We start from the raw sequence: 461,373 nt of genomic DNA, 5'->3' as shown, positions 1-461,373 counted from the left end.
GGTTGCCATTCTTGGTGATACAAGTTACTGCCAAGCTGCTGTTGAACTGGCACGAGATACGGATATACTTGTTCATGAGGCAACGTTCGACATAGATACGGGAAATCTTGCGAAAGAATACGGTCATTCAACAATTGGTGATGCAGCGCGCGTAGCGCAAGAAGCAGGAGCGAAAACATTGATCGCTAATCATATCAGCGCCCGTTTCATGCCAAGCGACGTTGCAAAATTGCAGAAACAAGGGGAGGCAATCTTCCCGGCACTCCATATTGCGGAAGACTTTTCACGATTCGAATGGAAAAATGGTAAAATTATTCGGGACTAAATATAGACTCTTGTTGATAAAGAAACCTTAAGTCTGTTGACTCGCTACTATTTTTCTACTTATAAGAAAAAGCGAATAGAAGTAAGCAAAAACCCGATACTCCCTATTGCAGGAAGTATCGGGTTTAGTTCATTATTGAACATTATTTCACAGATACTACTTGTCCTTTTGTCATTTTCCCTAACTCATCTGGCGTTAATTGAAATACGGCTTTCGGATGCCCGGCAGCAGCCCAGATTGTTTCATATTGAAAAAGGTCTTCATCAATTAAGGTTAGTACAGGTTTTTTATGCCCTAACGGGGGAACCCCTCCTATGACAAACCCTGTGGATTCACGGACAAAATCAGCATCGGCTTTTCCTAATTTGTCATTTAGTGTTTGTGCAATTAATTTCTCATCAATCCGATTGATCCCGCTCGCAACAACTAATAACGGATGATTTGTACTTTTTAGTTTGAAAATAATTGATTTTGCAATTTGCGCTACCTCACACCCTAAGGCATCTGCCGCTTCTTGGGCAGTTCGAGCGCTGTCTGTCAATGTGACAACCTCGTTTGGATGTCCCAAGTTCAGTAGCTTCTCCTGTACTTGCAGTACACTCGCTGTTAAATTCTGCATTTTTCCCATTCCTTTCAAACGTTTTCGATTTTCTTCAATTATAATTGGCTACCTCTATATAGAGCACCTGCACTAGGTATGTATCGAGTTGTGATAATTCAACCTACTTAGTTTTTTGACTAATAGACAATATTCTACAAAGTTATGACCTTTTCCTTCTTTTATGGAGAGTCGTTCTTAACTTTGAAGAGTCGGATAGATTTCATGCGCTATTGGTGGGAATCAAATAGGAAGTTCTATTAAACATCCCATGAAAAAGCAGTAGCGCGAACCAATAGGGTGGTTTGCGCTACTGCTTTTTATAAGTTCAAATTACTGCCAACGATTCAGGTGTCAGACGTTTAAAACATCCAGCCTCGTTCATACTGTTTCGGGGACTGAATTTCAACACGCAGTTCTTTCGCCGCAGTGTATGCCCAGTACGGATCCCTCAATAATTCACGGGCAAGCAAAATCATATCTGCGCGGCCATTTTTCAATATTTCTTCCGCTTGGATGCCAGTTGTGATCATCCCAACTGCGCCCGTTAAAATGTCGGCACCATCTTTGATCGTTTCCGAAAATTTCACTTGATAACCAGGGAATGCATCGATTGCCGCCGGAACGACTGCTCCTGAACTGACATCGATCAAATCAATGCCCTGCTCTTTCATCCACTTTGCCATTTCGACGTATGCTTCAGGCGTCATTCCGCCGTCCGTATAATCATTTGCAGATATCCGAACGAAAAGAGGTCCTTCCCAAACAGTGCGCACTTCATCAATGGTTTCACGTAATAATCGATAGCGATTCTCCGCAGAGCCCCCATATTCATCCGTTCGTTTATTTGATAGGGGAGATAGGAATTCATTGATTAGATAGCCGTGTGCGCCATGGAGTTCGATCACGTCAAACCCAGCTTTCTTCGCACGGATAGCACCATCCTTGAATGCTTGCACGGTCGTTTTTATATCTTCCTTAGTCATTTCAACAGGCGATTTATATTTGTCATTGAAAGCCAGTGCTGACGGGGCAAAAATATCACCGTCCACTGTAGCTTTGCGTCCGGCGTGTGCGAGCTGGATACCTGCTTTCGCACCGTGCTGTTGCATAAGGCGAACAACTTCTGTTAATCCTTCAACATGATCATCGCTCCAAATGCCAAGATCTTGGGGGGAAATACGCCCTGCAGGTTGGACGGCCGTCGCTTCAACAATAATCAGTCCGACTTGGCCAACTGCACGTGTGGCATAATGGGTTTTATGCCAATCCTCAATCATTCCGTCTTCGTTATGACTCGAATACATACACATCGGCGACATAACGATGCGGTTTTTAAATTCAACATTGCGTATTGTAAATGGTTCAAATAACTTTGCCATGTTCTCGACCTCCCTAAATACTTTTCACAATTAGTATAGCAAAGCAAGACTATTTAAACAGTCTTGCCGGCTCACATATCTCCAAACATATGTGAGCTGAGCATGGTTATCTGGAAAAGAATCTTCAAATCTTTTTCAATTTAACCTAATTTTGAAGGAGTAATTGTCATCCTTCTAGAAAAGTTATCTTTCAAGAGAAAAGTAGGTGAGAATATGCAGGCTTTATTAGTCATAGATGTACAAAATGGAATTGTGAATTTGGGTTATGTTCAAGAAGAACTATCAATAATCGAGAGCCTTATTATGGATTTCAAGGAGAATGGAAAACCTGTTATTTTTATTAGGCATTTGGATGATCAGGAAGAAAGCCCGCTCTATCAAGGATCGGTTGGTTCTGAACTACATAGTCGGTTAAAGAATATGCTGACTGTGTCATTGAGAAACAAACACCAAGTTCATTTTTCAACACAAATCTAGCTGAGACATTAGAACAGTTAGATGTGAATCACCTTTTTATTACGGGTTTTAATACTGAATTCTGTTGTATGTTCACGGCTATCACAGCGTTTGATAGAGGGTTCAAAGTTACATTTGTCGAAAATGCAACTGGAACAGTAAATATAGATGAAACATATGAAATGAAGGGATTGGATATTCGGGATTATGTGGGTACTGTTTTGCATTGGTCAAATGTAATTGAAGTATTGGATTACGGGGAATATGTCGAAGAGTATAAGCTGAATAAAACTGTTTAAGAAAGGTGCCTAGCACTAACACAATTCGGAATTGTATTAGTACCAAGCATCTTAAATTCAACATCCATGATGATAATTTATTTAAGAGCAAATTGGCAGAGGTTGGATCAACAAGAAATGATTGAAACATGTCAATCTTTAGCGAAGTGAGGGAAAAACCTTGATGGACATAGAAAATAGAATAAATAAATGGATTGAATCATACGATCGAAATAGTTATTTGATTGGTTCCATATTAATTGCTTCTAATGAAAATATTCTTTTAAATAAAGGCTTTGGCATGGCGAATCGGGAACATAACGTGCCAAATATGCCTACAACTAAATTTCGTATCGGCTCACTCACTAAGGCTTTTACAGCCATGGGCATACTTCAATTACATGAAAAGAAAAAATTGAACATAAACGATTATGTTGGCAAGTATCTTCATGATTATCCAAATGGAGAGCGAATAACGATTCTTCATTGCCTAACGAATAGCTCGGGCATTCCCAATTATACAAGTTTTGCTGATTTTTGGTTCAGTTCAATGAGACTTCCTTTGACTTTAAATGAGCTTATTGACACATTTAAAGAACGGGAATTGGATTTCGAACCTGGAAGCCGTTTTGGTTACTCAAACTCAGGCTATGCGTTGCTAACTTCTATTATCGAAACGGTTTCAGGCATGTCTTATGGAGAGTATATTCAGGAAGAAATATGCAATCCTTTGGGTATGTATAATACTGGCTGTGATGATGGCATAAAGGTCGTTCCGAGGTTGGCCTCTGGTTATTCCTTCTGGGAAGAGCCGATTCATCCAGCATATGCGGACTTGTCATTTCCATTAGGCTCCTATGGTGTATATTCTACAACAGAGGATCTATTTATTTGGGATAAGGCATTGAAATTGTTCAAAATACTCAACAAGGAACTTACAGAAAAAATGTTTACTCCAAATTTCAGTTCATATGCATGTGGTTGGATGATATCTGAAATAGGTGGTAAAAAATGTGTACATCATTCTGGAGATATTAGCGGTTTTTGTAGCGATTTTCTCAGATTTGTTGATGATCAAGTTACCATTATCTTTTTAAGCAATATGAATGTTACGCCTGTAGAACATTTAAGTCGGGAAATTGCGAAAACCATTTTTGAGGAACAGTCATCTTTACCATGTCCTGCTGTGCCAATCCCATTCAAAAAGGTAGTTCCTATAGTAGGTAAGTATCCATTTGAAAATGAGAAAGACAAATGTCTAGATATATCTGTTGAAAAAGAAGAGCTTTATTTAACTGTCTCTAAAATGTACGGAGCGGTTTATAAATTCAAACTTCTGCCAGTTAGCCACGACTCCACCAAAGCAACTTTTATAACCGAGATGATTAATGAGCAACTTGTATTTTATTATTCATTAACAGGTGAAATTGAAAGTGTGCAATACATAGACTGTACTGGGAATAATCAAATGATGAATAAGGCTAAGTAGGTTTTCAAAAGACTTTAAACGGAATCGTGTCTATAATCTGCGGTTTAAAAATACATAATATTATGATAATATCTATATATCTATGAAAGGTGGAGTTTATGATGAAAAAAACTACTATTATCTATTATCGCACTGTTTTAAGGGAAATGATCGGCAGCTAATCGAGTAAATCAATTTGTTTAAAAGGATTAATTTTTAAATGAATAAGGAATGCTCGTCAGCTTGTCCGAATTATAGGGGGAGCATTCAATGCTTAATGAACAAGGATTTAATTTATGGGCTAATGACTACGATCAAACAGTACAAATAAGTGAAGATAATAATTGCTATCCGTTTGCTGGATACAAAAAAGTATTAAATACCATTTTTAATGAAGCCATGCAGAAGAAACAATCAAGAGTTTTAGATATAGGGTTTGGTACAGCTGTTTTAACGAGTAAACTCTATGAAAATGGCCATTATATAGATGGTTTAGATTTTTCTACACGTATGATTGCAATAGCCCAATCTAAAATGCCATTTGCAAATTTAATAGAGTGGGATATTTCTAATGGCTTACCTGATTCTTATACATTTAATAAATATGACTCTATTGTAAGCACATATGCGTTGCATCATTTGGCGGATAAAGAGAAAGTAACATTTATAAAGAGTTTGCTTCCTCTACTTTCTGTAGATGGAAAAATATTTATTGGAGATATTGCATTCAAAACGCGTGGGGAGCTTGAAGTTTGTAAAAATAAAAGCATTGGGTATTGGGATGAAGATGAATTTTATTTTGTCTATGAAGAAATAAACGCTTTGCTAAAAAACTTTTGTAAATGTGAATTTCATCCGGTATCGCATTGCGGCGGTATATTCGTAGTTACGAGTTAAATGCAAAATAGAAATAGTTACTCACATTCAAACGTTCAATAGTGAAAGGAGAAAAATGAGTTGTTTTGGCAACTCATTTTTCTTTGTGACTTAGGTAGTCGATTATTATCCTTTAGAAGGCATAAGGAAATCTGGGGAGGATATTAGATGAAAGTATATAGGTTCGACAAAGAGGAAGGTAAAAAAGTAGCTCATTTTAACTCGAATTTCATTATGTCCCGAATTTTAAAAACAGAAAAAACTACGCAAATTGGTTGTATGCATTTGGAAGCTAACGGAATTATTGGCTTTCATCAAGCCGTTGTTTCACAATTAATTCTTATAGTAAATGGAGGAGGTTGGGTTCGAGGGGATGATAATTTAAAAGTAAATATAACAGTAGGCGATGCAATCTATTGGGAAAAAGGTGAAGGACATGAAACTACGACAGACACTGGTCTAATCGCAATTGTAATTGAGTCTGAAGAATTAGCTCCGTCTGATTTTATGACAATTAAAGCAAAATAAAAAATTGGTAGCTGGCTCCGGTTAAAATCACCCCTCAATGCAGATTGGATGGCGTGCTACCCTCGATTATAAAAGTCCGTTTAGATAAAGATTATAGTTCTTATAATCTTTGCACAGGTAACTGTTGCCTTTCCGGAGTTAGGGACATCTACCTTGCTAAGTAAAATAGTAGATTAACTTAAAATATATTTGCATTTGTTTTCGTAATTCTCTATAATCAATTCTAACCTTATATTAAACGGCGATGAAGAGGAAAAGTAATGAGACGATGTTATATAGAGAGCTTCTGTTGGTGGAAATGAAGCAAACTAGTCTGATGAACATGATCTCTGAGCTTTGCACTGAAAATCTGCGGATGAGTAGGCTGCAACAAGATTTGGCACTTGTTACAAATGTCAAAGTATACTAGCATGATTTGTAGCTACGTACTTACTAAGACAAGTGGCGTGAGCTATTTGTGAATTAAGGTGGTACCACGAGTGAACTATCAACCTCGTCCTTATCGATATGATAAGTGGCGGGGTTTTTGTATGCCCCCAAAAGGAGGAATTCTGTTGAACATCTTTATTGGAGGGGCATGGCCATACGCGAATGGATCATTGCATTTGGGGCACATTGCAGCATTGTTACCAGGAGATATTTTAGCGAGGTATTATCGATTAAAAGGTGAATCCGTTTTATATGTGTCAGGCAGTGATTGTAATGGTACACCGATATCTATCAGGGCAAATCAAGAAGGGGTAGCAATCCAAGCAATCGCGGATCGTTATCATCAAGAATTTATAGAAAGCTTTGCGAAACTTGGGTTTAGTTACGATTTTTATTCCAGAACAGATAGTCAACAACATCATGAAGTGGTGCAACAAATTTTCTTGCAGCTGCTTGACAATGGGTATATTTATAAAAAAGAGATTGAGCAGACTTATTGTGAGTTCGATCAACAATTTTTGCCCGACCGGTATGTGGAAGGGATTTGTCCAAACTGTGGGCATCCATCTCGTGGGGATCAATGTGATAATTGTTCAACCATTCTCGATCCTCTTGATTTAATTGACCGTAAGTGTAAAATCTGTGGGAATGCACCAACTACAAGAGCAACCGAACACTTCTATTTCTCATTAAGTTCATTTCAACAAGAGCTGGAAGAGAAAGTTAGGAAAGTTCGTGCTAACAAAACGTGGAGAGAAAATGCCATTCATTTAACAGAGAGATATTTAACAGAAGGTTTACATGACCGTGCAGTTTCCAGAGACTTAGCAAATGGAGTTAGTGTACCCGTGCAAGGGTATGAGGATAAAAAGGTTTATGTTTGGATTGAAGCAGTTTCAGGTTATTATTCGGCCAGTCAACAATGGGCGAATGAGACTCATCAAAGTGATGAAGCTTATTGGAATGAAGAAACAGTATCTTACTATGTACATGGAAAAGACAATATTCCATTCCACTCCATTATTTGGCCATCTATTTTATCGGGAATTGGAAAGGATACACTTCCAACACATATCATTTCAAATGAGTACTTAACTTTGGAAAAGAAGAAAATTTCGACGAGTAAAAACTGGGCTGTGTGGATTCCCTCCATTTTGGAAAGCTATCATCCTGATTCTATTCGATACTTTTTAACCGCAAATGCACCTGAAGCCAGAGACGCTGACTTTTCGTGGCGTGAGTTCATTTTCAGTCATAATACGGAACTTCTTGGTGCTTATGGCAACCTTGTTAATCGGACATTGAAGTTTATTGATAAGTCATTTGATGGTACTGTTTCTGGGGAAATAGATGCGGATATCGCAGAACTAATCCAATCTAAATATGGCGAGATTGGTCATTTGGTCGAACAAGGCCATTTTAAACAAGCGATTGAAACAATTTTTGAAACCATACGTTTTGGAAATAAATACTTTGATGCAAAACAACCTTGGAAGATAATTCATGAGAACATAGACGAGTGTAAGAAAATTTTATTTACATGTGTGCATATAATTGCAAATTGTGCCCAGTTATTATCGCCGTTTCTTCCTTTTTCAAGCGAGAAAGTAAAAGAGATGTTGAACTTAGCTCCGTATACTTGGCAACCTATAGAACAAAAAGCCTATCAAACCTTTCAAGTTAGTCCTCTTTTTGAAAGAATTGATTTATCAAAAATTGAAGTTGAATTAGAGAAGCTAAAATTGAACGCGATATAACTAATTATTGATCAAATGATTTTTATTTCGATAAGTTCATTTCTCATACTAAGCTAATCACTAATATTGACTACGAAGCTAGGAGCCATTATAATAAGTTTACATTATGAATACTTAACTTCCGTTAAGGGGAGTAGCTATACAGTAAAATCGTCAATACAGGATTCTGATCCTCGGTTTTATTGGCAACATTTGTTGTTTGCGAGACCTTACCAATTATTTGGTAAGGTCTTTTTTATTTAGAGACGTTATGACCAAGAATTGGTCATAACGTCTCTTTATGTTTCTAAAAAAGTATTGGAGGTCAACTTTTGACTATTTATCAAGAACTTGCGGATACAATTATTATTAATAAGAAAAATCAACTTATTGAATACGATGATGCATTAGAGCTTGCTGGTACAGGACGAAGTGCATTTGTTTTTAGAATAAAATCGTCTGAAAAAGCAATTAAAGTATTTTTCCCCAAATTTGAATACATTGCAAAAGAAGAGGCTACTATTTATATGACGCTTCAAGATATTTCTTACTTTCCAACTATTTATGCATCAGGTCTAAATTATTTTGTGATGGATTATATTGATGGTCATACACTTTTCGAGTGTCTGACACAGGGAAGAGAAATTACATTAGCTCATATAAAAGAGGTAGATTATGCACTGTCATTGGCTTCAAAATTGGGATTAAATCCTTCAGATATTCACTTACGAAACATAATTATTACGTCTAAAGACGAGATAATTATCATTGATGTTGCTCGTTTTAGACAAACTAAAAATTGTAAGCAATGGAGTCATTTGAAAAAGGCCTATCATCAACTATATCGTAAACGTTTCTTTTTAAAGAAAATTCCTGCTACACTCTTAAATATTGTTGCCTTCTTATATAAAAAGGGAATAATACCATCTTATCAGTCCTGAATTATTCTATAATTTGTTCGTTGGTCTAGAGGCTTCGAGTAATTAATAGCTTTCTTTTTCCATTTTTAATTGGAGACTCTAGTTTAGGCATTTCAATTAAATTATTAAAAACGCCCAGTAATCGTTGAGTTTCGGGTATACTAGAGAGAAGCAACTTTCTATTACTATTCGATATAAAGGAGGGATTTATATGACTGAAAATCATGAAACGAACGAACAAGACGCGCCAAAGAAGATTAGCTTAAAAGAAGCGATACAAAAACAGTTGGAAGCGAAGAAAAATCAAACTGCCGATAACAATGCAAAAGGTAATCCAGTACAATCCGCTAAAAAGATGCAGAGTCAGCAGGCTAAAAAGGTCAGCAGTGCACGCAGAAAAATGGGTTCTTAATAAGAAAAGCGCAAGCGCCTTGGTAGACCCGACAGGCATAAGACGATCCAGCGACGTGGCGCTCTTTGCCACATAGCTAGATTGCTTATGATCCGAGGGACTGGGCGCTGGAAGCTAGACAATAAGAAAAGTGCAAGCGCCTTGGTAGAGGCGACAGGCATAAGGCGGACCGGCGAAGCGGCGTCCTTCGCCGAGTAGCTATGCCGACTTATGACCCGAGCCTCTAGGCGCTGGAGCTAGACACTGCTCCAAGTTCAAAAACTTATATTTTCTTATCTTTAAAAAAACGCAAACCAATACAGTCTTGGTTTGCGTTTTTCATTATACTACCAGGCCGTCTTTCATCGTAATGATGTGATCGGCATAAGGAAGCATTTCTTCATCATGGGTAACCATCAACGTTGTAATGTTCAACGTCTTCGTCAACTCCCGGATTAATGTCATGACATCTTTTGATCTTTTCGAATCTAGGCTTGCTGTTGGTTCATCCGCAAACAACATTTTTGGTTTGTGGATGATCGCGCGGGCTATTGCCACACGCTGTTTTTCTCCTCCTGATAAAGAAGCAGGGTAGGCATTTTTTCGATGATCCATATCCACCAATTTGAGAACCTTTTCAACTTCCATTTTTTGTTCTCGTTTTTTTAATTTGGTTTCAGAAACGTCGAGCATCAGCAATAATTGTTCTTCTACTGTCAGAAAAGGGACTAGGTGCGAGGATTGAAAGACAAACCCGAACTCACTCGCTCTGATTTTTCTGATCTGATCCTGATTCATGTCAGTCATGTTTTGTCCTTCAAATAGCACTTTTCCACCCGTAGCACGTTGCAGTCCTGCCGCTATTGTAAGAATTGTACTTTTACCAGAACCTGAAGCGCCTACTAACGCTGTTATTTCGCCTTCACGAAGTGAAATATTAATTCCTTTTAATACTTGTTCATCTACTTCACCATTCGTAAATGTTTTTGTAACTTCATCAATTGTGAAAATCGTCATATTACACCTCTCCTTGTTGGATAGCTTGCAATGGTTCTACTTTTTTAATTTGCAGACCCGACAGTGTTGCTCCTATAAATCCAATGATTAGGAATATAACCGATAATTGTACGGTGGTTTCAATCGTTAAACTGAATGGCATTCCTTTAGGTGCAATCATAGTAAAGCCCTGACTTAAAGCAACTGATAGTGCTAGTGCGATGACAGTTATGAAAATCATCTGGTACCACATCATACCGAATAATCTGCTCGTTTTAACACCGAGCGCTTTTAAGATGCCATATAGTCCGATTTTTTGAACGTTCATCATATAGAAGAATATCGCGAACAACATTCCGCTAATGGCGACTAAGAACCAAATAATCATATTGAGTGACATCTGTTCCGCGCTGTAACTTGGAATCGTATTGAGGAAGTCTTTATTCGAAAATGATTGTAAATCCGTAACCTCTTGGGCTTTCTCTGTACCCGGTACAAAGATCAATTGCATTTCATTTACACGGTAAATTTCTTTATAGTTTTCCATATTAATAAAAGCGACAGGTGCATGGCTATATTTCTTTTGATCGACAAAGGCCTTCACCTTAAATTCACCGCTGAACTGATTATTAGTTACTATATCTCCGACTTTAATTCCTTCATCTTCCAATGAACGATCTAGAATGATTTCACCTTTACCGACAGACTCAAACAATTTTGAATCTGTTGACGTGACAAAAGCTATACTATGTTGCTTGTCGTCCATATCGTTTACAAAACCCATTTGAATAGAAAGTGCAGCTGCACCTTTCTGTTCATTTAATACAGTTGCTTGTACGTTTTCATCTATTCTTGAAAGATTATAGGTTTCATTTGCATCAGCATTCATGTAAAATTGACCGTCCGGCAAATCTTTAATTAACGCCGCATTATCTTGTGATAACCCGTTAGATAGCCCAGAAATGATAAATGTTAAAAAGCTGACGAGAAAAATGATTGATCCCAAAATGATAAACTTCGTTTTATTCTTCTTAATTTCTTTCCATGCAATATTCATCTTTACGCCTCCATTATTTCTTAATAACCTAACTATAATCTGTCTAGGTGAACGGAATATGAACAGATGATTACATTGTATAAGCGGAATTTAAAGACTTGAACGTATGAAAAAACGTATGTAGTTCAACAGATAATGGTACAATACTTATTGAAGGGATTAATATTTTCCCTTAACTAAACAGGATATTGAAATAGAAGGAGATTGGATTACTTGACTAATGAAATTAAAAATGAAATGCCTCCAAATTATGATGAGTTAAGGAAGGCTGTGAACCGAACGTCGAATTGGAGAGTACGTTTAGATGCTATCGAAGAATTGGGACAGTGGAAACACAAACGGACAATCGATGTACTCTTGCATAGAATGAATAACGATGCGGTCTATAAAGTAGTAGAAGCCGCTCATCGTAATCTTATTAAGTTTGGCGAAGATGTTCAATTACCGCCAAGAAATAAATTTGAATTAATTAAAGACGCCAATAAAGTATTCTTCAGAATTAAGAAAAGCTTGCCGGCAGGTCACACGTATGAAGAGTACAAAGAGAAGTTGAAGAACATGAGGCTCGATTTGTATGATACGTATGAGGGAGACAAAGGCGATGAATTTGACGCATGGCTTGAAAACGTTTGGGCCACGGCATCAAAAAAATAAAAAGCTTTAACTTTTCTTCTATTATATAAACATCTAAAAAAACGATTGCAGTTATTTTGCAATCGTTTTTTTGCGAATAACCCCACGGTAGTGTATTATACCTATGAGTATATAGAAATGAGTGAATTCCATGAAATATAATGGCAGGATAGCTGCAATTGGCATAGTAGGATTATTTAACTTGCTACGGTATTTTTACTATCATCAGTATTTGGAACTACCGTTTAAGGCAAACTTTTTTATTTTAACAACCATCTTTTTAGCGATTGCTTGGTGGTGTGGAAAACAATTTGATAACGTAAAATATTACTCTGAAAAAGATCCTTTGACAGATACATACAATCGTCGGAAAGTAGAACAGTCATTTCAAAAAATTGCACAAATGTATAGAAGAGAAAATCACAAGTTAGGCGTCATCATGATGGACCTCAACAAATTCAAAGAAATCAATGATACATATGGACATCATAAAGGTGATGAATTGCTAATCAATCTTGCGGCGATCTTAAAAAATTACGTTAAGAAAAACGATATCGTAGCAAGATGGGGTGGTGATGAATTCTTGATTCTCGTGCCTAATTGTAAAAGTGATTTTGAACTAGGTTATATACAGGGTCTTCAACAGGCGTTAGCGAATGAAAAATTTGATGAATTACCTTCCGTAGAAGCTTCCGTTGGTTTTGCAATTTTCCCGGATGATGGGCAAGATTTTCAGGAATTGATAAAAATAGCTGATGCGGCGATGTATAGGGATAAAGAATGAAAATCAAAAACATCAGTATCTTAAATATGTAGCAATTTTAAAACGTAAGAACGAGTTCAATTAGACGTTCTTACGGTTTTTTAATTTTATAATTGAGGAGTATCTTGACATTATTATGATATTTGCTTATTATTAATCAAATCCCGATGAAACCTATCGGACTTCTTAGCATAAGATGATTTATTAATGAAAAGTAGCCTTAAGTTCTAGTAAGAGAATAGTTGGAGGGGAATTTATGATTAGCCTATTTGTAAAAACAGATCGTCAAAAGAAATGGCTTGAGAAGGTATACGAGTTAGAAACAAAATTTAAAAATACATCAACTCAAACTGATGAAGAGGCAATTTTTCCATTAGAAAATATTCACGACTTAATTCAGATGGGTTATACAAGCAGTACCCTCCCGCTTGAGTACGGCGGTGAAGGATTAAAAGTCTACGATATGGTTCTTCTACAAGAAACGTTGGCTAGTTATGATGGGAACACTGCATTGTCAATAGGGTGGAATCTCGGGGTTGTAGGTGAACTTTTTGATAAAAAATTATGGAATGATAAAAATCTTGATTTCTTTGCCAAGGAAGTTCTGAACGGAGCCTTAGTGAATCGTTCTGTGAGTGAAGCTCAAACTGGGAGCCCGACCAGAGGAGGCCGTCCTGGAACAAATGCGGTAAAACAAGATGGATCATGGCAATTATCGGGCCAAAAGACTTTTACAACTGCTTCTCCAGTATTAACATATTTTTTAACATCTGCATGGATTGAAGAACAACAACAAGTGGGATTCTTTTTATTGCACAAAGATCTAAAGGGACTGAGGATTGATCAGACATGGGACGTTATTTCAATGAGGGGCACTGGTAGTCATGACCTTGTTCTCGATAATGTCAAAGTCGAAGAGTCAAAACTTGTTGAACTACCTGAAAAGCCAAGTGGCGCGCCGTTTAGTGGCTGGCTTCTTCACATTCCAGCATGTTATCTCGGAATTGCACAAGCAGCACGTGACTACGCCGTACAATTTGCCAATAATTATTCGCCTAACAGTCTAAACGGACCAATCAGTCAATTACCGAATGTTCAACAATTACTAGGAGAAATAGATTTGGAATTAATCCAGGCAAGGCATTTGATTTATAGCGTGGCGGAGGCCTATGACGACGAATCTCGTAGGGGCTATCTGACAAATGAGGTTGCGGTTGTCAAACATACTATTACGAATTCAGCCATTACCATTGTCGATAAAGCGATGAGAATCGTAGGCGCAAAAAGTTTGCAACGCACGAATCCTTTGCAGCGGTATTATCGGGATGTCAGGGCTGGTTTACACAATCCCCCAATGGACGATATGACGATTAAGAAGTTAGCATTATCAGCAATTGAACTCGAGAAAAGTGGAAATTCAATTCGTGCTTAACTAGCATGAAGTGAAAAGGAAAAGGGGTTTGTATAATGAGGAAAAAAAGTTTTTTACAACTGATGACTGTCGGATTAGCATTGACAGTTATATTAGCGGGATGTAATTCAAGTAAAGCGTCTGAAGAAAATGAGTCGGACATCCGAAAAGTGAAAGTTGCTTACGACCAAGCTTCAAAACCGATGTCGTGGTTAGATGAAAAAGGGAATGCTACAGGCTATGACGTTGAAGTGATGAAATTGGTTGAAGAATTACTGCCACAGTATAAATTCGAGTACATCGGAACAACAAGCGATGATTTATTGGTGGGAGTAGAGCAAGGGAAATATCAGGTAGGGGTTAAAAATGCATTTTGGACGGAGGAAAGAACAGAGAAGTTTATCTTTCCGAAGGAATTTATAGGCTTAAGCAGTGCTGGTCTTGTGCTGAAGAAGGAAAATGAACATATTAAATCCCTATCAGATTTCGCTTCTGCTGGCTTTTCGTTAGCGCCGATTGCAGCCAATAACGCTCAATACACTGTAATTGATGAATACAACAATGAAAATCCGGACAATAAAGTGCAACTTAAAGCCGGTGATGCTTTCACAGTTGACGTCATTCAATGGGTGAACGAAGGGCGCATAGACGGGGGGGTTATCATTGAGGGGCCTTTTGAAAAGCAGGTGACTGCTGAAGATGGTCCGTATCATAATCTGGTAGAAGACGTAGTTTATAATGAGTTCGCGGTTATCAAAACATGGCCTTTATTTAATAAAAAAGAGCAAGAGTTTGCAAATGCATATGATCAAGCAGTCAAACAATTGAAAGAGGAGAAGAAGACAAATGAATTGAGCACAACGTTTTATGGCAGAGATTTATTTCAAGTTTTGGATGCTGTAGAGAGATAAGAAGAAAGATCTAAAGGCTGTTGAGTGTGTAATATCCTCAACAGCCTTTAACAATAAGATTAGATAGTAATGTTTTCCGCTCTCGAACAGTGTCTAATGGGCGCCTTGCGCTTTCCTTGATAAAAACATTGCAAGCCGGAAAATGAAAAATGAGGTGGGCACATGGATAAATATTTTGAGGCATCATATATATGGGGATCTATCCCATTATTAATTCCTTTTTTAAAAATGACATTTATGGTTGCAGGTCTTTCCGTACTTTTTGGAACGCTTCTAGGTTTTGTCTTGACGGCAGCAAAAATCGGGAAAAGTAAATTTGCGAGGAAACTAGCTAATGGGTATACAACTATATTAAGGTGTACACCTTCAATCGTTCTTCTCTTTTTAGTCTATTACGGGCTTCCGGCAATTGGAGATAATTTTGGTCTAAACTTAAACGATGTGCATACAGCTGTATTTGTCGTCATAACCTTTACACTTCAATTTGCCGCGGCTATGTCCGAGGTTATGCGCTCAGCTTATGAATCGATTGATAAAGGACAATTTGAGGCAGCAGTAAGTGTCGGGTTAAGTCCATCCCAAGCTTATAGAAGAATAGTATTCCCACAAGCACTTGTAGTCGCATTGCCAAACTTCGGTAACAGTTTACTTGCAGTTCTTCAAGAGGGATCTTTAGCCTATACAATCGGCTTAATAGATGTTGTAGGAAAGGCGAACCTAATCATAGCTGGTAATTATAATGCTCATGCCTTGGAAATCTTTCTCGCACTAGCGATTATTTACTGGGTACTTTCAATTGCAATTGAACAGTTTTTCTTGAAATTAGAAAAAGTATTTAGCAAAGGGAAACAAGGATTAAAAACTGTGTAAGGGGGTGAGAAAGTGTCGGATGGTTTAAATTACAAATTTTTAGTGGATACATTTTTCATCGCATTATCAGGAGTACCTATCACGCTATTCATCACACTTGTGGCTTTACTCTTTGCGTTGCCGTTAGGTTTCTTACTTGCATTAACAAGAATCAATCGAATTCCTGTATTACATCGTTTTGCACAAGTATACGTTTCCTTTGTCAGAGGAACACCAATTATCATTCAGATTTTTATCGTTTACAGCAGTGTCCCTTTATTACTAAGTTCACTATTTACAAAGTTTAATATAGGAATGAATGTGTATGATGTTAATCCCATTTGGTACGCATTCATAGTCTTTTCTTTTAACACGACAGCAGTTCTTATAGAAGTGTTTCGTTCTGCACTAAGTACAGTGAACAAAGGGCAATTGGAAGCTGCCCAGTCAGTTGGACTAACTGATGTGCAAGCATATAGAAGAATACTAATCCCTCAAGCTTTGGTCGTTGCAATGCCGAATATTTGTACAGCAACAGTCAACTTAATTAAAGCAACATCTCTTGGGTATGCAATGTCGTTGCAAGAAATAACATTAAAATCCAAAGTCGCTGCGAATGTCGGTTACAACTATGTCGAGGCTTATATCGATATCTTTCTTGTCTATTTACTGTTATGCAGTGCTGTCGAATATGCATTTAAACTGTATGAGAGACGTTTAAGTAAATATAAACCTTCAGTTGTTAACTAGTGAAAAGGGGATTGGGATATGTTGGAAATTAAAAACGTGCATAAATCATTTGGTGAAATAGAGATCTTAAAAGGGGTCGATGTCACGATTGAAAAAGGGGATGTTGTCGTTATACTTGGACCCAGCGGATCCGGAAAGACAACGCTGCTAAGATGCATCAATTTTTTAGAAAAAGCAGATCAAGGCCATGCCATATTTGGGGATATTGATGTTAATCTAAAAACGGCAACCAAAAAACAAATTCATAAAGTTAGACAGAAAATTGCTTTTGTATTTCAGAGTAATAATTTGTTCAATAATAAGACAGCAATAGAGAATGTAACGGAAGGCCTGATAATCGGAAGAAAAGTTCCCAAGGCTGAAGCGATTGAGATAGGAAAAATAGCGCTGGATAAGGTTGGTCTGTCAGACAAATACAATGCCTATCCGAGTGAATTATCGGGCGGACAACAACAAAGGGTGGGCATTGCAAGAGCCGTTGCTTTGAATCCAGACATCATTTTGTTTGACGAACCAACTTCTGCACTGGATCCAGAATTAGTCGGGGAAGTATTGAACGTCATGAAGAATATCGCAAAAGAGGGAACAACTATGTTAGTTGTCACGCATGAAATGTCATTTGCGAAGGATGTAGCAAACAAAGTACTATTCATGGATGGCGGGGTTGTAGTGGAGGCAGGCACTCCCCACGAGATTTTTGTCAATCCTAAGGAGGAACGGACACAAAAGTTCTTAAGGCGAGTTTTACCAGAGGATTTTACGTATCAAATATGAAAACTAAAGATGTTGAACAAATGAATGTCTATATTAACTAAGCGAAGGCGCCTTAAAAGAGGTGGCCGAAGCCATAACACTGGTTCCAAAACTACCTGGATATTAAGGGTGGGAGGTCTCCGCTATTGCCGAAGTGGATTTACTGGGATTCTTTATTTTAACATATATAGTTGAGTTGATTTCATAATTCCTATCCCTTTAGTATCAAGGGTTTCAATTCAATAAAAATGAGGCACCTCCCCAAATCCGGTATAATGGTAGCGACTAAACAACCTAACCGAGTGGAGTGAATGCCTCATGACTATTATAAAACAAATTAGCCTGTTTGACATCCAACAATTATTCGAAATGGAAAGTTCGTACCGTTTTGAAGCGATTTTTTCCACTTTCGATGTGCAACCAATCTTTCATCTGTTTTCTAAAAAGACGCTGCGTGGTGCTCCGCGTGAATGTAATTATGGTGCGATGATTCAATCATTGATAATTCGTATTGTAGAACGTATCCCAACCGTAAAGGATTTAATAAAACGGTTAGTCAACGATCCTTTATTCCGTCTAGATTGCGGGTTTCTTGTCTCAGATTCTGTACCTTCAGAGGCATCTTATTCACGTATGATCGGTGTAATTAGTCAGTCTGATGTGCTTGATAACATGCAGGATGAACTGATTCAAATGGTCTTTTTAGAAGGCTTTCTTTGCGATGAACACCTTGCCTTTGATGCCACGCATTTCGAAGCACGTGACGCTTCAAAACCTTCTGAGAAAAAAGAGGCTAAGCCGCCGAAGAAACGTGGACGTAAAGCAAAAGAAGAACAGGCAGCTTGGCTCGCTGAACAAGCAGAAATCGAAGCGAATTTAACAACCTACGAAAAGAAATTGGAAGCCCAGTTGTCGATTTCAGCTGAAACACTTTGGCAGGACATACCGATTGAGCCGAAGTGGGGCATCAAGAAAAATAGTGACGGGAAAAATATGTTCTGGTACGGCTTTAAGGGACATCTGGCTGTTTCATCGAAAAGCCAGTATATTGTAGGGCGCCTTATGTCGTCGGGTAATTTATCTGACAGTAAAGCGGCCATTCCACTGCTAAAAAAGGTAGCTACCCTTTTGCCAAAACATTTTACGACAGCGCTATTCGATGCGGGTTATGATTATGAATCGATCTATAAACAAGCACTAGCGCAAACGATGCGTGTCGTGATTCCATACAATGTTCGAAATGAAGGCGAATATATAGGATTCGATGAACACTTTCGCCCAACTTGTGTACGTGAGCATAGCTACTGTTACGACAGCTTCGATGAAAAATACCATACATTAAAATTTACCCGCCCGAAAGAATGCATAACATGTCCATTGAGAGAGGATTCACTCTGTCAAAAGGTGTTCAAAATCAAATGTGAAGCGGATATTCGAAAATACACGTATCCAGCACGTGGCTCAGAATTATGGAAGAAACTTTATAAAGAACGTACCGCAGTAGAACGCGTCAACGCCTATTTAAAAGAATACTTTCAATTGAACAACGTCCGTCACCGAACAGGTAAAAAAGCAAAACTGCACTTCAACCTTGTGACGTTTATTTATAATGCCTGCAAATTGGCTGTCGATCGAATGGATGCCTTATTACAAACAAAAAGTAAAGCGGCTTAATTTTTAAAAGCATAAATTTTGATACGGGAGAAGTCTAAGCTCTTGAAAAAGATGATTTATGAAATTGATTCAGTTAAGCGCAGAATAATAATGAAAGATAATTGAAATTTTCTTCAAACTGATTCATTATTATAAGTAGATCGTCTTTTAGTGATCACTGGTTAGTGATTGCTTAGAAGAAATAAGTTCTATAAAGGAAGTTTGTCAATGCAAGAGGATAACATTACGAGAATAGAGTTAGACGGTCGAGAACTGATACTGATTGGAACTGCCCATGTTTCGAAGCAAAGTGCAGAACAAGTAAAAGAAGTGATCGACAAGGAAAAACCTGATTCGGTATGCATTGAGTTGGATGAACAACGGTTTCAATCTATAATGGATAGTAATAAATGGAAGGAAACGGATATTTTCAAAGTGATAAAAGAGAAGAAAGCTACTTTGCTCTTAATGAACTTGGCAATATCCTCCTTTCAAAATCGTTTAGCAAAGCAATTTGATATTAAACCTGGGCAGGAAATGATTCAGGGGATTGAATCGGCTAAAGAAATCGGAGCAGATTTGGTGCTGGCTGACCGTAATATCCAAATTACTTTCTCCCGAATTTGGGGTAATATCGGATTTAAAGGGAAAAGTCAGCTCCTTATGTCGGTTTTCTATAGTATCTTCAGCAAAGAGACGATCTCTGAAGAAGAACTGGAGAAAATGAAATCAAAGGACACACTAAATGCCGTTCTAACTGACTTTACGGAATCATTTCCGAGGTTAAAGACGCCCTTAATCGATGAGAGGGACCAGTATTTAGCTCAGAAAATCAAAGATGCACCAGGTAAAAAGGTCGTTGCAGTCCTAGGTGCAGCACATGTTCCAGGGATTACAAAAGAAATTTATAATGACCATGATTTAGTCGCATTAGCGCAAACTCCACCGAAATCAAAAATACCGAAAATTATCGGATGGGCAATTCCGGTTCTTCTCCTGTCCATTATCGCCTACACCTTTATTGCAAATCCATCTGCAGGTTTCGATCAGGCGCTAAGCTGGATCTTATGGACAGGCAGCTTGTCAGCCATTGGCGCTGCGGTAGCGCTCGGACATCCGTTGGCTATTTTGGCGGCCTTTGTTTCAGCACCCATCACTACCTTGCACCCACTGATAGCAGCTGGCTGGGTCTCGGGAATTGTTCAAGCATATTTCCGTCGACCGAGTGTTGGCGACTTTGAAACGCTTTCTGAAGATGTTTTTACGATTAAAGGTTTTTGGGCTAATAAAGTGACACGAGTCTTGCTGGTTATCGTTCTGACTAACTTGGGGGGGACACTGGGGACATTCCTAGGGGGAGCCGACGTCATCCGTGTATTCTTTGAAAACTTAAAGTGAAATCAATTGTTAAGCATTTTCATATAAATGATTTATAGTCATAATGGGGTGGGGGCTGGATGAATCGAATCATTTTTAGTTTGTTAGTGATTTTGACGACTGGATTAATGGGTTCTTCTTTTACAATAGGGAAGTTAGGGTTAGCCTATTCATCTCCTCTCCTATTAGTCGCTATGCGTTTTACGCTTGCAGGGCTTATTATGGCTACGATCGTTAAAATCTTAAACAAGCGACATCCGGTAAAGGTAATCGATTGGGTGTGGCTTGTTCTAATTGGACTTTTTCAAACGGCTTTTGTGATGGGCTGTATATTCATGGCACTACGTACGATCACTTCTGGAGAGACGTCTATCCTAACATTTATGAATCCTTTACTCGTCGTAGTTTTTGGAACGCTTTTTTTAAAATCCCGTTACCGTATTCAGCAATGGATAGGTGTACTGCTAGGTTTTATCGGGGTTTTTCTCACGTTGGGTTCACATCTTGACTTTAGAATCGGTACCATATTAGGGGTTTTGTCGGCAGTTTCATGGGCGATTGCTACGCTTTTGATAAAAATACATGGTTTTAAATTTGATACATATGTAATGACAGCCTATCAAATGCTTTTTGGCGGATTAATTCTCTTTCTGGGAAGTTTACTATTGGAAGAGTCTTTTTTCAGAATGACTACTCAATCCATCCTGATTTTGTTATGGCTTACCATTGCGGCCTCAATTATTCAGTTTTCTGTTTGGTTTTATCTTCTTCAGAGAGGAAATCAAGAACGAACGAGTGCATTCCTTTTTTTAGCGCCATTCTTCGGTGTACTAACAGGATGGTGTTTGCTCCATGAAAGACTAACCTGGTCTACTCTTTTTGGTGGATTACTAATCTTTAAAGGAATATTTCTTGTTAATTGGAAAAATGATTGTGAAAAGGAAATGGAGAAAACTAATGAGAGCAATGGAAGGAGAAGTTAGAGTTGAACTATAAGTTTTCAAGAACGCCGAAAAGTAGTTTAACGTGCCTTTTTGTTTATGTGCGAGACATTAGTGTTTAAACCCTACTAAACTGATGTGAATAAAATTAAAAACTGATAAATCATTGACTTTGGAATTTCGATGATGTAATATTGATCTCAACTTCATAGTGTATTTCTTATCAAGAGAGGTTGAGGGACTGGCCCGAAGAAGCCTCGGCAACAGACTGTTTTGTACTGTGCCAATTCCAGTAAGCGAAAGTTTAGCAGATAAGAAGAGATAGTTATTCGATATCATCAACCTCTTCTTGCCCTAATTGAAGAGGCTTTTTTATTGTTTAGCGTATGGTGAAATCTCATTTTTCTTTTTCTGGTCTCCAGCGCTATTCTTGTTTTTACCAATTAAATATATGCTAATTAGTCAACTAAAGGCATCTTTCTAATCGATTTTTCGAATCGACTAAAAAGATGTTTTTTGTATTTGAAAATTGATTCAGAGCAAATGAATTTAGGAGGAGAAAAAATGACAAAAGCTAAAAATATCGTATGGCATGAATCAGAGGTTACGAAAAGGGATCGCCAAGAAGCAAAAGGTCATAAAAGTGCAATTCTTTGGTTTACAGGATTATCGGGTTCCGGAAAATCGACGATTTCAGCGGCGTTAGAAACAGCTTTACATTCAAAGGGTGTTCACACTTATCGACTAGATGGAGATAACGTCAGACACGGTTTAAATAAGAATCTTGGGTTTAGTCCAGATGATCGATCCGAAAATATTCGCAGAATTGGTGAAGTTGCAAAACTAATGGTTGATGCTGGCCTGTTCACATTGACCGCATTCATTTCCCCTTACCAAGAAGATCGTGATCAAGTGCGGGAAATTGTCGATGCTGATGAATTCATTGAAGTATATGTAAAGGCCAGTTTAGAAACCTGCGAAGAACGCGATCCAAAGGGATTGTACAAAAAAGCAAGATTGGGTGAAATTAAAGACTTTACAGGAATTGATGCTCCTTATGAAGAACCTGTTAATGCGGAAATATCCATCGATACCAATCAGTTAAGTATTGAAGAATCGGTCGAAGTCATCATTTCTTATTTAAAAGAAAATAACTATATCAAAAAAAGTCAATAATCACGTAACATTCTAGTTCACTTGGAATAGAATGACTTAAAACCTACTTGACACATAGGAATAATAAAGTTAGTATAAACGCTAATCACTAGCCGACTGGAAACCCAGAAGCTGATGGACAATTGGGTATATGGGAACAATGCGCTGACTAAAAAATTAGAGGCGACTTTAATCAGTAGGAGATTAAAGTCGTCTTTTTATAAAAGATAGGAAGGAGAGTTAATTTGGTGAAGAAAACGTACGATTCCTGGATTGAGTCTGAAGATGTTTTTTTACTTGACGACGAAGCGAAGGGTGCGCTAAACGTCTTGCGATGGGCTTATAAAGAATATGACGATGAACTTGTTTATGCGTGCAGCTTCGGGGTTGAAGGGATTGTAATGATTGACTTAATCTCGCAAATAAAATCAACCGCTAAAGTGGTATTTCTAGATACAGGACTTCATTTTAAAGAAACCTATGCCCTAATTGATAAAGTCAAACAACTCTATCCTCAGTTGAAAATTGAATTGAAAAAGCCGATTTTAACGGTTGAAGAACAAGCTGATGAGTATGGCGCTGAACTTTGGGCGAGACAGCCGGATCAGTGTTGTCATATGAGGAAAGTAATTCCGCTTCGGGAAACACTAAGTAATGCGACTGCTTGGCTGTCCGGATTAAGACGTGAACAATCACCATCTAGAAGTCTGACAAACTTCGTGAATAAGGATGAAACATTTCAATCAGTTAAAATTTGCCCGCTAATTCATTGGTCGTGGACGGATATTTGGGATTATGTTGATAAACATGAACTGCCCTATAATCCACTTCATGATCAAGGCTATCCGAGTATCGGCTGTGCACCCTGTACAATACAAGGCGATACTACGACAGGGTCAAGGTCAGGCCGCTGGGCAAATCAAACGAAAACAGAGTGTGGATTGCATAAAAAGTTAACTTAAATGGAGGAATTTACATGAGCTTGAGTCAACCGCATGGCGGCATATTAATTAATCGCTGGAATCCAGATTTTCAATTCGAAGGGTTTACCAAAACAGTTGAATTAGATGAAATTGCGAGCAGTGATTTGGATTTGATTGGTACAGGTGCCTATAGTCCGTTAAGTGGGTTTCTCACGGAAGTAGATTACAATTCCGTCGTTGCGACAATGAGATTATCTACAGGAGAGCCTTGGACAATTCCGATTACATTACCAACGACGGAGACGAATGCAAAAGATATCGCTATTGGAAGCTTTGTGAAATTGGTGAAAGACGGAGTTGTTTATGGTGTGCTCGAAGTATCAGATATTTTTACGCCAGATAAGGAAAAAGAGGCTGAATTGGTCTTTCAAACGACAGACCGCGACCATCCAGGCGTGAAGAAGTTATTTGAACGTCCGAATGTATATCTCGGCGGAACGATCACACTGATTCAGCGAAGGCCGCTGAATGAGTTTTCGGATTATCTGTATGACCCGGTTGAAACAAGACGAAAGTTTCAAGAACTTGGCTGGAAAACAGTCGTTGGTTTCCAAACAAGAAATCCGGTACACAGAGCACACGAATATATTCAAAAAACAGCATTGGAAATTGTAGATGGATTATTTTTAAATCCACTTGTTGGTGAAACGAAATCAGATGATATCCCGGCAGATGTTCGCCTTGAAAGCTATGAAGTATTACTAGATAACTATTATGCGAAAGAACATGTATTTTTAGGTGTATTTACGGCTGCAATGCGCTATGCCGGACCAAGAGAAGCGGTTTTTCATGCGATGGTAAGAAAGAATTTTGGTTGTACACACTTTATCGTCGGTCGTGATCATGCGGGTGTTGGTAATTATTACGGTACGTATGATGCTCAGAAAATTTTTAGCAACTTTACGCTTGGAGAACTTGGGATTACGTTATTATTTTTCGAGCATAGTTTTTACTGCAATAAATGCACCAGCATGGCAACGCACAAAACATGTCCCCATGATGCAAGTCACCATGTGATTTTGTCGGGTACAAAGGTGCGAGAAATGCTTCGTAATGGGGAACAACTGCCAACGACATTTAGTCGTCCGGAAGTGATCGACGTGTTAATTACTGGTATGCAAAAAGAAGCACTTCATTCATAAAGAGATTTTAGAGCAGTACCAAACGGTGAGAGGAGCGATGAAGGTGGGAAAAGTATTTATAGTTGGCGCTGGACCTGGCGACGTTGATTTAATCACCGTTAAAGGGATGAAATGTATTCAACAAGCGGATGTCATCTTGTATGACCGTTTGATTAATAAAGAACTGCTAACTTATGCAAAACCTGGAGCAGACTTAATTTATTGCGGGAAACTCCCAAACTATCATGCAATGATTCAAGAGACGATTAACCACTTTTTAGTGAAATATGCGAAGCAGGGGAAAACTGTCACACGCTTAAAAGGTGGAGATCCATTTGTTTTCGGAAGAGGCGCTGAAGAGGCAGAAGTTCTTGCGGAAAATGACATCCCCTTTGAGGTGGTTCCAGGAATTACTGCCGGGATTGCGGCGCCTGCTTATGCGGGTATCCCAGTCACACATCGTGATCTCAGTTCTAGTTTTGCGATTGTAACTGGCCATATGCGTGCTGGAAAAAGCGATTCCATTCATTGGGAAAGTCTTGCAGTCGGTATTGATACATTAGCGATTTATATGGGTGTCGGAAACTTACCTTATATTTGTGAGCAACTTATCAGGCATGGCCGACCTGAAAACACCCCTGTAGCACTAGTGCATTGGGGAACAACGGAGGCGCAGTATACGATTACAGGTACACTTTCTACGATTGTAGAGATTGCTAGAGAATCCGAAATTAAAAACCCAAGTATGATCATTGTCGGCGAAGTTGTGAAGTTGCGAGAGAAGATTCAATGGTTCGAACAAACGGCGTTGAACCAAAATATTAGTAAAGAAGTATCTGCATACTAAAAACTCAATAGGAGGGATCAGCATGCAGGCAGTCTTATATGTTGGCCATGGCAGCCGAATCAAAGCAGGTGTCGAAGAAGCTATTCAATTTATTGAGAGCAGTCAAGCGATGATTGATGTTCCAATCCAAGAAATTTGTTTTCTAGAACTGGCTGCCCCAAGCGTGGAGGAAGGGATTACGAAATGCGTGGAACGCGGTGCTACTAAGATTGCCGTTGTTCCTATACTTTTATTAACTGCGGCCCATGCAAATGAAGATATTCCATTTGAAATTGAAGTGGGAAAAATCATGTATCCCGATATCGAATTTACATACGGAAAAGCATTTGGCATTCATCCGAAAATTATTGATAGCCTATATGACCGAGTAGTCGAACAAAAAGTAACGATTGCGGAAGATGCGCAGGTATTGCTTATAGGTCGTGGCAGCAGTGATCCCGCAGTCAAGCAAGATTTAAACGAAATTGCACAACTTTTTGCTGACAAGTATTTCTTTAAGAAAGTAACTGTTAGTTTTCTTTACGGAGCAGAGCCTCATTTCGATGAAGCATTACTGCATTTACAGGAAACACATGATAAGCAAGTCTTAATTATTCCGTACTTATTATTTACAGGTATTTTGATGAAGAGCATTGAAAAAAAGATTGCCCAGCAATCTACTAATGGTCAGCAGCTCATTCTTTGTAAAAATCTTGGTTATCATAAATATGTCCAGGATGTACTTGTAGAACGGGTGAATGAGTTACTTGAAAAAGAGCAAATCGGTCAGCCTATTTAATGAAGAATTTTTGTCTGAAAGGATGAATAGGGACTATGGAGAAACGGGAAAAAAACCTTGAACTTACCATTGAAAACGTTAAAAAGATGCTGAACACGATGAATTATGGTTCTATCACATTGGTTGTTCAAGACAATGTTGTTGTTCAAATAGAGAAAAACGAGAAAATTAGATTGAAATAATGGTCTTTTAATAGCTATATAAATACTAATTTTGCGGGGTGGGAAATTTTGGCGCTTCAAGTGATAAACAGTCCTTTTAATCAGGAGCAGGTAGAACTCCTTAACCAACTTCTGCCGATACTGACAGAGACACAACAAATCTGGCTGGGCGGATATTTGAGTGCCAACCAGTTAACTACACAATCGACTGTGTCTGGCGGCGTGGCCGTTCTGAAAGCTCCAGCAACGCAAATAGAGGTAATCTCAAAAGAAGTGACAATTCTTTACGGCTCTCAGACTGGCAACGGGCAGGCTTTGGCTGAAAAACTAACGAAGAATTTAAAAGCAGAAGAGTATCAAGTAACTCTTGCTCCTATGAATGAATTCAAACCAAATTCGCTTAAGAAAACCGAGAATTTACTACTTATTGTAAGTACACATGGCGAAGGCGATCCACCAGATAATGCATTGCCATTTCATGAATTTCTTCATGGTAAAAGAGCGCCACAATTGGATAATCTGCAATACTCGGTCCTGTCTTTGGGGGATAGTTCTTATGAATTTTTCTGCCAGACAGGTAAACAATTTGATGAACGTTTACTGGAGTTGGGTGCAAAACAGCTTAGTCCACGTGTCGATTGCGACTTGGATTATGATGAACCTGCCTCGGAATGGTTTATGACTGTTTTAGCTACATTAAATGAGCAACAAGGAGCCAGTTATACCAATGTCCAACAACCAGTCAACAAGGTAGTTGCGGAACAACTGGAGTACTCTCGAACAAACCCATTTAAAGCTGAGATTCTAGAAAATTTGAATTTAAATGGCCGTGGGTCAAACAAAGAAACGCGTCATCTTGAGTTATCACTTGAAGGATCGAACCTCGAGTTTGAACCGGGAGACAGTTTAGGCATTTATCCAGAAAATGATACTGAATTAGTCGATACCTTGATTGGAGAGATGGAGTGGAATGCTAGCGAAGCAGTTAAGGTCAATAAACAGGGTGAACTTAAGCCCTTGCGCGAGGCGCTGATTTCTAATTTTGAAATTACTGTATTAACGAAACCATTGCTACAAAAAGCAACGCAATTTACTACTAACAATGAATTAAAGGAGCTCTTGGAACCTGAAAGAGAGCAAGTGTGCAGGGATTATCTCTATGGTCGTGATCTATTGGATCTGGTACGGGATTTTGGACCGTGGGAAGTCTCTGTAAGTGATTTTGTCGCAATATTACGTAAAATACCGGCGCGCCTGTATTCGATCGCCAGCAGTTCTAAAGCAAATCCGGATGAAGTACATCTCACGATTGGAACTGTTCGTTATGAGGCACACGGTCGAGATCGGGTAGGTGTTTGTTCGGATGAATGTGCTGTGCGTGCGCAACCTGGGGATCATTTACCTGTTTATGTCCAGCGTAACTCGAACTTTAAATTACCAGCAGATCCCAACACGCCTTTGATTATGATTGGACCTGGTACTGGAATAGCTCCGTTCAGATCGTTCTTGGAAGAACGCGAGGAGATTGGCGCAGAAGGGAAAACATGGTTGTTCTTTGGTGATCAACACTTTGTTACAGACTTCCTTTATCAGGTTGAATGGCAACAATGGCTCAAAGAGGGTGTTTTGACGCGAATGGATGTTGCATTTTCCCGTGATACGAAAGATAAAGTCTATGTCCAACACCGAATGATTGAGAACAGCCAAGCTATTTTTAAGTGGCTGGAAGAGGGTGCTGTACTCTACGTTTGCGGTGATGAAAAGCATATGGCTGCTGATGTCCATACTACTTTGGAAAAAATCCTTGAAGAAGAGGGTGCTATGAGTTCTAAGGAAGCATCAGACTATTTAGCTGATATGCAACGGCAGAAACGTTATCAACGCGATGTCTACTGAAAGAACTGTGAAAGGAGCTAGTTACATGACAAAGAAAATAATTTTACCGCCACAACCTGGTACACCAAGTGATGTTGAGCGGATTAAGAGTGAAAGTAACTATTTACGCGGATCACTTGTGGAGACGCTTGAGTATCCAATCAGTTCAGGGATACCTGATGATGATAACAGATTGATGAAATTCCATGGGAGCTATTTGCAAGATGATCGGGATTTACGCAACGAACGCCAGCGGCAAAAATTAGAGCCGGCCTACCAGTTCATGGTTCGAGTTCGTGCTCCCGGCGGTGTAGCAACCCCGGAGCAATGGCTGATGATGGATCGTGTTGCCAATAAATATGGCAACGGAACATTGAAATTAACTACTCGCCAGTCATTCCAAATGCACGGGATTTTAAAGTGGAATATGAAGGAGAATATTCAGGAAATTAATGCAGCGTTAATGGATACGCTAGCAGCTTGCGGTGATGTGAACCGGAATGTCATGTGTAATCCTAATCCTTATCAATCGGATATTCATGCTGAAGTTTATGGGTGGGCGCAGAAACTCAGTGATTATCTTTCGCCACGGACCAATGCTTACCATGAGATCTGGCTCGATGGTGAAAAAGTAATCGACAGCCAAGAAACAGAGGAAGAAATCGAGCCATTGTATGGCGCACTATATTTACCAAGAAAATTTAAAATTGGTGTGGCAGTTCCTCCTAATAATGATGTTGACGTTTTTTCCCAGGATCTTGGCCTAATTGCCATCTTAGAAGAAGGGGAATTAGCAGGATTCAATATTGCTGTAGGCGGTGGCATGGGGATGACACATGGTGATACAGACACTTATCCCCAGTTGGCAAGGGTGATCGGTTTCTGTACAACGGATCAGGTTGTCGAAGTAGCTGAGAAAATTATATCGATTCAACGTGATTATGGGAATCGTTCTGTTCGAAAGTATGCACGTTTTAAATACACAATTGATGCTCGTGGACTTGATTGGATCACCAAAGAACTCAATGAGCGATTAGGTTGGGTACTTGAAACCGCGCGTGATTATCACTTTGAACATAATGGTGATCGTTATGGCTGGGTAGAAGGAAGCGATGGCAATTGGCATTTCACGCTGTTTATCCAAAACGGACGAATCCAAGACGTGGATGAGTATCCACTGATGACGGGGTTGCGAGAAATTGCCAAGATTCATACAGGAGATTTCCGCCTTAGCCCAAATCAAAATCTAATCATCAGCAATGTGTCGAGTCAAAAAAAGAAGGAAATTGAAGAGTTAATGGAGCAATATGGATTGACTGACGGACAGCATCATTCCGCATTGCGCCGAAATTCAATGGCTTGCGTTGCATTTCCGACTTGCGGGCTGGCAATGGCTGAAGCCGAACGGTACCTGCCTTCTTTACTGGATAAGATGGAACTGATTCTGGATGAAGCGGGATTACGTGAAAAAGAAATCGTTATACGTATTTCGGGCTGTCCGAATGGTTGTTCTCGTCCTGCTTTGGGTGAAATAGCCTTTATCGGTAAAGCACCTGGAAAATACAATATGTATCTGGGTGCTAGCTTTGTCGGGGATCGGTTGAATAAGATATACCGGGAAAATATCGGTGAAGAAGAAATTTTAGCACTGCTTAAACCGCTATTTATTCAATACGCGAAGGAACGAACAGAAGGCGAACATTTTGGAGATTTTGTCATTCGCGCAGGACATGTGAAAGCTGTTCAATCTGGATTGGACTTTCACGATTAATAAGAAAAGCGTAAGGCGCCCTTTATGACCCGAGCGGCTGGCGCCTAGAGCTAGACATCTAGAATAGCGCTGGAGTCTAGACACCGCTCGATGTGAATGCTTATACCCTCTTATCTTTTAAAAAAGCTAAGAAGGACCGCTAATTTTATGGTCTTTTTTCAGAGTAACTAAATGGCGGCGGGAGAATAAAATGATGAAATCCTATCCGATTATGCTGAACATCGAAGATAAAAATGCAGTAGTAGTTGGCGGCGGACTGATTGCCTACAGAAAAGTTATCGGATTGCTACAAGCAGGTGCTGGTATAACTGTCATTAGTCCGGTGATTCATTCGAAAATAGAACAACTCTTTATCGAGAATAAAATTGCCTGGAAAAATAAAATGTTCGAACCGGATGATCTTGATGATGCAATGATTATTATTGCTGCAACAAATAATGAGATGGTGAATACGTTTGTTGCATCGTCTGCCGGCAAACATCAACTGGTCAATATCGTCGATAATTCCGAGTTAAGTACCTTTCATGTCCCTGCAAAGCTGACGAGAGGTGACCTAACGATAACTGTTGCAACGGATGGGGCGAGTCCGACACTATCTACAAGCATTCGTGACGAAATTGCCCTGATTTACGACGATTCTTATAGTGATTATCTTGAATTTCTAACACTATCGAGAAAAAAAGTGAAGCATTCTACGTTAAATCAAACGACAAAAACACAATTACTTAAAACAATCACGAATGAAACGTACAGGCAATCTATCAACGTGCGAAATGCATTTCTAGAAATGATAGGTGGGTATGAAGACAAATCCTGAACGTAATTGGGAGGATAACAAATATGCGAGTCGTAAACAATATAGCTGAATTGATTGGAAATACGCCCCTTGTAAGATTAAATAGACTGCCAGATTCACAAGGTGCAGCTGTCTATGTAAAACTTGAGTATTTTAATCCAAGCGGCAGCGTAAAAGATCGAGCAGCTTACAATATGATTGTTGAGGCGGAGAAAAGCGGTAAATTGATGGCGGGGGCAACGATTATTGAACCTACGTCAGGAAATACAGGGATCGGTTTGGCAATGAATGCCGCAGCAAGAGGGTATAACGCAATTTTTGTCATGCCGGATAACGCAACGATTGAACGTATTAATTTAATGAAGGCATACGGTGCAAAAGTCGTTCTTACACCTAGCGATGAAAGGATGCCAGGGGCAATCGACAAAGCAAATGAATTATCCGCGGAAATCGAAAACAGCTTTATTCCCATGCAATTTGAGAACACGGCAAATCCAGATATCCATCGGACAACGACGGCTGTTGAAATTAGTAATGCCATGGAATCCATTGGAAGAAAGCTAAGTGCTTTTGTTTGTACATCAGGAACGGGAGGGACGGTGACGGGTACCGGAGAAGCACTTAAAGAACGGGATAATAATATCTCAGTTCATGTTGTTGAGCCTGCCGGATCACCCGTCCTGTCTGGAGGAAAGCCAGGGAAGCATAAGCTGGTTGGAACAAGTCCAGGTTTTATTCCTCCAGTTTTGAATACCGCCGTCTACGATGAAATCATTCAGATTAAAGACGAAGAAGCGTATGATACAGTACGCAACATGGCGGCGAATGAAGGGATTCTCATCGGCCCTTCAGGAGGTGCGGCCATATATGCGGCATTAGTTGTCGCAAGCCGATTGACTCCGAATGATACGGTCGTCTGCATTGCACCTGACTCGGGTGAACGCTATTTATCAAGCGATTTATTCGAATTTTAAAATCTATATAAAGTAAGCGAAGGCGCTATTCGGTGCCAGTTGCTGTCACAATTCGAAGGAAGTGAATTGCGTTAGTGCCTGGCTTAGGGCGGGAGGCATCCCCAAGCGCCGCAACGAATTCAATGGATCTTTTATTTCAACATATACAGATTTACTTGTAGGAAATTTTAGGGAAGGGGTATTTGAATGTATTTAACAATAGATGGCATTGCGAAAAGTTTTCCACATAAAGAAAAAGGTCATGTGAAAGTACTGGATAATATCTCGTTAGACGTGGAAAAAGGACAGTTTGTTTCGATTGTCGGACCTTCCGGTTGCGGGAAGTCGACATTGCTCTATCTGATTGCTGGTCTCGAGAAGGCTGATCAAGGAGAAATTAGGATTGCTGGAAAAGTAGTGACGGATCCTGGACCAGATCGTGTCGTCGTCTTCCAACAGGATGGATTGTTTCCATGGTTAACGGTTCTTGATAATGTCACATATGGCTTACGTTTAAAGGGTTTGCCAAAAAAGCCGGCAGAGGACAAAGCAAGGGAAATGTTGAGAATGGTTCATTTAAGCAACTTTATCGATGCTTATCCGCATCAGCTGTCAGGGGGGATGAAACAACGTGTTGCTATCGCACGTGCACTTGTTATGGAGCCCGCCATTTTACTGATGGATGAGCCGTTTGCGGCACTGGATGAGCAAACCAGAATGGTGTTACATAATGAGCTACTGGAAATATGGCAAAAAACGAAGGTGACTATCTTTTTCGTTACGCATAACATTCGAGAAGCGGTCCTTTTATCCGAAAAAATTGTTGTTTTTGAAACACGTCCTGGAAGAATTAAAGAGATTCATTCTTCAACGACAATGAAAGACGGCGTTATGCCAAATGACGTCACATTTCATTTGGAAAAGCAGATATTGGCATCACTGCAAGGTGAAATTGAGAAAGTGTTAAAGGAGGAAATGGGGGATGACTACATTTTTAAGACGGATCCTCTTCATCGGGATTCTAGCGGTGATATGGGAAGTCACATCTAGAGTTTCAAGTTTGCCCGATTTCATGTTCCCGAGTCTCAGCCAAGTGCTGCATACACTTTACACAGGCATTCTAAGTGGGCAAATAATGACTGCAATCTTTACAAGTATGAGCCGTCTATTAATAGGATTTACAATTGCGACAGTCCTCGGTCTTTTTCTAGGCTATCTCATATGGCGTTCTAAACTAGTTGAAGACACACTTGGATTTCTTGTCACAGCATTGCAATCGATTCCGAGTATTGTCTGGTTCCCACTTGCTATCATTTGGTTCGGTTTGAATGATTTTTCCATTCTTTTTATTGTAACAATCGGTGCGACATGGACAATGACAATCAATGCGACAAGTGGTTTCAAAAATGTGCCAAGGCTTTATCAACAAGTTGCTAAAACATTAGGGTCTGGCGGTTTTCATTTTTTGCGAACAGTTATCATGCCAGCATCTGTCCCCCAACTCATCTCCGGATTACGAATTGCTTGGGCATTTTCCTGGCGTGCTTTAATGGCAGGAGAACTTCTTGGTGGTGGGGGAGGACTTGGATATCTCTTGGAAATGGGAAGGTCACTTGGACAAATGGATTTAGTTATATCGGTAATGATCATCATTGGCGTCATCGGCACAATCATGGATAATCTGGTCTTTTTACGACTGGAGCGCAGTGTACAAAATAAATGGGGAATCAGTTAAGGGAAAAATGGAAGCGACCTGCTAAGACGTGGTGGGCATAAGGTGAAACCAAGGACGTCAGTCTAAGTGCGCGACATCCATGTCGCAAAAAGGAGGGATGAAGTTCAATCCCTCCTACTGCATGACCTGCATCGTGGCTTAACGCCTGGCTACTGGAGACTAGACAAAAAAAGGGAGAGAACAGAATGAAACGTAATTTGTTCATACTTGGGGTTATTTCTATTGCTGCATTGGCAATTGTATCTGGCTGTGGAAAGACAGAAAAAGGCGCACAAGACAGTAAAGAAGTGAACATAGGTTATTTCCCGAATTTAACGCATATCGCTACAATCGTAGCGCTAGAGAAAGGTTATTTCACTGAAGCATTTGGGGAAGATATTAAAATCAACACAAAAACCGTTAGTAACGGCGGCCTGTTTATGGAGGCAATGGTGACTAAATCTATTGATGTGGGAACAGTAGGGCCCGGTCCATTACTGAACTTCTACGTAAAAGATCCCAACTACCATATTATTTCAGGCGCTGTAAACGGCGGAGCAGTCCTTGTTGCGAGTGAGCATAGTACTATTAAAGAACTTGCTGAATTAGACGGAAAGAAAGTTGCGATTCCTGTAATAGGGAGTACCCAAGACGTTATGTTGCGTAAGGCACTGAAAGATGTGGGCCTAAAGCCGACGTCAAATGGCGGAACAGTCGAAATGTTTGCCGCAGCACCAGCTGACACAGCAACGCTCTTTGTTCAAAAATCTGTTGATGCTGCAGCAACACAAGAACCATGGGGCTATATTTTGGAAACACAAGCGAACGGTCAATTGTTGTTAGACTGGGAATCATTCGCATGGGGGAAAGAATCGACGAATACAGTTGTTGCAGCAAGTAAGAAGTTTTTGGAAGATGAAGAACTTGTGAATGCTTATTTAACAGCACATGTAAAAGCAGTTGCGTTTATTGAACAGAATCCTGAGGAAAGCCAAAATCTTGTTATTAAGCACATCAAAGAATTAACAGGAAAAGAGATTGACAAAACTGAACTCGAAGCCGCATTTAAGCGCCTGAAAGTGACAACATCTGTTAATGAGGAAGTGATTCAGGAAATGGCTGATATTAGTAAGGAAGCGGGTTATGTCCCGAGTAGCGATATTGAAGGCTTAATTCAATTGGATCAGTTGAAGTCAATAGAAGGTAAATAATATACCGCTGCTTCTTTTAGGAGGATTGGAAACATCATATTGATGTTTCCAATTTCATGATGTACGTTAATAGTCGGATATCTCCTAGTATAGTGAAGATCACACGGGAAAATGTATTTAGTGATATAAGTAATGACGTCTGTTGATTAACTATCTTCTTACATAAAGCTCCGGTAAGAAAAACAGGTAAGTCTACATTTGCACTTGTACATTTACAGCACGCTTTGTACGAAATGATCACAATATCTTTATATTTGGAGAGCGACGGACAAACGTTTATCAACCCAACGTAACAAGAAATCCTGTTAAGGGTGCAGTAGTCGTTTAGTCCAAAGCGATCAGAAAGTACCTGTACATTGGGCATCTAGTGTTTTATCACAAAAATAAGCAGTTATTTACTGATTAACTTTGGTTAATCAACACAGGTAATAAGCAATGATCATCATTGGCGTCATTGATACAATCATGGATATCTAGTCTTTTTGCGACTGGAGCGCAGTGTACAGAATAAATAGGGAATAAGTTAAGGGCTTATTTATAGAAACAGATGGGGAGAGAAAAGGATGAAACGTAATTTTTTCGTACTTGCGCTTATTTCCTTAGTTGTATTGAGTATTTGTTCTGCATGCGCTAAAGCAGAACAAGGAGTAAAAGGCAGTAAAGTTGTGAACATTGGTTATTTCCCGAACTTAACACATATCGCTACAATCGTTGCGTTGGAGAATGGTTATTTTACTGAAGCGTTTGGCAAAGATATTAAAATCAACACAAAGACCGTCAGTAACGGAGGCTTGTTCATGGAAGCAATGGCTACTAAATCCATTGATGTGGGAACAGTTGGCCCAGGTCCTATACTGAATTTTTACGTAAAAGAACCTAACTACTATATTATTTCAGGTGCTGTGAATGGCGGAGCAGTCCTTGTTGCTAGTAAACATAGTACTATTAAAGGGCTTTCTGATCTGGACGGAAAGAAAGTTGCGATACCTGGAATTGGGGGTACTCAAGACATTATGTTGCGTAAAGCGCTAAAAGATGTTGGTCTTAAACCTACGGCAAATGGAGGGACAGTAGAGATGTTTGCCACAGCACCAGCTGATACAGCAACGCTATTTTTTCAAAAGTCTCTAGATGCTGCTGCAATACCGGAACCTTGGGGCTATATTCTGGAAACACAGGCAAATGGTAAGCTTTTGTTGGACTGGGAATCATTCGCATGGGGGAAAGAATCGACAAATACCGTGGTCGCAGCAACTAAGAAGTTTTTGGAAGATGAAAAATTGTTGATTGCTTACTTAACAGCTCATGTAAAAGCAGTTGAGTTTATTGAGCAAAATCCTGAAGAAAGTCAAATACTTGTTAGTAAGCACATCAAAGAATTAACGGGAAAAGAGATTGACAAAGCTGAACTCGAATTCGCATTTAATCGCCTGATAGTAACTACTTCTGTCAATGAAGAAGTGATTCAGGAGATGGCTGATATTAGTAAGGAAGCGGGTTATGTCCCGAGTAGCGATATTGAAGGCTTAATTCAATTGGATCAGTTGAAGTCAATAGAAGGAAAATAATATACCGTTGCTTATTTTAGCAGGATTGGAAACATCATATTGATGATTCCAATCCTTTTTTCTTGTAGTTTTCAAAATGTCACAAAGCTTTCCTTTGTCTTACTTGAAGACTAAGAGTAAAATGGAGTTAACAATGCCAGTCACTGAACAAATTGCGAATCCACTACATTGGAAAAGCACCTGGCTTTTTTGAGGAGAGACGAATTGATGACTAAAGTAATGGATCCTTCATGGGAGAAGGTAGATGGAAAAACTGTATCGAAAAAACAAAATCTGTCCACGCTATTTGCAGATCTTAAATCCCTATTTAAGGCAATAGTCTTAATCTCAAATGTACTGCCGGTCCTTACAGGATTTTGGTTAGCACTCTTTTTTACGAATACAACTTTTTTAGCAAATTGGGATGTTTTTTTGTTAACAATTTCCGGAAGTACACTTGTTATGGCCGGCGCACTTATTCTGAATAACTGGTACGATGTTGACATTGATACAGTAATGGAGCGGACTAAAAATCGTCCGACGGTCACTGGACACTTTTCACTGAAATTTGTCTTAAGATTAGGAATCACATTATCTGTAGTAGGTTTAGTACTACTCGCATTTACAACAATGGAAGCTGCCATCTATGCATTCATTGGTTGGTTTACGTATGTTATCTTGTACACGATGTGGTCAAAACGTAGATATACGTTGAATACAGTCATTGGCAGTGTATCAGGTGCGGTGACGCCCTTAATCGGATGGGCTGCAATTGCGCCCGGTTATCATATCGTTCCAATCGTACTTACGCTTATCCTGTTCATTTGGCAAATGCCACATACGTTCGCTATCGCCATAAAGAAAGTGGAAGAATACAGTCTTGCAAAAGTTGCGATGCTTCCAGTTGTTCACGGATTTAATTTCACTAAACGTCAAATGGTTATCTACGTAGCATGTTTACTTCCATTACCATTCTTTTTAGGATCACTTGGTATAGTGTTTGTTGTCATTGCCACGCTGATGAACGTCGGATGGCTGGTTGCAAGTATAGGCGGCTTTTTCACGAAAAATGATCAGAAGTGGGCTCACCTGATGTTTATGTGTTCCGTTAATTATGTAGCTATCTTGTTTACACTGATGATTCTAGTTACATTGCCCGTATTTAATTAAGCTTGTGAAAGTATAAGGTGTAACCAATATTTAGGAAGTACTGTATGCTAAATGAATTTAAATCAAAAAAGTCAATTTCTTGTTCATTAAGAAATTGGCTTTTTTTATACGCTTCTTTTGCTTTTACAGAAATACTAACGGTGTATTGCGTGAACTGATGTGTACGTTTATAGTAATAGGATGTGGAAATAATTCTCTAGTCTGGAAAGTTGTTCGCTTACATAAAATCAGGTTTGTCTTATGTAAGAATTATTTTTGAACGATGTTTAGCTGTAATCATTTTTCATCTAATTTTTCTGAAGGGGATTTTTATGGATTACAAAATTGTGTTTTTTGATGTTGACGGAACTCTTACGCACCATGAAAGTGGTAGTATTTCACCTAGTACGAAGGAAGCAATAAAAGTATTAATAAACAAAGGAATAAGGGTAGTAGCGGCAACAGGAAGACCGTTATCTATGTGCCAGGAAATAAGGGAATTGGGAATCGATACTTTTATCACGGCGAATGGAGCGTATGTGAAGCACGGTCAAAAGGTCGTTCATAAAGTGTTAATGGATAAGAATGTTATTAAAGAAGTCTTTGAATTTGCGTCAGCAGAGAATCAAGGTTTGTCGTTCTTCACCGAAGATTTCAGCATGAATGGTGTGAAAGATACTGAAATTTTAAAAGCATTGAAGGAAACCTTGTCCTTGAATGATTATCCTGCAATAAATCAACTGATTTATGACCAAGAGGTATACTTAATGTGTTTGTATGCAGCTAACAAAACGGTTGAGAAGTATATTAAAAAATTTCCGCATTTAACATTTAAAAGATGGCATCCTTTTGTGTTGAATATATTACAAGAAGAAGTATCTAAATCTTTAGCTATCATAAAAGTTTTACAGTACTTCGATATTGATAAATCGGAGGCTATTGCGTTTGGCGATGGAGAGAATGACATAGACATGTTGGAGTTAGTTGGACTTGGTGTAGCTATGGGGAATGGCAATGAAAACTTGAAAAAGGTTGCGGATTTCGTAACTAAAAAGTCAAGTGAAGACGGAATCGAATTTGCATTAAAAATGTACGGGGTTATTTAACTGTATATTAAAAAATATAGCTATAAATTGAGCGAAAACATCCCTAAGCGCTGAAGCGGTATTGAATGACATTCTATCATTCCCTCCAATTAATAGAGGAGTTCGAAGGGTTTTTAGCGTTTGAGTGTGAATCATAATATAGAATAGCGAAGATTAGGTAAAGTAAAATAGCTACTATATATGTTGAACAAATGAATATGGCACAGGCGTTTTACAATGGATAGAATCAGAAATTCTGCTATTACCGCTATCGACGCTTTGTGGGTGCCCCCCGAGATAAGCCAGAAAGGAGACCACTTGGGAGGGATTGAGCTGCATCCCTCCTTGCTCTTTTATCGCTCCGGCTACCACGAAGTCGCGCCTTCGCTGGATGGTCCATTTGAGAAAGCGCATTTCATTTTCGGGGATGAGACCTATAACCTGGAGTGCCATAAATCGAGCGAAGGTGATTAACGAATGTCCCAACACATGAGGAATGAATTAGAGTTCCTGCTAATACCGCTTCGACGCTTTGTGGATGCCTCCCGCGATAAGCCAGAAAGGAGATCACTTTCAGTCTTATCGCTCCGGCTACCACGAAGTCGCACCTTCGCGGGATGGTCCATGTGAGAAAGAGCATTTCATTAGTTGCGATGAAATCTGCAACCGGGAGTGCATCTTTCTTGAATATAATTAGTGTCAACTAGTAATCACCTTATAGTCTTGGCATATACATCTTAAAATCACATTATTCCTGATAATCTACACCCTAGCCCAGGCGCGGCAAAGGGGTCGCCGAAGCCGTAAGACTGGATGCGAAGCGCTAATCCAGGCTTGTGGCGGGAGGCATCCCCAAAGCGCCAAGCGGTCTACAATCCACACCCCCAATTACAACTCTTTCATTATTGAGCACCACAGCAGATTCAATGGGATTCTTTAATTCAACATATCTAGTGAATTCGAATCGTTCAATATAAATGTAATTGCTAGTATTTCCTAGAGTACAATATTTCCAATAGAATGAAGAAGAGTCCCATCAGTCGATTGCAAACTGATAGGACTCTTCTTTCGTTTCATTACGGCCCTATTTTATTTTTTAAGATACCCAACTACTTCTTTTGTAGTCTGTTCTGGCACTTTCATACACAGCGGTTCACCGTGTAAGAAGTTGAAAACGTTCATATCACTTGTTTGGAGCACACCAATTGTTAGGCGGGGAACAATTCTAACATGAACCCGATCAGCTTTATTTTTAGTTATAGGGATAAATAAGCCTAGGTTAAAGCTTGCGATACCGATTGATTTAAAATAGAGGAAAAACCGTGTAAGACTGTTTGCGAGGTCCTGCCAATTGGTATCATCCAATTCATCCAAAGAGGATGCATCTAGAATCCCTATAAAATCTGTATGACTTTTTGGTGCAAAAGCATGAATCCAGTCGATGGAACCTACTGTCGCGATAAAGCGTTCATCGATTTCACGTTCACTTTCTATTAATGAATCATAATAGTTACTTCCCGTTTCCATGTGGAACTGCTCGCTGAATGCCAATGTTGTTAATTGATAGTTAGTCGGCATTTCAGAGGCTAATACGTGAATATGTGGGTGCAAAATACTGCCTCCAGAAGGGGGGAGATAATTCCAGTTGATGGATGCGTACGCTGTTTCGGGATCCTGAGCGATAACTTTATTCAAATAGTTATGCGCAGCGGAAAAAGAATTGGCAATCACTGGTGCTGTGAATTCATCCAGTTTTACGTAATGTTGATCACACATTCGGACCACCGCGTTATGCTTACTGTAAGGAAAGAGGTTTGGAAAAAGGACAGCTTCCCCTTGAATGAGCCTGCCATCTTCAATTAAATCATTCGGAAATTTAGGAGTGAAAGAGTGTACGTTTTCAGGACAGAATGGACATTTACCACCGTCAGTTTCTTTTGCGAGTTCTGAATAATCTGTTGACGTAAAGGGGGCACCCGGGTCGAAAATAATCCGAGATGTTTCGCCTGTGAGTGGGTCCATTCGAATTTCAGTTTTGCGGTCAATTAGTTTACCGTCTTGCATGGGATCATGAAACGTAAGAAACTCTTCTTTTGCTGTAAAAGTAATAGACATCTATATTTCCTCCTATTATATATTCTAAATACACTTTCTATTCTACCTGTGGTTTGTAGAAAAGTCAGTAGTATCATATCAAAGTTGTGATTAAAACCTTTATGATCAACTGAAAAAAGTGAGTTCTTTTAGAAGATACCTAGAAAGACACACTACCTAGAATTAATTTTTAAATATGGCATATGAACTGAGCGTAGGCGTCTTAAAGGGGACAGCCTCCCGTTACAAGCGGTATTGAATAGAATCATCAACTCAGCTTTGGGGTTGAATCGCTTTTTTGTTAGCCGGGGAATTATATTATCTTTAATGCAAATACACTATAACAAGGGAATTCACGCCTAGACTCCCGTGCAATTTTCTTAATTCAATACTTTTTCTTCTGATCCAATTACAGCTTCAACTTCGCTCCAAGGAATACCAAGCGCGCCGGCTACACCTTGTCCATAAGCAGGATCCGCTTTGTAACAATGTACAATATGACGAAGCTGGATATGTTTTTCTACACCGTTCATATTACGTCCCGTATTTTCAAATAAAACTTGTTGTTGTTCCGGGTTCATTAAATTGAAGAGTTTACCAGGTTGCTCGAAGTAATTATCGTCATCTTCTCTGAAATTCCATTGGTCTGCTGCACCGAAAATATCAAGTGCCGGGTCTTTAAATTTTGGTTGTTCTTGCCACTCACCATAGCTGTTCGGCTCATAATGAATCGTGCTGCCCATGTTGCCATCGGTTCTCATTGCACCGTCACGGTGGAAACTGTGGACAGGGCATTTCGGTTGATTGACCGGAATTTGATGATGGTTCACGCCTAAACGGTACCGTTGTGCATCGCCATATGAGAAGAGACGGCCTTGTAGCATTTTGTCTGGCGAGAAACTGATGCCAGGAACAACGTTTGCAGGTGTAAATGCAGCCTGTTCTACTTCGGCGAAATAGTTTTCAGGATTACGGTTCAGTTCGTACTCTCCAACTTCAATTAGAGGGAAGTCTTTTTTATACCATACTTTTGTCAGGTCAAATGGGTTGTATGGCATATTATTAGCTTGTTCTTCTGTCATGACTTGAATATACATTTTCCATTTAGGGAAGTTGCCGTTTTCAATATTTTCATATAGATCCCTTTGGTGGCTTTCTCTGTCAACTCCAACAAGTGCTGCTGCTTCCAAATCAGTCAAGTTTTCAATGCCTTGTTGTGAACGAAGGTGGAATTTCACCCATACACGCTCGTTTTGAGCATTAATCATGCTGAACGTATGGCTTCCGAAGCCATGCATGTTTCTGTATGAATTTGGAAGACCGCGGTCACTCATAACGATTGTCACTTGGTGAAGCGCCTCAGGAAGAGAAGTCCAGAAATCCCAGTTGTTATTTGCGCTGCGCATATTTGTACGGGGATCGCGTTTAACGGCATGGTTTAAGTCAGGGAATTGCATTGGGTCTCTGAAAAAGAATACAGGTGTGTTATTCCCGACAAGATCCCAGTTTCCTTCCTCTGTATAGAAACGCATTGAATATCCACGAATGTCACGTTCTGCGTCAGCTCCGCCACGTTCACCGGCAACTGTTGAGAAACGAACGAACATATCTGTCTTTTTGCCAATTTCGGAGAAGACTTTTGCTTTTGTATATTGAGTAATGTCATGTGTTACTGTAAATGTGCCATAAGCACCGGATCCTTTTGCGTGCATGCGTCGCTCAGGAATTACTTCACGATTAAAATGCGATAACTTTTCCAAAAGCCAAGCATCTTGTAATAAAATCGGACCTCTAGGACCAGCTGTCATTGAATTCTGATTATCCACAACTGGTGCACCAGCGGCGGTTGTTAACTTTCTTTTGTTGTCTTTTTCTGTCAATTAAAGTCACTCCTTAGATTGTTTTAATTACTACATAATAATAATACTAAAAAAGAAGCTGTTTGACTACTAATATAGTTTCATAAAAAATAAATATGTGATAAAGGCTGTTTCCTCTTCGCGAAAATTTAATAGTCTTATATGAATATGATTTTTAAAAATCGGATAGTAAATATTTTTATGCAAGTATTCTCAATTAAAAATAGATTGGGCCTCTTTATTATAGTGTTTAAGATGCATAAATCTTAACGTACATCATTATCAAACGAAGTCGAGAAAAAATTCGGACAATACCTTTCTCTACTATAGTAACTTTGAATAACAAAAAAGTCAGTATAATTTAAAATATTTAAAAGATTATGTTAAAATGTTGTGTAATTCTTTAATTTTAAGTAATGTGCAATAAAAAATGCCCGAGTAGCCGATAATAACGTCGGTTGTTCGGGCAGTCAGTTTTTATGATAAAGAGAGAGGTTTGATACGCTCGATTGTTTGAAGAACTTTTTGATAGGCGTCATCCAAATTGTTCGCCTCAATATCCACTTTTTGCGAATCATTATTTTGAGTACTGGAATGTTCATACCTCGGGTCGTAATAATGTACAAGCAACAACTCAGTTGCTGCTCCATATTCACCGTTTTCTAAGTGGGTTTCAATCTGCTTTGCGACTGGGGTATGTAGCCGTTTTTGAATTAATTGAAATGCCTCTTTGAAACTTTCGGGTTTATTCCACGGTTCATAATCCGCTAGAACAATTTTGACCCGTTCTTCAACAGGTAAGTGAAGAATAATTTGCAGGCCAATTTCCTTTTTGTCATAAAGAAATTGTGGCAAACTTACTTTTCCAATTCGTCTACTTTCACCTTCAATAAACACATAAGGCTCATTTTTTAAACGTATTAGTTCATGGATAAGTAAAGAATCGAATTTCTTTTGATTGCTGGGATCACGCCCAATTTGACCGAAAATAGAGCCACGATGTCCGGCGATATTTTCAAAATCGATGACGGGATAGCCTTGGGATGCTAACCGCTTCAAAATCTCTGTCTTTCCTGTACCTGTAAAACCATTCAAAACGATGAAATTTGGCGGAAATTCTTCTTTTTCCAATTCGTGAACGACCCATTGCCGGAATGTACGAATTCCGCCACTCAATCGAGTAGTATGAATACCCATTAAGTCAAGAACGGTAGCTGCGGTTTTACTGCGCATACCACCACGCCAGCAAAACACTGTCATTGGCGTTTCAATCTGTTTGAATTCATGAATGAAGTCGGGCAACTTCTTCGAAAAGATTTCAAGTCCTCTTTCCTTAGCAATTTCTTGTCCGACTTGTTTATAAAGGGTGCCGATTTCGGCGCGCTCCTGATCATTAAAAACAGGTATATTGATGCTACCTGGAATTGTCGATTCATTGAATTCTTTAGGGGAGCGGACATCAATGAACGTATGTGGACCTGTTTGTTGTAATGCAAATATATCGTCTAATGGTAAATCTCGAAACATGCTTTTCACCTTCCGCCAAAGTTCACGCTATCTTACTCTACAATGATGCGTCCTTTGTTTTCTTTAGTAACTTCGCCGATTACCCGTGCGTCTACACCTTTTTGTTGAAGTTCATCCAAAAGTGCTTCCGCTTGTTTTTCTGCCACCGCAATAAGAAGGCCGCCTGATGTCACTGCATCACATAATATCCAACGAGCCGTTTGGTCCATTGTATCCGGATATGTGACGACGTCTGCTACATGTGCAAAATTGTTTTTTGTACCGCCTGGCACTTTGCCGGCGTCTGCCAGTTCTTTTGTACGAGGTAAAACCGGTACTTGGTCTGCAATGATACGAATGCCCACGTCACTTGCTTTTGCTATTTCAGATGCATGTCCGAGCAGTCCGAAGCCAGTTACATCTGTCGCCGCATGAATATCGTAAGTGGCCATTGTTTCTGCTGCTGTTTTATTGAGTGTGGTCATAATTTTTGTAACATAGACAATCTCATCTTCAGATAATAAACCATTTTTCAACGAAGTTGTGTAAATGCCGACACCGATCGGTTTTGTTAAAAGCAGTTTATCACCGGGTTTTGCGCCGGCATTTGTGCGTACTTTTTCAGGATGGACAATGCCCGTAACTGCGAGACCGAATTTTGGTTCTTGGTCATCAATCGAATGTCCACCGACAAGCGTAACACCCGCTTCTTTTAATTTATCACCAGAACCACGGAGAATTTCCCCTAGAATTTTTTTATCCAATGATGCGATTGGGAAGGCGACGATGTTTAGCGCTGTAATCGGCGTTCCTCCCATTGCATAGATGTCACTGATTGCATTTGTTGCAGCAATTTGACCGAAATCGTAAGGATCGTCAACAATCGGTGTAAAAAAGTCAAGCGTCTGTACCATTGCTATTTCATCAGTCAGTTTATAAACTCCTGCATCATCACTCGTGTCAAGACCGACGAGTAAGTTTGGGCTGGGAGTGGCAGGTGGTAGGCTACGTAATACCTCTGCCAAATCTGCGGGTCCGATTTTACAGCCGCAACCGCCTTTTGTTGTGAGGGAAGTCAATTTTACTGCTTCAGTTTTCTCCATTATAATTCCACCTTTCGATTGCACGTCTATTTATAATCTTAACACATGGGCGAATTAAACTTGTTCTAGTAGGTACTTGCAATCTATTTCTTATGGTAGAATATTCATAGTTCGTGTAAATTTTGAGGGGGTACAAGGTTTGATTCAAAAAAGAATAGCAGTATCATTACTCTCTGTATTATTGTTCGTCGGAATGCTTATTACACCGGTTCAGGGACATTCCACCGTGTCTGCAGCTGCTTCGTACGAAGGTTTGGAGAACACTATCAATGTGATTATGGCAGATAGCAGAATGCAAGCCGCCTCCAGTAGTATAACTGTGCGGAAGGCTTCAACTGGAGAAGTTGTTTATCAAAAAGAAGGGGATAAAGGAATTACACCCGCATCTACGTTGAAAATACTTACAGCCGCGGCAGCACTTGAGACACTTGGAGAAAATTATCGATTCACGACAGATGTATTAACAAACGGGAAAGTAACGAATGGGACATTAAACGGAAATCTATACCTGCGTGGGACAGGCGATCCTACGCTTTTGAAAAGAGACTTTGAAGATTTTGCTTCGAAATTATCTGCTCTCGGAATCAAACGGATCTCAGGAAATTTAGTTGGTGATGACACTTGGTTCGATACAATCCGTTTGTCACCAGGGATTGATAGAAATGATGAATCGTATTACTACGCAGCGCAGATTTCAGCATTGACTGTATCTCCGAATACGGATTACGATGCGGGAACAGTTATTGTAGATGCAAAGCCAGCTGCGCGCGGTAGGGCAGCAAAAGTGACACTGACGCCAGAAACGAATGTCGTTCAAGTTGTCAATCGATCCACAACAGTTCCCAAAGGATCTAAAAACACCTTGAAAATTGAACGTCAATACGGAACAAATAAGATTATCGTCACTGGAAATGCCCCCATTGGATCTGCGGGGAAGAAGGAGTGGATCACTGTTTCCAACCCAACTGCCTATGCCTTAGATATTTTCAAAAAGTCATTAATAGCTAAAGGGATAAAAATTATTCCTACATCTAAAGTGTTACGCGGGAAAACGCTAGCAGATTCCAAAGTTCTTGTTTCCAAGAATTCTATGCCATTAAAAAGTTTGATGAGACCTTTTTTGAAATTAAGTAATAACTCACATGCAGAAGTGTTGGCGAAAGCTATGGGGAAAAAGAAGTATGGAGAAGGCAGCTGGACTGCCGGTTTACAGGTGATGCGTGACTATGCAGGATCAGTCGGATTGCAAGTGGACGAATGGTTATTTGAAGATGCATCTGGTATGTCACATGCGAATAAAGTGACATCTTCACAACTCACGGAGTTATTATACCAAGTGAGGACAGCACCTTGGTATGGATCGTTTGTCCAAGGATTGCCGGTTGCCGGTGCGACAGACCGTCTTATCGGAGGGACATTGAGAAGCCGCATGAAAACAGGAACTGCTAAAGGCAATGTCATAGCGAAAACGGGAAGCTTGACAAATGTCAGTGCATTGGCAGGATATGCGCAAACAAAAGATGGGGAAACGCTCATTTTCAGTGTCTTGACGCAGGATCATAAGTCTAGTACGCTCCCTGTCCTTGATCGTATTGCTACTGCTATAACTAATTCAACAATAAAATAATAGTAAAAAAACAAGCAGAGATGAATTTGATGCTTGTTTTTTACTGGGAAATTATATACCGAAGCCGATAAAAACATGTACCTAAATAAAAAGGCAAGAAAGGTATATAACTTTACAGGACATTTACAAGAACTTATATAAAGAACACCTGTTCAGAAGTGCTGAAGTCTGGACCTGGTTCATCACCTTTTGATGGTTATCGTAGGTTGAGAATTTCATGATTTCCTATGTAAGGAGTAATTCATTAAGCATCAGTGCTTAGGGCTTTTTTTATGTAAAAAAGAAGGATGTAAAAATCATAAAGTATGATAAACTGAAAGAAAAAATCTAGTAAGTGAAGAAAAGGACCTTGATTATTATGAATATTTTATCGGATTCAATAAAGCATTTTATAGCTATTGATTTTTCGGATGTTCGAACGTATTTTGTTTCATTAACGTTAACAATTATTTTCACCTATTTACTTATAGTGGTATTCAGAAAAATCATGCAACAACTATTCAAGCGAACAACTCTATTAGAAGAGAAGAAGAAAGAAACAATTGAAAGTGTTGTAAAAAACACTTCCAGGTACATATTTGCCATCATTATTCTAATCGCAGCGATTAAGCCGTTTGTGGTTGATTTGAAAGAAGTCATTGTAGCGGGGGGGATCATCGCGGCTGTTATTGGGTTCGGTGCCCAAAAACTGATTAATGATCTAATAAGCGGTGTTTTCATTATTTTTGAAGGAACCATTAAACGAGGAGACTTTATAAACGTCAACGGGGAACTTGAAGGCGGAACGGTTGAGGAATTAGGGTTTAGGATTGTCAAAATTCGGTTGATAAACGGTAAGTTATTGACCATTTCCAATGGAGAAATTAGAAAAATGGTTAATGGATCTGTTGAAAAAAGAAGAATTTTTGAAAGTCTTATTGTTTCATTCAATCAAGATCCTGGAATTGTTCGAGTATTGTTGCAAGAAGTTTGCGATGAGCTAAACACAAAACAATTAGCCTATTTGAAGATGGATAATTCAACGGGTGAATACGTGGAGATGTATAAGGTATATGGCTTACATTCCCTTGACACAAGTCCATTCGGTTATAAATTTTCAATCGTCGCCACTGTCAATGATACAGATTATTTAGTCGCCTCTTTGGAAGCCAAAGAAGTATTGGCTCAAAAACTCTATGCTCATAAAGTTAAAATGGCGGAGCAATTGATTAATAAAGGGTATTAAAGTTGAGAAGGCTATGTACTTTTGCACCTTTTTTAAGTAATGAAGACCGTACGTGTTGAAATCTTACTGAGGTAATAGTAGCTCTTAAATTGACATCGCATACGCGGTGTTTTTTTTATTAATTTAAATAGAATCATAATAGTTCCTGATCAAAATAATTACTTTCCAGTCATTCGGGGTATAGCAGGAAACACACAGGTACAATCTGAGTATCCAATGCACAATTCAGTTGTTAGGAGGAAATTGAATGGAGTATAAAGGCAGAAAAGGAAGTTCTAATGTTGAAGATCGAAGAGGTAAGGGAAAAGGGGGTATAGCATTAGCTGGAGGTGGAATTGGCGGCTTAATTCTTATACTTATTATGACCTTTCTTGGAGGCGATCCGGGCGAAATTTTGGGTGGCTTACAAGGTACAGAACTGGACACTTCGGTTCCTTATGAAGAAACGGCCGAGGAAAAAGAACTCGCTGAATTTGTGTCAGTAGTTCTTGCAGATACCGAAGTTGTTTGGACAAAATTGTTTCGTGAACAGGGCTTGGAATACGAGGAACCAATTCTCGTGCTATATACAGATAGCGTTCAATCCGCGTGTGGAGCAGCAGGGTCATCTGTTGGCCCGTTTTATTGTCCAGGCGATCACAAACTTTATATTGATTTAAGTTTTTATCAGGAACTTCAAGACAAGTTCCAAGCTCCTGGTGATTTTGCGATGGCCTATGTTGTGGCGCATGAGGTAGGACATCATGTACAAACCCTTTTAGGCATCAATGAGCAAGTGAATGCTCTTCGCACAAAACTGAGCACAGAAGAGTTTAATAAATATTCGGTGCGCCTTGAATTACAGGCGGATTATTTTGCTGGCGTGTGGGCAAGGCATCAGAAGGACATGAATTACCTTGAAGAAGGTGATCTTGATGAAGCCATTACAGCAGCGAGTGCTGTAGGTGATGACCGCATTCAGGAACAAGCCCAAGGGTATATTGTCCCCGACAGCTTTACTCATGGGACTTCTGAACAAAGGAAGCGCTGGTTTACTAAAGGATTTGAAAACGGAACCATTGAGGGGGGAGATACATTTAAAGCAAGTGGATTGTAAAAGAAACAGGGAGTTGACAAGGACTTCCTCCGTAAAACAAAAAAAATCTTGCTTAGGGCATAATCGCCATGGGCAAGATTTTTTGTGAGAAAGGAAGTTAGATAAGTAACTCAAATAACGTACTATCATTGTTAACTTCTTTAAACGAGAAACCGCAATGATGCATTCGCTGAATAAGTCCTTCGTAGTCTGACTTTCTCTTTATTTCAATGCCAACAAGTCCGGGGCCGCTTTCCTTGTTGTTTTTCTTAGTATATTCAAACGTAGTGATATCATCATCAGGTCCAAGAACTTCATCCAAGAATTGACGTAAAGCACCAGCGCGCTGCGGAAAGTTGACAATGAAGTAATAAAGAAGCCCTTCATAAATTAATGATTTCTCTTTAATTTCTTGCATGCGGCCGATATCGTTATTTCCGCCGCTTATCACACAGACGACCGACTTTCCTTTAATTTCATCCTTATAAAAGTCCAAGGCAGCAATAGATAATGCGCCCGCAGGTTCTACAACAATCGCATGTTCGTTGTACAAATCTAAAATGGACGTACATACTTTACCCTCTGGAACTAGAACAATATCTTCAAGGTATTTGCGGCAAATTTCAAAGGTGTGTTGGCCCGCACTTTGAACGGCTGCACCATCTACAAATTTATCGATTGTATGCAAGGTTGTCACTTCATTATTCGTTAACGCCGCTTGCATACTTGCTGCACCTTCGGGTTCTACTCCAATCATACGCGTATGGGGTGACAAACTTTTAATGTAAGTGCTTAAACCAGACATAAGGCCACCGCCCCCAATACTGGCAAATACAAAATCAACAGGTTCTTCAATGTCATTCATGATTTCCACTGCGACCGTCCCTTGTCCGGCAATGATATCATGATCGTCAAAAGGGTGGATGAAGATTCTATCTTCATCCAATGCACATTCGTTTGCTGAAGCAGATGAATCGTCAAATGTATCGCCTACTAAAATAATTTTTACATTGTCCCGACCAAACATTTTCACCTGATTAACTTTTTGTTTAGGAGTTGTCTGCGGCATGAATATCTTCGCATCAATTCCTAGATGAGCGCATGCATAAGCAACTCCTTGCGCATGATTCCCCGCACTGGCACAAACAACGCCCTTTTTAAGGGCAGCAGTTTCGATTGTTTTAATTTTATAATAGGCACCCCGTAATTTAAAGGAACGAACATGTTGCAAGTCTTCCCGTTTTACATAGACTCGACAACCATATTTTTCTGATAACCGTTCATTTTTTTGCAGAGGGGTATGCGCGACCACATCTTTTAATAATTGATTTGCAATCAATATGTCCCCGACTTGGATTCCAGTTGCTTCCGTCTTTGTTACATTCACAGTAATCTCAACACCCTCCGTTTTATTTGATCATTTTCCTATACTAACATGAATGGGCTGATTAAACATGTGAATGTTTGTAATTATGTGTGAATAGAAGAAAAGCTATGGCAAATTGCATTATCGAGAGGGATAGGACTGTCATCTCACATTACCTACTCTCGTTTCTTAAGCTTTCATAGTAGTACGTCTGTATTTAAAATCTTACGTAGTTAAAACTTCCCCTCAATATGTTTTAATGTTAAAGTATATGGAGAATTGAAATCAAAGTTGTGGGGGTTAATTTCATGGGAAGAGTACAGGATAAAGTTGCTTTAGTAACTGGCGGAGCATCAGGTATCGGGTTGTCTGCCGCTACGCTTCTTGCAAAAGAAGGAGCAAAAGTAGTCATTGCAGATTTTAATGTAGAAGGTGCGAAACAAGTTGCACAAAACATCCAAAATGAAGGTGGGCAAGCAGTCGCCGTGTTTTTGGATGCCGGGAATGAAACATCCATTAAAGAAGCAATTGACTTCACGGTTGAAAAATTTGGTGCGATTACAGTCCTTTATAATAACGTTGGATTGACAAATCTACAAAAGGATTTAGATGTGGTTAATATTGATTTGGATGAGTGGGACCGCTTAATGAACGTAAATGCTAAAAGCGTTTTACTGGGGAGCCGATATGCAATTCCATATATGCAAAAAGCGGGCGGTGGCTCAATTATAAATACTGCATCCATGTCTGCCTTTGCTGGTGATTCTGTGCGTTCGGCTTATGGTGCATCGAAGGCTGCAGTCGTTAATTTGACGAAATATATTGCAGCGCAATACGGGAAAGATAAGATACGTTGCAATGCAGTTGCTCCAGGATTGATTTTAACACCTGCGGCCAAGCAAAATATGTCACAAGAGGTACTTGATATTTTCGAGAAATATAATGCATTACCATACCACGGAGAAGCGGATGATATCGGTAATACCGTCTTATTTTTAGCTTCTGATGAATCGAAATTCATCACGGGTCAAACGATTCAAGTTGAGGGTGGCCACTACTCAAGTAACCCGAGCATCGCTGACTTTCAACAGCTCATGTCACAAGCGAAATCGTAAGAATTCAGTAAGTAATCCACATAAATTAGTTAGCAAAGATAATTCAAGAAAGGAAATGATCAATTATGAAACTTCAAGATAAAGTTGCACTTATTACTGGCGGAGCAGGGGGCATTGGTAAAGGGATGGCGACTGCATTCGTAAAAGAGGGCGCTAAAGTGGTAATCGTCGATTTGAACGGGGAATTAGGGGTCCAGGCAATCAAGGAATTGCAAGTCTATCAACCGGAATCGATTTTCATCCAGGCAAATTTAGCCGAGCATGATAAATTGCCGGAAATAGTAAAACAAATCGTCGAGAAATTCGGTAAGCTGGATATTTTAGTGAACAATGCCCACGCATCGAAAAATAAGCCATTTGAAGAGACGACGCAAGCGGATCTTGACTTATCATTCAATACAGGATTTTATCCGACGTTCTATCTAATGCAGGCTGCTCTGCCATATTTAAAGGAGACAAAAGGAAAAATCATTAATTTTGCTTCCGGAGCAGGTATAAATGGGGACGCAAATCAAGCATCTTACGCCGCGGCAAAAGAAGCAATCCGGGCGATTACACGTGTTGCGGCGAATGAATTTGGTCAGTTCGGCATTAATGTAAACTTGATTGCGCCCATCGCTAATTCTCCAGGTATTCAGCAATGGGCGACTGAACAACCTGAGTCTTATGAAGCGATGCTATCAAGAATTCCATTGCGACGACTTGGTGAACTGGAAAATGATATCGGCCGTGCGGCTGTCTTTTTGGCAAGTGAGGATTCCGATTACATTACCGGTCAGACACTAATGGTAGATGGAGGAGCCACTAAGCTTAGATAAGCCCGTTAAATGAACATACTCAAAAAAGCCCCTTAAAGAGGCAAAGAGTACTAGTGATGGATAGGAAATAATAATATTCTTGGACTCTAAATAGGCGCTGCAGCTGTTGGTTATGGAGATAAAAACAACAACAGAATAGAGAAAAATAGGGACCTATTCGCACTAGCGGATAGGTCCCTATTTTTATTATTTTAGTGACTGATTCAACTTTGTGTAAATGGAAAGCAATGATTGCTGTTCCGCTTCTGTCAAATGCGAAAATACATTTAGACGAAGATGCTGGCCATCTTTTTGGGCTACAGTAAGTAAAGCTTCCCCTTTATTCGTGATAGTCCAATAGGTGATACGGCGGTCAGTATCATCCTGGCGACGCGTGATTAGTTCTTTGTTTAAAAGTTTAGTTGAAAGATGCGTTAGAGATGCCGGTGTAAAGTTCAAAATACGGGCAAGATCTGAAGGCCGGCTTTCACCGTGCACCTGTAATTCATGCAAGGCAAGAATATGAGAGATGCCAAGATCGTAATCCGCTTGTTGCCGCCACTTTACATGCATTTTATGTGTCACTTGTTCAATCGTATGCAGAAGTTCAAAAATTGTCTGATTAGACATGATAATATACCCCATCCTATTCCTACAATGCGTTCCCAGAGGATCTTTTCATCCTTCAGTTCTTTTTAGTGTACCATTATCCAAGAAAAATGTTTGGATGGTAGTATCGTTCAATTATGTATACCATAATAATGAGGTGAAGTTCAACATGACAGGCAAGACGACCAAGCGATATGAAGTCGATTTATATAAACCGGTAAAAGAATACTTTGCACAACAAGGGTACGATGTCCATGGTGAAGTGAATGAGTGTGATGTGGCTGCAGTTAAAGATCAGGAACTAGTCCTCATCGAGCTGAAACTGACACTGAACATCGATCTTTTAGTCCAAGCTACAAAAAGACAGCGGCTAACGAATCATGTTTATGTCGCTATTCCTAAACCAAAAATCAACTTCCGTTCGAAAAAGTGGAAAGGTATTTGTCATTTGGTAAGAAGATTGGAGTTAGGTCTAATCATCGTTTCATTCCTAGAAGATGACGCGCGGGCGGAAGTAGTATTTCACCCCGCGTCCTTTGACCGAAAGAAAAGTATGCAGCGCAGCAAGAAAAAAAGAAATGATATACTTACTGAAATGGAAGGCAGACTCGGAGATTACAACGTTGGCGGAAGCCATCAGACTAAAATAATGACTGCCTATAAAGAAAATTGTATTTTTATAGCTTGCTGCCTTCTGCAAGCCGGACCTTTATCGCCTAAATCCTTACGGGAGATGGGGACAGGAGAAAAAACCTTAACGATCCTGAATAAAAATTATTATGGATGGTTTGATCGGATCCAGAGGGGGATGTATATGATTAATGACACAGGGGAAAGTGAGTTGCACAAATTTCAGGCCCTTTCTGATCACTATCATAAACTTGTAAGAGAAACTAGAGGTGTTTACTTGGAAAACCATGAGACCAGGGAAAATAATTAAAGAATTGATACAATCTATAGCGGAAATGGTAGAGTAGACATCTAAAGATTAAAAGTATCTAACGTCAGGATCAGCCGTATGGGTTTGTTTAGGGAAAAATAATTTTTCCAGATAGGGTGACGACTGTCCTTGTAGGCGCAGTCTTTTTTCAATGTCGATAGCATAAGTTCTTGCCTGCTCGACAGTAAATCGGCGCGTAACGATATCGTTCATTAGATTTATCGCCATGAAATTTGCGCCTTCTTGGTCACATTTCGCTGTTATTTCACCTGCTGTACGATCAGGATATAAACTTCCATCGAATTTTGCAAGGTCATCGAAAAATTCAATAGGAACTTTATAATCTATTGTCTGGGCAAGGTAATCGAGATGTGTAGTTGGAAAGTTGTGCAATACAGTATCGCGATGGACGACTGTCCGTTTCCATGGTCCGTTATTAATCCAGATCATTCTTTCGGTGCTTGCTTCATTCGGCAGACCATATTTACTTATTAATGAATAGACAGTGCCTTTGGGCTGTTCAGACCAGTTAGCCAGTAATCGATCGATCTTTGGGTATGTTTGATAATGTGGAGCGGGGTATCCATTATGTCCTGTGTGCATGATTCTCCTCCAGTTTCTTGGATAGTTGAGTTCGCCTTATCCTATTCCATATGGGTAACTTTAGTTACATGCATAAGAATGCAACAAGTTTTTAATTAAATTGGGGGAAAAGGTATGTTGAAAGAGAATAAATTAATGGCAATTAAACAGCTTCAAAAAGAATGCGAAAACGCTGATGGTATTCAACTAAAATTAAATTGGGAGATGCTACGCGAAAGAGAAGGACGACAAATGGATTTTTCTTATGAAAAGAACGGTCAACTTATCGCTTGTTTATCCCTATATGGTTTCGGATCTACCGTTGAAGTATGTGGGATGGTTATACCCGAAGAACGAAGAAAAGGTCATTTCACTAGGCTTTGGCAACAAGCCTTAGTAACAATCGAACAGTACGGCTTTCAAACAATTCTATTGAATGCACCATCAACTTCTATCACCGCTAAGGAATGGCTATCTAAACAGCCATATACATATGCGTTTTCTGAGTATCAGATGCGCTGGTCGGAACGGCCAATTGAAGCGAGTGATGAGATTCTTCTGCGGGTTGCAAAACCAAGTGATGCAAATCTTGAGGTGAAGCTTGACGTTCTTGCTTTTGGAATGGATGAAGAAGATGCGCGTTCTCATCTGGAACGCATAAAAGAAAGACAGGATGAGCAGTTTCTAATGATTGAGGCAGATAACAGAACGGTCGGTAAAGTGCGGATCAATCGAACCGAAGGCGAAGCGTGGATTTACGGATTTGCTATCTTACCTGAATTTCAAGGGAGAGGGTATGGAAGAAAAGTACTTCGTAATATAGTGAAAAGCGAGCACGATGCGGGTAATCAAATATGTCTTGAAGTGGAAGCTAAAAATAATCGTGCACTTACCCTCTATGAATCAGTCGGTTTCATAAAAATACAAGGACAAGATTATTATAAAAAAAATAGAGTGTAAAACGGAATTATAAAGAGCTGACCCCGAATGTACAGAGACGTCCATTCAAGGTCAACTTTTTTATTTTTTGCAAATTTCAAAGACGATTAACAATCGTGCATGCCATTGTCTGCCGGTAAAAGGGAGATGAGATGCACGTTATCTTTTGGCGTTGCGAAGATAGGCACAAGAAGTAGAAATTTGTCTAATTAGACATAAATTCGACGAATGGCCTACATCTTTTGGTCTTTTTTTCTACTAAATTATAGAGTATTATAGACTAGTAGAATGGTAGGAGGAAAAACGATGAGAAATACACTAACAGTACAATTGGGAACCATCATTGTCGGTATTATGGTTGCAATGCTGACTATTACATCTGTCGCAACATATAAAACAGCTTACGATAAATTGTATGATGCTGCGGGTGTTGAAGCATATGGCTGCGCTAGTATCACAACAGGTTTAATTCGACCGGAAGACGTGGGAAAAATGCTCGAAGGCGATCGTGAAACTATGGATGAGGTCGGCCAACAGCTTAACTGGACAATCAATCACAAAGCTATTTTCGAAACGCAATACATCATCGATTTAGATGGGAAAATTCTAGCACTTGATGACCATTTAAGTGCTAAAGGATTGAAACCGGGGGATACTGTTCCTGTCGATAAAGAAGCACTTGCTATGCTCTTGGATATGAAGCATTCGACTTACACAGACCTTTATGAATTCGAAGGCATTGAGCGCTTATCCGGCTATGCTCCAATTTTTGAAAATCATGATTCAACTGGAAAAATCATAGCAATCAGTGTTATTGACTTTGACGGTTCGATTGTAGCCGAGAGAACATGGGGCGTTGTTCGTAATGGTATTTTAATCAGCCTGATTCCCATGATCATTGCATCGATTATCACAATCTTGCTAATTAGACGCAAAACAAAGTCGATTTCCGCTTTAATCGCTCATGCGAAAGAAATTGCAGATGGAAACCTTAGCATTAAAGACACAGTTGTAACTAGTAAAGATGAAGTCGGTGACCTAGGGCGCACGTTGAACATAATGACGGCTAATTTGCGTAATATGATCGGCACAGTAAAATCCACTTCTATTCAATTGACACGAAACTCGCTTGATACCACTGCTTCATTAAATGAAATGCAGATGGCTGTTCAGCAAGTGGCACATAATATGAGTGAAACGGCAGCCTCTATTTCCGACGGGACAATCAATGCGGAACATGCCTCGAAAATCTTGTCTACTCTGGCGAATGATCTTCAAGATTCAAAAGAAAAAGCGGACTTAAGTGTTGAGAATTCCCAATTGACTATGCAGACTGCTGAGGAAGGTCAGCATAGCGTAAATGATATCAATAATGATATGGAAAAAATAAGGGTATCTTCAAATGAAGCGGGCGGTACGATTCAAAATTTAATTGAATCTACAACAAAAATCCAAAACATTACTAACTCAATTGCGAGTATAGCTGCACAGACGAACTTACTGGCGCTAAATGCATCTATTGAAGCTGCACGGGCTGGCGAACACGGAAAAGGATTTGCAGTAGTTGCAGAAGAAGTACGGAAACTCGCCGAACAATCCAATATAGAAGTGCTTGAAGTTGAAAAACTTGTGCATGATATTACAGAAAGTATCAGTCAAGTTGTTTCCTCTACTTCAGAAAGCACAAAACTTATTGAATCTGGGACGGAAACAGTTCGTATGACCGCTACATCTTTGAGTAATATCTCACGTGCTGTCTCGGAAACCGTTAAAGAAATAAATCTGATTTCGGAATTAACGACAGCAGAAGCGGAGAGTTCAAGCAGGGTAGTCGAGCTTATCAATCAACTTACCCAATCAATTCATTCGATTGAAGATATGACAAATAATATTTCTGCAGCAACAGAGCAGACATCAGCTTCAATTGATGAAGTCGCAATTCGTTCCGCTGAAATGAGTCATATGGCACAAGACCTTGAGAAGGTTGTCGGACAGTTTAGATTAGAATAATGAAAAGACAAAACCCGCAAGAGCTTATCGCTTTTTGCGGGTTTTATCGCTGCTAAATTTAAAGCAAGCATAGTGATGATCCAACGATTATTCTACTTCGTTCATATTATTCTTATTTGGAAATTTGCGTCTCGCTTTTCTATCTATGGCTTAAAAATAAAACATAGTAGACTATTAATTCTAAGGAATCTGTGTTTGTGCTTATAAAGCAATAAAGTTACAACTAAGGGGGAAATACTTTATAATTTTAAAGGGCAAATATTTGTTCAATACTATTTTAGAAGGAGAATCTGAATGGCGAAAGAAATGCGACATCGTAAGATAATCATGTCATTATTACTTCTATCAATGATGATTATGCTGCTGGCTGCATGCGGCAAGGAGGGCGGCGCAGAAAAAGATGGTGGAAATAAAAGTTCGCCTTGGGAAAACATCCAAGAGAAGGGCGAAATTGTTGTAGCGACATCAGGAACTCTGTATCCCGCTTCTTTCCATGACAGCGAAAGCAAGGAATTGACAGGTTACGAAGTTGAAATTATGAAAGAGATAGGTAAGCGCCTGGATTTGAAAATCGAGTTTGCAGAAATGGGTTTAGATGGAATGCTTACATCCCTTAATAGCAATCAAGTCGATTTAGCAGTAAATGATATTGAAATAACACCGGAACGGGAAGAGAAATTTACATTTTCGGAGCCGTATAAATATTCATTTGGCACTGCAATTGTTCGTAAATCGGATCATTCGGGTATTGAATCACTTGAAGATCTGAAAGGGAAAAAAGCGGCAGGTGCTGCGACTTCCGTTTATATGCAAGTTGGCCGTGACTACGGTGCTGAAGAGGCGATTTATGATAATGTCACAAATGATGTATATCTGCGTGACGTGGAAATTGGGCGTACAGATGTTATCTTAAATGATTATTACTTACAAAAGCTTGCTCTAGAAGCTTTTCCGGAGTTTGAAATCATGATTCATCCAGACATCAAGTACCATCCCAATGTACAAGCAATCATTATGAAAAAGGATAATGATGAACTGTTGAAACATGTGAATGACGTTCTTGCCGACATGCATACTGACGGAACAATTTCCGAATTAGCGAAAAAATTCTTTAACGGGGAAGACGTGTCGATTGAACAAGCTTATGATTTTGAATAAATGGAAAGGTGGATTGTAAGGTGAGTGGAATTGAATGGAATCATATTTTCGACTTACCGCTTGCCATCGAATCCTTCCCATATATTTTACAAGGTATCGGATATACGATACTCATCTCGTTTGGTGGTATGGCGATCGGACTTGTTTTAGGCTTAGCATTGGCACTTAGCAGAACTTCCAAGTTGTTTCTTTTCAGATGGCCGGCACGAATTTTTATATCCTATATGCGAGGAACTCCGATGCTTGTCTTCCTTTTTTTGCTCTATTTCGGATTACCGAACATCGGAATTCAATTTTCAGCGGTCACAGCCGCTTTAATAGGCTTCAGTCTTCATTCCTCCGCTTATATGGCTGAAATTATACGGTCGTCACTTAACTCGGTTGACAAAGGGCAATGGGAAGCGGCAACTGCTCTGGGTTTGTCATATGGGCAATCGTTACTCTCTGTGATATTGCCGCAAGCAACACGGATTGCAATACCGCCATTGTCGAACGTTCTGTTGGATCTTATCAAAGCATCATCACTGGCAGCAATGATCACCGTACCTGACCTGTTTCAACGCGCAAAAATTGTCGGCGGCAGAGAATTCGATTATATGACGGTTTATATTTTGGTCGGTCTTATCTATTGGGGGATCTGTCTACTGGTTGAAATATGGCAGAATCATCTAGAGAAGCGTTCCACGTATGTATAATAGTAAAATAGTTTTTGGAGTCTGATTTTATACTAATAAAAGCAGAGACTTGTGATATAATTATACTTATAAATAAAACAGCATAGAGGAGCATGAAGCATGTTAAAAGATCTCTTTATCGGTTTATCTGAAAATCAAATTTTGAACAGCGCAGCTAAAAAATATGGATTGAAACTTGGGGCACAAAATGTCGTGGCCGGAACAAACGTTGAAGAAACAATTCAAAGTATCAAAGAACTCAATGCACATGGAATTTCTTGTACAGTAGATAACTTGGGCGAGTTTGTCTTTCAAAAAGAAGAAGCGTTAGAAGCGAAGGAACAAATTCTAGCGGTAATCGAAGCCATTCATGAACATGGGGTCGATGCCCATATTTCTTTAAAACCTTCACAACTAGGTTTGGATATTGATATTGATTTCTGTTTGGAAAACTTAAAAGAAATTGTTGCCAAAGCTGCCAGTTATAATATTTTCATTAATTTCGATATGGAAAATCATGCCCGTCTACAACCTTCATTTGATTTGCTTGATGAATTGTCAAGGGACTATGACAATATTGGGACAGTAATTCAAGCTTATTTCTTCCGCGCGGTAGAAGATATTCAGAAATATAAAAACTTCCGTTTGCGAATTGTAAAAGGTGCTTATAAAGAAACTGAAGAATATGCTTATCAGGATAAAACAGAAATTGATGAAAACTATATTAAGTTGATTGAATGGCATTTGTTAAATGGCAAGTTTACATCGATTGCAACACATGATCACCATGTCATTAACCATGTAAAACAATTTGTGAAGGACAACAACATTCCAAATGATAAATTTGAGTTCCAAATGCTATACGGTTTCAGGAAGGACATGCAATTACAATTGGCTAGCGAAGGGTATAATTTCTGCACATACGTTCCTTTCGGTAATGACTGGTATGGTTATTTCATGCGCCGCCTTGCTGAGAGGCCGCAAAACTTGAATCTTGTTGTTAAACAAGTATTCAATAAAAAAACTAATACAATGCTTGGTTTAGCAGCTGGGGCCTTCGCTCTAGGAAGAATCACCAAGAAAAAATAAGATAACTAAAAAGGATGTAAAATGAGAGATCTCTCATTTTACATCCTTTTTTAAAAGACGGTGTTAGTTTTTTAACTTCGATTGGTGTCTAGACTGCGGTCGACCTGTATTTTCCTTAGTTTTAGCCGACTGTCACAATGACAATGAAGTAAATGACCATTGCAATCAAACCAATCGGAACACCAAAACGTGCCCATTCACTACTTTTAATATTAAGTTTTCCGGCAGCGATGATATTCGGAATATTTCCGGGTATTAACATTCCACCACTAATTAATAGTCCTAGTAAAAGAGCTTTAATGGTCGAATCATTCATGACAGGGCTGATTTCAGCTGCAGCCAAGGTAGCGTTATCGAGTACTGCTGAAATCATATTAATCCAGTATAAGACCAGCGGATTAAGCCCGAGGAGGTATCTTTCGATAAAGGGCTCGAAACCTGCTCCAAGCAGTGTCAGTGCCATCACGAATAGATATACTTTAATCCCTCGGATAATTATATCCATATATGATTCCGTTCCCAAATTAGCTTTCAAACTATTTAACTTATTCGAAGGCTTGATCATAATTACTGCAAGTATACCGAATGCAATGACGCCCGGAATGATATCAGGACCGATCAAACGAAGCAAATAGAAAAAATCAGCATCCAATTTGCTTGTTGCCACTGTCGAGAGGGGTTCGCCAATTGGCGTAAGAACAGCACCAAGCCCAATTGAATAACAAGCGATGATAACTAGGCGAATTTCCGATTTACGGTCAAGTCGCAAAACACCAACGATTGCGACTAGCACAATAGCAGCAATAATTGCTGTAATAATGCTGGAAAGGATACCAAGCACGATCACGATAAGGGCTAAAAATAAGCGGAAAGGGATTGCTTTACTCAACCCGCGTATTCCTTTTTCAAAAGGTTTTTGTAACCATCTGAACAATAGCCCTGCAATAATGACAGCCAACGTGATATGTAATGGATCTTCCAAAGCTTTAAAAATAAGAGCAGAGTCAAGCACTTGACTTACAAGTACAGCTGAAATCCCCATAATAAACAAAAATACTTCTAAGTTCCGTTCAACTATTTTTACTGTGAACGGCAAAAACAATACTAGTATTAATATAATAGATAAGCCGAGTATTATAGTTATCATTCCTTTCCGTTTAATTAGAAAACATTGATAAGTACATTTTATCATGGAAACGGAAATAGGAAACAATTCATTTTCAAAATAAAACAAGCAGCCCCCATAAACTTAGGGGGCTGCTTGTTTCTTTAGAAACTTATTAATGAACGCCTTTCATAAACCGCAGAATAATCGGTGATATTGCAAATAATAGGATACTTAGGACGATCGCTGTTCCACCAATGATCCCGAAATACATCATCTCAGTTTCAGGTGTATATAATTTGACCAACTGTGCATTAAGCGCTTGAGCAGCCGCGTTCGATAGGAACCAAAGGCTCATCGTCTGCGCAGAGAAAGCTGCAGGCGCCAATTTCGTCGTTGCTGACAATCCTACTGGAGATAAACATAATTCCCCTAAGACGACAACAAAGATGCTTAGAATAAGCCATAGAGGGTTTACAAGAGCATCAGTGCCACCGAAATAGCCTGGTAGTAAAATAATGATGAATGACAAACCGGCAAACAGAAGACCTAGTGAGAACTTCTGCGGAATATTTGGCTGCCGATCACCAAGTTTCATCCAGAGCCAAGCAAAGATTGGCGCTAACGTGATAATGAATAATGGATTAAATGATTGGAAAAAGGCTGGCGAAATTTGATAGCCAAAGATATTAAGGTTTGTTCGTGTATCTGCATATAGCGCAAGAATTGTGGATCCCTGCTCTTGAATTGCCCAAAACATGACGGACGCCAGGAAGAGCGGAATAAAGGCAAGGATACGTGACTGTTCAACTGCCGTTGTTTTCGGGCTTCTGTACATAACAACAAAATAAATTGTTGGGATAAGGAAACCAAGGATCCCTACAATTGCAATAAACGAATCAAATGTCAGCCAACCTCGAGGAATGGCGATTGCGACAAGAATTGCAATTATTACAGTGGCAATTGCGAAAATTGAGAATACTTTTTTCTTCTCAGATGGTTGTAATGGGTTTTGAACATGCATTCCTGCAAGACCCAGATATTTCTTTTTCGTTAGGACGAAGATTAATAGTCCGAAAAACATTCCGACTGCGGCAACGCCGAACCCAAGATGGAAACTTGTTTTCATTAATTCTCCGACGATAAGCGGAGAAATGAATGCACCCATGTTAATCCCCATGTAGAAAATGCTGAATCCTGCATCGCGTCGGTTGTCATTTTCTGGATAAATATCACCGACGACGCTAGAGACATTCGGTTTTAGTAAACCTGTCCCAATTACGATAAGGACCATCGAAACAAAGAACATTGCAATATTACCTGGAATTGCAAGTGCTATATGGCCAAGCATGATGAATATTCCACCATAAAAAATTGCTTTCGATGTACCGAATATCCGGTCAGCCAGCCATCCGCCGATAATCCCTGACATGTAAACCAGGGAACCGTAGATAGACATGATAGACATTGCAACAGTTTTATCTAATCCAAGTCCGCCATTCGTTACTTCGTAGTACATATAGAAAACGAGGATTGCTCTCATACCGTAATACGAGAAACGTTCCCAGAATTCCGTGAAGAATAATGTGAACAAACCTTTCGGGTGCCCGAAGAATCCTTTTTGCGGGACACTCTCCACGATCTGTTGCTTTGTTATCTGTGACATCATGATGCCTCCTTCATATTTCACTATAATACAATTAAACGTTTTCAATTGTCAAAAATAATTATTGGGAACGCTATTATTTGTAATAACGCTGTTATTTCAATGTTTCAATATAATATTAATTTTCTCAATATATTAAAAAGATATTTTAGTGATAACAATTAATTATATTATAAAAGTTTAAAAGGTTATCGCACATGTATACATGTTATTTTTCATAGAGTGAAGAAAAGATAGAGAACTAAAGCTGAAGGGGAGTGGGGGAATAGGTGGATAATTTAGCGTCACTTTGTGATCAATTCGCAGGAATTCTGCGAGGGAAAAGTAAAATAGGGAAAGGGGTTTGTACAGTATCCTTTCATAGAAATCTAAAAGTGACTGTTCAAGGACGTCCAAGTACATCAGTCATTCCGGCAAGCGTCTTGTTTGAATCTTTGGATAAAAAAGGTATTGCGTTAAATATGTCGGAAATTGCCGTTTTGGAAAGCGAAATTCCCGTCTTCATGCACTCCATTATCCAGCAAGGGCTGATTGTCAGTGCATTACATAACCACTGGCTCTATATGCAACCAACAATTATGTACATTCATATCCAATCCATTGAACCTCCACTGGATTTCGCAAGGAAATTAGCATATTCATTTACCTTATTGAGCACTTATCCGGTTGCAGACTAACTATCCTAGGAGGAGAAACGTTGGAAATCTATGATGTCGTTTTAATTCCGCTTATCATCGGAATCGTGGAGTTGTTAAAGATGTATGGGATGCCAAGGCGCTTATTACCAATCATGGCTCTCATCTTTGGGATTGTAGGAGGCATCATTTATATCTATCCTGAAGATGTAAAAGCGGGTATTCTCGTTGGGTTAATGATGGGTTTATCAGCAAGCGGGCTCTACGCTGGGGGGAGAACGGTGATTGAGAAAAATTGAATTGATATAACGTGAAAATCCTCTTAGGTAATGGATAACTTAAGGGGATTTTGATATGGTAATTTATTAATCATTTAGTTAAAGGGCGATTTTCAATAAAACTGTATCGTGAAAGTTAGAAGGATGGCAGCCACTTCTAGTATGATATATTAACGGAATATTACTACTATAATCTTTATAAGCGCTTTACTTAAAGGAGATGTATTTTTGAAAGTTGTTGTGGCACCAGATTCATTTAAAGGTAGTTTGACTGCTTTACAAGCCACCCAAGCGATGGTAGCGGGTATTCATGATGCAAATCCCTTTATCGAGACAGTTATGCTTCCTGCGGCTGATGGTGGGGAAGGGACAATGACTAGTTTGGTTGATGCTACCGGTGGAAAGATTGTATCTGTCATTGTGCAAGATCCACTCGGTCGAGAAATCGAGGCGGGGTATGGCGTTCTTGGTGATCAAAAAACGTCCGTCATTGAAATTGCAGAAGCGTCCGGATTGTTGCTTCTACATGATGACGAAAGAAACCCGCTCGTTACGTCGACATATGGCACCGGTGAGTTAATTGTTCATGCACTTAATGCAGGCTTGCGTAATTTTATTATCGGGCTCGGCGGAAGTGCGACGAACGACGGTGGGGTTGGAATGTTGCAGGCGCTCGGAATGAGTTTTACTAATAAGGACGGTGTTGAATTGCCAAGAGGCGGAGGCTCATTAGGTGATCTTCATGCAATCAACATGCTTCATTTTGATGAACGGATTTTAAAAAGTAACTTCCTAATTGCATGTGATGTAAGTAATCCTTTCATTGGTTCTAATGGTGCTTCCGCTGTTTTTGGTCCACAAAAAGGGGCTTCACCTGTTGTAGTAGAAGTACTCGAAGGAAATTTGACAAGATTGGCCAATGTAGTAGATCAACTAACAGGGATTTCACTTCATGGAAAAAAAGGGGCGGGTGCGGCAGGTGGAACAGGTGGGGCATTTCAAGCTTTCTTTCCCGGTGAAATGAAACAGGGTATCAGCGTTGTGTTGGATGCAATTTCATTCGATGAACAAATAACTGATGCAGATTTAATTATTACAGGTGAAGGTAAAACGGATAGTCAGACCTTATCAGGGAAAACACCATTCGGTATTGCAAAAGCAGCTCACAGGCGTGGGAAGCCCGTCATTCTTATTTCAGGCGCGCTTGACGAAGAGAGTTGGGATCTATTGGCACCTATGTTCAACGAATTGCATGCAGTTGCAGATGGTACGATCTCTTCCCAAGATTCAATTGCACATGCAAGTCATTATTTAAGAGTAAAAACGAAAAAGGTAATGGGAAATTACTTATCTTCATTCAACAGAAGTCTTCCGCTTTTATAAGCGGCGATTTGAAGGGAGCGGAAAGGCAACCTTCACCACATCTTGCAGGCACAAGCTCAATTCAAAATCTGAACGCAATCACACCGAGACTTAATTGTTTTTACTAAAAAAGGGGTGCAGAGATGTTATTTGCGGTTATTGCTATTAGTGTCGTGCTCGTTGTAGTGTTGACTGCTGTTTTCAAAGTTCATCCATTTTTATCTTTATTACTCGGGGCATTTTTTGTTGGAATAGCTTCGGGTATGCCGCTACTCACAGTGGTGGATAACGTAAATGACGGATTCGGCGGATTGATGAAGTCGATTGGAATTGTCATTGTCGCGGGTACTATTATTGGCGTCATTCTAGAAAAATCGGGTGCGGCATATAGAATGGCGGAAGTAGTTTTACGAGTAATTGGTGAAAAGCGTCCTCAGCTGGCGATGTCAATCATCGGTTATATCGTGTCAATTCCAGTTTTTTGTGATTCTGGGTTCATTATATTATCAAGCTTGAAAAAAGCTCTTGCAAAACGGGCGAAGGTGGGAATTGCATCGATGTCAGTTGCCCTCGCAACTGGATTGTATGCGACACACACATTAGTTCCGCCGACACCTGGACCAATTGCTGCTGCCGGTAATATCGGGGCAGAAAATTATTTAGGGACCATTATTTTAATTGGACTTTTCGTCGCGATCCCAGCGGTCATTGTCGGTTATTTTTGGGCAGTTAAAGTAGCGTCAAAAATTGAAGTGCCAGAAGATGCAGAAGAAGGTGGGTTAAATTACGAAGAGATAGTGAAATCATTTGGAAAAATGCCTTCGACTTTCAAAGCATTCTTGCCGATAGTCTTACCGATAGTGTTGATTGGTATTGGATCGGTAGCGACTCTTACCGGCGAAGACACTGCTTTTATTAACTTCCTGCGCTTTTTAGGAGCACCAACTGTTGCACTTTTATTCGGTGTATTGGCAGCATTTTTATTACTTCCTAAATTGAATGAGGAAACACTATCAGGTTGGATAGGCGATGCATTGAAGGAAGCTGCTCCGATTCTTCTTATCACTGGGGCAGGAGGAGCGTTCGGAAAAGTTATCTCAAATTCAGGTGTTGCAGATCTTATCGCAAACATGAATATGGACGCGTTAGCAGGCGGTGCATTGTTCCTGCTCATTCCTTTTATCATCGCAGCGGCATTGAAAACCGCCCAAGGTTCTTCAACCGCTTCACTTGTTATCACATCGACATTAGTAGCGCCGCTATTACCTGCGATGGGTATTGAAGGAGCCATCCCACTTGCGCTTGTTGTCATGGCGATCGGTGCCGGTGCAATGACAGTGAGCCACGTAAACGACAGTTTCTTTTGGGTCGTTACACAATTCAGCGGCATGACAGTGACGGATGCTTATAAAGCACAAACGATGGCGACGCTATTACAAGGTGTAATAACGATTGTAGTTACAATGCTGCTTTGGATGGTTCTTGTGTAGAGCAAGAGATGGAAGACAAATTCCACGACGCTTACTGAGAACCAAAAGGAATAACGAGCCTCCTTGTGAATTAAGAAAAAAATAAAAGCTTGCAAGTGCTAAGGAGGTAGTCTTCTCCAACTAGCATTTGCAAGCTTATTTACTTTTTCTTTTCATAACGAGCAGTGAAAGTCCAAAAAAAAGTAGCGTTGTAACACAAAGATAGAGGATGCTAAATAACTTGGAAGTTTGTGTACCATTGATTTCGTAGAGCATACCCATATCAATTTTAAATCCTTGCTTCATTTCCGCTGGAGAATTTGAAAAGGCATCTAGAAGGGGTCCTTCCATCAACAATTGCCGGAACAGGGCAGCCGAATGGGAAACAGGAAAAAGCTTGACGACTGCTTGTATGTACTCTGGCAAACCGCCAATCGGAATGTAGATGCCTGCTAAAAAGCCAAGCAGTGTTCCGATGACTGTACTTGCCGCAGCAAATGCATTTGACGTTTTGAAAAAGGAAACCAATAGAAGCACCATCGATCCGCTCGCCAAAACGGATAAAATAACTACACCACCCGCCTCTATCATTTTACCAAATGACAGCACAGCTTCTCCGGAAACGTAGAGAAACACATTTGAAGCAATGAGCGTGATCATGCACATAATGAAACCTACAACTAACGCGCTGATAATATAACCGCCAACCAATTTCGCACGTGCAATAGGGGAAGAATAAAAATCCATGTATGTTTTATTTGCACGATCTTCAACTAAGATGCCAAATGATCCGAGGGTTGTTGTCATAGAAGTTACCGCTAGGATTCCCGCGATGAACCATGAAGTAAGCAATGCTTCTTTTGCAGGAAAGTCGGGCAGCCCTTTGGAAGTCATGTCACCTAAAAATAAAAAGTAAAGAGTGATTAATATAATAACTGCAAGAAGAGAGAAAAAAACTGTCGTTTTATCCCTAAAATACAATAAAATATTTCGTTTAGCGAATGCCATCATCTTGATTCACGCCCTTTCCATTGATGGCGATGAATACATCGTCCAAGCTTGACTTTCTTACTTCAAACGAGCTGATAAAAGGAGCAAATCTTTCTAGAAGTGGGATAGCATCCTTCGTATGCACAAGTGGGAGTGAAAATAGGGATTTTTCAATTTTGAAAACCACTCCATCCTCAGCGAGCACACGGCTTAATTCAATTTCCTTATCTGTTAAAATCGTCAGTAAATCAGTGGAATATTCATTTTTTAATTGTTCAGGAGTTCCTTTCGCAATAACGTTTCCTTCTTTCATCACAACCACATAATCGGAATTGGCTGCTTCCTCAATATAATGTGTTGTTAAAAATACAGTCATGCCTGTTTCTTTTTGAAGTTGCAAAACCGTTTCCCAAATGTTTTTTCGGCTTTGTGGATCAAGGCCCGTTGTCGGTTCGTCCAGTATTAAGATGTTCGGTTTATGAATGAGCGCACGTGCAATATCCGCTCGCCGACGTTGTCCACCTGATAATTTCCCGTAAAGACGATTTGAAATAGACTGTATATCCACGATCTCCATAACCCGAGTAATCCTAGCGTTACGTTCTTTCCGAGTCATCCCATAAAATGATCCCCGGATAGCTAAATTCTCTTTTACGGTTAACAGAGGGTCTAGTAGACTTTCTTGAAATACAACGCCAATTTCTTTTCGAATGGCTTGGTCATGTTTGCCGACAATGTAGCCATTTACATTTACAAGACCTGAGTCCTGCTTTAAGAGTGTCAATAAAATTGAAATGGTTGTAGATTTCCCCGCACCATTTGTTCCTAAAAAAGAGAACAGTGCACCTTCCTCTACGTAGAAACTGATATCGTTAACAGCCTTTACTTTCCCGTATGACTTTGACAATCTTTGCACTTCAATTATCTTGTTTATTTAAATCACTCCTTTTTCCACGCGCAATAACGGAATTTATTTGCACTGCACTGGATTGATTGCCCATAAAAATCATAAAAATTACCACGATATACGTCAGGAAACCAATTATGACAACAAATGCTAGAGTAGACCAACTGAATGGAAACATGTCGAAAACGAAGCCGGCTACTAGTAGAACAATTATAACGTCAACAAATTCAAGTAATCGGAACAGCAAAAAGTTTCGGATGGGCAACAAATGTGTAACGAAAATTAAACACATGATGCCAATTGAGATAACCAACATATTGACGACCATTCGTTCATCCATAGGTGGAAATAAATTCAAGAAACTAAATGAAAAATAGAAGATACAACTGAATGTAAACGAAATACAACCTGTTGAAATATAATGTTTGAATCCATCCATATTAATTTCCACCCCGCAATATAAACTTTTCTTTGAAGGACTTAACGTAATGTCTATTTACAATTACTAGTTCTCCATTCGTCAAAGTGGCTTCAAACTTTCCATTGAACAAAGCTCGGACGCTTTCAATGTGCAACGTATTCACAATTAAGTTTTTACTAATGCGGATAAAATGAGTTCCTGTCAACATCTTCTCAATCTCATACAGTTTTAAATCAGTTTCGTAGACGTCTTTTTCATTGTAAAGAAAAGAACGATTATCGATGGATTCGATATAATATGCGCCATCGATAGGAAGGGAATATGTTCGCCCATCTTTTGTCCCGGTTATTGAGGTTGTCATTTGTTTTATTTGTTCGATTAACCGTCTAAGCCGGTCATCGATTTGTCGACAGTTTATAATGACTTCAACTTCGTTGTATTCTTCTGATTCATGAACCTTCAAATGAATAATGACCACATCCTTTAGCGGAAAGACGATTGATGGAATCGTACCATTTTGTGGGTTTTGAAACAATACTTCTCATGTAACATGCATTTTTCTTATGTTAAGTTGCATGGATAGTACAATACCCTTTTAAAAAGCATGCTAAATCGGCTATGATAGTACGAGGTAGACATTAGAAATGGAAGTGTTGTCATGAGTCAATTGATTATAGAAAACCTTACGAAGACCGTTGGGGAGAAAACATTGTTCAAAAATATAGCGTTTACGGTCGTGAGCGGTGAGAAAGTCGGCTTGCTCGGCATCAATGGAACAGGTAAGTCGACGTTGTTATCGATCATCGCAGGAATCGAAGAAGCAGATTCGATTTCGACCGATCATCCGAATAGATACCGGATTGTTTATTTGCCTCAAGAACCTGAAGTCGACCCAGAACTTACAGTGATGGAAACGGTGTTCATGAGTGATGCCCCGATTATCAAGGTCAACTTGGAGTATGAAAACGCACTTCAAGCACTTTCAGCAAATCCGGAGTCTACACTAAATCAGGACCAATACTCGAAATTTCAAAACCAGATGGACGATCTATCCGGTTGGGATATAAACTCAAAAGCAAGGACGATTTTATCGAAACTTGGCATTGAAACGTTTGATAAGAAGATGGGCGAGCTTTCAGGCGGACAGAAAAAACGGGTTACACTTGCAAAAGTACTGATTGAGCCTGCTGATCTCTTGTTGCTGGATGAACCGACAAACCATCTCGATGTAGATTCAATTATGTGGCTGTCGGACTACTTGAAAAATGAACAAGGAGCGGTTATCTTTGTTACCCATGACCGTTACTTTTTAGATGAATTATCTACCAATATCTATGAACTTGCAGATAAAACATTATATTCACATACAGGTAATTACGGAAATTATCTTGAATCGAAAGCCATTCGCGCAGAAATGGCTGCGGCGTCGGATGATAAGCTACGCAATCGATACCGGTCTGAATTGAAATGGATCAGACGAGGTGCGAAAGCGAGATCGACAAAGCAAAAAGCACGGATTGGCCGCTTTGATGAACTAGCGGAGAAAGTTAAAAAAGAAGACACGGGTGGAGAAATGGACGTCGCGCTTAAGTCGACACGACTGGGTAAGAAAGTAATTGAGGCGGTTGGCATTTCGAAGTCGTTCGGCGGCAGAAAAGTTATTGATGATTTCTCATGCATTCTACAATCAGGTGATCGCATAGCAGTTGTTGGACCTAACGGAGCAGGCAAAACAACGTTATTGAATATGTTTTCTGGAGAGAGCGAACCGGATAGCGGATATATCGACAAAGGAACTACAGTTAAGATAGCCCATTTCCAACAGCACACACCAATAATGGATGAGAAAAAACGAATTATCGAATATATTCGAGATACGTCGAATGATATTGAAGATGCTGATGGTGTTCGCATTTCAGCTTCTCAAATGTTGGAGCGTTTTTTATTTCCTACACAAGCACACGGGACACCTATTGGTAAATTATCAGGCGGTGAGCGCAAAAGACTTTATTTATTGAAACTGCTAATGGAGCAACCAAACGTCATGCTGTTAGATGAACCGACTAACGATCTCGACCTTGAGACCCTTTCTGTTCTTGAAACGTTCATTGATACATTCCCAGGCGTTGTCATCACAATCTCCCATGATCGGTTCTTTTTAGATCGCACGTCGACAAAACTATGGGTGATGGATGGCTCAGGCGATATAGACACCTGGTTTGGTATTTATTCTGATTTCCTTGAAACCTATGTGCCTAAAGAAAAATTGGTTCACGAGCCAATCGTTGCAATAGAAAAGCCAGTTCAACAGGAACAAAAAAAGAAAATGTCCTATGCTGAAAAGAAAGAATACGAAACAATTGAGTCGGACATCGAAAAAGTAGAAAAACTGATTGAATCGACGGAAGCAGAAATGGCATCTACCGGCTCCGATTACGATAAACTGAGGGAACTTACGGCAACACTTGACGAGGTAAATAGTAAATACGAAACACTTATTGAACGCTGGTCTTTTTTACAAGAATTGAATAAGTCCCAATGAAAGGGGAAAATACACTTGAAAATAGTAACAATTGAACCGACACCAAGTCCCAACTCCATGAAAATTGTACTCGACACGGAGTTACCTAAAGGTACTAGTCATAATTATAAAAAAAACGACGCGGAAACAGCATCCTATCCAGCCTCAGCATTATTGAGTATTAATGGCGTAAAAGGAATTTATCATGTCATGAACTTCATGGCAGTCGAGCGAATTGGCAATGTCGCGTGGGAATCCATTCTTGCAGACGTCCAAGCCGTTTTTAATGAAGAGCAAAGTACACAGACAGAAACTACAAATGAGTTTGACGATAGCTACGGGGAAGTTTACGTACACGTTCAAACCTACAAAGATATCCCTCTTCAAGTGAAGGTATTTGATAGTATTTCTGAAGAACGATTTGGCCTAAGTGAACGCTTTACGCAGGCGATGGAAAATGTCCATGGACGTGAAGTGGAAAATTATATCTTGCTTCGTAAATGGGCAGATTATGGCATTCGTTACGGAGAAAAAGTTGAAATCGGTGAGACCGTGATACAGGAAATTGAAGCGGCGTATCCAGAAGAACGCTTGCAAGGCATTATCCGTCAGGCAAATGAAGGACAAAGTGAAGGTATCCAGCGCGGAAGAAAGATTTCTTTGGAAGAGTTTTCGGTGGATCAATGGGAAACTAGATTCCAACTGCTAGATCAAATCCCTGATCCGGACATGTCAGATGTGCCGCTCCTTGAGCGTGCACTTGACGATGAAAAGATGTCAATCCGACGCCTTGCAACGGTTTATCTTGGTATGATCGAAGACGCCGCTGTCATTCCATATGTAGAAAAAGCATTGAAAGATAAAAGCTGGGCAGTTCGCCGTACAGCCGGAGACTGCATGAGTGACCTGGGTTTTGAGGGGTTCGAACAGGCAGCAATCGAAATTTTGATGGATAAGAACAAACTGGTACGCTGGCGTGCAGCTATGTTCTTATACGAAACTGGAACTGAAAAGGCGCTTCCTGCTTTAAAGGCAGCGGAAGATGATCCGGAGTTTGAAGTCAAACTTCAAGTCCGTATGGCAATAGCAAGAATTTCTGAAGGCGAAGAAGCCCAAGGTTCTGTTTGGAAACAAATGACGAAAGCACGTACAGGTTCACAAGAATAATGTAACAAGTCTGATTATCAAAAATAAAAACGTTAGTGGATGTGAAAGACTTACACTCCACTAACGTTTTTTAAAAAGGGAAAACATATTATTTTGAGTTGGAGCTCTGTCCAGACTTCAGGCGCCAGCCGCTTGGGTCATAAGCAATCCAGCTTGGAAGGATTGGACTGCTTCCTTTCCAAGCAAAGAGCGCCACAGCTAATTGAAATTATCAAATGATAGGTATAATTTTTAACATTGCTTAGCGTTCCGAATCATCCCTCTTTTATCTTTAGCTATTTGGTGATATAGTAGGATACTTGTGATTCTTTTTTTTTGCGAGTTTATCACATACATACGCACTATTTTCATTCATAGAAAGGTCGTTAGTGAACATGGGACCACTTAAAGGTAATAAACGAATACGATTTGCATTACTTCTTGGAGCACTAGCAGCGATGGGCCCCTTAACAATTGATATGTATTTGCCTTCATTCCCCACAATCGTAGAAGCTTTCGGCACCACAGCTACCTTTGTGCAGGTTAGTTTAACTGCCTGTCTGTTAGGGATCGGATTAGGTCAACTTATTCTTGGCCCCATGAGTGATGTCCATGGACGGAAAAAGCCCTTGCTTATTGCACTTATTGCCTATTTCGTCGCATCACTCTTATGTGTATTTTCCCCGAATATCGGGTTCTTCATTGCCGCTCGTTTCTTGCAGGGATTTGCTGCGGCCGCAGGTATCGTTATTTCAAGGGCTGTTGTCCGAGATTTATATAGTGGACGGGAATTGACGAAGTTTTTCGCTTTACTCATGCTGATTAATAACTTAGCACCAATTCTCGCACCTGTTCTTGGGGGAGGTATCCTCGCGTTTACTGAGTGGACTGGGGTATTTGCAGTCTTAAGCGCAATCGGCTTTTTGCTATTTGTCATTGTCCTTTGGAGAATGGATGAAACATTGCCGGAACAAATGCGCGTGCCGAGTAAACTCTCTCATACATTAAAAAACTTTCTCTCGCTGCTTAAAAGTAGGGAATTCATGGGGTATGCGCTTGCCCAAGGTTTCATCATGGCCGGTATTTTTGCTTATGTCGCAGGAACACCTTTCGTTTATCAAAATATATACGGCGTTTCACCACAGACATTCAGCATATTATTCGGTATGAATGGAGTTGGACTTATTATTGGGACTCAGGTAGTGGGACGCTTAACAGGTGTTGTCTCAGAAAAACGATTTTTAGAATCGGGTTTGTTCATCTCTATCACTTCAGGCGCATTGCTGCTGATTGCTGTGTTACTGAATGGGCCGCTTATTACCATCGTTGTTCCTATCTTCTTCTTCGTTGCTTCGATTGGCGTCATTTCGACATCATCTTTTTCACTCGCGATGGAAAAGCAAGGCCATATTGCTGGAAGTGCATCGGCATTACTTGGACTATTGCCTTTCATTTTAGGAGCAATAACAGCACCTCTTGTAGGTATTGCTGGGGAAGAGACCGCAATTCCAATGGGTGCCATTATCTTCGCTTCAGCTTTCATTGCAGTCTTGGCATACTTCGGACTCTCAAGGGGCAAAGTCGAAAAAAACTAATATACGGCCGCTTATCCAAATGGGTAAGCGGCTTTTTTTGAAAAAACTCCAGCAGATTACACACACCTTCTTATGCCATCTGAATATAATGATATATCCGTTGAATAGAGGTGTGGGAGAGAGAACAATGAGAGAAGTCATCATCGCATTGATCAGTTCTTCAATTACAATCGTCATCACAAGCTTTTTTAATTATCATTTTCAAATAATGAAAGAGTTACGAAACGAAGCTGTTAAATATAAAACAGAAATTTTAAGAAAAGTGTACACACCATTATTAAAAATACTAGTAGCGGCCGTAGTGCCAGGAGATGGGTATGATGGCATTACAAAAGAAGCTTTTTTTGAAATTGAAGAAGTGATCAAGGGAAACTATGAGTTAGTAGATCCTGATTTAGATTCAATTATTTGGGCCATAAAAAAAGACATCAGATGGGAACACTACGAAGAAAGTTTAAAGTTATTTGATAAAAATAAGCTGTTATTGCACCATGTTGAACTTAATTTCAACTTTTACAGAAAACAATTAGGATTGCCATTTAACAGTGCGAAGCTAAAAAAAGAAATGAAATGAATTGGACACTTTAAAATGTTCGAATTTAGCGTGACCTTTACTTATTTGTCTGAAAGTGGACAAGTGCCGCCATCCAAAAACGCAGGGTGAATAGTATAGATAGAAAGGTACTTTAGATTTCCGCGGCAATTTAAAAATAACCAGTACTTTTTAATAGGACACGATAAGGAGGTGTCACAAATGGTGAAAATCGTAATCGATGCGGGACATGGATTGAATACGCCAGGTAAACGTTCTCCTGATGATGAAAGAGAGTGGTCATTTAATAATAAAGTAGCTAAATACGCCATAGCTAAATTAAAAACATACAAAGATGTGGAAATTCTTCGTGTGGATGATCCGACCGGGAAAACAGATGTACCACTTAAAACACGCACGAGCCTTGCTAATAAATGGAAAGCGGATGTATATGCATCTATCCACCATAATGCCTTAGCAAATAAATGGGGGAACCATAGCGGTATTGAAACCTATACAATGGACAACCCAAAAGCAAATCCGAAATCAATTGAAATTGCAGGTGCTATACATCCACGGATTGTTATGGCGATGGGGATAAGTGATCGGGGTATGAAGCGGGCGAACTTCCACGTTCTGCGTGAATCTGCTATGCCGGCAATCTTAACAGAGGGGGGATTTATGGATTCTACAGGTGACATAATAAAGTTACGAGACAATCAATACTTGAAAGCCCAAGGAGAAGCTATTGCGGAAGGATTGGCTACATTCTTTAAATTGCAGCCGATAACTAGTCCAACATTAGCCCTCAAGGAAGGAGCACATAAATTGTATAAACCATCATCGCAGTCACTTATCAATTCGACAAGTGCCGTTTTAAAGAAGCTTGAAAAGATGGCAGATGACCCATTATCCCCGATATGGCATGAAAAGTTAGTAAAGGGAACATTGACAGATTCTGATGCAATCGGGCTCTTGTATGTAGCAATTGACCGTGGACTTTTGGTGGACGAAAAGTAAGTATGTGCCATCGAGACTATGATGATTGTGAAAAAATCATAACTAGTAAAATTTGAAGATAATAGTTGCTACTGTTAGGGAAGAATCACAATTTCATGGTAAGTACTAAAACAAGCCATCTGCTCCCAATCAGGGAAGACGGCTTGTTTCTACTAATAACAGATTACTGTGATGGGAAAAAGGTGTACAGGCCTATATCATGTATCCATATTTTTGCATCCTCACCATTGGGATCAGCCACCCATAAATCGCCTTTGGCTGAAGCAAAATCGCTTTTTCGTATCCAAGTAATTTTATTGATTGAAGGGAAAAAAACGGGTTTATAATCGCCTTTGTCTTTGGGCGGCATCGTTATTTTTAGTTGTTTTTGACCCGTTAGTGCTAAAAAGTATAATGAAGCTTTTGGACGTTTCCCAGCATCGTTTGACCATTCACTTTCCTTTACTCTTGAAACGATAAGCGAACTGTCGTTCACCCATGAAAAATCCATTTCCGAATATTTTTTTGGGGTTAGATTTACTGCGTGGTAAGCTGGAATTTCCTTTACTTTTAGATTTTTATTTTTAAAACCTAAAACAATTCTTCCGCCGCCGGCAATATAACCGAGTAAGTTTTCATTATAAGCCCATTTCGGTGTGAATTCCCAGATGACTTCATCTAAAACTTCAAATTTTTTTCCGTCTATAGAAATCACACAAAGCATATCACTGTCCATCGCTAGAGATGCCGTTGGAGTCACGATAAAGGAAATCCACTGTTTATCTGGAGAATAGGAAAATGATTCTGCATTTATCGAAGGAACTTTCACGTCACCTTTCACTACCTCGTTTGGAATCACAAAGAACTTTGTCACATTGTTCGTTAAATCTCTGATGTTTTGATAGCCATTTGCTATTGATATCGTGTAAAGGACAGGGTTAGTCCATCCATCCGGTCGAAGCGAAGCACTTGAAGAGACGATGAAGCCCTTTCCGTCCGGCTGCCACTCATAATCATTTACCCCCAAAGCGATATTATAGAATGTTTTTAAATCAGATATATTCAATACACCGTTATCGCTAAAAGAGACAATATTTTCAGTTGGAGACCATTTAGGGTTTAATCCGTCATGAAAAATTTTTAAATGCTTTTTTGTTTCCAAGTCATAAACCCACAATTGATTTGAGATCCGCTTATGTTCATTTACTAATTCCACGACTTTTTTTTGATAAAGAATCATATTTCCATCGAAAGACCAAAGTGGCGGGTAAGGGTATATTGCTTTTTCATCCGTGAGTACTTGCTCTTTTTCGTCGATTTTAATCCATAAATAGCCATCTCTAATAAACGCTACTTTTATACTTGACGCATTTGCTTCCGAAGTAATAAAGGATGGAAAAATCAAGCATAAGCTAATAAGAATATGGAAAAACCTTGCCATAAAATCACCTCTTATGACGTATGTTCCCCCAAAAACGAATAATTAGGTATGAATGAGAATGTTTACGGATTCAAGGCAAAACACTAATTGAATTTGCAAATGTACAGAGGACCGAAATAGTAGTTTTCTTATAAAAATCAACATACGCACCTAACAATACTTTAATAAAAATAAGGATCTCCTTCAAAATTGCATCGTGAATGGAATAAATAAATCTTGAAGCTTATTTCTTTATGGTGTACTATTACACCAATTGGATGGATAAGTAACTTTTGGAAAGGGAGTTAGTAATAGATGAATAAAGAGCAATTGATTGAACTTATTTCTAGTAAAATGAGACTTATTCGGTTGGAAAAAAGTTATTCACAGGAAAAAATGGCAGAGATTATGGGGATGTCAAAAAAAACACTTATCCAAATTGAAAAAGGAAGAATGTTATCGGGGTGGACAAATGTAATTGCGGTATGTGCCTTATTCAGAGATAGCGAAATTTTGAAGTCTGTTTTGGGAGATGAGCCCCTAGAAATCATTGAAACTATCGCACACAATGGAATAGATAGACCGAGGGATAAGTCAATGGGAGGAAGAGTTTGGTGGCAAGAAATCGATAATAAAGGGAGTTTTCGATTGCAACAAAACGTAATTAGTCAACATTATCGAATCTTAGATGACAAAAATTATCGATGGTATAGCTCATTTGAAGAGCAAGAAGCCTTAATGCGTTTAAGTGAGTTATCCAAAGGGGAGTCGTCTGATGAAACCTGGGAATAACTTTATCGGGAAGGACTTTATGGAAATATTATGGTTAATTGTAACTTTAATTCCAGTGCCATTTCTTTTTCATTACTATGAATATGGACAGCATATTAAACATGAAGAAGCTACTTTTCTACTTCCGAGCGCTATTTTGTTTGTAATTGTAGCTGGTTTATTATCAAGAAACGTTAAATTGCGTTATATTTTTTTTGTGAATATCATAACAGGGCTGTTATCAATATTTTTGGCTTCTAATTTTATTTTTGATGAAGGTGCCTGGTTTAAACCTGTAGGAAGGGAAGGCGCAGTTATATTTATTGCATTAGTTTTATTTACAGGACAACTATTAGTTAGATTGCTTTCGAGGACATTTGTCGTGAGAAATAAAGCGTGAAATACTCCTACTTAGTTTCAGAGCATGGAAGACAATCCGAAAGCGCTATCAATTAATTGTTTTGTGGGCTATCTTGATTCGGTGTTTAGGTGCCAGCAGCTAGCAAGATGAGTTTTATTGAGCAAGAGGAGTCCCCTACGCGTCAAAGCGGATTAGAATAGATTCCTCATTTCATCCTATTTAGTCGCTATTAAGTGAAAAAATACAGAGAACAAGGTAATATGAAAGATGGAAAAACCTTTTACAACAAGCACTATTTAAATAGATTGAAAGGGGATTATTATATGAATGCATACGATGATTACATGAAGGGCATCGTGAAACCGATGCGTGAAGAACTTTCACAAAATGGATTTACGGAACTAACGACTGCTGAGGATGTTGAAGAAACGATGAAGTCAATTGAGGGAACAGCGCTAGTTGTTATCAATTCGGTTTGTGGGTGTGCCGCAGGTCTTGCGCGTCCAGCAGTGAGAGAAGCAATACAGGAAGCCGAACATAAACCAGATCACTTGTTGACAGTATTTGCAGGACAAGATAAAGAAGCGACAGCTATGATGCGGGATCATTTCCCAGAAGTACCGCCGAGTTCACCTTCAATTGCACTATGGAAAGATGGGGCGCTTGCGTACTTTATCCCGCGGGAACAAATCGAGAATTTTGAGATGGAGCAAATTAAAGATCATCTGTCAGAAGTACTTGGCCAAGTTTGTAAGTAATGAGTACTGTCATCACGACCGCAGGCAGACCTGATGATTACTCTTTGAAACTTGCGGTAAAAGCATCTGAAATTCTTGGTTTTCCGATTGTCGAACGTAAAAAACAATCGGTATCCCGGATACAAAGTACGCATGGATCAGACGTTATTGTAGCGGGAAAAAACCGGTATGATTTCTATCGTATCGGAATGGATGAACCGTTTTTCTTTCATCCTAATTCTGCAGCGTTCAGATTGAAAAGGTTAGTGAACGGCGAAACAGACCCGTTAATCGACATAACTCAATTACAAAAAAATGATTCATTTCTCGATTGTACACTCGGGCTCGGCTCTGACAGTATTATTGCTTCATTTATCACTGGTGAAAACGGCAAAGTATTTGGCATTGAAGCAGATCCAGCTATCGCATTCATAACCGACCAAGGTCTTCGTTCGTTCCCATCAGAATCAGAGCAACTTGTTCAGGCTATGAATCGAATCGAAGTCATTCAGTCGGAAGCAGTTGAGTTTTTGAGGCAACAAGTCGATTCGTCATGGGATATTGTCTACATGGACCCGATGTTTCAGACGCCAATTGTAGAATCGTCAAATTTTACACGACTGCGTCAAGCTGGCTTGCATAGTTCACTTACAGATGAATGGATAGAACAAGCACTTCGTGTATGTAAGCGGCGTATTGTCGTAAAAGACCAGTTTGATTCACCTATATTCAAACGATTTCATATGGAACAAAAAATTAGGCCAAACACAAAGTTCCATTTCGCTTTTATCGAAAAATGAAAAACGCCGTCGTCCTCTAAGTTGAGGACGACGGCGTTAATTGAAATTAATGAGTGAAATTCAACGAGCTTAGGTATAGGACCAACGCAAGCATCCCTAGGCCGATAAACAATTGTACATCCATCAGTGAGTACCTCCTTCAAAAAAACGAACATTTATCTTCATTTTTATTGTACAATGAAAGTTAGAAAGAAGAAACCTTTATCAACACCTTTTCGTCAAATAGACAAATGCGTCTTAAAAAATACACATAATTGCGGGTGAGATGTTATGAAAAAATGGTTACAGAAAACGCTCATTGTTGCCGTAGCACTCTTGACATTCGGTGCCATTTCACCGAATCATGAAATTTGGACAAACTTGCAAGATAAAGACGTTTCGAAACATTCGGTAGGTCCTTCGCGAAGTGAAGACTATTCTATTGGATTAGCAGATTCGGTAACGAATGATAGTTTAGAAGATAATCCGGAGTCTATAGAAGAATTATTTATCACGTCTGCGAAAAAGTTATCTTATATGAAATTTGGAACTAAGGTTGGACCTGTAATCGCTGATGAATTTGACAATGTCATTTTTCCGAAAATTGAAGAAGCAATTCAAATGACGCTTTCAAGTTCCGGGGATTTACATAAACGACGTCTTGCTATCAGTGAAAAACCCGCAGGAGACTACTCCGAAAAAATATTCAATGTATATGATATCGAAGATAGAAAAGACCTTATTCGTTTTCATGTACGTACTGAAAAGAGGCCGCAAGACGGCTATTTCTACAACTTCCACTATCACATTGCTGATGATAATTTTATAGCTCATCATTCAATCGGAGACATCTATTGGGCAAAAAACACGCCACCTAAGTGGCTATCTTAAAAAATACTTATGATTACTATTGGAAAAGCCGAGCTGGAAAATGCTCGGCTTTTTTGCGTTTATCATTATACTTTATGAGTTGATTTGAAAAATTCTGTCGGGTCTGCCCCGTCTACCCTCTGTAAAGCGACTAAGCTCAATTTAAACAATCATACAAAAATACTCAATTCATAATGATAGTTGCAAAAATCCCTAATCCGATCCCAATAACGATAGCGGCTGCATAGTAAAGTGCTCGTTTCAATTTTTCATCCTTTCATTTACTTTGTACATTTAGTTTATTGATAGAGATTACAATATATACGGCAGCGGAATTTACCATATTACTTTTGCAATGAATACGAATAAAAATGATTTGACAATCCCTACCACAATCATTCTTCGTAGTACTCGAGTCACGAGCTTAAATCCTAGTACTTGCCAATAGAAATCTTAGAAATTTGACATTTCAAAGACGAAAAACACACCTCTGGCATGGTTATCCTAAATAACTATGCCAGAGGTGTGTTTTTATTATGATAGCTACATTATATTTGATATACTGAACACTAATGCAAGGAGGCTTTCTAGTGAAACAGTATTTAGAATTATGTAAACATGTTCTTGAAACAGGTGAAAAAAAAGAAGACCGCACAGGTACAGGGACAATCAGCGTCTTTGGTTATCAGATGCGCTTCGATTTAAATGAAGGTTTTCCCCTTATGACAACGAAAAGAACGGCTTTCCGGCTTATTTCATCTGAATTGTTATGGTTTTTAAAAGGCGATACAAATGTCAAAACGCTCATTGAAGACCGCAATCCAATCTGGGATGAATGGGCTTTTGAACAATGGGCGACGAGTTTGGAATACAGTGGTCCAGATATGACCGACTTCGGACGCCGCGCTTCAAGAGATCCAGAGTTTGCGGCTGTCTATAAAATTGAAATGGATGCATTCAAAAAGCGTGTTGTGGAAGATGATGAATTTGCTGCGAAATATGCCGATCTGGGGCCGGTTTATGGCAAGCAGTGGCGTTCGTGGTCAAATGGAGAACAAACGATTGATCAAATTGCCAATTTGATTGAAGGTATTAAAAATAATCCTGATTCCCGCAGACATATTGTGACTGCATGGAACCCTTCTGAAGTTGAAGAAATGGCTTTGCCGCCGTGTCATGCATTATTTCAGTTTTATGTCGCGGATGGTAAATTGTCATGCCAGCTTTACCAGCGAAGTGCGGACATATTCCTGGGTGTGCCATTCAATATTGCATCCTATGCGCTATTAATCCATTTGATCGCACATGAATGTGGTCTTGGTGTCGGTGAATTCGTCCATACACTTGGAGATGCGCATATTTACACGAATCATATCAATCAAGTGAATGAGCAATTGACACGGGAACCCCGACAACTGCCGACGTTGAAGCTGAATATCGAAGGCAAAACAATTTTTGAATTGGAAACGCAAGATATCGAACTGGAAAATTATGAACCACATCCAAAAATTAAAGCACCAATTGCCGTTTAAAGATAGGAGGATTTCCATGATTTCACTGCTTGTAGCCCATGACCTGAATAGGGTCATTGGTGTCAATAATGACTTACCGTGGCATATTCCAGAAGACCTTGCTTACTTCAAAAAGATGTCGATGGGAAAAGCAATGGTAATGGGACGTAAAACGTACGAATCGATCGGCAGGCCTTTGCCTGGACGGCTGAGTATCATCGTTACAAGAAATGAGTCTTATACAGTTGAAGGTGCTGTCGTCGTACACAATCTAAAAGATGCGATTGCTAGGGCGGAGGAATACGCAGAAGAAGTGATGATTATCGGTGGAGCGGAAATTTTCCGAACAGCTCTGGAAGTGGCAGATCGCCTCTACATTACGCATATTCAAAAACAGTACGACGGGGATACTTTTTTCCCTTCATACGGCCCTGAATGGAAGCTCATATCGACTTCGGAAAATCACATCACAGAAGACGGCATTCCTTATTCATTTCTCGTGTACGAAAAGAATAACTGATATAAACTGAGCGAAGGCGCCTTCCAAGGGGAAGCCGAAGCCCTAAGAATGGCGGCGAAGCTGCTTGGCTTAGGGAGGGAGGCATCCCCTAGCGCCGTAGCGGATTCAATGGTACAACATATATAAGATCAAAAAAGCGTCCTCATGTATACAAGAGGACGCAGAAATACATTGCGGCGCTGCCAGCAATAACAAATAGATGCCAAATTGCATGGTTGTATGGGATCCTTCTCCATGCGTAGAAAATCGAACCGAACGTATACAACAAACCACCCGTCACGAGTAGCGCGAACCCTGTGAAAGTCAAATGGGTATACAGCGGTTTGATAGCGATTATAATAAGCCAGCCCATTAGAATATAGAAGATGAGCGACACAAATTCAAAACGATGAATGAAAAACACTTTGAACAAAATACCTGCAATGGCCAGACCCCAAACAATACCAAACAGTGTCCAACCTAGTACTCCTTTTACAGTGATAAGAAGGAGCGGCGTATAGGTTCCAGCAATCAGGATATAAATGGCCGAGTGATCCAATATGGAAAACAAATGTTTGAACTTTATTGGCATACTATGCAGCAGTGTACTCATAAGGAATAAGAGGAGCATAGAAAAACCGAAAATGGTATAGCTGACAACATGGAGAACAGTACCATCGCGAACAGCATCAAGTACTAAAAACACAAGTGCAGGTATACTAAGAAGAAGGGCAATACCGTGTGTAATTGCATTCCACAACTCTTCTCGTCCATTTTTAAAATCAAATGCGACTGTCATGTAGTTAACCTCCTTACCTTTTACTATACTAAATTATATTGAGAACTGCTACTATTTGAGGGGAGTGCACGTAATGAAAAAAGTCTATATTGTCACGGATTCAACAGCTGATTTAAATGAAGAGGATATCCTTAAATATGGTGTCCATATTGTTCCGCTAACCATCCAGATTGACGGAGAAACATACATCGATGGTGTAGATATACAAGCCGAGGAATTTATTGGCATGATGAAAAAGTCCGTAGAACTACCGAAAAGTTCACAACCAGCGGCAGGTGTTTTCAAAGAGTTGTATGACAAACTCGGTGAGGATGGCAGTGAAATCATCTCTATACATATGACTGGAGGCATGAGCGGCACCGTGAAATCCGCCCAAGCAGCTGCCGAAATGACAGATTCAAAAGTGACTGTCATCGATTCGATGTTTATCTCACATGCGTTGACATTTCAAGTTACGGAGGCTGCGGAATTAGCCCAGCAAGGGAAATCTGTTGCAGAAATTATTGAACGTTTGAATGCGATTCGCAAAAATACAACACTTTTCGTTGTTGTCGACTCACTCGATAATCTTGTGAAAGGCGGCCGTATCGGCAAAGGAAAAGCGATGATCGGTTCCCTGTTAAATATTAAACCGATCGCAACCTTACAGGACGGTGTTTATACACCTGTCGCGAAAGCACGGAGTCATAAACAAGTCGTAGCTCATCTGTTCAAAGTTTTCAAAGATGAGACAGCCGGAAAGCTTATTCGCGGAGTCGGGATTTCGCACGCAAATGGGTTGGCAATGGGAGAACCATTGAAAAAATTGATCCAAGACTTTGGTATCAAAGATGTGAAACTTACATTTACGGCGCCGATTATCAGTACACACACCGGTGAAGGTGCGATAGGCTTCATGTATTACGCAGAATAACAAATGATTCTTTACTGAAGAAAAGGGGAACTCTACGTATGAGAAGAGTATTTTTGTTTGTGATCGCCTTCTCATTATTATTGTCCGGTTGCCAGCAAATTGTAATTAAAAAAACAGGTGTTTTTTCTGAGCGACCCGAAATCGCATTTACCGAATGGAAAATTCCCGGTTACTTCATTCCGAAAAAAGTCCATGTAATTGGTCTAGGGGATTCGTTGACACAGGGCGTCGGAGATGAATTGAAAAAAGAAGGTTATTTTGGGCGTGTTACCGGCAGGATGATTGAATGGAAGGGAGTTAAGGATGTCGATGCGGATAATTTGGCCAAGCGAGGTCGAAGAAGTGATCAGCTTATCGAAAAGCTTGGCGATTTCGAAATTCAAACGTCTGTAAAAAATGCGGATCTGATCTTTCTGACAATCGGTGGAAACGATATTATGAAAGTCGTTAAAGCAAACTTGTTTAATTTGAAGACAGAACCTTTTTATCTTGAACTTGGTAAGTTTGAAAGCAGGCTCGATGAATTATTTACGATAATTCGAGATTTGAATGGCGATGCGATCATTATTGTTGCCGGTTTATACAATCCATTTTCAATTGTGACAGATGAATCCAATGAGTTTGAAGAAATTATTACTGACTGGAATGAAGCGATTGAAGTCCGTGCAACCATGGATGGGAAGTCGTGTTTTATTCCTGTCATAGACCTGTTCGATTCAAATACGGACATGGTGTACCACACCGATTTCTTTCATCCGAATGCAAAGGGCTATGACGCGATGTCGGGACGTTACCTTGAAAAGCTGAAAGAATGCGGCTTGCAAGAATTATCGGGCGGGGAATTGGATATGTAGGAGCTGATCGCATGAATCGATGGAAAATTGGTTTTTTTGTACTTGCAGGAATTATCGCAGCAGCCATTGCGGCAGTGATAGTACTTATCGGATCTTCCGCGGAATCGGAACCGCTTCCGAAAATGAAAGCGGCGGACCCGTCAGACCATGTTCTGACAGTGACGGCGACTAAGGAAGATTTTGAAGGAATTGCAAATACGTATATTCAAAAAGCGGTAAAAGGTGAACCGCTTCCAGTAACGATGGAAGTCGGAGAAGATGTAGTCCTATTTTCGGAAATGACAGTGTTCTCCTATACATTGCCGGTCATTATGCATTTTGACCCGATTGTACGTGAAGACGGTAACTTAATATTGAAACAATCCTCGATGGAGATAGGTCAATTAAACATCCCTCCCTCGACTGTTTTAAAAATACTGCGGGATTCTGTGAAACTTCCTCCGTGGATGATTGTTCGTCCTAAGGAAGAGGAATTATTTATAGACCTTTCGGAAATCCCAGTCTCAGGCGATTTACAAGTAAAAGCAAAAACATTCAACTTGGCGGATGATGAGATTATCTTAGAAATAATAGTTCCTAAAGAATAGGGGAGGTTTTACAATGGCGAAATCATTGGCCACGTTTGCAGGAGGTTGTTTTTGGTGCATGGTGAAACCGTTTGACAGATATGCTGGTGTCCTTTCAGTCATTTCGGGCTATACGGGCGGCGAAATCGAAAATCCGTCATATGAACTTGTCTGTACGAATACTACGGGCCACCGTGAAGCAATTCAAATTACGTTTGATGATGAAATCATTTCCTATAGTGAACTGCTCAACATCTTTTGGAAACAGATTGATCCAACCGATTCCGGCGGTCAGTTTTTTGATCGCGGGGAATCCTATCAGACAGCAATTTTTTATCATACACCCGAGCAACTGCAACTTGCTGAGCAAACAAAGGCTGAATTGGATGCAACAGGTAAGTTCGATAAACCTGTTGCAACAGATATTCTACCTGCGAAGCCGTTTTACGCAGCTGAAGAGGGACATCAAAATTATTACATGAAAAATCCAACACATTACAATCGGTACGCAACTGGGTCAGGCCGGGAACGGTTTAAATCTGAAAACTGGGGTGAAGAAGGATGAAAGATGACTTGAAAAATAAACTAACGGATTTACAATATCACGTCACACAGGAAAACGGGACAGAAGCACCGTTCCGTAACGAATATGACAGTCATTATGAAGAAGGAATCTATGTCGATATTGTTTCAGGAAAACCTCTATTCAGTTCAAAAGATAAATATGATGCTGGTTGCGGTTGGCCAAGCTTCACAAAACCGATTGAAACAGTAGAAGTTGTAGAGAAAACCGACACAACTCATGGGATGAAACGAATAGAAGTACGCAGTAAAACAGCAGACTCACATCTTGGTCATGTATTTCCAGATGGTCCTGGGGAAGACGGACTGCGTTATTGCATCAATTCTGCCGCACTCCGCTTTGTACCCGTTGACCGTCTAGAAGAAGAAGGCTTTGGAGAATATTCAAAACTGTTTTAAATAATGTCAGCCGGAAAGGAGATGAATGGATGAATCGATCCTTTTACAGATTCGCCCTATCCTTCCGCGGTGGGGCGATCGATGATTTAAAAGCGGTTTTTGCAGAACACATGTTTAATGATTCCAGTTTTCCGAAAGAAGAAAAGGCTTTTGATCCTTTATCACGTTATATTGAAGAAAAGGCGGATGCAAAAATGCCATCCGTTATTTTCGACGAGCTTTATCTGTTATACGAAGAGCGTTTCTTGTAAGCAACACCTTCATCTTCATTGCATAATGGTATAGATGAATGTATGATTGAAAAAGAAAATTTGAAAGTGAGGCTTTTCATTATGAGTATACATATCAATGCAAAAAAGGGTGACATTGCAGATACGATTTTGCTTCCAGGAGATCCGCTTCGTGCAAAATACATCGCAGAAACATTCTTAGAGGATGTTACACTTTACAACGAAGTCCGTAATATGTTTGGCTATACTGGAACTTACAAAGGAAAACGTATTTCAGTACAAGGGACAGGCATGGGTGTTCCATCAATTTCTATTTATGTAACAGAATTAATGCAAGAATATGACGTTCAGAAACTAATTCGTGTCGGTACTTGTGGTGCGATTCAGAAGGACGTTCATGTCCGTGACGTCATTCTTGCACAAAGTGCTTCCACAGATTCTAAAATGAACGAAATCATATTTAATGGTGTTAGTTACGCACCGACTGCAAACTTCGATCTTCTTTTGAAGTCATATAATGCAGGACTTAAAAAAGGGCTTGAATTGAAAGTTGGTAACGTTTTTACAGAAGACGTGTTTTACAATGAATATGCGCAACATGAAAAATGGGCTCAATATGGTGTACTTGCAGTTGAAATGGAAGCGGCAGCATTGTATACGCTTGCTGCGAAATTTGGACGCCAAGCACTAGCAATCCTAACTGTGAGCGATCACTTGCTAACAGGTGAGGCAACATCTGCAGAAGAGCGTCAAACCACATTCAACGATATGATTGAAGTAGCTCTTGAAGCAGCAATCCAAGAATAATCATAAAAAGGACCGCCCCGCAATACTGCGGTCCTTTTTTTAAGGAAAGAATATGTTTTTCATCCTGGGCTAGTGTCTAGGCTCCAGGCGCCAGACGTTCGGATTATAAGTCGGGCCAGCTAGGAAGGATTGACCTGCATCCTTCTGACAAAAAACGCCGCTTCGCCGTTCCGTTTTATACCTGTTACGTCTTAGAGGGCGCCTTACGTTTTCTTAATAAGAGTAGAGAGTGGGGAATGGGATGGAAGAGAATAATGGCCATGAACAAGAAAATGAGCCAAATCGTCAACTACCAGCAAAACGATTCATTAAACTAAAACCGTTCTCCTTTGTCATGCTTGTGTTCGGACTCGTAGTGGCCACTGCCGCTATCACGTTTTTCGTGCTAACAACAGGTGATGGTAAAGTTGTTGAAGTTGTGAGTCCGCAAAAGCAAACGATAAAAGACCGGAAAGAATTTGAAAAGTTGTATAATGCCTATGATGAAATGAAAGTGAATTACTTCGAAGATATTGACGAAACAGCAATCATTGATGGCGCCATCAATGGGATGATCGATGCACTTGGTGATCCTTATTCCGATTATTTGAATCAGAAGGAAGCCAAACAATTAAATGAAAGTATTTCATCAAGCTTCGAAGGAATTGGCGCTGAAATTCAAGAGGCAAATGGGTACATTAGCGTCGTTTCGCCTATAAAGAATTCACCCGCGGAGCGGGCAGGATTATTACCGAACGATATAATCATTGCGGTCAATGATGAAAGTATCCGAGGAATGTCTTCATCCGAAGCGGTTCTTCTAATCCGGGGCGAAAAAGGGACAACCGTCACTTTAAGCATCAAGCGCGGAGAAGCAGTCGAACCGGTCGATGTAAAAATCAAGCGGGACGTTATTCCAATTGAAACAGTCTACGCAGAAATGCTTGACGACGGGATTGCACATATTCATATCACCAGCTTCTCTGAAGGGACTTATGATGAACTGCTTGTCGCTCTTGACGAGATGGAAGCGGAAGGCATGAAAGGATTAGTTGTGGATGTACGGCAAAATCCAGGTGGTAGACTTGACACTGCTATCGATATTTCAGACCTTTTCGTGGAAAACGGAAAGAATATATTCCAATTTGAAGGAAAAGGTGAAAAGGCAGAAGTAATTACGGCAGCCGGAGGAAGAAAAGTTGAAGTTCCAGTCGCGCTTGTCATTGATGACGGCAGTGCTTCGGCTTCAGAAATCCTTGCGGGCGCATTGAAAGAATCGGCAGGAGTACCGCTTATCGGGGTAAAAACATTTGGTAAAGGGACTGTTCAAACGCCGAAAGATCTTGTGGATGGCTCGAATTTAAAACTTACAACGGCTAAGTGGCTAACTCCTAACGGTAATTGGATTCACAAAAAAGGAATTGAGCCAGATATTAAAGTTCCCTATCCTTCCTATGCAATGCTTCCATTCCTCGATCCAGCAGTAGAAATGAAAAATGGCATGTTATCACCATCCATTAAAGCTGCGGAAGAAATGCTAGAAGCAGTCGGTTATGAACCGGGTGAAGTTGATGGGTTATACGACGAGAAAACAACACAGGCCGTCAAAAAGCTTCAAAAAGATTTAACTCTTGAAGCAACCGGTATTCTTTTGGGGGATACGACTTATGGTCTGATGGAAAAACTTCGGAAGAAAATCCAAGATGACGATCCACAGCTGAAGAAAGCAAAAGAAGTTTTGCTTAAAAAGTAGGGAAATAACTAAAAGCGTCCAATCCTAATAGGAAGGGGCGCTTTTAGTATGTCTAGTCCATACGGTCTAAAACAACACGTCGCTTAGACTGTTCCAAATTAATGAAAAGAGGTATAACTAATGATTGATGTTTACTTATTTAGCGGCTTTCTTGGCAGTGGTAAAACGTCGCTGTTACTTCATACGATTGAACAATTAAAAGAACAAGGGAAAAAACCTGCCGTATTGATGAATGAATTTGGGGCTTTGCCTTTTGATTCTAATACGGTTGAAGGGGAAGGGGGGGTTCCTCTTAAAGAACTTCTTGATGGGTGCATTTGTTGTACAGGTTCTGAAAAAACGGAGGCGCAACTCCAAGGGCTCCTTGAAGAAAACGATGATATCGATGTCATCCTGATTGAAACGACAGGTGCCGCCCATCCAGTGGAGGCGCTGGATGCGATCTACTCTCCGTTATTCGCTGATCGGCTCAATATAAAAGGAATTGTCACGGTTGCTGATTCAAAGCGTTGGCTGGAGCGAGATAAGCTATCTCCGCAAATCCGTGCTTTATTCATGGAACAAATCCGCCACGCCCATTTACTGCTAGCTAACAAGGTCGATCTTCTAACCGAAGAGGAAATGGCAACTGTGACGTTTGAGCTGTCAAATTTTAATGATTCTGCAGCGATAGTACAGACGACAGGTGCTAAAGTAGCTTTCTCTTTCATTGAAAAGGCCCTAGATTCTCCGAAGAAAATGAGTGATCAACAGATAATATCTGGAAAAGGTTTGCCGCTTTCCTCAAAGCTTCTTACATTTTCCGAAAGTGTTAATAAGGAAGAATTCGAGAATTGGGTCAGATCGCTCCCAGAAACAGTGTATAGAATGAAAGGGTATGTGCCGCTCAGCGGTTCTAAAAACCCTTTTTTATTTCAATATGCATATGGAATGGTGAACTGGTTGCCTGAATATGTCAGGATGGAGCCCCGTCTTGTTATTATCGGGGAAGGAATAGAGACGATTAATTATAAGGGCGTCAACCCCTTTTTAGAAGAAAAGTAAGGGGAGTTGACCAAACTTATCCATTCTCGCAGTAGATGATGTCCTTTGTTAGGGTATTTATTTAAGAACTGGTTGGACTGGAAATAAAATCCGATATTCTGAATCTCCCACGCGTTATTATAGTTTGCGAAGGGAGGAGTAATGAGATGAAAAAATCAATTGCAGTACTCATGCTCGGTTCGGCACTCTTACTGCCGAACAACAATAGTGTAGAAGCTTCATATTCGGATAATAATGTACAGGTGCAAAAAACACAACAGTACATTCAATGCTATATAGGAGGGGACGAACTGTCTGACTTCTATGATACTTTGCTCGAAAAAGGCTTTACTTTTGAGCAGCTTTCCAATTTGAAGGAATCTATCACAAAAAATACAGGGGTCGCTCCATCAGCTCCAGACAAGCAAACAGAAAAACCAGTACAGGTCAAGCCGGTGGAGAAACCAGTTACAGCTAAGCCGGTCGAAAAACCAGCCACGTCTAAACCAGTTCCAGCACCGAAGCCGGAAGCAACTCCGGCACCGGCACCAGCACCTGAAAAACCTGCTGAGGTCACACCTGTTAAACCTGCAGAAACAGCTCAAGATGCATCTATTTCTGCGATTGAGAAAGCAGTGCTTGATTTAACAAATGCTGAGAGACAAAAAGCTGGTCTCAAACCATTGCAAACGGATAGTAAGTTGATGAACTCTGCACGCCAAAAATCGGCAGACATGGCATCAAAAAATTACTTTTCTCATACAAGCCCTACATACGGGTCTCCGTTCGATCAAATGAAGGCAAATGGTGTAACATATAAATCGGCAGCGGAAAATATTGCGATGGGCCAACGTTCAGCTGAAGAAGTCGTAAAAGGATGGATGGAATCACCTGGGCATAGACAAAATATTTTAACGCCCGGTTTCACTCATATCGGTATCGGTTATGACAAAAACGGCAACTACTGGACACAACAGTTTATTCAGAAATAAGCAAAACAAGAATATTTAAACGGATCACGATTGGAAATCAACTTTCCAATCGTGATCCGTTTTTGAATAAAAGGTTTTTAATGAACCGATACTGCACTTATGGGGTGAAGGCAGTGGGAAATATGGTTCCTAAAAATGAACTCGTATCTTACATAAAAAAAGTATTTCACGATACTGAAGACTTATTTGTTCAAGAAATAGAGTGGCCTGTCGGGATGGGGGTCATCTGCTATTTCACTTCTTTGTCTGAAGGCGAGCAAATCAACAGACAGATGGAAATTATCAAGAATAGAGCAGAAGAGGGAATGAAAGATTGGGGTAAGACAGCCGTATCGGAGATCAGAGCATTCTCCGTAACGGATCTAATTGAAATAGTTTGCAATGGTAAGACGGCCGTCTTTTTTCCGGAATCCAATTTACTTTTGGAGATTTCTGTTGGAAGCTACGCTGTCCGTTCACCTGACGAACCAATCAATGAACATGTCATCCGAGGGTCGCATGAAGGTTTTGTGGAGAGTTTCCAAAAGAATATATCACTCATTCGAAAGAGATTGGCTATTCCAGATCTCGTTGTAAGAACGATCCGCCTTGGCAATGATTCGAATTCCCAAGTCAACTACATTTACATCGAGTCGATTGCGGACGCGGACCTTGTTGTAGAGTTGAAAATGAGACTGGAAGATGTCAAGTCGAAGATGATAATCAGTGCAGGACAGCTTGCAGACTATATAGAAGATAGTGTCTGGTCACCGTTTCCCCAGTTTTTGAATACAGAACGGCCTGATCGGGTTGTTGCGAATCTTCTTGAAGGAAAAATTGCAATCTTTACTGATCACACACCGACTTGTCTTGTCACACCGGTGACATTCTTTTCATTTTATCAGTCGCCGGATGATTTTAATGGTCGGTTCCTTGTCGGGTCCTTTTACCGGATGGTCAGGCTTCTGAGCTTTATCACTGCAATCTTTCTTCCGGCTTTTTATATTGCAGTCGTCGGTTTTCATTCTGAAATACTGCCCCTTGAGTTAAGTCAAAAGCTGAAACTGGCAATCAATGAGATACCTTACCGGCCGATTTTCGAAGCTATTCTGCTTGAATTGTTCATTGAACTGATACGTGAAGCCAGTATACGCTTGCCGACACCGATTGGGCAGACAATAGGCATCGTGGGCGGGCTTGTCATTGGAGATGCGATTGTCAGTGCGGGACTAGTATCCAATCTAATGGTTATCGTTGTCGCCATGACTGCAATTTCAAGTTTTGTTGTTCCTTCAGTTGAGATGAACACAACCATTCGTATTTTGCGTTTTCCATTCATGCTAGCCGCGTCGCTGTTCGGTTTTTTTGGAATGGTCATCGGTTCACTTGTACTATTCATCCATCTGATGAATTTGTCGTCTCTGAAACAGCCTTATTTCTCACCCGTTATTCCTTTTGATGCATCTCGCTTTAAAGATATATTTTTACGCTTACCTTATGTCCAACCAGAAAAGCAACAGAAAACGTTCACACACGGAGAAGATTCGGATGACGGGAATGGTGGGCAATCGTGAACATCAATATTTCGCGGACTCAATTTTTTCTTTTCCTATTCGTCGCACAAACCGGAACTGTGTTCATCTCATTCCAAGGACCGATGATCAAGGCGGCAGGCAGAGATGCATGGATAATATTCCTTGTAGCGGGCTTGTTCCATTATGCCTTACTTCTCTTTTATGAACGTTTCTATCCGAGTTTTATATTAGGACCGATTATGTCGTGGCTGTATAAGGGGTACTGGCTTTTCTTGACTGTAACGTTCATTTCCTATGTCGACTATACGCTGGCAGCATGGGCCTTTCCAAATACTCCGCAATTTATAGTAATCGCCCTTATGGTCATTATTTCTCTTTACGCAAACTTGTCGAGGGCGGAAACGACGATGAATCTAAGCGTCCTTCTCATTCCACTCATCCCATTATTCCTCTTTTTCCTCGCATTGTCTTGGAGAGATCTGGAGTGGACATACCTATTTCCATCGGTTAAAGCGTCAGTAGCACAATGGGGACATGGGATGCTAAAAGCCCAGTATGCGTTTATCGGAATCGAATTATTTCTGATTTACCGCCGTTTTGTCGATCCTGATCGTAAAATAAAAGGATTACCTTTGTTTATTTACCAAATGATCTGGCTGCTTTTTTTCTTGTTTACAATTTTGATTACGACTCTTTTTTTCGCACGGGAAGACATGCTTATGATTCCTGAACCGCTTATGTATATTTTGAAATCGCAACAGGTGTCGTTCATTGAAAGGTTGGACCTGTTCTTTATCTATATCTGGATGTCGTGGAGCATCATCACGATTACTCTTTTTTCATTCTCAGCTCTTTTCGTCCATCGGATGCATAATAAAAAGCATAGTAAACGAGACATCATTATCTTTCATGCCCTTCTTATGCTTCTTCCGCTATTTGGTTTAACAAAGGAAGCAACAGAAAAATTGCAGGACTCACTTGTTTTCGCCCATTTATTGTTTGCCATCGTTTTGCCGGTAATTATCATACTCGTGAACAGGAGGAAGAGCATTTGACAAAACTGATTATTATCTTGTCATCTTGTCTGCTTCTTGCCGGTTGCTGGGATGAAGTGTTATACAGGGATGTAGCGATTGTGCCCTTAATGGGAATCGATGGCGGACCAGGGGCTATTGATGGATTTTACTCATTTGCTTCGATTGAAGAAGAATCCATTACTTATGCAACTGCTGAAGGAAAAGGCATTTCGTTACGTGCTTCACGGAACAATGCTTTCACCCACACGAATGAAATGCTCGATGTCTCTCAACTCGAAGTTGCTCTCATATCAGAAAAGGCTGCAAAGCATGATATATATAACTATCTCGATGTTCTATTTAGAGCTCCCCGTAATCGGTTAAGTGGAAGGCTTATAGTTGCGAAAGGGGATATGAAAGAGTACTTCGACAAGTCAGACATGCTTCCAATGAGCCCGCCGGAATTTTATAGAGGTTTGCTCGATACTTCCATCAAATTTTCGCTTATTCCTGATCTGGATTTGCAGAAGATGGGAACCTATTTGTTCGATGCAGGAATTGACGTAGCGCTACCTGCTGTACGTATTGCAAAGGAAACCGGTTTTCCGGAAGTTTTCGGAACTGCTTTGTTCAAAGATAAGGTCTTTTCCGGTCATTATCTTGATCGTAAAGAATCGGCTATTCTTCAAGGGTTGCAAAAAAAGAAGAATAAGTACTTGCAATTCATTTATATATGGGAAAAGGATGGGGTCAAGTATCCGATCACAGTTGAATATGTTAAATCCAAAAAGAAATGGGATATAAAAGATGGGCGTATTGATCTTTCCTATAAATTTAAATTTTCGGTGGAAGAATTTCCGCACAATCATTTGGAGTATGAAAAAACACAAATTGAAGTAAATGAATTCCTGTCAAAAGAATTAACAAAAGACTTTCAAAAAGTAATAGATAAGCTGCAGGAGGCGGAAAGCGATCCCATCGGATTCGGTCAGACCGTTCGGGCATTCCATCCGGAAATTTGGGGAAAAGGAAAGTGGCATGACACTTATGTAAACATGGATATTAAAATTAAAGTAAAGGCAGAAATCGTCCGAACGGGTATCCTTAATTGAAACGAAAAATTCCGCTACTTATTATCCAGTAGCGGAATTTTTTCATTAGATGATACTATGCAGTTCTTATACAAACTTCTTCTTCTGAATGTAGACAAGCCGAACAGTAAGTGTAATTGCACCCACAGTTAGTCCGGCGATTAGTCCTACCCAATATCCATATGGACCAAGGTCCGTAAACGTCGCCATCAGATAGCCAATTGGCAAACCGAGTACCCAATAGGATATAATCGCCATAATGAACGTCATATTGACATCCTTATAGCCTCTTAGCGCACCCTGGACAGGAGCCTGGATTGCATCTGACAATTGGAACAGCGCAGCATAGACGAAGAACTGTGTTGCCAGTCCGATAATCTGCCCGTCTGTCGTATAAAGGGAAGCAATTGGCGCCCTGAAAACGAGAAGTATTGCAATCGATATAAAACTGAACACAATAGCGAGCCCGACACCGAGAAAACTATATTGTTTAGCATCGCGCATCTGACCTGCACCGACAGCTTGTCCGACGAGTATTGTCGCACCCATCGAAATGCTTAGCGGCAACATATACAAAAGTGAGGTGAAATTAAGTGCAATCTGATGTGCAGAAATAACTGCCGTTGAATAGTTGCTCATCATCAGCGTGACGGCGGAAAAGATGCTTGTCTCTACAAATATTGAAATCCCGATTGGCACACCAATGAATAAAATCACTTTCCATTTTCTAAATGAAACCTTTTCCCATCCTTTGAATAGTGCGTACTCCTTAAACGGTTTACGCTTCCAAGCGACGGAACAAGCAATGAAAAACACGAGCCAATACGTTATGCCGGATGCATAACCAGCCCCTGCACCGCCAAGTTCGGGAAAACCCCAATTCCCATAAATAAGCAGATAGTTTATGAAGATATTAATAGGGGCAGATAATAAAATGATGAACATCGAAACACGTGTTGCCCCAAGCGCATCGAAAAATGAACGCAGCACAGTATAGGCAAAGAGGGGGAGGAGACCAAAGCTCATCCCTTTCAAATAGTCTGCTGCCACAATGCGAACTTCAGCTTCGAGCGGCATTGCTTCTAGTATAGGTGCAACTGCGAATAGAATGATGGCAAAGACGATTGCAGCCAGTGCGACCGAGACGTAAAGGCCCTGTTGAACGGATGGCCGAACCTCCTCATGGAGGCGTGCCCCAATGTATTGAGCAATGATTGGTGTAAGCCCCATTAAAATTCCAGCAAGCCCTGTATAGACGGGTACCCAGAAAGAAGACCCAATAGTAACGCCGGCAAGATGGTATGTATCGTATCGTCCTGTCATAAGAATATCGAAGAACGTCATCATATACAGAGCGACTTGTGTAACGAGTATCGGCAAGACGATTGTCGCCAATCTGAACGGTTTTTTCTTTAGTGGAACTGTGTTTTCCAAATTAATCACCCTTTATTCAACAATTAAACACCATTGTACCATGCTTCGTTTGCTATAATGGCATTGGGGTAAAGTAAAGTTACACTATATTTCTTAATGTAGAAGAGGTGAATGGCCCATGAAACGGCCGGTAATATTATTAACAGGGGGCGGCACGGCAGGGCACGTGTCTGTAAATGAGGCTCTAATCCCTGTATTCAGTGAAAAAGGCTACGAAATACATTACATTGGATCGCATAACGGAATTGAAAATGAATTGATCCGTGACGGTCATCCCGAAGTAATTTATCATGCCATTCAAAGTGGGAAACTGCGACGCTATTTCTCTATGAAAAACTTTTCAGATCCATTTCGTGTCGGTGCGGCTGTTCTTCAAGCGTTAGCGATCATCAGGAAAGTCAAACCTGAAATTATTTTCTCTAAAGGCGGCTTCGTATCAGTACCTGTCGTATTGGCAGCGAAAATGGCGAAAGTGCCAGTTGTTATCCATGAATCTGACGTAACACCAGGACTTGCGAACAAAATGGCATTGCCTTTTTCCAATCATATCTTTACAGTGTTCGAACAAACACTAAATTATGTGCCTGCGGAAAAAGCTACTTGCTCCGGTGCAATCATCCGACCCGAGTTGTTCGATGGGGACCGGAAAGAGGGGCTGCGCATTTCGGGATTGTCAGGAGAAAAGCCTGTGCTTATTATCATGGGTGGAAGTCAGGGTTCAGCTGTTCTGAATGAAGCAGTCTGGAAAGATTTAACCGCCATTTTGCTTACATTCGATGTGATTCATCTGTGCGGGAAAGGGAATTTGGATGAAATGCTCGAAGATATACCCGGCTATACACAATTTGAATATGTAACAGATGGACTTCCGCATTTATTAGCAGCATCCGATTTTGCAGTTTCAAGAGCTGGATCAAATGCAATCTTTGAATTGCTGGCATTACGTAAACCAATGCTCCTTATTCCGCTCTCTGCCGCCAAAAGCAGAGGAGATCAAATTTTGAATGCTTCTCATTTCAAATCACTCAACCTTGCTCACGTCTTGAAAGAAGAGGACATAGGGCTACGTCCATTATCTGAGGAATTCTTTTCATTTATAGAAGAGAAAGACAACTTACTAGTAAATATGGAAAAAGTCGCAACGCCTAAAACACCGGAAGAAATGGTTGAAATGATCCTGTCATACCGAAAATAGCTGGAATAGACAGTCGGCTATTATCTAATGACATAACGACTGGTTGCAAGTAATGCAAATCCGGTGTATTGTAGTTCACGGTAATAAAGTTTATAAGATAACGCTAAACCCTTTCAGTTAGAGTGTTTGCGTGGTAAAATTAACAAGGATAAAAAATATAAGCACAATATGCCTATTGGCAAATGTGGAGGTCATTTTACATGTCGAACAATGCCGACGCTCATCGTTCCCCGTACGCTGCTTTTTCGGGTCCGAACCTTGGGTATGTAATGGAAATGTATGAATTGTTTAAAACGTCACCTGACTCTGTTGACGCTGAACTTGCCGAGATGTTCAGCCGTTTTGGTGCGCCTGAAATGAGTAACACTGAACAGGACCGAGCGGTTGGGGCAGTTGCTCCCGGTGATTTTGGAAAAGTAATGTCCGCCTATCAATTACAGACTGCCATCCGTACATACGGACATCTTGCGGCAGATATTTATCCGCTTAGCGATCGTCCAAAAGATTCAACACGTCTTGAACTTTCTACCTATGGACTTACTGAAAGTGATTTACAAGCAATGCCAGCATCTCTTTTCTTTAAAAATGTTCCTGCAAGGGTAGAAAATGGACTTGAAGCAGTAAATTATTTGAAGTCATTGTATACAGGGAAAATCGCCTATGAGTTTGATCATGTGATCGATGAAGAAGAAAGAAACTGGATTCAATCCAAAATCGAGAACGGAAACGTTTCCACTGCATTATCCGCAGAAGAGAAAAAAGAACTTCTAGAGCGATTGACGAAAATTGAAGGGTTTGAGAAATTCATCCACCGCACTTTCGTTGGAGCGAAACGATTCTCTATTGAAGGTCTGGATACACTAGTTGTCTTCCTTGACGAACTTGTTCGACTTTCTGAAGAACATAAAACGAAAAAAGTATTGATTGGGATGGCTCACCGCGGTCGCTTGAATGTACTTACTCATATTTTAAATAAGCCTTATGAAATGATGTTTGCGCAATTTGCAGGCGTTCCAGAAGATGCTTTCCTTCCAACGGATGGTTCGCTTGAAACAACACGCGGTTGGTTCGGCGATGTGAAATATCATATGGGTGCCTTATATAAAGGCCAATCGGGCATGCAGCGTTTCCTTGCTTACAACCCATCCCATTTGGAAGTCGTCAATCCCGTTGTCACAGGTCAAACAAGAGCTGCACAGGAAAACACGGATAATCCGGGAATTCCTGTACTCGAAACAGATGCTGCTTATGCGGTGCTTATCCATGGGGATGCAGCATTCCCAGGACAAGGAATTGTTCCTGAATCATTCAACTATAGCCGTGTTCGCGGATTCAAGACGGGTGGTTCTATCCATGTCATCGCAAACAATATGATTGGCTTCACAACTGAATATTACGATTCCAGATCGACTCATTATTCGTCTGATCCTGCAAAAGGCTATGAAGTTCCAGTATTGCACGTCAATGCGGACAGCCCAGAGTCAGTAATCGCAGCAGCTTCATTCGCTTTCGAATACCGTCAAAAATTCAGCAAGGATATTCTGATTGATCTATTGGGCTATCGTCGTTATGGACATAACGAAATGGATGAGCCACTCGTGACGAATCCGGTTATGTACCATTCAATCCATGAGCATCCGACAGTACGTGAACTATATGGTTCTGAACTTGCATCTACGAACATTTTGACGGAAGAAGATGTAACGAAACTGGACGCGGCTGTTTTTGCAACAATGCAGGCAGCATACGACAAGGTAAAAGAGCATACTTCTGAAAAAGCAGTGATTTCAAACGCTACACCTGAAGAAGTACTTGCAGGGTATCCGAGAGATCTTGAAACTGGTACGGACGAAGCTAATCTTCGCCGCATCAATGAAGAGTTGCTGACGTATCCGGAAAACTTCCATGTGTTTGGAAAGCTTGGGAAAATCCTGAAACGTCGTGAAGATCCGTTCAATGGAAAAGGGAAAATTGATTGGGCACATGCTGAAACTTTGGCATTCGGTGCAATCCTTCAGGACGGTAATCCAATCCGTATGACAGGTCAAGACGTTCAACGCGGAACGTTTGCACATCGTCATGTAGTACTTCACGATGAAAAAACGGGTGACGAACTCGTTCCACTTCATCATATCAGCGGTTCAAAAGCGTCATTCGTTGCATACAACAGTCCTTTGACTGAAGCTGCAATTGTCGGCTATGAATTCGGCTATAATTTGGAAGACCAAAAAGTGTTATCTATATGGGAAGCACAATATGGAGATTTCTCGAATATGGCACAAGTGATGTTCGATCAGTTCGTTTCTGCAAGTTACTCTAAGTGGGGCCAACAATCTGGGCTTGTATTGCTATTACCGCATGCGTATGAAGGGCAAGGACCTGAACACTCAAGCGCAAGATTAGAGCGTTATCTGCAGCTCTGTGCGGAAAATAACTGGACGGTTGCAAACCTATCTAGCGCGGCGAACTATTTCCATATTCTTCGCAGACAAGCAAAAATGCTCGGTGATAAATCGATGCGTCCACTTGTTATTGTGTCACCGAAATCGCTCCTTCGTCATCCGCTGGTCGGTGCTGATGTCAATGATTTGACAGAAGGCCATTTCCAAACGGTGCTTGAGCAACCGGGAACAGGCAAGAACGCGGAAAAAGTCGAGAAAATCTTATTCGCTAGCGGAAAAGTGGCGATTGACCTTGCTGAACGCGTAAAAGATGGCAAAGGTTTCGATCACTTGCATATCGTTCGTGTGGAACAGCTATATCCGTTCCCAGCAGACAAAATTAGTGCAATCATTTCTCGTTATCCAAACGCCAAAGACCTTGTTTGGGTGCAAGAAGAACCGAAAAATATGGGATCATGGCATTTTGCAAATAACTACATCCGTGAAATAGCGGATGGCAAGAAAGTATCTTATGTTGGACGAATCCATCGTTCAAGCCCATCAGAAGGCGACGGAGAATCTCACAAGACTGAGCAAAACCGTATTCTCGATGAAGCATTAAAGAAGTAAGGTAAAGAAAGTTACAGGATGATTAGAGATAGCTTTGCACCGTTGTAACGGTAGACTAGAGGAGGAATTTATTGTGGCAGAGATTATAGTACCAGAACTTGCAGAATCGATTACAGAAGGAACAGTTGCACAATGGTTGAAACAACCTGGTGATAGCGTTGAGAAAGGCGAATTCATCGTTGAACTTGAAACAGACAAAGTAAACGTTGAAATCATTTCAGAAGAAGCAGGAATTGTCCAAGAACATCTTGCAGCTGAAGGCGATACAGTCCAAGTCGGTCAAGTTATCGCAATCGTTGGTTCTGGTTCAGGCGCGCCGGCTGCAGCTCCATCTGCACCAGTTACAGAACCTGTTCAAAAAGTGGAAGCAGCGCCAGTTGCTCCAGCTGCTACTGAAGAGGCAAGCGGATCAGATCGAACAATTGCAAGCCCAGCAGCGCGTAAACTTGCTCGTGAAAAAGGCATTGACCTTGCGGCAGTTTCACCAGTTGATCCAATGGGACGCGTTCGTGTTCAAGACGTTGAAGCGCATGGTACTGCTCCAAAAGCGCAACCGGCTGTGGCGCCGAAAGCAGCTGCTCCAGTAGCTGAAGATGGCCGTGTAACTCGCGAGAAAATGACACGTCGTCGTCAAACAATTGCAAAACGTCTTCTTGAAGTTAAACAATCAACAGCAATGCTTACAACTTTCAACGAAATCGACATGACAAACGTTATGGCACTTCGTTCACGTAAGAAAGACCAATTCTTCGAGCAAAATGATGTTCGTCTAGGATTTATGTCATTCTTCACGAAAGCAGTTGTTGCTGCACTTAAGAAATATCCTTACGTTAATGCAGAAATCGATGGTGACGAAATCATTCTGAAGAACTTCTATGATATCGGTGTTGCGATTTCGACAGATGGTGGATTAGTTGTACCAAATGTGATTGACGCTGACCGTAAAAACTTCGCTGAAATCGAAGGTTCTATCGTGGAACTAGCGAAAAAAGCACGCGATAACAAATTGACGATTGCAGATATGACAGGCGGTTCATTCACAATTACAAACGGTGGAGTATTTGGTTCTCTAATGTCAACACCAATCATGAATGGTACACAAGTCGGAATCCTAGGCATGCATACAATCCAGAAACGCCCGATTGCGGTTGGAGATAATGTTGAAATCCGTCCGATGATGTATGTGGCTCTTTCTTATGACCACCGAGTTATCGATGGTAAAGATTCAGTTGGCTTCTTGAAAATGGTAAAAGAATTGATTGAAAACCCGGAAGACCTTCTTCTAGGATCTTAATACGAAAAGCGAAGGGCGCTGGTTGCCCCGACAAGTAGGAGGGATGAAGTTCAATCCCTCCCTGCTGAAAGTCCTGAGGGTAAAGGCGCATTTTGCCTTTTATCAACAGGGCTAAAGCGACTCGCGGAGCTGGTGCCCGGAGTCTGGACAAAAATAGTTAGGTAATCGGCCCGTTATTGTTTACGGGTCGATTTTTCCTTATCCACTCCATAGAAAAGGCGTGATTAACAATGACATTCAAAGATTGGGTGAATGCACCCGCAATCCGTACTGTGGTCTGTAAGCATGCAGACGCTGAAAAATATGTTGTGACCAATGTTCTGACACCAGGTAAAGAGTATGAAGTGAAAAATGAAACAGATGAATTCATTTTCATTCTTGATAATACCGGTAAAGTCGGAGGCTATTATAAAACGTATTTTGAATAAACAAATGCAAAAGTACCTTACTCAGTAGCGACGGACATAAGTTGATCCGGCGAGGAGATGTTCTTTGCCACATAGTCGATACTTAGCCTAAGTGTAGTACGTCCTTTGGTAATCTAGTGAGGTGTCTATGTGATTTACAACCTATCAACCTTGAGTCTGTAGGTGCTGTATTCTAGATAAGAACTAAAAGCCTGCCCCAGTTCGTTGGTGTGCGGGCTTTTTAATAGGAGGTAAGAATATGAACCCGATAGTAGAAAAAGAACAGCAGCTTCGTTCAAGCAAGATCCATGACGCAGAAGCGGTGCGATTAATACAAGAAGGGGGATATGTCTCTCCCAGTCCTTTTTTATGGGATGATGTGCTTATCAGTATCGTATTGAAAAAGCCTGTGTTACTGAAAGGTCCATCCGGTTCAGGGAAAACGAAGCTAGCTCAGACCATTTCACATTATTTCAATCAGCCCATGCAAAGTATAAACTGTTCGGTCGATCTTGATGCAGAATCACTTCTTGGGTTTAAAACAATTATTAGCAAGGATGGAGAAACGGTAATTGAATTTGTCGAAGGTCCAGTCGTTCAAGCGATGAAAAAAGGGCATATTTTATATATTGATGAAATCAATATGGCAAGACCAGAAACATTACCGATTCTCCATAGTGTTTTGGACCATCGACGTATGTTGACAAACCCGTTTACAGGCGAGGTCATTTATGCCCATGAAGATTTCACAGTTATCTCGGCAATCAATGAAGGATACGTTGGAACCTCTCCGATGAATGAAGCATTGAAAAATCGTTTCGTATCATTCACGGTACCCTATCTTACTGGAGAACAACTTGAATTGGTCATGACAGATACCTATCCGAATGCGTCAAAGCAACTAATTGAGACATTCTTTCATATCAGTAATGATTTAAAAAAACAGGTAATGAACGGGCTGCTATCCGACGAAGCGGCATCTGTAAGAAGTCTACTCGACGCATTGGGCTTGGCTGAACATATCCCGGTTAAACGTGCCATACAGTATGCTATTGCCGAGAAGCTGGATGATACGATCGAACGCAGACTAGTTATGGAATTAGTGGATACTTGGGTGAAATGAGGCGATCACAATGGTGAAGATGAATCGATTCATTCAATTCAATGATGAAACGGTCGATGCCAAAACGCTTTTATTATATGAGCGACTAGGACGAGCATTAGCAGATGCACCCTTCATTGAATTAACAGAGCGTAAGCTACTCGAATTCCGTCCAAAAGAAGGGATTATTTCGATGAGCGTCTTTTGGCGTCACCGGTCCGATGAAGTAGTCCATGCTGGCCGTCTATCTGATATTTATTTGTTGACTGCGGGTTATTGGAAGCGTTTCAGCGTCAATGCATGGATTAACTTCACCCATACAAACAGCTTACATCCGCTCCGTAAATTTGCTTCAGAACTATTACTGATGTTAGAAGAATTCCGACTGATTGATACAATTACGAGGGAAAGACCTGGAACGGCAAGTGCATTTGACATAAGAAGGGATGCCTATGTCTACTTCCATCGAAATGCATTATCTTCGAATATGCAGAAAAGTTTTCTTGCCGATGCAATGATAAATCAGTTATTCATCTCCCTCCATGAAGGACTGTTAACAGAGACGTCCATCGACTGGGCTCCCATCGATTATGGACTTATACAATCCGTCCTGCAGCATGCATATGATTCAAAGAACACAGCAGATAATACATTTATCGCAAATAGAATCGTCAGCATCCTCGAGCACTCAATCGATAGAGACCTCGTGCATCAGTATTATTCAGCAGGAGATGCCATGACGGAAGAAAATACCGTCTTTCATTATCATGATGGGATGTCTGACGCTGAGAAAGGTGAGGAAGGCCCAAAGGAAACAATCGAAGAGGTTTTTCGTTCTTGGCATCGTGAAAGCGAGAGTGAAGCGGGCGTTCATCTAGAATTTGAACTTGAACACGGCAGATCAGGAAAAAGTGACGCAAACGACGCAACAGCAGGCAATGAGGAAGCCGAAATCGAGGAAACAGGTTCAGGTGGCTCGGAAGGGAACGACAATGATCGCTGGACAGATGACGACAGTGACAAAAGCGACAAGCGTGATCAAAAGATGAAGGCGGGTAAGATCTTTGGTAAAGAGCATGTCAACGTCGTGTATGAAGAACAACGCATAGAGGCCATAGACAAAGTTGAAAATCGTCAAAAATTAACCATTTGGCGAGAAGAGCAGAAGCCGTATGTCCGTTCCTTTGTTGAGGAAATGAAGAAACGGATCGATTTGAAACAGGATTCGAAACGTGAGCATCTTATGAAAGGGCGTCTCTCGTCAAAATTGACGACGATGGTCATTGATGAACGGCCAAAACCGTTTTACCGGAAGAATGCGCCTTCGGTTAATCTCGATGCGGTATTCGGGCTGTTAGTTGATGGTTCTGCTTCAATGATTGACAAATTAGTTGAAACGAAACAGGCAGTTCTTTTGTTTCACGATGTCCTCCGTCAATTAGGTGTCTGTCATGAAATATCATCTTATTATGAGGATGCAAATCACGCAACAAAAGATGTACAACCAAATATTTTCGGCCTTATGCATACGTTTATAGATCGGAATAAGGATAACGGCTTGTCCATTTTATCGTTCGAGGCAAATGAAGACAATCGTGATGGATTCGCAATCAGATGGATGGCGAGTCAACTTGAGGCAAGACCGGAGAAGCATAAGTTTCTGCTCGTCTTCTCAGACGGGGAGCCGTCGGCGTTCGGCTATGATCGGAATGGTATCATTGATACAGCGGAAGCGGTGATGGAAACCGAAAAGAAAGGTATTTCTATTATCCATCTATTCCTTTCGACGGAAGAACCAACTGCTGATCAAAAAGCACTTTTTTCAATGATTTTTGGCAATAAAACTGCATCATCCAACTCAGTGGATAGTTTCACAGACCAGACGTTGCGAATATTAAGGAAGCTACTTGCGATCGTAATTCGAAATACATGAATGCTGGAAATACTTATACTTTCTTTAAGTAAAACACAAAACCGCCCTTAAACAGGACGGTTTTGTGTTTTATCATGGACAGCAAGAAGGCGCTGTTTTAATTCTTCTTCCATTCGTCCAATTTCCACTTCAGCAGCTTTTCGTTTTGCACGGCCATCTGCCTGGATAACCAGTGTCTCTTCAATCGTCTGAATTAAGTTTTCTTGCGTCTTTTTAAGTGTATCAATTTCGATGATACCGCGTTCATTCTCTTTCGCCGTTTCAATCGAATTAATTTTTAGCATTTCTGAGTTTTTCAAGAGCAAATCATTTGTTGTTTTTGTAACCAGTTTCTGAGACTCGACCGCTTTCATTTGTCGATTTAACGTCAACGCAATTGCAATCTGATTTTTCCATAGGGGAATGGACGTCATAATAGACGACTGGATTTTTTCAGCAAGTGTTTGGTTTGTTTGCTGAATCATCCGGATTTGGGGTGCACTCTGAATTGTAATTTGGCGTGATAACTGCAAATCGTACAATCGTTTTTCTAGCCTGTCGAGGAATTGAGCCATATCATTCACTTCTTGAAATGCCATTTGGTCATTCGATAATTCGGCTTGCCTGCGCATTTCAGGGATAATTTCATTGGCGAGTTCATCCTGTTTCAATTCAGCTGCAGCTATATAGATATTCAATGCTTGAAAATAAGTCTTATTTTGATCATACAAATTATCGAGCATTTGCACATCATCTAAAAGACCGCGCTTCGAATGTTCAAGCTGGACACCGATCCGGTCAATTTGAGTGCTAAGTTTTTGATATTTCGTCATCATTTCTTGAACAGATCGAGTGGCTTTATTAAATAATCTGCTAAGACCAGACTTTTTCTTGTCTGATAAATCGTCAGGATCTATTTCAGACAGTTTTCCCATCAAATCTTTCAATACATCGCCGACGGGTCCAATATCTTTACCCTGAACATGATCAAGCATTTGAGTGGAGAACTTTGAAAGTTCGCCTTGTGCATTAGCACCATAAGTGATAATTGCCTCATAGTTGCCGACAGGGATTTGCTGTGCAAGCACTTTGGCTTTTTCTCTTTCCTCAGGGGATAGACGATCTATAAGTTTAAGACTTGTTCCAGCCTCTTTTTGTTCTGTTTGCATTTCCTTTGGAAGAAGGGGTTCTTGAACATCGAAAGGATTATCAAGTAACTCATCAATTGATTTCATAGGGTTATTTTCGGTCATCATGTGTATCTCCTTTCATTTCAAGAAGCGGTTTTTTAGTCTTCATCGATATATCAACAAAGTCAATTTCCATTTGGAGCTGGTCGATATCAGATGATAAAACGCTTCGTAAGTCTTGCTCCAATTGCTTGTTAACATCACCAAGCGTTTCACGTGTATTTTGTAATGCGATGCGAAGTTCTTTGTCTTTCAGTGGCTGATTGACAAGCAACGCATATTTCGAAGTCAGTTCGACTGCGGAATCAAGATGGGCATAGAAAAATTTTTCTACGGAGTAAAACTTTTGCGGGTTCGATCGAACGATACCTAGAATCCTTCTAGATAAGCTGTTCATTTCATGAAGCTGCCTAAATGCTTGGACTGACCTAACCTGTCCATAAAGGCCATTAAGTCGTTTGATTTTCATTTTAGCACCAGTAATTTGGCCTTTTATATGACTGTATTCAGAACGGGACATCCCGAGTTTTTTTAAGTTAGATGAAAGTTGAACCTGCTTTAAGGAAAACGTTCCTCCCAAATAAATTGCTATCAACAGGCCTGTCGCCGGCAATACATTCATACCCGCACCTAAAACGAAGTATAGCCATGATCCAAAGCTAATTGGTGCTGTGATGAAATGTCTTGTGATAAATTGTTGGATTTCTTTCATGATGTTCAGACCTCCTTTGACCTTATACTTTTATACGTTTCAAAACGAATAAAGTTTCATGTCAGTAGTTCAATTATACCCGATAAATGCAATGTACGCCTACCATTTGAATTTAGCGGGAAGGCAATTAATTGGACATCAGTGGAGAGTTTGTTAAAATGAAGAACATTCAACTGAGAGTTACATAGGGAGGTCTGAAAATGTTTGAAGTGATTTATATGAAAGCAGATTATGAACCGTGGTGGATGTTTGAGGATTGGGAAGAAACAATCCGTTCCCGCCATGCATTTGAAGACATCGAGTTAGCAACGGCATATTCAAAAAAAATGATTGCTGAATTAAGGAAAAAACATAGACGTGAAGCCATGAAAAAAGATTGTTTTTATGCATTTTGGTCTGAGGACGAGATAAATTTCTGTGATGGTTGTGATGAGGATCTTCAATTATATCACGGCATTATCTTAATGAAAGATGGAAAGCCTGATGCTTTTTATAAAGCAAATGAGTAGGATGAAACGCGTATTTGCATCTTACAAAAAACAATTGACTTTATTTTTACTTTTTGTAAGTTGCAAATACTTTTATGGTTTTATTTGTTTAACATTAGTTTTTTCAATGTATTGGCATTTTCCTTGTCCAATGTACCGTAAGCATTTTCAACCCTGTCAATAATTGTTGCCGTTTCATTCCCCTGATTAAACCAAATGAAGTATTCAACTAAATTCTCGGGCATATTTTCGTCAATATTGAAAAATAAAGTTACTTTTACATCCACTCTTCTATTCATCTCTGCTTTTACATTTTGTTCCCAGTTAATTTGTTCAAACGCCTCTTTTGATAAATCCACTGTTTCTTTATCGGTAATTATTATAGCTTCGTTATAGCTTTCATCATTGTTCACTGCTTGAACATCAATCCGGGTTAATTGCTTCACCTTCATTTCCCCTAGTTTTTCCTCATTATTACTGCAGCCCATCAAAAGCAAGGTAGAAATAAAAAGGAGAGAAAGGGACATAAAAATTTTCTTCACAACCAACACCTCTTATGTAGGTCTTTTAAGTTTTAATTATTATTAGTTATTCGACAAATCCCCACAAACACCTGCAATTATCCCAAATACAAAATGATCTCTCTTTCTAAGTAATAACCAACTTTGCAGTATAAACAACTTCTACAACGACGGTTATACATTGTCGAAGCTGAAGCTTTTTAATGATGAAGACATAGGAATGGCTACACACCAACAAAAAAGGGACCTATTCGCTATTGCGAATAGGTCTGTGGTAAACGTACTTCCTTTGAGGTTGAGAACCCGTTATCGTCTAGAGTGCAACTTTTTTCATTTACTCGTCGATTGTCTTCAATGTAGAAGTGACTAAAAACTCACCGTCTTCTAACTGCATGATGTCTTCTCGTTTAACTTCACCAAAACCCTCAACAAAATATTTACGGTTGACAATATCTTTATCCTTCATCTCGATAACAAATGCATGATCAAATTTCTTATAGGGTGTATCGACAGTTACATCTGTATCGACGATTGTCCATTTACCGAAAGACGTCCCTTTTTTGATAGGTTTTTCGAGATAAATGCCAATAGGGTCCATGGCATCCAGTTCAGCTTGGGAAGGGAAGTCATTTATTAATTCAACGACCTTTTTATCCAAGATACTGATTTTGTCCGGCTCAATTTTATAGATGTAACGAACAAGGGAACCGCCATTATTTTCGTGGACGACAACATAATCTTCAAACGGACGTGCCACTTCAATATCTAGTTCTGCGAATTCATTCCCTTCACCTTCATAATGTGCATTTGAACCATCCTTCAGGAAAAGATCACGCAGTGCAATTTCTCCGTCGCTTTCACTTTTACTCTCATTTACATTATCTTGGCCTATAGTACCATTGGTTGAACCAGAATTGTCTAAGGCAGTCGGTTGCTTTTTTGTACATCCTGAAAAGACAAGAACAGCTAACAACAAAAAGATGAAAAGATTCATTTTCCTCATGAAAAACACTCCTTTCATATGGTTATACCCATTTAGACGGATTATATACGAAAGTAGCACAAGTTCAAGGGAAATAAAACTCATTTTAACATAAAAAAACCGTTTCCCTATTAAGGAAAACGGCATGTATTTACTTAGACTTTTTTTGTTTTTCTTGTAGTTCTTTCCACACCATATACTCATCGTAATTCATTAATTTGTCGAAGATTGTACCGTCATCATGGATTTCAATAATTCGGTTTGCAACCGTCTGGATGAATTGTTGGTCATGTGATGTGAAGATCATTGCGCCTTTGAATGCAATCAGCCCATTGTTAAGTGCTTGAATGGATTCAAGGTCCAAGTGGTTCATCGGTTCATCAAGAAGTAGAACGTTTGAACTTGTCAACATCATTTTCGATAGCATACAGCGTACTTTTTCGCCACCCGATAAAACAGATGGTTTCTTGTTCACTTCTTCACCCGAGAATAGCATACGGCCAAGGAAACCGCGTAGGAATGTTTCAGTTTGGTCGTCGGGTGAATATTGGCGCAACCATTCAACAAGTGATTGTTCCGATCCTTGGAAGTACTCACTGTTATCGATAGGGAGGTATGCATGTGTTGTCGTAACACCCCATTTGATAGCTCCGGAATCAGGCTCAGTCTCTCCAGCAAGAAGTTGAAGCAATGCTGTTTTTGCAAGAGGATCTCCAAGAAGAATAACCTTATCTTCTTTGTCAATCGTAAATGAAGCATCTTTAAGCATTACTCTGCCATCCTGTGTTTTGTTGACATCTTGAATGCTTAGTACATCATTTCCAATTTCACGACCCATTTGGAAATTAACGAACGGATAGCGGCGAGAAGAAGGTTTGATATCGTCCAACTCAATTTTTTCAAGTGTTTTCTTACGAGAAGTAGCTTGTTTGGATTTCGAAGCATTGGCACTGAAACGTGCAACGAATGCCTGAAGTTCTTTAATTTTCTCTTCTTTTTTCTTATTTTGGTCTTGTGACATTTTCAATGCAAGTTGGCTTGACTCATACCAGAAATCATAGTTACCAGGGTAGACTTGGATTTTCGAAAAGTCAACATCCGCAATTTGCGTACAAACTTTGTTTAAGAAGTGACGGTCATGGGATACAACAATAAGTGTGTTATCGAAGTTAATGAGAAATTCTTCAAGCCATTGAATTGCTTTCAAATCAAGTGAGTTTGTAGGCTCATCGAGAAGAAGAACGTCAGGCTTGCCAAATAATGCTTGTGCAAGAAGCACTTTCACTTTATCGGAACCGTTTAGTTCAGACATCTTCAATTGGTGATATTCATCAGCAAGACCAAGTCCTTGTAAAAGAATTGCCGCTTCTGATTCGGCTTCCCAACCGTTTAGGTCTCCAAATTCGCCTTCAAGTTCAGCTGCGCGCATGCCGTCCTCATCTGAAAAATCCTCTTTTGCGTAGATAGCGTTTTTCTCCATCATAATGTCATACAAGCGTTTGTGACCCATAATGACCGTATCGAGTACGACGCTTTCTTCATATTCAAAATGGTTCTGTTTCAGAATAGCAAGGCGTTCATCTTTGTTCATAATGACATTACCAGATTGCGGCTCAAGTTCACCGGACAAGATTTTAAGGAATGTTGATTTACCCGCACCGTTTGCACCAATTAGACCATAACAATGGCCTGGATTAAACTGTATATTCACATCTTCAAACAGCTTGCGGTCGCCGAATTGAAGACTTACATTACTGACTGCTATCATTCAAAATCCTCCTAAATTCACAATGCTCCTATTATAGCACGTAATAAAACCCATTAGCAAGAAGGCGTATACTATAGGCTTTCAGGGGGTCTGAAATTGAATGTTCCCCCAATTCGTCCCCCAAACTCAATAATTAACAGCATCACTGAATGCTATAACAGACTCTATTTCGAGTTCTTTAAACGAGTGGCCATACACTCTTAGAACCATCTCGGGAGTATTTCCCAACCGGTCTGCGATTGTATTGAGGGGAACACCTTTACTCATCATAATGGTTGCATGAGTATGCCGTAGACCGTGTGGCGTGATCCGTTTAATCCCAGTTTCCTTGATAATGCGTTTAATGGGTTCAGATACAGATTTTTCACTGATAGGAGTTCCAAATCTCTCCGATGTCAATACGTAATCGGTCTCCGTCCATATATTACCGTAAGTGAGCATTGTTTTTTTACACCAAACTCTATAAGTCTTCAATTGGTTTAATATTGTGTCGTCGACAAAGAATGTTCGTATGCTGTTTTTCGTTTTCGGTTTACGGGTCCCATGATGATCACGAGTCCTCTCAATCGAAATTGTTTTATTTTCAAAATCAATATTGTTCCATTGCAAGCCTAGCATTTCGCCTCTTCTCATTCCAGTGAAGGCCAGAATCAATAAAAGTGTGTAATTCGTGATACACTCATGATTTTTGGCGAAAGTAAGAAATGCCTTTAGTTCATCAGGATTAAGGAAATTTTCGTTCTTCTTATCATTTATAATCACTATTTTATTGAATCGATTTCGAGGAAGGATTTCCTCCTCAACAGCTGCATTAACAATGATTTTAAAAATGTTATGATACAACTGGACACTACCTGGGTCGTACTTTTTCAGCAGAGCATTAACATACTTCCGCTTATAAGTTGATCGTTCTAACCTTGTTAATTTTTCCTTCCCTAACAATGGCTTGATGACGAGTCGAATTGCTTGCTCTCGTTGAGCGCGTGTACTGATTTCCCAATCATTCTCATTCGCATCAAACCAAGTATCTACCCATTCGGCAACAGTGATATTTTCATAATCAACACGTTTAACATTGCCGTTAATCAAATCGGTTTTGACTTTGAGCAACTCTCTAATTGCGATGTTCTCCGATGCCAAACCTTGCTTTGGTTTTTCCCGGCGGTTCTTTAATGCATCATAGTAGCGGTGACGGTAACCCCATAGTTTTTCACCTTTAGCATTCAGGTACCAAAATACCTCGGGCTCCTTGCTTGTAAAATGCTTCTTAGATTTCTTGCGCTTCTTCGATTCTTCTTTCATTATCGCTACCATTACATTTATCTCCCTTTAGCGTTGACAGGCGCACGGTGGGGGATAGGTATTTGCATCACCTCCTTTCAGAGGAATGTGTTAATTGAAATCCATGTGATCGTAGTCCTTCCATTTCCGAGGGGTAGGATCACCTTGGATTTCGTAATATAATTCACCGTCAATCTCATACATCCTATCAAGGATAGGAATACGTACTGTTTTGGTCGAATCGACTTTTATTGCGTTTGATGGTAACTTATTGTCCTTTTGTTTATCGAAAAGGTGAATAATATTATTCAATTCGACACTTCCTTTCAATTCTTTTTTCTCGCCATTATCAATTCGGCCATTTGAAGTGAATGAATAAGCTGGTAGGCTATGATTTTGGAGTCATCTCTAGACAATTCAACTCCGTCAACGGTATAGTTTTCTCCATTAAAATAAATAGCTATAAGACTTTCTAATTCTCTTACTACATCCATTTAGAATGAACTCCTTTCAATGAATTAAGAAAGCGCTACATATGCATGTTTTTGCGCAAACTTCTCCAATCGAATTTCTGCGAACTCGTAAGATACATTGAACGCCTTTTGAATCTCCCAAATTGCTTTTTTACGATCACTTGGCAAATCTAATTCATGCAACATAAACGTCGGAACACAAAAGTGATACATAAAGCTATCTGCCTGCCACTCTTGCAGCCTCATGAATAGGAAGTGCATGTTCAGTTGGTTGCCACTATGTCTTAAATAGTGACAAACTTCATGCCCAAACTCCATCCATTCCTCGCTTTTTGTTCCTCTAACCAGAATGATTTCATTATCAAACCTGAATGAATTTTCTTTGTATACAATTTCAACACCAATTTCCTTGGCAATCAACGACATATCTAAATCTGCCGGATTCGTTATATCGATAGACATGTACAAACTATAAATGTAATCCTCTAGGTGAGTGCCCAAGTGATGACCTCCTTAACGGGAATGTACGTTTGGTTTAATGGTTAAAAGAGTAGGTGTACATAAAATGCACACCTAATAAATTTATTGATACACAAGTCCGCGATCGTCCCAGAATGTGTTAGAGTCTCGTTTATTCATATCGCCTATTAGTTTTTGCGTTTCAGCATCAAGTTCTTCCCATATACCCAGTCTAATGTGGTAAGCCTTCGTCATGTCGTAAAACTTATGCGCATCAACGCTATCTAACTTATCCCACTTACCAAAGTCGACTTTTCCTAAAGCGTTTTTATCGAAATAAGCAGAAGCGGCAATAACTCCGTTATTTGTAGTTACTATAACATTGTCGTCAAAGTCATAATCGTTCAATATTTTTAATATATCCATAGCTTGAGAAGGGAATCCAGTCTTACTAGCGACAAATGATTTGTTACTCAATACGCTTTCAATGTCATAAGTGACGGCAATAGAATTCTCTTCGATTTCAACTTTAAGATCAGTTAACGATTTTATTTCAGATACGGCTTTTTTCATTACATCCATTTCAACTAACCGGCCAGATTTCGCGAGTATTTCTTCAAAAACTTTTTTATTCTCGTTCGATATGTCGAGTGTATAGTCGTTATTTAAGTCATAAAGAGTTTTTGCTCTTTTTTCCATATGTTCTTTCCATTCTTCTTGAAAAGCTAGAGAATCAGCCCTCTTTCCAAGCATTAAGGTTTTGATAAGTTTCAGGTCTCTTCTGTAATTATCGTAAAGTACATATAGATGCACATCTTTAAAATCATCAACTTCATAATCTTCTAGTTCATCTAATTCTAGTTGAACAGCTTTCTCTAATTCTTCCGTCGTGACCTCGTTCGGTAATTTATCGGCGTACTCCCATCGATTTTCAAGACCTGTCGCAATTCTCTGAAGAGCTTCGTCATCGACTTTCTTCCCACAACCCAAAAGAATCACTAAACAAAGTGCAAGCAAAGCGCCAAGTTTAAATTTCATGAAATCCCCCTCACTTTTCGCCCTTTTGACTCTTCTTAAATTTAATATAATCGTACACTTCTTGCATTTCTTCTGCAGACATCGATTCCAAATCCCGGAACATTAAGTCAATATCCGGAAATTCCGATGCGATTTTAGACATGAAGAATGCCTTGTCGTTGTTGACGCCGTTTGTTGTAGGATTATCCGACTTCCCTAATAGATAGTCAGTAGTTATTTCAAGAACATCAGACAGTAGAACCAACATTTCATTCGAAGGTGTGCTATGACCGTTTTCGTAATTACTAATAGTTCCTTTTGACGTATTCACTTTTTCCGCAAGTGCTTCCTGAGTTAGCTTTAATCTATTTCTAGCACTTTTTAACCTTTGGGACACCATTACAATTCCCCCTAATATCAGTATGTACAAGGATATTGTACATCATATGTATATGAAATAATTAATAGTACAAGTTAATTGTATTTTATTGTTGACATACAAGATTCTTGTACGTATACTAAGGGTACAAGTTGTTCATACATCGGGGGTGACAATGTGAAGAATGTTAATCTAGTAAAATCGCGCGAGAAGAAAAATTTAACTCAAGAACAACTGGCGAAAGCGCTTGGATACAAGGGAAAGCAATCAGTTTCGAACTGGGAAAATGGGCATATTTCTCCACCATTAGAAACAGCGCTTAAGATATCGCAAATTCTAGAAGATGATATCTTCTTTTTATTTAGCAATTTAGTACAAGAAAATCATACTTGCGAAAAGAGAGTTATCTAAAAATAACACCTCACACCCAGCAATGAAAGTTCGAACGAGCGGAGTCGGCCATGATCTTCTTCTATAGAAGGGAGCCACGCCAATTGGTTACGCCAAGACTTCGAACTTTGATTGGTGGGTGTGAAGGATAAGAAGGGAGGAAGCCAAATGTCTGTCGTCCAAATCAACACTGTGATTGACCAAGAATTTATCAAAAAAGAAATACAAGAAAACTTAGACAAGGCTTTTCGAGAAGTCATGTTCGTTTGGGACATCAATGAAATGTCAAAACGCTTATGCATGGGTAAGACGTTTCTTGAAGCGGAAATCTTAAGCGATAAGCGGATGCGGGTGCTTCAACGGCAAAAGCCGAATAGCAAGCGATTCTGGTTCTACGAGCCGTCACTGAAAGTCATCAAAGAAATCATGGATGAATGGGAATAAAAAATAAACGCGTTGACAGGCGCACAGTACAGGGATTCACAAATCTTCTATATAGGAGGTGAGAGGGATGGAAATTAAAAATACTATAGAAAACGCAAGGGAAATCATTTATTTAGCAGAGGAAAAAGAATGGAGCGAAGAAGAGCTGTCCAAAGCTATTAATCTTCTTCACTCCGAGTTAAGTATTTATTTCTCCACTTTAGGTGATTCGAGTTTGCTAATCGCGTCAAAGTAGTTTTCGACGCCACTGATTATCGATTCGACTTTTAACGGGGCAACGACGCTGCCGCCATTTGAATTCTGCAGGGATGAATAATGATTTAAAGACGCAATCATTAATTCTACAGCTAGTTCTTTATCAGTTTTACTTGTCATTTCATTCACCTCCCTCTATCGTCACTATTCGACAGCGAGGGACAGAATACCTACTAAAAGGAGGAAGTTCAATGGAACAATTAATAAACAGTGAAGTAAAAATGACGAGTTTGGATATTGCGGAAATCGTAGGCAAGAAACATTTCCACATCATGCGAGATATTCGAAATGAAATTGATGAATTAGGTGATGTAGTAGGTGCATCCATTTTCGGATTGACCTCATACGCCGATTCACAAAACAAAGAACAACCATGCTACACATTCGGTAAAGATGGCGCTATGCAACTAGCTTTAAAATATGACGCTATGACTAGATTCAAAGTTATCAAACGTGTGGAAGAGTTAGAAAAAGCGACAAACGCTCCAAGGGTTCTTACTGAACAAGAACAACTGGAAGCGTCCATGAAACTCACTTTAATGAACTCAAACGAAGTGAAGGAGTTAAAAGTAGAAGTCACTGAAATTCGTGGAATGGTCGAAAACCAAATCACTTTGGATCATGGAGAACAAAGGGGTTTGCAAAAGGCGATAAGCCGAAAGGTGTTTGAGTGCGCCGAATCAGACGATCACAAACGGTTGTTGTATCCGGAATTACATCGGGAAATTAAGGACAGGTTTGGCGTTACATCATACAAAGACGTGAAGCGACAGGATCTAACTGCCGCAATTGGATATGTGAATGCGTGGTTACCAAGAAAAGTTTCGTAAAGCGAAGAGGGGCGGGCAAGCCCCTTGTTACACGGAGTTTTCGAAGCGAGGTCTTAAGAGGTTGCTAGGAGGGGTCATCCCGGCAAGTTAACTCGTTCCTTCATTAACTATATTACTAGGTTTGAAATAAAAAACTGTTCAACATTTGAACTTGTTCTGATTTAGAACATTAAACGGGAGGAAAGTTTGTCATGGATTTTGGACAAGTACTTAGAAAAGCACGCGTAGGAGCAGGGTTAAGCCAGGAGGAAATGGCTCCGCAAATGTTTATGCCACGGAGCACAATTTCGAAGCTGGAGAACGACAAGATGGAGTTAAAAGCGGCAGATTTAATCAGGTGGTTTCAAGTAACTCAGGTACCGGAAGCAGCAGTGGCGTTGATATGCGGCGTAGACGTCGTAGCAGTGTCTCAATTGATTACAACATTACTAGGAGGATTCATTCAATTCATTTTATAGGAGGACACGATGAACTTGTTAAAAGGAGAATTACACGAACGATACGCAGCAGAATTATGTTTGATGATCGCATACAAGAAGTTGAAAGCAGATGACATCGACCTTGCGCTACACAGAGCAGAAGATGCGGTGCGGTCATTGAAAGCATTACAAGACATAAAAAAACCGACAGACACGGGAATGTCAATCGGCGAAATTTGAAACTATCTCTTAACAACATTATACCACAGAAACGCAAAGGGGTGGAGAACATGACGACAGAAGAAAAAATAGAACAGTACCGTGCTGAAACTAGTGAGACAGGAACCATAAATGTAAGTGATTTGGAATTTCACTTCCTGATGAAAGCCCTAGAAAACTGATGTTGTTGCAACGACTGGAGCCTTGGCTCCTATCAAAGTGTCCAGGAGCCATTGAATAGTTTCCTCCAAACGAGCTGGTTACTCGTACCCTGGACACCTTGATGGGATTCAACCTATCAGAAAGGATTGATGAAATGAAAAAGTTGAATGTGTACTTCTTCGGCGAAGAACAGATCCATCCGTCAGATGCACGGTGGTTCTATGGCGTCCTGTCGGGCGCATCAGTACTGACACTGTTCGTATGGGTGGTGACGCTATGAAAGCGAAAGTAAAACAGGCGATGTTCAGCTTGATTGACGAATTAGACATGTTTCCGGAGACAATCATGATCACGGTACTACGCAAGGATTTGCAAACGGTTGTAAATCATCTACACCATTCGGCAGATGAATGGAATAATCAAAGCGCACTTGGCTATGCGATTGCTGCAGCTGAACAAGTTGGGATAGAAGATATAGATATCAACTTGATTGTCAGTGCTATGAAACGGGCTTTCGACGAACGAACACTTGAGCAAGCGGCGGATATTTATCGGAAATCTGACTACTGAAAGGAGTGAAGAAGAATGAAGAAAAAATCGTGGGAGTGGGAAGTCAGACTTGTAACAGAGTCGGATCCGTACATCATCCATACGAACAAAGACAGCGCTTTAGTTGCGATGAAGCAGTTCGAAGAAACATGGGGAAGTGGCCTGAGTGTTTATACACTTCGCAAGACTGCCGAAATCATCCGGTTTGAAGAAGCAATATAAAAAAATCCACTGCGACAACAGCGGATTCAATGGTTCTGAAATATAAACTTACATTCACTTTATTACAAAATCGCAAAAAACACAAGGGAGGCAACACTCATGCAAAACGAAGTACAGACAAACCAAAAGGAATACACATTAGCGCTACAAAAAATTCAGGCATTGGAAAAACAAAATATCGCAGTTCTTGGTGACGGTGAGGTATTTGTCAAGAAAACGAATAACGGCCAGATTCGCAGTGTTAAGGGCGTTATTACTCTAAACGAAAAGAACGGTGAAATTGCAACCATTCAAAATAAAACAATGACTACTGCTAAAGGATTTAACACACTTAACCAAATTGCAGGATTGTCGATTGTAACGCCAGATAAATTAACATTACCAGATGGTCAAATCGTCGTTAATCCATATCCGATGATTGACCACGAATCCGGAACGATTAGTAAAGTCTGGGTTAAGAAAATAGCTATAGGTTACAGCCCTATTGGGAACCTTGTTATAACGAGTGCCACACTTCTGTATGACATCAAGATGTATTTCATACAAGATCTTGCGAAAAAGGTTCAGTACAGTAAGGAAGCCGGCAGAGTGTGCATGGAGCAAATGCTGACGGAAGACGAAAAAACAAACAGCATCTTCTTGAAAATTGACGGTTTCCTCGGAATAGCCGCAAACATTCAACATAAAGACGTGTTAAAAGCGATAGATACCTTCATTAATAAGAAGCAATTCGCAGAACGTAACGCACAGTCCATCTGTGAGCGACTTGTAATGAGTAAACATCCAGCACTTGCTAGCGCGGCATACGTGACGAAGCAAGGTGAGATTGCAAGAGTTCCAGTCGTCGGTTACGTACATGACTTTAATCGCGAAGAGCTCCTTGATATTGCCGACAAAGCTGAACGCGGCGAAGAAATCGAAGTCGGAAATCAGAAAGTTGAAGTCATTGAAACAGTGATTGAAGCAACCGAAGAAGATTTTGTTGCAGATGCAGATGACGAGGAAATCATACAGACTTCTGAACCTGAAAAGGATTTAGTTTCTGATTTCATTCAGCGAACAGACCGACCGACTAATCTATTCAGCCAGGAAGGGGATCGGTTCTGATGATTACTGAAATCCGAATGGAAAACATTAAGGGGCAAAGTGCGACTCAAATCCTTACTGGTAAAGACATTTTCATTGGTCGTAACGGATCCGGAAAAACAACGCGTATTCAAGCGCTCGGGCTTGCAATGCAAGGCTATGTTCCAGGTAGAGGGAAAACAACAGCAGAGACAATCAAGTTTGCGACAGATACCGAAATGACTGTAGGACTAAAAACTAGTGACTTTGAATTTACTCGCAATTTTACAAAAGAGGAAAAGAGAAACGGAAAGACCGGAATCACAAAAGTAAGCATTAAAGAAGACTTGAGCGTCTCTCCTGGAAAAGGAGAAAAAACAGCGACAGAAAAGAAAGCACGAGTACTAAATGAGGTAGGCAATTTCCCTGTAGCGCTTGATTTCAATGAATTCCTTTCATTATCTGATTCAAAAAGAAGGGATTTCATCTATTCTTTATCCCCGATTGACAGTGATTCATGGGATAAGGAAAAGCTTTCAGAGTATCTTCACAAACGAATGCTTACGAATGATTTAAAAGAAAACAACATCGAACAATTTGGGATCACGAAACAACTCATTCTAGATGCATTGAATGAATACCACGACAGGCAAGATATACACGATGGATTGATTTCCATGATTGATTGGGTAGCGAAAGAATCAACGTTCTGGAAACGCAAGCAAGCGGACTCACAGGGCACAGTACGACAAATGGCTGACATGAAAAATGAAATGGCAGAAACGGATCGCAACATTGCTGAAACAAAAAAAGAGTTAGACGAACTCCAACATAGCCTGATTGAAATCGAAAAGAAAGTTGCTGCAGATACTGAAAAGAAAAGGACAATCGACAACCGATTGAAACGAATTGAGGAATTAAAAGCAGAAATAAAACTTGTAAATGAAACGGAAATCGACACGGATACAGAAGCGCTAGACAAAGAAGTTGCTGGATTGGTTGCTTCGATGCCCTTACTAATTGATTTGGAAAGTAAATTAAAACCATTTAACGATGAAATAACTCTATTAAATAATCAAACGAATGAACAAAGAAGAACAGTGAATGGGTTTAAAGAGCAAATTATGAATGTTGAAGCGAATGTTCAAACGCTCGACGGAACATTACGTCAGGTAAGTGAAATGACTGGCGCTTGTGTAATCAGTCAAATGATCAGTTGTAATAAGGACTTTACTGGATTCGATAAGTATGTTGATGAGAAAAAAGAGCAAGCCAAGCTAGTTCTAATTGATTTACAAGGTCAACTTGACGGAGCTGAAACCATCTTAAGTCAACTAATGCAACAAGCAATCGGCAAAGAACAAGAAAAAACAAGCGTCTTTTCCGAAGCACAAGCAGTTCAAGCAAAACGTGAAGAGTTGTCCCGACAAATAAAGGTGAAAGAAACGGAAATACAAAAAAAGGAATCCCTAAAAGAGAGAAAAGAAGGTAAGTTGTCGCTACTAGAAACTGAATTGCAAAAACTGGTAAACGAAAAAACGGAACCAATTGGCGATCTTAGCATCATGGAAAAACAAGCAATTGGTACAAGGGCAAGAATTTCCGAATTAAAAGTACAGGTTGATGAAAAGGACAAATCCAAACAGACGCTTGTCCTGATGAATGAAAACGTGCTACAGAACAATGAAGCGGAATATAAAGCTAACGCATTGAAAGTACTTAATGAATCGCTTGGCGCTAAAGGCGTACAGGGTGAATTGGTAAAGGAAATCTTAGAACCGATTCGTTCACAGATTGAAGAGAATTTAAAGTTAATGAAATTTGAACAAGTGCCGTACTTCCAAACCGAAAGCGATACAGGGAAAGAATTGTTTGAATTTGGTTGGGTGAATGAACGCGGCCATGAAGTGAACTTCGATGCTTTATCGACTGGACAACAGACAGTATTCTTGGCGGCCATGATGATGACGATTATCGATAGAGCACAACCGAAATTACGGATCCTTGTCATGGACAATTTAAATCACTTGGATAAGCAAAACTTCCAGCTACTCATAAACGGTTTGGACGAACTATCAGGCAAAGTCGACAACATCATCTTAGCGGGGGCATTGGAGTACGACTTTACGGCTGATGGTTGGCAAGTAGATGACTTATCAGCAGGGGGTGGTAGAGATGCAAACAAAATTGCTTGAAGGATTGAATGTCAATCAGCACCAAGCGGTTATCTCGACTAACGAAACGATCCTTTGTCTTGCAGGAGCGGGTAGCGGAAAGACAACCGTATTAACCACAAGAATTGCACATCTCTTTGACAATCGTGTAGGGACTAGCGACATGCTAGCCCTCACGTTTACTCGACTGGCGGGCAAGGAAATGAAAGAACGCGTTATACGGCTCATTGGTGAGCGTGAAGGTAAGAAATTGTTTTGTAACACCTTCCATGCATTCGCGGTTCATGTCTTGAAAGATTGGGGCCATTTAATCGGCATCGATAAAAATTTCACGATTTACGACCAAGAAGACCGAAAATCGATACTGGAAGCGATTATGCAAGAGTTTGGTAGCAAAGCAACAATTACTAAGACCACTAAAGCGTATGAAGAAAATGACAGAAGTGATTATGAAATCACCAAAATACTTAACGAATATAAATATCGATTGCGGCAAAACAATGCACTTGATCTGGATAAATTAGTTTCAGTGGTGAATGAACTTTGGAGCAAACATCCCGAAGCGCTTAATTACTACAAGCAAATGTACTCTCATGTGTTTGTAGACGAGTTCCAGGACAGCAGTGATGACCAAATGGACATGTTCCGACTGTTGGCACCTAAAAACTTATTCGTCGTAGGAGACGACTTCCAAGCAATTTATGGATGGCGTGGTGCGAAAGTTGAATACATTCTCGATTTCCCGAACGAATATCCAAATTGCGAAGTTGTGAAACTCGAAGATAATTACCGGTCTACAAAAGAAATCGTGGCAGCGGCAAATAATCTGATTTCACACAATGAAAATCAGTCACAAAAAACATTGATTGCTCATAAAGAAGGTCCGCAAGTCACCGTTCTAACGACAGGCGACGAACGAATGGAATACGAAGAAGTGCTAGACAAAATCAAAATCTTGTACGAGTCAGGTACACCATATAAAGGCATTGCAGTACTTTCCCGAACAAACATGCAGCTAAAGAGGATGCAGGAACAATTAGAGCGTAACGGCATTCCGAACATCGCTCTTGGGCGCAACGACATCATGAGAAACAGAGATATGCTTTTCATCGTTTCTTGGCTACAAGTCATTGTGAATAACAAAGACGGACGAGCTTTTTATCGCGCACTAACGTATCCAGAACCTTTCTTAAGTGAAAGGGAACAACAAGTTCTGCGTCTGGAAGCTCTAAAGCAAGACAAATCGGAGTTGGCCATGTTCCAACAGATGAATTTCAGACAGTCGAAACGATTCTTTGAGTTAGGTTCGAAGATCTCCCAAAAACATTTAAACGGTGCCAGTGTAGCGGAATTAATTCTCTATACAGCAGAGGTATTGGGAGTCCTTCGGGATTATAAAGAAAAAGGTCTGGAAAACAGAATCGAAGCGCTTGAAAATGGCACAAAATACATTGAAGCGTGGCAAAAAACAAAGGAAACATTAGGCGAAGATAACAGTCTTTCCGCTTTCTTGAAATGGCTTAAATACCGTGACATTCAAGAGAAATTGATTGATGAAAAAGATGCAGTTAAATTGATGACGATGCACGGGAGCAAGGGGCTTGAATTTGACGTTGTTTTCCTCGTTGGACTAGTAGAGGATACATTCCCATCCAAACGCGGAGACATTGAAGAGGAAAGGCGCTTAGCATATGTCGGAGTTACAAGAGCGAAAAAACAACTGTTTTTATCTCACTCTCTAATGAAACAACAATGGAACGGGTCGATGGTAAAAGCTGAAAAGAGCAGGTTTCTGGATGAAATAAAAGGCTGATTCATCAGAAAATCAACGAAAGGAGACGACGATTGTGAGCGTATACAGACAGGTACAGGTAAGTTTTTGGCAAGACGCGTTTGTTTTGGATTTAACACCAGAAGAAAAATATTTTTATGTCTACCTGATGACTAACAGCAAAACATCTCAAATCGGCATCTACGAATTACCTAAGCGAGTGATTGAAATGGAGACAGGATACAACAGAGAAACAGTCGAAAAACTACTCCAACGATTCAAGGATTATAAAAAAATTGATTATCACGAAGAAACAAGAGAGATTATTTTATTAAACTGGCCGAAACACAACTGGAACAACTCACCAAAAATTGTAACACGGGTGGAGAAGGAATTGCGGGATGTCAAACATTTACCATTCGTAACCGTATACCTCACAAACGTTGAATCTATCAAGTCTGATGAAGTATCTATACAGCATCTATACCCTATGGATACAAAGAGAACTAATAAAGAGAAAGAGAAAGAGAAGAAGAAAGAGAAAGAGATAGTGTCCGATTCTGCGAATCAGGACGATCTCCCTCTTCCGTATTCTGAAATCATTTCTTACTTGAACACAAAATGCATTACGAGATTCCGAGATACGACTGATAAAACCAGAACATTGATTAAAGCCAGAATGAAAGAGAAGTTTACACTCGATGATTTCAAGAAAGTCATTGACAACAAATCAGCAGAATGGCTAACAGACGAAAAGATGAATAAATTTCTTAGGCCAGAAACATTGTTCGGAACAAAGTTTGAATCTTACTTGAATGAAAAGGGAGGGACAAGCCATGCAGGCGATAGGGGAAGTAATCAGCCGGTTAAACAATACGCGGATGGGATCAACTTCTGAAATCTGTTACGAACACACGGTACAAGCGAATGGAAAAGAATACACGAAAGAAATTAAGAAAATTACGTTCGATGGTGAAATTTTCTGCCCAATTTGTGAGAGGGATCGCACCACACAGGAATTGAGCGACGAAGAAGACATGAAAGTTAAGCGTGCAATGGGCCGACGCAAGTACGACATATTCCATAACCAAAGCGTACTGACGGACGAAGATTTGCTTGATGCATCTTTCACGACATATGCAGCTACTAAAAAAGAAGAGATTCACAACAAGGAACTAGCATCTAAGGCATTCGCTAGCTACAAAGACGGTGGAACTTTCACTACCTGGTTTGCTGGCGATCCGGGAGTTGGCAAAAGCCATTTGGGTATGTCGATTCTCCGCAACTTAAATGAATCAGGAAAAAAGAACAAGAGTTGCTTGTTTATCAGCGTCGATGAAATGTTTTTGAGGATACGTGACAGTTTCGACAACAAAGATAGCCGCTACACAGAACACTATTTCGCGAATCTTTTAACCGACGTTGATTACCTTGTGCTTGATGACCTCGGAACCGAAACAGGCGGGTCAGGCACAAAGAAGACAGCATCCGACTTTGTAATGCGCGTTCTCTATGCGATTACAAACGGGCGTCAAAACAAATCGACAATCGTAACAACGAATTTGACGAGACAAGAATTAGAGAAAATGTATGACCGCAAATTGGTTTCTCGGCTAATGAAAAATATATACGTAATCAATTTTGAGGAAACGACGGATAAGCGGATTAAAAAACATAAAATTTAGGGGGAATCGGAATGACTGAAAAAGTGAAGTTGATGAATAAAATGCAAACTGTTGATATGCGCCATGCAATCAAAAACGGCAATCGGTTCTATACCGATTCAAACAACAAAAACTGGAATGACTTGGTAGAGAAAGGTTACGCAACAAAACGACCTGGTTGGGACGTTGAATCAGCTTATTATATCCCGACTACGGAAGGTAAACAGGCGCTTGAGGATGGTGACTCCAATGACTAAGCACATCATCAACAAACTAATCCTAACAGCTGGCGCGTGGAACAACACAGGATGCAAGGACAGGCATCTGGAACGACAATTCAACTCATTGCTCAATGAATTGCGGATAGCGACAGGGACGACACCGGAGGGGGCTGTGCAGATGCTCCTTTCGGAACTTGGCGAAGTGGAGGCGATGACAGCATGAGGAAGTGTTTTAACTGCGGAGAAGAATTACCACCTGAAACAGAGCATTTCGTTTACGAAGATGAAGCGTACTGCACTGATTGCGTCCAAGCGAAACCGTATACAGCCTATATCTATGAGTTAGATGGCGAATTCATCGGACTATCCGAAAACGATGATGTACAACATATCGAGGAATATGAAGATGAATATGAGGTTGCAGAATGAATTCAGTAAATCTAATCGGCCGATGGGTACGCGATAACGAAATGACGACAGTCGGGCAGCAAGGAACACCGTTAGTTAAAAACACAATTGCAGTGGATCACCCGTTTAAAAAAGACAGTCCGAGCTTTCTGCGGGTTGTCATGTGGGGCAAAACGGGTGAGCTCGCTAATCAATACACAGGAAAAGGCTCGCAAATAGCGGTTGAAGGTCACTTGGAGACAGGTAGTTACGACGACAAGGACGGTAAAAAAGTATTCACTGTTGATGTTGTAGCAAGTCGTATCAAATTCCTTGATTCGAAAAATGAGTCTAGCAATCAATCTAACGGTTCTAGTCAATCAGGGCAGACAAATACTCAGAATCAACAACAGGACGCTCAGAATCGACGGGAAACGACATCAGAAGACCCGTTTTCGACGGATGGCGGACCGGTAGAGGTAGCGGATGATGATTTGCCGTTCTAATCAAGACGTAGTCAGGAGGGGAAAAAATGCAGCTAGACTTTTTTAGAGAAATCATCGTCGATAACTTCGCAGGTGGTGGTGGCGCATCGACAGGAATTGAAATGGCGACGGGCTTATCTGTAGATATTGCCATCAATCATGATCCGGCTGCTATCGCCATGCACAAATTAAACCATCCAGACACCGAGCATTATTGTGAGTCGGTTTGGGATGTGGATCCAGTCGCAGCTGTGCGAGGTCGTAAAGTTGGGCTTGCGTGGTTTTCACCGGATTGCACCCACCATTCGAAAGCCAAAGGCGGGAAGCCGGTTAAACAGGAAATCAGAGGGCTTGCATGGATTGCGGTTAAGTGGGCTTTGGCAGTTAAACCAAGAGTAATCATGCTTGAGAATGTTGAGGAATTTCAAGACTGGGGACCAATTCATGAAGGAAAACCAGTAAAAGAATTAAAGGGAAAGACGTTTCAAAGCTTTGTGAAAACTCTTGAAGTGTTGGGTTACCTGGTTGATTTCAGAAAGCTACAAGCTTGCGATTATGGAGCGCCTACTACCCGCGAACGACTATTCATGATTGCTAGGTGTGATGGTAAACCGATTACTTGGCCCGAGCCAACTCACAGGGATCCGCAAAGTTTAGCGGTGCAATCTAAAAGAGCAAAGCCATGGCGCACATCGTCGGAAATTATTGATTGGAGCATCGGAGCACCTTCTATATTTGAGAGAAAAAAGCCGCTGGTACCTAATACGTTAAAGCGAATTGAACGAGGGTTAAAGAAATTCGTAATGGAAGCAGATAACCCGTTCATGGCGAGTGACGATGTAGCAGCTTACTTAATCAGCTATTATACAGAACGGACTGAATCAGAAGTGAGAGGGTTGTCACTAGATACACCACTTCACACTATTACAGCCGGTGGCAACCGTTTCGCAATCGTCTATGCATTCTTAACAAAATATTACGGACAAAGTACAGCGCAGGGGTTGAACGAACCGTTGCACACGATTACCACAAAAGATCGCTTTGCTTTGACGACGTGCATTACAAACGGCAAACAAATCGTTGACATCGGGCTACGTATGCTTCAACCACATGAGTTATTTGCTGGTCAAGGTTTCCCTAAGAGTTATCAGCACCCAGGGACAAAAGCGGAACAAATAAAGCGTGTAGGAAATAGTGTTCCACCACCATTTGCGGATGCTTTAGTAAGAGCGAATTTACCCGAAATGAGTGTGGAGAATTCAAGATATAAAGTGGCTGTAGGTGATTAAAACTATGAAAATTTGAAAGTGAGGGGTAGTAATGCGAAACAGAATCAATCTTTCTAAATTCTTTTTGAAGCAACGAGCGTTGGATGGTGCAATCGTCAGAGAAAAACATCTGACTGGGCGTGATTTGTTCAGTCGGAAACGGCTGGCATTAATCGTTGAATTGTCAGAGTTAGCGAATGAAATGCCGGAGTCATTCAAGTTTTGGTCAAACAAACAAAACAACTATGAAAAAGCATTAAACTGGTAGATTGCTTTCATTTTTTGTTATCAATCGGATTGCATTTCCAGAAAATCGGTGGAAAACGTGTAGAAGAAATTCGATACAGAGTGGTAAATGCGCATATGCATTTAAAAATTGAAGACGTATTCACCGAATTTATTGCAAGTGCTGCGAAACTGGAGCCGAATAATTACGAAGCGTATGTTAGTGACTTTCTAGCGTTGATCGATACTCTTGGTTTCACTTGGGAAGAGTTCGAAGAAGCCTATTACGCGAAAAACGAAATCAACCACGTCAGGCAAGCGGAGGGATACTAATGAACGCATGTAATCGTTGCGGAAGAGAGCTTAAAACGCAGAAGTCAATCGATGATGGTTATGGTCCTGTCTGCAAGAAAAAACAGGCTGCTGAAGATGCGGAGTTTGAGAAAATCCAAATCACGCTTGATGAGGTTGTTGAGTCGGGGGTGGCAGTTTATAGTCGTTCCCACGCTAACCGTGGAGCAGGACTTGAAAGATTGATAGACATGACAAATCAGCAGTATCGCAATAAGGGGGTTGCGGACATTCGTAAGATCCCGACACCTGTGCAGATACAAAGTAACGTTCGGGGGAAAGTCACTGGTTACACACAAAAGCCGGAGTGGGTTGATTACTCAGGAGTTCATGATGGCAGGGCAATCGTATTCGATGCTAAAGAAACATCTAGCAAGACGAGTTTTCCGCTAGAAAACATTTCAGAGCATCAGTATGAGTTGTTGAAATCATGGCATCAGAAAGGCGCTTGGTCGTTCTTGCTTGTCTCTTTCACTAAGTTAGATGAAATATACCTTTTACCTTTCAAGACGCTAGAAGCGCATTGGGAAGATGCTGGGAAGGGTGGCAGGAAGTCCATTCCATACACGGAGATGATTTTGCATTGTGATTTAGTGAAAAGTGAAAATGGGTACGTGCTGCATTATCTAAAATCATGCTAAGGGGATGAGGAGATGGGCGAGTATTTCACAACGAAAGTCACTGGTATTGATGAGACCGAAGTTAAACGGCGGGTAGCTGAACTGATTGTGAAGGGATTCGAAGTTGTTTCAGAAAGATCAGAATCCCATACAGCAGCAATTTACAAACAGACAACTAGTATCGGTAAGTCGAAAAGGGCATTTGTTGAACGGGAAGAGCGCGGGAAATACATTGTAGTTATGCGTCGGCGGAATGCGGTATGAACCAACGTCCTTGGAGGCTTTTGTATCGGTGGGAAAGTGGTCATAAGGTTTGGTCCTATGAGCCCCTTTGGGGCAAGGAGCTGAAACGGCTGCAGCGAGAAGGTTGGGAACTGTGGCGCGGTTGACACAAAAGGCGAAGCAGGAAGGGGATTTTTATGAGTAGTGTAATTAAAGAAGTCGTGCAAACAGCAAGGCGAGATTATATTTGTGACGATTGCCTAAAGCCTATTGTTAAAAGGTCTAAATACCATTATTTGTTTGGCTCAGCTTTCAAAGGAGATAAACCATATAGCATTAGAATCTGTCAAACATGTAAGCCAATTACTTCGTAGTACGACCATTACGCGCAGCAAATCAAACGATTGCTTTCTCATATTCGCAAATCCAAGTACCAAATTTAGTCGGATAAGAATTTTTTAAAATAAAGCCACTAGCTATATTTTCACGATGAAGAATTGCATCGTTTTCACTGTGATACTCGTATCGGTAACTTAAAGTTACATTAAATTTATTCAAATTAAACACCTCATTTGTAATTTAAATTGATACTAATTTCGAAAGCACAACGTTGTCAATATCTCACGTAATTTCTTGGCAATGAACATTAGAAGACACAAAGGAGCACCGTCATGAACAACCAAAAAACAATACAAAGGGCTGCGGCTAGACTTGCTTATCTTGGGAGTTTGCCGATGGATAGTGAAGTTGTGAAGAGGGTTCGGGTTGGTAAGAGTGATCCGTTGGTTAAGAGGATGATTCGTATATTTTTGAGGGGGAGAATGGGATGAACAGTGATCATCAACGTGAAGAGTTTAAAAAATTGATGGAAGGCTTTTCGTTCGCTGTGTATGCGAATGCTTTAGCGGAAATAGGGAAAATCAACTCTCGAAAACTTATGGCTGAAATGTCTGAAGAATCCAAGATGTCTCGTCAATATTTAGAACATCATCCGAGCATCGAAACGAATGTCACGGACAAGGACATGCTGCTGTTGCAGATTGATATGGCGCTTGATGCAAAGGATATGAAGTTGTTTATGCGGCTTACGGATGAACTGAAAGGAATGGAGGTATTGGTGTGAGTGAGACGAATGAGGAACGACTTGAAAATATGAGTCCTATCGGGGCGGATGGAAACGGAAATGTATTAATTAAAGGTGAAGATTGGCATTGGTTGGGCGAGCAAGCTGGTCGGTTTCCGGAGTCGGAAAAGGAAGTTAATGGTCTGTACTGGCGAAACGAATGGTTAAAATCACAAGAAGAAAATGAACGGTTGCGTGGAGCATTAGAAGGGTTTTCGAAAGCTGTTGAAATTTATAGCGGAAAGCCAGTTGAAATAGCGATGAAAGAGCTAATCGAAATTGCGGAGGAATCCAAATGATCCACGCTAAAGAACAAAAGCGTGTGCTACTTGATGACGTTGATATTGATTGGGTGTTTACAGAACGGGAAACAGATGTATTCAGGTCGATGTGGGAAGCGGATATGAGTGTTGACAGCATTGCAGAAGAGTTAGGACGTAAGCACTTGGAAATCGGATTGCTCATTATTGAACAGGCTGAACTTGGGGAAATACAGGTACGGCCGCAGGGGATATTTGGGCAATAAAAAAGACATCGACCAGGATGCCTTTGTATCATTTGAAAAGTTCGTAGAATCCCACATTCATTGGAACAAACCACAAATAAAGACCAATTAGACACACTGGACCGATGAGGAAGTTATATAAACCATTAGGCAACCACTTAAAAAATATTCTATAAATAAATGCGATAGCAAACATCGTAACTATTAAAATAACTAACGGGCCGATGATTGGCATCCAGTCAAATTCAACACCTTCAAACGGGTTCAATAGAATTACCACCTTTTAGACAAATAAAAAGACAGGATTCCTCCCGTCTAGGCAGACTGATTATAACACAAGGAGGGGTCCTGGTGAATAAAGATATTACTTTTAATACAGATGCATTATTGTTGGGAATTGGTATAATGGAACTACCAATGAACTGTGTGGTGGTTATTTCGGAGGGTATTGCTAAAGTGAGAGAACTTCCGGAGCATGGTGAATATAGGATTGTTACGCATCAGGGGAAAGTTAGAAGGATGCGGAGGGAAGAGGGCGAGGAATTTTGAGTGACAATGTTTCGAGTATATTTAACAAAGTTTTTATTGGTGCGCTGCTACTGATTAATCTATCGCTCATTCTTTATATATTGTTGTCTAGTTTAACAATAAACATAACCTTTGAAGGTGGAAAGTTATTCGGATTTTCTGATAGTTTTTATGGAGCTTTGCTTGGTGCCGTCATTACAGGTAGTACTGCTTTAATTATATTTGGATTTGACGTTTTTACGAGAAAGCGTTCAGAAGTCAATAAAATTAAAAAATCGGATTTGAATAACTTAATCAAATTGCAATTCATTAACAGTCAATTAATAAATTTACTGAACTTTTTTTCCGATGAATTTTCTAAAACGTACGATGATGAAAGGGAATACAAGTTTAGATTATATGTTATAGACGCCGAATGGTTATGTGAAGAAGCAAGAAAAATCGAGACCAGCCAATTAACAGAAGGCCTTCTTAAAGACTATTTAAAATATAACAGAATGTTATCGACCCTATATAATGAATTGTCCCTTTTCCCGGAATTACCTTACGATCAAAGAGTTGCAAACATATCAAATTTTGTAGGACAGACAGAGAGACTCAAAATAGACTTCGAAAGCTTCAGTGAACATGTCGAAATATTATTAAACGAACACAAATAAGTCCCCCTGGCCAACCAGAGGACAACGATTGATTACAGCGAAAAGCTGTGTCATTTGTTGTCCTCTTTTTTTATTTCAAAAAAGGAGTGAGGGAAATGAGATCGTCGCAGAAGGAACCGGTTGAAAGAGGGCTCTCTGATGCTCGTACGGGTGTAGTAGAGCGAAGGAATACTAGGACAAGGGGAATTTCGTCGGAGCAGCTGTCTGATAGAGAATGGGCTGAATTGATGGGGAGTAATCGACAGACCTATAAACGGGTGAACGGGGCAATTCGTAAACGATAAATAGGGGGTGGGCATATGACGGAGAAACAGATTGAGCAGTTGTTAAAGGATTATCACTGGATGATCAATAGTGTGAAGATAATGCGCGAGGGATTGAATGATGTTGGTGGTAACTTTACGGCTCAGTATGGATTAGAAGCAGCTATGCCGAAAGCAGCTGGCGGTCATAGTGATCCTATTTATCAGGAGTTTTCAAGAAGGGAAAAGCGGTGGAGGAAGATTAGTGATTACGAGAAGAAAATAAAGATGGTGCAGGATAAAATTTATTTGATTACGGTTGACCGGGAGATTGAGGTGTTGCATTGGTTGCTAGAAGGGAAAAGTATGCGGTGGATCGGGATGCATATGGGATTTTCGGACCGTCATATTGGAAGAATAAAAGATACCGTTATTCGGAAAATGTCGCATATGTCGGATACGTCGGAGAAATGACGCATCTGCAATCGCATTGATATACTTAAAGGCAGGTCGGGGAGTTGGGTGGTTTGTGGTTTTAACTACGCCGACGTCCCCATTACATGCAATTGATATTTAATGACGATTCAAGTATTTTTCAAGAGCGTCATTAATGATTTGTAAATATTTCGGTCCGATTCCACGAGCTTTAGATAAATCAGCTTTTGCGATATCTCCAACAGTCTCGAAATTCATGCTCCATTGCTTTCTTAGCCTGTTATACACCGCGTATGGCAAATCTAGCATTTCAATGTTGGCATCTAACGGATCTTCTACAGTTTCAGTGGCGGGTTCAATTACCGGCTCGACAATGGTGTCATCTTCATATTTTAATAGCATGCCGACATCAGTGATTTCTAGTACAGTCATTATTTTCTGAAGGTGGATAAGTGATAAGCGTTCAGTTTTATTTTTATTAAGATTAGAGATAGATTCGTAACGGATGCCTGTTAAATTCGAAAGTTTTAGTTGAGTCATATTTCGTTCTTTAAGGATTTCGTTTAACACAATTTTAACTTCAGCCAATGTAATCAACTCCAAGTAAATAATGATTTAAGTTTACCTGATATCCGGTTATCCGTATAGGCGGAGAATAAAAGAGGGGGTGCGTGCGAGCGAAATGACCCCTCTTACCAGCCCCGATACATACGTGTGGTAAATAGAGGATTTTCACCTTTTGTGACGAATGGTGTCAGTGGGAGGTGATGAGGTGGTTTTCCTTAATGTGAATTGGAATGCAATTTCTTCTGTATCTAATATATCGTTGTCAATTCTAACGCTCATAGCAGTCGTTGTTACTTATAGAACGCTTGTGGTTAGCACCAAAGCTAAAGCGAAGATGGGATATAAATTAAAAGTAAAATTGATATCAAAGATCCACACTATAAGACTGGTAAACGTAAGAGATGTGCCAATGACGATTATATACAAAGGTTTTTACATATTAGATGAAAAAAATAAAGAGTTAGTTATACATGGTGAAAAAGTGAATCATAAACTAAGTAATTCAGATGTACTTTATCATTCGGTGAACTTTAAAACGTTAAACCCTACGCTTAGAAGAAAAGGATATAAAAACGAAGATACTATTAATGTGTACGGTTTCTTTATAACGACTAACAACAAAAAGAAATATCGGTACAAAATCAAACATAAAATAACGGACGATGAAGTGGGCATCCAGTTAAAATAGGGTGTCCTTTTTCTATGCTAAAAATAAAGGAGGCGGACGGTGATGTGATGTGCCTAATTGGGAAGAGATACAGAAGGAATGGGAAACAACAAAAATAACGCTTGCTGCATTAGCTGAAAAATATGATGTAGCACTCGGAACATTAAAGAGTCGTAAGAGTAGGGATACGAAAAATGGTAATGAATGGTCAAGGGGTTCGCCGAAGAAGGATGCAACCAAGCAACCGAAAAAAGATGCATCCCCTAAAAAGGTTGCAACCATAAAAGAGCCTGTTGTTGAGTCGGATGATTTAACCGATAAGCAGAGGCTTTTTTGTATTTACTACATTAAGAGCTTCAATGCGACGATGGCTGCAATCAAGGCGGGATATGCGACGAACAGTGCTCATGTAAGAGGCAGTGAGTTAGTAAGAAATAGTAAGGTTGCTGACGAAATCAGAAGACTCAAAGGTGAAATGCAACAAGGTATCTTCATAGATGCAATGGACGTGCTCAATAAATACATTCAGATTGCCTTTGCAGATATAACTGATTTCGTGGAGTTCGGGAGTGTTGAGATGGAACAGCGGCATCCGGAAACAGGTAAGGTAATGCTGGATGCTAACTTCAAGCCGATCACATACAAGATGAGCCAAGTTGATTTTAAGAATGATGACATAGTGGATGGTTCTCTTATTTCAGAAGTCAAACAAGGCAAAGATGGTGTGTCTGTCAAACTACTCGACAAGATGAAGGCTCTCGACATGCTATCCAAATACTTTGATGTGCTATCTGATAATGACAAGAAACGATTGCAGGAAGAGAAGTTGAAAGCGGATATTGCTAGAACCAAAGCCGAAACAGAGAAGCTAAGCGGCGATAACGATGAAGGACCAATCGAAATCATGATCAGCCGAAAGGGTGGTCGTTAATGGTTTCTATACAGAAAGAAGTGAATCCTCATTTCGAGGATTTTTTGTTTGACTGGAACCAAAAGTTTCAGTTCTTGGTTGGTGGTTATGGTTCTTCGAAGAGTTACCACGTTGCTCTGAAGCTAATCCTTAAACTATTAAGCGAGAAGCGCACAGCCTTAGTCGTTCGTGAAGTCTACGACACTCACAGGGATTCGACATTCTCTTTGCTTGAAGAAATCATAAATGATTTAGGCCTAGGCCATAAAATCAGATGTGGATCTTCGCCGATGCAAATTAAGTTCCCGAATGGCAGTAAAATCATATTCAAAGGGATGGATAAACCCGCAAAGTTAAAGTCCATCAACAACGTGTCGCTTATTTGGCTAGAAGAGTGTTCGGAAATTAAGTATGCAGGCTTTAAAGAGTTACTAGGGCGTTTACGGCACCCTTCACTTAAGCTGTATATGATTCTTTCCACCAATCCAATTGGTGAAGATAACTGGACGTTCTTGCATTTCTTCAAGGATGAGCGAAACAAACGAATTGTCCTGGATGATATGGAACTGTACGCTGAGCGCACGGTAGTGGTGGGTGATACCTACTACCACCATTCAACGGCAGACGATAATTTATTCTTACCTGAAAGCTATATCGAACAGCTAGACGAAATGAAAGAGTATGATCCAGACCTTCACCGTATCGCTCGGGAAGGTCGTTTCGGCGTTAACGGGAAACGAGTTTTGCCACAGTTTGTAGAGTGGTCACATGATGATGTAATGGCAGCTATTAAATCTACACGTAAGCCTATCGAGCGTGTTGGTATGGACTTTGGGTTCGAGACTTCATATAACGCAGTCATCCGGATGGCTATAGACCACGAAAAGAAGTACCTGTACATCTATTGGCAGTATTACAAGAACCAGATGACGGACGATAAGACAGCTGACGAATTAGACGAATTCAGGCAATCACGCGAACTGATTCTTGCCGATAGCGCGGAACCAAAAACAATTCAGTACTACAAACAGGAAGGGTTCCGAATGAAGGGTGCCAAAAAGTTTGGTGGTTCTCGTTTGGCCAACACAAAGAAGGTCAAGCGCTTCAAGAAAATCATCTGCTCATCTGACTGCTCGGACGTTGTTAGAGAACTAAAATACTTAACTTACAAAGAAGATAAGAACGGAAACATCATACCTGATGATTTTAAGATTGATCCCCATACGTTCAGCGCCATTTGGTACGGGTTGGATGGTTATGAGGTGTCTGACTTAAAAGGTGGTGCAGTGTCCGTGCTGAAATGAGGTGAGTAAATGCTGATTGAAGACTTATACCGTGCACCTTGGCATGAAAGGATGGAGAGTGTCATAACCGACATGGTGAACAGTGTCATTACTGACAACGAAGTATTAGTGCAAGAAATACAAGAGTGGGAGAAAAGTGAAACCCGTGCGAATATGATAGTCGGCGAACTCTATTATCGAAACAAAACGGATATCCTGTTGAAAAAACAAAAGATTGCGTGGAAATCAAACACTCAGCTGACACACGGCTTCGCTAAAAAGCTTGTTGACCAGAAGATTGGATACTTGTTGTCGAAGGAACCTACATTTGGAACTAAGAACGTTACGTATCGGAAAGTTATGCGAGAAACGTTTGACCGAGGGCTACTGAAAAAGATCAAGAATGTGGGTAAAGAGGCAATCAATAAAGGTATTGCGTATCTTCATCCATTTTTCAATGAAGAAGGAGATCTTTCATTCAAGAAATTTCCGTCTGAGCAGATTATCCCTAATTGGGCTGATAACGAACATATGGAGATTCTGTCATTCACTCGTGTTTTTGAGGTGACAGCTTATGAGGATAAGAAAAAGGTAACGAAAAAGAAAGTGGAATACTACCATTCACAAGGCGTTAACTACTTTGTTTTTGAAGGCGGAAAACTCATTCCGGATGTTCCGGCGGGTATCGAGAAAAACTACCACTTCCTAATCAACGACGAACCGTATGTGTGGGAGAAGATACCGCTTATCCATTTCAAATACAACGAAGAAGAACAACCTTTGATTGATAGCATTAAGTCGCTCGTAGACAACTACAATATGCAGGCGTCAACTAATGCGGATTTGTTGGCTGATATTCCGAAATTCATTTATAAGCTAATTAATTATGGCGGTGCAGATCTAGCGGAGTTCCTTTCTGAACTGAACGAGTATATGGTCGTGAAATTGGATGAAAACGGTGATGTCGATAAGCTACAGGCGGATATTCAAACCGATGCAGTAGAGAAGGAGATTGACCGTAACAGAAATTCCATCTATGAGTTCGGGCGAGGTGTTGATACTAGAGAGGTAGGCCTTGGAGATGCTTCTGGTGTGGCGTTACGTTTCCGTTATTCGGATTTGGATATGGATTGCAACATTCTAGAAGCAGAGTTCCAGTCAAGCTTCGAGCACATGATGTGGTTCATTAACCATCATCTATTTGTAACAGGTCAAGGGGATTTCACGGAAGAGAAAATCAATGTCATCTTTAATAGAAATATCATCATTGCGGAAACAGAGGCTATTGAGAACGCTTCGAAATCAGTTGGTATTCTTGATAATCAAACGATTCGTGAAAATCATCCATGGTATAACGAAGAGGTCGAGAAACGTTTAAAAGCCCAAGAAGAAAAGTTGCAGAAAGAAAATGATGATTACCGAAAAGCCTTTCCGAATCGTGGTGAAATAGATGGTAAAGAAGCGTAACTATTGGCAAGGCCGTTTTGAATTACTGTTGGATTCACAATTTCATAAGGGCGAAACTTATCTGCTTGATTTAGAAGCGCAGTACAAGATTGCGGTTGATGCAATTGAAAAGGATATTGCTGTTTGGTATGTGCGATTCGCTAAGAACAATGAAGTATCACTTGCAGAAGCTAAACAGATGTTAAGAGGCGCTGAGCTGGCTGAATTTCATTGGGATGTTAAAAAGTACATCGAATACGGTGAAAAGAATGCTCTCGATGGCAAATGGATGAGGCAACTAGAGAACGCATCTGCACGCGTCCATATATCGCGTCTGGAATCAATTAAGCTACAAACACAGCAAACGATTGAAGAATTGTACGGGAAGCAATTTGAGGGCATAGAGAGGCTGATGAAAGAAGTTTATCAAGATACCTACTTTCACACAGCGTTCGAAATCCAAAAGGGCTTTAATGTCGGCTACTCATTGCAATCCATTAACACCAAACAGCTACAGCAAGTCATTTCGAAGCCTTGGGCGGCAGATGGAGCTAACTTCAGCAGTCGCATTTGGAAAGCTAAGGATGACCTTGTCAACACACTCCACACCGAATTAACACAATCAATCATCCGTGGTCATGCACCGGATAAAATAATTGCCGCAATCGCTAAAAAGTTTAATACATCCAAGAATCAAGCAGGACGGTTAGTGATGACCGAGTCGGCTTTTTTTGCGTCTGCAGCACAAAAAGATTCATTCAAAGAACTTGATGTAGAGAGCTATGAAATTGTCGCTACGTTAGACAGTAAAACCAGTCCAATATGCCAAGAACTCGACGGCAAAGTATTTAAGATGTCGGATTATGAGCCAGGTATCACAGCACCACCGTTTCACGTTTGGTGCAGAACAGTCACGGTGCCTTATTTCGACGATAACTATGGTTCTCGTATTGCGAGAGGTAAGGATGGCAAGACGTACCACGTGCCTTCGAACATGACGTATAAGGTATGGGAAGAGAAATTTGTCGCTTAAAGGTGGTGGTGAACTTGCGTTTCAAGAAGTCAAATTCGAGAAAGCTACGGTGATCTCACAAATCTCGGTTTCGTTGCTCCGTTATGCAACCATTCGTCTGTTTGGTATTTAAGACGTTAAATCAAAAGACAAATCCGAGGTCGATACCCTCGTTAAAAAACGTAATTTGAAAGGATGATTGAATTGAACAAAGAGCAATTGATCGCATTGGGATTAACAGAAGAACAAGCAGATAAAGTTTTGGTAGGCATTGGAACAATGATTCCCAAAACACGCTTTGACGAAGTGAACGATGCTAAAAAACAACTCGATGCCGACTTAGTAGCTCGTGATACCCAGCTAGAAGAATTGAAGAAAACAGCTGGTGCCAGTGAAGAGTTACAGGGACAAATTGCGACGCTTCAAGCGGCCAATGATTCAACAAAATCTGAGTATGAAGAGAAAATCCAAAAGCAGTCATACAACTACGCTCTTGAACGCGCACTAACGGACGCCAAGGTAAAGAACCCTAAAGCGGTAAAAGCACTACTTGATACAGAAGCCATCAAACTTGATGGGGAGAAATTGCTCGGTCTCGATGAGCAGTTGAAAACCCTGTCGGAGTCGGATGGCTATTTGTTTGCGCAAGATTCGGATGGCAAGCCAGCATTCAAAGGATTCACCCCGGTGGACGGCAAACCCCCTACTGACGCAGAACCTAAAGCAGGAGACTACGGTAAACAAATGGCTGAAGGTCTAGCGAAAAGTAATGTAGGACTCGAAGATGCACGTAAATCTTATTTTGAATAAGGAGGAAATCATAAATGAGTAAATTTGCTCAAACAACTTACGGCAACAAAAAGGAAATTTTAAAGTTCCCAGATCATTACGTAAACCTAGCGGTGACAGTTAGTGATGCTGGGATTACTGCTAATGCAGACGGCAAGAAAATTGTGCCTGCAGGAACTATCCTCGGTGGTGGTGTTTTGACGGATGATACTAAAGATGCTGTTAAAGCAACGACCGCTGATGAAGTTTCAAATGCGGAAGGTGTATTGTTCAATGACACTGACGTGACACATGGTCCTGCACCTGGCGCATTGTTAATTCACGGCTTTGTCGCACTAGACAAGATTCCGAAAGCACCAACCGCGGAAGAAGTTGCGGCACTTAAACAAGTTACATTTTTGAAATAAGAGAGGATGAAGATTAATGCCAACTATTTTTGATCTAGTAAATGCGCAAGAGATTGGAACATATTTTGAAAACAACCCATCAAACAAAGTTCCTTATTTTGGAGCTACATTGTTTCCAGCGAAAAAACAACTTGGTTTGGACCTAAGCTGGATTAAAGGAGCGAACGGGTTACCTGTCGCACTTACTCCTTCCGAATTTGACGCAAAGGCTACACTTCGTGACCGTATTGGATTCAGCAAAGTGCAAACCGAGATGCCGTTCTTCCGTGAAGCAATGCGCATCGGTGAGAAAGATCGTCAAGAACTGAATCGATTACTTGCAACTAATCTGTCGGAAGCTTACAAGTCGATTGTCAATAATATTTATGACGATGTAACGACATTGATTAAAGGGGCAGAAGTTCAACCTGAACGAATGATTATGCAGTTGTTGTCCAGTGGGAAAATCGGTATTACTGCAAATCGAGTTAATCTGGATTACGACTATGGCATGAAAGATGATCACAAGGAAACTCTTCTTGCGGGAGCAAAATGGAGTGATCCAGCTTCTACGCCAATCCCAGACATTATGAGATGGCAGGATGAAGTTGAAGAGAACACTGGAAGCCGTCCTACTAACGCCGTAATGACTCGTAAGACGTTTGGTTACCTCCTTGCACACAAGAGTATTCGATTGGATATGAATCCGCTAGGTGGGCAAAATATTATCATGACTGACGCGATGCTAAAACAATATCTACAGACTCAGCTAGGTTTATCAATCGCTGTTTACAATAAAAAATATCGTGCGGAGGACAACACTTTGCATAATTTCTACCCAGACGATCACTTCACTCTATTCCCAGATGGTGCTCTTGGAAATACGTATTACGGCACGACTCCGGAGGAATCTGATTTGATGACTGGTAGCACGTCGGCCGATGTTCGCATTGTTAATACTGGCGTAGCAATTACGACAATCAAAGAACCGCATCCAGTGAATGTCGAGACGATTGTATCTGAAATTGTTCTGCCGAGCTTTGAAACGATCGATAACATTTTCATTGCAAAAGTTAACTAAGAGGGGACTTGTTCCTCTCTATTTTTTTATTGAAGGAGGTAAATACCTTGTCAGAAGTTAAAGTGACCTTTAACCGGAACGTAAAACTTGGAAATGCCTTACATCGTAAAGGTGATGCAGCAATTGTCGCCGAAAATGTTTGCGGCGAATTAGTAGAACTCGATGTGATTGAAAAAGGATTTGAATTGATCACGATAGAACCTAAACGAGTTGAAGAAATGACTGTTCCAGAACTGAAAGAATACGCAACGGAAAATGACATCGAACTTGGTGAAGCGAAAAAAAGAGACGATATTTTAGCGGTTATCCAATCATTTGAAGAAGAGATTGCTCCCGAGGAGTAAGGAGAGATAGCGATGGATGTTTTTGAAATTGTAAAAGCTAAGCTACCTGCTGATAAACTTCCGGGGGATACCCTTTTAAAGCTATTTGTTGCGGAAGTCGGGCAAACAATCCTCACATATCTGAATAGAACAGACATGCCTAAAGAACTCACTTTCACCCATGCAAACATGGTAGTCGATATGATTACAGGCGAAAATCGCAAGATTGATCCAGAGGCACAGTCGTCTGTCGCCTCCATTAGGGAAGGTGACACAACTGTTCAATTCGGTTCTGCGAAGGTTGAATCTCGTGAAAGAGCGACCGAAAAGTTACTCTACGACTATTCAAGTCAATTGAATCGCTTCCGAAAGTTGAGGTGGTAACGTGAATGCGCAGTATCGAAAGGCGATTGAATCCCTCTACGTCGGCGTATGTACCGTAATAGAGCGCCAAGCAGTCAAGAACCCAGTTACGCATGTTACAACTCATGAAGAGGTAACAGTGCTCGATAATCAACCTTGTAAACTTTCTTTCGAGCGTACCGCGTCCGCAAATCAAACAAGTACAGTTGGTGTAGTTTTGCAATCTACAAAGCTATTCATTGCGCCTGAGATTGATATCAAACCAGGTTCGAAAATTGTCGTAACTCAACGAGGCAGAATCGAAACCTACACGCGTAGTGGGCAGCCTGCATTTTTTAGTTCACACCAAGAAATACAACTCGAACTATTCAAGGAGTGGGCGTAATGGCCAGGTGGGGTAGCGTTGATTTTCGACAACTACAGCGATTGCAAAAGCGGATGGAAAAGCTTGAACGTGCTGGCTTCGAAAAGTTTTGTGAGGATTGCGCGAAGGAACTAGCCTCAAGATTGCTTGCGAAGGTAATCAAACGAACTCCAGTTGGTGTATATATCGAAGAAGGTAAAAATGGTGGTACCTTACGCCGTGGTTGGACAGCTAAGAGCGAACGTGAAGCCGAATTAACTGCCGTGTTTGGTGGTGGCGCGGGTGTTAAGTCATACGCCGAATCGCTAACTATCAAGAAGGCCGGCAATGTTTTTGAAGTTGAAATTATCAACCCTGTAAAGTACGCGAGTTATGTGGAATTCGGACACCGTACCCGTAATCACAAAGGGTGGGTGAAGGGGCAGTTTATGCTAACTATTTCTGAACAGGAACTAGATAAGCAGAAAATACAAATACTCGAAAAGAAACTGACGAAGTTCTTAGGTGGTGTGTTCGATGCAGATTAATGACGTAGTAGACGCTATCGCTATCAAGCTGCACAAAACGTTCGGTGATGAATATACCATTTATACGGAATCGATTGAGCAGGGCTTCCAGAAGCCTTGTTTTTTTATTGCTCTACTCGAGCCTGATCAAGAACAAGTTGTTGGCAATCGATACCATAAAACGAATCCGTTTGATATCCATTACTTCGGTCGCGGCAATATAGATGCACATAACACCGCTGACAAACTAATGAATGAAATGGAATACGTCAAGTGTATCAATGGTGATTTGCTTTGTGGCACAAAGATGAAAGCATCTGTCATTGATGGTGTTCTTCACTTTTTTGTGAATTACAACATGCATATTTACAAAATACAAAATCCTATCCCAATTATGGAAGATTTGGAACAACGAATATTAACGAAAGGGTGATTAAAGTGACTAAAACAACGAACTTGGATATCAAGGCGGAAGCAAAGATTACTAAGGTCAAGAACAAATCAAAAGAGTCTCCCGCTCCATCTCTTACCAATTTCACTAAACAACAAGTTGTAGGCAGTAAGAAATACGGTCGCTATCGTGACGTCTTAAACGCAATTCTAAAAGACGACAAAACCTATACGCGCGTAGAGGTTGAAAAGAAATTAGAAACGTTCCTGAAAGGTAAGGTGAGTAAATAATGGCATTAGGTGGAGGAACTTTTTTAGCGCAAAACAAGACGTTACCAGGTACTTATCACAACTTTATTAGTGCGGCGCGTGCTTGGGTCAATCTAAGTGAACGTGGTTATGCTGCACTACCCATCCCTCTCGATTGGGGCGAAGACGGTAACGTATTCACCGTGACGATGGAAGACTTACAGAAGAAATCACGTAAGATTTTCGGTTACGATTATACGCATGAAAAATTGCGCGGTATTCGTGACTTATTCAAGAACATTCACACGGCTTACTTTTACAAGTTAGCGACGAATGCGGTTGCTGCCAGTAACGAAATGGCTACAGCAAAATGCAAGGGTATCCGAGGTAATGCACTTACTGTGGTTGTCTCAGCCAACGTGGACGAGGATAGTAAATTCGATGTCCTTACTTATCTAGGCACTAGCTTGGTAGATGAGCAAACAGTTGGTGCTAATACAGGCGAATTAAAAGATAGTGATTATATAGTCTGGAAACCAAGTGTGGAAATCACAGAAACTGCGGGTATGCCATTGGTTGGTGGTGCTAACGGAGACGCTACGAATGGACAAGCTCATCAAGAAGCCTTAGAAGCGCTAGAACCATACTCTTTTAATGCTATTGGTTGCCTGTCGACTGAGGACGCCGTGAAGAGTCTTTATTCCGAGTTCACAAAGCGATTGCGTGACCAGGTAGGCGTGAAATTCCAGTTGGTCCTACACAAAAAGAATGACGCGGACCATGAAGGTATTATTTCTGTGAAAAATGATGTGACTGATTCCGATGTAGCTTCTGCAGTTTATTGGACGTTGGGGGCGGCAGCTGGTTGTCCTGTAAATAAATCGAACACTAACAAACAGTACGATGGAGAATTTGCGATTGATACGAAATTCAGTCAACCAGAATTGGAAGAAGCCATCAGAAGTGGGGAGTATGCCTTCCATAAGGTCGGTGAAGACGTTCACGTATTAGAGGACCTCAATACATTCACTTCATTTACTGTCGATAAAAACGAAGATTTCAGCAGTAATCAAACAATGCGCGTACTTGATCAAATTGGTAATGATACAGCCATTTTATTCAATAAACGTTATTTAGGTAAAGTGCAAAATGACAAGTCTGGTCGAGTCTCGTTTTGGGGAGATCTTGTTGCGCACCGGAAAGAATTACAAAAGATTCGGGCGCTTGAGGATTTCGAAGCTGATGATGTGGTTGTTGAAAAGGGTGAAAGTAAAAAGTCGGTCGCTGTTGCTGAAGCGGTACAGCCGACAAACTGCATGACGCAACTTTATATCACTACAACGGTAGTTTAAGAATGGAGGAAATAACGTGGATAAAATGTTGAAACTTGATTTACAGTTCTTTGCGGAAACTATGGCTGCGAAAGATTCTGTCAGTGCGAGACTAGCCGAATGCTACGTAACAATCGAAGGCAATCGGTATAACTTCATGCAGATTATTGATTTTGAATCTACTATCGATAAAACAAAAACTAAAGTTCCGATTCTAGGGAAAACCGGTAAAGGTAATAAATCAACTGGTTGGGAAGGTGCTTTTAGCGGTACAGCTCATTATAACCAATCGATTTTCCGCGATTTACTTTATCGATTTAAAGAAACTGGAGAAGACGTGTACTTCGATATCCAAGTAACGAATGAAGATCCGACATCATCAGTTGGCCGTCAAACAGTCATTCATAAAGACTGTAACTTAGATGGTGGCGTTCTCGCTAAATTCGATGCGGATGGTGAGTACTTAGACGAACCAATCGATGGCACATTTGAAGACTTTGAAATGCCGGAGAAATTCGGTTTACTACCTGGTATGCAATAAGATGAGGGTCGCTTTCATAGCGGCCTTTTTATAATTCAAATTCAAAATAGAAAAGGATAAGGTGATAGATAATGAGTAATCTAAACGCATTTTTAGCGCAGAACGCAGTACAGGAAGAGAATGAAAAATACGTTGCATCAAAAAGATTCATCGAACCAGTCATCGATAAGGAAACAGGTAAACAAAAGATTGGTGAAGATAAGAAACCAATCTTTGAACCGGTTAAATGGGAAATTTGTTCAATCTTACCGCAAGAAGATGAGTTGATACGTAAGGGTTGTACAAAGAGGTTGCCTGTGCCTGGAAAGCGTAATATGTTTTCTCCTGAAACAGACTACAATTCGTACCTAGCGCAGCTCGCGGTTAAATGTACTGTATTTCCGAATTTGCATAGTAAAGAGTTGCAGGATTCCTATGGCGTTATGGGGGCTGAGGCTTTGTTACAAGTGATGTTGAAGCCGGGAGAGTATCAAGACTACCTTGTTAAAGTCCAAGAAGTGAATGGCTTTGATGTGGGTATTACGGAATTGGTCGAAGAAGCAAAAAACTCATAAATGACAATGATGCCGATTTCAACTATGCCTATTATTGTCTGCACAAATTTCACTGGAAACCTTCAACTTTTGACGATTTGCCGATGAAAGAGAAAGCGGTGGTTATCGCTTCTATAGAGGTGAAAATGGAGAAAGAAAAGAAACTAGAAAAGAATCGTAAATTAAAGAAACCGTAGAATTCATGATAATAGACCCTTCTTGTTGTATTATATTGATAGGACATAAGGAGGGGGTATGAAATTGAAGAAAATAATGTATCTATTTATGCTTTGCGCGTTATTAGTAGGGTGTGGGAGCGGTGAAGCGGAAGTGAAGTCTTCGGTTGAAGTGAAAAATGACGACCCAGCCAAAGAGGAACCTAAAGTATCCGCGAAGCCGAAAGTGGAAAAGGTATATATCGAAAATGGAGAAATGGTTGTTATTGAAGATTTTTCTGAATTCACAATAACTGACACCAAATTCGCGAAGAAGATTGAACCGCCTAATCCAGCCAGTTTCCACACATACTATGAAGCGAAAGAAGAGGGAACTACGTATCTCGATACTGTAATCAAATTTAAAAGCCTTCTGACTTCCGGTAAATCTGCCGATGAATTTGCATCCGTAGAGGTCACTTTTAACGATAAATATGAATATCGCACATTTTCAACTATCGAAGAAAGTGGTGGTAGTAACTTCACGTTTACGAATATCACGTCAATCGAACCTTTGAAAAACGGCACAATTCATTACTTGGCGGAAGTTCCGGACGAAGTTGAAAACGGAACAGAACCACTTACGATTACCGTTACTATTAACGGAAAGGAATATCTTCATAAAATTAGATGACTACAGAAAAGCATCCTTTACAGGGTGCTTTTTATTATGCTTAAAAGGCGGTGAGAAAGTGGCTACAATTCGTACATCTATACAGATACAAGACAATATGTCCCGAGCATTCCAGTCGATGAATACTGCGATGAATGTGGTTTTGAACAGCTTCGAATCATTACAAGCCGCATCGGGTCGCGCTGTTGATACGGCGAGCATTCAACTTGCGCGTCAAGAGTTAGCGAGAGCGGGAGCGGCATTTGATCAAGTGGAACAAGAGATTCAACAAGCGAATGGCGCTCAACAGCAGTTTAATAACGAAATACGCGCAGGGACATCGGCGGCGGATAGCTTGTTGAACAAGTTGATGGGAATTGCTGCGGCATATTTAAGCTTCCAGTCTGTTAAGAACTTTGTTGGCGGGATGCTCTCACAAGGTATTGATTTTATCGCCTTTAGGCAAGCGTCCGAAGTGGCGTTCACAACATTTCTTGGAGATGCAGAAACGGCAAAGAAATACATGGATGATATGTACGCTTTCGCATTAAAAACCCCGTTTGCCTATCCAGACCTCCTTGAATCCAGTCGGAATCTGATTGCATTCGGTGTAGCTGCTGAAAATACTTTTCCGATTATGCAGTCTATCGGTGATGCAGTAGCCGCTATTGGTGGAGGTAACGCCGAAATGTCTAGCTTGTCAAATATATTCGGGCAAATACAAGCGCAAGGCAGAATTACGGCGATGGAAGTGAATAGGCTAAGTCAATTCGGGATAAACGCTTATGAAATGCTGGGGCAGGCTGCCGGTGAATCTGCCGAAGCTATGAAGAAACAAATTTCGTCTGGTGCTATTGGTGTCGGACAAGCTATTTCTGGTTTGGTTGAAGGTATGGATGCCAAATTTGGCGGCTTAATGGAGGGTGTAAAAGGTACCTGGGCAGGAGCAGTTGACTCAATGAAATCCGCTTCACGTAACGCAGGAACCGCTATGATGGAAGAGTTTATGGTAGCTGAAGGTCCTTTGGTTACGTTAGTCCAAAATATCACCGAACAAATTAAGAAGATTCCGGAGTATATCGGTCCGGCGGTTGCTGCCTTCATACCGTTAATCAATGTTTACAATGAAATAGTTGGAGATGGTCGGCTTGATAATCTCTTCTCTGGTTTATCTTCAACGATTATCTTTACAGCGAATCTTTTATCGTGGACGGGGCAAATAGCAATACAGACAGCGGCAGCTATCTCTGATAATTGGTCAATGATTGAACCTGTCATGTGGGGAGTAGTAGCCTCCTTGATCGTTTATAACGCCACAATGGGTTTTGCTTGGCTAACAACCTTAAGAACTATTGGTGCGAAATTATGGAGTATAGCTGTTTCTTGGGCAGAAACGGCTGCTATTATTGCCTTGACTTTTGCTCAGCAGGGATTGAATGCTGCGTTACTCGCTTGTCCAATTACATGGATAATCATAGGCATCATAGCTATAATCGCAATTTTTTATGCGGCAGTTGCGGCAGTAAATCATTTTGCAGGTACAACTATTTCAGCCACGGGAATAATTGTTGGTGTACTGATGACGGCGCTCGCCTTCATAGGTAACATATTTATCGCAGCAGGGAACTTGATCATTGATGTTATTGCACTAATTTGGAATGGTTGGGCGAGTTTTGCAGAATTCTTTGCCAACGTTTTCAATGATCCCATCGGCTCAATCGTTCGTTTGTTTGCTGATTTAGGAGATCACGTGCTCGGCATTTTGGGAAGCATTGCCTCTGCTATAGATACTTTATTTGGTTCGAATCTCGCGAGTGCGGTAAGCGGATGGCGGAATGCTTTAAGTGGGATGGTTACTGAAGTTTATGGAGAAGCGGAAATAAAAGTTCCACGAATGGATGCTAGCGACCTCCATTTTGACCGTTTTGAGTACGGAAAAGCTTACGATTTCGGTTATAATTTAGGGGCTAAAATAGAGGATAAACTAAGCTTCGGCGGGGCATCCGATAATATCCCGAGACCAGAAATGGGACAAGGTCTAAGCGCATTAGATATCGCGAAGGCAGATCCAGCGGATAAGAAGAATAAAGCAAATACCGCTAAGAACACTGCTAAAATGGCAAAGTCGATGGAAGCTTCAGAAGAAGACTTGAAATACTTACGTGATCTGGCTGAACGAGATGTAATCAATCGTTTTACAACGGCATCGGTAAAAGTGGATTTCAGTTCCACGAATACAATCAACTCTGACCTAGATTTGGACGGTATCATTGATCAGTTCGCAGAAAAACTTGAAGAAGCGCTTGACGTAGCGGCAGAGGGGGCGTAACGGATGTACGGTTTTTTCTTGGATGGCGTGCAGTTACCTGTTGCGCCACCAAAGCTTGACACGAAAATATCGAATAAGAATAAAACAATCACACTCATTAACGAAGGTGAGGTCAATATACTAAAGACGGCCGGACTTACCGAGCTGTCATTTGATGTTTTATTGCCAAATGCGAAATATCCATTCGCGGTATATCCAGAAGGTTACCAACCAGCTACGCATTATCTTGATAAACTCGAAAAGCTAAAGGTTAATAAAGAGCCTTTCCAATTCATAGTTACTCGTTCAAAACCAAATGGTGACTTACTTTTCGATACGAATATGAAGGTGACTCTAGAAGAGTACGAAATCAAGGAAGATGCTGAGAATGGTTTCGACATAGAAGTGGCGATTCATCTGAAACAATACCGTGATTATGGTACAAAAAAACTAGTGATTAAAACAGCGGTAAAAGGCGCTCAGACAACGAAGAAGGTAACGACAACCAAAGCTAGACCGAGTAGTAAAACGCCTCCTAAATCGTACACAGTGAAGGCGGGCGATACATTGTGGGCTATCTGCCAGAAACAATTAGGTAACGGTGAAAAGTATAAAGAAGTCGCAAAGTTAAACGGCATAAAGAACCCTAATATCATTAAGGTCGGGCAGGTGATTAAGTTTGAGTAAAGCTCAATTAATCATTCAGAACGGTGCTAAAATCATGGAGGTTGCAGCCGAAGAAGGTATCGTGTGGGAAACTACCCGTAAAGGCGTGCCAGGCAAGCTCACATTCACCGTTATAAAGGATGAGGCGCTTGGCTTCTTTGAAGGAAATGCCGTTAGATTCATCTATGATGGCGCTAAGATATTTTATGGGTTCGTGTTCACGAAAAAGCGTTCTAGCAACGATATGATTGCAGTCACTTGCTACGATCAATTGCGATACTTTAAAAACAAAGACACAAAAACATACAAAAACAAGACAGCCAGTGAATTCTTACAGATGTTAATCGGCGATTTCAATTTAAAAGCGGGTAAAATCGGAAATACAGGCATGAAAATACCCTCTCGCATCGAAGATAACAAGACACTTTTTGATATGGTGCAAATCGGTCTTGACCTAACATTACAGAGCACGCGTAAAATGTATGTATTGTATGATGATTTTGGCGCGATTGCGTTGCAAAACATTGAATCTATGAGATTGGATTTATTAATCGATGCAGAGTCGGGCGAAAGCTTTGATTATACTTCATCGATTGATTCGAATACGTACAACAAAATCAAACTTTCCTACGAAAACAAGAAGTCAGGCAAACGTGAAATCTACATTTCACAAGACAGTAGAACGATGAATGAATGGGGAGTTCTGCAGTTTTTTGAGACAATACAAGAAGGTGCCAATGGTAAAGCGAAAGCCGATGCATTGCTTTCTTTGCACAATCAAAAGTCACGCGAATTGAGCGTTAAGCGCGCATTTGGCGACCCCCGAGTGCGTGGTGGTAGTAGTTTAGGAGTCGGGCTTTATTTAGGTGATATTACAGTAGCAAATTACATGGTGGTTGAAACTGCGAAGCACACATTTAATGAGAGTGATCATTATATGGATTTACGGTTGATTGGTGGTGAATTTGTTGCGTAATATGAATGATATAGTGAAGTCGATAAAAAAATCGAGTGAAGAAACAACGGCAGCAATGGATCCAGTAACGATATGTTTTGGTATCGTGACAAAGGATGAGCCTTTAGAGATTTTGGTTGAGCAGCGTCTGCCATTAAAAGAAGATGATTTAATCTTGACTAGGGCAGTGCTGGACCACGAACTTGATTTAACACCAGGTCGTTTGATTGGCGACGAAAAGTATGAATTCCCCGAAGAGAGTAGGCGGCGCTACAAGGTCCACAACAAACTTGAAATCGACGACCAGGTGACTTTATTGCGTATGCAAGGTGGTCAGAAATATGTCGTGATTGATAAGGAGTGGATCAAAGATGATACCATCAAGCAGCAACGACGGGCTTATTCTTGATTTCGAAGAAGTTATTGAGCCAACTAGAAATTATAAATTAATAGTGGATAAGAATCGCTGTGTAGGCTATACAGATGAACTGGAAGCCATGAAACAAGCGATTTTTTTAATGCTTTCAATCGAGCGATATGAACATATTATTTACAGTTGGAATTATGGTGTGGAGTTAAAAGACTTATTTGGTATGCCTACCTCGTATGTCGCGAGCGAAGTAAAACGCCGGATCCGTGATTGTTTGCTGCAAGATGAACGTATTCTTGAAGTCGATACTTTTGAGGTTTCGACAAAGAAACATAGAGTTCACGTAAAGTATACAGCTCATACGATATTCGGAGATGCTGAGGGAGAAAAGGAGGTGGACTACTAATGGTTAACTCACTGAACTTAGATATAAGCTACGAAGAATTAATGGAACAGAAGCTTGCTGGTATAGATGATTCATTAGATAAGCGAGAAGGAAGCTCGATGGTTTTTAATGCAACTGCAGGTAACAGTGTCGAGACTGTCCAAATGCTTTTCACTTTAAAGAACTTCATCGATGCGGTTTTTGCCGATACAGCACCACGAGAGTATTTAATTCGCCGTGCTGCTGAACGAGGTTTAAAACCACATGAGGCAACATTCGCCAGACGAAAAGGTGTATTTAACATTGATGTACCCATTGGGAGTCGATACAGCTTGGATGACTTAAATTATGAAGTTATTGAACATATTTCATACGGTGAATTCATTCTCCAGTGTGAAACAATGGGGAATATTGGGAATTTATTTTCTGGTCAATTGATACCGATAGACTATATCGACGGATTACAAACAGCTGTATTAACAGATATTTTAGTGCCTGGAGATGATGAAGAGTCTACAGAAGTTTTTAGGGAACGTTACTTTAATAGTTTTGAATCAACTGCTTTTGGAGGCAATCGTGCTGATTACAAAGAGAAAGTAAGAAAGCTCGATGGCATCGGTGGCGTGCGTGTTTATCGTGCTTGGAACGGTGGGGGGACAGTAAAGCTTGCCATTATTAATTCGCAGTTCCAAGTGCCGTCTCAGACGCTCGTTGCGGCTACTCAACAAGCGGTAGATCCGGGTGGTCAACAAGGAGAAGGGGTCGGAATCGCTCCAATCGACCACATAGTAACTGTGGTTGGTGTGAACGAAACCCCGATTGATGTTGCTCTCAACATTACCTATCAATCAGGGTGGACGTGGGTCGATATAAAGGACCGAGCACAAAAGGTCGTTGACGACTATTTTAAAGAGTTGGCAGAGCAATGGGCAAAGGCGGTTACCTACGAAGATGATCATCAGTCTATCGTTGTCCGTGTCTCTCAAATTGAATATCGCTTTTTAGACGTTCCTGGTGTGTTGGATATCGGTAATACGCAGCTTAACGGTAATACATCAAACATCGAATTGGATAAGGAGTCCATACCGAAACGAGGCGTTGTAAGTGGCTAGAGAAGTCGATCTTATAAGCTATTTACCGTCAGTTTTAGAAGAAATTAAAGAGCTCGTTGAAATTGCGAACGTTGAAAATCCTATTATTAATGCACTTTGGAAAGAAATTGAAAACGCTTTGAACAATCAATTTGTCTTAACGGTGAATGAAGATAAAAATGGGGCTACTCGCTATGAGAAGATGTTGGAACTCAAAATTCCTGCTACAGATACAATCGAAACTCGTCGATTTCGTATTTTAACCCGTTATCAAGAACAAGTACCGTATAGTTACAAAGTTTTAAAACAGTTGCTCAATAGTTTGCTGGGTGAAAATCACTATGATCTCGAGCGGAATGTAGCTGAAAAATGGTTGGATGTGAAAATCGAATTAACGGTAAAAGGTCAATTTGATACGGTTCAACTTTTGTTGGAACGAATTACCCCTCAAAATATGTTACTTACAGTGGGGCTACGCTATAACCAACATATCTTTTTCACGAAATATACACATGGTCAAATGCGTTCCTTGACGCATGATCTATTAAGAAGTGAGGTGTTGAATTAATGGCTACAGAAACAATCAATTATAAACTTAAAAAGCCGGCGCAAGAAGATTTTTATAATGTAGATGATTTTAACAACAATGCCGACACAATAGATAATGTGATTTCGGAGCACACCAAAGATTATATTAACCATGTTCCTTATGGTAGTGCTACAGGAGCGAACACTAAAGCAGTTGCATTGAATCCAGTGCCGTCCGATTTAATAGAAGGCCTGGCATTGTCGTTCAAAAATATCATAGCTAACACAGGCGCAGTTACGCTAAATGTAAACGGACTGGGTGCCAAACCTGTCATTAAATCTAACGGGAACGCAATGTCATCCGGAAATTTAAAAGCAGGCAGCATCTACACTGTCCGCTACAGTGGCACGTCTTTTATCTTACAGGGTGAGGGGGGGGAGTACGGAACGGCTATTGCCGCAAATGTGTTGAGTCCTTATACGATTGGAACGGAGAACGGAATTGTAAACGGTACTATCCCAAGTAAATCAGCGCAAACATTTACACCAGGTATCGCCAATCAAACGATAGCATCAGGGCAATATTTGAGTGGCGTACAGACTTTATTGGGGGACGCTGATTTAATTGCTTCTAACATTAAAAGTGGAATAAATGTATTTGGCGTGAATGGTACAGTCATCCCTAAACCAACAAAGGTGCGGTCTTTTGAAGTAAAGTCACCAAAATGGGAAGTGCTTTTAAATAATACGATTACGGGGCTAACAGGAAATATTCTAGAGTACGACATAGATAAAGCCGGGGTATACTGTTTTGTTCTGACAACAACTATACTTGCAAAAGTAACTATTTCGAATGGGTCAATCGTTTGGTCTTATCCAATCGTTCATAGTGGCTCCGGGCAATTTGTAGTTGCGGATGCGGATGGAAGTGTACACACTTACGATAACGGACACCATTTAAAACTAAATTCATCCGGCAGTCTTGTATTTAAGGTATTAACAATGAATGTAAGCATTGGGTTAGCATGGGGAGTAGACCATGACGACACACATATTTATATATCTAACCAAACCGGAATGCGTAAAATCTCGAAACTAGACGGGAGCATAATATGGACTTACACATATACATCCACACCAACAAGTTTTGGTTCTCGTTTAAGCGCTATAAAAATACATGGTGGTTACGTTTTCGGGTTTCAAGCATATGGTTATATTTACCGATTGACTCTAAATGGTACTCTGTCAAAAAAATCATCGTATGGCGGATTCAGAATAGAAACAACGGTCGCAGTAGATAATGAAGGTATTTTCTACTCTTCCGGAGAAGGTGGAGCAATTTACGACATAGATGCGACAGGAATTCAGAGTTTGTCCGGAGATGACTACTCACTTAGCCGAAAGAAAAGCGTTGTGAATGATAAAAACTATAATGTGTATTATGGGGTAGCATCTTATGATTTAATTGGAGAAATCGACACGCATGGTCGTGCAAGATCATCCTCTGTCAATATGCTTAATATAGAACCGACGTACAATGGACAATTGTCCATAAAAGTTGATGATTTAGGGTACATCTATTCATTGAGCGGATTAATGGCTGTGAATGGAATAAAATTATTAAAGTTAGATTGTATTTATACACTACTATAAGGAGGGGAAAACATGATATATGTGAAGTACAACAAGGTTACAGGGAAAGAAGAATTACAACACTATATGCCATTTGATGAACAAAACGGTTTACAAAAAACGAAAGAGGAATTAGAGCAAGAAGGGTTGTTAGTGGAGTCTATCCCAGAACCACTACTACAAGTAGGTAAACAAGCCGTCTTATACGTAAACTTATCGAATAGATCACTATACTATCAATATATTGATTTACCAATAGAGCCCCAGCATTTAGTAGAAAAACTAGAACAATTGGAACAAGAAAAAAATATATTACAACTAGCACTGGCAGAATCGATTGAAAAACAGGAAATAGACAAGTTGAACAATCAAATTGCGCTAGCAGAATTAGTAGAAACATTAACTATAAAAGGAGTGTTGTAAAATGGTAGCATTATATGCAGATTTAGTAGAAATAGGTTTAAGAGTATTGGAGAACCCAGCACAAGGAGAAATCGCAGTACCTGCATTTTTGAGAGAAAATGTTAGACAAGAAATGAAGAGACGTGGAGTTGTTGACGCAGCATAAGCTAGCGTTATTTTTTATGTCCTTTTTCATCTTAAATAATCCACAAATTAATATATGGTATAAAAAATAAGTATTATGAATATATTAATTGTGTAAGTATTTGAGGAAAAGGGTGAGATTATGTCGGAGTTTAGAATTATAGAAATAGCAAATGAAGAAGCTGTAAAAGTCTTTCCGGAATTTGAGGGAATTAACCCTTCTTATATTTGTGTTTTAGCTAAAAAAGCAACTAACGAAGTAATATATCGCTATTCGTTAGACTCAGTTGAATCCGAAACAGAGATTAGAGAACTATTATTTAAGTATCTAAGAGATTTTAGGAAATTAACAAATTTAAGATAATGAACTATAGGACCATTATGTGTCGTAACTGAAAAGAAGGATTCCTTCCTCTTTTGTCGAATGATGGATGATGGAGGGCGTGGTTTGGTGAAAAACAGTCTTGGGTTATTTGAGCGTATATTAGGGATTGCCGGTAGCTTAGCTTCAATACTTGGAGTTTCTGCTTTTTCCGTATTTGCCGTTATCAATGCTTTTAAAGAAAACTCACAAAGTATAGGGATTAAAATACTACTGTCCGGCTTCTCTGTTGTAGCCGTCATTATATTTGGTGTTTTTGTCGCTATGTTTTTAAAGTTTTTATTACAGGCTATCTTTAATTCGGTCACGGTTGATGAAGAAGATGATGACTACGAAAAGTTCGCGGAAGTATTATTTAAAATCTATATTATTGTATGTATAGGTACAATGCTATTAGCCCTAATTGGCCTTCTGATAATAGTATGGAGCTCAAATATAAAATTGTAGGAACGTCCACACCGGGCGTTCTTTTTATTTACTCAAAATTAAGGAGTGAAAAATAATGGGAGGTTTTTATTTGGGTCAGTTGGAAATCGTACACATGTATTTGTTTGGGGGAGTTAAGTTTCTCCACTTTTTATTAATCTTAATGGCGCTTGATATTATCACAGGTATTTTCAAAGCATACAAGAACGAAAATTTGTGGAGTCGAAAAAGTCTGTTCGGCTACGCAAGAAAAATGTTAGTTCTCGTTATGGTTATCATGGCCAACATCATTGATCAAATACTAGGTATGAACGGAGCAGTTACATATGCGACCGTTCTTTTTTATATCGTCAATGAAGCATTATCCATCATGGAAAACATGGCCGAACTAGGGGTACTTGTTCCGGCGGGATTAGCTTCTAAATTAAAAGTCATCGAATCCGGCAATCAATCTTTTTCTGAAGAGCTAAGAGAAGAACTGATTGGTTCGAAAGTAGACCATCAATTAAATGTAGCTAAGATTGATAATCGTATTAGTGCAAAAGTGGATGAATTGATTGATATTCAAAATGAGAAATCGAGCGAAGGCTACACAAAGGATGAGGGTTGAAATGACATTCATCGACCAACTAGCTCCATATGCAATAAAACACGGGAGGGCTCAAGGAGTCCTTCCTTCTTTGATTATTGCGCAGGGGATTTTGGAATCCGCATCCGGGACAAGTGAATTAGCATTGAAAGCTAACAACCTTTTCGGTATTAAATCAAGTAGTGAATGGCCAGGCGATATATACACAAAACGGACTGCTGAGAATAAAAACGATGGCACTGTCTATTATATAGATGCCGATTTCAGGAAGTATCCCACATTCGAAGGGTGCGTCATCGACCTGGTCCAGAAATACACTCATGGAACTGGAAGGGAGACATCTAACCGATATGAGGCAGTATTAAATCAAACTGATTATAAAAAGGCTACTGCTGCAGTCAAAGCGTCCGGCTATGCCACTGATGTTAATTACCCAGAAAAACTTAATAAATTGATTGAGCAATACGATCTTATGAAATATGACAAAGGGGATGGTAACGTGGTTAAAATTTTCATAGACCCCGGGCATGGTGGTAAGGATCCGGGGGCAGTTGGATTGGGGTTGCAAGAAAAGGTTTTAACGCTTAAGATATCGCAGAAAATCCGAGATATCTTGCAAAATGAATACAGTGAGGTAACAGTTAAGATGTCGCGAACATCCGACATCTATTTGACCCTTTCTGAACGCGCAAAGCTTGCAAATGCATGGGGTGCTGAATTGTTGCTATCCATCCATATCAACGCTACACCGTCCGGCTACGGCTACGAGGATTGGATTTATAACGGTTCCGTGAGCGCAATGACTACTAAAGTTCAAAGTGCAATCAATGCTGCAGTTATAAAATCGACTAACTGGCGCAATCGTGGGAAAAAGCGTGGAGATTTAGCGGTTCTACGTGAGTCTAAAATGCCGGCCTTGCTCACGGAGTCAGGATTCATCGATAATCCGGATGATGCCAAGCTGTTAACAGATAATGCATTTCTTGATAAAGTTGCACGTGGCCATGTTAATGGGATTGCCGAGGCATTTGGTTTGAAACGTAAAACAGTCGCCACGGACATACCAGGACCTTCACAAAAGGAGGATGAAGAATTGAAGTTTTCAAGTCCATCTTTAAAAGCGGAAACGGAAGTATCTCTTTCAAGCAAAGCAAGACGGGAAATCATTGTAGCTGCAGCCATTAAGGCGGGGGCTCATGTGTCTTGGAAAGACAAGTTGAAAAATAACACGCTGACAGATGCGGATGTATTAGGGTTAGCGGTTAAGTATACTATCGCGGTTAATAAGTAAGGGTATGATATAATAAAGACGTAAAGGGCATCTAATACACCTAGCAAAAAGCGACTTATCCAGTAATCGGGGACGGGTCGCTTTTTTATTTGTAAAATTAAAGGGTATTTAGTATACATGTCGAACTACTCAGATAAGGGGGGCGAGATGATGAAGAACTTAAAAACCGTAGAACAAGCAAAAAAAGAAATTGAGAAATTACAAGGGTTTGTAGTTTTAGTTGAATCCTTCCATCCTGAGACGCTGGAAGAGCAAATCATCAAGGAGTATGCATACATAGGTAGTGTTGAAAAGGTTGCGAATAAAGTAAATGAATTGGGGTATTCGAATGATGGTCGACCTTTTGAGAAAGAAGATATAACAAATATTATTAAAGGTAAACCTACAAACGATTTGCATAAATTGATTAAGTCAGGATTTTTAAAAAAGACCCGACATACCCGACGTAAAGTTGAAAAATATGGTTGGTAGAAGGCAGGGGTTCATGCATCTGATAAACTAGGAAATAGCACGCTCACAGATGCGGAAGTATAGGGGATAGCGGTTAAGTATACTGTTGCAGTAAATAAGTAAGGCCTAAGTAAAAGGCGACCGCTCACTCCTTCAATCGCTAATAAATAAGTAAACCTATTTATTAAACGAAACAAATAGACAATTATTGTGCTAAAGAATATAATTGAAAGATATACTGAAGTAGGGGATAATGAAATATTGAAGGGAAGGATGAAAAATGGAAATGCATCTGAATCAATTCGGGAAGAAAATTCTCCATGTCGTTTCTATTTGCGGAATGTTTTTGATCATTTTCGGATTTCTAACTTCACTTCAAATGTTTACTATAGGATTGTTTTTCAAGCTAAACTATATTTTGTATGAAGGTATACCAATTTTTCCGGTAATATTCTCTTTAATTTCAATTTTTATTATTTTTAGGTTTTTCAAGATATCCTCATATTATAAATAAAAACAAGAGCTAATTAGCTCTTGTTTTTATTTATTTCGTAATATCCTCATTAACAACTACTTCTTCCATCGGGGTTTCTATCAATCTGTCTAATTCTTTAGGTGTAACCATTTCAAGTTTATCCATTGCTAGTAAAAGCTTTTCTTCAATCTCTTTTATGGTTTTTTCATGTAGTTGTTTTTCAGCCTTATTGCTTGAAGACAATTGCTTGAATTTTAATATTTTCTCTAAAAGTCCTTCTGTTGAAAGTTCCCCTTCTATCTTTTCTTTATTCACATCTACTCTGAATTTTCCACCTACCAACCCCACAATTGCAACTCCTAATAAAATAACTAACAAAAACGCGTCTCCAGAAGAAACAAGTTCAATTAAACCTCGAGATTGTACCCTTAATTTTGCATCAAGATCATTTTTTTTGAAATCAGCAGAATTTGCAGGATTATTTATCAATTCCACCAATTCTAACGGAGCCGTTAACCCATTCAAAAGATCCATAAGTGGTATATCGTTATCTTGATTTACTTTAAGTACAAGGTGAGCTTTATCTCCTTTGTAATAAAAGGTGTGCAGGGTTCTGTCAATGGAATCCGCATAGTCATTAGCGTTACTGATTGTTAAATGTGAACTCATCATTTTATATAGATAAGGATCTAATTCTTTCCGTTCCACTGTTTTCAACCATTTAACACTTCTTCTTTTTTCGTACGTGCATTCTCCTTCGTCAATTTCAGTTTGACTATTCTTTGAAATAAAGACGTCAGAGCTAACTTCCCCAAAACCAATATGTTTTGAATTTTTACTAGGAATCATAATTATGTCGCCAATTTTTATTTCATGGAAAAACCTTTTTATTTGAGAATACGTGTGACCGGGTTGTTTATTTTCTTTATATGTATCAGCAATATTAATGGTTGTATCTTCTTTGTGAACATCAGTAAAGTCGAGCGGATCACTAAATTCATTCCAATTTATCCCGATAAAATCTCCTAGATAAAATTCTTCGAAATACTCTCCTGCATTGGTTCTTACTAGCCAATAATTACGTTTTGGATCGATTTTTACTACAGGTATATTATATTTTTTAATAAAATCTAGTTCATTATTCATTATTTCTCTCCTTAAATTTGAAATTAAATATATCATAACACACTACTAACATTAGATGATTGAATGGTATGAATATATATAAATATTCATTTAATATTTTAATAATTTGATATGTAGGATGCGGATTCGGAAGATGCTGTTTACTTTTATTTACTTGTAATACGAACGCGTATTCTCTATACTGGGGAAAAGGAGGGAACGAGTGTGCGTAATCAATTAATTAAGTCTGCAGAGTATAACGAGTCCTTAGATATGATGTATCTCGCAAAGGACGGAACAATAAGCAAGCGAAGAATCAATGTACTACAAGTAGGCGAGGTATCGTTCCGCGCATACTGTTTTCTACGAAAGTCCAAACGCACCTTCACAATCGATAACGTGCTCGCACTTGTTCCCATCGTACATAAAGAAAGAATGGTGATCTAATGCCGTTAATACCGCAGGATGCACTGCCATATTTCGAGAACATGATTTACTTTCCAATGATAATTCAGATTTTGGAAAAAGACAGAAAGTCCATCGAGAACGGACCATTCAAGCTGAAAGGACCTTATCTGAAACTAATTGACGGAGCACTCGAATTCATACGTATCGAACAAAAGGAAACGAATATCTATTTAAGGCGCCACAGCATGAAGGTTATCAAAGGGAAAAACGAAGGCTCACTTACTCAATACACTTTCATGCATGGGGGATATGAGGACCACAGGCGCTATCTGAATGTGAGGTTGCGCAATCGAACAGAAGAGTTGATATCCGTGTATTTTGCCAAAGCAGAACTTAAAACTAAATGAAATAGGGAAAGGCGATCGCTCAAATTATGAGTGATCGCCTTTTTAATCCGACATCCTGCGACAGTGCCGGATTGCATTAATTCAAAGTTAATATACCGAAGATTTATATTAATGTCAACTTAATAGTTAGAATTTTTTGTTTTATCATCGGGTGAATTGAAATTGGACATAATAAATATTCCAGAACACTAATTATTCATGTAGACTTTCTCAAATCTATCAACTACCATCAAATGTGTAGGCAAATAGAATTATAGGAGGAGTATAATGTAATGAAAAAGTACTTATCGATTATCATGGCGTTTATATTAGCCATCAGTTTATTACCTGCTTCAATTGCAAACGCAGCACCAAAAGAATTAAAGGTGCATTTTCTAGACGTTGGCCAAGGGGATTCAATTTTAATCCAAGCGCCAAACGGTAAAAACATGCTAGTGGATGGTGGGACTAAAGCATACGGTTCAAAAGTAGTTTCATTCCTTAAATCAAAAGGCGTGAAGAAACTAGACTACGTAGTGGCTACACATCCAGATGCGGACCATATCGGTGGATTGATTGCGGTATTAAATGCATTCCCAGTAACGAATTTTGTTGATTCTGGTAACGCACATACGACGCAGACATATGCTGAGATGCTTACTTTAATCGATAAAAAGAATATTAAGTTCATCATCCCAAAAGAGTTGGACAAGCTTGCACTAGATCCAAACATGATTATCCGTGTGCTGCATGCAGATGAAAATGCATCGGATACTAATGACGCTTCAATCGTTCTAAAAGCAACTTATAACAAAGTGTCCTTTTTGCTAATGGGCGATGCAGATACGGCAATCGAAGATAAGATCAAATCAAAGTACGATGTAAAAGCAACCGTGCTTAAAAACGGGCACCACGGATCCGACACCGCTAGTTCAGCTGGATTCATCAGTAATGTTAAACCAGCAGTAGCTATCTTGTCGTACGGCAAAAATAACTCATATGGCCATCCGAACCTTTCAGTAGAAAGTCGATTGAAAAATGTGGGGGCTAAAGTTTATAAAACGCCACTTGATTGCGATATTACAGTCACAACAAACGGCGTTAAACACTCAGTAGCGAGCGCTTGTAAGAATGGCAAAAAGGTGACTGCACCAGTCGCAAAGCCAACGCCGAAACCGACACCGACACCTAAACCAGTTACTAAGCCAGTAGCGAAGCCGAAACCGAAACCAGCTCCATCGGGACGTACAAACTTTAAAAACTGTACAGATTTGCGAACAGTCTATCCAGGCGGAGTTGAAATAGGTCATCCGGCATACCAATCGAAAATGGACCGTGATAAAGATGGGTGGGCATGTGAATGACAAAAGTAAAATACACACTCGATAAAATAGAAGATGGTCAGTATGTTTTCTTGGAGCATCAAAATGAAGAAAACCAATTACTCATTCCTGCAACTGAAATTAATGTTGAGATTGCTGAAGGTAGTATCGTTTTAATCAGTAGTTTAGAATCAGGATATGAATTTGAAGTATTAATGGAAGAAACTCAAGACATGAAAGAAAAAGTAAGCAGCTTGCTTGAAAAGTTGAAAAATAAAAAATGAATACAGAACAGCCACCTACTCTAGTAAGAAGGTGGCTGTTTTTTCGTTATGAGTCGTGCGCCTGTCCGCTTTTTGTGTGTCCCCCAAAATGTCCCCCAACCACCCGAATTCTAAAGATATCTTACGGCTTGCATTTAGTGGCGTAATATAGCCAGTTAGTTCATTGAATGCTGATATTATTATGTTTTCATGAGTTGAGAACATACGTGCGAAACGGTTGGTTAGTATAGCACGATTTAATTCATAGTAGCAACAATGCTTATGCCTCAAGGCTTTTGAGGAGTTTGATTAGAAATGTCCTCCAAGTATTCCAGCAATTCAAAAAGGTGACCGCATCGCTAGGCATATGCTCATTAGATTTCAAATGAGTGCCCATTCACACTTGAAATCATCACAGAAATATTTCATGAATAGCCTGCGATAGTATTTAGCGGAACTTTGGTAAGCGTCCTAGCGATAAAACGGGCATGGAATTGATTATGGTTCGGCTGAAAAATAAGGAATGGGTGACGGATATAAACAGTGTGTGGTGTTATTGTATCGATGGGAGGACGGTTACAAAGTTGTATGAGAAGAGGAAGTTATGTCGACAGTGATTTCATCTCTTACGGGTAGGCATTCATTATTTCAGATTTGATATTCGCATTAGTATTTTATTATATTGGTCGGATGCATGGATGGACGAAGTGGCGGAGTAGACACAAACTACGAACAAAAAGTTATTAAAAGGAGTTTTAAACATAAAAGAGAATCCATTGTAGGATTCCCATAAAAAAAATGTTTACCGTTTTAGGATAATCGCCAAGCCGGAATTAAAGAGTGAAATTGAAAAAAGTAGCTCACTACAACGTGAATTACCGAATACAAGACTAATATTGTTAGATAGGTGAGAAACCAAGTATCAACGGGTTTATTTAAAAACAGGTAAAGCAAAAACATCCCAACTGGAAATGGTATTAATACAATTAGCCATATGGGGGCACCAAGAGCTTCGGTAATCGCGCCTAACGAAACAACGGCAACCCCAATTATGAGAGCTTGCCAAACAGCTATACCATTTCTGATTAGAAGACTACCTAAAAAATAGGAAAAAGCGGTGAGTAAAGTTGCTAAAAGAAAACTAATAAAATAATTCATATTAACCTCCTTAATTGAATTATCTATTTTCTATTGTATCAAAGGATAGTTGGTAAAAAAAGTTCAAATGAACAGTACGTCCATAAGGCGAAGGAGGACAAAAAATGATTATATGTAAAAATTCTGATGATGCAAGACGTTATTTCACTGGAAAAAGTATGACTTATAAGGATGTTTCAGATGGCGATATTGGTGTTTTGTTTATCTTACTTAACAAGCACGTTAAACAAGCCATCAAGGCAGGCGTAATATCTACAAACACTATCAGAATGAGCCGAAAAATAAAAAAGTAAGTACAAAACAAACGGAATTATGAAGGAATGTTATTTCTTTTTGAATAGTTATCGCTTCACTCAACGAGAAGCGATCAGCGTTAATCAAGCCGGCTTTATTGGCTTTGCAGGTTGGGCAGATGCCGGTAACAAATCCCCTTTAATGAGTGCGTTTGTGGAATGTGTAGATACAATTGCCCGCTAGTTCACATTACGTCACAGAATGCGTATAAAAAGCCAATTAGATTTAATCAGCTTTCAGCTTCTTGATTTTTAAGATTTTGTATAAATCAAATAAACCCCTTACTGAGTACGCAGATATTACTAACACTTTAATCAGTGTATTTACTTTGAGAAGGAACAAGTTTATCGACATCAATACAAGGAAGAGAATAATTGTTAGAATTCTGTTAGTTACTTCTGATTTAAATATGGTAGTACACTAACTTTCTAAAATTAATTATATCTAGATTACATATTTAAAATCAATAAGTTTCAAATATTTTGTTAATAATGGAGTTAAGGAACGACCATTAGGCGACAGACAAGAAAAGACCGCTGATTTGAACTCAATCAGCAGTCTTTTCACAGTCACCTTTTGGTATAGCAACAGTTTTTACTAATTTGGCAAGCGACAAACATAGAAGTATTTGGCAGTAAACTAATTAAGCGTATCTGATAAAAGTTTATCTAATAAGTCAACATGTTTTTGGTCGTGCTTCAAAATGCCCTTAACAAGTTCTAAGCTTTCGGGATCTATGTCACCAGTAAGAAGCTCTTTAGATTTTTCAATGCCTCTTTGTTCACCCAGAAGAGCATCTTTCAATATGGGAGCAAGATTTTTAGCTGAACCTTTTATCTTATTAATTAATTCTGCAACACTTCCCATCATGCCTACATCATCAACGGGGATACCACCAAGATTTTGTATTCTCTCGGCGATCACCATTGCATGTTGTTTATGATCTTGTTGAATGTTTTGAAGGGTCTGTTTTATTTCTGAATCATCGATGTGGTGAATGTACTTTTCATAGGCGTGAATGGCCATGAAGTTTCCCTCAAGGAATGTATTCAATTCTTTGATTACACTAGTGTCCATATTAAAACTCCTTAATGATTTTAATTATATGGTTCACTAGTTCAAAAAAATTATACAGGGTAAAAATCAACATGAGTGATTGTGGAGCGGTGCCAATAAGGATAATCCGTATATTCAACAGCAGTTGCGGTATGAATGAATATTTGTTTCGAAGTGATTATTACAAATGGAGGAAGGGCATGTATTATCTTTTCGACGACGAACGGATCAGTTTGAATCCGATATTTAAAGAACGGGAATTGGGCAAGTTTTATGGAATGTGGGAGGACTGGGCAAGTCTTTCCAAGATTGCTAGGGCAATGGGACGTAGGAATTTGAAGATTACCCTGTTGATTGTTGATCGGGCAGAGGCGTGCGCGATTAAGGATAGAGGGACTGGGATATTTGGGTAATAAAAAAGGACAGGTTTCCTCTGCCACTGACGAGGAAAGTATAATACAAGGAGAGGTCCTGGTGAATAAAGGTATTACTTTTAATCGGATGCATTATTGTTAGGAACTTGTATAATGGAACTACCAATGAACTGTGTGGTGGTTATTTCGGAGTTTGTCGCGAAAGTGAAAGAGCTTCCGGAATATGAGGAATATAGGATTGTCACGCATCAGGGGAAAGTTAGACGAATGCGGGGGGAAATTAGAAAATAAAGTTTTATGGATTATTAATGGTTCCCTTCTGTTAACGATCCTTTGTTTAATACTTATTCTATATACAAAAGAATTTCTTAGTTTTCCGTCCATATTTTATGAACCTAGCTTTATTGGGTCTATTACCGGAACTATAATTTCTGGAGCCATAGCGGTAACAATCATGAATAGTCAATTTAAACAAAATATCAAAAACGAAGAAACTGTGAACTTAGATAAAGAGCTAAAAGCAATTCGGGTATTCACTCAAACGATTTTTAACCTGAATAATCACCTTTCTTTTATTTATGTCGTCGGGAAAGCGGAAGAACCTCGCGATGCCCTTTCTATTAAAAGAGAGCGGCTTCTTGCAAAACAAACGAATGAAATGTTGAAGCAAGTAAAGCAGGGTGATTTTAGCCATATTAGCCATGAGTTATATTTGAAAGTGATATACAATTTGATGGCTTATCAAACGCAAATAGAGTTATTTGAAGAGAATCCTCAAAGTTACAAGTATCTTAATTGGCAAGAACAGTTATCAGAACACAGAGATGTTGTTAGGTATGGCACTGAGGAAATGGAGGAATTGGCAATTGAAATTGAGAAGAAATTAAATAAGAGATAGTCCCCCTGGCCAACCAGAGGACAATGATCGATTACAGTATTGCGCTGTGTCATTTGTTGTCCTCTTTTTTTATTTTAAAAAAGGAATGAGGGAAATGAAATCGTTGAAAACAGAACTGGTTGAAATTGGTCTTTCTGATGCTCGTACAGTGGTAGTGGGCAAGGAGAGTACTTACGGCTAAGGGCGAGCCGAAAGAGCGGTTATCTGATAGGGAATGGACTGAATTGATGGGTACTAATCGGCATACGTACAAGCGGAAAAATGGGGCAATTCATAGATAATAAACAGGGGCGGGCTTATGACGGAGAAGCAGATTGAGTAGTTGTTAAAGGATTATCAATGGAAGATTAATAGCGTGAAGATCATGCTCGAGGGATTGAATGATATTGGTGGTAACTTTACGGCTTAGTACGGATTAGAGGCAGCTGTACCGAAAGGAGCTGGGGGTCATAGTGATCCTATTTATCAAGAGCGCTCAAGAAGGGAAAAGCGGTGGAAAAAGATTTGTGATTATGAGAAAAAGATTAGTATGAATATAGACGAATAAAGTACAGAACATTGTTCTTATTTAACTAACGGGGCAGGTTAGTTGAAGAGTGTTGTTTAACTGAAGTTCAACAATCGGGCCATTGAATTGAATACGATTACACAGAAAGTCGATTTCCCAACGTAAAGGAGATCGACTTTTTTAGATTAAATTTTTGCCTAATTATAAAAGTCTTACTTTAAGTTCCTTATGGATTTAAAAAATGCTGTTGACTATTCAGTTGAACTGTATTACATTGTTATAAAGTTCAACTATATAGTTGGACAGAATAGAGGGTGAGAGTATGAAACATAAATTATTGCCGTTGTCTGAAACCATGCATTATATTTTATTAGCCCTACGTGAACCGCTCCATGGCTATGCCGTAATGCAGAAGATAGAAAAAATAAGTAATGGCACTGTTATTTTAGCTGCTGGTACATTATACGGTGCAATTGAAAACTTGAATAAACATGGTTGGATTGAACCTGTTGGGAATTCGGGTCGGAGAAAAATTTATATGATAACTACAGAAGGAAGCGCCATTTTGAAAATGGAACAAGAAAGGCTATCGCATATTTTATCATTGTACGAAGGGAGTGAATCAAATGAAGAAGTTTAACGTATTTTTTAATATTGAAAAAGAAGAGAAATGGCTGAACGAGCAATTACAAAAAGGCTATCGATGTACAAATATTAGTGGATTAGGAATATACACTTTCAAAAAAACTGACAAAAGATATATTATGCGACTTGATTATCAAGATTATTTACCAAAGAAAAACTTCAAGGAATATAAAGGGATTTATGAAGATTTTGGTTGGGTTTATATAAAAGGGTACTGGCTGGGTGGAATACGGTATTGGCAAAAAGAAAAGGATGATCAAAATGAAATCTTTTCGGATCGCCAATCAAAGGGTAATTATTATAAAAGATTAATGGGTTATTCATTTGCGTTGGGTATGCTGTGTTTGGCTTATTCTTATATGCTCTACAAGGATCATTCGGGATTATATTTTGAAGGTCTTTGGAGTATGAAAGGTGCATTATTTTGGAAAGCATTCTTATTTGAAACTCCATTTGTCCTTTTGAAGTTGCTTCCCGCCTTATTGGTTGTTATCTTTGGTAGCAGTTTCTATAAAGCTTATCGAAAGTATTCAATGTTAAAAGAAAAATAATATGTTAGGTAGTTTAGAATGTAGGGTTAGCTGTGGATGAGTAAGAATGAACTATATAAAAATCCATCTTGTGTTACAGGCACATGCAAGGCTAACAGGCTTATATGAAGCACCTAAGTTTGTGCCATAATAGATGTAATTCAACGTTGTAAGCTGATAACGTGGAGGGATAGCCACTAGACTAATGAAAGATTCATTCAACCATGCAAGAAGGTTCTTCAACGATTAATAAGGTTCTTGTAAGACTAATAGAGGTTCACCTTCCACGGAAGGCACCGACTTATTGAAACGAAAGAATTGGGACACTGAGGATATTACAATTTCAGAAGTGTTGATGATTGAATCAGGTTGGATTAGTTGGAACGCCGTATGCGGTGAAAGTCGCACGTACGGTGTGAAGTAGGGGAAAAGCTGACGATAACATCAAAGGCTTACCAATCACCTGTGTGAATGGTAAATTAATCGGGAAAGCGAATCATCCACAGTTGTATGGAGGTCGCTTTTCACTTTGCAGGATTTTTAGAATACATGTCGAAGTATACAACATAATGCAAAAAAAGAGGGGATGAGGGTTGAAAATGGTAAATATTTTAACTCCCGTATTCGGAGCACTCCTTCTAGTCGCAATTTGTTATCTTATCTACAAGGGTAATAAAAAATAAAGTGAATAATATTCAGATTCTAATTTTATTTTGAAATCAAAAAGGCGGCCACATTCCATTACTGAACTGAGCCCCGAATAGTGGACACTTTAAAAAAAGTGACCCATTCGGGGTTTTTTCTGTTTGAAAACCCGTTATACTAGACAAAAATGACTTGGAACGGGAGGTTTTTTTAATGAGTAGAGTACTTTTCAATGAACATCAAATGAGACAACTAGATTCAAACTAGGAAGTTATATAAACCTTTAGGTAACCATTTAAAAAACACTCTATAAATAAGTGCAACAGCAAACATCTTAACTATAAAAACAATTAACGGAGCTTGGAATAATAAAAGATATTGTCATACGCAGGATGTCGTAAATATCACATATGTCGGATAGGTAGGAGAAATGACGAGCATTCAATCACATTGATATACTTAAAGGCAGGTCGGGGAGTTGAGTGGTTTGCGGTTTTAACTTTGCCGATGTACCCGTTGCATGTAAGTGGTCACTTTGAGTTTACCTCCAATTCTGATAACATTGGTTGCGGGAGGTGAGAAAATGTCTGAATTTCAAATAACGCTACATTTTAATGATAATGAAAGTTTCATAATGAACTTACCTGCAAGTAGTCTAGAAGATGCGTCGGTTAAAGTTACTCAAATGATACAAGATAAGCATATTCATCAAGACATAAAGAAAGATTCCTATATAAAAGGGTATAATCTTGGTATGGTGCAATGTTTTCATGTATCGAACAGATAAAAGTTATGAGTTTATTTAGCATCCTGCGGGGTGCCTTTTCAATTATTAAAGGATAATCACCTTATTTGGCGAGTGATGTCAGTGAGGTAAATAAATGAAGGTTATGAATAAAATTGTTTACGAATCGGTACCTTATATTATATTAATTTCCCTAGTAAGGATGAAGTCTCTCAAGATTTAATCCAAGGGATCACTCTTGCTGGTATGTTCTTTGCCGACATATGGGGCGTTTAGCGTGGGAAAGTGCAGTAAGCCCACCTTCTAATCTCGATGATACTGCGATGCTAAATAAAGCCGGAGCAATCGCTTGAAAGCTCGGAATTACATAGAGTGGAGATTGGCCGAATAATATTGACCGTTCGAATTTCGAGATTAAGGCAACTTGGAAAGCGCCTGCAGGTAATATTGCGCATGACGCACCACCAGAGAAATTGTGATCAATTCAGGTATCGAAGCAGGTGCAATTAATGCGTCATGTCGCATCAAGTGGAAAAACAGAGAAATGGCAACAGGCGACATCGTAAGTCTAGCTGTTTTGCTTGCTACAAAAAAATAATGAAATAGCAGATGCAACCCATCCACAGATTTGTGAATAGGCCGTTTTTTGTTTGTCAACATCAGAGGTATTTCTATGAATAAGGACGAAACAAGAACAATGCTCTGTTCTAATTCAACTAATACAACAGGTTTGTTCAATAAAAAACTGAGTAGGTTTTAATCCAATTTCATATTTCTTAAAAGCATATACTATAAGGAATGATGAGGTGAAATTGTGTCAGAAAAATGCAGAATTACTAGGATAAAACCTAACGGATGTTGTCCGTTAGTTAAGTACACAGCCCTTAATAGTTGTTGTCTTCCAGCCACCCCTTCCTCGGGCCTTTGTGACTGTTGTGTTTCTCCACTCCAGTCCGTCTTACGACAACTTGTTGGTCAAACTGTAATTCTTAGTACTGTTGCAGATGCGCCAAATGTACCGCCTCTCTTTTTTCTATTCACAATTATTGAAGTGAACGATTTTTTAGTTACAGTTACAGATGGAACGACAACCTTTATGGTAAATATTTCTGATGTAACGGGTGTAGGATTTTTACTGCCAGGACCTACTATCAACTTGTCGACGCCTGTCAATTATGGATGCGAATGCGATTGTCGTGAACGACCAATTAGACAATTGTTAGATACACTTATCGGTTCTACAGTAAATCTTTTAGCAATTAACGGTTCTATAGCAGCAGATTTTAACGTGGAACAAACAGGTCTTGGCATAGTTTTAGGAACTTTATTAATAGATCCTGGTAATCCTGATTCAATCGTTAGATTTGCAATTTCAACTTGCAAAATTACGGCTGTAGGACAGTCCAATTGAATTAGGGATGATGTTAAAAAAATATTTAGTGAGAAAGTCGTTTTAATTCCCTTATTAAACTAACGGGTGTTTTATTCTAACAACAGAAGGTCGTCTATTGACGACCTTTTTATTTGGTCAAAATTAACAGCTTATTTCCAGTTGCAATACGAACATTCATTCTCTATACTAAAAGGGAGGAGGGAACGAATGTGCGTAATCAATTATTAAAGTCAGTTGAATACAATGAGTCACTGGATATGATGTACCTAGCTGCAGATGGTCAAATCAGCAAGCGAAGAATCAATATACTACAAGTCGGTGAGGTATCATTCCGTGCCTATTGTTTTCTACGTAAATCCAAACGTACTTTTAGAATCGATAACGTGCTCGCACTTGTTCCCGTTGTACATAAAGAAAGCATGGTGATCTAATGGCGTTAATACCATCCGAGGCATTACCGTATTTCGAGAACATGATTTACTTACCGATGATAATTCAGATTCTAGAGAGAGACCGGGAAGTCATTGAAACAAGTTCGTTCAAGCTGAAAAGGCCTTATATCAATATTGTTGAGAGTGCGTTAAAGACTGCCCGAACTGAATTAAAAGAAACAAATACTTATGCACGAAGCAATAATTTGAAGCTAAATAAAAGGACAAAAGATGACACTTTCACAGAGTTCGCATTTATCCATGGTGGTTATGAGGACCACAGACGCTACCTGAACGTTCGACTGCGTAATCGGACGGAAGAGTTAATTAGCGTTTACTTCGCAATGGTAGAAATCAAAGAGTGAAAGGATGATGAAAATGACAGCAATTCCAAAACCACCAAAATCAAAGGTGGTAGCAGGACCGAAACTGACGGAAACTGATTTTCTAGAAATAGGCGAGAGAATTGGCGAATCAAAAGAATTTGGCGTCGAAGTAGAAATCACGATATATGCTCATAAGCGCTACGAGTCAGTTACAGGCGTCGTTAAAGAAGTTGAAGGTCAACAAGGTAAATTGACGATGCAAATAGGTTACGACAACGTAAAGGTCAATATGAATAATATTGTAAGTGTGAAATGAAAATGTTAGAAAACAATCATGATCGAGGGAATAAAAAGTGGACTGCATTGATGCTCTCGGAGCATATCAGAGAGCTACGGCTATGGATGGATGAAGATAATTACGAAGAACGTCCCGAGCTTGATGACTTTACCCTACAATCTATCCAGGAAGAAATCGAAACGGCATATAAACGTAAATACCAAATTCTTATCCAGACATGGAAGGACGGCAAATTCGTGACGCGTGGCGGTGCAATAGAATTAATCGATCCCCAATCCAAATCTATTGTGCTTAATAACCCATTCGGCCCTGAAAGGATTATGGTTTCGGAAATCATCAAGGCGCAATTTTGTGAATGAAAACAGGGAAAGGCGACCATTCCATTATTACGGAGTAGTCGCCTTTTTAATCCGATATTCTGTGACTGTACCGGACTATATTTATTCATAGTTAAAAGAACCTTTAATTCATCATTAAATCAAATCCATTTGGTTCTTTTGACGAAGCTGAATACTCCTTGAATACAGAAACAAAGAACAAATTTTTAGATGCGCTAAGAGGGAAATTATTAGATTTGAAAGTACAACTAAGCTAATTTAATTACGCAGTTCAAACACAAAAGACCACTGATTAAAATAACCAGCAGTCTTTATCACAGTCATCTTTTGATATAGCAACAGAATTGGCGAATGATCCGATCAATAAAAATTCGAGGATATCGCAATTTAGTTAGGAGAGGTGACAAAAACTCGTAACTAATAATACTTGGAAAATAGATAGATGTAGCTAACTACCTGTTAATCGACTAATTGTAACTTTTCAGAAATAGTCCAATGCATGGAAGGAATTATGTTTTGATTCAGTTGTTGCAAAAATAAATCTGCTGCGTAGAAATCAGCAAAGGTTTTGTCTGTCTCACAATTGGAGTCTTTTAAGGTCTCAATCGTTCCATTATTGTTACGTATGATTATGAACATGGGTCAACTCCAATTTATGACATCAACAATTAAATTGTTGTAATGGAATTGTCTCATCAAAAAAGAATTAAGTATATATTATCAGGAAAATGTTACCAACTTGTAAACGGGTTGTAATATAACATCCTTTTATTTACCAGCGGATGAAACCGAAGAATTAGCCGCCTTTACTATAGAAACAAAGAACAAAGTTTTTAAAATTGTTAATAAGGAAATTTTAGGCTTGAAGATGCAACTAAGGGAAATTTAAATACGCAGTTTGATCAAAAAGACCACTGATTACAATAAATCATCAGTCTTTATCAGAGACGATTTAATAGTGGGAGGAAGGTAAGTTGTGGTGAGTGTAGGGATATAGTTGGTCAGTGCATTGATCTATATAATTTGGTTCTTGATATGGAGTGTTTAAATTTTCGCTGTTGCAGTCCTCAGGAGGCCCAATAAATGTTGAAGGTTTAACGGGAGCAATTGCTTTTTTCCACTGAGTCTCATCCATACAATAGGTGTGTGCCATGATATTTGAAGGAGTTAATTTTAAGAGGTCTGATCCTAAAATTACTTCTGGAGTTGGTGCATCAAAAATCCCTAAAAAGTGAGTGTTATCAACTGTAGCCACAATATAATGCCACCACCCTTGCGGCACATTCGCAACCCGTCCAGGTGTTATTGGATAATTTTGAATTTCTTTTGTGAAAGGGTTCAGTAATGAAACAGTGCAAGCTCCGGAAATACAATAAACTAGCTCTGCAGCATGTTGATGGTAATGCGGTTCGACGACATTGCCTTCGCTTAGAAAAATATCAAGTAAAGAGACATTTTCTAATGTGTTTAATTGGTCGATACTTAGCACATTTATAAAGTTGTGATTATCTTTTTTGAACGCCTTACTGTCATTTACATTAAAAGTGAACTGCGTTGTTGGTAAAGTGTAATCGATATTCGGAATCAAAAGCACATCCTTTCTTAAATGATGTCAAATGCGCATTGGCAGCACATGTTTACAGGATATGCATTGATTTGATTCGACGTGAAGATTCGTATCTTTTTCAACAAAAGAATTTTGCGAGGGAGTTATAACCTTGGTGCAGCAACTTACTATATTTGATGCGATGCATAAATGATAGAAAGGATGTTCACTGTTATGTGTTCGTCCTTTCCATATGTATATATTCATTTTCATAGAAACAATTCATTATTCTATATCGATTTTCTCTCTATTCATTTTTTCTATATGATCATCAATCGGATCAATCGTATGTTTATATCGATAACTTTTATGTACGACGATATAAATGAAAATGAGTTCTAAAATCAAGATAACAATACAAATCCATATCCATGTTGTAGTTGTCATTGAATAGTCTCCTTTCTGACATTATCTACTGTAAGTTTACTACAAAATCTGCTTAATTAGAGGGTAGTCAGTTACGGAGCGGTGACAGGTTGGAAACAACCCTATAAAGCATACTACAATGTTAGGGTAAATGATGTTGCAACACTATATTCCTTTGGAATAAGAAGTGTTTTTCGTGAAGAAAGAGCAGGTTGGGATTTTGGGGATTTAGTCATCTTTTAAAAAAATAAAAAGCTCATTGGTGAAAAATAATAAAATTACCCCATTCTTGAAACTCCCAACGCACGAAAGGTTCGTAATAGGTGACGCCAAAGTACATTTTGAAAATAAAGATATGGAGTCTGTTGATAGAGAAATAAATGAATTAGCAAACTTTTTGATAAGCGCAAACGAAAGGGAAATTAAGTTTGAAAAGCAAAGCAAGATACCTGTTTTTCTTGCTGTTGTCTCGATTATACTTAATGTTGCTTGCGCATTCTGGAAGTTTTAAGGTATGACACAAGACTTGGTATTATAAATTCAATCAACAATTACATTGTGAAAGGAACGTTCAGTGCGGGCGTTCTTTTTCTTTACTATAAAATAAGTAGTGATTGAATAACTGACGGAGACATGACATTCTTTTGAAGAAAATGCTATGATTATTAAATCAGTGTGTAGAGATATTGGCTTTCTCATTAACCAAAAATATATGTCTCATGATACGTCTGCCATCTGAAATATTATTCGCGGAGATGACAAACATGCACGGAGAAAAAAGACTGCCTAGAAACAGAAGAGAAGGTATATTATTTTTATTAATCATTTCAACCATTTCAGTAAACACAATTGCCCCTATTATTACGGGATTGGAACGTGGTTTCAGTAAAGAAGTTTATCTAGATACACTGAAGATTATTCCGTTTATGTGGATAATCGTAATTTTATCAGTACGATTGATTGCAGGACCAATTGTTGGTAAGCTGTTACCAAAATTCGTGGGACAAACAGATGGGTTTAATGCCAGGATTCTATTGAATACTTTATTGAATGTTACGGTGTTATCTCTTTTGTTATCGATTATCGGAACTTGGATGGGGACGAAACAAATCAGCCTAGAACCCTTTAAAAACTTTTTGCATATCTGGCCTAGGAACTTCGGAATTGCATTTTGGATCGAACTGTTGGTTGCACAGCCAATAGCAAGATTTGCAATGAAAAGATTACATGCAAGGCAGGGTCGCAAAGCCGAAAGTGTAAATGCGTAATGTGCAGCTGAAAAAAACCGCATAGTAGCGAAATTAAATAATTATTAATGTGAGAACGTCCATCCGGGCGTTCTTTTTCTCTACCCATAAACAAAATAAAAGAGTTGCGAACCGACGAATGATGGCGTTTCCATCCATGCTACCTGTATACGGGTTACTTATTAAAACAGGTGCGCGGGAGATTGGTAGTTTTCCAAAGCAGTACCAGATTCCGATTGCGGAGTATTTGGCAAAGCCGGTTGAAGGTAAGTGACAAGGTGATTCTTGGGGATTTACACTTCAGAAGTGTATCGTGAGATGTTGGTTGATGTTGAATAGCACCTTGAAATATCTCTTGAGTTTAAATTGTACAATAGGTATCATGATTTATAGCCCATCAAATTAATGAATTGGAGAACTGTAACAAGGGTTCCGATTATAAAAGTCTGAAGCCGAGAATCATATCTTTTATAATTTACAAAAGGCACATATTGACATAATAGGTTCGAGAGGGGAAAGTTCAGCGTATATGATGCGTTGAAAAATTTCTCGATCAGCCTTATTTTATTAATTAAGGGGATAATAGAAATGAAGGAAATTAACGATCTTAAAGCAGGAGTCGCTATTATTATTTTAGATGAAGACAATCGTGTTTTATTGCAGAAGAGAGCTGATGTAGGGCTATGGGGGATTCCATCAGGACATGTAGAGATTGGGGAGACAGTATCCGAAGCAGCTATTAGAGAAATGAAAGAAGAAACGAATTTAGATATACGTATTACTAAGCTAATCGGTGTTTACTCTGATCCAGATTCACAGGTGTTTTCATATCCTAAAGGAAAAGTAGTTCATTTTATAACAACTTGTTTTTTAGCTGAAATTATAAGCGGAGAACTTCGATGCAATTCTTCAGAATCACTCGATATTCAATATTTTGACCAACAAGCTTTGCCACCTGATTTGTTGAAAATGCATCCTTGCTGGCTGAAAGATGCTCTTGCGGAGAGCGATTTGGCGTTTATACGTTAAGGTTAAGTAATTTGGCTGACTGCACTGATATTGATATCAGTGAAGCATTGGAAAAATTCTTAACCAAAACCGAAGAGAAATTAGGGGATTAAGCCGCGTGTTGAACTAACATGCGCATTAGTTTAACAACAGAAGATCGTCTATTGACGGTCTTATCATTAGCGGTAATACGAACACATAAAAAGTGACGACCCTTAATTTAGAGTGTTGGTAGGTCATTTTTTTGTTTGTCGAATCAAAGGGGCATTTGTATTAATAAGGACGAATAAAGAACAAAGCCCTGTTCTTCAACTAACCGGTAGGTGACTTCAATAGTAAATTAAACGGAACTTTTAGCAGTACGCTACGTATATAACTAAAAGGGGAGGGGAATGTATTGCATTGGATGATGTGGGTTTTTTGGGGTTCCATCGTAACATTGCTTGTAGGAAGCTATGTTGTAGATTTTTTGACTGGGCGGAAATATGATTTTAAAGAACAGGAAAAGTCATTGAATCAGAATTCAGCAAGTGCCGATTCGCTACGAGAAATAGCGCGGCATGATCAACAAAATGGACCTTTTTAAATTAAGGAAACCTCTTTTGCACTTCAACTAACGATGCTTTACTGGAACAGTAGTAATACATTTCTTATTGAGCCACCTCAGTAGGTTAGTTGAACAAAGGCATTAATGAAAATGGAGTATTATAGAAATCAAAACACGTTATTATATTTTGGGGGATCGGTAATAAGTGCGATTTTAGGATTAGTTGCTTATGTGAAAGACTGGTTATAATTTTGGGTGTTATTCACAAGATTGTCTAATGATGGTCTTATATTTGGCTAATCCGAGAACGCTGTTGCATCAACGTTGTCCAGTTATCCCTTAGAAGGATAAATAAGTCCAAGGCAAAAGCGCCTCGTCCACAGATTGATTGTCGATAGGTTGCTTTTTTTATTATGGAATAGGAATATTAAATGATAATTATTGTAGGATAATAGATAAGTAGAAGAAAGGAGGAGAACATGAAGGAATTATCATTTTTTGATTGGAAAGTACGTTTACAAGATAATTTAATAGCGGTCACTGACACTTTAACGAAACAAATGGTTATTATGGAAGGTGCCCTAGAACTAAATGCGATGATTTGGATTGATGACTGCAACGAAATGCAAATTAAACCCACTTGGGATTGTGTTATTTCAATCAATGCAAAAGATATGATTTTAACCATTCGGCACTCAGATAATGTTTTTAGTAATAAAGACAAATAATTCCAAGGTGATATACCCTTAAACGGAGGGCACTGAAAAGTACGATTTCCTCCAATCCCGTTGATTTCCGTTCCGAACGGACGCTTTCCGCGGGCACGGCTTCAGCCATTCCTTCATGCTCCCACGCTAACGCTTTTCCAGCGGGCTCTTCCTGTCTTTGCCTTCTGTACCCACTGGAGTAGCCGCTCTCCACTACAATCAACTAGTTCTTACTATAAGTAGTACAGTTATTAGTGTGATTGCGTAGAGGAATTGGGTGAAAGGAAAACTACATTATCAAAAAGTGTAAAATCATTAAGAATAGCTGGTTCTTCTACGATAAATAGAGCATATGAAAAATATGATAGACTCGATTTATAAAAAAATGAAATGAGGTTCCTATTTATGGACACATTAACAATTAAAGAACTTCAATCACGCGATGAAATTATCGAAGCATTTCCCGTTATGAAGCAGCTACGAACTCATCTGGATGAAAGTACTTATCTTGAATTAGTATTTGCTGCGCAAGAGAATGATAGATATAAAATGTTAGCTTTACTAGACGGTAATAAAATTGTTGCAGTTACTGGTTTTAAGCCGATGATAACACTTTCTAGTGGCAGATTTGTTTGGATTTGTGATTTGGTTACAGATACTAATATACGTTCAAAAGGATACGGTGAAAAACTACTTACATATGTTCATGAATGGGCAAAAGAAAATAATTATGAAAGTGTTTCCTTATCTTCAGCATTACAGCGTACAGATGCACACCGTTTCTATGAAGATAAAATGAAGTATACCAAAGCTAGTTATGTGTTTAAAACAACTTTATAATTAATATGATAGTCCACTAACGGAAGTGTTAGTGGAGCAAGGGAAGATCGTCTATTGACGGTCTTTGCGAATAAGTAAAAGTGACTTGTACACAGATTAAATCGTGAAGTGACCCTGAAAAGTTAGACACGTTATTTCGTTAGGCAACTTGTAAGGTCTGCACTCGGTATTGCACCGGGCTCAGGCCTTTTAGTTTTGCCTTGATTCGTTTGAGATTATAGTAATCAATTCTCAGTAACAAATGTGCTAGGTTGTGTTGCACATCTTTAGTTCCGGAATTCTAAAGCTCCATTAATATTTTTTTCCTGGTTCCGGGGGTCTTCAGTAAAATAAATTAGTGACAGGAAGAATGCCGTACACAATGTGAAATACAGTAAATCAAATAAGGAGCGAGCGTTTTTTGTTTTAAAATAAATTGGATATTAAAAATGAGTATAAATATTTGCATTAGACAAATATTAAGTTAGGTATGTTTACAAAAAATAAGACTTGAGGAGGAAAGAATTGAAGCGAACAGGGTTAATTGCTCTTATAGTCATTGTCTTGAGTATTTCAATTTTATATGTTAATTTCCAGGCTTCAGCTACTGATAAAGGAAGACAATATTACGAAGAGAGAAATCTTATTATTTGGGATGTTCAAACTGAAGAAAAAGTTATTGCTCTGACATTTGACGACGGGCCACACCCAATTTATACAGCGCAGATTTTAGATATATTGGCCAGATTTGATGCTAAAGCTACCTTTTTTGTTTTAGGAGAACATGCGGAAAAATATCCAACTATTGTGCTAAGAGAAAATGACGAAGGTCATGAAATTGCGAATCATACATTTACTCATTCGTACAAATACACAGCCAAAGAATTGGAACGAGAACTACTAAAGACTAATGACGTCATTTACGGAATTACCGGTACTTATCCGGTTCTTTTTCGTCCGGTAGGTGGAAGTTATGATGAGAGCGTGGTAAATATCGCGGTTGAAAATGATTACAAAGTGGTATTATGGTCTTGGCACCAGGATACTGAAGATTGGAAAAGACCTGGGGTCAAAAGAATTGTGAACAGAGTACTGACCGGTACAAAACCTGGTGATGTAATCTTATTTCATGACGCAGGTGGAAATCGAGCTCAAACCGTAAAAGCTCTTGAAGAAATTCTACCCGAACTTCAAAAACAGGGATACCAATTTGTAACCGTTTCAGAACTCATTAAGAGAAAAAATGCAGAAACCACCATGCCAAAAGTAAAAGCGAACCGTCCACATTGATTGTGTTGTGCACCCCAAAAGTTAGAATCAAAATCTAACTTTTGGGGTGTTTATTATGGATAAAAATAGTAAGGAATTTAAGTTGATGGTTGTGAGAGAGTATCTATTTGGAACTGTCCGTTTAGTTTTCTTGAGGATCCGATTGGTAAAAGTAGTTAGGGGTTAAAATGTCATTGTTATATGGTTTATGGTAAATGTCAGTGGTAGCAGGTGATATTGGAGGAATAAGCCATGCCCAATTTCCTGTGATAGGTCGACCATTTTTCATTTCATTTTCTTCGAAATTTTTGAATTGTTTAGCTGCTGTATGATGGTCAACAAGCGTTATATGAGCTTGTTGAAAAGAATGTAATACCGCGATATTTAATTCAATTAAAGCCTTGTCAATCCACAGTGAGCGGTTAGATTTAGTATCTAATTCCATTATTTCCGCAACTTTTGGTAATAAATTATAGCGGTCTTGGTCGGCTAAGTTTCTTGCTCCAATTTCAGTGCCCATATACCAACCATTAAACGGAGCCATAGGGTAATCAATTCCGCCTATCGCTAAACGCATGTTTGAAATAATTGGAACAGCATACCATTTTACTCCTAACTTGCTGAAACCATCAATTTGCGGGTGAGTTATCGGCACTTCTTTAATTATTTCATTGGGAACTTCAAATAATTTAGGTTTTTTTCCTATTTCCTGAATGACTAATGGGAGAATGTCGAAGGAGGTATTCTCCCCTCTCCATCCCATTCTTTCGCACATTTTTGTCAATTTGATAGATGTTGAATCACCAATTACTTTATCGCCCTCTTTGTATCCGGCATAACGTAGTAATTGATGGTTCCAAATTCTAATAGGATCTTTTCCATTTTTTCGAGGTGCAAAGATTGTAATTGTAGATCGGATTTTCCCATCATTTGTAGCAAAATCAATATGCTTAACTAATTTTTCGTATGCATCTTCTGCTGTAAGTACATCTCGTGCATCAAAAATATTTAACGTATTCCAAAGTAATCGCCCTATACAACGATTACTATTACGCCAAGCCATTTTTGCTCCATGTGTTAATTCAAAAGTCTTATGAGAATATGTTCCAGTAGTATTTATTTCATTTTTTATTTCTTCAATTCGTTTCAATTGTATTTCTTTAGACATTCCCAGTTCGTCGTAACAATTTTTTATAAATTGCGTTGCTTCCATTAGCAATTTAGTAGTTTTAATAGATTGAACCATTAGTATCAACTCCATATATTAAGCTTATCATCGATACATGACTGAATCAATTTCATTATAGCTATTTATATAAGAAAATCATTAAACGTAGATGTATTTGGCAGAAGACGCATTATGATGAATCGACAGATGTATGCAAGGAATAAGGGGGGACACAGCGATCGAGTGAAAAGAACGATTTGAGACAAATGAACAGCCTGATTTAGAGAATAACTTTTTCGGTGGGTGGTTGGAAACAGGACGGCAATCAGAGCCCTTCAGATGAGATGAGAAGAGGGCTATTAATCAACGTCCGTATTTTGTGAGTATGGACACCCTCTATCAATCGCGATACATAGGAATACCAAATCTGTTAATTTAACCAAAAAATAGAGGTGTTTAACGAAAAATGACGAATATAACAAATACAAGGAGGAAGGAGGTGTGAATATATGAAAATGAAAAAAACGATGCTAACTTTCTTCACGGGTACACTTCTACTCCTAAGCTTATCGTTTGCTGGTAATGCAGGCGCTGTAAGAGTTGATTTTGATGGTGGGTATGCTCCTCAGCCGAAATGTGACAGTAAAGGAAATTGTACTGCGCGTCCTTGATACGTCATCTTTATACAAGTAATCAAGCACCTGGTTAAAGGGGTGCTTTTTCTATGCCTTAAAATAATGGAGGCGTACGGGGGTGTGAGGTGACTAACTGGGAAGAGATTCAGTGAGAGTGGGTGCACCAAAAATAGCGCTTGCTACATTGGCGGGAAAATATAACGTTAAACTTGGTACGTTAAAGAGCAGAAAAAATCGTGAAGCTCAAGTAAGAGGGCCATCCAAGAAAGATGAAACTAGGATGCAACCGAAAGAAGTCTTTGTAAAGTGAGATGATTTAACCGATAAGCCGGCTCTTTTTTTGTATTTACTACATCAAGAGCATTAATTGGGCGACGCCAGCAATCAAGACTGGGTACAGCATGAACAGCGCTCACGTAGGAGGCAGTAGGCTGATAAGAATTCCTAGCAGTCAAGCGGACTTCGTAGAGTTTGGGCGTATTGAGATGGAACATGCTTCCGGATCACTTCAAGTTTTAACTCGAATCGGAAAACTTAAACTTGCACTTGCGAAAGTATTTAGCAACGAAAATCCAGAGAAATACAAAGACGAAGAATTCAATGAAGCATCAGACACAACACCGTTGGAGGTGTGGAGCGATGTCAAAAAACAACCGAAAGCGACGACTAACTATTATATGAACATAAAAAGTAAGTAAAATAACATTTAATTAACATTATTAAACGACGATTCTCCCTGACGAGGTACTTTTTTATTTGTCGAAGTAAAGAGGGATTCGTATGAATAAGCACGAATAAAGAGCAATGCTCTGTTTTTCTTCAACTAACGAGTAGGTTAGCGAAGTATCAAAACTTAAATTCGCTTTAGTAATGGAGGAATACTTTAATGAACCATTTAAAAGGGGAAATCGCTATTATTACGGGTGTAAGCCGTTTGAAAGGGATTGGAGCGGCTATTTGTAAGGAGTTAGCTGAAGCGGGTTATCATATATTTTTTACCTATTGGAAAGAATATGATTTGAAAATGTCTTGGAGCATTGATTTAGATGAGCCAATAAAATTAAAAGAAGAATTAATTAGACAAGGTGTTAAGGTAGCATGTATGGAGTTGGATTTAACTCAATATGATGCACCTGAACAACTTTTAAGTAGAGTTTCTGAACAACTTGGTTACCCTGATATCTTGATAAATAACGCAGCATACTCAACTAACAACAATTTTTCTAATTTAACTGCCGAAGAATTGGATAAACATTACATGGTAAATGTTCGTGCAACGACACTATTAAGTAGTAAATTTGCTCGAAATTTTGATAAAAAATCTGATGGAAGGATAGTCAATATTACTTCAGGTCAATTTCAAGGACCGATGTCTGGTGAGTTAGCATATGCAACAACAAAGGGAGCAGTCGATGCTTTAACAATCACATTGTCCGCTGAACTTGCCCCTTTAGGAATTACGGTCAATGCAATAAATCCAGGTCCAACTGATACAGGATGGATGACTGAAGAAATCAAAAATGAACTAACACCGATGTTTCCTTTCGGCAGAATAGGTGAACCGAAAGATGTAGCAAAAACGATTAAATTTCTAGTGAGTGATGAAGCAGATTGGATTACAGGCCAGATTATTCATTCAGAAGGTGGATTTAAAAGGTAAATTTAACTAAGAAGATTCTGTTTCTAGAAGCTAATTGTTGTATTTAATTTTAATGTACATAAGATACACTACAGAATTCCACGTATAACTTGGCTGTGATCGTTAGAGGGCGTCTAGTATGCATTCCATTTGAGCAACTGCCCTTTTGGGAGTGATATAAAATTTAGTTTATTCTCTATATTCGTTTTAAGTTAACTTTCTTCTGTTTTTTAGTAGGTATTATTTCTTTTTTTACAAAACTTAGTATTTAGGAGTAAGACTAAAAGATGAAATGAAAAAACATATAGTATTATTACGCTGTGGAATTGGAGATAGGAAGACTATCTTTGAAAAGGGGATGAAAGTTCTTGAAGCTTTTAAAAGATACAATGATGTATACAATTACTTTTTACGCAATAGCATTAGGAATTAAACTTATCTTTGATTTCAAAAGTGTTGCAAGTGTTTTTGAAAAAGGGATTTGGACTGGAGTAGGAATATCTTTGAGCGCTTTGGTTTTATTGTTCCTAGTTGTCTTAATAATGAAGCTTATCAGCAAATCCATTTTCAAATTTAAGACCTCAAAAAATAATTAAGGGGATATGTTGGAGGAGAGAAAATTGACTATTGACGTTTGTTTTATTTGGCCAATCTGAGAACCTTGTCATATGCAATGCTCTGCAATCATTGATGAGGAAATTTACAATACTAAAACACAAAGCGACCCATCCACAAATTGTGGTAGGTCATTTTTTTGTTGAATTAAAGAGGTACCTAGACCAATAGAAATAGGAAGTGAACTCTCTTTAATCGCACCGTGGAATTAATGATATTGTAATTATCTTCTTAAAAAAGGATAAAGTAGTTATTTAGAATTAAGAGCAGACTATTCTTGCTTAACTAACGAGGCGGTAATGTGCAACTTTTTTCTATTTTTAGAAGTCTTAACAGTAAAGATGAAAAAAGGAGGACTGAATGGGGTATTCAGAGATTGTAGTACTGTTTTTAGTTTATAGTGGATTCATCGCATTTTTTTTAGTTCCATTTCAAAGTGATTGGTGCTTAATAAACCAGCAACAAGGTCAAATCAATTTCATAACAGCTTTTAAAGATAGTTTGATTAAAATGGTTTTTCATAAGAAAGCAATACTTGCTTTTATTTTACTAAGTTGTACGTTATTCAGTATTTGGACAGGATACGAAGGAGCAGAATATCATATTAATGCTCACAGTGGTTATCCTCCAATAAGTACAGATTTAAAAGCTATCTACTCTATGGGTGGCGTGCTTCTATATACTGTTGTTCTTTTTTTACTTATAGCATTTATGAGAGCCCAGAAAATAGTGAAGAACGCAAGTTAATGACATAAGAAATTAAAGCTATTGTTTAATGAATGCTTTAGTAGTTGAACAATAGGCGATCGACTATTAAGTAATAGGGGCCATTGGATGAAGTTATTCGGGGTAATCATTGAGCTAAGAATCAACATGCTGTAAGTCTGTCGGGTATTTCCCTCTGTGAGATAAGTCGTCACTTGATGATGTACAAATGTCAACCAATCTATGTACAAAAACGCTCACTTAATGATGTACAAAATCACTCACCTTCTGGAGCTAGATGATCTTTCAAACGATAAGAATTTCCAACGATGGTAACCACCGTTGCGTGATGTAAAATACGATCTAATATCGCATTTGCTAACTTGGTTTCCTGAAATACCTCGTCCCAGGATTTGAAGTTAACATTAGTAGTAAAGATTGTGCTACGTTTTTCATAACGCATATCTATCAGCTGGAAGAATAGTTTTGCATCCTCCGCATCAATCGGTAAATAGCCTATCTCATCGATTATGAGTAACTTATACTTTGTGTAGTGTTTCAAGCGGCTTTCTAAACGGTTTTCTAAGCGGGCCCGCTTCAGGTTCTGAATCAAGTCATGACATTTAATAAAGTAAGTGCTAGTACGTTTTTTAGCGGCTGCGATGCCAATCGCTGAAGCCAAAAATGTTTTTCCGACTCCACTAGGTCCCAGAAATACGATGTTTTCGTTCCCTTCAATAAAACGTAGCGTAAGAAAATCTTGAATTTGCTGTGGATTTAGCGAGGGTTGGAATTCAAAATCAAAATCCTTTACCTCTTTTAAATTTGGAAATGCACCCACTTTTACCATCGCGTGAACCATGTTTTTTTCACGTAAATCGATTTCATAGTTTGTCAGTTTAATTAATGTATCGATAAATGACAGCTGATTGTGGATACCGAAGTCGATGACTTCGTCTAAATACGTTACCATTTGTTTCAGTTTCAAATACTCCAAGTTCTTCAGAAGCTGTTGATAATTTGTTTGCTGCATCATGCGTCATACACCTCTCCAATGGCTTTTAGATTGTTTTTAGCTAAAGCCTCAATGTCTGGATAATGGGGAGCTGATATTTGCAGCGTTTCTTTATAATCTGAAGGACGAATATTTAATTTCCGATTCGATATAGGGTGGCGCGCAATGCACTCCATGTTATAATAAATCCATAATTGATCATCTAGTACTTGTATCCCTACCTTTTGGCCGATGTACTTAGTGGGCACTGAATACTGGTTGGCTTTGTAGGAGATCATACTTGATGTATTCACCTGTACAAGCTGATGCTTGATACGGTAAGAGTTCCTTATTTTTTCTGCTGGTAGCGGAAGAAGGGAACTCTTTTCTTTTTCTAACGCAAATGCTGGGATTTTCCCTGAACCTTGATGAAAGGATTGATTGACTCGATTCATCAACTTTTCAATGAATTGATAGAGTTCGTTCAAGGTCAGCTGACCTTGATAGGCATGAATTTCATCTATAAATTTCATTTGAGTTTCTACTTTCCCTTTCGTACGGGGACGACCTGCAATACACGGCCTAACCTTGAAATCAAAGTCCTTCGCAAAAGCAGCGAACCGGCTATTTACTTTCCCTGGATTATCTTCTCTTCGTGGCACATCCATAATCGTTTTTGGATTATCAGTTACGATTTCCTTCGGAACACCTCCTATTTTTTCAAATGCCTCCGTCAAAAAGGAGAATAAAACATCTTGTGTTTTTCGTAATGTAAGAGTGAATACGCGGAAACGTGAATACCCTAACACAAGCGCTCCTACATTTACCTCTATTTTTTCTCCATCACTTGTTTCGAATGGAATACTTTCTTTCCAATCGAATTGTGCTTGTTGGCCAGGCGGTGTTTCAAATCTTGTCGTCCCTTTAGGTGAAGGCACGCGCACCTGCTCTGTGAAATAGGCAGCGAACTCTGGCTTTTTTGAAATATAACGACGAAAAGTAGATTGAGCACATTTTAACCCATGATTGTCCGTTAGGTATTGCCAAAGTACGCGTCGGTAATAAAAGACTTGCTTCGAGTCCTCAGATAAAAGTGCTGCAATTATTTCGTAGTATTCATCTAAAATCGCTATTTTCTCTTTTGTTTCTTTTGGTGTAAATCCACTTAGGTATTTATCAACCGTCCGCCGATCTATACCCATTTCCCTTGCCAATTGGCTTTTGTTAATTTTCATTTTTAGATTCTCCATTAACTGTTTGAATTTTGTTAAGTCTGAAAGACTATTGATTTCAAAATCCGTTTGAACATCTAGCGTTATGTACATACCAATCACCTCATGATTAGTATGCTAGAAAATGAGGCAAAAGTGTACATTTTTAAGTTAGCGCATTTGTACATAAATATCGTAGCATTTATAATGATGCACTTGCACTTAAATTTATGGTTGATCAGCGTCAGTAATAAAATCATAGCAAAAGCGGCTATCCACAAATTGTGGTAGGCCGCTTTTTAACCTTAGCAAGATACAGTTATCTTTATCGGTGCCATAAAAAACTTTTTTATACCAGACGGTTTGTCCAATCAATACGAGGACTAGTCCATATACTATATTTATAGCCGGCCAGCTTAGAAAACAGGAAGGAGTGTGGGATATATGTGTTCAGAAAATCAAAGTCAAAATAAACAAGTGAAGTTTATTTGTGAATGTCGGGAAGTTAGATATGATGATCATCAACATAATCATCATGACTGTAATCGCGAAAAAGAGTCAAAATGTCGCTGTAAAAAATGTTGTTACAGACAATCTAATAGTTGTCGATAAATATAATTAAATGTAAGAGATTAAAGTAATGGGAGTATCGACGTCGGCAAATCTTTTACTATTTAAATGCGATTTGCCTACAGAATTGTAGGCAGGTCGCATTTTTTGTTTCATCAACGAATAGTCATCTCTGGTGGACATACATAGTTCACTTATATTTACCAAAGTTAACAGGGGACAGGACCAAATGTTTACGAAACTAGTTTTAAACCTATTGCTGCACCTAAAATTATTGTAATAAAAATAATTCTTCTCCAGTCTCTTGATTCACCATAATAAATCATTCCCAATACAGCACCACCAGCTGCACCAATGCCAGTCCAAACTGCATAGGCTGTTCCCATTGGTAAGGTTGTCATTGCATAAGCAAGTAACAGAAAGCTTGATCCAAATGCAAAAATTAATAAAACTAAGGATTTCCAATTAGAATCCTGATGCAATTTATTTATCATCGCAACACCAACCATTTCAAAAATTCCTGCCAAGATTAAAGAAATCCACACCATTAAGATTCATTCCCTTCTTGAATTTTATCATTGGTAACTAATTTCAAACCAATTACGCCTGTTAATAAAAGCACTAGTAAAATCATTTTGCTTAGTTTGAATGATTCTCCAAAGAAGATGATTTCGGAAAAGACAGTTCCCGCCGTACCAATTCCAACAAAGACCGCGTATACAGTCCCAACAGGAAGTTTTCGACCTGCCATTATCAATAAATAGAAGCTGATTATAATAGAAATAACAGTTCCTGCCCAAGTCCAACTATCGTTTGCATGTTTTAAACCAATAACCCAAAAAATTTCAAAAAAAGCGGCAATAAATACTTTAATCCAATCTCTGTTCATTTGAATAACCTCCTATTTTTTCTTTATCTAAAAACAAAAAAAGCCTAAGAGTAAACTGTTAAAGAGTTTCTCCCAGGCTTTTATCCTTCCGTGACACAGCAAAGCTGTGAGCTTTCTCTCGGTCACGGACCAACACGTTCGTTGCGGAACCCTAGAAAACTTTATACTTATACAATTACCTTGAATTATACATCCCTCTGAAAATAATTCAAGTGTTAAGGGGTTGCAAAATAAATGGGTGGCATAATTAGAAAGGATATCTTCAAAATAAAGAGGAATTCGAATTAATGAAACCGAATATGTAGAGTAAGAAACAAGGTTCTAATCAATAGCACTGTAGAGATGGCGATGATACACTAGTTTATCAAAAAAGGACTAACTGCAAATTATAAAAGGAGGGATTTTGATGACTATTAAGTTAAAAAGCAAAAGAATTTTACTTAGAGAAATGGAAGAAAAAGATTGGATAGATGTACATACATATGCTTCTCAACCTACGGTTTGCCAATATCAACCGTGGGGGCCAAATACCGATAAAGAGTCACAGGATTTTGTAAAACAAGTTATTTTAGACGCAAGACAGAATCCGAGAAGTCGATTTGTCTTTTCAATAATTCAACAAGAAAGATTGATCGGTGCGGGTGAAATAAGTATTCGAGACTTTACCCATAGAGAAGGAGAAATAGGCTATATTATTAATCCTGCATACTGGGGAATGGGATACGCAACTGAAGCATCGAAACTTTTGATTGAATTTGGATTTGAAGTATTACATTTACATCGTATTTTCGCAACTTGTGACCCAAGAAATGTAGCGTCGTCAAACGTATTAGAGAAAAATGGAATGACTAAGGAAGGTAGAATAAGAGAAGACTTATTACTAAAGGATGGTTGGCGAGATTCTTTTTTATACAGCATTTTAGAACATGAATGGATTACGCCTAAGTAAGAATCTAGTTTTATAACCCAGTCAATCGATGGACAACAAGAGCCATATTGGATGTAGATTTACCATTCATTCATTATTAGGAAAAACGAGAAAAGAAACTTACTGAAAAACTTTTAATTTACGCACTTAATTTCAATTACCATAAAATTCAGTAGCTACAAATAAATTGTGTATTTTAAAATATAAAAGGACTTTTATTATGCGGTCTAATTCATTAATACATTAGGTTTTTAAATAATTAAGTCCGATTTGTTGATTATTACTAGAAGTAGGGAGTGTCAATATTTATGTGTAAATGACAATCCAACCTCTTCTTAAAGATCATCACACTTTTATTCTTTCACTTCAAACAACTCAGCCAGCTTTGCACGTGCTTGATCGAAACCGATATGGCATCGTACGGCGAAGCGTTGGTTGTACTCTTCAAACTGCGAGACTAGGAAGCGTTCGAGTGCTTCTTCATTCGGAAACTGTTCTTTGCGCTTTGTATATTTCTTGATTTGCTTGTTAAAGGACTCGATTAAATTCGTTGAGTAGATGCTGCGCCAAATTGCCTTTGGAAAGTTATAGAAGGTAAGTAGATGATCATTTGTAGCGAGTGATTTTGTTACCTTTGGATATGATTTGTTCCACTTGGAACAGAAATTATCTAACGCGACTTGCCCAGCTTCCTGATCATCTGCTCGGTAAACTGTTTTGAAGTCATCGCAAATCTCAGCACGATCTTCGACACGTACTTTATGTGAAATATTGCGTGCCACATGCACTAAACATGTTTGGAATTGCGCTTTAGGAAATACGCTTGTAATCGTGTCAATCATGCCTGCTAAGCCGTCTGAAAGGAAGAGAAGGACTTCTTCTACGCCACGCTCTTTTGTTTCCAGTAAGAGCTCTTTCCAATTGAATGCTGATTCTGTTGGAGCGATTGTGTAAGCAATTACTTCTTTTGATCCATCTTCGCGAATGCCCACAGCTATATAAACAGCTTCTTTAGAGACCGTTTCACGTCGAACAGAAATATAGGTTGCGTCTAAATAAACACAGACATAGCGCGCACTGAGTTTCCTTCTATTAAAGGCTTCTACTTGTTCGCCCACTACCTGTGTCATGTTAGAAATGGTTTGACGTGTGTAATGATGACCGTACATTTTCTCGATTAAATCTGCGATTTCCGACATGGTAACGCCTTTTTGAAACATGTGAATGACAAATGATTCGAGTGTATCGTTTGACCGCTTATAAGGCGCAACTGTCTGTTGTTTAAAATCACCGTTGCGATCACGGGGAATCGTAACTCGGAGGTCACCATATTCCGTGTGTAGCGTTCGGTCATACGAACCATTACGTGAATTCCCTGAATTAAAGCCTATTCGGTCGTATTTTTCATAATCTAAAAAAGCTGTCAGTTCAGTAGTCAGTAAACTATTAACCGCTGTTTCTAAATGCGAACGAAAAACCTCGGTAATATCTTGTTTTTGTACTAGTGCTTGAACAATATCTGTTGTAAACTGAGTCATAGGGAAGGCCTCTTTTCTAGGATTGGTTGTGGTGACTTAATTCTACCAAGAAAAGGTCTTCCTTTTTGTAATTATTCATTTACACAAGATATTTTACACTCTCTAGAAGTAACCCGCTTAAACTACCTATTAATGAGCCCATTGTGTTGCCACCAAGTAAGCGGGTAATATTAAATCCAATTATTACATATATGAGAATCCTCACATAACCCCCTATCCTTATTGAACCCCTAAAAGATTAATGAAAGGAGAAAAACATCTAATACACATACTGCTTGAAGATACACCCATCAATTTCGAACAAAGGAAAATACGAATGTCATGCCTAAATTGATTGAAACAATAAAAATGAGGAAATAATAAAGATACATTATTATTGTTGCAAGAAATGAGGGCTTGAAATGAGTGGGAAATTGACAAGAGAGGAAGAAAAGATAAAAGAAAGTATCCATATAACTTATTATTTCACAATAGTATTTACGGCAATTGGAACTATTTTAGTCTTCTGTTTGCTGTATCCTAAAATTGAAAAACTAAATCTTTTTATCATTTTACTTTCAACATCTGCAGGAGGTATACCTATTGGATTCATTGGTGTATTTATTGATTATAAAGTTTCAGAATATAAGGTGGAAAAGAGAAGTTTTGAACAATGAAATAGGGTTTCTTCCGTAGACTTTAATAACTCAGTCATTCTCCTGAGTGGCAAGGGATATATATTGGCACTGACTTTGATTTCTTGTCATTTTTTAGAAAATTTTATAATCGATCACTCGCGAAATTCTCAGGAATCACCACTTTTCTAGTCAAAGTGTATTTCATGCCCTCCATACTGTCTTCCACCGGCAAATAAAGATTAAGTGGGATATTAAGAGGAATTTCACCTTTTTTGGCGTATGATGTCAAGGAAGGGGTGCATATAAATGTGGGTGTTAACTTTTCAGGCTCTAGCTTTAATCTTTCAATTTTCCCTACTTGGGGCAATTGCCTATATTATAATTAAAAAAGGAAAGCTTCGGGTTGTAACGCAAATAAAATACATATATAAGAGAATTGGAAATAGATTAAACATATCATACAAAATATTTAATGGATTTGAATATTATTATTTTCGTTTTAAAAAACATGAATTGTTATCGATAAGTTATGATGTTACTGTGGAAGAAGGTTCATTTACCTTAGAGTGGCGCGATCGTAAAGAATTACTATTTAAAAAGAAGTTTACCGAAAATGAGATAGGGACGTTTACTTTTACCACTAAACATCGCATACATTCGTTAAAAGTGATTGGGGAACAGACTAAAGGTGGATGCGGTTTTAAAGTCAGTAAGGTACAGGAGTAAAAGGCTACTGTGACCATATTACTAACAACAGAATAGGTAAGAAAATTGATGTGAAAAACACTTACAAGTCTTGATACATATCGCTAAAAAAAAGAATGATAGTTTTGGAAAGGGTAATCTAAACAAAAACATACAACTCGTGAATATGATATGATAATATACTTAAGAAATCCTGTTCTCAATTTGACATCAGTATAGCTTGAAATGATTTTGAAGTGTTATGCTTGATACAAGATCCATTTACTATTCGAGACCCCACCAACCGCATAATAAATACTCCTTTAAGTTTGTTTTTAATAAAAAAAACCCAGACACAGCGAAAACCAATTTGAGTTGGATTGTTTTACAGAAAGAAAGGAACGAGTAAATGCCCAGAAAAACAAGTAAACGGAATTCATTTTTTATTATTTTTTCCATTTTTGCAATATCCGTTAATATGAGGCCGGCAATCACTTCAATTGGGCCCATGCTTGAAACGATTCGTGAACAGTTAACGTTATCGAACGCACAGGTAAGTCTATTGACAGCCGTTCCAGTCATTTGTATGGGGATTTTTGCCACAATGGCGCCGGTGTTGAACCGGAAATTCGGATTGAAGCATACTATCTATGCGATGCTTATACTAATTGGAATAATGACCGTTTTACGAGGTTTCATTTCCAATTTTTTAGTTTTAATCGGAACAGCATTCCTTATCGGTATAGCTATTGCGGTTATCGGACCGCTTCTTTCCGCGATGATCAAACAGTATTTCCCTGATCGTGCCGCTTCCGTCATTGGCATTTATTCATTCGGAATGGGGGTCGGTTCTGCAGCTAGTGCAGGATTAACCGCCGTATTTTTCGAAACGACTGGGTCATACTTGTTTGCACTAAGTATTTGGTCTGTTCTAGCACTCCTCGGTCTAGTTTCTTGGTTTTTAGCGATGAAAGGCCATCTGGAGATACGTCAACTCGATTCCGTGACGGTGAAAGGTAAACGGAAAAAGATAAAATCCCCGTGGAAAACACGGAAAGCTTGGCTATTCTTACTATTTTTTGGCTTGCAGTCTTCTGCTTTCTTTTCAATTATTACATGGCTTGCACCGATCGCAATTTCTGCTGGTATGACCTTGTTGCAAGCGGGAACGTTACTCAGCATCATGACGACCGTCCAAATCTTTTTAAATATTCTCTTACCGTTGCTGATGGAACGCTTTCCAGCAAGGAAGTTTTGGCTTTTACTTATGCTTATTTCCGGGATGCTTGCAGTCGTGCTGTTCTGGACGGGGATTCATCCACTTATGTGGGTAGGTGCGTTCATCATGGGCATTCCGCTTGGTGGTTTATTCCCAGTTGCGCTCCTATTACCGCTTGACGAGACGAAAAATGCTGAAGAAGCAAGTTCTTGGACAGCAATGATGCAGACGGGTGGTTTCATCATCGGAGGATTCCTACCGCTGCTAATTGCAGTTGTATATGATGGTACAGCAAACCATAATTATACATTTGGCATTATCCTGTCATTGTATGTGATGATGGTCATCCTGACGTTTATGATCGGAAATAAAAAAATGTACGAAGAAAACTAAAGAACATACTATAAAAAACACACAGAGACTTTTTCTCTGTGTGTTTTTTCAATTTAGCTATAAATCACTTGTTCTGCCGGATAGTGACTTCAAAAAAAGGTTTCCATTCTTTTCAAGAATGCTTGTGCAGATCGAGTTAAATATTTGTCATTGCGATAAAACATTTCTAAGTTCCTAGTAGGTGAATGCTTGATTGGAATTGCACGCATACCGAGTGACTGGAAATTTTCAATCAGTTGACTAGGTTGAATAGTAGCTCCAATCCCGGATTTTACAAGCTGAAACAAGGACGTGGCTGATCCTGTTTCCATCAAAGTATCAATAGAAATTTCTTGAATATCACACCAATTCTCAATCAGATCACGTCCAGAGAATCCTTTAGGATACATAACTAAAGGCATATTTACTAAATCAGAGGGGAGGATAATATCTTTGTCTGCTAATTCATGTTCGTCAGTAATAAAAAGACTATATGTTTCAGTGTAAAAAGGGATGCGATTTAAACGGTTGTCTGGTTGAATTGCTAGCCCAACGCCAATATCAACTTCGTTTTCTAGTACTTTATTTAAAATATCAATCGATGGGATCACTTGCACTTTAGTGTTTGGAAATTCCTTATGAAAATCGATTAGTAATGCTGTTAATCGATAATCAAGATCGGACGGTAGTACCGCTACACGTAAGTGACCGGTATGCAGATTTGTGAGATCTTCTATAGCACTTTTTGCGTTTTCTAGTTGCTGAACAATTTGTAAAGCGTATTGCTCAAGAAGATTACCTGCTTCGGTCTTAACTGTCTTTTTACCAAGACGGTCGAACAGAGGCACTCCTAGCTCATCTTCCAATACCCGTATTTGTTGACTCAGTGTTGGTTGCGAAATCCCAAGTTTGTATGCAGCTTCAGTAAAATGCAGTTCATTGCACAGCATAAGAAAATAGTGTAATTGCCTGATTTCCATTTAACAATCTCCCTTTGTGATAGTTTGAAGCTATGGTTTAAATAGAATAAATAGTATTGAACTATTATAAGCGCAACTATAGAATGAATGCAATGGTGAAGGAAGGAGGTGTTTCACATGCGTTTTGTTTATCTCACGGTTATTATATTTTTTGTTTCACTGAATCTAAGGCCATCCATTACTTCTGTTGGTCCTTTACTTGATATCATCCAAACGGATTTAGGGATTAGTGGGGTAACGGCTAGTTTAATAACTGCACTGCCGGTTTTTTGTATGGGACTATTTGCCATCTTGGCCATTAAGCTAAATAATTGTTTGGGAATGGAGAAGTCCTTGCTTATAGCAATGTCTTTGATTTTCGTTGCTACTTTCTTTCGCATGTTTGTTCATAATAGCTTTTTGTTGTTTGCGACAGCTTTATTCTCCGGAATTGGAATTGGTATAGCAGGACCACTGATTACAGGGTTTATAAAAAAGTACTTTCCCAATAATCATGGTCTAATGGGGGTTTACTCTGTATCAATGGTGATTGGAGCGGCTGTTGCATCCAGTTTTTCTGTGCCGATATACGAAAGAATGAATGAATCTTGGCAATACTCTTTAAGTTTCTGGAGTATATTAGCGGTTCCTGCATCTTTACTACTTCTTCCACTCCTAAATAAAGCTGAAAAGAGTAAAGATACCCAGCCTATTTCAGCTTTGTTTGTAAAAAATAAAAGGGTGACATTATTCATGGCGTTTTTTGGGTGCATGGCGGCCATCTTTTATTCGCTAACAGCTTGGTTAGCCCCCATCGTACAATCAATGGGATTCAGCCACTCGCAATCGGGTTTGATTTTGACCCTATTTACAGTAATTCAAATTCCCGTAAGCTTTTTAATACCCATTCTCGTTACCAAAACAGGGAATAGAAAAATTTGGTTACTAGTTTGTATTCTATTAGAAGTAATCGGAATTGTAATTTTGCTGTTTCATTTCTCACCATGGGCAGCGACAATTTTCCTTGGTATCGGGGCAGGTGGTTTGTTTCCTTTGGCATTACTTCTGCCTATTCAAGAAGCTAAAAGTATTGAACAAACAATCTCCTGGTCAGCCATGATGCAATTTGGTGGATATCTACTTGGGGCTCTGGGGCCAACATTTATCGGACTGACAGTAGATATTTTTGACAATTTTGCACCAGCAATGGTAGGACTATTGATAATTATATGTGCAATGCTTGTCACTGTCTTGAAAATAGGGAACAAAACAGGACACGGTGAACATGTTAATGAGGGAATCCACTAAAGTATTTTGAAAGAGGGAAATTAAATATGGGCAATCTATTTATTGATTTAATGAAAAAACGTCGTTCTATTTATTCGCTGAATAAAAACATTGAACAATCTGAGGAAGGTATTCAAAAGCTTATTATAGAGGCTATTAAACTAAGTCCTTCAGCATTTAACTCACAATCATCGCGAGCTGTTATTCTTTTCAATGATTCCCATAATAAATTATGGGGAATTGTAGCAGATACATTAAGTGGGATTGTTGCAAAGCAAAAATTCTCGAAAACTGAAGAGAAAATTGCTACATTTCGTGCGGGTTTTGGTACAATTTTATTCTTTGAGGATACAGCGGTAATAAAGAATTTACAAAAAGATTTCCCTCTATATGCAGAGCAATTTCCGAGTTGGTCTGATCAATCAACAGCGATTGCCCAACATTCCGTCTGGACAGCATTAGCTCTTGAGGACATAGGTGCTTCACTCCAACACTATAATCCTCTCATTGACAAAGCTGTTAAAAACGAATGGCAAATACCTTCTACTTGGAATTTAAGAGCGCAAATGCCGTTTGGTGGTATAGCCGCTGAACCTGAAGAAAAAGAATTTATATCTGATGAAAATCGATTTATAGTATTTAATTAAGTGCCAGTTGGAGTAGGATAGCTTGGATTGTCAGCACTATGATAAAGAAAAGCTTGATAATTTATTTTGTTTGTTGTAGGATATTAACTAATTCGATTTTGGTGAATTCTAACTATATTTTATAATAGCGATGATAGAGACATGAATTGTTTTTATGGTTTACAGAGAGGGAAGTATAGCTGAAATCTTCCCAACGCAGAAAAGCAATTTACCACTTTTGAGCTGCATTAGAGAAAATAAGTATCTAATGGCCGTTAATGCTACGTTACAGCACCATGAGCTAACTCCATTGTTGGATGGTGTTAGAAATTTGGGTGGAATCACGAGAAAACACACTCGTCCCTTTACTAGGGATGGGTGTGTTTATTTGTATAGATATTAACTGAATAACGATAACAGCTATGACAAAGACATGAATTATTTTGATGGTTTCCAGAGAGGGAAGTAAAGCTGAGAACTTCCTAACGCAGAAAATAATTTACCACTTTTGAGCTGTATTAGTGAAATGAAGTAACTAATACCGTTAATGCTACGTTACAGCGCCATGAGTTAACACCATTGTTGGATGGTGTTAGAAATTTGGGTGGAATCACGGGTAATCATACTCGTCCCTTTATTTGGGACGGGTATTTTTTTATACAAAAAATTGGATGGGGTGTTTTAGATGAATGACAAACAGATTGAGATTCAATTTCCGGATGGTAGCAAAAAGGAGTTTACAGTAGGGGTTACATTGGCGGAGATTGCAGAATCGATAAGTTCAAGCCTGAGAAAAACGGTTGTAGCGGGCAAAGTCAATGACCAATTGTGTGATTTATCACAATGCATTATGGAGGATGCTTCGGTTACACTTTTCACGAAGGAATCGAAAGAAGGACTCCAAGTGCTAAGGCACACAGCTGCACATGTGTTGGGGCAAGCCGTAAAAAGACTGTATGACAATTCGAAGTTAGGGATTGGACCCGTTATTGAAAACGGTTTTTTCTACGATTTTCAAACGTCTACAAGTATTACTTCAAATGATTTAGCAATGATCGAAAAGGAAATGGAAGCGATTATAGGAGAAGATTTGGAGATCGAGCGCTTGGAAGTCACATACGAAGAGGCTAAAAAAATATTTGAGCAGCATGACGAATTGTTTAAATTAGAGATTTTAAAAGAGATACCAACTGACGAGAAAATATCACTTTATAAACAAGGAGAATTTATTGACCTTTGTCGTGGACCACATCTACCATCTACTGGATGGGTAAAAGCATTCAAATTAACACATTTATCGGGTGCCTATTGGCAAGGGGATAGTGATAATCAAGTTATGCAACGTGTCTATGGAATTGCCTTTTTGAAAAAGAAAGACTTAGACCAGCATTTGTATTTCTTAGAGGAAGCAGAAAAAAGGGATCATCGAAAACTAGGCAAGCAACTTAAATTATTCATGTTCTCTGAGGAAGCACCTGGCATGCCATTCTATTTACCGAATGGGCAGATAATACGAACGGAGCTAGAGAACTTTTCACGTGCACTTCAAACGAAGGCGGGGTATGCCGAAGTCAGCACACCTTTCATGATGAATCAACGTCTGTGGGAGCAATCGGGTCACTGGGATCATTACCATGAAAATATGTATTTTTCAGAGGTAGAGAACGCGAAATTCGCAATGAAGCCGATGAATTGTCCGGGTCATATGTTGATTTTTAAAAATAGTCTTCATTCGTACCGTGATTTACCGATACGGATGGCTGAATTCGGTCAAGTCCATCGACATGAATTTAGTGGGGCCCTTAATGGACTATTAAGGGTTCGAACATTCTGCCAAGATGATGCGCATATTTTTGTGAGGCATAATCAAATTCAAAGCGAAATAAAGCAAGTTATTCGTCTGATTGATGAAGTTTATCAAGCTTTTGGTTTTGAATATTCGATTGAACTTTCAACAAGGCCAGAACAATCACTAGGGAGTGACGAGATTTGGAATGATTCAGAAGAGGCTCTAAAGAATGTTTTGGATGATTTAGCGGTTCCTTATCAATTAAATGAGGGGGATGGCGCATTTTACGGACCCAAAATTGACTTCCATATTAAAGATGCACTTGGACGCAGCCACCAATGCGGCACAATTCAACTCGATTTCCAAATGCCTGAAAAGTTTGATCTAACTTATATTGATGAAAACAATGAAAAAGTCCGTCCAGTGGTCATTCACCGTGCAATCTTTGGCTCAATCGATCGTTTCTTTGGCATCCTGATTGAACATTTTGCAGGAGCTTTTCCAACATGGCTTGCTCCAGTGCAAGTACAAATCGTTCCTGTTTCACATGTCCATTTAGATTACGCGTTAAACGTACAGTCCGTTTTAAGAAATGAAGGAATACGAGTTGAGATTGATAGGCGGGATGAAAAGTTGGGTTACAAGGTAAGGGAAGCCCAACTACAGAAGGTCCCTTATGCACTTATTTTAGGTGACAAAGAGGCGAGTGAAGGAACGGTGAACGTTCGGAAATTTGGCAGTCAAAAAACGGATAGCTTATCTATCGAAGATTTTGCGTCGTACATTTACCAGCAAATAGAACAGCGTATCCTTTAAAGATTTTAAATAATTCAGTATTGAGGATAGTTTGAATTAACGATATAATTGTTTGAAATGTTAGTTATCCAATTAGAATAAGAGGGGATTTAGCTGTCTGTATTAGACGTTATTCGTTCAAGACGTGAAATCACGGGTTTTCAGGAAAAAGAAATTCCGAAAGACTTACTAGATCAAATCGTAGATTCAGCTTAATATGCGCCTTCAGGGAATAACTTACCTTCCAGAGAATTTATAATCATTGAAAAACATGGAAAAATTGACCATTTAGAAAAAAAGACACCCTTCATGAAATGGATGTCTACGGCGCAAGCGGCGGTTGTTGTGACCGGGCGACCGGATATCAGTAAGTATTGGCTGCAAGATGCATCCATTGCGACAGCATTTATATGGTTAGCTGCGACAGATTTACAGCTTGGCGTTGGGTTTGGTGCTGTCTACCATACAGAGGATGCTGAAGAGTCAAGGAAGCGTGAAACGTATGTAAGAGAAGCTTTAAAAATCCCGCCGGACAGACGAATTGTCGCAATCCAGGGTCTAGGGTTTCCAGCAGAAAAACCAAAAGCAAAAAAATGCTAAATCGAAATAACATTGTGCATTACGAATTATTTCATACAGATGAGTTAATTTCATAATCCTAAGCCCTTACGTATCAAGGCTTTCAAGACATAAAAAATAGAGCACCTCCCCAAATCCTGTATAATGTAAGTTACGACACATACATAACAGACTGGAGAGATGCCCCTATGTCCATTATACGACAACAAAGCCTGTTTGACATGCATGAATTATATAAGATGGAACCCACCCATCATTTTGAAGCAGTTTTTTCAACAGTTAACTTAAATCCTATCTTGAATCTATTCGATAAACCGAAAAAAGTAGGTGCACCTAGAGAATTGAATTACGGTGCCATGATCTATTCACTTATCGCTCGCGTCGTCGAGCGTATTGTGACAATCAAGGATCTTGTCAGACGGTTGGATCGTGACCCCATTTTTCGTTATGACTGTGGTTTTCTTCATTCCGACCAAATCCCATCCGAAGCTTCTTATTCCAGGATGATTACCGTCATCAGTGAATCAGATACGATGACCCAAATTCATGACAATCTTATTTTGCTGGCCATCGATGAAGGGCATATTGGCGAAGAAAACATCGCCATTGACGCCACCCATTTCGAGGCGAGGGATCGTGCCCAGGCTTCCGAAAAGAAAGAAAAGCCGGCTTCGAAAAAGCGCGGTCGCAAGCCAAAAGCCGAACGTGAACAATGGTTGAAAGAAAAACAGGCGGCGGAGAAAGCGCGTCCGATTTATGAAAAAGAGATTGTACATCAGCTATCCGAATCAGTAGAAACGTTGTTTAAAGAGGCCCCTATCGATCCGAAATGGGGAATCAAGAAAAACAGTGATGGAAAAAACACCTTCTGGTTTGGTTATAAAGGTCATTTGGCCGTCAGCACAAAAAGCCAATATATTCTTACGGGTATGATGACGTCCGGTAGTCTCAATGACGGGAAAGCAGCCATTCCATTATTGAAGAAAATTGATCGGGACCTTCCAGCTTTATTTAACACAGGTCTTTTCGATGCCGGTTACGACTACGAACCGATTTATCAACAATTGACTGACCAAAATCTACAAGCCGTCATTCCGTATAATCGACGCAACGAAGGAGAGATGGTCGGTTACGACGAGCATTTCGCACCGACGTGTGTCGTAGAGCATTCCTATCTTTACGATAGCTTCGATCCGAAATACAAGACACTGAAATATACACGCCCGAAAGAATGTGCGACCTGTCCATTACAACACGACACCCTTTGTCAAAAGACCTATAAAATTAGACAATCCACGGATTTCAGGAAGTACACCAATCCAGCCAGGGGATCGAAAAAGTGGGATGAACTGTACAAGGAACGTACCGCTGTCGAACGGGTCAATGCGTATTTAAAAGAATTCTTCGGGCTCAATAATGTCCGTCATCGAACTGGAAAGAAAGCGAAGCTGCACTTCCAATTGGTGACGCTTGTTTATAATGCTTCAAAATTAGCCACGGATCGGATCAGAGTAGTAATGAAGCAACAGTCGTTACAAGTAGCTTAACTACATCGAAATTTTATTTTTAAAAAACTTGAAAATCATCAAGGGGCTACTCTACACATTTTTAAAAATGGCTATTATGAAATTGATTCAGATAATGAATAATAAAACCTGCCCACCCGGAGCTAGTGATCTTAGTTCTGGGGAGGCATGTTTTTTAGTGGACATTAGTTGACGTTTACGTAACACTTTCATATCTATCTACTAGTATTGCCATTATTCTACGTGAAGTGAAAAAGATCGACTTGAGAGGAATGAAGTTCATGGATGTCGTATTTAAAACTGAAAAAGCTGTTTTTAATTATCGAGTAGCTGGAATTTGGATTGAAAATGGGCATGTTTTATTGCATCGGGCTGTTAATGAGTCGAATTGGTCGCTTCCTGGAGGGAGAGTGGGAATTGCGGAGGATTCGAAAAGCAGTCTTAAAAGGAAGTTTCGTGAAGAATTGGGAAATGATGTTCGTGTAGATCGAATGGTTTTGGTCATTGAGAATTTCTTTGAACATGGGGGAAAAGATTTTCATGAAATCGGCTTTTATTATTTGATAACAGCTGAGGAAAATCCATCTTCCTTTCGCAAAGACACTTTCCATGGTATTGAAGGAGAGCGATTAATCTTTAAATGGACATCAATAAAAAACTTGAATGAAGTGGAGTTGTATCCTGAATGTTTGCGCACCGCTTTAAAAAATCTACCGCAGCATATACAACATTTTGTGGTGAAATAATAGTCGCTTCAAAATCTTTAGCTATCTATACAAAAAGACCTGAATAACAAGCAATTTGATAAGTGCCGTTTATTCAGGTTTTCTTATGTCTTCAATCCAATCGCGCGTACTTTATTCATTACTATTGTAGAGGGGGGGCTTGTATTAAGTATTTATCTAATTCTTCTTATTTTCGTTGTTTAGATTTAGCACGATATCCTACTCTAACGCCAACGAATAGTAAAATGATAAATAACATCATCGAAATTGCTAATACGATAACTTAATTCAATGTCGGTCAGTCCAATACATCATATTACGACCAGTGACCCGTGATAAATTCATCCCGACCGGAAAGTGCGCGGTCTTCATTGTAATGCTCTTGCTCTTTTACATAATAATCCTGGTGATACTCTTCAGCACGGTAAAATGTTTGAGCAGGACGAATAGGCGTAACGATTGGTTTAGAGAATGTACCACTTGCATCAAGTTTTTCTTTAGACCTTTCCGCAATTTGGCGCTGTGCATCTGTATAATAGAAGATCGCTGTTGAGTACGAATGGCCTCGGTCTTGAAATTGTCCGTATGCATCCGTCGGGTCAATCTGTTGCCAAAACACATCTAACAATTTTTCATAAGAAAAAATGGCTGGATTATATGTGATCTCGACGACTTCCAAATGACCGGAGTCGCCTTTTTTGACATCTTCATATGTAGGGTTTTCAACATGTCCACCCATATAACCTGATATAACGTCTTGGATACCGTCCCATTCTTTGAAAGGTTTTACCATACACCAAAAACAACCGCCAGCAAATGTTGCTTTTTCAACTGTTTTTTCAGTCAACTTCATCAACGTCCTTCCAAATTTACATAAGTGAATTGTATCATAAGTAGTTTCAGAGAAAATAGTTGTTTGCCTACAATCTAATTGAATTGCGAAAAAGGGCGCCGGTTAAGCGCCCTTTCTAATAGAGAGGTATCCATGAGCGTTTGTAATTTGATTAGCTTTTCTCTATTAATAGATATAGCTTGCGCCAATGATTATCAATAGGATAAAAAGCACAACTAGCAAAGCGAAAGAATTACCTTCTCCTCCTCCGTATTCACGTCCCATATTTTCCACCACCTTTCTGAACGAACATCTATGTAACATATGCAACACCATATAGAGGGAAGTGGGGGAAATGCCGCAAATTCTTGCTTATAGATAAATTTTCACTGGATATAACTATATGAACGGAAGAAAAGCTATCTCGAAACAGTTAATGTTATCCATAGCGGGTCGTCATGGTATAATCGAGATAGTCGCACGCAACCAAGAGACTTCCTGTTCGTCCTAATGGGGATATCATTTTTTGGAGGAATCAATAATGGAAGATAATTATGAAGGGCCATTACCGAAAAGACGTAGAAAGAAAAAACTTCGTATCGGCAGGGTCATCTTTTTAATAGCTACACTCTGTTTTATCGGAGCCGGACTTTATTCGTATTTTGAATACAAGGCCGGGAAATCACTGGCAGCAGACAACGGAATTGAGCCGGGTCCATTTAAAGGGGATGCAGCAGATCCGAAATATACGTCAGTTGAAAATTACTTACTTCTCGGTGTAGATGATGATGGCAGCGGGCGGTCACGTACGGATACGATGATGGTGCTATCGTGGGATAAGAGTGCAGGCCAGATGCGGGTCATCTCATTTATGCGTGATATTTATGCAGATATTCCGGGATACAAGTCGTATAAGTTAAACACCGCCTATTATCTGGGTAAGTTGCAGGCTACGAAAGATACGATAACAGGCATGTTTGGTGTACCTATACATCATTATGCAATCGTCGATTTCGCTAACTTTGAATCGATTGTCGATATTGCATTTCCAGGCGGTGTTGAAATTGATGTCCAAAAAGAGATGTCCGAAAAAATAGGCGTTACACTTACGCCTGGGAAAAAACAATTGAACGGCAAAGAGTTGCTGGGCTATGCTCGTTTCCGGGCAGATGCAGAAGGCGATTTCGGACGAGTCGCCCGTCAACAGGAAGTGATTGCTGCTCTTAAAAAAGAAGCGATGCGACCGGGGATGATTGCTAATGTACCAAAACTTGCAGGTGCGCTGTCAGGCTTCGTAGACACAGATCTGACGGCAAAAGATGAAATTTCACGTGCGATTTCTCTTCTGTTGAAAAAAGGGGTAGATATTGAAACAATGACTGTGCCCGTGGAAGGTTCGTATTCATTTAAGTCGTATTCACACGCTGGCTCAGTCATCGAAGTAGATATTGCAAAAAATAAAGAAGCGATTTCAAAATTTCTAAGTATGCAGTTAGATTAATGAAACAATCTTGACGTTAGAAGGGGATGCCGATGGAATTGGATGAAAAGAAGCTGTCGACGACGGCTACAGAAGTAGAAAAGAAAAATGGAACAACATCAAATGTGATTCGGTTTCTCGGGGGACGAAGTACGTTATTCGTCCTTGTTTCAATCTTATTGATTGGTTTAATCATTCTCATTTTCAATCGAATATCTTTTATCTTTTATCCAATTACCGTCTTCTTCTCAACCGTTGTATTGCCAGTCATACTCGCCACGATTGCTTATTATTTACTAAGACCCATCTTACGTTTATTAGAAAAGATCAAAATACCACGTATTTGGGGAATATTAATCATATTTATTGGGGCTATCGGTCTTATTACTTTGCTAGTCTTTCTCGTATTACCTTTTTTGAAAATACAGTTTCAAAATCTTGTTGAAGAGTTTCCTTCATATTTCGGACAATTATTGATTAATAGTGATGCATTTCTGCGTACATCCATTTTCGCATCCTATTATGAAGGATTGGATATCAATGTGAATACGCTTTTAGATTCTGTGCAAGGTAATATCGGAAAAATCTTTACGGACACGGTTGGTGGCATTGCGACTGGGATCACTTCATTTATCTCAGCACTGACAGGGTTTATCTTAGCCATTGTAACAGTTCCGTTCATCCTTTTTTATTTGCTGAAAGATGGGGAGCGGCTTCCACAGCTCATTATTAAGATGATGCCGCCCCGCATGCGCGATGATGCTGAAGTCATTTTTCACGATGCAGATCGTCAAATTAGTTCGTACATTCAAGGACAGATACTTGTTGCAATTTGTATCGGTATTATGGTATCTATCGGGTTTCTGATCATCGGCATGAAGTATGCATTATTACTTGGCGTTTTGGCAATGTTTACAAGTGTAGTCCCTTATTTGGGTCCACTTATCGCGATTACACCTGCAGTTATCATTGCGATTGTGACATCTCCATTAATGCTCATTAAGTTAGCTGCGGTATGGACAATCGTTCAATTAGTCGACGGTAAGTTTATATCACCTCAAATTATGGGTAAATCATTACGTATTCATCCAATAACGATTATTTTCGTCCTCTTGACGGCAGGATCGTTATTCGGAGTCCCAGGTGTCGTTCTTGGTATTCCGGGGTATGCATTATTGAAAGTTTTTGTAAACCATTTATTCAAATTGTTTAAATTAAGGTATAATAAACATGAAGCGAATGACAATCTACATTACGAAAATGTGGACAATTAAGAATCGGGGGAATAGACAATGGTTAGGCAATTTACGTCAACGATTGAATACGGGTCAATGACCGTCAATACAAACGTCGATGGACCGAATATTGCATTTGGAGAAACGCTTTCCGGTACGGTTTATATTGATGGAGATGAAAGTGACGAGCTCGTCGATTATATTGAAATCGAATTGTTAAAACGGTCGGAAACTGATGAAGTGATCATTGCAAAACAATCAATTGAAATAATGAGCGATATCAAATCAAAAGAAACTTGGATGATCTCATTTGAAATGGTGCCTGACGAGCGATGGGAGAACGAAACTGAAGTGCAAACCCTTATTTTAAAGACGACGGTTCATCTCAAAAGTGGTATTGACATTCAAGATGAAGACGAAATTACATATGCTTAATGTCAAACGCGCCCTTTTTATATTGGGCGCGTTTCTTTTAACTTAAGCACTCACTTGTATATTGTTATATAATTATGAAAATGGAAGGCGGGGGGAGTTATAATGGATAAAATCATTCCTATTTTTCACTCATTATCGAAAAGCATGCGGACGATTCATAAATCAAGCTGTGCTACGGTTTCTGTAGTACAAAGCTCTATTCTTTATGAGATTTCATTAGTAACAAAACCATCCATGCAAGCTGTGGCTGAAGCTATCGGAATGGACATCACGACATTTTCTAGACAAATTAATACGTTAGAAAAGAAAGAGCTTGTCGTCAGAACCCCCTATGAAGGGGATCGAAGAATCTATCTCTTATCGCTAACCGAAAAGGGGAGTAAGATGATGAATTCCATCAATGAAATCATTGCTGCAAAAATGGAGATGGCATTGGCTTCTATGAATGATTTTGAACGAGAAACCGTGCTTCGTTCTATGTATGTATTAGGGGAAAAGCTAGGAGGAGCCTAAGAGTTTAGCTATATTTAAAATTTGCAATTTACAAATAATTATTCTAACAATAATTTGCGGTTTGCAAGTAGATTAAGTCTATAACTTGTAGAGTGCAACTAATAATTATAACGACATTTCTAGTAGATAGGCCAAATGTATTCATTTATATAAGTGGCTCTATCTAATTTTGACAATTTATATTTCCCGAGTAGCGGTTTTATTCAATCGCTGATTATACCGCTTCTAAGCGAACGGGTGGATACTGCCCATTGTCGTTCTGTCTGTTCATACCAAATGTCCATCCATTCGGAAACTGTTAAATTAGTTTTAACTTCAACCACTGCCCTAATTACTACGGTTTCCGATACCAACCCTTGGGCAGACTTTTTGCGACGCTTATCCAGTGCGTCATAATAACGATGTCGATAACCCCATAACTTAACACCTTTAGCATTATGGTAATAATAAATCTCACGGATAAAGCGATGCAACAGGAGCGAACGCTTAAGCAGAGAGGGTTGAAATAATGACAGATCCAATCGAAAGACGAATCGTTTTGGCCATTCCTAAAACGAAATTAAAGTCCAATGCTGTAAATAAGTAAGAACAAAGTAAAAAGCGGCTCCCTCACAGATTAGATTATGGAGGAGACGCTTTTTTATTGCCAAGACAGTGCATTCTTGGTATTGACTCTAGAAAAGAAAAATATATCATAAAATTATTCAAACTCCAAAAGGTTTAAATGGACTTTTGGCACAATATACAGTAGTGACAATGAAAACTGCGGTACAATATGTTGTGGCTTTTCAAGATGTTTTCGCTGGGGATGACCTTTTTGGGGGACAATCAAAATTTAACCTATTCCTTATTTGGACTTTCTATTTATCAAATAACTTAATCCCGCTTAGTTCAAATGCATCCGCACTTGGGGTGTACCCAACTAATTTTTTCGTTTCTTCAATATCAAGTCGTTTAAACCTATTGTCCGAAATACCATGTAAAATCGAAAAGGGGGGTAAGTCCTTTGCAGTCATTGACTTCAAAAGAAGGTCAATAAAATCTTCAGGGCTTAGGTATGCACTCATATCTCGGGCTGAGAGAGGTTTTCCATTTGGGTTATAATCATCATACGCTCCTATGCGGATAGCGATGCTTTGCAAATCTTCTGCATAAGCAAAATATGAAGCAACCGCCTCTACAAAACATTTACTGACTCCGTACATATTTTTAGGTCTAATAGGTGAATTAGTATTCACTTGGTAATCTAATGGATAGCTTTCGATTGTTTGAGCACTAGAAGCAACTATTACTTTGGATACGTTATTATCTTTAGAGGCCCTAAAAATATTATATGTCCCCTTTATATTACTTTCTAATAATGAGCCATAAAAATCAGCTTCTGGTGAAGGATCACCAGCTAAGTGTATAACTAAATCTATCCCTTTGATTGCTTCTTGACAAGCTGCTAAATCAGATACATCTAAATAAATTATTTCATGATTCGTATCTTTGAAAACCTCTAAAGTAGGTAAGTTAATATCTGCTAATTTTAACTGGTAGTTTCTCTGTCTACCTAAAATGTTTACGACATCTTGACCAATCTTACCTGCCGCACCTGTTATTAATACTTTTTGCATCATATCTCATCCTCTCACCACTAAATTATCTATCAAAACAATTTGTAAAATAAAGCATGAGCTTAGTATAAGCAGAGGGTTGTAATTAATAAAGCGAAAAATTATAATGAACCTCATGAATAAAATTCATGAGGAGGTAGCGTTAATGAGCTTAGTTAAGTATGAAATTTTTAACAAGGTAGCAGAGCTAAATAGTTTTACTAAAACTGCAGAAGCATTGGGAGTTACTCAATCTGCTGTTAGTCATGCTATAACCAGTTTGGAAAAAGAGTTTTCTTTCCCTTTATTTATTCGTAACCACTCTACAATTACCTTGACAAAAAATGCGGAAAATCTATTAATTACTACTCGAAAAATTCTATATTACAACAACATGTTGAGACAAGAAGTGGACGCCATCAATGGTCTAAACAAAGGAACAGTAAGGGTGGGAGTTTTTACTAGTATATCAACAAATTGGATTCCGAGTATTGTTAAAGAAATGGAAGATGATTATCCTAATATAGAAATAGAACTATTGGAAGGCAACTATACAGAGATTGAGCAATGGTTACAAAGTGGAAAATTAGATTGTGGGTTTATAAATAATGAAACATATTTAGAGTCGTTTGAAATCGCGCAATTGAAGAGAGACCGCCTCTTATGTGTTGTATCAGACCAATCTCCATTAAGTAAGGAAAGAAAAATATCTATTCAACAAATCGAAAGTGTTCCTTTTATTATGCCAAATTATCAATGCTATCATGATATACAAAAAATCTTTGAGAAGAACAAAGTAACTCCTAATATTAGATTCGAAAATATGAATGAGAATTCGGTATTTTCAATGGTAGAGAATAATCTGGGGATTAGTATTATGCCAGAAATGATTATCCCGAAATCCATCGATTCTATAAAGGCTATTCCACTTGAAATAGATAGCTATCGAACGATTGGATTAGCAGTAAGAAAACCGTCCTCACCAGCAACTAAAAAATTTTTTGAAGTTACTAGAAGATGGTTACTATCTAAATATACTTAAAATACAAATTACAATAACAACTATAATTATTTCTTGTTCAATAATACTAGTAATTTGAGTGAAATATTTTTCTAGAATGTGGTTTGAGTATGAATTAAGTGGAAAGTTAATCAGTGAGGCAATTTATATCTATTTCTCTAACCTGTTGTTTTTAAACAAACGAAAACAATATTTGAATAAGAACTGCGAAAAACCAGGGATATTGATGTCGGTACCCATATAGAAATCTTTGTTGAAAATGACATTGAATTCCGTCGTGGTCCTCGACTTACTGTTGACAATCAATCACTAAATGGTATAATTGGGAAATATTAACTAGTGAATAGATCCATCGAAGGAGAGGAAAAGATATTGAAATTAATGAAAAAAGTTATCACTCTAGCACTAGTTTTTAGTATGTTCTTTTTTGGTGTTTTTCAAATTAACAATATTGCGTCAGCACAGACTAATCTTGAAAGTGTAAAAGTAACTTCAGAATTACAAAGTTATTTACAAACTGAGCAAATTGATTTTGCAGAAACACCTACTCAATGAATTTTTTCGACTATCTATGATGATATCGAATATGTATTAACCTATTTTATAACCGATGACACTTATGAAGCGAAAGCATACGACGTCAATACTAGAGAAGAATTAGACATTCAAGAATTAAAAGAAGCGCAAATTAGAGAAGGGAAAGTGCTCCCTGCTCCGGATGGACTTGAGAATGGTATTGTAACCCCAAGGATTGCTCTTCCATTAATTCCTATCGCGGGATGAGTTTTAGAACATTTAATTGCAATGGCACTTGCGGCAAGCTTAGTTACTGTTATAGCTGTTTCAAAAGACAAAATAAAAGCTGAGCTAGAAGAGCGATTAAAACGTAAGAATCCTACTATAATTTATAGGGGAGGTTCTCGACAACAACTAATCATACGCCAAGAACTACAGATAAGACTGGATTATCTTATTACACAACAATGCCTAAAGGTAAATTTACAGTTACAAGAAAGGAAGCAGTTGACAGTACAAAGGTACCTAAGGCTGTTATTGTAACGGAACTCATGTTTCCTTCAAGCCCGTAAAAGCTTCTGATATGCAGGGATGGATAGATTCTAGGGTGAATGCAGATAAGAAATCACATAAATTTACTCGACTATTGCAAGCGATTTCAATATCATCAAAAAACTAGGGATGGTAATTATGAGAGACTATATTAATATAGAAGATGAAGAAATCAATTATTATGTATATAACTTGAATTGGCAACTTCCAAAGGAAATTCAAGAAGAGGCTATTTAGATACTATCTAAGATTCCTCCTGAGAAAGTTGATATGATAATCCCGAAATATGGCAAGTCGTGTTGGGAAAACGGAGTGTGCGTTTTGAAGGAAATGGGTTATCCGAGAAATAGAAAAGCTTTGCCGAAACTAGCAAGCCTATTACAAGATAGAAATTGGCCTGGAGCATTAGATACCATCGAGCTCTTTGGGATCTTAGGGAAGACAATAAGTGTTCCATATATAGAAAAGGAATGTGACGAAGCCATCAAATGTAACGAAGCTGATTGGCTTGAACATCTTTATTTTGCTTGTGAAAGCCTTTACATTGTCAAAGAAGATTTTCATAATCCTGTAACATATCTGCAAATGAAGAAGACGGCTGAGGATTTGTATTGATCAGGAAACGTGAATAGTTTAATTGCAATAAGATAACTCCGGTATTGTTCGAGATCACAGAAAAACTCAAAAAAATGACTTTCTAAAAAAGTCGACTTTAAATTTGAATTGAACTGAGCACCCATTCAGTATTCAAATAATGTATTTAGAAATAAAGACTAAGAAGTCTAAGGCGGCCTATCCTTTAACGGAGCGGTCGCCTTTTTGTTTGTAGAATAAAAGAGGTATTCGTATTAATGGAGCCGAATCAAGTACCATGCTCTGTTCTTCTTCAACTAACGGGGGCAGTTTCGTAGAACAAGGAAGGTTGTTAAAATTGCGATATATGTATGGGGGGATTAAATGTCCGTGTCGATACATCTGGTTTACAAGGAAAGGGGAAACAAATACATGTTGATTTACCATAAAGTAATTGGAGAAGGATATCCCATCGTTATGTTGCATGGTTGGACACTTGACCATCAAGTGATGTTACATGCAATGGAACCGTTATTCGAGAAACGAAGCGGTTGGAAGAGAATATACATAGACTTACCGGGTATGGGGCATTCCGAGTCACAATTATCTATTCAGAACTCTGAGGATATTTTAGAAGCGATATTACGTCTTTTGGACAAGATTATCCCTGGTCAACCGTTTATTATTTGTGGTAATTCATATGGCGGGTACATTGCCAGAGGTATAGTCCATTCACGGCAGGACACAGTTCGTGGATTACTGTTGATGGCGCCATTGACTATACCTGAATTCGATGAAAGGGTAGTGCCACAGCAGGCCATTCTCAAAAGAGACAACAACTTGATATCGCATTTGTCTCCAGAGGATGCTGATAAATTTTGCTCCATGGGGGTAGTGCAAGGTCAAACTGAATGGGAGAGGTTTAGAAACGAAATTTTACTTCCTTCTAAACAATCAAATTATGAATTCTTAGATCAAATTCGTCAAAATGGATATGGCTTCACCTTCGATATTTCATATAAACTTGAATATCCCACGCTAGTTATTACAGGGCGTCAGGACAATGTAGTCGGATACCACGATGCGTGGCGACTAATTGAAGATTACCCAAGAGCAACTTTTGCAGTGCTTGATATGGCTGGTCACAACTTACAAATCGAACAAACTGATGTATTTAACGTATTAGTTCATAACTGGTTAAACAGACTTGAATCGGAAAATTTTAGATTGGTGTAACTTTTCATGAATTTGGGTTTCCTGTTGCATCAACGGTTGCTTTAGTTGAAGAATCGGCTACTTTTACAAGGTAGCTTTTTTTGAACTAACGGAGTAGGTTAGTTGAAGAGTGTTGTTTAACTTGGGTTCAACAATCGGGCCATTTAATTGATTACCCGATCTTCGTCTTCCGTTTTGGGATCATTTTTTGACATTTCATCAGGAAATATTAATAAAATATTTATCATAAGGTGTTTCGTATTTCATTAAAAAAGTGAGGGTAAGCCATGAATATTTCGTATAAATTGATGTCTTCATTAAGCTTTGAAGAAGCGCATGTCCTATTTAATCGTGGATTTAAAGGCTATTTAGTGCCGATGAATTTATCTTTTGATACATTCGTAAGTCGTTTTGGTAACGATGGATTATCTCCGGCATTATCCATCGTTGCATTTGATGGAACAGTTCCAATCGGCTTTGTGCTCCAAGGAATTAGAGAAGTGGATGGTCAAAAGATTTCTTGGAATGGTGGAACTGGTATTATTCCAGAATACAGGGGGAGGAAATTGGGTTATTCCTTGATGGAGGAAGCGGAAAAAATTATAAAGGAACTTAATGTTTCTATAGCAACCTTAGAGGCGCTTTCTGAAAATAAGGCTGCTATATCTTTATATGAAAAGTGTGGTTACAAAGTAGAGGACGATTTACTCTTTTTACGTGCAAATGAAATTTTAGATAGTAAGTTACCGGATCTAGACAGTTATGAAATAATAAGAATTCCGGCTACCCAATCTATTGGATCAGATTTATTTTCAACTATCGTCCCTTGGCAAACGGATGCTAGTAACACGCCAAAACTAGGTGGAGAAGCTGTGATGATTTCAAAGAATGGAGAGGTGCAGGCAGCTTGTCTTATTCGGAAAAAATGTGTGTTTGGCAATAAGACGGAAAGCATAACTTTATTTCAGGTGAAGGAATATGGGAATGAAGAAGATGCTCTAACCAAACTCCTTGCTTACGCATTAGAATATGACCAATGTATCAATCGTACAACTTATAACTTTTTAAAAGGAGATGGTCGTGTAGTTTCATCTTTACTGGCAAGTGGTTTTGAAAATACGCCAATATCACAAGTTTTTATGATAAAAACTTTCTGAAATATCCGGTCGATCAACCGAAAGAGTGTATGGACTGGTTGTTTTTTAGTTTTGCGGTTACATATAAAAAACGAGTAACTGTATGCATTAAGCAATTAACAAGAACGTCCATATGGGGCGTTCTTGTTAATTTCTCATAAACAGAACGAAAGGGGAGTGAGGTGACAAATGGAGGGGAAGAACATATGGGAAATGGTGCAGGACCAAGAAAAGAGGATCATCAGTCTCGAGCAGAACTATTCAGAGGTTCAACGTGAATTGACGACCGTGCAAAACTCCCAATTACGCACCGAGAATATAGTGTTAAGCGAATCGTGGGCACGGGGGATTTTAGGCATTGATTCAACTATTCATCCGCTATTTTAAATGATGGAGATGATTTAATATGAATGACAAGCTAAATTACGCTGTCTGTAAAGAATTGTTGAACGAAAATTATAGCCATCAAGCAGTACGGCAAATTTCCGTATCAGTCACAAAACTGGAAGATGAACAATCGATGCAGCTAAACTTATTCGATGACGGGAAATGGGAAATGTGTAAGTTGGTGTGCGTTGTGGACGAAATTAGAACTCGCTATGGTCCATTGCATTATTAAGTGCTGTCTCACTTACTGAGTCTGGAACAGCTATCAAACGATCTAAGCTAGTCGGCGGACATAAAGGGTAAGAGGATTCGCATGATTTGGGACCGCGGAAATATCAAGTGGGCAGGCATAATGTTACCAGAATATAACGTCGAAATTAAACACTGGTTGGATGCGGAAAATTAAGTTGAGAGTCCAGGACTTAGTGAGTGGGAGCTGCAGGGTATACAGGAAGCAATTGATACCGTGTATAAAAGCAAACAACAAATCCTAATCAAGACATGGAAGGATGCCGAAATCATGACGCGTGGCGGCGCAATAAAAATAATCGATTTGCAATCCAATTTTATTGTGCTTGATAATCCGTTCGGCTCTGAGAGGATTCCGGTTACGGAAATAATCGGCGTAGAATATTGTTAGTGAAATTGGGAAAGGCGACCGTTCAATTTGAGTGGTCGCTGTTTTGCTATGAGTCCTGCGCCTGCCCGCGTTTTTGAAGGTCCCCCCAAACGTCCCCCAAATCAACTGTTTTAAATACCTTCCTTTACAAAGCTGTATAATGTAATAAACGTTAAGAGCGTTGATATTAACGGTTTGGTGATTAATAAATATTTTCATTTGCTAAGCGTTGTTTATATTGAGTTTATATGCGCCTTGTAAAATGAACGCATTGTTAGGCGAAGAAAGAAGGTCTTCAATCATGGCAAAGGTATTAATTGTAGATGATGATCCGCATATGCGGGAATTGGTCAGACTTTTCTTACGTCCAGAAGGCTTTGAAATTATGGAAGCAGATGATGGTATTGAAGCATTGGCAGCCTTGGAGTCGTTTAAGGCAGACCTGGTAGTGCTGGATATAATGATGCCAAACATGGACGGATGGGAATTGTGCCGAGAAATTAGAAAACAGTATGATATTCCCTTGCTGATGCTGACAGCCAAAGGCGATACGACCCAGAAGGTAAAAGGGTTTGAATTAGGTACCGACGATTATCTTGTTAAACCATTTGAGCCGGCTGAGCTTGTTGCACGGGTAAAAGCGTTACTTAAACGTTATCGAATTGCAATTTCACAGACAGTCCAGATGGGCGAACTGCTGATGAACCGCAAAACCTATGAATTGTTCTTGGGAAATCGAAATGTGGAGCTGCCGTTGAAAGAATTTGAATTACTATTTAAATTGGCAAGCTATCCTGGTAAAACTTTTTCGCGGGAACAGTTGATTGAGGATATATGGGGTTATGGTTACGAAGGAACAGATCGAACAGTTGATGTACATATTAATCGATTGCGCGAGCGTTTTTCTGATAACAGCAGTTCTTTTAAAATCTGCACTATTCGTGGATTGGGTTATCGGCTGGAGGTAGAAGAATGAAAAAAGTACTGCGTGTCGGGATGGCGGTATTTGTGTGGGTAATCGTCACCGTCACCTACTGGTCGCTTGCCTACTTAGGAACTTCGCTAATTCATATGAAATGGAATTTGCATACGAGTGACTTCTCTAAAGGGTTGATTACGTTGTTCGCCATGATTTCCCTGTTCATTCTCACTAGCTGGATTTTTTCGAGGTTTGCTTCTCCGCGTCGAATGGATTTTTTCACAATGATGATTGATGCCTTGAGGAGGATTTCGAAGGGTGATTTTAATGTCAAGTTAACGAATCAATTTAAACATAAAAAAGATCATCCTTTTGGGAAAATTGTAGAAAGCATTAATCAGATGGCTGTGGAGCTTAATCAGATAGAGCAAATGCGTCAAGAGTTCATTTCCAATGTATCGCATGAAATTCAATCACCGCTCGCTTCCATTAACGGTTTTGCTACTGTATTAAAGCAAAGCGATTTAACGCTCAAGGAGCGGGAACATTATCTTGAGATTATTGAGACTGAAAGCAGGCGTTTAGCTAATCTAAGCGATAATTTATTGAAGCTCACATCCATAGAATCTCAACATCACCCTTTTGAGCCAGTTGCGTATCGGTTAGATAAACAAATACGTGAAATCATTCTATCCTGTGAACCTCAATGGGTCGACAAATCGTTGGAGTTGGATATTTCATTGGATGAAGTAGAGATCACTGCTGACGAGGAGCTGATGAGCCAAGTATGGATTAACCTTATTATCAATAGTATTAAATTCACACCCAGCGGTGACAGTCTGAACATCGCTCTTTATAGGCACGGTTCAGAAGCAGTTGTGACCATTGCTGATACAGGAATGGGCATAGCTGAGGAAGATCAAGAGCATATATTTGAGCGCTTCTATAAAGTGGATAAATCACGTAATCGTACACTGGGCGGAAGTGGTTTAGGCTTGTCCATCACCAAAAAAATTATCGACATGCATGAAGGTTCCATTGAAGTACAAAGTAAATTGAATGAAGGTACCATGTTTACGGTCACTTTGCCTGTTTAAAAAGTGGATGTCAGGAAGACTATAGAACAAGGAGAATCTGTGGAATGTTAAAATTGCTAAAAAATTTATCCGTCTATAAGTGGATCGTGATAGCGATATTGGGACTCGTTTTCATTCAATCGATGTCGGATCTATTTTTGCCGACACTAATGGCGGATATTATCGACAAAGGGGTAGTCGTCGGTGATATTCCATACATTTGGAAAATTGGGGGAATCATGCTGTTGGTGGCTGCATTTGGAGCTGTTGCATCTGTCGTTGCAAGTTACTACTCTTCAAAAGCAGCAATGGGATTTGGCCGGGATATTCGTCGGAAAGTATTTAAACATGTGGAGAGTTTTTCACTTGAAGATTTTGATGAAATTGGAACGGCATCACTGATTACAAGAACGACGAATGATATTACACAAGTGCAACAAGTGGTCATTATGATGCTTCGTATGGTCGTAAGCGCTCCAATTATGTTGGTCGGCGGTATAATTATGGCCGTTTCAAAGGATGCGAAATTATCATTAATTATCGTTGCGGCGATGCCTATATTAATCGGTTCAGTGTTGCTTATTCTTTATAAAGGGGTACCACTGTTCCAAACTGTGCAAAAACGCTTGGACCGCTTAAACCTTGTATTACGCGAGAACTTAACAGGGATCCGTGTAATCCGTGCGTTTAATCGAGAAAAACAAGAGCAAGTTCGTCTTAAAAAGGCAAATAAAGATTTGACTGATGTGTCAATCAAAGTTAATAAGATGATGGCATTTTTAATGCCTGTTATGATGCTCGTTATGAACTTAACTGTTGTGGGCATCATTTGGTTTGGCGGCATTCGAATTGACAACGGTGCGATGCAGATCGGTGATTTAATGGCGTTTATTCAATACGTCATGCAAATCATGTTCGCTCTTGTTATGGCTTCCATGATGTTTGTCATGATACCGAGGGCTGCAGTTTCAGCAAAACGTATTAACGAAGTGCTTGCGATGAAACCGACATTTTTGGATGAAGGTACTAAAAAAGCGGACAAAGAACCCGGAACTCTTGAATTTGATCAGGTATCATTCAGTTATCCAGGTGCCGAGGAGCCGGCATTGTCGGACATTAGCTTTACCGCGAAATCGGGCGAAGTGACTGCCATTATTGGGGGAACAGGTGCGGGAAAAACTACGCTTATTAATTTGATTCCCCGATTTTATGAAGTTACTTCCGGTACAATTCGTGTCAATGGTGTCGATATTCGGGAATCATCACAAGAGGAAGTGCGGTCCAAAATAGGTTTCGTACCACAAAAAGCGCTACTATTTTCCGGTACGATTGCTGAGAATATTCGTTTCGGCAAAGAAGATGCGACAGAGACCGAAATTGAGCATGCCGCGCGTATTGCACAAGCGGAAGATTTCATTTTGAAGATGAATGATGGCTACGATTCGGTTATTTCACAAGGTGGATCGAATGTTTCGGGAGGTCAAAAACAACGGCTGTCCATTGCACGCGCATTAATTCGCAAACCGGATATTTACATTTTTGATGATAGTTTCTCCGCACTTGATTACAAAACGGATGCAAATTTGCGTGCAGCGTTGAAAGATGAAACAGAGCACGCGACTGTCGTCATTGTTGCACAACGTGTCAGCACTGTCATCGATGCCGATCAAATCATTGTCATAGACGATGGTGGTATTGCCGGAATTGGTACCCACGAAGAACTTCTTGAACAGAATCAGGTATATCGTGAAATCGTCGAATCCCAGATCTCAGAGGAGGAAATCGCATGAGTGAACACAAACGGTCACGACCTCAAGGCGGCGCCCCAATGGGACCTGGAGGAGGAAATGTGATGATGGCAGGGAAAAAAGCCAAGGATTTTAAAGGTACATTACGCCGCCTTATTGGTTATCTATTGCCCCGCCGCAATGCATTAATCGCTGTATTTTTTGCAGCAATTTTAAGTACGGTCTTTATGATTGTAGGACCTAAAATAATGGGAAATGCAATTACCGAATTATTTGAAGGTGCTTATGGGAAGGCCACAGGTGTGCCGGGAGCAGGAATCGATTTTGAGGCAATCGGTAAATTACTCCTTCTACTCGCAGGTTTATATGTCATCAGTAGCCTATTTAGCTATATTCAACAATACATCATGTCAAGTGTGGCACAAAAAACGGTGTATGATTTACGGGAAGATGTCAACGGCAAGCTTAAGAAACTACCGCTTAAATATTATGACGGCCGTCCTGTTGGAGAAACATTAAGCCGGGTAACGAATGATATTGATACAATTGGAAGCACATTGCAACAGAGTTTGACGCAATTTATCACATCGGTTGTTACAATTGTCGGGATTCTTATCATGATGTTAACGATCAGCCCTGTATTGACGCTTATTGCGCTCGTCAGTTTACCTTTATCGCTGTTTGGCATTCGGCCAATTTTGAAAAGGTCACAAAGGCATTTCGCTGCCCAACAACGTACGCTTGGTCAATTGAATAGCCATGTTGAAGAGATGTACACAGGTCACCAAGTCGTCAAAGCATTCGGCCATGAGCGAAAGTCCGTTGCTGAATTTGATGAGGTGAATGAACAATTATATGATGCTGGCCGAAAAGCCCAATTCATTTCAGGAATTATTATGCCAGTGATGTCTTTGATTGGGAACCTCAGTTATGTCGTTATCTGTGTAGTTGGTGGTATCTTAGTGACACAGCGTGCCATTTCAATCGGGGATATTCAAGCGTTCATTACGTATACACGTCAATTCACGCAGCCAATTATGCAAACGGCGAATATCGCAAATATCATTCAGTCAACTGTCGCGGCAGCGGAGCGTGTCTTTGAACTGCTTGATGAGGAAGAAGAAATAAAAGAAGTGACGACAGTGAGTTTAGCACGGGCAGAAGGTACAGTCACCTTTGAACACGTCGACTTTGGTTACGGGGACGATTTGTTAATTGAAGATATGAACATTGACGTGAGCCCAGGTCAAACAGTCGCCATTGTAGGGCCTACGGGTGCTGGGAAAACGACATTGATCAATTTATTGATGCGTTTTTACGAACTGAACGGTGGGAAGATTACAATTGACGGACTCAACACACGGGATATGTCACGTAAAGATCTTCGAACTACTTTTGGGATGGTTCTCCAAGATACATGGCTCTTTAATGGATCGATTAAAGACAATATCGCTTACGGAAAAGAAGGTGCAACGGATGATGAGATTTTCGAAGCATCGAAAACCGCATATGCCGACCACTTTATTCGTACATTGCCGGAGGGTTATGACACACTCTTAAATGAAGAAGCATCAAATATTTCACAAGGACAAAAGCAACTTATCACAATTGCTCGTGCTGTTCTGGCAAATCCTCCTGTTATGATCTTGGATGAAGCGACGTCGAGTGTAGATACACGGACGGAACTGTTAATTCAACAGGCGATGAACCGTTTAATGGAAGGCCGAACGAGCTTCGTTATTGCTCACCGTCTTTCAACGATTCGGGATGCTGATTTAATTATCGTAATGGATCAAGGGAAGGTAATTGAACAAGGAACACACAATGAGCTACTGGAGGAGAACGGCTTTTACGCAGAATTGTACAACAGCCAATTTTCTAATAAACCTGCAGTGTAAAAGCAAAAGCGGAAGCGCCTGTCGCCTCTAAGCGAGACATATAAGCACCCCATCCACAAGTTGATTTCTTGGATGGGGTGTTTTTAAGCTCTTGCGAAAGATTCGTTTGGGGTGCATACTATTTTAGTAGCTTATTATACGTATAGGAGTTAATTAAAAATGAAAAATGATGTAGCAACACTCGAAAAAATGACACCTGCTTACGATCCATGGGAAGCGTACTTGGATGTACAGGAGCATGGCAAACTGACATTGTCGAGCATTGAATTCACGACGACCTATTTATGCAATATGCGCTGTGAACATTGCGCTGTTGGGTATATGTTACAGCATAAAGATCCGGATGCTCTGCCGTTGGACTTACTGCTGTCTCGGCTGGAGGAAATTCCTCATTTACGAACTATAAGTCTTACAGGCGGAGAGCCAATGTTCTCCAAAAAGTCGATAGAGAAGTATGTTCTACCATTATTGAAGTATGCGCATGAACGTGGAGTTCGTACACAAATGAATTCGAACTTAACGATGCCACTCGCCCGCTATATGGCGATTGCACCGTATTTAGATGTCTTACATATTTCACATAACTGGGGCACGGTCGAGGATTTCGTGGATGGCGGCTTCGCCAATATGGAGCGGAAACCTCCCCGAGAACGCCGCGCTGAGCAATTTCAGCGGATGATCGATAACAGCCGGGCATTGGCTGAAGCAGGCGTCATGGTTTCAGCGGAAACGATGTTGAATAAACGGACGCTGCCTCATCTAGAGCATATCCATCGACAAGTAGTAGAGGAAATGAAATGTGCTAGGCACGAAGTTCACCCTATGTACCCAAGTGACTTCGCTTCACAGCTTGAAGTGCTTTCTTTGGATGAAACTCGTAAAGCAATTCACGAGCTGCTAGATCATCGTGACGAAGATGTCTGGATGCTGTTTGGTACACTTCCATTTTATGCATGCAGTGATAACGAAGAGGATTTGGCGCTGTTAAAACGAATTTACAACAGTAAAAACGTATCGGTGCGTAATGACCCGGATGGCAGGTCCCGTCTGAACGTCAATATTTTCACTGGCGATGTGATTGTCACGGATTTTGGTGATACACCGCCAATGGGCAATATTCAAACGGAATCGCTTCCTGTAATGCTCGACCGCTGGCTTGAACGCCCACTTGCAAAAACGATTGGTTGCCATTGTACCGCGGTTAACTGCTTAGGGCCAAATCTATTGGTAAAAGACGCGTATTATCCTAAAATGGATTTCACGAAAAAGAAAGCGAACATATCGCTATAAAACAGATTAAAAACGACACCGCTATGAGCAATTGAGTTCTCATGGAAGTGTCGTTTTTATGTTTTAAGCTTTGTTAACAAAGGAGCCGATTAACAATCTTCCCCAGTAAATACTTCTTACTTTTGTGATGAAACACTAGATATCCTATGCAGTTTATTCGTTAAGCGTTTGGTTGTTGTTCGTCCGTCGCTCTCCAAAGATACAGGTACATGAAGTGCTAAAGCTTTTGGGAGCGAGTGGATACTCGCTTTCCTAACCATACAGGGACAGCCAAAGATGCACATGTACAAATGTGACTTTTAAGCTATTCTTACAGGTGCTTTATGTAAGTAAGTGGTTAATAAACAGAAACCATTTGTTAAATTATTAATGATGTTGAATTGGATAGAAACGAAGCATTTTGGCATGAAGTTTTTCTTTATCCATTATAGTAATAGGCTTCTGCTTAGAGCGATTTCTATTTTATTTTTTAATATATGAGTTAATTTCATAATCCTAAGCCCTTACGTATCAAGGCTTTCAAGACATAAAAAATAGAGCACCTCCCCAAATCCTGTATAATGTAAGTTACGACACATACATAACAGACTGGAGAGATGCCCCTATGTCCATTATACGACAACAAAGCCTGTTTGACATGCATGAATTATATAAGATGGAACCCACCCATCATTTTGAAGCAGTTTTTTCAACAGTTAACTTAAATCCTATCTTGAATCTATTCGATAAACCGAAAAAAGTAGGTGCACCTAGAGAATTGAATTACGGTGCCATGATCTATTCACTTATCGCTCGCGTCGTCGAGCGTATTGTGACAATCAAGGATCTTGTCAGACGGTTGGATCGTGACCCCATTTTTCGTTATGACTGTGGTTTTCTTCATTCCGACCAAATCCCATCCGAAGCTTCTTATTCCAGGATGATTACCGTCATCAGTGAATCAGATACGATGACCCAAATTCATGACAATCTTATTTTGCTGGCCATCGATGAAGGGCATATTGGCGAAGAAAACATCGCCATTGACGCCACCCATTTCGAGGCGAGGGATCGTGCCCAGGCTTCCGAAAAGAAAGAAAAGCCGGCTTCGAAAAAGCGCGGTCGCAAGCCAAAAGCCGAACGTGAACAATGGTTGAAAGAAAAACAGGCGGCGGAGAAAGCGCGTCCGATTTATGAAAAAGAGATTGTACATCAGCTATCCGAATCAGTAGAAACGTTGTTTAAAGAGGCCCCTATCGATCCGAAATGGGGAATCAAGAAAAACAGTGATGGAAAAAACACCTTCTGGTTTGGTTATAAAGGTCATTTGGCCGTCAGCACAAAAAGCCAATATATTCTTACGGGTATGATGACGTCCGGTAGTCTCAATGACGGGAAAGCAGCCATTCCATTATTGAAGAAAATTGATCGGGACCTTCCAGCTTTATTTAACACAGGTCTTTTCGATGCCGGTTACGACTACGAACCGATTTATCAACAATTGACTGACCAAAATCTACAAGCCGTCATTCCGTATAATCGACGCAACGAAGGAGAGATGGTCGGTTACGACGAGCATTTCGCACCGACGTGTGTCGTAGAGCATTCCTATCTTTACGATAGCTTCGATCCGAAATACAAGACACTGAAATATACACGCCCGAAAGAATGTGCGACCTGTCCATTACAACACGACACCCTTTGTCAAAAGACCTATAAAATTAGACAATCCACGGATTTCAGGAAGTACACCAATCCAGCCAGGGGATCGAAAAAGTGGGATGAACTGTACAAGGAACGTACCGCTGTCGAACGGGTCAATGCGTATTTAAAAGAATTCTTCGGGCTCAATAATGTCCGTCATCGAACTGGAAAGAAAGCGAAGCTGCACTTCCAATTGGTGACGCTTGTTTATAATGCTTCAAAATTAGCCACGGATCGGATCAGAGTAGTAATGAAGCAACAGTCGTTACAAGTAGCTTAACTACATCGAAATTTTATTTTTAAAAAACTTGAAAATCATCAAGGGGCTACTCTACACATTTTTAAAAATGGCTATTATGAAATTGATTCATATATGTTGAATTAAAGAACCCCATTGAATCTGCTGTGGCGCTCAATAATGGGGGATTTGTAATTCGGGGTGTGGATTGTAGAACGCTTGGCGCTTTGGGGGTGCCTTTACCGCGCCTGCGCTAGGGTGTTGATTATCGAGAAATATGTGATTTTGAGATGTATATTACGAGATTATAAGGTGATTACTAGTTGATACTAATTATATTCAAGAAAGACGCACTCCAGATTTCAGATTTCATCACAGCTAACGAAATGATCTTTCTCAAATAGACCATCCAGCGAAGACGCGACTTCGTGGTAGCCGGAGCGATAAGACTGAAAGTGGTCTCCTTTCCGGCTTATCGCGGGAGGCATCCACAAAGCGTCGAAGCGATATTAGTAGGAATTCTAATTCATTCCTCATGTATTGGACCATTCGTTGATCACATTCAATCGATTAATGGTACTCCAGGTTGTAGGTCCCATCCCCGAAAACGAAATGCGCTTTCTCAAAGACTATCCAACGCAGGCGCGACTTCGTGATAGCCGGAGCGAAAAGACTGAAAGTGCTCTCCTTTCCGGCTTATCGCGGGAGGCATCCACAAAGCGCCGAAGCGGTATTGGAAGGAGTCCTAATTCATTCCAAGTATTAGGACTTTTTCAGTGACCTACCAAAAGGTCTTGTAAAGCGCTACGCCGTATTTATTTGTTTATCTTCCGATAGATTTACTCTTTTTCATGTATCAGAGTGGTTACTTCCTAATCTCTATCTTAAGTTTTGCTGGCTTTTTTAATGAATTGTGTGAATTGGTGAAAAACAAATTTAATAAGCGTATACTAGTATTTATTCATACATATTTTATCACTAGTGTTGCATTAAAATATATTCAATATAAAAAGTTCCCGAAATGTTCACTAACTTTATTTTCTGCATAAAAAAATTCCTTTATAATGGATAAAGTCAGGTGGTAACCCGTCCAAATCCACTAAAAAAGGAACTACTCATGGACAAGATTACACGAAAAACTTCATTTGGACAATGGTTTTCACCTATTAATATTCAATTAGTTGAAGAAAACGTGAAAACAATGAGATTAGATGCTTATACGAAGAAACTTACGACAGATTCATTCTTAAAATTACTGCTTTTTGCACAGCTTCATGAAACGGAAAGTCTGCACGCGCTGAGTGATTGTCTTTTTAATAAACATCTTCAAGTCAGCACAAACCTTGATTCTATAAGCGTTTCTCAATTATCCCGCAGGCTCAATGGAATGAATCCCGTGCTATTTCAACAACTTTTTCTTGATTTAGTCGCGCAAATTCATCAAAAAACAAATTATGCCAAAATCACTATGCCTTTAAAAATCATTGATTCGAGCACATTGCCACTCAATTTAACCAATCACCGATGGGCTAAATTCCGCAAAACGAAAGCTGGGGTAAAGCTTCATTTACGTCTTGTGTTTATGGAAAAAGGAACGTCCTATCCTGAAAAAGCTGTGCTTACAACAGCGAATGAACATGATCGTAATCAGCTTGAAGTCATGGTTGATGACAAGGAATGCATGTATGTTTTCGACCGTGGATATTTAGATTACGAACGTTTCGATCGCATGACAGATGACGGCTACTTTTTCTTATCCAGACTACGTAAAAATGCAGTAATCCATGAATGTGAAGACTTCCAATTGCCAGAAGGCACAACGGTATTATCGGATCAAGCGGTGTTGATTGGTACAACTCAAAATCGTGCTGAAAACATCTTTCGCTTACTCAAAGTAATAGACTCGAAAGGGAATGAACTACAACTCATCACCAATCGGTTTGACCTGAGTGCAGACGAAATCTCCGAGATGTACAAATCACGCTGGGCAATTGAACTGTTTTTTAAATGGATCAAACAACATTTGAACATCAAAAAGTTCTATGGTCAAAGCGAATGGGCCATTCATAATCAGGTATATATCGCACTCATCGTATATTGCTTGAATGTGTTGGTGCAAATAAAGACACGGAGTAAACATAAAATCTTGAAAATTAGTCGCTATTTAAAGGCTTCTCTTTGGAAACCTGCACATATTTGGATTCGTAAAATCAAAGGGACAGCAGTCCCGTAACAACTAAACTGTCGTTGCCGCAAATGTCTAATTGTAAATAAAAACCAAATGGACGGACCACCTTTATTGGAGTGTATATCTTTTTGGCTCAACGCCGTAAAAATAAATAGTAAGAATTTTAAATCATTTTTTTATGCAACACTAGTGATATTTTATAAGTAAGGGAAAGTAATAGCGAGGATGCAGGCCGTATGCAGGACTGCTAGAATGGAGGACGAGTTGAAAGTGCGGGGAATTAAATGGAATTCGAAGGTTTCAACAATAATAAGATTCAGCACGTATGGGCTATCATTATTATCATTGATTATTGCTTACAATACAAATTATTATCTTACTGGAGTTCAAGAAATCGATTTGGTATACGCTGATCTCCAAAAAGCTGCATTTCATGGAATTCTGATAGCTGTCTTGGTAATTATATTGGACATTTTGTATAGTTTTACAAAGTATAAAGTGTTAGCCATTCTAATTTCTATTGTTGTAGCTATTTATTCAGCTTTTCTCGCATTTGAATCCTTTCATTTTCATTATAGAGATATATGGTTGACTGTAATTCTTGTTTTATTTTCACTTCTATTTGCGGTAATTGCGATAATCAGCACTTTACGGCTTGAAAAAGCAGGTTTTACTAAAGAAAAAAAGTGATTTTCTAATAAGAATTGAGGAGTCTTTTTTACTCAAATTGGTCGGACATCATTTAGGGCCTTCACAGTGACATTAATGAATAATTTGCGGTTAATGGATCGTGTCATAAGCTAGATGTTGGGAAGAAGAAAGCAAATCATGTAGACGACACCTCTTAAGGTACATGAAATCTCACAGGGATGTCGTTTTTGTTTTCCTGGAAAAATTAAACCAGGGTTTACATAATTATGTCTCGAGTAATTATGTATTGCCACTATAGCTTTCTATAGATTGAATGCAAAATATAAACGATGCAAAGGTTAACAATGTATTACTCATACCGAATACCTTTAAAAAGTTAGATATGTATTTGTTGTGTTAGGAGTAAGATGTAAAATAAAACATTTTACAAGGATGATGATGTGAAAAAAAGATTATTGTTAATTGGAATCATTTTAGTAGTAACGGGTTGCAGTTCTTCATTTACATTTTCAGAAATAAACGCAGAAAGTGTAAATAATAATGTACAAGAATTTATTAGTAATATAGAAGTGGAAAATGGTATCTATCTTTACCTTGATGGTAAAAAAGCAGCATATATATTTTTAAATGGAATTTACGTTGCACAAGGTAGTGATGCTATTTATTTTAGTGGTTTTAATGTAAATAGTCAGCGAGATACATTGAATATATTTTTTAATCAAGAGTACGATTCTGACTACTCAAACGCTAACTTAAACTATCAAGTTTTATATGAAATCAAAACAGGGAAAGTATATGATTCTATAAACATTTTCTGCAACGGTAAACCTACTTCGTTTGATATAATAGCAGGGAATTAATAACTTTCAGTAAAATACAGTGAAAATAAATTGAGGAATAAGATTAGAGAACTCACGTTTAATTCATGAAATTTAATAACTTCATCGAATGATATACAAGATTCAAGGTGCATAAGAAAAGGGTGAAAAAGATGGCAGGTTATACGGAACCTTCCTTTGTAATGTTTTCAACAGCGCATATGATGGCAGTAGGTGTATTACTATTTTTGATTTCCCTACTTTTTATTTTAAAAAAGAGAGTAACTATTCAACCGATGTCAAACCGACGAATTGAACGTCTTTTTGCCCTGACCCTACTGGCGATGGAAGTTCTTTATCATAGTTGGATGATCAGGACTGGAAGATGGGATTTGAGCGATTCGTTGCCGCTTGAATTATGTAGCGTCAGTTTGATTGCCGCAATTATTCTCTTATGGACTGGAAATAGGCATTTGTGCGATTTCGTCTTTTTTGCAGGCATCGGGGGAGCGATTCAAGCAATGGTCACGCCCGTCCTAGATGTCGGATTTCCACATTTCAGGTATTTCCACTTTTTTTACACGCATATCGGAATTATAGTAACAGCTTTATACTTCACGTGGATGAAAGGTTACCGGCCTACATTTAAAGGAATTCTCAAAACGATGGCTGCATTAAACATACTATTACCGGTTATAGTTTTCGCGAATATCTCGTTCCAAGGCAATTACATGTTTTTGAGGAAAAAGCCTTCCAATGGAAGTTTGCTTGATTACCTAGGACCCTATCCGTGGTATATTTTATCACTAGAAGGAGTCGCATTTATCCTATTCGTCTGCTTATGGCTGCTATTCAGGAAGCGGAATATACATGTTGAATCATGTTAGCTACGTCCTAAGACTGAGATACAAACACTTCTCAGGACCATTTGAAAGAAATTCCTATCCATTATACTAGTGTGTAATCAGTAAATGATTGCCACGGAAAGAAGGGTGCAAAGCTATGGTTGATTATACGATGAAAGTGCAAGAGGAATTGCATTTTTGGAAGCACAAAATGACAAAACGAACGGGTCTTATTAGCCGCACGTCGAAAAAAGCGCAAACGAAAGTGAATGGACTTATTCCAGATAAAGTTCATAATGTCATGACTGAGAGCATCAAAAATATGGTGAAAGCCACTTTGGTCGGTTCAAACATCACGTCGAAAAAAAGGCCAACAACCGTGTTAAGTCTATATGAGCGTGATGAGTTATTTAAAGAAAAGCTCTCTTTATTTCGCAAAACGGCTGTCGTTGAAGGCGCGGGGACTGGAGCAGGGGGGATTATGCTGGGGCTAGCCGATTTCCCGTTGTTGTTATCGATTAAAATGAAATTCCTGTTTGAAGCTGCAACCGTTTATGGATTTGATCCGAATGAATATGAAGAGCGTTTATTCCTTTTACACGTATTCCAGCTCGCTTTTTCAAGCGAAGAAACAAGGAAAGAAACATTGGCTATCATTGAAGATTGGGAAGTTCAGAAACATTTAATTGCGGATATGGACTGGAGAGATTTTCAACAAGGGTATCGGGATCATATCGATTTAGTAAAGATGTTCCAATTAATCCCTGGCTTCGGAGCAATTGTCGGTGCGTTTGCCAACTATAATCTGCTTGACCAACTTGGAGAAACGGCGATGAATTCATATCGGCTACGCTTGCTACACCCTTATGAAAGGTGGTCTGAGGAAAGTTGATTTTCAAAAACAAATTAGTCATCATTGTAGTGCTGTTTTTAATCGTTATAGGTGGAATTACATTGATATTTGCACCGAAAGATTTACTTGTAAAGAATGCAAAAAAAATAGTAGTAGATGATTCTTCATTCACTACTATTGAGATTTTGGCGGACAATGCAACGGTGGAAATTGTTCCGACCAATGATTCGGTTACGACAGTGGAGTATTCAGGTAAAACAAAGAAAAAATCGAAATTCACATTCAAGGCTGATGTAAAAGGAGATACACTAGCCATTCAATTTAAAGAAAAGCGGAGAAGTTTCATTAATTTCGGTTTTTCTTCTTTCAACTTAAAATTACTTGTGAAAGTGCCGGAAAAACAATATGACAAACTACAAGCTGAAACCGATAACGGACAAATCAAAGTGGAAAGTATCCAGGTGAAGGATATAGCGTTGGAAACAGATAATGGCACGATTGATATGAAAAATGTAGAGGCTATTACTGTCAATCTTCAAACAGATAACGGAAAAATACATCTTGAATCTGTCGCAGGTCAGATAACTGGGAAAACAGATAATGGTGGAATATCTTTGGTGACAAACAACTTAGATCGACCGATTGAATTGACGACAGATAATGGGGAAATCGAAGTTCAAACGGAAAAAGAACCGACGAATGCTACGATTGATGTTAAAACGGACAACGGAAAAATCAATGTTTTTGGCTCTGAAAACAAACATACAACGTTCGGCAATGGTAAGCATTTGATTAAATTAAGAACGGATAATGGGAGAATAACAATTACGAAATGAGAGGAGGCACTCTATCATTTCGTTTTTTTTATTGATTGTAGTGTTAGGTAATCTTCATTCGTATCGACATCGAATACGAGCCGCTTATCGGCACAGGGCAATAGTTTTCCCTTTTGAAGAAAATCCCCCTGTAAAATAGCCCTCGCTCCTTTGTCTCCATGTAACTTTAAAAGTTCGCCATACATGGAAGCCGAAAATAGAACAGGCGGAGTGATTGTCTGTTCGTATATGGTAGCTACGAATCTGCATGTCGGGTTATTCTTCATGCATGCGATCATCTCTTCGAGCATTTGAACGGTAATGAAGGGTTGATCCGCTAGTATGACGAGGACAGCATCCATTTGATCTGCTTGTGCCTGTTCGATGCCACGGCGCAATGATTCGGACTGGCCTTTATGGGCAGTAGGACACTTTATGAATGTACATCGCGCATCTAACTTCATTTCATCGGGAAGCCAAGCCGCATCGTCCTCATCCTTTGTAATGATATAGACTTTATCAAGTGACGATTTTAAAACTATCTCAAGTGCTAGGCTCCCTACAGTCATTGTCCCAATAGGCAGTGCCAACTTATTGGTCCCCATACGGCTGCTGTTTCCGGCAGCAAGATAAATACCTGCGATTTTCATATTCTTTTCCTCCGTTTCACTGCAATCAGTTCGGCTATAATGCTGACAGCGATTTCCTCAGGTCCATCCGCACCAATGGAAAGTCCCACGGGCGAACGAACCCAATCGGGAATTTCTCCGCCAAGTAAGCGAAGGGTTCTTTTTTTTGACCCTAAAATACCGAAATACAATAATCGACTAGGACGCAATTTTTTCATGATCATTAAGTCTTTCTGAAAGTCATGCGTCATAACGACGACTGAATCCAATGAACTAAACTTTATGTTGCCAATCAATTTCTCCACATTACCTGTTTGAAAAGACTTCGCTTTAGGGAAATGAACCTCATTACAAAGCGATTCGCGCCAGTCGAGCATGTGGACAGCGTATCCCACGCGCGCGGCAAGCTGGGCAAGCGGTCTGGCATCTACTCCTGCCCCAAATATGTAAAGATTCGGCATAGGCCACAACAATTGATGATAAACCGTATCGTCACCAACGGCTTTCTGCCCTGCAATGTGTTGAAATGGAGTGGTGATGGTAAATTCATCTTGGCTTACATAGTCCAAATCACCATATTGTTCACCATTTCTGCTTCTAAATGAATACGTGTCAAAATTATTCATCGATTGGATGAAAGTAACAGGATCTTTTGCTAGCAGCTGTTTATTTAGAAATGTGATGGCTCGTCGGAACTTAGAATTAATGTCCCGAATCATGACGGTAACAACTCCATTGCATCCCGCACCGCGTCCCCACCCAAGATCGTCTTCCGCACTCAAATCATAACGATGAATTTCAGCTTTTCCTGTATTGAAGAGTTTCCGCGCACGACTCCGTAAATCACTTTCAAGACAGCCTCCGCTAATCACACCGATTTGTGAATCATTTTCCCGTATCAACATCCAGGCTCCTTCTTTTCTATAAGCTGATCCTTCTACATTAACAATCATTGCAAGTACAGCAGGCCGGCCATCACTCAATATTTTTTCAATCAGTTGCTGAATTGTCTCCATATCTCCACCCCTTACTACTGACTGTAGCCATTGTGCCGAACTTCTATGCGATTCATGGATTGTTCATACTAATCAAACACCACTTTGGTTAAACTACTTTTCATAAGGGGAGGATAAGTCATGGATCAGTATTTACTTCCAGTTATTGCAGGAATCATTTTTGGCTTTTTAGCACGGACAGTTCTATTGCGTACCGATTTCCGGCAGTATCCTACATATCCACAAGGACGGATTATTCATCTATCTTTCGGATTTATAGCGGCCTTCATCGGAGCGGTTGCGATTCCTGCGGTACTTGAATCCGATTGGACCGCTGTGACGTTTCTTGGACTTGCTGCAACACAGTTTCGAGAAGTTCGGAAAATGGAGAGGGAGTCACTTGAAAAAATCGATACGAGTGAACTTGTAAAACGTGGCACGCCATTCATTGAAGGAATGGCGCAGGCGTTTGAAAGCCGTAATTATTTAGTGATGTTTACTGGTCTTGTGACGACGCTATGCTCGGTATTTTCTATTTGGTTCGGAATTATTGGTGGGGTTGTCATGCTTATTATTGTGAAATACAATATGACGGGAAAATCACTATCGGCAATTGCTGACGTTACGGAAGCGGAGATTCGCTTTGAAGGTCCAACGCTCTTTGTTGGCGATATTCTAATTAAAAATGTCGGGCTTGAGGATACGAGACATGTCATCACAGAACGGGCAGTTGGTGCAATTGTCACCCCTAAGAATGAAAACAGTGTTATCACATTGTCCTTCCTTGGTCAGCGGCAAGCGATGTTACATCATATAGCGACTGTATTAGGCGCATATCTGGATTCAGGTGAACCTGCACTACTGCCACTTACCAAAAGAGATATGGCAGATGGCCGGATTGCACTTTTCTTTTTGCCGCGAGAAAAAGATTTTCAACAAATTAAGGCAGTAATAGAGAAAGTACCAGTACTAGATAGTGCGATTCGATTGCCAAAAGAAGCAGATAAAGGTAAATGAGTCATCTCCATAGAGTTTTTGCTGAAATTAAAAAACTTCAAAATCGTAAGCGTAACATTTTTTGCATCCTATATAAAGGGAGTTGAAAGGTTTGGAAAATCAGCATTCAGAGATTGTTGCCGTCATTACGATGAAACCGGAAACCATCCAGGCTGGAGGTGCAACTGTTTTCATAGCGGATAATAAAAAGCATTTGCAAAAAATTAGCATGACTTTAGAGAAAATCATGGATGCTTCTGCACATGAAATAGACGAAGACACAATGATTATTGTCGCACGCTAAGAAGTCAGGAGGATTAATCATGGATAGCACAATACGAACTACTGTTGGTAAGTCTGAACATAGAATTGATGCAGTTGAAAAAGTGACAGGGAAAGTTCGATATATTGGGGATTACGCGGTGCCAGGCATGTTGCATGCGAAACTCGTGACAAGCACCAATGCCCACGCCACTATCACTGCAATGGATACAAAGGAGGCATGGAAAGTTCCGGGGGTACGGGCAATTGTAACAGGAGACATGTTTCCTTTCCATATCGGACCAATACTTGCTGATCGACCGCCATTAGCATTTGAAAAAGTTCGGTATTATGGTGAACCGGTAGCCATTATTGTCGCAGATCATGAACATCAAGCAAAACTAGCTGCCAGTAAGGTGAAGATTAAGTATGAGCCTTTACCTATTGTGAATTCCGCAAAACAGGCATTTGAAACAGATGCTCCCTTAATCCATCCTGATTTAGGGCAGTATATGAAAATTATCAGTGATGTCTATCCAGTTCCAGGGACAAATATCGGCAGTCATATTAAAATCCGTAAAGGGGATTTAGGTTCAGCATGGAAAAACTGCGCCGAAACGGTATCGGCTACATACAATTTTAATCTTTCAGATCATGCCGCACTGGAAACGCGCAGTACACGGGTTGAAATTAATCCAGAAGGTAAAGTCATTGTCCATTCATGTTCCCAATCGCCATACACGATTAAAAAGGTCTTGAATCAGTTTTTCAATATTGAAGTCGGCAATGTAATTGTTCATATTCCTCTAGTCGGCGGTGCCTTCGGAGGGAAGGGGACTGTACAGTTGGAACCCCTTGCTTATTTGGCATCGAAAGCCGTTGGTGGAAAAATGGTGAAGCTACAATTGGAGCGCGAGGAGGATATGAGAACGGCTCCCTGTCATATCGGATTTGACGCCACCATTAAACTAGGTGTCGACAAGGACGGTAAATTACTTGCGGGACAGTATACATTTCTGATTGATTCTGGAGCTTACACGGACCAGGCGGCGGGCATAACGAGGGCGGCAGCAATTGATTGTACAGGTCCGTATCATATCCCTAATGTCTGGTGTGACTCCTACTGCATGTATACGAATCATACTTTTGCAACCTCGTTCAGAGGCTACGCCCATCCGGAATTGACATTTGCAGTAGAAAGAACGATGGATCAATTGGCTCGAAAGTTAAATATGGATCCCATCCAATTGCGAATACTAAACGGGATCAAACCTGGTAACACGACACCGACTCAAACTGTACTTACTGCGAATAATATCGGTGATGTGGAGAAATGCATGATTCGGGCAAAAGAATTGATCAAGTGGGATGAAGGCGAGCGGATTGAGGTAAGCAAAAAAGCCATCCGATCAAAGGGGATCAGCATGTTTTGGAAAACATCAACCACCGCAACGAACGCCCAAGCTGGAGCCGTTTTGACTTTTGAGGCGGATGGGAGTGTGAATTTAAATTGCGCAGCGATTGAACTGGGACAAGGTACTAAAACGATTCTCGCACAAATTGTCGCCGAGAAACTGAAGCTTGGAATGGACAAAATCCATGTGACGATGGAAGTAAATACACAGTATGACCCTCATCAGTGGCGGACGGTGGCGAGTAGCACTACTTTTTTGGCGGGACGGGCGGTATTGGCTGCCGCCGAAAATGCAGTTACCCAATTGAAGAAAACTGCAGCCGCTGTTTTGCAATGTGCAGAAGAAGATTTGGATGTGGGCGACGGACGTGTCTATTTAAAGCCCGATCCAACGTACGGTGTCGGATTCAAAGACCTGGCTTTAGGATACACATACCCGAGCGGACATTCCATTGGTGGGCAAATTGTCGGCGTCGGAAAACATATCCAACGGCATTTGACGCCGATGGATAAAGAAACGGGATTCGGGAAACCAGGTCCTTGGTGGTCAGTTGGGGTCCAAGCGGTTGAAGTTGAATGGAATCAGCGTGATTGTACGTACAAAGTACTAAAGGCGGTGACAGTCCTTGATGGCGGCACGATTATTAACCCAACTACAGCACTGCAGCAAATGAGAGGCGGCATGTACATGGGACTTAGTTTTGCAAGCACTGAAACGTTTGTTTTCGATGAACAAGGTGTTATGCAAAACCCAGATTTACGCAATTATCAACTCTTGCGTTTCGGAGAACAGCCCGCACAATACCTCGTTGATTTCATTGAGACCCCATCTGCTGATGGACCGTATGGTGCGCGAGGAATTGGGGAGTATGGGGTGATTGGAATGGCGGCGGCACTTGCAAACAGTCTTTCCGTGGCAGCGCAAGTTGAGTTAAACGAGTTGCCACTCATTCCAGAATTCATATGGAAAATGAGGAAGGAGAGTGGACAATGATTTCCTTCGACTTTGACTATTATAAACCCTCGTCTCTAGACGAAGCGGTTGAGACGTTTAACCGGGCTCATAAACTCGGGAAAAAGGTCATGTACTACTCTGGGGGAACAGAAATTATTACATTCGCTCGGGTGAATACAATAAGTGCCGATGCGGTTATTGACATTAAAGGGATACCTGAATGCAATGTTTTAGAATTGCAGGGGGATAAATTGATCATCGGGGCAGCAGTGTCGTTGAATAAAATCACCGAGTCCAATTTGTTCCCTTTATTAGGCCAGACAGTTAAACAAATTGCGGATCACACATCTCGAAACAAAATTACAATCGGCGGCAACATGAACAGCCAATTCATATACCGAGAAGGCATGCTTCCTTTTTTGGTAACAGATGCAAAAGTGATGCTTGCTGTAAAGAATGAGGTAGAAATGCACCCTTTGGAAGATCTTTTTAATAAAAAGATGGATAAAATGACCTTTCTAGTGCAAATACATGTTGACACGTCCTATCTCGATTTACCTTTTATCAATCTAAAAAGAACGAGAATGTCAAAGGTAGGTTATCCGGTCGTATCTGTCGCGGCATTAGTGAAAGATAATCACATTCGCGTCGCATTTAGCGGAGTTTGCGAACATCCTTTTCGTTCAACTGTAGTTGAAGGCGTGTTAAACGATACGTCATTGACTGAATTGGATCGAGTCGATAAGGCGGTTGCCAAGCTTCCGGCAACAATCGTCCAAGATATTTATGCATCCGCGAAATACCGAGAATATGTCTTGAAAAATGTATTAACAGATACATTGGAAGTATTGGAGGCAAAAAAATGATCATTTCAACTGAAAAGTCAAAAACAATCATTCAACTTCATGTAAATGGGCAAACCCACGACGCAGTCATCCGATCCGCCGATACACTCTTGCATACATTACGCGAGCAACTTGGATTGACGGGTGCAAAACAAGCATGTGAAAACGGCGATTGCGGGGCTTGTACAGTGCTTGTAAATGGGAATCCGATGCATTCCTGTCTATCCTTATCGATTGAAACGGTGAACGAATCGATTACAACGATCGAAGGATTGTTGAATTCTCCTGTTCAAAAAGCATTCGTTGAAAAGTGGGCTATTCAATGCGGATACTGCACGCCAGGATTCATTGTCAATGCTCATGCTTTGGTGGAAAATCATCCTGATGCCGATGATGAGATGATTGATGAATGGCTGCGGTCAAATCTATGTAGGTGCACGGGGTATCAGGAAATTAAAGAAGCGGTAAAAGCGGCATTACTAGAAAAGAAAAACCTGCCTTCGACTAGTTGAAATAAGTCGAAGGCAGGTTTTATCCTTTTTTGAAACTATTATTTCCGCTGTTCAGCGATTGGATCAGTTGCAATGTTTGCGCAGCCTGTTCAATTTGTTGCCTAACTTGCTCCAATTGTTGCTGGACGGCGGTCGTCGATTGTGTAACCGCAGTCCCTTGCATTTGATTCATTAGTTGGGACGCCTGTTGAAGCTGCTGTTGCGCCTGCTGCACCGATTGCTGATCAGTCATCGAATTGATTTGTTGTATCGTTTGTACGGCCTGTTGCATCGCTTGAAGTGCCTGTTTCTTATGCTTCTGAAATTGCTGATCTGTTTGCGCTTGATCTTGCTGTGACTGTTGTTCACTTTGTTGTTTCAAGACGAGGACTCCTTTCGTTTGAAGTGGACTAATCCCCTATAGTGTCGGTGAAACGGATGTTTTTTAATCACAGATTTCGAAAAGCGACCTATTGAATGGTCTACACTTTGTAATTATCTGTTATAATAATTCAGATAATTATTGTGATAGGAGAGATAGTATGCGTGCGAAAGTCATGGTGGTTGGTGTTTACCACTTAGGGGAAACGAATGATATGGTTTCTGTAGAGAAAAAGGTGGTCGGTGATTTTGCTGAACAAGTAGATGAATTAGTAGAAGCGCTAGGAGCATTTCACCCAACAAAATTGGCTGTCGAAGTATTAACGGAATTGCAGGGGAAAGTAAATGAGAAATTCCGAGATTATCGAAATGGGAATACTATTTCGCCAAAAGATGAAGTGGAGATTATCGGTTTCCCATTGGCAAAAAGATCAGGCATAGAAGAAATTTCGTGTATCGATTGGATGGGGAGTGAAACAAACTATCCATCATTCGATGAAGCATTACAATATGCAAGTGAACAACAACCAGAATGGTATGAAAGTATAACGGAAAATTATATTAAACCTATGCAGAACGATGCACGTATTCTTTCTGAATTGAAGTTACTAGAAGCTTTTCAACGTATCAACCACCCTCAATCAGTAAAATGGAACCATCAATTTTATATGGACTATGCAATGATTGGAAAAATGGATGAGTTTGTTGCAGCGGATTGGCTAAGCTGGTGGTATAAACGGAATCTAATCATCTATTCGAATGTACGGAAACTCATATCTACATCAGAGGAACGAATCCTTCTCTTAATCGGAGGAGGCCATGTTCATCTCGTCAAGCAATTTCTATCTGAATCAAATCAGTGCGAGGTCGTAGAAGCGATTGATTACCTAAAGTAGGAATTTATCGACTTTCTTTGATGCTTGATAATTAACCATTTTCTTATATAAAGCGCCTGTAAGAAAAGCATAAAAGTCTATATTTGAACGTGTACATTTCCAGCTCGCTTTGGATGAAATAATCATAATACCTTCCCGCTGTTTAACTGTGGTTAATCAACACATGTGACTTTCTACACCTATAAAAGTATAGTAGGGTTCAAATTCAGCACTTCTATATCCGAGCAAAAAGGCTATGTGACATAAATGAAAGGTCATTGTCATGTTATTCTATATCGTTTTTGCAGGTGGATTTGTATGATTGGGTCAATTGTACTTTGAGAGGAGAGAAAGTCTTGCGGCCAATTGAACTGAACAAACGAATCGATATACTAGATGATAGTTGGTCTTGTGTTGTTAATCTTGACGAGTTATCTATCCTTAAAGGCGTTAATGCCTTTACCGCTTATATTAATAGGATACGCGGCCGGGCAATATCAATTTTTTGAGGAATTACACAAAAAAATCCGTATGATCTCCATTTTCACGGCAATCATGTTTGTTTTGAGCGCTATAGGCTTACTTATTCAATATAAGCATGTGCCATTGGAAACTTTTTACCCATTTATTTTAGAAGGGGTTAATGAACCGACGATTGAGCAGGCCAATCAATTTATGAAAATCGGCCTGATGATTGGACCACTTCTGTCTGCATTCTTCATTGGTTCGTTGATTTTATTGCTACAACTTCCGTTGATGCAAAAAGTCTTGTCTCCTTTAAAGTTTTATGGTCGAATGGCTTTAACAAATTATTTGCTGCAGACAGCATTCATCTTAATTGTTGGTCATATGTTTGATTTGTTCGAGCGTATTTCTTATACTCAATCATTTTTCCTTTGTGCAGGTATTTGCCTAATCCAATTCAGCTTCAGTAGAATTTGGTTGCATTTTTTCCTATACGGACCAATGGAATGGATTTGGCGTATGTGGACTTACTTTGAAGTGCCTCCCATCGTTAAAAGTAAAGAAAAACCTGCTCTCGACTAATTAATATCAGTCGAGGACAGGTTTTTCAGTCAGGTATTTTAAAAACGTAATGTCGAACTAGCGCCTTTTCCGGATTGTAAAGTTGTCTTCCAGCAACAACCAATTTTGCGGGAAAGGATATCCAAGAACCCAGTAACTGATGCCACGTAAATTATAGTCTTTCACCACATCGAACTTCGCCTGTGCACTACGGGCATCTTCAAACCAGACTTCGTGGTTGCGGCCCTGTGCATCAGTATATCGATAAAATGGAGACTGAGCTACTGGGTCATATTGAATAGTTGCACCATACTGGATAGCTCGGCGAATCGCTTCCTGCTGGCTGAATGTTTCCGCTTCTTGTCCTTGCTCGTGGGGAAGCAGCCAGTCGCGCGCATAGATTTGAAAACCAAATAATATTTTATTTCTTGGTATCACGGAAACGGCGTAATCCAGCACCTTTTTTATTTCGTTCAAAGGAGAAATTGCTTGCGGCGGCCCCAAACGGTAACCCCATTCATAGGTCATCAGTACGGTAAAGTCAACAATTCTTCCATGTACCGCGTAATCATGTGCCTCGTATAATAACCCTCTTTGTTCACCGCTAATTTTCGGGGCAAGGGCTGTTGAGACGGTATAGCCTTCAGGATGCAAGCGGTCAACCGCCCGCTGCAAAAATTGGTTATATAATTCACGATCGGCCGGGAACACATTTTCAAAATCAATATTTAAACCTTGATACCCTTTTTCCTTTATAACGTTTAAGATATTCGCTAATAAAGATTCTTGGATTTCGGTGCTTGCAAGAACAGTGTGTGCAAGACTAGATCCGGCAGCTGTGGAACTGAAATTTGTAATCACTAGCACGGGAACGACTCTCTCGGCAGCGGCAGATCGAAGCATTTCAGTATCGTCAATAGCATTTAGTCCGCCATCTTCGCGAATCGTATAGACGAAAGGCATCCAGTAAGTTAAATATCGGCCTACTTCTTGAATTTCCCTGGCTCCAGTTTCTTCTGTATTGATGGTATAAGCGTTTACGTCGATAACTGGTTTATGGTGAGAAATGCTTAAAGTAGTGCCTGATAAAATCATATCGGGATTTTGTATTTGATTCGTTTTACTGATTTCCTCGATAGTGGAATTATAGCGTTGTGCAATTTCCGATAGATTTTCACCGGGACGTATAGTATGTGTCCGAGCAGGCGTTGGAATAACTAGAGCCAACCCGCTTACAAGTTTACTTGGACTTTCCAACTGGTTAGCTGTTGCAATTTGGGTCACCGTAATACCGTAGCGTTGTGCGATCAACCACAAAGTCTCCCCTGGATGTACTACATGTATTTGCATATAGTTCTCTCCTCGTATATTCATCTCTTTTATGATATTCAAAAAGGGGCAAAGATATTATTGATTGTGTGATTACTTGAAAGGCAATTGTATTTGTGCCTGGTCTGTTCGGATTTGCTGTTGCGAGCAGAGGCCTCTTTTTTAGAGACACTTCTGATTTGATTAATAAATAATCCACCTTCACATCCTAAAGATTGACTCTTCAAATTTTATATAATTGAATCAATTTCATAAATCATCTTTTTCAAGAGCTTAGACTTCTCCCGTATCAAAATTTATGCTTTTAAAAATTAAGCCGCTTTACTTTTTGTTTGTAATAAGGCATCCATTCGATCGACAGCCAATTTGCAGGCATTATAAATAAACGTCACAAGGTTGAAGTGCAGTTTTGCTTTTTTACCTGTTCGGTGACGGACGTTGTTCAATTGAAAGTATTCTTTTAAATAGGCGTTGACGCGTTCTACTGCGGTACGTTCTTTATAAAGTTTCTTCCATAATTCTGAGCCACGTGCTGGATACGTGTATTTTCGAATATCCGCTTCACATTTGATTTTGAACACCTTTTGACAGAGTGAATCCTCTCTCAATGGACATGTTATGCATTCTTTCGGGCGGGTAAATTTTAATGTATGGTATTTTTCATCGAAGCTGTCGTAACAGTAGCTATGCTCACGTACACAAGTTGGGCGAAAGTGTTCATCGAATCCTATATATTCGCCTTCATTTCGAACATTGTATGGAATCACGACACGCATCGTTTGCGCTAGTGCTTGTTTATAGATCGATTCATAATCATAACCCGCATCGAATAGCGCTGTCGTAAAATGTTTTGGCAAAAGGGTAGCTACCTTTTTTAGCAGTGGAATGGCCGCTTTACTGTCAGATAAATTACCCGACGACATAAGGCGCCCTACAATATACTGGCTTTTCGATGAAACAGCCAGATGTCCCTTAAAGCCGTACCAGAACATATTTTTCCCGTCACTATTTTTCTTGATGCCCCACTTCGGCTCAATCGGTATGTCCTGCCAAAGTGTTTCAGCTGAAATCGACAACTGGGCTTCCAATTTCTTTTCGTAGGTTGTTAAATTCGCTTCGATTTCTGCTTGTTCAGCGAGCCAAGCTGCCTGTTCTTCTTTTGCTTTACGTCCACGTTTCTTCGGCGGCTTAGCCTCTTTTTTCTCAGAAGGTTTTGAAGCGTCACGTGCTTCGAAATGCGTGGCATCAAAGGCAAGGTGTTCATCGCAAAGAAAGCCTTCTAAAAAGACCATTTGAATCAGTTCATCCTGCATGTTATCAAGCACATCAGACTGACTAATTACACCGATCATACGTGAATAAGATGCCTCTGAAGGTACAGAATCTGAGACAAGAAACCCGCAATCTAGACGGAATAAAGGATCGTTGACTAACCGTTTTATTAAATCCTTTACGGTTGGGATACGTTCTACAATACGAATTATCAATGATTGAATCATCGCACCATAATTACATTCACGCGGAGCACCACGCAGCGTCTTTTTAGAAAACAGATGAAAGATTGGTTGCACATCGAAAGTGGAAAAAATCGCTTCAAAACGGTACGAACTTTCCATTTCGAATAATTGTTGGATGTCAAACAGGCTAATTTGTTTTATAATAGTCATGAGGCATTCACTCCACTCGGTTAGGTTGTTTAGTCGCTACCATTATACCGGATTTGGGGAGGTGCCTCATTTTTATTGAATTGAAACCCTTGATACTAAAGGGATAGGAATTATGAAATCAACTCAATTAGATTAATGAATGCATTTGAAATTTAAGTGACGTCCTATAATTTTAAAGAGTATTCCATTTCCTAACCTGCATAAAATGTTAACAACGCTCACAAACCAATCGATTGTCTTAGGGATTATAAGTAATGGGAGAGGGCAGTTCCAAATGGATACTATCATGGTGCTCGGTATTGAAAACTATTTTGAAACGATTTTAATATCTGAAAAAGAAGGCATGAAAAAACCCGACCCACGAATATTCAAGAAAGCGTTACAGCAACTTAATATTACAGCGAATGAATGTATTTTTGTCGGAGATCATCCCGGAAATGATGTGAAAGCATCTCAAGATGCGGGGATGTTAGCAGTCTGGAAAAAGGATTTACAATGGGAAGACGTGCAAGCGGATTTCATCATACATGATTTAATGGAAATACCTCTAATTGTAGAAAATCTCGCCAATAGGACGAACTATGGCAATTAACGGACTACCTAATTGTGATAACAAACTGAGAAAAATAGCTTTCCATAAATAATTTATTAAAATACCCATATGATTTTCCCAGACCATCATTAGATAAAGAGAAAGAGGAATTTTCACTCTGGAGGTGGATGGTCATGGCGAAAAGAAACCGGGGAAAAGCATTAAAAAAACTCCTTTCAAGAGGAAGAGGAGACTGTCCGTTGTGTTATCGAAATAGAATTAAGTTATTGTATGTCCATAAAACGGAAGCGAAAGAAATCATTAAAGTATGTAAATTCTGCAGAGATAGATGAGTTCACCAGATTACTTAAGCGACTTTTCTATTTAACGTAAGGCATCCTATGAGGCGCTTGTAAACATGATTAGTCTTTCTCCGCTAATTGTTGCAGTGATTGCATCGTCGTCTAAAATGCCACAAATGAAATAATCCAGCCTTCAGTTTAGACGGCTGGATTATTTCATCGAGTGACACATGGGGAACCTGCTATTACAAAGACCGCTTGGTTTTAGTGCACCAAGCGGTCTTGCTTATTATACTCGTACCCTAGAACGCATGTATGGTATAACGGAAGAGTAATAGAATAGGTGACTCAAGGGTGGTTGGCTCATTAAAGGAAGTCAGACTAAGTTCGCCGCTTCCTACGGCAACGTCTGCATGGCCCACGTTGTGTGGGCCCGGGGTGGTGCCAATGACAGTATTCGAAGGGTTAATGCTAACATTTACATTTGGAGCATTAATTATAGTGATACTTTCATTTAACCAAAAACAAAAATAACCCACCCTTGAGTTAACGGCTCAATTTAGGATGGTTTATTTCATTCCAGATGCCAATCCCCTTGTTGGGAACCTGCTTATTACATTGACCGTTTGGTGTTTGCGCACCCAGCGTTATCTTTTAGTATATTCTAAAATTTTTATCATTATACGTTTGAATGGTTTATCTTTCAAGTGTTTGATTCGAATATTTTTTGTAAATTGGTACTCTTGAATAAGACCGGCAAATAATTATATCATTTTGTGATAAATCATATGGTATATTTATAAAAAAGGGGTTGCGGTGATGAGTGAATTAACGATTAAAGAGCTTCAAACACCTGATGAAATCGTTGAAGCATTTCCGATTATGAAGCAGTTACGAACACATTTGGATGAAGTTACATACTTGGAATTAGTCTGCGAAGCACAAGAGAAAGATCGCTACCAACTATTCGCTTTACAAAGTGATGGAGAGATCGTTGCAGTGGTTGGTTTTAAACCCATGATTACACTCTATTACGGCAGATTCGTATGGGTTTGTGATTTGGTGACTGATACAACAAAACGTTCTAGCGGCTACGGCGAAAATTTACTGACCTATGTCCATAAATGGGCAAAGGAAAATAGCTATGAAAGTGTTGCATTATCATCGGGTTTGCAACGTTCGGAGGCACATCGCTTCTATGAAGAAAAGATGGATTACGATAAAGTGAGCTATGTATTCAAAAAGGCTTTAATTTAATAAATTAGCAAACAGGCAACAATGAAATGATGTAGACGGTAATAAAGTAGGTAATTCAAGGGTGATACTTACGTATAACCATAAAAAATAGCCCATCCCTTCGTTTACAGGCATGTAGGGATGGGTTATTTCCACTCTCTATTGAGTAGAGAGTTTTTCGTATTATCCGCGGGGCATTAGCAATAGCACGCCAAGTACAATGATAATAATGAATAAGTAATTCTCAAATTTCTTAGCTGGAATTCGCTTATTGAAAAATATACCTAATGCTGTAGCTAAGAGGATAGCTGGAATAGAATAACCATAAAGAATCAGTGAGTCAACCGTCCACAGCCCTCCGAGAGCATATCCAGTTACAACTAGAACGCCAGATATAAGAAAATGAGCTTGCAATGTGCCACGAAAGCGATCTGGATTCCATTTTCGCAATGTACCATAGACAACAACTGGCACCCCATTAAAGTTATACGCACTGCCAAGCACTCCTGAAGCAAAACCGAATGGCAATACCCATCCTTTGGCGTTTAGCAACGGGCGATCGATTGCCTTAAAAAGTTTTTTCTTAATTATTGAGTACACACCAAAGACAATTAAAAAAATACCAAGCCCAGTTGTAATTACAATTGCAGGAGTTAGATGAAGCATAACGAGTCCAAATGGGATTCCGATTACTGTTGAAATAGCTAATCGGATTAGAACGGGACGTTCAATATGACGCCAACCACCGACGACAGTGAGTGCGGCGACGGTAAGGCCGGCTAATCCAATCAGAGAGACGGATGTGTTTAGCGGGATTGGGAGCAGTGCAAGTAGGGGCATGCTCACAATTGCTTCCCCAAAACCAAACATTGACCGCATCAATGCTCCAACAAATACAGCAACTACTACAAGTGTAATAATCGTTATGGTCATTACTTAATCCCCCTTAAACCATTGGATTTTCTTTTTTCATATCCTTACTTTCTGCGAAATTAAAAACCTCAAATAGACAGCCTTTTTGTAGGCATATGAGGTAGTTTGGATATTACTAAAAATTAATAATTTAATTAAGAACAATTATATAATAAATCATGCTTTTTCATTCCTAAGAAGAGTAATTGTCTCTTTTATGTATCTGCTATAATTATACCATAAATTTAATCTTTAAATTCGGTATTTTGGTATATTTAAAACGCTAAATAAGACCTCTACCATCCTTTTTAAGTTGCTTGTTATATCGTTTTAAAGGTGATATAAGCGAAGTTGCTTAGAGGGGTTTAAAGCGAATTATAGAAGCAGGTAGGAATAGGTGTTATGTCCATTTTAATCCCCCGAGGCGCATACGATAATGAAGGCACATTAACTTCAAAAGACTTTTTGTGTGTACATATGAATAACGCTCCAAGCAAATAATTAAACAATAAAGGAATGATTTCATTGAAGGTTGCATTTTTTGATAGAGATGGAACAATTATTGAAGACTATCCGGACCATAAGTGGACGGATATAAAGAATCCTGTTTTTATAACCGATTCAATACAGACGTTAAAGGAGGTTTATCAAAAAGGATATGAAATAATAATCATAACGAATCAATACCTAATAAACGAAGGATTAATAGCAATAGAACAGTACAATGACATCACGGCAAAAATGCTTTTTGAGTTATCCTGTAAGAAAATCAAGGTACTAGATGTATTTCACTGCCCTCATGGCAGAAATGAAGGTTGTACCTGTATCAAACCTCAAACCGGAATGATTAAGAATGCATTAATGAAATACCCCGCTATAAATATTGATCAATCCTTTATGATCGGTGATTCAATTGTTGATGTAGAACTGGCTATCAATATGGAGATGAAAGGGTTTGGCATAGGGGTAGCTTCAACTTCCAATATGAAAAATATCTACGAACTAAACAGCATAAAAGAGGTACTCACGTATATATAAATCCACTCCCCTTTACTACTATTGAGCAGAGGTTGTAATAAAGGAAGTACAGTAAACTTAGAGGGTCGGACATGATAATGGCACTTCACCGGTTCGCTAGGTGAGGTGCTTTTATTGATCCACATACGTGCTGAAAGATTTCAGCATACATACGATTTATATAAAAAGAATAAACCAATGCAACTAAACGAGCGTATTCCCTATCTAATCTTTTGAAAAGCAAATACAGAACGAGTAAAGGGGGTGCCTACATGGGATTAGTAAATACCTTGGTCAAGAAGGCGAAAAAGGGAGATGGAGAGGCATTTGTCGCTCTCGTACAGCAATATGAAGATGTATTGTACAGAATAGCCAGCAGGATGTTAAAAAATGAAGAGGATGTAGCGGATGCGATGCAGGAGGCAATTATGTCAGCTTATGAAAAATTACATACGTTAAAAAATGATGCGTACTTCAATACTTGGATTTGTAAAATACTCATCAATCAATGTAACAGTATATTGAACAAGTACAAGCATTTTTCAACGGTTGATGTCGATGTGTTGCCAGAACAGCGTCAAGATGATGTTCAAAACCTAGAGTTACAAGATGCACTGGATAGTTTAAATAAAGACTATAAAATAGCTTTTATCTTATATTACATTGTCGGTTTAAACACAAAAGAAATCGCTACATTTTTAAAAGAGCCGGAAGGGACAATCAAATCAAGACTTTCCAGAGGGAAGATGTTGTTGAGAAATAATTATTATAAAAGTGAGGGAGTGTTTGTGAATGAAAACGGACTTCGAAAAGGAATTTAACCAAACGATGACTGAAGAGAAGGAGATGCCGGCGAATGTACGACTAACATTGGATAGCACCTATGCAAGCATTCGAGCACAATCCAAAAAGAAGAAAGATCGATTCATTTGGAAGCGGGTCACTACGGTTGCTTGTGCACTGCTAATAACAGGAGTAGTGCTAACGAATGAGCGTGTCATCGCTAGCATCAATGATTTCTTTAATTTTGGAGACCAAGGAATCGAACGAGCTGTAACGGAAGGCTTTGCACAAGACAGTAATAGCGCGGTCACCGATCAAAATGTCACCCTAACACTACAGCAACATTTTTCAGATGCCAATAAAATTGGTCTGAGTTTTCAATTAGAATTTGAAGATTCTACAATCCTGGATACTACTGTGACAGATGTTACAATGGACTTCCGATTAAAAAATGGAGATGGCGAGTATATTGATGAATTTATTCCAGACACAAAGCCTTTGAAAGGTCACAATAAGTACGGCGCCTCAGGTATTAATATGCATAATCCCATTCTAGATGCAAAGGCAGGGAAAGTTCAATTCGATGTGATCATTGACTCCAATAAGGGGATGTTACCTAGTCTACAAAATGCTGTCGTCGAAATAGAAAGTATCAATATTTTTCGCGGTTTTGCGTTTGAGACTCTCAAGAAAATTGATGGAAAATGGGATTTGGCTGTTGCGAATCAGGACAAAAGCAAGCCGATGACAATTATCGAATATGTCACGGATGATCCATCGTCAATCATTCAAGTTTCTTCAGCCAAGGCAAGTCCAACATCTTTAAATCTCATCTTTTCCGTAGATGGATTATTTGAGAATGAGAGCCCATTTTCTCACTCGATGAAGATTATAGATAGGGAAGGTAATGAGTATCTAACAGATGGATTTAATATTGATGAAAATTTAAATGAAACTATTATTTCAGCAAATTTCCCAATAACGTCTTATAGTAATGCTGATAAATTAACCTTTGTTGTAAAAGGAATAGGGGAAGTTGGGCTGCTGAAAAAATAGTTGGAAAAACCGGAAGCCTTATACAATATTGGTCTCCGGTTTTGCTTAGTTTTAATAGTATAATAGATGTATAGAAATGCGGTAAATTAATGGTGGAAAGAGGATGGTTAGATATTAAAAGTTGAAGCTTTGCAATTGCTTTATTATACTTCGTGGTGGCTAACAAAAAATCCTGAAAATGTATTATTAGAAGGGTGTGCAATTGATGCAGATTACACTAGCTGAACCAGGTGAATTGATTGATATTTCAGAAATTGACAACGGGGTAATTGGATCTTACAGTAGAAAAAACTATTTGAAAGTTGCAATAGAGGAAAAGAGGTGCTTGGTAGCCAAAACAGACTCTTCAATAGTTGGTTTCTTAATTTATAACACTGATTTTTTTAATTGTAGCTTCATTGCCCTTGTCATTGTTCATCCTTTAGAAAGAAAAAAAGGATATGCTAAATCACTAATGAGGTATTTTGAAACAATTTCTCCTACTCAAAAAGTGTTTTCTTCTACCAATCAATCAAACGAAAATATGCAAAAATTATTTATTTCTATTGGATTCGTCAAGAGTGGCTATGTTGAAAATTTAGATGAAGGCGACCCGGAAATTATCTACTTCAAGATGCTCCTTAGTTAGCTTTTATCATTGTATCGGATGGATTCGAGAAAGGACTTTTTCGCATTCTGCTAAAGGGGGAAAGAAGATGGATATTCCTAAAATAGCTTTTTTCGAAAACTGTTTATCATATGTGTTAATCAACGAAGGATTTTCAACTGATGTGAAGTGGCGTGTTGATAATAGGTATTTATTGCGCATTTCACCAACTAGTGCTGTTAGCCAGTTAGAAAAGCAGGCACTTTTAACGAATGCGGTGCATGCAATCGACCCTCGTATTCCGTATGTACATGAGGTAGGAATAAATGAGGGATATGGATACGTGATTTTGGATTATATTATGGGGGAAAATGGAGACGTAGTGTTACCAACACGAAGTACTTCGGTGCAATATCGAATCGGTCAACAAGTCGGACAAACACTTCGGAACATGCACAGCATTCCAGCGCTCACTGATTCTACAACTTGGGAAGAACGATGGACGGAGCGTGTAGAACGACTTGCTCCGCGGTATGAGAAAATCGCCGCGCAAAATAAGAGATATTTACGGGTGTTGAGCTTTGTACACGAGCATTTGCAGCTGTTAAAGGAGCGTCCTAGTCACATACAACATTATGATTTTCATCCAGGAAACATCTTGATTCAAGAGGATCAGTTTACGGGTTTGATCGATATGCAAAAGATTACGCATGGAGATCCGGTAAATGAGTTTTACAAAATGGAATATTTTAATGTCCCTGTCAGTATAGCCTATTCGCGTGGAGTATTAGATGGTTATCATAAGAACCGCCCCATTTCAGAGTCTTTCTGGGCATTACATCGGCTGTATGCTGCTATTCATATCCTTTCTGCAGAAGTATGGTCGAACGAAATTGGGCTAGAACAACAACAGAAGTTCAAAAAATACACAGTGTTCACGATGGATCAATTTGATGATTTTAAGCTACTAATTCCGAAATGGTATACGGAAGCGGCGGAGAACTTATATGGATAATTATGGTGTGATAGGATGTGTCATTCCATTAAGGAACAATTTGAGGTCATGAGCAGATAGGTATCACATAAATGTATTTGGCGGAAAATAAAAATTCACTTCTCAAGATTCTAAAATAGATTCCTATAAATATGTTGTCGTGAACTTTAAATTACATATAAGATAATCAGTAAGAGGATTAGAAATGTGATTATTTTTCCAAGCAATCCTTTGATGATGATTTTCAGTACGCTTATTTTATGATGGCAAAAAGTAGGCTCAAGATTATAGCTCATCTCCTGATGATGACTACGGCCGTACGAATGTTGCGGAAATGCAAATCGGAGCTTTGGACCTTTCTTCAGGGCAGAAATTACTATATGTGTACGATTATGGTGATGAATGGACATTTATAGTAGAAGTAGATGACATCAAAGGGAATACCCAGCAACTAATTCGTCCTTTTGTGAAGGAGACTAAGGGGAACACACCACAGCAATACGATAACTTCTAATAAAACGATTAATGAGTTATCATTAACATCAACAGGAAAGGTGAGTGTTTTCAAATGGCGGGGCCAATCAACCAAAGAAAATCAGAGCATATTCAAATCACATTGAATGAGAACGTAACGGGTGATACAATTACAACCGGTTTTGAAAAAGTAAGATTTATACATAATGCGTTACCCGAAATCGATTTCCGTGAACTAGCAATTGATACGACATTTTTAGGGCACAAGTGCAAAACACCATTTCTTATCAGTTCTATGACCGGCGGGGCGGCTTTCGCCGAAACAATCAATCGAAACCTTGCTGAAGCTGCGGAAGAAAGAGGCTGGGGATTAGCTTTAGGCTCGACACGTGCACTGATTGAAAGTGCGGAACATCGAGCCTCTTTTCAAGTAAGAAAATATGCACCGAGCATCCCGATAATCGCTAATTTAGGCGCGGTTCAGCTCAATTATGGCTTCGGCGTAGATGAATGTCTTCGCATCATTGATATAACAGAAGCAGATGCACTTGTCCTACATTTGAACAGTATTCAGGAAGTGATTCAACCTGAAGGTGATACGAATTTCAAAAGTTTATTGGGGAAAATAGAATGGCTTTGCAACGAGTTGGAAGTACCGGTTGGTGTGAAGGAAGTTGGTTGGGGAATCGATGGGGCCACTGCTAAGAAATTATGCGATGCGGGAGTTTCCTTTATAGATGTTGCGGGAGCGGGCGGTACATCATGGAGTCAAGTGGAAAAATTCCGTTCAACATCTCCTGTGAAAAGAATTGCAGCCGAGGCATTCAGTGATTGGGGACTACCAACAGTCGAATGTATCACTTCGGTGCGAGCTCAAATCGATAAGCAACCGATAATCGCAAGCGGTGGAATGCATACCGGTCTGGATGCAGCAAAAGCCATTGCACTAGGAGCAGATATGGTCGGTTTTGGCAGGTCAATTCTGAAGGAAGCAACGCAGTCTGCCAACGATGTCCTAGAAGTGATGGAAACAAGAGAATTGGAACTTCGATTGGCGATGTTCGGTATTGGAGCAGCATCACTGGAAGAGTTAAAAAAGACGGATCGGGTCAGTTATCAGATTCGTTAATGTTAAAACTTATAATCACGGACCCCCTATGTACTAAAGTAAGGGGTCCATTTTAAATATTAAAGCTATTTAAACGTGTTGGCATTACTTGGTCTTCAATTACAGTGAACAATTTACGTCCAGATACAATCCCGTAATGTGTCCCAGTTTGGTTTGGCAAATTCCTTGCACGATTGTATAACCAAAGCTGAAATCTGCAGGAACAGCAGCTTTCATTTCAACAAGAATAGTATCAGAAAATGATTTTTGGGGTGATTATTAAACTACCATTTTTCGAAAATTTAAAACCATGCATATATTCCTGTTATACGAAACCTCGCTAGTGCATATACAAATACATTGCTCGCAACTAGTTTATTATACATCCATACTATATCCCCCGAACACTTATTCAAGTGAAGGCAAAAACTACAGTTAAAAGAAAGGGAATATCTTTAGGGAGAAGAGGACACATCGCAACGGATATTTGTCTTGATATATGGACTAGCGAGGTGTATGATTATTTAAAATATTAGGAGTGTTTAGAATGGAAATACCTTCCTTTCAACAAGCTGTTGGTTTTAGTGTCGGCGATACTCTATCTCTTTTTTTATTAAGTACTCTTTTAGAACGAACAAGTTATTCAAGAGCACTCTATGAACAATTCAACTTAGATTTCCCAGGACGTTCTGTTTCTTATGAATATGTCGCACGTACTGCTAACACATTAGAAAACAGTGGCTATCTTCGCTCTCAAACAGTAGGTCGTAAAAAGTTCTTTCATATTACTGAAAAAGGAAAAGCTCGTCTTCATGAATATAAAACTATTTATGCGCATCGGTTTAGTGAAGTATCTACTGTCATAGATCGATTCTACTATTTTCTAACCAAGAATGGCCTGCCGCCGCATGTTGAAGTTGAAATTGAGCCATTACACAATGATTTTAGACCGTTTATATCAAAGCTGTTATCTGTCAAAGATGTGGTTCGATTTATGACACTACGTTTTAGCTTACATCGTAACTCTTTTTATATGGCTGAGGTTCAGGGGCAATTGAATAGCTTGTTTGGCTGGTCCCCATCCAATGGCTATTTATACAATATAGCGCGCGAAATGGAAGAAACAAATTTGTTGGTTGGATTATGGCCGGATGAAAGAAGGACTGTGCGCAAATTATATAAAACGGATGAGAGTGAACAATTCTACGTCATCGTCGCAGCTTCATTAACTGAAAGGATCACTCAAGTTCGTAAATATCTACACTATATTATAAAACTGGTTTGAATATCACATACATTTACACGTTACGTATTTATCATTTAATCATAAAAATAATCCATCTTTGATTTTGCCCAATTAAAGGATATTGTGCTGTAAGAAGTACTAGCGTAAGAACTTAAATATTTTTTTCTAAAGTATCATTTAACGGAGTCTATATGGAGGTTGGCGTCGATGAAAGCAGATGTAAGTCGGGCAATTGAATTACGTGCAGAAGGGAAATGCGAGGAATCGAATGAATTACTGCTAAAACTAGTAAATGTGTTTCCAGAGGATGCATTTATCAACTATCAATGTGCATGGAGTTTTGATGTGTTAGGAGAAGAATTACAAGCAGTGCCCTTTTATGAAAAGGCGATTGAATTGGGGCTAGCTGCAAAAGAATTTGAGGGAGCCTTACTGGGACTTGGAAGTACCTATAGAACATTGGGTGACTATGAAAAGTCTAAACAAGTATTTCTAAAAGGGATGGATTTATATCCAAACAATCGGGTCATTCAGGTATTCTATTCGATGACGCTCTACAATTTAAAGGATCATCAGGGTGCCATGGAATTACTACTTAAGTGCTTGGTAGACACGACGACAGATCAGGAGATTTTGAGCTATAAAAAAGCAATCAACTTTTATTCAGATAAATTAGACGATAGTTGGAGTTAGCGGCCTTTTACTTGATAAAAAGGAGGAGAAGTTATTGGAAAAAGCCAATCAACTCAAACGAGCTATTACAAAATTAAACGATACGGAGACAAAGTCATTACTTTTCCAACTATTTTTACAAGCTGAAATGAATGAACCGACACAATTTGTTAAGGATTTAAACAAAATGAAACATTCGCTTATGGCCCTATCACCAGTCCCACATACACAAACGGTACATATTGTTTTTGGTGATTCGACAGCTGGTAGCTTACGTGTTGCATTTCACGACACTGCTTATAAGGAAACCGAAGAGGTCCTTGTTTTACCAGATAATTTTTCGGTTGGTCCTGTGAAGAATTTGCATACAAAAGAGGGAATTCAAGCACGCTTTCAGTGGTTGAAAGATCGGTTCCAAGATGCAATCAATGAACGTGACGCGTATATGCATGGAATGATGGAAGCCATTGAAAATATCAAAACAATTCCACCCTACCAAGACATCGTCGTGTGGACAGGCAATAACGCACATGAACAAACCGGATTACGTCTTGTCCTCGCATTGCTGAAAGACAAGTGGAACACCATTTTTATCCTCAATACCTTTTCAGCCTTTCATGAACTCTATACATATCCTGTACTGGCAGAAGAGGACTATCCTCAAATATCAAGTCAACTTTGTTCTGATGAATTATTGCTCATTTATGAGCAATACGACATGCGACCTGTGCAGATAGCGAAGCGAGAGACGTTATGTCAGGAAGGATGGAATATGTTGCTCGAAGAAAGCTCTAGTATGCTGTCTGATGAACCATACCTCATTCGTACGTGGGAGGATAATGAGCTCTGGCATAATACGAATATAGATGGTGATGATGATTTCATTATTGCTTGTGCAAAAAGGATGCATGCGGAAGAAGAAACACTTGATTTTATCAAAGCTGCTCGTGTTATTGGTGAAGTATGTGGTCATATGGAGCAATATAGAGGGATTGAATGGATGGAATACCGCCTTCGGTGTTTAATCGAGCAGGGGACCTTTGAGTATGAAGGGGACTTGAAGGCAATGCGATTGTATCAGGTGAAGCTAAGCGTATGAGTGGCATTGTTTAGAAAATAAAAGAAAGTATTGAAGGTTTAAAGCAAGAGAGTATCTAGTGGAATCTTAAGGAGGTGATTATTTGCTAGCCAAGTGCATTACATTTCATGAAATCGGAAACCCTCAAGATGTATTAACAGTTGAGGATAAAATCATTCAACCTATTGTGAGCGGCGAGGTCCTTGTAAGAATGAAGTTGTGCCCTATCAATCCGTCCGATTTAATTCCTATCAAAGGGGCGTATTCTCATCGTATATCTTTGCCGGGCATCCCTGGCTACGAAGGTGTCGGTATTATAGAGGATGTAGGACGTGGAATTTCCAGAGAACTCATCGGGCGACGTGTTCTACCTTTGCGGGGGGAAGGTACTTGGCAAGAACTTGTTAAAACATCAGTAGATTTGGCCGTACCCTTACCAAATGCGATAGATGATTTTACAGGAGCACAACTCTATATCAACCCGTTAACTGCATGGATTATATGCACTGAAGAACTAAAGTTAAAACCGGGCGATACATTACTTGTCAATGCTTGCGGATCTGCAATTGGACGGATATTTGCTCAGTTAGCTAAGATTCTCGGTTTCCGATTGATTGCTGTTACAAGAACTAATATTTATACGGAAGAATTGCTTCAATTGGGCGCTGCACATGTTGTAAATACATCAGAAACTTCATTACTTCTCACAGTTTGGGAGTTAACAAACGGCTATGGGGCAACAGCTGCCATTGATTCGATTGGTGGAGCAGCAGGTACGGCTTTGGCATTTTGTGTTCGAACGAATGGCATTTTAATAACCATTGGTCTTATATCGGGCGAGCCTATCAATTGGGCGGACATTTCAAATAAAGCAAAGGTTCATGTGAAGTTATTTCATCTACGCCACTGGAACCAGCGTGTTTCAGTGGAAACATGGCAAAAAACTTTCTATGATGTCATCCAATTAATTCAAAATAAAAAATTGCGATTGATGGAGCCGGGATTTCAATTTAATTTAATGGATATGAAGCAAGCTATACGGATGGCTGACTCTTCAAAAGGTATTGGTGGGAAAGTTTTTTTGACTAGTGGGTAATGAAGGGGATTTATTACATAGGTAAAGCCAGCGTTTATAATTGAAAGTGTGATGCAGAAATTAAATTTTCAACTTATGAAATTTTGAGGATTTTGTTGAGTGCGTTAGCTATTTTAATTGTCTTTTCTAATCTGACATTTGCTTAAAAAAATCGACTGTTAATAAAAATGGAAGTGTAAACCATGCCACTAACTTTTGCTCACCCAGCAGCCATACTGCCATTCTCAAGAAAAAGCAAATATATTCATTTTTCTGCACTGGTATTGGGAAGTATGGCTCCTGATTTCGAATATTTTTTGAGCGGTCAACCAATGGGGAATATTGGACATACATTCGCTGGTTTCATTTGGTTTAATTTACCGCTGGTGATACTCACTTATTTTATTTATCATACTTTTGTGCATGAAATTCTATTCAACCATTTACCGATTTGTCTGCAAGATCCTTATACAAAAAGAATAGATTCTAACGGAATAGTGAAGGTGTTGGTATTTTGTTATTCTGCATTGTTCGGAATGGTAACCCATGTTGTATGGGATTCTTTTACACATATCAACGGGTATATGGTATTAAAGTTTCCTGCTTTCTTCACTTATAGTACTAACATCTATGGCTTTTCGATACCTTTGTATAAATTTTTACAACATGGAAGTACATTATTAGGCCTAACAATCATTTTAGTTTACATATATGTTAGAGCTTTGTCTCAAAGAAACCATAACCATACTCGTGTTTCCCCTAAGCGTAAACTTATTTTTTGGTCATCTCTTTCTCTTTTAGCGGGATTACTGGTATTTCTCTGGTATCTGACGGACAATGTTTCGATTATGAGTTACGGGATATGGGTCATTAGAATGATAGATTCTTTTTTACTAAGCTTGTTAGTGAGTTCTTTGATTATTAAATATAAGGTGCTGACGATTTAAAAGGACCATCCCCAAACTCAAGGGTGGATTATTCCTTTTGTGAAATATTCTATGCCAATGCAATCACAGCAACCTGACCAAGAAATAAGGGACAAATAAAAACTTGAAGGAAGTTTCTAAATACTTGCATGTATGCTTCTTAGGGGAAATTAGCTATTCGTAAATGCAGATATATCGGAGTATCTAATCTGTAAATTTAGTCTATATAGCGATTAGGTGGATGGTAGGTCGAGAAGTTGATTTGATACTCACTGTAGTATGTCTCTCAGAGGAAGGAAATGTGATAAGTACGCTATTTGCAGTATTTACGTTCTGACTCTTATAGCTGCTCAATAGCAAAGACACTTTCTTTATGAGAAAGTGTCTTCATAAAAAATATGTATTATCATTTCATAGTTGTTCCTCGTTCATATTAGCAGATCAATGAGATCCTAGTGTTGTTTGTTTCTAATACTTCTTGATTGTCACCTAAGGCATCTTTTTACATTCATAAACTGTATCTTATTCAATTTTTTCATAACTCCCTTGACGCTCCCAAAAATAACCTTCGTAAGATGCACAGACTTCCTTTTCTTTCAAAACAACAGTCCCTTCATTTTCTCACCTAAAACTTCAACCCATCCTATTGCTTTACTCTAGTCCCAGGACTAGGCGTTGAACTTTTTTCGGAGTGCTTCCATCAGTCCGCTTTTATTTAATAAGTTACTAATAAAAGATCTTCAACAAACGCGCCCTTTTGTTTAATAAAGGTACAAAAGAGTCTTCAGCCTTCCGAATCATATAACTTAAATGTTCGGGGGTATTCAGCTACTCCAAAAGCAGATATAGGTACCAATTAAGCATTTCATTTTGAAATTGCTTTTCATTAAATAAGTTTTTAATTATTTTAGAGTTTACTGGAAGTTACTTCATTTTCTTATGGATTTTTATTTTCTTCTTTTTTCTCAATGTTTACTACAGCTCGGCCAATGATAATCAATAACATAAACATTACGCCAACGCCGACAACGAGGTAAATAATGGTAAACCATTTACTTAAATCTGCTTGGGGTATTAACCCTGTATTAACACTCGTTGGGATAAGGCTTACGAATGCAAAATAGAATGAATCGAGTAATGACCATCCTTCAGCACCCTTATAAAACAGCGTACCTGACAATAAGATAATTGATAGTGTTGCAATAAGTGATTTGAAAATAGGTTCTTTAATAATTTTAACGATCGCTGACATTAATCTCTTTAAGGTTAAAATAAATGAAATCATATTACTACTCCTTTGTAATCTATTGCGTAGTTTTATTCTTTTTTTGCGTAAGCAAGGGACATGTTTATCAATCTGATAAATTCATGTTACATAGGGGCTGCTGAACAACCCAATTACGCAATTCTTTCTGGTAGTCTGCTGAAAAAAAGAAGTTTTCCATGGTTCACGCGTTCCACGGAATCCGATGAATTTGAAGGCATTGATTCTTCTTCTGAAGTTTCTCCCTCGCGGGGCGGCCCATTATCATCATTCTTCCCATAATCATTGCGTTTATGCCTGTCCAGAGCGATGGATTCGTTGAGTTCAATGATCATTTCTGCGCTGAAGTGTTTATACGGGATATCGTGAAAATGAAGCGAAATAGGATTATGGTCAATATCTACATATCAAAAAAGGAATACATTTCGAACAATCAGAAGGCACAGATATTCTTCTTGCCAAGTGTATTTCACTAATGGAATTATTGTATTTAAACAAGGACGAGATGGAAAATTATTTTTGTGAATTTGCGTTAAGCCAATTTTTCTACCTAAATTAAAAAACAACATTAATAGTATTACTTTCCTTTACATTACAATTTTCTATACAGCACAAATAGAAAAAGTGAATTGAAATGTCTTGGATACTTAGAGACGTTAGGTATAAATAGCATTTTTACAAACCAGCTTGTTCAACTAACGGGAGGGCAATTGTTGAAGATTATAAGTCTAATTCCTTATTTAAGATATGGAAAGTTAGGTTTTTTTATCTTTCAAAATCCTTAATGTTGTAAATTCGAACTTTTTTGACGTTACCCCATTGGTAAATTCATTGGCAACGAGTGGTAAGTCTTGGGGCAATTGCTGGTGAAAACATGGTAGATGTTGAACATACCTATGGCCGTAATCACAAATCAACAATACCCCGACGCAATAGCTCCAATGCTATGGTTTTGGACAAATTACGTGAGGATATTTTTAATGCAATCAGATATATTCTCCGAATTGATCCGATTTCCACGCATGAATCGCATGTCGTTCTTTCTCGAAAATCTTCTCTAAATATATCATGGTCGTTTCAATCTTCTCGTGTCCGAGCGAACGCATAATATCATAAATATCGACACCATTCAGCTTGGAGATAATTGCAAAGGCATGGCGGAATACGTGCGGTGTGATTTTAAGAGATTGGTCTGATAGCTTCAGTTGAATAGTACCCATTATTTGTTTGCTTACATACTGCGACAAGTACGAAGGCGAGAAAGCACGCCCTGAATTTGTTGTGAAAAGTGGCGTATCTAATTGAGCATGTTCAATAATTGGTAATCCTCGTGCTATCCGAAACTGACGGATACTGGTGACAACCTTATCTTTTAGCGGTATGTGTCGCCTTTTGTTACCTTTCCCGAGTACATCAAGATAATAACCACCTTGTATGACATCTATTTTTAAATCTTTCACCTGTAGCCGGCAAAATTCTTCATTCCGCATGCCTGTTGTTGTGAGTACGTGAACAATACCGAACATAATGGGATGGTTAATGTCCTTAAACGTATCGAGAATTGTAATAACGTCGATAGGACCTAAATCTCGATTCGGCCGATCGTCTTTTCGGACAGAAGCAATCCGTAAACCTTCGTGAATGGGTTGTTGGATATAGCCCACCTTATGCAAAAACACAAAGAATGCCTTGATTATAGTAGTTTTGCGTTCAAGTGTTGCTGGTGAGTAAGGGCCTTTGCTGACTACATATGGACTTTCGGTAGATAACCACTCCTGATATCTCCGTAAATGACGTGATTGGAGAGATTTAAACAGAGAACCTTCTATTATATAGTCTACATCTACATCAATTTCGATAGCGTGTTCCAGAATCTGTCGAATAAAGAGTAGCAACTCCCGTTCATACTCCCGCACCGTTTTTTCAGAACGTTCATTACGTTCAATTAAATATTTCCGTCTATGCAAAAACCATTTCATTATCTCAGTGTCTGTAAAATCATGAAAAGCGAGTTGACCGTTTTTCTCCGCCTCATCTAAACTGTTTTGAAGAGCTGGAAGTGTAGAGATGTTTCTTAATTCTTTTTTTATATCTACTATTTGAAATTGCTTGTTTTTCGAAACTAAAAATGTCAAAACAAACCCACCTTTTTCAAAATCCTACTACTTATAGGCTATATTATTTCTAAATACAATCCATAATTATATAGACTTATTTAATTTCAATTTACTCATCCAGTTTACCATAACTTCAATGAAACATAAAAAAACTATCCCTTTGTTTATATTAAGTTCTTTTCTATTTTATAACAATTCTATTCTAATATGTAGTGTTATTGCTATTTAATTTTATACATTATATAATAATTATAAATAGATTCTAAATATAACTAGTTTATCTAATCTATTTTTTTATTTTATAAATATCATATAATTCATATATAATTTAGCTATTCAAATTAAATAGCTGTATCTAGCTGAATGAGATAGCTATTTTCAAAGAGAGTAATCAAATTGCGTTATTATTCGTAAAATGAATAGGTAAAAGACAGGAGCGATTTAATTGAACGAGTGGTACACCAGACAAGAGGTAGCAGATCTACTTGGCATTTCGAAGGCTACTGTCTATCATTATGCAAAACAAAAGAAAATCATTAAAATAGAAGATCCATATCGTTTAATACGTGAAGCTAGGTATGAAAAAAAGGAAGTGGATGCACTTGCAGAGGAAAGAAAACGACATCAACCAACAGGGTTGAGGCCTTCCGAACTTGCGAAGCAATTGGGTGTGACAACGCAACGTATCTATGCCTTAATTCGTGAGACCGAGCTGCCTGTGGACGAATTGCCCGTTGGAGATGAACGTACAATCTATTCCATTCCAGATGAAACCGCGGCATGGATCCAACATGAAATTGAACGGACTGCCTCTTCGCGGGGTACTCGGGTTGAATTTTATGACGCGAAACTCGACGTTGCACTTTATCAGTGTTTTCGTACGCAGCAGGGACAAGATCTACGAGTGCTGCGTAACGAGCATCAGGAATGGGGGTTCTATTTGCAATCACGGACCTGGATTCCATTCATCGATGGCATGCACGTCTATCAATATAAGGCTGCGTATTCAATTCATCAACCAAATAGAAGAGTACGCGGGTATACGGACTTCTTACTACCGAAAGATTTACATGAGTCATTTGAGTTCCTGGATTTCGTCTACCAAGTGTGGGGGATTGAAAACATCCGCTTACGTGAGCAGGAGACACACATGGCTCTGTCGATAAAAAGTGGTGATGTTGGATTGTCTATATCAGTTCCGGAAACACTTACAGAGAACATTATCAAGACGTTTTTAGAACTAGGAGATATTGTGATGGAAGAAGGTAAGTGGACGCTGATAAGTGGTTACAGACGCACAACATTTGATTTGCCAAATAACCTACTGGATACATTACAGGGTCTCTCTAATGAAAAGGACATATCAATGAGTGAATATGTAGAAAAGGCAATACAGGAGAAATTTAGAAGAGATGAGCAAGCGGAATGACTATTAACTTAATTACACCGATATTATTATTATGTAAACTAGTACTTTAATTAAAGGAGTGATTTATATGTTTACTTATGAAATTGATGAAAAGACAAAGTTAAAAATGCTAAATCTACATGATGCAGAACAATTATTTAGGCTGACCGATCAGTCAAGAGAAAGTTTAAGAGAGTGGCTGCCATTCATTGATCAAACTAAATCCTCGGCGGATACAGCGGCATTTATAACAGCAACAATGAAACAATTTGGTGATCATAATGGATTTCAGGCAGGCATTTGGTATGAAGGAAAGATTGCAGGTGTCATCGGGTTTCACAAAATTGATTGGAACAATAAATCGACAAGTTTAGGGTACTGGTTAGGTAAAGGCTTTGAAGGCTCGGGATTAATGACTCAATCGGTTAAGGCTTTTGTGAACCATGCGATTGTTGAGCTAGGTTTAAACCGTGTGGAAATACGTGCGGCTGTAGAAAACAAGAAGAGTAGGGCGATTCCGGAGAGATTGGATTTCACAGAAGAAGGGCGTATTCGCCAAGCTGAATGGCTTTATGATCATTACGTGGATCATATTGTATATGCCATGCTTGCTGAGGATTGGAAAAAGAAGTGATGGATAACTATCTGCCAGGGAATGAATATTAAGGTAATCCTATTTTCTACATATTGTAGAGAGATACTAACGGCAGGACATTATTGGCTAGACGAAAAAGTGATTGATTCAAGGGGAATTCCTTTGAAAACAATCACTTTTTGTTTATTTGAAGAGCAAATGAACCATATTGAATATACTACGATACGCACATATTGCTTAGAAAGTGAGGTAACACGTATGAAGATTGTTGAGATCTATGAAAGGTATTTAAATGGGGGGGAATTTAAAAGCATAAGTGAAATAAATCTCGGACATCTACCGGTTAAACAACCAGCTGATTTAGTAGGAGCTTCGCCGATTATGCAAGAACTAGCCAAAAGACATTCAACAAGCTTACGGTTAAATACAAAAAAAACCCGCTTTATGCAATAGCGGGAGTAACTAATTGGTTAGCTATTTAATATTTTTCTTACTAATGGGTCAGTTTTACTAATGTGAATGGGTTTTACCATATTACCAGTTACAACTAGATCACTAGTCTTTGTAGTACCTGGGTTGGCATTCAATTTACTTAATTTTTTTGCGGCACGATCTTTAACATTTTTAGTATTGATTGGAGTTTTGACTTTGACCATTTAAATCACTCCTTTCTATTATAATACATGAAATACACTCGATTCGTCAAGATAGACTCACATTTGATTCCCATTTGTGTTTGTTAAGACTACCATATACTCGATATTCTCAACATTTTTGCTGACTATTTTATGCAATAGTTCAAAAAGATATTTATCGAATATATCAAACGGATACGTATAGCTGTTTATAACAGTGACATATTCATCATTATTGTAACAAAAATAGAAAACAAGGTAGTTTTTCTTGAATAAATTCCCCTCATTGATTTTATTGCTAACGACTGATTCCCCAGTTTCCTTAGATTCTTCGATTAGATCTTTTAGGTCCTCAGGTCCAGATTGACTGTAAACTTCATATGAAAATGTGGCATTCAGGGGATTTTTTTTATATCCTACTTGAATTTCTGAAAGGAAATATTCTAGTACTTCTTTATAATCGATAGCTGAATCATTTAGAAATCCTAAAGTCCTTCCTGAAGCATCATCGCCAGTTAGATATGCCATTAGTTGTGCTTTAGTTCCGCTGATTTCAATCGTTTCGATTGCAGCCTGTTCTATGTCATCGACCTCAAATTCCAAGTTTAAGAACTTGAATCGTTTAAGGCGTTTGAATGCAACAGGTATGATTAAAAATAAAAACATCCAAATAAACAGTAAAAAGAGTCCACGAAAGATAATTTTATTGAAATCGGATTCTACAAAAGGTTTAACTATAATTGTAAATGCAGTTTCCTCTTTAGGACTTTCGTTAACAGAAGGGTCTATACCTACTGTACCAGCAACGGAATCTGTGGGAGACTCAATGTTCTTTTCTTGTAGAATGAAAGCCTTTGGATCCTCTTTAATAGTCGCTATTCCAATCAGTAAGGATGCGGCTACCATCCAAGTTACTATGAGCGCTATTCCAGCAGTGTATGCATACGGAATAAAGAAATTAATCCATTGAAAAAACGATCTACTTTCTCTGTTTTTAGTCGTTTTTCTCACCTCCACTTTTTCTCATAGGTTAATTTTATCGGAGACTTACTCATCTAACAATAGAAAGCTATATATAATGATCACATGCAATAGTAACCTTTATTGAAAGTCTCCGTCAAATCAGATAAAGGGGGAATAAATTCTTATGAAGAACTATCTACTCTTACTATTGATCTGCTTTTTGGCACTAGTCGGTTGTAATGCAAAGGAAAAGGCAGTTGCAGAACGGCTTGAGATAAAAGGAATAATTATCGGGATTGATATTGAAGGAAATCGTATTTTGGTGGATGATCCAGATACAGGCTTCATTTGGCTGGCATTGCCTGCTCATGATGATATCAAAAAGTATGAAGAAGGTCTGGAGGTTAAGGTTTGGATAGATGGAGGAATTGACACTTCATCGCCTGCATATGCCAAAGCATTCATGATTAAACTTTTAGAAGAGCAATTTATATTACATAAATTTGATTTTAAAAATAATGAATTTCCACCTTATCCCTATGGATTTGTTGAGATTGATGAAACCAGTTATGAAATGGCAACGGGGGGCTTCAAATGGACAACAGGAAACCAAACTGTTCAAACAGATACTGCTTCTCCAGCGCAAATCGCTGAAAACTTCAATGCAATTGTTGTGGATGCGAATAGTAAATTAAATATGGACATAGAACAAAGCCCTAATGTAAGCGTCTATTTATGGGATTATGAAAGAAAAAAGATGATGTTAGAAGGGAATGAACTTACAGTTCCAGCAACGAGCGGCCACTATATATATGAAGTAGTCGCAAAATGGTCCAACGGTGAAGTCTCGTACATATTTGTTGTAGATGTTAACGAATGACTGAATTAACCTACAAGCAAGTATGACTAAGCTATATAACTCAATGTTGGCATTTGGAGAGACGCAGAATGAAGCATTTATTACTAGATATAGAACTAAGCTGAAATGAACTATAATCTAAAATGTAAGAACCGGGATATTTCTTGTCCTTTTAATTTTGCTATAAAAAAGTTTATCTACTAATTTAGTTATATCATAGATCACCACAAGATCAGAGGGGACGCCATGTAGATGAACGGATTCATATTAGTTTGACAACTCATTATGATGTATGTTACTATCATTCATAATAAAAGCATATAATTTCGTTGACGAGAAAAAGTAGTTTTTGTAACTGTCCTCCAGAGAGCCGGTAAATGCTGAAAGCCGGTGTTCAGTTCATTAGTGAAAATCCTCTCTGAGAAATCAAGCTGAAACCAGTAAGCTTGAACGGGTGTCTACCGTTAAAAGGAACGCGTATGATTGTACGTGACTAAGTGCTATTGATAAACGGAAGTTTTCAATAGAATTAGGGTGGTATCGCGGTTAAACCCGTCCCTTTTCATAGGGACGGGTTTTTTGTATACTTTTTTAACTAATGAGCGAAGAATGGAGCGATACCAGATGAAAAAGGAAAAAGAAACGGTACAGCAACGTGAGCAACGCATTCAACAACAATGGAGACAACGTCGGATTTTTGAGCAGTCCATCGAAATGAGGGAAGGCAATCCATCGTTTGTATTTTACGAAGGACCGCCTACGGCAAATGGCTTACCGCATGTCGGTCATGCGTTAGGACGTGCCATTAAAGATGTTGTTGCACGGTATAAAACCATGACCGGCCATCAGGTCATTCGAAAAGCTGGGTGGGATACGCACGGATTACCTGTTGAATTAGGAGTCGAAAAACAACTAGGTATTTCAGGTAAGAGTGACATTGAGAATTATGGTGTTGAAGCTTTTATTGAAAAATGTAAAGAAAGTGTTTTTATATATGAAAAACAATGGCGTGAGTTTACTGAACAACTTGGCTATTGGGTAGACATGGAGGATCCTTATGTTACGTTAAACAATTCCTATATTGAAAGCGTATGGAATATCCTTGGAACCATTCATGATAAAGGTTTACTGAATAAAGGGCATAGGGTGTCTCCATACTGCCCGAGCTGCCAAACTTCACTCAGTTCACATGAAGTGGCACAAGGATACAAAATTGTAAAGGATTTAACGGTAACAGCTAAGTTTAAGATTCGAGATCGTGCAAATGAATACTTTCTTGGATGGACGACAACGCCTTGGACATTACCTGCCAATGTTGCCTTAGCTGTACACCCAACTATGAACTACGTTCGTGCAAAACAAGGTGATGAGGTCTTCATAGTAGCAGAATCATTAGTTGCAACAGTTTTAAAGCAGGATTATGAAATTCTAACTGTACACCAAGGGGCGGAATTTAAAGATATTTCTTATAATCCCCCTTTTGATTTTGTTAATGTAGCAATCGGACATAAAGTTGTTACAGCAGATTATGTAACGGGGGACAGTGGTACTGGAATCGTTCACATTGCACCAGCGTATGGGGAAGATGATTATAAGTTGATACAAGAAAATGGCTTCTCATTTGTAAACGTTGTTAATGAAAAAGGACTTTATACTGCTGATGTTCCAGCTTTTCAGGGACGCTTTGTAAGAGACTGCGATGTAGATATCATTCGTTATCTTGCTGAGAAGGACTTATTGTTCAGTAAAGAAAAATTTGAACATAATTATCCTCATTGTTGGCGTTGTGATTCACCTCTCCTGTATTACGCAAACGAAAATTGGTTTATTAAAACAACTGCTTTAAAAGAACAGTTCATACAAAATAACGAGAGTGTGACTTGGCATCCAGAACATATCAAACAAGGTAGATTTGGAAACTTCTTAGAACAAATGGTGGATTGGAATATCAGCCGTAAACGCTATTGGGGCACACCGCTGAATGTTTGGCAATGTAACGAATGTGATCATGAATGCGCACCTAAAAGTATAGAAGAATTAAAAAGGCTTTCTATACATCCACTAAAAGAAGAGCTGGATTTGCACAAACCATATGTAGACAAAATCAAGCTTTGTTGTTCAAATTGTGATGGAGAAATGTCAAGAACACCTGAAGTAATTGATGTTTGGTTCGATAGTGGTTCCATGCCGTTTGCACAATATCATTATCCGTTCGAAAATAAGGACCTATTCGAAAAGCAATTTCCTGCTGATGTGGTCATTGAAGGGATTGATCAAACACGAGGCTGGTTTTATAGCCTACTAGCTGTATCTACCTTATTTACTGGGAAATCACCTTACAAACGTGTATTATCACTTGGACATATATTAGATGAAAATGGGCAAAAGATGTCTAAAAGTAAAGGGAACGCACTTGATCCGGTAGAATTAATTCAAAAATACGGTGCAGATTCGTTAAGATGGGCATTACTAGTAGATAGTGCACCTTGGAACTCAAAACGTTTTTCAGAACGTATTGTACAAGAAGCAAAGTCGAAACTAGTCGATACGTTGGACAATATCCATAGTTTTTACGCCCTTTATGCGAAGTTAGATGATTATGATTCTAAAATTGAACATACGGTAAAGAAAAGCAAATTAGATGATTGGATTCTATCTCGTTTGCACAGCACGATTAAGGTAGTCAGTGCTAATCTAGAGGAGTATCATTTTACAAATGCGGCCAGGGAAATCGCAAAACTAGTCGAAGAGGTCAGTAACTGGTATGTGAGACGATCCAGAGAGCGTTTTTGGGCTAGTGACATGAGTCCTGACAAGGCGGCGGCTTATCAGACGCTTTATGAGGTATTGACAACAACAAGTCGATTGCTGGCCCCTTTAACTCCATTCATTGCTGAAGATGTATATTTCAATCTAACTGACGAAAGCGTCCACCTTTCTGACTATCCGATTTATGATGAAAGCATGATCAATACACAATTAGAAATAGAAATGGATGCAGTCCTCCAAGTAGTCGAATTAGGCAGAAGCATTCGGAATACGACTGCAATGAAAGTAAAACAGCCGTTAGCGAGTATTTCCGTGCTAAGCGCTACAACAACTATTAATTTGAAAGCATACGAAGACATTATCATGGATGAATTAAATGTAAAACAATTCCACGAGATTAGTGATGAAGGCCAGTTCGCCTCTATAAAACTAAAATTGGACTTTAAAAAAGCAGGTGCTAAGTTCGGTAAACAATCAAATATCGTGAATACATGGCTTCAGCAATTAACGAATGAAGAATCTATGGCGTTAACGAAGTTAGGATACGGAGAAATGGTTACATCTTCTGGTGAATTAGAAAGAGTAACTCTGGAAGATGTGTTAATCGAAAAAGTTGCTAAAGAAGGATACTCATCAACAACAAATGGGGAGTACACGGTTACATTAGATGTTGTGCTAACAAAAGAACTTATACAAGAAGGAATGGCCCGTGAACTTATCCGCGCAATACAAGAATATAGAAAAAAATTAGATTTACCAATCAACATGCATGTTGATATTACGGTATATACAGGTGCTGAGCTACAAGCCGTTATTGAAAAGTTTGAGTTTTTACTACAGGAAAATGTATTGATGCGCAATTTATTTATGAAAGAACGTGTTATAGAAGGAGCAGAAATTAAAATAGGGGAGCATGTAGCATTAATTCAGCTAATGCCAATAATGGAAGTCTAATCGAAGTAGACGAATGGCAGCAGAGATATGCGTAATAAAAAAATCTTTATAGAAAGAGGTATGGGAATCTCACTGAACCTTCTTGTGCATTAGACGAATTCAATGTAGTATCCTCTATAATAGATGCCACATAGGAAGGAAGTGCTTATTTGAAATTCTTGAAGGTGCTAATTAGCATTGTCATCGTTATTGGTGTAATAGGATTTTCAGTTTACTATTTTGGAACTAAAATCATCGCCGATCAAGTAATGGACCAGGTGGCGGTGGAACTTACTGATAGCGGTCAACTTGAAAGTATTAAACAAGAAATAGAGAACGACCCACAATTGCAGGCATTTATTGAAGAAGGTAAAAATGTAGACAGCAGTACGTTACCGTTTCAAACAAAAGAACAAGCAGTGAGAGTATTGGTTAAAAAGTTCAATGTAAGTGAATTAAAAGAACTTCAAACAAAAGCTCAAAGTGGCCTAACGGCGGAGGAGAAACAGCAATTGTTCAATGACATTGAAAGCAAATTAACAGATGAGGAATTGTTAGCCTTGAAGGTTCTCGCTTATAAGGAACTAGAACAACGTTAAATCTCCCCCTTGAATGACGTATAAGCATCTTATAAACGAAGCAGTGTTGCCAAACAGGCAATGCTGCTTTTTCTTTATTGATTCATTTATACCGAAAGGACAGGCCTTAATTCTAATAGAGCTAGCAGAGGTCTGATCTTCAGTATCGTACGGCAGGTTATGAGACTAAAGTTAAATGAACTTGCAGTCTTATTGAACCAATTTACTGTCAACTTGTGAAATGTTATGATTACTACAGGGGTGAGGGAATGATCGAAGTTCGGCGACTGCAATTAGATAAAACAAAAAGATCGATTATCATTTCAGATATACATGCAAATCTAATGCTATTTAAAAAGCTATTAAGGAAAGTGAATTATACAGTAGAAGATTATCTATTTATCAATGGGGATCTATGTGAAAAAGGACCAAAAAGTATAGAAGTGGTCAATTACATACGGAATCTATCCATGAAATCAAGTACTGTCTATGTAACAAAAGGGAATTGTGATGTGCTGTATCGTCCAATTTTTAATGGGGTTGAGGGAATCATTTCATACATGAACCGACAAAAGAACTCGATTTTAAATGAAATGCTATCGATGCACGGTAAATCACCTGATGATTTCTCCTTACAAGAATTAGCTCAGTTTTACCGGCAGTATTTTCATAGTGAAATAGAATGGCTTGAATCATTGCCTATCGCTTATGAAACAGATGAGTTTATAATCATTCATGCGGGAATTGAAAACATCGAAAATTGGCAGCGGACAGAAGAAACATTTGCATTATCTGCACCCGCGTTTTATGAAAATGAACACCAAGCAAATAAAACGGTTATTGTAGGTCACTGGCCAGTCGTTAATTATCGGTCAAACCAGGTCAGTTCAAATAACCCGCTAATTGACTTAAATAAAAAAGTCATTGCGTTGGATGGCGGAAATCAAATTAAAAAAGACGGACAACTGAATGCCTTACTCGTCGAAAATGATACGTATTCATTTACCTATGTTGATGATTTAGTAGAAGAAATAGTGGTTCAAAAAGACTATATAGATCTAGCCAACAGAATCGGCACCGTGACATATCCAAATTATGAAATGAAAATAATAAAACAGGAGGAATACTTTACACTTTGCGAAAATAGAAAACTCGGTTTACAGCAATGGATTAAGAATGAATATCTAATAATTGAGGAAAGACAAGCACGATCAAAAAGTGATCTTAGTACGACCTTCCTGTCTGTAACACAAGCCGAAAAGGTTAGGGTTGTTGATAATAAATGTGCGGGATATAGTCTTGTGAAAAAAGCGAATGGGGAAGTAGGATGGATACCCAAAGATTGTCTGGATACTAAAAAAGGGGGTTAGAATAGATGAAAAGAGTGGATGTTGCCTATGTACTTCTATTTGATGAACATGAAAAGAATATTTTAATGGTCAAAAACAAGGCAAAAGGACCTTCTTACTAAACACTCCCGGGAGGGGCGGTAGAGAAGGGTGAAACACTTGAAGAAGCTGCTATTCGTGAAGTTAAAGAAGAAACCGGATTAGAAGTAGAAATAGACGGTATATTTACGGTGAGTGAAGCCTTTTTCGAGGAAAGAGGACATCACGCCATCTTCTTTACTTTTAGCGGTAAAATAATTGGTGGAGAAATATCGCTCTCATTATCAGAAGAAATTGAAGAAGTTACTTGGATGAAACCCAAAACCGCTGAAAAATACATACATCTGACAGAAGGCTTTAAAGGATTGGTAATGCATAAAACCACAGTTCCGTATATTCTTAGGGAATCAGACAGACCTAAATCCAACTCTATATTTTGAAATATAGAACTTCAATGAATCCGCTATAGCGCTAAGGAATGCCTCTCGCCAATGAGCCAGGTAAAGGATGGGGTCCTACAAGGAGTTATCATTGATTAAATAAGCAGTAGCGAAGACTAACTAATTCGTCTTCGCTACTGCTTATTTATGAAGAAACCAAAAAAACCATTACTTTGATAGTAGATACACTTGATTTTAACCCTGAAATGCCAAATTCTCCAATCACAAACGTTTGTTCGCAGACGAGAAATAGAAATGATGATATAAAAACGTATATTTTGTTGTTGAGGAACCGAAATATAGACTTTTCACTTGGTAAATTGTAAATAATGGTATATATTTAAGGTATCAGAACATATGTTTCCATGTCTGTATTTGAGCATTTTTATACAACAAAAATTTAGCATGAAAACAAAAAAGAACTTTGGTTCACGTAATGAGCGTGCAGATCTAATACGAAGAAGGGAGTAAAGGATATGCCTAGAAACCCAGGTATGACAGACGAAGCCATTATTAACATGTACAAGAGTGGCATGTCATTTAAGGAAATGCAACCAATCATTGGCCTGTCTGATCGTGCAATTAGGAATGTGCTATATAAACATGAGATACCAATGAACAGGGAACAATACTCAGGTCAGCCTAGGAAAAACAAAGTGAATGAAGACTTTTTCAAAGTGTGGACACACGAAATGGCCTGGGTACTTGGGTTATTCGTGACAGATGGACATGTTAATAAACAGTATCATAGCATTTACTTTTCACAAAAAGATGAACGTATTCTTAAATTGATTGCAAAATACATGGAAGCTGACTATGTACTGGCACCTATAGGCTCGACAAGATCGACCCCGACTTTAATCGTTAATTCTAAAAAAATTAAAATGGATCTTGAAGCTTTGGGGATTGTTGCTAATAAATCGTTGACAGTTCCTTTTCCCAATATCCCTGGAGAATTCCTATCTTCTTTTGTTAGGGGCGTTATTGATGGCGATGGTTGGGTGGGAAAAGAAGGTTACCAGATGCACATTACATCTGGCAGCTTGGATTTTACGGAAGGACTTTTAGCTGTTTTTCACTCATGGGGATTGAAAACTAAGATTACATTCATAAAAGGACAAACGGGTAATATTATTTACCGTTTATGGGTTAATGGTAAAAATGAACTTCCGAAGCTAGCCAAAATTATTTATAATATGCAACTTTCGATGACTTTCATGTCTATAAAAGAGTGTATATGACACAGCATTCTGACGCTCCTTATTGTATTGAAGATAAAAGTTCATTACCAAGATGGAAACTAATAGATGGAAAACTAGTTCATACACAAGGTTCAAGAACACCATTCAGAACAAACATCAGTAAATCTGTTTTAGATTTTTTGAAGGGCGTGGCTAAAGAAAAGAAAATCCATATTAATTATTTGAAAGAAAGTGGACTAGAAAAGGTTTTGAAACAAGAAGTTATTTCGTACGATAGAGATTCAAGGCCTAAAGATCGTATTCAATATAAGACAACTTATGATGCTGAGCTATTAGCTAACGTAAGAGAATTTGCTAAACGGAACAAGTTATTTATCAATGATATCATTGAATACAGTGTACAGTGGATTGATATAGAATAAAGGAAATTAATATATAGATGAAATATAAGGAGAGTATGTTATCAGAGCAGTCAAAAGGAGGTTGTTATTAAATGACCCCCTTTTCTCTTTAAATTTATTTAGGTTTACATAATATAAATTATCGGTAGTTAGATTTCATTGGATAAGTATACTTGAAACAGTGAGATAAAATGAGTTTTTGTACTGTACAACGACAAAAAAGTATGTACAAATAAGACATAAAACTATGTACATTATTTTTTATCTAATGATTGAATTAAAATTTACTTCGATTCCTTGTGTCCATTCCTCTTTTTATTAAGTCGATTGTACAAAGATCGAAATGTCTAATTTATTTGTACACGCTTTTTTGTCCTTCACATGTAACGCTATATCTTTAATGGCGCTCTTTTTGAATGTTTTATTTGATGTTGTGAGCTGCATTTCACAACATCTTATCTACTCCAACTAAGTGCATCCGTTAGTCAGGTAATCCCTTTTGAAATTTCATTAAATACTTTTGTAGTTTAATCACCTTTCGTTAGTGTTCTCAACATCTCCTTGTCACCAAGGTAAGTTATTTTCTCTATCCCCTCATCACGTATAATAGCTATACCCGTGATTTCTGCATTAATTTTCTCATTTCCTTTTTTTTCATAAACAATATAAGCCTTAAAGTTATAATTCGTTGGAGTGTCTTTATTTTGCTCTACTTCAATTTTAGTTACGGTTGTTTGATAGTCGTATTTGTAGGCTGGTCTGTGAAATAGTAATCCTTGACTCGTCATAACGAATCTATCGTAACCGCTATTTGTGAAATAAGGTCCATAAGTATCCTTTAAATAAATGTTATACTCGCTATCTAATGGTAATTGTCCACCCTCCTTCTGTTCATCCACCCACTTATCCAGAGCGTTAATTTTACGTATTGCTTCTTCATTAGGGGCATTCAGCTCATACTCCAGGAAGCCTTGAATGAGCTCTTTATTTTTATCCTGTGGTTCGGCTTGAGAGCATCCTGTAACTAAAAGACAAATAAGAACAATAAATAGGGAGACTCCAGTTTTCAATTTAATGTTCTTCTTTCTAATGATTGAAATATAATTCCTTAGTGATTTATGATGCATAACATTTCCCCCCATTTTAAATTTCTTGAATCTACTTTATATACGTAGTAGACATAAGAAAAGTTGCATTTTCCAACTATTTTATCTTGTTAGTTAATAAAATGAACTATTTTCCTATATTATCTATAATAAGAGGAATGCATTGAGTACGCTGATTCACGCACAAAAAATGTATATATCAAAGATGAAAGACAAAAAACACTATTTATCACGGCTGGATTAACGAAGACAACTCCATTAGATACAACAATGGTAGGGGGCAGTTAGAAATTTGAAATCATAGTGTCGGACCTGTTAGAACTGCCCATCCAGAACGCACCAAAAGCTTATGTGGATTTACAATACACGGATACCTTTGTAATCGCGGAGTAATCGCGGAGAAAAAAGAGTCAGTTCGGTTAGAAGCCTGTTTACCGCATTATTTACTCATATGCCGAGGGAACAGTTTTAAATAAAAAGTACCGCACTATTCAATTTCATACCGGTCATCCAACCCGTTATGAAATAACTCTGTGCCAACCTGTCTCGACAAAACCGATAGTACGAAGTCCCAATCCTCTTGTTGATCAAAAGCCCACACATATGTATAGCTTTCCTCCTTTGCTTAAAATTACAATTTTTATCAGAAAACAAATTCGAACGACATCAATCGATGCGAATGATCAAAACCCGATTTTTCAGCCACTCTCTTGGATGGCTCATTAGATTGATCAGTGCTCCAATAAGCACCATACCCTCTCTCCAAGCATTCCTTTATGTATTGTTGTCCCAGTATCGTTGCCAAACCGCGATTTCGCACATTTTGATCAAATGTTGCTATATAAATTTCATGGCAATCTCCGCTAACACAACATGAGTAACATGTACTTATAACCTTATCATTTTTTAATAAAGCATATCCTAATCCGAACCGGGTAAAAGATTCCGCTGAAGACCAATATTCTGTTAACTCTTCTCTTAAATTCACGTCAGCATTAATCAATTCCTTAGTGATTTTTACCATGGCAAGATCTTCATCAAGTACATGACGGGATTGCCCCAAACCTATATTAAAACGAACAGTATCCAATTCGTAATAGACACTATAATCCACATAATATCTACGCCCATCAACCACTTTTTCTAGTGTTTTCTTCCAGTTTGCATCAAAGATTGTGGTACAAAACCAGGTTCCTCCACATAAATCCAGACTTTCTTGATTTAATTGTTTGGAAATTAAATCACCCAGGTGGCTGTTAAACGATTCATCCTCTGGATCACCCAGCAGATAGTATACCGAGCCTACCGCGTATACTATCGCAGTCCTGGGCTCCACTATCTGATCAACATATACTACTCCAAGAAGATAAACACAAATAACTCAGCAAATTCTTTAGCAATAAGATTCTCATGTCTTATTTATTTGTTCAAAGTCCTATTTTATATCTTATTCTACATAAGTTCTCGTTGAATATTCAATGCCTTCTTTACTTACAAATTTCCTAGGGGCTACTTTTTTAAGGTATACGTAAATCCTTGCTTGCCAGTCACTTTGATTTTACTCGTTTGTTCCAATACGATACCATCCCAGGAAGCTGTGACAACCATTATAAGCCCCCTTTTCCCAAAGACTCTCCGATATCAACAGAATACTCCTTGGCGGTTAGAACGAAAGCGCCGATGCTTACGGAGAGTAAAACGACAAGTGAAATGAGGTTGCTAGCCAAGTTTGAATTCGAAATGGTTTTTTATTCGAGTTCGGTTGAAAAATTTGGCGATACAGTTTTTCTTTTTGTGTAGAAGAAGGCTGGAATGATTGGCCAAACGTTTCCAATTCTTTCGTTATATCATCAAAGGACCTATTTTAACGGTCCCCCTTGTGGCATTCTTCTTCGCCTATCGTACCTTATCAGGTTAACAAGACGAAATAGTCAAAGCATAATAGACAAAATTTAACTTTTTCCCATTCATTTCGAATTGTTCACTACTAGTAGCTATTCTCTTAAATCCGTTTTTCTCTAAGACTCTTTGTGAAGCTATGTTATTAATTGTTGTTTTAGCTTTAATCTGTTTTATACCTTTGTCAGTTACTGTTTCTACCAATATTTTCAATGCTTTATTAGCAATTCCTTTTCTTGTATGTGCTTGCCCAACTCTATAACCGAGATGACCGATTTTTTTAGATTCATCAATATCCACTAGATTTATTCTTCCAATAATTGAACTATCTTTATCTTTGATTAAATAGAAATATGAGCCTCCTTTAACTTGTTCTTCAAGTAAACTTTCATGTCTTTTTTTAAAAATCTCTGGATTATAGTATTCATCTCCACGACTGGGTACCATTTCTTCAAAAAAAGTTCTGTTTTCAAGTTCGAAATTCAACAAGTTTTCTGCATCTGTAACAAGTAATTTTTCAATAAATACATCCATTTGTAATAACCACCATTCCATTTTCAATACTTACGTTGTTATAGATAATAAATTTCTTGTTCACTAGACTGCCCCATAAATTGAGTAATCTCCTTCATTATCCAACAAATAAGCATAATCAAGAACTGGACACTGCGTTACTTTTAGTGTTGATTAGAATTGCACGCTAAATCCTTTGAATTTATGAATTCCAGTACCGAATCTTACTTGGTCTTTCTCCTTAAGCTCTTCAACTGCATTTTTCACTTCTTGTAAAAGACTTACATCAAGACCTATTGTATTATGTCCGCCATATATCTTCGTTACATCGGGAATAATGGATATTCTCAATAATGATTGTACTAAATCCACAGGATCGGTTGTCGGGAAAAAAGCATATACCGGGGTCTCGTCGTAAAGCAAATCACCTGTAAATAAATAACCTGTACTAGTATCTAGAATCGAAATATGACCCGGTGAATGTCCTGGGGTATGGTAGATAATCAATCTTCTATTGCCTATCTCTATTTCATCTCCCCCATTTAACAAACCTGTAGGATTACCTTGAAAGGGTTTATAAGTGTCTGGATTAAATGTCCCTGGCGTGGGTATTGTAATATCGCGACTTACATCTTTCCTGATTTGTTCGATAGGAAGCTTCTTAATACCATTGACTAGCCAGTCTTCTTCATCCGTATGTACATAAATATTCTTAAACTCACCGTGACTTCCAATATGGTCCCAATGGACGTGTGTGGTTAAAACAATGATCGCCAAGTTTGTCAGCTGGTCTGTAATCCTCTTTATGTTATCAATTCCAAGACCCGTATCTATTAATGCAGCTTTCTCCTCGCCAATTAATAAATAAGAATGAACTCTTTCCCAATGTCCATACTCACTAATCGCGAAAGTCATATCATCTATTTGAGTTACCGTGAACCATGAGTCTTTAATTTCAAGCATTTAATAAATTCCCCTTTCTAAACCCTTGTATTAAAAGTATTTCTCCATTAATTCACTTAAATCCCTTTATTGTGCAGCTACTATAAATATAAACAACTAATTTTTTAAAAAGCATGAGCTCGGGATATTGTCTGGGTCCACTCCTTGGTTTCCAGCTAACTACGTTGAGTATCGAGTTTTTGCAAGGCAGCAATCCATTTTCTTTTACCCAAGCCGCCATCGTCTGTTTCTCTTGTATTTGAAGATCGGAAGACTTTTCAAGTTGTTTCACTAGCATATCGTGAGCAATATCGATTAAATTCCCTGATTCATTTGACTGCATACTTTCTTGTGCTTTTGTTTGTTTCGTCTCCATTATAAGTATTTTATCTCCATTGGCTTTTACAATATATTTACGTATGTATCCCCCTTCATTTCTAACTTCAAATCTGGGTCTATTAGTCTTTTTGTCATCTTCGTCCAACATTAATTGTGAGATATTTTGTTCATTTGCTTCTTTATATTTTAGTGTTTTGAAATAGCCCATTGCAGTAGCAGTAGATTGGATTTTCAATTGATTATCCTCCTTGTATAGTAATCGAATTTTATTAGTTGATATTTTATCGGTTATTAAACAACATTTCGAAGCAGTTTATTGTTATTAAGATTGTTGAATCTTCCAATCTTTTATGATGTATAATATAGATAAATATGGATTTATTCTTCAAGTAAAAGGAGTAATTGGTTTATTTAACTTGAAGAATTACAGGAAATTACTAATTAGAGTGAGGGCTAAGACAATGAATATTAAACAGGCTGTATTAATTTTTATTACTTCAACTTTTTTACTGACTTTTTGTTTAGCAACATTATTTTATTTTTTAGAGATGGATATGTTATCTCCATTCCTTATGTTGATTCCGCTATTAACGAGTGTTTTTATTCAAAAAGCATTGCTAAAACAGCCTGTTTTTGGTTCAAAGGGGTTAGGTTTTCGGTTAGGTGAAAAAAAGTTTTTATTAGCAGCCCCTTTGTTTAGCTTTCTATTTATAGTCATTGTGTATGCTATTTCATATCTACTTAATCCCGATCTGTTTTCCATTGAACAAGCCTATAAAGTAATACGGGATACGATTACATATAATGAGAACTCTTCACTAATGATGAATATTCTTGTAGCTGCGCTTTTACAGTTATTAGTAGCTCCTTTACTCAATATTCTTATTTTTATAGGGGAAGAAGTGGGTTGGCGGGGATTTTTGTACCCAAATTTAATTTTATAAATGTCAATCTAAACATGTACAGTTTTGCTTGTTTAAGAATGTACAAAATCACTCATCTTCTTTTTTGAGGTGATCCTTTATTCTGTAGGATTGTCCAACGATACTTACAACTGTTGCGTGATGCAGAACACGATCCAATATGGCGTTCGCTAATTTGGTATCCTGGAAAACTTCATCCCATGCTTTGAAGTTAATATTCGTCGTTAAAATCGTACTTTTTTTTTCATAACGCATATCAATGAGCTGGAAGAACATCTTCGCATCCTCTGCTTCAATTGGTAAGTAACCAATCTCATCAATAATCAATAGTCTATACTTCGTATAATGCTTTAAACGGACTTCTAAGCGATTCTCTATCTTTGCACGCTTCAAGTTCTGGATTAAGTCGTGGCACTTTATAAAGTAAGTGCTGGTACGTTTCTTTGCGGCCGCTATACCTATCGATGTCGCCAAATGAGTTTTGCCGACCCCGCTGGGGCCTAAAAATACAATGTTCTCTTGCGCCTCAAGGAAGCGTAATGAAATAAAATCTGAAATTTGCTGCTTATTTATACTTGGCTGAAATTCAAAATCAAATTCAGTGATTTCTTTTCGGTGTGGGAAGGCACCCACTTTAACCATTGAGTGAATCATATTTTGTTCTTTCACATCAATCTCATAATTTGTAAGTTTGACTAAAGTATCTATAAATGACAATTCGTTTTTAATGCTGAAGTCCACGACTTCTCCTAAATGTTGCGTCATTTGTTTCAGTTTTAAGTACTCTAAGTTTTGGATTAATTGCTGATAACTATTCTTCATCGCTATACACCTCACCGATTGCTGCTAGATTTTGTTTGGCTAAAGCATCGATATCTGGATAATAGGGAATTGCTTTGGCTAGCGTATCTTTATAATGCGTCTCTTTATAATTTAATTTCGATGTAGTTATCTGATGCTGCACAATTAATTCCGTGGTATAGTAGACAAATAACTGATCATCATATACTTGTAACCCGACCGTCTTCCCTTGATATTTGGCTGGAACCGAATATTGGTTAGACTTGTAGGTAATCATGTTTGAAGCATTGACTTTTACAAGTGTGTGCTTGATTCTGTAAGAATCTTTTACTTTGTCCTGTGGTAGGGGGAGTAAGAGGTTCTTTTCTTGTTTGTGCGCAAATAGTGGTATCTTATTCGTCCCTTGATTGATACTTTGATTAATACGTGTACAGAGCTTCTGTATGAATTGATGTAACTCTTCATAGTTGAATTTCCCCTGATAAGCATGAATCTCATCCAACAGCTTCATAGGTGCTTCTACTTTGCCTTTTGTTCTAGGTCTTCCTGCAACACAAGGTTGGACTTTGAAGCCGAAATCCTTCGCGAATTGAGTAAACTTGTTATTCACAACTCCCTTGAAATAATCTGTTCTTGCCTCATCCATTACGGTTTTCATATTGTCTGTCACAATCACTTTTGGTACGCCTCCAAATACTTCAAACGCTTCTGTCATAAATGACAATAAGACACTTTGAGATTTTGAAATACTTAGATGAAAGGCTCTAAATCTTGAATAAGAAAGTAGGAGCACTGCCACATTCACATAGATAATTTCACCATCTTTCATTTCATAGCGAATACTCTCTTTCCAATCCAGCTGTGCTTGTTCACCAGGTTTCGTTTCATAACGAATCCCAGATGAAGCACTTGATGTTGTACGCTTTCCATCATCAAAGTAGGCCTTGAATTCTGGTTTTCGATTTATATATGCACGGAAAGCAGATTGCGAACACTGTAGATCATGATTATCCGTAAGATATTGCCATAAAACTCGCTTGTAATAAAAGATTTGTTTGGAATCGGTGGATAAAAGTAACGCGATGACTTCATAGTATTGGTCAATTTTAGAAGCTTTATTTCTAGTTTCCTTTGGTGTGAAACCGTTTAAATATTTTTCAATCGTTCGACGATCTACATTTAATTCTCTAGCCAACCGGCTTTTATTTATTTTCATTTTTAAATTCCCCATTAGTTGCTGTAGTTTTGGTAGATCGAAAAGATTCTTCACTTCAATTTCCGTCTGAATATCTAGCTGCAAATACACACCAATCACCTCTTGATTAGTATGAAGAAGTGACTCGGATATGTACATATCTATTCAAGCACTTATGTACATATTTAGACTATCATTTATAAATTTCAATATACGGAAAAAAGGGGCTTGTCTTTGGCGGCTTAATTTGGGGTGTATGGCATACTCCAATGATTTATTTTTACGACTTAAATTTCGGTAAGAACCATCATTTAGGTTTGATTTTCATGATAGTTTTTTGTGTTTTAGCTGGCATTATACTTCAGTACATTTATGAAAAAAGCAATTCAATATACTCAGTTGCCTTAATGCACGGTATGCTAAATGTATCAGGGACTTTTATTTTCTTTTTTTCAGTAACAGAAGAACATAGATACTTTACTGATGGTGGAACGGGAATAGTTGGTTTATTTATTTTACTAATAATCGCTTATTTATGCTATCGTAAATTCCCAGTTAAGCAAAAAACAGCTGTTTGACTTTTATCAAGCAAAAATATAAGTTAAACCACTTGCTAGACAGAGGCTTTAAGTCTAACGTACGTAAATTAAGCAGAATGAAACAACAGATGATTGACTTGAAATCGATTTTTAAAAGGCTTGAACACGGTACCATACCGAGTTCAGGTCTTAGTGGCTTTCTAACTTTATTTAGTATCAAGTTTTGCAAGATAACAAGAATCCTTGAATTAGTTTGATACCCCAAATTTCCCATATAAAAACCGTCCTAAAAGTCATTTTCAGCACTTTTTAGGACGGTGTATTTTGTTTATTTTTCTTGTCGTACATTGCGTAATAATAGCGATAAGGCAAAACCGACGACAGCGATGATTAATCCGAATGTAATTGAATTTTGTACGCCTTGAATCGAGCCTTCTAGCTGTGCTGCTACTGTATTGCCATTCATATTCACATAATTAGCCGTACTAATCGACATAATAGTGACTGCGACTGCAGTACCTACCGCACCAGCTACTTGTTGCAGTGTATTCATGATAGCTGTTCCGTCCGGATACATTTGTGTAGGTAGCTGGTTTAAACCATTAGTTTGTGCTGGCATCATCGTTAATGATATCCCGATAAACATAATAATATGGAACGCAATTATAAAGTATACAGATGTCGTGCCATCAATCGTCCGCAGTGCGAACAGCGCAACCAAGCTCATAAATAGCCCTGCAGGCACCATCACACGAGGTCCGAAGCGATCAAACATATTACCCGCCACAACAGACATAAAGGCATTAATAACCCCACCTGGCAATAACACTAATCCCGCAATTACAGGCGTTAACAATAAGATGTTTTGCAAATAAATCGGTAGCAGTACCATCGTCGATAAGATCATCATCATACAAATCATGACAAGTGTGACACCTAAGCTGTACATGCGGAATGTAAATACACGTAAATTCAGCATTGGCTGTTCCATCTTTAGTTGCCGGAAGCCGAATAATACTAAAGCAAGTAAGCCGACACAAACTGCCACAAGTACTTCTGCCGTCATAAATGTACCGAGCTTCCCTGAGATACTAAAGCCATACACAATGCCCCCAAAACCTAATGTCGACAGAACAATCGACATTATATCGAATTTCATCGGTTTTACTTCGCTGACATTTTGGATGAATTTTAAACCAATCAAAAATGCTAGCACTAAAAAGGGCAAACTTAACCAGAAGATAAAGTGCCAGGATAACTGATCAATGACTAAACCTGCAATGGTTGGTCCAATCGCTGGCGCAAAAACGATGACAAGACCAATTTTCCCCATTGCCGCCCCACGTTTATTAATCGGATAGACGAGTAAAATCACCTGCATCATTAGCGGTAAAATAATTGCTGTACCAGCTGCTTGTATAATACGTCCCATCAACAAAATTGTAAACGTCGGTGAAATCGCTGCAATTACAGTCCCTGTCATAGAGAATAATAGCGAAGCTGTAAACAATTGCCTTGTCGTAAAGCGTTGCATCAAAATCGCAGATATTGGCACTAACACACCTAGTGTCAATAAGTAGCCCGTCGTTAGCCATTGTATAGTCGGGGCATCTGAATTGAAGTCAACTATTAATTGTGCAATAGCCATATTTAAAGCCGTTTCATTAAATAGTCCGATAAACGCTGCAATTAAAAACGCGCTGATTATCTTAATTCGCTGTTCATATAAATCATTTTTCATTTTGTTCCTCCCTAAAAACTACTTTCTCACCTTACCACAAAATACTAAATGAAAATAGTAGGATTGATTCAACATTCGCTCTCGCTGCTCCATCTCGCCGCTATTAAAACTAGTAAAAGTATAGAACTCTGTTGAGATACTGACCGTACCTAATTTGCTTATTCATAGTATTGCTTATGCTGTATTCTAAATACTTGAATACAAAGTAAATACTAACCAATTAAACGATCCTCTTCAGATTAGCATAAAAACTCATTTGCAATTTATTATTGCAAATGAGTTTCCTTCGCTGGCTGCCAATTAGCACTTCACTTAAATATCAGTAGTTTTAATAAATCTAATTTAATTATTTTGCTCAAGGCATTGATAAACCGCCATCATATCTCGTTTATTTAACTCACGAATACGATTGAAGATTGGAATATCAGCAACTGCCTCAGTATATAGGTTTTTATCAACTACATCACTTACTTTACCAGTGAGCCATGTTTCAACAGCTATGCCTTCGACAACTTCCTGAAGTCCTTCATCAGTGATACCACTTTCATTACAACTCACACACGGGATCGTTAATTTATATACGCCATCATGGAGATTATCTTCTGTAATGACTTTCTTTCCTTTACAGAATGGACATGAATGACTTTTTTTGATCTTATTAATTTGGGTAACAATTTTTTTATATCCAAACGCTTCATAGACATAGGTAAGCTTTTTGTATTTTCCATTGGTGAAATACTTATCAATGATCGTTTCTCTTGTCTCAGTGATCTTATCAAAATCACAGATCGTAACCTGGTTGTTCGTGCTGATGGATTCGATATTGCTACTAATTCTATCCCAGAATGGTAAGGCATTTTGTAATACCACTTCATAACCAGCAAAGCTTGCCATTTCCAATTCAAATACTTTCAGTTCGACTTGTGTTTCCCTAGGCAATAAAGAGACATCTTCCGTCAAAGTCATATCTCCGCCGACAATAGATTTCAATTTTACCAGTTCCGGTAACGCTCCTACTGTTTTCAATGCTTGATCAAGTGGTTGGTTTATAATCTCACGAATATCCGTATCGCCAAACTTGAGCTGTTTATGATGGTTTAACACAGAGCCTTCGCAAATTGGACATGTAATCATCTCTTTAGATGCTTTCATATGCTCTTTAATAATAGATTTCGAAATAAACATATACATCCCAATTATGCTATTAAAGCCTTGCCATGTTCTCTGCGCCTTGGCTGCTTTATCATAAAATGATTTTTCCAAATACCCGTATAAAAAGGTATGCTTTTCTTCTTCTGTCATGTCATTATAACTTTTACTCATATCGTGGCCGAGTTCATTCTTAATTTCAGCGAAAATGAATTCCAATCTTGAATATTGATAATGTTTTAATACCTCCATCACATCTGGATGCAATAGGCCTTCCCAGAATGGAGCGTTTTTATCTTGAATCACAACATCTATATCAAACTTTTCAATCTGACGACGGCCCGAGCAGCTTGGACAATGATTATCCTGATTATAGAAATCAAAGCTTTTCGTATTTTTATTGGTCGGATGAGCTGCCACGATATGGTTGATCAAGCCGCCCATTTCATAAAGAAAACTATATTGACTATACAAGTGCCGTTCCAGATCAATGGCGATGACGGGTGCAATTGTTTCGGATTCGTATTCACCATAAATTAACCGGGCCATTGATGATAAGCTTTTTAAGATGCCGCCCTTATAGACATTTTCTGCATTTTTAAAATAGGCAATCTGATTTTCTTTTAAATAGTTAATCCCATTTTGTTGATGGATAGTTGAAGGAATTTGCACCGGAGCAACTCTATTTGTACTATTTTGTTGACTATAATAATCATCATGACTGACAACGTCAAGATGTTGAACAGGTGCAAGCTGTCTTTTACCAAAATCAACGATAAAATCAGAACTTCCCATCATATAATCATTATGTTCAATCATGATTATTGAGACAGATTCATCCTGCAGAATAACCCTAATACTATCAATGAATTGATTTAAAATATTTTGTGATAACCCTTTTGAAGGCTCGTCAAAAATAAAAAGTGTATGTGGGTTTCTTGAGTTGGCAAACAGCTCAGAAACTAAATGGACACATTGAAATTCACCATTCGATAAGGACTGTGTTTTTCTTTCCAACGTCAAATAACCAAGTCCAAGTTTAATTAATAGGCTCAAGCGTTTATAAGCGATGTCATCATTCGGCAGTTCATCAATAATATCTTCAATCGAGCGCTGAAAAATATCCTCAATTTCTTCGCTATACTTTGTGAGTTTCCTTTTAATATCAAGAAAAGTTGCAACTGTTGACCGACTGGTAATCGATTGGTTTCGATTTTGTCCCACCATTACCAGTTTATCTTTTGGATATCGCTTCAGAAAATCCTTGGCAATACACTCATTGACAAGTGTAGATTTACCACATCCAGACTCACCCGTAAAGGTTACAAGTCTATTTTGAGGAATCTGAATTTCTGCCATTTGAATATTACGACAGTAAAGATTATGAAACTGATAGTATTCTGTTGGCATTGCCTTGTTTCGTTCCGAAGTGATTGGTTTTGGACGTGGGGATTCTTCAACAATCTTCCCACCGTATTTACCACTACCAGGCCCAAAGAACAATTGCTCATCCGTTGTGTCGAGCACCGTGTCAGAATGATCAATGAGCCAGATTTGATTCTTATACCCCAATTGTTTAATCTCTGTTAAAATTTTCAATAATGTTTGGTGATCGAGACCTACGGAGATTTCATCAATTATAATAACCGTATTTTCACTGGTGGCCATGAACTCTGCCAAGTAAAGTCGTGTTAATTCTCCACCTGACAATGTGCCCATAATGCGATTTAAAGTTAAGTAACCAATATTCATATTGAGTATATTTTTAAGAATATGTTGTTTCGCTTCACTTATATGTAATTCGTCTCCAAGGGAAAGTATCGATTCAATGCTTAAGTTGTTGATATCGGAAATACTGTGCGGTTGACCCGATAAATCTATTCTTCTTTGCTCAACTTCTGGATTGTAGCGCCTGCCCTCACACTTTTTACATTCGACATTTTTGGTAGTACCGCGCCCTTTACAACCCGGACACCAGCCTAGCTCATTATTGAATGAAAAAACTTCTGGAGATAGTTCAAACTTTTCAGCAAGAGTAACACGAATGTCTTTAAATACACCTGTATGGGTGCCAATTGTAGAACGTGGATTGGAAGAAATCGCTGACTTTCCGAGAAAAAGTACTAGAGGCATTTCTTCCATTTTGATGGCACTGAAATTCGTTTCCATAATATTGGGGAACAAATACTGATATTCAGCCTTTGGCAATAAGGAAACAAGACGCTTTTTGGATTCTTCACCAATTGTTTGACAAAAAGTTGTTTTACCAGATCCAGACAATCCAGCAATGCCTAAAGATTTATCTTCTGGTAGTACTGCATCTAATTTGTTAATATTGTTCGCAATTAATTGATTTATTTTCATAGTGAACTCCTCTCCAGTCTCTAAATTTAGTATTGCCACGTTTGTTAAATTATAATTAGGATAAAAATTGTTAGTTAACTTAATCCTTTCTTCCATTAAAAATGACGCTTTCCATGTTCCGGAAAAGCGCCCTATTGTTGAAGAATGTTTTATTTGTATAAAACGATTACTTGTAATCATTATCAAATTCTATTTGATTGATATATTCAAGTACCTACTCAAAAGGTTGATGCAGAAAAACAGGCATCATTGAGGATTAAGAAAGCAGTTTACAGTTCTGCTAACACGTTTTCGAGCTTATCACCCATTTGCGTCCAAGCATATTTAGCTCCCTCAATAGCACCCTCACGAGCTTTAGTTGCTTCACTAAATCCAGTTTGATCGAAATGTAGGTGGACAGTTCCATCTGAACCTTTTTTCAAAGTCCATGTAATAGTAGTGCTTTCTCCAGCACTTACCCAAGTGTAAGATAATTTATGAGGCTCGTCCACTTCTAGCACCTCGCTATCTACAATGCCATCCCACCATTCGTTAGGCTCTGCACGGAACTGAAATTTATGTCCAACGACTGGTTTAAAATCATTATCCCATATCCATTTCGCAAGTGTATCCGAATCTGTTAAAGCGTTCCACACCTGCTCGATTGAACTTGTAAATTGATAATCTAATGATACATCTGATTTCATTTTTTTTCCTCCAATAAAAGATTTAATTTAGCAATTCTTTCTTTCCAGAAGCCTTCATAAAAAGATACCCAGTCTTGAATTTCTTTCAATGGGGTGGGATTTAGCCGATATCTTGTTTCCCTACCGACCTTTCGAGCGAATACGAGATCAGCATCTTTAAGGATAGCCAAATGCTTAGAAACTGCTGTACGACCCATTTGAAAATGAACCGTTATCTCATATAGGGGTAATTCTTCAACCTCTGCCAACATTCGAAGTATCTTTCGCCTTGTCGGATCGGCAACAGCGTCATAAACATCCCTCACTTGACTTTTATCGTCCAAAATCCCCCCCACCTTTTCATTATCATTTCCTGCAATGTCACGGGATAAACTTCAGAACAACTTAATAAGACACCAAAAGGTGACATGTCAAGTTTGCTTATTATTCTCAGGTTCTCCACTCATGGAAAGTGATTTTCACACGAAAAATCCGAAAAAAACGTCCTAAAAGTCATTATCAACACTTTTAGGACGTTATATTTAGCTTATCTTACTTGTCTTATATTGCGTATTAATAGCGATAACGCAAAACCAACGACTGCGATGATTAACCCGAATATAATTGAATTTTGCACACCACTAATTATTTGATCGCTCTTATGATTCTTTTTTCTAATCCTTTTTCGACTTTGCTGTTAATGGCGCATTTCGCATGATTGGATATGTGATGAACAATGCAATCAGACTAATAGTATTCACAAAAGAAAATATCACCATGTCATGAAAGTGCTGAGTCACTAACCATTCCCATATTGAAAAATCGATCAAACCACTGTAATTTAATAGCGTACCGATGATCACTAACACCATTAACCAGATCACACTTTTCTTGAAACCAAGTCTATAATATATCGTAAAAAACAGAAAAGCGAAGGAGAAGGCAAAAATACCTAACATAAAATCTATTAAATAATAGGATAGGAAGGTATACTCTCGATTTAAAAAGGTTGCTGGATGCAATATATGAGCTGCTACGTTCCATCGCTCATAAAGTGTTAAGAGAATCCATTGAAAGACGTTTAAAATAAAGGTGATAAGCAGTACACTTGCTAAACCTACCACATAAAAGGTTTTCAACAAATTGATCCTTGTACTTCCCATTCCTATTGCGACAGGGAATATAGTTTTGAATCCATTAATTGCAAACAGAAGAATAAAAAAATATGTTGGTCCTGAGATGGCGGCGATAACATCTTCACCCAAGTTAAAGAAATATCCAATGAATAACCATAACAAAAATAAAGGGATTGTTATATATAGTAATAGCAGCTTCCCGAAGGCAAATAGTGTCTCTTCATAAACCATCCTAAATGTCCCACTTTTCAAGTTCATCTGTTCACCTCATTTCGTTCTTCCGTTCTATTTAATAAATAATCATGTAGGGAAGCTGGTTCAATTGATAAGCTATGGGACTGAGCAAAATGCTTCCATTCGTTCGTATAAGGTTCATCGAGCATGACTTTCATTTTCGTACCCATTTCTTGTTGCTCCAACACAGTGTGCGACTGGATGATGTTTAAAAAAGAAGTCTTCTCTCCACTTAACCAAATGCCTTTTTCCCGCATCGTTTCCATTGTTTCATGGAGAAATACTCTACCATCATGAATCACTACCAACGCTTCACATAAAGTTTGAATTTCTTCGATATGATGGGAGGATAAAAGAATGAGCCTCGGGTTTTCTTCATAACTTTCCAATAATACTTTGTGAAGTTTCTTTCGCATACCTATATCTAAACCATTGGTCGGTTCGTCAAGTATTGTTATATCAGCATTACTGGCAATACCGATAATAAATTGCAGTGCTGATTTCATACCTTTAGAGAGCCTGGTCACATTTTTGTTTTCATCCAAATTAAAAACTGTTAAAAGCTCTTTAGCAAAATTCATATCAAAATTCGGATTGTAATAATCACCAAAGCGTAACGCATCTTTCACCTTCCAAATCTTACTGAATGGATGATCTTCTTGCATATAACATAAATGATTATTTGTTTGATTATGGTTATAAGGATTAAACCCCTGTATCTTTATCTCACCCTGATCAGGTTTTAAATGACCAGCTAACAACTTCATAAAGGTTGTTTTCCCAGTTCCATTTCGCCCCCAAAGTCCAACGATGATTTTCTCACTCTCTATCAAGTTAAAGTCATGCAATATTTTGGTTGAATCATAACTAAAGTGAACCTGATTTACATCTATCATGATTGAGCCTCCTTCTCAATTATTCGGATAATCTTTTGGACATCCATCCCTAAACGGGCACCTTCTTCTAATAAAGGGGTTATATAATTCTGACGAAATTGTTTCTGTCGTTCATCTATTATTTTTTGATAAGCTCCTTCACTCAAGTACATTCCGATACCTCTTTGTTTATAAATATAAGCATCATCAACTAAAGTTTGAAGCCCTTTTCTTACGGTTGCACGATTAATATTGTAAAAGCGAGACAATTCATTCTCAGAGGGCAATTGTTCTCCTTCTTTTAGACGACCTTCCACGATTTCATCTAATATGATTTGTGCAATTTGTAGAAAAAGTGGTTGATTTTCATCTAATGATGGCTTCAATGCTTCACCTCCGAATGTATATATTTCTACTTGTATGCTCGAGTATACAACTGTACAACGCTTTAGTTTTGTTGTAAAGTCTTTTCACAAAATTTCTATCAGTCTAGTTTTCATCTTTTGTCTTCCAAACTTATAGCCGGATCAATTCGCTCCCACAGTAGGGGCAAGTAATGACATCCTGTTCGTTCAGATAAGATAATCTCTTTCATCGGTTCAATTAGCTGTCAAATGTAATATCTTTACTGGTACATTTGTTGTCATTCAGGGATAAAAATTATGTCAACGTTGGTACATTTCCTTGGCAGTAATCATCCCCTAAGCGCCAAAGCGGTATTGAATGGAACCACTAACCCAGACTCTATAGATTAAATACTTGAATTCGTTGTTATTATTCTATATTGTGCCGGAACATCCTGTTAAACCTTTTGGTATTTGAATCTCACAATAAAACAGAAAAAACCGCAAAAAGTCAAATGCTTTCTGCGGCAGTTTTTTTTGGCTGTTCCAATATGATATTTCTTCTTTTCATCTGTACAAAGAATATTGCCGTCAAACTTAAGCTGATCAGTCCGAAAATAATGATCATCGACTGCAAGCCGATAATATCAAGAAATGCTCCCGCTGTCAGTAACACAACCTGAAACATGACCCGTTCCAACATATTGCGGAACGAGAAAAATCGACCATGATACTCCTTCGGCATTTGTTTCTGAAAAATGACCATAGCTGTTGGAAAAAAACAGCCTAATGAAAAACCAAGAACTGCAAAAGCGCCTAATGTAATAGCTGTACTTTCTGCAAAGTAAAGCATAAATTCTGCGACTGCCACCATCGTTGCGAAGGTAAACAATATCGTCGTCGTTCGCCATTTCCTAGAAATATACTTCACTACAAACGTTCCAATCATGAACGCTACCCCTTCGAATGTATAAATAAGACCTTTAATCGATGCAGAATCTTGAATTTCACTAATATTAATGACGATTAAGTTGAATGATCCCAGGAATAGTAGTGGAATTAGCGTCATAATGAGTGTCATGCCGACAGCGGGATAGGCTTTCAACACAGGAAACACTTCCATGAACCCACCCTTGTTACCTACAGATTTTACTTTGGCCTCTCTTCCCTCTCCCTCATCGATGCGCAGCATCATGGTGAATAATAGAAGGCCTCCGTAAGCGATCATCGAGATCCAGTAGAGCGACATCAGCGACCAATAGACAAGCATAATCCCCGCTAAAGCTGTACCAAGCACTCGTGAAATTGTGGCTACATTCATATGCCAACCGTTCATTGTCAGCAGATCATCATCTTTGACGACAAGTGGAATCGTGGCCTGTAGCGCTGGAAAGTAAAATGTAGCAGATAGTTGAATACTAATCATGAAGGCAACCATCCACCAAACAGATCCAGTTGAAATGGCGATTAACATGAAGATAACACTGAGCAAACGGCCTGCTCCGGATATAAGAAGTACGTTTTTTTTCCTTGATTGGTCAATTACCTTCCCGGCAAGTGGCCCTGCTAGAATCCCTGCTAGAAGGCCAACTGACATAATTAATGCTTTCATGAAATCGGATGGTATTTTTTCTTGCATAAACTCAAGATTTCCGATAATTCCTGTCCATAATCCTAAACCGGCAATCAATTCTCCAGTTAAGATGATCCAAATATTACGATTTTTCCACATACCCTATCCCCGTTCTCTTATTGTTATTCAAATAGACTTTTTAACCCGTATGAACGAGAAGGCTGACTAGAAACACTATGTTCTAGAGCAGCGAAATATCTCATCTGATTGAAGTTTCATTTTATTTCGTATCTCGAATTATTATACGTTAGGGAAAATAAAAAGTCATGGGTATTTACACCCATGACTTTTTATTTTATTTATTCGATTTCAGCTTTCGGATCTTTATATATGGTTGTTATGCTACCGTCCTTTTTCTCATCGACCAGACTACTGCCGTTTGAATAGCGATCAACAGGCCGTAATGAACCCGCTACTAGAGGAATTTTAGTTCCTTTTTCTGTTGCTAGAACAACAATTTCATCATTTTTCACCAGTAACGCTCCCACAACACGGTGTGGATTCGACTTCAGTTCTTTCAGAACGACAACACCACGTTGCGCCCTCGAAGCACTTTCAAGTTCTTTCAAGCCCATTCTTTTCACACTGCCACGTTGAGTCGCGATTAAGACGGAAGCCCCGTCATCTGAATTAATCTCCATTCTAACGAGCTGGTCATCCTCTTTAAGGTTAATGCCACGTACACCTGCAGTCCTTATGCCTGTTGCTGACAACTCGGTAAGAGGGAAACGGAGGGCGTATGCCTGCTGTGTAAAGAGAATGATGTCCTCATCTCCTTTGACAAGCCTTGCGTCAATCATAGAATCGCCCTTCTTAATTCCCATCGCTTTAAACGTTCGTGAATAACGCTGGACTTTAAAATCGGCAAGTTTCGATTGTTTGACTAACCCATTTTTCGATGCTGTTACGATTAGCGCTTCTTCATCGAAGTTTTCAAGCCCGATTGCCGCCACAATCGTTTCATTCTGCCCGAGTGGGATAATACTCGATATATGTTGGCCAAGATCACGCCATCTAATATCCGGTAGTTCATGAACAGGCTGATAGAGATAGTTCCCCGCAGATGTGAACAGCAAGAGATGATGCTGTGTGTTCATCGGTGCTTCTAGTAGCGTATAATCAGATTCTTTCATTTCATGGCCCGTGCCATTCGATGCAGTATGTGAACGGACGCTTGTACGTTTAACATACCCATCTTTCGTCACTGACACAATCACTTCTTCGCTTGGTACTAGAATGTCGAGGTCGACTTTAATTTCTTGGATTACTTCCTCGATAACTGAGCGTCTTGGTTCCGCAAATTGTTTACGAATGTCAAGAAGCTCTTTTTTAATGACAGCAGAAAGCTTTTTGTCGCTTTTTAAAATTGCAGCAAGTTTTTCAATCAATTTCCGGAGTTCAGCATCTTCTTGCTGCAGTTCCGTAATATCCGTATTCGTCAATCTGTAAAGTTGTAGCGATACAATTGCTTCTGCTTGTATTTCGGAGAATTCGAATTTTGAGATAAGATTATTCTTAGCGTCACGTTTATCTTTTGATGCTCGAATCGTTTTAATCACTTCATCTAAAATCGATAAAGCTTTCATCAGGCCTTCGACGATATGTAGCCTATCTTGTGCTTTTTGGATATCAAATTGGGATCTGCGTGTGACGATTTCTTTTTGATGGCCAATATAGGCGTCAAGCAACATGGGCAATGACATTAATGTCGGTCTGCGTCCAGAGATTGCAATCATGTTGAAGTTATACGTAACTTGCAAGTCTGTATTTTTCAAAAGATATTGTAAGATAGCATTGCCATCGACGTCTTTCTTCAGTTCTATGACAACACGGAGACCCGTACGGTCCGATTCGTCTCTGACATCTGCGATACCATCTAGTTTCCGATCATGACGAAGCTCATCCATTTTCCTTACCATATTCGCTTTGTTAACGTCATATGGGATTTCTGTCACCACGATTTGCGATTTACCGCCTTTTAACGGTTCAATGAATGACTTCGATCTGATGATAAAGCGCCCTTTTCCAGTCTCATAAGCGGTTTTAATTCCATTTGTCCCTTGGATAGTACCGCCCGTTGGAAAATCAGGTCCTTTTATAACTGTCATTAACTCATCGACTGTGACATCAGGGTTGTCAATCCGCATAAGGACTGCATCAAGCACTTCGTGAAGCGCATGTGGTGGGATATCTGTCGCATATCCAGCAGAAATACCGGTTGAACCGTTGACGAGCAAGTTGGGGTATCTTGACGGTAAAACAGTTGGCTCAGGCTCAGTATCATCGAAGTTTGGAATGAAATCGACTGTATTTTTACCTAAATCACGCAGCATTTGCCCTGCTATTGCAGAAAGGCGCGCTTCTGTATACCGCATGGCAGCAGCCGAATCACCATCGACTGAACCGTTATTTCCTTGCATTTCAATCAACATATGCCGAAGTTTCCAATCTTGGCTCATCCGCACCATTGCTTCGTAAACGGATGTATCCCCGTGGGGATGGTAATTCCCGATAACATTACCAACCGTTTTTGCGGATTTACGGAATGCTTTTTCATGTGTATTGCCTTCATGGAACATTGCATACAAAATACGCCGCTGAACGGGTTTTAAGCCATCGCGTGCGTCAGGCAATGCCCGGTCCTGGATGATGTATTTACTATACCGTCCAAACCGGTCACCGATCACTTCTTCCAAGGGAAGGTCTTGGTAGCTTTCCGATACTGTCATTCAAAATCCCCCTCAACGTGCAAAAATTCATTATCCAAAATATTATGCTCTTCCTGGGTTCCAAAATCGACGTTATCTTCAATCCAACGCCGTCTTGGCTCTACCTTATCACCCATAAGAGTCGTAACTCGACGCTCAACTGTAGCGCTGTCTTCAATCGTTACACGGATCAATGTACGTGTTTCAGGATCCATAGTCGTTTCCCATAACTGATCGGCATTCATTTCCCCGAGTCCTTTGTATCGTTGCAACATATACCCTTTGCCGACTTTTTCGATCGCTTCATCAAGATCCGTGCCTTCAGTCCAGGCGTATGCAAATTTTTCGCTCTTCCCTGTCCCTTTAAACACTTTGTAAAGAGGCGGCAATGCGATATATACTTTCCCAGCTTCAATAAGCGGTTTCATGTATCGATAGAAAAACGTCAGCAGTAGCACCTGAATATGTGCTCCATCCGTATCCGCATCTGTCATGATAACGATTTTATCGTAAGCGATGTCTGCGACTTGAAAGTCTGATCCGACGCCGCCCCCGATTGCATGGATAATCATATTGATTTCTTCATTTTTCATGATATCCTCGAGTTTTGCTTTTTCAGTGTTGAGCACTTTTCCTCGCAGTGGAAGAATTGCCTGGAATACACGGTCTCGCCCTTGTTTTGCGGATCCGCCGGCAGAATCACCTTCGACGAGATAAAGTTCATTTTTTGCAGCATTTCTAGATTGAGCAGGTGTTAATTTACCTGAAAGAAGTGTATCAGATCTTTTTCTCTTTTTTCCAGTACGTGCATCTTCCCGTGCTTTGCGCGCCGCCTCACGTGCTTGGTGCGCCCTGATTGCTTTTCGAACGAGCGCCGCACTTAAATCCGCATTTTCTTCAAGAAAATAAAGCAGTTTCTGAGACACGATTGAATCCGTGACTCCCCGTGCTTCACTTGTCCCGAGTTTGCCTTTCGTCTGTCCTTCAAATTGCAGAATTTCTTCTGGTATACGAACCGAAACGATTGCTGCAATTCCTTCACGGATATCTGCGCCTTCGAGGTTTTTATCTTTTTCTTTTAATAAACCAGTTTTTCGCGCATATTCGTTAAATACGCGGGTCATGCCCGTTTTTGCACCAGTTTCATGTGTTCCGCCATCTTTTGTGCGGACATTATTAACGAATGATAAAATTGTTTCTGAATAACCATCACTGAACTGGAATGCAAATTCGACTTCTATGCCCTCTGATTCGCCTTCCAAATATGCGACCTCATGCAAGACGTCCTTCTCTTCATTCAAATAAGAAATGAAGGCTTCAATACCCGTTTCGTATTGAAAGATATCATGCTTGTCCGTTCCTTCTTCCTTTAGCTCGATTTTCAAGCCTTTTAACAGGAATGCAGACTCCCGCAAACGTTCACTTAAGGTTTCATAATGATATTTTAACGTGGAGAAAATTGTCGGATCCGGTTTGAAGTGAATAAGCGTTCCCTTTTCCCGTGTTGTTCCGATTTGTTCAAGCGTCGTGTCCGGCTTACCGCCATTTTCAAAACGCTGAAGGAACTTTTTACCATCGCGAAAAATCGTTACTTCAAGCTTTTCAGACAGCGCGTTTACGACAGATGCACCAACTCCATGAAGTCCGCCGCTTGTTTTGTATCCGCCTTGGCCGAATTTCCCGCCTGCGTGGAGGACGGTAAGAATAACTTCCGTCGTCGGCTTGCCGGATTGGTGTATTCCTGTTGGCATTCCGCGCCCGTAGTCTCGGACACTGACACTGCCGTCTGTATGAAGTGTAACGTCTACCTCATTACCAAATCCCGCTAGCGCTTCATCTACCGCATTATCAACAATTTCATAGACAAGGTGGTGAAGTCCGCGTGAATCAGTAGAACCGATATACATACCAGGCCGTTTTCGTACTGCATCTAAGCCTTCAAGTATATGAATCGAGTCATCATCATACGTATAATTATCTTGTTTTTTCGTCAAAGTACAACCTCCATCAAACGAATGTTCTCTTTTATATAATCGTACTGCTTCCTTTAAAGCTTGTCAAATCAACGTTTTCGGAAGCTTGCTCAATTAATTGTATAGAAGAAAGCGTTTTATTGCAATGAAGATAGAAAATTGTTGGTCCTTTAAATCAGCAGTTAGAGCTTAAAAAGTTCAAAATCAGAGCGTAACTGTTAACCTAAGTTCATACTGTTCTCTATGTGAAGCCCATTGTCGCAACTTCATGGTTCTGCTAAACTAAGTCTATACATAGACAAATAAAAAAAGGGGTACGTCCATGGAACTTATCATACTGTTATTGATTGCTTATGTAATCGGCTCAATTCCTTCCGCTCTCTGGGTTGGGAAACTTTTTTACAAAACGGATATCCGTGAACACGGCAGTGGAAACCTTGGCGGAACGAATACTTTCCGTGTACTCGGCAAAACAGCGGGGCTTACTGTTACAATACTCGACATTTTAAAAGGAACGGCGGCTGCACTGTTGCCACTCCTTCCTATTTTCGACAGTGTTTCAGTCCATCCCTTGATTCCAGGAGTTCTAGCGGTTGTGGGGCATATGTATCCCGTCTTCGCTCATTTCAAAGGGGGGAAGGCCGTTGCGACTTCCGGCGGTGTGTTGCTCGCCTATGAATGGCCTGTTTTCATTCTCGTGCTCATAACATTTTTCGTCGCTTTGAAAGTAACAAAAATGGTGTCCTTATCGTCAATGATCGTATCTGTGGTGGGCTTTTTATACAGCATCTACTACTATTTCCGAACAGGCGATATTTATTTGATGGTAATGATCGGCTTGTTTGGCGCTTTCATCTTCTACCGTCACCGAGCCAATATCGGTCGCATCAAAGCAGGAACCGAGCCAAAAGTAAAGTGGTTATAATACAATGGAGTCAGAGTTCGAAAGGCTGGTGTTTCCAATGAAGATTATTTTGTCGAACGAAGCGCTTTTATGGTTTAAAGAGGAGATGGAAGCTGAATCTGGTGACGCCATCCGCTTTTTTGCAAGATACGGTGGGTCAAGTTCACTTCACGCGGGCTTTTCATTAGGTGTGACAAAAGAACAGCCCGATGAAGTGGCTGTTGAAATAGTGCATGATAATGTCCGTTATTATATTGAAAGCCGGGACAAATGGTATTTCATTGATCATGATTTACATGTCAATGTAGATCCGAAACTGGGTGAACTTATCTATTCATACGAAAAAGCGTGAGGGCAAAATGCCTCACGCTTTTCTTAATTTATTTGCGAATAGAATAATTATGCATTTTTATATTGCATATTCATGTTCAAAGTCCGAACCGTTCCAATTGGTCGATTAGCCCTTCCTTTTCTAAAATGTCACGTTCATGCTTACCGAACAGATCGAAATGAGGATAATCGTCACGCATATCAATCCAGTCCCGCTTCAATCCATATTGTTTTCCCCAGTCGACAAGTTTGTCGATATCTACGCAACCTGCCTTTGTGACAGTTTTGCATCCTGGAAAGCGTTCGTCGAGCCAGTAATGAGTTAAAAATGCCATTTCCCCTCCGCTGACTGCTGCTTTCCATGCCTGCAGTTCAGCGCGTTTAATACCAAATGCCATTAGTCTTTACACCGTTGGATTTCTATATATTTAGCATCCCAATCTGGAGCAATTTTTTTTAGGGAAACTGGACGGAACGACCCTTTCTTTACGACAACATGTTCCGATTTAGCCGTTGCAGAAATTACGCCGTTTTCATGAACGATTTCATACCCATATACTGTTCTTACCTTTCCATGCGACTCCACCCAAGTCCGTACAGTTGCTTTCTGTCCGTATTTCATCGATGCCTTGTATTGGATTGATAAGTCTGTTACAGGCGCTAAATAGCCGTCTTCCTCAAGCTGTGCATATGCATAGCCCAAGTCCTCAATCAGCTTTGTTCTCCCGATTTCCATCCACACTAAATAGTTCGCGTGATAGACGACGCCCATCTGGTCCGTTTCGGCATACCTGATTTCAATTTCTTTTTCACTTATATACACTGTCTTCACCTCACTGTCCATTATACAAAAGCATCACTGAAAAAGCTGTCTTCAAGCTGAAACTGCATATAAATAGCAAAAAGATGCCCGATTACATCGGGCATCTCTTTGCTTGTTGAAATTAGTTCGTTTTCATTTTATCACGAAGAACCATTTGCAGGATTCCACCATGACGATAGTAGTCGACTTCAACTTCAGAATCGAAACGTGCTAACACGTCAAACTCTTTGACAGATCCGTCTTTACAAGTCGCAGTCACTTTCAAGATATCACGTGGTTTTACGCCTTCCGCGATATTTACGCTGATTTCCTCTTCACCCGTTAGGCCAAGTGTTTGTGCACTTTCGCCTTTCATGAATTGAAGTGGAAGAACGCCCATCATAACTAGGTTTGAACGGTGAATACGCTCATAGCTTTCAGCGATAACTGTACGGATACCAAGAAGTGAAGTACCTTTCGCAGCCCAGTCACGTGAAGAACCCATTCCGTAGTCTTTACCTGTAATGATTGCAAGACCTGTGCCTTCTTCTTGATACTTCATCGCAGCATCATAGATTGGCATGATCTCTTTTGTTGGCCAGTAAGTCGTGAATCCGCCTTCTGTACCTTTAGCAATCTGGTTACGAATACGGATGTTAGCGAATGTACCGCGCATCATTACTTCATGGTTACCGCGGCGTGAACCGTATGAGTTGAAGAAACGAGGGCTAACGCCATTGTCGATTAAGTATTTACCAGCCGGCGTATCTTTACCGATTGCACCTGCAGGTGAAATATGGTCCGTTGTGATTGAATCGCCAAATTTACCAATGACACGAAGCCCTGAAAGTGCTTGGATGTCAGCCGGTTCTTTTGCAAGACCTTCAAAGAACGGCGGGTTTTGAATATACGTTGAGTTTTCATCGAAATCATATAATGAATCGTCTGTTGTTTCGATTGCATTCCATGCTTCGTTCTCAGTGAATACGCGTGCATATTCTTTACGGAATAACTCAGGTGTAACTGTTGCTTTAACAACTGCCTGCACTTCTTCCGTAGTTGGCCAAATGTCTTTGAAGAAGACATCAAAGCCTTCTTTATCTTTACCAATTGGATCTTTTTCGAAATCGATATCAACTGTTCCAGCAAGTGCATAAGCAACAACAAGCGGCGGTGATGCCAAATAGTTTGCTTTCACAAGCGGGTGAATACGTCCTTCGAAGTTACGGTTACCGGAAAGAACGGAAGACATCAGCATATCGTTGCCCATAATCGCTTTTTCAATTTCAGGAAGAAGCGGTCCAGAGTTACCGATACATGTCGTACAGCCGTATCCTACTGTGTTGAATCCGATTTGATCCAAGAACACATTAAGACCTGAATCTTCCAGGTAGCCTGTAACTACTTTCGAACCTGGTGCAAGTGACGTTTTCACGTATGCTGGTGGTGTAAGCCCTTTTTCAACCGCTTTTTTCGCAACAAGTCCAGCACCTAACATAACGTATGGGTTAGATGTGTTTGTACATGAAGTGATTGCAGCGATTGCAAGATCACCAGTTTTGATTTCAACAGAACGTCCGTCTTCGAATTCGATTGTAGCTTTTTTCCCTAGCTCTTTCGGAGAGAATCCGAAACCTTGGTTCCCTTCAGGTGCAACAACTGCTTCGTTAAATGATTTTTGCATTTCTGTAAGAGGAATCATATCTTGTGGACGTTTCGGTCCAGCAAGGTTCGCTACGATATCAGATAGGTCAATTTCGACAACTTCCGTGTATGTTGGTTCTTCGTTTTCTACAGTGAAGAACATATCGTTCTCAACTAAGTATTGTTTAACTACTGCGATATCACTATCTTCGCGGCCTGTTAAGCGCATGTAATCAAGTGCTTCTTCATCTACTGGGAAGAATCCGCAAGTTGCGCCGTATTCAGGTGCCATGTTCGCAATTGTTGCTCGGTCTGCAAGTGGCAGCTGTGCTACGCCTGGTCCGAAGAACTCGACGAATTTACCAACAACACCATGTGCACGAAGTGTTTGTGTCACTTTAAGCGCAAGGTCAGTAGCTGTTGTTCCGTTTGGAAGAGCTCCTACAAGTTTTACTCCGATAACTTCTGGAATCGGGAAGTATGAAGGTTGTCCGAGCATGCCCGCTTCTGCTTCAATACCACCGACGCCCCATCCAAGAACACCGATACCGTTGATCATCGTCGTGTGAGAGTCAGTTCCAACAAGTGTATCCGGGTATGTTTCGAATGTGCCGTCTTCATTTTCGACTGCATGGACAACATTAGCCAAGTATTCAAGGTTAACTTGGTGAACGATACCTGTCGCAGGCGGTACTGCACGGTAGTTATCGTAAGCTTTTTGTGCCCAGCTTAGGAATTGATAACGTTCTGCATTGCGCTCGAATTCAAGTTCCATGTTTAGGTTAAGCGCTTCTGCTGTTCCGTAACGGTCAACTTGTACAGAGTGGTCAATAACAAGGTCAACTGGAATTTCTGGATTGATTTTGTTAGGGTCTCCACCCATTGCTGCCATTGCTGAACGAAGTGATGCAAGGTCAACGACAACAGGCACTCCTGTGAAGTCTTGAAGGATAACACGTGATGGTTTGAATGGTACTTCCCCATCCGCGTCCGCATCTTTCCCCCATTTCGCCAAATTTTCAACATGATTGTCTTTGATGACATAACCGTCGTGTTGGCGCAGGACGGATTCAAGTAACACTTTAATCGAGTAAGGCAGATTGGAAACTTTCGCGATGCCGGCTTCTTCAAGAGCAGCTAGACGATAATAGTTATACGTCTTGCCGTTCAAATCGAATGACGTACGGCTGTTGTGCAAATTGCTTTTTGCCATTGTAGAATTCCTCCTTCTATTTCTTATAAAAACTACTGAAAAGGCTATAAATGAGCATCTTTTCTCTACTCCATCATATAATACCTACCTACATAAGTAAAATACATTAACTTTATAGTCTATCATAAGCTAAAGTTATGACTCACCCTCTCTTGCAAAGGCTCTTCACGTACTGAAAATAGATTTCAGGTATTTTGTCATAAAAACACCATTTGGATCGTATTGTTCTCGAATCTCCATGAAACGTTGGACATTTGGATAGAGTTTTTGCAGTTTGTCATTCGTCAAATCATTGACTTTTCCGAAATGTGGCCGTCCGCTGTATTTTCCCATCAGGTTATGCACCCATTTGAAATAGGGTTCAGCGTCCATTCCTTTGTACATATGAAAAGCGATAAACGCAGTTTCCTCTCCTTGCGTCGGGCTTAGAAATGCATCTTCTCCCGCAGTGACCCTGCATTCAATTGGGAAATGGACGTAAAAAGGATGTGCACGCAAGAAGGCATGAATTTCTTGGATACAAGCTTTAAATGTATGTAAGGGAATTGCATATTCCGTCTCAGTGAATTTGACTAATCGCGGGGATGGGAACACTTCATAGTATATACCCTTTTTTGAACCGTTTGGAACACTTTTCGCGGATACAGCGGTCAACTTTCTCGACATACTTGGTTTAACACGACAAATTTCAGAAATCACTTTGAAACCAGCATTTTCAATAAGCCCATTTTTCATAAGATCGACTGTTTTCGATTGTAAAGTTTGTTTGTGAAGCGGGATGATATTCGTCTTTTTTACTTGGACTGTATCCGTCCCCGGGAAATAAAACCACTCCATGTGACGATTGTTGTGATGACCAGCTGACCATTCGGCTAGCGCTGCTTCGACCGTACTTTGATAGCTCTTCATCTGCAGGCTATAAAGAGGGACTGTCTTAATGGTCACGTCAAGCAGGATGCCGAGCATACCAAGTGAAAGACTTAGTGCTTTCGACAAATCGCTTTGATCACGGCGATGATGCTGTACTTCCCCTTTCCCGTCGATCCACGACCAGGCGACAACCTGACTGGATAAGGAACCGAGAGCGATTCCTGTGCCGTGCGTACCTGTACTCACCGCTCCGGCAATTGTCTGTTCCTGAATATCGCCCATATTTTCGAAAGCCATGCCAATGGAAGCAAGCATCGGGGCCGCCTCATGCAAATGGGTACCACCCCACAGTCTTGCTTCCATCGCTTCATAATCATAGGAAATAAGCCCGCGCAAATTAGCGAGTGACAGCGCGTCACTTTCTGGCTTAGCGACAGGACTGAAGGAATGAGCCGCTCCCGTTACACGGAGGGATACACCACGGATTCTGCAGCTATTAACAATATCTTGTATATCACTGACACTTTTCGGGAAGTGATAATAATCGGGTGCAGCTTTTACGTTTCCTGACCAGTTCGTCCACTTCATCCCTTTTTTCGGAGCATTCATAGAAAACATCCTTCCTCTCCTCTATACGTTTTATAAGCACCGACATACTCGGAGCCGCGCCTTGCATGCAGTTCAGAAAAGCGTTCGCAAAGTTCCCCGGCTTTGGCATGCCTAAAATAGACGGTATCCCCGATTTGAAGAGTTTTCCCTTTATCTCTCAAAGGCGTTTGGACTTCACCGGCTCCTTCGTTTTTTAGGTAAGTAAGATTGCTAGGCCATATTGGCACCGGGTTTTTATCAGTTCCCGTTGCCCCTGAAGCAATATAACCCCCACCATGACAGACGATAATTCCGGGCTCGGGCATTCTTGTGACCCGTAGAGCAAATGTCGCTGCCGGTTCGAGCGGCAAATTTCGATACCGCGAGAATAAGGCAGGAAAATAAAAGGCAGAGCCGATTGTCAGTTCCGTTACTTCCTCTTCCACCGATGTGAAATCAATGCTGCCAGAGCCGCCTCCGTTTACAAATCGAAGACTTGCTGATTTTTCCTGAACAAGATTTACGGCATTTTGACGAAAATTGCGGACTTCTTTACGGGACCGCCTCTTCAATTGTTGAATGACTGCAGACTGCCAACGCACTTCCGGAATGTCAGCCACTCCCGCAATTTGCGCTTCATAGCCCATTACACCAGTAATGATTGTATGTGTGAACGAACTGCCGGCCTCCAATAAAATTTCCACATCTTCAATCGATTTTAATGATGAACGTTTTGTTCCGAAATAAAGTACTTTAAAATTTGTTGAGACGTTTAGATCGATGCAGATTTCAAAAACAATGTCATTTCGCTTACCTATTGACTCAAGCCACTCCCACTGTTCAATCCGGTCAACCATAAAGACGACAGTCCGGCCTTCACGAATATAAGGAAAGAGGCACTTGAGCGCTTGTTCTTCAAATTGCGGATAACCGAGTAATAGGTCATTGAATCCTTTTTCAAGCAGGAAAAGTGTTTCCCTAAGATCGAATGTCATCCAGCCGGCGGGAACATCCAATCTTTTCGCAATGTATTGCAGAAGTTCTGCTGATCGTATAGATTTTGTGGCGACTCGGACTCCTTTTTTTCCCGAGGCCTTGTTGACGAATGCGATATTCCGGTCAAGTGCATCGAGGTCAATACAAGCGAATGGACATGTTAGGCTGGCATAGGCTGTTACGGCTTCATTCAAGAGATTATCTCCCTTCTTCTAGAAACTGCTAGTATTCTTTCTAGTATATTCTGATATTCATTTCCGCGCAAAAATATTTTTCTATTCTATTATTTAAGAGTAATGAAATAATCACTCAGTTATGGCATGATGGAATGGATGAAATGAAAAGGGGTGTTGCATGGTGAAGAAAGCGTTGTTGGTCATTGATTACACTATTGATTTCGTGGCTGAAGATGGTGCACTTACATGTGGGAAACCGGGAATTAAATTGGAGAAGTATATTACTAATTTAACGAATACTTTTTTAGATGAAAATCACTTTGTTGTAATGCCAGTTGATGTACATGATTTAGATGATTTGTACCATCCTGAAACTAAACAATTTCCGCCGCATAATATTCGTGGGACCGCTGGAAGGAATTTGTATGGTTCTCTCCAACGATTGTATGATGAACGCAAGGAAGAAATCCATTGGATGGACAAAACACGGTTTAGCGCATTTGCAGGAACGGATTTGGAACTACTTCTTCGAGCACGAGGGATTACAGAATTACACTTGGTCGGTGTCTGTACGGATATTTGTATCCTTCATACTTCAGTGGATGCATACAACCGGGGATTTGACATCGTCATCCATGAACAAGGCGTTGCAAGCTTCGATTCAGCGGGTCATGAGTGGGCACTCCGCCATTTTGAAACTACATTAGGCGCAACGATCATCCAGTGACTGTCTTAAAAACTTTGGTAATTTTTTCGTTCTCGATGTTTAATGTATTGTAATTAAGGTTATTACAAAGACTACAGACGAAATTATTTTTTACTCAAAAGGAGATGGACAGTATGAGTTTCATTTGGTTTTTAATTATTGGTGGGATTATCGGTTGGCTTGCAGGCATGATTTTAGGGAAAGATATCCCGGGTGGAATTATTGGTAATATTATCGCCGGGATCATCGGTGCATGGATTGGCGGAATGCTATTAGGGTCATGGGGTCCGAAGATTTCTGACTTCTACATTGTTCCAGCCATCCTTGGTTCACTAATCCTCGTATTCATTGTGAGTCTAATTATGAAATCAATGCGTAAAGCTTCGTAATTCCAGTAAATAACGAATAAAAAGATGGACCCCATTTAAATGGCGGTCCATCTTTTTATATGTGTCTAGCCTTCAAATGCTTGGTCTTTCCTTAGTCGGCTTTTTCCATTTCAATTCGTTTGACTTCAAACTCCTTGAAATAACGGAGTACGTCTTGGACATATTTTTCACTGTGGTTATAATTGAAGATTGCTTTTTCGTAATCTCCATCCGCTGCACCGCTTTTTGAAAGATAGTTAGCGGCGCTAAAAATTGCATCTTCTAGATTATATGGATCGGCGATACCATCACCATTTCCATCGACGCCGTATCCACCATATTTCTTAATAACGTCAGGGTTTAACTTATCTTCATCAGGAATATCTCCTTTTCCAAGATCACCGCACCCCGGATAACCCCAGCCAACGAACGTACAAGGCATGAACTGCATATGTCCTTCTGCACCCACCGGCGAAAGCAAGGGATCCATTGTTGAAAATCGCGTTTCAATCCGGTGATGCGCAGCAAGAAGCGTCCATGGAATACCATACGTCTCCGCTGCCTCTTTATAGACAGGGATGTACTCTTCCGGAATTGACATAGCAGTATGACGTTCCCCTATGTCGAGCAAAGTACTTGCGGATTTCCGAATGAGTTCGGGATTTTTCAAACCTGTCCAGATAATAGCTGTTAATGTGAAGACCGTAACAGCTATAGGTATCAGCAAGACGATGAACAGTGCTTTCACTTTCATAGATAACCCTTTACTTTTTCGTTTTTTCATCCTTCCACCCCGTTAAATCCAGTATTGCTTTTTCGGTTACGCACCCTCTTTAATGAGTGCTTTCATATCTTTGATGATTTGATCGTATGGTACGTCTGTCATACCATTATACGTTTTGACGACTTCCCCATCCTGATTGACGAGGGAAAAATTAGTTGCATGCATTACGTCGACGGAATCTGGAATATTAGCAACAGCCGTCTTGAATGATTTTGCTGCAAACTTTGCGATTTCCTCTTGCTTATACCCCGTCAGCATTTCCCATTTTCCTTCATCCTGAATGTCATACATTTCAAGGTATTCTTGCAGTACTTCCGGTGTATCGACCGCAGGATCAATGCTGAATGATACGATTTTGTAATCCTCAACGCCTTCTTCAGCAAGTTTTTTCTCGACTTCTGTCATATTTACCATCATTGGCGGGCAGGCTGCCGTACAAACAGTGTAAACAAATTGTGCCAGCCATACTTTCCCTTTTAAATCATCCAATGAGACCTTTTCATTGTGCTGATTTGTATGTTCAAACGGTGCAATTTTATAATTATGATCTGCTTTGAACCCTCCGGCAGAACATGCGCTTAAAATAAGCACGACAAGCAATACATAAGGCAGTAAAAGTTTTTTTCTCATTTATTTTCCTCCGCTATCGATTGATACGTCCATCATAGCGGAAGTAATGGCTTCAAACAAGCAATTCGCTGAACTCTTCCATGTCGAATCCATGACTTTTTTGTGAAGTTCACTTCATCATTATTGACACACGGAAATCGTGGATAGCGACAAGTTTCGTTTCGAGCCGATGCAAGAGATACAATGATAGAAAGATTGAAAATCCAACTTCTTGTATTAATTCCATCTATTGTTTTATCTCCCCCCCTTTTAGAAAAGCGCAAGGCGCCTGGAGTCTGGACACTGACTTAAGTAAAAAAACTATACTCTCTTATCTTAATTGCGGAAAAGGATACATTGTTCGTGTGTTTTTTTGCAGATGCTCTTATAATGGTGATTAGAATGGAAGAGGTGAAGACTTTTGCAAGACAACCTATTTATGTGGTTCATCATTTTTTGGTGTGTTGTCCTTATTGGGCTTTTCGGCATCGGCGGCTTTTTCATGTTCCGGAAGTTCTTAAAAGTATTTCCAAAAGCGGATGGGAAATCGACACTCGACTGGGAAGAGCATTACGTGGAGAGCTCTCTTCACCTGTGGAACGACAAAGCAAAACTGCTGTTGAATGAGCTAGTCGTCCCAGTACCTGAATTATTCCGTCCTGTAGCGAAACAAAAAATCGCTGGCAAGATTGGCGAGATTGCGCTTGAGGAAAATGCCAGGAAAATTGATTCCGATCTTATAATCCGTGGATATATACAAGCAACACCGAAACGGGACCATAAATTTCTTCGTAAGAAAATGGCCGAAATGAAGATCGATTTAACTCCGTATGAACACTTGTTTTGATTGGACAACAACGCAAGCGCCTTGCTTAGCCCCGACAAGCGCTAGAGCCTAGTCGACATGTGAATTATCCCCTGTTCGAGGTTTCATTATTTTTCAAAGTGTAAAAAAGGTGTCTGCAATTAAATGCAGACACCTTTTACTTATTTAACTTCCTTTATTTTTTTATACTTCATAAACATACCGATCCGCCAAGGGACAATCATGCCAAATGCGAGAATCCAGAACATCCCACCCAGTTCCCCTACATCGATTGTGTTGCTAAGCGCCAGTTTCCCGACGAGCCGGACAATAAGCAGACCAAGCAGAATGAAAAGAAATGCTTTCGATCGTTTCATGTAGATATCGCTATCCTTACGTTCGAAATTCGTCGTCTTAATCAAGATGATTGAAAATAATAGCCCAACAAAGAGGGCTTCGAGTACTTGAGGTAACGGCACCCGAAACTCTTCGAATATGAACATCAGCGCACCCGTCGACATAAAAAGTGGCGGCAAGATGATTTTCAGAGGCGTAACAGGTCTCTTCGCTGCTTTCGTTCTGACAATCAGCGCCATTGTCCCCATAAATAGCGCGAGTACGGTTGATCCAATAATGAGATAAACCGGGGGCACCTTTGTGAAAATTGTTTCAATTAGTTCATTCATCGGATTTCCCCCAAGCGACGCTTCAATTCTTGCATCTGGATAAACCGCGCAAATCGAGCATACTCTTTTCCTTCATGAAATAACAAGACAACAGGCGCCGTAAACAACGACAGCTGACCTGCTATTTCCGGGACTTCCGCCACATTCACCTTATAAAAAGGGATAGGATACTCCTCTTCGAGTGCTACCACTTTTGGCAATAACCCATCACAGACAGAACAGTGATCAGTTTTCACAAATAGAAGCAGCTTTCTTTGGTTTTCAATTGTTTCAAGCCATTCCTCAAACGATTTAATTACTTGCATTGGTATTCCTCCAAATCTCAAATCAGAAGCCCATGAAATCGCCGAAAATAGGGCTAAGTAAACTTGTTAAATACTGCAAGCCATTGAAAAATAACAAGACTCCGACCGCAATCATTACATAACCGCCGATTTTCATGATTAAAGCGCTATGATTTCGAATCCAGCTAAGCCGTGTAATGAAGAACGAAAGAACGAAAAATGGAATTGCAAAACCGAGGACATACATAAGCATATAAACCATACCCGAGCCGGGGTTTGCGGCAGCAAGTGTAATAATAGCTCCAATAATCGGTCCGGAACACGGTTGCCACCCGGCAGCGAATGCAATCCCGATAACCATCGTACCTAAGTAACCGGCAGGTCTGTTTTTGAACTGCAGTCTTCTTTCTTTCATCAGGAATTCAGGTTTGAACACCCCGACAATCATCAGTCCAAATAAGACAATGAAAATTGCACCTGCTTGTCTGAGTATCTCCTGGTTCTCTTGGAAAAATGTACCGACAAAGGACGTACTATAGCCGATTACAATGAAAATAATAGAGAAACCTAACAAGAAGAACAGTGTATGTAGCATGCCACTTCTGCTCATGCGTTTCGAGTCCGACTTTAAATCATCTAGTGACATACCGGTGATATACGAAATGAATGCTGGATATAACGGCAATGTACACGGTGATATGAAACTTAAGAAACCGGCACCGAAAGCGAGAAATAGATTTAAGTCTGTAGCCATTATTCTCTCCCCTTCAAATTTTCTTCCTCAATCGTATCAAAAGAAGCACTAAATTACGTCTAATACGTCTGTGAACAGTTTATGACATTTGCGTTGTAATGAAACAAAAAAAGCTTGCAACACCTGTAGAAGGCGTATGCAAGCCGATTTTCGTCAGATAACATCTTCCAAGATATTATTTTGAAGCAGATACATCTTGTGATAGAGACCTTTTTGGACCAGCAATTCCTGGTGTGTTCCACGTTCAACAATTTCTCCTTTGTGAAGTACGAGAATCAGTTCCGCGTCTTGGATTGTACTCAATCTGTGAGCGATTGCGATTGTTGTACGCCCTTTCCTCATCTTCTCAAGGCTTGACTGGATTGCCACTTCTGTTTCCGTGTCGATATTGGCAGTCGCTTCATCGAGAACAAGAATTTTAGGATTTGTCGCGACTGTTCGTGCAAATGCAACGAGCTGACGTTGCCCACTTGAGAACGTAGAGCCGCGTTCCGTCACTTTTTGTGCGTATTTGTCAGGCAACTTTTCGATGAATTCATTTGCCTGTACAAATTCAGCAGCTAACCTTACTTCTTCAGATGTCATTTCTTTATCATGTAAACGGATGTTACTTTCGATATCACCATAGAATAGAAATGGATCTTGCAAGACAAGTCCTGTCTTCTTCCGCAGTTCTTCTTTTGAATATCCTTTCAGCGAAACATCGTCGATACAAATATCACCGCGTTCATATTCATAGAAACGCATTAGCAAATTGATGATCGAGCTCTTTCCGCTCCCGGTATGACCGACAAGTGCAACTGTCTCACCGGCATTCGCAGTGAATGAAATGTTTTTCAGTACATCCGTTTGTCCATCATATGAAAATGATACATCGCGGAATTCAATTTTCCCGTTCTTAATTTCAGTATTGTTACGATCTTGTTGTTCCGGTTCCATGTCCGGGTCATCCATTAATTTAAACACACGTGATGCAGCAACCATTGCCTGTTGAAAAATAGATAATCGCTGCATCACTTGTTGGACAGGTTGGAACAAACGGCCGATCAAAGTCGTAAATGCGTAAAGAATTCCAACTTCCACCGCACTGCCAAGTGATAGGAATCCGAAGTAACCGAGTACGAAAACAATTGCTCCAGCGTAAAGTAAATCGATTGCCGGGCCAAGCAGAATGCCGTCAAATTTAATATTTCGCATTCCAGCGCGGAAATGTTTTTCGTTAATAGCATCAAATTCTGCTTCTAACCGGTCTTCCTGCCTAAATGCTTGAATCATACCCATACCGGATAATGATTCAGCTATTTTAGCGTTGAGCTGACTTAACCGCTCACGGATATCTTGATAGAAGTCGGCACTGTATCGTCTATAGATAACAATCACTGCTAAAAATAACGGCAATAATAACAGGGATATAAGTGCTAACTTTGCATCAAGTGAAAAAAGCGCAATATAAACGCCGACTAGCACAAAAACAGCTTGTAAAAACGTAACAATAACACTGACGAACATTTCTTTGATTGCTTCGGTATCGTTCGTCACACGTGAAACGATACTTCCAGCAGGTGTTTTGTCGAAATAACGCATTCCAAGTCCTTGTACTTTTGAAAACACATCGATGCGCATTTGCTGAATGATTTTTAATGCAATATCTTGGAACCTTATCAGCTGGAAATAAGAGACGACAACCATAAATACCTGAATCCCTATATAGGCAATCGCGATATTCGTGATGGCACTTTTCGAGAAATCCATCGTTGCCAGGTGGTTATCAATGAATCGTTGAATAATCAAAGGTCCTGCGATACTGCCCGTGACTGTCAAAATAAGCAGGACAAGCGCAATAATTACGCTTTTTTTATGAGGGATGATATAACGCAACAATCTTTTTAAGACAACCCATTGATCTTTCGCTGTTAATTTCGGTTGTTTTTCTGCTGACATTATTCCTCGCCTCCCTGTTCAACAAGCACTTCAAGTTGTTGCAAATCATACATTTCTTTATATCTTCCATTCATTTCGAGCAGTTCTTCATGCGTTCCGGCTTCGACAATCGTACCTTCATGCATAACGATGATTTTATGCGCATGTTGGATGGCACTTAGTCGATGTGATGTAATAATTGTCGTCTCGCCTGTGCGTGTTTGTTTGAGTGATTGTAAAATCGCTTCTTCCGTTTTAGCATCGACTGCCGACAAGGAATCATCCAAAAGCAGTAATTCCGGTTCCATAATCAATGCCCGAGCAATGGAAATCCGCTGTTTCTGCCCGCCCGATAAAGATACACCGCGTTCTCCTACAATGGTGTCATAGCCTTCCGTAAATCCTAAAATATCTTCATGAATATGGGCGAGTCTTGCAGCTTCATGAATTTTCCCAGTTTCAATTCTTGGGTTTGTAAAAGCTATATTTTCAGCAAGTGTTGTCGAAAACAAAAAATGGTCTTGCGGTACATAACCGATCGACTCCCTCAAACGTTGCTGTTTGTATTGATTAATTGGGTTGTTTCCATAGACAATGCTTCCTTTGTACCCTTCAAACTCTCTGAGCAGTAATTTTAAAATCGCTGTTTTGCCCGATCCAGTTTTACCCACAATCCCCATTGTTTCTCCTCGTTTTAACGTGAAGTGAACGTCAAGCAATGCTGCACGCTCGTCACCTGGGAATTTGAACTCGTCTATATTGAAATGCAAGTCGCCTTCTGGTCTTTTATCAATTGCGCCCGCGATGTCTTTAATTTCCGGTGCAACAGATAACAATTCCGTAATCCGGCTGTAAGACGCATTTCCGCGCTCTACAATATTAAAGAGGAATCCGAATGCAAGCATTGGCCAGACTAGAAGCCCGAGGTATGTACTGAAAGCTATCATGTCACCAATTGACATGTCACCTGCAATGATAAACTTTGTTCCGAAATAGAAAGACAGGATGTATGAGATTGCGAATATCCCTGTAATCGTCGGATCGAATAAGGCATCCACTTTAGCGACGCGCATATTTTTACTGACTACATCGGTAGATAAGTTTGTAAAATCTTCAATATCTTCATTTTTCTGACCGAATGTTTTGATGACTTTAATGCCAGATATACTTTCCTGTGTCTTGTCATTCAAATTCGAGAATGCTTCTTGAGCAAATCGGAACCGTTTGCGCAATAATTTTCCGTAATAGCTTGTCAGGAAAATCATAAATGGTAGTGGAATAAGGGCAATCAATGTCAATTTCCAATTGATGGTGATAGCCATTGTCAAAATGACAAATCCTCCTGTCGAGACGGAATCGACAAGTGTCAAAATACCCATACCGGCTGTTTGCTGCACAGCATTTATATCATTTGTTGCATGGGCCATTAAATCTCCTACACGTCGTTTTTGGTAGAATGATGGTGACATTCTCGTGAAGTGGTTGAATAGTTTTTCACGCATTGTTCTAGATAATAAGACGGCCGAACCAAAAATCATAACACGCCAGTAATAGCGTGCAATGTACATGAGAACACCTGCCACGGCTAAGATGACAAGCCATTTGGTGAGCGCCGTCGCGGTCAAAGTGCCTAATGTAATGTCATCAACGATAATTCCGATGATTTTGGGTGGTAGTAATTGCAATATTGAAACAAAAACAAGCATAGAAATTCCAAAAAGATACTGCTTCTTCCGCTGTTTAAAAAACCAGCCGAGCTGTAATAAAACCTTCACGCTACTCCCCCTACTTTTCTTTAAAATTAGACCTTTGCTTAGTTTAGCAAAAGTCTGAACAATATAAAAGGTCCGAGATTCAAATAATTCGGATCAGGAAATAGTTTCAGTGTGTAGTATGGGATAATGCGTGCTATTGCCTCATATAATTAAGGTGAAATGCCAGCTCATTGTGAGGAGGATTTAAATATGAGGAACAAAATACTTCTATCTTTACTTGTACTACTAAGTATGATAATCAGTTCAGCCTGTTCGTATAATAGTGAAAAAGCAGTTCTTAACGGCGATGTTGTCAATATGCATGGACCTGTCTATAACTATCCGGTGTTTGAATCATTCTTGGAAAATGTGAAGAAGAAGGAAGCAGCTGTAGTCCGTATTGCGAACTATACGCTCGAAGGAGACCCTACTTTATACAATCTCGCTTTCGAAGGCTCCTCAATCGACTTAGAGATAGACCGCTCAAAAAATAAAAATAGAGAAAATGATCCGGCCAAAGTCAATATGACATGTACGGACCTCGTCGCAGAAGAAGGTCAACAATTATTTGTGTATACGCTCAAAGGATGTGATTCACCTACGGAAAGCTTCACGATTTTAAGCGTAGCGAAAGAACAAGACGACCACGACCATCACGACCACTAGGGGCAGCTAATCAAAATTGGTCGTCTCAATTCCGACAACCGTGTTCAACGAAACTTTTTGCACCTTTAATCCATCTGCTATATAAATGAGCTGCATCTGATCATCCATCCTGTTTAAGATGCCCGTTATGTCAGTAAATGTTCCGTTTCTCCATGTTTTAACCCGAATTTCGCATTGCGCTAGATATGCAATGCCCAGCTGCCGTTGAAATTCGTGGAGCGTCCATTCGTCAATGTCAGGCTTTTCTTCGTGATTATCTTCTCCTACCCAGTCACGTAGCCTCGTTATATGCTCGGTCAGCATCATCGCTGTCCATTTGATACGTCCGCGATCCCGGTTCATTTAGATCACTTCCTTTTTCTATTTCGACTTCTCTATTTATAATGCACCCGCCTTCACCCGCGGTTTAATTCAGGACCTTATAAAAGGTTCTTTCATGCTGAAGTAGCCATTCCTTTCTCCACAAACCTCCCGCATAACCTGTTAACTTTCCATTTGAGCCGATAATTCGATGGCAAGGTATCACGATACTTAGCTTATTTTTCCCATTTGCAGTTCCTACTGCTCTAACAGCTTTTTCATGGCCGATTGAAACAGCGATATCTTTATAGGACCCCGTTTCAGCACAGGGTATTTGTATTAAAGCGTTCCACACTTTCTGTTGAAAATCTGTTCCATCAAAGATATAAGGGAATGTAAATTCATGACGCTCCCCTTTAAAATAGTCAACAAGTTGACTAAAGCAAACTTCCAAAACCTTGGGGGTTTCGTCTTGCAAAGTATTGATCTTTTTATCCCGTTCAGCGAACAATATTGAACAGATAGCATCATCTGTCCCTATTATTTCAATCACTCCAATGGGGGATTCGTAATCAAGTTTATGTAGTCTATTCATGTAAAAACCTCCGTAGATAATAAAGTAACATATACTTGTTATCCCCTCTAGATTGTATCTGGAATTAACCTGCAATAGTGATTGGAATGGTGGATGCTTCAAAGTTACATGAGCAAAGTAAACGGGAGAGTAATTAAATAGTATCCCCGCTATTTTTTATGCCCGCCAATCAGCTTCGCCCTATCCACTGCTGTTCCGGCTTCTGTATAAGAAACTGCACGTAGAACAGCAGTTGATCCGTATTTGTTTCTCAGCGAATCAATCACTCCGCCGAGTTGCCGCATACGCCATTTATCTTCATCGAACAGACTAAGCTGCATGGAATGTTCTTCTTCCAGATTCGCAAGACTGACTGACAAGCGCCGCACAGGTTGGCCATTATGGAATTCATCAAGCAATTCCATACACATCTGATAGATTTTCATCGTGTCATTGGTCGCCTCACTCATTGAACGGGAACGGCTAAAACCACCGCCAACCGCCTGTTTCGAGTAACCTACAGATAAATGCACGGTGCGTCCTGCGCTTCCAGCTTCTCTTGCCCGCTTCGCGATGTCTTCGCATATTTCTAGAATGACAGTAAGCACGTCTTCCCGTCGGATATAATCGCGAAAGAGAATTTGCCCTTTGCCGTAGCTCTCTTGCCCCTCGATGAGTTGCGCCCCCATATCGGACAAGTCAATGCCATGTGCATGATAATACAATTGATTACCCATGACGCCAAATTTCTTTTCCAGTCTTTCGAGCGATGCGTGGGCAAGGTCACCGACGGAATAAAGCCCCATATCATTCAACGTCTTTTCGGTTCGACTACCGATGCCCCACATGCGACGCAGCGGTGCGACAGGCCATAATTTGGCGGGTATATCCTGATACGTCCAACGCGCGATGCCTGTCTTTTTTGCTTCAATATCGAGCGCAAGTTTGGCCAGCAGCATGTTCGGTCCGATACCACAGGCAGATGGCAGTTGGAACTGTGCTTCGAGATCATCCTGTATCCGCCTTACCGTCTCATCCACTGGCCCCCATAGCCGTTCCGTCCCGCTGAGATCAATGAAACTTTCATCGATACTATACACATGAATCGCTTCCTTCGGCACGTAACAATTCAGCAATCGAATGATTTCCATTGACACATCAATATAAAATCCCATCTTAGGTTCGATAAGATGGATGGCAGGATCATCTGGAATTTCGAACAGCCGCATACCAGTCTGCACACCGAATTGTTCCTTTAATGCGGGAGATGCTGCCAACACGATGCCGCCTTTCCGTGCTTTATCACCTATGATAGCAATTGGTACATTCATAACATCAAGCCCTTCGATTGTAGCCGCACAACTGGCGTAAAAGCTACGCATATCAAGGCACACGATTTGCCGATCCTTTAAATGTTCATACATATACGATTCCTCCACATACGGAACGTTTGTTCTTAAGTGTATTATAGTCCTCTTAGCTGCTTATATACAATGGAATATTTATGCAAATAACAATGTTTTACTCTTTTTTACCACGGCAAAAAACCGGCTTAACTGCCGGTTTTTACAAGATACTATTCATTTTACTTCTTCATGAAATACTTGCGACCCAACCGTTCGACGACGGAAGGTGCGACCGCATGAAGTTTACTAGTAATGCCCATATACCAGGGTAAGTTCACATCACGGACGGGTTTTTTCATTGCTTTGATCACCCCATCGACAACCGTTTCCACAGTCAATAAATAGGTGCCGAGCGACGTCCGGTAAGTACCTGTTTCATCTGCAATATCTAGAAAAGGGGTGTCAATTGGACCTGGATTGATTGTCGTAACATGGATACCGTATGGTGCAACCTCCATACGCAGTGCATTTGTATAACCGATAATCGCATGCTTTGATGCCGCGTAGACGGATGCTTTCGGTGTAGCTACTTTTCCCGCTTGTGAACCCAGATAAATCAGATGACCGCTACGTCGCTCCATCATATCAGGTAACAGAAACTTCGTCAGTCGCATCGGTGCGATGACATTGACAGCCATCATGCTTTCAATCGCTTCATCGGAAGTTTCATGTGCGTGATCGAATGTGCCAACGCCCGCTGAAAAGATGACAGTATCAGGCGAACCAATCGTTGCCATTAACTGCTCAACGTCTTCTTTTTTTGATAAATCTGCCGGTATCGCATGCGCGCCTTCTTTTTGGAGTTTCTCTAAAATAACGGGCGCCCTGCCTGTTGCCCACACTTCATAGCCTTCTACCAGCAACCTTTTTGTCAACGCATAGCCAACCCCGCTCGTTGCTCCCGTCACCAGAATTGATTTACGCTTGTTCATAATGGAGGACGCCGCCTTCATCCCGTGTTTCACGGACTAGCCCTTCTTCGAAAAGGTAATCTGTTTGACCAATCGTTTCGGAAAGTGTAAGACCAAGCTCTTTTTCATAGACAGCCGGGAACAGTTCGCGGGTCAATTCGAAAATCGTCCGCGAGCCTCCGTCCATCATCGCGAGCACTTTCATCGCCCGTTCATGCTGTCTTTCGAGCCGGCCTTCAATAAGCTCATGTGCATTACGCACTTCATTGCCATGACCGGTATAAATGATATCAACCGGCAACGTAAGAATACGTTTCAACGACTCATTATATTGCAACAAAGAACGCGGACGCCCGTGCTCAGGATTAAGTGGTGGTTCGATAAGCGGGTTTGAAGAAACTTTTTCAAGCACTAAGTCTCCGCCGATCATTGTTCGATTCTCTCCATTCCATAACACAATATGACTTTGTGCATGACCTGGGGTTTCCATTACAGTCCAACCGGGGTGCCCAGGCAGTGCATCTCCCTCGGCAAGCGTCATATCGAGCGGACGCTCTCCCATAAGGGCGACAGATCGTTTCATCTTCTTAACCCAACCAAGGTACTGTTTAGGTACACCTTCTTCGATCAGGCAGTCGAGATAAAATGCATCATGATAGCGGAAAAAAGCTTCATCCCGTTTGAGCCATAAATCATTATATTTATGACCAAGTATTTTCGCATTATCAAAAGCATCAATCCAGCCGGCATGATCCGGATGATGATGTGTTAAAATAACTTGCTCAATATCGTTGAATGCATAACCTGCTCCCTTGATGCCTTGTTTCAATGCTTCATATGCTTCAGGGGTTTTTGGCCCCGCATCGACGAGTGACAGTGTATCTCCTTTAATAAGAAAAGCGTTTACATCGCCGACTGCGAATGGTGTTGGAATAATAATCTTTTGTATCATATGAAAAATCCCCTTTGTAGATATGAATGAGTATTCAGTACATTGTACCTTTTTTAGTAGAAGACGTCATCTTTTGAATCTATCCTCTACCAAGAAGTTTAAAAATGTTACAATGAAATTATCTATTATCGTATTTTTTATCGGAATACGGACTACTAGGAGGGCATACACATGGGATTATTCGGATTTTTTAAAAGTCAATTTATCGAAGTCATTGAATGGACGGATCAAAATGCAAATACAATGGTTTACCGCTTTCCCGTTCAAAACAATGAAATCAAAATGGGTGCAGAATTGACCGTTCGAGAGTCACAAGTAGCTATTTTTGTCAATGAAGGTGAAATTGCGGATGTATTTGGACCAGGACGCCATCTTCTGTATACACAAAACATGCCGATTCTAACGAAGTTAAAATCGTGGAAGTATGGCTTCGACTCCCCTTTCAAAGCGGAAGTCTATTTTGTGAATACGAAGCAATTCATCAACCAAAAATGGGGAACTTCAAATCCAATCATGATGCGCGATTCCGAGTTTGGCGTCATCCGATTACGAGGTTATGGTATTTACTCCTATCGGATAGCCGATCCCGTTGTTTTCTTAAAAGAACTGTTCGGTACGAATGCTTCTTATGACACAAGTAGTATCGAAGGTCAGTTGAAAAAGATGGTGCTATCGGGACTTACAGATTTGTTTGCTGAATCGAATATTGCCGCTTTAGATCTGGCGATGAACTACGACGAGTTAAGTGATAAAGGGAAAGAGAAGATGGAACAACGATTCAGTACGTTTGGCTTTGAAATTACTTCCTTGTATATTGAAAACTTATCTCTCCCAGAAGAAGTGGAAAAAGTGTTGGATCGAAAAACATCGATGGGTGTTATTGGAGATATGAATCAGTATCAGCAATATCAGGCGGCAGAAGCACTCAGAGAAGCTGCACGAAATGAAGGCAGCGGATTAGCGGGGGCTGGCGCAGGAATTGGAGCAGGAGCCGCACTTGGCAGTGTAATGGCGAACGCCTTCCCAGGCAACCAGCAACAAACGAATCCTCCTTCAGCTCCGCAACCAGAAAAAATGACTTGTCCTCATTGTCAGGCACTCATTAATGCAGGCGCAAAATTTTGCGGCGAATGTGGCAAAACAGTTCAAAATCAAAAGATCCCATGCGTCAGCTGTCAGGCAGCAATAAATGAAGATGCGAAGTTCTGCGGGGAATGTGGTGCAAAACAAGTGATCGAACAAACATGTGCGAAATGCGGTAAGATAAATGGTCCCACTGCGAAATTTTGCGGCGACTGCGGAGACAATTTACAGCTGTGATCGATAAAGAGGTGTTCAGATGACGGGGTTAGACAATGAGAAGCATGCAGAAGCAACAAAAGTTGAACAAACGGAAGTAAATAAATGTTCCTCCTGTGGCGGCAATACCGTGTTTGAACCAGCTAGTGGGACTCTTACATGTCCATTTTGTGGAAGTGAAAAAGACATCGAGAAATCGCAGAAAAACGCGATTGAACATGACTTCTTACAAGCATTAGAAAAAGAAGACCACAGTTGGGATGATGAAAAACGAGTTTTCAAATGTAAAAACTGTGGTGCCGAAACACTTTTAGATAAAGACAAAGTGGCGGATTTTTGTTCATTTTGCGGATCATCACATATCGCAATAACTGATCATCACGCTGGTATCAAACCCGCTTTGGTCCTTCCCTTTCAAATTACTAAGGATGAGGCCATCGAAAAATTCAAAGCTTGGATGAAGAAGAGATATTTTGCTCCTTCCAAGCTAATTCAATCGTATAAATTAGACCATTTGGCAGGCGCTTATATTCCTTACTGGACGTTCGATTCCCAGACGGATTCGTCTTACGTCGTTCAGATTGGAACGTATTATTACGTGACAGAAACGCGTACAGTAATTGAAGACGGCAAGTCTAGGCAAGTAACGGAGCAAGTAAGAAAAATCAGGTGGCATACGGAACACGGCCATTATAATAAATTCTTTGATGATGTATTAGTGAAAGCTTCACGTAATGTGGCCAGCGGATTGATTGATAAAGTTGAACCATTTCATTTAAATGGACTTGTCGATTATAAAATGGAGTATTTATCAGGTTTCTTAGCGGAGAAATATTCGATTCCGTTGAAGGAAGGCTGGAATGATGCAAAAGCAGTCATAGACAACGGAATTACAAACGGCATACATGGACAAGTATATGGTGATGTTGTCAATATCGTGAGTGTCTCCACTGACTATGACAACATTACATACAAGCATATTCTATTGCCTTTATGGATTTCCTCGTTTCAGTTCAACAATAAGGTCTATCGCTTCCTCGTCAATGGACAAACTGGCAAAGTAAGCGGGAAATCCCCCGTGAGCGCCGTGAAAATATCACTGCTTATAGGACTTGTGATCGCCATTATTATGGTGATTCTGTTCTTCCTTGAAAGATAAAAAAGTAAAAGTTTTTCACCCTGGAGCAGTGTCTAGCTTCAGGCACTTTTCTTAATTGATATAATGTGGACTTAATAAAAAATTAGAAATTTGACTTTTTTTAGAGAGCATGCAATAATCGGTCTAATTCAAGTACATACAGGCCTTGACGAAGACGAGTAGTTGCGGAAATGGAGAACAGAAAATGTGGTCACCGGCTGAAAGCCACATCCCCCTCTCCCGCTTCGAACCTCCTTCTGAGCTGCTGTGGAAACACAGGCGTGCCTTTCGCGTTAAGAAAGAACGAGATGTATCGGCGTTATGCCGGTAAATTTAGGTGGTACCGCGGAAACATGCGTTTTCGTCCTTATGATGAGGGACGAGAACGCATTTTTTTGCGTTCGTTTAAAACGCTTAGGCTTTTAGTAGTGAAAAGAAAGGGGTAATTTAAATGAAAACGATTGTATTTATAGGGGCCGGTTCTATGGCAGAAGCTGTTATTGCTGGAATTGTGGAACAAGGTGCAATAGAACCACAGAATATTTTTGTTATGAATCGATCGGATGATGAAAGACTAATTTCATTACACAATAAATACGGTATATCAATTGTCTGCAAGGAAAAAGAAGCATTGAAAAATGCAGATCTTATTGTTCTTGCGACCAAGCCGAAAGACATCCACCAAGCGATGGCAGATACACTTCCCCATTTGGACGATAAAACAGCAGTTTTGTCAGTCATTGCAGGTGTTTCAATCCAGACAATCGAAAATGGCCTTGGTACAAGACCCATCGCACGTTCAATGCCCAATACATCCGCTACAATCGGCAAATCAGCCAGCGGTATTGCGTGGAATCAAGCAATCAACGAAGCGTTAAAAAAACATATCCTTAGTCTGCTGGAATCAGTCGGTATGGTGAAAGAAGTAGAAGAAGATGACTTGCACGCAGTCACTGCGCTGTCCGGCAGCGGCCCTGCATATGTCTATTATTTAGCAGAAGCGCTTGAAGAAGCAGCAATCGGAAAAGGCCTTTCAAAAGACATAGCACGGGCGCTTATCATCCAGACGCTTGAAGGGGCAGCGGCGATGTTGAAAGAAACAGGTACGGAGCCAACGGAATTGCGAAAAAACGTGACAAGCCCAGGCGGCACAACAGAAGCTGGTGTAAATGCGTTGGCGAACGGAAAGTTCAAAGAAACGATTGCAGATTGTATTGGAAAAGCAGAGGCACGTTCACGAGAGCTTGGAGCACAATCTTGAATCGATACATTTTGCACTAAATGGCGGAACACCAAACCTGAATAATAGATCGCATTTTTAAAGTGTCTATTATTCGGGTTTTCGTTCAAGTTATAGAAACGTGCCTTTTTTCTCATCGAAATAGTTTGCATGTAGCTAACTTTGGCTACTTTCTATTTGACTAAGACTACTCGACGTCAAATCTTTCCTCCGATACACACTTAATACAATCCCAATTACAAAGGCATTAAACAGGATTGGCATTAACCCATAACTAATAAATGGTAAGGAGATAGATGTGATTGGGAAGAGACCAAGTGTCATTGTGATATTGCTAACTAACTGGACCGTATAAAGAGCAACAGCACCAATTAACAGAAGTTTACCAAAAGGATCATTGATCTTCCGTGCAATCACCATGATTCTTGCTACAAAAAGGAGAAGAATGCAGACGAGAGCAAGGGCAGCAAGCCAACCGTAGTAATACGTAAAACCAACAAATACCAAATCAGTGTGAACATCTGGGATCACTTGATGATTCGATGCATTACTCAACCAACCAGCTTCTGACATCCGCTCTTTGATAAGCAATATAAGGTAACCTGGACCTTCTGCATACTTCTCTGGATTAATAAATGCTAAAAATCGATTTTTCAGAGAATAAACACCGACATCAAATTGCCAAACACCTAAACCTACAAAAAAAAGTAAACTAACCATCACACTTATAGTGATAAGAATCGTTTTCCGACTAAACTGGCTCCACCAAAGCATCACAAATACCATAACAGCGTAGATGTAAGTTGTCGGAATAGTAGAGGTCATGAAGAATAAATAACAAGAAAGTATAAATAATAAACTAAGTTGCCAAAGCTTCAACTTTTTATGATTAAAAAAGAAAGCCCATGCTAATAGAAAAAATGGTATAGCCGTCAAGCCCATAACCCTGTATGGCCCTATATCTATAACAGGAACACCATGGGATGAAGATGGAAAAATTTGTAACACCACAAGAATAAGCATTCCAATCCCGTAAAATAACCAGCCGAACTTCGCTAGTTTTCGGTAATCCATTAGCATCATCCCCACAGCTACCGCCCCACCTAGCAAGGAAAAGATTCCCTTGTTCTTTGAAAAATAGCTAGCATCCACGCCAATTTGAGAGGAATAGTCTGGATCTACGAATAAGATTGGTATAAACCCTAACCCTAACGTAATTACTAACAAAATCACAGTCAGCCAATCCACCTTTGGCCGATGAAGCTTGTTCAGCTGTTGACCAAGCATTACCGGACTTCCCATTTGCCCGACAGCTTTTTCTTCTGCCTCTTCCTCATCTATCCCTTTCGCTAACAAGTGACTCTTCGCTTCTTTTATGTGATAATCTAATTCTACCTCTACAAAATCCTTCGCCTCTCTGGATTTAATTTGATCCCTAACTTCGTTTAAAAATGATAGTCTTCTTTTCCCCACTCGATTGTCACCCCTCCACTAATCCTTTCAAGGTAAACCGTTTAGTTGTAGACTGTTTCTCTGTTTTTCGTAATGACTTCCTACCTTTATTGTTTAATTGATAAAATTTAATAGTCGACTCATTCCAGCTTGATTGCAAACAACCATCCTGTTCTAGCTTGTGCAACAAGGCATATAAGCTTCCTTCGTTATCCTCAAATTTACGTATTCCCCGTCCCCGTAAAAACTTCACCAATTCGGAGCCCGTTTTTTCATGGACTAGCAGTTGCATAACGGCTAATAAGATGTCTTCTTCACTGTCATCACTTTTGCTGATTTTGTCCCGAATTCCCTTGCGATGTTGCTCGGTAAAATTGAGTTGGCTAAATGTACTAGCATCCATTGATTTTTTCAGCCCTTTTAAACGATCATCCACTACTTATTCCTCCAATCGTTCTTTTAGAAGCTCCTTAGCACGTCTAAGTCTGGTTTTAACAGTATTTCCGCCCACTTCAGTGACCACGGCGATTTCTTTGATTAGCAATTCCTCGTAATAATAAAGATAAATCACTTCTCGGTATTTAATGGGCATCGACATGATTGCAGAGATTAATTGGTCATCCTCTTCCTGCTGGATCACGACCTCTTCAATCATTTCTTTTGTAGTCCTATTATGTGTTGGTTCATCTTCGGTAATAATGACATTCCTGTTATACCAGCTTTTTAAGAAGTCCTTACAATGATTAATAGCAATTCGCCACAACCATGTTCTTAACGTTGATTTTCCACTGTATGTATGAAGAGCTTTATAACATTTTACAAAGATATCCTGCGTTAAATCCTCTGCCACCTCTTTATTACTGACATAAGAATAAACAAGCCTTAATATATCCTGTCCATGCCGATTCATAATTTGATCCATTAGTACTTCCTTGTCTTCTATTTCAAACGCTCCAACAATCAATTCTTCCATATTCACCCCTCCTCCCTTATTAATAGACGAGATGCCCTAATAGAAGGTTTTTAAAAAGCCTTAAATAATCCCATAGAAAAAACGGCAGGCAGCTGCCATACCGTTTTTTCACTAGTGCACCTGAACAGTAAAGTTGTTTCATTCTATTTTCCACAGTAAAACACGAATTGTGCACAAGACATCATACATTAAATCTTCCCATAACAACAGTGTTGTAGTATTGGCCGTCAGAAAGGATTTTGTCATTTTTTAAAATTCCTTCGGTTTTAAAATCAAACTTTTCATAAAGTTTGATCGCTTTTTCATTTATTTGAATCAATTTCATAAATCATCTTTTTCAAGAGCTTAGACTTCTCCCGTATCAAAATTTATGCTTTTAAAAATTAAGCCGCTTTACTTTTTGTTTGTAATAAGGCATCCATTCGATCGACAGCCAATTTGCAGGCATTATAAATAAACGTCACAAGGTTGAAGTGCAGTTTTGCTTTTTTACCTGTTCGGTGACGGACGTTGTTCAATTGAAAGTATTCTTTTAAATAGGCGTTGACGCGTTCTACTGCGGTACGTTCTTTATAAAGTTTCTTCCATAATTCTGAGCCACGTGCTGGATACGTGTATTTTCGAATATCCGCTTCACATTTGATTTTGAACACCTTTTGACAGAGTGAATCCTCTCTCAATGGACATGTTATGCATTCTTTCGGGCGGGTAAATTTTAATGTATGGTATTTTTCATCGAAGCTGTCGTAACAGTAGCTATGCTCACGTACACAAGTTGGGCGAAAGTGTTCATCGAATCCTATATATTCGCCTTCATTTCGAACATTGTATGGAATCACGACACGCATCGTTTGCGCTAGTGCTTGTTTATAGATCGATTCATAATCATAACCCGCATCGAATAGCGCTGTCGTAAAATGTTTTGGCAAAAGGGTAGCTACCTTTTTTAGCAGTGGAATGGCCGCTTTACTGTCAGATAAATTACCCGACGACATAAGGCGCCCTACAATATACTGGCTTTTCGATGAAACAGCCAGATGTCCCTTAAAGCCGTACCAGAACATATTTTTCCCGTCACTATTTTTCTTGATGCCCCACTTCGGCTCAATCGGTATGTCCTGCCAAAGTGTTTCAGCTGAAATCGACAACTGGGCTTCCAATTTCTTTTCGTAGGTTGTTAAATTCGCTTCGATTTCTGCTTGTTCAGCGAGCCAAGCTGCCTGTTCTTCTTTTGCTTTACGTCCACGTTTCTTCGGCGGCTTAGCCTCTTTTTTCTCAGAAGGTTTTGAAGCGTCACGTGCTTCGAAATGCGTGGCATCAAAGGCAAGGTGTTCATCGCAAAGAAAGCCTTCTAAAAAGACCATTTGAATCAGTTCATCCTGCATGTTATCAAGCACATCAGACTGACTAATTACACCGATCATACGTGAATAAGATGCCTCTGAAGGTACAGAATCTGAGACAAGAAACCCGCAATCTAGACGGAATAAAGGATCGTTGACTAACCGTTTTATTAAATCCTTTACGGTTGGGATACGTTCTACAATACGAATTATCAATGATTGAATCATCGCACCATAATTACATTCACGCGGAGCACCACGCAGCGTCTTTTTAGAAAACAGATGAAAGATTGGTTGCACATCGAAAGTGGAAAAAATCGCTTCAAAACGGTACGAACTTTCCATTTCGAATAATTGTTGGATGTCAAACAGGCTAATTTGTTTTATAATAGTCATGAGGCATTCACTCCACTCGGTTAGGTTGTTTAGTCGCTACCATTATACCGGATTTGGGGAGGTGCCTCATTTTTATTGAATTGAAACCCTTGATACTAAAGGGATAGGAATTATGAAATCAACTCATTTCTAAAACATTTAAGGTTATTTTTTTAATTCCATTTGAGTCAGCCCAAACAATGGACTCTTTCAAAAGGTTTTTGCCAATGCCGTAGCCCCAATAATCTTTTAAGACACAGACACCAAATTCTACCTTGTGAGCAAAACGTTTCAGTAGATTTCCTTCACATCTTGAAAATCCGACAATCCTGTCATTAACCACTGCAACTAAAAAAAGATTCCTTTTATTTTCTGTATCCGTTTTGATTAGTTGTTCAAAACCTTGTACATCTATGAAAGCCTCACCTTTTTCTCTGTCAAGGTTTTGAGTTTCTTCATCAATCTGTAATCTGATTTCAGACAAAGCCCGTGCATCTTTATGTATTGCTGATCTAATTATATAGGTTTCTCCATTAACATTAAATTCTTGCTGGTTAATTTTCATCTCATATTCCCTTCAGCTTGTATTTGTTCATCCATCTCAATAATAGATAGCAGCTTGTTTAAGCTTAATAATCCGCCCTGTTTTCATCTACATATCATTTAATGGCTGAAACCACTCCTTCATTACGACAAATAAGCAATAGTAAATAATATCATGATGATTAAACCTATCACTGCTACTAGTAAGTAGAATCCACTGATAGTGAAAAAAGTTATCTCTAAAAGCTTACTAACTCTATTTTTATTGATTTTCAAGACTGCCATCCCCCTATTTAATCAAATAGTGTCTCTTTATTAGGGTCCCTTGAAAATTCAAAGAGTGTTTTTATTTGTGACTCTATCACCCGATTGGCAGAAAGGTCTGGAATATTATGTTCAGAGAAAAACTGTATACCACTCGTTTCGATTCCAGTAGTTGGAACGCCACCAACGATGTCACATTGAATAAAAATTTTATAATAATGATAGGGTTCAGGTGGATGCGGATGTTTATTTTTATCAAATAAAGCAAGTAACTTCATAGGAACCACATCATAGCCAGATTCTTCTTTTATTTCCTTTACAATATTTTCAGAAGGAGACAATCCTATATCGCAAAATCCGCCAGGTAAAGACCATCTATCATCCATATTTTCTTTTACCATTAACATCGTATTATCTTTAAAAACTACTCCCCGAACATCCACTTTAGGGGTTTGATATCCCGTTTCATTCATAAATAAATCCTTGATTTTTTGCATTTCTACCTCTGTGTGTTCTTCCATGATTTCTGCACTAATCATGCGTAATTCTTCATAACGCTCGATTTCATAAATGTCTTTTGAAAAGGTTAATCCCGATTGAGATAGTGCTTGTATTCTCTTTGCCCATTCCAACCATTTAGTACTCATAAGCAACACCCACTTTTATAGAGTTTATGAATTTAGGTATACTTTTAAATCCAAATTACCGCTTCCACTATCTGCCCGTTTGATTGGAGGCAACATACGTACCCCCTATAATATCGTGGATTCCTCTTTTGTCTTCACGAAATATAATCATTAAAATACTTACTACTATTGAAAGGCCAAAGGTGACTAAACCAATCAGATAATACCCGACAAATTCTCTCATAATCATATTAGTAAATGTGACATTTTGATTATCTATACGTTTTACTTTAATTCCACAAATTCGTTTTCCTATAATATAGCCACCCCAAAGTACCGGGAAAACTGCTAAGTATAATGTGTACATTAATTGCTAAACTACTCCATTTGTCCAATCAATAGAAAATTCCCCGCTAAAAATATAAATAATAAATCCACTGGTGAATGTAAGGATAAAACCATCTAAAATACTTGCCAATAACCTTACTCCAAATGCCGCAGGTTTTCTTATATCCATCTTAATTTTCCTCCAATGCTTCTGTTCTGGCCATAGCTCTGTACCTTTCGTGAACTCTACTACTTCAATACAAGGATCCATCATTCTTCCTCATATAACACCAGATCCTTGGAGAACTTCATATCCAGTGTTCGACTGCGTCGTACGCCGACCCTTCTTATTTACTTCATCACATTCTAAGCGATCACTCGTCCAGTTCTTAGCTGGTTTAATTTCATCAATAGCTTTATTAGAAAAGAGTATCCGCTTCAACATACCGATTGTATACGAATCCATTTCCATGTTTTCCGTGAAATCCTTCAAAATTGCTGAACCATAAAAAGAAGATAGCCCAGCTTTATGGCAAAACAAATGAGAAACCGTCACATCGGAATAGCTCATGAAGATTTCTGGTTTTTTTCTTATTACATCAAAGTCAATATAAGGAAGTAAACGAATACTATCTTCTCCACCAATATTCGAAAAAATCCCTTTCACACTCGTATCCTTAAATGCCGTCATCAAATCCTCTGCACGTGCCTGTGAATGTTCATAAAGGTAATTCGATCCTTTCAAACCATTTGGCATCGGAACAATCTCAAGACCAAAAACACGTTGTAATCTCGCTACCCCTTGTTGCAATTTCTTTGTTTTTATTAGCAAACTATTCCCCATCTGCTCTTAAATCTATAATCATTCACTGATAACAATGATTCTCACTTAATTCAAACGAGAATTAGCCACATTAAATTTGAAAGGTTTGAATTAAGCACTCTTCATCATCAACAGTCTGTTTCTTTTCATCAAAGACAATATTGAGTTTACGATAGACGTTTTTCCAAAATAGAACAGCAGGCTCATTTGAAACTAATTCAAGAACATAGTATTTCCCCTTTTTTTGGTCAAACAATGTCTTTAATAAAGAAATTGTAATTCCCTTTCTTCGGTATTTTTTCAATATAAAAATATCACTAATACTGTAATCGTAGTCTTTTGTTAAAAAAGGCCTTTCTAAAAGTAACAAGAACCCAACAATTGTTGCATCCTTTCTTAGGAGATAGGGAGATAAACCCTCTCTCTCCCAAATTAAATTAAAAGAATCAAATTCGAAAGAACCATTAGATGAAACCTCTAGATTGTCTGTAAACTCCGATAGGTCGTGTAAATAAAGTGAATATAAGTTTAGTAATATCTGTTTTTCGTCTTTCGTAATTGGATTTAATGAAATTGTCATTGTTATACTCCCATCGTGTATTCTAACTACTAATTACTATTGTAACTTAGTTGAGTGAAGAAGAGTGATTACTTAAAAAAGTCACTTTCACTGAATAACTTTGATTCCAATGATAAATAAAACAATCGATTTAGTTTGTTCTAGAATCATCCTCATTTCTATGTTTCAAATTACCTAGAAATCTGAAAGTGATTGAATGCCTTAAAGGGGACTCATACTATGACTACAAGTCATGGAATTGTCGGAATTCGTATCCTTTCCCAAATTTATTAGTGCTACACTGGATTAAATTGGCTTATCTGAGTTAATCAGATACTCCAAATTTATATTGAAGTGGAGGTCAACATTGGTATCTAAAATCATCTTTATCCGCACACAATATTCATTTAACTTAAGTTACAGTTTAAGAACATCTAAAAAAATAGTCATAGGAGGGGTACAAATGTCAACCAATCTATGTACAAAAACGCTCACTTAATGATGTACAAAATCACTCACCTTCTGGAGCTAGATGATCTTTCAAACGATAAGAATTTCCAACGATGGTAACCACCGTTGCGTGATGTAAAATACGATCTAATATCGCATTTGCTAACTTGGTTTCCTGAAATACCTCGTCCCAGGATTTGAAGTTAACATTAGTAGTAAAGATTGTGCTACGTTTTTCATAACGCATATCTATCAGCTGGAAGAATAGTTTTGCATCCTCCGCATCAATCGGTAAATAGCCTATCTCATCGATTATGAGTAACTTATACTTTGTGTAGTGTTTCAAGCGGCTTTCTAAACGGTTTTCTAAGCGGGCCCGCTTCAGGTTCTGAATCAAGTCATGACATTTAATAAAGTAAGTGCTAGTACGTTTTTTAGCGGCTGCGATGCCAATCGCTGAAGCCAAAAATGTTTTTCCGACTCCACTAGGTCCCAGAAATACGATGTTTTCGTTCCCTTCAATAAAACGTAGCGTAAGAAAATCTTGAATTTGCTGTGGATTTAGCGAGGGTTGGAATTCAAAATCAAAATCCTTTACCTCTTTTAAATTTGGAAATGCACCCACTTTTACCATCGCGTGAACCATGTTTTTTTCACGTAAATCGATTTCATAGTTTGTCAGTTTAATTAATGTATCGATAAATGACAGCTGATTGTGGATACCGAAGTCGATGACTTCGTCTAAATACGTTACCATTTGTTTCAGTTTCAAATACTCCAAGTTCTTCAGAAGCTGTTGATAATTTGTTTGCTGCATCATGCGTCATACACCTCTCCAATGGCTTTTAGATTGTTTTTAGCTAAAGCCTCAATGTCTGGATAATGGGGAGCTGATATTTGCAGCGTTTCTTTATAATCTGAAGGACGAATATTTAATTTCCGATTCGATATAGGGTGGCGCGCAATGCACTCCATGTTATAATAAATCCATAATTGATCATCTAGTACTTGTATCCCTACCTTTTGGCCGATGTACTTAGTGGGCACTGAATACTGGTTGGCTTTGTAGGAGATCATACTTGATGTATTCACCTGTACAAGCTGATGCTTGATACGGTAAGAGTTCCTTATTTTTTCTGCTGGTAGCGGAAGAAGGGAACTCTTTTCTTTTTCTAACGCAAATGCTGGGATTTTCCCTGAACCTTGATGAAAGGATTGATTGACTCGATTCATCAACTTTTCAATGAATTGATAGAGTTCGTTCAAGGTCAGCTGACCTTGATAGGCATGAATTTCATCTATAAATTTCATTTGAGTTTCTACTTTCCCTTTCGTACGGGGACGACCTGCAATACACGGCCTAACCTTGAAATCAAAGTCCTTCGCAAAAGCAGCGAACCGGCTATTTACTTTCCCTGGATTATCTTCTCTTCGTGGCACATCCATAATCGTTTTTGGATTATCAGTTACGATTTCCTTCGGAACACCTCCTATTTTTTCAAATGCCTCCGTCAAAAAGGAGAATAAAACATCTTGTGTTTTTCGTAATGTAAGAGTGAATACGCGGAAACGTGAATACCCTAACACAAGCGCTCCTACATTTACCTCTATTTTTTCTCCATCACTTGTTTCGAATGGAATACTTTCTTTCCAATCGAATTGTGCTTGTTGGCCAGGCGGTGTTTCAAATCTTGTCGTCCCTTTAGGTGAAGGCACGCGCACCTGCTCTGTGAAATAGGCAGCGAACTCTGGCTTTTTTGAAATATAACGACGAAAAGTAGATTGAGCACATTTTAACCCATGATTGTCCGTTAGGTATTGCCAAAGTACGCGTCGGTAATAAAAGACTTGCTTCGAGTCCTCAGATAAAAGTGCTGCAATTATTTCGTAGTATTCATCTAAAATCGCTATTTTCTCTTTTGTTTCTTTTGGTGTAAATCCACTTAGGTATTTATCAACCGTCCGCCGATCTATACCCATTTCCCTTGCCAATTGGCTTTTGTTAATTTTCATTTTTAGATTCTCCATTAACTGTTTGAATTTTGTTAAGTCTGAAAGACTATTGATTTCAAAATCCGTTTGAACATCTAGCGTTATGTACATACCAATCACCTCATGATTAGTATGCTAGAAAATGAGGCAAAAGTGTACATTTTTAAGTTAGCGCATTTGTACATAAATATCGTAGCATTTATAAGGGGCGTCATCATGTCTTCGAGTTCATTAATCAGTTTAAGCAGTACAGCACTTTATATTTCATTTTTTATCTACTTATTAGCGATTATCCCTTTAGGTCTATCAGTTAGCTCGAAAAGAAAGATATATTCAGTACTTGGAATAACATTAACGTGGGCAGGGTTTATTTTACAAATCGTCTATTTTATAACCAGATGGTATGTTGCTGGACATGCCCCTGTCAGCAATCTTTATGAATTCATGACATTCTTTGGTATCATGCTTGTCGGAAGTTTTCTGATTATGTATTACTTGTATCATCAAAGCGTAATTGGACTTTTCGCCCTTCCGATAGCACTTCTAATTCTGGGCTACGCAAATGCATTTTCAAAAGATATAACGCCCCTTATTCCGGCGTTACAAAGTAATTGGTTAACAATACATGTTCTTACAGTGGCTTTTTCTAGTGCGGTATTATCTATATCTTTTGTGACGGGCATTATCTATCTTTTAAAAACGGTGAATCCTGCTGAAAAGAGTAAGAAAACATTCTTTTTGGAGCTCGTTATGTATTTCTTGGTCGTCGTATTGGGCTTCATTGCAATGACAAGCACATTCAGTGCGATGGGTTATGCGAAAGATCTTCAGTTCGAAAATCATAAAACTGAGTTGGATGTTTATCACTATAAATTACCGGCCATTACCGTTCCCAAGGACTCGGTTGTTGTCCAATCAGTGGAGGCCAATACTTATGAGGCTGTCGATCAAAGAAGTGGCATTATAGAGATTCCCAACTCGATTGATGCACTAAAATTGAATACAATAATATGGTCTTTCCTTGTAGGTTCTGTGCTGTATGCACTGATTCGTCTACTCACGAAGCGGAAAATCATTACTCTACTCAAACCACTTACTCATAAAGTGAATGCGAGCTCTATGGATGAAATAACTTACCGAGCAGTCATCATTGGTTTTCCTTTGTTCGCACTTGGTGGACTGATATTCGCTATGATTTGGGCTCAATTTGCCTGGAGCCGTTTCTGGGGTTGGGATCCGAAAGAAATTTGGGCTTTAATTACCTTCTTATTCTATGCTGCAATGTTGCACTTGAGGGTCGGAAAGGGATGGGAAGGCGAAAGAACTGCTTGGATGGCGATTATTGGTTTCGGAATTATTATTTTCAATCAAGTCTTCGTGAATCTAGTAATTGCAGGACTTCATTCATATGCTTGATGAAACTAGACTATTAAAGTAAGTTAACCGAAAAATCGATTCCACGTCTCTACGCAGTGGAATCGATTTTTCAAAAGTTTATCGTATCTCAGGAAAACTATTTTTTCTAACTATATCGGCATCATTTTACCCTCTTATTCAGTAACAGTAGGGCTACGCAGATTATGCAAGGGAATTCCAGCCTCAATATAGCTTCTTACCAGTTTCCAATTTTCATCACATTCTTTTTTAAAAGTTTGAAAGAATATGTTTCCCGTATCTAAGTTTTGATCTTTTGTCACTAAAGCGGCTGATAAAATTATTAATATCTCATTGTCTCTTAAAGGAATCACTGATAACTTATTTAGTTCCCATTTGGCCTGATTTTCATTTACAAAGTTAAAACCTTGTTCCCATCCTTCAATAGATTCTGCATAGCCAAAGTCTATAATTTTCCCGCCAGTTATTTCTCTTGCCTTGTAATCCTCAGAGATTAGCTCTCTTAGCTCACTTAAAGATGATTTTCTCCAAATTTCTATATACTTATCAATGAAATGGTTAAAAGTAATATCCAAGGTAACCCTCCAAATACTAATCTTCTACATCTGCCATCAACCATATAACCTCATCTAAAAAAACATGCTCCAATGTATAGATGGTTATGATTATTGGAGCGGTATGAGATACCACTACTTTTTCATATGTTGCCTAAGATTATCATGCATTTTTTTAATTTCTTCACTTTGTTCAATTATATTTTTGTTCGTTCTTTTAATCATGTCATATATAGCAACCAGAAGCACAAATAATACAATCACAAAAAGTAAATCCATTTGTTTACCTTCTTTCCATTGATTTAATGCCGTTACTTACCAATTAATTAGTTGGATTCAAAACTCCATATGATTCCTTATCTTTTCAGGAATCATTACTACTTCCGTTTTTAAATCACCGGCTATAAAAGTATCATCAATACATTCATTCCAATATGCCAGGTGTTTCTTATCTATCCAATGCTCTGATTCCTCAACCTCTTGACCGCCTTCACTTTGGACTGAATACCAATATAGAAATTCATCCCCATTAAAATGCTCTCTAAATATAGTTTCTAAATACATTTTTTCGCCTTCCAAGGTTGTTAGCACGTGTTTCATATTATCGTTTAAAAAATTCACCCACTCATCTACCCGTTCTGTTTTCCCTTGCTTAACCCTGAATCTTGTTAATTCTACGTTCATAGTTCTCCCGCCCTTTGTTCGTTTTCGTTTTTTCGTTCCATTTTAGTCTATCATAGAATTAATAAAGTAATTTCAATGTTGCGAATACAAATTTTATAGAACTATAATTTTGTTACGGTACGTAGTCAATTCACTGCGGTAAATGAGATAGCTTCACTTACATAGAGCGATTCTCAAAAAAATCTTGTTAATGGTAACTTTTTGCTTTATTATAGAAAAATGTTATGGAGCAATCTGTAATAAACGATACTTAAGGAGAGTGGCATGATGAGGAATTATACAAAAGAAGACATTCGCAAATTTGTAAAGGAAGAAAATGTGAATTTCGTACGGCTTCAGTTCACCGATATTTTAGGAATGATCAAGAACGTGGAAATTCCCATCAGCCAGCTCGAAAAAGCACTAGACAACAAGATGATGTTCGACGGATCTTCAATCGAAGGATTTGTACGTATCGAGGAATCAGATATGTACCTCATACCGGATCTTAATACATGGATGGTATTCCCTTGGCCATCGGGTAAAGGGAAAGTTGCACGGCTCATCTGTGATATTTCACTTGCCAACGGTTCGCCGTTTACGGGCGATCCACGCGGAAATTTAAAACGTGTATTGAAAGAGATGAAAGAGCTCGGGTTCACTGACTTTAACCTCGGACCAGAACCAGAATTCTTCTTGTTCAAGCTGGATGAGAACATGCAGCCCACAATGGAACTGAACGACAACGGCGGCTATTTCGACCTTGCTCCAATGGATCTTGGAGAAAATTGTCGACGCGACATCGTTTTAGAACTTGAAGAATTGGGCTTCGAAATTGAAGCATCCCACCATGAATGCGCACCTGGCCAACACGAAATCGATTTCAAATATGCGGATGTACTTACCGCTTGTGATAACATCCAAACATTTAAACTTGTTGTTAAAACGATTGCACGCAATCACGGGTTACATGCGACCTTCATGCCAAAACCTCTTTTTGGAGTCAGTGGGTCGGGTATGCATTGCAATGTTTCTCTTTTCAAAGACGGTAAAAATGCATTTGTTGACGAAAATGGTGAATTACAATTGAGCGCAACTGCTTATCAGTTCATGGCCGGTGTTCTCGAGCATGTCCCTGGTTTTACGGCAGTGACAAACCCGACAGTTAACTCTTATAAACGTCTTGTTCCTGGCTACGAAGCACCCTGCTATATCGCTTGGTCCGCCCAAAATCGCAGCCCACTCATCCGCATCCCGGCATCAAGGGGCCTCAGTACCCGAATCGAAGTCCGTTCCGTCGACTCGGCGGCAAATCCATATCTTGCAATGGCGGCCATATTAAAAGCAGGTTTAGACGGCATTAAACGTGAACTCGAACCGCCAATGCCAGTCGACCGTAACATTTACGAAATGAAACCTTCCGAACTTCAGGAATTAGAAATTGGTACTTTACCTACTGACCTTGACCATGCCCTTATTGCGCTAGGAAAAGATGAAATTATCCAAGAAGCTCTAGGCAAGCACATCTACACAAACTTTATGGCTGAAAAGAAATTGGAATGGGAGAATTACCGAATTAACGTACACCCTTGGGAAATTGAACGTTATATGAAGATCTACTGATAAAAAGATTTCATAACGAAATAACAAACTTTTGAGCCTTTGTAACTTCAATGCCTTCAATACGGTGATATCGCATACTTGTCATCGCATCCTACTCTTTAAAGTGATGCCTAGTACACACAAGAATAAGCAAAAAAGAGTCCACCAAAGCTCTTTTTTGCTTATTTTTTTAATACTTTGTATAACCAGAAGTAGTTATTAAACGTCAATGTTGGTGTACTTAAAAGGAAATGGATTCAGATTATATACGTTTTGACGGTCACTATAAAATGTTTTGACATACTGCCTAAAGTGATGTAAATTATTAAAGTACGAACGTTCCAAACTAAACGAATAGTAATATTCGTCTTTCGAGGTGCTATCTATGGAAAATGTATTTGATTATGAAGATATCCAGTTGATTCCTGCAAAATGTGTGGTGAATAGCCGTTCTGAGTGTGACACGTCTGTAATACTTGGCGGGCATACATTTAAAATTCCAGTTGTACCAGCAAATATGCAAACAATTATAGATGAAAACGTCGCTATCAAATTAGCTGAAAATGGTTACTTCTATATTATGCATCGTTTTAATCCAGAAAAACGAGCAGACTTTATTAAAGACATGCAATCACGTAGTTTAATCGCTTCTATTAGCGTTGGTGTTAAAGATGAGGACTATACTTTCATTGTACAACTAGCTGCTGACAAGCTTATACCTGAATTCATCACGATCGATATTGCTCATGGTCATTCCAATGCAGTTATCAATATGATTCAACATATTAAAAAACACTTGCCTGAAAGCTTTGTCATAGCTGGTAACGTAGGCACACCAGAAGCCGTACGCGAACTTGAAAATGCCGGTGCAGACGCTACGAAAGTTGGCATTGGGCCAGGTAAAGTATGTATTACAAAAATAAAAACAGGCTTCGGTACAGGCGGTTGGCAGTTAGCTGCACTACGTTGGTGTGCAAAAGCAGCTACTAAACCTATCATCGCAGATGGCGGCATACGTACACACGGAGACATCGCCAAATCTGTACGTTTCGGTGCCTCAATGGTCATGATCGGTTCCCTATTTGCTGGCCACGAGGAATCTCCCGGTCAAACAATCGAAAAAGACGGCCAACGTTTTAAAGAATACTTTGGCTCAGCCTCTGAATTCCAAAAGGGCGAAAAGAAAAACGTTGAAGGTAAAAAAATGTACGTCGAATATAAAGGTCCATTAATGGACACTTTAGACGAAATGCAACAGGATCTACAATCATCCATCTCCTATGCTGGCGGTAACAAGCTAGACGCCATCCGAACAGTGGACTATGTCATTGTGAAAAACTCTATTTTTAATGGAGATAAAGTGTACTGAAAATTTATAGCTAATAAAAATCCAATCAAGATATTTTATTTCTTGATTGGATTTTCTATTTGTGGAAATTTTAATTGATTGCAAATCAAACAGGAATGGTGATTCCCGACACGATGTGTATAAAGTCTCGATTATTTTACTTTCAATTTCTTTTACGGTATTAACATCTCGATTCATTACTGACAGCTCAGTATTTTCAATTTTGCTTCCACGATAAGACAAGACCTAAATGTGTAAGTCCCGCCCCGAAACCATAAAGCAATAATGTATCGCCATCTTTGATTTTTCCTTCTTTTATTCCCAGATGTAGTGCTAATGGAATTGATGCTGATGAGGTATTCCCAAAATTCTTCATACTCGTTAACGTTTTTTCTATCGGAAAACCTGACTTTTCACATATTGATTCAACCATCCTTAGATTTGCGCTATGTGGTATAAACCAGTTAATATCTTCACTGTTTAATTGTGCTTTACTTAATAATTCTTGAATTCCTAGTGGAATCGTACGGGCTGCCCATTTGTATACTTCCCTTCCGTTCTGAACCATTTTCCCGGTGTCGCTTAGTGGTTTATCATCCATAGTAGTTGCAAAGGTCGTTCGATATACATGAATCCCCCCTTCGCCATTCGTTCCTATATGGCTAGCCAGGAAACTAGGATTCTCTTGATCGTACTCTACTAGCATAGCGCCGGCCCCATCTCCGAATAAAATACAGGTTGTTCGATCTGTATAATCGGTTACTTTTGATAAAGTCTCGGTTGCAACAACTAAAATCTTACGATGTGCCTCGGCAGTAATTAAATTATTTGCTAAGTGCAAAGCATACGTGAAACCTGCGCAGGTAGCATTTAAGTCAAACGCTCCTGTACAGGGGATATTAAAGTGACTCTGAATTTGACAGGCTACACTCGGAAACGCATAGTCCGGAGTTGTTGTCGCTACGATAATACAATCAACGTCTTGTAAGTCTTTATGATTGTTTCCAATCATATTTTCAATCGCTTTAAAAGCCAAATGGGAAGCATATTCTTCGTTTCCTGCGATTCGCCTTTCCTTTATACCGGTTCGCTGAACAATCCATTCATCATTCGTTTCTACCATCTTTTCCAAATCCTCATTTAGCATAATTTTTTGAGGAACGTGGGTACCTATTGCTGTTATACGCGCTTTAGATTTAATCATTCGAACACACCTCATTTTTCTTTTCATTATAACATCTAGTGTTAGTACCTGGTATATAAAAAACAAAAAATAAGAATGTTCTATAAATACAAGTTGCAATTGAATGACACTTCTATATAAGTAAACAGGAGCTTCAACAAATTTTTCATTTCATAAATTAGGCCTGTGTTGGATAAACTTAGATTGCATATAATTTGTTAAGATAGAAATAGGATTGATACATATACTAACTGATGCAGGAGGATTAGCAATGAACATTCTAATCGAATGGATTTATAAAATACCGAAAGGCGTGGAAACTGTCTTTCGCTCCGAGGAGATGCCGGCCGCACAAGCTTTGCTATTTGCAGAGGATTTAGAGCGTACCGGACGCACCAAAAATATAACGTTAATTGACCGGTTCGACAGCACATGGACGGTCAAAGAGATGAAGGGCTACTTAAAAGGAATTGAAACCGAACCACATAATATAGCGGTCTATTTCGACGGCGGCTTTGACCGGGCAACCAGCAAATCAGGTTTGGGCTGCGTCATTTATTATGAACAGAGCGGGAAATCATACAGATTGCGGCGGAACGCATCTTCCGATGAACTCACATCGAATAATGAAGCTGAATATGCCGCACTATACTTGAGCATACAGGAACTCGAGCTTTTGAATGTCCATCATTTACCGATCCGGTTCATCGGCGATTCTCAGGTGGTCATCAACCAACTGGGCGGGGACTGGCCGGCGCTTGAGAACAATCTATCACGCTGGGCAGATCGTATTGACGAAAAGCTGAAAGACCTTGGTATCTTGCCGGAGTACGAACTAGTGCCGCGGAAAATAAATTCAGAAGCAGATCGGCTTGCGACGCAGTCTCTGAATGGAATCTCGATTACGGCAACGAGAGAAATTACGTGAGGTTAAGATTAATGTTGAAATCATCGACTCTTGTCATTCAAACAGCTCTGCGGATTTTATAAAAATAGCTGCATCATTTGTATACCAATCGCATCTACAATTATTTATCATATAAAAATCGAAACAGCGCTATATACCAATAACAATGCCATCACAATATTAAATTGCTTTCTATAATCCGAAAGAAATTTCTGAAATATCGAACCAAATAGGCTCCAGCTACAAGTACTCATAATACCGACGAAACCAAGAAATAACGAAAAAAGTAGTAAGTCAATTGTTGAACTATAGTATGGAAGAATGAACGTTGCAATTACCGTAATACCATATAAAACACCTTTCGGATTTACAAACTGTAACAGCATCCCTGCAAAAAAACTGTTATATTTGCCGCCCCCCTCATCAGTAGAAGTAGTTGAACTAGTAATTATTTTGATTGCGAGAAACAGCATATAGCCAGCACCTAGAAGCATCATCGGAAATTCAACTTTCGGAATAAAGTTATGTAGGATTAGATTAAAGTAACTCGATAATATCATGATGACAAAGAAACCTGCGCCTACGCCTAGGCAAAATCGAAGTGTCTTCTTAAACCCAAACTGATTCGCAAATAACATCGCCATAATATTATTCGGACCTGGCGTAAAACTCATGACGAATACATACAACAAGAATGTTAGTACAGGCATATTAGTCCTCCCTCTAGTGAATATGTTATACTGTCTAAAATAGGCACTATAACGTTTTCGCTTTATTGTACAGTTCGGACGCTATATTGTACAGATAAATAGGAGTGTTGTTTAAAATGGAAATTCATCTTATCATTGCCAAGAATTTAAAAGCAATAAGGGAGAGTAAAAAATTAAGTCTTGAAAAGGTGGCTGAATTGACCGGGGTAAGTAAAACAATGATTGGTCAAATTGAACGTGGCGAATCAGCTCCAACCATTACGACTATCTGGAAAATAGCCAATGGGTTGAAAGTTTCTTTTACTTCCCTCATCAATCATCCACAACCAGACACAAAAATTGTTTTGAGAAGTGACATCCAAACATTGTCAGAAGACAACGGAAAATATCGGGTGTATCCACATTTTCCGTTTGAAGACGAAAAACGCTTTGAAGTGTATTCAGTTGAAATCGATCAAGGCGGATTCCTAAGTGCTGATGCGCATATGGAGGGAACTGAAGAGCTCTTAACTATTTTCGACGGAGAACTAACAATTCGTGTAAATAACGAGGAATATACCGTGAAAAGTGGAGATTCAATCCGTTTTAAGGCCGACAGAGCTCATAGCTATCATAATTCTGGGAAACTAATAACACGTTTAAGTATGGTGTTGTATTATCCGAATTAGGAAAGGACTGAAGGTCGTCTAAACACAATTAAAGAAACCTGCGCTTAGTCAATGTCTCATTATTGACTAAGCGCGGTGTAATACATAAACAAAGATTTGCCATTACGAAAAAACCAATTTTATGTGTAGAAAAGGTGTAAGTTCCACAACAATGTAAAGCGTTTGAATGATATCCCTGTACAAAGGTTTAGGTGAAATTCGGCGTAATTTTTTAGACTAAGTCACTATTGCAGTACTGAATGATATACTTCGAAAATTGTAAAGCCATATTAATTCGCTCTTCATCAGAGGTGAAGATTTTTATTTTCATTCCTTTACGAATATTTATAGCTTCCTTAATGATTGGATGCCATTCCATCGGCATATGCAATAATGCGTATTCACCAGCACCAAGTTTTGAAATGATATCGTGCTCCTTTAATGTATAATGTTGGCGTAACAGACCGAGAACGGACCATTCGATTTCATCATCTATCTCCGAGGTTGGTGGGTAAAGCTTGTTGCCCATTGCGTTTTCAATCCTTTGGACTCTCCCTGCCCAATAAGTATTCATATTTTCAATTACATATGACACTAGATGCTGTGAGTCAATTTCAAATTTGAGAGCAGATGGTTCTGGTCCGATAATGCTAACTCCATTCGTTTTCAATATCCACCAAGTAATCGAATTGAAATAAGCACCATAACCCAATGTACCTTCATTATAGTAAGGATAATTGTCATCATCCGCTTCTAGTTTTCCAATATCCTTCCACATAATATAGACCCCATCCATCTCTGGCTTTTCATACTTACCAGCTATCGTCTTATGAATTTCAGATAAAATCCGCACCTCCACCTCTGATAATCGCCGGTTTATAACAGTAATAAAATCAATATCACTTGAATCATTCACGTAGGCATTCAGTGCAATGGACCCTTGAAGATACAATCCTTCAAGGGTATTTGGTAATCGTTCATGCAACAAAGCGATATATTCATTTAGGACCGTTTGCACGCTAACTGGCATTTCTCTCATAAAATTCTCCCTCCACATTTTTACTAACGATGCTTTAAACATACAGTATCTTTATTTTTTGTTACATCAAAAATAGTACTATCTTTGTAATCTATACCAACAAAGGATATCCCGAACTTAGTATTTTCTGTATGGCCACATAGATAACAAACTACTTTTCCTTCTTTTTCGAAAACGATTTGTTTCATGTTCTCACGGCCTGTCTTACTATTAGTATCCCACTTACATCCTACCGCTTAATAGCACATATGCTCCTTCCTGTTTAATCAGACGCTCAACATGACAGAAGGTTCAAATAAATTTCCAGCTATAGTTAAAGCTATTCTTATTTAATAGTAGGGATCTGTGCCAACAACGCAAGTAAAAAGGAGCCAAGTTCTGAGTAATCTCAGAACTTGGCTCCTTTCATTTTTCAGTTTTACAAACATACACCATAGAAATACTTTTTGTATTCAGCTCATTTTTATCCCAATCACCATATGCTTGTAAGATCTCAAATCCATTTTCTTTAAGCATTCTTTCCATTTCAAGTGGAAATGAATAGCGCAAGGAAATGCCGTCTTGCTCTTTAGAGATTAAAGTTTCTCCTTGATAAATTTGGCGCTCCGTATGACAATGTAAGATTTGTGTCATCGAATTATATTCATCACGATGGAACTCGATAATTTGATTGCCACTCTTATCACTATACGTTTGCTCATACTCATCAATAGCTGCCAACTCATCTAATAGAGGATTTCTTGTATCAAAAATAAAAAGTCCGTCATCTACTAGATGGTGTCGGACAGATTGCAATAAGGCATCTTGTGCTTCATTCGTCAGAAAATGTTGAAAGGAATTCCCTGTCATGAAAACTAACTCGCTTTTTACGGGTATAGCCAACTCCGTGCAGTCTTGCTTCAAAAATTCAATCGAAACCGAATGCTCTTTTGCCTTTTGTTTTGCGCGCTCCAGCATCCCCTCATGTAAGTCAACACCAATCAGTTGAAATCCACGTTTCGCCATCGGTATCGTGAGTCTTCCTGTACCGCATGCCAATTCAATAATCGGTTGATTGGGCTTTGCCCATTCTAGAATTACATTCAAATCCTTCTGATAGCCTTCATATAGATGATCATACATTTCAGGATCAGCATATTTTTCAAAGTTCTCCTCGAAAACATTCCTGCTCATTCATACACCTCTTTCAAAAGTTCAACATATTCTAATTTGTCATAGTACTTGATAATCTTCAAAAGGTCAATTTTATAGAAAACAGCATGTATACCCTTTTTGAAATCGAATCACTATATAAATTGAACTAAAATTCCCCACAAATGTGATTTGGGAATAAGTGATGCCTCTTGCAAGGTGACTAAGCTGTATGCACCAGTTCAACAGATAGAGTTCTTATTTAGATTTTAGACTAAAAAGAATAAGTACGATTCCTGCAAAGAGGCAAACCATTCGAGTTAATGAAATTTTTTCGGCGAGACCAAATAATGCGATTCCTGTTGTGATGATTAATACACATGGACCTACTAGAGCTAACAGTGTGTTAATATAAAAGGCTTTTTCTAAATCATTTAATTTATACATTACCATTGCTGCGGTGATATCTACACTTCCTGAAAAAATCCGTAAAACTATGATCATTAAAAGTGCTTTTTCAACCAATAAAGTGACCCCTTCCCAATCTTATGTACTACCTAAAGTGTATGAAAGGTTCTATACTTTTATCATAGAAACTTTTTTGGGTAATAGCGCATTATAAAGACATAAGTTTGGGAGTAGATGGGGCTTGCCTGCCTAGGTTTAAAATGAAAAAAGAATTCATTGCTCATAGCCGATGGACCCTCTTGGATTGATTATTCTACGTACTCGTATAATACAACACTTTCCAAGTAGTTAACGAAGCGTCGAAGTTCCTTCGCTTCCTCCGTATTGATCGCACCGTCTTCAAACATTTTAGAAATCTCCTTCCTTTGCCCCTCAATCGCGTTCAAGGAAAGTATCTCCTTTTGTTCGTCCATTATCGATTGAACCGCTTCCACTTTAGGTGGCAATTCCTTTTTATTCATAAGGCGATTGTAGTAATAAATGATACTGTGTAGTACTTCTGGTTGATCACTAGCAGTTGCTCGCTCTTCTAAATCGGCTAAGACTTTTTCAAAGGTGAATTTTTGTATAGCATCTTCCGTTTCCAAAAATCGTGTTAATTCTTCCTCATTTAAGCGTCCAAGTTTCCAGTTTTTCAATACTTGATAAAGCTTTTGCCCAATATAGCGATTGCCAACACTTTTAATCACCTTTTCCCGTACGGAAATCGACTTTTCAATACTTTTTAAAATATTCGGCTTCACTTCATGTTCTTTCCTATAGACCTCCACATATTGCCGCTCAAGCACTAAACAATGCAAGCGTTCTACCGTTAGCTGTTCTTTGTAGACACGCAGTTCTTCCTCATTTTTATTTTTCGATTGCAACATATGTAACATGAGGGTATATTCATTTAATAGTTCATAAACAATCGATGTATTTTCCACTGTTTGCTGAGATTTAATCTCTTGAATAGCCCCAAGTATCATACGCTGCTTTTCTCCATTTAAATCTAAATCAGTCGTCTGCTCGTTTGCTTCATCTTTACTTAAAATAGGTAAGAAGATTGTTGCTACGATAAGCGTCATTAATATGACGCCCGCCGCTAAAAAGATGATGAGTGAACGCTCGGGAAATAAATCATTCGAAGCTGTATATAAAGGAATGGATAACACACCAACCATTGTGATTGTTCCCCGCACGCCAACCAAACTCGTAATTAGACTTGTTTTTAAAGTGGGTTTTTCCGTTATACTTTCTGACGATATATAATTGAAATAATTAAAGGAATGTGACCATACGAATCGTATACCTAGTACGACGAAGCCTAATGCAAGGACATATCCAAGCAACAGCCAGTTACTTATTTGTTCATTTTCCAGTAAGGATCGCATGGCCGTCGGTAGTGTCAAACCTAACAACAAGAAAATAACGCCATTTAAGATGAAGGCGATAATGGACCAAATATTATCCGTTAGCACTTGCTCCTGAGCGATAAAGTTTTCTGTTCGTTCTTTAACAATTGTATAAATTATCCCAGCGGCCACAACTGCAATTACACCTGAGGCATGGAACATTTCCTCCGCGATAAAGAAAATAATAAACGGAGTTAAAATTTGTAAAAGTGAATGGAATACTACATCAACGAGACCGCGCCTGCGCAACGCATAACGAAGTCGATTGATAATAAGTCCAAGGCCCACACCAAGCAAGGCGCCTACAATGAACATGTACAAAAAATTTCCAGCTGCGTTTGTTATCGAAAAGTAACCTGTCACAACAGCTAAAACGGCAAAATTAAATGCAACAAGCCCGGAAGCATCATTAATCAATGATTCTCCCCGTACTAAATTCATTATCTGATCTGGGAGGTGGATACGCTTCGCAATGCCATTTACAGCCACTGGATCCGTTGGAGATAAAATGGCTGCCAGCGCAAATGCTGCGGCTAAAGGAATTGCAGGAATCATCCAATGGACAAACACTCCACCAACTATCGTCGTTAATAACACTAAAATAATTGCATTGCCTAAAATAGATGCTCGCATTTTCCATAATTCTTCCCTCGGAAAATGAGCGCCATCATTATATAAAAGTGGTGCAATAAATAGCAGAAGGAACCACTCCGTCTCCACTTCAATAGTAAAGTCTTTGATGACCAACGCACAAATAACTCCAACAAGTATTTGAATTAATGCAGTAGGCAAAATCGTCACATAGTGCGCAATGATGTTAGTTATCAATAATAAGATCAGCAATGCGAATATGCTTATTAGTATCCCCAAACTAATCCCCCCTTTTTCAATTTTTCTGTACCAAGACTTAAAGTGTCAGCTACTGAATAGTATCGGTTTCTCTCCATCGCATTATTCTAAATTTATCCTACATTTGCATTTTACCAATCCATAATTTCTGAAAATGTTGCTATATAATTTGATATCAAAAATCCCTTCGAATCTACACCCTCTACCAGCTTTAAAGCGTAAACGCAATGTTCAAATGTTCTAAATCTAGAACTACTTTATTCTACAACACCTGGTGGATCAGGTACAATTATGTTTTGATTTGTTGAAAGGTTATTTATATTTCATCGACTTTTAAGATAGTTATAACAATTAATAAAACCCTCTGTATCCCAGTTCTCAACTAGGATACAGAGGGTGTAGTCCATTTTCTTTTTAATACCTCTATTGCACTAAAATCGTATTTATAGCTTTTTAACAAATTCGGATTTTAACTGCATTGCTCCAAAACCATCAATTTTGCAATCAATATCATGATCCCCATCGACTAAACGGATACTTTTTACTTTTGTACCTACTTTTACGACTGATGAACTTCCTTTTACTTTAAGGTCTTTGATTACTGTTACGGAATCCCCATCATTTAGGATATTTCCATTTGCATCTCTGACAAATTTTTCTTCTTCACTATTTTCAGTTTCCAATGCTAACGTCCATTCGTGGGCACATTCAGGGCAAATAAAAAGATTTCCATCTTCGTATGTATATTCTGAATTACATTTTGGGCAATTTGGCAACTTAATCATAATTTCATTTCCTCCATCCATTTTGTTAATCCTAATCGATAAGAAACTATTTTCAATTTCCTTTTTATAACTTCGTAGGTATTATGCCTACCAACCTTCAATTATAAGCGAAAAACCATAAAGTAAACAACTTTATTTCCTATAAAACGCTGGAGTGACTGATTTCGTAGCATTTTGGTTTTTGAATAGCCCTATTTATTGAAAAACATAAAATAGGACAGAACTGTACCTCCAATTGATAAACAATTAGAGGTACAGTTCGCAAAGTTAATAATCGTAATGCTTTCTAGTCATCATAATAAGCAGCATAGCCGGAATAGTAGACACAACCATTCCTAAAAATGCAAGCCTTGGAGAAACTTCATATAAAAATCCTCCTGCTAACGTTAAAACAGCAGTGCTCAGGCTTAGTGCGAGAGCTGAATAAATGCCTTGCGCATTCGGAATTTGCTGCTCGGGTAAGTTTTTAGTTATATATCGAATAAACGCATAATGTGCGACGCCAAAAGATAGCGCATGCAAGCTTTGAGATAACATAAATACCCACACACTTGGAAACAAAAATACAAGTACCCAACGTAAAGTCGATCCTGATGCTGCTAATAATAATAACGATGAGGGCTTCCATTTCTTAAACAAGTGATCGGCATTCGCAAAATAGATGATTTCAAAAATGATTGCAATATTAATAACTATTCCAATATAGTAATTATCTACACCTAAGTCTTGTAAATAAATATAGCCATAATTATAATACGATGCATGTGCACCTTGCAATAAAATGACGATCAGTAACACAATTGGGAAACTTTTAACCTGAAATAAACTGCGCATCGATAGTGAATCCTTACGATTCTTCACGGTCGGTTTAACTAATAGTACAGCTGGTGTCGGTAGTAAGCGCAGGAAGAGCATTAAACAAAGTCCAACCATCATGCTCCATAAAATAGCCTGCTCCCCAAAATAGCCTGTTACAATACTAATAATAAGCACTGAAATAACAAAGCCTATTGAACCGTACGACCGACTTTTCCCGTAATGTACATCACCTTGCTGTACTAAAGCACCTGCTGTACTGTCAACCGCAGGAAGTAGTGCTGGATAAACGGCACTAAATAGGAGTGTTACAACAAATAGCGCGCCAAATGACGAAGTTGGAATATAAAGGATTGTCGCTACAAGTGAACTAACTGTCAACACAAGAACAACCTTTTGACTACTCCAGTATTTAGAGGCAAGCGGGAAGGCAAATAGCGTCGATGCACCACGTGCTAATAATCCAAATCCCATGATTAGGCTTGCTTCCGTCACACTTAAACCTTTGCCTTGAACAAGCCATCCTGTCCAATAAGGTAGAAATATACCCCACGTTATAAAAAAAACAAAAAAACTCTGTGAAAGCCAGCGTTGATTATTCATCATTGATCCCTCCGTATTTATTGCATAGTACCACGTATACACTTACAATAATGTGAGATATCTCATATTAAGGAGGATAAAATGCAGTTTTTAGCCGAGCCTATGCGCAGTTACTATATCGAAAAATATCCGATTCAGTCACTCTTCTCCTTTCCAATTACCCCGTTTATCCAAGTTTATCAGTTTGAACGTGGTGAATTTATCTTTAAAGAAGGCTCCCATCCTGAATTTATGTACTATCTTGTCGAAGGAAAGGCAAAACTATACGTTACACACAAAAATGGCAAAGTGTCGCTCATCAATTTTTTACAAGCACCAACTTTCATGGGTGAAATTGAGCTGTTAAATGCAGAACGCTATTCTAAAGGTATCCAAACTGCCACACAAGCCATTTGTCTTGCCATTCCAATTCATGCCTATAAAGATAAACTCTTAACCGATGCGACTTTTCTGAGGTATTTATGCAACTTTTTAAGTCAAAAAATGACTATGATTTCAGAAAAGCATTCTCAAAATCAAGCTTATCCGCTAGAAAACCGTCTTGCCGCCTTTATACTTTTATCGGCAGACCAAAACTTTTACAAAGAAAAACATACGGAAATATGCGAATACTTAGGGGTTTCTTATCGTCACCTACTTTACGTACTAGCACAACTATGCGAGGCGGGTATCATTGAAAAGGAATCACGGGGCTACACCATTCGAGACAAAGAACGTCTACAAAAATTAGCTAAAGAAGTTTAATTCGAAAATAAGAAAAGTTCCCACTATAATAGCCTAGTAATTTAACTTGCGTGAGCTATTCTTAGACAGTAAGTCCCTCCTCTTGAAGGAACTTAAAAAATAAAGCCGTTGAGATATTCTCAACGGCTTAGATTTTAATTGAAATTACACTTGATTCAATTGTTTCGCATGAATCTGATACTGCAGATCTGCTACATTGTCTATGAACACCTGATCATGAGCGACAAATACCACTGTTCCTTCATATGCAACTATAAATCGTTCTAATGCTCCAAGTGCATGAATGTCTAAAAAATTGGTCGGTTCGTCTAATAATAAAATATTATACTCACCTAAGAACAACTGACAAAGTTGTAAACGGATCGCCTCTCCACCGCTTAATGACTTCACACTTTTTTGTATATCTGTACCTACAAACTGCATCGCATGTAAAACGCTGCGTAAAAATCCTTCATCATATGCTGATTGTTTTTTTACGAATTGCAGTACTGTTTCATTTATCTTAAATTGGTAACCCATCTGTTGGAAGTAACCCATTTTCACTTTTGGTGAAAATGTTAAACCCTTTCCTTCGGTAGCGATATGGTGAAGTAAGGTACTTTTACCAACACCATTTACGCCTGTAATCGCAATTTTTTTACCAAGCGGCAGTTGAAAGCTCACTCTATCTAATAACACGTTATCGTTAACTTGGAGAGTTAATTGGTCTGCCATAATTGGAAACTTATTATGCATTTCCAATGCTTTTGATTGGCGGAACACAATATGCTTTTCTTCTTGTACAGCTTCGATTTCCTCAAGTTGTTCCATGCGCTGCTCTATCGCTTTTGCCGTGCGATGCACCGCTTTTTGGCTTGTTCCTTTCGATTTCGTTTCAAACATTCGATTCGCCTTTGCATTCGATTCTTTTTTCTACATGCTACCAGCTTGAGCGATTTTTTCGGCTTTTTTCATTTTATCTTGCGCTGCTTTTTTAAGGCGACGCTTCTCTTTTATGAATTGTTCATGAGCTTGCGCCTGTTGTTCACGTTCCAACTGTTTTTTCGCCTGATAAGCACTGTAATTTCCTGAATAGACATGTACTTCGCCGTCACCAACTTCCCAAATTATAGTGACCAGTTCATCCAAAACAGCACGATCATGGCTAATTAATACAAGCGCTCCGTAATAATAGCGTAGTTCATTGAGTAAAAACAAAATGCCTTCTTGATCCAAATGTGTAGTCGGCTCATCAATCAGTAATGTCTCGTAATAATGCGTAAACAATTGTGCAAGTTTCAGTCTTGTCTGCTCACCACCACTTAACTCCCCGGAATTTTGCGGTACTGCTAATTTCCCAAGTAATGCTACATCCGCTTCTGCATGAGTAGGGGCTTCAACCTGTGCAAAATAGCCGCTCTCCACATGACACTTTAATTTTCCGCGTGTCGGTTGAATATTGCCAGCAAGTAATTTTAATAACGTACTCTTTCCTGCACCATTTTTCCCGACGATGCCGATGCGGTCAAATTGATGTACAGCTAATCGTTCAATCTTTAATACTTCTTTATCTAAATAGGAAATTTCGATATTTTCTAATTCAAAACATACTTGTTCCATATTCGCTACCTCCGAAATTTGTAATTTCGTATCGATAGCTAGGATCGATACGAGCTTCTATTTCAAGCTCGTATCAATAGAATAATAACATCCCCATGCAAACTCCCTCCAAATCTTCGAAATTCTACTAAATTACATAAAAAAGCACACAGATTAACCTGTGTACTTAAAAATGGTATAGATATCCGTAGAGCGATAAAAATTCTACAACCCATCTAACCTAGTGCACACAACAAATAACCTCCCGAAAGAGTGATCTTACAAACTATGTGCATCTCAATTAGTATAGTTGTACAAATCCCATATCTATCGCTCCTTTCAATTCTTAAAATTATACTAACTTGTTCCTTTTGAATTGTCAATTTTTTGACTTTACAACTATGCGATGACATCAAAATCAGGGACATATACAACTAATTTGACCGCGTATTCGGATGATCCATGGCCCAAAGTGCCACAGATTGGTGTTTTACGAATTTGAGTTGCTCATAAATTTCTTCTTTTGTATCTGTATCTACACAACTTTTTTCCCTATTTTCAAAAATTACAATCTTTAATAGTTACTGTTCAATCTGTTTGATTGCCAAACTATACTTCTTATACCATTTTTCCCATTCATCTTTCGGGAAGTCCATGTAATGTTCATTCAGTAAAGCGCTCAAAATATCTAAGGATACATGCCATCCTGCCAAATCTTTTGGTGTATGATCATTTAGTGTGCTGATAAATTCTTTCATTATCAATAAACAGCCCTCAGATTTGGAGTATAATTCGAAACGAACCCTACCGTCACCCCACTCATATTCTAGGATGGAACCCTTTTTGAAATCTGTTATCTCCATATCAATAGATGACCCACTCCCGTCATTCATATTGAATTTTATGGTCCCTCCTTTTCGAAGTTCTATAACTTGAAGATTAGAAAACCATCTTTCCAACTTTCTGTTGTCTGTTAAAGCAACCCACACTTTTTCCACTGAATGATGTAAAGAACGTTCAAATCGTTCAATGTAGCCATCCTCAACTTTTTCTATTACTGCTTTCAATTGTTATTCCTCCTTTAAAAATTGTTCAAGTACATCGAACACGTTAGAAAAAACTTCATTTCTATTCACCCATTCCTTCTGCTTTAAGGGTCATCAGATCCCTAATGAACTCGTTACGCTTTGTGGAGTTTTTCGACATAATGAAACCGTTTTTTTATTGAATAAATGACAGCCAACCATACAATCCGATTAATGTAATTAATAGTGTGGGAACTGTTAAGAGTATACCGATTTTAAAATAACTACCCCAAGATATTTTCACCCCTTTTTGAGATAAAACATGTAGCCATAATAAAGTAGCTAAAGAGCCAATAGGAGTGATTTTCGGACCTAGATCTGACCCGATTATATTTGCATATATCAAAGCCTCACGAATTGGTCCTGTTGTAGACGTTTCTGATATCGCTAGCGCGTTAATCATGACGGTCGGCAAATTATTCATAATCGATGATAATATTGCTGCAATAAAGCCCATCGAAACAGTGGCTACAAACAGTCCTTGATTGGCAGCCAGTTGAATGACGTCAGCCAAGACACTTGTCAGACCGGCATTACGCAATCCGTAAACGACGACGTACATTCCGACCGAGAAAAAAACGATGGCCCAAGGTGCACCTTTGAGTACTTGCTTCGTGTGAACCACGGGGCTTCTTTGTGTCATAATCATAAAGAATATGGCCGTAAATCCAACAATGATAGAAACAGGAAGTCCCGTAAACCCACTTGAGAAATAGCCGACAAGTAATACGCTTAAAATCACCCAAGTTAGTCTGAATAATTTTATATCTTTGATAGCATCCTTCGGTTCTTTTAAATCTGAGACATCATAGTCTTTAGGAATACTTTTACGGAAGAATAGCAACAACACGAAGATACTTGCAACTAAAGAAAATAAATTCGGGACAATCATTCTGGATGCATATTCAACAAAACCGATACCAAAAAAGTCTGCTGAAACAATATTGACTAGGTTACTTACAACTAATGGTAATGAAGTGGTGTCAGCTATAAAACCACTGGCAATAATAAATGGGAAAATCATCTTTTCATTGAAATTTAAATTTCGCACCATCGCAAGAACGATTGGCGTTAGTATTAAGGCAGCCCCATCGTTTGCGAACAAAGCGGCAACAACTGCCCCCAGAATACTGACGTAAACAAACATCCGAATTCCACTGCCTTTAGCTAATCTAGCCATATGTAGAGCAGCCCACTCGAAGAATCCGATTTCATCTAAGATCAATGAGATGATTATAATGGCGATGAAAGCAAGAGTCGCATTCCATACAATCCCTGTCACATCAATAACGTCTTGAAAGTTAACTACTCCTACTAACAGAGATATCATTGCTCCAATACAGGCGGACCATCCTATTGATAAATTTCTAGGCTGCCAGATAACAAAAATAAGTGTAATGATGAATATCAATGAAGCCGTTATTACCGAAACCAATATTTTTTCTCCTTCCTACTCACAACAAACTCTAAGCCCTTGCACTTCCAGTTTTTCTATGGACTCATCCTGTTTGGGCAGTTGTTCAAGAATGCTTTGAATAAACGAATAGTCTTCATGACTTTTATTAATCGAGAAGAAAATCCATTGCCCTTTACGTTCTTCTTTGACTAACTTAATATCCCTCAGTTTACGCAAATGCTGACTGATCGCCGGCTGACTCATATTAAAAATCTCAACAAATTCACACACACAGCACTCATGTGACTTAAGTAATTGCATCATGGTCAAACGTGTTGGATCTCCGAGTAATTTTAAGAGTTGTGATGCTCGCTGAATATCAATCGTTACTGTTTCATTCATCAGTTATCCCTCCTCTAAATCATCATATAACGATATCCTTATATGTACAAGTAGATTAATTTTCTTTAATAAATTGAATTTAAGCATTTGCCTTTAGGTCTAAGACACTTTTCGTCATGCTAATGACTTTCAAGTATGTCATGACCAGCACGAAGCCTAGTTATTCTCGCTATGGCTTATCTAGAAGTTTCTTGAAGTTTCTTGAAGTTCAATAGTTATCACCTTTTCAGTTTCGGTAGTATACGTAATTCTTACAATAACGCCGAATTCGTTATCCCCCTCTTTTAACCACAACTTAAACCTTTCTATTGTTGACTCCCCTTTAGATTCACTCCCTTCATGCAGGTAGTCAATAATATTCGCATGGGGATATTTTGATTGGGTCTCTTTAATTGCAAGCTTACTCCATTTGGCATAACTTGGAATTGCTTGTAGCGCATAAGGAATCGTCGAGATATGTGTGGGAATTGCATTAATTATAATAAAAATTCCAAGTGCTAAACTTATTTTTCGCATAATTGACTTCATCTCCTTTTCAATAGGATGAGTCATTTGCATAAAATCATTCCATACCAAGTAGGCTTTTGAAAATAGGCACCTTTTTATGAGGGGAAAAGATTGTTCAAAACGAATTCCTTTATTGTGATTTACTATACCTTCTCCAACTCACCCGCCTATTATTGTCTAAGTTGTGAACACGTCCTATACAACAAAGTAAAAAAACACTTACATCAGCGAGATTTATTTTGCTACACTAACAAACAGACCGGGTGGTATACCTTAAATATGAATACAAAAGTGCAGGGCTTAAACGTCTGGAATGTTACAAAAACATAATCCATTACTGGCACAGTTATTGCTTTATTTAGCATATTACAAAGGTCTCGAATAAGCTTTTGGAAAGGAAGGAAGAAAAAATGAAACAAGAAACAAGATTACCAAGAAACGGTAAGGAAGGTGCATTGTACGGTGCAATCATTTGTACACTGACGGTGCTGTTTATGGTGTCATTAAATGTCATTCTAGTTTTCGGAGAGTTTAATCAAGAGGCTGCCCTAACGATTATTAAAATGTTACCGATTTTCTGGATTATTGCCATGATCATTGAACCGGTTTTAATTGGTCGTATTGCTGAAAAATTGGTAAAAAAATTTACGCAGCCAACAGACAGCTTTAATGCCAAAATTTTATTTCGCATCTTATTTACTGTACTTGGAATGTCAATTTGTATGACGCTTATTGCTGATATCATAGGGAACGGTTTTAGTTCAACTATCTTCAGCAACTTCCTAACGAATTGGCCAAGAAACTTCTTAATCGTCTTAATCGCTGAGAGTCTAGTGATACAACCAATTGCACGATTTGCTATGGTAAAGCTGCATGCTTCCCAAGATAAAAAAAGTCAGGCAGTAGTGCTTTAAAACGACATTGTTAAACAAAACACATGCACAACTTTAATAGTGAACTACTGCCTCGCTAGTTCCCTTTTAATCGGATTTTCTCTTTAGGTGGAAACTAAAACGATTTATGGTTTTGTATGTACTGAACTTTTATTAAGGGACAGTTTACTAAAAGGATTCTCTATACTCTTGGCTGTGATTATATGGCTCCGGCATTTCGCTGGAGTCATTTTTTAAAAGTTCCATTGCTTTCGTGTTTGGTTGTAATGTTCGATATAAGTCTCCACTCTGTCTTTACGTTAGTTGAAGGATTTTTAGATAGCCGGAAAGTAACAAAGAACCAAATGAGATTTACCAGTAGAGCTGCTATGCATATTCCCATAATTCCAAGAGAATAAGGAAAAGAATCTGTTCGTAAACCTAGTAGTAATACAATCCCTAAGACTGCAATATTGATTAGTATCCCAAAACTACAAAAAATAGCAATAATATATCGGATGGCATCTAATCTTATTTTATAGATAATTAAAGGTAAGAGATATAAGACTAGAATCATCCCTATTGCTGACCACATACCTACAGAGCCAAATGTATTAGCATTAGGGCCTAATTCAGAGAGTGGCGAAAATGAGGTCATTACTATATAAAAGTGCTGGGCTCCCACCTAGATACTCTCACACATTAAATGCTGTTTTGTTAAAGTTTAAATAATAATCCATTTTCATCCAGATAAGTTTTAAGTATAGGCAAGGAAGCTGGACCTATGCCGTGAAATTGCAAAATCTCTTTTTCACTAAAAGTGGATAGTTGTTGCAACGTCGTAATACCTTGCTGCTCTAACGCTCTTCTTGCGGGTGCCGAAAGTTTTGAGAGAAAACCATTGTCAGGCTTACGTTCTTGTTCACATATCGGGCAGCTTAGACAATCACTACTCTTATAATAGTTATGTCCCTTGCTGCATATCCGTAAACTACTTTTTAAAGTTGTCATGATTAAATGTCTCCTTTCTTTCGATTCCACTTTCCTAATTATACAACACTCGGGGTAGACTTTTTTAATGAAAAATACCAGATTCTCATTCGTCGAGAACCCGGTAACTCCCTGCTTATTTCTTAACTCTTGAAATCGTCAGTCCATCCCCAATTGGAATAAGAAGCGATTCTAATTGGGGATGATTGGCCACAGTTTCATTGAAGGTCTTCATTAATTCCGTATAGCGTTTAGATTTAGCACCCTCGTCCACTACACTACCGCCAGCCAGAACATTATCCGTAACGATCACAGCACCCGAATCTGCAAGCCGAATACAATAGTCTAAGTAATTTTCATAGTTTTCTTTATCCGCATCAATAAAGAAAAAATCAAATCGCTGATTCTCATCAACTAGTTTCTCAAGGCTTTGCAAAGCAGCCCCCGTCATATAGGATACTTGATTGCCAAAGCCAGCTTTAGTTAGATTGTTGGATGCTAACGTTGCGTATCTCTCCTCTAATTCAAGGGATGTCAATTTCCCTTCACTACCCAATCCTCTGGCAAGACAAATTCCGCTATAACCGCCAAGTGCACCGATTTCCAGTACATTTTCTGCCCCTGAAATAGCTGTCAGCATCGTGAGCAGCTTGCCAGAAGAAGGTGAAACCGATATGGCAGGCATGCCGTTTTCTTCAATGGACGCAATCACTCCCTCCAACAGAGCATCTTGCTTTGTAAACACTGCATCGATATAACCGTTAATTTGTTTCATCCATTTCAATCCCTTCCTCATTCGCATCTACTGACTTGTTACTATCAACCATTTCATCCTCATTGATTTCAAATAGTTGAATAAATTCATTAATGACCATATCAATTGCTTTTAATTCACCAATTAAAATGGGCTGAATCGATTGAAACTCGGGTTGATCTAACTGCTGTTTAGTCGTGGAACGCTTCAGATGCATGCGCTCTAAAAAAGCAATAGCCCTCCCGCGGCGAAAGGTTTTCGCCCCACGCTGATGTGAACCCTCTTCTCCATCACGACGCCTACCACGGTGACGTCCTTCTTTCTTAGCCTGTTCATCTCTCATAATCAATCACCTTTCTTTGTATACGTTTGTATACTCATCTTAATAATCCTCATTGTATACAATTGTATACGAGTCGTCAATGTTAAGTGATTATTACTCAATAAAAAAAGAGTCTTACTACACGTTTAATGTAGCAAGACTCCTATTTGGTACCATTGTTAATTGTGCCCTGTTAGTTGGATGCATCAAGGCAGAGTATAATCATCCTGCATGACAAATCCATCCAGCGAAAAGGCCAGTTGAATAAAATCGAGCTATATTAGTAAAACCGGATTCTACTAATAGTCGTTCGATGTGATCTTCAGGAATGAAAGAAATGTTCATAATAACTTTACCCATCTCATCCACTTTAGACAATTCGTACCCGGCATCAAGGTAAAAGCTTTTCCATACGTTTATTCTGTCCTGAAGTTCGGCCTCACCAGGGTCTCCGTACGCGCTAACTAGAATGAATGGAGCTCCTGGCTTTAAATTATCCTTTATAGTTCTAAGCAATTTCAGCTTCTGTTGTACATCGACTATGAAGTGAAGAACCAAGATACAACTTGCGGCGTCAAATTTAGAGTCTGGAAGTGGCAAATCAGTAATTGTTCCCTGAATAAGTCTGACACGACTTTCTAAGCCTAATTGAATTGATTTATTCTTAGCCATCTGAAGCATCTCTTTTGAAGGGTCAACTCCGGTAAATGTCCATTTTGGGTTAGACGGTCCCCATGCGGCTAGTTCATTTCCACCACCCGCTCCGATTACGAGCAATGATGCTTCTTTTTCGCCCAATTTAGCTCGAAAATAAGATTGAACCATCGTGAATAATGTATCATATGTGGGAATCGAGATTCGAGCGTTTGCCTCGATAGTGTTTTTGGATTTGAATGTAAGTTCATCTTTCATTAATTCATACCTCTCTTATCTTTAGAATCGTTCCATTGTTAAATCCACATTTACAGAAAATGCAGCTTTACTTCCATCCGCGGCAGCAATCAGTAAAGACGAGGGTCCTGCTTGTTCTGCCTCTCCAGCAATATAAATATTTTTTACGGTTGTACGTCCAGAACCATCCGTTACGGTCGCTCCCAGTTCAGTTAACTCGCACCCTATTTGTTCAACAAATTTGTTTGAACGATAAAAGGAAGGTATGACAAATCCACCAGTTCTTGCGATAATCTCTTCAGACTCAAACTCAACCCGTTGTAAAAAGCCATTCTTCCCATGTAATTTCAGGATAGGTTCTGTCATCACCTTGATGTCCCGTTGTTGTAACTGTTCGAATCCTACTGTAGACATTTCATTTCCATTGGTTACAACTACTAAATCTTTCGACCAGTTATACACAAGTTTAGCCATATGAAGCGCATGCTCTTCCTTCTCAGCGATGATAACTAAGGGGGTGTCCCGAAGTTCCCAGCCATCACAATACGGGCAACTAAATAGACTTTTCCCATAGTATGTTTTAATAGCTGGAATGGCCGGAAAAACTTCTTGAACCCCTGTAGCTAAAATGATTTTTTCTGTAAGATATTCATGCCCATCCTTTGTCTTAACCTTAAACCTCTCACTAGTAGGTTCTTTGATGATTTTAGTAACCGTCGTGTTAATAATAGATACGGACGGATATTTTTTTAATTCATCGAGGCCTAGTTCTTTGAATTTCTGTGGTTTAATGCCATCCCGTGTAATAAAACCATGTGATTCTTGCGTAACTCTATTCCTATTTGTCCCATCATCCAAAACAGCTATCTTTCTTCTTGCTCTGCCTAACACTAAGCTAGCACTTAAACCAGCTGGTCCAGCCCCAATAATCATACAATCAAAAATAGTCATTTTCTTCATCCTGCTTTCTATCTATATTCTTATTCGTTTCTATTAAAGATATACAATGTCTTTAATATCTCTCATATATTTTAAAAAAGACGACGGTTTAAAGAGTCACCGTCATTTTCTTTGCAAGATCTCCTATTGTTTGATTGATTAATTCTTGCTCCATCTTTTCTTCTGCGGAAACCATAACCTTTTGAATTAAGCATTCGGGATTGTGGTTTAGACAGCAGTCAAATAAGGAAGTCGATCCTTCGATTGCGCGAATAATTTCTAAAAACGAAATAGCTTCCCAATTTGATTTTAACTTATAGCCACCATTGGCTCCTGATACTGATTCAATCATGCCTGCCTTGACTAATTTTGTTAAGATCTTGGATAAGTAAGTAGGGGAAACCCCTTGAGCCTCAGCCAATTGTTGGACACCCATGCGCTTTTCAGGAGCAACCGCTGTTAGATACATCATCGTATGAAGTGCATAATTCGTCGCTTTAGAATATTTCAAGTACCTAAACCTCCTTTATTACAGACTATAAGTATCTACAATAACTTTTATTTATTCAAGTGTCAACTAATTAGATATGTGCATCTGAAGCAAATTCATCTCAGCTTGTTGCATAAAACTCCGGGCACCATGTCAAAATGATATACTATCCTTTTTGAAAAATGGTAATACCATCTGGCTCTCCAAGTTAATTTTAAACATTCCATAAAATATGGAGTGCTTCTTCTATTTCTATGTGCCCTTTTGCCACTAACTCCGTAAATTCTAGCCGATGATGTTTTGACAAAATCAAAAGAAGCCCATCGTTAAAAAGCGCATGATCTAAAAAGCCATTACATTTTCACTTTCATACACTTTGTAAATCGGCAATTCCCTTTTCGTTTACGAGCAACCTAAACAAGTATCCATACAGTCCCCTCATTGTCGATCTACCAAACTACTTCGTGAATTGCATTCTAAATACCTTCTCGCACCGTTTAAATAGGCCAACCCATTGCTAATGAAGATACAAGCATAACATTAAAACTCTATTCTAGTATTGTAATAGAATAGAGTTTTAACCACTTCATATTAAATTGACATACCTTCTTGCAACTGCGTTTGTTCTAGGAGCTTTGCTGCAAAATATTTACGCGCGTCGGCGGTCAAAATCTGCAAACAAACTTTTTCCTGTCGTTCAAACTCGACAAACATCCCACTTAAATTTTCATTCACATAATGGACTTTAAATCCCTTGTCTAAATAATCATCCACTTGTTTCATTTCATCCTTGCTTAGTAAATAATCCGACATACACACACCCCGCTTTTCTTATTAAACACCTTTTTCTTCTATTTCTTGCACGACGATATCGTCCCAATCGTGACCAACTGTAATACCCAAATACTTGGCGTCACTAGGATCGTCTAGTTCGGCTTGCGGGTACTTTTTGAACCACCAATATTTCGCCAAGACATAGTACACGAGTGCCCCCACGAAAAAGCCCACCAATGAAGAATACGTTGGGAACATATTCGCTAAGATACCACCGATCACCCAAGCGATTAATCCCGCTAAGTTAAAGCCATTCATATACTTATATTGGCCTTCTAACTCGTACAGTTCTTTTACGTTCACACGACGTTTACGGATTAAATAATAATCGGCGAATAATATCCCCACAATTGCTGTTAAAATACCACCAATGATTAATAGCGCATCGACTAAGACGCCAAATAAGCTCCACGGCTGTGCTAAAATCCCAATAATTCCCGCAATGATAACCCCAGCCCAGAACGGTACTTTGGGTCCACCAATGTTTGAGAAAATCGTGGCCGCAGGAATCACGTTTGCGGACGTATTTGTCGACCATTGCGCTAACACAATCATCAGCAATAAAATTCCTAACGCAATTCCATTTGCACTTTGCTGCAAGGCATTTATCGGATCAGCAGATGCCACGGCCATATAACATACTGCACCAATGGCTACGATAAATGTGTTGGTAATCGGCATCACGATTAAAGAACCAACTAACTGTGTTTTATTGCGTTTGAACCAATTGCGCTCATTTTTTGGCGCTTTAAAGAAACGTGATAGTGTTGGCATATCAGCTGCTAACGTTGCCCAGAATCCCATGTTCGCCATCATCACGACCATGAACGCAGTAAAAGCTGCCATCCCTGTCGTCGGTGATTCCACCCATGCCCACACATCTTTCCCTTGTGCCGTTGCTTTATCGGCAAGCGTATAGTACATCCAGCACGATATTAAAATAATAACCGGCGCCGCAAAATCCGCAAAGCGCTCAATGGATTTAATGCCAAGCGATGTGTTAATTAACTGTAATGCCGCAAAAATAAGGAAACATAAAAACCAATTATTAAAGTCGAATAATAAATTCAAAATCCCATTGATGGCCATTGCACCAAAATAGGTGTTAAGACCGAACCAACAAGCCGCTGTCACCCCACGAACGAGCGATGGTATATGCGTGCCAATTGTACCAAATGGGGCACGCATATAAACCGGGAAGGACAAGCCGTGCTCAATACCAATATCACCGATTAACGTCATAAATACGCCGATTAATACGGAACCTATCATTGTCGCTAAAATCACCATCGGCAATGGCAAACTCATAATACCTGATCCGCCAATTGCAAAGGCGGCTAAAACGATGGCCATTCCTACCCAAATCACTGCAAAACCAAATGTTCCGATACTTCTTTTTTGATGTGTCACTGGAAGTAAGTCTGGTGATTTTAAATAATCCCCACCATTTGCCATTCATGTCTCTCCCTTATATTAGATTTCCAGTTAACAATGAAAAGCGGAAGGCGCCGTTTAAGACGCGACAGGCAAAAGTAAAAAGGAAGGCAGTCTAAGATCGCAACGTCCTGTCGCAACGACTGCATACCTGCCTCCTTGCAGGCACGACGTGGCGGTCTTTGCCACATAGCTAGATTGCATTCAAGGAACCTAGCCTACGTACGCCGCGTCCTGCGGCAATAAGGAGGGATGCAGTTCAATCCCTCCCCGCTTACGTGACTCACATCCCGTGAGCCTCCGAGCGGCTGGCGCCTGGAGTCTAGACACTGCTCCAAGTCTAAAAACTTATACTTTCTTATCTTTGAACAAACAATTAACCTCAATTTTATCGAGAAAAACTGCTGATAAGTGATTGACGATCGTTCCAAGTCATTGGCGCAATAGAGGACTTTCTTTCGACCATCGAAATCGCACCATCTACTGGGCACACAATCGAGCATAAATTACAGCCTACACAATCTTGTTCACGCACCTTCAGCATCGGACGACCACTCTCTGTGTACATGTCAATACATTGATGTGACGTATCTTCACACGCAATATGACATTTATTGCAATTAATACACACATCATTATTAATTTCAGCAACAACTTTGTAGTTTAAATCTAAGTCACCCCAGTTAGAATAACGTTGGACCGACTGACCGACTATATCCATCACCGAGGCAATGCCCTTCTCATCCAGATAATTATTAAGTCCATCAATCATATCTTCGACAATACTAAATCCGTGGTGCATCGCTGCAGTACAAACTTGTACGCCTGTTGCACCCATCAGCATAAATTCCGCAGCATCCTGCCAATTTGAAATCCCTCCAATGCCTGAAATCGGCACATTTACAAAAGGATTTCGCGCACATTCTGCGACCATATTTAGTGCGATCGGCTTGACAGCTGGCCCACAATATCCGCCATGTGAACCCTTCCCGCCAACATGTGGCACCGTATTCCATGAATCTAAATCGACACCTGCTAAGCTGTTAATCGTATTAATCATACTAACGGCATCCGCACCGCCACGCACTGCCGCTTCTGCCGTCATCGTAATATCCGTTATATTTGGCGTAAGCTTGACGATAACAGGTGTACGCGCAACTTCCTTCACCCAGTGCGTTTGCTTTTCAACCAATTCAGGGACTTGACCAGAGGCAGCCCCCATTCCTCGTTCTGCCATCCCATGTGGACAACCAAAATTAAGCTCAAGACCGTCAACCCCGACAGCTTCTACTTTTTTGACAATCTCATGCCACTTCTCCTGCTGTGGTTCTACCATTAATGAAGCGATAATGGCATGATTAGGAAACCTTTTTTTCGTTTCAAGAATTTCCTGTAAATTAACTTCTAATGGACGATCCGTAATTAGCTCAATATTATTAAAGCCCGCTACTCTCTGTCCGTTAAAGCTGATGGCCGCAAAGCGCGATGAAACATTTAAAATTGGTTCGCCCAATGTTTTCCAAACTGCGCCACCCCAGCCCGCTTCAAATGCACGTTGCACTTGATAGCCCGAATTAGTCGGTGGTGCCGATGCTAACCAAAATGGATTCGGTGATTTAATCCCCGCTAAGTCAATTCGTAAGTCTGCCATGCTCCATCCCCCCTATGCGATCTCGCTCGGTTTTCTTAAACGCTCATGAATGATGTAAGCAGCATCTTTACCTTGCTGTGCAGCTGTTACCACCATTGCTTCCCCTTGACCATTGCCGAATATAACATCTCCACAGGCAAACACTTGGTCATTCGATGTTTGCATAGTCGTTTCGTCAATGTCTACAACTCCGTTTGTATGCTGTAATCCAAACGCTTCAATGAGCGAGACAAAGCGCGTTTGTCCAATTGCTTTAATGACCGCGTCCACCTCTATAACAAACTCAGATCCCTTGATTACTTCAGGTCGCTGCCTGCCGTCTACTCCCGGCTCTCCAAGCTTCATCTTGACGCATTCAAGTCCTACTACTTTTCCTGCCTCATCACCGATAATTTGTTTCGGCGCTGTTAGCCACTTAAATCCAACGCCATCCTGCTTGGCAAATTCATATTCAAATTGGTAGGCAGTCATCTCTTTTTCTGTTCTTCTATAAAGAATGTCCACTTGCTCCGCACCTAGTCGCACAGCACAGGTTGCACCATCGATGGCTGTGTTACCAGCACCGATGACCGCAACACGTTTACCGACTAAGTCTTCTGTTAGTGCACCCAGTTTCGTGTGCTTTACAAACTCAATGGCATCATGAACGCCTGCTAGTTCCTCACCTTTAATGCCAAGATTAGGTACAGCCCCCATACCAACCGCTAAAATAACGCTGTCATATTGCGCTAAAATTTCCTCCGCAGAAATATCCACGCCTACTATTGTGTTTGTTTTAATGTCCACACCAAGCTTTACAACTTGCGCCACTTCCCAATCTACTACATCATTCGGTAATCGGAATGACACGATGCCATAGTTGCCCAAGCCACCCGCCTTTGCTTCTGCTTCAAAAATTGTGACACTATAGCCGAAGCGACTAAGCTCACGCGCTGCCGATAGACCAGCTGGACCAGCGCCAACAATCGCTACCTTTTGTCCATTAGGTTGACCTTTTTTAAATAGCTCGACGTCTGATTCCATCGCCCAATCTGTTGCATAACGTTGCAAGTGCCCGATTTTAATAGGCTTTGTCGAGGAATTTAACACACATGCCCCTTCACATAATTCCTCGGTCGGGCATACCCGCGCACAGCTTGCACCAACCGGATTGGCCTCCATAATCGTCATGGCCGAACCTTTCATATTACTGGAAGCAATTTTTTTGATGAAATTCGGAATTTGAATACTTGTCGGACATGCTGTAATGCAAGGTGCGTCATAGCAGTACAGACAGCGATTAGCCTCTTCTTGTGCTTCATTTTTTGTCATCCTGCTAGTCATTTCCACAAAATTCCGTTCGAGTTGTGAAGTCATTGAAACATTCCCCCTCATGGATTGATGTTTACACGTTGATTGGTTGCGCAGTCGTCGGTTGTAGTGCACGCTTGATATATTGGCCACTGCCTAATGCTCCTACAAATTGTTTGTTTTTAATGACGTATTCACCACGCACAAGTACATTGATAGGCTCTCCTGTCACTTCCCAGCCCTCATACGGATTGTAGTCGACATTCATATGGTGGGTGTTCGCTGAAACTTCACGTTTTACCGTAGGATCAAAGATTACGATATCCGCGTCAGAACCAATAGCAATCGTTCCTTTTTGTGGATATAAGCCGAAAATTTTTGCGGCACTTGTCGAAATCATATCGACGAAGTCATAGATGGAAATTCGCCCTTTCACCACACCTTCAGAAAATAAAATGCTGAAACGATCTTCGATAAACGGTCCACCATTTGGAATTTTAGAAAAGTCATTTAACCCTAATTGCTTTTTTCCGTTAAAGCTAAATGAACATTGGTCCGAGCCAATTGTTTGCAGTTGCTTGGCTTTTAACGCATTCCACAAATGCTCTTGATGATATTTCGGGCGAAGCGGTGGTGACCAAACATATTTTGCCCCCTCGAAGCCCGGCTGTGCTAACGCTGACTGATCGAGCGTTAAATAAGGTGGACATGTTTCCCCATACACGTCATAGCCCTTTTCACGCGCTGCGATTATTTCATCTAGTGCCTCTTTACACGTCACATGTACAACATAAAGCTTGGCTCCTGCGATATGCGCTAGTTCAATGGCTCGTTTCGTCGCCTCACCCTCTAACTCTGCGGGACGCGTAAGAGCGTGATAAATTGGCGCCGTCTGACCAGCTTGCTTCGCCTCCTCTACTAATTCGTCGATGACGGAGCCATTTTCACAGTGCACCATGACAACAGCGCCCAAGTCTTTTGCGATTTTAAAGGCTTTGAACAGCGTACGGTCTGTCGCCTGGAATTCTTTCGCGTAAGCCATGAACACCTTGATAGACGTAATCCCTTCCTGCTCTAGTAACAACGGTAACTCGGCCTCTGTTTCAGGCGTTAAATCACTAATCATTAAATGGAAACCATAGTCAATGGCTGATTTGCCCTTTGCTTTTACATGCCACTTTTCCACAGCCGTCGCAAGTTTTTCTTCACCCGCAGATAAGCAAAAATCTAAAATGGTCGTCGTCCCACCGAAGGCAGCCGCAATTGTACCGGACTTCCAATCATCGTCTGTCACCGTGTTGTTGAAAGGCATATCCAAATGCGTATGCGGATCAATTCCCCCGGGCATCACGTATTTACCCGTTGCATCTACAATTTCCGCTCCGTCAGCTGATAAATTTTTGCCGATTTGCACGATTTTGCCGTTCTCTATTAAAATATCTGCCTCATACATATCTGTTGCTGTCGCAATGAGTCCACCTGTAATCACTTTTTTCACACTATCCTCACCCTTCGATTAATGATGTAAAATTTATCAAAATCTGTTAATATGCTAGCTCACCGTCATGACAGGGAGGTTGACTTCCGTGCCGGCTAGGCACTTTCCGAGGGGTCGTCCAACCTTCACTCCAATCAATCAGCTTTCTAATGATATGCACTTTAATCAAACGTCATCCCTAACTTTTAGAGATGAACCAATGCGCTAGCGAATTATAGTATTTTAGCCTGCACTCATCATGAGTTTAGTGTGTATTTTTCACCCATGCTGAACTTTGTTTGTAGTGTCAACACGGTTTCCAGTAACACGTCTGCCCCCTTTGCACAGTCTTCAAATGTCGTTTCCTCCTCCTCGCAATGACTTTTCCCCTTGATACTTGGAACAAAAATCATTGCCGAGGGGATGAAGCTCGCGATATACTGCGCATCGTGCCCCGCCCCACTGAACATTCGATTGAAGGAATATCCAAAGTCATGGCATGATTTTTCCACTTCACTGCAAATAGCTGTATCAAAAAATACCGTCTCCCGCTCCCATAGCTTGACCGGGCGAATGTGGCAACCGTTTTCCTCTGGTGCTAGGGCTGTCAATAGCTTTTCCACTTTGCGCATCACCGCTGGATTTTGATGACGCGAATCCATGGTAAAAACTACTTCGTTCGGGATGACTGTATGAATATTAGGTGCCACGTGCATACGCCCAAATGTGAACACAAGCTCTTCGTCGATTTTGCCCAGCTGCTCATGCAAAGACGAAATTATACGAGACGCCACAATCATCGGATCTTTACGCATCGACATCGGCGTTGTGCCAGCTGATTTGATTCACCTGTCACGGTGATTTCATAGCACACCATGCCTAAAACGCCTTCGACCACACCAATTTCACGTTGCTTTGCTGCTAATACTGGTCCTTGTTCAATATGCAGCTCAATATAAGCAAAGGCTTCTGTTAAGCGATTTCCTTGCTCCCCCGCGTAGCCACTTGCTTGTAATGCTTCTTGAAAAGTAATGCCATTTTTATCGACAGACTGTAGCATTTTTTCTTTACTGAATTTTGAAGCAATGACACCGGAACTCATCATCGCCGGATCGAAGCGTGCACCTTCTTCATTCGTAAAATTCACAAGCATTAATGGGATCTCGAGCTCAATGTCGTTTTCCTTTAACGTTCGTATCGCCTCTATTGCTGTTAAAATACCTAAGACACCATCAAACCTGCCACCTTTTTCAACCGAATCTAAATGTGATCCCATTACGATTGGTGGACAAACTCTTTTTCCAGGTAGAATCGCATAGATATTTGCCATATCATCTACTTGAATATCCATGCCTAACTCTTTGCATATTTCACAAAAATAGTCTCTCGCTAATACATCCTCTTTTGAAAGGGACAAACGGGTTACGCCCCCATTGGCAGTTACACCAAATTGACTGAATTGTTCAATTAACCCCTGCAGTCGACTACTATTACATTTATACATATGCAAGTCCTCTCTTTCACAGTTATTAAAAAGTTGTTGTTTATTAAAATTATAAAATACTAAATATTCCAAAGATATAGATATAAAACTAAAAAAGTATGTGCAAGTGCACATTATTTATGGTACGGTACTTGTATAATTAGGGGGGCTGTTATGGGGACGATTGGCAAAATCGTAGAGGGGGCTCTATTCCCAATGCTGACATTAGTAGCTGGACAAAGTGGTATGTATCGAAGAGTTACGGGTATTAATGTAGTAGAAAGTATTGATTTAATCATGTTTTGCCGACCAAATGAATTAGTTGTGACAACAGGCATTAACTTTCCACACCAAAATACATCCTTAGAACAACTCGTTAAACTGGCCTACACTAAAAAAATAGCTGGTTTTATCGTGAATACGGGACCTTATATTCCTGACATTCCTGAATCGGTCATCTCGTTTGCCAATGAGCATGAATTACCCATTTTTCAAATGCCTTGGGAACGCCGTGTAGCCGATCTTTTAAAAACGACATTTCAATTTATCGCCCACGAACAAGAACAATCCACCGAAGACCAAGTCCTTTACAACTTACTGTTTCACTACAAACAGCACGTCGATTCCACAAGGCAAAATTTAACCCAACTTGGATTTCCACAAGGCGCAGAATTGGCCGTCATAACATGTACAACAACAGATGCACGCAGTAGCATTGACCGTTACGAGGTACTCATTCAGTTCGCATTCCAAAATAGATATAAACGCTTTTTAAGACTCAAGCATAAAAATCACCTCATCTTTCTCATCAACCGAACACAAATCACTACATCCAGTAGTCCTTTCTCAAAAACAGTAGAAGACATCTACGATAAAATCACCCAGAAAAACGGAAGCTTAAATGTCATCATCGGCAAAGGAAGTTTTTATGAAGACTATGAAAACATCCATAAAAGCTACAAGGAATCACTCACTGTCATTCAATTAGCACAGCTGCACAACAACCGCTTCTTATACAAATATAAAGAAATTGGAGCCTATAAAATTATTATGGGTGTGCAAAATCGGACATTAATTGAATCCTTTAGTCAGGATATACTTGGACAGCTTTATCGATATGATGATTTGCACAACACCGATTACGTGTCATTTTTACGTATTTTCCTTGAGGAAAACGGCAGCACGAGTAAAGTTAGTGAACGTTTATTCATTCATCGCAACACTGTCCTATATAAAATCAAAAAAGTAGAACAGCTATTAGATATAGACGCCACCAACCCTTTTACAAAAACCAATTTGTATATGGCCTTTTTAATAGAAGATGTGTTGACGCATCAATAATTATGCGTCATAGGAGGAGGAATTTATGAATGGATTTTCACTCACGGTAGCAGATGTACTGATGAAAAAGTTATTCAGTAACGCGAAGCTTCTTGCTGGTGCACAAGGACAACTTAATGTCATCAAATGGGTGCATATCGTCGAAAATATGGATGCCGCCAAATTATTAAAGGGAAATGAATTAATTTTGACGACGGGTATTCATTTGAAAAACAATGATGACTTCCATCACTTTATTCACCAATTAATTGTATCCAATTCAGCTGGGCTGTGCATTGAGCTCGGTCACTCCATTCAAAAAATCCCTGATTGTATACAGCAACTGGCAACGGACTACCAATTCCCTCTTATCATCTTTCATCAGGAGGTAGCCTTTGTCGAAATCACACAAGAAATACACGGCATCCTCATCAATCAGCAATATGGCATGGTTAAAAACCTGGAGAACTACGCACAGCAAATTAATAAATACACACTCACCGCCAACAATTACGAGCAAATTTTAATGCACCTCTATAAACACCTTGACTTGCAGGTCGTCTTTACAATCAATGGGCAAAAACCTGTGTTTATTCCAAATATACAGCAGAACAAGTATGAGCAGATGCAACAACAGGCAAGTCCTGATTATCTTGAAAAACATATCATTCGCTGTGACGTGAATACTTTCAACCAGTATTATGGGGAGCTTTGTTTGTTTTCTCCGCAGCGCGTCGTCAATGAATACGATGCACTAATTTTAGATCGTACGGTTATTGCGCTTTCACACTATTTATTGCGGGTTTTGTATAGCGAGGAAAAAAAAGCCGTGGAGGATCGTGAAGTTTTAGAGCAATGGCTGAATGGTCTATCCAATGTGGAGGAATTGACGCATTTCCTGCAAGACCATCATGCAGAAATCACAACAAGTCATTGGCTGGTCATGATTCATCAAATCAACAAAAGTAAAAGCAGTGATTTAACGTACTATAAGCTATTAACGCGCAATGTCTTAGAGAAGTTAGAATTCTATCCGTTCATCATAGAAAAGCAACAACAGCTTATTTTTATTTTAGCGAATTTACGTGCGCATGAAACGTATAAGCAACGAATAGAACAAGCCATTACTCAAATCCATGACAATCAACAAAAGTATAAATATGCTGACTTTAACATTTCAGTCGCTGTTGGCAAATACGTCACTCATTTCCAAGCTGTCAATACTAGCTTTCTAACAGCTAAAGACACCTTACACATTCGACGGAACGCCCCACAGCTTTCGTATTTTTATGAGAACTTACACCTTCACCATTTAATTTTGCAATTACAAAAAAGCCCATATATTATGGACATGATGACCGAATATATACAGCCCGTTATTGACTATGACCGCAAGCATAGAAGTAAATTAGTCGAAACGTTAAAAGTATACTTACACACCAATGGTCAAAAAAAAGACACTGCCGAACGCCTGTTTATCGTTAGACAAACACTGTACCATCGTTTGGAAAAAATTGAGCAGCTGCTCGGTCCAGATTTTATGCAAACAGAAAAGCGATTAGCACTGGAGTTAATACTGTTTAACGACAGATAACCATTCCCATCACTCACTAATGTGAATAGCAACAATCTATTCATTTTACATTGTGTATAATGCTATTTTTCCTAATAGAGTGAATAATAGAGTTATTGCATGATAATCAATGAAGGAGTGATGATGTAGGTGACGAATTTAACGAGTCAAAATTGGCAAGTAAAAGATGAACAATATGTATGGCATTCCATGAAGCCCTACAACCCAAACACGACGACAATCATTCAGAAATCGAAAGGCGCTTGGATAACGGACATTGATGGGAAACGTTATTTAGATGCCATGTCTGGTTTATGGTGTGTGAACGTTGGCTACGGGCGAGAGGAACTCGCCAAAGCCGCTTACGAGCAATTACTGGAAAATGCCTATACTCCTCTATCCGTGGGGCACATCCCTGCCATACAACTGAGCGAAAAAATCAGCGAATTATTAGGCGATGATTATGTTGTGTTTTTCTCTAATAGTGGTTCAGAGGCGAATGAAGCCGCCTTCAAAATCGCACGTCAATACCATCAGCAAAAAGGTCATACAAATCGCACCAAATTTATTTCCCGCTATCGTGCCTACCACGGCAATACGATGGGGGCATTAGCGGCAACAGGGCAAGCACAACGTAAATATAAGTACGAACCGTTAGCACCTGGTTTCCTCCATGTTGCACCACCAGATGCCTACCGTGCAAACGAAGATCATATTACAGAGCCAACTGCCCTACCGTCTGTTCAGGCAATCGATAATGTCATGACTTGGGAATCATCCGAGACGATTGCCGGCGTAATACTTGAGCCTATTATTACCGGTGGCGGCGTGATAATGCCCCATGAGGACTATTTGCGTGGGGTAAAAGCAGTTTGTGAAAAGCATGGGGCCCTGCTCATTGTCGATGAAGTAATTTGCGGCTTCGGACGTACAGGCAAAGCATTTGGCTTCCAAAATTATGACATTCAGCCGGATATTGTCACAATGGCAAAAGGCTTAACAAGTGCTTATATGCCGTTATCTGCTACAGCTGTGCGTCGCGAAATTTATGAGGCTTTCAATGGGAGTGAGGAGTACGACTTTTTCCGCCACGTCAACACATTCGGAGGTTCTCCAGCAGCTTGTGCAGTTGCCCTCAAAAATATCGAAATCATGGAAAATGAAAATTTATTTGCTCGCTCAGAAGAAATGGGCGCAATTATCCATGCGGAACTACAAGAACGCTTAAAGGATCATCCAAATGTCGGCAACATCCGCGGTAAAGGCTTACTGATTGGCATTGAGCTTGTGAGTGACAAAAACAGCAAAGCGCCAATGGATGTAACTGCTGTCAACAAAGTCATCGCTTTATGTAAAGAACAAGGGTTAATCATCGGGAAAAATGGTGTCACGGTTGCAGGCTTTAACAATACGTTAACTCTCGCTCCACCACTGATTATTTCATTAGCAGAAAAAGATGTGATTGTTGAAAAACTTACGCACGCTTTAAATGAACTACTGCAAAAAGCGTAAAACACAAGGGGGAAATGAATGTATGGTAACAAATACAGAGGTAAAAGAACTAGGGCATTTTATTAATGGTGAAATCGTTGCAGGCACAAGTGGTCACTTCTCAGATGTTTTCAATCCGAGTTTAGGGGCAGTGATTGCACGCGTCCCTATTGCAACGAAAGAGGAAGTGCAAAGCGCAATTGCAACAGCTAAAGCAGCCTTTCCGGCATGGCGCGCCCTATCGATTGGCAAACGCGTTGAAATTGTCATGAAGTTTCGTCAATTGATGACCGCACGTATGGATGCGCTCATCGACATCATTTGTATCGAAAGTGGGAAAACAATCGAGGATGCCAAGGGTGAAATCACACGTGGTTTAGAATCCGTCGACTTAGCCATCAATGCCCCTCACCTATTAAAAGGTGAGTACTCCGTCAATGTTGGTGGGAATATTAATGCTTATTCCGTAAAAGCACCACTTGGCGTTGTTGCAGCAATTTCCCCATTCAACTTTCCAGTGATGGTGCCACTTGCCATTACAACTATGGCGGTCGCAGTCGGCAATTCCGTCATTTTAAAGCCGTCCGAGCGCGTGCCCTGCTCCGCATTATTTTTATCGGAACTGTGGAAAGAAGCGGGTTTACCTGATGGTGTTTGGACAGTCATCAATGGCGACAAGGATGCGGTCAACGAGCTATTAGAAAACCCTGCTGTTGAAGCCATTTCGTTTGTCGGCTCCACAGCTGTCGCTGATTATATTTACACAACCGGTTCAAAATACGGTAAGCGCGTTACGGCATTAGGTGGCGGTAAAAACAATATGATTGTCATGCCAGATGCAGATTTAGAACAGGTCGCAAACGCATTTTTAGGCGCGGCCTATGGCGCCGCTTCGCAACGCTGTATGGCCATTTCCACAATCATTCCCGTTGGCGAAGAAACAGCGAATAACCTTGTCAAAGTACTGGTTGATAAAATTGCAAAATTGAAAGTGGGGCCGTACACAGAATCAGACGTTGATTTTGGACCTGTTATTACAAAGCAATCAAAGGACGCAATCATTGGCTTTATCGACCGTAGCCTAGAAGAAGGTGCTACACTCGTATGCGATGGTCGCAACCCAGACATCGCTGAAAACTCGAATGGCTTTTATCTAGGTCCTACCCTATTAGACAACGTCAAACCTGGCATGGAAATTTATGAGCAAGAGGTATTCGGTCCTGCTCGTAATGTCGTTCGGGTAGATTCATTAGAGGAAGCAATCGACTTAATCAATGCACATGAGCTCGGTAACGGTGTCACAATTTTCACGAATAACGGGGCGGCCGCTCGCAAATTTACAACGGATATTGACGTCGGCATGGTTGGGGTAAACGTGCCAATTCCAATTCCTGTTGGTTATCATAACTTTGGCGGCTGGAAACGCTCGAGATTCGGTGAGGGGCATATGTTTGGGCCTGACCAAGTCCGCTTCTTCACCAAGACCAAAACCATTTCAGAAAAGTGGTTTGAAGAAAACAGCGAATCCGCGTCAACATTTGCTTTTCCAAGTAACAACGACTGATGGTTCGCGTAAAATAAACTACTAGTCATTCAAGAAGTCATCTAATACTTTTAAAATTGCAAATGCTTTAATTTAAAAATAGAGACTGCTCCCAAAGTCCAACAGTGGCAATCGTTTGATACACTCGTTAAAAAAGCAGGTATGCCTACTTAATTGACACTGGCAATAGGTGTTGTTTCCAATCAATTTGAAGAGGTATACCACTGATAAACTAGAAACGATACACAGTACAAGCTGTAAATATATACTAATTATCTTCCACATGATTTTCTATTTATTTTTTCTAAGTTGAGACGCACCATAGATAATAGCAATAAGAACAAAACCTGTTAATATTGTGTAATTCGCCAGTGGATCGCTAATTCGCGGTATTGAATGCTGAAACACTTTCAAAAGAACTAATAACCCTATGCCGATAATAATTCCGAAAACTGTTACTTTTTTCATTGCCTCACCCTTCCCGTAATATAAAATCACTTCTTTTGTGAAATGATAAAACTTGTAAACCTAGGCTTTGTGCAACGACTCTTGAGGGACGGTACATGACATTTCCCCATCCCTCAGGAATATCTTTAAAACACTTTTTTTCTATAAATATGAATCGACAGCAGCCATGAACATGTATAGAGCACCATAACCGACAAGGCAATGAACAAATAGAACTGAGCAGTTTGTAACGTTAATACCGTTTGCACAAACTCCCTGATTTTATCGTTCACGTTGGGGATAAATAAAGGAATAATCACTAGATAAATGGCTAACGAAACAAGTGCACCAATGAGCATATATTGGCTTTTAAATTTATACGAAAATGGGAAAAGCAATGATATTGCTACCATCACAGAGCTAACGATCAATAGTATATCTTTCCACATCATTATTTCTTGATGAATGATTAAATTGCCAATAAAGATGGTGAAAACAACTGAACCTACGAAAATAAATGTACCGATATATTTTGAACTGACAATTTCTTTCCGTGTATAAGGCAAGGAATTGAGCAGTATATGACTTGCTGACTTTTCATCAACGCTATAAGCATTCATAACAATTGAGATGCTAAATATTATACCTATCCAGACATATGAGTTTTCCATGAATAAGAAAACAACTAAAAGTGGTAGCAGAATCAATAACGTCGTCTTTTGCAAAAGGATATCTTTCCGAATTAAATTAAACATGCTGCTCAACCCCTTTCTTTGTATAAAACATAATATCTTCAAGAGTTGCCTTCTCGATCAAAGCCAGTTCTCCAAAAATATCTTCTACACGTGCTTTATTAGCTGTTAATCCTACAAAACCATGGGCAGATTTTCGTATGGCTATAAATTCCCGTTCTGTATCCCCATCTAATAGCCCTATCCCGCCTTTTACAATGGCATACTCTTCTTCAATTTGATAAAATTCCTTTGTGAAAATATGCTCACCATTATGGATAAACGTAATATAATCTGCAAGACGATCTAAATCTGTCGTAATATGAGTCGAAAAGAAGATAGCTTTCTCCCCATCTTGCATAAGATCACGTAAAATATCTAACAACTCCCTACGAAAAATGGGATCTAATCCAGACGTAGGTTCATCCATAATAATTAATTCCGCGTGATGCGATAAAGCAATTGTTAACGACGCTTTCATCATCATTCCTTTAGAAAAGGATTTAATTTTTTTATTAAGCGGCAATTCAAATGTTTGAACATAATGATTGAATAGTTTATCATCCCAATTTAAATAGGCTGGTTTTATTATTTTCTTCATTTCTGCTAACGTTAAATGTTCATAAAAAATGTTTTCATCAAATACAAAGCCAATGCGCTGCTTTATTTCTTTTTCATAGTCCTTATAATCCAAACCGAATATCGAAATTGTTCCGCTATCTGGCTGCAATAAATTCATCAATAGTTTAATCGTCGTTGATTTCCCAACACCATTTCCACCAATAAACCCCGTTATGAAACCCTTTTTAACAGTCATTGAAAAATCCTTTAGTTGAAAACCCTCAAATGATTTTTGGACATGTTGTAATTCAATTACGTTTTCCATCAGTCAACCTCCGTATACAATAATGTAAGCATTTCCTTTAGTTCCGCTAAGCTCAGATCCATTTCTTTACCGTTTTGAATGGCTACCAGTAACTTTTCTTCAATCACTTTCATCTTTCTTTCCTTCATCATCTCCATATTTTGCTCTGCTACGAACGAACCTTTCCCCACAATGGAATAGATAAAGCCATTTTTCTCAAGTTCTTCATAGGCACGCTTCGTTGTAATAACACTAATCTCCAAATCCTTTGCGAGCTGACGCATAGAAGGAAGCGACTGCCCTTCTTGCAATTGACCTATGAAAATCAACTTTTTTATTTGTGCATAGATTTGCCTATAAATCGGTTCTTTTGAACTGTTTGAAATAATAATTTGCATACAACTACCTCTTTATGAATTATTGTATATATACTATATACACACTATATACATATTGTTCTTATTTTGCAAGCTGAATTATTGTCGAGCTCAAAAAAACAGAAAACATAAGAGTGGTGATTTTGTCATCTCATGTTTTCTGTTTTGAATTCTTTTGTTATCAGCCATGGGTTTCATGCATTTTAGTTTGATCTCCTGAATGCAACATAAAGATTGATTATTTTCTATGCTACCTTCTTAAATAAGAGCACCTTGTTAGTTAAATTTAAAAATGCTAATGAAATAATCGTCTAATTTCTTTCATATAGCGGTATAACTGTTATAGTTCGATGTGAGGTATTCTTTACTTGACGCCCTATACAAAATAGCCGGATTGTTTGATAGTAATATTTTATCATTTTTCACCACTCGTCAAAAACCTTCCTCTTATTAATAGGAATCGATAGAAACTATGAATCTCTATACAAGCTAACAATTATGTGTAAAGTCATTTAAATTTAGGTGTTCAAAGTTGGTACCTACCTAAAACCCATGCATGTATCGGTCGTTTTAATGACAATTTGTAAGTCTTTGTTATAAGATAATGATGATATATTTAATTGGCAAAATTTCAGGAGGAAAACTCCAAAAGATAGGAAGTGTTAGGCGATGAATTTAGATGTGGTGATGCAGGAGCTTGAAGCCCTTGGCAAGGATCGAATGAAAAAAATGTACATATCCAATGGTGCACATGAGCCGCTTTTTGGCGCGGGTACAGGCGCTATGAAACCAATCGCAAAGAACCTAAAATTAAATCAGCCTTTAGCTGAAGAGCTTTATGCTACAGGGAACTACGATGCCATGTACTTTGCAGGCATTATTGCAGATCCCAAAGCCATGACGGAGGCGGATTATGATCGTTGGATGGATGCGGCGTATTTTTATATGCTGTCCGATTATGTAGTGGCCGTAACTTTATCAGAGTCAGATATTGCACAAGAAGTTGCTGATAAATGGATCGTGAGCGGTGAAGAGCTGAGAATGTCAGCGGGCTGGAGTTGCTACTGTTGGCTTTTAGGAAATCGTTCAGACATTGAATTTTCGGAAAGCAAGATCTCAAACATGCTCGACATTGTGAAAAATACAATTCACGACTCGCCAGAACGAACGAAATCGGCTATGAATAATTTTCTATCCACTGTGGGGATTTCCTATTTGCCGCTCCATGAAAAGGCCATCGAGACCGCAAAGACAGTAGGTATAGTAGAAGTCAAACGGGACAAGAAAAAAAGCAGTATCCTAAACGCTTATGAAAGCATTCAAAAAGAAGTAGATAGAGGAAAGATTGGATTCAAACGCAAATATGTAAGATGTTAAGAAATAGCCATGCTCCGCGAAATAATCTTTAAATATCGAGGGTGTTAATCCAACAAGGATTGACACTCTTTTACGGAACAAGGATTTGACTATCCCATATGGTATTGTTTATACATATGGTAGTTCTTCCCCCTCTATCAGCGCTTTCAAATTAGCTAATGACTCATCATAACCTCCTGAATTGATGGTAACTGTTGTATGATTTCCATCTTCAACTAAACTAAATGATAGTAGCAATTTTTGTGAATCCAAGTAAAGAGTAAACTCTTTATAAGGAATTACCTTTTCAATCGTTAAAGACATCTGATGTTCCTCTGTCAGATTATTATGAGCGCTGGGCATTAACGTAAAAATTACTTTTTCCCCAGCTTTTAAAGTAGGGATCTCCCTAGGCGATCCTGGCGCATACCAGTGTAAGAGCTTATCCTCATTTGTAACAGAATCCCAAACTGTTTCTTTATCCCCATTTATCAAAACCGAACTGTTATCTGGCGTATTATTATCCATGATCATCCCTCCTGAGATTTATTTATATAGAGATCTTCAATTATTGGATACTATTGTTGAAGATCATAAAGTTTAATTCAAAAGACGCTAAAACTATTGATTTTATCCTATAAGAAAACCACACATTTTGAAAAAGAGATTGATCAAAATGTGTGGCTTTTATATTGGATTAGATTAGATTCGATTTCACGATAAATTATGGTTAAAATGCATTGTCCCCTTACTAATCCAAGTTTTTTATTTCCGCCAAAAAGTTAAGCACTCTGCCTTATCCAACATATTAAACTCAATCATTTTTTTAAGTAAAGAGAAATCAACCGGACCCTCCCACGGGATACGTACCAACTGCTTGGTGTGATCATAGCCAGCCCGCACAATTTCATCAGAAAAATGAGTAATCCCTGCATTTTCAGGGGCAACAGCCAAATGTTTTTTAGCGATGCTAAAGCCAATAATAAATGTATCATGATCAGTAAACATAGGCTGATTCCATGCGATTTTTGTCTCTAAATTTGGAAATTCCTTAGTTACCCAAGCTAAAACTTCTTCCGTTCTGTCCCGATGTTGCGGTTCATCAATTTGCACTAAATAGTCTGCAAAAACTTCCATGTCAATCTCTCCTATAATAAAATCTATTTTTATACGATACCACTTTCATGCCAGTACAACATTCGCAACCTCATTCATATCATCAATATGAATTAAAACGCCTTCTTTAATCCGCTTGTCAACTTTAAATATTCTCATTCTTTTAGACATAAAAAACACCCTTTATGATAATCATATCCAACGGGATGAAGCTGTGCAACCTTATTGAAAACAGTGAATCTTTTTCTAAACGGTCAAACTTTATTTTAAAACACAAACTTGTCGCTTTAGAATAAAGCTTGATCAAAAATGGTCGGTACATCCATATTTTATGGCAAAAGAAATGAATCCATTTTGAAAATAGATTGATTGAAATGTTGTTATTCTTTCTAATTATGTATGAGATTCTTATAAAAAATTTTAATCATTTTAATGAGCGTTATTCAACTAACGCCCTGTTAGTTTAGTCAATTTCATAATAAAACAATAAGCCTTAAAATCCGAATGTGATTGATTTCCACTTACTGCTCTTAACGCTTCGCTTTTGTTCGCAAAAGCCTTTCTTTGTGACGGCTTTCGCTACAATCAACGAGATTAGAACTTTATATTCACGAACAATGAAGCAACTAATCTTATAAATTTCCGCATTTTTAATTGGAAAAGGATTTGTTAAATAAGAATTAAAACTTTTAACAAAAAGAACCAGCAACTATTTATGCTTTATAGATTTCGTAGTAAAATTATGGTCAAAAAAACACCCTTTTATCTATCGGGTGTGCGTTTCTTGCATTCAACTAGTGTATGTATGGCAAAGAAGCATAGAAATCATGTACAATACATTGAAAAAAATGAGAATCTATGGTATATTCATATAGATATTCGCTATAATTACTAAAAAGCATTATGTCTCCACTTTAAATGATACAACATATTTTTTCATTTGTCAAACCCAATCTTTTTAAGGAGTGGTTCCTATGGATTCAGAATTTCAGCAGGAGCAAAAACGAGTGGACAGTGTAATAGAGACAATAACGGAGCGAATCAGCAGATTAGAGGGAGAAACTTCTCGGCGTCAGAACGAACTGGTTACTATACGCAAACACTTTTGGGATGAAGTCAAAGTAAATGTTGATACCTTCGACGATTATCTTGAGACCATCATCGGTTTGAGACAAGAGGCTCAAGCTTTATCAGTAAGTCAAAGCACCGATAGACATGTATCCAAGAATTTGTCCAAGCTGCGGCGCATGCAGGAGGTGCCCTACTTCGGCCGAATCAATTTCATTGAAGAAGGAGAATTCATCCAGGAACAAATTTATATTGGAATCTCCACACTTACAGATGCTAGTGGCGAAGAGTTTCTTATCTATGACTGGAGAGCACCGGTCTCGAGTGTCTACTATGATTACCAGCCCGGTCCCGCTCAATATGCAGCACCCGGAGGCATATTCCAAGGTACATTGGAGAATAAGTGGCAATATCTTATCCGCGGGGGTGTTCTTCAATCTATGTATGATACGAGTCTCACCATCGGAGACGAGATATTACAGCAGGTTCTAGGCAAAGGCACTGACAAACATATGCATAGTATAGTCGCTACCATTCAACAGGAGCAAAACCGAATCATCCGTCATGATCGTGGGAAACTGCTCATTGTACATGGTGCAGCTGGCAGCGGCAAGACATCGGCCGCCCTACAGCGTATTGCTTTTTTACTCTACAAATATCGAGATAGTATGAATGCCGATCAAATTATTCTATTTTCGCCTAATTCGATGTTTAACAGTTATGTGTCTAATGTGCTGCCGGAACTCGGTGAAGAGAGTATGCAGCAGGTCACATTTCAGGAATACTTAAACCATCGGCTAAGTAGCGAGTTTCAAGTTGAAAATCCCTACGAGCAATTGGAATATGTTTTAACTGCTACAAATACCCCTTCCTACAAGTCAAGGGTTGCGAGCATTCGATTCAAAGCATCACCCCTATTTTTCGAAGCGATTGAATCATATAGAAAGTCGTTAGCGTTATCTGGAATGTTATTCATGGACATGAACTTCAGAGGAAAGCCGATTGTTACCGCGGAGCAAATAGCAGAAAGGTTTTATAGTAACGACACTTCACTCCGCTTTCATAATAGACTTGAAAAGTTAAAGGATTGGCTGGTTAAGAAAATAAATGAAACCCAAAAGGATGAACTGACTAAGCCGTGGGTACAGGAGAAAATCGAGCTGCTTAGCAGCGAGGATTACCATAAGGCCCATACCTACTTAGCAAAAAGACGCGGCTTTAAAAGAGAATCGATTGCCGATTATGAGATCGAGCCTGAAGCACTTGCCCGATTGATTGTTCAACAGAAATTGAAGCCGTTACGTAAACAAATCCAAACAACTGGTTTCATCGACATTAAGGAGATATATAAGCAGCTTTTTGCTGATCCCCTGCAGATCAAGCAGTTGATGGAGGGGGAAACACCCGCAGAATGGGCGGAGATTTGTCAAGCGACGCTGAAAATGCTATCTGAAGGCAAACTATCCTACGAAGATGCTACTCCTTTCTTACTTATGAAAGAGCTGATTCAAGGCTTTCAGTCGAACAGCTCGATAAAGCACGTACTTGTTGACGAGGCGCAGGATTATTCACTGTTTCAATTCGAGTTTCTAAAGCGTTTATTCCCTTTGGCAAGAATGACTGTGCTAGGTGACTTTAATCAGGCGATATTCGCCCATGCAAGCGAAATGAATGATTTTCATACACTTTTGAGCTTATACGGACAGGTTGAAACGGAAGTGATCAATATGACACGCAGCTACCGATCCACAAAACCGATTATTGAATTTACAAGTAGACTAGTACCTAACGGCGAACGGATTATCCCTTTCGAACGTGACGGCGAGCGACCCGTGCTGACACAATTGCTCGATCACTCTGAACTGCACCGCTGCATCGCGTCCAAAGTCGCAACTTTGCGAAGTCTTCGTTATAACAGTATCGCCATAATATGTAAATCATCTGAGGAAAGTAAGAGTGCATACGAAGCCTTGTCCAACATCGATGATATCAAGCTCATGAAGAATGGCTCGATTGAATATGAAGAAGGGGTTGTTGTCGTACCGTCGTATTTGTCAAAAGGCATCGAATTTGACGCGGTAATCATTTATGACGCATCAGAGCAAGTATACGGCGATGAGAGCCTTCGCAGAGTATTCTACACCGCCTGCACCAGAGCTATGCATTATTTGCAACTTTACAGTGTAGGTGAACCGACCCCATTATTGTCAAACGTTTTGCAAGAAAATTTCATCCAAGCTTGACTTAGTTGAAATTTTAACGATAAACACACAAGTCCAATTATCTAATTAAAAATAACATTAAACAGCCGAAAAATATGTAAGTTTTCATTCACTGCCTACATATCTTTCGGCTTTTTTACTTTAACAAATACAGCCATTAAGCTTAAATACAATTATAAGACTCACTCTTAAAATAATTTAAAAATCCTTACATTTTCATCGGTTCCTTATTTACACCTAATGGTAAACAAAAAACCACAAATCAAACTAACGTATAAATTTGTCTAGTGTCTCACTATCAAGTTCCATCTCCGCTTGCTTGCTTTATAAACTTTTTTACCTTGACAAACAAGATATATATTCATCAAGTCAAAAACATGCATAGTTTGGCTTTCATGATATAATAGGCTAGGAGCGAAAATCGTTGTCTAATACTTTTTCCCCTGAAAAGGCGTGCTTCGAATTGAAACTCTTTATATTGAATTAGATTAAAAGTAAGGATGTTGAATAATTACATGGAACATAAAAAAGAACTAAGTCCTGCAAAATTAATGTGGAAAATGACGCGGCCACATACTCTAACAGCGACATTTGCTCCAGTCATTTTAGGAACAGTTATGGCAATGTATGAATCTAAGATTGATTGGCTTTTATTTATTGCTATGATGACGGCGTGTTTAGCTTTACAAATCGCGACAAATTTATTTAATGAATACTATGATTTTAAACGTGGATTGGATACGGCTGATTCTACTGGTATTGGTGGCGGTATTGTACGGCATGGTTTAAAACCAAAAAATGTGTTAACTGTAGCTTTTTTATTGTATATTTTAGCTGCCTTTATTGGCGTGTATATTTGTATAAATAGTAGTTGGTGGTTAGTCGTAATTGGCCTATTTGGGATGGCTATTGGCTACTTCTATACTGGTGGACCCTTACCAATTGCGTATACTCCTTTTGGGGAATTATTCTCTGGTTTATTAATGGGGATAGGTTTTGTATTAATTGCTTTCTTTATTCAAACAAATACGATAACTATTCAAAGCCTGCTAATTTCTATTCCAATCGGGATTCTAGTTGGGGCCATAAACATGTCCAATAATATCCGTGATATAGAGGAAGATATTAAAGGTGGAAGAAAAACATTGGCGATTCTTCTTGGTAGTGAGAAGGGAATTATTGTTTTAGCAATTGCATTTGTAGTTTCTTATTTATGGATTGTATTTCTCGTTGTGACGGGCCATATCAGTCCTTGGACATTAGTCGTGTTCTTAAGCGTGAAAAAACCGTTCTTAGCGATTCAAGGATTCCTAAAAGGTGATAACGAACCGCAATATTTACGAGTAGCAATGAAATCAACCGCTCTGACCAATACGTTTTTTGGATTTTTGTTATCTGCTGGATTATTAATTAGTTTTTTACTTTAAATGAAAAAGCATTCCATCTGTTTCTTAAAACAGATGGAATGCTTTTTTTTATTTAGCTACTAACATCTTCTAGTGTACAATTCTAATTTTACTTGTGAATGATCATCTCGAACCTAAAAAGATATAGATTTAAAGACCATTCCTCATACCTTTTAACGTTAAAAATGACTCCTTCTATTACACTTCTTAATGGTTTCTTAAATAAGTCTCTCAGTCCCATACGTTATGGGCGTAGCCCTGTGAAAGCGGAAGATGAATTCTAGATTTTTCGGTTGTTTTTTGATATTAAATCTTTTTTCCGATTCCCCTAGCTTATCAAAAACAAAAGCTGCCAATACAGGATAGCAAATCCCCAAAACCAAGGCTATAATCCCAATCAAAAGAACATTTCCTGTAATTATCCTGAACCATTTCGGTAGTCCAAAGGATCCCTGTAAACTAAACGATAGTAACGTACTCCTCAATTTCCCTATATGATTTTGCTCACTGCCTAATTTTAAAAGTTCTTAAATCATCGTTTGATACCACTAAAATTCCCTGCAAATGTCACAGACGCTTTAAGACTCACCAAAAATAGTACAAGGGTTGTATCAGCAAGAAGCTTGACTAACACTAATTCTTCCAGTTCGCCTGTAATTGAATCACCTTTTTCAAGCGAATAAGCGTCTACTTGGGCTTTTCCGTCCATAACGTAGAACCAAGGAGTCATTCCTGCAATCCCTATAACTTTATAAAAATCTCCTGCCTGGCCATGGACATCATACACTCTTATTTGCTGACGGATTTCCAGGGGTGCACCCACCTCTTTAGGACCTGCTATCAAATTCCAGCCAGAATCATTTTGCTCTGCTGCTTTAGCAAATTGAACCCTTGGTTGCAAATCCACGACTTTGGAAATGATAAAAATCAGAAGCATTTCTACTGACCCATTTGGCATTGATTCTTAGTGAAAAAAGCTCTTCCCTGCCCCCATCATCATGTGCTTCTCGGGAGAAATAAGTACTTTCTGGCCTGTGGAATCTTCATGGAGCATTTCGTCTTTCCACACATAGCTGAGTATTTCATCCTTGGTTTGTGGTGGTTGCTTTGTAATAAAGTTTGAACAAGAATATCTCACAATCCCACATTTTTATTTACTATCAATAGGGCAGCTGAACAAAATAAATCATCTTCAACTTTTTCGTTTCTCTTCCAGAAGTCTTGACATTTGATTTAAATTTGGGTTTCCTTCGTGTTGTAACTCATCAATGATATGATCATAGTCTGTTTCATTTCGATTCTGACTTAATTTATATGCAGCTTGTATTTCTTCCACCTTAATCTTAAAACCTACAATACCTTTCAGTTCTTTTTCTAAGAGATCAGGAGAAAGTTTATCCCATAAGACTGGATTTTCACGATTTCCTTCATATTTATCTAACATTTTCATCAATTCTTCTATTAACTCATCTTTCTTTAAAATTATAGGTTTACCATACAAATGGACAGCCTGATAATTCCATGTGGGTACGTTTTCCTGGGAATACCAGGAAGAAGATATATAAGCATTCGGCCCCTGAAACATGACTAACACATCACCCCAGGATTCAAATGTTCTCCACTGAGGGTTTCCATAAGCCATATGTCCAGTAATATATAAGTCATCGCCTTTTTTATTTGTCCCGAAAGGCAAATGGGTCGCAATTGGTTTCCCTTCTTTTGTCGTAACAATCGTGCCAAAAGAGTTCGATTGAATAAACTCCCAAACCTCATTAATATCCGTGATCTTAAAATGTTTAGGGATATACATAGGATTCCACCTTTTCAGTTATAGTAGTGTTTTAGCCAATATATTGTCTATTTGTTCTTCATCACCCATAAAGAAAGAGTGGGCTCCTACTTGAACAAACCCTACATTTTTATAAAAAGAAATCGCATTCTCATTCTTTTCCCATACACCTAGCCAGATTTTCTGTTTTTGCTTCTGTACTGCTATCTCTATAGCCTTATCGATTAGATATTTTCCAAGCCCCTGTTTTTGGTATTTGCGCCTAATATAAATTCTTTCGATTTCTAGTGATTCATCACCCATATTTTCAGACTGAGAATCATTGGTGTTGACCTTTAAATATCCAGCGATTTCATTCTTAACAAAAACAAAAAAGAATTCTGATGAGATATTGGACAACTCTTTTTCAAGTTGTTCTAGGTTGAACGCCTTCTTCAAATAGGATTTCATATTTTCCATAGAATTAAGATCCTTAAATGTCTCATTAAATGTTTCAATACTAATTTCTTGAAGTAAGTATAAGTCCTCAATGGTACATTTTTTTATACTAATAATCATTTATTAATTCGCTCCTTAAAAAACTCAATAGTTTCTTTTGTTTCCTTTTCTCACAAATTCCCAGTCTTTTTCTATATTCTTTCTAACTCTTTGGAGCAGATCAGAAATACTTTCCACTTCTTCTTTTGTTAATCCAGCTAATGCCACCATATTGGAATAATCATTTTCTCTTCTTATAAGCGGGTAAACATTTATTCCTTTTTCTGTCGGAAATAGTTTATTGATTTTCCGGTTATGTTCATCATCTTTCTTCTCGATAAAGTCATTATTCACAAGTTGCTTTATAGCTCGAGATGCTGTTGTTCGGTCTACTTTTATCATTTCAGCTAACTTTTCCTGAATGATCCCAGGATTTTCACATATTCGTACAAGGTACAAATACTGCCCTTTTGTGAGCTCATATTCTTTAAATTCTATATTACTTATAGAGTCTAATGCCCTCGCAATCATCCCAACCTCACGTAAAATTTCTTTCATAATCTACTCCTTATCGTATTTTATATTACATTTGCTAAAAAGTATTATGAATTAAATGTAAACTATTTTTGTTGCAATTGCAACAAAGTTAGCAAAGTGAGTATTACTATTCAGATTAATGTAAAGGATTGATATAAATGAATGTAAACAATATAAATATTAATAAAGTTGGAAGACGGCATTTCATATTAAGGAAGAAGCATACGTGAAGGAATAAGACGTTGAAAAATTTATGGGAGATAGCACCTTGCATATTGTAATACTTAAAGAATTATCTATTACGTAACGATGAAGATGCCGGCTAAAGCGAAATATACACTTTATGTATTGGGGTTTTTAGTATTAACCTTGTGGATTTCTTTCACTATAAAACCTGAAGCTGAACTTGAAACATCGCCTTTAGGTCGAATTTAGATAAATAAATAAATGGAAAAATCGCATTCGAGAGAGGTACTCTCTTAAATACGATTTCACTAATTCATTATAAATCTTTATTGTCTCTTCTATGTTAAAATTTCTTCTTTTACAACACTGCTCTCTTGTCGTACGAACGCGGCCATCGCAACATAACACTATGTTAAAAAGTACCTCTAAAGCAGGTTCTACTTTAGAGGTACTTAGTAAAGAATTTTTTGTCACATCACGCACAAATCGGTATTCCAAACCAATCTTACTCCACCGTAACCGATTTAGCTAAATTACGTGGTTTGTCAACGTCACATCCTCTATGAAGAGCGGCGAAGTAGCTAATCAATTGTAGCGGGATAACAGCAACAAGCGGTGTAAGTAATGCATGCACTTTCGGCAGTATAAAACGATCGTCCTCTTCTTCCAACCCTTCCATTGACAGTATGCAAGGATTTGCTCCGCGCGCGACAACTTCTTTAACATTACCACGAGTGTTGAGACTCACGGCTTGTTGAGTAACTATTGCAAACACAGGTGTGCCCTCTTCAATCAGTGCAATTGTCCCGTGTTTTAATTCCCCTCCTGCGAAGCCTTCCGCTTGAATGTAAGAAATTTCTTTTACTTTAAGTGCGCCTTCTAAGCTAACATAATAGTCTAGGTTCCGCCCGATGAAGAATGCATTTCGCGAGACCGCTAAGAATTCATATGCAATTTGCTCCATTTCCTCTTTTGAATCCACAAGTGTTTGGATAGCATTCGCCACGATAGCAAGCTCTTTCTTCAAATCAATTGGTATAGTTTCCCCTCGCTCTTTCGCTACAACATAGGCTGCGATGGCAAGAACTGCTACTTGAGCTGTGTACGCTTTTGTCGAAGCTACGGCAATTTCTGGACCCGCATATAACAGTAATGTATGATCCGCTTCACGAGAAAGTGTGGAACCTGAAGCGTTTGTTAACGTTATGCTTGGGTAGCCTAACGCTTTTATTTTCACTAATACTTGGCGGCTGTCCGCAGTCTCTCCAGATTGTGTAATGAAAAGAAATAAAGGTTTTTCCGAAAGAAGAGGCATGTTATAGCCAAATTCACTTGAAATATGCACTTCAACCGGAATGCCCGCGATTTTTTCAAAATAGTGCTTTCCGATTAGACCAGCGTGATAGCTTGTGCCCGCTGCAATTATATAAAGACGGTCAGCTTCGTTAAAAGCATTTACAATGGCCGAATCCATTGCAAGTTCACCTTGCTCGTTCTCATATGCTTGAATAATCTTACGAACAACACCTGGCTGTTCGTCCATTTCTTTCAGCATAAAGTGAGGATATGTGCCTTTCTCAATGTCGCTCATATCAAGCTCTGCTTTATATGGTGCACGGTCGATAATAACGCCCGCCAATGTCATCAGTTCAATTGCCTCTTTGCGCACAATGACAACTTCTTGATCATGTAGTTCCACGTATTGGTCTGTTACTTGTAACATTGCCATAGCATCAGAGGCGACTACATTGAAGTGCTCTCCAACTCCTATTAGCAATGGGCTCTTGTTTTTCGCAACAAAAATAGTGTCTGCCTCATCAGCATCTAACATAGCGATCGCATAGGAACCATGAAGTAGAGACAGTGTATGACGGAAAGCTGTTTCAGTGGTCATCCCCTCTTGGGCAAACTTTTCAACAAGCTGTACGATGACTTCTGTATCCGTGTCAGAACTCATTTGAACACCCTGTAAATATTCTTTTTGCAGGTTATGATAATTCTCAATTACACCATTATGCACAAGTGTAAAACGACTCGATGTACTTTGATGAGGGTGTGCATTCATTTGATTTGGAACACCATGCGTCGCCCAGCGTGTATGACCAATTCCAGTTGACGCTAAGACTGTTGAATCTACTGCTGCCCGAAGGTCTGCAATACGTCCTTTTTCTTTTATAACAGTAATGCCTTCTTCATTGCGCAGTGCGATTCCCGCTGAATCATAACCGCGATATTCTAACTTTTCAAGTCCCTTTAATAGAATTTCTTTCGCATCTAAATCACCAATATAACCTACTATTCCACACATATTTTTTCCTCCGATGTTTGCAAAATAAGCAATACTTAACTACACCTCAGCTAAATTAGCGAAGTGTCCTTATAGATTGCTTGAAAAACTTTGCCTTTTTGCTCCTTTGTCCATTCGATTGCTCAAATGATTTACTAGCAAAAAATACAACCGGGCAATTGCGATTGGGAGGCTTCCGCCGAAATTTCGATACTCCTCCACCTCGTCTGCTGAAAATTAGTGACGTCCGATTTCTTCAGCACTGGCGCTTTATCTGTTTTCCGATTTACGTTTAACGCGTGGTTTTCCCTCCCTTTACACGCGGTGACCAATAGCTTAACTCTATCCATTGTCGCTAGGAATCAACTTTATTATCATACTGAACTAGTTATTTTCTTGTCAATAAATAACGATCATATGATCAGATTAATAATAGATTTTATATGAGAATCAGTTTGATTTCCTGATTGCATAGTTATAGTGGAATTCAAAAATCAGCCATCTGTATAAAAATGGCTGATTACTTTTTCGGTATTCAATTGAACCATTATTTTATAATAAACTTAATCATTTTTGTACTTCTTCTTAAATTAAAGAAACCGTCCCTACAACGTTTTAAATACTTATCGGCTTCTCAATCTGTAATATATTTTATAACTGCCATCTCTTTACCGAACCTATCTCCATTATTAATGAAACCTAAACTTGAATATAAATTATGTGCCTCCGAATTATCCAGATGATAACCTACAACAATTTTTTTCACATTCGGTAATTTAGCCATTTCTAAAATCATTAACTTAGTCGCTTTTTTACCGATACTTTGACCTTGGAACTTCTTGTCCACCATTATTCTATATACCCAATAACCGTCTAGTTCCTCAAGTATAGAATTGTACATCAGAAAGCCAACAACTTTTTCATCAGAATAAATAGCATATGGCTTTAATGTAGGCTCAAATTTTGATTGAGCGATTGATATCGCATTTGATTCAATGTATTTTGTTTGTTCCTGTGATACCTCTAATTCACAGCATTCATACCAGTTTTCTGCATTCACTTCTACAATTTCCACATTTTTTGTACTCATGAGTTTTCCCCTTTCAAATTACGGGGAAACGCTAAACATACTAGTTAATTAGACGTTATCCCCTTATAGTCATTACCGATTAAAATTCTTTTGTTTGTCATAATGATCGCCTCCTTTAACTGATTGTCTCAAAGTTAATTATTCAATGAATTTCAGACACTTAAATTATATCAGATAATTTATCATAAACATCTTCTTTTTCTTTTGATTTATCTCTACAGTCTAACTGTCCTCTTCACAAACTAAATAAGTAAAAATAGAGATTTCCTTCAAATCCACTACTACGCTAAGGGATGCTTCCCGCCCAATACCAATTAGCTTCAACTACCTCTTGTAAGGCAACTTCCCTCAGTTTATATAGGTAATCATTTAACCAACATATGCAGTTTTCTTTTTATCGCCGTAATAGCCGCCTCATCGATCGGATACCTAAAACTCCTGTTAATACGAACAGCCGACCCGAAATGGACTTCTTCTAGTCCTGTTGCAGAAACCAGTGAAGACAGTGTTTCAGGGTTCATACCATTCCCCGCTAAAATCCCGACTGACGTGTTTTTAGACTTGTCGACCAACTTTTTAAGTTGTTCGGCAGCTTCTGGTGCTGGTGCTTGTCCCCCTGATGTCAAAATCCGCTGAATCTGTGGGAAACGAGCAATGACTTCTAATGCTTCCAGCTGATTTTTTATCTCATCAAATGCACGGTGGAAGGTGACACTCATCCCCCCAACTTCCTCCAACAAACGTGATAGGGCTTCCGTATTCACTTTGTTATCCACGCTTAGCGCTCCTATAACGACTCCCGAGGCTCCTACACGCTTAACATGGCGAATATCTGCTTGCATTACAGCTAAATCATTGTCATTATAGTGAAATGTTCGACTATGTGGACGAACGATTACATGAACCGGAATATCAACACCCTCAACCACTGCTTCCACCAATCCCAAACTTGGCGTTAGCCCACCTTCAGACAAAGCTGTGCAAAGTTCCAATCTGTCAGCACCACTACGTTCTGCAGCAATAGCATCTGCCAAGCTTGTAGCTATAATTTCCAACATTGTTTTAATTACGCCCCTATGAATTTATTTTATTTCCGTAAATCAAATACAACTTTTCTTTCCCCTACGATAGTCAGATTATCGTTTATTAATTCTTTTGGCACCAACTCATACAAACGCTCAATCGTCTGTCGTTTTTCATAATTGATTTGTTCCAAAATAGATGCAATTATGATTGGCCAGACAAGCTCGGATCCATCCATCACTTTTAATGCAAAGCTCATTCGCTCCTTCTTAAGTGCAAAACCATACACACCCTTGGCTCCCCCTTTAGCAACGATATTAAGGTCTGCCAATAAAACAGAACAGATGAAGTCATGGCTTGCAATCATCTCCGGATGTGCATTCATATAGCCCGTAATTTTGACGACAGCCTCTCTCATTTTCGGTTGCTGAATTAAATCTGGACAGGCAAGTTTCAGGTATGCTTGCGCAATGTGTTGAAGAGGCATTGCATACACTGGAAACCCACATCCATCAATTCCGATACCGATGTCTTCCTTCGGATAATTGGCCATATCAGCCATTGCGGCCAAACTTAGCTGCTGTACAGGATGTTCCAACTCCCAATAACCGTCCATATCGTGTTCCAGTACTTTTGCCAAGGCGATAAAACCGCTATGCTTTCCTGAGCAGTTATGGTAGAGCTTTCGTTGCATACCGTGCATTCTGTGATAGTCTGCTTTCGGCTCTTCATTCAGCGGATAGGTTGGACAGCAATAAAATTGTTCTTCATCAATGCCAGTCTTTTTTAAAATTGATTCCAGGGCTTCGATGTGGTAATCCTCCCCACGATGTGAAGCGGCAAATAAAGCAGCTTCTTTGGATGTAAGCCCGAACTTGTCATCCACTCCATTTTGAATGACTGGGATGGATTGGAAAGGTTTTGCCGCAGAACGAAGAAATGTCATATGATTTTCGTCGCCAACAGAATAAAGAATATCGCCCTCTGCATTGATTCCACAAATAATACCCATATGGACATTTTCTAAAATGTTATTACGATATTCTTTCACCAATGCTTTTTGGTCCATTTTTTGTCTCCTCCACTTGCTCGTTATAAATGAAATTCCTACAGATGATAGCTCATCACAATGAGTTCGCCATTCCTTCCCATCTCTCGAACACCCTCATCAATATAGCCACACTTTTTATACAAAGCTTGAGCTGCCTTATTTTTAACATTTACAGCTAGTACAATCTCATTAATACCCATAAAATGATTTCTGACAAATTCCGGTGTTAGTATCAATGCATTCTTTCCATAACCTTTACCTTGCTGATGAAAATCTGTTGAAAAACTTCTAATTAATATAGCATTGTTGTTAGGGGAAAAAGGCTTGACCCCTTCACCTTTATGTAGGCTAAAGAACGTTACCAGTTGCTCATTTTTCATTGCTAAAATCGAATAGCGATTTTGTTCTGCAATCGAAAAATCAATAGCCTCTTTGGGCGTTCCCGTAAAACGTAGTTGTTCGTCAGTTAGTATATAGTTTTCTATGAGTTCATCAAAAGTATGATTATAAAAATGTAGTTCCATTTATTCTACTCCTTTCCATAAAAGCACGTATGTTCCAGTAAGAAATTCTATGTATGCCATCAACAAAATAACCAATTACTTAAATGACTACGCCACCCCTGTGTTTATGGGGAACCGATTATTCCAAAGAGTTAAATTTCATTATATCAGCACTTGCGCTGACAAACTAAAATTATTTCAATATTATAGGGTTTCCATATACCTACATTTGAAAGCTCATGCTGACATTTATAAGCACTAAAAAAGAGACCCCAAAATCTCCGGAGTCTCTCTTTGACTGTAATTCATGGCTAAACAACTACGTGCATCTATTTATATAAAGGTACCTCCCATTTTCCTTCGAACTCTTCATAACGAGTAACGGAAACGAGGTGTAACGTGAATTCTTTAGGGATTTTGTCTAAGCCATAGACTTCAAGATAGCTGTCAGACCCACCTCCATATGCAAAAGTAATATATGCATTTCCTTTGTTATCCACTAAAATCCATTTACCTAAATCTGAGGATTTTGCCTCTCGCTTTCGATCCATTGCAATTGTCAAAGACGTTCGCTTGCCGATAGGAAAAATGGACTTACGAAGATAGTAATCGGAGTTCTTTGTCACTTCCATTATCGTGACAACATTCCCTTCATAGTCAAATGAAACAGGATTTCTCTTCAATTCTTTTGGTTGAATGGCAACTGAGAAATCAGCAGGCACTGTTTTAAACACACCATCTAATACAAAGGTAAGTTTGTCATCCTCTTGTTGTGGGATGAATGATTGATTCCACAAAACTTGACCGAGTTGCCCGCTCCTTTGACCCGTCCCCTGGTAGAGTTCCATATCCCCTACCCGCTCTTCCTCTATGAAAGAGGAGTTGTAATCATGTGTATAAATCGTTTGCTGGTCTTTATTCTCAATGCGATATTGTATGGCCGTTTCAAATTCAGAATACACATGTTCAGGCCTTATATTGTCCTTACCGAATTGGGCTTCATGCTGTTGGATTTCTTTTTCGATCCGGATCTCCTCTTCCGCTGTAAAGCCCGTTTCATACATTAACTCATTCGAAGTAGGCGAGTATTGCATCTTTTTCATATGGATACTCACACCATGGCTACTTGTTTGTACATCATGCAAGGGGACAAACTTTGTTAACACATTGCTTTTTGTTAAATCAATTGGAATGTCCAGTCGCCAGTTGCCCTTTACACCATTGAGTTCAACTAAATTGACCTTTACAGTAAGTTTTTCCGATACTTCCTGTTTCCTCAGCGAAAATTGAATGAGCCCATAGTCACTGCCCTCTCGCCAATCCATTCTCGCAAAATCAAATCGTGTTCCGTTTTGATCAACGACAATGATTCCGCTCTCGGAATCCTCCCAATCTAAATACGGATTTTTTGCTTTTCCGTTTTTATCCAATACTTTGAATGACATTGCTACCCGCGAAGAATCAGCAACAATATCTTCCACTTTTAACGTAATTCCCTTATCCGTCACTTCCAGATTGACCCGTTCAACTAAACCAGCATCCGGTGCCCTCCTTAATCCTTCATCTGCCTGCTCCGTTGAAAACAGTCCCTCTATCCACTCGGCAAAACTTGGATTTAAGGTAGCACTCACACCAAGCGCTAACACAATTCCCGCCACTAAAAGCATGATTCGTTTCCATGACTTTCTTTTTCCAGGAATAATCTTCTGCTCATACGGCTCAATTTGATCAAGAACCAACATTGTAAAATCATCATGTAATACGGGTGTTTGCAATGTTTCCTTGATAAATTGTTGCTCCCCTCTGAAAGCTGTAACGACACGCTGACATGCATCACAACTTTTCACATGCGCATGTAACTTATCATGCTGCTGTTCTGTTAGTAGATCATCAACATAGTGTGAAAGTTCATCTAAAGTTGGACACTTCATGAAAATTTCCTCCTTCACGTTTAACTGTCTCTCTCATTTTTTTCTTTGCCCGATGAAGTTTATTGCGGACCGTCGATAGAGGGGCTTCCACCAGCTCACTTATTTCCTGATAACCAAGTTCATTGACATAACGTAATAGGATAATCATCCGTTCATCTTCAGGTAGCGTTGCGATTAGACGTTCTAACTGTCTACTGTTCTCGTTTTTCAAGATTATAAGTTCCGGGGTATCAGCGCTTGCCATCATACCTTCGTCTATTTCCACTTGCTTCATTTTATAGCGCTTCTTGCGAAATTCATCCATACAGTGATTGATGGCTACTCGATAGAGCCAACTAGAAAATGAGCCTGTATTATCATATTTTTCAAGCTGCTGATACACTTTGATGAATGCTTCCTGCACAAGATCTTGTGCATCATGCGGATTTTTTGTCATCCGCAGTATCGTTGCATATAATGGATTCTTATATTTATCAATAATGTGTGCGTATATTTGCTTATTTCCAGCTAGAACTTCTTGTATCCATTGCGTTTCCTCTTGCATTATTGACCTCCCGACCCAAACGACCATGCGCATGTCTCATTTTTTCATTTCAATTACTATAACGAGTATAGACTTCAAATCATTTCATTTATTGATAAATTGATTACCCATTAAAAAGGTCAACTCTATAGAATTTAATGGGTAATTCCTAGTCACTCAATGTCCACTCTAAAATGACGGACTTTTTCATCGGCTACAAAGAACCAGAGCGGGAGGCATCCACAAAGCGCCGAACCGTGTAGTACGGGATATCTTACTTCACTTTTATAATAGTAGACTTTTTCAGTAGTCTCTCTATCTAGTAACTTTGATTTCTATATTTCTAGTCATATCGTTTCAGAACATCATGCTTAACTATATTGAATTACAAACTAAATTAAAAACATCTCACTCAATTGGTTTTTCCCAATGAGTAAGATGTTTTCAGCAAAACTTATATTAGTATATAAATTAAGGTATTGAATTCGAAGTATACACTGAGCGAAGGTGCCTTAACAGGGGTAGCCGCAGCGGTTTAATGGAGTTCCTTATTTCAACATATATAGATCTATCCCTTGCTCGTATAATACGCATTTAAATCGTTATAATATTTATTCAATGAAGAGGTAGATACTTCAAACCATTCGGCAATCTCTTTCACAGTAATCGCAAGAGGCTCAAATAAGGCATTTTCCTGGCCAAATCGAATCGCTCCAGCTGCAATCGCTACATCTTTACGAGCATTCGGCTGCTGCTCTACTAAATAATCCTCTACTATTTCTAGTAGTTCTTCAGAAACCCTATCATTTTTCTCCAAAAACTCGATTGCTTTCTGGAGTACACCTGTTTCAAAATTGGTGAATTCACTTCCATCATAGCCATCTTCACCTAGCAACTTCCAAAAAATAATTCCATTTTCTTTTAGAAAAGCAGTAATTGATAGTTCTTTTTTTGATTCATACAGTTGTTTGAACTGACCAAACACTTTTTTATGGTCGGTCGGGAAAAAGATTAAGCTGGAAACAGCCAAATAATGATTGTCCTTCGATGTTCCGTCCGGCAAAATGAAGCAATAAACATGCACACCTACAGGAACAGGCTTTTCACTTTCGCGTCGTAAACGTATCGTTTCATCTTCAAAAATACTTTTAACGGACATATAAGCCTCGTCCACAGCTACAACTTCTCCAATGTAAACACGTGGATCAGACCACGTCTCTAAGACTTTCACTACAGAGGGGCGGATGATTTTCTTCTGTTGTTTTTTCATGTAATTCTTCCAAATTTCCGGTTTATAATGGAAAAAGAATTCATCCATGACAATGGCTTCAATCATTTCCTCGATTAAATAGCTCTGTAATGGTTCACTCCACTTTTTAACCAAAGCCAAGAATTCATTCAAGTCCCGTCTTTCGGGGTACTCTTCGTAAAAAGATTGCAAAACTCTTTCAAGCTCTTCCGATTGCACGTCTTCTATTATAAATGTCGAGTTCGATTCACAACATTTTTTATACTTCTTTCCACTGCCACATACACAGGGATCATTACGTCCTACCATACAAACACATCCTTTTTAATCAATCACGCCTCGGTGTCATAGATTTCCACCGGAGGCTTTCACTTCATTCAGTTGGGGTTTGAACCCCTGCTGAATGAAGTGAAATAAGCATACATGTAAGTTTAACATGTCTATTCTAGAATAATAAGTGTCTAGCCCCAGTTTAGCATTTTGGACGCTGACAGCTTTACTGTCTATAATGAAAGGGACAGGGAGGTTATATCATATGAAGCGTTTCGCATTTTACAGGATTTTCCGTATTGTGTGGATGTCCGTGAAATTTTTCACCCAGATTACACTTTTTCAGCGGCGGTATAAAGGTCGATTTACACCTTCAGTTACTGAAAAATGGGAACTTCTTGTTACGAAGCAAGCAAAAGAATATAAACGAATTGCACTTGATTTAGGTGGCTTGATGATTAAAATGGGCCAATTCTTATCTACGCGTGCTGATATTATGCCACCGTCATTTATTGCGGAGTTGGAAGGCTTAACAGATCATGTTACCGCAGTTCCAACAAAGAAAGCAATTGAACTTTTAGAGGACGAGTGGAATACCAGCTATGAAGATTTTCTAACTAACTTATCTGATGGACCCATTGCCTCCGCTTCAATCGGAGAAGTTTACAAGGCGACCTTAAAGGATGGCACACCTGTAGCGGTGAAAATTCAACGTCCAGATATTGAACGTATATTAAGCGTCGATTTCCGTGCCATGCGAATTGTCATCTGGCTGTTAAAAAGATTTACTCCCTTCAGTAAGCAAATTGATTTTAATTTATTGTATAAAGAAATGGTCGATACGATTGGGGCTGAGCTTAACTTTTTGCAGGAGTTAAAAAACGGCAGGAGTTTTTCTGCGCGTTTCGCCACCATGTCTGGTATCCGTTTTCCTGTCTACTACGATGAGTTTTCAACGCGGCGCGTCCTTGTTATGGAATGGATTGAAGGTTCACGTATAACTGACCTTGCATTTCTGGACAAAAATAATATTAATCGCCGAGAGTTATCGGAAAGATTATTCCGTTTGTTTTTAGAACAAGTGCTTGATGGCGGACAATTCCATGCCGATCCACATGGCGGCAATATATTGGTTCAGGAAGATGGCACGCTTTTCTTAATTGACTTTGGAATGATTGTAAACATCACTTCTGATGAAGCCCGTTCAATATTGAAAATTGTTGAGGGTATTATTTTCACACAGTATGATCAAGTGCTAAATGGTTTGGAAGAGATGAACTTCTTATTGCCAAGTGCGGATCGACGGGTACTTGCAGATGCGATTGAAAGTGTTGTGAAAGCCTATGAATCCAATGATTTGAACGAAATGAATAGCTTTGTTGTCGATCGTCTACTTGATGATTTAAAAGAAATTGTTCGAACACAACCTGTACAGCTTCCAGCCGAATTTGCCTTTTTAGGCCGTGCGGTTTCGATATTCGTCGGTGTTCTCCATGTCTTGGATCCTAATGTCGATTTACTCGCGATTGGACGCCCTCGAATTTTGGAGTGGGCAAAGAAACGAACAATTGGAAACGGCACGTTTTCAAAGAAAGATGCACAACGCATTGCGTTAAATGTAATTGGTCCTTTGCGAACACTTCCTAAGAAAGTAACGACCTTCCTAGAGGAACCTACCCGTATGCGTGAATACATACAAACACGGGATGTTGCAAGGGAGAGAGAGCGCTCTCGTTTACAAACACGAACGTTCATGGGAATCATTACAGTGTTATCTCTTGGAACTGTGTTTTTTAGTATTTGGGATGAACATATCCCTCTTCTCGCAACATCAGTCTTCTTCTTCATTAGTTCGGCATGGATGTTTAAACGCTCTAAATAACTGCTACAAAATCTGCTCAAATGCATTTCAGTCTAGAATAAAACACCAGGCCGGCGGAACTATGTTCATATAATACTACGAGTACCACCCATTCTTTAGTATGTACTCACAAAAATACCAATAAAAAACGACTGTCAGGCTATTTTGCCATTCAGTCGTCTATCTTCTTTTTGTGAGGACAGCAACCACCGTTCTCCGCTTGTTTTTATCTGTGTCTGTGTTTGCCTACGATAATCATCAGTCCATGCTGTCAAACTTAACGAAGTGATCATTTAGAACTCCTCCTATATCGTAGTCGTCTATGCAAATTTACACTGCATAAGCGCCAAAGTTCAATCATAATAACGATAAATCACCTTACCATTACGATTTTTGGCCGTTTAGTCGTCGATCCTCTTTTTGTAACGAGAGAATCCTTTTTACACTGCTTGCCACTCTCTTCGGCTTCATCTGTCTTTGATAATCCTCAATAATCGCCTGTAAATTCACAACATCTATCATGCATACCCCCCCTTTCCTTTCTCACTCAGTAGCTTATGTAATAAAAACGGAAAGGATACACCCAATCGATATGTTATACTTTTCTGAAAATATGAATGCGAAATGAGCGAGGCCTTTCTTCTAGGTTTTAAACTCATAAAAGAATCCACCTTTTAAGTTTCCCAGGAAATAATTGTTCCATTCCCTCCATCCAGTCACTCTTTTCATTCGAAATATATTTTCCTACCATCAATTTAATAGACTACGTAGTGAATAGTATCTACATTCACTACAAAACAGTTTGATGAATAAATAAACGTTTAAAAATCATCATTTTGTATAGATTTGCTAACTTCTTATTTTCTTTGACAAAATATAAGTATGTTTTCTAACTTGTATTTCCCATGGTCAACTAAACTATATTTAAAAACTATTGACGAAAGATAATATTTTAGTTTACACTTTTCATGAAGTTCCTTTTGCTAGTGCAGGTAACTGATTTAATCGTCGTTCCCTTACTGCTATGAGGATTTTTTTTTGCGGGTAATTAATCATTTATCCAGCTAGTTAGATATTTCTTTGCTATGAACAATACAAAAGACGTACACAACAAACACTTATTTTTGTTAGAATAAATTATATTGACTCAGGAATGCTATACTTTATAATTAGACTTGTTTTATATGAAAGGCGTGATGGTAGGGTTGGATAATAAGCTGAAGCTTTACGGCTTTAACAACCTCACAAAGACTCTTAGCTTCAACATCTATGATGTTTGCTATGCGAAAAGTGAGCGAGAGCAAAGTGAATATATTGCCTACATTGATGAGCAATATAATTCCGATAGGTTAACCAGTATTCTGTACGAAGTGACAGAAATTATCGGGGCACATGTCTTGAATGTCAGTAAACAGGATTACGATCCACAAGGTGCAAGTGTTACAATTCTTATTTCCGAGGAAGCATTCCCTGTCGCACTGATTGATGAATCGTGTAATCAAGGAGAACATAGTATTTTCGGGACGCGTAAAACAGTCGTAGGTCACTTGGATAAGAGTCATGTTACGGTTCACACGTATCCGGAATATCATCCGGATAATTCTATCGCTACCTTTCGAGTCGACATCGACGTTTCAACGTGTGGCAAAATTTCCCCGTTGAATGCACTTGATTACTTAATTGGAAGTTTTGATTCAGATATCATTACAACTGATTATCGAGTACGTGGGTTTACACGTAATATAGAAGGAAAAAAATTATTCATGGATCATTCAATGAATTCGATTCAGGATTATATCGACAGTAACACATTGCTGAAATACGATTCGAAGGATATAAACGTACACCAATCTAATATTTTTCATACAAAACTACAAATTAAAGACATAAACTTACAAAACTATCTTTTCAATACGGACGTTTCTGAGCTCCCTCACAAAGAGAGACTCAAAATTACCAACATGTTACGCAAAGAGATGTCAGAAATTTTTAACGGTTCCAATATTGATTATGAATGAGTGGTGAGGAAATGACAGATCATTTGCAACAAAAAGCCCCTATTATGGAGGCACTTAACCGATATAAATCAATGCGTGTCGTCCCTTTCGATGTTCCCGGCCATAAACGCGGGAGAGGAAATCCTGAATTAGCCGCATTTTTAGGAGAACAATGTCTGTCAATGGATGTCAATTCCATGAAACCATTAGATAATCTCTGCCACCCTGTTTCCGTCATTAAAGAGTCTGAGGAATTGGCCGCTCAGGCATTTGGAGCAAAGCATGCATTTTTCATGGTCAATGGAACTACTTCTGCAGTGCAAGCAATGATCATGACCGCGTGTAAAGCTGGGGATAAAATTATTATGCCCCGTAACGTACATCGCAGCGCCATTAATGCGCTTATCATTAGCGGCGCGGTTCCGGTATACGTGAATCCCGGCGTGCATAGCGAACTTGGCATTCCTTTAGGGATGTCCCTAAAAGATGTTGAACAAACCATTTTAGAGAACCTTGATGCTAAAGCGATTCTCATTAACAATCCTACTTATTACGGGATTTGTTCAAATCTACAGGCTCTAACAAATTTAGCACATCAACATAATATGCTTGTGCTAGTCGATGAAGCGCATGGTACCCATTTCTATTTTGGTGAAGATCTTCCCGCTACAGCTATGTCAGTAGGCGCTGATATGGCATCTGTCAGCATGCACAAATCTGGTGGTTCATTGACTCAAAGCTCTTTTCTTTTGATAAATAATGATGTGAGCCTCGGTTATACGCGGCAAATTATCAACCTGACTCAAACGACAAGCGGTTCCTATTTGTTGCTTTCCTCTTTAGATATTTCACGAAGAAATTTAGCGCTAAATGGGAAAGAAATCTTCCGGAAAGTGGCAGAGATGGCACAATACACAAGAAATGAAATAAACAAAATTGACGGGTATTATGCCTATTCAAAAGAGCTGCTTAACGGAGATACGATTTTTGACTTTGACGTGACAAAACTATCTGTAGATACGCGTGAAATTGGCTTGGCAGGTATTGAAGTCTACGATATTCTCCGTGATGAATATGATATTCAAATCGAATTTGGAGACATTGGCAATATCCTTGCTTATATCTCTGTCGGTGATAGACATCTAGATCTCGAACGTTTAGTTGCAGCGTTGGCCGAAATCAAACGCCGATATGCAAAAGATAAGAGTCGTATATACATCCATGAGTACATCAGTCCGCAAGTGGCTTTAACGCCTCAAAAAGCATTTTACGCCTCCAAGCAGAACATGCCTATTTCGGAAAGTGCTGGTCATATTTCGAGTGAATTTGTCATGTGTTATCCCCCGGGCATCCCTATTCTTGCACCCGGTGAACGGATTACACATGAGATTTTAGATTTCATTCAGTACTCAAAGGATAAAGGCTGCTTCTTAACGGGGACTGAAGATAGCAATATCGAAAATATTAATGTGTTGAAGGAGTTCGCGGAATGAATTTATGGTATACAGAAAATCATTCACCAAATGTCCGTTTTTCACTAAAAGTGGAAGAGCACCTTTACACGGGCAAAAGTGCTTTTCAAAAAATCGATATTTTACAAACATCAGAGTTTGGCCGTATTCTTACTCTCGATGGACTCGTGATGTTGACTGAAAAAGATGAATTTATTTATCATGAGATGATTACACATGTAGCAATGGCTACAAATCCGAAGATAAAAAAAGTATTGGTCATTGGCGCAGGAGATGGCGGTACAATCCGTGAGCTGACTAAGTATCCTACTATTGAGGTAATCGACATGGTTGAAATTGATGAACTGGTTGTCGATGTCTGCAAAGAATATTTGCCGCAGACAGCTTCAAAATTGGATGATCCGAGGGTGACTTTATATTTTGAAGATGGGCTAAAGTTTATTCGTAGAATCGAGAACGACTATGACTTGGTCATTGTGGACTCGACAGATCCATTCGGCCCAGGCGAAGGTCTATTTACAAAAGAATTTTATGGGAACTGCTATAAAGCGCTGAAAGAAGACGGTATTCTCGTGAATCAGCATGAAAGTCCGTTTTACGCTGAAGATGCTCTCGGCATGAGGAAAGCACACCAGAAAATTGTAGGGTTCTTCCCTGTTTGTAATGTGTATCAATTCCATATGCCGACTTACCCATCTGGTCACTGGCTATTTGGTTTTGCGTCTAAGAAGTTTGACCCTATTCAAGATTTGAATGCAACAGCATGGAACGAACTTGAGTTGAAAACGAAGTATTACAATACGGATATTCATGTCGGCTCGTTTGCACTTCCAAACTATGTAAAGGAGCAATTAAAAGATGTTGAATAGAAATGTGGAAACGTTTATTGGCTGTGACAATGAGTACGAAGAATCGAAAATCGTTATTTTCGGGGCTCCCTTTGACTCTACGACTTCTTTTCGTCCTGGTACACGCTTTGCCAGTAAAGCAATGCGCGGTGAATCATTTGGTATTGAAACATACAGCCCCTATCAGGATAAAGATTTAGAAGATATCGCTGTATTTGATGGTGGCGATTTAGAATTGAGTTTTGGGAATACGTCAAGAGCTTTAGGGCAAATTGAAGATTTTACAACTGAAATTTTGGAAGACGGCAAGATTCCTTGCATGATTGGCGGCGAACATCTAGTGACACTCGGTGCAATGCGTGCTGTTGCCAAAATATATCCTGACCTTCATGTAATCCAATTTGATGCACATGCAGATTTACGTGAGGATTACCTCGGTGAAACTCTATCTCATGCCACTGTCATTCACAGAGTATGGGACCTGCTTGGGGACGATAAAATCTTCCAATTCGGTATCCGTTCCGGAGACCGTAGTGAATTCCAATGGGGTAAGGACCATGTATTTACAAATAAGTTTAACTTTAATGGATTAAATGAAGTCGTTGAAAAACTAAAAGGAAAACCAGTTTACTTAACCATTGATTTGGATGTACTGGACCCTTCTGTATTTCCTGGAACAGGTACACCTGAAGCCGGCGGTGTCAGCTTTATGGAATTACTGAGTGCCATGTTAACAGTAAGCGGCCTCAATATTGTCGCTTGTGATGTAAACGAGCTGTCTCCAATTTACGATCAAAGCGGCGTTTCTACAGCCGTTGCATGTAAAGTTTTACGCGAATTGCTGTTGGCCATTTGAATTCTGTGCCAATAACTGGCACAGAGGTAAGGGTTTGGCTTCATATACCAACTAAGCGAAGGCGCCTTTCAGTGCCACTTGCTGTCACAATTCGAAGGACGTGAATTGTATCAGTAACTGGACGCCGGTAGCCGAAGCGTATGAGTAGGAAATCTTGATTTAACAAAAAACTATATTATAGGCGGGTGTTCATTATGGGAAAAGCTTTAATTATTGGTGCAGGCGGAGTTGCAGGAGTAGTTGTTCATAAATGTTGTCAGGTTCCTGACGTATTCGAAGAAATCTGTATCGCAAGTCGTACAGTATCTAAATGTGATGCTTTAAAAGAAAAATTAGACGGAGGTCGTACTAAAATTCAAACGGCTCAAGTAGATGCTGATAATGTGGAAGAACTGGTTGAACTTATTACTAAATTCCAACCAGATATCGTCATTAATGTTGCATTGCCTTATCAGGATTTAACGATTATGGATGCATGTCTTGCTACTGGCGTTGACTATGTCGATACAGCAAACTACGAGCCTCTTGATGAAGCTAAGTTCGAATACAGCTGGCAATGGGCGTATAGAGAACGTTTTGAAAAAGCAGGCATCACTGCCCTACTTGGAAGCGGCTTTGACCCGGGTGTAACTGGTGTATTCTCTGCCCATGCACTAAAACATCACTTCGATGAAATTCATACGATCGACATTGTGGATGCAAATGCTGGTGATCATGGTTATCCGTTCGCAACCAACTTCAATCCTGAAATTAACATCCGTGAAATCACAGCAAACGGAAGCTATTTTGAAAATGGAGAGTTCATCGAAACTGAACCATTATCCATTAAACGTGTCTATAATCTTCCTGAAATCGGTCCAAAAGATGTTTATTTGTTACATCATGAGGAATTGGAATCTCTTGCACTTAATATAACAGGTATCAAAAAAATTCGTTTCTGGATGACGTTCTCAGAGAATTATTTGAACCACCTAAAAGTACTTGAAAACGTTGGCATGACATCTATTGAGCCGATTCTTTTCGAAGGAAAAGAAATCGCTCCCCTACAATTCTTAAAAGCCGTTCTACCGGATCCGGCTTCGCTTGGACCTAGAACAAAAGGAAAAACGAATATCGGTTGTATCTTCCAAGGTATTAAAGACGGCGAAGAGAAAACTTATTATATCTACAATGTTTGTGACCATCAAGAATGCTATGCAGAAGTTGGTTCACAAGCGATTTCTTATACAACCGGTGTACCTGCAATGATTGGTGCGATGCTTGTTATGACAGGTAAATGGAAGAACCCTGGCGTGCATAATATCGAAGAATTCAATCCAGATCCATTCATGGAAGCACTCAACGAATATGGTCTACCGTGGCAAGAAAGCTTTAATCCTGAATTGATTGACTGAGGAGGACCAGAAATTGAACATTGATTTAAATGAACTCCCCTCGCCCTGTTATGTAGTGGATGAAGGGCTGCTTATAAAAAACTTGGAGAAACTGAAGTCTGTTGTTGATCGGACGGGCTGTAAGATTCTCCTCGCACAAAAAGGTTTTTCTATGTTCTCTGTATATCCTTTAGTCGGAGAATATTTGAATGGTGTAACATCCAGTTCTGTACATGAGGCGAGACTGGGTTATGAAGAAATGGGCAAGGAAGTTCACACCTATGCCCCTGCATTTTCTGAAACTGAGTTTGATGAGATTCTTTCTTATTCAGATCACATTGTCTTTAATTCTTTTCAACAATACAATCAATTCAAAGACAAAGTTAACAACCATCCGAAACAAATGGAAGTTGGACTTCGTATTAATCCGGAGTACTCCGAAATCGAAGTTGATATGTATAATCCATGCTTTTTACATTCTAGATTTGGTGTTACGCTAGAGAATTTTGAAGAGGATCAACTTGAAGGGATCGATGGATTACATTTCCATACAATGTGTGAACAAAACTCGGATACATTAGAACGTACTGTGCAAGTCGTCGATGAGAAATTCGGGAAATACATTAAAAATATGAAATGGATCAACTTCGGCGGCGGGCATCATATTACAAGACCCGATTATGATATCGAAACACTTATCCGTTCGATACTGTTTATAAAGGAGAAATATGGTGTTCAAGTGTACTTGGAACCTGGTGAAGCTGTAGCATTGAATACCGGCTATCTTGTAGCTACTGTTTTAGACACCCTCCATAACGGAATGCCAATTGCCATTTTAGATACCTCGGCAGCATGTCATATGCCTGATGTATTAGAAATGCCCTATCGACCTGAAATCATTGGAGCAGGAATGCCGGACGAAAAAGCTTACACATATAGATTCGGCGGGCCTACATGTCTTGCCGGTGATGTTATTGGCGATTATTCATTTGATCAGCCATTAACTCCCGGTGATAAACTCGTATTTTGCGATATGGCTCACTATTCAATGGTTAAAAACAATACATTTAACGGTGTCAACTTACCTTCCATTGTTCTTAATACTGTAAAAGACGGTGTTAAAGTCATTCAACAATTTGGGTATGAAGATTTTAAAAGCCGTTTATCTTAACTATAATTTGCCTGTGCAACAACATGACTATGTTGTTGCACAGGCACCCCTCATCAATTTAGGACTTTAAGCTTTACCTTTTTGACGCCCCATTCCATTGCATTATCATGAGAAGGAATGAATACATCAATTTTATTCCCTTTGATAGCTCCTCCTGTATCACCGGCAATCGCTTCTCCATACCCTTCAACCCATACTTTTGTACCGAGCGGAATAACTCTTGGATCTACTGCTATTACTTTTCGATTTGGATTTGAACGCAGGTCGATGCCATAAGCAGTAGTCCCTGAACAGCCAGTGCAGTATGCTGTATAAGCTGTAGCTGTAACGAGCATCTCTTTTTCATCGCTTACTGGCGGGGGCGAGGACTTTGGCACAATTACAGTCGCCATCGTATCTGAGGCAGTCTCAACTGATCCGATTTCTTCTTCATTTCCACTGACAATTAATACATCTCCTGGGTAAATCAAATCATCCGTCAAGTCATTCAAACTGGTAAGTGACTCTAAAGAAATATTGTGAGAAAGTGCAATTCGATATAAATTATCTCCCTTAATCACTGTATACTGATCTGGTTCTGATTCTGGTTCAGATTCAGGTTCAGATGCTATTTCCAAAGGCGGATATTCTACTACCATTTCCATATCTAAAGCATCCTGAGATGGAACCTTACTTACTTCTGATGCATCCAAAAGAATGTCTGCCTCATCTGAAAGATATTGAAGATACGCGAATCCATTACCACTATCAAGAGAATGTGAAAGAACTGATGCAGATGCTACTGCATATGTCGAAAATGCAAAAAGCGTCGCTACTAGAAAGATTTTAAGTTTCAACAAAATGTCTCCTCCTTTATACCAAATACGATAGCTTGTTCTAATCTGCCATCGATAATTTGTTTCCACAAGTATTGCCCCGAAACTTTGAAAACCAAACATTCTTATTAAATAAAAAGAAGCCATGCTCCAAAACAAGTAATATTTGTTTTGAAAAAATGGCATGATTATTGATTTAGTGACTATTGCTGATTACATAATGTGTGAGTTGTTCTACTAATTCTGCGGAATAAAAAATCAGCCAATTATATGAATGGCTGATTTTTTATTTATGTATTTGTCTACTATCTTCAAATTAACCGAGTGTGAAAAGCGAAGATTGATAAAATCAGTTATGGTAATAATCCCACCATTTCCAAACCATAGGCAATGCCATTTTCGCTCACATCTTTCGTAACATATCTTGCTATCTTTTTTACTTCCTCGGGTGCATTACCCATTGCAACTCCATAACCGACATATTGAAGCATTTCAATATCATTTAAATTATCACCGAAAGCATAGACTTGATCTTTCGTAAAACCTTTTTTTTCAATGAATTTTTCAATTCCCTTCGCTTTCGAACCGCCAAGAGGCAGAACATCCATCGAAAATTCATGCCAGCGAATAAAATTCAAGCTTCCTAAATTGCTCCGATAGGAAGATTCTTCATGCTCCTTGCAATAGAGCAGTGTTTGATAGATTTCTGTATTGTTATAGTAATTAGCGTCAACTTCAAGTTGTGCTGTATCAATAAAAAGGGAACGTAGGGATTCTTCTATTTCAGAATGAGACCCCGTATTGGATTTCATAAATTCAGCCCCCATATATACAAGAGGATGATCATATGAAGTAGAAAAGTCCGATAACTGCATTAACAATTCTTTATCAATTGGATTCTTATAAATGACTTCGCCTTCTATTTCAACGTATTGACCATTAAAACAAACAAAGGAATCAATTTCTAATTCCTTTCTTAAATCATTAATGAAATATGGAGCCCGTCCTGTAGCAATGGCTACTTCATGTCCAACTTCTTTTAAAGATTTAATAGCTTCCTTCGCAGAAACAGGCAATTTTTTCTCATGATCAAGTAGCGTCCCGTCAATATCAAACATAATCATTTTTTTGGTCATTTTATTTCCTCCATATCAGAATTAAATCGTTTTCCTAATCAAATTTAGTTCGTACATTTTTTAATGGGTGCGCTCAGTTTATACATCGTATTCAATTTCCCATTATTTATGGGTTAAGCTTAAATTCGTTCTGAGGCTACTATCAAGGAAATATCAACAAGTATCTGCCAGTGAGATACTTCGGAGTTGTAGTATGAACAAGTAGTTGGAATGCTTCGGGGAAAAGAATATGTCAAAACATAGCATAAAGGCAACATCCCTGAACGATTGACGAAGTTCTGGGATGTTGCTTTTTATGTTTGTTCTTTTAAATTTATAAGTTACTGCGTGCCTTAACCGCGCGGACTACTTCGTCAGCAGTCGCCATCTGAAGTGCTTCATTTGCAAGCTCCACCATATCGGACTTCTTCAATTGTAGGAGTTGTGCGCGTGCCTTTAAAATTGACGTGGCACTCATCGAGAATTCATCGAGACCAAGACCTAGTAATAAAGGAATGGCAATCTCATCTCCAGCCATCTCCCCGCACATTCCAGTCCATTTCCCTTCATTATGTGCAGCGTCAATGACCATTTTAACTAAACGAAGAATTGCCGGATTATAAGGTTGATATAAATAGGCAACATGTTCATTCATACGATCAGCAGCCATCGTATATTGGATCAAATCGTTTGTTCCAATACTAAAGAAGTCAACTTCTTTCGCAAACTGATCCGCTAAAATTGCAGTAGAAGGAATTTCCACCATGATGCCGACCTCAATAGTATTCGCGACATTTATATTATTGTTTAGAAGTTCTTGTTTCTCTTCCTCTAAAACGGCTTTCGCTTGTCTGAATTCATCGAGAGTAGCAATCATAGGGAACATGATTTTCAGATTTCCAAATACACTTGCCCGTAAAAGTGCTCTTAACTGTGTTCGGAAAATAGCCTGCTCTTGTAGACACAACCTAATTGCACGTAAACCTAGGAATGGATTCATTTCTTTAGGGAGATTTAAATAAGGGAGTTCTTTATCCCCGCCTACATCAAGGGTACGTACAACCACCGGCTTATCTGACATTCCTTGTAGAACTTTTTTATAAGCCTCAAATTGCTCTTCCTCGGTTGGGAGCTGGTTTCTGCCCATATACAAAAACTCGGTTCTGTATAGACCAATCCCTTCCCCGCCATTATTAATGACTCCCTCTAAGTCTTCAGGGGTGCCGATATTTGCGGCTAATTCAACATGATGTTTATCTGCGGTAGTTGTTTTTTCATTCACTAACTTTGCCCATTCCGCCTTTTGTTGCTCGAACTTTACTTGTTCATTTTCATATGTAGCAATGACTTCTGAAGTGGGGTTAATATGTACCTGTCCATTAAATCCATCAACAATGACAATATCACCATCTTTGATACACTTCGTTGCTTCCTTTGTTCCAACAACTGCAGGAATTTCCAATGTACGTGCCATAATCGCTGAATGTGATGTTTTCCCACCGATATTTGTTGTAAAACCTTTTACAAACTTACGATTTAACTGGGCAGTGTCTGAGGGTGTTAAATCTTCGGCAATAATAACTACTTCTTCAGTAATCATACTTGGGTTGATAATTTCAACATTTAGCAAGTGAGACAGCACGCGTTTCGTAACATCACGAATGTCTGCTGCTCTTTCCCTCATATATTCATTATCCATTTGCTCAAACATCATTATAAACATATCTGTCGTTTCTTTAAGTGCATATTCAGCATTCACTTTATCTGACTTAATTTTATCTCCAATTGCTGTAACTAACTCAGGGTCAATTAAAACTAATATATGAGCATTAAAGATTGCTGCTTCATCTGTACCAAGTTCTTTTTCAGCAGTATCACGAATCACTTCCAACTCACTCTTTGAGATAGAGAGAGCAGAATGAAAACGTGCAATTTCTTCTGGAATATCTTCAACAGTTTTTTTGCTAAAAGATAAATCTGGTTCAACAAAACGATATGCTTTAGCTATCGCAATTCCGTTTGACGCAGAAATCCCATGTAGTAAGCTCATTAATTAGTCAGACCTCCGTTTTTCAACGCTTCTTCAAGACCATCAAGTGCATCCTGTTCATCGGTTCCTTCAGCTCTGATCTTAAACTCTTCGCCTAGTCCGATACCTAGAGACATTACACCCAAAATTGATTTTAAATTGACATTTTTCTCGTTGTGGACCAAACTTATTTCGGATTGAAACTTGTTTGCTGTACTCACTAATATTGAAGCGGGGCGTGCATGAATTCCATTCGCATCTGTAACTGTAAATTGTTTTTCAACCATGTTAATCCAACTCCTTCTTATTATATATAACTAGTTTACATCATTTCAGATCTAAGTAGTTGCGCTAATTAAATATTTCTATACTAATTTTATCACATATGTCTTCCCGCTTCACTAATCTACTGCTTTGTTCGGATACTGCAGTCCATTCAAAAGGACAATGTTCATTTCCGCATAAATACGGAACTACATTCAAAAAAATCAGCCATTATTTTTCTTGTTTTGGAAAAAATCCAATGCTTCAGATACTTTTTTCACACTAACTTCTAACTTCTTCTTGGTTCCTATCTTATCATTTGTGCACAACTTAACCAAAGTTAGTAATCAGAAGGGTTGGAAGCATTTGAAAATTAATCGAAAAGCCTTTATAGGGCAGTTCCTAATATGCAATGCTTACATATACTACTAAGAATATATCGAAAAAGGAGGCGCTCAATTTTGTTTGAGGATCAATTTCCAGTCCCGCATAATCCTAATAACACAGAATTACCCTTTGGACAGCCACATTATCCAAAAAGCCAAGAACAAACCCAACAGACGAAACAAGGTGCTGCACCGACTAATCCACCGCCATCTGTGGTGCCAAAACAACAAGCGGGATCATTTTCTATAGATCCAGGCGCGCTACGGGGTTGTTTATATCACGATACCTATCTCCGGCTCGTAAACCGGACTTCTTTTTGGTTTCATCCAACGTACATCGATTATATTACGACAACGGGGTTTAAATGGGATGGCTATGCATGGATTCCTTGGAGAATCGACTTGGATAGAATCGCATCTTTTCAATGCACGTAGAAGTAAATTTATAATGAACAAAAGCGTACACAGCGTTACAATTTATTGACATTTTCAGTTTTCATAATTTCCAGAACAAAAAAAAGGCCAGTTACGCACTAAACACGAGGTTACCATCATTCGTGTTTAATTTAGTAACTGGTCCTTATTACTGAAACACAATCGTTTTGTTATCTTCTACAATAATGCGATTTTCAAGATGCCACTTTACGGCCTTTGCAAGTACACGCCGCTCAATTCGGCTGCCGATTTTTTTCAAGTCAGTTACGTTATCACGGTGACCCACCCGTTCGATATCTTGTTCAATTATTGGGCCTTCATCAAGATCGTTTGTTACATAATGGGACGTCGCACCAATCAATTTCACACCGCGTTCATATGCACGCTCATATGGCCGGGCTCCAATAAATGCCGGTAAGAAAGAGTGATGAATATTGATGATTTGATGCTGAAAACGGCTGACAAAATCAGACGTAAGAATTTGCATATAACGAGCTAAAACCAATAAATCAACATCATATTCTTCCATCAATCGAATCTGTTCTTGTTCTACTTGTTTTCGGATGTCCTTATTGGCGGGAATATAATGGAAAGGAATCCCTAAAGATTCGACCAACTCCCGTGCATCCTCATGGTTACTAATAACTACGACTATATCTGTGTCAAGGTCCCCGCTTTGCCATTCCCACAAAAGCTCCATTAAACAATGTGGTTCTTTTGAAACAAAAATAGCTGTTTTTTTTCGCTCACTTTCATAAGCGAAATGGTAATCCATCGAATGAGTTGCGGCGATAGCCTCAAAATCTATTTCTATTTGCTCGGCCTTTTTCATCAGATTTTCACAGTGAAACTCCATTCGAATAAAAAAGGTGCCATTTTCGGGATCATTTGAATACTGACTTGATTCGATGATATTCGAATCGTGATTAAGTAAAAATGTCGACAAAGTCGATACAATTCCTGGTTTATCCGGACACTTCACTAACAATCGTCCCCGATTTTCTTTTTGATTCCTCTGTTGCTCTAATTTCATTTCCACTTTTCTTTTAATAGACATTTATAAACATCTCCTACAGTTAATCGTGCTAAGTTAACATTATCCATCATACTCTGCTCCTAAGCAACGATTCCATTTATACGCGGGATAAAAATGGACAAAAGGTCTGTAAGTAGATGCTTGCTAAAGATAAAAAGTATCATTCCTCTCATTTCTGTTCATCCTAATAAAAAGGAGGTGTGCTACTATGGCTCAGGAAATTCTTTGTGAAGTGAATAACTGTAAGTATTGGGGATCCGGAAACAAATGTAAGGCAAACTCCATTTACGTAGTCAGTCAAAAGGGCAAACAAGCAACCAGTAGTGAAGAAACGGATTGTAAAACATTTGTCCCTAGAGATTGATTCGCCACAGACTTCAAATCAATGCCAAGTATTTTTATTTTTGTTGAGTCCCGGTATCACAGGAACCATTTTTCAATATGAATTACTCCGCTGAGGAACATATCCTCCAACCTCCGTCTACGACTTATCCCCGTAGACGGAGGTTTTTATCATAAACAGAACATATACCCTCTCCCAAAACCATTTTGATTCATTTTAGAACCAGGGACATTATTTTCTAGTTTTCCTCACCTAACTCTTTCCCCATTCCTTTCAGGAAATCTAATCCAAACTTCACAGCACGGTTTGTATCAGGATCGTTCAGAGCAGTCATCAATTGAAAAATGCTTACTCTTTGCTCATTGCCCCTATAAAGTTCTGCTTCATGAAGTCCGCTTTTGACACTCTTCGCAAGTTTCCCGGTAACATCAGGATCAATGGATGAAATTACACTGGTTGCATTTAATACATGGTTGATTAGATTGGTCACTGGGTCGCGCGACGCTTGGTCTACCGCAATTTTAGCGATTTCATTTTTAGCTTGTATCATCGCTTTCAGTGCGTCGAAAACTCCAGCGCCATCCAATTCACCGGTAATTTTCAGTATTTTATTGAGTGCCTGTTCTTGCTCAGCAATCAATGACTGCAGTTCCTTCAGTTTTTTCTGTTTGATTTCTTCTTGTGTCAGTTCCTTCTTCTTAATCGAAGTAATCGGCACTGCCATTGAACATCACCTTTCTTTCTCTTCAGTAAGTTGCAGATATCCAGGGCGCGCCCATTTCCGCTCCACTTCTACACCATTTTGCGGGTGGCGCTCTTTATTACGATGGTTAGACTTTGGTAATGGATTCTCACCCGCTTTTCGAATCACTTCCATTCGTACCTTCGTCTGTTTATAAGCAGGTGTATTCGTGCGCTGATCGACAGCCGGGCCGGTCAAGAAGTTAATAGCCGAATCTTTTTCTACTGAGTTCATCGGTAAGAATAACTCGTTTTTCTTTACTCGATCCGTTACGAGCGCTGGCAGCTTTAATGCTCCGTACGGAGATATTAGGCGTACAATTGAGCCGCTTAGCACACCGCGTTCTTTCGCAAGTTCCAACGAAACCTCTACGAAAACCTCCGGCACTTTCTCCTGGATCCCGTCCGATTTATTCGTCATATTGCCTTCATGAAAATGTTCAAGTAAGCGACCGTTATTGATATGGAGATCATATTCTACAGGAAACTCTACAGGTTTGACCCAGTCAGAAAGAGCAAAGCGTGCTTTCTTATCTGGGAAATTAAATCCATCCATATACAGGAGCGGTGTGCTGGCACCATCTAAACTGCCCCATAAGAAGCTGTTCCAATCTTCCATCACGCTATAATTCGCTTGACTGAATAACGGTGAAAGACTTGCCATTTCCGCAAAAATTTCACTCGGATGCCCATAGTTCCAGCTTGCACCGAGACGGTTAGCGATTTCCTGTACAATCCACCAGTCCGCCCGTGCGTCGCCTAATTCTGGGAGTGCTTTGTATAACCGTTGCACGCGTCTTTCCGTATTTGTAAAAGTGCCATCCTTTTCAAGAGAGGGAACCGCCGGTAGAATGACATCCGCATATTGTGCTGTTCTAGAAAAGAAAATATCCTGTACAACGAGAAAGTCTAGTTTAGCCAAGACATCATGTACGTAGTTCGCATTGGAATCGACGAGCGCCATGTCCTCACCCACAACATACATCGCTCTCATGATTCCATCGTCAACAGAATGAAGCATTTGAATATTATCAAGCCCAGGTTTATCAGCGATTTTCACACCGTATGCCTTTTCGAATTTCTGCCGCGCCTCGCTATCAGTGACGTGCTGATAACCGGGAAGCCATCCTGGTAGCGAACCCATATCACACGCGCCTTGTACGTTATTATGCCCGCGGAGCGGATAGGCTCCTGCACCGGGACGACGATAGTTACCCGTTACAAGCAACAAATTGGATATCGCGGCGGAAGTATCCGATCCGCCGGTATTTTGCGTGACACCCATTCCCCATAAAATACAAGTACCGTCAGCATCACGAATCATTTCCGCCGTCCTGATCAGCATATCCTTTGAAACACCACAAACTTCTTCAGCATAGTCAAGTGTATATTTTTCAAGCACTTCTTTGAATTCGTCCAAGTAATGTACGTTGGCATCTATAAACGTCTGATCATGCCAACCCCTATCAAACATGTATTTTGTTACTGCCATGAGCCATACTTGATCAGTTCCTTGCTTCGGACTTATAAAGATATCGGAACGGTCAGCCATTTCATTTTTTCTCAAATCAGCGACAATTAGCTTTTGCCCATGCAATTTATGAGCTCGCTTTATGCGAGTTGCAAGTACAGGATGGCCTTCAGCTGGGTTAGCTCCGACAATAATCACGAGTCCGGCTTTAGCAATATCTTTAATCGTTCCAGCGTCCCCTCCCATTCCGACTGTTCGGAACAAGCCATCCGTTGCCGGGGACTGGCAATAACGAGAACAGTTGTCGACGTTATTCGTTTCAAATACTTGACGGGCTAGCTTTTGAATCACGTAATTCTCCTCATTCGTAATCTTAGAAGAGGAAATGATTCCAACAGCGTCTTTACCATACTCCTTTTTGATTGTCCCAAGTTTCAGAGCGACAAGGTCAAGTGCTTCCTCCCAAGAGGATTCAACAAAAGTATCACCTTTCCGGATAAGTGGTGTCGTAATTCGTTCTTCACTGTTAACGAAATCCCAACCGAATTTCCCTTTTATACACGTCGAAATCGCATTGACTGGCGCATCAGAAACAGGCTGGACTTTTAAAATTTTACGGTCTTTTGTCCATACTTCAAAAGAACAGCCAACGCCGCAGAATGTACAAACGGATTTCGTTTTTTTCGTCCTCGTATCACGCATTGCCGATTCAGCATCTGATATGGCCATAATTCCGCTGTATCCCGGCTCCACGTCTTTGACAAGATTAATCATCGGTGTCAGGATTTCCTCTTTTAGTCCGGTCATGAATCCAGCTTCACCAAGCATTGATTTTTCCATCAGTGCATTACATGGGCATACAGTAACACAATGGCCGCAACCTACACAGGAAGAATCATTGATTTTCGCTCCCTCATCCCACAGAACAATTGGACGATCTCTCTCCCAATCAATCGACAAGGTTTCATTGACTTGCAGGTTTTGGCATACTTCTACACACTGACCGCAAGCGATACATTGATTTGGATCGTAACGATAAAATGGGTGTGTGAAATCAACACTTTCCTGTGTACATTTTGGTTCATACGGATATTTTTGATGTTCGATTTCCATCATATCCACTGTGTTATGTATTTTACAGTTACCATTGTTGTTGTCGCATACTGTACAATACAGCAGATGATTCTCAAGAATGCGGTCCATAGCTTCGGTCTGGGCTTCTTTAGCACGAGTCGAAGAAAGAGCTATACTCATTCCAGAAACTGCTTTCGTTGAACAAGCCCGCAGTAAACGACCATCCACTTCCACGATGCATGTGTCACATGTCTCAATTGGGTCCACTTCAGGTAAGTAACAAATTTGCGGATGAGAAATTTTATGGTCATTAATCACTTCAAGTATTGTTTTGCCTTCCACGAAGTCATAATTGGAACCGTTAATCTTGATTGGCATGTATGCGCCTCCTTTTTATAAATAAAAAACCACCATGAAAAAATACACCGACTTGACAAGTGCACTTTCATAGTGGAATAGTCTTCTAACAGGACTTGTTAAATTACCAATCCATATTAACTGTTAACTCTCGATAACGCCATGGCAGTTCATACCATAACGCCCTCTTAGATACTAGTATATTTGAATTTGCGGGAATAAACAATCTATAATTCACCTATTAAACTATTTTCTTTTATTTACAGAGGAGGAATAACCCCATGTTGAAAAAAACACATGAATTTAATGATATTATCAGAAAGCTACGCAAAGAATTATTCGGAAAGGGGCCTGAAAGAATCCATACGGTTTTTGTTGACAATATGATTATCTCAACACTTTATGGAAACTTGACTCCTACCGAAACTTTTATCGCCAGTACACCGGAAGGTAAAGAAATGGTCCATGCTGCGAGGACTCGAATGATTCAGGAAGTCTATCAAAAAGCGCCACCAGAAGGAATGGAAGAACTTGTCGGCGCTAAATTTATCCACCTTTTCTCAGATATAAAACTCGGTGATGACATAGCTGTTTCGGTCTTCCTATTTGACAGACCAATTGACAACAAGGGAGGAAAGGCAGATGGAACAAGATAACAAACGGACTGTTATTCGATATTCGAACGGACATTTCAAGAAAAAGGAAGATCAAATTGTAGTCGAACATCCTGTCACCATCAAAATTAATGGTCAAGAATTCGCAACCATCGTCTGCTCCCCCGAGTACATTGGAGACATGGTCGTCGGTTTTTTGGCGTCTGAGGGTGTCATTCCAAATTACAAAGATATTAAAGATATTGTGGTGCAAGAAGAATTGGGTATTGTGCACATTAAAACGGACAAGATGTATCCCTTTTACGAAAAGTTGTTGAATAAACGCTATATCACCTCTTGTTGCGGTATGAGCCGACAAGGATTTGTGTTCGCTAACGATGCTTTGTCTGTAAAAAGAATGATGGGAACTCACATAGTGCTTACCCCAGAAGATTGTTTCTTCTTAATGAGGCAGATGGATCAATCGGCAAGCTTGTTCCACCAAACCGGGGGTGTCCATAATGCGGCGCTCTGCACAGCTACTGGCATTGTTCTGTCAAGGATGGATATTGGAAGACATAATGCATTGGATAAAATTTACGGACATTGTCTAAAACATGCGATTCCAGTCAGAGACAAAGTAATTGTCTTCAGCGGCCGCATTTCATCGGAGATTTTATTGAAAGTCGCAAAAATCGGCTGTGAAATTGTTCTGTCAAAATCCGCGCCTACTGAATTGGCCCTAACACTTGCAGAAGAACTTGGAATTACGACCGTCGGATTTATACGGCAAAATTCCTTCAACCTGTATACCCATCCGGAACGGATCATTGTCGAAGAAAATAATGCTTCCTTTCATCTCTAAAAAAAACATTCGTGACAAAATGGAAAAAGGATGCTAGTATGACTGGAATATCTAGTCTTTTCTAACAATTCAATTTTCATGTATATACAAGGCTAACTAAATAGTGATTTTGGGAGTTGGAAGTGAACTTTGGGAATTACAGACTTTTGTCTGTTTAATTTCATATTTGCGTAAAGGGGGAAAAGGTATTGAAGGGTAGGAAAACGAAGAACAGGTGGTTGATTGCCGCATCCGCAGTAGGTATTCATATTTCTATCGGATCTGTATACGCCTGGAGTAACTTTACTAATCCATTGATTGATCAGTTCGGATGGTCCACTAGTCAAGTGCAACTCACATTTAGTATAGCCATACTTTTTTTGGGTCTATCAGCAGCGTTTCTCGGTCATTTTGTCGAAAAATATGGGCCGAGGAAAGCAGGTATCTTAGCAGCCATTTGTTTTGGGACAGGTGTAATTGGTGCCGGATTCGCTGTAAGCGCTTCCTCGCTCCCGTTGCTTTATTTATTTTATGGGGTACTGGGAGGTATTGGACTTGGTGTCGGCTATATTGCGCCAGTATCTACCCTTGTAAAATGGTTTCCGGACCGGCGTGGACTCGCGACCGGCCTTGCAATCATGGGATTCGGTTTTGCCGCTGCCATTAGTAGCCCGATTATGGAAGCGCTTATTACTTCAGTTGGACTGAAAAACACATTTTATATACTGGGTGCATCTTACTTTTTAATTATGATTTTATCCTCCTTATATCTTGAAAAACCTGAGGTTGGCTGGGCGCCTGCCGGATTTATTGAAAAAGTGAAGGCTGGAAAAGTGGAACAAAAACAAGACTTGGCACAATTGACAGCGAATGAAGCAGTGAAAACAAAACGTTTTTACTATTTATGGCTAATGCTTTTTATTAATGTCACATGTGGCATCGGTATTTTATCAGCAGCAAAGCCGCTTGCGATTGATAGTATCGGCATGACAACTGTACAAGCTGCAGCGCTTGTCGGAGTCCTTGGGATCTTTAATGGAGCCGGGCGACTTGGATGGGCGGCTACTTCCGACTATATCGGCAGACAAAACACGTATACCATATTTTTTGTTATCCAAATCTTTTTGTTTGCGCTCTTGCCTTTCACCACAAATGTACTGCTATTTCAAATCATGCTCGCAGTCATTTATACGTGCTACGGCGGTGGTTTCTCAACCATTCCTGCATATATTGCTGACATTTTCGGAACGAAACAGCTTGGCGCAATCCATGGTTATATACTAACCGCTTGGTCGGCGGCAGGTCTCGCGGGTCCTATGTTCGCCGCATGGATGAAAGACACGACGGGTAGTTATGAAAGCAGCTTGCTCTATTTCGCTGGGTTGTTTGTCGTTGCCCTCGTTATTTCTATTTTAATCAGAGTTGATATTAGAAAAGTACAACTGGAAGGCGAAAGACCAGCAATTAAACCATTAAAGAAAGTTGTAAGTGGATAATTATCAAAAATGTGAAAGCTATCGATAAACCGAACAACTACTTCACATTAAAAATACTTAAGCGGCTGAACCATCCTACTCTGACCAAGCTAGATTTATTATAGCTTCGTTTTTGTCAAATTAACAAAAACACCTATCTACTTGCGCTTTGGAGTACAAGCACATATAGATAGGTATTTTTTGTTGTTTAGAGGACTACTCTTCATTCTCCCGACCGCCATTCAAGCAATTCAATTTACCTCAAGTTTTTGATAGCCCTCTTCAATCGCTGTAAATAGCGCTGTACCGACCTTCAATCCGGTAAACGTTTCAATTGCATGACGAATACCCTGCTGTTGAATCGTCTCTTGTATGAGCTTTGCTTCTGGATCTTCCATATAATCATAATGCAATGCTGCTGCGATTCCTTTTGCCAAGTAAGTAGGTGTCTTACCGAATAACTCCACGTATTGAGTTGCTGGACCGACAAGCCGATCATTCAGTTTAAGTTTACGTAAAGGCGAACGACCTACCCGTATTACGTCATCAGATATAAATGGATTTGCAAACCGCCCCATTATTTTTTGAATGCACTCTCCATGCTGTCTTATCTTCATTTACCTTGTTCGGGATGATACGATCTACTGCTGCGTTCGGAATCCAACCCGTCGGAATAAATAATGCTGTAATAATCCCCCAAGCAATAAATGCACCGATATTCGGCATAATCATGCCACTTAAAAAACTTCCAAAACGTTGGACTTTCATTTTGAATCCTGAATTTGATTGGTGTTCATTATCCATACCCATACACTCCCTTCCGTTTTTTTAAAGCTACAATAGTTTGATTACTACCAATAATAAAGCGTTTACATTCGTTACGCAATCGAATGTAAACGCTACTTTGTCACTTCTATTGTTGCCATATCTAAACTTGATGTAACCAAGTTTTGTCCTGATACTTCTATACTTTAGGAATTAATTGTCGCAACTGATTAATGGACTACTGCATAAATCTCGTTACGTGAAGTGCTATTAGTTATCGGGGTATTGTGTTTTCAAAAATGTAACGGATTGAGTAATTAGTTCTTTTAATACATCTGTATCTATGTCCTCAACTTTGTTAATATACACGCATGCTTTGCCAGAGGTGTGTTTACCAAACTTCGCAAGCAAGGCATCTCGCTCGCTATCGCCGGGCGCAAAATACAAACTTGTTTTTGCTTTACGCGGGGAGAATCCTGCCAACGGTGCGTCGCCTTCGTGGCCTGTTTTGTAAACATAATGATACGATCCAAAGCCGATGATGCTTGGTCCCCACATTTTAGCTTCGTAACCAGTCGTCTCTTTAAAAATCTCGAGTAACGTGTAAGCATCCGCACGTTTTTTTAGATTTTCTACACTTTCAATAAATTCAACGACATCGTTGTCTGTTTCCTTCGTTTTTTGTTCGTACAATTTTTTCCCCTCTCTTCCATCAACCCTGGAACTCATCAAGATATTTTTTACATATGCATGATTTTCTCAATTTATCATAAGGTACTAGCACGAATATAGCTTGTGGGAAGAATTCTCCACTACACCAACATTGAGCTAGGGACTTATTAGTGGAATTACAGCAATTATTATTTTCATTACAGATAGGACATTGATAACTTTCTGCTGTATCGAATTTTTCTGCCATTGTTTCCATCCCTTGGCTCTAATTTTTCTTAGAGCACTTTCTACTTATTTATCATCTTTTTAATAATTCGTATTTGTCCTCTGTGATTTAGTTCATCTTCAAACACATGAAACCATTTAAAATAATTGTTCGTAAGAAGTCCATCCCAAAATGGCATTCGTTCAAATAACCACTCATCAGGCAATGTTTTAAAGGTTTCAACCGTTTTGTACCTTGTTTCAGCTAATTGTTCCAAATAAAAATCAATGCGATTTCCTCTAATTTGCTCTCGCGCATTACTCCCTAATTCTAATCCTGGGTTTAATGTGCCAATATCCTCTTCTGTGATCTCTCGATTTTCAAAAGTGATGATTTGATATGTCTGTTCAACCGATATCATATGAGCTAACAACATTCCGATAGAATTCGATTCTTCATCATAAAGAAAGTCCAATTCTTCAACTGTTAAGTTTTCAATTTCTTGAATCGTTGTCTTTCTGCTGTATTCCATCATTGAAACCAATTTGCTGAACTCTAGACTTAACCCTTCTTTTTTATCAATTATAAACATTGTAGTGTTCTCCATAAATTAATTCACTCCCCAAGGTATTATTTTTCACTAAAACTATCGAACCCAATTAGAAATTGAATCGCTATATTGCAATGTTAATCATGATTGAAGTTCTGCTACCTAATTGATGCTTTTGTATGTTTCTCTAACCGGCTATCTATTCTTTTAGACAGTGTTATTTTACCATAAACTTCAAAGTTTGAATGCAGCTTACTTACCTTTAATTCAACAATTGTGATAATTTTACGATAATCGCAGTAATAAGTATATTAATACGGAAAGAAAGATGCAGAAAAAAATCACTTATTAAATAAAGTGATTTCATTTCCATCTATAACCATTATCAAACCCCATAGCTATGACACGTTTCAGGCATTTAAAAACCTGACTGTAATTTAACAAACTCAAATAGCAAAGGTACATTACTGTATTGTTGTAATGAAGCCGTCCTTTCAGAAATCCTATTCCAGCTTTCCGTATAAGGATCCATCCCAGTTAACAAGGGCATGGACTCCTGTAAAAAGTCTTCAATAGGCATCTCCAACTGTTCTATAAATCGTTCTACCTCTGGAAATTTTCTTTCCTTTTCTGGATTCGGTTCTTTAAATAGAACATGCTCTAAATTTCTTGAAAAATAATACATTCGGTAGTCGATTTTGCTGGAAAGTATTGTATCTAACCCCTTCATTATATTGATATTAGTACTTCTGTCCGCATTTCTAGCTGCTATTTGCTGCTTTTGTTTTTCATGCGGAACAGTTATCCGATCTTCATGGTAGACAGTTAATTCCTTTTGAGTGTCATCAATAACGATAGCATCCTCGGGGATAAAACAACCATCCATATCAATAATATGCAATACGCAGAATACATCTTCCGGACGAAATTTACTTTTGATCATAAATTCATTTACTGCATTTCCAATCACCGATTTAATATGCTCTTCGGGTCTGTCCAAATCATATAAAATATCACCGTGCTGAATATGGAATCGGATGTTATGCTGTTGGAAAAGAGTACGTAACCGATTGTATAGCAATACCTCTTCGCAGCTTCCCTCTACAAGCACTAATACGACTTTCTTTTGATTACTTGTCATTTGAAATCCCTGCTCTTCGGAATGCCGTTTTAATATCATATAGATTAGTTTCCGCATAGATTTCTTCATCTTGACCACCAAGTTGGACAGCACGTAGATAGATATCCCGAGCATTACTCAGCTTTTTAACCCCTTTTAACTGATGATATCTGTCCTCTGCATTAAGCGTCGTAAACCATAAGTTTCGAATTGGAAGCACTTCTAATATCCGCAAATTATGAGAAGTGAAAAAAAGTTGCCCTTGGGCATTTTCGTTCAGAACTTCTAATATTTCACCAAGTAAATATTCAAAGATACCTGCATCTAGCTCATCAATGACAACGCAAGCATTCGGATTATTGTAAACTGCAACAAGTGTACTTAAAATAGAGATGATTTTTAACGTTCCTTCCGATTCACTTCGTAAAGGAAGTTCAATCTCCCCTTTTTTTGATAGGAACTCGAATCGGACTCCTTCACTGCCATCACTCAACTTTTGCTTATTGATCTGTTTTATTTTTATTAGAAGACCTGGGATAATCGTTTGTAAAACAATATTCGTCTGACTAACTACTTGGTCAATCGTTTCAAATAAATCCATTGGCAACACCATTGTATCTTGCATCTCATAAGGAATATGTCCCCGCTTTCTTTCCAAATGAACGCTAAAAGGCATAACAAGATTGGCAATTAGTAGACCATAATGAACCGTATCAATGACATGTAAATCACGATTAAGGTCTACTGAGAGATTTTTCATGATTTCAGCTTCATTTCCTTCTAAGAGATCTTCAAATACTTCTCTTAATTCCTCTCTAAACACAAAAGAGGTCGAATTACTCGCTGCCATACGATTGGCAACCATGGCTGAAACTCTTGCGGACTCATGCAATTCATGCGATTCAATAGTTCCGATAGTAAAGTTTTTACCACTTTTAGAAATCAGATTTTTGAATGGCTCGTTTTCCTTATTTTCTCGTGAGAAAACTTTTTCTTCGACAACTTGGTATCTTCCTTTACCCACAGATAAAGAAACGGAATAGTTAACATAGAACTCACCGTATTCATTTTTCACTATAAATTGAAACAACAAGCGAATCGTCTTTTCTTTAAAATACAGCAAGTTAGATGATAATTTGGGAAGTGGCACCTCATTATTGGCTGATAACAGTATCTTTAACAGATTAAACGATTCGACGGCCGCCGTTTTCCCAGAACCATTCTGACCATAAAATCCTATGACATTGGCTTTATCCAATGCGTCAAATGTTGAATTTGTTTGAAACTTCCCTTGCTTTACATTTTTCAAATTAGTTATTTCTACATTGGTTACTCTGACTATACTCGTCATGAAGACCCCCCTATAAATAACATATTAATTGCGTAAAATTTATGGTTTCGACCGACAATGTCTTTAAATTATCAATATGGCCGTAAATGCTCTAAACTATTCATATTACTTACAGTAAGTATCGTTTGCTTTATATACATCCATTTCCAATGGTAAAAGTATTGTCATAAACATAGCAATTTAAAATAAATGAAAAAAGTGATCAGCCATTTTTATTTCTGGCTGATCACTTTTCACGTTGCCCATTTTACCCCATTTACTTTTCTCGCCATCGTTTTGGCATCGATCACTTCTTTTGAAAAACGCTCAAACAATACTTCTAGCTGATGATTGATTTCTTCCATTTCGACTACTTCATTAAAAGGATATTCATAATAAATGGATTCTTTTTCCGAATGAATTAAAACCGTCAATATTTGCAACTTATTCGCACTAGCTGTATCCTCATCCAATAAAACCGTTTCATCTGGAACTCGACCTCCCTGACTGACATATATAATCACAGGATTCTCTTCGGTAAAGGTACCATCAGAAAACTCAATTAGCTCTTTCACAGAAGCTGCCAATTTCATATTAATTCCTCCTCTATTTACATTCTCTCTATCTCTTCCCATATTGTTGATGAATGTAAACGCAAAACATGAAGAAAAGATTCATAAAGTTCCTCAGAACAGACCTATGTATGTTGAAAAAACTTTGACACTTGGAATAAATTGAACTCCTCGCTAATCCCGCTTCGCCGCTTTTTGGATGATCTTTTTGAGAAAGCGCATTTCTTTTCCGGAGATGAGTCCTACAACTTGGAGTGCCATAAATCGATCGAACTTGATCAACGAATGTCTCAATACATGAGGAATGAATTAGAATTCCTGCTAATACCGCTTCGACGCTTTGTGGATGCCTCCCGCGATAAGCCGGAAAGGAGAGCACTTTCAGTCTTATCGCTCCGGCTACCACGAAGACGCGTCTTCGCTAGATGATCTATGCGAGCGAGAGCATTTCTTTATCTGCGATGAAATCTACAATCTGGAGTGTGTCTTTCTTGACTCTAATTCTATATGTTGAACTATTGAATCCGGTGTATAAACTGAGCGAAGGCGCCTATTCGGAGCCAGTTGCTGACACCGGGTAGCCGAAGTCATAAGACTGGCGGCGAAGCTGCTTGGCTTATGGCGGAAGGCATCCCCTAGCGCCGTAGCGGTTCGATGGAGTTCTTTATTTCAATTTATATAGTATCAACTAGTAATCACATATAATCTCGGCATATACATCTCAAAATCACATTTCTCTCGATAAGGAACACCCTAGAGCAGATGCGGCAAAGGCATCCCCAAAGCGCCAAGCGTTCTACAATCCACACCCCGAATTACAACTCTCACATTATTGAGCTCCACAGCAGATTCAAGGGGATTTTTTAGTTCAATATATAGAAGTAAAATGAAGCGGTTGTTAAATAACTTTTTTCTCATTTAAAATGGTTATTGATTAGCGCAAAATTCTATATTTATACGGGTAAGTTTTCACCCACTTTAGGAATATCAATCATGACATCTTTACCGAATGACAAGCATGGCTGGAAATGACTTCGTCACTTCCAGCCATATCCTTTGAATAGTTAACTTTTTATAGGGTTGCAAGTGCCATACCAATTTCGAGCATACTGGTACTTGTTCATTTGAAGTAATTCAAAAGCGCCTGTACACAGTGATTGATAACAAGAGTATAATGAAACTCAAAAATGCCTATCGAAGTGATAGGCATTTTAATATAAGCATTTTAGCGAAAAGTCTTACCATCGATCAAGACTTGTGAAGCACGGAATGGGATACTTTGGTTGAGCGCAAAATATGGTTCCAAAATACTGTGAAAGGAATCCCATTGACCCTCCATTTCCTCATATTTACCGTTCTGTTCCAATTCCAAAATGACTGTGTAAATTTCTTTTAGTGTAGATAAGTCTTCCTTAGATACCTCGAAATCATAATAAGATATTTGTTCCTCAAAAGTTGGCATTGGATAGGCCGCCCGGTAATACGGCTGCATTGCTAGATCGAACGCCTCCCATTTTTCCATAGCAAGTTGATTGTCTTCATCATAGCTAGTTTGACGAGCTTCCTCATACAATTGCTTAATAACTGGATAATCCACTTCTGAAATAGTCATATTCAAGGTCGCTATATACTCTTCAAACGTTGGTTCTACATAATAATTATTAACAATCTCGAAAAACTGATTAATCTTTACGTTAGATTCTTCCTCCGCCCCACTTTTCGCAAGCGAAATCCACTGATTATAAAGTTCTTCCAATTGTATCAAGTCTTCATCCGTAAACGCATACTCAAACATACTTATATACACATCAAATGGGTCTGGCTCCCAGTTTGCAAGATAATGCGGATTGATTATTTGATTGATTTGCCCCCATAACTCTCCTGCTTCTTCCCATAATTCATCTTTTTCCAAAGCCATCTTCTGATTGTAGAGAGTTTCTAGCTCTTTAATCTCAGCTTCGGTCACTCCTATAGGAAGGCTTTTTACAAAATAGGCAAAGTCGTAGAAATCCGCAAAGCTTTCTAGCACTTCACCTTCGATTTGCACTGTGGCACCAACTGAAACATTCATCGACTGAATTTGTTCCTCGGTAAAAGCATGCAATCCAACATGATAGCGTTTACCATCTTCCCCTTTAATAATGATTTCATTGCTCCAATTTTCTATGACTTTCCCCTTAAGCATCTGCCCAATTGGAGCTTGTATTTCAGTTTTTTCCACTGAGGCAAATGTATAAGAGGGTGTCAGTACACCAATCCCAAGTACTAGCGCAACGGAAACTATAAATCTTCTCTTCTTATTTCTGCTCATAAATTATTCCCCTTTTTTTAAAATGAGTGTGTACTAATAAAACAGTTGGATAGTAATTATTCTTCCATCTAAATGTCATTGAACTATTCATTATATGTTCTGATTTACTAATTATGCCAACCAAAGAAGAGGGAACGCAATTATTTCAGCACTATCTTTCATATAAGCTTTAATGGAAAAAACCTTATGTACTTTCATTTGCTATAATGAGCTATAAAGATATGAGTTTAAAAGTTAGGGGGTGGATACATGGAGACGGACAAGAAACAACCGCCTGATTCAAATGATAAAGACTTTATAGAAGAGATTGATGATGAAGAACTGCAAGTGCTGGTATTAGAAGCGCAACGAGAAGCGCTTTATAAAGAAGAACAAGAAAAAACAAGTCGCAAAATAAAGCGCCCATTTCCCAAATGGCTATTTTGGATGATCTCCATCGTAATGGTTTTCAATACGTTTGCAGTTATGTTTGAAGTGTATTCAATCCCGGCCATTGAATTCCTAAAGACCTCTTCAAAATTATCGAAGCAAGAAAACATTGCTACCTATAAAAAGTCTGTTGTTGTTATTCAGACAGCAGCAAGCAAAGGGACCGGGTTCTCGATTTCGAATGACGGGACCATACTAACAAACTATCATGTTATCGAAGGAAGCGACACCGTAAACGTCTTTTTTCCAGACGAAGGACGCTTTACCGCAGACGTTATACATACATATCCATGGGTTGACCTCGCTGTTTTAGAAGTTCATGGCAAAGACTTACCTTATTTAGAACTCGCTGAACAAACGACCTTTGAAGATGACGAAGCCATTAACTTTATTGGCAATCCATTAAGTTTTAAGGGCATTGCAAATGAAGGTACAATTATTGATTATATCCAGTTAACAGATTGGGATGTGCCCGTTGTTATGTTGAAGGCACCGGTTTATCGAGGAAATAGTGGAAGCCCCGTACTGAATAGTGATGGGATGGTGATTGGCATTGTTTTCGCTACGTTAGATCATGAAACGTATGGAAAGGTTGGCTTATTTGTTCCGATAGATGAGTTTTACAATCAACAATAGGTATATTCTTGGTATCAAAAAGGGTTGCTTTTATTGAGCAACCCTTTTTCTTACAACTAGTTACTATTGAAACCGTAAAGATCATTTAATTCACAACTTTCATCAGCAGTCTACTTTAATCTTTTTTATTATTTTCCCTGTCCTTATTTTCATTCTCAGCAACTTTATCAGCTTTTTTATATTCTTCCTGATACAGTACTTCTTGTTCTGAAGACAGTTCATTATTTTTTTCGGTCAATTGCTCGTGTGGAGGTTTTTTCTCAGTCATTTACATACTCTCCTATCTGTTTTTATATCATGAATACTTAGTTTGTCCAACTCTTTTGGATTTTAAACATAAATGGATCCAAAATTAAAACCGCCAAAGAAAGACCAGTTTCCCTTAGCGGCATCTTTTATAAACTTATTTGATTCTTAATTCTGATTCACTATCGAAAAAGTGCGCTTTACCAAGGTCAAATGCCAAGTCGACCGTTTCTCCGGCCACAACGTTGAAACGCGCATCAACACGTGCCACAAAGTCTTGGTCATCCACTTTTGAATAAAGAATAATTTCTGCCCCCATTAATTCAGCTACCTCTATCGACGCCCTGATTTTTGTGTCAGGAGAAAAATCAAGGAATAACGGTTCATCATGAATGTCTTCCGGACGAATGCCCAGAATAATATCTTTGCCAACATAACCTTGATCCCGAAGCACTTTCATCTTACCATCGGGAACAAGGACTTTTACATCGCCCATGACAAAATAATTCTCTTCCAATTTACCGGTTAAGAAGTTCATTGCAGGAGAACCGATAAATCCACCAACAAAAACATTGTTAGGTTCATCATAAACTTCTTTAGGTGCACCTACTTGTTGGATAAGTCCATCTTTCATGACAACGAGGCGTGTCGCCATTGTCATGGCTTCTGTTTGATCATGGGTTACATAAACAGTAGTTGTTTGTAGACGCCTGTGTAGCTTTTGAATCTCTGCACGCATTTGCACACGTAACTTAGCATCTAAGTTAGATAACGGCTCATCCATTAAGAATACTTCAGCATCTCGAACAATCGCACGTCCCAAAGCAACACGCTGACGCTGACCACCCGAAAGCGCTTTCGGTTTACGAGTTAATAGTTCCTCAAGTCCCAAAATTTTAGCAGCATTATCCACTCGTTTTTTTATTTCATCTTTTTTAAATTTACGCAACTTTAAGCCAAATGCCATATTATTGTAAACATCCATATGAGGATACAATGCATAGTTCTGGAAAACCATAGCGATATCACGATCTTTTGGCGGGACATCGTTTACTCTTTTACCCCCAATAAAAAGATCGCCTCCTGATATTTCTTCCAAACCAGCAATCATTCGAAGTGTGGTTGATTTACCGCAACCTGACGGACCAACTAACACTAGAAATTCTTTGTCTCTAATTTCCAAGTTAAAGTCTTGTACGGAGACAACATCCTTATCATATACTTTTTTAATATTTACTAGTTTCAAGTCTGCCATTTTATTCCCTCCAATGTATGTATGGGTTTTCACTATCTATTAACAGCATACATTATTCGGACTATTTGAGTAATGGTGAATATGCACAAAAATAGAAGCAGGCTTGGTGCATGTTTGCTAGTACCAGTTTTAACAATAATTAAAGCAGATAGTTTTCAAGCTACCAGAGTTACTTTCGTGCCAAAAGTGAAAGATAGACTGTCATTGCATGGTGAAATTGTCGGACGTCTATTCCCGTTTTTTCATAAAAACGGTCCAATCGATATTGCAGACTGTTTCGGTGCATATGTAGTACTTTTGACGTCTCAGATATATTTAAATTACATTGGACAAACGTTTCAATCATTTTCAGTGTTTCTTCATCATCTATGTATTCTTGTAAAATAGTCTGACTGATTTCGGTACGGAAATCCGATTCTGTCTGATTGATAAGTAAAAGTGGAACAGCATCTATGTATGTGACTACTGTCTTATTTGAATGTCTAAACACTTTCTTGGCATCACTCTTTAATGTGTGGTAATGTTGAGCAATTCCCTCCAAATCCTTCTTGTAAGGACCGACAAAGAAGTTAATTTTCACATATAAATCACTCATGAGTATATCGATAATCTGTTCGAAAGAGATGTTATCTTCATCCGTTGTCTGTTCTTCTATAATGATTCCTTCATGTCCACTTCCCCATAGAATAGGCACTTGTTTATCAAAAAGCTCATGTATCGCGTCTTTAAATAAGATAGGGTCAATTTGATTCTTTTTTATAGAAAAACAGACAAAACGATAGGGGTTTTTCAATTTAAAATCCAAGTCAGCATTTGATGCACTCGAGTGAATTACTTTTCGCCATTTCTTTTCCTCATCTGTAGGAATCGGAAATTTAATATTATAAGGTACTAAAAAAGTGCTTAATAGTGTTACATCTTTGGGGGTTAATTCCCCTTCAGGAATACCGATAATTTCATTTTCATCCGTCTCAAACCATTTATATGTAGAATCTAGTTCAACTTGTCCTTCTGAGTATACAAGGAGAGAAGAATAGATTTTACGTAATTGATTAATCATCGAACCCCCCCTTTCTTTTTCACTATTCGTTGAATATTAGCGATAATACCCTTCCAACACTCCCAGTTTCTATTTATGAGTTAGACGTTAATGTTTGCACAACCATCATAACAGCCCCTTTTAAGCCCAATAAAAGCGCGTCACTTTCATTTTTTGTCCCACCCTTGACTCCAAAGTAGAACTTGATTTTCGGTTCTGTTCCAGATGGGCGAATCGCAAACCATGTACCATCTGTCAATATAAATTTAAGCACATTCGCAATCGGTAAATCGAGTGGACGTTGATCTCCTGTTTCAACACTAACAGCATGACCAGCCGCATAATCTTCAATAGTTGAAAGGGGTTGGGTAAACTCCCTTACAAATGATGCCGAACGGAAATAATTCACGGTATCATCAATTTTCGCCATTCCATTCTTCCCTCTTAGCGTTATCGATTCCAAGCTTTCTTGATAAAAGCCGTGCTCTTCATACAATGCTTGTAGTCCATCCAATAATGTTTGGCCGTTTGCTTTATAACGAGCGGCCACTTCAGCAATTAAAACCGAAGCTTGGACAGCATCTTTATCCCGTACGAAATCGCCGATCAAGTAGCCAAAGCTCTCCTCATAACCAAATAAGAAAGTATACTCTGCAGTTTCTTCAAATTCTAAGACTTTTTCACTGATAAATTTAAACCCTGTCAATACATCCATTGTTTTAACGTCATATTTCTGTGCAATCGCCCTACCAAGTTCTGATGTGACAATTGTTTTTAAAACTACACCATTTTCAGGCATTGTATCGCGGTCCAACTTATCTTCCAACAATGTATTTAATAATATTGCACCGATCTGGTTGCCTGTTAAAAAGACATATTCGCCTTCTAAATCTCGTACTGCCACACCCATTCGGTCTGCATCTGGATCCGTAGCTATGAGTAAATCCGCTTTCACTTTATGACCATATATAAGTGCCATTTCAAAAGCTTGTGGTTCTTCAGGATTGGGATAGTTGACGGACGTAAAGTTCGGATCTGGAATTGCCTGTTCACTAACGATAGTTACATTCGAGAAGCCCGCTATCTCTAGTCCTTTACAAACTAACTTTCCACCCGCACCGTGAAGTGGGGAATAAACAATCGATAAACTTTTATCAAGCTGCCCTCCCAAAAGAAGTCCATCCAAATGCAATAGATAACGGTCGCTCATTTCATGATCCAAATATGTAAGTAGTCCCTCTTCTAAGAGATAAGCCACTTCCGCGACCCCTACCGAAAATAGGTCATCAATACTCTCCGTATGAGCAGTAATCGCATTTGCGGCTTCTAATGTTACTTGTCCACCATCTTCTCCGTAAACCTTTAGTCCGTTATATTCTGCCGGATTATGGCTTGCAGTAATGACAACGCCCGAAAACGTGTTCAACTCGCGAACTGCAAATGATAATAAGGGAGTTGATTGTAGCTCATCAAATAAATAGCTACGAATGCCATTAAATCCAAGGACTTTCGCCACTTCAAGAGCAAATTCTGTTGATTGATGCCTCGAATCATAAGCAATTACGACGCCTCGATTTTCAGCAGCCGTCCCACAGCTTTTTATATATAAAACAAGCCCAAGTGCTGCCTTTCTTACAGTGTAGAGATTCATCCGATTCGTACCAAATCCAAGTTCCCCGCGCAAGCCAGCCGTACCGAATGATAGGTTTTTATAAAAACAATCTTCCAGCAACTCTTCATTATTTTCTTCAATCGTAAGTTGCTGTTTTAGTGTAGCTTCTAGTTTCTCAAATTTACGCCATTTTTCCGCTTCAACTTGCCATGTCACATGAATAACCTCCCGAAAATGTCAGCTGAATGCACCATTACGTTCAAAAGCAATAGCACCTCTACAAATCGTCAATTCAACTGCCCCATCTTGACCTAAAACAACAATGTCAGCATCTTTACCAGTCTTTATCGATCCTTTTCGACTTGATAGTCCTAAACGGTCAGCTTGGTTCGATGAAGTGATTTGTATTTGCTCATGTATGGATAGTTCAAGCCACTTTGCAAGATTTAATCTAGCACTATTCATCGTGACTATACTTCCAGCCAAAGAACCAGTAGATGTTAATAAACATTTCCCGTCGCGCACGGTCACTTGCTGCCCCCCCAAATCATATTCCCCATCAGGCATCCCTTTCGCACGCATCCCATCAGTTATTGCTAGTATATTTCCAAGCCTTTTCATCTTGATAATGAGTTTCAATAAATCAGGATGAAAATGAATGCCATCAGGAATGATTTCAACATGGACATCGTCCTGTAAAAGCACCGCTCCGACAACTCCGGGATCACGATGGTGCATTCCCTTCATACCATTAAACAAATGTGTTGCATGGGTAACACCATGAGTTATGGCATGAATCGATTCATCATAGGATGCATTTGTATGCCCCATCGACGGAATCACATTGGCCCTTTTAAGTTCAGTTAAAAGTTCAAAATTGTTGTCCAACTCCGGGGCATATGTGATGATTTTAATAGCATCTCCAGACAACTCCTGCCATTCTTTAAACAGATTCGCATTCGGCAAAATAATGGCACTCTCTGGCTGGGCCCCTTTTTGTTCTTTATTAATAAAAGGGCCTTCTAAGTGAATACCAATCATTTCCGCGGCCCCTGGGCCATTACTGTCAGCTCTATATCTCTCAAGACTTTTTAGCGTATGACTTAGATAAGAGACTGGGTTAGTTATCGTTGTCGCCAGGAAGGAGGTGGTTCCCTCCTTCGCTAGAGCAAGCGCAATTTCTTCAAAAGCTTCCTGTTTTCCGTCCATAAAGTCAAATCCAGCCGCACCATGAACGTGAATATCAATCATACCTGGAATCACATATTGTTTCCCTCTACAATCGACTACCCGGTCTGCCGTAGCCGATGAGGGGCAATTTCCCATTCCACCTATAGACTCGATTTTTTCTTCTTTAATATGTATAAACCCTTCGTACAAAATACTGTCTTCCAAAACAATTGTAGCGTTAATTAAATACAAACTTCCCATGAATAACTTCCTTCCATACATTTAATCCACTATAACAATCAACACCAATACGCACAATCGTACTCATCACCTTTTGATTCTATTAACCGACATCTGATCAACAGCCCACTCTACATTTTCTGCATTAATATGGCCTGTTTGCTCTTCCAAGGCATTGAGAACGCCCATTGATAGTCCAAATTTGATCAATGCTTCATCTGCTAATCCACGAGCTATTCCTGCAGCAAATCCCGCTATAACGGAATCCCCCGAACCGACTGGATTAATCGCCTCAATTTCAGGAGCTTTTGCCCTGTAAAGAGTTTTTTTATGTTTCACAATTGCACCATCTGCTCCAAGCGTGACAACGACCCAGGGAATTTCTGCAAAGAGCGCTGATTCTAGCGCTTCAATTATTTGTACCTCATCAACAGACTTTTGACCAAGTAAATCTGCAAGTTCTTCTTCATTCGGTTTGATTAAATAAGGCTTATGTTCACTTGCTACGAGTGCTGTTAATAAAGCCCCATTCGAATCTAACAAAACCTTAGCGTCATATTCGTTGGAAATTCTCACTAAATCTACATAAAAATCCGTCGGCAAGCCTTTTGGCAAACTTCCAGATAGCGTTACAATGTTAACCTGAGATGCATACTCAGTAAACTTTTCTAAAAATAGTGCTGCTTCACTTGCTGTGATTACAGGACCACTTTCTAGTATCTCAGTCTGTTTCCCTTCATGGATCACCGCTATGCAATTGCGCGTTTCACCACTTATCGAAACAAAAAAGTCTTGAATTCCTATTGTCGCAAGCCGCGAACGAATGAACTCTCCTAAACTACCGCCTAGAAATCCTGACGCAGCCACATTTTCACCAAGCTGATGTAACACCCGAGCAACATTTAGTCCTTTTCCACCCACAGTTTTAGAAACATCTTCAATCCGATTTACCGTGTTAAGTGACAAGTTATCAAGCTTATAACTAATATCCACAGCTGGATTTAATGTAATCGTTAATATCATCGTAAACCACTCCATCCTCAATCGTAAATCACCAAATTTAGCCCTCTATACTCAAATGGAGTGAGAATAATCTCTCACTCCACAATTTCATGCTTTTCCGTCACTCATACACATGATTATTTTCTCTTTAACTGCGTTCCTCATAGCGTCTTTGGCTGGTTTCATATACTTTCTTGTGTCTGTTTCATTTGGATTTTCAATTAAATAAGTGCGCAATGCATCAGAGAAAGGAATCTTTAGCTCCGTCGAAATATTTACTTTTGCACAACCAAGTGAAATACATTTACGGACATCCTCTTGCGATATTCCCGAAGCACCATGAAGCACAATTGGAATTTCTACTAAGTTTTTTATCTTTTCTAGACGATCAAAGTCAAGATTCGGTTTAGTCTCATAAAGCCCATGACCTGTACCAATCGCAACAGCTAGTGAGTCAATACCTGTTCGCTCAACAAATTCTCGGACTGTAGTTGGATCTGTATATGCTGCATCTGCCGCTTCAACAATGATATCATCTTCTTGCCCAACCAGTTTTCCTAGTTCAGCTTCGACTGTTGCACCGTATTTATGTGCTTTGTCCACTACTTTTTTAGAAAGCATAATGTTTTCTTCAAAGGTACCATGTGATCCATCCACCATGACAGCTTTCACACCTAACTCAAGCGATTCCACAATCGATTCAATTGTTTCATGATGATCTAAGTGCAATGCAATTGGAATATCATTACTCTTTGCTGCTACTTCAGCAATGGCTTGAATGTACGCACGCCCACCATATGACATCGTTCCAGGAGTCGCTGCAAGGATAACAGGTGACCTTAATTCAACTGCCGCCTCAATGACCACTTGGATTGTTTCTAGATTATGAATATTAAAGGCAGGAACAGCATACCCTTCTTTTCTCGCTTTAATGAGCATTTCCTTTGTATTTTGTACGTATCCCATCACTTTTCCCCCTTGTTGTTCCATTAAATGAATCGATTTGATTGCAGGATTGCTTATTTTTTATAGTCATAGATTGTTACACCTTTTACGACACGACTAATCGCTCCATCTGGACTTGGATTATCAGGCGTAATCCCCAATTGAATTGACTTTTTCAATGCTAAAGTTTGAGCAAAAATGATATACAATAATGCAAGATGGAAGTCGCTTGAAAGTGATTCTGTTCCCGTATTCACTGAAATAACCCAGTCAGCAAGTTTTTCAACTTCTTCATCATTTATTTCAGTTAGTGCTACAATTTTCATGCCTGTTTTTGCTGCCGCTAATTCCCGTAAAATATCAAGATCGTATTTTCTTGTATATGGATTTTGTGACATAAACAAAACCACTGCTGATTTGTCATTTAAAATTGATTTGGGACCATGACGGAACCCAAGTGATGATTCATGAATTGCAACAACTTGTCCACCAGAGAGTTCAAGCATTTTTAATGACGCTTCATGTGATAGTTGGGCAAGTAAACCAGAACCTAAATAGGCAATTCTTTCAAAATCAAACTCTACTACTTCATCAACAACATTCCCTAGTTTTTCAATTAGTTGTTCCGCGCTAGCAATGACTTTTGTTGCTACGTCATTTGTAAAGACGTCCTCAGTAAACAATACATAAGCGGCAATAATCATACTCGTGAAACTACTTGTCATTGCTAATGATTGATCATTTGCTTTTTCAGGCATTAATAATGTAATACTTTTGTCATCGCCTTGAATGTTTTTCGCTAATTGTCCGTCCTTATTACATGTAATAACAACCTGATAAAAGTCAGTAACAATCTCTTGTCCTAATGTAACGGTCGCTACACTTTCCGGGCTATTTCCTGATCGTGCAAACGATACCAAGATTGTTGGTGTATCTTTAAATAAGTATTCTGTCGGATTTGAGACGATATCTGTTGTTGGGATTGATGCAAATTGGATGTTTTGCTGATTTTGTCGTGCTAATTCTGGAACTAACGTGTCTCCCACAAATGCAGATGTACCAGCACCTGTTAAAATAATTCGTACAGTATCATGTTTTTTATAAATGGAGTTAAGAAATCCTTTGAATTTTTCTTGCTGCTCTAATAAACCTGTAACTAATTCCTGCCATACAGCTGGTTGTTGGTGTATTTCTCTTGTCGTATGTACCGCATTGCTGTCGATGATTTGTTCTGACGTTAGATTAAACATTTTTTACAACCTCCATTTTTCAATAAATACCATATAGAGTCATACTGTCTTTCCAAGTTACTTCACTACTAAATCTATTGAAATAAAGAATTCGCTACGGTGCTAGAGGATACCTCACGTTCTAAGCCAGGATATTTCCCCGCCAATCTTAGGGTTTCGGCTACCCGGAGTCCAGTTACTGTTATTGAAAGGCGCCTTCGCCCACTTTATATAGATCTTGATTTATTCAACATGTATAACTCTTCATCTAAATACTCCACTTACTTTTTCACACTATCACGGATAACAAGTTTGGTCGAAACAAGTATTTTCTTCGCTATTTTTCTACCTTCTAATCTTTCTAGTAATGTATCTACAGCTGTTTCTCCCATAACTTCCGTATAGACTCTAATCGTACTTAATGATGGATACATATATTTTGAAACTGTCATGTCATTTATTCCAATGATACTGACCCGGTCTGGGATTGCTATATTGGCCTCATGAAGTGCTCTTAAACTACCAATCGCCATGACATCACTACTCATAAAAAAGGCAGTTGGTAAGTCTTCTCCTAAGTCTTCTATAGCTTGTTTCATTAAGTTGTAGCCATCTTCAACTGAAAATGAGCCAACATAGACAAAACGTTCATCAAACAGCCCATTTTCCCCCATATACGATTGAAACGTCTTTTCCCGTAAATCTTCTATAGGTTCTATTTGACCTTTTAGTATCTCTCTCCCGCCAATAAATCCAATTTTACTATGATCTGTTGATAGGAAAAAATCGATTATTTTCTTCGTTGCTTTTTCAAAATCAATGACAACTGCATCATATTTATCTTCATTAGGACTGTAATCGACAAAGACAACCATTGGATTAATAGTTGTTAATTCTTTGACTTGTGGGTCACTAAATTTACCAACAGCAATAATACCCTCAATTTCAGCTGCCTTAATATCTTTAATATTATCGAAAAAATATACTTCTGGTTTCATACCAATTTCTTTACATCGCTTTTCAATTCCAAGTCTAATTGATAAATAATATAGGTCATTTAATTCTTCTTTTTCTGTATACCAATGTACAACAGCGACCTTTTGATCAACATATCTCTTGGATGAAGTTTTTCGGTATGATAACTCTTCAGCTACTTCAAATATCTTTTTCTTCGTTTCATCTGCTACTGATAAGGTCGCATCATAATTGAGTACCCTCGAAACAGTTGCCGAAGAGACACCCGCTTTTTCTGCTATATCTTTAATTGTTGCCACTGTTAATCACCTTTTCCATTTCTATAATTACCGTATTTAGTAGATAATCTACAATATATACATGATACAGTATTTATAGTAATAGGACAGATTGGAAACTGTCTTATTATTCAGCCTAGTCTAAGTGTGCCGATTAGCTAGAATTTGGGAGTCTCTGTTCCATAATATAGGTAACTATATTTCGAAATGAAAGTTCTCATTGAATCCGCTTCGACGCTAGGGGATGCCTTCCCTCAGCTAATATAGATATTTATTTACTCTGATTATAGGCCATATTCTAAATTAAAGAACTTCATTAGCAAAATTAGCGATATGAATGACTTTACCATTTTGCCGCCTTGAAGCTTCAGCTCCAAATGCTAATAAATGACTTTCAAGTGATACAGCAGCGGATGATCTGCTTTCATTTCCGTCGTAGTTTCTTGCTTCTTGTAAAAAGTCTCTAACGATAGCTTCATCGCCACCACCATGGCCACTTTTGGGTTCATTCAATTTCGTAACTGTTTCATTTTTCGATAGGAAATCGAAAACAGATATTGTGTTTTCATCCATTTTTCCTCTAATCTCACCTTTTGTACCCATGATTTGTACAATCCGAGTTTGCTCTCTTGTGAATCCACACATACTAAAAGTAGCCGTAGCCCCATTTTCAAATTCTAGATTGACTACTTGATGATCAACAACATTATTATCAGAACGATAGACACATTTTCCATATGGCGTGGTATTTAACGCATGAATAATTCCTTCTCGCGAATGATCTGTTGTGAACTTTTTCGCCCAGCCTTTACCTTCACCTAAATAATACTTTCCAGCATGAAATGCGCAGTCATTTTCGATAGGACATCCATCCAAACAACGTAAAGGGCCATCTTTAGGCGCATTTGATTTCTTAAAATGCATCAATGACCCGAACGAACTGACATGCTTACATTTTTGGTCCATCAAATACATTAAGATATCCATATCATGACATGATTTTTGCAAGATCATCGGGCTTGATACATCACTATTATTCCAGTTTCCACGTACAAAACTATGTGACATATGCATAACTTCAACATTTTCATTCAATTGAATCGATACAATGTCACCTATTTTTCCTTCATCAATGATACTCTTGATATTTTGCCAAAATGGTGTATACCTTAAAACATGACAAATCGTTAGTAGTTTATCATGTTCCTTTGCAATCTCCACCATCGATATACATTCTTTTGGATCAGGTGACATCGGTTTTTCTAGTAAAACATGGTATCCTTTTTCGATTGCTTTTACTGTAGGCTCATAATGTTGCCTATCCAAAGTACAAATGAAAGCTACATCAGCATCGATGTCATCTTCTAACATTTCTTCCCATGAGGCATAACATTGATTTTCCGAAAGTGAGTATTGTTGCGCAAATGCTTCGCGTCTCTGAGGATTCAGTTCGGCAACAGCTACAAACTCCAACTCGTGTGGATAATCATTGGCGTTAGGGGCGTATGCTTTAGCCCCTCTATCACCTGCACCAATTAAAATTGCTTTTGTTTTTTTAATGATTTTCTCATCTTTAAAGTGTTTCAAAATCTTGTATCCTCCCTTTAACTACTCAATCCTTTTAAACCGGCGCCTACAATTCCTGAATCACTTTTCAATTTACTTATATATAAGCGTTCTAGGCTATTCTGCTGTTCAGGGATTAAATATTGTTTCAATGATTCTTTTATTAAATCCAATAGAAAAGGATTTTTATTAATGACTCCACCACCGAGAACAATACTGTGTGGATCTAACAAACATATAATTGAATATATTCCATGCGCTAAAGATCCGACCACTTCATTCATTAACACTTTTGCTTCTTTATCATTATCTTCATATTTCAAGAAAAATTCACTTGTTGTAAGATTAGGAGTGTTTAATCGCTTTTCAGCAAGTTTTTTTATTGCAGGGCCTGAGGCTGACTTTTCTAAGTTTTCAAACCCATTTAATGATTGTCCTGCCAAAACTGGAAACAAACCAAGCTCACCTGCAAAACCATTCCCGCGTATAAACGAACCTTGATGAATGATCGCACAGGAAATTCCTGTACTAATTGTTAAATATACAAATGTGTCCTGTTTATTTGTGTTTGATACTTTCCATTCTGCATATGTAGCCATATATACATCGTTATCGATTACAATGTTTGTAAACGAAAAGTAATCTTGTAAACGACTTACAATTGGAAAGTCCCTCCACGGTAAATTGTTTTGAAAAATCGCTATCCCATTCTCACGATCTATTTTTCCCGGTACGCCTACACCCATACCTTTGATGTCATTAAGTTGCACTTTTGAACCTTTTAACACCATTTCAATACTTTTGATAACTTGTTGAAACATTTTTTCTTTATCCGATGGATCACTTGCTACTTCTGAACGTTTATATATTTCTCCATATTGATCAATTATCACTGTGGCAATTTTTGTACCACCAATATCAACACCCAATGCATATGTCACATTATCACCACACAATCTCTTTATCTTCTTTCCGAAAACATCTCTCAACTAAGTAAAATTATTCAGTAAAACTATTACTACTATTTTTTCAATAGTACCATAGACCAACTATACTGTCTATATATGTTGACATAAAGAATCCCCTTCACAATGATTCACCGCTACAAAAGACATCAAGAACTATGACAATTCTCCAATCCCTATGTGGGGTTAGTAAACAAAGTCTTTTATGCAACAGCGTTTCACTTCCTACTTTCCTGTAGCTTCTATATACATCCACTTATAGGTAAAGTCACTACCGAATGGGTTGATAGCAATCCCTTTTACAGCTGGGTTCCTAAGGAACATTCCACCGCGTTGATACGTCGGCGCGATAGCCGCGTCATCTTCCAGAAGAATTTTTTCGGCTTCCGCAAACACTTCAAAACGTTTGATTGGATCATTTGCATAAGTTGTTTTTGTAGATTCAATAAGTTCGTCATAAATTGGATTTGAGTAACCCATTTTATTCTGCGGACTTTCAGTTACAAATAACTCCATGAATGAAATTGGATCCTGAAAGTCAGGTCCCCATCCAGATGCTTGGATATCATAATTACTAGTGTCATCAAGTTCAAGACGTACCGCCGAAGGTACTTCTTTCAGTTTGATTGTCAAACCTGGTAGGTTTCTTTCTAGTTCTGATTTGTACCACTCTTGTTGTTTCTTAGAGTTTTCAGTATCTCCACCAAGGAGTTCAATTGTTACTTTGTCTTTCCCGAGTGCTTTTAGCCCTTTTTTCCAAAATGCTTGTGCTTCTTCAACATCGTAAACAGCAAAATCCTTACTGTAGTCACGGAAATCTTTACCATTTTCATCAAGCGTGAAGTCATTTGCAACTAGGAAATTAGCGGCTTTAGCTCCATTCGCCAAGACTGCATCTGCAAGTTCCTCTTTATTGAACGCTCTTGCAATTGCTTTACGAATGTCAGCATTTGCAAGTGGCGTCGGTTTACCATCACGCAGTTGGTTCATTTTGAAGTAGAAAACAGCCGTTTCAACCTCATTGATAATGTTTGGATCATCAGCATACTGCATTGCATATTCTGCACTCAGTATTACACGATCTTTCTTGCCTTGTTCATATAGTTTTACTGCTGTTGAAGTTTCTTTAACAATATCAACAAGAATTTCATCAAGTTTCACACTAGCAACATCCCAATACGCGTCATTTTTTACGTATTTCCAGTTATCAGTCCCGTCCCAATCTGCTAATGAGAAAGGACCGTTATATATCATTGCGTCAGAGTTAGTTGCGTAATTATCACCCTGGGCAGTTACGAATTCTTCGTTAACTGGTAAAAATGTCGCGAAGGAAGTCAGTGAAAGGAAGTAAGCAACTGGGCGTTCAAGTTTAACGACAAGTGTTTTATCGTCTGTAGCTTTAACCCCAAGCTCCTCTATTTCTGCTTTCCCTTCACCAATTTCGGTTGCATTTTTAATCATACCCGCCATTAAATACGGTCCGTAAGGTGAAGCCATATCAGGATCGATAGCGCGTTGCCAAGCATATACAAAGTCATGGGCAGTTACAGGTGTTCCATTCGACCATTGGGCATCACGGATTTTGAACGTATACGTCATTCCATCTGCACTTATTTCAGGTTCTGCTTCAGCCATTGCTGGCGCTAGTAAACCTTCTTGATTCACACGATAAAGTCCTTCCATTACGTTGTTCAGTACTTTGGTACTTAATGCATCTTCAGCAATTGCTGAGTCGGCAGACGCAATTTCTGCTATTTCAATCAAATTTAGAACTTGTGGCACATCTTTACCTGATCCTTCTGTCGCCTTTTTTCCAGCTCCATCAGCAGTGTCAGCGCTTTCTTTTTTGTCACCACACGCCGCTAGGAACCCACTAATCACAAGTAAAATACTAATCAACCAAATAAATTTGTAATTCTTCAAATCAATTACCTCCTCAAATTTGTTTATAAAGTTAGCATAAGAATGTTTTCTTCTAATTCTAATGCTTGAACACACTTTTGATAAATTTTGTACGAAGTCTGTACAGCATTCTAGTCCGAAATGCATTCCAAAGATGCATCATGAATTTAAAGACTCAGCACAATTTCTTTTTCACATCTACTCGATTACTTATTATTTCTAATAGCCTATGCATGTTTTTGTTGGTATCAATTCGTACAATCACTACTTCCGTAAACGTTAACAACACTAAACGTATTTTTCACCACGCCATCTCTATAGCCACCGTATCCACTACACATTTACAGTCAAGTAAAGTCAGAGTAAATAAAGTAGGTAAAATATTTACTAACTTTTAAAAAGACTATCATATACGTAGTATTCTGTCTACACAGAATACAAAAAATAGTCTTACCTGCCCATAAAAAAATCCCTACGTCACAAAGGACGTAAGGAATGTAGTCAAAAAGTTAATTAGGTTCAAATACATCAACTAACAGTAAAGAAACAGCGCCAATAAGTGTTGCATCATCACCCAGTTTTGTTATGGTGACTTCAGTTTGTTTCGCTTTTGGTGTCAATGCACATTGTTCAATCGTTTTAAGTACAACTGGAAAAATAAGCTCTTGAGCTTTTGTTACTCCTCCACCAAGCACAATTTTTTGCGGATTAATAATATGTATTAAATTTGTTAATCCTATCCCAATCACTCTTCCAGTTTCCTTTAGTATAATCGCAAATTCTTCATTACCACTCACAGCTAATTCATAGACTTTCTCTGCAGTGATTGAATCAATCGTCAATTCTTTCATTGCTCTCCTAGCAATCGCCGGTCCTGTTGCAAACGTTTGTAAACATCCACGATTACCACATTCGCAAATTTCCCCATGTAAATCGATTATCATATGACCTACTTCACCAGCAATATCTTGTGCTCCATGGTATAGCTTTCTGTCAATGACAAGACCAGCACCAACACCTCGTCCAATATTCACAACCAGCATACTCGTTAAATCACCGTGTTCGCCAAACCAGGATTCTCCTAATGCCATTGCACGCGCATCATTTTCTACTTTAACTTCTAGTCCAAATTCTTTTTCCAATTCTTCTTTGATCGGAATATTTGTCAGTCTTAAAATAGGAGCAAACAAAGATGTACCTGTTTCTACGTCCACAACTCCATGCATCGCTACGCCTATACCAATAATTTTTTTACTTGTAGCAGAAATGTCTATTATACAATTACGAATACAGTCTTTTAAAATAATGAGAAATTGGTCATTCGTTAATGGCGTGGTCATCTTACTTGAAATTCGTTTCAGGATTTTCCCCGATAAATCGGTAAGGATACACTCTATCATTTCCGGACCCGCATCTACGCCTACTACATAGAATTCTTGGTTATTAATTAAGAGCATCGTTGGCTTTCGACCACCTTGAGACTCACCAAGCTTGCTTTCTATTACAATCCCTTGGTCAATTAACTCTTTCATATTACTACTAACCGTTGGTGGCGTTAATTTAGTCTCTTTGGCAATTTGAGCCCTAGAGATGGGTGCATCCGTCCGAATTTTATTTAAAATAATGGACTTATTTACTGATTTCATCCACTGGAATGTGCCTTGCCGCATAGTAAAGCCCCCCTTTGATAGATAATAAAAATAATCGACAAAGGACATCTTTATTTTACTTGTACACTAAATAACATTGCCAAGGCAAGAAATGCTAAACCCGCATAAACCTTTATTACAATTAAACGAATCGCTCTTTAGCTGTTATATTATATCCTTATACTTCGGGTAGCAATAACTCCTCACTAAATATTAGTAACTTCTCTTACTTTCTAACACTTTGGCGTATTATTAGTTTTGTAGAAATAAAAACTTTTTTTGTAATTTTTCTACCTTCTAAACGTTCTACTAATGTATCTACGGCCGTTGCCCCCATAATTTCCGTATATACTTTAATTGTGCTCAATGATGGGTACATATATTTGGAAACAGACATATCATTAATGCCAATAATACTAACTCGTTCAGGAATAAGTATAGCTGCTTCATGGAGTGCTCTTAAACAACCGATTGCGATAGCATCACTACTTATAAAGAAAGCTGTCGGTAAATCATCGCCTAAATCTTCAATTGCTTGCCGCATTAATCTATAGCCATCATCCACTGAAAAAGAGCCCCTATAAACAAATTGTTCCTCATACAACTCTTTTTCTTTCATATAGGATTGGAACGTCTTTTCACGTAAATCTTCGATAGGTTCTTTTTGTCCTCTTAACAGCTCTAATCCACCAATAAATCCTATTTTTTCATGCCTTGTAGAAATGAAGAAGTCTATTACCTTTTTTGTTGCTTTTTCAAAATCTATAACAATGGCATCATATTTCTCTTCATTAGGGCTGTAATCCACAAAGACAACCATTGGGTTAATGGCTGTTAATTCTTTCACTTGTTGATCACTAAATTTTCCCACGGCAATAATGCCCTCGATTTCCGCAGGGATAATAGCTTTAATATTATCGAAAAAGTATACTTCGGTATAAATGCCTATTTCTTTACACCGTTGTTCAATACCGAGCCGTATGGATAAATAATAAAGGTCATTTAATTCTTCTTTTTCTGTATACCAATGTACAATGGCAAATTTTTGGTTAACATATCTTTTGGTTGAACGTTTCCGATAAGACAACTCTTCTGCAGCCTCAAATATCCTTTTTTTCGTTTCGTCTGCTACCGATAGACTGGCATCAAAATTCAGTACCCGCGAAACGGTTGAAGAAGATACACCCGCTTTTTCTGCTATATCTTTAATTGTGGCCATTCGCTTCACCTTTTCCATTACTCATTCTTTACGATTATGACTCGGGAAAGAGCAGTTCGATCACCATCCCATCATTTAGCCCAATTTATGTGTATCAATTAAATTAACCGTAAGATTTTCACTTCCATGTAATTCAAAAACAACAATTTCATTATCGCCTTTCCTTATTAACGGACCTGGTAAGTATAATGTTTCTTGAGGTCCAATTTCCCAGTATCTCCCCAAATTAAAACCATTAACAACGACAAAGCCTTTTACCCACCCTGGTAATTCCACAAAAGTATCGCCAATCTCTTCTACAGTAAATATCCCTTTATAAAATGCAGGTCCAGTAGTCTTTTCATTGTTCTCCTTAAACGAAAGTAATTGCAGATTGTCCATTGGTAAAGGGTACATCTTCCAGTCAAATAAGAACTGACGCTCAAATCGCACACCAGCTGTAATTCCTTTTGGATCGTTCATCATCGGTCCATAATTAATACGCCCCATATTTTCAACTAATAGATCAATTTGGACACCTTCTTTAGGTACTGCAAATGAGATGGTGTTATTATTCCACCGATCAATAACACCCTTATAATCATTATCAACAAATACTAATGCACGATCACGAACTTCTTGGATTGATAAAGCTGCTTCTTCTTTTGGCCCCTCCAAAAACGTACGATAAAGTGTAAATCCATAATCTTGCCCAAGCTTCTCCATCGTCTCGGGGTTTGCCCGTTGGATCGGTTCACTGATCATTTCTAATGCATCAACTAATTTAACTGACTCTGTCATTATAACAGGTCCATATTTCATTTTCGGAATCGGTTCAGGTAGTATTAATTCGCCGATGTCTATATGTTTGGCGATTGCTTCGCGTACAGCGTGGAATTTAGGCGTGATGTCACCTGTTTCACTTATCGGACAATCATAATCATAACTCGTAATCGTCGGCTGGTATTCATCACCATAATTAGCGCCATTGTAAAAGCCAAAATTCGTGCCTCCATGAAACATATAAAAATTAACCGAATCTCCACGTTCAAGCATTTCTGTAAATGTAGCGGCAGTTTCAGCTGGGTCACGTTGGTGATGCTCTTCCCCCCAGTGATCAAACCAGCCATTCCAGTACTCCATCACGATATTTGGCGTATTTGGAAAATATGCTTGTAACTTATCAAACGCTTCTACTGGTTTGGAGCCAAAATTAACAGTCGCCAAAACATTATCCACTGTACCGCCTTGTAGCATTAAATCTGTAGGTCCATCTGATGTAAAGAGCAATACATCTATTCCTCTATCAATCATCGCATCTTTTATATAAGTAAGATACTTTTTATCATTACCAAAACTGCCATACTCATTTTCAATTTGCATCGCAATAATGGGTCCACCGTTTGTTTGTAGTAATGGTACTAGTCTTTTCAATAAAACATCATAATAGTGATCCACCTTTTCTAGATAAGGCTCATAATAAGACCTGAATTTCATATTACTGTCTGTAAGTAGCCAAGCAGGCAAACCGCCAAACTCCCACTCCGCACAAATATATGGGCTTGGTCGAACGATAACATGCAATCCAACACGTTCTGCCATTCGAATAAACGCTTCAATATCAGCAATGCCTTCAAAATTGAATTTGCCTTCCTTTGGTTCATGTAAATTCCACGGGACATATGTTTCAACACAATTGAAGCCACATGCTTTTAATTTTATTAAACGATCTTCCCAGTATTCTGGAACAATCCTGAAATAGTGAATGGCACCAGAAATAATTTGAATAGGTTCTTTATTTAGCAATAGCTGATTTCCTTCAACTTTTAAAAAAGGCACTACTACAACTCCTTTTGTCATCATTTTATGATTACCCCTTTAGTCCACCCATCGACATACCTTCTGTCAACTTCTTCTGTGTTAATGCATAGAGCGTAATCGTCGGAAGTAAGACGAGCACAAGACCCGCAAATAATGCTGCCCAATCTGTTGCAAATCGTTGCACCTCCATTAAATTTGCAAGCCCTACAGGTATGGTTTTCTTCTCATCACTTGATATTAAAACTAACGCCAGTGCATATTCATTCCAAAACGTAAAGAAATTGAAAATGATTACCGTTAATATACCTGGTCTTGCAAGCGGCACAATGATACTGATTAGCGTACGGAAATAACCGCTGCCGTCGATAAACGCCGATTCCTCATACTCCTTCGGGATAGAACGCATAAACCCTGTTAGCAAATATATTGAAAAAGGTAATGCTCCTGCTGCATAGATAAGACTCAACCAAAAACGATTATCTAACATATGAAGATTATTCAACATCAAAAACAGAGGAATCATTATATAAACGGGTTGAATAAATAACCCCGCCATATAAAAGTTATGTAAAATCTTTCTTCCTTTAAAATCAAAACGGGATAACGCATAGGCTGTTGGAATAACCAAAATAAGCAAGAGCAACATTGAAAGACCTGTTACTAAGAAGGAGTTAATGATAAATTCTCCCATACTCGATTCCGTAAATGCCCGCACAAAGTTTTCAAACTGTAGCACGGCAGGAAATCCCCATGGGCTGCTCATAATTTCCTTATTAGTTTTCAGTGATGCCAGTAGGTTCCACACAAGTGGATAGACAAATATAAACGTTGCCGTTAACAACACAATTCTCAACAATAGTTTAGAACCTTTTTGTTTCAACCCTTTACTTCCACTCATCTTGCCACCTCCATACTAGTGAGCCTCTCGTTCGGTTAGTTTATTACTAATAAATGACAGTACTAACGATACCGAGAAGACGATAACCGCGATTGCCATCGCATAGCCAAAGTTTGCATTAACGAAGGCTTGTTTGTACATATACGTCAGTGCAACTTGCGAGGCATTATTCGGTCCACCGGCTGTCATGACAATTACAATAACAAAACTGATATTCAGTACTCCATTAATACTAAAAATAATGGTGATACGAATGATTTCCCATAGCATAGGGACAGTAATTTTGAAAAATTGCTGTATAGCGTTTGCACCGTCTAAAGAAGCAGCTTCATAGAGTTCCCTTGGAACACCATCCATTCCAGCAAGGTACATGACCATATAATAACCAACAGCCTGCCACACCATCACAAGTGCAATAGCCCATAACACGGTATCTTTACTCCCTAGCCATGTTAAGGCAAACTGATCTAATCCCATCCAATTGAGCACTTCATTGATAATCCCCATATTCGGGTGGTAAATGAAAGCCCAAAGGATTCCGATAACAACAAAGGATAGGATACTCGGGAAAAAGAAAATAGTCCGATATAAGTGTTTTTCTCTTAACTCGCCAAAAGATAAGATTGAAGCAAACACCAGGGATAAGAACAGTGTAATAGCCGGAACAACTAACATCAGAAAACCTGTATTTTTTAATGATTGAAGAAAAATATCATCTTGAAATAATTCGACAAAGTTAGCCAATCCGATAAATTCTTCATTCCCCCCAAAACCCGAACTACTATACATAGATTTAATGAAAACCTGTGTTACCGGATAGACTATAAATATCGAAAATATAGCCAATGTCGGCAAGATACAAAATAATATAAAAGCTGTTCGCTCTTTACTTTTCATGATAAACACCTACCTTCGAAACTATTTGACTTTTATGTAATTTCTTTTAGAAGTATTCCCCTAATCTACTGCTAGACTAGGGGAATGTTGTTCAATTTAATCGATTTGGATTACTTTTTCTCTTCAACTTTTGAATAGGTCTCATACATCTTATCCGCCCATTCTTGAACAGTCATTTCCTTATTCATAATACTAGCAACTTGATCGAATAAGACTTCACGTGGATCAACATTTACACCCGTTGGTACAGGTGCAAAGTTACCAGACATAGAATACATACCTGACTCAACTGCTTTAAAGACATTATAAGTTGATTCTGATAAGTAGTCGGCTACTAAGTCAGCACCACCAACTACCGCCATGGATGCTTTCGTTAATTCACCATTCAACTTCACATTTTCTTGTGAATACATGAAGCGTAAAAATTCCTTTGCAAGCTCTGGATTAGCAGCGCCTTTAGGGATATACATTTGTTCCATAGAATTCAATGCAAGAAGTGGATCGTTAGCGTTGAAAGTTGGGATTCCAAGGAAACCAAATTCAAAACCCTCTTCTCTTGGCGCTTCTGTCATTTCTCCTTCAAACCAGTTACCATTAGGAATAAACATAGCTTTCCCTTGCATAAAGGATGTCTGTGATTGTGTATGGTCCAGTGCAACTGTTCCATTCATCAATGCATTATCTTCTTGGGCAATCTTTTCGAAAATCCCTAATGCTTCAAGTGCTGTTTCAGTTTTCCAGAATTCAGGATCATACGTTAGCATTTGATCCAGCGCTTCTTGTCCACCAAGCGAGTAAACTGCCGGAATTAGAATTTCTTCTAAGTAGCTAGGTACAGTACCTTGATATGTGAATAATGCACGACCGTTTTCTTTTGCAACAGAGTTTAAATCTAATAATTCATCCCATGTTTTTGGTAATGGGATACTTTTTTCATCAAATAGTGTTTTGTTGTACCAAAGACCCATTACGTTATAGTTATATGGTGCCATGTAGATTTTACCGTCGCCGTACGGTGTCATATAAACGGATTCCAATACACCGGGTAGAATTTTATCTTTCAATGGTACGTCTTCATCAATTGCATTGCCGTCAAATAAATCAGTCAAATCTGTAAGACCATGCTCTTTTATTAATCCTTGTGTGACACCTGAAGGATCTGTTTGGTTTAGATAGACGACATCAGGTGGATTTCCTGAAATGATTTTCGGTCTAATCATTTCACCAATATCCGGGTTCGCTGTTACGTTAACCTTTGTGCCCGGATTCTCTTTTTCGAAGTTTTCAGCAAGCTGCTTCCAAAACGCGTCCCCATAACCACCTTGGAAAACGGCAACTTCCAACTCTTTACTATCAGTGTTGGCATCTCCTCCCTTAGCTGGCATACCTTCTTTTCCAGCTTCTTTCTCATTACTGCAACCCGCCGAAATTACTGTGAATAGAGCCAATAACATTATCATTTTGCCTAAAACAGATTTCATACTAATACCCTCCCCTTTTTGGTTAACATAATTGTTCAGTAACCCAAAGATTATAAAAAAAACAATCACCCCGCTAAATTTTTAATTCTACCTATGAATCTCGATACACCCTTTTGAATACGCTTCCACAGCCAGATAAAGAGCCAATAAAATTATTTGGTAAAATATTCACCATACAATTTTCTCAACATTACCATATATTGATTATTCCGCCTACAAGGAATATTGAGAATTAAAAAGCAAATCCGTCTTGAACTTCAATCCTTCCATCGCCGTATTTTTTCAAGTCAATTTATCTTATTGTCTAATTTAATAGCTATATGGAAAGTACAGTCGAACTGCCAAGTTGATATTTAACGCATTCATTGGTATTATCAGTCTCTATGTAGAAGAAAGGGGACAATTATGATACGCCTAATTGCAATCGATATGGATGGGACAATATTAAGTCCTGACCACTCTATTAGTACCAAAAATAAACAAGCGATTTTGGCTGCACAATCGAATGGGATCGAGGTTGTAATCGCAACTGGACGAAGTTTTTCTGAGGCTTTTGGTCCTGTTAGCGATGAAGGATTGAATCTCTCATACATTTGTCTGAATGGAGCCGAAGTTAGAGATGAATTCGGAGAATTGCTTGCAGCAACTCATATCGCTAAAAATGATATCAATGAAATCACATCAATTTTGGACGCTCACACAATAGATTATCAATTATTTATAGATACGCTCATTTATACAAAAAGTATTAAAGATCAAATCGATACTTTCATTCAACTTGCTGAAGCCGCGAACCAAATTCCCCCTGTTGATAAAATCCGTCAAGAAGTAATGGAAAGAGTAGAAAAAGGCTTTATCGTTCAACTTGATTCATTTGATAAGCTAATTAACCAACGCGGAAATGAAATTTATAAAGTATTTGGAACCTCTTATAATAGACAGCAGTTAGATAACGCTAGAAATGCACTTCAACTGTTACCTGGGCTTGCTATCAGTTCTTCGGGTGCAGGGAATCTCGAAATCACAAATCATAATGCACAAAAAGGGATAGCGGTCGAACAGTATGCTAACAGTAAAGGCATTGCAATGGAAAATGTCATGGTAATTGGTGATAGCTATAATGACTTATCAATGATGGTACGCGCAGGACATGCTGTTGCTATGGGCAATGCGCCAGCAGCAATAAAAGCTGCCTGCACTGAAATCACAACAACAAATGAATATGATGGTGTTGGTTTGGCAATTGAAGCGATTCTGCAACAACAGGTCTAAATTAAAGTAACCCTCCCTAATTTACGCACTCAAATTAGGGAGGGTTTTCTTTGATGATGTTAGCTAGTTATCAATTTGACAGGTGTACTTGTTATTGCTGATTGTAAGGCAGCAGTGGTTACTTCATGCGTCTTATATGCATCCTCGTAGTCAGATAGAATCCCAGATGAGTCACCTGTGCGTACCGCATGGATAAATACTTCACTTTCTGTTTGGTAGGGGTTAGCCTTATCGATATATTTTGATGTTAAACTTTTTCTTGTGATTTCTAAACGTTTTGATGACCAATCGAGCATACCTTGATCTGTAAATAAAGTGATTCCTGATTTCCCAACATTTTCAGGGAGTATACAAGTGTTTGATATGTTAGCTACAATCCCATTACATAGTTTCATGGTTACCGTTCCTACATCCGCAACAGTGACTGATTTGTCTTGTGCAGAAAGATTCTGGTTGCGAAATAACGAATATACCTCGTCGACTTCACCACAAATATAGCGAAGTAGATCAACAATATGCGTTGTCTGTTCAATAAATTGTCCTCCAGAACAAGATTGATTTTTCCACCACGGCACTTTAGGCATACTCCCCATATAATGTCCAAGGGCAATGCCAATATTCTGATCGTTTAGTATGCTTTTTAAATGGGCAATCGATTCACTATAGCGATACTGATAACCTACTGATGTAAGTAAAGACTTTTTCTTGATTCCTTTTAATACCTGTAAAGGAATTTCTTTTCCTTGACTTAATGGTTTCTCAACAAAAAATGGAATTCCTCGCTTAATTAATGCCAGTTCTAACTCCCCATGCACCATTGGTGGAACACAAATATAGACAGCATCCAAGTTTACAGCGTCCAACATACCCTCCAAATTATCATAGCCTTTCGCATGCGTAAACTTGTCTGCCATTAACTCGGCTTTTTCAATACTTGTTCCATAAATGGCTGTTATCTTAACATCCGCTACTTTCGATAATATCTTCGCATGGAACATACTGAAGTAACCCGTTCCAATAATCCCTACTTTTATGGTCACTCTAACTCCCCCATTATCTTCATTTTATTTCTTTCATAGTAATCGCTAGTTTCTCTGCAATCAAATCAGTGATTATCCGACTATAAAGACTTCAAGTTGAGTGGATGTACCTCTTTACTGCTAACACTTGCATATGGCGAACTATATTGAATAGTCTTTCAAATTATAGTACACTAAACTTAATTAATTTAATTTATTAACTTCAGGGGGCAACAATCTTTGAAAAAACAAGATTTACTAAATGAATTTATATCACTCTTCAACATAACCGGAACACCACGTGTTTTTTTTGCGCCAGGTCGAATGAATCTAATTGGTGAACATACGGATTATAATGGTGGCCATGTGTTCCCTGCCTCCATTTCATTTGGCACATACGCACTTGCTCAAAAACGTGATGATCAGAAGTTACGTTTTTATTCGCTGAACTTTCCTCACACAGGGACCATAGAATGTGGTCTTGCTGAGTTAGCCTATAATGAATCACATGGCTGGGCGAATTTCCCTAAAGGAATGATTCACTATATGAGAGAAAGTGGATTCGAAATATCGTGTGGAATGGATATTTTATTTCACGGTGACATTCCTAACAGTGCCGGACTCTCCTCATCTGCTTCTATTGAAATGGTCACTGGCGTCCTTTTAGAAGGTCTATTTGATTTGAAAATTGATCGTGTAAAGATGATTCAACTTGGACAGAAAGTAGAAAATGATTATATCGGCGTCAATAGTGGAATTATGGATCAATTTGCAATCGGAAAAGGTAAAAAAGGACATGCCATCCTATTAAACTGTCAAACATTAGCTTACAACTATGCACCTATTGAAATGGATAACCATGTGATTATGATCATTAATACAAATAAGAAACGGACATTGGCTGGTTCAAAATATAATGAACGTCGCGCGCAATGTGTGCAGGCTTTGGCGGACTTGCAAACAACACTTCAAATCATGAGTCTCGGTGAATTAACAAAAGAACAATTCGAACAGCACAAGCACCTCATTAAGCATGAAACTGCCCGAAAACGTGCGAAACATGCTGTCTACGAGAATGAACGAACAGTTAAGGCCTTTGAAAAATTACAACAAGGTAATTTAGAAGCCTTTGGGCAATTGATGAATGAATCACATGAATCGCTTCACCAGGATTATGAAGTAACAGGCATCGAACTGGATACAATTGTTCAAGCAGCTTGGAATCAAAAAGGTGTTGTGGGTGCCCGTATGACTGGCGCGGGTTTTGGTGGTTGTGCGATTGCAATTATTGAAAAGGATAAAGTTGATAGCTTTAAGAATAACGTCAATAAAATCTATAGTGAAAAAATTGGTTATGAAGCATCATTTTACACCGCTACAATTGGTGATGGAGCAAGAGAACTTACTGAAGGAGTGTACTAGATGAGTGTATTAGTTCTAGGTGGAGCTGGATATATCGGTTCACATGCGGTTTATCAGCTAATCGATCAACAGTTGGATGTCGTAGTAATTGATAATCTGCAAACGGGACACAGGGAAGCCGTCCATCCAGATGCAACATTTTATGAAGGTGATAGCCGAGACATCGCGTTTATGCGTAACGTATTTACGAATGAATCCATTGATGCAGTAGTTCATTTTGCGGCTAATTCCCTTGTCGGTGAATCCATGGAAAAACCATTAGAGTACTTTGATAATAATGTCTATGGTACACAAGTATTACTGCAAGTCATGACAGAGTTTAATGTCAAAAAAATTGTCTTTTCATCAACAGCAGCCACTTACGGGGAGCCAGAATCTGTCCCTATCACAGAAGAGATGCCTACCAATCCGACAAGTACTTATGGAGAAACAAAATTGTTGATGGAAAAAATGATGAAATGGTGCGAACTAGCCTTTGGCATTCGCTATGTTGCATTACGCTATTTCAATGTGGCGGGTGCGCGGGAATCTGGAGAAATTGGCGAGGATCATCATCCCGAAACACATCTCGTGCCAATCATTCTCCAAGTAGCTCTCGAACAGCGATCACATATTACTGTTTTTGGAGAAGATTACGATACCTCCGACGGCACATGTATCCGTGATTATGTACATGTAGAAGACCTTATCAATGCACATCTTCTAGCACTCAATTATTTAAACAATAATGGGAAAAGTGATATTTTCAATCTTGGCAGTAATCAAGGGTTTTCAGTCAAAGAAATGATTGATACAGCACGGGCAGTTACAGGTAATGAAATCCCTGAAAAAACAGGTGAACGCCGTGCGGGTGATCCTAGTATCCTAATCGCAAGCTCTCATAAAGCTGCTACTCAATTAGGTTGGAAACCAACACGAACTTCGATCGAAAAAATCATTCAAGATGCTTGGAACTGGCATGTCAACAACCCGAATGGTTATCGGAAGGATGTGACGGCGAAATGATTTACCAACAGATTAAAGGGCTCATTCGAAAAGCTGTCGAAGTGGAGTTAATCGATGACACTGATCAGATTTATGTGACGAACCAAGTACTTGCATTGCTCCATCTCGAATCGATGCCTGCAACAACTGAAAGCAAACCAGATGATTCGATTCCAAATATACTCGACAAAATCATTGCCTACGCCATCAAAAACAACGTGATTGACGATGTGTTTGATGACAAAGAAATACTTTCGGCATCGATTATGAATTGCTTTGTGGCAAGACCTTCTGTTATCAACGCTGTCTTTCAACAAAAATATCGAAACTCTCCTAAGGAAGCAACAGATTATTTTTATGAATTAAGTAAAAACAGTAATTACATTCAGATGAACCGCATCAAGAAAAACATCCATTTTAAAGCTGAAACAATTTATGGTGAAATGGATATTACCATTAACATGTCAAAACCCGAAAAAGATCCTGAACAAATTAAAAGAGAAAGCCAACTGAAACATGATGTTGATTATCCAAAATGTTTATTGTGCATAGAAAACGAAGGGTATTCTGGCCGGACAGGTTATCCAGCTAGGGCAAATCATCGTATTATTCAAGTACCACTTATAAATGAAAATTGGTATCTGCAATATTCACCCTATGTTTATTATAATGAACATAGTATTTTACTAGCTGAAGAACATCGTGACATGAAAATTGGTAAGGACACTTTTAAACGGTTACTTACTTTTATAGAGAAATTCCCACATTATTTTATTGGTTCAAATGCTGATTTACCAATTGTCGGTGGATCCATTTTGAATCATGATCATTACCAAACAGGAAGATACGATTTCCCAATGACAACTGCAACAAATGCGTTTACATTTACTTTTGAAAAGTTTACTCACATAACTGCCTCTGTCCTAGAATGGCCACTAACTACCATCCGCTTGCAGGGCGACGAAATAGAACCATTGATTCAAGCAGCTGACCACGTACTTACTACATGGAAAAATTATAATGATGAGGAAGCGGATATCAGAGCCTTTAGTGGAAATACCCCACATAATACCATCACACCAATTGCTCGAATGCGTGCTAACAAGTTTGAACTCGATCTGGTCTTACGAAACAATCGGACTACAGCTGACCACCCACTTGGGATTTTCCACCCGCACACAGATGTCCATCACATAAAAAAAGAAAATATTGGGCTTATTGAAGTAATGGGACTCGCAGTATTACCCGCTCGTCTTAAAGATGAATTAGCTGAAATCAAGATGTTTTTACTAAATCAAACAAGTGCTGTCGCCACATATCATCAGGAATGGGCAGAACAAATGAAAGATAAGTATGGAGAAGTATCAAACCTTGAGCAAATTGAAAACTTTTTAAAAAAAGAACTTGGGATAAAATTTGCCAAAATACTTGGAGATGCAGGCGTTTTTAAAGTACAAAGCGAGTGTGAACGATTTATCAAGACTTTAAATAGGTAGGTGACTAGTCAAATGAAAATAGAAATCCAAGATATCCTGAGTAAATGGAAGTTATATACTTTAGTAAATGATAACGGCATGAAAGTAAGCTTTTTGGACTTTGGTGGCATCATAACTAACATTAGCGTTCCAGACCAAACTAACACGATAGAAAATGTGGTTCTTGGCTTCAAAAATTATGCCGATTATGAAAAGAACTCTAACTACTTTGGCGCAATTATTGGCCGTGTTGCGGGTAGAATTCAAGATGCTTCATTTACAATCCAAAATCAAACATTCTTATTGGAAGCAAATGAGGGGGATCATCATTTGCACGGAGGATCAGGAGGTTATCATCAAGTAATCTGGCGAGCTAGCCCCTTTCAAACAGATGATACAGCTGGCGTGAAATTAACCCATAAAAGTTTAGGTGGTGAAGGCGGATATCCTGGTACTATTGAAGTTGCCGTTACCTATACATTGACTAATAGCAATGAGCTAATTCTTGATTATGATGGAAAATCTGACGAAACAACTGTACTTACAATGACTAATCATTCCTATTTCAATTTAAGTGGGAATTTAGCCGCAACGATACACAATCATCATGTTACAATGGAAAGTAATGAATTTGTTGAACTTGATACGAGACTAATTCCAACTGGTAATAAGATCAATGTATCTAATACTCCTTTTGATTTTCGAACCGAAAGGAAGCTTGGTGATGGCATTAATTCCATATCAGCACAAAATAAAGTTGCTAATTCTGGATATGATCATTACTTTATTTTCAATCAAAATAAACAACAAAGCATCCGTGTAAAAGAAGAAACGAGTGGCCGTGTGATGAAAATTAAGACCACCCAACCAGGCGTCGTTATGTACACAGCAAATACCCTCGTTGAAGGGCTCGATCTATCAGAAGGAAAATCCAGACCTTATTTAGGTGTCTGTTTTGAAACACAAGCCTCCCCTGCCTCCTTGCATCACGCGGGATTTCCGCCCGTTATCTTAAAGGCCCATGAACTATATGAAAAGCAGACAGTTTTTTCATTTGGCATCGAGCGCTAAATTTACTCTATACGACAGGGACTACTTATTATTGACTATATATAGAATAAATGAACACCTTTATAAACAGAGCGAAGACGCTATTCAAGGTGTAACGAATTCAATAGGATTCTTTATTTCAACATATATAACTAAAGGGGCTCTTACTATGAAGTTTGGAATTATCGGAACGAATTGGATTACAGATCGATTTATTAAAGCAGCTAAAGAACATCCCGAGTTTAGTATTGGGGCAGTCTATTCAAGAACTGAAGAAACTGGAAGAGAGTTTGCAGAGAAACATAAGGTCAAAAATGTGTATACAAATATGATAGAAATGTTTCAAAGCGGTGATATAGAAGCCGTTTATATTGCATCGCCAAATGCGTTTCATGCAGAACAAAGTATTTCAGCAATGAAGAATCATATTCATGTTCTTTGCGAAAAACCTGCAGTGACGTCATTACATGAAATGGATCAAGTAATTAACGCATCTAAAGAATATCAAACCACCTATATGGAAGCTATGAAATCCACAGTTACACCTACATTTCTAAACCTGAAAGAGAACCTAGCTAAGATTGGTCCACTCCGTCGATTCGTATTTCATTACAATCAATATTCTTCCCGCTACGATAACTACAAAGCAGGTATTATTGAAAATGCCTTTAAACCCGAACTGGGTAATGGCGCAAAAACAGACTTAGGTGTTTATTGTATCGCACCTATTATTCATCTAGTCGGCGAACCGAAATCTGTACTCAAAAACACTTATTTATTATCCACTGGTGCAGATGGCCAAGGAAGTATGATCTTAAATTACAGTGAATTTGAAGCCGTTATTATGTACTCAAAAATTTCTGATTCACATTCTGCCAATGAAATACAGGGTGAGAATGGTGTCATCGAAATAGATAAAATCAGTGATCCGAAACAAATTACTATCAAATACAAAGACGGTCAAACTGAGGATATTTCTATTAAACATGAATTTGATTCGATGTACTATGAAGTTGAAGAGTTTATAAAATGCGTAAAAAATAAACAACTAGAATCTACAATCAATACACATGAAATTTCTCGTAGTGTGACAAAAATTCTTACTTTATAAAAAAGGCTGTGTAGTATGAATTGGACATTCATACTACACAGCCTTTTTGGTTTAAATCTCTTGAATAGTTCATCAAAACTGTATCGCTATCCCAGTTTCCGCAGATTCATAAATAGCATTCACGATTTTTTGAATGATAAGGCCTTGTTCTGGCGTGCTTAATGGGGTCTTACCCTCCAAACAGCATGCTACAAATTGATTGATTTCAAGTTGATGGCCATTTACTTCTGGTAGATAAGCAGGAGTACTATCGATTAATGTGTTGTATTTCTCTTGATAAATTTTCAAAGGGAAAATATCAGCTCCCCCTTTATTCCCCATCAAGGAAACCTGCATCGTTTCATCTTTTTCAACATTTGCGGCAAAAGCAGCTTCCAAAGTTAAAGTGGCTCCATTTTTAAATGTCACCATACCTACAGCCATATCTTCTACTGTATAGTTTTCAAAGTCCCACTCACCAAATAGCCCTACTCCTTTTTTATGACCAATTTGTTGGTGGATTTTCCCCAACACAACTTCAGGCTCTGGGTAGCCCATCAGGTAGAGAGCGCTATCTAGCATATGAACACCAATATCGATTAACGGACCTCCTCCTTGTAATTCCTTATTCGTAAATACACCCCACCCTGGAATACCTCTCCTACGAATAGCATGAACGCGGGCAGCGTAAATATCGCCCATTTCTCCCGCATCAATAAACGATTTTGTAATTTCTACTTCAGGTCGATAGCGATAGTGAAACCCATACGTTAAAATTTTTCCAGACATGCTAGCTACTTTTGCCATCAATTGCGCTTCTTCCACAGTAATTGCCGGTGGTTTTTCACACAACACATGACAACCTGCCTCGAGCGCAGCAATCGTAGCTTCCGCATGAAATTTATTTGGTACACAAACGCTAACTGCATCTAGTTTAACGTTTTCTAGCATTTCCGTGTATGAAGAAAAAGCATGTGGGATATTAAATATCTCTGCAGCTTCTTGAGCACGTTCAGCTACGACATCAGCGATAGCAACTACCTCCACCTTATTCTCGTTATTCAAATAACTAGGGATATGTACATCTCTTGCAATTGCTCCAGCACCAATGATTCCCACTCTTAATACTTTCATATAGAACACTCTTTTCTATTTTAGATTATCTGCAATTTATTCTTCAACATTTTATATAAATTGAGAGTAGGCATCTAACAATGAACAGCGGTCAGGTTTTTGGTGAATGATATCCCCTAAGCGCCGAAACGGATTCAAAGGTATACTTTACTTCAGTCGCTTTTAACCGTAAAAAAGTTGTGTGCATGAATAGCTATCTCATACAGCACAACTTTTTCATTTCTTACACCCACCATATATCTGCTGGTTGATCCTTAATCATTACAGATTTCAAATTTGTCACTGCACGTGAAAATCCTTCAACAACCGACATTAACGGATCTTCATGTTCGATACTTACGACATAATCATAGCCATAGGTGCGTAAAGCACTCATCATATCGGACCATTCTTGGATACTATGCCCACAGCCGACAGATCTAAATGTCCATGCGCGTGTTTGCAAATCTCCGTATGGCTGCATGTCTGTTAAACCATGCATATTCACATTGTCCTGGTCAATGAATGTATCTTTGGCATGGAAATGGTGAATGGCATTTTCTTTTCCTAAAATCTTGATCGCCGCGACCGGGTCAATCCCCTGCCACCAGAGATGACTTGGATCCAAATTGGCTCCGATAGCCGGTGAGGTTGCTTCTCTTAATTTCAACAGCGTAAATGGTGTATGTACTGAAAAACCTCCATGAAGTTCGATTCCAATTTTAACGCCATGATCTTCTGCAAATTTCCCTTGCTCTTTCCAGTAAGGAATGAGTTTTTGTTCCCATTGCCAGTTATAAATGTCCGAGTACTCTGTTGGCCACGGAGATACTGGCCAGTTGGAATGTTTTGACCCTTCATGAGATCCTGGTGTTCCTGAAAATGTGTTCACAACAGGCACTTTTAATAACTGTGCCAATTTAACAGTTTTCACGAATGTGTCATGTGCGTTTTGTGCGATTTGTTTATTTGGCGAAACTGGATTGTCATGACAGCTGAATGCACTAATCGTTAGTCCGCGCGATTGAATTTTATCCAGATAGATCTTCCGTTTCTCCTCACTTTCAAGTAGTTCATCTACATTGCAATGGACATCCCCTGGATTTCCACCTGTTCCAATTTCTATTGCTTGTAAACCGGCATCTTTTACATAGTCCAGCATTTCTTCAAATGGCTTTTGTGAAAATAAAACTGCAAATACGCCTAGTTTCATGAATATTACCTCCAATGGTTATCTTTGTTTTAAATCAAATACGCCCCGGCGTATTTGTGCCCAGATTTTGAATTGAGCTTGCTCAATTCTCTCCCTTCAAAATCTGTGGCATCCGCCGGAGGCTTTAACTTGATTCAGTAGGAGTCTTGACCCTGCTGAATCAAGTTAAATTCTGGTGAATTGTTTTGTTTCCATTGATTCCAAAGCTGCTAGAATTACTTCTAATGACTTCATGCCTTCCACACCATTAATCAATGGCTCAGTATCTTGAACAATCGACTCAACAAAATGATCGATTATATGCGTGGTGGTTTGACCGCCTTCGGCATTAGACTGAATGCCACCTAATTCGTAGTTAACGGTTTCACCATTTTTATATTGAACAATTAACGAATAGTTAGGATTGTCTTCTAAACGCAATGTAGCATGGTCACCATAAATAATCGTGGAATTATCTTCTTTTGCTGTATAAGCCCAACTAGCTGCAAGTGTGCCAATCACACCGCTTTCAGATTTTAAAATACAAACTGCATTATCATCAACATCTGTATTTTCTTTTGCGCTTGTTTCAATAAAACCAGCTACTTCGACAAACTCTTCGCCAAGTAAGTAGCGGAGCAAATCAGCTTTATGTACGCCAAGATCCCCCATCGCTCCAATAAAAGCTTGCTCTTTATTGAAGAACCAACTGTCTTTACCGTCAATACTCCAGCCTTCAGGTCCGCCATGTCCAAAAGCCGTTCTGAAGCTATAAATTTTACCTACTTCACCACTAGCTATTAACGCTCTCGCCTTTGTATGTGATGGTACAAAACGTTGATTATGCGCTATCATTAGCTTTTTATCATGACTTTTTGCTGCATTAATCATCTCTAGTGCTTCTTCTTTTGACGTTGCCATTGGTTTTTCACATAGGACGTGACAGCCTGCCTCTAAAGCTGCAATCGACACAGGTGCATGTAAATAGTTCGGTAAACAAACACTAACTGCATCTATTTTTTCGACTTCAAGCAAATTTTTATAATCCGTATAAGCCTTTGCACCGTATTGCTGTGCCGTTTTTTGTGCTCTTTTTTCAACAATGTCACAGACCGCAACAATGTCGACTGCCGAATGATTCGCGTACTCTCCTAAATGTCTATACCTAGCAATACTTCCACAGCCAATAACTGCAACTCGTAATTTCGACATTTATTCCACTCCTCTTGGTGTCATTCGTTATGATTAGCAATCTTCTCTAGCGGCTTTGCATTGCCATACATCGGTGTAGGCGAATTAGAGTTTGAAGCCCACTTCACTGCGTTGCGAATGACCGTTTGTACATCTTGATTGTGATACGTCGGGTACGTTTCATGTCCTGGACGAAAATAGAATATCTTCCCTTTTCCACGCTTAAATGTTGCGCCACTTCGAAAAACTTCTCCACCTTCAAACCAACTGACAAACACCAACTCATCAGGTACAGGGATATCAAAATACTCCCCGTACATTTCTTCTTTTTCAAGTTCGATATATTCTCCGATACCCTCTGTAATCGGATGGCTCGGATCAACAACCCATAATCGTTCTTTCTCATCCGCTTCACGCCATTTAAGATCACAAGTTGTCCCCATCAACGTCTTGAATACCTTAGAAAAATGAGCAGAATGCAAGACTATCAACCCCATGCCATCTAATATACGCTTCTTGACCCTTTCTACTATCTCATCTTGTACCTCATCATGCGCAAGATGTCCCCACCAGACAAGTACATCGGTTTCATCCAAAACCTCTTGCGTTAAACCATGTTCCGGTTCATCTAGTATGGCTGTTTTTACATTGTTAGCGTCTTGTTGTAAAAAATCAGCAATGGCCCCATGGATACCTTTTGGATAAATAGTCGAGACAACTGGATTTTTTTGTTCATGACGATTTTCATTCCATACGACGATGTTCATGAATAGTTCCTCCTTCGAAATAATCTGTTGCATGAATTCAAGCAACCGGTTGCACCAATGCTTGGGATTACGCATTCTCCTTAATTACAAGGGTAAACAAGAATTTCTTTCCACAATAACAGTTGGTATGATGACACTTTTTTTAAACATTTGCGGATCTTTCACCAGCTCGATCAAGCAGTTCGCCGATTCATACCCCAATTGGAATATTTGTGTATCTACAGTCGTTAAAGGTGGATTGGCTACTTTTGATATGACTGAATTATTAAAGACAATCATACTCATATCGTCCGGTACTTTGATATTTTTCTCACTTAAAGCAGTCAGCACAATTAATGCATTTAAGTCATCCGAGACAACTAATGCAGTAGGCGGTTCAGCTAAGTTCATTAATTCAGTGACGATTTTTTTTCCGTGGAGAGGATCAAATTGTATATTCTTGATATACCCCTCTGAAACAGTCAATCCTTGCCCTTTTACTGCTTGAATGAAACCATTTAACCTGGCTTCACTTACTTCAAACTGCTCATCTTCACCAATAAATGCAAGCTTTTTATGTCCAAGGTTTAGTAAGAAATCTGTCGCTTCTTTTGCTGCTTGGACGTTATCATTATCTACAAACATGATTTTACTGGATTCAATTAAAGGTTTGCCGATGACGACAAAAGGAATGCCCGATTCAATTAAATAAGGAACTACTTTATCATCTTTTTTTGAGTATAAGACAATCATGCCATCTACTCTTTTTCCACGGACCATCTTCACAGTATCAGTAAAGATTTCTTCTTCGGTTTCCCCTGTAGTTAGACTGATACTGAAATCATGCTTACTACACAAAGCACTTATCCCCCTAATGACTTCAGGAAAAAAGGAGTTATGCATAAATTCTGCCGTAGAGTTTTTCATAATAATACCGATTGTCTTTGTTGATTGTGTTGCAAGCATTTGCGCATTATAGTTTAGATGATACCCCATTTCATCCATAACCTTTTGGACTTTCCGTTTCGTTTTCTCACTAATGTGCGGACTATCTGAAATAACTCGTGATACGGTAGATGGAGCTACATTCGCCCGGGCCGCAACATCTTTAATTGTTACTGACATTACCTTCATCCTCTATAGTTTTATTTAACGGCACCTTCAGATACCCCTTCGATAATTTGCTTTTGTGCAAAGAAGTACCCAATAATAACTGGAATAACAGCGATTGTTAACCCAGCTAATGCTAAATGCCACTGTTTTGTGTATTGACCAAAGAAAAGGAACATTTTTATTGGGATTGTTGCACTTGAGTCCGATAATATTAGAGACGGTAATAAGTAATCGTTCCAAATCCAAATCACGTTTAATATTCCTACTGTAACGGAAATAGGCTTGAATAACGGAAAAATAATTTTCCAAAACACTTGGAATTTATTCGCTCCATCGATAATTGCTGCCTCATCCATTGAATTGGATATGCCAGTCATTGCGCCATGATATAAAAATATGGAGAGGCTAGAACCAAAACCTAAATACATAAAGATAAGACCAGTACGATTTAGCATGTCAGCTTTTCCAAAAATCGAAACAAGGGGAATCATAACAGATTGGAACGGAATTAACATAGCAGCAACGAATACTAAAAAGATAATGCCGCTCAGTTTACTCTTATTCCGCGCCAACGCATAACCTGCCATAGAGGAAAAGACTATAATAACTCCTACTCCTAAAACGGTAATTATTACAGAGTTAAAGAGAGATTTCATAAAATCTAAATCAATAAAAGCCTTCACAAAGTTATCCATCGTGTATTCATTAGGCAATCCAAGTACATCCGTGAAAATTTCCCTCTTTGTTTTAAACGCATTGGTAAGCATTAAGTAAAAAGGTGAGAGCCATAGCAAAGCAAGCAAGAGGCCAAAAAACTCAATAATATACAGATTACGTTTACTTTGCTTCATTATAACTCTACCTCCCGTTTTTTATTGTAGTAAACTTGTGTGATTGCAACGGCTGCTATAATGAGAAAGAAAATAACGGCTTGCGTCTGGGCATAAGCCATTTTGTTTTCAGTAAAAGCAGCTTTAACGATGCTCATCGCAACCATTTGAGTGGAGTTATAAGGTCCACCATTTGTTAATGATAGATTTTGGTCATAGATTTGAAATGAATTGGACAGTGTTAAAAACATACTAACGGTAAATGCCGGCGCTACTAGCGGAAAAGTGATTTTCCAAAAACGCTGATAACTAGATGCACCATCAATTTCTGCAGCTTCAAGTAAGTCCTTCGGTATATTTTCTAAATAAGCAATATAGATAATCATAATGTACCCAGCCATTTGCCACGATGTCAAAATGACTAGCCCCCAAAAACCAGTTGCGGTCGTAGACAACCAACCTGTTAATGCCTCAACCCCAAGCAAATCTCCCAAGCTTCCAAATACACTTATGAAAACAAACTGCCAAATAAATCCTAATATGAGTCCGCCAATTAAGTTTGGCATAAAGAAAACAGTTCGCATAAAACTACTTGTCTTCATCTTCCGTGTTACGAGCAAAGCTAGGCCTAGCCCTAAAAAGTTAAGAAGAATTACAGAAGTAATTGCAAACTTAGTCGTAAACCAAATGGATGCTCTGAACTCTGCATCTTTAAATAAAGTGATGTAATTCTTAAAACCGATAAATTCAGTTGCTACCATCCCGTTCCAATTTGTAAAAGAGTAAATAAAGCCATATATAAATGGAATAATGATGACAATCCCTAAGCTCAAAATCACTGGCATTAAAAACAACCAAAATGAAAGGTCACGATTACGCATTACTAGCACCCCCAATATGTAGTACAGCTAACAAAAACTCTTGCACACGTTTTTATTAGCTGCATTTTTCAAATTCCTTGGCATCCGCCGAATGCGGCAATCTTATAGTATTTGAATCTGCACTATATTACATCCTACTTCACATTCTCCTGCTATCTATAGAGATAGCAGAGTAACGCTGAATTATGTTATTTTCGTTCTTCTTCCCACTTAGTACGTGCTTCAGCTATCACTTCATCCCATTCCATGGCGCCACTTAAATACTTTTGCATATTAACACCAAGTGTTTCTTGATTCCATCCTGTTGGAGTAGCTTGATATACCCATCCTTCGATTGTGTTACCAGCTTCAGCATATTCATAAATCTTTTGCGAAAGAGGATCAGCAATTTTCGAGGCATCATACCCCTTATAAGCAGGGATAAATTTGAAATCTTCTAACACTGCAGTTTTCCCCGTCTCAGATGTGTACATCCAATCTAAGAAATCCTTACTTGCTTGCACCACTTTTGGATCACTCTTCCCATTTACAGCCCAAAACATTGGTACACCCGCTGGAATCTTTCCTTCAAAGCCTTCCACCGGAACTGGCAAAATACCAATACCTTTTTCCGCTAATTCTGGATCCATATCATAAACGGAATTATATACCCAGTTGCCTTGTTGAATCATAGCAACTTTTTCTAAAGAAAATAACTGTTCTACCTGTTGAGAGTAGTCAAGGCTAAGTATTGGCTGAACAGAATACTTATTTTGCAAATCAATATATCTTTTTAACTCATCGCCTTTTTCAAATGCGATTGTTTCAGCATTATATGCCTCTGAAATATCATTATTAAACTCTGGTGCTAGGAACATATTTGCGATATGGTCCCCTAAAACCCATAATTCTTTAGCTGGTAGGGCGAATACTGCATCAATACCCAGGTCCGCTTTTTTACTATCTATTAATTCAACTGCATTTTCTAAATCCTCAAACGTAATTATTTCATCTGGGTTAATGCCAGCCTTCTCTAAAATTGCTTTGTTAAAAATCAATCCATAACCTTCTTGGTTAAATGGCAATCCTAAAATTTTTTCGCCATCCTGGACAGCTGTTAAAGTCCCATCAAGAGATGCCGTAACTGCCGCTGTATCAGATACATCTGCTAAATAATCTTTATACTCTTCAACGGCAGATGGTCCGCCTACATTAAAAATGTCTGGTTCTTCACCGGAAGAAAATAATGTTTTTAAAGTAGCACCATAATCATTGCCACCACCGACAGTTTTAACATTAATTTTCACGCCGGGGTTTTCCTTTTCATATACTTTGACTAAACTTTCAAATTGATCTTTAATTTCTACTTTAAATTGATAAATATCAACAGTTACCTGGTCCTTAGATGCAGTACTACCTTCCTCTTCCGAAGCTGAGCACCCCACTAACGCAATAATAGAAATTAATAATACAGAAACCAAACTGATAATTTGCTTTTTGCTTTTCATATAATCTCCCCTTTTTTGTACTGATTTAATGAAAGCGGTTGCACAACTCCATGTAAGCGTATATTGGGTATAAATCTATCCCCTCCAAACTGTTTATGAAACCGGTTGCACTGTAATGCCCTTTTAGGTTATCACTCTATTTAGAATTGCGCAACAAGAATTGTCGTCTTTTTTAATTTTTCATCTCTCACTCTTTTCAATAAGTTTTAAATGGTTTCTATAAAATGCAGAAAAAGTTAAAAACGCAATAAGCGAACCTGTTAAAAAGGGGAGTAAATACCTGAAGATGTTTACGCTAATATATAA

The 461,373-nt window shown here is 39.1% G+C and carries 476 protein-coding genes, 13 pseudogenes, 2 riboswitches and 4 other annotated features (2 of these 495 only partly in view); of the genes and pseudogenes, 284 read left to right on the top strand and 205 right to left on the bottom strand.

Annotated features, from left to right (window positions below):
* Positions 1-325, top strand: partial view of a ribonuclease Z gene (gene rnz / locus MKZ11_RS17965; protein WP_340795730.1) — the end only. The gene continues 614 nt to the left of window position 1, outside the view; only the last 325 of its 939 coding nucleotides appear in the window; its start codon lies off the left edge, out of view; the stop codon is at positions 323-325.
* 142 nt (positions 326-467) lie between these two features.
* On the opposite strand, the gene MKZ11_RS17960 is transcribed toward rnz, so the two are convergent.
* The gene (locus MKZ11_RS17960; protein WP_340795729.1) at positions 468-944 is read right to left on the bottom strand and encodes a YbaK/EbsC family protein; all 477 of its coding nucleotides are present in this window, start codon (positions 942-944) and stop codon (positions 468-470) included.
* Between the two features lie 341 nt (positions 945-1,285).
* Positions 1,286-2,305: an NADPH dehydrogenase NamA gene (gene namA, locus MKZ11_RS17955; protein ID WP_340795728.1), complete on the bottom strand. Its 1,020-nt coding sequence runs from the start codon at positions 2,303-2,305 to the stop codon at positions 1,286-1,288.
* A 213-nt stretch (positions 2,306-2,518) separates the two neighbouring features.
* Between namA and MKZ11_RS17950 the strand changes: the two are divergent.
* From MKZ11_RS17950 to MKZ11_RS17920, 7 genes and pseudogenes are all read left to right on the top strand, one after another.
* Positions 2,519-3,060: pseudogene (locus MKZ11_RS17950) on the top strand (isochorismatase family protein).
* A gap of 163 nt (positions 3,061-3,223) precedes the next feature.
* Entirely contained in the window at positions 3,224-4,528 is a 1,305-nt protein-coding gene (locus MKZ11_RS17945) for a serine hydrolase domain-containing protein (protein WP_340795727.1), read from the top strand.
* Between the two features lie 249 nt (positions 4,529-4,777).
* Positions 4,778-5,404 (top strand): class I SAM-dependent methyltransferase, encoded by a 627-nt coding sequence (locus MKZ11_RS17940; RefSeq protein ID WP_340795726.1) that lies wholly within the window; start codon positions 4,778-4,780, stop codon positions 5,402-5,404.
* A gap of 147 nt (positions 5,405-5,551) precedes the next feature.
* The gene (locus tag MKZ11_RS17935) at positions 5,552-5,911 is read left to right on the top strand and encodes a cupin (protein WP_340795725.1); all 360 of its coding nucleotides are present in this window, start codon (positions 5,552-5,554) and stop codon (positions 5,909-5,911) included.
* Positions 5,912-6,146: 235 nt separating this feature from the next.
* Positions 6,147-6,415: a binding site (T-box leader), on the top strand.
* Between the two features lie 50 nt (positions 6,416-6,465).
* A complete protein-coding gene (gene metG, locus MKZ11_RS17930; protein WP_340795724.1) occupies positions 6,466-8,097 on the top strand; it encodes a methionine--tRNA ligase in 1,632 nt (543 codons plus the stop codon).
* A 311-nt stretch (positions 8,098-8,408) separates the two neighbouring features.
* Positions 8,409-9,017 carry a protein kinase family protein gene (locus MKZ11_RS17925; protein ID WP_340795723.1) on the top strand — a complete coding sequence of 203 codons (609 nt, stop codon included), beginning with the start codon at positions 8,409-8,411 and terminating at the stop codon, positions 9,015-9,017.
* A 190-nt stretch (positions 9,018-9,207) separates the two neighbouring features.
* Positions 9,208-9,408, top strand: a complete 201-nt coding sequence (locus MKZ11_RS17920) for a hypothetical protein (protein ID WP_340795722.1) — start codon at positions 9,208-9,210, stop codon at positions 9,406-9,408.
* Between the two features lie 321 nt (positions 9,409-9,729).
* Here the strand turns inward: MKZ11_RS17920 and MKZ11_RS17915 are convergent, their stop codons facing one another.
* Complete coding sequence (locus MKZ11_RS17915) at positions 9,730-10,404, bottom strand: ABC transporter ATP-binding protein (protein ID WP_340795721.1); 675 nt, start codon at positions 10,402-10,404, stop codon at positions 9,730-9,732.
* A 1-nt stretch (position 10,405) separates the two neighbouring features.
* Positions 10,406-11,440, bottom strand: a complete 1,035-nt coding sequence (locus MKZ11_RS17910; protein WP_340795720.1) for an ABC transporter permease — start codon at positions 11,438-11,440, stop codon at positions 10,406-10,408.
* A 237-nt stretch (positions 11,441-11,677) separates the two neighbouring features.
* Between MKZ11_RS17910 and MKZ11_RS17905 the strand changes: the two genes are divergently transcribed.
* The 27 genes from MKZ11_RS17905 to MKZ11_RS17775 all read left to right on the top strand — a co-directional run bounded on the left by MKZ11_RS17905 (position 11,678) and on the right by MKZ11_RS17775 (position 39,101).
* Entirely contained in the window at positions 11,678-12,094 is a 417-nt protein-coding gene (locus tag MKZ11_RS17905; RefSeq protein ID WP_445327055.1) for a HEAT repeat domain-containing protein, read from the top strand.
* Between the two features lie 130 nt (positions 12,095-12,224).
* Entirely contained in the window at positions 12,225-12,857 is a 633-nt protein-coding gene (locus MKZ11_RS17900; RefSeq protein ID WP_340795718.1) for a GGDEF domain-containing protein, read from the top strand.
* A 235-nt stretch (positions 12,858-13,092) separates the two neighbouring features.
* Positions 13,093-14,268 carry an acyl-CoA dehydrogenase family protein gene (locus MKZ11_RS17895; RefSeq protein ID WP_340795717.1) on the top strand — a complete coding sequence of 392 codons (1,176 nt, stop codon included), beginning with the start codon at positions 13,093-13,095 and terminating at the stop codon, positions 14,266-14,268.
* Between the two features lie 35 nt (positions 14,269-14,303).
* The gene (locus MKZ11_RS17890; protein WP_340795716.1) at positions 14,304-15,158 is read left to right on the top strand and encodes a transporter substrate-binding domain-containing protein; all 855 of its coding nucleotides are present in this window, start codon (positions 14,304-14,306) and stop codon (positions 15,156-15,158) included.
* 162 nt (positions 15,159-15,320) lie between these two features.
* Positions 15,321-16,028 (top strand): amino acid ABC transporter permease, encoded by a 708-nt coding sequence (locus tag MKZ11_RS17885; RefSeq protein ID WP_340795715.1) that lies wholly within the window; start codon positions 15,321-15,323, stop codon positions 16,026-16,028.
* Positions 16,029-16,040: 12 nt separating this feature from the next.
* Positions 16,041-16,757 (top strand): amino acid ABC transporter permease, encoded by a 717-nt coding sequence (locus MKZ11_RS17880; RefSeq protein ID WP_340795714.1) that lies wholly within the window; start codon positions 16,041-16,043, stop codon positions 16,755-16,757.
* An 18-nt stretch (positions 16,758-16,775) separates the two neighbouring features.
* Positions 16,776-17,531: an amino acid ABC transporter ATP-binding protein gene (locus MKZ11_RS17875; protein WP_340795713.1), complete on the top strand. Its 756-nt coding sequence runs from the start codon at positions 16,776-16,778 to the stop codon at positions 17,529-17,531.
* Positions 17,532-17,828: 297 nt separating this feature from the next.
* The gene (locus MKZ11_RS17870) at positions 17,829-19,184 is read left to right on the top strand and encodes a transposase (RefSeq protein ID WP_340794459.1); all 1,356 of its coding nucleotides are present in this window, start codon (positions 17,829-17,831) and stop codon (positions 19,182-19,184) included.
* 207 nt (positions 19,185-19,391) lie between these two features.
* Positions 19,392-20,561 (top strand): TraB/GumN family protein, encoded by a 1,170-nt coding sequence (locus tag MKZ11_RS17865; protein ID WP_340795712.1) that lies wholly within the window; start codon positions 19,392-19,394, stop codon positions 20,559-20,561.
* Between the two features lie 59 nt (positions 20,562-20,620).
* Positions 20,621-21,523 carry a DMT family transporter gene (locus MKZ11_RS17860; RefSeq protein ID WP_340795711.1) on the top strand — a complete coding sequence of 301 codons (903 nt, stop codon included), beginning with the start codon at positions 20,621-20,623 and terminating at the stop codon, positions 21,521-21,523.
* A gap of 175 nt (positions 21,524-21,698) precedes the next feature.
* A riboswitch (SAM riboswitch) is annotated at positions 21,699-21,799 on the top strand.
* 246 nt (positions 21,800-22,045) lie between these two features.
* Positions 22,046-22,657, top strand: a complete 612-nt coding sequence (cysC, locus tag MKZ11_RS17855; protein ID WP_340795710.1) for an adenylyl-sulfate kinase — start codon at positions 22,046-22,048, stop codon at positions 22,655-22,657.
* Positions 22,658-22,884: 227 nt separating this feature from the next.
* Complete coding sequence (locus MKZ11_RS17850; protein ID WP_340795709.1) at positions 22,885-23,598, top strand: phosphoadenylyl-sulfate reductase; 714 nt, start codon at positions 22,885-22,887, stop codon at positions 23,596-23,598.
* A gap of 14 nt (positions 23,599-23,612) precedes the next feature.
* Complete coding sequence (gene sat, locus MKZ11_RS17845) at positions 23,613-24,761, top strand: sulfate adenylyltransferase (protein WP_340795708.1); 1,149 nt, start codon at positions 23,613-23,615, stop codon at positions 24,759-24,761.
* A gap of 43 nt (positions 24,762-24,804) precedes the next feature.
* Entirely contained in the window at positions 24,805-25,587 is a 783-nt protein-coding gene (gene cobA / locus MKZ11_RS17840) for a uroporphyrinogen-III C-methyltransferase (protein WP_340795707.1), read from the top strand.
* 22 nt (positions 25,588-25,609) lie between these two features.
* On the top strand, positions 25,610-26,365 hold the full coding sequence (locus MKZ11_RS17835) for a sirohydrochlorin chelatase (RefSeq protein WP_340795706.1): 756 nt from the start codon (positions 25,610-25,612) through the stop codon (positions 26,363-26,365).
* Positions 26,366-26,400: 35 nt separating this feature from the next.
* The gene (locus MKZ11_RS17830; RefSeq protein WP_340795705.1) at positions 26,401-26,547 is read left to right on the top strand and encodes a YezD family protein; all 147 of its coding nucleotides are present in this window, start codon (positions 26,401-26,403) and stop codon (positions 26,545-26,547) included.
* Between the two features lie 48 nt (positions 26,548-26,595).
* Positions 26,596-28,422: an assimilatory sulfite reductase (NADPH) flavoprotein subunit gene (locus MKZ11_RS17825; RefSeq protein WP_340795704.1), complete on the top strand. Its 1,827-nt coding sequence runs from the start codon at positions 26,596-26,598 to the stop codon at positions 28,420-28,422.
* A gap of 25 nt (positions 28,423-28,447) precedes the next feature.
* Positions 28,448-30,172 (top strand): assimilatory sulfite reductase (NADPH) hemoprotein subunit, encoded by a 1,725-nt coding sequence (gene cysI, locus MKZ11_RS17820; RefSeq protein WP_340795703.1) that lies wholly within the window; start codon positions 28,448-28,450, stop codon positions 30,170-30,172.
* A 190-nt stretch (positions 30,173-30,362) separates the two neighbouring features.
* Entirely contained in the window at positions 30,363-30,989 is a 627-nt protein-coding gene (locus MKZ11_RS17815; RefSeq protein WP_340795702.1) for an NAD(P)-binding protein, read from the top strand.
* A 23-nt stretch (positions 30,990-31,012) separates the two neighbouring features.
* On the top strand, positions 31,013-31,942 hold the full coding sequence (gene cysK, locus MKZ11_RS17810; RefSeq protein WP_340795701.1) for a cysteine synthase A: 930 nt from the start codon (positions 31,013-31,015) through the stop codon (positions 31,940-31,942).
* A 186-nt stretch (positions 31,943-32,128) separates the two neighbouring features.
* Positions 32,129-32,971, top strand: a complete 843-nt coding sequence (locus MKZ11_RS17805) for an ABC transporter ATP-binding protein (RefSeq protein ID WP_340795700.1) — start codon at positions 32,129-32,131, stop codon at positions 32,969-32,971.
* Positions 32,904-33,656 (top strand): ABC transporter permease, encoded by a 753-nt coding sequence (locus MKZ11_RS17800; RefSeq protein WP_340795699.1) that lies wholly within the window; start codon positions 32,904-32,906, stop codon positions 33,654-33,656. The genes MKZ11_RS17805 and MKZ11_RS17800 overlap by 68 nt, the downstream gene beginning before the upstream one ends.
* A 185-nt stretch (positions 33,657-33,841) precedes the next feature.
* Positions 33,842-34,846 (top strand): aliphatic sulfonate ABC transporter substrate-binding protein, encoded by a 1,005-nt coding sequence (locus MKZ11_RS17795; RefSeq protein ID WP_340795698.1) that lies wholly within the window; start codon positions 33,842-33,844, stop codon positions 34,844-34,846.
* Between the two features lie 563 nt (positions 34,847-35,409).
* Positions 35,410-36,414: an ABC transporter substrate-binding protein gene (locus tag MKZ11_RS17790; RefSeq protein ID WP_340795697.1), complete on the top strand. Its 1,005-nt coding sequence runs from the start codon at positions 35,410-35,412 to the stop codon at positions 36,412-36,414.
* A 207-nt stretch (positions 36,415-36,621) separates the two neighbouring features.
* The gene (gene cyoE / locus MKZ11_RS17785; RefSeq protein ID WP_340795696.1) at positions 36,622-37,563 is read left to right on the top strand and encodes a heme o synthase; all 942 of its coding nucleotides are present in this window, start codon (positions 36,622-36,624) and stop codon (positions 37,561-37,563) included.
* 311 nt (positions 37,564-37,874) lie between these two features.
* On the top strand, positions 37,875-38,648 hold the full coding sequence (locus tag MKZ11_RS17780; RefSeq protein ID WP_340795695.1) for a Cof-type HAD-IIB family hydrolase: 774 nt from the start codon (positions 37,875-37,877) through the stop codon (positions 38,646-38,648).
* Positions 38,649-38,864: 216 nt separating this feature from the next.
* On the top strand, positions 38,865-39,101 hold the full coding sequence (locus tag MKZ11_RS17775) for a hypothetical protein (RefSeq protein ID WP_340795694.1): 237 nt from the start codon (positions 38,865-38,867) through the stop codon (positions 39,099-39,101).
* A gap of 615 nt (positions 39,102-39,716) precedes the next feature.
* Here the strand turns inward: MKZ11_RS17775 and MKZ11_RS17770 are convergent.
* The 4 genes from MKZ11_RS17770 to selD form a co-directional block, all read right to left on the bottom strand.
* Positions 39,717-40,742: a hypothetical protein gene (locus MKZ11_RS17770; protein WP_340795693.1), complete on the bottom strand. Its 1,026-nt coding sequence runs from the start codon at positions 40,740-40,742 to the stop codon at positions 39,717-39,719.
* A 359-nt stretch (positions 40,743-41,101) separates the two neighbouring features.
* Positions 41,102-42,601, bottom strand: coding sequence for a catalase (locus MKZ11_RS17765; protein ID WP_340795692.1), 1,500 nt, complete (start codon positions 42,599-42,601; stop codon positions 41,102-41,104).
* 456 nt (positions 42,602-43,057) lie between these two features.
* Positions 43,058-44,107, bottom strand: coding sequence for a tRNA 2-selenouridine(34) synthase MnmH (mnmH, locus tag MKZ11_RS17760; protein WP_340795691.1), 1,050 nt, complete (start codon positions 44,105-44,107; stop codon positions 43,058-43,060).
* A 32-nt stretch (positions 44,108-44,139) separates the two neighbouring features.
* Positions 44,140-45,189 (bottom strand): selenide, water dikinase SelD, encoded by a 1,050-nt coding sequence (gene selD / locus MKZ11_RS17755; RefSeq protein ID WP_340795690.1) that lies wholly within the window; start codon positions 45,187-45,189, stop codon positions 44,140-44,142.
* A gap of 139 nt (positions 45,190-45,328) precedes the next feature.
* On the opposite strand from selD, the gene dacB reads away from it, so the two are divergent.
* The 3 genes from dacB to ypfJ all read left to right on the top strand — a co-directional run bounded on the left by dacB (position 45,329) and on the right by ypfJ (position 49,137).
* Complete coding sequence (gene dacB / locus MKZ11_RS17750) at positions 45,329-46,816, top strand: D-alanyl-D-alanine carboxypeptidase/D-alanyl-D-alanine endopeptidase (protein ID WP_340795689.1); 1,488 nt, start codon at positions 45,329-45,331, stop codon at positions 46,814-46,816.
* 358 nt (positions 46,817-47,174) lie between these two features.
* Positions 47,175-48,041 carry a mechanosensitive ion channel family protein gene (locus MKZ11_RS17745; RefSeq protein ID WP_340795688.1) on the top strand — a complete coding sequence of 289 codons (867 nt, stop codon included), beginning with the start codon at positions 47,175-47,177 and terminating at the stop codon, positions 48,039-48,041.
* A 247-nt stretch (positions 48,042-48,288) separates the two neighbouring features.
* Positions 48,289-49,137: a KPN_02809 family neutral zinc metallopeptidase gene (gene ypfJ / locus MKZ11_RS17740; RefSeq protein ID WP_340795687.1), complete on the top strand. Its 849-nt coding sequence runs from the start codon at positions 48,289-48,291 to the stop codon at positions 49,135-49,137.
* 97 nt (positions 49,138-49,234) lie between these two features.
* Here ypfJ and ilvA read toward each other — a convergent pair whose 3' ends face one another.
* Complete coding sequence (gene ilvA / locus MKZ11_RS17735) at positions 49,235-50,509, bottom strand: threonine ammonia-lyase IlvA (protein WP_445327054.1); 1,275 nt, start codon at positions 50,507-50,509, stop codon at positions 49,235-49,237.
* A 281-nt stretch (positions 50,510-50,790) separates the two neighbouring features.
* On the opposite strand from ilvA, the gene MKZ11_RS17730 reads away from it, so the two are divergent.
* Positions 50,791-51,597, top strand: coding sequence for an SDR family NAD(P)-dependent oxidoreductase (locus tag MKZ11_RS17730; RefSeq protein ID WP_340795685.1), 807 nt, complete (start codon positions 50,791-50,793; stop codon positions 51,595-51,597).
* 62 nt (positions 51,598-51,659) lie between these two features.
* Positions 51,660-52,415, top strand: a complete 756-nt coding sequence (locus tag MKZ11_RS17725; protein WP_340797045.1) for an SDR family NAD(P)-dependent oxidoreductase — start codon at positions 51,660-51,662, stop codon at positions 52,413-52,415.
* Between the two features lie 186 nt (positions 52,416-52,601).
* On the opposite strand, the gene MKZ11_RS17720 is transcribed toward MKZ11_RS17725, so the two are convergent.
* Positions 52,602-53,024 (bottom strand): MarR family winged helix-turn-helix transcriptional regulator, encoded by a 423-nt coding sequence (locus tag MKZ11_RS17720; protein ID WP_340795684.1) that lies wholly within the window; start codon positions 53,022-53,024, stop codon positions 52,602-52,604.
* A gap of 97 nt (positions 53,025-53,121) precedes the next feature.
* On the opposite strand from MKZ11_RS17720, the gene MKZ11_RS17715 reads away from it, so the two are divergent.
* Complete coding sequence (locus MKZ11_RS17715) at positions 53,122-53,943, top strand: DUF2161 domain-containing phosphodiesterase (protein WP_340795683.1); 822 nt, start codon at positions 53,122-53,124, stop codon at positions 53,941-53,943.
* A gap of 48 nt (positions 53,944-53,991) precedes the next feature.
* Here MKZ11_RS17715 and MKZ11_RS17710 read toward each other — a convergent pair whose 3' ends face one another.
* Positions 53,992-54,546 (bottom strand): hypothetical protein, encoded by a 555-nt coding sequence (locus MKZ11_RS17710; RefSeq protein ID WP_340795682.1) that lies wholly within the window; start codon positions 54,544-54,546, stop codon positions 53,992-53,994.
* 114 nt (positions 54,547-54,660) lie between these two features.
* Between MKZ11_RS17710 and MKZ11_RS17705 the strand changes: the two genes are divergently transcribed.
* The 5 genes from MKZ11_RS17705 to MKZ11_RS17685 all read left to right on the top strand — a co-directional run bounded on the left by MKZ11_RS17705 (position 54,661) and on the right by MKZ11_RS17685 (position 60,395).
* Positions 54,661-55,485, top strand: a complete 825-nt coding sequence (locus MKZ11_RS17705; RefSeq protein ID WP_340795681.1) for a GNAT family N-acetyltransferase — start codon at positions 54,661-54,663, stop codon at positions 55,483-55,485.
* 285 nt (positions 55,486-55,770) lie between these two features.
* Positions 55,771-57,474: a methyl-accepting chemotaxis protein gene (locus tag MKZ11_RS17700; RefSeq protein ID WP_340795680.1), complete on the top strand. Its 1,704-nt coding sequence runs from the start codon at positions 55,771-55,773 to the stop codon at positions 57,472-57,474.
* A gap of 294 nt (positions 57,475-57,768) precedes the next feature.
* Positions 57,769-58,632, top strand: a complete 864-nt coding sequence (locus tag MKZ11_RS17695) for a transporter substrate-binding domain-containing protein (RefSeq protein WP_340795679.1) — start codon at positions 57,769-57,771, stop codon at positions 58,630-58,632.
* A 20-nt stretch (positions 58,633-58,652) separates the two neighbouring features.
* Positions 58,653-59,327 (top strand): amino acid ABC transporter permease, encoded by a 675-nt coding sequence (locus MKZ11_RS17690; protein WP_340795678.1) that lies wholly within the window; start codon positions 58,653-58,655, stop codon positions 59,325-59,327.
* 99 nt (positions 59,328-59,426) lie between these two features.
* Positions 59,427-60,395, top strand: coding sequence for a proline dehydrogenase family protein (locus tag MKZ11_RS17685; protein WP_340795677.1), 969 nt, complete (start codon positions 59,427-59,429; stop codon positions 60,393-60,395).
* A gap of 121 nt (positions 60,396-60,516) precedes the next feature.
* Here the strand turns inward: MKZ11_RS17685 and MKZ11_RS17680 are convergent, their stop codons facing one another.
* Complete coding sequence (locus MKZ11_RS17680) at positions 60,517-61,533, bottom strand: DUF1646 family protein (protein ID WP_340797044.1); 1,017 nt, start codon at positions 61,531-61,533, stop codon at positions 60,517-60,519.
* Positions 61,534-61,675: 142 nt separating this feature from the next.
* Positions 61,676-63,166: a peptide MFS transporter gene (locus MKZ11_RS17675; RefSeq protein WP_340795676.1), complete on the bottom strand. Its 1,491-nt coding sequence runs from the start codon at positions 63,164-63,166 to the stop codon at positions 61,676-61,678.
* 269 nt (positions 63,167-63,435) lie between these two features.
* On the opposite strand from MKZ11_RS17675, the gene MKZ11_RS17670 reads away from it, so the two are divergent.
* From MKZ11_RS17670 to MKZ11_RS17655, 4 genes are all read left to right on the top strand, one after another.
* Positions 63,436-63,843, top strand: a complete 408-nt coding sequence (locus tag MKZ11_RS17670) for a DUF1259 domain-containing protein (protein ID WP_340795675.1) — start codon at positions 63,436-63,438, stop codon at positions 63,841-63,843.
* Positions 63,844-63,863: 20 nt separating this feature from the next.
* The gene (locus tag MKZ11_RS17665) at positions 63,864-64,100 is read left to right on the top strand and encodes a hypothetical protein (RefSeq protein ID WP_340795674.1); all 237 of its coding nucleotides are present in this window, start codon (positions 63,864-63,866) and stop codon (positions 64,098-64,100) included.
* A 207-nt stretch (positions 64,101-64,307) separates the two neighbouring features.
* Positions 64,308-65,462 (top strand): glycerate kinase, encoded by a 1,155-nt coding sequence (locus tag MKZ11_RS17660; RefSeq protein ID WP_340795673.1) that lies wholly within the window; start codon positions 64,308-64,310, stop codon positions 65,460-65,462.
* A gap of 122 nt (positions 65,463-65,584) precedes the next feature.
* Positions 65,585-66,931: a GntP family permease gene (locus MKZ11_RS17655; protein WP_340795672.1), complete on the top strand. Its 1,347-nt coding sequence runs from the start codon at positions 65,585-65,587 to the stop codon at positions 66,929-66,931.
* A gap of 135 nt (positions 66,932-67,066) precedes the next feature.
* Here MKZ11_RS17655 and MKZ11_RS17650 read toward each other — a convergent pair whose 3' ends face one another.
* From MKZ11_RS17650 to MKZ11_RS17635, 4 genes are read right to left on the bottom strand one after another with little or no spacing between them, the layout of a single operon-like run.
* Complete coding sequence (locus MKZ11_RS17650; RefSeq protein ID WP_340795671.1) at positions 67,067-67,921, bottom strand: ABC transporter permease; 855 nt, start codon at positions 67,919-67,921, stop codon at positions 67,067-67,069.
* A complete protein-coding gene (locus tag MKZ11_RS17645) occupies positions 67,905-68,834 on the bottom strand; it encodes an ABC transporter ATP-binding protein (RefSeq protein ID WP_340797043.1) in 930 nt (309 codons plus the stop codon). Before MKZ11_RS17645 ends, MKZ11_RS17650 begins: the two co-directional genes overlap by 17 nt.
* Positions 68,818-69,246, bottom strand: a complete 429-nt coding sequence (locus MKZ11_RS17640) for a hypothetical protein (protein ID WP_340795670.1) — start codon at positions 69,244-69,246, stop codon at positions 68,818-68,820. The genes MKZ11_RS17645 and MKZ11_RS17640 overlap by 17 nt, the downstream gene beginning before the upstream one ends.
* 1 nt (position 69,247) lies before the next feature.
* Entirely contained in the window at positions 69,248-69,763 is a 516-nt protein-coding gene (locus tag MKZ11_RS17635) for a LytTR family DNA-binding domain-containing protein (RefSeq protein ID WP_340795669.1), read from the bottom strand.
* Positions 69,764-69,886: 123 nt separating this feature from the next.
* Between MKZ11_RS17635 and MKZ11_RS17630 the strand changes: the two genes are divergently transcribed.
* The 5 genes from MKZ11_RS17630 to MKZ11_RS17610 all read left to right on the top strand — a co-directional run bounded on the left by MKZ11_RS17630 (position 69,887) and on the right by MKZ11_RS17610 (position 76,042).
* Positions 69,887-71,770 carry an ABC-F family ATP-binding cassette domain-containing protein gene (locus tag MKZ11_RS17630; protein WP_340795668.1) on the top strand — a complete coding sequence of 628 codons (1,884 nt, stop codon included), beginning with the start codon at positions 69,887-69,889 and terminating at the stop codon, positions 71,768-71,770.
* A 15-nt stretch (positions 71,771-71,785) separates the two neighbouring features.
* The gene (locus tag MKZ11_RS17625) at positions 71,786-72,916 is read left to right on the top strand and encodes a conserved virulence factor C family protein (protein WP_340795667.1); all 1,131 of its coding nucleotides are present in this window, start codon (positions 71,786-71,788) and stop codon (positions 72,914-72,916) included.
* Positions 72,917-73,290: 374 nt separating this feature from the next.
* The gene (locus MKZ11_RS17620; protein WP_340795666.1) at positions 73,291-74,490 is read left to right on the top strand and encodes a Bcr/CflA family multidrug efflux MFS transporter; all 1,200 of its coding nucleotides are present in this window, start codon (positions 73,291-73,293) and stop codon (positions 74,488-74,490) included.
* Between the two features lie 127 nt (positions 74,491-74,617).
* Positions 74,618-75,064: a hypothetical protein gene (locus MKZ11_RS17615; RefSeq protein ID WP_340795665.1), complete on the top strand. Its 447-nt coding sequence runs from the start codon at positions 74,618-74,620 to the stop codon at positions 75,062-75,064.
* A 180-nt stretch (positions 75,065-75,244) separates the two neighbouring features.
* Entirely contained in the window at positions 75,245-76,042 is a 798-nt protein-coding gene (locus tag MKZ11_RS17610) for an N-acetylmuramoyl-L-alanine amidase family protein (protein WP_340795664.1), read from the top strand.
* 163 nt (positions 76,043-76,205) lie between these two features.
* Here MKZ11_RS17610 and MKZ11_RS17605 read toward each other — a convergent pair whose 3' ends face one another.
* A complete protein-coding gene (locus MKZ11_RS17605) occupies positions 76,206-77,183 on the bottom strand; it encodes a TolB domain-containing protein (protein WP_340795663.1) in 978 nt (325 codons plus the stop codon).
* Positions 77,184-77,756: 573 nt separating this feature from the next.
* Between MKZ11_RS17605 and MKZ11_RS17600 the strand changes: the two genes are divergently transcribed.
* From MKZ11_RS17600 to MKZ11_RS17570, 7 genes are all read left to right on the top strand, one after another.
* Complete coding sequence (locus MKZ11_RS17600; RefSeq protein WP_340795662.1) at positions 77,757-78,233, top strand: helix-turn-helix transcriptional regulator; 477 nt, start codon at positions 77,757-77,759, stop codon at positions 78,231-78,233.
* Positions 78,217-78,612: a hypothetical protein gene (locus tag MKZ11_RS17595; RefSeq protein WP_340795661.1), complete on the top strand. Its 396-nt coding sequence runs from the start codon at positions 78,217-78,219 to the stop codon at positions 78,610-78,612. Before MKZ11_RS17600 ends, MKZ11_RS17595 begins: the two co-directional genes overlap by 17 nt.
* 284 nt (positions 78,613-78,896) lie before the next feature.
* Positions 78,897-79,331 carry a BrxA/BrxB family bacilliredoxin gene (locus MKZ11_RS17590; RefSeq protein ID WP_340797042.1) on the top strand — a complete coding sequence of 145 codons (435 nt, stop codon included), beginning with the start codon at positions 78,897-78,899 and terminating at the stop codon, positions 79,329-79,331.
* Positions 79,331-80,110 carry a class I SAM-dependent methyltransferase gene (locus tag MKZ11_RS17585; RefSeq protein WP_340795660.1) on the top strand — a complete coding sequence of 260 codons (780 nt, stop codon included), beginning with the start codon at positions 79,331-79,333 and terminating at the stop codon, positions 80,108-80,110. Before MKZ11_RS17590 ends, MKZ11_RS17585 begins: the two co-directional genes overlap by 1 nt.
* Positions 80,111-80,380: 270 nt before the next feature.
* The gene (locus MKZ11_RS17580; RefSeq protein ID WP_340795659.1) at positions 80,381-80,980 is read left to right on the top strand and encodes a YpjP family protein; all 600 of its coding nucleotides are present in this window, start codon (positions 80,381-80,383) and stop codon (positions 80,978-80,980) included.
* A gap of 569 nt (positions 80,981-81,549) precedes the next feature.
* Complete coding sequence (locus MKZ11_RS17575; RefSeq protein WP_340795658.1) at positions 81,550-82,491, top strand: thymidylate synthase; 942 nt, start codon at positions 81,550-81,552, stop codon at positions 82,489-82,491.
* Between the two features lie 16 nt (positions 82,492-82,507).
* On the top strand, positions 82,508-82,990 hold the full coding sequence (locus MKZ11_RS17570; RefSeq protein WP_340795657.1) for a dihydrofolate reductase: 483 nt from the start codon (positions 82,508-82,510) through the stop codon (positions 82,988-82,990).
* A 142-nt stretch (positions 82,991-83,132) separates the two neighbouring features.
* Here MKZ11_RS17570 and trhA read toward each other — a convergent pair whose 3' ends face one another.
* Positions 83,133-83,768 carry a PAQR family membrane homeostasis protein TrhA gene (gene trhA, locus MKZ11_RS17565; RefSeq protein ID WP_340795656.1) on the bottom strand — a complete coding sequence of 212 codons (636 nt, stop codon included), beginning with the start codon at positions 83,766-83,768 and terminating at the stop codon, positions 83,133-83,135.
* A gap of 73 nt (positions 83,769-83,841) precedes the next feature.
* Between trhA and MKZ11_RS17560 the strand changes: the two genes are divergently transcribed.
* From MKZ11_RS17560 to MKZ11_RS17500, 13 genes are all read left to right on the top strand, one after another.
* Positions 83,842-84,681, top strand: a complete 840-nt coding sequence (locus tag MKZ11_RS17560) for a DegV family protein (RefSeq protein ID WP_340795655.1) — start codon at positions 83,842-83,844, stop codon at positions 84,679-84,681.
* Between the two features lie 38 nt (positions 84,682-84,719).
* The gene (locus MKZ11_RS17555; protein WP_340795654.1) at positions 84,720-85,535 is read left to right on the top strand and encodes a GDSL-type esterase/lipase family protein; all 816 of its coding nucleotides are present in this window, start codon (positions 84,720-84,722) and stop codon (positions 85,533-85,535) included.
* 11 nt (positions 85,536-85,546) lie between these two features.
* Entirely contained in the window at positions 85,547-86,122 is a 576-nt protein-coding gene (locus MKZ11_RS17550; protein ID WP_340795653.1) for a YpmS family protein, read from the top strand.
* Between the two features lie 13 nt (positions 86,123-86,135).
* Positions 86,136-86,666: a peptide-methionine (S)-S-oxide reductase MsrA gene (msrA, locus tag MKZ11_RS17545; protein WP_340795652.1), complete on the top strand. Its 531-nt coding sequence runs from the start codon at positions 86,136-86,138 to the stop codon at positions 86,664-86,666.
* Positions 86,663-87,082 carry a peptide-methionine (R)-S-oxide reductase MsrB gene (gene msrB / locus MKZ11_RS17540; RefSeq protein WP_340795651.1) on the top strand — a complete coding sequence of 140 codons (420 nt, stop codon included), beginning with the start codon at positions 86,663-86,665 and terminating at the stop codon, positions 87,080-87,082. The genes msrA (MKZ11_RS17545) and msrB overlap by 4 nt, the downstream gene beginning before the upstream one ends.
* A gap of 29 nt (positions 87,083-87,111) precedes the next feature.
* Positions 87,112-87,333 carry a YozE family protein gene (locus MKZ11_RS17535; protein ID WP_340795650.1) on the top strand — a complete coding sequence of 74 codons (222 nt, stop codon included), beginning with the start codon at positions 87,112-87,114 and terminating at the stop codon, positions 87,331-87,333.
* Positions 87,334-87,414: 81 nt separating this feature from the next.
* Positions 87,415-88,119, top strand: coding sequence for a purine-nucleoside phosphorylase (gene deoD, locus MKZ11_RS17530; RefSeq protein WP_340795649.1), 705 nt, complete (start codon positions 87,415-87,417; stop codon positions 88,117-88,119).
* A 241-nt stretch (positions 88,120-88,360) separates the two neighbouring features.
* On the top strand, positions 88,361-89,851 hold the full coding sequence (locus tag MKZ11_RS17525) for a lmo1851 family serine protease (RefSeq protein ID WP_340795648.1): 1,491 nt from the start codon (positions 88,361-88,363) through the stop codon (positions 89,849-89,851).
* Positions 89,852-89,971: 120 nt separating this feature from the next.
* A complete protein-coding gene (locus MKZ11_RS17520; protein ID WP_340795647.1) occupies positions 89,972-90,895 on the top strand; it encodes a CobW family GTP-binding protein in 924 nt (307 codons plus the stop codon).
* 146 nt (positions 90,896-91,041) lie between these two features.
* Positions 91,042-91,866 (top strand): CAP domain-containing protein, encoded by an 825-nt coding sequence (locus MKZ11_RS17515; RefSeq protein ID WP_340795646.1) that lies wholly within the window; start codon positions 91,042-91,044, stop codon positions 91,864-91,866.
* A gap of 122 nt (positions 91,867-91,988) precedes the next feature.
* Positions 91,989-93,419 carry a spore germination protein gene (locus MKZ11_RS17510; RefSeq protein WP_340797041.1) on the top strand — a complete coding sequence of 477 codons (1,431 nt, stop codon included), beginning with the start codon at positions 91,989-91,991 and terminating at the stop codon, positions 93,417-93,419.
* Positions 93,416-94,435 (top strand): GerAB/ArcD/ProY family transporter, encoded by a 1,020-nt coding sequence (locus MKZ11_RS17505; protein WP_340795645.1) that lies wholly within the window; start codon positions 93,416-93,418, stop codon positions 94,433-94,435. The genes MKZ11_RS17510 and MKZ11_RS17505 overlap by 4 nt, the downstream gene beginning before the upstream one ends.
* The gene (locus MKZ11_RS17500) at positions 94,432-95,508 is read left to right on the top strand and encodes a Ger(x)C family spore germination protein (RefSeq protein WP_340795644.1); all 1,077 of its coding nucleotides are present in this window, start codon (positions 94,432-94,434) and stop codon (positions 95,506-95,508) included. The genes MKZ11_RS17505 and MKZ11_RS17500 overlap by 4 nt, the downstream gene beginning before the upstream one ends.
* A gap of 66 nt (positions 95,509-95,574) precedes the next feature.
* Here MKZ11_RS17500 and MKZ11_RS17495 read toward each other — a convergent pair whose 3' ends face one another.
* On the bottom strand, positions 95,575-96,921 hold the full coding sequence (locus MKZ11_RS17495; RefSeq protein ID WP_340795643.1) for an MATE family efflux transporter: 1,347 nt from the start codon (positions 96,919-96,921) through the stop codon (positions 95,575-95,577).
* A 118-nt stretch (positions 96,922-97,039) separates the two neighbouring features.
* On the opposite strand from MKZ11_RS17495, the gene MKZ11_RS17490 reads away from it, so the two are divergent.
* The 6 genes from MKZ11_RS17490 (at position 97,040) to MKZ11_RS17465 (ending at position 105,863) form a co-directional block, all read left to right on the top strand.
* Positions 97,040-98,116 (top strand): undecaprenyldiphospho-muramoylpentapeptide beta-N-acetylglucosaminyltransferase, encoded by a 1,077-nt coding sequence (locus MKZ11_RS17490; protein ID WP_340795642.1) that lies wholly within the window; start codon positions 97,040-97,042, stop codon positions 98,114-98,116.
* A 200-nt stretch (positions 98,117-98,316) separates the two neighbouring features.
* Entirely contained in the window at positions 98,317-101,127 is a 2,811-nt protein-coding gene (locus MKZ11_RS17485) for a 2-oxoglutarate dehydrogenase E1 component (RefSeq protein ID WP_340795641.1), read from the top strand.
* A gap of 73 nt (positions 101,128-101,200) precedes the next feature.
* Positions 101,201-102,421, top strand: a complete 1,221-nt coding sequence (gene odhB, locus MKZ11_RS17480) for a 2-oxoglutarate dehydrogenase complex dihydrolipoyllysine-residue succinyltransferase (protein WP_340795640.1) — start codon at positions 101,201-101,203, stop codon at positions 102,419-102,421.
* A 230-nt stretch (positions 102,422-102,651) separates the two neighbouring features.
* Complete coding sequence (locus MKZ11_RS17475; protein WP_340795639.1) at positions 102,652-102,849, top strand: DUF6501 family protein; 198 nt, start codon at positions 102,652-102,654, stop codon at positions 102,847-102,849.
* Positions 102,850-103,087: 238 nt separating this feature from the next.
* Positions 103,088-103,951, top strand: coding sequence for an AAA family ATPase (locus tag MKZ11_RS17470; RefSeq protein WP_340795638.1), 864 nt, complete (start codon positions 103,088-103,090; stop codon positions 103,949-103,951).
* 10 nt (positions 103,952-103,961) lie between these two features.
* On the top strand, positions 103,962-105,863 hold the full coding sequence (locus MKZ11_RS17465) for a vWA domain-containing protein (protein WP_340795637.1): 1,902 nt from the start codon (positions 103,962-103,964) through the stop codon (positions 105,861-105,863).
* Between the two features lie 47 nt (positions 105,864-105,910).
* Here MKZ11_RS17465 and MKZ11_RS17460 read toward each other — a convergent pair whose 3' ends face one another.
* Both MKZ11_RS17460 and MKZ11_RS17455 read right to left on the bottom strand, forming a co-directional pair.
* On the bottom strand, positions 105,911-107,095 hold the full coding sequence (locus MKZ11_RS17460; RefSeq protein WP_340795636.1) for a toxic anion resistance protein: 1,185 nt from the start codon (positions 107,093-107,095) through the stop codon (positions 105,911-105,913).
* Complete coding sequence (locus tag MKZ11_RS17455; protein WP_340795635.1) at positions 107,082-107,744, bottom strand: 5-bromo-4-chloroindolyl phosphate hydrolysis family protein; 663 nt, start codon at positions 107,742-107,744, stop codon at positions 107,082-107,084. The genes MKZ11_RS17460 and MKZ11_RS17455 overlap by 14 nt, the downstream gene beginning before the upstream one ends.
* 200 nt (positions 107,745-107,944) lie before the next feature.
* Between MKZ11_RS17455 and MKZ11_RS17450 the strand changes: the two genes are divergently transcribed.
* A complete protein-coding gene (locus tag MKZ11_RS17450) occupies positions 107,945-108,253 on the top strand; it encodes a DUF1033 family protein (protein WP_340795634.1) in 309 nt (102 codons plus the stop codon).
* 80 nt (positions 108,254-108,333) lie between these two features.
* Here the strand turns inward: MKZ11_RS17450 and MKZ11_RS17445 are convergent, their stop codons facing one another.
* From MKZ11_RS17445 to MKZ11_RS17405, 9 genes are all read right to left on the bottom strand, one after another.
* Positions 108,334-108,774, bottom strand: a complete 441-nt coding sequence (locus MKZ11_RS17445) for a hypothetical protein (protein ID WP_340795633.1) — start codon at positions 108,772-108,774, stop codon at positions 108,334-108,336.
* A 313-nt stretch (positions 108,775-109,087) separates the two neighbouring features.
* On the bottom strand, positions 109,088-109,756 hold the full coding sequence (locus MKZ11_RS17440; protein ID WP_340795632.1) for a hypothetical protein: 669 nt from the start codon (positions 109,754-109,756) through the stop codon (positions 109,088-109,090).
* 130 nt (positions 109,757-109,886) lie between these two features.
* The gene (locus MKZ11_RS17435; RefSeq protein ID WP_340795631.1) at positions 109,887-111,503 is read right to left on the bottom strand and encodes an ABC-F family ATP-binding cassette domain-containing protein; all 1,617 of its coding nucleotides are present in this window, start codon (positions 111,501-111,503) and stop codon (positions 109,887-109,889) included.
* A gap of 126 nt (positions 111,504-111,629) precedes the next feature.
* The gene (locus MKZ11_RS17430) at positions 111,630-112,817 is read right to left on the bottom strand and encodes a tyrosine-type recombinase/integrase (protein WP_340795630.1); all 1,188 of its coding nucleotides are present in this window, start codon (positions 112,815-112,817) and stop codon (positions 111,630-111,632) included.
* A 78-nt stretch (positions 112,818-112,895) separates the two neighbouring features.
* Positions 112,896-113,096 carry a hypothetical protein gene (locus MKZ11_RS17425; RefSeq protein ID WP_340795629.1) on the bottom strand — a complete coding sequence of 67 codons (201 nt, stop codon included), beginning with the start codon at positions 113,094-113,096 and terminating at the stop codon, positions 112,896-112,898.
* Positions 113,097-113,110: 14 nt separating this feature from the next.
* Positions 113,111-113,278 carry a hypothetical protein gene (locus MKZ11_RS17420; protein WP_340795628.1) on the bottom strand — a complete coding sequence of 56 codons (168 nt, stop codon included), beginning with the start codon at positions 113,276-113,278 and terminating at the stop codon, positions 113,111-113,113.
* Positions 113,279-113,302: 24 nt separating this feature from the next.
* Positions 113,303-113,758: an ImmA/IrrE family metallo-endopeptidase gene (locus MKZ11_RS17415; RefSeq protein ID WP_340795627.1), complete on the bottom strand. Its 456-nt coding sequence runs from the start codon at positions 113,756-113,758 to the stop codon at positions 113,303-113,305.
* 81 nt (positions 113,759-113,839) lie between these two features.
* Entirely contained in the window at positions 113,840-114,754 is a 915-nt protein-coding gene (locus MKZ11_RS17410) for a hypothetical protein (protein WP_340795626.1), read from the bottom strand.
* Positions 114,755-114,764: 10 nt separating this feature from the next.
* Positions 114,765-115,133 carry a helix-turn-helix domain-containing protein gene (locus MKZ11_RS17405; RefSeq protein WP_340795625.1) on the bottom strand — a complete coding sequence of 123 codons (369 nt, stop codon included), beginning with the start codon at positions 115,131-115,133 and terminating at the stop codon, positions 114,765-114,767.
* 156 nt (positions 115,134-115,289) lie between these two features.
* Between MKZ11_RS17405 and MKZ11_RS17400 the strand changes: the two genes are divergently transcribed.
* Both MKZ11_RS17400 and MKZ11_RS17395 read left to right on the top strand, forming a co-directional pair.
* The gene (locus tag MKZ11_RS17400; RefSeq protein ID WP_340795624.1) at positions 115,290-115,523 is read left to right on the top strand and encodes a helix-turn-helix transcriptional regulator; all 234 of its coding nucleotides are present in this window, start codon (positions 115,290-115,292) and stop codon (positions 115,521-115,523) included.
* Positions 115,524-115,670: 147 nt separating this feature from the next.
* On the top strand, positions 115,671-115,946 hold the full coding sequence (locus tag MKZ11_RS17395; RefSeq protein WP_340795623.1) for a hypothetical protein: 276 nt from the start codon (positions 115,671-115,673) through the stop codon (positions 115,944-115,946).
* 186 nt (positions 115,947-116,132) lie between these two features.
* Here MKZ11_RS17395 and MKZ11_RS17390 read toward each other — a convergent pair whose 3' ends face one another.
* Positions 116,133-116,321: a hypothetical protein gene (locus MKZ11_RS17390; RefSeq protein WP_340795622.1), complete on the bottom strand. Its 189-nt coding sequence runs from the start codon at positions 116,319-116,321 to the stop codon at positions 116,133-116,135.
* Between the two features lie 71 nt (positions 116,322-116,392).
* On the opposite strand from MKZ11_RS17390, the gene MKZ11_RS17385 reads away from it, so the two are divergent.
* The 20 genes from MKZ11_RS17385 to MKZ11_RS17290 all read left to right on the top strand — a co-directional run bounded on the left by MKZ11_RS17385 (position 116,393) and on the right by MKZ11_RS17290 (position 129,097).
* A complete protein-coding gene (locus MKZ11_RS17385) occupies positions 116,393-117,031 on the top strand; it encodes a Rha family transcriptional regulator (protein WP_340795621.1) in 639 nt (212 codons plus the stop codon).
* Positions 117,032-117,222: 191 nt separating this feature from the next.
* The gene (locus MKZ11_RS17380) at positions 117,223-117,489 is read left to right on the top strand and encodes a helix-turn-helix domain-containing protein (protein WP_340795620.1); all 267 of its coding nucleotides are present in this window, start codon (positions 117,223-117,225) and stop codon (positions 117,487-117,489) included.
* 9 nt (positions 117,490-117,498) lie between these two features.
* A complete protein-coding gene (locus tag MKZ11_RS17375) occupies positions 117,499-117,690 on the top strand; it encodes a hypothetical protein (RefSeq protein ID WP_340795619.1) in 192 nt (63 codons plus the stop codon).
* 262 nt (positions 117,691-117,952) lie between these two features.
* Positions 117,953-118,111 carry a hypothetical protein gene (locus MKZ11_RS17370; protein WP_340795618.1) on the top strand — a complete coding sequence of 53 codons (159 nt, stop codon included), beginning with the start codon at positions 117,953-117,955 and terminating at the stop codon, positions 118,109-118,111.
* Complete coding sequence (locus MKZ11_RS17365; RefSeq protein ID WP_340795617.1) at positions 118,108-118,401, top strand: hypothetical protein; 294 nt, start codon at positions 118,108-118,110, stop codon at positions 118,399-118,401. Before MKZ11_RS17370 ends, MKZ11_RS17365 begins: the two co-directional genes overlap by 4 nt.
* Positions 118,402-118,416: 15 nt before the next feature.
* Positions 118,417-118,602, top strand: coding sequence for a hypothetical protein (locus MKZ11_RS17360; RefSeq protein WP_340795616.1), 186 nt, complete (start codon positions 118,417-118,419; stop codon positions 118,600-118,602).
* A 99-nt stretch (positions 118,603-118,701) separates the two neighbouring features.
* Entirely contained in the window at positions 118,702-119,709 is a 1,008-nt protein-coding gene (locus MKZ11_RS17355; protein WP_340795615.1) for a hypothetical protein, read from the top strand.
* Positions 119,709-121,862, top strand: a complete 2,154-nt coding sequence (locus tag MKZ11_RS17350; RefSeq protein ID WP_340795614.1) for a hypothetical protein — start codon at positions 119,709-119,711, stop codon at positions 121,860-121,862. The genes MKZ11_RS17355 and MKZ11_RS17350 overlap by 1 nt, the downstream gene beginning before the upstream one ends.
* Positions 121,843-123,654 (top strand): ATP-dependent helicase, encoded by a 1,812-nt coding sequence (locus MKZ11_RS17345; RefSeq protein ID WP_340795613.1) that lies wholly within the window; start codon positions 121,843-121,845, stop codon positions 123,652-123,654. Before MKZ11_RS17350 ends, MKZ11_RS17345 begins: the two co-directional genes overlap by 20 nt.
* Positions 123,655-123,688: 34 nt before the next feature.
* A complete protein-coding gene (locus MKZ11_RS17340) occupies positions 123,689-124,510 on the top strand; it encodes a conserved phage C-terminal domain-containing protein (RefSeq protein WP_340795612.1) in 822 nt (273 codons plus the stop codon).
* On the top strand, positions 124,449-125,297 hold the full coding sequence (locus MKZ11_RS17335) for an ATP-binding protein (protein ID WP_340795611.1): 849 nt from the start codon (positions 124,449-124,451) through the stop codon (positions 125,295-125,297). Before MKZ11_RS17340 ends, MKZ11_RS17335 begins: the two co-directional genes overlap by 62 nt.
* Positions 125,298-125,308: 11 nt before the next feature.
* Entirely contained in the window at positions 125,309-125,533 is a 225-nt protein-coding gene (locus MKZ11_RS17330) for a hypothetical protein (RefSeq protein WP_340795610.1), read from the top strand.
* A complete protein-coding gene (locus MKZ11_RS17325) occupies positions 125,526-125,720 on the top strand; it encodes a hypothetical protein (protein WP_340795609.1) in 195 nt (64 codons plus the stop codon). Before MKZ11_RS17330 ends, MKZ11_RS17325 begins: the two co-directional genes overlap by 8 nt.
* Entirely contained in the window at positions 125,717-125,926 is a 210-nt protein-coding gene (locus tag MKZ11_RS17320) for a hypothetical protein (protein ID WP_340795608.1), read from the top strand. Before MKZ11_RS17325 ends, MKZ11_RS17320 begins: the two co-directional genes overlap by 4 nt.
* Complete coding sequence (locus MKZ11_RS17315; RefSeq protein ID WP_340795607.1) at positions 125,923-126,390, top strand: single-stranded DNA-binding protein; 468 nt, start codon at positions 125,923-125,925, stop codon at positions 126,388-126,390. The genes MKZ11_RS17320 and MKZ11_RS17315 overlap by 4 nt, the downstream gene beginning before the upstream one ends.
* Positions 126,391-126,416: 26 nt before the next feature.
* Positions 126,417-127,658 (top strand): DNA cytosine methyltransferase, encoded by a 1,242-nt coding sequence (locus MKZ11_RS17310; protein WP_340795606.1) that lies wholly within the window; start codon positions 126,417-126,419, stop codon positions 127,656-127,658.
* A gap of 31 nt (positions 127,659-127,689) precedes the next feature.
* Positions 127,690-127,905, top strand: a complete 216-nt coding sequence (locus tag MKZ11_RS17305; protein ID WP_340795605.1) for a dUTP diphosphatase — start codon at positions 127,690-127,692, stop codon at positions 127,903-127,905.
* 14 nt (positions 127,906-127,919) lie between these two features.
* Positions 127,920-128,195 carry a dUTP diphosphatase gene (locus tag MKZ11_RS17300; protein ID WP_340795604.1) on the top strand — a complete coding sequence of 92 codons (276 nt, stop codon included), beginning with the start codon at positions 127,920-127,922 and terminating at the stop codon, positions 128,193-128,195.
* Complete coding sequence (locus MKZ11_RS17295) at positions 128,195-128,854, top strand: Holliday junction resolvase RecU (protein WP_340795603.1); 660 nt, start codon at positions 128,195-128,197, stop codon at positions 128,852-128,854. Before MKZ11_RS17300 ends, MKZ11_RS17295 begins: the two co-directional genes overlap by 1 nt.
* A 12-nt stretch (positions 128,855-128,866) precedes the next feature.
* Entirely contained in the window at positions 128,867-129,097 is a 231-nt protein-coding gene (locus MKZ11_RS17290; RefSeq protein WP_340795602.1) for a hypothetical protein, read from the top strand.
* 354 nt (positions 129,098-129,451) lie between these two features.
* Here MKZ11_RS17290 and MKZ11_RS17285 read toward each other — a convergent pair whose 3' ends face one another.
* The gene (locus tag MKZ11_RS17285; protein ID WP_340795601.1) at positions 129,452-129,613 is read right to left on the bottom strand and encodes a hypothetical protein; all 162 of its coding nucleotides are present in this window, start codon (positions 129,611-129,613) and stop codon (positions 129,452-129,454) included.
* A 268-nt stretch (positions 129,614-129,881) separates the two neighbouring features.
* On the opposite strand from MKZ11_RS17285, the gene MKZ11_RS17280 reads away from it, so the two are divergent.
* From MKZ11_RS17280 to MKZ11_RS17270, 3 genes are read left to right on the top strand one after another with little or no spacing between them, the layout of a single operon-like run.
* On the top strand, positions 129,882-130,178 hold the full coding sequence (locus tag MKZ11_RS17280; RefSeq protein ID WP_340795600.1) for an IDEAL domain-containing protein: 297 nt from the start codon (positions 129,882-129,884) through the stop codon (positions 130,176-130,178).
* Positions 130,175-130,477 (top strand): hypothetical protein, encoded by a 303-nt coding sequence (locus tag MKZ11_RS17275; RefSeq protein WP_340795599.1) that lies wholly within the window; start codon positions 130,175-130,177, stop codon positions 130,475-130,477. Before MKZ11_RS17280 ends, MKZ11_RS17275 begins: the two co-directional genes overlap by 4 nt.
* A complete protein-coding gene (locus tag MKZ11_RS17270; protein ID WP_340795598.1) occupies positions 130,474-130,704 on the top strand; it encodes a helix-turn-helix domain containing protein in 231 nt (76 codons plus the stop codon). Before MKZ11_RS17275 ends, MKZ11_RS17270 begins: the two co-directional genes overlap by 4 nt.
* 28 nt (positions 130,705-130,732) lie before the next feature.
* On the opposite strand, the gene MKZ11_RS17265 is transcribed toward MKZ11_RS17270, so the two are convergent.
* Positions 130,733-130,951: a hypothetical protein gene (locus tag MKZ11_RS17265; RefSeq protein WP_340795597.1), complete on the bottom strand. Its 219-nt coding sequence runs from the start codon at positions 130,949-130,951 to the stop codon at positions 130,733-130,735.
* Between the two features lie 80 nt (positions 130,952-131,031).
* Between MKZ11_RS17265 and MKZ11_RS17260 the strand changes: the two genes are divergently transcribed.
* The 4 genes from MKZ11_RS17260 to MKZ11_RS17245 all read left to right on the top strand — a co-directional run bounded on the left by MKZ11_RS17260 (position 131,032) and on the right by MKZ11_RS17245 (position 132,586).
* Complete coding sequence (locus MKZ11_RS17260; protein ID WP_445327053.1) at positions 131,032-131,232, top strand: XtrA/YqaO family protein; 201 nt, start codon at positions 131,032-131,034, stop codon at positions 131,230-131,232.
* A complete protein-coding gene (locus tag MKZ11_RS17255; RefSeq protein ID WP_340795596.1) occupies positions 131,229-131,870 on the top strand; it encodes a hypothetical protein in 642 nt (213 codons plus the stop codon). The genes MKZ11_RS17260 and MKZ11_RS17255 overlap by 4 nt, the downstream gene beginning before the upstream one ends.
* A 95-nt stretch (positions 131,871-131,965) precedes the next feature.
* Entirely contained in the window at positions 131,966-132,154 is a 189-nt protein-coding gene (locus tag MKZ11_RS17250) for a hypothetical protein (protein ID WP_340795595.1), read from the top strand.
* Between the two features lie 15 nt (positions 132,155-132,169).
* The gene (locus MKZ11_RS17245) at positions 132,170-132,586 is read left to right on the top strand and encodes a helix-turn-helix transcriptional regulator (RefSeq protein WP_340795594.1); all 417 of its coding nucleotides are present in this window, start codon (positions 132,170-132,172) and stop codon (positions 132,584-132,586) included.
* Between the two features lie 99 nt (positions 132,587-132,685).
* Here MKZ11_RS17245 and MKZ11_RS17240 read toward each other — a convergent pair whose 3' ends face one another.
* Positions 132,686-133,135, bottom strand: coding sequence for a helix-turn-helix transcriptional regulator (locus MKZ11_RS17240; RefSeq protein WP_340795593.1), 450 nt, complete (start codon positions 133,133-133,135; stop codon positions 132,686-132,688).
* Between the two features lie 388 nt (positions 133,136-133,523).
* Here MKZ11_RS17240 and MKZ11_RS17235 point away from each other — a divergent pair, with 388 nt between their 5' ends.
* The 33 genes from MKZ11_RS17235 to MKZ11_RS17075 all read left to right on the top strand — a co-directional run bounded on the left by MKZ11_RS17235 (position 133,524) and on the right by MKZ11_RS17075 (position 157,756).
* Entirely contained in the window at positions 133,524-133,802 is a 279-nt protein-coding gene (locus MKZ11_RS17235; protein WP_340795592.1) for a hypothetical protein, read from the top strand.
* A gap of 49 nt (positions 133,803-133,851) precedes the next feature.
* Positions 133,852-134,712, top strand: a complete 861-nt coding sequence (locus MKZ11_RS17230; RefSeq protein WP_340795591.1) for a terminase small subunit — start codon at positions 133,852-133,854, stop codon at positions 134,710-134,712.
* Positions 134,712-135,995, top strand: coding sequence for a PBSX family phage terminase large subunit (locus MKZ11_RS17225; RefSeq protein WP_340795590.1), 1,284 nt, complete (start codon positions 134,712-134,714; stop codon positions 135,993-135,995). Before MKZ11_RS17230 ends, MKZ11_RS17225 begins: the two co-directional genes overlap by 1 nt.
* 9 nt (positions 135,996-136,004) lie before the next feature.
* Positions 136,005-137,441, top strand: a complete 1,437-nt coding sequence (locus MKZ11_RS17220; RefSeq protein WP_340795589.1) for a phage portal protein — start codon at positions 136,005-136,007, stop codon at positions 137,439-137,441.
* Positions 137,425-138,453, top strand: coding sequence for a minor capsid protein (locus MKZ11_RS17215; protein WP_340795588.1), 1,029 nt, complete (start codon positions 137,425-137,427; stop codon positions 138,451-138,453). Before MKZ11_RS17220 ends, MKZ11_RS17215 begins: the two co-directional genes overlap by 17 nt.
* A gap of 174 nt (positions 138,454-138,627) precedes the next feature.
* The gene (locus MKZ11_RS17210; protein ID WP_340795587.1) at positions 138,628-139,242 is read left to right on the top strand and encodes a phage scaffolding protein; all 615 of its coding nucleotides are present in this window, start codon (positions 138,628-138,630) and stop codon (positions 139,240-139,242) included.
* Between the two features lie 14 nt (positions 139,243-139,256).
* Positions 139,257-139,628: a hypothetical protein gene (locus tag MKZ11_RS17205; RefSeq protein ID WP_340795586.1), complete on the top strand. Its 372-nt coding sequence runs from the start codon at positions 139,257-139,259 to the stop codon at positions 139,626-139,628.
* 16 nt (positions 139,629-139,644) lie between these two features.
* Positions 139,645-140,688: a major capsid protein gene (locus MKZ11_RS17200; protein WP_340795585.1), complete on the top strand. Its 1,044-nt coding sequence runs from the start codon at positions 139,645-139,647 to the stop codon at positions 140,686-140,688.
* 47 nt (positions 140,689-140,735) lie between these two features.
* Entirely contained in the window at positions 140,736-141,032 is a 297-nt protein-coding gene (locus MKZ11_RS17195) for a hypothetical protein (RefSeq protein ID WP_340795584.1), read from the top strand.
* Between the two features lie 12 nt (positions 141,033-141,044).
* The gene (locus tag MKZ11_RS17190; RefSeq protein WP_340795583.1) at positions 141,045-141,395 is read left to right on the top strand and encodes a hypothetical protein; all 351 of its coding nucleotides are present in this window, start codon (positions 141,045-141,047) and stop codon (positions 141,393-141,395) included.
* Position 141,396: 1 nt separating this feature from the next.
* A complete protein-coding gene (locus MKZ11_RS17185; RefSeq protein WP_340795582.1) occupies positions 141,397-141,759 on the top strand; it encodes a hypothetical protein in 363 nt (120 codons plus the stop codon).
* Entirely contained in the window at positions 141,759-142,265 is a 507-nt protein-coding gene (locus MKZ11_RS17180; RefSeq protein ID WP_340795581.1) for an HK97 gp10 family phage protein, read from the top strand. The genes MKZ11_RS17185 and MKZ11_RS17180 overlap by 1 nt, the downstream gene beginning before the upstream one ends.
* Positions 142,255-142,677, top strand: a complete 423-nt coding sequence (locus tag MKZ11_RS17175; RefSeq protein ID WP_340795580.1) for a phage tail terminator family protein — start codon at positions 142,255-142,257, stop codon at positions 142,675-142,677. The genes MKZ11_RS17180 and MKZ11_RS17175 overlap by 11 nt, the downstream gene beginning before the upstream one ends.
* A 5-nt stretch (positions 142,678-142,682) precedes the next feature.
* Positions 142,683-142,925, top strand: a complete 243-nt coding sequence (locus MKZ11_RS17170) for a hypothetical protein (protein ID WP_340795579.1) — start codon at positions 142,683-142,685, stop codon at positions 142,923-142,925.
* Positions 142,925-144,235 (top strand): phage tail sheath family protein, encoded by a 1,311-nt coding sequence (locus tag MKZ11_RS17165; protein WP_340795578.1) that lies wholly within the window; start codon positions 142,925-142,927, stop codon positions 144,233-144,235. The genes MKZ11_RS17170 and MKZ11_RS17165 overlap by 1 nt, the downstream gene beginning before the upstream one ends.
* A 25-nt stretch (positions 144,236-144,260) precedes the next feature.
* Complete coding sequence (locus tag MKZ11_RS17160) at positions 144,261-144,755, top strand: phage tail tube protein (protein ID WP_340797039.1); 495 nt, start codon at positions 144,261-144,263, stop codon at positions 144,753-144,755.
* 71 nt (positions 144,756-144,826) lie between these two features.
* Positions 144,827-145,309, top strand: a complete 483-nt coding sequence (locus tag MKZ11_RS17155; RefSeq protein ID WP_340795577.1) for a phage tail assembly chaperone — start codon at positions 144,827-144,829, stop codon at positions 145,307-145,309.
* A 240-nt stretch (positions 145,310-145,549) separates the two neighbouring features.
* A complete protein-coding gene (locus MKZ11_RS17150; protein ID WP_340795576.1) occupies positions 145,550-146,137 on the top strand; it encodes a hypothetical protein in 588 nt (195 codons plus the stop codon).
* A 58-nt stretch (positions 146,138-146,195) separates the two neighbouring features.
* The gene (locus tag MKZ11_RS17145; RefSeq protein WP_340795575.1) at positions 146,196-148,445 is read left to right on the top strand and encodes a tape measure protein; all 2,250 of its coding nucleotides are present in this window, start codon (positions 146,196-146,198) and stop codon (positions 148,443-148,445) included.
* 3 nt (positions 148,446-148,448) lie between these two features.
* On the top strand, positions 148,449-149,111 hold the full coding sequence (locus tag MKZ11_RS17140) for a LysM peptidoglycan-binding domain-containing protein (protein ID WP_340795574.1): 663 nt from the start codon (positions 148,449-148,451) through the stop codon (positions 149,109-149,111).
* A complete protein-coding gene (locus tag MKZ11_RS17135) occupies positions 149,104-150,066 on the top strand; it encodes an XkdQ/YqbQ family protein (RefSeq protein WP_340795573.1) in 963 nt (320 codons plus the stop codon). Before MKZ11_RS17140 ends, MKZ11_RS17135 begins: the two co-directional genes overlap by 8 nt.
* 1 nt (position 150,067) lies before the next feature.
* A complete protein-coding gene (locus MKZ11_RS17130) occupies positions 150,068-150,454 on the top strand; it encodes a DUF2577 domain-containing protein (RefSeq protein ID WP_340797038.1) in 387 nt (128 codons plus the stop codon).
* Positions 150,417-150,821, top strand: a complete 405-nt coding sequence (locus MKZ11_RS17125; protein WP_340795572.1) for a DUF2634 domain-containing protein — start codon at positions 150,417-150,419, stop codon at positions 150,819-150,821. The genes MKZ11_RS17130 and MKZ11_RS17125 overlap by 38 nt, the downstream gene beginning before the upstream one ends.
* A complete protein-coding gene (locus tag MKZ11_RS17120) occupies positions 150,821-151,912 on the top strand; it encodes a baseplate J/gp47 family protein (protein WP_340795571.1) in 1,092 nt (363 codons plus the stop codon). The genes MKZ11_RS17125 and MKZ11_RS17120 overlap by 1 nt, the downstream gene beginning before the upstream one ends.
* Positions 151,905-152,459 (top strand): putative phage tail protein, encoded by a 555-nt coding sequence (locus MKZ11_RS17115; protein ID WP_340795570.1) that lies wholly within the window; start codon positions 151,905-151,907, stop codon positions 152,457-152,459. The genes MKZ11_RS17120 and MKZ11_RS17115 overlap by 8 nt, the downstream gene beginning before the upstream one ends.
* The gene (locus MKZ11_RS17110) at positions 152,459-154,072 is read left to right on the top strand and encodes a hypothetical protein (protein ID WP_340795569.1); all 1,614 of its coding nucleotides are present in this window, start codon (positions 152,459-152,461) and stop codon (positions 154,070-154,072) included. Before MKZ11_RS17115 ends, MKZ11_RS17110 begins: the two co-directional genes overlap by 1 nt.
* Positions 154,073-154,084: 12 nt before the next feature.
* Positions 154,085-154,474 carry a hypothetical protein gene (locus MKZ11_RS17105; protein WP_340795568.1) on the top strand — a complete coding sequence of 130 codons (390 nt, stop codon included), beginning with the start codon at positions 154,085-154,087 and terminating at the stop codon, positions 154,472-154,474.
* Position 154,475: 1 nt separating this feature from the next.
* Entirely contained in the window at positions 154,476-154,619 is a 144-nt protein-coding gene (locus tag MKZ11_RS17100) for a CD1375 family protein (protein WP_340795567.1), read from the top strand.
* A gap of 120 nt (positions 154,620-154,739) precedes the next feature.
* A complete protein-coding gene (locus tag MKZ11_RS17095; protein WP_340795566.1) occupies positions 154,740-154,961 on the top strand; it encodes a hypothetical protein in 222 nt (73 codons plus the stop codon).
* Positions 154,962-155,024: 63 nt separating this feature from the next.
* Positions 155,025-155,426: a hypothetical protein gene (locus tag MKZ11_RS17090; RefSeq protein ID WP_340795565.1), complete on the top strand. Its 402-nt coding sequence runs from the start codon at positions 155,025-155,027 to the stop codon at positions 155,424-155,426.
* A 55-nt stretch (positions 155,427-155,481) separates the two neighbouring features.
* Entirely contained in the window at positions 155,482-156,015 is a 534-nt protein-coding gene (locus MKZ11_RS17085) for a phage holin family protein (protein ID WP_340795564.1), read from the top strand.
* Between the two features lies 1 nt (position 156,016).
* Positions 156,017-157,285: an N-acetylmuramoyl-L-alanine amidase gene (locus MKZ11_RS17080; RefSeq protein WP_340795563.1), complete on the top strand. Its 1,269-nt coding sequence runs from the start codon at positions 156,017-156,019 to the stop codon at positions 157,283-157,285.
* A 150-nt stretch (positions 157,286-157,435) separates the two neighbouring features.
* On the top strand, positions 157,436-157,756 hold the full coding sequence (locus tag MKZ11_RS17075; RefSeq protein WP_340795562.1) for a hypothetical protein: 321 nt from the start codon (positions 157,436-157,438) through the stop codon (positions 157,754-157,756).
* Between the two features lie 523 nt (positions 157,757-158,279).
* Here MKZ11_RS17075 and MKZ11_RS17070 read toward each other — a convergent pair.
* Entirely contained in the window at positions 158,280-159,356 is a 1,077-nt protein-coding gene (locus MKZ11_RS17070; RefSeq protein ID WP_340795561.1) for a hypothetical protein, read from the bottom strand.
* 204 nt (positions 159,357-159,560) lie between these two features.
* On the opposite strand from MKZ11_RS17070, the gene MKZ11_RS17065 reads away from it, so the two are divergent.
* The 4 genes from MKZ11_RS17065 (at position 159,561) to MKZ11_RS17050 (ending at position 161,735) form a co-directional block, all read left to right on the top strand.
* Positions 159,561-159,782, top strand: coding sequence for a transcriptional regulator (locus MKZ11_RS17065; protein WP_340795560.1), 222 nt, complete (start codon positions 159,561-159,563; stop codon positions 159,780-159,782).
* Positions 159,782-160,150 (top strand): hypothetical protein, encoded by a 369-nt coding sequence (locus MKZ11_RS17060; RefSeq protein WP_340795559.1) that lies wholly within the window; start codon positions 159,782-159,784, stop codon positions 160,148-160,150. The genes MKZ11_RS17065 and MKZ11_RS17060 overlap by 1 nt, the downstream gene beginning before the upstream one ends.
* 272 nt (positions 160,151-160,422) lie before the next feature.
* Positions 160,423-161,493, top strand: a complete 1,071-nt coding sequence (locus MKZ11_RS17055) for an MBL fold metallo-hydrolase (RefSeq protein ID WP_340795558.1) — start codon at positions 160,423-160,425, stop codon at positions 161,491-161,493.
* Positions 161,490-161,735, top strand: coding sequence for a DUF3006 family protein (locus MKZ11_RS17050; protein ID WP_340795557.1), 246 nt, complete (start codon positions 161,490-161,492; stop codon positions 161,733-161,735). The genes MKZ11_RS17055 and MKZ11_RS17050 overlap by 4 nt, the downstream gene beginning before the upstream one ends.
* A gap of 789 nt (positions 161,736-162,524) precedes the next feature.
* On the opposite strand, the gene MKZ11_RS17045 is transcribed toward MKZ11_RS17050, so the two are convergent.
* Complete coding sequence (locus tag MKZ11_RS17045; protein ID WP_340795556.1) at positions 162,525-162,872, bottom strand: hypothetical protein; 348 nt, start codon at positions 162,870-162,872, stop codon at positions 162,525-162,527.
* 104 nt (positions 162,873-162,976) lie between these two features.
* Between MKZ11_RS17045 and MKZ11_RS17040 the strand changes: the two genes are divergently transcribed.
* Positions 162,977-163,165, top strand: coding sequence for a hypothetical protein (locus tag MKZ11_RS17040; protein WP_340795555.1), 189 nt, complete (start codon positions 162,977-162,979; stop codon positions 163,163-163,165).
* A 19-nt stretch (positions 163,166-163,184) separates the two neighbouring features.
* Positions 163,185-163,349 (top strand): hypothetical protein, encoded by a 165-nt coding sequence (locus MKZ11_RS17035; RefSeq protein WP_340795554.1) that lies wholly within the window; start codon positions 163,185-163,187, stop codon positions 163,347-163,349.
* A 456-nt stretch (positions 163,350-163,805) separates the two neighbouring features.
* Here the strand turns inward: MKZ11_RS17035 and MKZ11_RS17030 are convergent, their stop codons facing one another.
* Complete coding sequence (locus MKZ11_RS17030; RefSeq protein WP_340795553.1) at positions 163,806-164,243, bottom strand: DUF2383 domain-containing protein; 438 nt, start codon at positions 164,241-164,243, stop codon at positions 163,806-163,808.
* A 179-nt stretch (positions 164,244-164,422) separates the two neighbouring features.
* On the opposite strand from MKZ11_RS17030, the gene MKZ11_RS17025 reads away from it, so the two are divergent.
* From MKZ11_RS17025 to MKZ11_RS17005, 5 genes are all read left to right on the top strand, one after another.
* Positions 164,423-164,635: a hypothetical protein gene (locus tag MKZ11_RS17025; RefSeq protein WP_340795552.1), complete on the top strand. Its 213-nt coding sequence runs from the start codon at positions 164,423-164,425 to the stop codon at positions 164,633-164,635.
* A gap of 184 nt (positions 164,636-164,819) precedes the next feature.
* Entirely contained in the window at positions 164,820-165,494 is a 675-nt protein-coding gene (locus MKZ11_RS17020; RefSeq protein ID WP_340795551.1) for a hypothetical protein, read from the top strand.
* 830 nt (positions 165,495-166,324) lie between these two features.
* The gene (locus tag MKZ11_RS17015) at positions 166,325-166,642 is read left to right on the top strand and encodes a PadR family transcriptional regulator (protein ID WP_179393299.1); all 318 of its coding nucleotides are present in this window, start codon (positions 166,325-166,327) and stop codon (positions 166,640-166,642) included.
* Positions 166,629-167,198: a DUF2812 domain-containing protein gene (locus MKZ11_RS17010; protein ID WP_340795550.1), complete on the top strand. Its 570-nt coding sequence runs from the start codon at positions 166,629-166,631 to the stop codon at positions 167,196-167,198. Before MKZ11_RS17015 ends, MKZ11_RS17010 begins: the two co-directional genes overlap by 14 nt.
* Positions 167,199-168,405: 1,207 nt before the next feature.
* Entirely contained in the window at positions 168,406-168,609 is a 204-nt protein-coding gene (locus MKZ11_RS17005) for a hypothetical protein (RefSeq protein WP_340795549.1), read from the top strand.
* 372 nt (positions 168,610-168,981) lie between these two features.
* Here the strand turns inward: MKZ11_RS17005 and MKZ11_RS17000 are convergent, their stop codons facing one another.
* Positions 168,982-169,305, bottom strand: a complete 324-nt coding sequence (locus MKZ11_RS17000; protein ID WP_340795548.1) for a hypothetical protein — start codon at positions 169,303-169,305, stop codon at positions 168,982-168,984.
* A gap of 184 nt (positions 169,306-169,489) precedes the next feature.
* On the opposite strand from MKZ11_RS17000, the pseudogene MKZ11_RS16995 reads away from it, so the two are divergent.
* The 5 genes and pseudogenes from MKZ11_RS16995 to MKZ11_RS16975 all read left to right on the top strand — a co-directional run.
* A pseudogene (locus MKZ11_RS16995) lies at positions 169,490-169,978 on the top strand (bclA protein); the annotation flags it as partial.
* Positions 169,979-170,169: 191 nt separating this feature from the next.
* The gene (locus MKZ11_RS16990) at positions 170,170-170,391 is read left to right on the top strand and encodes a transcriptional regulator (protein ID WP_340795547.1); all 222 of its coding nucleotides are present in this window, start codon (positions 170,170-170,172) and stop codon (positions 170,389-170,391) included.
* Positions 170,391-170,756: a hypothetical protein gene (locus MKZ11_RS16985; RefSeq protein ID WP_340795546.1), complete on the top strand. Its 366-nt coding sequence runs from the start codon at positions 170,391-170,393 to the stop codon at positions 170,754-170,756. The genes MKZ11_RS16990 and MKZ11_RS16985 overlap by 1 nt, the downstream gene beginning before the upstream one ends.
* A gap of 4 nt (positions 170,757-170,760) precedes the next feature.
* Positions 170,761-171,033: a YolD-like family protein gene (locus MKZ11_RS16980; RefSeq protein ID WP_340795545.1), complete on the top strand. Its 273-nt coding sequence runs from the start codon at positions 170,761-170,763 to the stop codon at positions 171,031-171,033.
* Complete coding sequence (locus tag MKZ11_RS16975) at positions 171,030-171,374, top strand: YolD-like family protein (protein ID WP_340795544.1); 345 nt, start codon at positions 171,030-171,032, stop codon at positions 171,372-171,374. The genes MKZ11_RS16980 and MKZ11_RS16975 overlap by 4 nt, the downstream gene beginning before the upstream one ends.
* 438 nt (positions 171,375-171,812) lie before the next feature.
* Here the strand turns inward: MKZ11_RS16975 and MKZ11_RS16970 are convergent, their stop codons facing one another.
* The 3 genes from MKZ11_RS16970 to ytzI all read right to left on the bottom strand — a co-directional run bounded on the left by MKZ11_RS16970 (position 171,813) and on the right by ytzI (position 173,346).
* A complete protein-coding gene (locus MKZ11_RS16970; protein ID WP_340795543.1) occupies positions 171,813-171,992 on the bottom strand; it encodes a hypothetical protein in 180 nt (59 codons plus the stop codon).
* 313 nt (positions 171,993-172,305) lie between these two features.
* Entirely contained in the window at positions 172,306-172,941 is a 636-nt protein-coding gene (locus MKZ11_RS16965; RefSeq protein WP_340795542.1) for a cupin domain-containing protein, read from the bottom strand.
* A 243-nt stretch (positions 172,942-173,184) separates the two neighbouring features.
* The gene (gene ytzI, locus MKZ11_RS16960) at positions 173,185-173,346 is read right to left on the bottom strand and encodes a YtzI protein (RefSeq protein WP_340795541.1); all 162 of its coding nucleotides are present in this window, start codon (positions 173,344-173,346) and stop codon (positions 173,185-173,187) included.
* A gap of 241 nt (positions 173,347-173,587) precedes the next feature.
* On the opposite strand from ytzI, the gene MKZ11_RS16955 reads away from it, so the two are divergent.
* The 7 genes from MKZ11_RS16955 to MKZ11_RS16925 all read left to right on the top strand — a co-directional run bounded on the left by MKZ11_RS16955 (position 173,588) and on the right by MKZ11_RS16925 (position 177,674).
* Complete coding sequence (locus MKZ11_RS16955; RefSeq protein ID WP_340795540.1) at positions 173,588-173,836, top strand: hypothetical protein; 249 nt, start codon at positions 173,588-173,590, stop codon at positions 173,834-173,836.
* A gap of 253 nt (positions 173,837-174,089) precedes the next feature.
* Entirely contained in the window at positions 174,090-174,593 is a 504-nt protein-coding gene (locus MKZ11_RS16950) for a hypothetical protein (RefSeq protein ID WP_340797037.1), read from the top strand.
* 49 nt (positions 174,594-174,642) lie between these two features.
* On the top strand, positions 174,643-174,846 hold the full coding sequence (locus tag MKZ11_RS16945) for a CD1375 family protein (protein ID WP_340795539.1): 204 nt from the start codon (positions 174,643-174,645) through the stop codon (positions 174,844-174,846).
* Between the two features lie 314 nt (positions 174,847-175,160).
* Positions 175,161-175,601 carry an NUDIX domain-containing protein gene (locus MKZ11_RS16940; RefSeq protein WP_340795538.1) on the top strand — a complete coding sequence of 147 codons (441 nt, stop codon included), beginning with the start codon at positions 175,161-175,163 and terminating at the stop codon, positions 175,599-175,601.
* 376 nt (positions 175,602-175,977) lie between these two features.
* A complete protein-coding gene (locus tag MKZ11_RS16935; protein ID WP_340795537.1) occupies positions 175,978-176,166 on the top strand; it encodes a hypothetical protein in 189 nt (62 codons plus the stop codon).
* A 440-nt stretch (positions 176,167-176,606) separates the two neighbouring features.
* On the top strand, positions 176,607-176,855 hold the full coding sequence (locus tag MKZ11_RS16930; protein ID WP_340795536.1) for a hypothetical protein: 249 nt from the start codon (positions 176,607-176,609) through the stop codon (positions 176,853-176,855).
* 384 nt (positions 176,856-177,239) lie between these two features.
* Entirely contained in the window at positions 177,240-177,674 is a 435-nt protein-coding gene (locus MKZ11_RS16925) for a GNAT family N-acetyltransferase (protein ID WP_340795535.1), read from the top strand.
* Between the two features lie 139 nt (positions 177,675-177,813).
* On the opposite strand, the pseudogene MKZ11_RS16920 reads toward MKZ11_RS16925, so the two are convergent.
* Positions 177,814-177,903 (bottom strand): annotated as a pseudogene (locus tag MKZ11_RS16920) (IS3 family transposase); the annotation flags it as partial.
* 275 nt (positions 177,904-178,178) lie between these two features.
* On the opposite strand from MKZ11_RS16920, the gene MKZ11_RS16915 reads away from it, so the two are divergent.
* Positions 178,179-178,943 (top strand): polysaccharide deacetylase family protein, encoded by a 765-nt coding sequence (locus MKZ11_RS16915; RefSeq protein WP_340795534.1) that lies wholly within the window; start codon positions 178,179-178,181, stop codon positions 178,941-178,943.
* A gap of 121 nt (positions 178,944-179,064) precedes the next feature.
* On the opposite strand, the gene MKZ11_RS16910 is transcribed toward MKZ11_RS16915, so the two are convergent.
* Positions 179,065-180,168, bottom strand: a complete 1,104-nt coding sequence (locus tag MKZ11_RS16910) for a nitric oxide synthase oxygenase (protein WP_340795533.1) — start codon at positions 180,166-180,168, stop codon at positions 179,065-179,067.
* Between the two features lie 431 nt (positions 180,169-180,599).
* Here MKZ11_RS16910 and MKZ11_RS16905 point away from each other — a divergent pair, with 431 nt between their 5' ends.
* The 7 genes and pseudogenes from MKZ11_RS16905 to MKZ11_RS16880 all read left to right on the top strand — a co-directional run bounded on the left by MKZ11_RS16905 (position 180,600) and on the right by MKZ11_RS16880 (position 183,726).
* Positions 180,600-180,761, top strand: a complete 162-nt coding sequence (locus MKZ11_RS16905; RefSeq protein WP_340795532.1) for a hypothetical protein — start codon at positions 180,600-180,602, stop codon at positions 180,759-180,761.
* A 112-nt stretch (positions 180,762-180,873) separates the two neighbouring features.
* A complete protein-coding gene (locus tag MKZ11_RS16900) occupies positions 180,874-181,035 on the top strand; it encodes a hypothetical protein (protein ID WP_340795531.1) in 162 nt (53 codons plus the stop codon).
* 13 nt (positions 181,036-181,048) lie between these two features.
* Positions 181,049-181,123, top strand: a pseudogene (locus MKZ11_RS25110) (hypothetical protein); the annotation flags it as partial.
* 87 nt (positions 181,124-181,210) lie between these two features.
* A complete protein-coding gene (locus tag MKZ11_RS16895; RefSeq protein ID WP_340795530.1) occupies positions 181,211-181,423 on the top strand; it encodes a hypothetical protein in 213 nt (70 codons plus the stop codon).
* 188 nt (positions 181,424-181,611) lie between these two features.
* Positions 181,612-182,385, top strand: coding sequence for an SDR family oxidoreductase (locus MKZ11_RS16890; protein ID WP_340795529.1), 774 nt, complete (start codon positions 181,612-181,614; stop codon positions 182,383-182,385).
* Between the two features lie 347 nt (positions 182,386-182,732).
* Complete coding sequence (locus MKZ11_RS16885) at positions 182,733-182,960, top strand: hypothetical protein (protein WP_340795528.1); 228 nt, start codon at positions 182,733-182,735, stop codon at positions 182,958-182,960.
* Between the two features lie 379 nt (positions 182,961-183,339).
* A complete protein-coding gene (locus tag MKZ11_RS16880; RefSeq protein ID WP_340795527.1) occupies positions 183,340-183,726 on the top strand; it encodes a hypothetical protein in 387 nt (128 codons plus the stop codon).
* Between the two features lie 235 nt (positions 183,727-183,961).
* Here MKZ11_RS16880 and istB (MKZ11_RS16875) read toward each other — a convergent pair whose 3' ends face one another.
* The 4 genes from istB (MKZ11_RS16875) to MKZ11_RS16860 all read right to left on the bottom strand — a co-directional run bounded on the left by istB (MKZ11_RS16875) (position 183,962) and on the right by MKZ11_RS16860 (position 187,348).
* A complete protein-coding gene (gene istB, locus MKZ11_RS16875; RefSeq protein WP_340792503.1) occupies positions 183,962-184,720 on the bottom strand; it encodes an IS21-like element helper ATPase IstB in 759 nt (252 codons plus the stop codon).
* Complete coding sequence (gene istA / locus MKZ11_RS16870; protein ID WP_340792502.1) at positions 184,717-186,003, bottom strand: IS21 family transposase; 1,287 nt, start codon at positions 186,001-186,003, stop codon at positions 184,717-184,719. Before istA (MKZ11_RS16870) ends, istB (MKZ11_RS16875) begins: the two co-directional genes overlap by 4 nt.
* Before the next feature lie 689 nt (positions 186,004-186,692).
* Positions 186,693-187,007, bottom strand: a complete 315-nt coding sequence (locus tag MKZ11_RS16865) for a DMT family transporter (RefSeq protein WP_340795526.1) — start codon at positions 187,005-187,007, stop codon at positions 186,693-186,695.
* Complete coding sequence (locus tag MKZ11_RS16860; RefSeq protein WP_340795525.1) at positions 187,007-187,348, bottom strand: DMT family transporter; 342 nt, start codon at positions 187,346-187,348, stop codon at positions 187,007-187,009. The genes MKZ11_RS16865 and MKZ11_RS16860 overlap by 1 nt, the downstream gene beginning before the upstream one ends.
* Positions 187,349-187,415: 67 nt before the next feature.
* Positions 187,416-187,514: riboswitch (guanidine-I (ykkC/yxkD leader) on the bottom strand.
* Positions 187,515-187,754: 240 nt separating this feature from the next.
* Here MKZ11_RS16860 and MKZ11_RS16855 point away from each other — a divergent pair.
* Positions 187,755-188,297, top strand: a complete 543-nt coding sequence (locus tag MKZ11_RS16855; RefSeq protein WP_340795524.1) for a GNAT family N-acetyltransferase — start codon at positions 187,755-187,757, stop codon at positions 188,295-188,297.
* Positions 188,298-188,629: 332 nt separating this feature from the next.
* On the opposite strand, the gene MKZ11_RS16850 is transcribed toward MKZ11_RS16855, so the two are convergent.
* Positions 188,630-189,814, bottom strand: a complete 1,185-nt coding sequence (locus MKZ11_RS16850; protein ID WP_340792598.1) for an IS256 family transposase — start codon at positions 189,812-189,814, stop codon at positions 188,630-188,632.
* Positions 189,815-190,215: 401 nt separating this feature from the next.
* On the opposite strand from MKZ11_RS16850, the gene MKZ11_RS16845 reads away from it, so the two are divergent.
* The 3 genes from MKZ11_RS16845 to MKZ11_RS16835 all read left to right on the top strand — a co-directional run bounded on the left by MKZ11_RS16845 (position 190,216) and on the right by MKZ11_RS16835 (position 192,727).
* Positions 190,216-190,470, top strand: coding sequence for a hypothetical protein (locus MKZ11_RS16845; RefSeq protein WP_340795523.1), 255 nt, complete (start codon positions 190,216-190,218; stop codon positions 190,468-190,470).
* Between the two features lie 267 nt (positions 190,471-190,737).
* A complete protein-coding gene (locus MKZ11_RS16840; RefSeq protein WP_340795522.1) occupies positions 190,738-191,157 on the top strand; it encodes a hypothetical protein in 420 nt (139 codons plus the stop codon).
* Between the two features lie 367 nt (positions 191,158-191,524).
* Positions 191,525-192,727, top strand: a complete 1,203-nt coding sequence (locus tag MKZ11_RS16835) for an MFS transporter (protein ID WP_340795521.1) — start codon at positions 191,525-191,527, stop codon at positions 192,725-192,727.
* Positions 192,728-192,816: 89 nt separating this feature from the next.
* On the opposite strand, the gene MKZ11_RS16830 is transcribed toward MKZ11_RS16835, so the two are convergent.
* Positions 192,817-193,686 (bottom strand): LysR substrate-binding domain-containing protein, encoded by an 870-nt coding sequence (locus MKZ11_RS16830; RefSeq protein WP_340795520.1) that lies wholly within the window; start codon positions 193,684-193,686, stop codon positions 192,817-192,819.
* Between the two features lie 117 nt (positions 193,687-193,803).
* Between MKZ11_RS16830 and MKZ11_RS16825 the strand changes: the two genes are divergently transcribed.
* The 6 genes from MKZ11_RS16825 (at position 193,804) to MKZ11_RS16800 (ending at position 201,013) form a co-directional block, all read left to right on the top strand.
* Positions 193,804-194,973, top strand: coding sequence for an MFS transporter (locus MKZ11_RS16825; RefSeq protein WP_340795519.1), 1,170 nt, complete (start codon positions 193,804-193,806; stop codon positions 194,971-194,973).
* A gap of 26 nt (positions 194,974-194,999) precedes the next feature.
* Complete coding sequence (locus MKZ11_RS16820) at positions 195,000-195,599, top strand: nitroreductase family protein (RefSeq protein WP_340795518.1); 600 nt, start codon at positions 195,000-195,002, stop codon at positions 195,597-195,599.
* A gap of 121 nt (positions 195,600-195,720) precedes the next feature.
* Positions 195,721-195,946 (top strand) — a binding site (T-box leader).
* 45 nt (positions 195,947-195,991) lie between these two features.
* Positions 195,992-196,215 (top strand) — a binding site (T-box leader).
* A 48-nt stretch (positions 196,216-196,263) separates the two neighbouring features.
* A complete protein-coding gene (gene thrS, locus MKZ11_RS16815) occupies positions 196,264-198,183 on the top strand; it encodes a threonine--tRNA ligase (RefSeq protein ID WP_340795517.1) in 1,920 nt (639 codons plus the stop codon).
* Positions 198,184-198,471: 288 nt separating this feature from the next.
* Positions 198,472-198,762 carry a nitroreductase family protein gene (locus tag MKZ11_RS16810; RefSeq protein ID WP_340795516.1) on the top strand — a complete coding sequence of 97 codons (291 nt, stop codon included), beginning with the start codon at positions 198,472-198,474 and terminating at the stop codon, positions 198,760-198,762.
* Between the two features lie 167 nt (positions 198,763-198,929).
* Positions 198,930-200,288: an IS1182 family transposase gene (locus MKZ11_RS16805; protein ID WP_340792672.1), complete on the top strand. Its 1,359-nt coding sequence runs from the start codon at positions 198,930-198,932 to the stop codon at positions 200,286-200,288.
* 260 nt (positions 200,289-200,548) lie between these two features.
* Positions 200,549-201,013, top strand: coding sequence for an NUDIX hydrolase (locus MKZ11_RS16800; protein WP_340795515.1), 465 nt, complete (start codon positions 200,549-200,551; stop codon positions 201,011-201,013).
* 295 nt (positions 201,014-201,308) lie between these two features.
* Here MKZ11_RS16800 and msrA (MKZ11_RS16795) read toward each other — a convergent pair whose 3' ends face one another.
* Both msrA (MKZ11_RS16795) and MKZ11_RS16790 read right to left on the bottom strand, forming a co-directional pair.
* On the bottom strand, positions 201,309-201,845 hold the full coding sequence (msrA, locus tag MKZ11_RS16795) for a peptide-methionine (S)-S-oxide reductase MsrA (RefSeq protein ID WP_340795514.1): 537 nt from the start codon (positions 201,843-201,845) through the stop codon (positions 201,309-201,311).
* Positions 201,846-202,010: 165 nt separating this feature from the next.
* Positions 202,011-202,109: a YjcZ family sporulation protein gene (locus MKZ11_RS16790; protein WP_340795513.1), complete on the bottom strand. Its 99-nt coding sequence runs from the start codon at positions 202,107-202,109 to the stop codon at positions 202,011-202,013.
* Positions 202,110-202,365: 256 nt separating this feature from the next.
* On the opposite strand from MKZ11_RS16790, the gene MKZ11_RS16785 reads away from it, so the two are divergent.
* The 4 genes from MKZ11_RS16785 to MKZ11_RS16770 all read left to right on the top strand — a co-directional run bounded on the left by MKZ11_RS16785 (position 202,366) and on the right by MKZ11_RS16770 (position 205,487).
* Positions 202,366-203,325, top strand: coding sequence for an LCP family protein (locus MKZ11_RS16785; RefSeq protein WP_340795512.1), 960 nt, complete (start codon positions 202,366-202,368; stop codon positions 203,323-203,325).
* A 32-nt stretch (positions 203,326-203,357) separates the two neighbouring features.
* Entirely contained in the window at positions 203,358-204,578 is a 1,221-nt protein-coding gene (locus MKZ11_RS16780) for an AI-2E family transporter (protein ID WP_340795511.1), read from the top strand.
* Positions 204,579-204,596: 18 nt separating this feature from the next.
* The gene (locus tag MKZ11_RS16775) at positions 204,597-204,974 is read left to right on the top strand and encodes a sporulation protein (protein WP_340795510.1); all 378 of its coding nucleotides are present in this window, start codon (positions 204,597-204,599) and stop codon (positions 204,972-204,974) included.
* A gap of 102 nt (positions 204,975-205,076) precedes the next feature.
* Positions 205,077-205,487: a MarR family winged helix-turn-helix transcriptional regulator gene (locus MKZ11_RS16770; protein ID WP_340795509.1), complete on the top strand. Its 411-nt coding sequence runs from the start codon at positions 205,077-205,079 to the stop codon at positions 205,485-205,487.
* Between the two features lie 203 nt (positions 205,488-205,690).
* Here the strand turns inward: MKZ11_RS16770 and MKZ11_RS16765 are convergent, their stop codons facing one another.
* Both MKZ11_RS16765 and MKZ11_RS16760 read right to left on the bottom strand, forming a co-directional pair.
* Positions 205,691-205,960, bottom strand: coding sequence for a hypothetical protein (locus tag MKZ11_RS16765; protein WP_340795508.1), 270 nt, complete (start codon positions 205,958-205,960; stop codon positions 205,691-205,693).
* Between the two features lie 387 nt (positions 205,961-206,347).
* Complete coding sequence (locus MKZ11_RS16760; protein ID WP_340797036.1) at positions 206,348-207,106, bottom strand: NAD-dependent epimerase/dehydratase family protein; 759 nt, start codon at positions 207,104-207,106, stop codon at positions 206,348-206,350.
* Between the two features lie 145 nt (positions 207,107-207,251).
* Here MKZ11_RS16760 and MKZ11_RS16755 point away from each other — a divergent pair, with 145 nt between their 5' ends.
* From MKZ11_RS16755 to MKZ11_RS16660, 20 genes and pseudogenes are all read left to right on the top strand, one after another.
* Positions 207,252-208,127, top strand: coding sequence for a LysR family transcriptional regulator (locus tag MKZ11_RS16755; RefSeq protein WP_340795507.1), 876 nt, complete (start codon positions 207,252-207,254; stop codon positions 208,125-208,127).
* Between the two features lie 351 nt (positions 208,128-208,478).
* On the top strand, positions 208,479-208,661 hold the full coding sequence (locus MKZ11_RS16750) for a hypothetical protein (RefSeq protein ID WP_340795506.1): 183 nt from the start codon (positions 208,479-208,481) through the stop codon (positions 208,659-208,661).
* An 834-nt stretch (positions 208,662-209,495) separates the two neighbouring features.
* A complete protein-coding gene (locus tag MKZ11_RS16745; protein ID WP_340795505.1) occupies positions 209,496-209,789 on the top strand; it encodes a hypothetical protein in 294 nt (97 codons plus the stop codon).
* A gap of 390 nt (positions 209,790-210,179) precedes the next feature.
* The gene (locus MKZ11_RS16740) at positions 210,180-210,983 is read left to right on the top strand and encodes an alpha/beta fold hydrolase (RefSeq protein WP_340795504.1); all 804 of its coding nucleotides are present in this window, start codon (positions 210,180-210,182) and stop codon (positions 210,981-210,983) included.
* A gap of 266 nt (positions 210,984-211,249) precedes the next feature.
* Positions 211,250-212,119, top strand: coding sequence for a GNAT family N-acetyltransferase (locus tag MKZ11_RS16735; RefSeq protein ID WP_340795503.1), 870 nt, complete (start codon positions 211,250-211,252; stop codon positions 212,117-212,119).
* A gap of 168 nt (positions 212,120-212,287) precedes the next feature.
* Entirely contained in the window at positions 212,288-212,485 is a 198-nt protein-coding gene (locus MKZ11_RS16730; protein WP_340795502.1) for a hypothetical protein, read from the top strand.
* Positions 212,486-212,504: 19 nt separating this feature from the next.
* On the top strand, positions 212,505-212,717 hold the full coding sequence (locus MKZ11_RS16725) for a DinB/UmuC family translesion DNA polymerase (RefSeq protein WP_340795501.1): 213 nt from the start codon (positions 212,505-212,507) through the stop codon (positions 212,715-212,717).
* 189 nt (positions 212,718-212,906) lie between these two features.
* A pseudogene (locus MKZ11_RS16720) lies at positions 212,907-213,125 on the top strand (YolD-like family protein); the annotation flags it as partial.
* Between the two features lie 280 nt (positions 213,126-213,405).
* A complete protein-coding gene (locus tag MKZ11_RS16715) occupies positions 213,406-214,080 on the top strand; it encodes a response regulator transcription factor (protein WP_340795500.1) in 675 nt (224 codons plus the stop codon).
* The gene (locus tag MKZ11_RS16710; protein WP_340795499.1) at positions 214,077-215,120 is read left to right on the top strand and encodes a sensor histidine kinase; all 1,044 of its coding nucleotides are present in this window, start codon (positions 214,077-214,079) and stop codon (positions 215,118-215,120) included. Before MKZ11_RS16715 ends, MKZ11_RS16710 begins: the two co-directional genes overlap by 4 nt.
* Positions 215,121-215,164: 44 nt before the next feature.
* Positions 215,165-216,889, top strand: a complete 1,725-nt coding sequence (locus tag MKZ11_RS16705; protein WP_340795498.1) for an ABC transporter ATP-binding protein — start codon at positions 215,165-215,167, stop codon at positions 216,887-216,889.
* A complete protein-coding gene (locus tag MKZ11_RS16700; RefSeq protein ID WP_340795497.1) occupies positions 216,886-218,745 on the top strand; it encodes an ABC transporter ATP-binding protein in 1,860 nt (619 codons plus the stop codon). Before MKZ11_RS16705 ends, MKZ11_RS16700 begins: the two co-directional genes overlap by 4 nt.
* 159 nt (positions 218,746-218,904) lie before the next feature.
* Entirely contained in the window at positions 218,905-220,035 is a 1,131-nt protein-coding gene (yfkAB, locus tag MKZ11_RS16695) for a radical SAM/CxCxxxxC motif protein YfkAB (RefSeq protein ID WP_340795496.1), read from the top strand.
* 604 nt (positions 220,036-220,639) lie between these two features.
* Positions 220,640-221,998: an IS1182 family transposase gene (locus MKZ11_RS16690; protein WP_340792672.1), complete on the top strand. Its 1,359-nt coding sequence runs from the start codon at positions 220,640-220,642 to the stop codon at positions 221,996-221,998.
* A 1,075-nt stretch (positions 221,999-223,073) separates the two neighbouring features.
* Entirely contained in the window at positions 223,074-224,189 is a 1,116-nt protein-coding gene (locus tag MKZ11_RS16685; protein WP_340792764.1) for an IS4 family transposase, read from the top strand.
* Positions 224,190-224,396: 207 nt separating this feature from the next.
* Positions 224,397-224,834 (top strand): hypothetical protein, encoded by a 438-nt coding sequence (locus MKZ11_RS16680; RefSeq protein ID WP_340795495.1) that lies wholly within the window; start codon positions 224,397-224,399, stop codon positions 224,832-224,834.
* 401 nt (positions 224,835-225,235) lie between these two features.
* Positions 225,236-225,655: a lipoprotein gene (locus MKZ11_RS16675; protein WP_340795494.1), complete on the top strand. Its 420-nt coding sequence runs from the start codon at positions 225,236-225,238 to the stop codon at positions 225,653-225,655.
* 131 nt (positions 225,656-225,786) lie between these two features.
* The gene (locus MKZ11_RS16670) at positions 225,787-226,500 is read left to right on the top strand and encodes a YwaF family protein (RefSeq protein ID WP_340795493.1); all 714 of its coding nucleotides are present in this window, start codon (positions 225,787-225,789) and stop codon (positions 226,498-226,500) included.
* A gap of 115 nt (positions 226,501-226,615) precedes the next feature.
* Positions 226,616-227,350: an EcsC family protein gene (locus tag MKZ11_RS16665; RefSeq protein WP_340795492.1), complete on the top strand. Its 735-nt coding sequence runs from the start codon at positions 226,616-226,618 to the stop codon at positions 227,348-227,350.
* Positions 227,347-228,147 (top strand): DUF4097 family beta strand repeat-containing protein, encoded by an 801-nt coding sequence (locus tag MKZ11_RS16660; protein WP_340795491.1) that lies wholly within the window; start codon positions 227,347-227,349, stop codon positions 228,145-228,147. The genes MKZ11_RS16665 and MKZ11_RS16660 overlap by 4 nt, the downstream gene beginning before the upstream one ends.
* 14 nt (positions 228,148-228,161) lie before the next feature.
* On the opposite strand, the gene MKZ11_RS16655 is transcribed toward MKZ11_RS16660, so the two are convergent.
* Together MKZ11_RS16655 and MKZ11_RS16650 are read right to left on the bottom strand one after the other, a co-directional pair.
* Positions 228,162-228,776 (bottom strand): nucleotidyltransferase family protein, encoded by a 615-nt coding sequence (locus MKZ11_RS16655; protein ID WP_340795490.1) that lies wholly within the window; start codon positions 228,774-228,776, stop codon positions 228,162-228,164.
* Positions 228,773-229,771, bottom strand: coding sequence for an XdhC family protein (locus MKZ11_RS16650; RefSeq protein WP_340795489.1), 999 nt, complete (start codon positions 229,769-229,771; stop codon positions 228,773-228,775). Before MKZ11_RS16650 ends, MKZ11_RS16655 begins: the two co-directional genes overlap by 4 nt.
* A gap of 120 nt (positions 229,772-229,891) precedes the next feature.
* On the opposite strand from MKZ11_RS16650, the gene MKZ11_RS16645 reads away from it, so the two are divergent.
* The 5 genes from MKZ11_RS16645 to MKZ11_RS16625 all read left to right on the top strand — a co-directional run bounded on the left by MKZ11_RS16645 (position 229,892) and on the right by MKZ11_RS16625 (position 234,733).
* The gene (locus MKZ11_RS16645; protein ID WP_340795488.1) at positions 229,892-230,767 is read left to right on the top strand and encodes a YIEGIA family protein; all 876 of its coding nucleotides are present in this window, start codon (positions 229,892-229,894) and stop codon (positions 230,765-230,767) included.
* 91 nt (positions 230,768-230,858) lie between these two features.
* Positions 230,859-231,050 carry a capping complex subunit for YIEGIA gene (locus MKZ11_RS16640; protein WP_340795487.1) on the top strand — a complete coding sequence of 64 codons (192 nt, stop codon included), beginning with the start codon at positions 230,859-230,861 and terminating at the stop codon, positions 231,048-231,050.
* Between the two features lie 19 nt (positions 231,051-231,069).
* On the top strand, positions 231,070-233,415 hold the full coding sequence (locus tag MKZ11_RS16635; RefSeq protein ID WP_340795486.1) for a xanthine dehydrogenase family protein molybdopterin-binding subunit: 2,346 nt from the start codon (positions 231,070-231,072) through the stop codon (positions 233,413-233,415).
* A complete protein-coding gene (locus MKZ11_RS16630; RefSeq protein WP_340795485.1) occupies positions 233,412-234,242 on the top strand; it encodes an FAD binding domain-containing protein in 831 nt (276 codons plus the stop codon). The genes MKZ11_RS16635 and MKZ11_RS16630 overlap by 4 nt, the downstream gene beginning before the upstream one ends.
* A complete protein-coding gene (locus MKZ11_RS16625) occupies positions 234,239-234,733 on the top strand; it encodes a (2Fe-2S)-binding protein (RefSeq protein ID WP_340795484.1) in 495 nt (164 codons plus the stop codon). Before MKZ11_RS16630 ends, MKZ11_RS16625 begins: the two co-directional genes overlap by 4 nt.
* A gap of 19 nt (positions 234,734-234,752) precedes the next feature.
* Here the strand turns inward: MKZ11_RS16625 and MKZ11_RS16620 are convergent, their stop codons facing one another.
* A complete protein-coding gene (locus MKZ11_RS16620) occupies positions 234,753-235,094 on the bottom strand; it encodes a hypothetical protein (protein ID WP_340795483.1) in 342 nt (113 codons plus the stop codon).
* Between the two features lie 160 nt (positions 235,095-235,254).
* Between MKZ11_RS16620 and MKZ11_RS16615 the strand changes: the two genes are divergently transcribed.
* Both MKZ11_RS16615 and MKZ11_RS16610 read left to right on the top strand, forming a co-directional pair.
* Positions 235,255-235,989, top strand: a complete 735-nt coding sequence (locus MKZ11_RS16615) for a DUF5694 domain-containing protein (protein WP_340795482.1) — start codon at positions 235,255-235,257, stop codon at positions 235,987-235,989.
* A gap of 375 nt (positions 235,990-236,364) precedes the next feature.
* Positions 236,365-237,015, top strand: a complete 651-nt coding sequence (locus MKZ11_RS16610) for a DUF418 domain-containing protein (RefSeq protein ID WP_340795481.1) — start codon at positions 236,365-236,367, stop codon at positions 237,013-237,015.
* Between the two features lie 57 nt (positions 237,016-237,072).
* Here MKZ11_RS16610 and MKZ11_RS16605 read toward each other — a convergent pair whose 3' ends face one another.
* Positions 237,073-238,344 carry a LysM peptidoglycan-binding domain-containing protein gene (locus MKZ11_RS16605; RefSeq protein WP_340795480.1) on the bottom strand — a complete coding sequence of 424 codons (1,272 nt, stop codon included), beginning with the start codon at positions 238,342-238,344 and terminating at the stop codon, positions 237,073-237,075.
* A 290-nt stretch (positions 238,345-238,634) separates the two neighbouring features.
* A complete protein-coding gene (locus tag MKZ11_RS16600) occupies positions 238,635-239,990 on the bottom strand; it encodes a transposase (RefSeq protein WP_340794459.1) in 1,356 nt (451 codons plus the stop codon).
* 166 nt (positions 239,991-240,156) lie between these two features.
* Between MKZ11_RS16600 and MKZ11_RS16595 the strand changes: the two genes are divergently transcribed.
* Together MKZ11_RS16595 and MKZ11_RS16590 are read left to right on the top strand one after the other, a co-directional pair.
* Entirely contained in the window at positions 240,157-240,582 is a 426-nt protein-coding gene (locus MKZ11_RS16595; RefSeq protein ID WP_340797035.1) for an HAD family hydrolase, read from the top strand.
* Between the two features lie 1,061 nt (positions 240,583-241,643).
* Positions 241,644-242,081 carry a GNAT family N-acetyltransferase gene (locus MKZ11_RS16590; RefSeq protein WP_340795479.1) on the top strand — a complete coding sequence of 146 codons (438 nt, stop codon included), beginning with the start codon at positions 241,644-241,646 and terminating at the stop codon, positions 242,079-242,081.
* Between the two features lie 162 nt (positions 242,082-242,243).
* On the opposite strand, the gene MKZ11_RS16585 is transcribed toward MKZ11_RS16590, so the two are convergent.
* Positions 242,244-242,993, bottom strand: a complete 750-nt coding sequence (locus MKZ11_RS16585) for a sulfite exporter TauE/SafE family protein (protein WP_340795478.1) — start codon at positions 242,991-242,993, stop codon at positions 242,244-242,246.
* A gap of 495 nt (positions 242,994-243,488) precedes the next feature.
* Here MKZ11_RS16585 and MKZ11_RS16580 point away from each other — a divergent pair, with 495 nt between their 5' ends.
* From MKZ11_RS16580 to MKZ11_RS16525, 12 genes and pseudogenes are all read left to right on the top strand, one after another.
* The gene (locus MKZ11_RS16580; protein WP_340795477.1) at positions 243,489-244,010 is read left to right on the top strand and encodes a D-glycero-alpha-D-manno-heptose-1,7-bisphosphate 7-phosphatase; all 522 of its coding nucleotides are present in this window, start codon (positions 243,489-243,491) and stop codon (positions 244,008-244,010) included.
* A gap of 251 nt (positions 244,011-244,261) precedes the next feature.
* Entirely contained in the window at positions 244,262-244,810 is a 549-nt protein-coding gene (locus MKZ11_RS16575; protein ID WP_340795476.1) for an RNA polymerase sigma factor, read from the top strand.
* Positions 244,782-245,828 carry a DUF4179 domain-containing protein gene (locus MKZ11_RS16570; protein ID WP_340795475.1) on the top strand — a complete coding sequence of 349 codons (1,047 nt, stop codon included), beginning with the start codon at positions 244,782-244,784 and terminating at the stop codon, positions 245,826-245,828. Before MKZ11_RS16575 ends, MKZ11_RS16570 begins: the two co-directional genes overlap by 29 nt.
* Before the next feature lie 202 nt (positions 245,829-246,030).
* A complete protein-coding gene (locus MKZ11_RS16565; RefSeq protein WP_445327007.1) occupies positions 246,031-246,456 on the top strand; it encodes a GNAT family N-acetyltransferase in 426 nt (141 codons plus the stop codon).
* Between the two features lie 67 nt (positions 246,457-246,523).
* Positions 246,524-247,429 (top strand): aminoglycoside phosphotransferase family protein, encoded by a 906-nt coding sequence (locus MKZ11_RS16560; RefSeq protein WP_340795474.1) that lies wholly within the window; start codon positions 246,524-246,526, stop codon positions 247,427-247,429.
* A gap of 289 nt (positions 247,430-247,718) precedes the next feature.
* Positions 247,719-247,922 (top strand): annotated as a pseudogene (locus tag MKZ11_RS16555) (IS1096 element passenger TnpR family protein); the annotation flags it as partial.
* Positions 247,923-247,976: 54 nt separating this feature from the next.
* Positions 247,977-249,011: a type 2 isopentenyl-diphosphate Delta-isomerase gene (gene fni / locus MKZ11_RS16550; RefSeq protein WP_340795473.1), complete on the top strand. Its 1,035-nt coding sequence runs from the start codon at positions 247,977-247,979 to the stop codon at positions 249,009-249,011.
* A 526-nt stretch (positions 249,012-249,537) separates the two neighbouring features.
* Positions 249,538-250,275, top strand: coding sequence for a PAS domain-containing protein (locus MKZ11_RS16545; RefSeq protein ID WP_340795472.1), 738 nt, complete (start codon positions 249,538-249,540; stop codon positions 250,273-250,275).
* Between the two features lie 168 nt (positions 250,276-250,443).
* Positions 250,444-250,929: a tetratricopeptide repeat protein gene (locus MKZ11_RS16540; protein WP_340795471.1), complete on the top strand. Its 486-nt coding sequence runs from the start codon at positions 250,444-250,446 to the stop codon at positions 250,927-250,929.
* Between the two features lie 34 nt (positions 250,930-250,963).
* On the top strand, positions 250,964-252,007 hold the full coding sequence (locus MKZ11_RS16535) for a DUF1835 domain-containing protein (RefSeq protein WP_340795470.1): 1,044 nt from the start codon (positions 250,964-250,966) through the stop codon (positions 252,005-252,007).
* Positions 252,008-252,089: 82 nt separating this feature from the next.
* A complete protein-coding gene (locus MKZ11_RS16530; RefSeq protein WP_340795469.1) occupies positions 252,090-253,082 on the top strand; it encodes a zinc-dependent alcohol dehydrogenase family protein in 993 nt (330 codons plus the stop codon).
* A gap of 182 nt (positions 253,083-253,264) precedes the next feature.
* Positions 253,265-254,008: a DUF4184 family protein gene (locus tag MKZ11_RS16525; protein WP_340795468.1), complete on the top strand. Its 744-nt coding sequence runs from the start codon at positions 253,265-253,267 to the stop codon at positions 254,006-254,008.
* A gap of 916 nt (positions 254,009-254,924) precedes the next feature.
* Here the strand turns inward: MKZ11_RS16525 and MKZ11_RS16520 are convergent.
* Positions 254,925-255,239, bottom strand: coding sequence for a potassium channel family protein (locus tag MKZ11_RS16520; RefSeq protein ID WP_340795467.1), 315 nt, complete (start codon positions 255,237-255,239; stop codon positions 254,925-254,927).
* A gap of 998 nt (positions 255,240-256,237) precedes the next feature.
* Positions 256,238-257,386: a tyrosine-type recombinase/integrase gene (locus tag MKZ11_RS16515; protein WP_340795466.1), complete on the bottom strand. Its 1,149-nt coding sequence runs from the start codon at positions 257,384-257,386 to the stop codon at positions 256,238-256,240.
* Positions 257,387-257,813: 427 nt separating this feature from the next.
* Between MKZ11_RS16515 and MKZ11_RS16510 the strand changes: the two genes are divergently transcribed.
* The 3 genes from MKZ11_RS16510 to MKZ11_RS16500 all read left to right on the top strand — a co-directional run bounded on the left by MKZ11_RS16510 (position 257,814) and on the right by MKZ11_RS16500 (position 259,824).
* A complete protein-coding gene (locus tag MKZ11_RS16510) occupies positions 257,814-258,797 on the top strand; it encodes a helix-turn-helix domain-containing protein (RefSeq protein ID WP_340795465.1) in 984 nt (327 codons plus the stop codon).
* Positions 258,798-258,864: 67 nt separating this feature from the next.
* Entirely contained in the window at positions 258,865-259,410 is a 546-nt protein-coding gene (locus MKZ11_RS16505) for a GNAT family N-acetyltransferase (RefSeq protein WP_340795464.1), read from the top strand.
* Positions 259,411-259,431: 21 nt separating this feature from the next.
* Positions 259,432-259,824, top strand: coding sequence for a hypothetical protein (locus MKZ11_RS16500; RefSeq protein WP_340795463.1), 393 nt, complete (start codon positions 259,432-259,434; stop codon positions 259,822-259,824).
* A gap of 17 nt (positions 259,825-259,841) precedes the next feature.
* Here MKZ11_RS16500 and MKZ11_RS16495 read toward each other — a convergent pair whose 3' ends face one another.
* Together MKZ11_RS16495 and MKZ11_RS16490 are read right to left on the bottom strand one after the other, a co-directional pair.
* Positions 259,842-260,027 carry a hypothetical protein gene (locus tag MKZ11_RS16495; RefSeq protein WP_340795462.1) on the bottom strand — a complete coding sequence of 62 codons (186 nt, stop codon included), beginning with the start codon at positions 260,025-260,027 and terminating at the stop codon, positions 259,842-259,844.
* Between the two features lie 57 nt (positions 260,028-260,084).
* Positions 260,085-261,023 carry a hypothetical protein gene (locus MKZ11_RS16490; protein ID WP_340795461.1) on the bottom strand — a complete coding sequence of 313 codons (939 nt, stop codon included), beginning with the start codon at positions 261,021-261,023 and terminating at the stop codon, positions 260,085-260,087.
* A 130-nt stretch (positions 261,024-261,153) separates the two neighbouring features.
* Here MKZ11_RS16490 and MKZ11_RS16485 point away from each other — a divergent pair, with 130 nt between their 5' ends.
* The 7 genes and pseudogenes from MKZ11_RS16485 (at position 261,154) to MKZ11_RS16455 (ending at position 269,560) form a co-directional block, all read left to right on the top strand.
* Positions 261,154-261,849, top strand: coding sequence for a DUF3221 domain-containing protein (locus MKZ11_RS16485; RefSeq protein ID WP_340795460.1), 696 nt, complete (start codon positions 261,154-261,156; stop codon positions 261,847-261,849).
* A gap of 299 nt (positions 261,850-262,148) precedes the next feature.
* Positions 262,149-262,391: a binding site (T-box leader), on the top strand.
* A 61-nt stretch (positions 262,392-262,452) separates the two neighbouring features.
* Positions 262,453-265,551: an isoleucine--tRNA ligase gene (gene ileS / locus MKZ11_RS16480; protein WP_340795459.1), complete on the top strand. Its 3,099-nt coding sequence runs from the start codon at positions 262,453-262,455 to the stop codon at positions 265,549-265,551.
* 149 nt (positions 265,552-265,700) lie between these two features.
* Positions 265,701-266,129 (top strand): hypothetical protein, encoded by a 429-nt coding sequence (locus MKZ11_RS16475; protein ID WP_340795458.1) that lies wholly within the window; start codon positions 265,701-265,703, stop codon positions 266,127-266,129.
* Positions 266,130-266,377: 248 nt separating this feature from the next.
* Positions 266,378-267,478: a metallophosphoesterase gene (locus MKZ11_RS16470; protein ID WP_340795457.1), complete on the top strand. Its 1,101-nt coding sequence runs from the start codon at positions 266,378-266,380 to the stop codon at positions 267,476-267,478.
* Positions 267,479-267,483: 5 nt separating this feature from the next.
* Positions 267,484-267,936, top strand: a pseudogene (locus MKZ11_RS16465) (NUDIX hydrolase).
* 476 nt (positions 267,937-268,412) lie between these two features.
* Positions 268,413-269,177, top strand: a complete 765-nt coding sequence (locus MKZ11_RS16460) for an LAGLIDADG family homing endonuclease (RefSeq protein WP_340795456.1) — start codon at positions 268,413-268,415, stop codon at positions 269,175-269,177.
* Positions 269,174-269,560 carry an rRNA methyltransferase gene (locus MKZ11_RS16455; RefSeq protein WP_340795455.1) on the top strand — a complete coding sequence of 129 codons (387 nt, stop codon included), beginning with the start codon at positions 269,174-269,176 and terminating at the stop codon, positions 269,558-269,560. The genes MKZ11_RS16460 and MKZ11_RS16455 overlap by 4 nt, the downstream gene beginning before the upstream one ends.
* A gap of 506 nt (positions 269,561-270,066) precedes the next feature.
* Here the strand turns inward: MKZ11_RS16455 and MKZ11_RS16450 are convergent.
* The 5 genes from MKZ11_RS16450 to MKZ11_RS16430 form a co-directional block, all read right to left on the bottom strand.
* Entirely contained in the window at positions 270,067-270,666 is a 600-nt protein-coding gene (locus tag MKZ11_RS16450) for a hypothetical protein (RefSeq protein WP_340795454.1), read from the bottom strand.
* A 622-nt stretch (positions 270,667-271,288) separates the two neighbouring features.
* Complete coding sequence (locus tag MKZ11_RS16445; protein WP_340797033.1) at positions 271,289-272,023, bottom strand: GNAT family N-acetyltransferase; 735 nt, start codon at positions 272,021-272,023, stop codon at positions 271,289-271,291.
* 536 nt (positions 272,024-272,559) lie between these two features.
* Positions 272,560-273,078, bottom strand: a complete 519-nt coding sequence (locus MKZ11_RS16440) for a GNAT family N-acetyltransferase (RefSeq protein ID WP_340797032.1) — start codon at positions 273,076-273,078, stop codon at positions 272,560-272,562.
* A gap of 153 nt (positions 273,079-273,231) precedes the next feature.
* On the bottom strand, positions 273,232-274,020 hold the full coding sequence (locus MKZ11_RS16435; RefSeq protein WP_340795453.1) for an MBL fold metallo-hydrolase: 789 nt from the start codon (positions 274,018-274,020) through the stop codon (positions 273,232-273,234).
* Between the two features lie 52 nt (positions 274,021-274,072).
* Positions 274,073-274,573 carry a hypothetical protein gene (locus tag MKZ11_RS16430; protein WP_340795452.1) on the bottom strand — a complete coding sequence of 167 codons (501 nt, stop codon included), beginning with the start codon at positions 274,571-274,573 and terminating at the stop codon, positions 274,073-274,075.
* A gap of 226 nt (positions 274,574-274,799) precedes the next feature.
* On the opposite strand from MKZ11_RS16430, the gene MKZ11_RS16425 reads away from it, so the two are divergent.
* Complete coding sequence (locus MKZ11_RS16425; RefSeq protein WP_340795451.1) at positions 274,800-275,282, top strand: hypothetical protein; 483 nt, start codon at positions 274,800-274,802, stop codon at positions 275,280-275,282.
* A 48-nt stretch (positions 275,283-275,330) separates the two neighbouring features.
* Here the strand turns inward: MKZ11_RS16425 and istB (MKZ11_RS16420) are convergent, their stop codons facing one another.
* Both istB (MKZ11_RS16420) and istA (MKZ11_RS16415) read right to left on the bottom strand, forming a co-directional pair.
* Positions 275,331-276,083: an IS21-like element helper ATPase IstB gene (istB, locus tag MKZ11_RS16420; protein WP_340794546.1), complete on the bottom strand. Its 753-nt coding sequence runs from the start codon at positions 276,081-276,083 to the stop codon at positions 275,331-275,333.
* Entirely contained in the window at positions 276,073-277,368 is a 1,296-nt protein-coding gene (gene istA / locus MKZ11_RS16415) for an IS21 family transposase (protein WP_340796980.1), read from the bottom strand. Before istA (MKZ11_RS16415) ends, istB (MKZ11_RS16420) begins: the two co-directional genes overlap by 11 nt.
* A gap of 92 nt (positions 277,369-277,460) precedes the next feature.
* Between istA (MKZ11_RS16415) and MKZ11_RS16410 the strand changes: the two genes are divergently transcribed.
* Positions 277,461-277,835 (top strand): CPBP family intramembrane glutamic endopeptidase, encoded by a 375-nt coding sequence (locus MKZ11_RS16410; protein ID WP_340797031.1) that lies wholly within the window; start codon positions 277,461-277,463, stop codon positions 277,833-277,835.
* 289 nt (positions 277,836-278,124) lie between these two features.
* Here MKZ11_RS16410 and MKZ11_RS16405 read toward each other — a convergent pair whose 3' ends face one another.
* The 10 genes from MKZ11_RS16405 to parE all read right to left on the bottom strand — a co-directional run bounded on the left by MKZ11_RS16405 (position 278,125) and on the right by parE (position 292,639).
* On the bottom strand, positions 278,125-279,537 hold the full coding sequence (locus tag MKZ11_RS16405) for an MDR family MFS transporter (protein WP_340795450.1): 1,413 nt from the start codon (positions 279,535-279,537) through the stop codon (positions 278,125-278,127).
* Positions 279,538-279,879: 342 nt separating this feature from the next.
* Positions 279,880-283,050, bottom strand: a complete 3,171-nt coding sequence (locus tag MKZ11_RS16400) for an ATP-binding cassette domain-containing protein (RefSeq protein WP_340797030.1) — start codon at positions 283,048-283,050, stop codon at positions 279,880-279,882.
* 269 nt (positions 283,051-283,319) lie between these two features.
* A complete protein-coding gene (locus tag MKZ11_RS16395; RefSeq protein ID WP_340795449.1) occupies positions 283,320-283,736 on the bottom strand; it encodes an SRPBCC family protein in 417 nt (138 codons plus the stop codon).
* Complete coding sequence (locus tag MKZ11_RS16390) at positions 283,733-284,059, bottom strand: ArsR/SmtB family transcription factor (RefSeq protein ID WP_340795448.1); 327 nt, start codon at positions 284,057-284,059, stop codon at positions 283,733-283,735. Before MKZ11_RS16390 ends, MKZ11_RS16395 begins: the two co-directional genes overlap by 4 nt.
* 330 nt (positions 284,060-284,389) lie before the next feature.
* On the bottom strand, positions 284,390-285,109 hold the full coding sequence (locus tag MKZ11_RS16385; RefSeq protein WP_340795447.1) for a hypothetical protein: 720 nt from the start codon (positions 285,107-285,109) through the stop codon (positions 284,390-284,392).
* Complete coding sequence (locus MKZ11_RS16380; protein WP_340795446.1) at positions 285,106-285,981, bottom strand: ABC transporter ATP-binding protein; 876 nt, start codon at positions 285,979-285,981, stop codon at positions 285,106-285,108. Before MKZ11_RS16380 ends, MKZ11_RS16385 begins: the two co-directional genes overlap by 4 nt.
* Complete coding sequence (locus MKZ11_RS16375) at positions 285,978-286,346, bottom strand: GntR family transcriptional regulator (protein ID WP_340795445.1); 369 nt, start codon at positions 286,344-286,346, stop codon at positions 285,978-285,980. The genes MKZ11_RS16380 and MKZ11_RS16375 overlap by 4 nt, the downstream gene beginning before the upstream one ends.
* Positions 286,347-286,815: 469 nt before the next feature.
* Entirely contained in the window at positions 286,816-288,036 is a 1,221-nt protein-coding gene (locus tag MKZ11_RS16370) for an MFS transporter (RefSeq protein ID WP_340795444.1), read from the bottom strand.
* Between the two features lie 200 nt (positions 288,037-288,236).
* Positions 288,237-290,666 carry a DNA topoisomerase IV subunit A gene (gene parC / locus MKZ11_RS16365; RefSeq protein WP_340795443.1) on the bottom strand — a complete coding sequence of 810 codons (2,430 nt, stop codon included), beginning with the start codon at positions 290,664-290,666 and terminating at the stop codon, positions 288,237-288,239.
* On the bottom strand, positions 290,663-292,639 hold the full coding sequence (gene parE / locus MKZ11_RS16360; RefSeq protein WP_340795442.1) for a DNA topoisomerase IV subunit B: 1,977 nt from the start codon (positions 292,637-292,639) through the stop codon (positions 290,663-290,665). Before parE ends, parC begins: the two co-directional genes overlap by 4 nt.
* Before the next feature lie 301 nt (positions 292,640-292,940).
* Here parE and plsY point away from each other — a divergent pair, with 301 nt between their 5' ends.
* Positions 292,941-293,543, top strand: a complete 603-nt coding sequence (gene plsY, locus MKZ11_RS16355) for a glycerol-3-phosphate 1-O-acyltransferase PlsY (RefSeq protein WP_340795441.1) — start codon at positions 292,941-292,943, stop codon at positions 293,541-293,543.
* 37 nt (positions 293,544-293,580) lie between these two features.
* Positions 293,581-293,874: a HesB/YadR/YfhF family protein gene (locus MKZ11_RS16350; RefSeq protein ID WP_340795440.1), complete on the top strand. Its 294-nt coding sequence runs from the start codon at positions 293,581-293,583 to the stop codon at positions 293,872-293,874.
* Positions 293,875-293,950: 76 nt separating this feature from the next.
* Here MKZ11_RS16350 and MKZ11_RS16345 read toward each other — a convergent pair whose 3' ends face one another.
* From MKZ11_RS16345 to MKZ11_RS16325, 5 genes are all read right to left on the bottom strand, one after another.
* A complete protein-coding gene (locus MKZ11_RS16345) occupies positions 293,951-294,250 on the bottom strand; it encodes a hypothetical protein (RefSeq protein ID WP_340795439.1) in 300 nt (99 codons plus the stop codon).
* The gene (locus MKZ11_RS16340) at positions 294,250-294,675 is read right to left on the bottom strand and encodes an acyl-CoA thioesterase (protein WP_340795438.1); all 426 of its coding nucleotides are present in this window, start codon (positions 294,673-294,675) and stop codon (positions 294,250-294,252) included. Before MKZ11_RS16340 ends, MKZ11_RS16345 begins: the two co-directional genes overlap by 1 nt.
* 121 nt (positions 294,676-294,796) lie before the next feature.
* Positions 294,797-297,511 carry an aconitate hydratase AcnA gene (acnA, locus tag MKZ11_RS16335; RefSeq protein ID WP_340795437.1) on the bottom strand — a complete coding sequence of 905 codons (2,715 nt, stop codon included), beginning with the start codon at positions 297,509-297,511 and terminating at the stop codon, positions 294,797-294,799.
* A 165-nt stretch (positions 297,512-297,676) separates the two neighbouring features.
* Positions 297,677-298,999 carry a D-arabinono-1,4-lactone oxidase gene (locus MKZ11_RS16330; protein ID WP_340795436.1) on the bottom strand — a complete coding sequence of 441 codons (1,323 nt, stop codon included), beginning with the start codon at positions 298,997-298,999 and terminating at the stop codon, positions 297,677-297,679.
* Positions 298,987-300,159 carry an alanine racemase gene (locus MKZ11_RS16325; RefSeq protein WP_340795435.1) on the bottom strand — a complete coding sequence of 391 codons (1,173 nt, stop codon included), beginning with the start codon at positions 300,157-300,159 and terminating at the stop codon, positions 298,987-298,989. The genes MKZ11_RS16330 and MKZ11_RS16325 overlap by 13 nt, the downstream gene beginning before the upstream one ends.
* Positions 300,160-300,322: 163 nt before the next feature.
* Here MKZ11_RS16325 and MKZ11_RS16320 point away from each other — a divergent pair, with 163 nt between their 5' ends.
* Positions 300,323-300,868: a cysteine hydrolase family protein gene (locus MKZ11_RS16320; RefSeq protein WP_340797029.1), complete on the top strand. Its 546-nt coding sequence runs from the start codon at positions 300,323-300,325 to the stop codon at positions 300,866-300,868.
* Between the two features lie 113 nt (positions 300,869-300,981).
* On the top strand, positions 300,982-301,236 hold the full coding sequence (locus MKZ11_RS16315) for a GlsB/YeaQ/YmgE family stress response membrane protein (RefSeq protein WP_340795434.1): 255 nt from the start codon (positions 300,982-300,984) through the stop codon (positions 301,234-301,236).
* 91 nt (positions 301,237-301,327) lie between these two features.
* Here the strand turns inward: MKZ11_RS16315 and MKZ11_RS16310 are convergent, their stop codons facing one another.
* From MKZ11_RS16310 to MKZ11_RS16300, 3 genes are all read right to left on the bottom strand, one after another.
* Positions 301,328-301,999, bottom strand: coding sequence for a lytic transglycosylase domain-containing protein (locus MKZ11_RS16310; RefSeq protein WP_340795433.1), 672 nt, complete (start codon positions 301,997-301,999; stop codon positions 301,328-301,330).
* Positions 302,000-302,035: 36 nt separating this feature from the next.
* Positions 302,036-302,629 carry an SCO family protein gene (locus tag MKZ11_RS16305; protein ID WP_340795432.1) on the bottom strand — a complete coding sequence of 198 codons (594 nt, stop codon included), beginning with the start codon at positions 302,627-302,629 and terminating at the stop codon, positions 302,036-302,038.
* Between the two features lie 109 nt (positions 302,630-302,738).
* Positions 302,739-302,855: a YvrJ family protein gene (locus tag MKZ11_RS16300; RefSeq protein ID WP_340795431.1), complete on the bottom strand. Its 117-nt coding sequence runs from the start codon at positions 302,853-302,855 to the stop codon at positions 302,739-302,741.
* A gap of 192 nt (positions 302,856-303,047) precedes the next feature.
* Between MKZ11_RS16300 and MKZ11_RS16295 the strand changes: the two genes are divergently transcribed.
* On the top strand, positions 303,048-303,455 hold the full coding sequence (locus MKZ11_RS16295) for a DUF2621 family protein (RefSeq protein WP_340797028.1): 408 nt from the start codon (positions 303,048-303,050) through the stop codon (positions 303,453-303,455).
* A 140-nt stretch (positions 303,456-303,595) separates the two neighbouring features.
* Here the strand turns inward: MKZ11_RS16295 and MKZ11_RS16290 are convergent, their stop codons facing one another.
* The 5 genes from MKZ11_RS16290 to MKZ11_RS16270 all read right to left on the bottom strand — a co-directional run bounded on the left by MKZ11_RS16290 (position 303,596) and on the right by MKZ11_RS16270 (position 308,832).
* Positions 303,596-304,099 (bottom strand): CcdC family protein, encoded by a 504-nt coding sequence (locus MKZ11_RS16290; RefSeq protein ID WP_340795430.1) that lies wholly within the window; start codon positions 304,097-304,099, stop codon positions 303,596-303,598.
* Positions 304,096-304,404 (bottom strand): thioredoxin family protein, encoded by a 309-nt coding sequence (locus tag MKZ11_RS16285; protein ID WP_340795429.1) that lies wholly within the window; start codon positions 304,402-304,404, stop codon positions 304,096-304,098. The genes MKZ11_RS16290 and MKZ11_RS16285 overlap by 4 nt, the downstream gene beginning before the upstream one ends.
* A gap of 22 nt (positions 304,405-304,426) precedes the next feature.
* Positions 304,427-305,137 (bottom strand): cytochrome c biogenesis CcdA family protein, encoded by a 711-nt coding sequence (locus MKZ11_RS16280; RefSeq protein ID WP_340795428.1) that lies wholly within the window; start codon positions 305,135-305,137, stop codon positions 304,427-304,429.
* Positions 305,138-305,290: 153 nt separating this feature from the next.
* The gene (locus MKZ11_RS16275; RefSeq protein WP_340795427.1) at positions 305,291-307,078 is read right to left on the bottom strand and encodes an ABC transporter ATP-binding protein; all 1,788 of its coding nucleotides are present in this window, start codon (positions 307,076-307,078) and stop codon (positions 305,291-305,293) included.
* Positions 307,078-308,832, bottom strand: coding sequence for an ABC transporter ATP-binding protein (locus MKZ11_RS16270; RefSeq protein ID WP_340795426.1), 1,755 nt, complete (start codon positions 308,830-308,832; stop codon positions 307,078-307,080). Before MKZ11_RS16270 ends, MKZ11_RS16275 begins: the two co-directional genes overlap by 1 nt.
* Before the next feature lie 189 nt (positions 308,833-309,021).
* Between MKZ11_RS16270 and MKZ11_RS16265 the strand changes: the two genes are divergently transcribed.
* Entirely contained in the window at positions 309,022-309,477 is a 456-nt protein-coding gene (locus tag MKZ11_RS16265) for a DUF4362 domain-containing protein (RefSeq protein ID WP_340795425.1), read from the top strand.
* Between the two features lie 6 nt (positions 309,478-309,483).
* On the opposite strand, the gene MKZ11_RS16260 is transcribed toward MKZ11_RS16265, so the two are convergent.
* From MKZ11_RS16260 to MKZ11_RS16240, 5 genes are all read right to left on the bottom strand, one after another.
* A complete protein-coding gene (locus MKZ11_RS16260; RefSeq protein WP_340795424.1) occupies positions 309,484-309,819 on the bottom strand; it encodes a YolD-like family protein in 336 nt (111 codons plus the stop codon).
* Positions 309,820-309,883: 64 nt separating this feature from the next.
* Entirely contained in the window at positions 309,884-310,372 is a 489-nt protein-coding gene (locus tag MKZ11_RS16255; protein ID WP_340795423.1) for a methylated-DNA--[protein]-cysteine S-methyltransferase, read from the bottom strand.
* A 149-nt stretch (positions 310,373-310,521) separates the two neighbouring features.
* Positions 310,522-311,775: a Y-family DNA polymerase gene (locus tag MKZ11_RS16250; protein ID WP_340795422.1), complete on the bottom strand. Its 1,254-nt coding sequence runs from the start codon at positions 311,773-311,775 to the stop codon at positions 310,522-310,524.
* 161 nt (positions 311,776-311,936) lie between these two features.
* The gene (locus MKZ11_RS16245; protein ID WP_340795421.1) at positions 311,937-312,689 is read right to left on the bottom strand and encodes an SDR family NAD(P)-dependent oxidoreductase; all 753 of its coding nucleotides are present in this window, start codon (positions 312,687-312,689) and stop codon (positions 311,937-311,939) included.
* On the bottom strand, positions 312,676-313,620 hold the full coding sequence (locus MKZ11_RS16240; RefSeq protein WP_340795420.1) for an MBL fold metallo-hydrolase: 945 nt from the start codon (positions 313,618-313,620) through the stop codon (positions 312,676-312,678). The genes MKZ11_RS16245 and MKZ11_RS16240 overlap by 14 nt, the downstream gene beginning before the upstream one ends.
* Before the next feature lie 171 nt (positions 313,621-313,791).
* Here MKZ11_RS16240 and MKZ11_RS16235 point away from each other — a divergent pair, with 171 nt between their 5' ends.
* The 3 genes from MKZ11_RS16235 to proC all read left to right on the top strand — a co-directional run bounded on the left by MKZ11_RS16235 (position 313,792) and on the right by proC (position 317,318).
* Positions 313,792-314,940, top strand: a complete 1,149-nt coding sequence (locus MKZ11_RS16235) for an SPFH domain-containing protein (protein ID WP_340795419.1) — start codon at positions 313,792-313,794, stop codon at positions 314,938-314,940.
* Between the two features lie 19 nt (positions 314,941-314,959).
* The gene (locus MKZ11_RS16230) at positions 314,960-316,078 is read left to right on the top strand and encodes a hypothetical protein (RefSeq protein WP_340795418.1); all 1,119 of its coding nucleotides are present in this window, start codon (positions 314,960-314,962) and stop codon (positions 316,076-316,078) included.
* A gap of 430 nt (positions 316,079-316,508) precedes the next feature.
* Positions 316,509-317,318 (top strand): pyrroline-5-carboxylate reductase, encoded by an 810-nt coding sequence (gene proC / locus MKZ11_RS16225; RefSeq protein WP_340795417.1) that lies wholly within the window; start codon positions 316,509-316,511, stop codon positions 317,316-317,318.
* A 135-nt stretch (positions 317,319-317,453) separates the two neighbouring features.
* On the opposite strand, the gene MKZ11_RS16220 is transcribed toward proC, so the two are convergent.
* The 13 genes and pseudogenes from MKZ11_RS16220 to istA (MKZ11_RS16160) form a co-directional block, all read right to left on the bottom strand.
* A complete protein-coding gene (locus MKZ11_RS16220; protein ID WP_340795416.1) occupies positions 317,454-318,770 on the bottom strand; it encodes an FtsW/RodA/SpoVE family cell cycle protein in 1,317 nt (438 codons plus the stop codon).
* 7 nt (positions 318,771-318,777) lie between these two features.
* A complete protein-coding gene (locus tag MKZ11_RS16215; protein ID WP_340795415.1) occupies positions 318,778-319,185 on the bottom strand; it encodes a PadR family transcriptional regulator in 408 nt (135 codons plus the stop codon).
* A 3-nt stretch (positions 319,186-319,188) separates the two neighbouring features.
* Positions 319,189-319,722, bottom strand: coding sequence for a sigma-70 family RNA polymerase sigma factor (locus MKZ11_RS16210; RefSeq protein WP_340795414.1), 534 nt, complete (start codon positions 319,720-319,722; stop codon positions 319,189-319,191).
* A 181-nt stretch (positions 319,723-319,903) separates the two neighbouring features.
* Positions 319,904-320,032 (bottom strand): annotated as a pseudogene (locus MKZ11_RS16205) (GNAT family N-acetyltransferase); the annotation flags it as partial.
* 73 nt (positions 320,033-320,105) lie between these two features.
* Positions 320,106-321,461 carry a transposase gene (locus MKZ11_RS16200; protein WP_340794459.1) on the bottom strand — a complete coding sequence of 452 codons (1,356 nt, stop codon included), beginning with the start codon at positions 321,459-321,461 and terminating at the stop codon, positions 320,106-320,108.
* A 127-nt stretch (positions 321,462-321,588) separates the two neighbouring features.
* Positions 321,589-322,005 (bottom strand): annotated as a pseudogene (locus MKZ11_RS16195) (GNAT family N-acetyltransferase); the annotation flags it as partial.
* Positions 322,006-322,276: 271 nt separating this feature from the next.
* The gene (locus MKZ11_RS16190) at positions 322,277-322,894 is read right to left on the bottom strand and encodes an NUDIX hydrolase (protein WP_340795413.1); all 618 of its coding nucleotides are present in this window, start codon (positions 322,892-322,894) and stop codon (positions 322,277-322,279) included.
* 67 nt (positions 322,895-322,961) lie between these two features.
* Positions 322,962-323,240, bottom strand: coding sequence for an RDD family protein (locus tag MKZ11_RS16185; protein ID WP_340795412.1), 279 nt, complete (start codon positions 323,238-323,240; stop codon positions 322,962-322,964).
* Positions 323,241-323,246: 6 nt separating this feature from the next.
* Positions 323,247-323,390 (bottom strand): hypothetical protein, encoded by a 144-nt coding sequence (locus MKZ11_RS16180; RefSeq protein ID WP_340795411.1) that lies wholly within the window; start codon positions 323,388-323,390, stop codon positions 323,247-323,249.
* Positions 323,391-323,402: 12 nt separating this feature from the next.
* Positions 323,403-324,014 (bottom strand): annotated as a pseudogene (locus tag MKZ11_RS16175) (LD-carboxypeptidase); the annotation flags it as partial.
* A gap of 100 nt (positions 324,015-324,114) precedes the next feature.
* On the bottom strand, positions 324,115-324,603 hold the full coding sequence (locus tag MKZ11_RS16170) for a GNAT family N-acetyltransferase (protein ID WP_340795409.1): 489 nt from the start codon (positions 324,601-324,603) through the stop codon (positions 324,115-324,117).
* Positions 324,604-325,093: 490 nt separating this feature from the next.
* Positions 325,094-325,852, bottom strand: coding sequence for an IS21-like element helper ATPase IstB (gene istB / locus MKZ11_RS16165; RefSeq protein WP_340792503.1), 759 nt, complete (start codon positions 325,850-325,852; stop codon positions 325,094-325,096).
* Positions 325,849-327,135: an IS21 family transposase gene (gene istA / locus MKZ11_RS16160; protein ID WP_340792502.1), complete on the bottom strand. Its 1,287-nt coding sequence runs from the start codon at positions 327,133-327,135 to the stop codon at positions 325,849-325,851. The genes istB (MKZ11_RS16165) and istA (MKZ11_RS16160) overlap by 4 nt, the downstream gene beginning before the upstream one ends.
* A 105-nt stretch (positions 327,136-327,240) precedes the next feature.
* Between istA (MKZ11_RS16160) and ccsB the strand changes: the two genes are divergently transcribed.
* Complete coding sequence (ccsB, locus tag MKZ11_RS16155; protein ID WP_340795408.1) at positions 327,241-328,440, top strand: c-type cytochrome biogenesis protein CcsB; 1,200 nt, start codon at positions 327,241-327,243, stop codon at positions 328,438-328,440.
* Between the two features lie 134 nt (positions 328,441-328,574).
* Here the strand turns inward: ccsB and MKZ11_RS16150 are convergent, their stop codons facing one another.
* Together MKZ11_RS16150 and MKZ11_RS16145 are read right to left on the bottom strand one after the other, a co-directional pair.
* Positions 328,575-328,994, bottom strand: a complete 420-nt coding sequence (locus tag MKZ11_RS16150; RefSeq protein WP_340795407.1) for a flavoprotein — start codon at positions 328,992-328,994, stop codon at positions 328,575-328,577.
* Between the two features lie 315 nt (positions 328,995-329,309).
* A complete protein-coding gene (locus MKZ11_RS16145) occupies positions 329,310-329,657 on the bottom strand; it encodes a DUF6176 family protein (protein WP_340795406.1) in 348 nt (115 codons plus the stop codon).
* Between the two features lie 267 nt (positions 329,658-329,924).
* Here MKZ11_RS16145 and glnA point away from each other — a divergent pair, with 267 nt between their 5' ends.
* Positions 329,925-331,259 (top strand): type I glutamate--ammonia ligase, encoded by a 1,335-nt coding sequence (gene glnA, locus MKZ11_RS16140; RefSeq protein WP_340795405.1) that lies wholly within the window; start codon positions 329,925-329,927, stop codon positions 331,257-331,259.
* A 364-nt stretch (positions 331,260-331,623) separates the two neighbouring features.
* Positions 331,624-332,607 carry a GMP reductase gene (guaC, locus tag MKZ11_RS16135; protein WP_340795404.1) on the top strand — a complete coding sequence of 328 codons (984 nt, stop codon included), beginning with the start codon at positions 331,624-331,626 and terminating at the stop codon, positions 332,605-332,607.
* A gap of 196 nt (positions 332,608-332,803) precedes the next feature.
* Here guaC and MKZ11_RS16130 read toward each other — a convergent pair whose 3' ends face one another.
* Complete coding sequence (locus MKZ11_RS16130) at positions 332,804-333,787, bottom strand: ketoacyl-ACP synthase III (protein ID WP_340797027.1); 984 nt, start codon at positions 333,785-333,787, stop codon at positions 332,804-332,806.
* A 253-nt stretch (positions 333,788-334,040) separates the two neighbouring features.
* Between MKZ11_RS16130 and MKZ11_RS16125 the strand changes: the two genes are divergently transcribed.
* Positions 334,041-334,697, top strand: coding sequence for a ribonuclease H family protein (locus MKZ11_RS16125; protein ID WP_340795403.1), 657 nt, complete (start codon positions 334,041-334,043; stop codon positions 334,695-334,697).
* A 107-nt stretch (positions 334,698-334,804) separates the two neighbouring features.
* Here MKZ11_RS16125 and MKZ11_RS16120 read toward each other — a convergent pair whose 3' ends face one another.
* The gene (locus MKZ11_RS16120; protein ID WP_340795402.1) at positions 334,805-335,386 is read right to left on the bottom strand and encodes a LysE family transporter; all 582 of its coding nucleotides are present in this window, start codon (positions 335,384-335,386) and stop codon (positions 334,805-334,807) included.
* A gap of 116 nt (positions 335,387-335,502) precedes the next feature.
* Between MKZ11_RS16120 and MKZ11_RS16115 the strand changes: the two genes are divergently transcribed.
* The gene (locus tag MKZ11_RS16115) at positions 335,503-336,054 is read left to right on the top strand and encodes a helix-turn-helix domain-containing protein (protein WP_340795401.1); all 552 of its coding nucleotides are present in this window, start codon (positions 335,503-335,505) and stop codon (positions 336,052-336,054) included.
* A gap of 211 nt (positions 336,055-336,265) precedes the next feature.
* On the opposite strand, the gene MKZ11_RS16110 is transcribed toward MKZ11_RS16115, so the two are convergent.
* The 6 genes from MKZ11_RS16110 to MKZ11_RS16085 form a co-directional block, all read right to left on the bottom strand.
* Complete coding sequence (locus MKZ11_RS16110; RefSeq protein WP_340795400.1) at positions 336,266-337,072, bottom strand: aminoglycoside adenylyltransferase domain-containing protein; 807 nt, start codon at positions 337,070-337,072, stop codon at positions 336,266-336,268.
* Positions 337,073-337,477: 405 nt separating this feature from the next.
* Positions 337,478-338,245, bottom strand: a complete 768-nt coding sequence (locus MKZ11_RS16105) for a class I SAM-dependent DNA methyltransferase (RefSeq protein WP_340795399.1) — start codon at positions 338,243-338,245, stop codon at positions 337,478-337,480.
* A 216-nt stretch (positions 338,246-338,461) separates the two neighbouring features.
* Positions 338,462-338,728, bottom strand: a complete 267-nt coding sequence (locus MKZ11_RS16100; protein ID WP_445327006.1) for a YqhV family protein — start codon at positions 338,726-338,728, stop codon at positions 338,462-338,464.
* A 191-nt stretch (positions 338,729-338,919) separates the two neighbouring features.
* Positions 338,920-340,935, bottom strand: a complete 2,016-nt coding sequence (locus tag MKZ11_RS16095; protein ID WP_340795398.1) for a Na+/H+ antiporter — start codon at positions 340,933-340,935, stop codon at positions 338,920-338,922.
* Between the two features lie 422 nt (positions 340,936-341,357).
* Positions 341,358-341,699 (bottom strand): zinc ribbon domain-containing protein YjdM, encoded by a 342-nt coding sequence (locus tag MKZ11_RS16090; protein WP_340797024.1) that lies wholly within the window; start codon positions 341,697-341,699, stop codon positions 341,358-341,360.
* Positions 341,700-341,966: 267 nt separating this feature from the next.
* A complete protein-coding gene (locus MKZ11_RS16085; RefSeq protein WP_340795397.1) occupies positions 341,967-343,118 on the bottom strand; it encodes a 3-phenylpropionate MFS transporter in 1,152 nt (383 codons plus the stop codon).
* An 81-nt stretch (positions 343,119-343,199) separates the two neighbouring features.
* Between MKZ11_RS16085 and yeiL the strand changes: the two genes are divergently transcribed.
* Positions 343,200-343,862, top strand: coding sequence for a transcriptional regulator YeiL (yeiL, locus tag MKZ11_RS16080; protein WP_340795396.1), 663 nt, complete (start codon positions 343,200-343,202; stop codon positions 343,860-343,862).
* A gap of 144 nt (positions 343,863-344,006) precedes the next feature.
* On the opposite strand, the pseudogene MKZ11_RS16075 reads toward yeiL, so the two are convergent.
* The 5 genes and pseudogenes from MKZ11_RS16075 to MKZ11_RS16055 form a co-directional block, all read right to left on the bottom strand.
* A pseudogene (locus MKZ11_RS16075) lies at positions 344,007-345,461 on the bottom strand (Msr family ABC-F type ribosomal protection protein).
* Positions 345,462-346,021: 560 nt separating this feature from the next.
* On the bottom strand, positions 346,022-346,507 hold the full coding sequence (locus MKZ11_RS16070; RefSeq protein WP_340795395.1) for an SRPBCC family protein: 486 nt from the start codon (positions 346,505-346,507) through the stop codon (positions 346,022-346,024).
* 154 nt (positions 346,508-346,661) lie between these two features.
* Positions 346,662-347,960: an arsenic transporter gene (locus tag MKZ11_RS16065; protein ID WP_340795394.1), complete on the bottom strand. Its 1,299-nt coding sequence runs from the start codon at positions 347,958-347,960 to the stop codon at positions 346,662-346,664.
* A 15-nt stretch (positions 347,961-347,975) separates the two neighbouring features.
* A complete protein-coding gene (locus MKZ11_RS16060) occupies positions 347,976-348,323 on the bottom strand; it encodes an ArsR/SmtB family transcription factor (RefSeq protein ID WP_340795393.1) in 348 nt (115 codons plus the stop codon).
* Positions 348,324-348,503: 180 nt separating this feature from the next.
* Positions 348,504-348,839 (bottom strand): DUF3889 domain-containing protein, encoded by a 336-nt coding sequence (locus MKZ11_RS16055; protein ID WP_340795392.1) that lies wholly within the window; start codon positions 348,837-348,839, stop codon positions 348,504-348,506.
* Positions 348,840-349,240: 401 nt separating this feature from the next.
* Between MKZ11_RS16055 and MKZ11_RS16050 the strand changes: the two genes are divergently transcribed.
* Entirely contained in the window at positions 349,241-349,744 is a 504-nt protein-coding gene (locus MKZ11_RS16050) for a DUF2798 domain-containing protein (RefSeq protein WP_340795391.1), read from the top strand.
* A gap of 205 nt (positions 349,745-349,949) precedes the next feature.
* On the opposite strand, the gene MKZ11_RS25105 is transcribed toward MKZ11_RS16050, so the two are convergent.
* From MKZ11_RS25105 to MKZ11_RS15990, 13 genes and pseudogenes are all read right to left on the bottom strand, one after another.
* Entirely contained in the window at positions 349,950-350,360 is a 411-nt protein-coding gene (locus tag MKZ11_RS25105; protein ID WP_445327005.1) for a DUF5391 family protein, read from the bottom strand.
* A gap of 59 nt (positions 350,361-350,419) precedes the next feature.
* A complete protein-coding gene (locus MKZ11_RS16045) occupies positions 350,420-350,713 on the bottom strand; it encodes an RNA polymerase alpha subunit C-terminal domain-containing protein (RefSeq protein ID WP_340795390.1) in 294 nt (97 codons plus the stop codon).
* A 115-nt stretch (positions 350,714-350,828) separates the two neighbouring features.
* A complete protein-coding gene (locus MKZ11_RS16040; RefSeq protein WP_340797023.1) occupies positions 350,829-351,467 on the bottom strand; it encodes an O-methyltransferase in 639 nt (212 codons plus the stop codon).
* Entirely contained in the window at positions 351,454-351,789 is a 336-nt protein-coding gene (locus MKZ11_RS16035; RefSeq protein ID WP_340795389.1) for a hypothetical protein, read from the bottom strand. The genes MKZ11_RS16040 and MKZ11_RS16035 overlap by 14 nt, the downstream gene beginning before the upstream one ends.
* Positions 351,790-351,990: 201 nt before the next feature.
* Positions 351,991-352,680, bottom strand: coding sequence for a class I SAM-dependent methyltransferase (locus tag MKZ11_RS16030; RefSeq protein WP_340795388.1), 690 nt, complete (start codon positions 352,678-352,680; stop codon positions 351,991-351,993).
* Positions 352,681-352,701: 21 nt separating this feature from the next.
* Entirely contained in the window at positions 352,702-353,610 is a 909-nt protein-coding gene (locus MKZ11_RS16025; RefSeq protein ID WP_340795387.1) for an NAD(P)/FAD-dependent oxidoreductase, read from the bottom strand.
* A 97-nt stretch (positions 353,611-353,707) separates the two neighbouring features.
* The gene (locus tag MKZ11_RS16020) at positions 353,708-354,109 is read right to left on the bottom strand and encodes an Rrf2 family transcriptional regulator (protein ID WP_340795386.1); all 402 of its coding nucleotides are present in this window, start codon (positions 354,107-354,109) and stop codon (positions 353,708-353,710) included.
* 570 nt (positions 354,110-354,679) lie between these two features.
* Positions 354,680-354,901: a hypothetical protein gene (locus tag MKZ11_RS16015; protein WP_340795385.1), complete on the bottom strand. Its 222-nt coding sequence runs from the start codon at positions 354,899-354,901 to the stop codon at positions 354,680-354,682.
* 21 nt (positions 354,902-354,922) lie between these two features.
* Positions 354,923-356,377 (bottom strand): NCS1 family transporter, encoded by a 1,455-nt coding sequence (locus MKZ11_RS16010; RefSeq protein ID WP_340795384.1) that lies wholly within the window; start codon positions 356,375-356,377, stop codon positions 354,923-354,925.
* A gap of 367 nt (positions 356,378-356,744) precedes the next feature.
* The gene (gene preA, locus MKZ11_RS16005; RefSeq protein WP_340795383.1) at positions 356,745-358,007 is read right to left on the bottom strand and encodes an NAD-dependent dihydropyrimidine dehydrogenase subunit PreA; all 1,263 of its coding nucleotides are present in this window, start codon (positions 358,005-358,007) and stop codon (positions 356,745-356,747) included.
* Positions 358,008-358,019: 12 nt separating this feature from the next.
* Positions 358,020-359,363 carry an NAD(P)-dependent oxidoreductase gene (locus MKZ11_RS16000; RefSeq protein WP_340795382.1) on the bottom strand — a complete coding sequence of 448 codons (1,344 nt, stop codon included), beginning with the start codon at positions 359,361-359,363 and terminating at the stop codon, positions 358,020-358,022.
* A gap of 28 nt (positions 359,364-359,391) precedes the next feature.
* Positions 359,392-360,795, bottom strand: coding sequence for a dihydropyrimidinase (gene hydA / locus MKZ11_RS15995; protein ID WP_340795381.1), 1,404 nt, complete (start codon positions 360,793-360,795; stop codon positions 359,392-359,394).
* A gap of 236 nt (positions 360,796-361,031) precedes the next feature.
* A pseudogene (locus MKZ11_RS15990) lies at positions 361,032-362,278 on the bottom strand (Zn-dependent hydrolase).
* 153 nt (positions 362,279-362,431) lie between these two features.
* Between MKZ11_RS15990 and MKZ11_RS15985 the strand changes: the two are divergent.
* The 4 genes from MKZ11_RS15985 (at position 362,432) to MKZ11_RS15970 (ending at position 368,205) form a co-directional block, all read left to right on the top strand.
* Entirely contained in the window at positions 362,432-363,598 is a 1,167-nt protein-coding gene (locus MKZ11_RS15985; protein ID WP_340795380.1) for a PucR family transcriptional regulator, read from the top strand.
* A 25-nt stretch (positions 363,599-363,623) separates the two neighbouring features.
* Positions 363,624-365,171 carry a PucR family transcriptional regulator gene (locus MKZ11_RS15980; protein ID WP_340795379.1) on the top strand — a complete coding sequence of 516 codons (1,548 nt, stop codon included), beginning with the start codon at positions 363,624-363,626 and terminating at the stop codon, positions 365,169-365,171.
* 129 nt (positions 365,172-365,300) lie between these two features.
* On the top strand, positions 365,301-366,662 hold the full coding sequence (locus MKZ11_RS15975) for an aspartate aminotransferase family protein (RefSeq protein WP_340795378.1): 1,362 nt from the start codon (positions 365,301-365,303) through the stop codon (positions 366,660-366,662).
* A gap of 22 nt (positions 366,663-366,684) precedes the next feature.
* Positions 366,685-368,205, top strand: coding sequence for a CoA-acylating methylmalonate-semialdehyde dehydrogenase (locus MKZ11_RS15970; RefSeq protein ID WP_340795377.1), 1,521 nt, complete (start codon positions 366,685-366,687; stop codon positions 368,203-368,205).
* 270 nt (positions 368,206-368,475) lie between these two features.
* Here the strand turns inward: MKZ11_RS15970 and MKZ11_RS15965 are convergent, their stop codons facing one another.
* The 4 genes from MKZ11_RS15965 to MKZ11_RS15950 all read right to left on the bottom strand — a co-directional run bounded on the left by MKZ11_RS15965 (position 368,476) and on the right by MKZ11_RS15950 (position 370,625).
* On the bottom strand, positions 368,476-368,652 hold the full coding sequence (locus MKZ11_RS15965; RefSeq protein ID WP_340795376.1) for a hypothetical protein: 177 nt from the start codon (positions 368,650-368,652) through the stop codon (positions 368,476-368,478).
* Between the two features lie 125 nt (positions 368,653-368,777).
* Positions 368,778-369,386: an ABC-2 transporter permease gene (locus MKZ11_RS15960; protein ID WP_340795375.1), complete on the bottom strand. Its 609-nt coding sequence runs from the start codon at positions 369,384-369,386 to the stop codon at positions 368,778-368,780.
* Positions 369,379-370,248 carry an ABC transporter ATP-binding protein gene (locus MKZ11_RS15955; RefSeq protein WP_340795374.1) on the bottom strand — a complete coding sequence of 290 codons (870 nt, stop codon included), beginning with the start codon at positions 370,246-370,248 and terminating at the stop codon, positions 369,379-369,381. Before MKZ11_RS15955 ends, MKZ11_RS15960 begins: the two co-directional genes overlap by 8 nt.
* A complete protein-coding gene (locus tag MKZ11_RS15950) occupies positions 370,248-370,625 on the bottom strand; it encodes a GntR family transcriptional regulator (RefSeq protein WP_340795373.1) in 378 nt (125 codons plus the stop codon). Before MKZ11_RS15950 ends, MKZ11_RS15955 begins: the two co-directional genes overlap by 1 nt.
* Positions 370,626-371,273: 648 nt before the next feature.
* On the opposite strand from MKZ11_RS15950, the gene MKZ11_RS15945 reads away from it, so the two are divergent.
* Entirely contained in the window at positions 371,274-371,981 is a 708-nt protein-coding gene (locus MKZ11_RS15945; protein ID WP_340795372.1) for a DNA alkylation repair protein, read from the top strand.
* 108 nt (positions 371,982-372,089) lie between these two features.
* Here the strand turns inward: MKZ11_RS15945 and MKZ11_RS15940 are convergent, their stop codons facing one another.
* On the bottom strand, positions 372,090-372,488 hold the full coding sequence (locus MKZ11_RS15940) for an SRPBCC domain-containing protein (protein WP_340795371.1): 399 nt from the start codon (positions 372,486-372,488) through the stop codon (positions 372,090-372,092).
* Positions 372,489-372,725: 237 nt separating this feature from the next.
* Positions 372,726-373,097, bottom strand: coding sequence for an iron chaperone (locus tag MKZ11_RS15935; RefSeq protein WP_340795370.1), 372 nt, complete (start codon positions 373,095-373,097; stop codon positions 372,726-372,728).
* 953 nt (positions 373,098-374,050) lie between these two features.
* Here MKZ11_RS15935 and helD point away from each other — a divergent pair.
* Both helD and MKZ11_RS15925 read left to right on the top strand, forming a co-directional pair.
* Entirely contained in the window at positions 374,051-376,387 is a 2,337-nt protein-coding gene (gene helD / locus MKZ11_RS15930; protein WP_340795369.1) for an RNA polymerase recycling motor HelD, read from the top strand.
* Positions 376,388-376,881: 494 nt separating this feature from the next.
* Positions 376,882-377,793 carry a 1,4-dihydroxy-2-naphthoate polyprenyltransferase gene (locus MKZ11_RS15925; protein WP_340795368.1) on the top strand — a complete coding sequence of 304 codons (912 nt, stop codon included), beginning with the start codon at positions 376,882-376,884 and terminating at the stop codon, positions 377,791-377,793.
* A gap of 511 nt (positions 377,794-378,304) precedes the next feature.
* Here the strand turns inward: MKZ11_RS15925 and MKZ11_RS15920 are convergent.
* The 13 genes from MKZ11_RS15920 to MKZ11_RS15865 form a co-directional block, all read right to left on the bottom strand.
* The gene (locus tag MKZ11_RS15920; RefSeq protein ID WP_340795367.1) at positions 378,305-378,730 is read right to left on the bottom strand and encodes a pirin family protein; all 426 of its coding nucleotides are present in this window, start codon (positions 378,728-378,730) and stop codon (positions 378,305-378,307) included.
* A 6-nt stretch (positions 378,731-378,736) separates the two neighbouring features.
* Positions 378,737-378,910, bottom strand: a complete 174-nt coding sequence (locus MKZ11_RS25100) for a pirin family protein (protein WP_445327004.1) — start codon at positions 378,908-378,910, stop codon at positions 378,737-378,739.
* A 54-nt stretch (positions 378,911-378,964) separates the two neighbouring features.
* Positions 378,965-379,582, bottom strand: a complete 618-nt coding sequence (locus MKZ11_RS15915) for an FMN-binding negative transcriptional regulator (RefSeq protein ID WP_340795366.1) — start codon at positions 379,580-379,582, stop codon at positions 378,965-378,967.
* A gap of 18 nt (positions 379,583-379,600) precedes the next feature.
* Positions 379,601-380,119, bottom strand: a complete 519-nt coding sequence (locus tag MKZ11_RS15910) for a GNAT family N-acetyltransferase (RefSeq protein ID WP_340795365.1) — start codon at positions 380,117-380,119, stop codon at positions 379,601-379,603.
* Positions 380,120-380,143: 24 nt separating this feature from the next.
* Positions 380,144-380,596 carry a MarR family winged helix-turn-helix transcriptional regulator gene (locus MKZ11_RS15905; protein WP_340795364.1) on the bottom strand — a complete coding sequence of 151 codons (453 nt, stop codon included), beginning with the start codon at positions 380,594-380,596 and terminating at the stop codon, positions 380,144-380,146.
* A 670-nt stretch (positions 380,597-381,266) separates the two neighbouring features.
* Positions 381,267-383,069, bottom strand: a complete 1,803-nt coding sequence (gene glmS, locus MKZ11_RS15900; protein WP_340795363.1) for a glutamine--fructose-6-phosphate transaminase (isomerizing) — start codon at positions 383,067-383,069, stop codon at positions 381,267-381,269.
* A gap of 613 nt (positions 383,070-383,682) precedes the next feature.
* Positions 383,683-384,138 carry a GNAT family N-acetyltransferase gene (locus MKZ11_RS15895; RefSeq protein ID WP_340795362.1) on the bottom strand — a complete coding sequence of 152 codons (456 nt, stop codon included), beginning with the start codon at positions 384,136-384,138 and terminating at the stop codon, positions 383,683-383,685.
* Positions 384,139-384,503: 365 nt separating this feature from the next.
* A complete protein-coding gene (locus MKZ11_RS15890; protein ID WP_340795361.1) occupies positions 384,504-385,196 on the bottom strand; it encodes a copper homeostasis protein CutC in 693 nt (230 codons plus the stop codon).
* Positions 385,197-385,225: 29 nt separating this feature from the next.
* Complete coding sequence (locus MKZ11_RS15885; protein WP_340795360.1) at positions 385,226-386,230, bottom strand: asparaginase; 1,005 nt, start codon at positions 386,228-386,230, stop codon at positions 385,226-385,228.
* Between the two features lie 38 nt (positions 386,231-386,268).
* On the bottom strand, positions 386,269-386,736 hold the full coding sequence (locus tag MKZ11_RS15880) for a GNAT family N-acetyltransferase (protein ID WP_340795359.1): 468 nt from the start codon (positions 386,734-386,736) through the stop codon (positions 386,269-386,271).
* A 308-nt stretch (positions 386,737-387,044) separates the two neighbouring features.
* Positions 387,045-388,646, bottom strand: coding sequence for a DUF4179 domain-containing protein (locus tag MKZ11_RS15875; RefSeq protein ID WP_340795358.1), 1,602 nt, complete (start codon positions 388,644-388,646; stop codon positions 387,045-387,047).
* Entirely contained in the window at positions 388,624-389,190 is a 567-nt protein-coding gene (locus MKZ11_RS15870) for an RNA polymerase sigma factor (RefSeq protein ID WP_340795357.1), read from the bottom strand. Before MKZ11_RS15870 ends, MKZ11_RS15875 begins: the two co-directional genes overlap by 23 nt.
* A 547-nt stretch (positions 389,191-389,737) precedes the next feature.
* On the bottom strand, positions 389,738-390,727 hold the full coding sequence (locus MKZ11_RS15865; RefSeq protein ID WP_340795356.1) for a YecA family protein: 990 nt from the start codon (positions 390,725-390,727) through the stop codon (positions 389,738-389,740).
* A 226-nt stretch (positions 390,728-390,953) separates the two neighbouring features.
* Here MKZ11_RS15865 and MKZ11_RS15860 point away from each other — a divergent pair, with 226 nt between their 5' ends.
* The gene (locus MKZ11_RS15860) at positions 390,954-392,570 is read left to right on the top strand and encodes an ABC1 kinase family protein (RefSeq protein ID WP_340795355.1); all 1,617 of its coding nucleotides are present in this window, start codon (positions 390,954-390,956) and stop codon (positions 392,568-392,570) included.
* 134 nt (positions 392,571-392,704) lie between these two features.
* Here the strand turns inward: MKZ11_RS15860 and MKZ11_RS15855 are convergent, their stop codons facing one another.
* A complete protein-coding gene (locus MKZ11_RS15855) occupies positions 392,705-392,842 on the bottom strand; it encodes a hypothetical protein (RefSeq protein ID WP_340795354.1) in 138 nt (45 codons plus the stop codon).
* 91 nt (positions 392,843-392,933) lie between these two features.
* Positions 392,934-393,071, bottom strand: coding sequence for a hypothetical protein (locus MKZ11_RS15850; protein ID WP_340795353.1), 138 nt, complete (start codon positions 393,069-393,071; stop codon positions 392,934-392,936).
* Between the two features lie 662 nt (positions 393,072-393,733).
* Between MKZ11_RS15850 and speD the strand changes: the two genes are divergently transcribed.
* The 6 genes from speD to nspC all read left to right on the top strand — a co-directional run bounded on the left by speD (position 393,734) and on the right by nspC (position 400,266).
* Positions 393,734-394,567 carry an adenosylmethionine decarboxylase gene (gene speD / locus MKZ11_RS15845; protein ID WP_340797022.1) on the top strand — a complete coding sequence of 278 codons (834 nt, stop codon included), beginning with the start codon at positions 393,734-393,736 and terminating at the stop codon, positions 394,565-394,567.
* Between the two features lie 11 nt (positions 394,568-394,578).
* A complete protein-coding gene (locus MKZ11_RS15840) occupies positions 394,579-396,039 on the top strand; it encodes an aminotransferase class I/II-fold pyridoxal phosphate-dependent enzyme (protein WP_340795352.1) in 1,461 nt (486 codons plus the stop codon).
* Positions 396,036-396,887 carry a polyamine aminopropyltransferase gene (gene speE / locus MKZ11_RS15835; RefSeq protein ID WP_340795351.1) on the top strand — a complete coding sequence of 284 codons (852 nt, stop codon included), beginning with the start codon at positions 396,036-396,038 and terminating at the stop codon, positions 396,885-396,887. The genes MKZ11_RS15840 and speE overlap by 4 nt, the downstream gene beginning before the upstream one ends.
* Positions 396,877-397,722, top strand: a complete 846-nt coding sequence (gene speB / locus MKZ11_RS15830; RefSeq protein WP_340795350.1) for an agmatinase — start codon at positions 396,877-396,879, stop codon at positions 397,720-397,722. Before speE ends, speB begins: the two co-directional genes overlap by 11 nt.
* Positions 397,723-397,916: 194 nt before the next feature.
* A complete protein-coding gene (locus MKZ11_RS15825) occupies positions 397,917-399,116 on the top strand; it encodes a saccharopine dehydrogenase family protein (RefSeq protein WP_340795349.1) in 1,200 nt (399 codons plus the stop codon).
* A 13-nt stretch (positions 399,117-399,129) separates the two neighbouring features.
* Positions 399,130-400,266 carry a carboxynorspermidine decarboxylase gene (nspC, locus tag MKZ11_RS15820; RefSeq protein ID WP_340795348.1) on the top strand — a complete coding sequence of 379 codons (1,137 nt, stop codon included), beginning with the start codon at positions 399,130-399,132 and terminating at the stop codon, positions 400,264-400,266.
* Between the two features lie 53 nt (positions 400,267-400,319).
* On the opposite strand, the gene MKZ11_RS15815 is transcribed toward nspC, so the two are convergent.
* The 4 genes from MKZ11_RS15815 to MKZ11_RS15800 form a co-directional block, all read right to left on the bottom strand.
* Complete coding sequence (locus tag MKZ11_RS15815) at positions 400,320-401,105, bottom strand: 3D domain-containing protein (RefSeq protein ID WP_340795347.1); 786 nt, start codon at positions 401,103-401,105, stop codon at positions 400,320-400,322.
* Positions 401,106-401,434: 329 nt separating this feature from the next.
* Positions 401,435-402,217, bottom strand: coding sequence for a Cof-type HAD-IIB family hydrolase (locus MKZ11_RS15810; RefSeq protein WP_340795346.1), 783 nt, complete (start codon positions 402,215-402,217; stop codon positions 401,435-401,437).
* 313 nt (positions 402,218-402,530) lie between these two features.
* A complete protein-coding gene (gene ptsP, locus MKZ11_RS15805) occupies positions 402,531-404,246 on the bottom strand; it encodes a phosphoenolpyruvate--protein phosphotransferase (RefSeq protein ID WP_340795345.1) in 1,716 nt (571 codons plus the stop codon).
* Positions 404,246-404,512 (bottom strand): phosphocarrier protein HPr, encoded by a 267-nt coding sequence (locus MKZ11_RS15800; RefSeq protein WP_340795344.1) that lies wholly within the window; start codon positions 404,510-404,512, stop codon positions 404,246-404,248. Before MKZ11_RS15800 ends, ptsP begins: the two co-directional genes overlap by 1 nt.
* A gap of 438 nt (positions 404,513-404,950) precedes the next feature.
* Between MKZ11_RS15800 and MKZ11_RS15795 the strand changes: the two genes are divergently transcribed.
* Positions 404,951-405,310: a collagen-like protein gene (locus tag MKZ11_RS15795; protein WP_340795343.1), complete on the top strand. Its 360-nt coding sequence runs from the start codon at positions 404,951-404,953 to the stop codon at positions 405,308-405,310.
* A gap of 148 nt (positions 405,311-405,458) precedes the next feature.
* Here the strand turns inward: MKZ11_RS15795 and purU are convergent, their stop codons facing one another.
* Complete coding sequence (gene purU, locus MKZ11_RS15790; RefSeq protein ID WP_445327052.1) at positions 405,459-406,361, bottom strand: formyltetrahydrofolate deformylase; 903 nt, start codon at positions 406,359-406,361, stop codon at positions 405,459-405,461.
* A gap of 193 nt (positions 406,362-406,554) precedes the next feature.
* On the opposite strand from purU, the gene MKZ11_RS15785 reads away from it, so the two are divergent.
* A complete protein-coding gene (locus tag MKZ11_RS15785; RefSeq protein ID WP_340795341.1) occupies positions 406,555-406,710 on the top strand; it encodes a DUF1540 domain-containing protein in 156 nt (51 codons plus the stop codon).
* A 217-nt stretch (positions 406,711-406,927) separates the two neighbouring features.
* On the opposite strand, the gene MKZ11_RS15780 is transcribed toward MKZ11_RS15785, so the two are convergent.
* The gene (locus MKZ11_RS15780; protein WP_340795340.1) at positions 406,928-407,413 is read right to left on the bottom strand and encodes a DUF1641 domain-containing protein; all 486 of its coding nucleotides are present in this window, start codon (positions 407,411-407,413) and stop codon (positions 406,928-406,930) included.
* Positions 407,414-407,419: 6 nt separating this feature from the next.
* Complete coding sequence (fdhF, locus tag MKZ11_RS15775) at positions 407,420-410,353, bottom strand: formate dehydrogenase subunit alpha (protein WP_340795339.1); 2,934 nt, start codon at positions 410,351-410,353, stop codon at positions 407,420-407,422.
* Between the two features lie 260 nt (positions 410,354-410,613).
* On the opposite strand from fdhF, the gene MKZ11_RS15770 reads away from it, so the two are divergent.
* The 3 genes from MKZ11_RS15770 (at position 410,614) to MKZ11_RS15760 (ending at position 413,265) form a co-directional block, all read left to right on the top strand.
* Positions 410,614-410,988: a DUF2294 domain-containing protein gene (locus MKZ11_RS15770; RefSeq protein ID WP_340795338.1), complete on the top strand. Its 375-nt coding sequence runs from the start codon at positions 410,614-410,616 to the stop codon at positions 410,986-410,988.
* On the top strand, positions 410,975-411,790 hold the full coding sequence (gene fdhD, locus MKZ11_RS15765; RefSeq protein WP_340795337.1) for a formate dehydrogenase accessory sulfurtransferase FdhD: 816 nt from the start codon (positions 410,975-410,977) through the stop codon (positions 411,788-411,790). The genes MKZ11_RS15770 and fdhD overlap by 14 nt, the downstream gene beginning before the upstream one ends.
* A gap of 188 nt (positions 411,791-411,978) precedes the next feature.
* A complete protein-coding gene (locus tag MKZ11_RS15760; RefSeq protein ID WP_340795336.1) occupies positions 411,979-413,265 on the top strand; it encodes an L-lactate MFS transporter in 1,287 nt (428 codons plus the stop codon).
* Positions 413,266-413,495: 230 nt separating this feature from the next.
* On the opposite strand, the gene MKZ11_RS15755 is transcribed toward MKZ11_RS15760, so the two are convergent.
* The 9 genes and pseudogenes from MKZ11_RS15755 to MKZ11_RS15715 form a co-directional block, all read right to left on the bottom strand.
* On the bottom strand, positions 413,496-413,822 hold the full coding sequence (locus MKZ11_RS15755; RefSeq protein WP_340795335.1) for a hypothetical protein: 327 nt from the start codon (positions 413,820-413,822) through the stop codon (positions 413,496-413,498).
* A gap of 52 nt (positions 413,823-413,874) precedes the next feature.
* Positions 413,875-414,048 (bottom strand): annotated as a pseudogene (locus MKZ11_RS15750) (PTS mannitol transporter subunit IIBC); the annotation flags it as partial.
* A gap of 231 nt (positions 414,049-414,279) precedes the next feature.
* Complete coding sequence (locus MKZ11_RS15745) at positions 414,280-414,702, bottom strand: DUF1801 domain-containing protein (RefSeq protein ID WP_340795334.1); 423 nt, start codon at positions 414,700-414,702, stop codon at positions 414,280-414,282.
* A 19-nt stretch (positions 414,703-414,721) separates the two neighbouring features.
* Positions 414,722-414,928 (bottom strand): cysteine-rich CWC family protein, encoded by a 207-nt coding sequence (locus MKZ11_RS15740; RefSeq protein WP_340795333.1) that lies wholly within the window; start codon positions 414,926-414,928, stop codon positions 414,722-414,724.
* Positions 414,929-414,968: 40 nt separating this feature from the next.
* Positions 414,969-415,493, bottom strand: a complete 525-nt coding sequence (locus MKZ11_RS15735; RefSeq protein ID WP_340795332.1) for a DinB family protein — start codon at positions 415,491-415,493, stop codon at positions 414,969-414,971.
* 361 nt (positions 415,494-415,854) lie between these two features.
* On the bottom strand, positions 415,855-416,577 hold the full coding sequence (locus MKZ11_RS15730; RefSeq protein ID WP_340795331.1) for a hypothetical protein: 723 nt from the start codon (positions 416,575-416,577) through the stop codon (positions 415,855-415,857).
* Positions 416,567-417,907 (bottom strand): AAA family ATPase, encoded by a 1,341-nt coding sequence (locus MKZ11_RS15725; protein ID WP_340795330.1) that lies wholly within the window; start codon positions 417,905-417,907, stop codon positions 416,567-416,569. Before MKZ11_RS15725 ends, MKZ11_RS15730 begins: the two co-directional genes overlap by 11 nt.
* Positions 417,908-418,140: 233 nt before the next feature.
* Positions 418,141-418,479 (bottom strand): hypothetical protein, encoded by a 339-nt coding sequence (locus MKZ11_RS15720; protein WP_340795329.1) that lies wholly within the window; start codon positions 418,477-418,479, stop codon positions 418,141-418,143.
* 1,204 nt (positions 418,480-419,683) lie between these two features.
* On the bottom strand, positions 419,684-420,769 hold the full coding sequence (locus MKZ11_RS15715) for a hypothetical protein (RefSeq protein ID WP_340795328.1): 1,086 nt from the start codon (positions 420,767-420,769) through the stop codon (positions 419,684-419,686).
* Positions 420,770-421,018: 249 nt separating this feature from the next.
* Between MKZ11_RS15715 and MKZ11_RS15710 the strand changes: the two genes are divergently transcribed.
* The gene (locus tag MKZ11_RS15710; protein WP_340795327.1) at positions 421,019-421,834 is read left to right on the top strand and encodes a S1C family serine protease; all 816 of its coding nucleotides are present in this window, start codon (positions 421,019-421,021) and stop codon (positions 421,832-421,834) included.
* 115 nt (positions 421,835-421,949) lie between these two features.
* Here MKZ11_RS15710 and MKZ11_RS15705 read toward each other — a convergent pair whose 3' ends face one another.
* The 18 genes from MKZ11_RS15705 to MKZ11_RS15620 form a co-directional block, all read right to left on the bottom strand.
* Positions 421,950-422,102: a YfhE family protein gene (locus tag MKZ11_RS15705; RefSeq protein ID WP_340795326.1), complete on the bottom strand. Its 153-nt coding sequence runs from the start codon at positions 422,100-422,102 to the stop codon at positions 421,950-421,952.
* A 135-nt stretch (positions 422,103-422,237) separates the two neighbouring features.
* Positions 422,238-423,335, bottom strand: a complete 1,098-nt coding sequence (locus tag MKZ11_RS15700; RefSeq protein ID WP_340795325.1) for an ABC transporter ATP-binding protein — start codon at positions 423,333-423,335, stop codon at positions 422,238-422,240.
* Positions 423,336-423,504: 169 nt separating this feature from the next.
* Positions 423,505-424,395, bottom strand: coding sequence for a PucR family transcriptional regulator (locus MKZ11_RS15695; RefSeq protein ID WP_340795324.1), 891 nt, complete (start codon positions 424,393-424,395; stop codon positions 423,505-423,507).
* 73 nt (positions 424,396-424,468) lie between these two features.
* Entirely contained in the window at positions 424,469-426,202 is a 1,734-nt protein-coding gene (locus MKZ11_RS15690) for a phospho-sugar mutase (protein ID WP_340795323.1), read from the bottom strand.
* 21 nt (positions 426,203-426,223) lie between these two features.
* Complete coding sequence (gene nagA, locus MKZ11_RS15685) at positions 426,224-427,417, bottom strand: N-acetylglucosamine-6-phosphate deacetylase (RefSeq protein WP_340795322.1); 1,194 nt, start codon at positions 427,415-427,417, stop codon at positions 426,224-426,226.
* A gap of 66 nt (positions 427,418-427,483) precedes the next feature.
* Complete coding sequence (locus MKZ11_RS15680; protein ID WP_340795321.1) at positions 427,484-428,419, bottom strand: hexose kinase; 936 nt, start codon at positions 428,417-428,419, stop codon at positions 427,484-427,486.
* An 87-nt stretch (positions 428,420-428,506) separates the two neighbouring features.
* A complete protein-coding gene (locus tag MKZ11_RS15675; protein ID WP_340795320.1) occupies positions 428,507-429,364 on the bottom strand; it encodes a tagatose-bisphosphate aldolase subunit GatY in 858 nt (285 codons plus the stop codon).
* Between the two features lie 53 nt (positions 429,365-429,417).
* Positions 429,418-430,593: an SIS domain-containing protein gene (locus tag MKZ11_RS15670; RefSeq protein WP_340795319.1), complete on the bottom strand. Its 1,176-nt coding sequence runs from the start codon at positions 430,591-430,593 to the stop codon at positions 429,418-429,420.
* A gap of 260 nt (positions 430,594-430,853) precedes the next feature.
* Positions 430,854-431,846, bottom strand: a complete 993-nt coding sequence (locus MKZ11_RS15665) for a LacI family DNA-binding transcriptional regulator (protein WP_340795318.1) — start codon at positions 431,844-431,846, stop codon at positions 430,854-430,856.
* Positions 431,847-432,128: 282 nt separating this feature from the next.
* A complete protein-coding gene (locus tag MKZ11_RS15660) occupies positions 432,129-433,385 on the bottom strand; it encodes a Gfo/Idh/MocA family protein (protein ID WP_340797021.1) in 1,257 nt (418 codons plus the stop codon).
* Between the two features lie 44 nt (positions 433,386-433,429).
* Positions 433,430-434,320, bottom strand: coding sequence for an ROK family protein (locus tag MKZ11_RS15655; RefSeq protein ID WP_340795317.1), 891 nt, complete (start codon positions 434,318-434,320; stop codon positions 433,430-433,432).
* 261 nt (positions 434,321-434,581) lie between these two features.
* Positions 434,582-436,279 (bottom strand): peptide ABC transporter substrate-binding protein, encoded by a 1,698-nt coding sequence (locus MKZ11_RS15650; RefSeq protein WP_340795316.1) that lies wholly within the window; start codon positions 436,277-436,279, stop codon positions 434,582-434,584.
* Between the two features lie 488 nt (positions 436,280-436,767).
* Positions 436,768-437,928, bottom strand: a complete 1,161-nt coding sequence (locus tag MKZ11_RS15645) for an ROK family transcriptional regulator (RefSeq protein ID WP_340795315.1) — start codon at positions 437,926-437,928, stop codon at positions 436,768-436,770.
* Positions 437,929-438,133: 205 nt separating this feature from the next.
* Positions 438,134-439,126: a LacI family DNA-binding transcriptional regulator gene (locus tag MKZ11_RS15640; protein ID WP_340795314.1), complete on the bottom strand. Its 993-nt coding sequence runs from the start codon at positions 439,124-439,126 to the stop codon at positions 438,134-438,136.
* Between the two features lie 75 nt (positions 439,127-439,201).
* Positions 439,202-440,968: a glycoside hydrolase family 35 protein gene (locus tag MKZ11_RS15635; protein WP_340795313.1), complete on the bottom strand. Its 1,767-nt coding sequence runs from the start codon at positions 440,966-440,968 to the stop codon at positions 439,202-439,204.
* Between the two features lie 7 nt (positions 440,969-440,975).
* A complete protein-coding gene (locus tag MKZ11_RS15630) occupies positions 440,976-441,824 on the bottom strand; it encodes a carbohydrate ABC transporter permease (protein WP_340795312.1) in 849 nt (282 codons plus the stop codon).
* A gap of 15 nt (positions 441,825-441,839) precedes the next feature.
* Complete coding sequence (locus MKZ11_RS15625; protein ID WP_340795311.1) at positions 441,840-442,721, bottom strand: carbohydrate ABC transporter permease; 882 nt, start codon at positions 442,719-442,721, stop codon at positions 441,840-441,842.
* 110 nt (positions 442,722-442,831) lie between these two features.
* Positions 442,832-444,202, bottom strand: a complete 1,371-nt coding sequence (locus MKZ11_RS15620) for a carbohydrate ABC transporter substrate-binding protein (protein ID WP_340795310.1) — start codon at positions 444,200-444,202, stop codon at positions 442,832-442,834.
* 405 nt (positions 444,203-444,607) lie between these two features.
* Here MKZ11_RS15620 and MKZ11_RS15615 point away from each other — a divergent pair, with 405 nt between their 5' ends.
* Positions 444,608-445,474 carry a Cof-type HAD-IIB family hydrolase gene (locus tag MKZ11_RS15615; RefSeq protein ID WP_340795309.1) on the top strand — a complete coding sequence of 289 codons (867 nt, stop codon included), beginning with the start codon at positions 444,608-444,610 and terminating at the stop codon, positions 445,472-445,474.
* A gap of 59 nt (positions 445,475-445,533) precedes the next feature.
* Here the strand turns inward: MKZ11_RS15615 and MKZ11_RS15610 are convergent, their stop codons facing one another.
* Positions 445,534-446,514, bottom strand: a complete 981-nt coding sequence (locus tag MKZ11_RS15610) for a Gfo/Idh/MocA family protein (protein WP_340795308.1) — start codon at positions 446,512-446,514, stop codon at positions 445,534-445,536.
* Between the two features lie 219 nt (positions 446,515-446,733).
* Between MKZ11_RS15610 and MKZ11_RS15605 the strand changes: the two genes are divergently transcribed.
* The 5 genes from MKZ11_RS15605 (at position 446,734) to MKZ11_RS15585 (ending at position 452,535) form a co-directional block, all read left to right on the top strand.
* Positions 446,734-447,915 carry a galactokinase gene (locus MKZ11_RS15605; protein WP_340795307.1) on the top strand — a complete coding sequence of 394 codons (1,182 nt, stop codon included), beginning with the start codon at positions 446,734-446,736 and terminating at the stop codon, positions 447,913-447,915.
* On the top strand, positions 447,916-448,920 hold the full coding sequence (gene galE, locus MKZ11_RS15600; protein WP_340795306.1) for a UDP-glucose 4-epimerase GalE: 1,005 nt from the start codon (positions 447,916-447,918) through the stop codon (positions 448,918-448,920).
* Positions 448,917-450,395 carry a UDP-glucose--hexose-1-phosphate uridylyltransferase gene (galT, locus tag MKZ11_RS15595; protein ID WP_340795305.1) on the top strand — a complete coding sequence of 493 codons (1,479 nt, stop codon included), beginning with the start codon at positions 448,917-448,919 and terminating at the stop codon, positions 450,393-450,395. Before galE ends, galT begins: the two co-directional genes overlap by 4 nt.
* Before the next feature lie 12 nt (positions 450,396-450,407).
* Positions 450,408-451,445, top strand: a complete 1,038-nt coding sequence (locus MKZ11_RS15590; RefSeq protein WP_340795304.1) for an aldose epimerase family protein — start codon at positions 450,408-450,410, stop codon at positions 451,443-451,445.
* A 148-nt stretch (positions 451,446-451,593) separates the two neighbouring features.
* A complete protein-coding gene (locus MKZ11_RS15585; RefSeq protein ID WP_340795303.1) occupies positions 451,594-452,535 on the top strand; it encodes a Gfo/Idh/MocA family protein in 942 nt (313 codons plus the stop codon).
* Positions 452,536-452,607: 72 nt separating this feature from the next.
* Here MKZ11_RS15585 and MKZ11_RS15580 read toward each other — a convergent pair whose 3' ends face one another.
* The 9 genes from MKZ11_RS15580 to MKZ11_RS15540 form a co-directional block, all read right to left on the bottom strand.
* A complete protein-coding gene (locus tag MKZ11_RS15580; protein ID WP_340795302.1) occupies positions 452,608-453,648 on the bottom strand; it encodes a Gfo/Idh/MocA family protein in 1,041 nt (346 codons plus the stop codon).
* A 223-nt stretch (positions 453,649-453,871) separates the two neighbouring features.
* Positions 453,872-454,840 carry a sugar phosphate isomerase/epimerase family protein gene (locus MKZ11_RS15575; protein ID WP_340795301.1) on the bottom strand — a complete coding sequence of 323 codons (969 nt, stop codon included), beginning with the start codon at positions 454,838-454,840 and terminating at the stop codon, positions 453,872-453,874.
* Positions 454,841-455,005: 165 nt separating this feature from the next.
* On the bottom strand, positions 455,006-456,031 hold the full coding sequence (locus MKZ11_RS15570; protein WP_340795300.1) for a Gfo/Idh/MocA family protein: 1,026 nt from the start codon (positions 456,029-456,031) through the stop codon (positions 455,006-455,008).
* A 20-nt stretch (positions 456,032-456,051) separates the two neighbouring features.
* On the bottom strand, positions 456,052-456,777 hold the full coding sequence (locus tag MKZ11_RS15565) for a ThuA domain-containing protein (RefSeq protein WP_340795299.1): 726 nt from the start codon (positions 456,775-456,777) through the stop codon (positions 456,052-456,054).
* A gap of 84 nt (positions 456,778-456,861) precedes the next feature.
* Positions 456,862-457,881, bottom strand: coding sequence for a LacI family DNA-binding transcriptional regulator (locus MKZ11_RS15560; protein ID WP_340795298.1), 1,020 nt, complete (start codon positions 457,879-457,881; stop codon positions 456,862-456,864).
* A gap of 20 nt (positions 457,882-457,901) precedes the next feature.
* A complete protein-coding gene (locus MKZ11_RS15555) occupies positions 457,902-458,720 on the bottom strand; it encodes a carbohydrate ABC transporter permease (RefSeq protein WP_340795297.1) in 819 nt (272 codons plus the stop codon).
* The gene (locus MKZ11_RS15550; protein ID WP_340795296.1) at positions 458,720-459,580 is read right to left on the bottom strand and encodes a carbohydrate ABC transporter permease; all 861 of its coding nucleotides are present in this window, start codon (positions 459,578-459,580) and stop codon (positions 458,720-458,722) included. The genes MKZ11_RS15555 and MKZ11_RS15550 overlap by 1 nt, the downstream gene beginning before the upstream one ends.
* 188 nt (positions 459,581-459,768) lie before the next feature.
* Entirely contained in the window at positions 459,769-461,067 is a 1,299-nt protein-coding gene (locus MKZ11_RS15545) for an ABC transporter substrate-binding protein (RefSeq protein ID WP_340795295.1), read from the bottom strand.
* A gap of 180 nt (positions 461,068-461,247) precedes the next feature.
* Positions 461,248-461,373 carry the final stretch of a YesL family protein gene (locus MKZ11_RS15540; RefSeq protein ID WP_340795294.1) on the bottom strand. The gene runs 429 nt beyond the window's last position, so the window shows 126 of its 555 coding nt (coding positions 430-555); the start codon falls outside the window, past its right edge — the gene reads right to left on this strand; the stop codon is at positions 461,248-461,250.

This window comes from Sporosarcina sp. FSL K6-1508, from assembly GCF_038007465.1.
GTDB classification, from domain to species: domain Bacteria; phylum Bacillota; class Bacilli; order Bacillales_A; family Planococcaceae; genus Sporosarcina; species Sporosarcina psychrophila_B.
Note: the sequence above shows the minus strand (reverse complement) of the source record. Positions and strands in the feature narration are given on the sequence as shown.

Bases quoted from the DNA above. Each gene is read 5' to 3' on its own strand.
- MKZ11_RS17960 (WP_340795729.1), bottom strand. From the start codon at position 944: ATGCAGAATTTAACAGCGAGTGTACTGCAAGTACAGGAGAAGCTACTG.
- namA (WP_340795728.1), bottom strand. From the start codon at position 2,305: ATGGCAAAGTTATTTGAACCATTTACAATACGCAATGTTGAATTTAAA.
- MKZ11_RS17945 (WP_340795727.1), top strand. From the start codon at position 3,224: ATGGACATAGAAAATAGAATAAATAAATGGATTGAATCATACGATCGA.
- MKZ11_RS17940 (WP_340795726.1), top strand. From the start codon at position 4,778: ATGCTTAATGAACAAGGATTTAATTTATGGGCTAATGACTACGATCAA.
- MKZ11_RS17935 (WP_340795725.1), top strand. From the start codon at position 5,552: ATGAAAGTATATAGGTTCGACAAAGAGGAAGGTAAAAAAGTAGCTCAT.
- MKZ11_RS17920 (WP_340795722.1), top strand. From the start codon at position 9,208: ATGACTGAAAATCATGAAACGAACGAACAAGACGCGCCAAAGAAGATT.
- MKZ11_RS17915 (WP_340795721.1), bottom strand. From the start codon at position 10,404: ATGACGATTTTCACAATTGATGAAGTTACAAAAACATTTACGAATGGT.
- MKZ11_RS17910 (WP_340795720.1), bottom strand. From the start codon at position 11,440: ATGAATATTGCATGGAAAGAAATTAAGAAGAATAAAACGAAGTTTATC.
- MKZ11_RS17905 (WP_445327055.1), top strand. From the start codon at position 11,678: ATGCCTCCAAATTATGATGAGTTAAGGAAGGCTGTGAACCGAACGTCG.
- MKZ11_RS17900 (WP_340795718.1), top strand. From the start codon at position 12,225: ATGAAATATAATGGCAGGATAGCTGCAATTGGCATAGTAGGATTATTT.
- MKZ11_RS17895 (WP_340795717.1), top strand. From the start codon at position 13,093: ATGATTAGCCTATTTGTAAAAACAGATCGTCAAAAGAAATGGCTTGAG.
- MKZ11_RS17890 (WP_340795716.1), top strand. From the start codon at position 14,304: ATGAGGAAAAAAAGTTTTTTACAACTGATGACTGTCGGATTAGCATTG.
- MKZ11_RS17885 (WP_340795715.1), top strand. From the start codon at position 15,321: ATGGATAAATATTTTGAGGCATCATATATATGGGGATCTATCCCATTA.
- MKZ11_RS17875 (WP_340795713.1), top strand. From the start codon at position 16,776: ATGTTGGAAATTAAAAACGTGCATAAATCATTTGGTGAAATAGAGATC.
- MKZ11_RS17870 (WP_340794459.1), top strand. From the start codon at position 17,829: ATGACTATTATAAAACAAATTAGCCTGTTTGACATCCAACAATTATTC.
- MKZ11_RS17865 (WP_340795712.1), top strand. From the start codon at position 19,392: ATGCAAGAGGATAACATTACGAGAATAGAGTTAGACGGTCGAGAACTG.
- MKZ11_RS17860 (WP_340795711.1), top strand. From the start codon at position 20,621: ATGAATCGAATCATTTTTAGTTTGTTAGTGATTTTGACGACTGGATTA.
- cysC (WP_340795710.1), top strand. From the start codon at position 22,046: ATGACAAAAGCTAAAAATATCGTATGGCATGAATCAGAGGTTACGAAA.
- sat (WP_340795708.1), top strand. From the start codon at position 23,613: ATGAGCTTGAGTCAACCGCATGGCGGCATATTAATTAATCGCTGGAAT.
- MKZ11_RS17835 (WP_340795706.1), top strand. From the start codon at position 25,610: ATGCAGGCAGTCTTATATGTTGGCCATGGCAGCCGAATCAAAGCAGGT.
- MKZ11_RS17830 (WP_340795705.1), top strand. From the start codon at position 26,401: ATGGAGAAACGGGAAAAAAACCTTGAACTTACCATTGAAAACGTTAAA.
- cysI (WP_340795703.1), top strand. From the start codon at position 28,448: ATGACAAAGAAAATAATTTTACCGCCACAACCTGGTACACCAAGTGAT.
- MKZ11_RS17815 (WP_340795702.1), top strand. From the start codon at position 30,363: ATGATGAAATCCTATCCGATTATGCTGAACATCGAAGATAAAAATGCA.
- cysK (WP_340795701.1), top strand. From the start codon at position 31,013: ATGCGAGTCGTAAACAATATAGCTGAATTGATTGGAAATACGCCCCTT.
- MKZ11_RS17805 (WP_340795700.1), top strand. From the start codon at position 32,129: ATGTATTTAACAATAGATGGCATTGCGAAAAGTTTTCCACATAAAGAA.
- MKZ11_RS17800 (WP_340795699.1), top strand. From the start codon at position 32,904: ATGACTACATTTTTAAGACGGATCCTCTTCATCGGGATTCTAGCGGTG.
- MKZ11_RS17795 (WP_340795698.1), top strand. From the start codon at position 33,842: ATGAAACGTAATTTGTTCATACTTGGGGTTATTTCTATTGCTGCATTG.
- MKZ11_RS17790 (WP_340795697.1), top strand. From the start codon at position 35,410: ATGAAACGTAATTTTTTCGTACTTGCGCTTATTTCCTTAGTTGTATTG.
- cyoE (WP_340795696.1), top strand. From the start codon at position 36,622: ATGACTAAAGTAATGGATCCTTCATGGGAGAAGGTAGATGGAAAAACT.
- MKZ11_RS17780 (WP_340795695.1), top strand. From the start codon at position 37,875: ATGGATTACAAAATTGTGTTTTTTGATGTTGACGGAACTCTTACGCAC.
- MKZ11_RS17775 (WP_340795694.1), top strand. From the start codon at position 38,865: ATGGATAGAATCAGAAATTCTGCTATTACCGCTATCGACGCTTTGTGG.
- MKZ11_RS17770 (WP_340795693.1), bottom strand. From the start codon at position 40,742: ATGTCTATTACTTTTACAGCAAAAGAAGAGTTTCTTACGTTTCATGAT.
- mnmH (WP_340795691.1), bottom strand. From the start codon at position 44,107: ATGTTTCGAGATTTACCATTAGACGATATATTTGCATTACAACAAACA.
- selD (WP_340795690.1), bottom strand. From the start codon at position 45,189: ATGGAGAAAACTGAAGCAGTAAAATTGACTTCCCTCACAACAAAAGGC.
- MKZ11_RS17745 (WP_340795688.1), top strand. From the start codon at position 47,175: ATGAATATTTTATCGGATTCAATAAAGCATTTTATAGCTATTGATTTT.
- ypfJ (WP_340795687.1), top strand. From the start codon at position 48,289: ATGGAGTATAAAGGCAGAAAAGGAAGTTCTAATGTTGAAGATCGAAGA.
- MKZ11_RS17730 (WP_340795685.1), top strand. From the start codon at position 50,791: ATGGGAAGAGTACAGGATAAAGTTGCTTTAGTAACTGGCGGAGCATCA.
- MKZ11_RS17720 (WP_340795684.1), bottom strand. From the start codon at position 53,024: ATGTCTAATCAGACAATTTTTGAACTTCTGCATACGATTGAACAAGTG.
- MKZ11_RS17715 (WP_340795683.1), top strand. From the start codon at position 53,122: ATGGTAGTATCGTTCAATTATGTATACCATAATAATGAGGTGAAGTTC.
- MKZ11_RS17710 (WP_340795682.1), bottom strand. From the start codon at position 54,546: ATGCACACAGGACATAATGGATACCCCGCTCCACATTATCAAACATAC.
- MKZ11_RS17705 (WP_340795681.1), top strand. From the start codon at position 54,661: ATGTTGAAAGAGAATAAATTAATGGCAATTAAACAGCTTCAAAAAGAA.
- MKZ11_RS17700 (WP_340795680.1), top strand. From the start codon at position 55,771: ATGAGAAATACACTAACAGTACAATTGGGAACCATCATTGTCGGTATT.
- MKZ11_RS17695 (WP_340795679.1), top strand. From the start codon at position 57,769: ATGGCGAAAGAAATGCGACATCGTAAGATAATCATGTCATTATTACTT.
- MKZ11_RS17685 (WP_340795677.1), top strand. From the start codon at position 59,427: ATGTTAAAAGATCTCTTTATCGGTTTATCTGAAAATCAAATTTTGAAC.
- MKZ11_RS17675 (WP_340795676.1), bottom strand. From the start codon at position 63,166: ATGTCACAGATAACAAAGCAACAGATCGTGGAGAGTGTCCCGCAAAAA.
- MKZ11_RS17655 (WP_340795672.1), top strand. From the start codon at position 65,585: ATGTTATTTGCGGTTATTGCTATTAGTGTCGTGCTCGTTGTAGTGTTG.
- MKZ11_RS17650 (WP_340795671.1), bottom strand. From the start codon at position 67,921: ATGATGGCATTCGCTAAACGAAATATTTTATTGTATTTTAGGGATAAA.
- MKZ11_RS17640 (WP_340795670.1), bottom strand. From the start codon at position 69,246: ATGGATGGATTCAAACATTATATTTCAACAGGTTGTATTTCGTTTACA.
- MKZ11_RS17630 (WP_340795668.1), top strand. From the start codon at position 69,887: ATGAGTCAATTGATTATAGAAAACCTTACGAAGACCGTTGGGGAGAAA.
- MKZ11_RS17620 (WP_340795666.1), top strand. From the start codon at position 73,291: ATGGGACCACTTAAAGGTAATAAACGAATACGATTTGCATTACTTCTT.
- MKZ11_RS17615 (WP_340795665.1), top strand. From the start codon at position 74,618: ATGAGAGAAGTCATCATCGCATTGATCAGTTCTTCAATTACAATCGTC.
- MKZ11_RS17610 (WP_340795664.1), top strand. From the start codon at position 75,245: ATGGTGAAAATCGTAATCGATGCGGGACATGGATTGAATACGCCAGGT.
- MKZ11_RS17600 (WP_340795662.1), top strand. From the start codon at position 77,757: ATGAATAAAGAGCAATTGATTGAACTTATTTCTAGTAAAATGAGACTT.
- MKZ11_RS17595 (WP_340795661.1), top strand. From the start codon at position 78,217: ATGAAACCTGGGAATAACTTTATCGGGAAGGACTTTATGGAAATATTA.
- MKZ11_RS17590 (WP_340797042.1), top strand. From the start codon at position 78,897: ATGAATGCATACGATGATTACATGAAGGGCATCGTGAAACCGATGCGT.
- MKZ11_RS17585 (WP_340795660.1), top strand. From the start codon at position 79,331: ATGAGTACTGTCATCACGACCGCAGGCAGACCTGATGATTACTCTTTG.
- MKZ11_RS17580 (WP_340795659.1), top strand. From the start codon at position 80,381: ATGAAAAAATGGTTACAGAAAACGCTCATTGTTGCCGTAGCACTCTTG.
- MKZ11_RS17570 (WP_340795657.1), top strand. From the start codon at position 82,508: ATGATTTCACTGCTTGTAGCCCATGACCTGAATAGGGTCATTGGTGTC.
- trhA (WP_340795656.1), bottom strand. From the start codon at position 83,768: ATGACAGTCGCATTTGATTTTAAAAATGGACGAGAAGAGTTGTGGAAT.
- MKZ11_RS17560 (WP_340795655.1), top strand. From the start codon at position 83,842: ATGAAAAAAGTCTATATTGTCACGGATTCAACAGCTGATTTAAATGAA.
- MKZ11_RS17555 (WP_340795654.1), top strand. From the start codon at position 84,720: ATGAGAAGAGTATTTTTGTTTGTGATCGCCTTCTCATTATTATTGTCC.
- MKZ11_RS17550 (WP_340795653.1), top strand. From the start codon at position 85,547: ATGAATCGATGGAAAATTGGTTTTTTTGTACTTGCAGGAATTATCGCA.
- msrA (WP_340795652.1), top strand. From the start codon at position 86,136: ATGGCGAAATCATTGGCCACGTTTGCAGGAGGTTGTTTTTGGTGCATG.
- msrB (WP_340795651.1), top strand. From the start codon at position 86,663: ATGAAAGATGACTTGAAAAATAAACTAACGGATTTACAATATCACGTC.
- MKZ11_RS17535 (WP_340795650.1), top strand. From the start codon at position 87,112: ATGAATCGATCCTTTTACAGATTCGCCCTATCCTTCCGCGGTGGGGCG.
- deoD (WP_340795649.1), top strand. From the start codon at position 87,415: ATGAGTATACATATCAATGCAAAAAAGGGTGACATTGCAGATACGATT.
- MKZ11_RS17525 (WP_340795648.1), top strand. From the start codon at position 88,361: ATGGAAGAGAATAATGGCCATGAACAAGAAAATGAGCCAAATCGTCAA.
- MKZ11_RS17520 (WP_340795647.1), top strand. From the start codon at position 89,972: ATGATTGATGTTTACTTATTTAGCGGCTTTCTTGGCAGTGGTAAAACG.
- MKZ11_RS17515 (WP_340795646.1), top strand. From the start codon at position 91,042: ATGAAAAAATCAATTGCAGTACTCATGCTCGGTTCGGCACTCTTACTG.
- MKZ11_RS17510 (WP_340797041.1), top strand. From the start codon at position 91,989: ATGGTTCCTAAAAATGAACTCGTATCTTACATAAAAAAAGTATTTCAC.
- MKZ11_RS17490 (WP_340795642.1), top strand. From the start codon at position 97,040: ATGAAACGGCCGGTAATATTATTAACAGGGGGCGGCACGGCAGGGCAC.
- MKZ11_RS17485 (WP_340795641.1), top strand. From the start codon at position 98,317: ATGTCGAACAATGCCGACGCTCATCGTTCCCCGTACGCTGCTTTTTCG.
- MKZ11_RS17475 (WP_340795639.1), top strand. From the start codon at position 102,652: ATGACATTCAAAGATTGGGTGAATGCACCCGCAATCCGTACTGTGGTC.
- MKZ11_RS17470 (WP_340795638.1), top strand. From the start codon at position 103,088: ATGAACCCGATAGTAGAAAAAGAACAGCAGCTTCGTTCAAGCAAGATC.
- MKZ11_RS17465 (WP_340795637.1), top strand. From the start codon at position 103,962: ATGGTGAAGATGAATCGATTCATTCAATTCAATGATGAAACGGTCGAT.
- MKZ11_RS17460 (WP_340795636.1), bottom strand. From the start codon at position 107,095: ATGACCGAAAATAACCCTATGAAATCAATTGATGAGTTACTTGATAAT.
- MKZ11_RS17455 (WP_340795635.1), bottom strand. From the start codon at position 107,744: ATGAAAGAAATCCAACAATTTATCACAAGACATTTCATCACAGCACCA.
- MKZ11_RS17450 (WP_340795634.1), top strand. From the start codon at position 107,945: ATGTTTGAAGTGATTTATATGAAAGCAGATTATGAACCGTGGTGGATG.
- MKZ11_RS17440 (WP_340795632.1), bottom strand. From the start codon at position 109,756: ATGAGGAAAATGAATCTTTTCATCTTTTTGTTGTTAGCTGTTCTTGTC.
- MKZ11_RS17435 (WP_340795631.1), bottom strand. From the start codon at position 111,503: ATGATAGCAGTCAGTAATGTAAGTCTTCAATTCGGCGACCGCAAGCTG.
- MKZ11_RS17430 (WP_340795630.1), bottom strand. From the start codon at position 112,817: ATGGTAGCGATAATGAAAGAAGAATCGAAGAAGCGCAAGAAATCTAAG.
- MKZ11_RS17420 (WP_340795628.1), bottom strand. From the start codon at position 113,278: ATGGATGTAGTAAGAGAATTAGAAAGTCTTATAGCTATTTATTTTAAT.
- MKZ11_RS17410 (WP_340795626.1), bottom strand. From the start codon at position 114,754: ATGAAATTTAAACTTGGCGCTTTGCTTGCACTTTGTTTAGTGATTCTT.
- MKZ11_RS17405 (WP_340795625.1), bottom strand. From the start codon at position 115,133: ATGGTGTCCCAAAGGTTAAAAAGTGCTAGAAATAGATTAAAGCTAACT.
- MKZ11_RS17395 (WP_340795623.1), top strand. From the start codon at position 115,671: ATGTCTGTCGTCCAAATCAACACTGTGATTGACCAAGAATTTATCAAA.
- MKZ11_RS17390 (WP_340795622.1), bottom strand. From the start codon at position 116,321: ATGACAAGTAAAACTGATAAAGAACTAGCTGTAGAATTAATGATTGCG.
- MKZ11_RS17385 (WP_340795621.1), top strand. From the start codon at position 116,393: ATGGAACAATTAATAAACAGTGAAGTAAAAATGACGAGTTTGGATATT.
- MKZ11_RS17380 (WP_340795620.1), top strand. From the start codon at position 117,223: ATGGATTTTGGACAAGTACTTAGAAAAGCACGCGTAGGAGCAGGGTTA.
- MKZ11_RS17375 (WP_340795619.1), top strand. From the start codon at position 117,499: ATGAACTTGTTAAAAGGAGAATTACACGAACGATACGCAGCAGAATTA.
- MKZ11_RS17370 (WP_340795618.1), top strand. From the start codon at position 117,953: ATGGGATTCAACCTATCAGAAAGGATTGATGAAATGAAAAAGTTGAAT.
- MKZ11_RS17365 (WP_340795617.1), top strand. From the start codon at position 118,108: ATGAAAGCGAAAGTAAAACAGGCGATGTTCAGCTTGATTGACGAATTA.
- MKZ11_RS17360 (WP_340795616.1), top strand. From the start codon at position 118,417: ATGAAGAAAAAATCGTGGGAGTGGGAAGTCAGACTTGTAACAGAGTCG.
- MKZ11_RS17355 (WP_340795615.1), top strand. From the start codon at position 118,702: ATGCAAAACGAAGTACAGACAAACCAAAAGGAATACACATTAGCGCTA.
- MKZ11_RS17350 (WP_340795614.1), top strand. From the start codon at position 119,709: ATGATTACTGAAATCCGAATGGAAAACATTAAGGGGCAAAGTGCGACT.
- MKZ11_RS17345 (WP_340795613.1), top strand. From the start codon at position 121,843: ATGCAAACAAAATTGCTTGAAGGATTGAATGTCAATCAGCACCAAGCG.
- MKZ11_RS17335 (WP_340795611.1), top strand. From the start codon at position 124,449: ATGCAGGCGATAGGGGAAGTAATCAGCCGGTTAAACAATACGCGGATG.
- MKZ11_RS17330 (WP_340795610.1), top strand. From the start codon at position 125,309: ATGACTGAAAAAGTGAAGTTGATGAATAAAATGCAAACTGTTGATATG.
- MKZ11_RS17325 (WP_340795609.1), top strand. From the start codon at position 125,526: ATGACTAAGCACATCATCAACAAACTAATCCTAACAGCTGGCGCGTGG.
- MKZ11_RS17320 (WP_340795608.1), top strand. From the start codon at position 125,717: ATGAGGAAGTGTTTTAACTGCGGAGAAGAATTACCACCTGAAACAGAG.
- MKZ11_RS17315 (WP_340795607.1), top strand. From the start codon at position 125,923: ATGAATTCAGTAAATCTAATCGGCCGATGGGTACGCGATAACGAAATG.
- MKZ11_RS17310 (WP_340795606.1), top strand. From the start codon at position 126,417: ATGCAGCTAGACTTTTTTAGAGAAATCATCGTCGATAACTTCGCAGGT.
- MKZ11_RS17305 (WP_340795605.1), top strand. From the start codon at position 127,690: ATGCGAAACAGAATCAATCTTTCTAAATTCTTTTTGAAGCAACGAGCG.
- MKZ11_RS17295 (WP_340795603.1), top strand. From the start codon at position 128,195: ATGAACGCATGTAATCGTTGCGGAAGAGAGCTTAAAACGCAGAAGTCA.
- MKZ11_RS17290 (WP_340795602.1), top strand. From the start codon at position 128,867: ATGGGCGAGTATTTCACAACGAAAGTCACTGGTATTGATGAGACCGAA.
- MKZ11_RS17280 (WP_340795600.1), top strand. From the start codon at position 129,882: ATGAACAGTGATCATCAACGTGAAGAGTTTAAAAAATTGATGGAAGGC.
- MKZ11_RS17270 (WP_340795598.1), top strand. From the start codon at position 130,474: ATGATCCACGCTAAAGAACAAAAGCGTGTGCTACTTGATGACGTTGAT.
- MKZ11_RS17250 (WP_340795595.1), top strand. From the start codon at position 131,966: ATGAGATCGTCGCAGAAGGAACCGGTTGAAAGAGGGCTCTCTGATGCT.
- MKZ11_RS17245 (WP_340795594.1), top strand. From the start codon at position 132,170: ATGACGGAGAAACAGATTGAGCAGTTGTTAAAGGATTATCACTGGATG.
- MKZ11_RS17235 (WP_340795592.1), top strand. From the start codon at position 133,524: ATGACGATTATATACAAAGGTTTTTACATATTAGATGAAAAAAATAAA.
- MKZ11_RS17225 (WP_340795590.1), top strand. From the start codon at position 134,712: ATGGTTTCTATACAGAAAGAAGTGAATCCTCATTTCGAGGATTTTTTG.
- MKZ11_RS17220 (WP_340795589.1), top strand. From the start codon at position 136,005: ATGCTGATTGAAGACTTATACCGTGCACCTTGGCATGAAAGGATGGAG.
- MKZ11_RS17215 (WP_340795588.1), top strand. From the start codon at position 137,425: ATGGTAAAGAAGCGTAACTATTGGCAAGGCCGTTTTGAATTACTGTTG.
- MKZ11_RS17210 (WP_340795587.1), top strand. From the start codon at position 138,628: ATGATTGAATTGAACAAAGAGCAATTGATCGCATTGGGATTAACAGAA.
- MKZ11_RS17205 (WP_340795586.1), top strand. From the start codon at position 139,257: ATGAGTAAATTTGCTCAAACAACTTACGGCAACAAAAAGGAAATTTTA.
- MKZ11_RS17200 (WP_340795585.1), top strand. From the start codon at position 139,645: ATGCCAACTATTTTTGATCTAGTAAATGCGCAAGAGATTGGAACATAT.
- MKZ11_RS17190 (WP_340795583.1), top strand. From the start codon at position 141,045: ATGGATGTTTTTGAAATTGTAAAAGCTAAGCTACCTGCTGATAAACTT.
- MKZ11_RS17180 (WP_340795581.1), top strand. From the start codon at position 141,759: ATGGCCAGGTGGGGTAGCGTTGATTTTCGACAACTACAGCGATTGCAA.
- MKZ11_RS17175 (WP_340795580.1), top strand. From the start codon at position 142,255: ATGCAGATTAATGACGTAGTAGACGCTATCGCTATCAAGCTGCACAAA.
- MKZ11_RS17165 (WP_340795578.1), top strand. From the start codon at position 142,925: ATGGCATTAGGTGGAGGAACTTTTTTAGCGCAAAACAAGACGTTACCA.
- MKZ11_RS17160 (WP_340797039.1), top strand. From the start codon at position 144,261: ATGTTGAAACTTGATTTACAGTTCTTTGCGGAAACTATGGCTGCGAAA.
- MKZ11_RS17155 (WP_340795577.1), top strand. From the start codon at position 144,827: ATGAGTAATCTAAACGCATTTTTAGCGCAGAACGCAGTACAGGAAGAG.
- MKZ11_RS17140 (WP_340795574.1), top strand. From the start codon at position 148,449: ATGTACGGTTTTTTCTTGGATGGCGTGCAGTTACCTGTTGCGCCACCA.
- MKZ11_RS17130 (WP_340797038.1), top strand. From the start codon at position 150,068: ATGAATGATATAGTGAAGTCGATAAAAAAATCGAGTGAAGAAACAACG.
- MKZ11_RS17125 (WP_340795572.1), top strand. From the start codon at position 150,417: ATGATACCATCAAGCAGCAACGACGGGCTTATTCTTGATTTCGAAGAA.
- MKZ11_RS17120 (WP_340795571.1), top strand. From the start codon at position 150,821: ATGGTTAACTCACTGAACTTAGATATAAGCTACGAAGAATTAATGGAA.
- MKZ11_RS17110 (WP_340795569.1), top strand. From the start codon at position 152,459: ATGGCTACAGAAACAATCAATTATAAACTTAAAAAGCCGGCGCAAGAA.
- MKZ11_RS17105 (WP_340795568.1), top strand. From the start codon at position 154,085: ATGATATATGTGAAGTACAACAAGGTTACAGGGAAAGAAGAATTACAA.
- MKZ11_RS17100 (WP_340795567.1), top strand. From the start codon at position 154,476: ATGGTAGCATTATATGCAGATTTAGTAGAAATAGGTTTAAGAGTATTG.
- MKZ11_RS17095 (WP_340795566.1), top strand. From the start codon at position 154,740: ATGTCGGAGTTTAGAATTATAGAAATAGCAAATGAAGAAGCTGTAAAA.
- MKZ11_RS17090 (WP_340795565.1), top strand. From the start codon at position 155,025: ATGGATGATGGAGGGCGTGGTTTGGTGAAAAACAGTCTTGGGTTATTT.
- MKZ11_RS17085 (WP_340795564.1), top strand. From the start codon at position 155,482: ATGGGAGGTTTTTATTTGGGTCAGTTGGAAATCGTACACATGTATTTG.
- MKZ11_RS17080 (WP_340795563.1), top strand. From the start codon at position 156,017: ATGACATTCATCGACCAACTAGCTCCATATGCAATAAAACACGGGAGG.
- MKZ11_RS17075 (WP_340795562.1), top strand. From the start codon at position 157,436: ATGAAGAACTTAAAAACCGTAGAACAAGCAAAAAAAGAAATTGAGAAA.
- MKZ11_RS17070 (WP_340795561.1), bottom strand. From the start codon at position 159,356: ATGAATAATGAACTAGATTTTATTAAAAAATATAATATACCTGTAGTA.
- MKZ11_RS17060 (WP_340795559.1), top strand. From the start codon at position 159,782: ATGCCGTTAATACCGCAGGATGCACTGCCATATTTCGAGAACATGATT.
- MKZ11_RS17055 (WP_340795558.1), top strand. From the start codon at position 160,423: ATGAAAAAGTACTTATCGATTATCATGGCGTTTATATTAGCCATCAGT.
- MKZ11_RS17050 (WP_340795557.1), top strand. From the start codon at position 161,490: ATGACAAAAGTAAAATACACACTCGATAAAATAGAAGATGGTCAGTAT.
- MKZ11_RS17045 (WP_340795556.1), bottom strand. From the start codon at position 162,872: ATGAATTATTTTATTAGTTTTCTTTTAGCAACTTTACTCACCGCTTTT.
- MKZ11_RS17040 (WP_340795555.1), top strand. From the start codon at position 162,977: ATGATTATATGTAAAAATTCTGATGATGCAAGACGTTATTTCACTGGA.
- MKZ11_RS17035 (WP_340795554.1), top strand. From the start codon at position 163,185: ATGAAGGAATGTTATTTCTTTTTGAATAGTTATCGCTTCACTCAACGA.
- MKZ11_RS17030 (WP_340795553.1), bottom strand. From the start codon at position 164,243: ATGGACACTAGTGTAATCAAAGAATTGAATACATTCCTTGAGGGAAAC.
- MKZ11_RS17025 (WP_340795552.1), top strand. From the start codon at position 164,423: ATGTATTATCTTTTCGACGACGAACGGATCAGTTTGAATCCGATATTT.
- MKZ11_RS17020 (WP_340795551.1), top strand. From the start codon at position 164,820: ATGAGGAATATAGGATTGTCACGCATCAGGGGAAAGTTAGACGAATGC.
- MKZ11_RS17015 (WP_179393299.1), top strand. From the start codon at position 166,325: ATGAAACATAAATTATTGCCGTTGTCTGAAACCATGCATTATATTTTA.
- MKZ11_RS17010 (WP_340795550.1), top strand. From the start codon at position 166,629: ATGAAGAAGTTTAACGTATTTTTTAATATTGAAAAAGAAGAGAAATGG.
- MKZ11_RS17005 (WP_340795549.1), top strand. From the start codon at position 168,406: ATGTCTGAATTTCAAATAACGCTACATTTTAATGATAATGAAAGTTTC.
- MKZ11_RS16985 (WP_340795546.1), top strand. From the start codon at position 170,391: ATGGCGTTAATACCATCCGAGGCATTACCGTATTTCGAGAACATGATT.
- MKZ11_RS16980 (WP_340795545.1), top strand. From the start codon at position 170,761: ATGATGAAAATGACAGCAATTCCAAAACCACCAAAATCAAAGGTGGTA.
- MKZ11_RS16975 (WP_340795544.1), top strand. From the start codon at position 171,030: ATGAAAATGTTAGAAAACAATCATGATCGAGGGAATAAAAAGTGGACT.
- MKZ11_RS16970 (WP_340795543.1), bottom strand. From the start codon at position 171,992: ATGTTCATAATCATACGTAACAATAATGGAACGATTGAGACCTTAAAA.
- ytzI (WP_340795541.1), bottom strand. From the start codon at position 173,346: ATGACAACTACAACATGGATATGGATTTGTATTGTTATCTTGATTTTA.
- MKZ11_RS16950 (WP_340797037.1), top strand. From the start codon at position 174,090: ATGCACGGAGAAAAAAGACTGCCTAGAAACAGAAGAGAAGGTATATTA.
- MKZ11_RS16940 (WP_340795538.1), top strand. From the start codon at position 175,161: ATGAAGGAAATTAACGATCTTAAAGCAGGAGTCGCTATTATTATTTTA.
- MKZ11_RS16930 (WP_340795536.1), top strand. From the start codon at position 176,607: ATGAAGGAATTATCATTTTTTGATTGGAAAGTACGTTTACAAGATAAT.
- MKZ11_RS16925 (WP_340795535.1), top strand. From the start codon at position 177,240: ATGGACACATTAACAATTAAAGAACTTCAATCACGCGATGAAATTATC.
- MKZ11_RS16910 (WP_340795533.1), bottom strand. From the start codon at position 180,168: ATGGTTCAATCTATTAAAACTACTAAATTGCTAATGGAAGCAACGCAA.
- MKZ11_RS16905 (WP_340795532.1), top strand. From the start codon at position 180,600: ATGAAAATGAAAAAAACGATGCTAACTTTCTTCACGGGTACACTTCTA.
- MKZ11_RS16895 (WP_340795530.1), top strand. From the start codon at position 181,211: ATGGAACATGCTTCCGGATCACTTCAAGTTTTAACTCGAATCGGAAAA.
- MKZ11_RS16890 (WP_340795529.1), top strand. From the start codon at position 181,612: ATGAACCATTTAAAAGGGGAAATCGCTATTATTACGGGTGTAAGCCGT.
- MKZ11_RS16880 (WP_340795527.1), top strand. From the start codon at position 183,340: ATGGGGTATTCAGAGATTGTAGTACTGTTTTTAGTTTATAGTGGATTC.
- istB (WP_340792503.1), bottom strand. From the start codon at position 184,720: ATGATGCAGCAAACAAATTATCAACAGCTTCTGAAGAACTTGGAGTAT.
- istA (WP_340792502.1), bottom strand. From the start codon at position 186,003: ATGTACATAACGCTAGATGTTCAAACGGATTTTGAAATCAATAGTCTT.
- MKZ11_RS16865 (WP_340795526.1), bottom strand. From the start codon at position 187,007: ATGGTGTGGATTTCTTTAATCTTGGCAGGAATTTTTGAAATGGTTGGT.
- MKZ11_RS16860 (WP_340795525.1), bottom strand. From the start codon at position 187,348: ATGAACAGAGATTGGATTAAAGTATTTATTGCCGCTTTTTTTGAAATT.
- MKZ11_RS16855 (WP_340795524.1), top strand. From the start codon at position 187,755: ATGACTATTAAGTTAAAAAGCAAAAGAATTTTACTTAGAGAAATGGAA.
- MKZ11_RS16850 (WP_340792598.1), bottom strand. From the start codon at position 189,814: ATGACTCAGTTTACAACAGATATTGTTCAAGCACTAGTACAAAAACAA.
- MKZ11_RS16845 (WP_340795523.1), top strand. From the start codon at position 190,216: ATGAGTGGGAAATTGACAAGAGAGGAAGAAAAGATAAAAGAAAGTATC.
- MKZ11_RS16840 (WP_340795522.1), top strand. From the start codon at position 190,738: ATGTGGGTGTTAACTTTTCAGGCTCTAGCTTTAATCTTTCAATTTTCC.
- MKZ11_RS16835 (WP_340795521.1), top strand. From the start codon at position 191,525: ATGCCCAGAAAAACAAGTAAACGGAATTCATTTTTTATTATTTTTTCC.
- MKZ11_RS16830 (WP_340795520.1), bottom strand. From the start codon at position 193,686: ATGGAAATCAGGCAATTACACTATTTTCTTATGCTGTGCAATGAACTG.
- MKZ11_RS16825 (WP_340795519.1), top strand. From the start codon at position 193,804: ATGCGTTTTGTTTATCTCACGGTTATTATATTTTTTGTTTCACTGAAT.
- MKZ11_RS16820 (WP_340795518.1), top strand. From the start codon at position 195,000: ATGGGCAATCTATTTATTGATTTAATGAAAAAACGTCGTTCTATTTAT.
- thrS (WP_340795517.1), top strand. From the start codon at position 196,264: ATGAATGACAAACAGATTGAGATTCAATTTCCGGATGGTAGCAAAAAG.
- MKZ11_RS16810 (WP_340795516.1), top strand. From the start codon at position 198,472: ATGAAATGGATGTCTACGGCGCAAGCGGCGGTTGTTGTGACCGGGCGA.
- MKZ11_RS16805 (WP_340792672.1), top strand. From the start codon at position 198,930: ATGTCCATTATACGACAACAAAGCCTGTTTGACATGCATGAATTATAT.
- MKZ11_RS16800 (WP_340795515.1), top strand. From the start codon at position 200,549: ATGGATGTCGTATTTAAAACTGAAAAAGCTGTTTTTAATTATCGAGTA.
- msrA (WP_340795514.1), bottom strand. From the start codon at position 201,845: ATGAAGTTGACTGAAAAAACAGTTGAAAAAGCAACATTTGCTGGCGGT.
- MKZ11_RS16790 (WP_340795513.1), bottom strand. From the start codon at position 202,109: ATGGGACGTGAATACGGAGGAGGAGAAGGTAATTCTTTCGCTTTGCTA.
- MKZ11_RS16785 (WP_340795512.1), top strand. From the start codon at position 202,366: ATGGAAGATAATTATGAAGGGCCATTACCGAAAAGACGTAGAAAGAAA.
- MKZ11_RS16780 (WP_340795511.1), top strand. From the start codon at position 203,358: ATGGAATTGGATGAAAAGAAGCTGTCGACGACGGCTACAGAAGTAGAA.
- MKZ11_RS16775 (WP_340795510.1), top strand. From the start codon at position 204,597: ATGGTTAGGCAATTTACGTCAACGATTGAATACGGGTCAATGACCGTC.
- MKZ11_RS16770 (WP_340795509.1), top strand. From the start codon at position 205,077: ATGGATAAAATCATTCCTATTTTTCACTCATTATCGAAAAGCATGCGG.
- MKZ11_RS16760 (WP_340797036.1), bottom strand. From the start codon at position 207,106: ATGCAAAAAGTATTAATAACAGGTGCGGCAGGTAAGATTGGTCAAGAT.
- MKZ11_RS16755 (WP_340795507.1), top strand. From the start codon at position 207,252: ATGAGCTTAGTTAAGTATGAAATTTTTAACAAGGTAGCAGAGCTAAAT.
- MKZ11_RS16740 (WP_340795504.1), top strand. From the start codon at position 210,180: ATGTTGATTTACCATAAAGTAATTGGAGAAGGATATCCCATCGTTATG.
- MKZ11_RS16735 (WP_340795503.1), top strand. From the start codon at position 211,250: ATGAATATTTCGTATAAATTGATGTCTTCATTAAGCTTTGAAGAAGCG.
- MKZ11_RS16730 (WP_340795502.1), top strand. From the start codon at position 212,288: ATGGAGGGGAAGAACATATGGGAAATGGTGCAGGACCAAGAAAAGAGG.
- MKZ11_RS16725 (WP_340795501.1), top strand. From the start codon at position 212,505: ATGAATGACAAGCTAAATTACGCTGTCTGTAAAGAATTGTTGAACGAA.
- MKZ11_RS16715 (WP_340795500.1), top strand. From the start codon at position 213,406: ATGGCAAAGGTATTAATTGTAGATGATGATCCGCATATGCGGGAATTG.
- MKZ11_RS16710 (WP_340795499.1), top strand. From the start codon at position 214,077: ATGAAAAAAGTACTGCGTGTCGGGATGGCGGTATTTGTGTGGGTAATC.
- MKZ11_RS16705 (WP_340795498.1), top strand. From the start codon at position 215,165: ATGTTAAAATTGCTAAAAAATTTATCCGTCTATAAGTGGATCGTGATA.
- MKZ11_RS16700 (WP_340795497.1), top strand. From the start codon at position 216,886: ATGAGTGAACACAAACGGTCACGACCTCAAGGCGGCGCCCCAATGGGA.
- yfkAB (WP_340795496.1), top strand. From the start codon at position 218,905: ATGAAAAATGATGTAGCAACACTCGAAAAAATGACACCTGCTTACGAT.
- MKZ11_RS16690 (WP_340792672.1), top strand. From the start codon at position 220,640: ATGTCCATTATACGACAACAAAGCCTGTTTGACATGCATGAATTATAT.
- MKZ11_RS16685 (WP_340792764.1), top strand. From the start codon at position 223,074: ATGGACAAGATTACACGAAAAACTTCATTTGGACAATGGTTTTCACCT.
- MKZ11_RS16680 (WP_340795495.1), top strand. From the start codon at position 224,397: ATGGAGGACGAGTTGAAAGTGCGGGGAATTAAATGGAATTCGAAGGTT.
- MKZ11_RS16670 (WP_340795493.1), top strand. From the start codon at position 225,787: ATGGCAGGTTATACGGAACCTTCCTTTGTAATGTTTTCAACAGCGCAT.
- MKZ11_RS16665 (WP_340795492.1), top strand. From the start codon at position 226,616: ATGGTTGATTATACGATGAAAGTGCAAGAGGAATTGCATTTTTGGAAG.
- MKZ11_RS16655 (WP_340795490.1), bottom strand. From the start codon at position 228,776: ATGAAAATCGCAGGTATTTATCTTGCTGCCGGAAACAGCAGCCGTATG.
- MKZ11_RS16650 (WP_340795489.1), bottom strand. From the start codon at position 229,771: ATGGAGACAATTCAGCAACTGATTGAAAAAATATTGAGTGATGGCCGG.
- MKZ11_RS16645 (WP_340795488.1), top strand. From the start codon at position 229,892: ATGGATCAGTATTTACTTCCAGTTATTGCAGGAATCATTTTTGGCTTT.
- MKZ11_RS16635 (WP_340795486.1), top strand. From the start codon at position 231,070: ATGGATAGCACAATACGAACTACTGTTGGTAAGTCTGAACATAGAATT.
- MKZ11_RS16630 (WP_340795485.1), top strand. From the start codon at position 233,412: ATGATTTCCTTCGACTTTGACTATTATAAACCCTCGTCTCTAGACGAA.
- MKZ11_RS16625 (WP_340795484.1), top strand. From the start codon at position 234,239: ATGATCATTTCAACTGAAAAGTCAAAAACAATCATTCAACTTCATGTA.
- MKZ11_RS16615 (WP_340795482.1), top strand. From the start codon at position 235,255: ATGCGTGCGAAAGTCATGGTGGTTGGTGTTTACCACTTAGGGGAAACG.
- MKZ11_RS16610 (WP_340795481.1), top strand. From the start codon at position 236,365: ATGATAGTTGGTCTTGTGTTGTTAATCTTGACGAGTTATCTATCCTTA.
- MKZ11_RS16605 (WP_340795480.1), bottom strand. From the start codon at position 238,344: ATGCAAATACATGTAGTACATCCAGGGGAGACTTTGTGGTTGATCGCA.
- MKZ11_RS16600 (WP_340794459.1), bottom strand. From the start codon at position 239,990: ATGACTATTATAAAACAAATTAGCCTGTTTGACATCCAACAATTATTC.
- MKZ11_RS16590 (WP_340795479.1), top strand. From the start codon at position 241,644: ATGAGTGAATTAACGATTAAAGAGCTTCAAACACCTGATGAAATCGTT.
- MKZ11_RS16585 (WP_340795478.1), bottom strand. From the start codon at position 242,993: ATGACCATAACGATTATTACACTTGTAGTAGTTGCTGTATTTGTTGGA.
- MKZ11_RS16580 (WP_340795477.1), top strand. From the start codon at position 243,489: ATGATTTCATTGAAGGTTGCATTTTTTGATAGAGATGGAACAATTATT.
- MKZ11_RS16575 (WP_340795476.1), top strand. From the start codon at position 244,262: ATGGGATTAGTAAATACCTTGGTCAAGAAGGCGAAAAAGGGAGATGGA.
- MKZ11_RS16570 (WP_340795475.1), top strand. From the start codon at position 244,782: ATGAAAACGGACTTCGAAAAGGAATTTAACCAAACGATGACTGAAGAG.
- MKZ11_RS16560 (WP_340795474.1), top strand. From the start codon at position 246,524: ATGGATATTCCTAAAATAGCTTTTTTCGAAAACTGTTTATCATATGTG.
- fni (WP_340795473.1), top strand. From the start codon at position 247,977: ATGGCGGGGCCAATCAACCAAAGAAAATCAGAGCATATTCAAATCACA.
- MKZ11_RS16545 (WP_340795472.1), top strand. From the start codon at position 249,538: ATGGAAATACCTTCCTTTCAACAAGCTGTTGGTTTTAGTGTCGGCGAT.
- MKZ11_RS16540 (WP_340795471.1), top strand. From the start codon at position 250,444: ATGAAAGCAGATGTAAGTCGGGCAATTGAATTACGTGCAGAAGGGAAA.
- MKZ11_RS16525 (WP_340795468.1), top strand. From the start codon at position 253,265: ATGCCACTAACTTTTGCTCACCCAGCAGCCATACTGCCATTCTCAAGA.
- MKZ11_RS16520 (WP_340795467.1), bottom strand. From the start codon at position 255,239: ATGTCAGCGATCGTTAAAATTATTAAAGAACCTATTTTCAAATCACTT.
- MKZ11_RS16505 (WP_340795464.1), top strand. From the start codon at position 258,865: ATGTTTACTTATGAAATTGATGAAAAGACAAAGTTAAAAATGCTAAAT.
- MKZ11_RS16500 (WP_340795463.1), top strand. From the start codon at position 259,432: ATGAATATTAAGGTAATCCTATTTTCTACATATTGTAGAGAGATACTA.
- MKZ11_RS16495 (WP_340795462.1), bottom strand. From the start codon at position 260,027: ATGGTCAAAGTCAAAACTCCAATCAATACTAAAAATGTTAAAGATCGT.
- MKZ11_RS16485 (WP_340795460.1), top strand. From the start codon at position 261,154: ATGAAGAACTATCTACTCTTACTATTGATCTGCTTTTTGGCACTAGTC.
- ileS (WP_340795459.1), top strand. From the start codon at position 262,453: ATGAAAAAGGAAAAAGAAACGGTACAGCAACGTGAGCAACGCATTCAA.
- MKZ11_RS16470 (WP_340795457.1), top strand. From the start codon at position 266,378: ATGATCGAAGTTCGGCGACTGCAATTAGATAAAACAAAAAGATCGATT.
- MKZ11_RS16460 (WP_340795456.1), top strand. From the start codon at position 268,413: ATGCCTAGAAACCCAGGTATGACAGACGAAGCCATTATTAACATGTAC.
- MKZ11_RS16455 (WP_340795455.1), top strand. From the start codon at position 269,174: ATGACACAGCATTCTGACGCTCCTTATTGTATTGAAGATAAAAGTTCA.
- MKZ11_RS16450 (WP_340795454.1), bottom strand. From the start codon at position 270,666: ATGCATCATAAATCACTAAGGAATTATATTTCAATCATTAGAAAGAAG.
- MKZ11_RS16440 (WP_340797032.1), bottom strand. From the start codon at position 273,078: ATGGATGTATTTATTGAAAAATTACTTGTTACAGATGCAGAAAACTTG.
- MKZ11_RS16435 (WP_340795453.1), bottom strand. From the start codon at position 274,020: ATGCTTGAAATTAAAGACTCATGGTTCACGGTAACTCAAATAGATGAT.
- MKZ11_RS16425 (WP_340795451.1), top strand. From the start codon at position 274,800: ATGAATATTAAACAGGCTGTATTAATTTTTATTACTTCAACTTTTTTA.
- istB (WP_340794546.1), bottom strand. From the start codon at position 276,083: ATGAAGAATAGTTATCAGCAATTAATCCAAAACTTAGAGTACTTAAAA.
- MKZ11_RS16405 (WP_340795450.1), bottom strand. From the start codon at position 279,537: ATGAAAAATGATTTATATGAACAGCGAATTAAGATAATCAGCGCGTTT.
- MKZ11_RS16400 (WP_340797030.1), bottom strand. From the start codon at position 283,050: ATGAAAATAAATCAATTAATTGCGAACAATATTAACAAATTAGATGCA.
- MKZ11_RS16395 (WP_340795449.1), bottom strand. From the start codon at position 283,736: ATGAAATCAGATGTATCATTAGATTATCAATTTACAAGTTCAATCGAG.
- MKZ11_RS16385 (WP_340795447.1), bottom strand. From the start codon at position 285,109: ATGAACTTGAAAAGTGGGACATTTAGGATGGTTTATGAAGAGACACTA.
- MKZ11_RS16380 (WP_340795446.1), bottom strand. From the start codon at position 285,981: ATGATAGATGTAAATCAGGTTCACTTTAGTTATGATTCAACCAAAATA.
- MKZ11_RS16370 (WP_340795444.1), bottom strand. From the start codon at position 288,036: ATGTGGAAAAATCGTAATATTTGGATCATCTTAACTGGAGAATTGATT.
- parC (WP_340795443.1), bottom strand. From the start codon at position 290,666: ATGACAGTATCGGAAAGCTACCAAGACCTTCCCTTGGAAGAAGTGATC.
- plsY (WP_340795441.1), top strand. From the start codon at position 292,941: ATGGAACTTATCATACTGTTATTGATTGCTTATGTAATCGGCTCAATT.
- MKZ11_RS16350 (WP_340795440.1), top strand. From the start codon at position 293,581: ATGAAGATTATTTTGTCGAACGAAGCGCTTTTATGGTTTAAAGAGGAG.
- MKZ11_RS16345 (WP_340795439.1), bottom strand. From the start codon at position 294,250: ATGGCATTTGGTATTAAACGCGCTGAACTGCAGGCATGGAAAGCAGCA.
- acnA (WP_340795437.1), bottom strand. From the start codon at position 297,511: ATGGCAAAAAGCAATTTGCACAACAGCCGTACGTCATTCGATTTGAAC.
- MKZ11_RS16330 (WP_340795436.1), bottom strand. From the start codon at position 298,999: ATGTTTTCTATGAATGCTCCGAAAAAAGGGATGAAGTGGACGAACTGG.
- MKZ11_RS16315 (WP_340795434.1), top strand. From the start codon at position 300,982: ATGAGTTTCATTTGGTTTTTAATTATTGGTGGGATTATCGGTTGGCTT.
- MKZ11_RS16310 (WP_340795433.1), bottom strand. From the start codon at position 301,999: ATGAAAAAACGAAAAAGTAAAGGGTTATCTATGAAAGTGAAAGCACTG.
- MKZ11_RS16305 (WP_340795432.1), bottom strand. From the start codon at position 302,629: ATGAGAAAAAAACTTTTACTGCCTTATGTATTGCTTGTCGTGCTTATT.
- MKZ11_RS16300 (WP_340795431.1), bottom strand. From the start codon at position 302,855: ATGGAATTAATACAAGAAGTTGGATTTTCAATCTTTCTATCATTGTAT.
- MKZ11_RS16295 (WP_340797028.1), top strand. From the start codon at position 303,048: ATGTGGTTCATCATTTTTTGGTGTGTTGTCCTTATTGGGCTTTTCGGC.
- MKZ11_RS16290 (WP_340795430.1), bottom strand. From the start codon at position 304,099: ATGAATGAACTAATTGAAACAATTTTCACAAAGGTGCCCCCGGTTTAT.
- MKZ11_RS16285 (WP_340795429.1), bottom strand. From the start codon at position 304,404: ATGCAAGTAATTAAATCGTTTGAGGAATGGCTTGAAACAATTGAAAAC.
- MKZ11_RS16280 (WP_340795428.1), bottom strand. From the start codon at position 305,137: ATGGCTACAGACTTAAATCTATTTCTCGCTTTCGGTGCCGGTTTCTTA.
- MKZ11_RS16275 (WP_340795427.1), bottom strand. From the start codon at position 307,078: ATGTCAGCAGAAAAACAACCGAAATTAACAGCGAAAGATCAATGGGTT.
- MKZ11_RS16265 (WP_340795425.1), top strand. From the start codon at position 309,022: ATGAGGAACAAAATACTTCTATCTTTACTTGTACTACTAAGTATGATA.
- MKZ11_RS16260 (WP_340795424.1), bottom strand. From the start codon at position 309,819: ATGAACCGGGATCGCGGACGTATCAAATGGACAGCGATGATGCTGACC.
- MKZ11_RS16255 (WP_340795423.1), bottom strand. From the start codon at position 310,372: ATGAATAGACTACATAAACTTGATTACGAATCCCCCATTGGAGTGATT.
- MKZ11_RS16250 (WP_340795422.1), bottom strand. From the start codon at position 311,775: ATGTATGAACATTTAAAGGATCGGCAAATCGTGTGCCTTGATATGCGT.
- MKZ11_RS16245 (WP_340795421.1), bottom strand. From the start codon at position 312,689: ATGAACAAGCGTAAATCAATTCTGGTGACGGGAGCAACGAGCGGGGTT.
- MKZ11_RS16240 (WP_340795420.1), bottom strand. From the start codon at position 313,620: ATGATACAAAAGATTATTATTCCAACACCATTCGCAGTCGGCGATGTA.
- MKZ11_RS16235 (WP_340795419.1), top strand. From the start codon at position 313,792: ATGGGATTATTCGGATTTTTTAAAAGTCAATTTATCGAAGTCATTGAA.
- MKZ11_RS16230 (WP_340795418.1), top strand. From the start codon at position 314,960: ATGACGGGGTTAGACAATGAGAAGCATGCAGAAGCAACAAAAGTTGAA.
- proC (WP_340795417.1), top strand. From the start codon at position 316,509: ATGAAAACGATTGTATTTATAGGGGCCGGTTCTATGGCAGAAGCTGTT.
- MKZ11_RS16210 (WP_340795414.1), bottom strand. From the start codon at position 319,722: ATGGAAGAATTGATTGTTGGAGCGTTTGAAATAGAAGACAAGGAAGTA.
- MKZ11_RS16200 (WP_340794459.1), bottom strand. From the start codon at position 321,461: ATGACTATTATAAAACAAATTAGCCTGTTTGACATCCAACAATTATTC.
- MKZ11_RS16190 (WP_340795413.1), bottom strand. From the start codon at position 322,894: ATGAGTACTAAATGGTTGGAATGGGCAAAGAGAATACAAGCACTATCT.
- MKZ11_RS16185 (WP_340795412.1), bottom strand. From the start codon at position 323,240: ATGTACACATTATACTTAGCAGTTTTCCCGGTACTTTGGGGTGGCTAT.
- MKZ11_RS16180 (WP_340795411.1), bottom strand. From the start codon at position 323,390: ATGGATATAAGAAAACCTGCGGCATTTGGAGTAAGGTTATTGGCAAGT.
- MKZ11_RS16170 (WP_340795409.1), bottom strand. From the start codon at position 324,603: ATGACAATTTCATTAAATCCAATTACGAAAGACGAAAAACAGATATTA.
- istB (WP_340792503.1), bottom strand. From the start codon at position 325,852: ATGATGCAGCAAACAAATTATCAACAGCTTCTGAAGAACTTGGAGTAT.
- istA (WP_340792502.1), bottom strand. From the start codon at position 327,135: ATGTACATAACGCTAGATGTTCAAACGGATTTTGAAATCAATAGTCTT.
- ccsB (WP_340795408.1), top strand. From the start codon at position 327,241: ATGTCTTCGAGTTCATTAATCAGTTTAAGCAGTACAGCACTTTATATT.
- MKZ11_RS16145 (WP_340795406.1), bottom strand. From the start codon at position 329,657: ATGAACGTAGAATTAACAAGATTCAGGGTTAAGCAAGGGAAAACAGAA.
- glnA (WP_340795405.1), top strand. From the start codon at position 329,925: ATGAGGAATTATACAAAAGAAGACATTCGCAAATTTGTAAAGGAAGAA.
- guaC (WP_340795404.1), top strand. From the start codon at position 331,624: ATGGAAAATGTATTTGATTATGAAGATATCCAGTTGATTCCTGCAAAA.
- MKZ11_RS16125 (WP_340795403.1), top strand. From the start codon at position 334,041: ATGAACATTCTAATCGAATGGATTTATAAAATACCGAAAGGCGTGGAA.
- MKZ11_RS16120 (WP_340795402.1), bottom strand. From the start codon at position 335,386: ATGCCTGTACTAACATTCTTGTTGTATGTATTCGTCATGAGTTTTACG.
- MKZ11_RS16115 (WP_340795401.1), top strand. From the start codon at position 335,503: ATGGAAATTCATCTTATCATTGCCAAGAATTTAAAAGCAATAAGGGAG.
- MKZ11_RS16110 (WP_340795400.1), bottom strand. From the start codon at position 337,072: ATGAGAGAAATGCCAGTTAGCGTGCAAACGGTCCTAAATGAATATATC.
- MKZ11_RS16105 (WP_340795399.1), bottom strand. From the start codon at position 338,245: ATGAGCAGGAATGTTTTCGAGGAGAACTTTGAAAAATATGCTGATCCT.
- MKZ11_RS16090 (WP_340797024.1), bottom strand. From the start codon at position 341,699: ATGATTAAGTTGCCAAATTGCCCAAAATGTAATTCAGAATATACATAC.
- MKZ11_RS16085 (WP_340795397.1), bottom strand. From the start codon at position 343,118: ATGAATAATCAACGCTGGCTTTCACAGAGTTTTTTTGTTTTTTTTATA.
- yeiL (WP_340795396.1), top strand. From the start codon at position 343,200: ATGCAGTTTTTAGCCGAGCCTATGCGCAGTTACTATATCGAAAAATAT.
- MKZ11_RS16060 (WP_340795393.1), bottom strand. From the start codon at position 348,323: ATGAATGAAACAGTAACGATTGATATTCAGCGAGCATCACAACTCTTA.
- MKZ11_RS16055 (WP_340795392.1), bottom strand. From the start codon at position 348,839: ATGCGAAAAATAAGTTTAGCACTTGGAATTTTTATTATAATTAATGCA.
- MKZ11_RS16050 (WP_340795391.1), top strand. From the start codon at position 349,241: ATGAAACAAGAAACAAGATTACCAAGAAACGGTAAGGAAGGTGCATTG.
- MKZ11_RS25105 (WP_445327005.1), bottom strand. From the start codon at position 350,360: ATGACCTCATTTTCGCCACTCTCTGAATTAGGCCCTAATGCTAATACA.
- MKZ11_RS16045 (WP_340795390.1), bottom strand. From the start codon at position 350,713: ATGACAACTTTAAAAAGTAGTTTACGGATATGCAGCAAGGGACATAAC.
- MKZ11_RS16040 (WP_340797023.1), bottom strand. From the start codon at position 351,467: ATGAAACAAATTAACGGTTATATCGATGCAGTGTTTACAAAGCAAGAT.
- MKZ11_RS16035 (WP_340795389.1), bottom strand. From the start codon at position 351,789: ATGAGAGATGAACAGGCTAAGAAAGAAGGACGTCACCGTGGTAGGCGT.
- MKZ11_RS16030 (WP_340795388.1), bottom strand. From the start codon at position 352,680: ATGAAAGATGAACTTACATTCAAATCCAAAAACACTATCGAGGCAAAC.
- MKZ11_RS16025 (WP_340795387.1), bottom strand. From the start codon at position 353,610: ATGACTATTTTTGATTGTATGATTATTGGGGCTGGACCAGCTGGTTTA.
- MKZ11_RS16015 (WP_340795385.1), bottom strand. From the start codon at position 354,901: ATGTCGGATTATTTACTAAGCAAGGATGAAATGAAACAAGTGGATGAT.
- MKZ11_RS16010 (WP_340795384.1), bottom strand. From the start codon at position 356,377: ATGGCAAATGGTGGGGATTATTTAAAATCACCAGACTTACTTCCAGTG.
- preA (WP_340795383.1), bottom strand. From the start codon at position 358,007: ATGGCAGACTTACGAATTGACTTAGCGGGGATTAAATCACCGAATCCA.
- MKZ11_RS16000 (WP_340795382.1), bottom strand. From the start codon at position 359,363: ATGACTTCACAACTCGAACGGAATTTTGTGGAAATGACTAGCAGGATG.
- MKZ11_RS15985 (WP_340795380.1), top strand. From the start codon at position 362,432: ATGGGGACGATTGGCAAAATCGTAGAGGGGGCTCTATTCCCAATGCTG.
- MKZ11_RS15980 (WP_340795379.1), top strand. From the start codon at position 363,624: ATGAATGGATTTTCACTCACGGTAGCAGATGTACTGATGAAAAAGTTA.
- MKZ11_RS15970 (WP_340795377.1), top strand. From the start codon at position 366,685: ATGGTAACAAATACAGAGGTAAAAGAACTAGGGCATTTTATTAATGGT.
- MKZ11_RS15965 (WP_340795376.1), bottom strand. From the start codon at position 368,652: ATGAAAAAAGTAACAGTTTTCGGAATTATTATCGGCATAGGGTTATTA.
- MKZ11_RS15960 (WP_340795375.1), bottom strand. From the start codon at position 369,386: ATGTTTAATTTAATTCGGAAAGATATCCTTTTGCAAAAGACGACGTTA.
- MKZ11_RS15955 (WP_340795374.1), bottom strand. From the start codon at position 370,248: ATGGAAAACGTAATTGAATTACAACATGTCCAAAAATCATTTGAGGGT.
- MKZ11_RS15950 (WP_340795373.1), bottom strand. From the start codon at position 370,625: ATGCAAATTATTATTTCAAACAGTTCAAAAGAACCGATTTATAGGCAA.
- MKZ11_RS15945 (WP_340795372.1), top strand. From the start codon at position 371,274: ATGAATTTAGATGTGGTGATGCAGGAGCTTGAAGCCCTTGGCAAGGAT.
- MKZ11_RS15940 (WP_340795371.1), bottom strand. From the start codon at position 372,488: ATGGATAATAATACGCCAGATAACAGTTCGGTTTTGATAAATGGGGAT.
- MKZ11_RS15935 (WP_340795370.1), bottom strand. From the start codon at position 373,097: ATGGAAGTTTTTGCAGACTATTTAGTGCAAATTGATGAACCGCAACAT.
- helD (WP_340795369.1), top strand. From the start codon at position 374,051: ATGGATTCAGAATTTCAGCAGGAGCAAAAACGAGTGGACAGTGTAATA.
- MKZ11_RS15925 (WP_340795368.1), top strand. From the start codon at position 376,882: ATGGAACATAAAAAAGAACTAAGTCCTGCAAAATTAATGTGGAAAATG.
- MKZ11_RS15920 (WP_340795367.1), bottom strand. From the start codon at position 378,730: ATGCCAAATGGGTCAGTAGAAATGCTTCTGATTTTTATCATTTCCAAA.
- MKZ11_RS15915 (WP_340795366.1), bottom strand. From the start codon at position 379,582: ATGTATATCCCTAAACATTTTAAGATCACGGATATTAATGAGGTTTGG.
- MKZ11_RS15910 (WP_340795365.1), bottom strand. From the start codon at position 380,119: ATGATTATTAGTATAAAAAAATGTACCATTGAGGACTTATACTTACTT.
- MKZ11_RS15905 (WP_340795364.1), bottom strand. From the start codon at position 380,596: ATGAAAGAAATTTTACGTGAGGTTGGGATGATTGCGAGGGCATTAGAC.
- glmS (WP_340795363.1), bottom strand. From the start codon at position 383,069: ATGTGTGGAATAGTAGGTTATATTGGTGATTTAGATGCGAAAGAAATT.
- MKZ11_RS15895 (WP_340795362.1), bottom strand. From the start codon at position 384,138: ATGAGTACAAAAAATGTGGAAATTGTAGAAGTGAATGCAGAAAACTGG.
- MKZ11_RS15890 (WP_340795361.1), bottom strand. From the start codon at position 385,196: ATGTTGGAAATTATAGCTACAAGCTTGGCAGATGCTATTGCTGCAGAA.
- MKZ11_RS15885 (WP_340795360.1), bottom strand. From the start codon at position 386,230: ATGGACCAAAAAGCATTGGTGAAAGAATATCGTAATAACATTTTAGAA.
- MKZ11_RS15880 (WP_340795359.1), bottom strand. From the start codon at position 386,736: ATGGAACTACATTTTTATAATCATACTTTTGATGAACTCATAGAAAAC.
- MKZ11_RS15875 (WP_340795358.1), bottom strand. From the start codon at position 388,646: ATGAAGTGTCCAACTTTAGATGAACTTTCACACTATGTTGATGATCTA.
- MKZ11_RS15870 (WP_340795357.1), bottom strand. From the start codon at position 389,190: ATGCAAGAGGAAACGCAATGGATACAAGAAGTTCTAGCTGGAAATAAG.
- MKZ11_RS15865 (WP_340795356.1), bottom strand. From the start codon at position 390,727: ATGGTAGGACGTAATGATCCCTGTGTATGTGGCAGTGGAAAGAAGTAT.
- MKZ11_RS15860 (WP_340795355.1), top strand. From the start codon at position 390,954: ATGAAGCGTTTCGCATTTTACAGGATTTTCCGTATTGTGTGGATGTCC.
- MKZ11_RS15855 (WP_340795354.1), bottom strand. From the start codon at position 392,842: ATGATCACTTCGTTAAGTTTGACAGCATGGACTGATGATTATCGTAGG.
- MKZ11_RS15850 (WP_340795353.1), bottom strand. From the start codon at position 393,071: ATGATAGATGTTGTGAATTTACAGGCGATTATTGAGGATTATCAAAGA.
- speD (WP_340797022.1), top strand. From the start codon at position 393,734: ATGAAAGGCGTGATGGTAGGGTTGGATAATAAGCTGAAGCTTTACGGC.
- MKZ11_RS15840 (WP_340795352.1), top strand. From the start codon at position 394,579: ATGACAGATCATTTGCAACAAAAAGCCCCTATTATGGAGGCACTTAAC.
- speE (WP_340795351.1), top strand. From the start codon at position 396,036: ATGAATTTATGGTATACAGAAAATCATTCACCAAATGTCCGTTTTTCA.
- speB (WP_340795350.1), top strand. From the start codon at position 396,877: ATGTTGAATAGAAATGTGGAAACGTTTATTGGCTGTGACAATGAGTAC.
- MKZ11_RS15825 (WP_340795349.1), top strand. From the start codon at position 397,917: ATGGGAAAAGCTTTAATTATTGGTGCAGGCGGAGTTGCAGGAGTAGTT.
- MKZ11_RS15810 (WP_340795346.1), bottom strand. From the start codon at position 402,217: ATGACCAAAAAAATGATTATGTTTGATATTGACGGGACGCTACTTGAT.
- ptsP (WP_340795345.1), bottom strand. From the start codon at position 404,246: ATGAGCTTACTACATGGGATTTCTGCGTCAAACGGAATTGCGATAGCT.
- MKZ11_RS15800 (WP_340795344.1), bottom strand. From the start codon at position 404,512: ATGGTTGAAAAACAATTTACAGTTACAGATGCGAATGGAATTCATGCA.
- MKZ11_RS15785 (WP_340795341.1), top strand. From the start codon at position 406,555: ATGGCTCAGGAAATTCTTTGTGAAGTGAATAACTGTAAGTATTGGGGA.
- MKZ11_RS15780 (WP_340795340.1), bottom strand. From the start codon at position 407,413: ATGGCAGTGCCGATTACTTCGATTAAGAAGAAGGAACTGACACAAGAA.
- fdhF (WP_340795339.1), bottom strand. From the start codon at position 410,353: ATGCCAATCAAGATTAACGGTTCCAATTATGACTTCGTGGAAGGCAAA.
- MKZ11_RS15770 (WP_340795338.1), top strand. From the start codon at position 410,614: ATGTTGAAAAAAACACATGAATTTAATGATATTATCAGAAAGCTACGC.
- fdhD (WP_340795337.1), top strand. From the start codon at position 410,975: ATGGAACAAGATAACAAACGGACTGTTATTCGATATTCGAACGGACAT.
- MKZ11_RS15755 (WP_340795335.1), bottom strand. From the start codon at position 413,822: ATGGGGCGGTTTGCAAATCCATTTATATCTGATGACGTAATACGGGTA.
- MKZ11_RS15740 (WP_340795333.1), bottom strand. From the start codon at position 414,928: ATGGCAGAAAAATTCGATACAGCAGAAAGTTATCAATGTCCTATCTGT.
- MKZ11_RS15735 (WP_340795332.1), bottom strand. From the start codon at position 415,493: ATGGAGAACACTACAATGTTTATAATTGATAAAAAAGAAGGGTTAAGT.
- MKZ11_RS15730 (WP_340795331.1), bottom strand. From the start codon at position 416,577: ATGACAAGTAATCAAAAGAAAGTCGTATTAGTGCTTGTAGAGGGAAGC.
- MKZ11_RS15725 (WP_340795330.1), bottom strand. From the start codon at position 417,907: ATGACGAGTATAGTCAGAGTAACCAATGTAGAAATAACTAATTTGAAA.
- MKZ11_RS15720 (WP_340795329.1), bottom strand. From the start codon at position 418,479: ATGAAATTGGCAGCTTCTGTGAAAGAGCTAATTGAGTTTTCTGATGGT.
- MKZ11_RS15715 (WP_340795328.1), bottom strand. From the start codon at position 420,769: ATGAGCAGAAATAAGAAGAGAAGATTTATAGTTTCCGTTGCGCTAGTA.
- MKZ11_RS15710 (WP_340795327.1), top strand. From the start codon at position 421,019: ATGGAGACGGACAAGAAACAACCGCCTGATTCAAATGATAAAGACTTT.
- MKZ11_RS15705 (WP_340795326.1), bottom strand. From the start codon at position 422,102: ATGACTGAGAAAAAACCTCCACACGAGCAATTGACCGAAAAAAATAAT.
- MKZ11_RS15700 (WP_340795325.1), bottom strand. From the start codon at position 423,335: ATGGCAGACTTGAAACTAGTAAATATTAAAAAAGTATATGATAAGGAT.
- MKZ11_RS15695 (WP_340795324.1), bottom strand. From the start codon at position 424,395: ATGATTAATCAATTACGTAAAATCTATTCTTCTCTCCTTGTATACTCA.
- nagA (WP_340795322.1), bottom strand. From the start codon at position 427,417: ATGGGAAGTTTGTATTTAATTAACGCTACAATTGTTTTGGAAGACAGT.
- MKZ11_RS15680 (WP_340795321.1), bottom strand. From the start codon at position 428,419: ATGATATTAACGATTACATTAAATCCAGCTGTGGATATTAGTTATAAG.
- MKZ11_RS15675 (WP_340795320.1), bottom strand. From the start codon at position 429,364: ATGGGATACGTACAAAATACAAAGGAAATGCTCATTAAAGCGAGAAAA.
- MKZ11_RS15670 (WP_340795319.1), bottom strand. From the start codon at position 430,593: ATGTTTAATCTAACGTCAGAACAAATCATCGACAGCAATGCGGTACAT.
- MKZ11_RS15645 (WP_340795315.1), bottom strand. From the start codon at position 437,928: ATGCGGCAAGGCACATTCCAGTGGATGAAATCAGTAAATAAGTCCATT.
- MKZ11_RS15640 (WP_340795314.1), bottom strand. From the start codon at position 439,126: ATGGCCACAATTAAAGATATAGCAGAAAAAGCGGGTGTATCTTCTTCA.
- MKZ11_RS15635 (WP_340795313.1), bottom strand. From the start codon at position 440,968: ATGATGACAAAAGGAGTTGTAGTAGTGCCTTTTTTAAAAGTTGAAGGA.
- MKZ11_RS15630 (WP_340795312.1), bottom strand. From the start codon at position 441,824: ATGAGTGGAAGTAAAGGGTTGAAACAAAAAGGTTCTAAACTATTGTTG.
- MKZ11_RS15625 (WP_340795311.1), bottom strand. From the start codon at position 442,721: ATGAAAAGTAAAGAGCGAACAGCTTTTATATTATTTTGTATCTTGCCG.
- MKZ11_RS15620 (WP_340795310.1), bottom strand. From the start codon at position 444,202: ATGAAATCTGTTTTAGGCAAAATGATAATGTTATTGGCTCTATTCACA.
- MKZ11_RS15615 (WP_340795309.1), top strand. From the start codon at position 444,608: ATGATACGCCTAATTGCAATCGATATGGATGGGACAATATTAAGTCCT.
- galE (WP_340795306.1), top strand. From the start codon at position 447,916: ATGAGTGTATTAGTTCTAGGTGGAGCTGGATATATCGGTTCACATGCG.
- galT (WP_340795305.1), top strand. From the start codon at position 448,917: ATGATTTACCAACAGATTAAAGGGCTCATTCGAAAAGCTGTCGAAGTG.
- MKZ11_RS15590 (WP_340795304.1), top strand. From the start codon at position 450,408: ATGAAAATAGAAATCCAAGATATCCTGAGTAAATGGAAGTTATATACT.
- MKZ11_RS15585 (WP_340795303.1), top strand. From the start codon at position 451,594: ATGAAGTTTGGAATTATCGGAACGAATTGGATTACAGATCGATTTATT.
- MKZ11_RS15580 (WP_340795302.1), bottom strand. From the start codon at position 453,648: ATGAAAGTATTAAGAGTGGGAATCATTGGTGCTGGAGCAATTGCAAGA.
- MKZ11_RS15575 (WP_340795301.1), bottom strand. From the start codon at position 454,840: ATGAAACTAGGCGTATTTGCAGTTTTATTTTCACAAAAGCCATTTGAA.
- MKZ11_RS15570 (WP_340795300.1), bottom strand. From the start codon at position 456,031: ATGTCGAAATTACGAGTTGCAGTTATTGGCTGTGGAAGTATTGCTAGG.
- MKZ11_RS15565 (WP_340795299.1), bottom strand. From the start codon at position 456,777: ATGAACATCGTCGTATGGAATGAAAATCGTCATGAACAAAAAAATCCA.
- MKZ11_RS15560 (WP_340795298.1), bottom strand. From the start codon at position 457,881: ATGTCAGTAACAATTAAAGATGTTGCGGCCCGGGCGAATGTAGCTCCA.
- MKZ11_RS15555 (WP_340795297.1), bottom strand. From the start codon at position 458,720: ATGAAGCAAAGTAAACGTAATCTGTATATTATTGAGTTTTTTGGCCTC.
- MKZ11_RS15550 (WP_340795296.1), bottom strand. From the start codon at position 459,580: ATGCGTAATCGTGACCTTTCATTTTGGTTGTTTTTAATGCCAGTGATT.
- MKZ11_RS15545 (WP_340795295.1), bottom strand. From the start codon at position 461,067: ATGAAAAGCAAAAAGCAAATTATCAGTTTGGTTTCTGTATTATTAATT.